The 323470-nt window shown below is 36.8% G+C and carries 319 protein-coding genes, 1 tRNA gene, 1 other RNA gene, 3 pseudogenes, 1 CRISPR repeat array and 3 riboswitches; of the genes and pseudogenes, 71 read left to right on the top strand and 253 right to left on the bottom strand.

Annotation, left to right across the window (positions count from 1 at the left end):
- Together AC3B6B_RS07540 and AC3B6B_RS07535 are read right to left on the bottom strand one after the other, a co-directional pair.
- The coding region (locus AC3B6B_RS07540; RefSeq protein WP_489758051.1) for a hypothetical protein at positions 1-183 on the bottom strand (183 nt) is incomplete at its 3' end.
- 53 nt (positions 184-236) lie between these two features.
- The gene (locus tag AC3B6B_RS07535) at positions 237-983 is read right to left on the bottom strand and encodes a hypothetical protein (RefSeq protein WP_489757683.1); all 747 of its coding nucleotides are present in this window, start codon (positions 981-983) and stop codon (positions 237-239) included.
- Positions 984-1203: 220 nt separating this feature from the next.
- On the opposite strand from AC3B6B_RS07535, the gene AC3B6B_RS07530 reads away from it, so the two are divergent.
- The 3 genes from AC3B6B_RS07530 (at position 1204) to AC3B6B_RS07520 (ending at position 3176) form a co-directional block, all read left to right on the top strand.
- Positions 1204-2289, top strand: a complete 1086-nt coding sequence (locus AC3B6B_RS07530; RefSeq protein WP_489757684.1) for an MFS transporter — start codon at positions 1204-1206, stop codon at positions 2287-2289.
- Between the two features lie 270 nt (positions 2290-2559).
- Positions 2560-2856, top strand: coding sequence for a type II toxin-antitoxin system RelB/DinJ family antitoxin (locus AC3B6B_RS07525; protein WP_489758041.1), 297 nt, complete (start codon positions 2560-2562; stop codon positions 2854-2856).
- Positions 2856-3176, top strand: coding sequence for a type II toxin-antitoxin system RelE/ParE family toxin (locus tag AC3B6B_RS07520; protein WP_489758042.1), 321 nt, complete (start codon positions 2856-2858; stop codon positions 3174-3176). The genes AC3B6B_RS07525 and AC3B6B_RS07520 overlap by 1 nt, the downstream gene beginning before the upstream one ends.
- 330 nt (positions 3177-3506) lie before the next feature.
- Here AC3B6B_RS07520 and AC3B6B_RS07515 read toward each other — a convergent pair whose 3' ends face one another.
- Positions 3507-3959, bottom strand: coding sequence for a VOC family protein (locus AC3B6B_RS07515; protein ID WP_489758043.1), 453 nt, complete (start codon positions 3957-3959; stop codon positions 3507-3509).
- A gap of 87 nt (positions 3960-4046) precedes the next feature.
- On the opposite strand from AC3B6B_RS07515, the gene AC3B6B_RS07510 reads away from it, so the two are divergent.
- Positions 4047-4454: a helix-turn-helix transcriptional regulator gene (locus AC3B6B_RS07510; RefSeq protein WP_489758044.1), complete on the top strand. Its 408-nt coding sequence runs from the start codon at positions 4047-4049 to the stop codon at positions 4452-4454.
- Between the two features lie 3 nt (positions 4455-4457).
- Positions 4458-4958, top strand: coding sequence for a WYL domain-containing protein (locus AC3B6B_RS07505; RefSeq protein WP_489758057.1), 501 nt, complete (start codon positions 4458-4460; stop codon positions 4956-4958).
- A 229-nt stretch (positions 4959-5187) separates the two neighbouring features.
- Here AC3B6B_RS07505 and AC3B6B_RS07500 read toward each other — a convergent pair whose 3' ends face one another.
- The 3 genes from AC3B6B_RS07500 to AC3B6B_RS07490 all read right to left on the bottom strand — a co-directional run bounded on the left by AC3B6B_RS07500 (position 5188) and on the right by AC3B6B_RS07490 (position 8133).
- Complete coding sequence (locus AC3B6B_RS07500) at positions 5188-6294, bottom strand: hypothetical protein (RefSeq protein ID WP_489758045.1); 1107 nt, start codon at positions 6292-6294, stop codon at positions 5188-5190.
- A gap of 327 nt (positions 6295-6621) precedes the next feature.
- Positions 6622-7770, bottom strand: coding sequence for an MFS transporter (locus tag AC3B6B_RS07495; protein WP_489758046.1), 1149 nt, complete (start codon positions 7768-7770; stop codon positions 6622-6624).
- A gap of 78 nt (positions 7771-7848) precedes the next feature.
- Positions 7849-8133 (bottom strand): ArsR/SmtB family transcription factor, encoded by a 285-nt coding sequence (locus tag AC3B6B_RS07490; protein ID WP_489758047.1) that lies wholly within the window; start codon positions 8131-8133, stop codon positions 7849-7851.
- Positions 8134-8377: 244 nt separating this feature from the next.
- Between AC3B6B_RS07490 and AC3B6B_RS07485 the strand changes: the two genes are divergently transcribed.
- Complete coding sequence (locus AC3B6B_RS07485) at positions 8378-8545, top strand: hypothetical protein (protein ID WP_489758048.1); 168 nt, start codon at positions 8378-8380, stop codon at positions 8543-8545.
- 223 nt (positions 8546-8768) lie between these two features.
- On the opposite strand, the gene AC3B6B_RS07480 is transcribed toward AC3B6B_RS07485, so the two are convergent.
- A complete protein-coding gene (locus tag AC3B6B_RS07480) occupies positions 8769-9497 on the bottom strand; it encodes a hypothetical protein (RefSeq protein ID WP_489758049.1) in 729 nt (242 codons plus the stop codon).
- Positions 9498-9783: 286 nt separating this feature from the next.
- Positions 9784-10965 carry a putative hydroxymethylpyrimidine transporter CytX gene (gene cytX, locus AC3B6B_RS07475; protein ID WP_489758050.1) on the bottom strand — a complete coding sequence of 394 codons (1182 nt, stop codon included), beginning with the start codon at positions 10963-10965 and terminating at the stop codon, positions 9784-9786.
- Positions 10966-11052: 87 nt separating this feature from the next.
- Positions 11053-11153, bottom strand: a riboswitch (TPP riboswitch).
- Positions 11154-12529: 1376 nt separating this feature from the next.
- Positions 12530-12630, top strand: a riboswitch (TPP riboswitch).
- An 87-nt stretch (positions 12631-12717) separates the two neighbouring features.
- On the opposite strand from cytX (AC3B6B_RS07475), the gene cytX (AC3B6B_RS07470) reads away from it, so the two are divergent.
- Both cytX (AC3B6B_RS07470) and AC3B6B_RS07465 read left to right on the top strand, forming a co-directional pair.
- Positions 12718-13899, top strand: coding sequence for a putative hydroxymethylpyrimidine transporter CytX (gene cytX / locus AC3B6B_RS07470; protein WP_489758050.1), 1182 nt, complete (start codon positions 12718-12720; stop codon positions 13897-13899).
- A 286-nt stretch (positions 13900-14185) separates the two neighbouring features.
- Positions 14186-14914 (top strand): hypothetical protein, encoded by a 729-nt coding sequence (locus tag AC3B6B_RS07465; protein WP_489758049.1) that lies wholly within the window; start codon positions 14186-14188, stop codon positions 14912-14914.
- A 223-nt stretch (positions 14915-15137) separates the two neighbouring features.
- Here AC3B6B_RS07465 and AC3B6B_RS07460 read toward each other — a convergent pair whose 3' ends face one another.
- Positions 15138-15305: a hypothetical protein gene (locus AC3B6B_RS07460; protein ID WP_489758048.1), complete on the bottom strand. Its 168-nt coding sequence runs from the start codon at positions 15303-15305 to the stop codon at positions 15138-15140.
- A gap of 244 nt (positions 15306-15549) precedes the next feature.
- Between AC3B6B_RS07460 and AC3B6B_RS07455 the strand changes: the two genes are divergently transcribed.
- The 3 genes from AC3B6B_RS07455 to AC3B6B_RS07445 all read left to right on the top strand — a co-directional run bounded on the left by AC3B6B_RS07455 (position 15550) and on the right by AC3B6B_RS07445 (position 18495).
- Positions 15550-15834, top strand: coding sequence for an ArsR/SmtB family transcription factor (locus tag AC3B6B_RS07455; protein WP_489758047.1), 285 nt, complete (start codon positions 15550-15552; stop codon positions 15832-15834).
- A 78-nt stretch (positions 15835-15912) separates the two neighbouring features.
- The gene (locus AC3B6B_RS07450; protein ID WP_489758046.1) at positions 15913-17061 is read left to right on the top strand and encodes an MFS transporter; all 1149 of its coding nucleotides are present in this window, start codon (positions 15913-15915) and stop codon (positions 17059-17061) included.
- 327 nt (positions 17062-17388) lie between these two features.
- Positions 17389-18495: a hypothetical protein gene (locus AC3B6B_RS07445; protein ID WP_489758045.1), complete on the top strand. Its 1107-nt coding sequence runs from the start codon at positions 17389-17391 to the stop codon at positions 18493-18495.
- Between the two features lie 229 nt (positions 18496-18724).
- On the opposite strand, the gene AC3B6B_RS07440 is transcribed toward AC3B6B_RS07445, so the two are convergent.
- A complete protein-coding gene (locus AC3B6B_RS07440) occupies positions 18725-19219 on the bottom strand; it encodes a WYL domain-containing protein (RefSeq protein WP_489758056.1) in 495 nt (164 codons plus the stop codon).
- A gap of 9 nt (positions 19220-19228) precedes the next feature.
- Entirely contained in the window at positions 19229-19636 is a 408-nt protein-coding gene (locus AC3B6B_RS07435; RefSeq protein WP_489758044.1) for a helix-turn-helix transcriptional regulator, read from the bottom strand.
- Positions 19637-19723: 87 nt separating this feature from the next.
- Between AC3B6B_RS07435 and AC3B6B_RS07430 the strand changes: the two genes are divergently transcribed.
- Positions 19724-20176 carry a VOC family protein gene (locus AC3B6B_RS07430; RefSeq protein WP_489758043.1) on the top strand — a complete coding sequence of 151 codons (453 nt, stop codon included), beginning with the start codon at positions 19724-19726 and terminating at the stop codon, positions 20174-20176.
- 330 nt (positions 20177-20506) lie between these two features.
- On the opposite strand, the gene AC3B6B_RS07425 is transcribed toward AC3B6B_RS07430, so the two are convergent.
- The 3 genes from AC3B6B_RS07425 to AC3B6B_RS07415 form a co-directional block, all read right to left on the bottom strand.
- Positions 20507-20827: a type II toxin-antitoxin system RelE/ParE family toxin gene (locus AC3B6B_RS07425; RefSeq protein WP_489758042.1), complete on the bottom strand. Its 321-nt coding sequence runs from the start codon at positions 20825-20827 to the stop codon at positions 20507-20509.
- On the bottom strand, positions 20827-21123 hold the full coding sequence (locus AC3B6B_RS07420; RefSeq protein ID WP_489758041.1) for a type II toxin-antitoxin system RelB/DinJ family antitoxin: 297 nt from the start codon (positions 21121-21123) through the stop codon (positions 20827-20829). The genes AC3B6B_RS07425 and AC3B6B_RS07420 overlap by 1 nt, the downstream gene beginning before the upstream one ends.
- A gap of 270 nt (positions 21124-21393) precedes the next feature.
- Complete coding sequence (locus AC3B6B_RS07415) at positions 21394-22479, bottom strand: MFS transporter (RefSeq protein ID WP_489757684.1); 1086 nt, start codon at positions 22477-22479, stop codon at positions 21394-21396.
- Positions 22480-22699: 220 nt separating this feature from the next.
- Between AC3B6B_RS07415 and AC3B6B_RS07410 the strand changes: the two genes are divergently transcribed.
- Both AC3B6B_RS07410 and AC3B6B_RS07405 read left to right on the top strand, forming a co-directional pair.
- Positions 22700-23446 carry a hypothetical protein gene (locus AC3B6B_RS07410; RefSeq protein ID WP_489757683.1) on the top strand — a complete coding sequence of 249 codons (747 nt, stop codon included), beginning with the start codon at positions 22700-22702 and terminating at the stop codon, positions 23444-23446.
- A gap of 53 nt (positions 23447-23499) precedes the next feature.
- Positions 23500-24216 (top strand): hypothetical protein, encoded by a 717-nt coding sequence (locus AC3B6B_RS07405; protein ID WP_489757682.1) that lies wholly within the window; start codon positions 23500-23502, stop codon positions 24214-24216.
- A gap of 985 nt (positions 24217-25201) precedes the next feature.
- Here the strand turns inward: AC3B6B_RS07405 and AC3B6B_RS07400 are convergent.
- Positions 25202-25747, bottom strand: coding sequence for a TetR/AcrR family transcriptional regulator (locus tag AC3B6B_RS07400; RefSeq protein ID WP_489757681.1), 546 nt, complete (start codon positions 25745-25747; stop codon positions 25202-25204).
- A 131-nt stretch (positions 25748-25878) separates the two neighbouring features.
- Between AC3B6B_RS07400 and AC3B6B_RS07395 the strand changes: the two genes are divergently transcribed.
- Positions 25879-26727, top strand: a complete 849-nt coding sequence (locus AC3B6B_RS07395) for a hypothetical protein (RefSeq protein WP_489757680.1) — start codon at positions 25879-25881, stop codon at positions 26725-26727.
- A gap of 113 nt (positions 26728-26840) precedes the next feature.
- Here the strand turns inward: AC3B6B_RS07395 and AC3B6B_RS07390 are convergent.
- Both AC3B6B_RS07390 and AC3B6B_RS07385 read right to left on the bottom strand, forming a co-directional pair.
- Positions 26841-26909: pseudogene (locus AC3B6B_RS07390) on the bottom strand (IS3 family transposase); the annotation flags it as partial.
- Positions 26910-27211: 302 nt separating this feature from the next.
- A complete protein-coding gene (locus AC3B6B_RS07385) occupies positions 27212-27511 on the bottom strand; it encodes an IS3 family transposase (RefSeq protein ID WP_489757679.1) in 300 nt (99 codons plus the stop codon).
- Positions 27512-27649: 138 nt separating this feature from the next.
- Here AC3B6B_RS07385 and AC3B6B_RS07380 point away from each other — a divergent pair, with 138 nt between their 5' ends.
- The 3 genes from AC3B6B_RS07380 (at position 27650) to AC3B6B_RS07370 (ending at position 28805) form a co-directional block, all read left to right on the top strand.
- A complete protein-coding gene (locus tag AC3B6B_RS07380) occupies positions 27650-27796 on the top strand; it encodes a hypothetical protein (protein WP_489757678.1) in 147 nt (48 codons plus the stop codon).
- A gap of 492 nt (positions 27797-28288) precedes the next feature.
- Positions 28289-28513 carry a RelB gene (locus tag AC3B6B_RS07375; protein ID WP_489757718.1) on the top strand — a complete coding sequence of 75 codons (225 nt, stop codon included), beginning with the start codon at positions 28289-28291 and terminating at the stop codon, positions 28511-28513.
- Positions 28503-28805, top strand: a complete 303-nt coding sequence (locus AC3B6B_RS07370) for a type II toxin-antitoxin system mRNA interferase toxin, RelE/StbE family (protein ID WP_489757677.1) — start codon at positions 28503-28505, stop codon at positions 28803-28805. The genes AC3B6B_RS07375 and AC3B6B_RS07370 overlap by 11 nt, the downstream gene beginning before the upstream one ends.
- A gap of 230 nt (positions 28806-29035) precedes the next feature.
- Here the strand turns inward: AC3B6B_RS07370 and AC3B6B_RS07365 are convergent, their stop codons facing one another.
- From AC3B6B_RS07365 to AC3B6B_RS07320, 10 genes are all read right to left on the bottom strand, one after another.
- Complete coding sequence (locus AC3B6B_RS07365; RefSeq protein ID WP_489757676.1) at positions 29036-29308, bottom strand: DUF5344 family protein; 273 nt, start codon at positions 29306-29308, stop codon at positions 29036-29038.
- Positions 29308-29643, bottom strand: coding sequence for a hypothetical protein (locus tag AC3B6B_RS07360; RefSeq protein ID WP_489757675.1), 336 nt, complete (start codon positions 29641-29643; stop codon positions 29308-29310). The genes AC3B6B_RS07365 and AC3B6B_RS07360 overlap by 1 nt, the downstream gene beginning before the upstream one ends.
- Positions 29644-29691: 48 nt before the next feature.
- Complete coding sequence (locus tag AC3B6B_RS07355; RefSeq protein WP_489757674.1) at positions 29692-30519, bottom strand: hypothetical protein; 828 nt, start codon at positions 30517-30519, stop codon at positions 29692-29694.
- Position 30520: 1 nt separating this feature from the next.
- Complete coding sequence (locus tag AC3B6B_RS07350) at positions 30521-30892, bottom strand: hypothetical protein (protein ID WP_489757673.1); 372 nt, start codon at positions 30890-30892, stop codon at positions 30521-30523.
- Positions 30893-30930: 38 nt separating this feature from the next.
- Entirely contained in the window at positions 30931-31791 is an 861-nt protein-coding gene (locus AC3B6B_RS07345) for a hypothetical protein (protein ID WP_489757672.1), read from the bottom strand.
- A 4-nt stretch (positions 31792-31795) separates the two neighbouring features.
- The gene (locus AC3B6B_RS07340) at positions 31796-32218 is read right to left on the bottom strand and encodes a hypothetical protein (RefSeq protein ID WP_489757671.1); all 423 of its coding nucleotides are present in this window, start codon (positions 32216-32218) and stop codon (positions 31796-31798) included.
- The gene (locus tag AC3B6B_RS07335; RefSeq protein WP_489758040.1) at positions 32218-33054 is read right to left on the bottom strand and encodes a hypothetical protein; all 837 of its coding nucleotides are present in this window, start codon (positions 33052-33054) and stop codon (positions 32218-32220) included. Before AC3B6B_RS07335 ends, AC3B6B_RS07340 begins: the two co-directional genes overlap by 1 nt.
- A gap of 1 nt (position 33055) precedes the next feature.
- The gene (locus tag AC3B6B_RS07330; RefSeq protein WP_489758039.1) at positions 33056-34681 is read right to left on the bottom strand and encodes a DUF3114 domain-containing protein; all 1626 of its coding nucleotides are present in this window, start codon (positions 34679-34681) and stop codon (positions 33056-33058) included.
- 239 nt (positions 34682-34920) lie between these two features.
- Complete coding sequence (locus AC3B6B_RS07325) at positions 34921-35070, bottom strand: hypothetical protein (RefSeq protein WP_489758038.1); 150 nt, start codon at positions 35068-35070, stop codon at positions 34921-34923.
- An 85-nt stretch (positions 35071-35155) separates the two neighbouring features.
- On the bottom strand, positions 35156-35755 hold the full coding sequence (locus AC3B6B_RS07320; RefSeq protein ID WP_489758037.1) for an Rgg family transcriptional regulator: 600 nt from the start codon (positions 35753-35755) through the stop codon (positions 35156-35158).
- 97 nt (positions 35756-35852) lie between these two features.
- Between AC3B6B_RS07320 and AC3B6B_RS07315 the strand changes: the two genes are divergently transcribed.
- From AC3B6B_RS07315 to AC3B6B_RS07305, 3 genes are all read left to right on the top strand, one after another.
- Entirely contained in the window at positions 35853-37064 is a 1212-nt protein-coding gene (locus tag AC3B6B_RS07315; RefSeq protein ID WP_489758036.1) for an MFS transporter, read from the top strand.
- 112 nt (positions 37065-37176) lie between these two features.
- Positions 37177-37407, top strand: a complete 231-nt coding sequence (locus AC3B6B_RS07310; protein WP_489758035.1) for an AbrB/MazE/SpoVT family DNA-binding domain-containing protein — start codon at positions 37177-37179, stop codon at positions 37405-37407.
- An 86-nt stretch (positions 37408-37493) separates the two neighbouring features.
- Entirely contained in the window at positions 37494-37646 is a 153-nt protein-coding gene (locus tag AC3B6B_RS07305; RefSeq protein ID WP_489758034.1) for a type II toxin-antitoxin system PemK/MazF family toxin, read from the top strand.
- A 181-nt stretch (positions 37647-37827) separates the two neighbouring features.
- Here the strand turns inward: AC3B6B_RS07305 and AC3B6B_RS07300 are convergent, their stop codons facing one another.
- From AC3B6B_RS07300 to lpdD, 5 genes and pseudogenes are all read right to left on the bottom strand, one after another.
- Complete coding sequence (locus AC3B6B_RS07300) at positions 37828-38046, bottom strand: hypothetical protein (protein WP_489758033.1); 219 nt, start codon at positions 38044-38046, stop codon at positions 37828-37830.
- Positions 38047-38306: 260 nt separating this feature from the next.
- Positions 38307-38387, bottom strand: a pseudogene (locus AC3B6B_RS07295) (type II toxin-antitoxin system RelB/DinJ family antitoxin); the annotation flags it as partial.
- A 372-nt stretch (positions 38388-38759) separates the two neighbouring features.
- Positions 38760-39611 (bottom strand): Cof-type HAD-IIB family hydrolase, encoded by an 852-nt coding sequence (locus AC3B6B_RS07290; protein ID WP_489758032.1) that lies wholly within the window; start codon positions 39609-39611, stop codon positions 38760-38762.
- A 115-nt stretch (positions 39612-39726) separates the two neighbouring features.
- A complete protein-coding gene (locus tag AC3B6B_RS07285; protein WP_489758031.1) occupies positions 39727-40398 on the bottom strand; it encodes an MBL fold metallo-hydrolase in 672 nt (223 codons plus the stop codon).
- A gap of 240 nt (positions 40399-40638) precedes the next feature.
- Positions 40639-41058 carry a prenylated flavin chaperone LpdD gene (gene lpdD / locus AC3B6B_RS07280; protein ID WP_489758030.1) on the bottom strand — a complete coding sequence of 140 codons (420 nt, stop codon included), beginning with the start codon at positions 41056-41058 and terminating at the stop codon, positions 40639-40641.
- A gap of 275 nt (positions 41059-41333) precedes the next feature.
- Here lpdD and AC3B6B_RS07275 point away from each other — a divergent pair, with 275 nt between their 5' ends.
- The 5 genes from AC3B6B_RS07275 (at position 41334) to AC3B6B_RS07255 (ending at position 44878) form a co-directional block, all read left to right on the top strand.
- On the top strand, positions 41334-42806 hold the full coding sequence (locus tag AC3B6B_RS07275; RefSeq protein WP_489758029.1) for a UbiD family decarboxylase: 1473 nt from the start codon (positions 41334-41336) through the stop codon (positions 42804-42806).
- A 7-nt stretch (positions 42807-42813) separates the two neighbouring features.
- On the top strand, positions 42814-43377 hold the full coding sequence (locus AC3B6B_RS07270; RefSeq protein WP_489758028.1) for a UbiX family flavin prenyltransferase: 564 nt from the start codon (positions 42814-42816) through the stop codon (positions 43375-43377).
- 175 nt (positions 43378-43552) lie between these two features.
- Positions 43553-43741 carry a helix-turn-helix domain-containing protein gene (locus AC3B6B_RS07265; RefSeq protein WP_489758027.1) on the top strand — a complete coding sequence of 63 codons (189 nt, stop codon included), beginning with the start codon at positions 43553-43555 and terminating at the stop codon, positions 43739-43741.
- On the top strand, positions 43707-44354 hold the full coding sequence (locus AC3B6B_RS07260; RefSeq protein WP_489758026.1) for an XRE family transcriptional regulator: 648 nt from the start codon (positions 43707-43709) through the stop codon (positions 44352-44354). Before AC3B6B_RS07265 ends, AC3B6B_RS07260 begins: the two co-directional genes overlap by 35 nt.
- A 98-nt stretch (positions 44355-44452) precedes the next feature.
- Entirely contained in the window at positions 44453-44878 is a 426-nt protein-coding gene (locus AC3B6B_RS07255; protein ID WP_489758025.1) for an SRPBCC family protein, read from the top strand.
- 146 nt (positions 44879-45024) lie between these two features.
- Here the strand turns inward: AC3B6B_RS07255 and AC3B6B_RS07250 are convergent, their stop codons facing one another.
- From AC3B6B_RS07250 to AC3B6B_RS07225, 6 genes are all read right to left on the bottom strand, one after another.
- A complete protein-coding gene (locus AC3B6B_RS07250; RefSeq protein WP_489758024.1) occupies positions 45025-45897 on the bottom strand; it encodes a GNAT family N-acetyltransferase in 873 nt (290 codons plus the stop codon).
- Between the two features lie 296 nt (positions 45898-46193).
- Positions 46194-46493 carry an MTH1187 family thiamine-binding protein gene (locus tag AC3B6B_RS07245; protein ID WP_489758023.1) on the bottom strand — a complete coding sequence of 100 codons (300 nt, stop codon included), beginning with the start codon at positions 46491-46493 and terminating at the stop codon, positions 46194-46196.
- Positions 46494-46626: 133 nt separating this feature from the next.
- Positions 46627-47286, bottom strand: coding sequence for a ribulose-phosphate 3-epimerase (gene rpe / locus AC3B6B_RS07240; protein ID WP_489758022.1), 660 nt, complete (start codon positions 47284-47286; stop codon positions 46627-46629).
- A 42-nt stretch (positions 47287-47328) separates the two neighbouring features.
- A complete protein-coding gene (locus tag AC3B6B_RS07235) occupies positions 47329-48072 on the bottom strand; it encodes a DeoR/GlpR family DNA-binding transcription regulator (RefSeq protein ID WP_489758021.1) in 744 nt (247 codons plus the stop codon).
- Between the two features lie 73 nt (positions 48073-48145).
- Positions 48146-49549 carry a PTS transporter subunit EIIC gene (locus AC3B6B_RS07230; RefSeq protein ID WP_489758020.1) on the bottom strand — a complete coding sequence of 468 codons (1404 nt, stop codon included), beginning with the start codon at positions 49547-49549 and terminating at the stop codon, positions 48146-48148.
- Between the two features lie 17 nt (positions 49550-49566).
- Positions 49567-50502, bottom strand: coding sequence for a sugar phosphate isomerase/epimerase family protein (locus tag AC3B6B_RS07225; RefSeq protein ID WP_489758019.1), 936 nt, complete (start codon positions 50500-50502; stop codon positions 49567-49569).
- Between the two features lie 319 nt (positions 50503-50821).
- On the opposite strand from AC3B6B_RS07225, the gene rpiB (AC3B6B_RS07220) reads away from it, so the two are divergent.
- Positions 50822-51319: a ribose 5-phosphate isomerase B gene (gene rpiB / locus AC3B6B_RS07220; protein WP_489758018.1), complete on the top strand. Its 498-nt coding sequence runs from the start codon at positions 50822-50824 to the stop codon at positions 51317-51319.
- Between the two features lie 73 nt (positions 51320-51392).
- Positions 51393-52412 (top strand): LacI family DNA-binding transcriptional regulator, encoded by a 1020-nt coding sequence (locus AC3B6B_RS07215; protein WP_489758017.1) that lies wholly within the window; start codon positions 51393-51395, stop codon positions 52410-52412.
- A 12-nt stretch (positions 52413-52424) separates the two neighbouring features.
- On the opposite strand, the gene AC3B6B_RS07210 is transcribed toward AC3B6B_RS07215, so the two are convergent.
- From AC3B6B_RS07210 to AC3B6B_RS07195, 4 genes are all read right to left on the bottom strand, one after another.
- The gene (locus tag AC3B6B_RS07210) at positions 52425-54365 is read right to left on the bottom strand and encodes an FtsX-like permease family protein (protein WP_489758016.1); all 1941 of its coding nucleotides are present in this window, start codon (positions 54363-54365) and stop codon (positions 52425-52427) included.
- Positions 54362-55120 carry an ABC transporter ATP-binding protein gene (locus tag AC3B6B_RS07205; protein WP_489758015.1) on the bottom strand — a complete coding sequence of 253 codons (759 nt, stop codon included), beginning with the start codon at positions 55118-55120 and terminating at the stop codon, positions 54362-54364. The genes AC3B6B_RS07210 and AC3B6B_RS07205 overlap by 4 nt, the downstream gene beginning before the upstream one ends.
- Before the next feature lie 82 nt (positions 55121-55202).
- A complete protein-coding gene (locus AC3B6B_RS07200; RefSeq protein ID WP_489758014.1) occupies positions 55203-56204 on the bottom strand; it encodes a sensor histidine kinase in 1002 nt (333 codons plus the stop codon).
- Positions 56197-56883, bottom strand: coding sequence for a response regulator transcription factor (locus AC3B6B_RS07195; RefSeq protein ID WP_489758013.1), 687 nt, complete (start codon positions 56881-56883; stop codon positions 56197-56199). The genes AC3B6B_RS07200 and AC3B6B_RS07195 overlap by 8 nt, the downstream gene beginning before the upstream one ends.
- A gap of 816 nt (positions 56884-57699) precedes the next feature.
- On the opposite strand from AC3B6B_RS07195, the gene AC3B6B_RS07190 reads away from it, so the two are divergent.
- The gene (locus AC3B6B_RS07190; protein WP_489758012.1) at positions 57700-58584 is read left to right on the top strand and encodes a LysR family transcriptional regulator; all 885 of its coding nucleotides are present in this window, start codon (positions 57700-57702) and stop codon (positions 58582-58584) included.
- Between the two features lie 19 nt (positions 58585-58603).
- Here AC3B6B_RS07190 and AC3B6B_RS07185 read toward each other — a convergent pair whose 3' ends face one another.
- Positions 58604-59074 carry a cyclophilin-like fold protein gene (locus tag AC3B6B_RS07185; protein ID WP_489758011.1) on the bottom strand — a complete coding sequence of 157 codons (471 nt, stop codon included), beginning with the start codon at positions 59072-59074 and terminating at the stop codon, positions 58604-58606.
- Between the two features lie 77 nt (positions 59075-59151).
- Positions 59152-60258, bottom strand: coding sequence for an MFS transporter (locus AC3B6B_RS07180; RefSeq protein ID WP_489758010.1), 1107 nt, complete (start codon positions 60256-60258; stop codon positions 59152-59154).
- Positions 60259-60479: 221 nt separating this feature from the next.
- Between AC3B6B_RS07180 and AC3B6B_RS07175 the strand changes: the two genes are divergently transcribed.
- From AC3B6B_RS07175 to AC3B6B_RS07165, 3 genes are all read left to right on the top strand, one after another.
- Positions 60480-61232: an SDR family oxidoreductase gene (locus AC3B6B_RS07175; RefSeq protein ID WP_489758009.1), complete on the top strand. Its 753-nt coding sequence runs from the start codon at positions 60480-60482 to the stop codon at positions 61230-61232.
- Between the two features lie 99 nt (positions 61233-61331).
- Positions 61332-62444 (top strand): acyltransferase family protein, encoded by a 1113-nt coding sequence (locus tag AC3B6B_RS07170; RefSeq protein ID WP_489758008.1) that lies wholly within the window; start codon positions 61332-61334, stop codon positions 62442-62444.
- A 488-nt stretch (positions 62445-62932) separates the two neighbouring features.
- Positions 62933-65551 (top strand): WxL domain-containing protein, encoded by a 2619-nt coding sequence (locus AC3B6B_RS07165; RefSeq protein WP_489758007.1) that lies wholly within the window; start codon positions 62933-62935, stop codon positions 65549-65551.
- Positions 65552-65731: 180 nt separating this feature from the next.
- On the opposite strand, the gene AC3B6B_RS07160 is transcribed toward AC3B6B_RS07165, so the two are convergent.
- From AC3B6B_RS07160 to AC3B6B_RS07140, 5 genes are all read right to left on the bottom strand, one after another.
- Positions 65732-67108 carry a sugar porter family MFS transporter gene (locus tag AC3B6B_RS07160; RefSeq protein ID WP_489758006.1) on the bottom strand — a complete coding sequence of 459 codons (1377 nt, stop codon included), beginning with the start codon at positions 67106-67108 and terminating at the stop codon, positions 65732-65734.
- Between the two features lie 44 nt (positions 67109-67152).
- Entirely contained in the window at positions 67153-68574 is a 1422-nt protein-coding gene (gene araA / locus AC3B6B_RS07155) for an L-arabinose isomerase (RefSeq protein WP_489758005.1), read from the bottom strand.
- Positions 68575-68590: 16 nt separating this feature from the next.
- Entirely contained in the window at positions 68591-69322 is a 732-nt protein-coding gene (locus AC3B6B_RS07150; protein ID WP_489758004.1) for an L-ribulose-5-phosphate 4-epimerase, read from the bottom strand.
- 3 nt (positions 69323-69325) lie between these two features.
- Complete coding sequence (locus AC3B6B_RS07145; protein ID WP_489758003.1) at positions 69326-70930, bottom strand: xylulokinase; 1605 nt, start codon at positions 70928-70930, stop codon at positions 69326-69328.
- 276 nt (positions 70931-71206) lie between these two features.
- On the bottom strand, positions 71207-72295 hold the full coding sequence (locus AC3B6B_RS07140; RefSeq protein WP_489758002.1) for a GntR family transcriptional regulator: 1089 nt from the start codon (positions 72293-72295) through the stop codon (positions 71207-71209).
- Positions 72296-72421: 126 nt separating this feature from the next.
- Between AC3B6B_RS07140 and AC3B6B_RS07135 the strand changes: the two genes are divergently transcribed.
- Positions 72422-73471 carry an aldose epimerase family protein gene (locus AC3B6B_RS07135; protein ID WP_489758001.1) on the top strand — a complete coding sequence of 350 codons (1050 nt, stop codon included), beginning with the start codon at positions 72422-72424 and terminating at the stop codon, positions 73469-73471.
- 167 nt (positions 73472-73638) lie between these two features.
- Here AC3B6B_RS07135 and AC3B6B_RS07130 read toward each other — a convergent pair whose 3' ends face one another.
- Positions 73639-75168 (bottom strand): gluconokinase, encoded by a 1530-nt coding sequence (locus AC3B6B_RS07130; RefSeq protein ID WP_489758000.1) that lies wholly within the window; start codon positions 75166-75168, stop codon positions 73639-73641.
- A 147-nt stretch (positions 75169-75315) separates the two neighbouring features.
- On the opposite strand from AC3B6B_RS07130, the gene AC3B6B_RS07125 reads away from it, so the two are divergent.
- Positions 75316-75798 (top strand): hypothetical protein, encoded by a 483-nt coding sequence (locus AC3B6B_RS07125; protein ID WP_489757999.1) that lies wholly within the window; start codon positions 75316-75318, stop codon positions 75796-75798.
- Positions 75799-75906: 108 nt separating this feature from the next.
- Here AC3B6B_RS07125 and AC3B6B_RS07120 read toward each other — a convergent pair whose 3' ends face one another.
- The 3 genes from AC3B6B_RS07120 to AC3B6B_RS07110 form a co-directional block, all read right to left on the bottom strand.
- Entirely contained in the window at positions 75907-76296 is a 390-nt protein-coding gene (locus AC3B6B_RS07120; RefSeq protein WP_489757998.1) for a MerR family transcriptional regulator, read from the bottom strand.
- Positions 76297-76375: 79 nt separating this feature from the next.
- A complete protein-coding gene (locus tag AC3B6B_RS07115) occupies positions 76376-77338 on the bottom strand; it encodes an aldo/keto reductase (RefSeq protein ID WP_489757997.1) in 963 nt (320 codons plus the stop codon).
- A 31-nt stretch (positions 77339-77369) separates the two neighbouring features.
- A complete protein-coding gene (locus tag AC3B6B_RS07110) occupies positions 77370-78140 on the bottom strand; it encodes an SDR family oxidoreductase (protein WP_489757996.1) in 771 nt (256 codons plus the stop codon).
- Positions 78141-78309: 169 nt separating this feature from the next.
- Here AC3B6B_RS07110 and AC3B6B_RS07105 point away from each other — a divergent pair, with 169 nt between their 5' ends.
- Positions 78310-78804 (top strand): cupin domain-containing protein, encoded by a 495-nt coding sequence (locus AC3B6B_RS07105; RefSeq protein WP_489757995.1) that lies wholly within the window; start codon positions 78310-78312, stop codon positions 78802-78804.
- 124 nt (positions 78805-78928) lie between these two features.
- On the opposite strand, the gene AC3B6B_RS07100 is transcribed toward AC3B6B_RS07105, so the two are convergent.
- A complete protein-coding gene (locus AC3B6B_RS07100; protein ID WP_489757994.1) occupies positions 78929-80020 on the bottom strand; it encodes a CAP domain-containing protein in 1092 nt (363 codons plus the stop codon).
- Between the two features lie 36 nt (positions 80021-80056).
- Positions 80057-80455: a MerR family transcriptional regulator gene (locus AC3B6B_RS07095; RefSeq protein ID WP_489757993.1), complete on the bottom strand. Its 399-nt coding sequence runs from the start codon at positions 80453-80455 to the stop codon at positions 80057-80059.
- Between the two features lie 85 nt (positions 80456-80540).
- Between AC3B6B_RS07095 and AC3B6B_RS07090 the strand changes: the two genes are divergently transcribed.
- Positions 80541-81392: an aldo/keto reductase gene (locus AC3B6B_RS07090; protein WP_489757992.1), complete on the top strand. Its 852-nt coding sequence runs from the start codon at positions 80541-80543 to the stop codon at positions 81390-81392.
- Between the two features lie 94 nt (positions 81393-81486).
- On the opposite strand, the gene coaBC is transcribed toward AC3B6B_RS07090, so the two are convergent.
- Both coaBC and AC3B6B_RS07080 read right to left on the bottom strand, forming a co-directional pair.
- On the bottom strand, positions 81487-82698 hold the full coding sequence (gene coaBC / locus AC3B6B_RS07085) for a bifunctional phosphopantothenoylcysteine decarboxylase/phosphopantothenate--cysteine ligase CoaBC (protein WP_489757991.1): 1212 nt from the start codon (positions 82696-82698) through the stop codon (positions 81487-81489).
- Between the two features lie 21 nt (positions 82699-82719).
- Positions 82720-83427, bottom strand: coding sequence for a hypothetical protein (locus AC3B6B_RS07080; RefSeq protein WP_489757990.1), 708 nt, complete (start codon positions 83425-83427; stop codon positions 82720-82722).
- Between the two features lie 293 nt (positions 83428-83720).
- Here AC3B6B_RS07080 and guaB point away from each other — a divergent pair, with 293 nt between their 5' ends.
- Positions 83721-84860, top strand: a complete 1140-nt coding sequence (gene guaB / locus AC3B6B_RS07075) for an IMP dehydrogenase (RefSeq protein WP_489757989.1) — start codon at positions 83721-83723, stop codon at positions 84858-84860.
- Between the two features lie 234 nt (positions 84861-85094).
- Here guaB and rpiB (AC3B6B_RS07070) read toward each other — a convergent pair whose 3' ends face one another.
- The 6 genes from rpiB (AC3B6B_RS07070) to AC3B6B_RS07045 all read right to left on the bottom strand — a co-directional run bounded on the left by rpiB (AC3B6B_RS07070) (position 85095) and on the right by AC3B6B_RS07045 (position 92011).
- The gene (rpiB, locus tag AC3B6B_RS07070) at positions 85095-85580 is read right to left on the bottom strand and encodes a ribose 5-phosphate isomerase B (RefSeq protein ID WP_489757988.1); all 486 of its coding nucleotides are present in this window, start codon (positions 85578-85580) and stop codon (positions 85095-85097) included.
- Positions 85581-85634: 54 nt separating this feature from the next.
- Positions 85635-87029 carry an NADP-dependent phosphogluconate dehydrogenase gene (gndA, locus tag AC3B6B_RS07065; protein WP_489757987.1) on the bottom strand — a complete coding sequence of 465 codons (1395 nt, stop codon included), beginning with the start codon at positions 87027-87029 and terminating at the stop codon, positions 85635-85637.
- 168 nt (positions 87030-87197) lie between these two features.
- Positions 87198-88526: a GntP family permease gene (locus AC3B6B_RS07060; RefSeq protein WP_489757986.1), complete on the bottom strand. Its 1329-nt coding sequence runs from the start codon at positions 88524-88526 to the stop codon at positions 87198-87200.
- Positions 88523-89839 carry a four-carbon acid sugar kinase family protein gene (locus tag AC3B6B_RS07055; protein ID WP_489757985.1) on the bottom strand — a complete coding sequence of 439 codons (1317 nt, stop codon included), beginning with the start codon at positions 89837-89839 and terminating at the stop codon, positions 88523-88525. The genes AC3B6B_RS07060 and AC3B6B_RS07055 overlap by 4 nt, the downstream gene beginning before the upstream one ends.
- A 371-nt stretch (positions 89840-90210) precedes the next feature.
- The gene (gene pdxA, locus AC3B6B_RS07050) at positions 90211-91224 is read right to left on the bottom strand and encodes a 4-hydroxythreonine-4-phosphate dehydrogenase PdxA (protein ID WP_489757984.1); all 1014 of its coding nucleotides are present in this window, start codon (positions 91222-91224) and stop codon (positions 90211-90213) included.
- Positions 91225-91252: 28 nt separating this feature from the next.
- Entirely contained in the window at positions 91253-92011 is a 759-nt protein-coding gene (locus AC3B6B_RS07045) for a DeoR/GlpR family DNA-binding transcription regulator (RefSeq protein WP_489757983.1), read from the bottom strand.
- Between the two features lie 484 nt (positions 92012-92495).
- Here AC3B6B_RS07045 and AC3B6B_RS07040 point away from each other — a divergent pair, with 484 nt between their 5' ends.
- Positions 92496-93893: an MFS transporter gene (locus AC3B6B_RS07040; protein WP_489757982.1), complete on the top strand. Its 1398-nt coding sequence runs from the start codon at positions 92496-92498 to the stop codon at positions 93891-93893.
- Positions 93894-94104: 211 nt separating this feature from the next.
- On the opposite strand, the gene AC3B6B_RS07035 is transcribed toward AC3B6B_RS07040, so the two are convergent.
- Together AC3B6B_RS07035 and AC3B6B_RS07030 are read right to left on the bottom strand one after the other, a co-directional pair.
- Positions 94105-94461, bottom strand: coding sequence for a type II toxin-antitoxin system PemK/MazF family toxin (locus AC3B6B_RS07035; protein ID WP_489757981.1), 357 nt, complete (start codon positions 94459-94461; stop codon positions 94105-94107).
- Positions 94458-94634, bottom strand: coding sequence for a type II toxin-antitoxin system PemI/MazE family antitoxin (locus AC3B6B_RS07030; protein ID WP_489757980.1), 177 nt, complete (start codon positions 94632-94634; stop codon positions 94458-94460). The genes AC3B6B_RS07035 and AC3B6B_RS07030 overlap by 4 nt, the downstream gene beginning before the upstream one ends.
- A 329-nt stretch (positions 94635-94963) precedes the next feature.
- Here AC3B6B_RS07030 and AC3B6B_RS07025 point away from each other — a divergent pair, with 329 nt between their 5' ends.
- A complete protein-coding gene (locus tag AC3B6B_RS07025; RefSeq protein WP_489757979.1) occupies positions 94964-96154 on the top strand; it encodes a CAP domain-containing protein in 1191 nt (396 codons plus the stop codon).
- Between the two features lie 83 nt (positions 96155-96237).
- Positions 96238-96537: a CRISPR direct-repeat array (repeat unit 36 nt; unit sequence GTTTTTCTATTGCTAAATCCTTAAGGGTACAAAAAC).
- A 5-nt stretch (positions 96538-96542) separates the two neighbouring features.
- Here the strand turns inward: AC3B6B_RS07025 and AC3B6B_RS07020 are convergent.
- The 5 genes from AC3B6B_RS07020 to AC3B6B_RS07000 form a co-directional block, all read right to left on the bottom strand.
- Positions 96543-96809: a helix-turn-helix domain-containing protein gene (locus AC3B6B_RS07020; protein WP_489757978.1), complete on the bottom strand. Its 267-nt coding sequence runs from the start codon at positions 96807-96809 to the stop codon at positions 96543-96545.
- The gene (locus AC3B6B_RS07015; RefSeq protein ID WP_489757977.1) at positions 96799-97164 is read right to left on the bottom strand and encodes a type II toxin-antitoxin system RelE/ParE family toxin; all 366 of its coding nucleotides are present in this window, start codon (positions 97162-97164) and stop codon (positions 96799-96801) included. Before AC3B6B_RS07015 ends, AC3B6B_RS07020 begins: the two co-directional genes overlap by 11 nt.
- Positions 97165-97416: 252 nt before the next feature.
- The gene (locus AC3B6B_RS07010) at positions 97417-97575 is read right to left on the bottom strand and encodes a hypothetical protein (protein ID WP_489757976.1); all 159 of its coding nucleotides are present in this window, start codon (positions 97573-97575) and stop codon (positions 97417-97419) included.
- Positions 97576-98298: 723 nt separating this feature from the next.
- On the bottom strand, positions 98299-98670 hold the full coding sequence (locus AC3B6B_RS07005) for a hypothetical protein (protein ID WP_489757975.1): 372 nt from the start codon (positions 98668-98670) through the stop codon (positions 98299-98301).
- A 169-nt stretch (positions 98671-98839) separates the two neighbouring features.
- Positions 98840-99709: a DegV family protein gene (locus AC3B6B_RS07000; RefSeq protein WP_489757974.1), complete on the bottom strand. Its 870-nt coding sequence runs from the start codon at positions 99707-99709 to the stop codon at positions 98840-98842.
- A gap of 127 nt (positions 99710-99836) precedes the next feature.
- Here AC3B6B_RS07000 and AC3B6B_RS06995 point away from each other — a divergent pair, with 127 nt between their 5' ends.
- Positions 99837-101558: an Rqc2 family fibronectin-binding protein gene (locus tag AC3B6B_RS06995; protein ID WP_489757973.1), complete on the top strand. Its 1722-nt coding sequence runs from the start codon at positions 99837-99839 to the stop codon at positions 101556-101558.
- A 211-nt stretch (positions 101559-101769) separates the two neighbouring features.
- Positions 101770-103014 (top strand): MFS transporter, encoded by a 1245-nt coding sequence (locus tag AC3B6B_RS06990; RefSeq protein WP_489757972.1) that lies wholly within the window; start codon positions 101770-101772, stop codon positions 103012-103014.
- Between the two features lie 337 nt (positions 103015-103351).
- Here the strand turns inward: AC3B6B_RS06990 and AC3B6B_RS06985 are convergent, their stop codons facing one another.
- The 8 genes from AC3B6B_RS06985 to AC3B6B_RS06950 form a co-directional block, all read right to left on the bottom strand.
- The gene (locus tag AC3B6B_RS06985; protein WP_489757971.1) at positions 103352-103873 is read right to left on the bottom strand and encodes a GNAT family N-acetyltransferase; all 522 of its coding nucleotides are present in this window, start codon (positions 103871-103873) and stop codon (positions 103352-103354) included.
- A gap of 460 nt (positions 103874-104333) precedes the next feature.
- Positions 104334-106706, bottom strand: a complete 2373-nt coding sequence (locus AC3B6B_RS06980) for an ATP-binding protein (protein ID WP_489757970.1) — start codon at positions 106704-106706, stop codon at positions 104334-104336.
- The gene (locus AC3B6B_RS06975; RefSeq protein WP_489757969.1) at positions 106703-107794 is read right to left on the bottom strand and encodes a carbamoyl phosphate synthase small subunit; all 1092 of its coding nucleotides are present in this window, start codon (positions 107792-107794) and stop codon (positions 106703-106705) included. Before AC3B6B_RS06975 ends, AC3B6B_RS06980 begins: the two co-directional genes overlap by 4 nt.
- Complete coding sequence (gene pyrR / locus AC3B6B_RS06970) at positions 107775-108308, bottom strand: bifunctional pyr operon transcriptional regulator/uracil phosphoribosyltransferase PyrR (RefSeq protein WP_489757968.1); 534 nt, start codon at positions 108306-108308, stop codon at positions 107775-107777. Before pyrR ends, AC3B6B_RS06975 begins: the two co-directional genes overlap by 20 nt.
- A 36-nt stretch (positions 108309-108344) precedes the next feature.
- On the bottom strand, positions 108345-109265 hold the full coding sequence (locus AC3B6B_RS06965; RefSeq protein ID WP_489757967.1) for an RluA family pseudouridine synthase: 921 nt from the start codon (positions 109263-109265) through the stop codon (positions 108345-108347).
- A gap of 1 nt (position 109266) precedes the next feature.
- Positions 109267-109731, bottom strand: a complete 465-nt coding sequence (lspA, locus tag AC3B6B_RS06960; RefSeq protein ID WP_489757966.1) for a signal peptidase II — start codon at positions 109729-109731, stop codon at positions 109267-109269.
- A gap of 166 nt (positions 109732-109897) precedes the next feature.
- Positions 109898-111571, bottom strand: a complete 1674-nt coding sequence (locus tag AC3B6B_RS06955; protein WP_489757965.1) for a formate--tetrahydrofolate ligase — start codon at positions 111569-111571, stop codon at positions 109898-109900.
- Positions 111571-111972, bottom strand: coding sequence for an EbsA family protein (locus AC3B6B_RS06950; RefSeq protein ID WP_489757964.1), 402 nt, complete (start codon positions 111970-111972; stop codon positions 111571-111573). Before AC3B6B_RS06950 ends, AC3B6B_RS06955 begins: the two co-directional genes overlap by 1 nt.
- A 131-nt stretch (positions 111973-112103) precedes the next feature.
- Between AC3B6B_RS06950 and AC3B6B_RS06945 the strand changes: the two genes are divergently transcribed.
- On the top strand, positions 112104-113027 hold the full coding sequence (locus AC3B6B_RS06945) for a magnesium transporter CorA family protein (protein WP_489757963.1): 924 nt from the start codon (positions 112104-112106) through the stop codon (positions 113025-113027).
- Here AC3B6B_RS06945 and AC3B6B_RS06940 read toward each other — a convergent pair.
- The 4 genes from AC3B6B_RS06940 to AC3B6B_RS06925 all read right to left on the bottom strand — a co-directional run bounded on the left by AC3B6B_RS06940 (position 113015) and on the right by AC3B6B_RS06925 (position 115928).
- Entirely contained in the window at positions 113015-114151 is a 1137-nt protein-coding gene (locus AC3B6B_RS06940; RefSeq protein ID WP_489758055.1) for a THUMP domain-containing class I SAM-dependent RNA methyltransferase, read from the bottom strand. The genes AC3B6B_RS06945 and AC3B6B_RS06940 overlap by 13 nt on opposite strands.
- A gap of 283 nt (positions 114152-114434) precedes the next feature.
- Positions 114435-114796, bottom strand: an RNA gene (gene rnpB / locus AC3B6B_RS06935) — RNase P RNA component class B.
- 49 nt (positions 114797-114845) lie between these two features.
- Positions 114846-115289, bottom strand: coding sequence for a cell division regulator GpsB (gene gpsB, locus AC3B6B_RS06930; RefSeq protein ID WP_489757962.1), 444 nt, complete (start codon positions 115287-115289; stop codon positions 114846-114848).
- Between the two features lie 84 nt (positions 115290-115373).
- Positions 115374-115928: an SLOG family protein gene (locus tag AC3B6B_RS06925; RefSeq protein ID WP_489757961.1), complete on the bottom strand. Its 555-nt coding sequence runs from the start codon at positions 115926-115928 to the stop codon at positions 115374-115376.
- A gap of 69 nt (positions 115929-115997) precedes the next feature.
- Here AC3B6B_RS06925 and recU point away from each other — a divergent pair, with 69 nt between their 5' ends.
- Together recU and AC3B6B_RS06915 are read left to right on the top strand one after the other, a co-directional pair.
- Entirely contained in the window at positions 115998-116600 is a 603-nt protein-coding gene (recU, locus tag AC3B6B_RS06920; RefSeq protein ID WP_489757960.1) for a Holliday junction resolvase RecU, read from the top strand.
- Positions 116601-116604: 4 nt separating this feature from the next.
- The gene (locus AC3B6B_RS06915; RefSeq protein ID WP_489757959.1) at positions 116605-118923 is read left to right on the top strand and encodes a transglycosylase domain-containing protein; all 2319 of its coding nucleotides are present in this window, start codon (positions 116605-116607) and stop codon (positions 118921-118923) included.
- Between the two features lie 68 nt (positions 118924-118991).
- Here the strand turns inward: AC3B6B_RS06915 and AC3B6B_RS06910 are convergent, their stop codons facing one another.
- The 10 genes from AC3B6B_RS06910 to parE form a co-directional block, all read right to left on the bottom strand.
- Positions 118992-119642: an endonuclease III domain-containing protein gene (locus AC3B6B_RS06910; protein ID WP_489757958.1), complete on the bottom strand. Its 651-nt coding sequence runs from the start codon at positions 119640-119642 to the stop codon at positions 118992-118994.
- Entirely contained in the window at positions 119642-120280 is a 639-nt protein-coding gene (locus tag AC3B6B_RS06905) for a DnaD domain-containing protein (RefSeq protein WP_489757957.1), read from the bottom strand. The genes AC3B6B_RS06910 and AC3B6B_RS06905 overlap by 1 nt, the downstream gene beginning before the upstream one ends.
- A gap of 22 nt (positions 120281-120302) precedes the next feature.
- Positions 120303-121382 (bottom strand): DmpA family aminopeptidase, encoded by a 1080-nt coding sequence (locus AC3B6B_RS06900; RefSeq protein ID WP_489757956.1) that lies wholly within the window; start codon positions 121380-121382, stop codon positions 120303-120305.
- A gap of 284 nt (positions 121383-121666) precedes the next feature.
- A complete protein-coding gene (locus tag AC3B6B_RS06895) occupies positions 121667-122323 on the bottom strand; it encodes an NAD(P)-dependent oxidoreductase (protein WP_489757955.1) in 657 nt (218 codons plus the stop codon).
- Between the two features lie 66 nt (positions 122324-122389).
- Positions 122390-123304: an ROK family protein gene (locus AC3B6B_RS06890; protein ID WP_489757954.1), complete on the bottom strand. Its 915-nt coding sequence runs from the start codon at positions 123302-123304 to the stop codon at positions 122390-122392.
- Between the two features lie 9 nt (positions 123305-123313).
- A complete protein-coding gene (locus AC3B6B_RS06885; RefSeq protein ID WP_489757953.1) occupies positions 123314-124540 on the bottom strand; it encodes an ArgE/DapE family deacylase in 1227 nt (408 codons plus the stop codon).
- Positions 124541-124663: 123 nt separating this feature from the next.
- Positions 124664-125593 (bottom strand): manganese-dependent inorganic pyrophosphatase, encoded by a 930-nt coding sequence (locus AC3B6B_RS06880; protein WP_489757952.1) that lies wholly within the window; start codon positions 125591-125593, stop codon positions 124664-124666.
- Positions 125594-125691: 98 nt separating this feature from the next.
- Positions 125692-126660: a LysR family transcriptional regulator gene (locus tag AC3B6B_RS06875; protein ID WP_489757951.1), complete on the bottom strand. Its 969-nt coding sequence runs from the start codon at positions 126658-126660 to the stop codon at positions 125692-125694.
- Positions 126661-126673: 13 nt separating this feature from the next.
- On the bottom strand, positions 126674-129136 hold the full coding sequence (parC, locus tag AC3B6B_RS06870; protein WP_489757950.1) for a DNA topoisomerase IV subunit A: 2463 nt from the start codon (positions 129134-129136) through the stop codon (positions 126674-126676).
- 5 nt (positions 129137-129141) lie between these two features.
- The gene (parE, locus tag AC3B6B_RS06865; RefSeq protein WP_489757949.1) at positions 129142-131139 is read right to left on the bottom strand and encodes a DNA topoisomerase IV subunit B; all 1998 of its coding nucleotides are present in this window, start codon (positions 131137-131139) and stop codon (positions 129142-129144) included.
- Positions 131140-131402: 263 nt separating this feature from the next.
- Here parE and plsY point away from each other — a divergent pair, with 263 nt between their 5' ends.
- Positions 131403-132038 (top strand): glycerol-3-phosphate 1-O-acyltransferase PlsY, encoded by a 636-nt coding sequence (gene plsY / locus AC3B6B_RS06860; RefSeq protein WP_489757948.1) that lies wholly within the window; start codon positions 131403-131405, stop codon positions 132036-132038.
- 208 nt (positions 132039-132246) lie between these two features.
- Here the strand turns inward: plsY and AC3B6B_RS06855 are convergent, their stop codons facing one another.
- The 28 genes and pseudogenes from AC3B6B_RS06855 to AC3B6B_RS06720 all read right to left on the bottom strand — a co-directional run bounded on the left by AC3B6B_RS06855 (position 132247) and on the right by AC3B6B_RS06720 (position 158780).
- Positions 132247-132936 carry a methionine ABC transporter permease gene (locus AC3B6B_RS06855; protein WP_489757947.1) on the bottom strand — a complete coding sequence of 230 codons (690 nt, stop codon included), beginning with the start codon at positions 132934-132936 and terminating at the stop codon, positions 132247-132249.
- Positions 132936-133997, bottom strand: coding sequence for a methionine ABC transporter ATP-binding protein (locus AC3B6B_RS06850; protein ID WP_489757946.1), 1062 nt, complete (start codon positions 133995-133997; stop codon positions 132936-132938). The genes AC3B6B_RS06855 and AC3B6B_RS06850 overlap by 1 nt, the downstream gene beginning before the upstream one ends.
- A gap of 7 nt (positions 133998-134004) precedes the next feature.
- Positions 134005-135333 carry a M20/M25/M40 family metallo-hydrolase gene (locus AC3B6B_RS06845; RefSeq protein WP_489757945.1) on the bottom strand — a complete coding sequence of 443 codons (1329 nt, stop codon included), beginning with the start codon at positions 135331-135333 and terminating at the stop codon, positions 134005-134007.
- A gap of 28 nt (positions 135334-135361) precedes the next feature.
- On the bottom strand, positions 135362-136189 hold the full coding sequence (locus AC3B6B_RS06840; protein ID WP_489757944.1) for a MetQ/NlpA family ABC transporter substrate-binding protein: 828 nt from the start codon (positions 136187-136189) through the stop codon (positions 135362-135364).
- A 455-nt stretch (positions 136190-136644) separates the two neighbouring features.
- Positions 136645-137286 (bottom strand): TetR/AcrR family transcriptional regulator, encoded by a 642-nt coding sequence (locus tag AC3B6B_RS06835; protein ID WP_489758054.1) that lies wholly within the window; start codon positions 137284-137286, stop codon positions 136645-136647.
- A gap of 67 nt (positions 137287-137353) precedes the next feature.
- Complete coding sequence (locus AC3B6B_RS06830) at positions 137354-139171, bottom strand: MFS transporter (RefSeq protein ID WP_489757943.1); 1818 nt, start codon at positions 139169-139171, stop codon at positions 137354-137356.
- The gene (locus tag AC3B6B_RS06825; RefSeq protein WP_489757942.1) at positions 139171-140121 is read right to left on the bottom strand and encodes an ABC transporter permease; all 951 of its coding nucleotides are present in this window, start codon (positions 140119-140121) and stop codon (positions 139171-139173) included. The genes AC3B6B_RS06830 and AC3B6B_RS06825 overlap by 1 nt, the downstream gene beginning before the upstream one ends.
- A 4-nt stretch (positions 140122-140125) precedes the next feature.
- Positions 140126-140866: an ABC transporter permease gene (locus tag AC3B6B_RS06820; RefSeq protein ID WP_489757941.1), complete on the bottom strand. Its 741-nt coding sequence runs from the start codon at positions 140864-140866 to the stop codon at positions 140126-140128.
- 88 nt (positions 140867-140954) lie between these two features.
- A pseudogene (locus AC3B6B_RS06815) lies at positions 140955-141629 on the bottom strand (ABC transporter ATP-binding protein); the annotation flags it as partial.
- 184 nt (positions 141630-141813) lie between these two features.
- Positions 141814-142830: a choloylglycine hydrolase family protein gene (locus AC3B6B_RS06810; RefSeq protein WP_489757940.1), complete on the bottom strand. Its 1017-nt coding sequence runs from the start codon at positions 142828-142830 to the stop codon at positions 141814-141816.
- Positions 142831-143020: 190 nt separating this feature from the next.
- Positions 143021-143851 (bottom strand): exodeoxyribonuclease III, encoded by an 831-nt coding sequence (locus tag AC3B6B_RS06805; protein ID WP_489757939.1) that lies wholly within the window; start codon positions 143849-143851, stop codon positions 143021-143023.
- Between the two features lie 139 nt (positions 143852-143990).
- Positions 143991-144356: a hypothetical protein gene (locus AC3B6B_RS06800; protein ID WP_489757938.1), complete on the bottom strand. Its 366-nt coding sequence runs from the start codon at positions 144354-144356 to the stop codon at positions 143991-143993.
- A gap of 190 nt (positions 144357-144546) precedes the next feature.
- Positions 144547-145224 carry a type 1 glutamine amidotransferase gene (locus AC3B6B_RS06795; RefSeq protein ID WP_489757937.1) on the bottom strand — a complete coding sequence of 226 codons (678 nt, stop codon included), beginning with the start codon at positions 145222-145224 and terminating at the stop codon, positions 144547-144549.
- Positions 145225-145290: 66 nt separating this feature from the next.
- Complete coding sequence (locus AC3B6B_RS06790; RefSeq protein ID WP_489757936.1) at positions 145291-145962, bottom strand: hypothetical protein; 672 nt, start codon at positions 145960-145962, stop codon at positions 145291-145293.
- Complete coding sequence (locus tag AC3B6B_RS06785) at positions 145955-146398, bottom strand: RusA family crossover junction endodeoxyribonuclease (RefSeq protein ID WP_489757935.1); 444 nt, start codon at positions 146396-146398, stop codon at positions 145955-145957. Before AC3B6B_RS06785 ends, AC3B6B_RS06790 begins: the two co-directional genes overlap by 8 nt.
- 21 nt (positions 146399-146419) lie before the next feature.
- On the bottom strand, positions 146420-146911 hold the full coding sequence (locus AC3B6B_RS06780) for a hypothetical protein (protein ID WP_489757934.1): 492 nt from the start codon (positions 146909-146911) through the stop codon (positions 146420-146422).
- A 161-nt stretch (positions 146912-147072) separates the two neighbouring features.
- Positions 147073-147933 carry an aldose 1-epimerase family protein gene (locus tag AC3B6B_RS06775; protein WP_489757933.1) on the bottom strand — a complete coding sequence of 287 codons (861 nt, stop codon included), beginning with the start codon at positions 147931-147933 and terminating at the stop codon, positions 147073-147075.
- An 8-nt stretch (positions 147934-147941) separates the two neighbouring features.
- Complete coding sequence (gene hslU, locus AC3B6B_RS06770) at positions 147942-149354, bottom strand: ATP-dependent protease ATPase subunit HslU (RefSeq protein WP_489757932.1); 1413 nt, start codon at positions 149352-149354, stop codon at positions 147942-147944.
- A 9-nt stretch (positions 149355-149363) separates the two neighbouring features.
- Positions 149364-149888, bottom strand: a complete 525-nt coding sequence (hslV, locus tag AC3B6B_RS06765; protein ID WP_489757931.1) for an ATP-dependent protease subunit HslV — start codon at positions 149886-149888, stop codon at positions 149364-149366.
- A 270-nt stretch (positions 149889-150158) separates the two neighbouring features.
- Positions 150159-152273 (bottom strand): type I DNA topoisomerase, encoded by a 2115-nt coding sequence (gene topA / locus AC3B6B_RS06760; protein ID WP_489757930.1) that lies wholly within the window; start codon positions 152271-152273, stop codon positions 150159-150161.
- 43 nt (positions 152274-152316) lie between these two features.
- Positions 152317-153177 carry a DNA-processing protein DprA gene (gene dprA / locus AC3B6B_RS06755; RefSeq protein ID WP_489757929.1) on the bottom strand — a complete coding sequence of 287 codons (861 nt, stop codon included), beginning with the start codon at positions 153175-153177 and terminating at the stop codon, positions 152317-152319.
- Positions 153178-153209: 32 nt separating this feature from the next.
- Entirely contained in the window at positions 153210-153992 is a 783-nt protein-coding gene (gene rnhB, locus AC3B6B_RS06750) for a ribonuclease HII (RefSeq protein WP_489757928.1), read from the bottom strand.
- Positions 153985-154833 (bottom strand): ribosome biogenesis GTPase YlqF, encoded by an 849-nt coding sequence (gene ylqF, locus AC3B6B_RS06745; RefSeq protein ID WP_489757927.1) that lies wholly within the window; start codon positions 154831-154833, stop codon positions 153985-153987. The genes rnhB and ylqF overlap by 8 nt, the downstream gene beginning before the upstream one ends.
- 4 nt (positions 154834-154837) lie before the next feature.
- Positions 154838-156247 carry a S41 family peptidase gene (locus AC3B6B_RS06740; RefSeq protein WP_489757926.1) on the bottom strand — a complete coding sequence of 470 codons (1410 nt, stop codon included), beginning with the start codon at positions 156245-156247 and terminating at the stop codon, positions 154838-154840.
- A gap of 18 nt (positions 156248-156265) precedes the next feature.
- Entirely contained in the window at positions 156266-156499 is a 234-nt protein-coding gene (locus AC3B6B_RS06735) for a YozE family protein (protein WP_489757925.1), read from the bottom strand.
- Between the two features lie 12 nt (positions 156500-156511).
- Entirely contained in the window at positions 156512-157114 is a 603-nt protein-coding gene (locus AC3B6B_RS06730; protein WP_489757924.1) for a YpmS family protein, read from the bottom strand.
- Positions 157111-157896 (bottom strand): GDSL-type esterase/lipase family protein, encoded by a 786-nt coding sequence (locus AC3B6B_RS06725; RefSeq protein ID WP_489757923.1) that lies wholly within the window; start codon positions 157894-157896, stop codon positions 157111-157113. The genes AC3B6B_RS06730 and AC3B6B_RS06725 overlap by 4 nt, the downstream gene beginning before the upstream one ends.
- 38 nt (positions 157897-157934) lie before the next feature.
- Complete coding sequence (locus AC3B6B_RS06720) at positions 157935-158780, bottom strand: DegV family protein (RefSeq protein ID WP_489757922.1); 846 nt, start codon at positions 158778-158780, stop codon at positions 157935-157937.
- A 126-nt stretch (positions 158781-158906) separates the two neighbouring features.
- Between AC3B6B_RS06720 and trhA the strand changes: the two genes are divergently transcribed.
- Entirely contained in the window at positions 158907-159569 is a 663-nt protein-coding gene (trhA, locus tag AC3B6B_RS06715; RefSeq protein WP_489757921.1) for a PAQR family membrane homeostasis protein TrhA, read from the top strand.
- Here trhA and AC3B6B_RS06710 read toward each other — a convergent pair.
- The 20 genes from AC3B6B_RS06710 to dnaE all read right to left on the bottom strand — a co-directional run bounded on the left by AC3B6B_RS06710 (position 159554) and on the right by dnaE (position 181604).
- Positions 159554-160066 carry a dihydrofolate reductase gene (locus AC3B6B_RS06710; RefSeq protein WP_489757920.1) on the bottom strand — a complete coding sequence of 171 codons (513 nt, stop codon included), beginning with the start codon at positions 160064-160066 and terminating at the stop codon, positions 159554-159556. The two genes, trhA and AC3B6B_RS06710, sit on opposite strands and share 16 nt — an antisense overlap.
- 10 nt (positions 160067-160076) lie before the next feature.
- Entirely contained in the window at positions 160077-161036 is a 960-nt protein-coding gene (locus tag AC3B6B_RS06705) for a thymidylate synthase (RefSeq protein WP_489757919.1), read from the bottom strand.
- On the bottom strand, positions 161036-162916 hold the full coding sequence (locus AC3B6B_RS06700; protein ID WP_489757918.1) for an ABC-F family ATP-binding cassette domain-containing protein: 1881 nt from the start codon (positions 162914-162916) through the stop codon (positions 161036-161038). Before AC3B6B_RS06700 ends, AC3B6B_RS06705 begins: the two co-directional genes overlap by 1 nt.
- A gap of 3 nt (positions 162917-162919) precedes the next feature.
- Positions 162920-164131 (bottom strand): CCA tRNA nucleotidyltransferase, encoded by a 1212-nt coding sequence (locus tag AC3B6B_RS06695; RefSeq protein WP_489757917.1) that lies wholly within the window; start codon positions 164129-164131, stop codon positions 162920-162922.
- Positions 164121-165392, bottom strand: a complete 1272-nt coding sequence (locus AC3B6B_RS06690) for a tetratricopeptide repeat protein (protein ID WP_489757916.1) — start codon at positions 165390-165392, stop codon at positions 164121-164123. The genes AC3B6B_RS06695 and AC3B6B_RS06690 overlap by 11 nt, the downstream gene beginning before the upstream one ends.
- A gap of 626 nt (positions 165393-166018) precedes the next feature.
- Positions 166019-166294 (bottom strand): HU family DNA-binding protein, encoded by a 276-nt coding sequence (locus tag AC3B6B_RS06685; protein WP_489757915.1) that lies wholly within the window; start codon positions 166292-166294, stop codon positions 166019-166021.
- 179 nt (positions 166295-166473) lie between these two features.
- The gene (gene der / locus AC3B6B_RS06680) at positions 166474-167787 is read right to left on the bottom strand and encodes a ribosome biogenesis GTPase Der (RefSeq protein WP_489757914.1); all 1314 of its coding nucleotides are present in this window, start codon (positions 167785-167787) and stop codon (positions 166474-166476) included.
- 73 nt (positions 167788-167860) lie between these two features.
- On the bottom strand, positions 167861-169060 hold the full coding sequence (gene rpsA / locus AC3B6B_RS06675) for a 30S ribosomal protein S1 (RefSeq protein WP_489757913.1): 1200 nt from the start codon (positions 169058-169060) through the stop codon (positions 167861-167863).
- 71 nt (positions 169061-169131) lie between these two features.
- Positions 169132-169797: a (d)CMP kinase gene (cmk, locus tag AC3B6B_RS06670; protein ID WP_489757912.1), complete on the bottom strand. Its 666-nt coding sequence runs from the start codon at positions 169795-169797 to the stop codon at positions 169132-169134.
- Between the two features lie 195 nt (positions 169798-169992).
- On the bottom strand, positions 169993-170673 hold the full coding sequence (locus AC3B6B_RS06665) for a LysM peptidoglycan-binding domain-containing protein (protein ID WP_489757911.1): 681 nt from the start codon (positions 170671-170673) through the stop codon (positions 169993-169995).
- Positions 170674-170755: 82 nt separating this feature from the next.
- Positions 170756-171295: an ECF transporter S component gene (locus AC3B6B_RS06660; RefSeq protein ID WP_489757910.1), complete on the bottom strand. Its 540-nt coding sequence runs from the start codon at positions 171293-171295 to the stop codon at positions 170756-170758.
- A 56-nt stretch (positions 171296-171351) separates the two neighbouring features.
- A riboswitch (FMN riboswitch) is annotated at positions 171352-171469 on the bottom strand.
- Between the two features lie 4 nt (positions 171470-171473).
- The gene (locus AC3B6B_RS06655) at positions 171474-172196 is read right to left on the bottom strand and encodes a pseudouridine synthase (RefSeq protein ID WP_489757909.1); all 723 of its coding nucleotides are present in this window, start codon (positions 172194-172196) and stop codon (positions 171474-171476) included.
- Positions 172193-172762, bottom strand: coding sequence for an SMC-Scp complex subunit ScpB (scpB, locus tag AC3B6B_RS06650; protein ID WP_489757908.1), 570 nt, complete (start codon positions 172760-172762; stop codon positions 172193-172195). The genes AC3B6B_RS06655 and scpB overlap by 4 nt, the downstream gene beginning before the upstream one ends.
- A gap of 6 nt (positions 172763-172768) precedes the next feature.
- The gene (locus tag AC3B6B_RS06645) at positions 172769-173494 is read right to left on the bottom strand and encodes a segregation and condensation protein A (RefSeq protein WP_489757907.1); all 726 of its coding nucleotides are present in this window, start codon (positions 173492-173494) and stop codon (positions 172769-172771) included.
- Between the two features lie 105 nt (positions 173495-173599).
- The gene (locus tag AC3B6B_RS06640; RefSeq protein ID WP_489757906.1) at positions 173600-173956 is read right to left on the bottom strand and encodes an N-acetyltransferase; all 357 of its coding nucleotides are present in this window, start codon (positions 173954-173956) and stop codon (positions 173600-173602) included.
- Between the two features lie 6 nt (positions 173957-173962).
- Positions 173963-174823 (bottom strand): CvfB family protein, encoded by an 861-nt coding sequence (locus AC3B6B_RS06635; RefSeq protein WP_489757905.1) that lies wholly within the window; start codon positions 174821-174823, stop codon positions 173963-173965.
- Positions 174824-174837: 14 nt separating this feature from the next.
- Positions 174838-175299, bottom strand: a complete 462-nt coding sequence (locus AC3B6B_RS06630; RefSeq protein ID WP_489757904.1) for a DUF441 domain-containing protein — start codon at positions 175297-175299, stop codon at positions 174838-174840.
- A gap of 131 nt (positions 175300-175430) precedes the next feature.
- Complete coding sequence (gene pyk, locus AC3B6B_RS06625; RefSeq protein ID WP_489757903.1) at positions 175431-177200, bottom strand: pyruvate kinase; 1770 nt, start codon at positions 177198-177200, stop codon at positions 175431-175433.
- Positions 177201-177255: 55 nt separating this feature from the next.
- A complete protein-coding gene (pfkA, locus tag AC3B6B_RS06620) occupies positions 177256-178215 on the bottom strand; it encodes a 6-phosphofructokinase (RefSeq protein WP_489757902.1) in 960 nt (319 codons plus the stop codon).
- Positions 178216-178301: 86 nt separating this feature from the next.
- Entirely contained in the window at positions 178302-181604 is a 3303-nt protein-coding gene (gene dnaE / locus AC3B6B_RS06615; RefSeq protein ID WP_489757901.1) for a DNA polymerase III subunit alpha, read from the bottom strand.
- A gap of 106 nt (positions 181605-181710) precedes the next feature.
- On the opposite strand from dnaE, the gene AC3B6B_RS06610 reads away from it, so the two are divergent.
- Positions 181711-181896: a YjzD family protein gene (locus AC3B6B_RS06610; protein WP_489757900.1), complete on the top strand. Its 186-nt coding sequence runs from the start codon at positions 181711-181713 to the stop codon at positions 181894-181896.
- 68 nt (positions 181897-181964) lie between these two features.
- On the opposite strand, the gene AC3B6B_RS06605 is transcribed toward AC3B6B_RS06610, so the two are convergent.
- The 6 genes from AC3B6B_RS06605 to obgE form a co-directional block, all read right to left on the bottom strand.
- Positions 181965-182678 (bottom strand): hypothetical protein, encoded by a 714-nt coding sequence (locus tag AC3B6B_RS06605; protein ID WP_489757899.1) that lies wholly within the window; start codon positions 182676-182678, stop codon positions 181965-181967.
- 65 nt (positions 182679-182743) lie between these two features.
- A complete protein-coding gene (gene rpmF / locus AC3B6B_RS06600) occupies positions 182744-182926 on the bottom strand; it encodes a 50S ribosomal protein L32 (protein ID WP_489757898.1) in 183 nt (60 codons plus the stop codon).
- Between the two features lie 143 nt (positions 182927-183069).
- The gene (locus AC3B6B_RS06595) at positions 183070-183876 is read right to left on the bottom strand and encodes an SDR family NAD(P)-dependent oxidoreductase (protein ID WP_489757897.1); all 807 of its coding nucleotides are present in this window, start codon (positions 183874-183876) and stop codon (positions 183070-183072) included.
- Positions 183873-184820: a ribonuclease Z gene (gene rnz / locus AC3B6B_RS06590; protein WP_489757896.1), complete on the bottom strand. Its 948-nt coding sequence runs from the start codon at positions 184818-184820 to the stop codon at positions 183873-183875. The genes AC3B6B_RS06595 and rnz overlap by 4 nt, the downstream gene beginning before the upstream one ends.
- A gap of 17 nt (positions 184821-184837) precedes the next feature.
- On the bottom strand, positions 184838-186718 hold the full coding sequence (locus tag AC3B6B_RS06585) for an acyltransferase family protein (protein WP_489757895.1): 1881 nt from the start codon (positions 186716-186718) through the stop codon (positions 184838-184840).
- Positions 186719-186770: 52 nt separating this feature from the next.
- Positions 186771-188054 carry a GTPase ObgE gene (obgE, locus tag AC3B6B_RS06580; protein WP_489757894.1) on the bottom strand — a complete coding sequence of 428 codons (1284 nt, stop codon included), beginning with the start codon at positions 188052-188054 and terminating at the stop codon, positions 186771-186773.
- 175 nt (positions 188055-188229) lie between these two features.
- Here obgE and AC3B6B_RS06575 point away from each other — a divergent pair, with 175 nt between their 5' ends.
- From AC3B6B_RS06575 to AC3B6B_RS06560, 4 genes are all read left to right on the top strand, one after another.
- Positions 188230-188988 (top strand): DeoR/GlpR family DNA-binding transcription regulator, encoded by a 759-nt coding sequence (locus AC3B6B_RS06575; protein ID WP_489757893.1) that lies wholly within the window; start codon positions 188230-188232, stop codon positions 188986-188988.
- On the top strand, positions 188985-189902 hold the full coding sequence (gene pfkB / locus AC3B6B_RS06570; protein ID WP_489757892.1) for a 1-phosphofructokinase: 918 nt from the start codon (positions 188985-188987) through the stop codon (positions 189900-189902). Before AC3B6B_RS06575 ends, pfkB begins: the two co-directional genes overlap by 4 nt.
- 17 nt (positions 189903-189919) lie before the next feature.
- On the top strand, positions 189920-191857 hold the full coding sequence (locus AC3B6B_RS06565) for a PTS fructose transporter subunit IIABC (protein WP_489757891.1): 1938 nt from the start codon (positions 189920-189922) through the stop codon (positions 191855-191857).
- Between the two features lie 131 nt (positions 191858-191988).
- Positions 191989-192606: a copper homeostasis protein CutC gene (locus AC3B6B_RS06560; protein WP_489757890.1), complete on the top strand. Its 618-nt coding sequence runs from the start codon at positions 191989-191991 to the stop codon at positions 192604-192606.
- 71 nt (positions 192607-192677) lie between these two features.
- On the opposite strand, the gene AC3B6B_RS06555 is transcribed toward AC3B6B_RS06560, so the two are convergent.
- The 17 genes from AC3B6B_RS06555 to uvrC form a co-directional block, all read right to left on the bottom strand.
- Entirely contained in the window at positions 192678-193361 is a 684-nt protein-coding gene (locus tag AC3B6B_RS06555; protein WP_489757889.1) for a DUF975 family protein, read from the bottom strand.
- A 21-nt stretch (positions 193362-193382) separates the two neighbouring features.
- On the bottom strand, positions 193383-193676 hold the full coding sequence (locus tag AC3B6B_RS06550; RefSeq protein ID WP_489757888.1) for a DUF4176 domain-containing protein: 294 nt from the start codon (positions 193674-193676) through the stop codon (positions 193383-193385).
- A gap of 99 nt (positions 193677-193775) precedes the next feature.
- The gene (locus AC3B6B_RS06545) at positions 193776-194624 is read right to left on the bottom strand and encodes a hypothetical protein (RefSeq protein WP_489757887.1); all 849 of its coding nucleotides are present in this window, start codon (positions 194622-194624) and stop codon (positions 193776-193778) included.
- A gap of 923 nt (positions 194625-195547) precedes the next feature.
- A complete protein-coding gene (locus tag AC3B6B_RS06540) occupies positions 195548-196897 on the bottom strand; it encodes a T7SS effector LXG polymorphic toxin (RefSeq protein ID WP_489757886.1) in 1350 nt (449 codons plus the stop codon).
- Positions 196898-196899: 2 nt separating this feature from the next.
- Entirely contained in the window at positions 196900-197178 is a 279-nt protein-coding gene (locus AC3B6B_RS06535; RefSeq protein ID WP_489757885.1) for a TIGR04197 family type VII secretion effector, read from the bottom strand.
- 15 nt (positions 197179-197193) lie between these two features.
- The gene (locus AC3B6B_RS06530) at positions 197194-197502 is read right to left on the bottom strand and encodes a YwqH-like family protein (protein ID WP_489757884.1); all 309 of its coding nucleotides are present in this window, start codon (positions 197500-197502) and stop codon (positions 197194-197196) included.
- Complete coding sequence (locus tag AC3B6B_RS06525; RefSeq protein WP_489757883.1) at positions 197502-198926, bottom strand: MucBP domain-containing protein; 1425 nt, start codon at positions 198924-198926, stop codon at positions 197502-197504. The genes AC3B6B_RS06530 and AC3B6B_RS06525 overlap by 1 nt, the downstream gene beginning before the upstream one ends.
- A gap of 12 nt (positions 198927-198938) precedes the next feature.
- A complete protein-coding gene (locus AC3B6B_RS06520) occupies positions 198939-199625 on the bottom strand; it encodes a class A sortase (protein ID WP_489757882.1) in 687 nt (228 codons plus the stop codon).
- 14 nt (positions 199626-199639) lie between these two features.
- Positions 199640-204031, bottom strand: a complete 4392-nt coding sequence (essC, locus tag AC3B6B_RS06515) for a type VII secretion protein EssC (protein WP_489757881.1) — start codon at positions 204029-204031, stop codon at positions 199640-199642.
- Between the two features lie 5 nt (positions 204032-204036).
- Positions 204037-205200 carry a type VII secretion protein EssB gene (gene essB, locus AC3B6B_RS06510; RefSeq protein ID WP_489757880.1) on the bottom strand — a complete coding sequence of 388 codons (1164 nt, stop codon included), beginning with the start codon at positions 205198-205200 and terminating at the stop codon, positions 204037-204039.
- Positions 205201-205214: 14 nt separating this feature from the next.
- Complete coding sequence (locus tag AC3B6B_RS06505) at positions 205215-205466, bottom strand: EsaB/YukD family protein (RefSeq protein WP_489757879.1); 252 nt, start codon at positions 205464-205466, stop codon at positions 205215-205217.
- A complete protein-coding gene (locus AC3B6B_RS06500) occupies positions 205463-205981 on the bottom strand; it encodes a hypothetical protein (RefSeq protein ID WP_489757878.1) in 519 nt (172 codons plus the stop codon). The genes AC3B6B_RS06505 and AC3B6B_RS06500 overlap by 4 nt, the downstream gene beginning before the upstream one ends.
- The gene (gene esaA, locus AC3B6B_RS06495; protein WP_489757877.1) at positions 205959-208943 is read right to left on the bottom strand and encodes a type VII secretion protein EsaA; all 2985 of its coding nucleotides are present in this window, start codon (positions 208941-208943) and stop codon (positions 205959-205961) included. The genes AC3B6B_RS06500 and esaA overlap by 23 nt, the downstream gene beginning before the upstream one ends.
- A 145-nt stretch (positions 208944-209088) precedes the next feature.
- On the bottom strand, positions 209089-209379 hold the full coding sequence (locus tag AC3B6B_RS06490) for a WXG100 family type VII secretion target (RefSeq protein ID WP_489757876.1): 291 nt from the start codon (positions 209377-209379) through the stop codon (positions 209089-209091).
- 406 nt (positions 209380-209785) lie between these two features.
- Complete coding sequence (locus AC3B6B_RS06485) at positions 209786-210688, bottom strand: DUF4097 family beta strand repeat-containing protein (RefSeq protein ID WP_489757875.1); 903 nt, start codon at positions 210686-210688, stop codon at positions 209786-209788.
- Between the two features lie 73 nt (positions 210689-210761).
- Positions 210762-211640 (bottom strand): hypothetical protein, encoded by an 879-nt coding sequence (locus AC3B6B_RS06480; protein ID WP_489757874.1) that lies wholly within the window; start codon positions 211638-211640, stop codon positions 210762-210764.
- Between the two features lie 178 nt (positions 211641-211818).
- Positions 211819-213630, bottom strand: a complete 1812-nt coding sequence (gene uvrC / locus AC3B6B_RS06475) for an excinuclease ABC subunit UvrC (protein ID WP_489757873.1) — start codon at positions 213628-213630, stop codon at positions 211819-211821.
- Between the two features lie 151 nt (positions 213631-213781).
- Here uvrC and AC3B6B_RS06470 point away from each other — a divergent pair, with 151 nt between their 5' ends.
- Positions 213782-213928, top strand: a complete 147-nt coding sequence (locus tag AC3B6B_RS06470) for an SPJ_0845 family protein (protein ID WP_489757872.1) — start codon at positions 213782-213784, stop codon at positions 213926-213928.
- A gap of 89 nt (positions 213929-214017) precedes the next feature.
- On the opposite strand, the gene galE is transcribed toward AC3B6B_RS06470, so the two are convergent.
- On the bottom strand, positions 214018-215007 hold the full coding sequence (galE, locus tag AC3B6B_RS06465) for a UDP-glucose 4-epimerase GalE (protein ID WP_489757871.1): 990 nt from the start codon (positions 215005-215007) through the stop codon (positions 214018-214020).
- Between the two features lie 244 nt (positions 215008-215251).
- A complete protein-coding gene (locus AC3B6B_RS06460; protein ID WP_489757870.1) occupies positions 215252-215659 on the bottom strand; it encodes an iron-sulfur cluster biosynthesis family protein in 408 nt (135 codons plus the stop codon).
- A gap of 85 nt (positions 215660-215744) precedes the next feature.
- Between AC3B6B_RS06460 and AC3B6B_RS06455 the strand changes: the two genes are divergently transcribed.
- A complete protein-coding gene (locus AC3B6B_RS06455; RefSeq protein ID WP_489757869.1) occupies positions 215745-216467 on the top strand; it encodes an SIR2 family NAD-dependent protein deacylase in 723 nt (240 codons plus the stop codon).
- Between the two features lie 78 nt (positions 216468-216545).
- Here the strand turns inward: AC3B6B_RS06455 and yihA are convergent, their stop codons facing one another.
- Both yihA and clpX read right to left on the bottom strand, forming a co-directional pair.
- Positions 216546-217127, bottom strand: coding sequence for a ribosome biogenesis GTP-binding protein YihA/YsxC (gene yihA, locus AC3B6B_RS06450; RefSeq protein ID WP_489757868.1), 582 nt, complete (start codon positions 217125-217127; stop codon positions 216546-216548).
- Positions 217128-217131: 4 nt separating this feature from the next.
- On the bottom strand, positions 217132-218385 hold the full coding sequence (gene clpX / locus AC3B6B_RS06445; protein ID WP_489757867.1) for an ATP-dependent Clp protease ATP-binding subunit ClpX: 1254 nt from the start codon (positions 218383-218385) through the stop codon (positions 217132-217134).
- Positions 218386-218516: 131 nt separating this feature from the next.
- Here clpX and AC3B6B_RS06440 point away from each other — a divergent pair, with 131 nt between their 5' ends.
- A complete protein-coding gene (locus AC3B6B_RS06440; protein WP_489757866.1) occupies positions 218517-219440 on the top strand; it encodes a lactate/malate family dehydrogenase in 924 nt (307 codons plus the stop codon).
- Positions 219441-219540: 100 nt separating this feature from the next.
- Here the strand turns inward: AC3B6B_RS06440 and tig are convergent, their stop codons facing one another.
- The 5 genes from tig to rpsO all read right to left on the bottom strand — a co-directional run bounded on the left by tig (position 219541) and on the right by rpsO (position 225560).
- Positions 219541-220830, bottom strand: a complete 1290-nt coding sequence (tig, locus tag AC3B6B_RS06435) for a trigger factor (protein ID WP_489757865.1) — start codon at positions 220828-220830, stop codon at positions 219541-219543.
- Between the two features lie 142 nt (positions 220831-220972).
- On the bottom strand, positions 220973-222163 hold the full coding sequence (tuf, locus tag AC3B6B_RS06430; RefSeq protein ID WP_489757864.1) for an elongation factor Tu: 1191 nt from the start codon (positions 222161-222163) through the stop codon (positions 220973-220975).
- A gap of 183 nt (positions 222164-222346) precedes the next feature.
- Positions 222347-223246 (bottom strand): hypothetical protein, encoded by a 900-nt coding sequence (locus AC3B6B_RS06425; protein WP_489757863.1) that lies wholly within the window; start codon positions 223244-223246, stop codon positions 222347-222349.
- A 92-nt stretch (positions 223247-223338) separates the two neighbouring features.
- Entirely contained in the window at positions 223339-225036 is a 1698-nt protein-coding gene (locus tag AC3B6B_RS06420) for a ribonuclease J (RefSeq protein WP_489757862.1), read from the bottom strand.
- Between the two features lie 254 nt (positions 225037-225290).
- Positions 225291-225560, bottom strand: coding sequence for a 30S ribosomal protein S15 (gene rpsO / locus AC3B6B_RS06415; RefSeq protein ID WP_489757861.1), 270 nt, complete (start codon positions 225558-225560; stop codon positions 225291-225293).
- A 200-nt stretch (positions 225561-225760) separates the two neighbouring features.
- Here rpsO and rpsT point away from each other — a divergent pair, with 200 nt between their 5' ends.
- On the top strand, positions 225761-226012 hold the full coding sequence (gene rpsT, locus AC3B6B_RS06410) for a 30S ribosomal protein S20 (protein WP_489757860.1): 252 nt from the start codon (positions 225761-225763) through the stop codon (positions 226010-226012).
- 22 nt (positions 226013-226034) lie between these two features.
- On the opposite strand, the gene holA is transcribed toward rpsT, so the two are convergent.
- The 14 genes from holA to AC3B6B_RS06340 all read right to left on the bottom strand — a co-directional run bounded on the left by holA (position 226035) and on the right by AC3B6B_RS06340 (position 241265).
- The gene (gene holA / locus AC3B6B_RS06405; protein WP_489757859.1) at positions 226035-227066 is read right to left on the bottom strand and encodes a DNA polymerase III subunit delta; all 1032 of its coding nucleotides are present in this window, start codon (positions 227064-227066) and stop codon (positions 226035-226037) included.
- Complete coding sequence (locus tag AC3B6B_RS06400; RefSeq protein WP_489757858.1) at positions 227053-229257, bottom strand: DNA internalization-related competence protein ComEC/Rec2; 2205 nt, start codon at positions 229255-229257, stop codon at positions 227053-227055. The genes holA and AC3B6B_RS06400 overlap by 14 nt, the downstream gene beginning before the upstream one ends.
- Entirely contained in the window at positions 229250-229855 is a 606-nt protein-coding gene (locus AC3B6B_RS06395) for a ComEA family DNA-binding protein (protein WP_489757857.1), read from the bottom strand. Before AC3B6B_RS06395 ends, AC3B6B_RS06400 begins: the two co-directional genes overlap by 8 nt.
- Positions 229856-229900: 45 nt before the next feature.
- The gene (locus AC3B6B_RS06390) at positions 229901-230929 is read right to left on the bottom strand and encodes a SepM family pheromone-processing serine protease (protein ID WP_489757856.1); all 1029 of its coding nucleotides are present in this window, start codon (positions 230927-230929) and stop codon (positions 229901-229903) included.
- A complete protein-coding gene (gene coaD, locus AC3B6B_RS06385; RefSeq protein WP_489757855.1) occupies positions 230926-231426 on the bottom strand; it encodes a pantetheine-phosphate adenylyltransferase in 501 nt (166 codons plus the stop codon). The genes AC3B6B_RS06390 and coaD overlap by 4 nt, the downstream gene beginning before the upstream one ends.
- Before the next feature lie 16 nt (positions 231427-231442).
- Positions 231443-231994, bottom strand: coding sequence for a 16S rRNA (guanine(966)-N(2))-methyltransferase RsmD (gene rsmD / locus AC3B6B_RS06380; RefSeq protein WP_489757854.1), 552 nt, complete (start codon positions 231992-231994; stop codon positions 231443-231445).
- Positions 231994-232302 (bottom strand): YlbG family protein, encoded by a 309-nt coding sequence (locus AC3B6B_RS06375; protein ID WP_489757853.1) that lies wholly within the window; start codon positions 232300-232302, stop codon positions 231994-231996. The genes rsmD and AC3B6B_RS06375 overlap by 1 nt, the downstream gene beginning before the upstream one ends.
- Positions 232303-232309: 7 nt before the next feature.
- Entirely contained in the window at positions 232310-233494 is a 1185-nt protein-coding gene (locus AC3B6B_RS06370; protein ID WP_489757852.1) for an FtsW/RodA/SpoVE family cell cycle protein, read from the bottom strand.
- Between the two features lie 174 nt (positions 233495-233668).
- On the bottom strand, positions 233669-235510 hold the full coding sequence (typA, locus tag AC3B6B_RS06365) for a translational GTPase TypA (RefSeq protein ID WP_489757851.1): 1842 nt from the start codon (positions 235508-235510) through the stop codon (positions 233669-233671).
- Between the two features lie 69 nt (positions 235511-235579).
- Positions 235580-236341, bottom strand: coding sequence for an inositol monophosphatase family protein (locus AC3B6B_RS06360; protein WP_489757850.1), 762 nt, complete (start codon positions 236339-236341; stop codon positions 235580-235582).
- Positions 236342-236458: 117 nt separating this feature from the next.
- The gene (gene lpdA / locus AC3B6B_RS06355; RefSeq protein ID WP_489757849.1) at positions 236459-237880 is read right to left on the bottom strand and encodes a dihydrolipoyl dehydrogenase; all 1422 of its coding nucleotides are present in this window, start codon (positions 237878-237880) and stop codon (positions 236459-236461) included.
- Between the two features lie 7 nt (positions 237881-237887).
- Positions 237888-239159 (bottom strand): 2-oxo acid dehydrogenase subunit E2, encoded by a 1272-nt coding sequence (locus tag AC3B6B_RS06350; protein WP_489757848.1) that lies wholly within the window; start codon positions 239157-239159, stop codon positions 237888-237890.
- Between the two features lie 26 nt (positions 239160-239185).
- Positions 239186-240163, bottom strand: a complete 978-nt coding sequence (locus AC3B6B_RS06345) for an alpha-ketoacid dehydrogenase subunit beta (protein WP_489757847.1) — start codon at positions 240161-240163, stop codon at positions 239186-239188.
- A 1-nt stretch (position 240164) separates the two neighbouring features.
- A complete protein-coding gene (locus AC3B6B_RS06340) occupies positions 240165-241265 on the bottom strand; it encodes a thiamine pyrophosphate-dependent enzyme (protein WP_489757846.1) in 1101 nt (366 codons plus the stop codon).
- Positions 241266-241462: 197 nt separating this feature from the next.
- Between AC3B6B_RS06340 and def the strand changes: the two genes are divergently transcribed.
- The 4 genes from def to AC3B6B_RS06320 all read left to right on the top strand — a co-directional run bounded on the left by def (position 241463) and on the right by AC3B6B_RS06320 (position 245124).
- Positions 241463-242029, top strand: a complete 567-nt coding sequence (gene def / locus AC3B6B_RS06335) for a peptide deformylase (protein WP_489757845.1) — start codon at positions 241463-241465, stop codon at positions 242027-242029.
- A gap of 141 nt (positions 242030-242170) precedes the next feature.
- A complete protein-coding gene (locus AC3B6B_RS06330; protein ID WP_489757844.1) occupies positions 242171-242392 on the top strand; it encodes a DNA-directed RNA polymerase subunit epsilon in 222 nt (73 codons plus the stop codon).
- A 3-nt stretch (positions 242393-242395) separates the two neighbouring features.
- Positions 242396-244084 carry a ribonuclease J1 gene (gene rnjA / locus AC3B6B_RS06325; RefSeq protein ID WP_489757843.1) on the top strand — a complete coding sequence of 563 codons (1689 nt, stop codon included), beginning with the start codon at positions 242396-242398 and terminating at the stop codon, positions 244082-244084.
- A gap of 101 nt (positions 244085-244185) precedes the next feature.
- The gene (locus tag AC3B6B_RS06320; RefSeq protein ID WP_489757842.1) at positions 244186-245124 is read left to right on the top strand and encodes a diacylglycerol/lipid kinase family protein; all 939 of its coding nucleotides are present in this window, start codon (positions 244186-244188) and stop codon (positions 245122-245124) included.
- Positions 245125-245138: 14 nt separating this feature from the next.
- Here the strand turns inward: AC3B6B_RS06320 and recD2 are convergent, their stop codons facing one another.
- The 9 genes from recD2 to AC3B6B_RS06275 form a co-directional block, all read right to left on the bottom strand.
- Positions 245139-247520 carry an SF1B family DNA helicase RecD2 gene (recD2, locus tag AC3B6B_RS06315; protein ID WP_489757841.1) on the bottom strand — a complete coding sequence of 794 codons (2382 nt, stop codon included), beginning with the start codon at positions 247518-247520 and terminating at the stop codon, positions 245139-245141.
- On the bottom strand, positions 247517-248188 hold the full coding sequence (locus AC3B6B_RS06310; protein WP_489757840.1) for a tetratricopeptide repeat protein: 672 nt from the start codon (positions 248186-248188) through the stop codon (positions 247517-247519). The genes recD2 and AC3B6B_RS06310 overlap by 4 nt, the downstream gene beginning before the upstream one ends.
- A 16-nt stretch (positions 248189-248204) precedes the next feature.
- The gene (locus AC3B6B_RS06305; RefSeq protein ID WP_489757839.1) at positions 248205-248867 is read right to left on the bottom strand and encodes a histidine phosphatase family protein; all 663 of its coding nucleotides are present in this window, start codon (positions 248865-248867) and stop codon (positions 248205-248207) included.
- 303 nt (positions 248868-249170) lie between these two features.
- Positions 249171-250280, bottom strand: coding sequence for a tRNA 2-thiouridine(34) synthase MnmA (mnmA, locus tag AC3B6B_RS06300; protein ID WP_489757838.1), 1110 nt, complete (start codon positions 250278-250280; stop codon positions 249171-249173).
- A 14-nt stretch (positions 250281-250294) separates the two neighbouring features.
- Entirely contained in the window at positions 250295-250639 is a 345-nt protein-coding gene (locus tag AC3B6B_RS06295; protein WP_489757837.1) for a cysteine desulfurase, read from the bottom strand.
- 11 nt (positions 250640-250650) lie between these two features.
- Complete coding sequence (locus AC3B6B_RS06290) at positions 250651-251796, bottom strand: cysteine desulfurase family protein (protein WP_489757836.1); 1146 nt, start codon at positions 251794-251796, stop codon at positions 250651-250653.
- Between the two features lie 16 nt (positions 251797-251812).
- A complete protein-coding gene (locus AC3B6B_RS06285; protein WP_489757835.1) occupies positions 251813-252502 on the bottom strand; it encodes a 5'-methylthioadenosine/adenosylhomocysteine nucleosidase in 690 nt (229 codons plus the stop codon).
- A 20-nt stretch (positions 252503-252522) separates the two neighbouring features.
- Positions 252523-252696, bottom strand: a complete 174-nt coding sequence (locus AC3B6B_RS06280; protein WP_489757834.1) for a hypothetical protein — start codon at positions 252694-252696, stop codon at positions 252523-252525.
- Positions 252697-252701: 5 nt separating this feature from the next.
- Positions 252702-253244 (bottom strand): NUDIX hydrolase, encoded by a 543-nt coding sequence (locus AC3B6B_RS06275; protein WP_489757833.1) that lies wholly within the window; start codon positions 253242-253244, stop codon positions 252702-252704.
- Positions 253245-253331: 87 nt separating this feature from the next.
- Here AC3B6B_RS06275 and AC3B6B_RS06270 point away from each other — a divergent pair, with 87 nt between their 5' ends.
- Both AC3B6B_RS06270 and AC3B6B_RS06265 read left to right on the top strand, forming a co-directional pair.
- Positions 253332-253781 carry a DUF3290 family protein gene (locus AC3B6B_RS06270; RefSeq protein WP_489757832.1) on the top strand — a complete coding sequence of 150 codons (450 nt, stop codon included), beginning with the start codon at positions 253332-253334 and terminating at the stop codon, positions 253779-253781.
- Between the two features lie 10 nt (positions 253782-253791).
- Complete coding sequence (locus AC3B6B_RS06265) at positions 253792-254430, top strand: DUF421 domain-containing protein (RefSeq protein ID WP_489757831.1); 639 nt, start codon at positions 253792-253794, stop codon at positions 254428-254430.
- 177 nt (positions 254431-254607) lie between these two features.
- On the opposite strand, the gene AC3B6B_RS06260 is transcribed toward AC3B6B_RS06265, so the two are convergent.
- The 15 genes from AC3B6B_RS06260 to rsmH all read right to left on the bottom strand — a co-directional run bounded on the left by AC3B6B_RS06260 (position 254608) and on the right by rsmH (position 270331).
- Positions 254608-254826 carry a cold-shock protein gene (locus AC3B6B_RS06260; RefSeq protein ID WP_489757830.1) on the bottom strand — a complete coding sequence of 73 codons (219 nt, stop codon included), beginning with the start codon at positions 254824-254826 and terminating at the stop codon, positions 254608-254610.
- Positions 254823-257603: an isoleucine--tRNA ligase gene (gene ileS / locus AC3B6B_RS06255; RefSeq protein WP_489757829.1), complete on the bottom strand. Its 2781-nt coding sequence runs from the start codon at positions 257601-257603 to the stop codon at positions 254823-254825. The genes AC3B6B_RS06260 and ileS overlap by 4 nt, the downstream gene beginning before the upstream one ends.
- 201 nt (positions 257604-257804) lie before the next feature.
- Complete coding sequence (locus tag AC3B6B_RS06250; protein ID WP_489757828.1) at positions 257805-258470, bottom strand: DivIVA domain-containing protein; 666 nt, start codon at positions 258468-258470, stop codon at positions 257805-257807.
- A 29-nt stretch (positions 258471-258499) separates the two neighbouring features.
- Entirely contained in the window at positions 258500-259261 is a 762-nt protein-coding gene (locus tag AC3B6B_RS06245; protein WP_489757827.1) for a YlmH family RNA-binding protein, read from the bottom strand.
- Positions 259261-259524: a YggT family protein gene (locus tag AC3B6B_RS06240; RefSeq protein ID WP_489757826.1), complete on the bottom strand. Its 264-nt coding sequence runs from the start codon at positions 259522-259524 to the stop codon at positions 259261-259263. Before AC3B6B_RS06240 ends, AC3B6B_RS06245 begins: the two co-directional genes overlap by 1 nt.
- A 17-nt stretch (positions 259525-259541) precedes the next feature.
- The gene (locus tag AC3B6B_RS06235) at positions 259542-259928 is read right to left on the bottom strand and encodes a cell division protein SepF (protein WP_489757825.1); all 387 of its coding nucleotides are present in this window, start codon (positions 259926-259928) and stop codon (positions 259542-259544) included.
- A gap of 14 nt (positions 259929-259942) precedes the next feature.
- The gene (ftsZ, locus tag AC3B6B_RS06230; protein WP_489757824.1) at positions 259943-261142 is read right to left on the bottom strand and encodes a cell division protein FtsZ; all 1200 of its coding nucleotides are present in this window, start codon (positions 261140-261142) and stop codon (positions 259943-259945) included.
- Between the two features lie 35 nt (positions 261143-261177).
- Positions 261178-262485, bottom strand: a complete 1308-nt coding sequence (ftsA, locus tag AC3B6B_RS06225; RefSeq protein WP_489757823.1) for a cell division protein FtsA — start codon at positions 262483-262485, stop codon at positions 261178-261180.
- Between the two features lie 77 nt (positions 262486-262562).
- Positions 262563-263366, bottom strand: coding sequence for a cell division protein FtsQ/DivIB (locus AC3B6B_RS06220; RefSeq protein WP_489757822.1), 804 nt, complete (start codon positions 263364-263366; stop codon positions 262563-262565).
- A gap of 4 nt (positions 263367-263370) precedes the next feature.
- Complete coding sequence (gene murG / locus AC3B6B_RS06215) at positions 263371-264471, bottom strand: undecaprenyldiphospho-muramoylpentapeptide beta-N-acetylglucosaminyltransferase (protein WP_489757821.1); 1101 nt, start codon at positions 264469-264471, stop codon at positions 263371-263373.
- 11 nt (positions 264472-264482) lie between these two features.
- Entirely contained in the window at positions 264483-265832 is a 1350-nt protein-coding gene (gene murD / locus AC3B6B_RS06210) for a UDP-N-acetylmuramoyl-L-alanine--D-glutamate ligase (RefSeq protein ID WP_489757820.1), read from the bottom strand.
- A 10-nt stretch (positions 265833-265842) separates the two neighbouring features.
- Positions 265843-266808: a phospho-N-acetylmuramoyl-pentapeptide-transferase gene (mraY, locus tag AC3B6B_RS06205; RefSeq protein WP_489757819.1), complete on the bottom strand. Its 966-nt coding sequence runs from the start codon at positions 266806-266808 to the stop codon at positions 265843-265845.
- A gap of 15 nt (positions 266809-266823) precedes the next feature.
- Positions 266824-268992, bottom strand: a complete 2169-nt coding sequence (locus tag AC3B6B_RS06200) for a penicillin-binding transpeptidase domain-containing protein (RefSeq protein ID WP_489757818.1) — start codon at positions 268990-268992, stop codon at positions 266824-266826.
- Positions 268989-269357 (bottom strand): cell division protein FtsL, encoded by a 369-nt coding sequence (ftsL, locus tag AC3B6B_RS06195; RefSeq protein WP_489757817.1) that lies wholly within the window; start codon positions 269355-269357, stop codon positions 268989-268991. The genes AC3B6B_RS06200 and ftsL overlap by 4 nt, the downstream gene beginning before the upstream one ends.
- Before the next feature lie 26 nt (positions 269358-269383).
- Positions 269384-270331 carry a 16S rRNA (cytosine(1402)-N(4))-methyltransferase RsmH gene (gene rsmH / locus AC3B6B_RS06190; RefSeq protein ID WP_489758053.1) on the bottom strand — a complete coding sequence of 316 codons (948 nt, stop codon included), beginning with the start codon at positions 270329-270331 and terminating at the stop codon, positions 269384-269386.
- Positions 270332-270667: 336 nt separating this feature from the next.
- On the opposite strand from rsmH, the gene AC3B6B_RS06185 reads away from it, so the two are divergent.
- Entirely contained in the window at positions 270668-270781 is a 114-nt protein-coding gene (locus tag AC3B6B_RS06185) for a DUF4044 domain-containing protein (protein ID WP_489757816.1), read from the top strand.
- 61 nt (positions 270782-270842) lie between these two features.
- Here the strand turns inward: AC3B6B_RS06185 and AC3B6B_RS06180 are convergent, their stop codons facing one another.
- The 14 genes from AC3B6B_RS06180 to AC3B6B_RS06115 all read right to left on the bottom strand — a co-directional run bounded on the left by AC3B6B_RS06180 (position 270843) and on the right by AC3B6B_RS06115 (position 286383).
- Positions 270843-271637, bottom strand: a complete 795-nt coding sequence (locus AC3B6B_RS06180; protein WP_489757815.1) for an amino acid ABC transporter substrate-binding protein — start codon at positions 271635-271637, stop codon at positions 270843-270845.
- Positions 271634-272278 (bottom strand): amino acid ABC transporter ATP-binding protein, encoded by a 645-nt coding sequence (locus AC3B6B_RS06175; RefSeq protein ID WP_489757814.1) that lies wholly within the window; start codon positions 272276-272278, stop codon positions 271634-271636. Before AC3B6B_RS06175 ends, AC3B6B_RS06180 begins: the two co-directional genes overlap by 4 nt.
- Positions 272271-272912 (bottom strand): amino acid ABC transporter permease, encoded by a 642-nt coding sequence (locus tag AC3B6B_RS06170; protein WP_489757813.1) that lies wholly within the window; start codon positions 272910-272912, stop codon positions 272271-272273. The genes AC3B6B_RS06175 and AC3B6B_RS06170 overlap by 8 nt, the downstream gene beginning before the upstream one ends.
- 271 nt (positions 272913-273183) lie before the next feature.
- Positions 273184-274008 (bottom strand): septum site-determining protein MinD, encoded by an 825-nt coding sequence (gene minD / locus AC3B6B_RS06165; protein ID WP_489757812.1) that lies wholly within the window; start codon positions 274006-274008, stop codon positions 273184-273186.
- Between the two features lie 10 nt (positions 274009-274018).
- Complete coding sequence (locus AC3B6B_RS06160; RefSeq protein ID WP_489757811.1) at positions 274019-274681, bottom strand: septum site-determining protein MinC; 663 nt, start codon at positions 274679-274681, stop codon at positions 274019-274021.
- 19 nt (positions 274682-274700) lie between these two features.
- The gene (gene mreD, locus AC3B6B_RS06155) at positions 274701-275237 is read right to left on the bottom strand and encodes a rod shape-determining protein MreD (protein ID WP_489757810.1); all 537 of its coding nucleotides are present in this window, start codon (positions 275235-275237) and stop codon (positions 274701-274703) included.
- Complete coding sequence (gene mreC, locus AC3B6B_RS06150) at positions 275230-276081, bottom strand: rod shape-determining protein MreC (protein ID WP_489757809.1); 852 nt, start codon at positions 276079-276081, stop codon at positions 275230-275232. The genes mreD and mreC overlap by 8 nt, the downstream gene beginning before the upstream one ends.
- Before the next feature lie 42 nt (positions 276082-276123).
- On the bottom strand, positions 276124-277116 hold the full coding sequence (locus tag AC3B6B_RS06145; protein WP_489758052.1) for a rod shape-determining protein: 993 nt from the start codon (positions 277114-277116) through the stop codon (positions 276124-276126).
- A gap of 98 nt (positions 277117-277214) precedes the next feature.
- Complete coding sequence (locus tag AC3B6B_RS06140; RefSeq protein WP_489757808.1) at positions 277215-277862, bottom strand: JAB domain-containing protein; 648 nt, start codon at positions 277860-277862, stop codon at positions 277215-277217.
- A gap of 30 nt (positions 277863-277892) precedes the next feature.
- The gene (locus AC3B6B_RS06135) at positions 277893-279176 is read right to left on the bottom strand and encodes a bifunctional folylpolyglutamate synthase/dihydrofolate synthase (protein WP_489757807.1); all 1284 of its coding nucleotides are present in this window, start codon (positions 279174-279176) and stop codon (positions 277893-277895) included.
- Between the two features lie 168 nt (positions 279177-279344).
- Positions 279345-281990: a valine--tRNA ligase gene (locus AC3B6B_RS06130; RefSeq protein ID WP_489757806.1), complete on the bottom strand. Its 2646-nt coding sequence runs from the start codon at positions 281988-281990 to the stop codon at positions 279345-279347.
- Between the two features lie 274 nt (positions 281991-282264).
- Entirely contained in the window at positions 282265-283482 is a 1218-nt protein-coding gene (gene thiI / locus AC3B6B_RS06125; RefSeq protein ID WP_489757805.1) for a tRNA uracil 4-sulfurtransferase ThiI, read from the bottom strand.
- Positions 283483-283497: 15 nt separating this feature from the next.
- Positions 283498-284643 carry a cysteine desulfurase family protein gene (locus AC3B6B_RS06120; RefSeq protein ID WP_489757804.1) on the bottom strand — a complete coding sequence of 382 codons (1146 nt, stop codon included), beginning with the start codon at positions 284641-284643 and terminating at the stop codon, positions 283498-283500.
- Between the two features lie 48 nt (positions 284644-284691).
- Positions 284692-286383, bottom strand: a complete 1692-nt coding sequence (locus AC3B6B_RS06115) for a septation ring formation regulator EzrA (RefSeq protein ID WP_489757803.1) — start codon at positions 286381-286383, stop codon at positions 284692-284694.
- Positions 286384-286722: 339 nt separating this feature from the next.
- Here AC3B6B_RS06115 and rpsD point away from each other — a divergent pair, with 339 nt between their 5' ends.
- From rpsD to AC3B6B_RS06095, 4 genes are all read left to right on the top strand, one after another.
- The gene (gene rpsD, locus AC3B6B_RS06110; RefSeq protein WP_489757802.1) at positions 286723-287331 is read left to right on the top strand and encodes a 30S ribosomal protein S4; all 609 of its coding nucleotides are present in this window, start codon (positions 286723-286725) and stop codon (positions 287329-287331) included.
- A 66-nt stretch (positions 287332-287397) separates the two neighbouring features.
- Positions 287398-288693 (top strand): replication-associated recombination protein A, encoded by a 1296-nt coding sequence (locus tag AC3B6B_RS06105; RefSeq protein WP_489757801.1) that lies wholly within the window; start codon positions 287398-287400, stop codon positions 288691-288693.
- Positions 288690-288968, top strand: coding sequence for a hypothetical protein (locus AC3B6B_RS06100; RefSeq protein WP_489757800.1), 279 nt, complete (start codon positions 288690-288692; stop codon positions 288966-288968). The genes AC3B6B_RS06105 and AC3B6B_RS06100 overlap by 4 nt, the downstream gene beginning before the upstream one ends.
- 74 nt (positions 288969-289042) lie before the next feature.
- Positions 289043-289528, top strand: coding sequence for a universal stress protein (locus AC3B6B_RS06095; protein WP_489757799.1), 486 nt, complete (start codon positions 289043-289045; stop codon positions 289526-289528).
- Between the two features lie 119 nt (positions 289529-289647).
- Here AC3B6B_RS06095 and AC3B6B_RS06090 read toward each other — a convergent pair whose 3' ends face one another.
- From AC3B6B_RS06090 to AC3B6B_RS06000, 19 genes are all read right to left on the bottom strand, one after another.
- The gene (locus tag AC3B6B_RS06090) at positions 289648-290856 is read right to left on the bottom strand and encodes an FtsW/RodA/SpoVE family cell cycle protein (protein WP_489757798.1); all 1209 of its coding nucleotides are present in this window, start codon (positions 290854-290856) and stop codon (positions 289648-289650) included.
- 10 nt (positions 290857-290866) lie between these two features.
- On the bottom strand, positions 290867-291103 hold the full coding sequence (locus AC3B6B_RS06085) for a DUF2969 family protein (RefSeq protein ID WP_489757797.1): 237 nt from the start codon (positions 291101-291103) through the stop codon (positions 290867-290869).
- 11 nt (positions 291104-291114) lie between these two features.
- Positions 291115-291396, bottom strand: a complete 282-nt coding sequence (yidD, locus tag AC3B6B_RS06080; RefSeq protein ID WP_489757796.1) for a membrane protein insertion efficiency factor YidD — start codon at positions 291394-291396, stop codon at positions 291115-291117.
- 5 nt (positions 291397-291401) lie between these two features.
- Positions 291402-291572: a DNA-directed RNA polymerase subunit beta gene (locus AC3B6B_RS06075; protein ID WP_489757795.1), complete on the bottom strand. Its 171-nt coding sequence runs from the start codon at positions 291570-291572 to the stop codon at positions 291402-291404.
- An 8-nt stretch (positions 291573-291580) separates the two neighbouring features.
- Positions 291581-292570, bottom strand: coding sequence for a rod shape-determining protein (locus AC3B6B_RS06070; protein WP_489757794.1), 990 nt, complete (start codon positions 292568-292570; stop codon positions 291581-291583).
- 88 nt (positions 292571-292658) lie between these two features.
- Entirely contained in the window at positions 292659-292889 is a 231-nt protein-coding gene (locus AC3B6B_RS06065) for a DUF1146 family protein (RefSeq protein WP_489757793.1), read from the bottom strand.
- Between the two features lie 128 nt (positions 292890-293017).
- Positions 293018-293446 carry a F0F1 ATP synthase subunit epsilon gene (locus AC3B6B_RS06060; RefSeq protein WP_489757792.1) on the bottom strand — a complete coding sequence of 143 codons (429 nt, stop codon included), beginning with the start codon at positions 293444-293446 and terminating at the stop codon, positions 293018-293020.
- An 18-nt stretch (positions 293447-293464) separates the two neighbouring features.
- Entirely contained in the window at positions 293465-294919 is a 1455-nt protein-coding gene (gene atpD, locus AC3B6B_RS06055) for a F0F1 ATP synthase subunit beta (protein ID WP_489757791.1), read from the bottom strand.
- Positions 294920-294936: 17 nt separating this feature from the next.
- The gene (locus AC3B6B_RS06050; protein WP_489757790.1) at positions 294937-295860 is read right to left on the bottom strand and encodes a F0F1 ATP synthase subunit gamma; all 924 of its coding nucleotides are present in this window, start codon (positions 295858-295860) and stop codon (positions 294937-294939) included.
- An 18-nt stretch (positions 295861-295878) separates the two neighbouring features.
- Positions 295879-297405: a F0F1 ATP synthase subunit alpha gene (gene atpA, locus AC3B6B_RS06045; RefSeq protein ID WP_489757789.1), complete on the bottom strand. Its 1527-nt coding sequence runs from the start codon at positions 297403-297405 to the stop codon at positions 295879-295881.
- Between the two features lie 22 nt (positions 297406-297427).
- On the bottom strand, positions 297428-297973 hold the full coding sequence (atpH, locus tag AC3B6B_RS06040) for an ATP synthase F1 subunit delta (protein ID WP_489757788.1): 546 nt from the start codon (positions 297971-297973) through the stop codon (positions 297428-297430).
- On the bottom strand, positions 297960-298490 hold the full coding sequence (gene atpF / locus AC3B6B_RS06035; protein ID WP_489757787.1) for a F0F1 ATP synthase subunit B: 531 nt from the start codon (positions 298488-298490) through the stop codon (positions 297960-297962). Before atpF ends, atpH begins: the two co-directional genes overlap by 14 nt.
- Positions 298491-298517: 27 nt before the next feature.
- Positions 298518-298727, bottom strand: a complete 210-nt coding sequence (gene atpE, locus AC3B6B_RS06030; RefSeq protein WP_489757786.1) for a F0F1 ATP synthase subunit C — start codon at positions 298725-298727, stop codon at positions 298518-298520.
- Between the two features lie 14 nt (positions 298728-298741).
- On the bottom strand, positions 298742-299458 hold the full coding sequence (atpB, locus tag AC3B6B_RS06025; protein ID WP_489757785.1) for a F0F1 ATP synthase subunit A: 717 nt from the start codon (positions 299456-299458) through the stop codon (positions 298742-298744).
- 118 nt (positions 299459-299576) lie between these two features.
- Positions 299577-300206: a uracil phosphoribosyltransferase gene (upp, locus tag AC3B6B_RS06020; RefSeq protein WP_489757784.1), complete on the bottom strand. Its 630-nt coding sequence runs from the start codon at positions 300204-300206 to the stop codon at positions 299577-299579.
- 12 nt (positions 300207-300218) lie between these two features.
- Positions 300219-301238 carry an L-threonylcarbamoyladenylate synthase gene (locus AC3B6B_RS06015; RefSeq protein ID WP_489757783.1) on the bottom strand — a complete coding sequence of 340 codons (1020 nt, stop codon included), beginning with the start codon at positions 301236-301238 and terminating at the stop codon, positions 300219-300221.
- A 3-nt stretch (positions 301239-301241) separates the two neighbouring features.
- Positions 301242-302087 (bottom strand): peptide chain release factor N(5)-glutamine methyltransferase, encoded by an 846-nt coding sequence (gene prmC, locus AC3B6B_RS06010; RefSeq protein ID WP_489757782.1) that lies wholly within the window; start codon positions 302085-302087, stop codon positions 301242-301244.
- Positions 302065-303162, bottom strand: coding sequence for a peptide chain release factor 1 (gene prfA / locus AC3B6B_RS06005; protein ID WP_489757781.1), 1098 nt, complete (start codon positions 303160-303162; stop codon positions 302065-302067). The genes prmC and prfA overlap by 23 nt, the downstream gene beginning before the upstream one ends.
- The gene (locus AC3B6B_RS06000; RefSeq protein ID WP_489757780.1) at positions 303163-303756 is read right to left on the bottom strand and encodes a thymidine kinase; all 594 of its coding nucleotides are present in this window, start codon (positions 303754-303756) and stop codon (positions 303163-303165) included.
- Positions 303757-303897: 141 nt separating this feature from the next.
- Between AC3B6B_RS06000 and AC3B6B_RS05995 the strand changes: the two genes are divergently transcribed.
- Entirely contained in the window at positions 303898-305253 is a 1356-nt protein-coding gene (locus AC3B6B_RS05995; protein ID WP_489757779.1) for a MurT ligase domain-containing protein, read from the top strand.
- A gap of 83 nt (positions 305254-305336) precedes the next feature.
- Here AC3B6B_RS05995 and AC3B6B_RS05990 read toward each other — a convergent pair whose 3' ends face one another.
- The 4 genes from AC3B6B_RS05990 to AC3B6B_RS05975 all read right to left on the bottom strand — a co-directional run bounded on the left by AC3B6B_RS05990 (position 305337) and on the right by AC3B6B_RS05975 (position 308943).
- Positions 305337-306479: an ABC transporter permease gene (locus tag AC3B6B_RS05990; RefSeq protein WP_489757778.1), complete on the bottom strand. Its 1143-nt coding sequence runs from the start codon at positions 306477-306479 to the stop codon at positions 305337-305339.
- Complete coding sequence (locus AC3B6B_RS05985; protein ID WP_489757777.1) at positions 306466-307593, bottom strand: ABC transporter permease; 1128 nt, start codon at positions 307591-307593, stop codon at positions 306466-306468. The genes AC3B6B_RS05990 and AC3B6B_RS05985 overlap by 14 nt, the downstream gene beginning before the upstream one ends.
- A 10-nt stretch (positions 307594-307603) precedes the next feature.
- Positions 307604-308536 carry an ABC transporter ATP-binding protein gene (locus AC3B6B_RS05980; protein WP_489757776.1) on the bottom strand — a complete coding sequence of 311 codons (933 nt, stop codon included), beginning with the start codon at positions 308534-308536 and terminating at the stop codon, positions 307604-307606.
- Between the two features lie 215 nt (positions 308537-308751).
- Positions 308752-308943, bottom strand: coding sequence for a hypothetical protein (locus tag AC3B6B_RS05975; RefSeq protein ID WP_489757775.1), 192 nt, complete (start codon positions 308941-308943; stop codon positions 308752-308754).
- A gap of 46 nt (positions 308944-308989) precedes the next feature.
- Here AC3B6B_RS05975 and AC3B6B_RS05970 point away from each other — a divergent pair, with 46 nt between their 5' ends.
- Positions 308990-309748, top strand: a complete 759-nt coding sequence (locus AC3B6B_RS05970; RefSeq protein ID WP_489757774.1) for a sensor histidine kinase — start codon at positions 308990-308992, stop codon at positions 309746-309748.
- Positions 309726-310358, top strand: a complete 633-nt coding sequence (locus AC3B6B_RS05965; protein WP_489757773.1) for a response regulator — start codon at positions 309726-309728, stop codon at positions 310356-310358. Before AC3B6B_RS05970 ends, AC3B6B_RS05965 begins: the two co-directional genes overlap by 23 nt.
- Positions 310359-310416: 58 nt before the next feature.
- On the opposite strand, the gene AC3B6B_RS05960 is transcribed toward AC3B6B_RS05965, so the two are convergent.
- From AC3B6B_RS05960 to AC3B6B_RS05950, 3 genes are read right to left on the bottom strand one after another with little or no spacing between them, the layout of a single operon-like run.
- Positions 310417-311415: a serine hydrolase domain-containing protein gene (locus tag AC3B6B_RS05960; protein WP_489757772.1), complete on the bottom strand. Its 999-nt coding sequence runs from the start codon at positions 311413-311415 to the stop codon at positions 310417-310419.
- Positions 311415-313256: an ABC transporter ATP-binding protein gene (locus AC3B6B_RS05955; protein ID WP_489757771.1), complete on the bottom strand. Its 1842-nt coding sequence runs from the start codon at positions 313254-313256 to the stop codon at positions 311415-311417. Before AC3B6B_RS05955 ends, AC3B6B_RS05960 begins: the two co-directional genes overlap by 1 nt.
- Positions 313249-314979: an ABC transporter ATP-binding protein gene (locus tag AC3B6B_RS05950; RefSeq protein WP_489757770.1), complete on the bottom strand. Its 1731-nt coding sequence runs from the start codon at positions 314977-314979 to the stop codon at positions 313249-313251. The genes AC3B6B_RS05955 and AC3B6B_RS05950 overlap by 8 nt, the downstream gene beginning before the upstream one ends.
- A 39-nt stretch (positions 314980-315018) precedes the next feature.
- Here AC3B6B_RS05950 and AC3B6B_RS05945 point away from each other — a divergent pair, with 39 nt between their 5' ends.
- Positions 315019-315669: a CPBP family intramembrane glutamic endopeptidase gene (locus AC3B6B_RS05945; protein WP_489757769.1), complete on the top strand. Its 651-nt coding sequence runs from the start codon at positions 315019-315021 to the stop codon at positions 315667-315669.
- A gap of 51 nt (positions 315670-315720) precedes the next feature.
- Positions 315721-315792 (top strand) — tRNA-Glu (locus AC3B6B_RS05940).
- 73 nt (positions 315793-315865) lie between these two features.
- Here the strand turns inward: AC3B6B_RS05940 and AC3B6B_RS05935 are convergent.
- The 3 genes from AC3B6B_RS05935 to thrS all read right to left on the bottom strand — a co-directional run bounded on the left by AC3B6B_RS05935 (position 315866) and on the right by thrS (position 323244).
- Entirely contained in the window at positions 315866-316831 is a 966-nt protein-coding gene (locus tag AC3B6B_RS05935; RefSeq protein ID WP_489757768.1) for an alpha/beta hydrolase, read from the bottom strand.
- 329 nt (positions 316832-317160) lie between these two features.
- Positions 317161-320745 (bottom strand): BspA family leucine-rich repeat surface protein, encoded by a 3585-nt coding sequence (locus AC3B6B_RS05930; protein ID WP_489757767.1) that lies wholly within the window; start codon positions 320743-320745, stop codon positions 317161-317163.
- Positions 320746-321297: 552 nt separating this feature from the next.
- The gene (thrS, locus tag AC3B6B_RS05925; protein ID WP_489757766.1) at positions 321298-323244 is read right to left on the bottom strand and encodes a threonine--tRNA ligase; all 1947 of its coding nucleotides are present in this window, start codon (positions 323242-323244) and stop codon (positions 321298-321300) included.
- Positions 323245-323470 lie beyond the last annotated feature (226 nt).

Genomic DNA, 323470 nt, shown 5'->3' with positions numbered 1-323470 from the left:
GAGCCTCGTGCCAATGGGTTGACTTAACTGTGGATCTTGGTAAGTCATGTTCATCCGCCCATGTGAATAATAAATATCATGACTGGGAACGACAGCGGCTTGAGTCGATAATATTGGTAAACTAGCTACAGTAATTATTGTTGCCAATAATTGACTACTGAAAGATATTAGAGTTGGTTTCATAATAATTGCACCCTTTCGTTAGCAATTTTCCCAAATATATAATTTGAATTAAATTAGTTGATATGAGCGGCATTTAAATTAGCCCACTGCTGGTTGTTACCTAATTTGAGATAATTTTGTCCGTTGATGTTTTTAACACCATAAACTTTGTAAAAGTCGTCAGTTTGGATTTTAGTCGTTGGCGTTCCAAACTGGTTAAACAATTGGGCTCCTTGTTCAAAGGCATAGATCGAACGCACGGCAAGGACGTTGCTCGATGTAGCCACCCATTGATGAGCTCCTAAATCAACCCGCGTAATGGGATCGCCACTTGAACTATTGCTGGCATACTGACTTACTTTCCAATCAGCAATCTGAGGATTTAAATAACCAGTGATGTGCCATAGTTGTGGCGAGTCGTAGATGGGAACTTGTTGATAGTTAGAATAGGCTTCTATTAAGTTATTGGGCTTTTTGTTTTTGACGACGCCACCTAAAAAGACATCACTACTTTTAACCCATTGATTAAACCCTAGGTCAAAGGAATTAAAGGGAATGTACGTTGTACCATCTGTAGGACGATTACTTTGACTAACAGCAGTGACTGCCCAATCATTGATGGTGGTGGCTAAAGTTGTACCGGTTGGTTGGGAACAGGCAGCATCACTATAGATTGGTACCGCTTCCTTTCCAGAGCTAACTTGTAAATTTGCGGCTGATGTGACATAGGCTTGGGCATTAACCGAATGACTAATTATCAATAAACAACCAAATACGGTCATAATTAAACTGCCAATCAACGTTAATTTTGCTTGCATCATTTACCCCTCTTTCTGACATATTAAGTGTAGCACGAAAAGGTTATCAGAAGTTTCGAAAACACCAGTTGGAATTGATTTTAAAATTTAGGTTTGCGCTCAGTGACATTGCGTTCATGAAGTTTAATCCAGGATCATTTTCATTCAATAGTTGATTAGGTTCTATTAAAGTTATATTGACTATCTTTAAATTGGATTAATATGTAGATAGTAGGTGACACCAATGAAGAAACATCAAAATCATGGTCTGCTGAATTATTCCATCTCTTATTCGGCGATGGCAGTGGCGGGCTCATTTTCCTTTTTAATCAGTAACAATTTGGCCAACTGGGGGTTAAAAAAGATTGTCAAAGTTTTTTTGCCAATCTATGCTGTGGGCATGTTGTTGAGAGTGATTCCTAATAACGCTTTTATAGCATTGATTTCGGGGATTATTGCCGGTCTCGGAGCTAGTATTACGTTACTGGTAATTCGCTCTTGGATTTATTTTGAGTCAGACCAAGATGAAGCAGCTAAAGAAGCACTGGTCTCATCGCGGTATACAATTATGCAAATTGCTACTTTGATGGCCACTATTGTTGCTGGTTGGTTGATTTCTGTAGTGCATGCTGCAAATTATATGTACTGGTTTTTGATTGTTATAGCGGCCTTATTGATGGGCAGTCTGTCAGTGACTAATAGCATTCCTGACGGTAGAGTTCAAAAAAAGCCGCATAGTCTGTTGGTGGCGTTACCAACGAATCGGTTAGCGGGGGTACTATTATTTTTGTTGGTGTTCTTATTGGGATTAACTAACGCCTTGATTGATCCTATTTTACCAGCGATTTTACGGAAGACTGGTCTCAAAATTAGTGCCGTAACTGTTTGGACGACGATATTTAGTATTTTAACAGTTTTAACATCGCTTTTTTATCAACGGCGACATTTGCGGATGTCTGCAGGATGGGCCTTTCTTATCAACGAAGTCATTGTTGGTTGTAGTATGTTGGTAGCATTTTTAAAATTTGACAAGGGCATTTATATTTCGTTAATTGCTTATACAATTATGGCAATTGGTATCGCCGGCTTTTTTATCTTTAAAGAGTTGATGGAATACGATATGTTTCCCAAAACTGAAAGCTTTCTGTATTTAGGCATAGCTCAGTCGGGCTTTTTGGTAGGTGATGCCTTAGGTTCACCAGTCGGAACGTTGCTGTTTCAACAAACAGGCACTAAACTGTTGCTGTTAATTTACGGAGTGTTGACAATAGTTTGTGGAATAGGTTATAGCTTGTTATATGTTTATTTACGAAAATCAAACAATAATTAGCAATTGTTGGAGTAGTTATTAAAATTCAGAATAACTCAGCATTACTTCTTTCTTTAATGTTTTATTTTATTCGACTCCAAAAAGGAAGAATTACTTTTTCAAGGTTATGTACAAAACGGTCCCATGGTAATCAATAACTTTAACGTCAATAAAATCGTTTTGGTTTCTAATTGAAAAACGAAGCCTGTACTGTTCATTATAATTGTTATTTATGTTTTTGTATTCTTAAGTATGTTATAATGAATACAAATATACAAAGGAGGATTTATAATGACAACAACTCCAACTACTATTCGGATAGATGACCAGTTAAAAAAAGCTGTAGAACCACGTCTAGAAACTGCTGGATTAACATTAAATGGTTACATTAACATGGCAATTAAACAGTTCGTTATTCAAAATAAAATTCCATTTGAAATTATAGTTCCTGACGAAATACCCAATGATACAACTCATAAGGCTTTGATTGAAGCACAAGCTAAGGAAATGGGTTTAATACCGGATAACTCTCCTGAATTTGAGGAGACGAGTCAGATTATGGATTTTTTGAATAGTGATAGCCAATAATGAATAACGTTAATTACAAGATTAAGATTGAACCGCAGTTTCAAAAGGATTATCAAAAATTTAAAAAACACCATCCAGAATTAATTTCAGAATTTAGGATTGCATTAAGTGAGTTACAGCTTCATGGCCGTGTTCCTGATTCTTACAGTCCACATAAACTGGATAATAGGGGTGGTTTATATAATGATACTTTAGACTTTCACTTATCAGAAGGCAAAGTAGACGTTGTAATCGTTTATCTGCCGCATAATACTAATCCAGTAATTAGGTTAATTCGAATAGGAACGCATAAAGAACTTTTTCAAGGAAAAATAAAATAATGGAAATAAAAAAACGATCAGCGATCGTTTTTTTATATTGCTAGAACTTACCATATTAATATTTTTTCACGAATTAACGGTAACATAAGGAAAGGAAAAAAATTTTTCAATTAAGCCAATTTTGAAATTTGAGAATGTAAGTATGTATTTTTAGAGTGTAACATAGCCATGCTTTTTATTTCAACTAATTTTTAACTAAGAACCATGCGTGGACATTGGTGTACTTTATTTTAACGATTTTGCAGCATAGTCAGTTTCAAAAAGACCGCTCTATTCTATAAGGTAGACGGTCTTCTCAGTTTTATAAATAATAATATTGTGTTTGATTAATTAGAAATCATTGTGAATTGAAGTTGTCAGTTGCCAGACAATATTGAAGGGATCCTTCACGATCCCATAAGCGGGGCTGAAGACGTTATTGGTCAGCGGTGTGATGATGTCAACCTGGTCACTGGTTGTCACTAATCCCTGGTAAAGGGTCGTAATCTGGTCTTTATCCGTTGATTGTAGGCAAATACTCTGATTATTGCCAATCACAAATTGTTCATTATCAACAGGTGTGTCATTCAACATTAATTCGCCACCGGTAGGAAATACCAATACGCAGTGACTGACTTGATTTTCAATTTCAGGCGTCAGCTTCAGGGGAGCACCCATTTGTTGGACCTCAAGTAGTGTCTTTTTAAAAACGACTTCGGCTCCTAGTGCTTTTTCGTAAAAGGCGATTGCCTTATTTGCTTGTCCGTTTAACGATAGAAAAGGAATTAGTTCTGTTTTTGTCATGTTTACAACCTCCAATTGCTTAATTGATTTAACAAACGTAGTATAGCAAGTAAAATATGACACAGTTATGTCAGGATTGGAGAAAGAATGAAAATAAGTCGCTTAATTAGCCTAGTCTTCCTACTGCTGCGACAAAAAATAGTCCCAGCAACCCAATTGGCAACGTTATTTGAAGTCAGTGTCCGTACCATTTATCGAGATTTGGATACGTTAAATGAGGCTGGTATTCCAATTTTTACCAAACAGGGGCGTTATGGTGGCGTTGGCATCATGTCAGATTATAAGGTGGACAAAAAGTTGCTGACTCAAACGGATCTTGATAATCTGCTCATTGCACTATCTGGGACAACTACGCTACTAGCAACCCCAGAACTGCGAGAAACTTTGAATCGGATTAAGGGATTATCTACTGTATCTGAAGGACTGATGCCAGTGGTCATTGAATATCAAGGCTGGCCAGGAACGGTCGTCCTGCGGAGACGAGCAACCGCATGATTAATTGCGATTCGGCAACATCATATCGTGAAGTTTACCTATACGAACCGAAGTGGTCAAATGAGCCAGCGGACATTGGAACCATACCGCATCGTTTTCAAAGTCCAGCGCTGGTATCTTCAAGGTTTCGACATGACTCGGCAGGCATTTCGAACTTTTACTCTTGCAAAACTCTCCATGATCGAGTACTCAGCAGAAACATTTGAACCGCGATCTATTAATGCTGAGAAGCTTGTCTTATATAGCGGGGTGAAACCGCAACGGGAAACAATAGTTTGGTTAGCTGTTGCGGAACGTTTTCGGGACGTGTTTGTGGAACGGTTTGGTCCGGAGGTAATCAACGAAACGGATGGGCAGACCTTTCATGCAACTATAGGCCTGCCGAATAATGAAGAAAGTTTCCGTTTTTTGTTAGGTCTGGGACAGGGAGTTATGATTTTGAATCAGTCGCAATTTAAAACCGATTTTCGAGCGTACGTACTTGCGCTTGCTAATCAATTGTAGAGTTTTATCAAGTAATTGGTAGGCAATGTCTTTAACTCGCCAGTAGGAATGCTGTTGTTTCAACGATTGGAAACGAAACTATTGATGTTCATTTGATTTGATTAGTACTTTGAATAAAAAAAGCATTGTCTACTGTTCAATGTGGATCATAAGAACAAGATAACAATGCGTAGATGAGCTCCAGTTAAAAAGCCGTATAATTTAGAGAAGTATGTTGTTCATCAGAGGATTATTTTTTAGGATGCCCCATATATTGCAGTTCATCAAATGGTCCATTAGCAATTGAGATTTGATCAATGACTTGCCCATCCTTTTCAAAAGTAAAAGTTGCGCGGCCAGTAAAACGAGCTTCCGCACCATCACAAACTGATGAAGCCTGCTTTTGTGCCAATGCTCCTGGTAAGGCATTAAACCATTTTTGTACTTCGATTTGTTGATCATTGTGGACATTTAAAGTAAAGCTTTTGTTTGCTTCATGATAGGAATAAGTGAATGCATCAATCACGTTCCGTTGGATACTTGCATCGTAATGTTGTTGATTAACAGTATATTGCAAATGCTCATTATTTTGAGTGTCTGGCCCGCCAGCTAATAGTTCACCATTTTTATATACCATAAAAAGTGGGTATTCAGGATAGCCGTATTCTTTTTCAAAAGTGATGTTAATAGCCATCACAGTGTACTCGTTGAAATTCCAGTAATACCAATTCCAGTTATTTAAGATTTCCCCCAAGGGCTTATTCATCCAACCCCGATCGACGTAGCCGGTTCCATCAGTATCCAGGTTTAATTCTTTACTGTGAATTGTTACATGAGCTGTGGGGGTTGGTGGTACTACAAAAAAGCCAAAATAATTTTCTTGTTCTTGTCCGAAAAGAAAGTGTCCTGTTTCAGGATGCCAGACTGGTGCTTGTGGTGTAACCTCTAAGTCAATCACAAGATCATCAACTTCAGCGTGGGCATGAAATTGTTGCAGTTGAGTACTTTGGTAGTAATTTTGAGCAACGGCCACCCCAGAGTTATTTTTTAAAATGGAAAAGTCTGCAGGATCGAATTCAAGGTGTTTCATAATATTTTTACCGTTAGAAAAATTAATCATCACATCTAAAGTGGGTTTCAGACCTAACTCACCTTGAAAAAAGGGGGCCGTTGTAATGCCAATCACAACACTAGCTTCGGTGGTATCAACTTTAGTAAAAAACCATTCAAATGATTCTTTTAAGCCGTCGAAATGAACGTGCTCTTCCCACGGATTAATTTTATTTTTTTCTTGTCCTAATAAACGGTATTCTGCAGTACTTTTGGCTAAGTGTAATGGTGTTTTTTCTTGAGTCATTGTTATTATATCCTTTCACGTGATTTAATTGGTGGATTGTAGGTTGCTAGTTCAAATAGTATACTATAATGACCATTACAAGCGTTATCAAAGGTAATCAAAAGGCACAAATGCTTTAAAATGTGTCTTTTGATTATATAAAGACCAATTAAGAAATTTATGTAAAAAGAAAATGTTCGGTATAGATACGAACATTACTTTTCAGCGGTTTGTATTTATAAGCTGAGGTGCTGCTACCATTCCGGTTACGGATAGTAATGAAGACCGCGTAATTATAAGCACTTCTTGAGTAGTAAAAATAAATAGTGCTGATGTTCAGGTCTTCACTCAACGTTCTGTTCTTAAGTTTAAGGCCCAACGGATGGTTAAGGCTATGATGATCATCATAGCGGCAAATAAACCAATACCGAGATAGTTTTTAAAGGTTTTGAATAAGAGGCCCCCGATTATACCAGCGCAGGTTTCGCCTAAATACATAGCAGAATTGGATAATGAAGAAATAGTGCTGCCAGCATTGGGCACCGTCGTTTGAAACATGGTCATGAATAAGGGCAAGATTAGTCCGTTTAACAAATAAATTAAGATTAAAATAATTTCTGCGAACCAAAAGTTTGCGGCAGTAATGGTTAGTAAATCTACAATGATTAAAAGTAACGCAATACTCATGAACGATTTTTTCAGACCAAAATGTTGAACGATTTTATCGCTGATGAGAGAGCCAATTAAATTACCCAGGCCAGCGACCAAGAGTGCTGTACCAATTGTTGATAAAGAGAGCTGAAAGTCCGCCTGAAACCAAGTTGAGACAAAGGTCATGACCGTAAACGCGCCTGTTTGGAAAATTAAGTAAACGATTAATTGGCTTAGAGCTTGGTGATTAGTTAAAATTTGTTGATAGATTTGAATAAAGGAGAGATGTTGGCGGGACTTAATTTCTAATTCGGGTAAGGTGAAAAATAACAATAGTAATAACAAGAAAGCTGCTCCTGAGATAACATAGAATGGAGTGTGCCAAGAACTAGCGGCTAAATAACTGCCAATGGGAATCCCAATGACTTGCGCAACAGAGATCCCTGCCGTGGCGTAACCCATGACTTTGACTACTTGTTTTCGCGGAATCACTACGGGAATAGAGGCCCAGACTTGTGGTGTCACAAAAGAAGCACTGACGCCAGCCAAAAAGCGAAAGATTAGCATTAAAGGAAAACTGTTGGCAAACGCACAGAGTAAAGTTGCGAGGGCAAAACTTAATAAGCCCCATAACATGACTTTTTTGCGATCATGGCCGTCAGAAATAGGGCCGGAAATTAAAGCAAAGACTGCATAACCAATGGCATAGGCACTCACTAACCAACCGGAAATTGCAGTTGGAATATGATAAATGTGGCTCAAAGTAGGTAATAATGGCGAAATTAAAAATGTATCCGTACCAATTAAAAACATTGTTAAAAAGAATAAACTAGCATATTTTTTCATCTATTGAAGACTTCCGTTTCATTTAATCAAGTTGTAATTCGCTATTTCTAAATATATCGAAATTAGCTCTAAAATTTTTTAGTGGTCTGTCAAAGTTGTTAAAAATCCGGGCAAGTACTGCGCAAAGGTGGCTTCGTTGATGCTAATCAAACGTGTTTGTGCATCTTTACGGGTCTTGGTTAAACCGGCCTCCCGCATAGCTCGTAAATGATATGAAACGGTGGAATCACTTAAGTTTAAATGCGCTGCAATTTCACCACAGGTCATTTCACGGTGACTGTTAGACAGGATTCGAATAATTTTTAAGCGTCCTTCGTCGGCTAAAGCTTTAAGAATTTTTACTCTAATTTCGTCAGAATTCATTTTTTACTCCTTGTTTGTATTTTTGGAAATATCGAATTAACGATTTGTATTAAAACATTATCAAGCTGAAATGTCAAATTTTAAATTGAAACTGATGGCATAGATTAACGAGTAATTGAATTGGGAAAAAATCACCTCGCTGCTCAGTTGAAATGTGCTAATATTGGCTTTGGAACATGATTAAACTGCCACCAAAGAATTTGTTACTATAGAGCTGAGGTAGTTCACGGAAGGAAAGTAAAAAATGTTCAAGAAAATTTATGATTATGTCAAAGGAAACTATGAAGCTGGCAATTATGATGATGTGCAATTGGCATATATGGCTTGGCAGCAACAAAAAGCCCACAAGAATAATGCATCAATGACAGATTTTGCCATGGGCGAACAGCAGGCTCAAAACGATTATCAGTAGCATGGATCTTTTAAAGTTTATCCTCAATTAGCAGTTGATGTCTTAAACAAACTCTTTGATCATCGTGCGGATGAAATTGCGGAGTTTATTAAAGGTTATAATTCGTACAAATTAAAAATGAAGTAGTTTTAAAAGCTAAAAAAACAGTCTTACATACATATCAATATACTAACTTGATAATTCAAAGCGATATATTGATATATAAAGACTGTTTTTTACATAATTAGTTAGTGTGAGCTTCACTTAAGTTGGCCCATTGTTTGTTGGTTCCTAATTTGACATAATTTTGTCCGTTGATGTTTTTAATACCATAAACTTTGTAAAAGTCGTCAGCTTGGATTTTAGTCGTTGGTGTTCCAAACTGGTTAAACAGTTGAGTCCCCTTTTCAAAAATATATAGCGAACGCACGGCCACTACGTCATTAGTGGCATCCACCCATTGGTTAGCTCCTAAGTCCACCCGCGTAATGGGATTTCCGGTGGCACTGTTACTAGCATACTTACTGATTTTCCAATCAGCAATGTTGGAATTCAAATAACCAGTAATGTGCCAAAGTTGTGGTGAATCATAAATTGGCACCCGTTGGTAATTAGAATAGGCCTCTAATAAGTTATTTGGCTTTTGATTTTTAACGACACCACCTAAAAAGACATCGCTACTTTTGACCCAGGCCTTGGCCCCTAGTTTATAAGATAAGCGCTGAGCATTGGCTGCTGGACTAGCTTGGCCAATGGCGAAGACTTGCCAATTGTTGATTTTAGTTGATAAAGTGGCCCCGGTTGGTTGCGTGCAATCAGCATCACTGTATAAGGGTACTGCAGTATTGCCGGAACTAACTTGTAAATTAGTAGCTGATGTCACGTAGTTTTTTGCTTGAACTGGTTGTACAGCTAACATTAAACAGCCGATTAGGGCAAGTAAGAAGCTGCTACTGGATAACTTTAGTTTCATTTTTAATTTTCATCCTTGTCAAATTAAATTTTATGTTGAAATCTTAACTTGGTTCTTTCAGTGTGTGATCTGGCTTTTAATGATATCAACTCCTTTAGCTTTGTTCATAAAGATTAATTTAAATATAGCATAAATCAGTACTAGTAATTGCAAATAATGGCTATTATTTAATTAATTTTTAATAAAATTTAACAGATAGTGCAATAACTAATCAAAAATTGAGGTTAAATTTGATAGAAATCTTACTTTTGAAAAATGCTACTACTAATTAATGTAACAGCATTAATTATTTAAAATCATACTTTTTACTGAAAGTCGCCGTGATGAGCAGTGCGCTGGTGATGATCACCAGTAATAATAAGGTAGTGCCACCAATGAAGTCTAATTTTTGCAGCAAGTAATATGCTACAACGCCCACTAACCACCACCAGAAATTCCAGAAAAAGTTGAGCCTTTGTTTAATTAAGAAGACACTGACAAATAAAATGGCAAATAATGGCGTAAAAATAGCACCGATAAAGTTTAAAAAGTTTTGGTAATACTTTAAAGAAACATTGAGTGCAATTAATAAGCCCAAGATCGTAATACCAACAGCCCAATAATTGACATGGTTTAAATGCCAGATATTATCTAAACTAGTTGCTGCGGAGTAAGCATCCATAAAGGTTGTGGTAACGGTCGCGAAGATGATAATTAATAAAGCGATGATGCCCAAATTGGTTTGTGCTAGGGTTTGGTTAAAATTAGTTTGTCCAGATTTTAAAACGGCTAATAATCCTAGGACAAACATGGCACAGCTACCGAGAAAGTAACCCAGGACGCTCACTAAACTTTCCTTCACTGGCTGCTGTCCTTGATAGGTATAATCACCAATCAATGGTAGCCAAGATAAGACCATCGTCACGTTGAGTTCTACCGCACTGCCAAAACTGATCGGAGTGAGTTTTAGCTGCTGTGCATGAGGGAAAGAATGTGTCAGCAAAATTCCTGCTACTAAAAGCATCCCGATAGCTAAGAGAATAACTACTAAATTATTGATTCGAAAGAGCCATTGATGGTTCAATAATAGCCAAATAATAATTAATCCCGCTACAATTACTGCCATGACCACGGTATTATGATAATTAAATAACTTCTGTGCCAGACTATTTAAAGCCAATTGCGCATTGACTATCATCACTGCCGTCCAACCGAGTAACTGTAACGCATTCAAACCAGAGAAAATTTCAACTCCAGCCTTACCAAAGATACTTTGTGTGACGGCAATGGCTGGTTGTTGTTTAATTGCTGAAAGATAAGCTGCGGGTAATAAAAATAAAAAACAGCCAATCAAGTGCCCGATAATAATGGCACTAATACCCTTCCCCCATCCTAGGGGAGCCATTAAGGTTCCAGTAACAATTTCAGCAATTGAGATTGCTGTTCCCAGCCACAATAAAAATAAACTACTCAACTTTGTTTGTTGCATTTTGCACACACTTTCCGAATAAATACTTGGTTGTGGCAATAAAAAAGTATTCTTTTACGATTCAGCAACAATTTCGCAAAAAGAATACTTTCAATTGATCACAATTCCTACGTTTGTCTTAACAAAACAGGTTCGAAGGGTCTGATTTTCATCATTCTCAGCACAGATAGGCTCCCCTTTGCGATAATTATATGTTTACAGATGCTAGTTTATAACGTTTACATAAAAAGTACAACATTTAATTGATATGTATTTGGGCATGAAACCAATGTTGGAAAAAGAATAGATATCCGCAACTTGCTTATCCTGTGTGAAAATTAAGCAAGAAGCTTCTGCTATGTATTTTTTAACAAAGAACGTTACTTTAAATGTTAATAATTGGTTCACTGACTTTATTTGAATATTTAAATGGTGATAAAACTATATTTTTTAAATTATTATGCCTTATTATTTAATAATAGTATTTTTTGACCATATAGATCTACGTTTAAAAGAGCTTATATATATATATATATATATATTTGGAATCTAATTTCTACAGTAAGTAAAATACATTATAGTAATAAATACTAATTAACTAAACAAAATAATTTGTTATCAAAGCCTTATATATTTAAGATATATTATTATTTTTAATGATTAAAGAATTATTTCGATTTATAATAAAATAATCCATTTGATTAACTAATTGGTTTTAATAATTATAATTTGAAATGAAAATAATTTGTATTAATAAATAGTACTGATGTTTAATGATTAACATATTTAATACTTTCTTTAAAAATAAAAGGTAAACTTATAAGCATCTAAATAATTATTTATTTAGAGCCTTTTTTAACTTTGATAAGTATCAAACAATTTCAAAATTTAAATAACAACTAAAAATATGTTACGTGAAATTTAGATTATTAAACACTTAATCAGTTTTTTTACTGAACGTTGAACACGGTTATATATTTGGATGTATTTTTCACTTAATGTTAATGCAATAAAAATACTTTAGATAAATTTGAAAAATACTAAAGTTCAGTTTCTATAAAAAATTAGGCAAATGTATTTTGGGTATCAAAATGATACCCAAAGGTACAAGTCCTATGAGCAATAATTCTTTAATCATTAAAAATAATAATATATCTTAAATATATAAGGCTTTGATAACAAATTATTTTGTTTAGTTAATTAGTATTTATTACTATAATGTATTTTACTTACTGTAGAAATTAGATTCCAAATATATATATATATATATATATAAGCTCTTTTAAACGTAGATCTATATGGTCAAAAAATACTATTATTAAATAATAAGGCATAATAATTTAAAAAATATAGTTTTATCACCATTTAAATATTCAAATAAAGTCAGTGAACCAATTATTAACATTTAAAGTAACGTTCTTTGTTAAAAAATACATAGCAGAAGCTTCTTGCTTAATTTTCACACAGGATAAGCAAGTTGCGGATATCTATTCTTTTTCCAACATTGGTTTCATGCCCAAATACATATCAATTAAATGTTGTACTTTTTATGTAAACGTTATAAACTAGCATCTGTAAACATATAATTATCGCAAAGGGGAGCCTATCTGTGCTGAGAATGATGAAAATCAGACCCTTCGAACCTGTTTTGTTAAGACAAACGTAGGAATTGTGATCAATTGAAAGTATTCTTTTTGCGAAATTGTTGCTGAATCGTAAAAGAATACTTTTTTATTGCCACAACCAAGTATTTATTCGGAAAGTGTGTGCAAAATGCAACAAACAAAGTTGAGTAGTTTATTTTTATTGTGGCTGGGAACAGCAATCTCAATTGCTGAAATTGTTACTGGAACCTTAATGGCTCCCCTAGGATGGGGGAAGGGTATTAGTGCCATTATTATCGGGCACTTGATTGGCTGTTTTTTATTTTTATTACCCGCAGCTTATCTTTCAGCAATTAAACAACAACCAGCCATTGCCGTCACACAAAGTATCTTTGGTAAGGCTGGAGTTGAAATTTTCTCTGGTTTGAATGCGTTACAGTTACTCGGTTGGACGGCAGTGATGATAGTCAATGCGCAATTGGCTTTAAATAGTCTGGCACAGAAGTTATTTAATTATCATAATACCGTGGTCATGGCAGTAATTGTAGCGGGATTAATTATTATTTGGCTATTATTGAACCATCAATGGCTCTTTCGAATCAATAATTTAGTAGTTATTCTCTTAGCTATCGGGATGCTTTTAGTAGCAGGAATTTTGCTGACACATTCTTTCCCTCATGCACAGCAGCTAAAACTCACTCCGATCAGTTTTGGCAGTGCGGTAGAACTCAACGTGACGATGGTCTTATCTTGGCTACCATTGATTGGTGATTATACCTATCAAGGACAGCAGCCAGTGAAGGAAAGTTTAGTGAGCGTCCTGGGTTACTTTCTCGGTAGCTGTGCCATGTTTGTCCTAGGATTATTAGCCGTTTTAAAATCTGGACAAACTAATTTTAACCAAACCCTAGCACAAACCAATTTGGGCATCATCGCTTTATTAATTATCATCTTCGCGACCGTTACCACAACCTTTATGGATGCTTACTCCGCAGCAACTAGTTTAGATAATATCTGGCATTTAAACCATGTCAATTATTGGGCTGTTGGTATTACGATCTTGGGCTTATTAATTGCACTCAATGTTTCTTTAAAGTATTACCAAAACTTTTTAAACTTTATCGGTGCTATTTTTACGCCATTATTTGCCATTTTATTTGTCAGTGTCTTCTTAATTAAACAAAGGCTCAACTTTTTCTGGAATTTCTGGTGGTGGTTAGTGGGCGTTGTAGCATATTACTTGCTGCAAAAATTAGACTTCATTGGTGGCACTACCTTATTATTACTGGTGATCATCACCAGCGCACTGCTCATCACGGCGACTTTCAGTAAAAAGTATGATTTTAAATAATTAATGCTGTTACATTAATTAGTAGTAGCATTTTTCAAAAGTAAGATTTCTATCAAATTTAACCTCAATTTTTGATTAGTTATTGCACTATCTGTTAAATTTTATTAAAAATTAATTAAATAATAGCCATTATTTGCAATTACTAGTACTGATTTATGCTATATTTAAATTAATCTTTATGAACAAAGCTAAAGGAGTTGATATCATTAAAAGCCAGATCACACACTGAAAGAACCAAGTTAAGATTTCAACATAAAATTTAATTTGACAAGGATGAAAATTAAAAATGAAACTAAAGTTATCCAGTAGCAGCTTCTTACTTGCCCTAATCGGCTGTTTAATGTTAGCTGTACAACCAGTTCAAGCAAAAAACTACGTGACATCAGCTACTAATTTACAAGTTAGTTCCGGCAATACTGCAGTACCCTTATACAGTGATGCTGATTGCACGCAACCAACCGGGGCCACTTTATCAACTAAAATCAACAATTGGCAAGTCTTCGCCATTGGCCAAGCTAGTCCAGCAGCCAATGCTCAGCGCTTATCTTATAAACTAGGGGCCAAGGCCTGGGTCAAAAGTAGCGATGTCTTTTTAGGTGGTGTCGTTAAAAATCAAAAGCCAAATAACTTATTAGAGGCCTATTCTAATTACCAACGGGTGCCAATTTATGATTCACCACAACTTTGGCACATTACTGGTTATTTGAATTCCAACATTGCTGATTGGAAAATCAGTAAGTATGCTAGTAACAGTGCCACCGGAAATCCCATTACGCGGGTGGACTTAGGAGCTAACCAATGGGTGGATGCCACTAATGACGTAGTGGCCGTGCGTTCGCTATATATTTTTGAAAAGGGGACTCAACTGTTTAACCAGTTTGGAACACCAACGACTAAAATCCAAGCTGACGACTTTTACAAAGTTTATGGTATTAAAAACATCAACGGACAAAATTATGTCAAATTAGGAACCAACAAACAATGGGCCAACTTAAGTGAAGCTCACACTAACTAATTATGTAAAAAACAGTCTTTATATATCAATATATCGCTTTGAATTATCAAGTTAGTATATTGATATGTATGTAAGACTGTTTTTTTAGCTTTTAAAACTACTTCATTTTTAATTTGTACGAATTATAACCTTTAATAAACTCCGCAATTTCATCCGCACGATGATCAAAGAGTTTGTTTAAGACATCAACTGCTAATTGAGGATAAACTTTAAAAGATCCATGCTACTGATAATCGTTTTGAGCCTGCTGTTCGCCCATGGCAAAATCTGTCATTGATGCATTATTCTTGTGGGCTTTTTGTTGCTGCCAAGCCATATATGCCAATTGCACATCATCATAATTGCCAGCTTCATAGTTTCCTTTGACATAATCATAAATTTTCTTGAACATTTTTTACTTTCCTTCCGTGAACTACCTCAGCTCTATAGTAACAAATTCTTTGGTGGCAGTTTAATCATGTTCCAAAGCCAATATTAGCACATTTCAACTGAGCAGCGAGGTGATTTTTTCCCAATTCAATTACTCGTTAATCTATGCCATCAGTTTCAATTTAAAATTTGACATTTCAGCTTGATAATGTTTTAATACAAATCGTTAATTCGATATTTCCAAAAATACAAACAAGGAGTAAAAAATGAATTCTGACGAAATTAGAGTAAAAATTCTTAAAGCTTTAGCCGACGAAGGACGCTTAAAAATTATTCGAATCCTGTCTAACAGTCACCGTGAAATGACCTGTGGTGAAATTGCAGCGCATTTAAACTTAAGTGATTCCACCGTTTCATATCATTTACGAGCTATGCGGGAGGCCGGTTTAACCAAGACCCGTAAAGATGCACAAACACGTTTGATTAGCATCAACGAAGCCACCTTTGCGCAGTACTTGCCCGGATTTTTAACAACTTTGACAGACCACTAAAAAATTTTAGAGCTAATTTCGATATATTTAGAAATAGCGAATTACAACTTGATTAAATGAAACGGAAGTCTTCAATAGATGAAAAAATATGCTAGTTTATTCTTTTTAACAATGTTTTTAATTGGTACGGATACATTTTTAATTTCGCCATTATTACCTACTTTGAGCCACATTTATCATATTCCAACTGCAATTTCCGGTTGGTTAGTGAGTGCCTATGCCATTGGTTATGCAGTCTTTGCTTTAATTTCCGGCCCTATTTCTGACGGCCATGATCGCAAAAAAGTCATGTTATGGGGCTTATTAAGTTTTGCCCTCGCAACTTTACTCTGTGCGTTTGCCAACAGTTTTCCTTTAATGCTAATCTTTCGCTTTTTGGCTGGCGTCAGTGCTTCTTTTGTGACACCACAAGTCTGGGCCTCTATTCCCGTAGTGATTCCGCGAAAACAAGTAGTCAAAGTCATGGGTTACGCCACGGCAGGGATCTCTGTTGCGCAAGTCATTGGGATTCCCATTGGCAGTTATTTAGCCGCTAGTTCTTGGCACACTCCATTCTATGTTATCTCAGGAGCAGCTTTCTTGTTATTACTATTGTTATTTTTCACCTTACCCGAATTAGAAATTAAGTCCCGCCAACATCTCTCCTTTATTCAAATCTATCAACAAATTTTAACTAATCACCAAGCTCTAAGCCAATTAATCGTTTACTTAATTTTCCAAACAGGCGCGTTTACGGTCATGACCTTTGTCTCAACTTGGTTTCAGGCGGACTTTCAGCTCTCTTTATCAACAATTGGTACAGCACTCTTGGTCGCTGGCCTGGGTAATTTAATTGGCTCTCTCATCAGCGATAAAATCGTTCAACATTTTGGTCTGAAAAAATCGTTCATGAGTATTGCGTTACTTTTAATCATTGTAGATTTACTAACCATTACTGCCGCAAACTTTTGGTTCGCAGAAATTATTTTAATCTTAATTTATTTGTTAAACGGACTAATCTTGCCCTTATTCATGACCATGTTTCAAACGACGGTGCCCAATGCTGGCAGCACTATTTCTTCATTATCCAATTCTGCTATGTATTTAGGCGAAACCTGCGCTGGTATAATCGGGGGCCTCTTATTCAAAACCTTTAAAAACTATCTCGGTATTGGTTTATTTGCCGCTATGATGATCATCATAGCCTTAACCATCCGTTGGGCCTTAAACTTAAGAACAGAACGTTGAGTGAAGACCTGAACATCAGCACTATTTATTTTTACTACTCAAGAAGTGCTTATAATTACGCGGTCTTCATTACTATCCGTAACCGGAATGGTAGCAGCACCTCAGCTTATAAATACAAACCGCTGAAAAGTAATGTTCGTATCTATACCGAACATTTTCTTTTTACATAAATTTCTTAATTGGTCTTTATATAATCAAAAGACACATTTTAAAGCATTTGTGCCTTTTGATTACCTTTGATAACGCTTGTAATGGTCATTATAGTATACTATTTGAACTAGCAACCTACAATCCACCAATTAAATCACGTGAAAGGATATAATAACAATGACTCAAGAAAAAACACCATTACACTTAGCCAAAAGTACTGCAGAATACCGTTTATTAGGACAAGAAAAAAATAAAATTAATCCGTGGGAAGAGCACGTTCATTTCGACGGCTTAAAAGAATCATTTGAATGGTTTTTTACTAAAGTTGATACCACCGAAGCTAGTGTTGTGATTGGCATTACAACGGCCCCCTTTTTTCAAGGTGAGTTAGGTCTGAAACCCACTTTAGATGTGATGATTAATTTTTCTAACGGTAAAAATATTATGAAACACCTTGAATTCGATCCTGCAGACTTTTCCATTTTAAAAAATAACTCTGGGGTGGCCGTTGCTCAAAATTACTACCAAAGTACTCAACTGCAACAATTTCATGCCCACGCTGAAGTTGATGATCTTGTGATTGACTTAGAGGTTACACCACAAGCACCAGTCTGGCATCCTGAAACAGGACACTTTCTTTTCGGACAAGAACAAGAAAATTATTTTGGCTTTTTTGTAGTACCACCAACCCCCACAGCTCATGTAACAATTCACAGTAAAGAATTAAACCTGGATACTGATGGAACCGGCTACGTCGATCGGGGTTGGATGAATAAGCCCTTGGGGGAAATCTTAAATAACTGGAATTGGTATTACTGGAATTTCAACGAGTACACTGTGATGGCTATTAACATCACTTTTGAAAAAGAATACGGCTATCCTGAATACCCACTTTTTATGGTATATAAAAATGGTGAACTATTAGCTGGCGGGCCAGACACTCAAAATAATGAGCATTTGCAATATACTGTTAATCAACAACATTACGATGCAAGTATCCAACGGAACGTGATTGATGCATTCACTTATTCCTATCATGAAGCAAACAAAAGCTTTACTTTAAATGTCCACAATGATCAACAAATCGAAGTACAAAAATGGTTTAATGCCTTACCAGGAGCATTGGCACAAAAGCAGGCTTCATCAGTTTGTGATGGTGCGGAAGCTCGTTTTACTGGCCGCGCAACTTTTACTTTTGAAAAGGATGGGCAAGTCATTGATCAAATCTCAATTGCTAATGGACCATTTGATGAACTGCAATATATGGGGCATCCTAAAAAATAATCCTCTGATGAACAACATACTTCTCTAAATTATACGGCTTTTTAACTGGAGCTCATCTACGCATTGTTATCTTGTTCTTATGATCCACATTGAACAGTAGACAATGCTTTTTTTATTCAAAGTACTAATCAAATCAAATGAACATCAATAGTTTCGTTTCCAATCGTTGAAACAACAGCATTCCTACTGGCGAGTTAAAGACATTGCCTACCAATTACTTGATAAAACTCTACAATTGATTAGCAAGCGCAAGTACGTACGCTCGAAAATCGGTTTTAAATTGCGACTGATTCAAAATCATAACTCCCTGTCCCAGACCTAACAAAAAACGGAAACTTTCTTCATTATTCGGCAGGCCTATAGTTGCATGAAAGGTCTGCCCATCCGTTTCGTTGATTACCTCCGGACCAAACCGTTCCACAAACACGTCCCGAAAACGTTCCGCAACAGCTAACCAAACTATTGTTTCCCGTTGCGGTTTCACCCCGCTATATAAGACAAGCTTCTCAGCATTAATAGATCGCGGTTCAAATGTTTCTGCTGAGTACTCGATCATGGAGAGTTTTGCAAGAGTAAAAGTTCGAAATGCCTGCCGAGTCATGTCGAAACCTTGAAGATACCAGCGCTGGACTTTGAAAACGATGCGGTATGGTTCCAATGTCCGCTGGCTCATTTGACCACTTCGGTTCGTATAGGTAAACTTCACGATATGATGTTGCCGAATCGCAATTAATCATGCGGTTGCTCGTCTCCGCAGGACGACCGTTCCTGGCCAGCCTTGATATTCAATGACCACTGGCATCAGTCCTTCAGATACAGTAGATAATCCCTTAATCCGATTCAAAGTTTCTCGCAGTTCTGGGGTTGCTAGTAGCGTAGTTGTCCCAGATAGTGCAATGAGCAGATTATCAAGATCCGTTTGAGTCAGCAACTTTTTGTCCACCTTATAATCTGACATGATGCCAACGCCACCATAACGCCCCTGTTTGGTAAAAATTGGAATACCAGCCTCATTTAACGTATCCAAATCTCGATAAATGGTACGGACACTGACTTCAAATAACGTTGCCAATTGGGTTGCTGGGACTATTTTTTGTCGCAGCAGTAGGAAGACTAGGCTAATTAAGCGACTTATTTTCATTCTTTCTCCAATCCTGACATAACTGTGTCATATTTTACTTGCTATACTACGTTTGTTAAATCAATTAAGCAATTGGAGGTTGTAAACATGACAAAAACAGAACTAATTCCTTTTCTATCGTTAAACGGACAAGCAAATAAGGCAATCGCCTTTTACGAAAAAGCACTAGGAGCCGAAGTCGTTTTTAAAAAGACACTACTTGAGGTCCAACAAATGGGTGCTCCCCTGAAGCTGACGCCTGAAATTGAAAATCAAGTCAGTCACTGCGTATTGGTATTTCCTACCGGTGGCGAATTAATGTTGAATGACACACCTGTTGATAATGAACAATTTGTGATTGGCAATAATCAGAGTATTTGCCTACAATCAACGGATAAAGACCAGATTACGACCCTTTACCAGGGATTAGTGACAACCAGTGACCAGGTTGACATCATCACACCGCTGACCAATAACGTCTTCAGCCCCGCTTATGGGATCGTGAAGGATCCCTTCAATATTGTCTGGCAACTGACAACTTCAATTCACAATGATTTCTAATTAATCAAACACAATATTATTATTTATAAAACTGAGAAGACCGTCTACCTTATAGAATAGAGCGGTCTTTTTGAAACTGACTATGCTGCAAAATCGTTAAAATAAAGTACACCAATGTCCACGCATGGTTCTTAGTTAAAAATTAGTTGAAATAAAAAGCATGGCTATGTTACACTCTAAAAATACATACTTACATTCTCAAATTTCAAAATTGGCTTAATTGAAAAATTTTTTTCCTTTCCTTATGTTACCGTTAATTCGTGAAAAAATATTAATATGGTAAGTTCTAGCAATATAAAAAAACGATCGCTGATCGTTTTTTTATTTCCATTATTTTATTTTTCCTTGAAAAAGTTCTTTATGCGTTCCTATTCGAATTAACCTAATTACTGGATTAGTATTATGCGGCAGATAAACGATTACAACGTCTACTTTGCCTTCTGATAAGTGAAAGTCTAAAGTATCATTATATAAACCACCCCTATTATCCAGTTTATGTGGACTGTAAGAATCAGGAACACGGCCATGAAGCTGTAACTCACTTAATGCAATCCTAAATTCTGAAATTAATTCTGGATGGTGTTTTTTAAATTTTTGATAATCCTTTTGAAACTGCGGTTCAATCTTAATCTTGTAATTAACGTTATTCATTATTGGCTATCACTATTCAAAAAATCCATAATCTGACTCGTCTCCTCAAATTCAGGAGAGTTATCCGGTATTAAACCCATTTCCTTAGCTTGTGCTTCAATCAAAGCCTTATGAGTTGTATCATTGGGTATTTCGTCAGGAACTATAATTTCAAATGGAATTTTATTTTGAATAACGAACTGTTTAATTGCCATGTTAATGTAACCATTTAATGTTAATCCAGCAGTTTCTAGACGTGGTTCTACAGCTTTTTTTAACTGGTCATCTATCCGAATAGTAGTTGGAGTTGTTGTCATTATAAATCCTCCTTTGTATATTTGTATTCATTATAACATACTTAAGAATACAAAAACATAAATAACAATTATAATGAACAGTACAGGCTTCGTTTTTCAATTAGAAACCAAAACGATTTTATTGACGTTAAAGTTATTGATTACCATGGGACCGTTTTGTACATAACCTTGAAAAAGTAATTCTTCCTTTTTGGAGTCGAATAAAATAAAACATTAAAGAAAGAAGTAATGCTGAGTTATTCTGAATTTTAATAACTACTCCAACAATTGCTAATTATTGTTTGATTTTCGTAAATAAACATATAACAAGCTATAACCTATTCCACAAACTATTGTCAACACTCCGTAAATTAACAGCAACAGTTTAGTGCCTGTTTGTTGAAACAGCAACGTTCCGACTGGTGAACCTAAGGCATCACCTACCAAAAAGCCCGACTGAGCTATGCCTAAATACAGAAAGCTTTCAGTTTTGGGAAACATATCGTATTCCATCAACTCTTTAAAGATAAAAAAGCCGGCGATACCAATTGCCATAATTGTATAAGCAATTAACGAAATATAAATGCCCTTGTCAAATTTTAAAAATGCTACCAACATACTACAACCAACAATGACTTCGTTGATAAGAAAGGCCCATCCTGCAGACATCCGCAAATGTCGCCGTTGATAAAAAAGCGATGTTAAAACTGTTAAAATACTAAATATCGTCGTCCAAACAGTTACGGCACTAATTTTGAGACCAGTCTTCCGTAAAATCGCTGGTAAAATAGGATCAATCAAGGCGTTAGTTAATCCCAATAAGAACACCAACAAAAATAATAGTACCCCCGCTAACCGATTCGTTGGTAACGCCACCAACAGACTATGCGGCTTTTTTTGAACTCTACCGTCAGGAATGCTATTAGTCACTGACAGACTGCCCATCAATAAGGCCGCTATAACAATCAAAAACCAGTACATATAATTTGCAGCATGCACTACAGAAATCAACCAACCAGCAACAATAGTGGCCATCAAAGTAGCAATTTGCATAATTGTATACCGCGATGAGACCAGTGCTTCTTTAGCTGCTTCATCTTGGTCTGACTCAAAATAAATCCAAGAGCGAATTACCAGTAACGTAATACTAGCTCCGAGACCGGCAATAATCCCCGAAATCAATGCTATAAAAGCGTTATTAGGAATCACTCTCAACAACATGCCCACAGCATAGATTGGCAAAAAAACTTTGACAATCTTTTTTAACCCCCAGTTGGCCAAATTGTTACTGATTAAAAAGGAAAATGAGCCCGCCACTGCCATCGCCGAATAAGAGATGGAATAATTCAGCAGACCATGATTTTGATGTTTCTTCATTGGTGTCACCTACTATCTACATATTAATCCAATTTAAAGATAGTCAATATAACTTTAATAGAACCTAATCAACTATTGAATGAAAATGATCCTGGATTAAACTTCATGAACGCAATGTCACTGAGCGCAAACCTAAATTTTAAAATCAATTCCAACTGGTGTTTTCGAAACTTCTGATAACCTTTTCGTGCTACACTTAATATGTCAGAAAGAGGGGTAAATGATGCAAGCAAAATTAACGTTGATTGGCAGTTTAATTATGACCGTATTTGGTTGTTTATTGATAATTAGTCATTCGGTTAATGCCCAAGCCTATGTCACATCAGCCGCAAATTTACAAGTTAGCTCTGGAAAGGAAGCGGTACCAATCTATAGTGATGCTGCCTGTTCCCAACCAACCGGTACAACTTTAGCCACCACCATCAATGATTGGGCAGTCACTGCTGTTAGTCAAAGTAATCGTCCTACAGATGGTACAACGTACATTCCCTTTAATTCCTTTGACCTAGGGTTTAATCAATGGGTTAAAAGTAGTGATGTCTTTTTAGGTGGCGTCGTCAAAAACAAAAAGCCCAATAACTTAATAGAAGCCTATTCTAACTATCAACAAGTTCCCATCTACGACTCGCCACAACTATGGCACATCACTGGTTATTTAAATCCTCAGATTGCTGATTGGAAAGTAAGTCAGTATGCCAGCAATAGTTCAAGTGGCGATCCCATTACGCGGGTTGATTTAGGAGCTCATCAATGGGTGGCTACATCGAGCAACGTCCTTGCCGTGCGTTCGATCTATGCCTTTGAACAAGGAGCCCAATTGTTTAACCAGTTTGGAACGCCAACGACTAAAATCCAAACTGACGACTTTTACAAAGTTTATGGTGTTAAAAACATCAACGGACAAAATTATCTCAAATTAGGTAACAACCAGCAGTGGGCTAATTTAAATGCCGCTCATATCAACTAATTTAATTCAAATTATATATTTGGGAAAATTGCTAACGAAAGGGTGCAATTATTATGAAACCAACTCTAATATCTTTCAGTAGTCAATTATTGGCAACAATAATTACTGTAGCTAGTTTACCAATATTATCGACTCAAGCCGCTGTCGTTCCCAGTCATGATATTTATTATTCACATGGGCGGATGAACATGACTTACCAAGATCCACAGTTAAGTCAACCCATTGGCACGAGGCTCGTTCCCCAAATTAGTGCCTGGCAAACTTATGAAAAAGAAGTCGATAATACTGGAAAAACAACGGCTTATGATTTAGGTGGTCATCAATGGGTGAGCGCACAATTTAATGCTGTCAGCCATGAAGTTAAACCCGGATCATACATCTATCAAGAAGCTTTTTCGGCTGGCCAACCTATTCCCGTGTACAAAGATCCCCAACTGACCCAACCCATAGGAAAGTTAAGTAATAAAGTAGCCGATTGGCAAATCAATCGCGTCGACTTTGCCAATCAATCTGAATATGTTTATGCCGTTGATTTAGGCAATAATCAGTGGGCAGCAGCAGACGCTTTATATCTTTTACCCAAAGCCGTGACTGTCCATGCTAACAACACTTTAGTCAACCAAAACGGTCAACCCACTGGCCAGATCACTAACCTCAACGTGCCCTATGCAACTTATGGCGTTAAATCCATTAACCAACAAACCTATATCCGACTTGGTAGTAATCACCAGTGGTTATTAGCCAGTCAAAGCGATCCCGCACTTAATTAGTACTATAACTTCAAAGTAAATGACGCTAATAGTAACTATACAAATGAAAATAGTATTGCCATCTATGTCAAAAGTTTTAAAGCAAGGACAATTAGATAGTCATACTATTTTTTAACGATAAAAACTACATAAAAATTCATGAACGACAGAGCATACTAAATACGTTCTAAAAGAGCTTCTAATATTCAAAGAGCAAGCTATTTTCCAGTAAAAGATGATTACCAATACTATTACCTCAAAATCTCCCAAAATTCCTGAACCCGACAGAAAATTGCTAAAAATAAAAGCAGTTCCTTTTTAGGGCAAAATAAAGATTGACCAAAATGGACTTCATTGAAACATTTTATTCCTTATGTTATGTTATTATCACGTTGTTATTGAAAAGATATTAAGCACTATTAAAAAAGACGCTCAAAAACTTTTACGAGAAGTTTAAGAACGCCTTTTTTATTTCCAAGTGTTATTTAGACTTTTTTGAAAACAGCTATTAAAAACCTGATATAACAGCTGAAATAATTTGTGAAAAGATATTTGTTAATATGGAGAGTTCACCTCCTCAATGTTGCAAGGTGCAATCTATATTATATAGCACAAAACTGATTCCACATTGACCCAAGTCAGTTGTTAAACGAAAAACCGCCAATTTAATGATAAAACAACATTAGAGAAAAGCTTAATCGGACTCAATCAACCATATCTACAATTTTCATATTATCGTACGCTGTTAAATTAACATAGACCGTAGGATATTCACCCTTTCCATTTTTATAAAAAGCACGAACATGTTACGATCTTTAACGCAACAAACAGATGTAAAGTTGTCATATCACGCTTTTAATGCAAAAAAATGTGCAAAAATCTTGTTAAACAACCCAGGGCTCCTTACAAGCCTTTTTAATACTATTTATCTTAAACTTTAAATGGTGTTAAAACTGACGCAATACTTTAACATTTGAAAATTTAGCCCATTCAAAAAAACATATCTTTATTTGTGAATCATCTGGTTAATTAAGTGAATACCCTCACTTAATTCTGAACGCTTAGGTGCGCGCTTTTTATTTAAAATGAAATCGATATTGCTGATAGCTAAATTAACCATCAAATAAATTGTAAAATCAGATACTTTTTGTTGAAATACTTGCTTGTAGCTAGCACTAAATAGTTGTTTTAATTGCACATCAAAACTCATTTTTCCCAGAGGAATATTGCGCAATAATTGAATAGTTTGCCTTTGAGCCAATAAGTAAGTAACTAATTCCATGGAAATAAAGTAGTAACTATCAAAATTAGGTTGTAAATATCGTTGCTTTTGATTAGCTGTTAAAACAGCTTTTAAATAATCTAATTGTTCCGTAATCATCGTTTCGGCAAGGTTATAAATACTATCATAATGTGCGTAAAACGTTGTCCGATCAATCATAGCAGCTGCAGCCAAATGTGTAACCGTAATATCTTGAAAATCTGTAGTAGCTATTTGTTGTAAAAACTTTTCTTTAATCAATGTTTCGGTTCTTAAAAAACGTAAATCCATAGTTGCCCTCCTATTTTATTAAACAAGTGTTGTATTATTATACATATAATAATACATTGGCGTGTTATTAAAACAAAAAATTTAATAGAATAAGCATATAAACCATAGAACAAGTAAGAAGGAGTAAAAAAATGGCTGACTATACAATCAAATTCTCTATTGACGGTAAAAATATTACCGAAGAAGAAATCCTAGAAATGGAATTAAGTCGTTATCATCATGTTTTTGAAGTGTTCCATAATAAAAATATCGACATCACGTTAAATGACACGGTAATTCCCTATTCGGATCTATTTAAATTATCACTGGCTGATGCCAAAACAGCCCTAGCACAAACTAGAGAAAATATTGGCAAAGAAAAAACGCTGGTGCTCTTTAAGCCTGAAATCGCCCGCAGTGATGCAATGTGGAAAGAAATTGCCGATAATTCAAGAGCTGGAGTTAATTTACAAGAAGCTTATGTTGATGTGGAAACACATGGAATTTCGTTAGTACAATTCATGTTATTTAATCAAGGTATGATAAAAAAGAATAGTTTGTACTTGTCTTCTACCATCCATCCGGAACATTACTATTTCGATGTTGATAAAGCTGGTAATCAAACTATTATGGAAACTTTTGGTATGTATAAAGACCCTTCATACCTTGTCGTGAAATCTGGTAAAATTGATCCTAATTTATCAGTTCAACCAAAGGAAAACGCTGATTTAGTAATGGCAGGTAATACTTTTTTGAAAAATTCAGATGTTGACACAAAAATGTTAGGTATGCATCAAATGTCCATTACTGATGACGGTATGAAAGTAAAATTAGGCGTCTTACTCCCAGAAAATGCTCCTAAAGAAATAGCTGAAGGACATAAATGGCACTTATTGGTCGAATTCAATAATGGACTCCACTTGGCTGCCCAACAAAAACCTTCATTAACTCAAAAGAAACTGGCAGAAACAGCGCTACGCCAAATGAAAAATAAAGATTAATTATTCACAAAATAGCCCCCTAATGTGATTGATATGATCCAAAAAAGTAAGACAGTTTTTAAATTTTAACTTAGGACTAATTTCCGATATTCTATCGGTGTTAGTCCTTTTAATTAGATCTTGATTCTCTGATGATTATAGCAATGAATATATTCCTTGATTGCTATCTCTAAGTCATCTAAGCTTTCAAATTATTTCTCAAAGCAATAATACATTTCTCGCTTGAGAATACCAAAGCCCCCTCCATTAAGCCATCGTCGAGCGAATTTCCTTTACGTGACATGGATTGTTTGATTCCACGTTGCTTTAACCATGATTGAAATCTTTGGTGTTGATACTGCCATCCTTAATCAGAGTGCATAATGAATGATATCTTTCAAGTTTGGATATTTATGCTCTGCCTTTTCCAACATAGTCATTGTTTGTTGGAGATTAGGACTACGAGAAATTGTGTAGGAAATAATTTCTTGCGTATACCCATCCATTATTGGAGATAGATATGTCTTTTGACCATGAAGATTGAACCACAATACCACTTATGATTAGGTTTAGTTGCACTAAAATTGCGTTGAATTAAATTGCCTTTGATATGACCTTGGCGTCCACGATAACTGTTGTACTTACTGTGTTTTTTACTAACTATTCCTGAAATTCTTAGTTTGTTCATGAGTCGTAAAACCCTTTTATGATTGACGATAATACCTTTGCGTCTCAACTCACAAGTAATTCTACGATAACCATAGCGATGACAGTTAGTTTCATAAATTTCTTTAATTTGGATCAATAAAGCTTGTTTTTTGGTATCTTTAGATCGGACAGTCGATCAGAGTATTTACCTTTTTTCTTAAAAAGAAAATACTTCTAATACGGAAAAAAATGTACTGAAAAAGATAGTCCAAAAACTAAAGAAGGGATAACCAATATGACTAAAACAACATTGGATCAAAGCTTAATAGAACTTAATCAACTATTAGATGGAAATGATCCTGGTGTAGAAATTCATGAACGTATATTATCCAAGCCACCTGTTTTTAACGGAAATGAAATTAAAAATTGCGAAAATAAATAAATACTACTCAACAGGGATTTGCATTAATTATGGGTGCCTCTATTAGAACTGTAGAAGCTTGGGAAACAGGACGAAGCAAGCCTAATGGTCCCGCAAGGAAACTAATGCAAATTCTAAAAAAAGAACCAAAGATTGCTAAAACTCTAATTTAGATAAAAGTTCGTCCAATAACTTATATAACAAAACCTCCTAAAGATAGAATCATGCCTTAAAAAGTCAACGGCAAGGATACCGAGAATTTTACTCCTCAAGGTATGGCGATTATGGTAAAACATCTGATAACTGGATCGTTATTTACAAACTAAACCACACAGAACTAATTTTATTACTAGTAACCACTGACTCGTATCAAATTTTAGATATGCTAATTAAGGTTAATCCGAGTTTAAAAACTGGATTAATTAAAACAAATTGAAAAAACCGCTTAGTACTTATGACTTGAAGTCAAAACACTGAAAAGATAAAACTGTTTCCACTCGTGTTAATAGCACAATTAGTGAACGTGCTAAATCAAATTTAGCCAAACAAGGTTTAACTGTATCAGAATATATTCGACTATCTCTAATAAAGGCAGCTAATAACGAAGTCTGCTTGGTTAGCTTTTTAGATTCCTCAGAAGCTATAGCTGCTAAGCGTGAAGCTGAAAACAACGAAGTAACTGAGATTGGTTCAGTCGCAGATTTCAACGATTGGATTGACAAAATAGATGAAGATTAAGATCACAAAATCCTTCGAACGAGAATTAAAAAGACTAGCTAAAAAACATTTTCCTATTAGGATATTAAAACCATGTCTAAAAGCTATCATCGAACAAGATTCTCATATTCTTCACAAGATTAAGGATCCTGCTTTAAAGGGTCAATGGCAAGGATACCGAGAATTTTACTCCTCAAGGTATGGCGATTATGGTAAAACATCTGATAACTGGATTGTTATTTACAAACTAGACCACACACAATTAGTTTTGTTATTAGTAACTACTGGCTCACATCAAATTTTAGACAAGTAATCAAAAGTTACCTTATTTTTATTGCAAAGCTGTTGCGCTAATTGCGGTTAAGCCCATTTTACAAGCTGGCTTAATTAAAACATAAAGCTAGTTTAAAAAATTAAAATCATATAAAAACCACTTAGCACTTATGACTTGAAGTCAAAACACTGAGTGGTTTTATTTTGCTGCTATAGCATTCAAAACTTTAGTTACAAATATAAAATAATCATTATTGGTTTGTTATTGGTTTACCGAAACGAATTTGCGACCTTGGTATCTGCTGCTTCCAACTCACTGGATACCTGGGAATACTCTACTGTATCGTGTTCCGCAATTGTCCCATAATGTTTAATTACTTGTTCCAATTCCTTTTCTAATTTAATTGCTTGAACAAAAGGTTTTAAATTCGTTCCAGATATATTGGTAGCTGTTAAGGATTGGGCTTGTAATTGTTGAACTGAACTGCTTGCTTGGCTCACATTTTGATTATAGTTAGCTTGAACAATTTTAATAGTAGTCATTATTTTTTCTCCGCACTCTGGGCTAATGCCAATTGGACTTCTAGTTGAGTAATTTCGGCTTCTAATTGGCTAATTCTTTGTTGGATGGCACTTAAATTCTCGTCATTTTTACTTGCATTATTTTTTGTAACGGATAAGTTATTCGTCTGTAACTGTTCAAATTTATTCTTTCTCTGACCGTGCCATGGTGCTGCTGTTGCTTGACCTATTTGAATGTCTCTAACGATTTTTTGTAAGTCATCCACCTCCGCCTTAGCTTCTTGTTGTGCCTGGTGCAATTTTCTTAATAAGGCTTGCTTCTGCTTAATTGCTTGTAAAATAGCGGCAACATCCATTTCAAATTATCTCCCATCTAAAAATTATTAGTAACTACCACTTTCTTTTTAATAACTACCGCTGACTCGAAACTTGTTGATTAAATCTTCTGATACTGAATCTGGAATAGGGTAAACATGATCATACTTGTGAAGATAACCGTCATAATTAAAATCTGTCTTATATTTTTGTTTGCCTTCTCCTAGAAGAATTTTAGGTTCTTTCACACGCCAATTTTGATTCTTTTTTTCCAGAATGTAATCACCCGAACCAATCAAAAAGTCAGAATATTTTTTTGGAAATTCTTTTTTTACTTTATTTTTTGATGGATAATTATTTTCAATTTGATCAGGTGAAATCTTTTGTTGTATGTCTGTTGGTAATTGATTATATAATGTGGAATTTAGAGTTAAAGATTCTGGAATTATAGGCCAACTATTAATTCGTTTCAAAATAGTTGATTCATCTACATCCTTATAAGTCGAAAAATAATCTTGAATAAATAACTTAATCTTATTTTTAGTTATTTTATAATTCCCTGCATCTATTTCAACAATCATATAATCATCTCCTCCTTCTTGAGGTGTACGAACTTTAAAAGCATCGTTGTATACCAAGACAAAGGTTTGATCAGATTTTAATTTTAAAAAATATTCGCCATCTAAAGGAGAGGTAAAGGAAAAAGATTTACCGATTAAATCTTTAGTAGTTTTAATTTTAATTGCTGGCGTTAAAACCTCACCTTGATTTTTGAGCGCTTGCAGTTTCTTCGCACTCATTTTTTGATATTTCGGTGTCATTTCCGCTCTACTAGGTGGATTATTGCTCATGCCCATGGTGAAAATACTTAATCCTGCTATCATCGCCAAAAGAAAACTTTTATATATTTTTTTCATCTTATTTACCTTGATTTTTGCGATGATAATCAAAATAGCTGTCTACAGGTTGATATTTATTTTTACCTTCTTTGTCAGGAGTTAAATATAAATTATATTTAGGATTTTTATTTTTTAACATACTATTACGATTAGGCATATCCATATTTCCATAAGAGTAGTCATAATTAAAGTGTGAGCTATTTTCATTGGATAAGTTCATATCATTTTGATCAGCATAATTATACGATGGACCATTCACAAAGCCCGCTAAATCATTCGTTTGCCATTCAGCTAAATTTTGTCCACTCTTACCAATGGTCGTTGCCGGATCAACATGTAACAATTCATTGTCAAACAGATTTAAGACGGGAAAGCCATTTGTTAACTTCAAATAACCATTTTCTATGATAGAACCTACGTTTACCTTTATTAATAACTACCACTTTCCTTGAATTTATTAATTAAATCTTCTGAAACCGAATCCGGAATTGGATAAACATGATCATACTTGTGAAGGTAGCCATATTTATAAGGATTATTGTAATACCTTTTAGATCCCTTAACATGCTTCCTTTCTCCAATCATGGGCTTCTGAACTTGCCAAGTATTTCCCTTCTTTATCAATACATAACTACCAGCATTTGCTAACCTTTTAGCATATCCTTTAGAATAGACACTTCGATAATATTCATATGAATTGTATAATTGCTGAATTTGATCAGGTGAAATCTTTTGTTGTATGTCTGTTGGTAATTGATTATATAATGCTTGATTGAAGCCACACTGGCTGGGTATGAATGGCCATGTGTTTATTCTTTTCCATGGTTTTAACTCATTTTCATCTTTACTGTTAAAAAAATATTCACTAATAAATAACTTAATCTTATTTTTAGTTATTTTATAATTTCCGGCATCTATTTCTATACTCATTCGATCATCCCCTCCTTCTTGAGGTGTACGAACTTTAAAGGCATTATTGTGTATTAAGACAAATGTTTGATCAGGTTTTAATTTTAAAAAGTATTCGCCACTACCATTTCTCGGAAAATACTCAAATTCTGAAGAATTAAAGGAAAAAGTTTGTCCTATCAAATCTTTAACCGTTTTAGCTTTAATTTTGGGTGTTAAAGCGGCCCCCTCATCTTTGCGGGCTTGCAGTTTTTTAGCACTCATCTTTTGATATTTTGGTGCCATTTCCGACCTGCTAGGCGGATTACTGCTCATTCCCAGAGTGAAAATACTTAATCCCGCTACCATCGCCAATAGAAAGCTTTTATAAATTTTTTCCATCGTCTTATTTACCTTGATTTTTGCGAGGATAATCCGAATAACTTTCTACAGGCTGATATTTATTTTTGCCTTCTTTGTCAGGAGTAATATATAAACTGCTTTCATAACCTTTATTTTTACTTTTATCTTTCAACATATCATTCCGATTGGGCATATCCATATTTCCATAAGAGTAATCATAGTTATAGTGTGAACTATCTACATTGGATAAGTTCATATCATTTTGATTGGCGTAATTATATGACGGTCCATTCACAAAACCCGCTAGATCATCGGTTTGCCATTCAGCTAAATTTCGCCCACTCTTGCCAATCGTGGTTGCCGGATCAACATGTAACAATTCATTGTCAAACAGATTTAAGACGGGAAAGCCATTTGTTAACTTCAGATAACCATTTTCCACGGTAGCACCTACGTTTACACTCATTAATAACTACCGTTGGCTCGAAACTTGTTGATTAAATCTTCTGAAACTGAATCGGGTATTGGATAAACATGATCATACTTGTGAAGATAACCATATTTATCAGGAGAATTATAATATCTTTTAGATCCTTTAACATGCTTTCTTTCGCCAATCATCGACTTTAGAAATTGCCAATTTCTTCCATCTTTTTTAATTACATAATCTCCCATATCACCTATTTGCTTAATGTATTTCTTTGAATATTCTTTTTTCAACGATTCAATAGATGGATAATCATGATCAATTTGATCAGGTGAAATCTTTTGTTGTATGTCTGTTGGTAATTGATTATATAACGTTGAATTCAGATCTAAAGATTCTGGAATTATAGACCAACTATTAATACGCTTCAAAGGAGTTGATTCATCTACATCCTTATAAGTCGAAAAATAATCTTGAATAAATAAATTAATTTGTTTTTTAGATATATTATAGCTTCCCGAAAACGTTTTAATGATAAAATAATCGTCTCCTCCTTCTTGAGGTGTACGATCTTTAAAAGCATCGTTGTACACTAAGACAAAGGTTTGATCTGGTTTTAATTTTAAAAAGTATTCACCATCTAAAGGAGAGGTAAAGGAAAAAGATTTTCCTATTAAATTTTTAGCCGTTTTAGCTTTAATCTTAGGTGTTAAAACAGCCCCCTCATCTTTGCGCGCTTGCAGTTTTTTCGCACTCATCTTTTGATATTTTGGTGCCATTTCCGCTCTACTAGGCGGATTACTACTTAGTCCCATGGTGAAAATACTTAATCCTGCTATCATCGCCAACAGAAAACTTTTATATATTTTTTTCATCTTATTTACCTCGCTTTTTGCGATGATAATCCGAATAGCTGTCCACAGGCTGATATTTATTTTTTCCTTCTTTGTTAGGAGTTGTATATAAAATTCTGTTCTTGTCTTTATTTTTTAACATTTCATTGCGATTAGGCATATCCATGTTTCCATAAGAGTAATCATAATTAAAGTGTGAACTATCTACATTGGGTAAGTTCATATCATTTTGATTGGCGTAATTATACGATGGTCCATTCACAAATCCCGCTAAATCATCGGTTGGCCATTCCGATAAATTTTGCCCACTCTTACCAATGGTCATTGCCGGATCAACATGTAACAATTGCCCCGTTTTATTATCAATAATGAATTCCACATGAAAATTAGAAAGCAATTTATAATTGTGCATGTAATTCAAACCATACTGTTTTTTATCACCTGTCTTACCAACATACTTTTTATTATGCGCCCTTGCACTTTCACTGCCGACTTTAAACTGCCCGGTTTGACTCAAATCATCTAAATATTCGCCAGGAGTGACGTGCAACTTCTTAGCTACTTGTTCGACATATTTAGCGTTGGAGTCCGAAATGTAATAGCGCAATTGGTGAATCTCGGTAGCTAACGTACCACTGGCGTTGGCTAAACCACCTTTTGTTCCCTTAGTAAATGGAAAAGCAGTCTGCACAACTTTGGGCAACAACGTTTGTAACAATTCATTGTCAAACGGATTTAAGACGGGAAAACCATTTGTTAACTTCAAATAACCCTTTTCTACAGTCGCCCCTAAGTACTTCAGTATAATCGTTAACGCTGAACTGGCCGCTTTTTGACTAACTCCGGTTTGCGCATACGGTCGAAATAATGCATTAAAACCGGCAGAACCCACTTGGCGCGCCTGCTTAAATAAATGATTTAATTGTTTTGATAATTTATTTCCTTTTAAGTCCTTGATACTGTCATTCAAAAAGCGTTCATAACTAGTTAAGGCCGCATTATTCCAACCATCGTGTCCTAACTCTGTTAAAAAAGCCGCCATCTGAAAGTGATCTTTACCTTGACCTTTAATTCCCACCGTCACTGCCAAATTACTTTTAACATGTACCAGATTATGACTTAAATCTTTTAACGCTAACGGTAGGGTGCGATTATTATAATTTAATACTTTGCGCTTCGTTTGTTGCACCAATTGGATCGTTTTGCCCAATGCTCCATCGGCTTGATCATTGATTAATTGACAATCCGCGCCAGCTTCAAGCGCTAATTGGTAGGCTTTGTTCAGTCGGGCCATCGTTCTACCATTTAATTCTTTGGTCTTAATCAGAATTTTTTCCAGATCATCTAAATTATCGGTGTCAATTTTAGCTTGGCTACTACTATCAACATCCGCCTTAAAGTCATTAATTAAGCGTTCCATGCCTTGCGCTAATTGATCTAACTCACTTGTTAATTGTTGCGGTTCACGACCATGCGCTGCTTCGACATACTCAGCCATTTGTTGTTGCGTTTTCCCGCTGAAGCCTTCAGAATTCGGCACAGCTTTCATCTTGACACTGGTATCTTGTAACGCACTTTTTAAAGTTTGAACTTGTTGTTGTAAGTGATAGTTATTTTCTTCTAACTTATTCATGTCAATTTTAACCATTAATTTCTCCATATTCTATATTATTTCGAAATTAATATATTATATTTATATATAATAATTTTTAATTTTAATGGCAATATATTAATTTGATAGTAAAATAACATATCCATCAAACATAGTAAAGCAGTAGTATTATGCCAAGCAAAAAATAGATAACAGAGCATACAATTAATATAAAACCAACAATTGGATAATGTTTTTAGATATATTTGTATCTAAATTAGCTAATCAAAATAAATTTAATTGGTTTTAATTAATTTATTAATTTCTGCAGCTAAAGATTGATCATTTAAAAATTCTGCAATGGTTTTAATTTGTAATAACTGCTGCTTACCCTGAAGCGGATCTTCTTTCAAGAATAAAATTTTAGCTAACTCATATTTTTGCAACAAATGAAATCCATTCAGGGTAATACCTACTACTAGCTCTGAACTCAATTGTAAAATTTGTTTTGCCTGATCAAAGTCACAGTGTTCAATCATCCATCCGATCGGCACAATTTAATAATAATGTAGCAAAAATTTCATCACCATGTGGATAATGCTGGTAACGTTGTTGCACTTTGAGGGCTTCAGTCAATAAATTAATCATCAAACGATACGGCAAAATATAACAATTATTCGCAAAAAATTTAACATCCGCTAAAGTCCAAGTCGCCAAATTAGCAAAATAATTGGTAACTAACTGTAACTCTGCTTGCGGCAAAGGCTGCTTTTGTTGATAGCAATTTAATAAACGATAACTCGCTAATTGAATGCGTTGCATTTTACCGGGATTGTTCTCTAAGCTTTGTATAGTGCGCGCAAAATCTTGGACATCACCATTGTTAAATGCTCGCGTTGCTAGAAATTGATAATAAGCAGCTCTTTGTGGCCGATAACCCTGATCAATCCATTGAAATTCTTCCAAACTAATCATTAAGTTATCTAAAATTTGGTTAAATTTATCCGCAGCTATCATCCGCAGCCCTTTTTCAAATTGAATTGCGTTCGGCTTGGAACAAATTCCTAAATAAACGCTTTTGAGCGCCAAGTCTTTTGCCAAACGAATTTTTTTTATTGTTGGACCATACATTTCAACACCACCTAGTTAAGAAAAGTTAACTTTTTCAAGTTAAGTCTATTTAAGCATTGAATAATAACTTTATCAAAACTAAAGGATTGGTTGAAACATGCTTAAGTTTATTCGACAAAACATTAACTTTACACAAATTGCGGGCATCAATTTGCTTTCCAAATTAGGAGATCGTTTGTTTTACACGGCGATGCTAACAATTGCCGCAACCCTACCACAAAATCAAATCGCTGTTACTATCGTCTCTGTCAGTGAGACCTTACCAATTGTTTTTAGCTTCTTTTTAGGCAGTTTAGCTGATCAACAGGCCAATAAATTACGTTTACTGAGTCATAGTTCCCTCTTGCGCGCCTTTTTTTATAGCTTAATCGCTATTTTAGTCAGTCGACATGCCACCTTAATGCTATTAATCATGATGGCTAGTTTGAACTTCTGCTCTGATTTATTGGGTAACTACTCAGCTTCATTAGTCATCCCGTTCACGAAAAGTTTAGTGCGTTCACCAGATTTAGAACAGGCTCAAGGACTAGTCAGTTTGACCAACCAATTAGTTAGTGTACTTGCAACACTTTTAGGTTCAGTCTTACTAATTTGGTGGCCTCCTAAGTTAATAGCGCTCTTTAATGCGGGAATCTTTTTAGTAGTTAGTCTAGGTTATCAAATTTTGCAACCAACTTTAAAGGCAACCGAACGCCAAATACCTAAAAATAGACAAACTTCAACTTGGATAACTACTTTGCAAAATTTTAAATTATTAAAGAGCCAACCGCATTTATGGAACACTTTAGGTCAATTGGCTTTGCTGAATGGCTTCTTTGGTGGATTAACCCCCATTTTCGTCTTATTTCTCAAACACAACCACAATCTTTTATTAGTGCCACGTTCGATCAAAATTGCTTTACTATCTGGACTAACCACTTGTATGATGATTCTAGGTAACAGTCAAAGTAATAAAATACTAACCAACACTGCCATTAAAAAATTAGCTATCAGCGCCGATTGTTGGCTGAGTTTAACCGCAGTAGGTTTATTGCTGAATAACATCTATCTAATTTTCTGGAGTGTGGCCGGTGTTGCCTTTTTATTGGGCTTAATTTCACCACGTTTTTCTGCCCAAGTAATTCGCGTCTTTCCAGCTGCTCGTTTAGGGGGCATCGTCACTATTGCTAATTCACTTTTAGTTTTAGCCCCACCAATGACGAGTTTACTTTTTCCCACGCTAAGTAACTGGAGTCTAACTTTTAGCTACTTCAGCTTTGGAATTTATGGTTTAATCGCTATTCTTCTAGGTAGTCGGAAATGTAATTAGAGAGCTAATTAAGTACTACCATCCCTATAATCCATCATTAAGGAAGAATAGTTGAATTTCGTATCTACACAGAATACATTAAACTCGTAATAATAATTCAGGAGGAAAAAATATGGTACTTATTAAGGAAAAAACACGATTAGAAAAGTGGGGGAACTCTCAAGCTATTAGAATTCCTAACCAGATTATTAAACAATTAAAATTAGATGATAATCAAGACTTGACTGTAACAATTGAAAATGGATCCATTGTTTTAACCCCAATAAAAAAGAAGCCAACTAATATTCACGAACTATTCAAGGACTGGCAAGATGATGGGAAGCGGGAGCACGAACTTGATTGAGGAAAGTCAGAGGGCCATGAACTTCAATGGTAAGCCAAGGCGATATATTTTATGTTAACTTTAATCCAAGCCTTGGTCATGAACAGATGAATAAACGGCCAGCCATTGCTCTAAGTAATGATCTAGTTTATCAAACAAGTAATATGACGATTGTGGCCCCAATCAGCAGTATCGCACGTGCTTTTCCAATGTATCATCGACTAACTGCAAGCAAACAATATCTGGAAAAGTATTATTAGATCAAACAATAGCCTTAGATTTGCGAGCAAGACACGTCACTGATGAAGCAATTGTTGTTCAGTATTGATAATGAATAAAAAGAGTCATTTATTTTATTTATTATCATATAAGTAAAAAGCAGGTGATATCCTCTAACAAGGTTATCGCCTGCTTTATTTATTATTGAATACTATAAATGATTTACCAGACATCATTGATACTAGATACCACTCCCATGTCAAAATCTTCAGCGGATAACTTGGTTATCTGCTCAAATCTGTTAACTACAGTCGGTTGTGGTAATTTAGTTCTTAAAAGCAATCTAGATTCAATCTTGATTGGCACCCAATATCCTAAATCATTGAGATCAGGATATTTATTGACATCAATTTGAATATTATTTTTTAGAACAAATAACATAGTGACCTCTTCCAAAGAACTAGACATAGTTTTTAAAAACTTTTTCATAAATATTACACTTTCTTACTCAACTAATAGATTTCAGAAAACAGTAATTTGATTTTAAACACATAAATAATTTATTATATGAAATTCAATTCTTGTTTACCTATTCAAACTTTAGTATCTAGTTTAATCTAAATAAATTGCATTAACTTCGATCTTGAAAGCTAAAGTTTAATTATTTGATTAAGCCTTTATAATTTCTTCAATGACCATTGCTCATCTAAGACTGCTTCAGTATTATCAGCCAAATCCTTATCAATCTGAACTTGAATCCGTTTCTTTTCTTTAACTACCATGTTTTTCTTGCCTGCCTTTCTTGTTGTACTCAAATGATAATTACCTTTTGAGTATGAACTCAATCAATTTAAACTACTAAAAACTATTATTAGCGAATAAAATCCTGACAGAAAATAATTGTTTCATGTCATGTATCTAACAAATAAATGTAAAATTGATGACGATTATCCTACCCAATAAAACTAACCAAAAGTTGCCTAAATTATTCCTATGATATTACTTCTCATAAAGCTAGAACAAAAATCGTTTAATTTGCGCTAGAATACGCACATTATTCTTATTGTCCTAGTTTTTTATCTTTATGCCAATTAGCTACCTGTTAAAGATGATTATCATAATTTATCGTTATAAGCTAACAAGCTATTTTTTAATTATGCCTTTAAAATTTGTTCAATGGCCGCCGCTACTCCGTCAGCAACGTTCGTCGTAGTTACAAAATCGGCTTGCTTTTTAATAGCTGCCGCAGCATTGGCCATCGCAATACTTTGACCAGCAACTTGAAACATTGCCAGATCATTTTCACCATCACCAATGGCATAACACCGCGTTAAATCCAATGACAATTCTTGGCTTAATTGTTTCAAAGCTTTTCCTTTACTACAATTTGCTGCCATCAGCTCTACATTCCGTGACGAAGAAGAGACAACACTCAATTCTTGATTCATAGTTCTAATTTTTTGCAACAACGCCGATTGTTCACTAAAAACTTCAAATTTAAGCATCTGCTGCTGTTTTGTTTTCATGATATTCACATCATCAACCGGTTGATTAACCTGATAAAAGGCATGATTATAAAATTGCTGTGCTTGCCGTACCTCAGCCGGATCCAAACTAGCACTACGTGCTTGTGCTATCTTCCATAAACTAGCATTAGTTTCCGGATAACGCCGCGTATAAGCACCTTGAGGATTATAAAGTGTATAAATTAATTGCTGCTGTTCACACAAAGCGATGGTTTTCTCTAACGCCGCTGTCATTGGTAATTCATGACTAGCAATGACTTGATCGTTTTGGTCAACCACCAATGCACCATTCAGTGCGATAATCGGGCCACGCAACTGATACTGACGTAACATTTGTCTGATATTCGTCACAAATCTGCCCGAAGCAATCACTAATAAATTCTGCTCCAACCACTTATGTAAAGCTACAACATTGGGCTGTGAAATTTGCCCCTGCGCATTAAACAACGTCCCGTCTAAATCACTTACCAAAACTTTCACACTGCTCGCCTCTTTGATTAATTTATAAAAAAACTAGCTTGCTCTTTTCAAACATCAGAATCTAAAAATCTATTGCTTATTATTCCAGGATCCTACTTACTTTTTAACAAGTATGTTACTTAAATTTTAACAAATGCTTTTGATTAGGACGTTCTCGAAAATTAATAAACTGCGCTAAAGTTTTAAATCGTAAATAAATATTGCGTTCCTTAATATACTGTAAACTACAGCCAGGCTGACGCCGATAAGTATGGCCCGGATAAACTAATAAATCCGGAGCTAAAGCCTTGATGCGCTGCAAAGAAGCAAACATTTCCTGATTAGCTTGATCATAGTCACCACACAAGCCACAGCCTTCCACAAATAACGTATCTCCCGTCAACAAATACTGGTCATTAATCACAAAACAACTGGAACCTACCGTATGCCCCGGAGTTAACAAACACTTAATCTGTACGTCAGCAAACTGATAACTTTGTTCATTCTCAAATGTCGTCACTGCAATCGTTGGCTGGCGTCCTTCTTTAAGCCATTGCTGCCATTCTAGCTTAGCAACATACAAGTGACAGTTAAAATGTTGTTGTAAAAAAGGCAATCCTTCCACGTGATCGTGATGCCGATGGGTTAAAAAAATAGTCAAAGTTTGACTAGTATTTTGCTGTAAGAGCGGATAACTTTGTTCAATATCAGCTGGCGGGTCAATTACCAACAGCTGGTCAGTTTTAGTTTTGATAATGAAATAATTGTTTTTACCCCAAGAGGTACTTTTTTGTATTAAAAATTGCATGCTTTGAACCTACAATCAAAAATTTTGTGACAGCTTACTTTTTATATTATATACCCTTAATATACATTACAAATAAACCAATAGTGATAATCCATAAAATTATTAATAATATTTTGTCTGTATAATTCATAGAATGACTTTCCTTTCAACAAGATCTATCAGCATCAATAGTTTAAGTATATCATCGATAAATTATTGCCAATCAAAAAATTATTTTTTCAAATGTTGACTCCTCCGCCATTATTGAGGACGTTCATCTCTTCCGTAATATTGTGGTTCAGTGACGTTCAGATTTGTATTATCCAACCATTTCTTTAACCGTTGTCCTAATTCAACGGTCATAGGCCCGGTTGCTTGTAACTGAGCTTGACTAATGTGATTAACATGCACGCCCGCCGAAACAACGCCAACTCCCGGTAAACTGGCCTTGATAATATGAATAATTTGCCGCGCAAGGACACCATCTTTATGTACTCGTCCATCATGACTAGGAAACGCTTGGTTCGTTATTTTTCCCGTTTGGTCAATCATGGTCAGTGCTCCAATATGTGGATGATCGCCACCAGTTAAATTAACCAAGAGATCCTTACCGATAAATTTTGCTTCAATTTGCAACGAAAAGTCTAACCGTGTAACTACAGAAGTATATTTTTTAGTCATTTTCATTCTCCTACCCAAGTCATTGAATTTTATCACTGCGCTCTTTGTCAAAAAATCATAACTGAGCGTCAAGCCAAGTTTAATTATGTTATGCTATTCTAGCACGGTAAAATCATCGAGTTCAAATTGATCTCTACTGACCATAATTATTATAATAACTGTGAAGATCAGGTCATATTTGAAACAATTAAAACTTGACACGAAATCACTACTATGAACTAACAGCAAGTGCAAACTTTATTAATCATAAATTATTCCCTAGGAGTTGATGATACATGACTAAAGAAAAATGGGATCTACGCAAGGTTCTCTCCGAGATTCACGATGATCCGCAAAATTATCATGAAACTGATGTTGCGGTTGATCTAAATGCGGAATTAGCCGGTGTTTATCGCTATATTGGTGCCGGCGGTACAGTTGAGCGGCCTACGCAAGAAGGACCAGCCATGATGTTTAACAATGTGACTGGTTTTCCCGATACCCGTGTCTTAATTGGTTTGATGGCGAGTCGCAAAAGGGTCGGTAAAATTTTACACCATGACTACAAGACGCTAGGTAAAATGTTCAATGAAGCTGTTTCACAGCCAATTGCCCCTGTAGTCGTAGCTGAAAAAGACGCTCCTGCTCATGAAGTTATCCATCGCGCAACCGATAAGGATTTTGATATTCGCAAATTAGTGGCTGCCCCCACCAATACTCCACAAGATGCTGGCCCATATATTACCGTTGGGGTCGTTTTGGGTTCTAACATGCAAAAAAGTATGTCTGATGTGACCATCCACCGGATGTGTATCGAAGGTAAAGATACACTAGGAATTTATATTATGCCTGGTGGTCGCCACATTGGGGCCTTTGCCCAAGAATATGAACAAGCAAATCAGCCCATGCCAGTTACGATTAACATTGGACTTGATCCAGCAGTCACGATTGGTACTACTTTTGAACCACCAACAACCCCCTTAGGCTACAATGAATTAAGTGTGGCCGGTGCCATTCGCCAACAACCAGTCGAATTAGTTAATGGCGTTTCCGTGGATGAAAAGGCCATCGCTAGATCCGAGTATACCCTAGAAGGATATATCATGCCTAATCAACGGATTCAAGAAGATATTAATACCCTCACTGGTAAGGCTATGCCTGAATTTCCAGGTTACGACGGCGATGCTAATCCCGCAGTGCAAGTAATTAAAGTAACTGCCGTGACTCATCGTCAAAATCCAATCATGCAAAGTGTCATTGGCCCCAGTGAGGAACATGTTAGCATGGCGGGAATCCCCACCGAAGCTAGCATCTTGCAATTAGTGAATAAAGCCATTCCGGGCAAAGTACTCAATGTTTACAATCCCCCGGCAGGCGGTGGCAAGCTAATGACAATTATGCAAATTCACAAGGATAATGAAGCGGACGAAGGAATACAACGACAAGCAGCTTTATTAGCCTTTTCAGCGTTTAAAGAGTTAAAGACCGTCTTTTTAGTTGATGAAGATGTGGATATTTTTGATATGAACGACGTTGTTTGGACAATTAACACCAGATTTCAAGCTGATAAAGATCTGATGATATTACCAGGAATGCGGAACCATCCATTAGACCCTTCTGAACGGCCAGAATATGATCCCCAGTCAATTCGTTTTCGCGGAATGAGCTCTAAATTGGTCGTTGATGGTACTGTTCCGTTTGATATGAAAAAACAATTTCAAAGAGCACAATTCATGAAAGTTCCTGACTGGAAAAAATATTTGGAGTAAATACCTAATGAAAAGAATCGTTATTGGAGTAACTGGAGCTTCGGGGACAATTTATGCAATCGACCTTTTACAAAAGCTCCAGCAAATTACTGACGTTGAAACGCACTTAGTCATGAGCAAATGGGCCAAACAAAATTTAGCCTTAGACACTGATTACCAGCTCAATGATGTCACTTCCTTAGCCGATTATGTCTATGATAATCGTAACCAAGGAGCAAAAATTGCTAGTGGGTCCTTTTTAGTTGATGGTATGGTCATTGTACCAGCTAGCATGAAAACCGTGGCCGGAATTGCACACGGCTTTTCAGACAATTTGATTGGACGCGCCGCCGACGTCATGTTAAAAGAACAACGTAAGTTGATTGTCGTTCCTCGTGAATCGCCGTTAAGTACCATCCACTTAGAAAATTTAACTAAACTATCCCAACTAGGAGTACAGATCATTCCTCCTATCCCTGCATTTTATACACACCCTTCATCAATCCAAGATCTGCTCGACCATCAATCAATGAAAGTTTTAGATGCCTTGGGCATTCCAAACGAATTCTCCCAACGCTGGAATGGCAAATAGTTCTGATAATCATCATCAATCTTATATTTTGACTCTCGAATCTACCAAAGAAGCTGCAGTCTTTCAATTAAGATTTTGCTGCTTTTTTTGTGTTTCAAACAAGAAAAGCTTACGTGCAGCCACTATTAACAATAATGTCAAATAACAACTTTACTTTTACGAAAGGCTTTTTACTATGGAAAATTCCTTAGGACCATTAATCAAAGCTGCCCGCCAAACAGCTCACCTCTCACAAAAACAAGCTTGCCTCAATATCTGTAGTCAACCAATGCTCTCAGCCATTGAGCATGATCGTTATACTCCTAACGCCCAATTACTCTTCGCTTTATGTGACCGGCTACAAATCAACCTCTTACGGCATTAGTGCCGATCAACGGCTCAATCAAACTTTGGAACAATTATGTAATCAACATAAATATCAAGAATTAGCTAACTTCTTAACCAAGTCCACAACTATTAATCAAGTTGGTACTATCTTACAAGAACAGTCATATTACTATTATCTAGGTGTTGCTCAAGTCAATACCCAACAACTTGACGAAGGCTTACAAAGCTTAAAATTAGCCCTGGCTGAATTGCAGCCTACCACTAACCCCACCACTTTGACTCGCTTATGTCACATAGCTTTAGCTTATACCTACTCATGCAAATACAACTGGCAGCTAATGAAAAACTATCAAAAATTAGCCTGGCAAAATTTTGGCGCTGCTCCTTATGAAGAGAATTTGAACATTATTGGTTATTTGACGGCTTTAATGACTTATAATCAAGCTGATTACGTCAAAGCTAGTCAGCAATTGACCCAGGCCATTGCCTTTATTACTCAGAATAACTCTCATTATATGTTGCTAAATTGTTATTATTTACTAGCTCAGAGTGCGGAACATTTAGAGCAAAAAAATCAAGCTCAAGAAGCTCGTTTACGCCAAAATATTTTGGCGGAATGGTTCCCTGAAGATTTACACCATGTCAATTAAGATTCTGAGATAAGAACTAATTAGTTTTTATTAGTATTATTATTTTTGTCAAAAATTGATTTCTCCTATACTGAAAGCATCACAAGGAGGAAATTATTATGAACCAAGTATTATTTTCAAACATGGCTTTAGCTCAAGCCAACTTAGCAAGTGTGCATCATATTTTGGATCATCCCCAAGAGTTATTACAGTGGGTGCCAGAAATTGATACTGTCCAAATGGGAGAAGCGTCCGATCGCTTTCAAATCAAGCGCGCCGATTACGCTTTAAATGATCAAGAAACCATTCAAGTGATGGTTACTCCAGCACAAGTGAAGTATCTCAGCAGTCAAGGGCGTTTAGCCTATCAATTAATCTTTAACTTAACAGAACAAAACAAGCAAGTACTAATTCAAGAAGAACTAAGTGTTGACCCCCAAGCAACTAAGCACTTACCTATAAAGTTATTAACGCCAGTTGCCAAACATGCTTTTCAAACTAATTTAGCCAACTTAGTCCAGGTCATCGAACAACAGCCTGGATAAGTTAAAACCCAAAAAGGAAACCTTCGTTTAATAATGACGAAGCGTTTCCTTTTTAGTTTGGTTTTAAATCATTGAACTCATAGCAATTAAAATTAAGCTTTTTAACTTATGCTGGGCTGTCCTAAAAAATTGTATTGCCGATTATTTTAAACAATTAGGTCTGTCAAATATAGTATTTTAGTATCTTGGATAAACCCGGCATTCTTATAAAGCTGCAATGCCGGTAAATTATCACCCATTACGCCAATAACACACCGTTTATTACCTAATTGCTTCAGCTTTTGTAAAATCTGAGTAATAAAAATAGTTCCATATCCTTGTTTTTGGTATTGTGCAGCTATAAATAAATCAAAAAAATAATATTCAGTTTCAAAATTAATAGCACAATACCCAATAATTTGATTATTTTTATGCAAGACGTATTGGATAATATTGGTATCTAAAAAACTATTGCGAATATAATTTTCACTAATCGTTGAATCATTATCAAAAACTATGCTTTCCATTTTAGAAACAGTAGATATCTCCGCATCAGTTAGTTCTGATGTAAAAATATTTTCATCAAACTTTACCGAGTGGAACTCTTTTAAATCCAAACTTAATTGATATTCCGTATTAGAAATAGATAATTGGTTGTGTGTCAAAAATTCAGGATAATTTTTTAAAAAGTTTTGTTCCGAAATATATTCCCATTTAGTGTAATTATAATTATGCAAAATTTTCTTAACATAGGACAATAATTTTGTTGCCACCCCTTGTTTCCGCGCATCAGGTAAAACATTAATATAAAGATCTACTATACCGTTACTTGGTTTTTCATCCGCATAGATCATAACCATACCAACCAATTTTTGCTTTTGATAAGCCAATAAAAAAGTTGGCATATCCGGAAAAAAATTAAATTGATTACTCAGATAAGGATCACGAAAAGTATGATCATATTGATGAACCTTCTGTAACAATTGCTTTACTGCATTGATTTGCTCAACATTTAATTTCTTCAAAATCTTAATATCCATACAAACACCCTCTATGCGTATACATTAAATTTTGTAAAATCATCACATTTAACTCATTTTTAATAATAACGGTTATTGTATATTAACTTTCTTCAGAAATAAATTAAGTATGGGATAAAAATTTACTTGAATCTTTTCTCTTTATAGGTAGCTTTAAAATAAGACGGGCTAATACCTCATTCTGGATCTAATATAAAAGGACTGATTAATTAGTATACGAGCTTACCCATATCTAAATTAATCAGTCCTACTTAAAAATCTTTATCTCAGAATCAAACAGACACTTCTGTATTCAATTAACCTTCCAATTTATGATGAATTTTCTGTAGTTTCGTTTCAATTGTGTCCGTATGACCTGGTCGAATATCAGCATTTAGCGAAACATAAGCTCTAATTCCCTGATCAGTTAAGGTTTGGACTGCCTTTTGTACAGTAGCCATCACTTCGGACCATTCGCCTTCAATCTCGGTACCCATTGCTGTTGTTTTATACGTCAAACCAGAAGCTTCAATCACACCGATAATATCATCAACGTAACCACTTAAATGCTCACCAACGCCCAAAGGCGCAATTGCTACTGAAATTAAAGTATTCATTCTAATGTCTTCTTTCTAAGAACTTTCTATATAAGTTATTATAGCATCATTTTAGTATGATAAAACTGCTTAAGAGAGAATCGTATGCAACACGCAGAACAGCTTACAGATACTCTATTTAAGATTTTTGTTGTTATAGCCATGCACGAGTTTTGTGTACGTTTTGTGTTAAAGAGCTTCCGGAATGGTAAATAGAACTGGTTCCGCCAACAAACCAATCAGCTCCCGAAGCTACGCAGCGTGGTATTGTTTGTTGGCCTAAATTGCCATCTACTTCAATGGCAACATCTAATTTGGCAGCTTGGATTTTCGATTTTAATTGTTCAATCTTAGAATACATTTCAGGAATAAATTTTTGACCAGCAAAACCGGGATTCACAGTCATTAAGACTACATAGTCAACTACTGGCAAAACATAATCTAGCACATTCAAAGGGGTCGCGGGATTAATCGCCACTCCGGCTTTCATACCAGCATTTTTGATAGCTACCAAAGTTCCTTGCAAGTTATTGGTTGCTTCAGCATGGATGGACATCATATCAGCACCAGCTTGTTGAAATAAAGTTACAAAACGCTCCGGTTGTTGGACCATTGTGTGAATATCTAGCGGTTTAGTTGTTAACTGCCGCACTGCTTGTACAAAGTCCGGACCCAAAGTAAAGTTGGGGACAAAACTACCGTCCATAATGTCGATATGATAATAATCAACACCAGCAGTATCCAATTCTTGTACATCACGAGCTACATTACCTAAATTGGTACACATTAAAGATGGTGCAATTTTTTTATTCATCTCTTAACCTCCGCCAAGAAGTTAAGCAGCAATATTATTATATTAATTTTTAGGAACAATAAACGGCACATATTGACTTAATGATTGATCCTTTTTGTCTGAAATTAATGTAACATCAGCTAGATCGAAAACGTGAACTGTCGATATTCTATGAAATTTACTACTGTCGCAAAGAAGATAAGTTTTCTGTGAATTATTCTTTACAATTCTCTTTTTCTCTGCTTCATTGATGTTTGGAGTAGTTACACCCTTGTTCTCATCAATTCCATTTGCACCTAAAAAAGCACAATCAAAATATAAATTCTTTAAATTATTGCGCGTCAAGCTTCCACTTAAAGAAGAAATAACTGGATTATAGTAACCGCCTAATAAAATAATATCAGCTTGAACTTCATTATTAATATTCAAAACTTTAGTATTAGTAGTATAGATAGTTATCTTTTGGTCAATAATTTCATTTAACAAAAGAGCATTATTCGATCCAGAATCAACATAGACACTATCGCCAACAGAAATTTGTTCAGCAGCTAATTGAGCAATTATCTTTTTTTTCTTAGAGTTTAAAGAAGTTTTTCTTGCAATTGAAAGCTCACCAGTTGGCGATGTCATCGTAAAAGCTCCGCCTGATAAATGCTTAATTTTACCATCAACTTCTAGCTTCTTTAAATCTCTTCGGAGAGTAGATCCCGAAACATTAGAAAAATCTTGTTGTAATTCATCAAACTTAACTATTTCTTTATTGGATAGATAATCAATAATTTCTTTTTGTCGTTCGTACGGGATCATTTATGATTTCACCTAGTTATACATTAATATTTAATTCTGACCACATATTAATGATAACATTGATGCTGAAGTTTTAACTCAATTTTTCAGTACGCTGGGTAAACAAATAGCCTAAAATAGCAGAAACAATAAAGGAAATTCCTAATCCAATAATGGCATTAATAAAATTACCAGCATGCTTCGTAATGAAAGCGGGACAAGTTGTTACACTACCAAACACAAATGCATTCGTAACTACTTTCGTCAAACCAAGATATGCACCTCCGACCATGCCACCAATGATTTGCGAAAGCCACAGTTTTCTGTTTTTTACTAATAAACCAAATAAGGTTGGCTCAATAATTGCTGATAAAGCAATGGTAATAAATCCAGTTAATGCAAAACCACGTAGCTTCGGATCTTTGGCTTTCAACCAAACGCCGATAGTAGTTCCAATGACTGCAAAATTGCAGGCAAACGTCCATGGACAAATATAATCAAATCCATAATTAGCTATATTATTAATCATAATCGGATTAACAGCCCAATGAATCCCCATACTTACAAGTACACTCCAACCGCCACCAACAACCAATCCTGCAATAGCGCTACTCTTGCCGATTAACCAATTAACCAGTGCAGCAATAAATTTGCCACTGTAAACACCAATCGGTCCAATCACAATGATTGTTAGCGGTACCATTACAAGCAGAGAAATTAATGGCAATAAGACTAACTTCAAATTTTCTGTAATGTGCTGATCTAACCATTTATATAAATAAGAATATGCCCATATACTTAAAATAATTGGTACAACTGTAGAATTATAATTCATTAAAACTGCTGGTATCCCAAAGAAATGTGTAATGAATCCGTTTCCCGTTTTTCCCATTAACGAAATTAAATCTGGATAAAGTAACGAAGCACCAATTAAAGCTGAGATATAAGGACTTGCACCAAAACGTTTAGCTGAAGTAAACGCTAACAAAATTGGCAAGAAATAAAATACACTCATAGAAGCTGCATATAAAATGACATAAGTTCCGGATTTTTCTTTGATCCAACCAAGTTGTGTACATAAAATTAATAAACCACGCAAAATTCCCGAACCTGCCAAAGCTGGTAATAATGGTGCAAAAATGGCTGAAATGGCCGAAAAGATTCGTGATATAATACTGCCTTTTTCTTGATTGCCAGCTTCTTTTTTTACATCATTATTCACATTATCAGTCTGATTTCCTGATTGAAGTTGAACTTGTTTTTCAAATTCTGAATATAATTTGGGAACCTCGGTTCCGATCAAAATTTGATATTGACCAGCTTGATATACGACATCAATCACTCCGGGCAAGTTCTTAATTTGTTCATCTTTGGCCAAAGATCGATCTCGCAAATTTAACCTTAGGCGTGTGGCACAATGTGACATGTTACTAACATTAGTAACACCACCGACATTTTTTAAAATACCAATCGCAGTTTGCTTAAAATCGGTTGCCATAGTTAATTCTCCCCCTTTTATTTAGGATTGTTTAAAAAACTTAGCAATAGTTTTTGGATTTGAATTGGATCACTTTGTTCAATAATTGATTGAATTTTATCAATACCAACTTCAGTAATCATTTGATCCAATTGATGAATCATTTCAATATTTTGTTGACACTCTGCTGCACTATCTTCAACTACCGGAAAAGTATCAAAATAAATAACTCCATCGTAATTATGCTTTTTTAAATAAAACATAAATTCTAACGTTTTAAATGGACTGGATGTGGCTATCATTAATCCATCATCATTTAATCCATATCCATCATTTAAATGAACTCCGAATAATTGTTTCCTTCCAGCAAAAATATCAGCCGCCATTGCTGGATTTTCGTGTTTCATCAACATGTGGCAATAGTCCAATGTCACACCAAAATTCTTGCGATTAATTTCATGTAATAACATTCCATCCATGCCCAAACTATCAGCAAAGGCATAAGCTCTAGGTTGAAAAGGCTTATATTCTAGACTAAATTTTAAATCTGGAGCGTAATCACACATTTTTTGAAATGCGGTAACTATTTTATTCAACATTTCTGAATAATTAACTTGGAAACTATAGTCAAAGCCATCATGTGCCATCCAAACTGTCACTATTTGCCCACCAGCTGCTCGACAAAAGTCGGCTGCTTGTAAACAAAGATTCAATGCATCCTCTGACAATCGCGGATCAGCATTTCCCAAATCGCCATTAACAAATTTGTCGTTAAATCTCATCTCTAATCCATTAAGCTTCAAATTATTCTTTACTAGTAAATCATGAAGAACTTCTGGTGTAATATCTTGCACCTGTTCTGGAAAATTGACATCCACATATTCCAAACCTAATTGAGAAAAATTTTGTAAAGTTTCACTTAAACTCAACCTTTCTTTTTGTCGAAAAGAATTTACTCTTGATGCTAACTTCATTTAAAATCCCCCTTTTTGTGTTCAAGCCGAGTATATCACCACATTTTTTCATTATCAATCATTTTTTATCATAAATTATCATTTATTTTCAGTGAAACAAAATTGACCATTTAAAACAAAGTGAAGGATTTTCTTGAGAAAACGTTTTCTCTATTATTATAATACTTTGTTTTTTTTAAAAACAAACCAAATCATCAATAATTGTCTTAAACAGCTAATTTGTAGCCAGACTTGAAATCAATAATAGAAAGATATATCATTCTATCTGAGAAAACGTTTGTTCAAAAAGAATGTATTTTTACTACAAGGAGGTTCTTTAATGACTAAAATTGCTTTTGGCTCTGACCATGTTGGCATCGAATTAAAGCCAATTATTATTGAGTATGTAAAATCTTTAGGCTATGAAACAATTGATTTAGGTACTTATACAAAAGAAAGAACTGATTACCCTATTTACGGTAAAAAAGTCGGTGAAGCAGTTGCACAAGGAAAAGCTGATTTAGGAATTGTTATCTGTGGTACGGGTGTAGGAATTTCCTTAGCTGCCAACAAGGTGGCTGGTATTCGTGCTGCTTGTGTGAGTGAACCATATTCCGCTGAATTATCTCGACGTCATAATAATAGTAACGTCTTGGCTTTTGGCGCCAGAGTGATTGGTAGTGAACTAGCGAAAATGATCGTCAAAGCTTGGTTAGAAGCACAGTATGAAGGTGGTCGTCATCAACGAAGAATTGACGAATTAATCGCCGAAGATAAAAGAAATAATGAACTTTTTCAACAAATAGTTAATTCAACTGCTAAAAAATATCAAGACTAACCAAAATAAAAAACTTTATGCTAAAGTAGATTAATATGCTTAACATAAAGTCTTTTATTTTGGAGTTACTAAAATGACAAATCAAACCAAAGTTTCAATTAGAGACATCGCTAAATTAAGCGGTGTTTCCGTTTCCACGGTATCACGGGTGATTAACAATAACGGTCGCTTTTCAGAACAAACCCGAAAAAAAGTTCTTAAAGTAATTAATCAATATCATTATCAAACTAATACTGCTGCTAAAACTTTACGCATGAACAAATCTAATACCATCGGCATTTTGGTGCCAGATCTTTCAAATTCCTTTTTCGCAGATTTAGTTGAAAACATCGAAAAAATTTTATTTCAAAATAATTATGCTACAGTAATTTGTGATACTAATAAAAATATACAGCGAGAAAATACCTATTTACAAATGTTAGAAGCAAAATTAGTTGATGGAATTGTCATGATCTCAGGTCAGCAATTAGATAATGATATTCATATGAATATATCGACACCTGTTATTTATATTGATCGTAACGAAAACACCAAAAACATTTACGTTGGTTCTAATAATGAGCAAGGAGCTCATCTTGCTACAAAGCATTTGATTCAAGCCGGCACCATTCCCGTAATGTTCACTTCATCCAATCAGAAAATTTCTTCTAATAATGATCGTATTAAGGGATATCGTGAAGAGATGTTAAAAAATAATTTCGATCACAGTCAACAAATAGTTATTGATATCAAAACTGAACGTCAAAAAATTAAGCAGCGAGGAATTGAAATTCGTAGTATTTTACGTAATCTGATGTCCAAAAAAAAACTACCCTTAGGAATTTTTGCAATTAGTGACACCATTGCTGCCGAAGTTATTTTAGCAGCTCACGAATTAAATCTTAATATCCCACAAGATTTAAAAGTAATTGGGTTTGATGATGCTCCGATTGCCCGCTATTGTTACCCGCAATTAACAACGATTAAACAAAACACCGCAGCTATTGCTCAAAATGCCAGCAACTATTTATTACAACTAATTCAAGGTAAATTAGACAATTCCGATATTACCAAAATTGTTGATGTTCAGTTGATTGAACGAGGAACTGTTTAAATTGTAGGATGATTAATCTGTCTCATTTTTCTTATTAGAACAATTAACGATATTAGTATAAACTTTCGCCGTAATTCCATAGATTATTCCGTAATAGGCAGCCACTAATACTATCAGCGTCAATGAAATAATGGCAAGTAATTTAAAGCTATAAACAAAGAGCATTACTAAGACGCTTTTTATTGCCGGCAATGCAAAAAGTAAATTAATAATAGCTCCAATCAACGGTAACATAAACAACAATAAAATTTGACTATGAATAGCTTTTTTAGTTTCTAATTTACTCAGTCCTACTTCTTGCATAATTAGAAAGCGTTTTTGATCAGCATAACCTTCTGACAATTGTTTATAATAAATCAGTAGGGCCATGACAATAATCATACTTAAGCTAATTAAACCACCAACAAACAAGACGCTGCCTACTAGCGAATTCATATATTGCTCCATTTGTACTTTAGCCGAATATTTATCACTATCCAATTTTAGTAGTGATGGTATTTGGCTTGCAAATTTTAATTTATGCTTTTGTGCCCCTTGAATATTTTGTCCCTGAACATATAACCAAGGTTGAGGATTAATCTGATGTGCTACTTGCTGATTAGCTGTAATAATAAAAATTGGTCGATAAATTGAACGCTGATAACTAAATCCTAACTTAAATTGTGGAATAACTTTAACCTGATAACTTTGCTGATTGAAATTCAAAGAATGCTTTAAAGCTAAATTATCAGCTGAATACACTAAAATTTGGTGCTTTTTTAAATGCAAGGAAGTTTTTTGAATTCTATTATAATCACTAACACTAATTGTACTGACTTGATAAATAATATGCATGCCACCAGTCATTGGACGTAGTTGTCCATCTTGAATCACCGACGGTATTGGAGTAGTCATTTGCATTTGCTCTGATTGTCGTAAATTAATTTGATTTTGCTTAGCTGCCCGGTGCAATATTTGTTGTTGTTGGTACGAAAATGGATGCTGTTGAACCAGCATTAAATCGGCGGGATTATAAGTGTTAACTAACTTTTCTTTACCTAAATATAAGCCAGTGCTCCCCACCAAACTGACTAAGATAGCACTACACAATAAACAGATAGAAGCCAAACTTAACGCGTTTTGTTTCATTCGGTATGATAATCCAGATAAAGCAATAAAATGTGACGGCTGGTAATAAAAATGTGGTCGTTGCTGTAAAAAATTTAATATCCAGACGCTGGAAACTAAAAAGACCAAGTAAGTTCCCAAAACAACAAATACTACTGCCACTAAAAATTGTGAAAGTGAAGCAACCGTAGGTTTGGTTTTAACAGCCAGATAGTAACCTACCGCTAAGAGCAACACACCTAAACCACCTAATAAGCCATTACTTCTAGGCTTAACTTCGACCTGATTAGTTTGTTGCCATAAAACTACCGGTTGTAATTGACGAATTTTCCAAAAGTCACTGAGTAATAGCCATAAAAATAGCAAACTAAAAATTGCAATAACGACTAACAAACCAGTTTGCGAAAATTGTTCAACAATTGCTTTGGTTTGGAGCAGATTACATAAAATCAAGAAAAATAATTTGTTAAACACTAAGCCACTAACTAAACCACCTACCAAACTAACAATCAATAAAAATAAGACTTCGATTGTTAGAATTAAATTCAAATCTTTAGTAGCTAAACCTAACATTTTATACAATGCTAACTCATGAACCTGTTGTTTAATCAAAAAACGATTAACATAAATCATTAAAAAAAGAGTTAATAAAGTAACAAAAACGGTACCCAAGATCATTAAATAAATGGTTTGTTGACCCAACGCCAACTTGTTCAAACTAGTATTAAAACAGGTATTCCAAAAAATATAATTGACGGCAACCAAAGTAATACTAGCCAAGATAAACGGTCCGTATTGTTCACGGTGGTGCGTTAATGCATGCCCAGCCAATTTAAAGTGAATCATTGCTGTTCACCTCCAACCAGTAAGGTGGCACTTGCAGTGATTTGTTGCAAATATTGACTAGCAGTTTGATTACCGCGAAACAGTTCATGAAAAATCAAACCGTCTTTAATAAATAAAACGCGTTTGGAATGACTGGCAGCCAAAGCACTGTGCGTGACCATTAAAATAGTTTGTCCTTTAGCGTTAACTTGTTCAAATAAATCCAACAATAATTCAGAATTATGTGAATCCAAGGCACCTGTAGGTTCATCAGCTAAAATTAATTGTGGTTGTGTGATTAAAGCCCTTGCTGCTGCCACTCTTTGTTGCTGCCCACCAGATATTTCGTAAGGATAGCGCTGCAATAAATCAGTAATTTGTAAAACCTTAGCCAGTGGTTGTAAGCGCTGTTGTAGAATTTTAGGTTCAGTTTTAGCTAGTACCAACGGTAATAAAATATTGTCTTGATTATTAAATGTATTAAGTAGATTAAACTTTTGAAAAACAAAACCTAAATGTTGTCTACGATATAAAGCGGCTTGATTTTCTGTTAGTTGAGCTAAATTTTGCTCATTTATTTGAATGAAACCACTAGTTGGCTTATCTAAAGTAGCAATCAAATTTAAAAGCGTTGATTTGCCAGATCCAGACTCACCCATTATCGCTACATATTCCCCCGCTTCAACTGTCAAAGAAATATCTTTCAAAGCTTGTACTTCAACTTGATGAGGTTGTGTAAACTTCTTTTGCACATGCTGTAATTGTAATAAACTCATCGTTTACCCTCCCTAAGTTATTCGATAAGTTTATTTTAAAAAGCTTTCACTTTAACAACAAGTTACAATCCCTGCCGTTAAGTTACAATTTCGCAACCTCTTTAATTTGATCTACTGGAAAAATCAGACTAACTACCGTTCCTTGCTGATATTTGGACGATATCGTTAACTGGTCGTGAAACTTTTGACTAATTTGTCGGGCCAAATATAACCCCATTCCTGTTGCATTAGGATTATTCCGGCCATTAACTCCAGTAAATCCGGCTTCAAATACGCGTGGCAAGTCACTAGCCACAATCCCAATACCCGAATCAACAACCCTTAAGCAATTGTGTTCCCAAACCAATTTAATTTCACTTCGATCGTCCGAATACTTCCAAGCATTAAAAATTACTTGTTCCAATATTACTTGCAGCCATTTAGTATCTGTCAAAACCTGAACCGCTGGAACTTGAATACGTGGAGAAATTTGGCGTTGAATAAACAGCGGCGCAAATTTTTGTAAAACAGTTTCTATAACTTGTGTCAAGGAGACCCAATTAAAACGTAAATCATGTGTTAAATTTAAAAAACGATCATAATCTAACATCGAATCTAATTGCTGCTGAATCAACTTGGTTTGCGTTCGAACCGCGATAGTATTCAGCTGCTCAATACTCTCACTCATTAATAACAGATCCGTAACTGGAACTTTGATTTCATGAGCCCAATGTATTAAATAATCTTGTTGATACTGAGCCTTTTGCTTTTGCACTTTTTGGTCAGACTTTACTTGCTGCTGCAAAGTTTGTAATTTGTGCAATAAAAGATAGTTTTCCCAATCACTAGCCGATAAATCTTGAAACAATGTTGGCTGGGAAAAATCTGTTTGCTGCAACTTTTGCCCCTTACGCCACTGATAATAAGTTTTCAAACCGCAATAGACCCCTACAAATAGTAAACTAAAGCGAATAAAATCACCCAAAATAATTATTGGTAAATGATACAAAACAAATAAAATACTTAGTAAAACTAACAAGCCACAATAGCTCAGTAAGCTTAGCAATGCCGGTTTAATCAAGAGCCACATTTCCTTTTTATTCATAAGCACATAACCGATAGCCACTACCAGGTTCAGTTACAATATATTGTTGCAGGTCAATTGGCTTCAGTTTGCGGCGCAATCGGCTAAAATTAACTCGCAAAGCTTGCTCATCCAAAAACAGACCTCCCTGCCAAAAAGTCTCCAAAAAGTGTTGCGTAGAAATTACTTGATTAACATTTAAAAATAATAATTGTAAAATATCGCCTTCAGTCGGTGACAAATTAACACGTTGCTGGTTAAAAACTACTTCATTTCCTAAAGTGTAAAGAGTATAAGGTCCAAACTGTAATTGACCACTTTGAACTTGTTGATCATAAGTCTGTAATCGCCGTAACATCGCTTGAACTTTAGCAAGTAAAATGCTAATCGTAAAAGGCTTAATAACATAATCATCTCCACCTTCAGCTAATGCTCGCAACATACTGGTTTCTTGATCAATAGCTGACAAAAATAACAATGGTACTGTCGAAATTTGACGTAACTGTTGTGCCCAATAGAAACCATCAAAATATGGCAAATTAATATCCATAATAACCAAATCTGGCTTTAATTGTTTAAATTCTGCGATAATCTTTTGAAAATCTGAAACGCCAACTACTTTCAACGACCACTTAGCGAAGTTTTTTATTACGGTTTGCAATAAAGTATTGTCATCATCGATCATCATAATTGTTTGCATCTGGATTGCCTCTCCCCCAAACTTAAGTATTAACGTGATAATTAGCTTTAATTTACCATAAATTGACTAAAATTAACTCTGAATTAACAAATATCTTTCTTAGAAATCTTTCCGCAAATTCATAATGTATTTAAACTGTCATAACAATTTTTAATTTCTAGTCATTTTTCCGTAAGATTTTCTTTAAATTTCACCAAAACAATGAGATCTTATATGATATAATTTTAATCGGCAACTCGCCCCGTAAGGGGGTGATACCGTGTTTCAGACATTTTTCGTAACTGTTGTTGCACCGATTATTGTTAGAGTAACAACACAAGTGCTTGTTGATTGGTTACACAGCAAGCATAAAAATAGCTGAGTTGCTAAGTAACTACACATAAAAAAGCCATTCCTATCTCCAGTAGGAATGGCTTTTGTGTTATACCATGTTAGACACTTTTCGTACTTACAAGGATAGTATATCATAATTGTGTTAATATTCAAATTAACCAAGCTGCCTCTTTATCATATAAGTATCTTTTATACTATCTACTAAAATTAGTTTTTTCGTTAAAAATTTGTGATAATCTGTTTCTAACCATTAAAATTTAACTTGAACTTTTTTTAAAGCTGTAAATTCATCCAGCATAGCCCCCACAATTAAAACCAGCTTCCGAATCAAGCTCTAGATTTTTCTTTCGTGGTGGATAAATTTACAAAATATCGTCACTAAGTACCGAGTATTACTCACAGTAATAATTTAAAGAAGTATAATTCATCATAATTGTGCTAGTATTATTCCAGATCTAAAAAATATCCTCCTAAGGAGTAATTATGGAAGTCCATAGTTTACGTTATTTTTTGGCAGTTGCTCAAGAACAAAATATTTCCCGAGCGGCCAAGTACTTACATATTTCACAGCCTGCTTTATCTCGCCAAATTAGTGAATTAGAAAAAGAATTGGGCGTGCAATTATTTGATCGCAGTTCCCACAACATTAAGTTGACTAACGATGGTTACTATCTTAGAGAGCATGCTCAACAAATCATCGCTTTAGTCGATAAAACTACGTCAACTTTGCAAGCTAATCACTTACTCATCAGTGGTGAATTAGACATTGGATGCGGCGAAAGTTTGGGCATGCGCCACGTCATGCAAGTGATTGGACAGATTATGGATGAATATCCAGCCGTCAAAATTCATCTCCACAGTGGAGATGCAATGGAAGTAGAAAAACAATTAGTAACCGGTAACCTAGACTTTGGCGTCATTATGGGTGAATATAATTTTCATAATTATCAAACCTTACAACTACCTGAAAAAAATTACTGGGGCATTCTCATGGCCGCTAATTCACCCTTAGCGCAAAAACCATTCGTGACCCCTGCTGATTTAAGTCGCCAAAAATTAATCATCTCCGAACAAGTCCAACACAGCTCTCATTTACAAACTTGGTGGCAAAATGTGTCCGAACAAATTCAAATTGTTGGTACTTATAATCTAGCGTATAACGCTGCACTGCTAGCCCATAATCCACATTATTTAGTTTTAGCATTTGAAGATGTAGTCAAAAATTATCATGATGGTTTAGTTTTTCGGCGACTACAGCCACAACTATCTGAAAACAATACTTTAATTTGGCAAAAGAATCGAATCATGTCGAACATTGCTAAACTATTTTTACACCAATTGCAAGCAAATCTTGCGCATAATAATTAATCAATTATCAGTTTAAAAACTAATTTTTGGTAATCATCACTGTAAACGCATGTCTCTGATGTTTCCAAGCCGAAATAGCTCGCTGTGAATTTTGAGAATGGCCAAGCACATGAATTCCTTGAAAATACGCAACAGGGCCATAATACAGAACTAAACGTGATTGCGGCGACCAATAACCTAAATCACCAACTTTAGGATTAGCTCCAACTGGCATCTGTTTAATAGACAATGGTTGTTTCAAGTCGGAAATTTTTTCTGCTTGGTTAAAATCACGAAACCGTAGTTTTAAAGGCAGCCGCTTTTGTAAGCTTTTGGCAGCCACACTCTGATTTAAGTACGCGCGATATTTGTGATGATGCATTTTGATAATTATTTGATTAGTAGTTTTGTCACTAGCTTGAATTGATTGTAACGGTGTTAAATAGCTCAATAAAATAATGATTAAAAAGCTGATAACTATCATGCCCCAGCCGCTTCTATTTTGTTTCATTAGAAAAACTCCTTACTTATTCATAGTTGAACGTCTATGAACATTAAACTGTTGTAAGACAATAATCAAAATTCCTCCTAACAAAACCCTAACAAGGACCCTGACACTCCTTTAGCCACAATGATCTGACCACAAATAGCTGAACCTAACGTCGTGCCCAGATTAGCGCCTGTAATAAACAAGCCATTGGCCAAATCAGGCGTTTGTTGCAAGGCAGTATTCATAATATACTGATTCAAATTAGCTTCCATTCCTGCCAATGTCCCCAGCAAAATAATCAAAATGATAATGACACTGATATTTTGATGATAAAAATACAGCAACAAATACGGCACTAACATTAATATTGGCAAGCCTACTAACACCTGTCGTGGCTTCACCGCCAATAATTTACCAGCAATTTCATTACCTAAAACATTAGTTAAACCATAGATTAGTAACAATACACTAATTAACCAACTGCTTAAAGAACTAGCTTGACTTAAAAAATCTGATAAATAACTATAAAAACCAAAAACACCACCATTTAAACAAATGATAATTACTAAACTAACTAGCGTCGGCAATTTAATTAGAGTCAACATTTGTTGTTTAAAATTAAGTTTTTGTGGCATAGCAACCGGCACTAAGTAAAAAGCGCTAGCACATAAAATGAGCAAATTAATTAAGCCAAAAGTTAACATCACCAATCGAAACGATCCATAACTCGCTAATAAATTAGCTAGTGGCACGCCTAACACCATGCCCGCAGAGACGCCCATGAAAACTTTTGCTACATATTGTGAAGCTTGCTGTTGATCACTGGCAATGACCGTGGCAGTGGACATGGCATATGACACGAATACTGGATGTAAAAAAGCTGGTAAAACGCGGACAATTAATAACCAGGTAAAGTTCGTAATAAATGCTGACGCAAAGCAGCTGATCACAAACAGGCTAATAGCTAATAACATCACTCTTTTTTTATTAAACCGCCCTAGCAGCGCTGGTAAAAACGGCCCACTGAGCGCAATAATTAAAGCAAATAAACTTACTAATTGGCCCGCAGATGCAATGCTCACATGATACTGATGAGCAATATTGGGTAAAATGCCCATAATCCCCATTTCTGTGTTAGTAATACTAAACGTACCTAATGCTAATACCCAAATTAAAATATTTTTTTGTTTTTGACTAAGTGGCATAGTTTTTCTCCTCAGCGTTTAAAATCACCATCAATTTTAAAATGCTGCTGGTCACCTGTCTAATGCCAATAATGGATAACCAACTATCTAATTGCGTTATAATTGCAAAATTAATATGTATAACTTGATCTGATACTAAACTATTTAAAATAACTATTGGTTATTTTTGATCGCCGTCGTTACAATTAACTAATATTATTAATTTTTAAAGGAGAGCAGACATGACTGTCAAAGATAAGGTTGTTATTATTCTTGGTGCCTCTTCAGGTATTGGGGCCGCTACCGCTCAACTATTAGCTGCTAGTGGCGCCAAATTAGTCTTAGGGGCCCGGCGTGAACAAAGATTAAAAGAGTTGATTCAGAATTTAGATGCCCCAAGTGAGGCTTATTATCAAGTAACTGATGTCACTCATCAACAACAAGTTCAAGCCACTATTGATTTAACCTTGGAAAAATTTGGTCACATTGATGTTTTATATAATAACGCAGGCATTATGCCCCAAGGTTATCTAGCTGATCAAGAATTTGCTACCTGGCAAAAGATGATCAATACCAATATTATGGGTGTTTTAAACGGAATTGGTAGCGTTTTACCAATTATGAAACAACAACACTCCGGCTTAATAATTAGTACCGATTCTGTGGCTGGACACGTGATTTATCCCGGATCGGCAGTTTACAATAGTACTAAATATGCTGTGCGTGCCATTATGGAAGGCTTACGCCAAGAAGAATACGCTAACGGAATTCGTTCGACGATCATTTCTCCAGGAGCAGTGTCCACAGAATTAATCAATACCGTAGGTAATGAGCAAATCAAAGCTAGTCTAACCCCCACATTTAATTCTGCTGCCAGCGATGGTTTATCCCTAAGTCCCCAAGATATTGCTCAAGCGGTTAAATATGTGATTGACCAACCCGAACACGTTACCATTAATGAAATGCTAATTCGTCCAACTAAGCAAAGTGTTTAATTAAAGACTATTACTTCCTAAAGAAAAAACTCTATAATAATTGTATTATAGGGTTTTTTGTTGTTTTAATTTAACAATTTAAATATAGAAGGAATAATGATGACTCAAACCACTTCCACCGATACTGATATGGGTGACTATCTGAAGACTTTTGCCTGTACAGCAGTCATGTTACAGTCAATTTTGGCACAAGTTTTACAAACTTACTGTACCAAACCGCAACAAGTTGGCATTGGTATCACCTACGATTTAATTAAATTTACTGCTCCAGCATTTATTTTTGGTATTATTTTTTCAACCGTCAAAAATACACCGTCTCAAATTGGGCACCAATATCCGACGTATTTAAAACAACAATGGCGTGCATTATTCATCCCCAGTATTTGTTGGACTATGATTTATCTAGTATTATTTCCCAATGAACAGCAGGTTGAAAAATATCATAATTTCGCAACTGTTTTGTGGCAAATGATCAATGGCAATGCCGCACCGCATTTATGGTACAACACAATGATGCTGCAATTTATCATTTTAATGCCCGTCTTTTGGTGGTTACAAAAATTTACTCACCAAAATAAGCAGCGCTCACTTTGGGTATTAGTTATTAGCAGTTTATTGTATGGTAGCTGGCTAGTTTTTTATCAGCTAACTGTTTTTAATGGCTCACACCAACATGATTGGTACTTATTAGATCGCCTTTGCTTAAGTTTTTTTATCTATGCAGTGTTGGGCGTCTTAACTTGGAATTGGCAAAAACAGCTTGCTAAATTTTTACATAGATCATGGCCCTTATTAGTGCTACTGTTTCTTCTCATTTGGAGCTGGACTAATCGAGAATTATTAAGTTATGGCTATCCAATAGTTTTAAACAATGCGCCATATTATAAACTATCAATGACTCTCTATTGTATTGTTATCATCAGCCTCATTGCCACTTTGGCGCTTCATAATCTCCGACACCAAGCCAAAGTTTTACCTGTAATCCACTTTTTAGCACAGTACGCTTACCGCGCTTACCTAGCAAATGTTGTTTGGTTGCAAATTATTTGGCATTTATTTGGTTCGTGGCTACGTTATCACATTAATCTAGCACTAGCCATTATGATTATTTATCTATTAACTTGGTGCTTATCATTCTTGTCAGCAATCCTTTTGCATTTGCTGTGGCACAAAACAGAAACTATTCGTTTTTTCTATAAGGTCAAAATTTAATATTATATTGCACTAGTTAGTAAAAATTATTTAATTCAATAAAATCTTCGCACAAATTGCAGAATAAACTTACTTGTAGTACTTGGCGCTGAATATTATTAATTGAGTTTCGAATCGTCATACTACTAGTTGATTGAAATAAATTATGACTTAATTTATGTCCATAATTGTTCTTGTACTAAGTAATTTTCTAAATTGCGTAACTAATCACCATACCATTAGATAATAATTGATTAATATACTTGTTTGATATGACAAAACCAAAAGTCTGACCTCAGCATGACTTAATTTCTAGATAGTTCATTTAGAAATATATACTACTTTAGTAAGCTAAAAAATCAATATTCAATGTTTAGCAGTCATATTTACAAAGCTAAAAATAAGCTTATACTAATAATTGTAGTAATTAACTTATCGAATAATTAGTCCAATTGTGTGCTAGCGTTTTTTTAACTGATAGAATATTAATTAATTTATGAGGTTGTACAATGAGACATCGCCGAAAAATATTTTTGAATTTACTTTTGATAATTACTTTATCAGTATTAAGTGGTTTGGAGACAATTAATTCTAGTCAAGCAGATGATAGTATTTCAAGCTTTTTATCTCCAGTAATTCCTACTCCTTCTCAAGGATTTCTAACCAAGCCAAAAGATTTTTTAAAATTCCGTCCCAAAAAAGCGTTTACTATTTCTAATTGGTCTAATAAATCTGACTTATTACGTGGTGCCAATCCAATTGCTGGTACCGAAGTCGCTAGTGCTAATTCTAACCTTGACTTTACATTAAACACTAGTGGCGGTTTTGACTCAAATAACAATCCATATGTTTCTTTGAATTGGAAAGATATGTCTAATGCAACTAATGGTGGCTATAGTGGTGGTTATCAAGTCACACGAACTACTGATGATCCGAGTAATTCTTTTGTGAATTGGGAGCCAGTTGGTACTAACTATGGTAAAAAAATTAAAATTCTCAATGTTTACCCAACTGATGGTAATCATTTAAAAGATTGGATGAACATTATTCCAAACAGACAAACTGCAACGGTTTCAAATGGTCTAATTGCTGTTACACCAGTAGCAGAAACAGATTTTAATGCCAATCCCAATCATTATTTATTTAAAGATGCTAACGATCAATATAACTATGACGGCTTATTCTTTGGTTCAGCGGATGGCGGTAAAAATGTCGATTTAAGTGTCGCTAGTGCTAATGCTACTAGTGCTTTTGGAAATACAGGTCGTTCATTGATTTTTGGTCATGATACTTTAACTGGTAACTTATCTCATTATAATAGCTTTGCTGATAAATTAGGACTAAAAATTATGCCAATGAGCTATGATGCAGGAGCGAATGACGACCGCATTGGCTCAAAAACGGTCGAATTAATGTCAGATATGCGAACAGGATCTCTAGCTTCTTATCCTAATAAACTGTTGCAATACAACAGTACTAACAAATTTACAATCCAACCTTCTCATACCGGAGGGCAATTCTATCTTTATAGTGGTGGTGCACAAAGATGGATGGATTTTGCAATGGATCCAGGACAAAATTCGTTTCACTTTTTAGGAAGTAATGCCCAGCCTACTACTTCTGTTCACTATTTAGATAGTAATGGTAACCGCACGTCCAATCCTAACGGTGCTATCGGTGATGATAACTGGTATTTAATTACTAAAAACAATTATGCAATGACCCAAACTGGCCACACAACCGGCGCATGTTCCGTTGAAGAAGCTATGATTCTAGCTAATATGATGTATTATACTAGCACATTAAACACCACCACGCATGGCGAAGATCGAACCGTCAAAGACACTTCCGCTCCAGATGCACCAATAATTGATAATATCACACCCACAGTTAGCGATACAGTAACGGCTAACTGCAAAAGTACAGATAATGCTACCAATTACTATTACCGGGTCCAAGCTAAACGTGGTAGTAACAGTACTAATTCACAATGTATCAAACAACCTATTAAAAGTGACATTAAGGGTTATATTTATCAAATTGATAACAATGCTAATACGACTATTAATCCAAATAAGGATACTCAAGGTAATATCGATAGCTCTAATAACACCAATTTCATTAGTGTATCTGATCCAACATCTAAAGCTTCCATTAATAATATTAATCGTTTTTCTCATCAATATTTACATGTGGTTGCGATTGATAACGCTAATAACGTGTCTGCAACTAGTTCTAAGAAAATTTCGAGTTTAATTAATAAAAGTAACAGTTATTATATTTATCAGATCTGGGATGATGCTAATCATAACGGCTTAAAGGAAGCTACTGAAAAAATTATTCCACACCAAACGATTTCATTTTTTTATCGTAAACAAGATGGCACATATGAACCAATTTTAACAAAGATTAATTCTTGCGGAAACGAAAGCTACGGTAGTGGTTGGTTGCAGCTGAACTCTACAGTACAAGCAGGAATTGATATTGATACCGCAGCTTTCAAAGGACTAACGCCCACAGTAACTGGCGGTGACAGTTGTCTTCAAACCAGTCCACCAAAAACCATTAATGGCCAGCGCTATGTTCTTTCTGATCCTCTGAAGATTACCGATACTATTCCTAGAATCGAGATGGGGTTAACCAAACAACTAAAATTTCTAAGTTTAACTAATCTGCCAAAGATGGATTTTGGTGACAATAATAATGTTATTGGATATCAAAATACTAAGACTTTAACCAATAATAATTCTACTGATGTAGATAATGAGTTACAGATTGATGACCAACGAGGCAGTCAACCAATTCTTAATTATTCTGCCATTCCTTATGAAGTTACAGTTAAGTTATCACCATTTAAAAATAATAACACAATTGGTTTACAACAAGCCCAATTGTGTTTTCAAGAACGCAACAATCCACAATCAATCACTGTTAATCCAGATAATGCTGAGGTGTCACTTTATAATTCAGGAACTGCCATTTTAAATGGAATTAATACTCGTTACTATAATGATATTAATGGTCATTCACAAATTAAATTGACAGTACCACCTAAGAATCTCAATAACGACATTACCGCTGGTACTTATAGTGCCACATTAACCTATTCTATTAAAAATGCTCCATAAAGTTTTTGAATTAACAAAGAATCCTGCTAAATTTAGCTTTTAATTTAGTGGGATTTTTTTATACTAATTATTTGGCCACATAAAAAATCTCACTTCAATCACAAATTGAAATGAGATTAAAAATAATGATTAACCTTACACCAACTAAATGCTAATTCCAGTTTAATCTATTGATTCATATTACTTATGAGCATGAATTCTACCTTGCTCTTCGATTTCTTCCAAACTGTGACCAGCAGTTTCAGGAACGCGCAAAGTAACAAACAAAACACCTAATAAGCAAATAACACCAAAGATCGCAAACACCGCTGCCTGAGGCATGGAGGCAGTCATTATTGGAAAGAGTAATCCTACTAGGAAGGAACCAATCCAGTTAAACGATGAAGCCAAGCCTGAAGCACGTCCACGAATTGCAAGTGGAAAAATTTCACCGACAATAACCCAAGTTAAGGGTGCCCAAGTAAAGGAATAAAAAGCAACATAAATACATAAAAACACGACAATTAGCATGGAATTTGCATGTGGTAATAAAACATTAATCAAAGCTGGCAAGATAAACGACAAGCCCATAATTGTTCCACCTAAAATTAATAAGGAACGCCGCTTAAAATGATCAGCGATGGCTAAAAAGACTAGCGAACCAATGACTAGAATAATTCCTTGAACAATTGGCCATAAAAGTTGTGAGCTAGCAGCTTGGCCCGTTGCTTTTTGAATAATTAAAGGAATGTAGTAAAAAATAGCATTAGCTCCTTGAAATTGTTGAAAAGCAGCTACCCCTACACCTGCATATACTAAATAACGATATTTAGAATCTAATAAGGTTTTCCAAGTAGTACTTTGTTGAGTTTGCTCTTCTTCTTGAACAGTTGATTGAATTTGATCCAGCTCAGATTGAACGTCTGCTGCTGGCCGAATAATTTTTAAGACTTGTTCGGCTGAATCTTTTTGACCATTTTTCACCAAAAAACGGGGCGATTCTGGCAAACGTAATACTCCCAAATACAAGATAATTGCTGGAACTGCTGCCAAACCTAACATTAATCGCCAAGCAAAATTATCCGGTAGATTTCTCAACAAATAATCCATAATATAAGAGATCAACATTCCTGAAACAATCATTGTTTGATTAATTCCAGACAAACGTCCTCGCAACCGCGCAGGCGCCATCTCAGCCATATAAGCCGGAACTAGTGCCGAAGCGGCTCCAACAGCTAAACCTAATAAGACACGCACAATAATCAAATAATATTGTCCATTATTAGGAGACAAGCCGGATAAAATTGACCCCAGCGCAAAAACCAAAGAAGAAATCAAAATCATTTTGCGGCGTCCCAACCGGTCCGACAATTGCCCCGCTAAAGCACCGCCAAAAATCGCACCAAACATCACTGCTGAGGTAATACACCCAACAATAACTGCATTATTTAAATTCCAGTCATGCTGCAAAAATGGTAAAGCCCCTGTCATGACACCAATATCATAACCAAATAAAATTCCGCCAAAAGAGCCAAAGAAATAAATAAAACCACTCGAAATTTTGGATGATGACTGCATCAAATCACCTTGTTTTCTATTGTTTTTAGATCAACAAAATTTCTCTAAATCAAAACTGCCTTAATACCATAAAGGGTAGCCAAATCTTCAACTTGTTGTGCCGTGGCGGAAAAACTAAAGACCGTATGGTGTCCACCACCATTTTGAATCCATTGTGTAGCACCATTCTTTAATCCCGCTTTGGGTGTCCACATTTGCTTAGCAACTGGTAAATGTGGTGTTTCTTTTTCTGGTTTTTGACCAGTAACTGGATAACCAATCAACTTAAAGCCATCTCGAAAATCAGCTAAAGTAATATCAATTGCATCACCCTGCGAACCGGTGAAGACCAAACGAGCAGGATCATCTTTGCCACCAATATCCAATGGATGAACTTCCACCCGCACTTGATCGGAAGCGATTGAAGGATCAACTTCGAGCATATGCGAACCCAGAATTGCTTCATGACCCGGACGCAAATCCAAAGTGTAATCTTCCATAAAGGCCGTCTTTTGGTTATGTGTCATAATCTTAAAGACTCGAAGTAAGGCAGCTGTCTTCCAATCACCTTCACCAGCAAAACCATAACCATCTCGCATTAACAATTGGGCGGATAATCCTGGTAACTCTTCTAATCCCCATAAATCTTCAAAGTTTGAAGTAAAGGCACTGTAACCACCTTGTTCTAAGAACTTCTTTAGAGCCAAATATTGCTTTAATTGATAACGAACAGCATGCTCATAAGTCTTCTGATCATTAGCGCCGACTACTAATTGATAATCCTTTTGCAATTGTTGATATTGTTGTTCAACATCATCATCGCTGACTTCCTTCATCGCAGCTACTAAATCACCAACGCCATAATAATCAACCGTCCAACCTAATTGAATTTGCGCCTGAATTTTATCGCCTTCAGTTACCGCAACATTACGCATATTGTCACCAAAACGCGCTACCTTTAAGTTGAAGGATTCATCATATGCTACAGCCACATCTTGCCAATCAGCAATTTCTTGTTGAACTTTCTCATCCGCCCAATGTCCGTAAATAACTTTATTATGCTTTTGTAAACGTGCATTAATATAACCATATTCCCGATCGCCGTGGGCACTTTGATTCAAATTCATATAGTCAAAGTCAATGTCATCATACGGAATATAATTTAAATATTGAGTAGCAAAGTGCAATAGTGGTTTTTGTAATAACTTTGTACCCCGAATCCAATTCTTAGCTGGTGAGAAAGTATGCATCCAAGTAATCACACCAGCAACTCGGTCTTCATAATTAGCTTTTTTCATAAACTGTGTAATTTCATCAGCTGTGGTTAAAACTTCTTTGAAGACAATCGGATAAGGAAGTTTACCGTTTTCATTTAAAGCCTGCACAATTTTTTTAGCATCCACAGCCACACTCTTCAAAGTTTCTTCACCATATAAATGCTGACTGCCGGCTGCAAACCAAAATTCATATTTAGGTAATTCTAACATCTTCATCAACTCCTAATTAATTTTCCCGTACAGCATGATCATGAGAATGTTGACTATTTTGACCATAATAGGCATCTTGACCATGTTTACGATAATAATGTTTATCTAACAAATACTGTGGCACATGACTGTCATTGCGGGTCAATTGCAATGTATGATAATCTTCTTCGGCAACCACCTCCAAAACTTTGGCATTATAAACAGCTTGCTTAGCGTCAGCTCCCCAACTAAAAGGACCATGCTGACTGACTAACGCCGCAGGAATTGCTTGATAATCCAGCTTACGCTGTTTAAAGGTTTCAACAATTGCTTTTCCAGTATTACCTTCGTAATCTTCTGTGATTTCTTGTTTAGTCAGGGCTTTAGCTGCAGGTACATCACCATAAAAAGTATCGGCATGCGTGGTATTCAACGCAGGAATATCCATTTTTGCGGCTGCAAATGCCACTGCCCAAGGTGAATGCGTATGAACAATGCCGCCAATTTTGGGAAAAGCATTATACAAAACTGTATGTGTCGGTGTATCACTAGAAGGATTCATCTTACCTTCCACTACTTCGCCTTTTAAATTAACAACTACCAAATCCTGCGGTGTTAAATCTTCATAGGCAACACCAGAAGGCTTAATGACAAATAAGCCTTGTTGGCGATCAATTCCTGAAACATTTCCCCAAGTAAAAGTTACTAAATCTAACTTGGGTAATTGCATATTGGCTTCATAAACTTCTTGCTTTAATTGTTCTAACATGTTCTACTCCTTTAAATTTTTGCCTGCTAAGCGTTCGACATCCAAGCCGGCTTGATAATTATTTAAAAACTTTTGATAACCTTGAACTCCCAGCGATTCAGGACTTAGAGTCATGCTTTCTGGTTTATCAAATACTTGTTGATCCAAAAAATCCGCTAACGTTAATTGCTTGGGATTATCTGCTACATAACTAGCCAAGATTGCCATTCCCCATGGTCCACCATCTTGTGCCGTTTGCATCGTGGTAATTGGCAGATTTAGAGCATTAGCCAACACTTGCTGCGCAATAATTGGGGTCTTAAACAAACCACCTTGAGCAATCATCACATCTAACGAAATATGTTCTTCTTGTGTTAAAATATCCATTCCCATCTTTAATGGGGCAAAGGCTGCGTATAACTGTGCCAAAATAAAATTAGCCAAGTTCAATTTAGCTGCCGGCGTCCGGACAAATAATGGGCGGCCCGCAATGGTTTGTGTAATATTTTCACCCGACAAATAACTATAATTAATTAAACCGCCAGCATCAGCTTGCGCATGGGTGGTCATTAATAATAAACGTTCATATAATTGATCATTCGTTAAACTGACGCCTAATTGTTGCGCAAATTCGCCAAATAACGAAAGCCACGCATTAATATCAGACGAACAGTTATTAATGTGCACCATTGCTACAGCTGCCCCACTAGGAGTAGTAACCACATCAATGTCACGATGAACTTGCTTTAACGGCTGGTCTAACACCACCATGGAAAAAGCGGAAGTTCCTACCGAAATATTACCTGTATGTTGTCGTACACTATTAGTCGCTACCATGCCTGTTCCTGCATCACCTTCGGGAGGTGCCATCAAACTACCGGCTTGTAACTTACCACTAGGATCTAAAAACTTGGCACCTTGCTCACTTAAAGTGCCCGCTTGTTGGCCCGCAGTCAAAACTTGTGGCAAAATATCGTCCAAATGCCACTGATATTGTTGCTTTAAAGGTAATTGCTCAAACAAAGTTAAATAATGTTTGTCATATTGAAGGTTTGTACTATCAATAGGAAACATGCCTGACGCATCGCCAACTCCTAAAACTTTTTGACCAGACAATTGCCAATGAACATAGCCAGCAAGTGTTGTCATAAACGCAATTTGGGCCACATGCGGTTCTTGATTTAACATTGCTTGATACAAATGAGCAATACTATAACGCTGTGGAATATTAAAATTGAACAATTCGGTTAATTCATCAGCCGCTTGTTGGGTAGAATTGTTCCGCCAAGTGCGAAATGGTACCAGTAATTGACCAGATTGATCAAAAGCCAAGTAACCATGCATCATGGCACTAACACCAATGGCTTTAATCTTAGTCAACGGAATATGATATTGGCTTTGAACCTGCGCTACTAATTGAGCATAACTAGTCTGAATACCAGTTTTAACTTCTGCCAAAGAATAGGTCCAAAGATTATCAATTAATTGATTCTCCCAATCAAAACTACCCGAAGCAATCGTTTGAAACTGTTGATCAATTAGCACCGTTTTAATCCGTGTTGAGCCCAACTCAATTCCTAAGCTCACTTCACCTGTTTTTATAGCTTGCACAGTCTCCACTAACTTCATTCCTATTTGGCCCCCTACTCCAACTAATTAGCACATTTTAAAATAGCGTTTTCATATCAACGGCTTTATTTTAAAACTATTATCCCGATAAATCAATAGCATTTAAATTTATCCGTACCATTTTTTGATTTTAATGTTTTTTTAGCAAAGTTAAATATAGTAAAGGCTTAAAAATCAAAGCTTGATTTATCCGGAATAATATACTAATGTTTAGATAGCGCTTACCATGATGCTTTCAATAGCCAAAAACAAAATAAACAGTAAAGCCCGAAGACCTTACTGTTTATCAGGTGCTATTGTTGTAACAGATTGCCGCTTGATTAAGCGTGGATGGTATTGAACAGATTGGACAGTTTTCTTTTGTAGTAATTGTAATAGCATTTTACCAGCATCTTCACCCATTTGTTCTTTTTCATGCTTAACAGTTGTTAAAGCCGGATTTAAGTATTCTGACATTTGATAATCATCAAAACCCACAACTGAGTAATCTTGTGGAACTCGTAAATGTTTGGTACGCAGATAATCAATTAGCTGAATTGCTAATTCATCATTGTAACAAGCAATAGCGGTCGGTGCATGTGCTAATGCTAAATTACTATCAATGCGTTGCAAAATTTTAGTAATCTCATCTTGTGATTGATACATAATGAGATTACTTTGATAAGCAAACTGGGGGTGCTTTTGGTAAGCACGAATAAAACCTTGCATCCGTTCGACACCTTGTTGATCATCAACTTTAAATACCCCTAAAATACTACGATGTCCTAACGACAACAAATACTCTACCAATTGCTCTTCTGCGGCACTATCCGCCATAGTTAAACTGGGAAATGTCATTTCTGGATAAGTAGCATTAATAAATAATGTTGGAATATGTTGAGCCTGGATTTTTTCATATAAATCCAAATTGGCATTCGGCAAAGCACTTTGCGTTGGCTCAATAATTAGTCCTGCAACCTGTGCATCCAGCAATTTGATTAAACTTTGCCGTTCTTTGGTATAAGTATTGTGAGTATTGCCAATTAGTAGAGAATAGCCGGCTTGTGATAGAATCCGATCAATTCCAGAAATAATTCTGGGAAAAATATAATCTGCAATATGGGTGGTAATCACGCCAATCAATTTACTATCAGCACTAGTTCGCCAATTCTTTTGCCAATCTTGAACAAAGGTGCCACCACCTTGAACCTTATAAACTAAATGCTGTTGTTGTAACTCAGTCATGGCTCGACGGATAGTGTAACGTGAAACTCGAAAAGTTTGCATCAATTGCGTTTCTGTTGGCAATTTTTCATCAACCGCATATTGACCGGTTAAAATAGCAGCTTTTAATTGATCATGCACCTGCTGGTACTTATTAGTCATTATTACCACCTCTTTTTTAATCTTCATTTTTGACAATCATAGCAAATTTTGGATTGCACTAATTAATCCGTTTTATTTTAAAATAACTAGTTGTAAATCTCAATTAAATTTTTCAGGAGGTTTCCCATGTCACAAAAGCAAACAAGTTTTCAAACGACACAAACTTTATTTGATTACTATCAAGATCAACCCGTTACTAAATTTTCATTAACTAATCAAAACGGCGTCCGTTTATCAGTTTTAGACTTTGGTGCTTTAGTTTATGAAATCACTTTACCAAACGGGCAAAATCTCATTTTAAATTATCCACACACTAAAGATTACTTAGCCAATCCCTTTTATCTGGGAATGGCCATTGGACGAACAGCAGGGCGCATCAAAGATGGCCTTTTACATTTAGCAGGCCAAACGGTGCAATTACCTACTAATGAAAAGACAACCACCTTACATGGCGGTCCCCACGGTTTCAATTCTCAGTTTTGGCACGGACAAATTCAAACTAATGCTTCCGAACCCCAAATTGTTCTGCAGCATCACCAACTAAGCCAAACTGATGGTTTCCCGGGTAATTTACAAGTTCAAATCACTTATAGCTTAACCAACACCAACCGAATTAACATTAACTTTCAAGCCCACAGTGACCAACTGAGTGTGTTCAATCCGACCATGCATCTTTATTTTAACCTAGGAACCACTAATTCTATTTTAGACCATACACTTCAAATCAATAGTCAGCATGTCCTGCAATTAGATTCCCAGAAAATTCCTACTGGTCGTCTCCAACCGACTGCTCAGACTCCCTTTGACTTTCAAACACCACACTTACTCAAAACAGCCATTGCGCAATTACAAACGACTGCTGAAAAAGGCTTCGACGATCTTTTTATTGTGCAGCCAGACGCTGAACAAAAAATCGCCGAATTAACAGCCCCCAATAATCAATGTCAGATTCAATTATTTTCCCAAAGAAACGGTTTAGTTGTCTTTAGTGCCAACAGCTTTACCAAAGAGCACATGAATTTAACTCGCACTAATGGCGTAGGTATTCCCTATTTAGGATTAGCACTGGAACCCGAAACCCTACCTAGCAGCCAAAACGAGCACGTCGAAGATGCAATATTAATTCAACCCAATGAAACAAAAAATTACCAAATCGGTTATCAATTAATCTTTTAATTTTTAATTGAGTATAAACTACTAAACTACCAGTTACATTAAATTGTAACGGTAGTTTTTTAGTCAAAATGACGTGACCAAAAAATTTTTGTCAATTTAAGCGAACATATTCTGCTTGCGGTGCACCAAAAGTTGCTTAGAAATTAAATACTCACCATTTTTTAAGCTTAATCTGAAGTAAGAGCGTGTCTAATTTGAAATTGTGCAAGATCAGCATATTCTGATTGTAATTGAGCACTTACTCGTTGATAAATTGGAAAGAGCTCTTGATAAACAGCAACATGATCCTTAATTGGCCTATAAATTTTCATGGGACCAACAAACTGGGTTACCGCTGAAAAATCAGGCACCCATCCTAATGACTTCATTGCCATAACAGCGGCTCCTAAGCATGAAGATTCAAAAGCCAACGGTACAGCAACTGGTTGATCAAAGACGTCCGCCACAATTTGACAACCTAAGTTAGACTGAACAAAGCCCCCTGTGAGAATGATTTGTTGCGAAGTAACACCGACTTCACTCACTGCCTGATAAACACTATACAAATTATAAACAATGCCTTCTAAAACTGCTCGAATCATATCAGATCGCGTATGCAAAGCATTTAATCCGACAAAAGAACCTCGTGCTTGCGCGTTCCAAAGCGGAGCTCGTTCACCATTTAAAAAAGGCAGAAATAATAAACCGTTCGCTCCCACTGGTACTGTAGCAGCAATCTGCATCAATAAAGCATAGGAATCCAACTTTTCGTCAGCCTTCATATCCAATAAGTTATCCCGGGCCCACTGCCAGATATTGCCACCGTTATTTACCGGACCGCCAACTACATAATGGCTCGCATCCAATAAATAACAAAATAATCGTTGCTGAGAATCAATGACGGGGTGGTTGGTTAATATGCGAACCGCTCCTGAAGTCCCAATAGTCATGGCGACACTGTGTTCATCTAAGGCGCCCACTCCCAAATTAGATAACGCCCCATCAAAAGCCCCTTGCACAAAGATTACATCAGCTGGACAGCCAATAATTTGCGCATATTGTTGCTTTAAACCGGCAAACTGCGTTTCTGCAGCAACGATTGGTGGCAACTGATTTTGCCTAATCCCCGCTAAGTGTAATGCTGTTTGGTCCCATTGTTGTTGTTGAATGTTAAATAAACCAGTACAACTCGCAACAGAAAGATCCATTTGCCAAACGCCACACAAACGATACAAAACATATTCTTTAATGCCGCAATAATAGCGGGCCTGCTGAAAGATTTGCGGTTGTTCTTCTTTCAACCACAAAAGTTTACATAATAAAGACATCGGATGCAGCGGCGTTCCCGTTCGTTCATAAATTTTAGTACCCTGTAAAGACGTTTTGAGTTGTTGGGCATATTTACTAGCGCGCGTGTCATTCCAGGTCATAATTCGCGTTAATGGTTGATGATATTGATCTAAAGCTATGAGACTCTGATTAGCACTCGAGAAAGCGATCGCTTGAATGTCTTGCTTATTGTTCACTGCTGTAAAAATGGTCTGTAAAACTGTCACTACTGCCTGAAAGATAATTTCAGGATCTTCTTCGGCTAAACCATTAGCTTCACGATATAAAGGATAGCCCTGATGAGCTTGACTAACTATTAGTCCTGTCCTGTCATATAAAACACCTTTAGTACTTGTAGTTCCAATATCTAACCCCACGACATAATCCATGATGATTGCTCCTTTATTTAACAATACTCCTATTTTAGTTTGACACTCCGTCTTTCAAATGCAATGACAGCAACGATTGCATTTCCTATATGCAAAGTTTAAGATACTAACCAGTAATCGTAGTAAATTATCGTTGGGGAGATTAATATGCATTTATTAACAACTTGTTTAGCTTTTGTAGGTGATTGGTTTCTGTTTATTTACCCGGTTTATCAAGCCGGCTTGGAATTACAAGATTATCGTAAATTTTTGGCAAATTACCGTGAAATTTCCATTAATGTTAAGAAAATATCGCCTTTATGGTGGTTAATTCCACCTTACAAAATTTGGTTAGAAAAAAAACGGGGCACTACTATTTTACGTCAAGCAGTTCATGATGAAAATGAATTTCATGAAGCTATGAATTTTTTAAATAAAGCTACTGCTTGGTGGTATGTAGCGTTGGCTGGTTTATTAAATAGTATCCAATCCAGTTATGAATTATGGGAATTATTTGAAATTAAATTAAATTGGATCTTTTTCTGGTTATTAATTTTACTGCTCTTCTTAGGTGGGATTATGCAAGTTTTATACCGGCTGAGTGATTGGCGTTTTCAACACATGCTTAATGTTTTTCATGCTAAAAAATAAAAAGACTAGCACCGAAGCTGGGACAAAATGTAAGCATCAATTTATTGTCCGGACTTCATGGTTCTAGTCTTTTTAAATCCATCAATTTAAGTTTTTCGAAACTAACTATTACTCTTTAGGAGTTCGTAGTTTATCATTTTCATACTTTAATAAACGTTGCTCATAACCATCAATTTTTTGATCGAGTCGTTGATAAGTGGCCTGCATCCGTTGAATCTTTTGGCCCAATTCATCGCGTTGCTTGATTAAAATTTGTTTACGTTGAGGAATGGTTTGCTTCCCCTGAAAAAATAAATCAACATATTCAATGAGCGCTTTCAAGGAAATTCCCGCAGCGCGAAACTGTTTAGCCAAATAAATCCAATTAACATCTTCGGTTTGATAATCACGGTAGTGATTATTCTTTCTAGTAACTGGCGGAATAGCCCCCACTTTTTCCCAATAACGAATTGTATCAATATTGACGCCAGTTTTTTGACTGACTTGTTTTATGTTCATTTGACTAACCACCAATCATTAATATATCTATCATAACACAAGCAACTAATGATCTAGGGATCCCTTTACTCATTATCCTCTAAAAATGCGCTTCATTAATATTCATTTGATCTAATTCATGATTAATTTGTTGCATTTCACTAGTTGATAATTCCACTTCACTTGCACCTAAGTTTTCTGCCAAACGTTTCATTTTGGTGGTACCGGGAATGGGAACAATATAATCTTTTTGCGCAATTTCCCAAGCTAAAACTATTTGCGCAGAAGTCGCATGCTTTTGTGCCGCTAATTGTTGTAACAAGTCTAAAACGACTTGATTTTGTTTCATGACTTCTGGTTTAAAGCGACTCATCGTATTTCGAAAATCACCTGCGGCATATTTTTCACCTGGTTGATACTTGCCACTTAAAAAGCCGTTGCCTAACGGACTGTAAGCCACAAAGCCAATACCTAATTGTTCACACAAAGCAAACAATTCTGTTTCTGGCTTACGATAAACCATTGAATACTGATTTTCCATGGCAGTTAAAGGTGAAACTTGATGTGCTCGCTTAATATAATCTATCGGTGCATTGGACACACCCCAATGTAAAATCTTACCTTCTTTAATTAAGTCATTCATAACTTCCGCCACTGTTTCTGGAGCAACGTTAGGATCAACACGATGTTGGTACAACAAATCAATATGGTCTGTTTGTAAGCGTTTAAGTGATTGTTCCACTTGCTGATGAATTGAGTCCGGTTGACTGTCCAAAACATTCGTTGGCTGACCATCAATGACTTTTTGTCCCGTGATGCCAAACTTCGTGGCAATGATGGCTTGATTGCGAATCGGCTTTAGAGCCGCTCCCAATAATTTTTCATTACCTGGGCCATAAACTGGCGCTGTATCAAAGAAATTACCCCCTAGCTCAACTGAACGCCGAATTAATTCGATCATTTGTTGGCGATCTGCTTGCGGACCGTAAGCATGATCCATGCCCATAATTCCCAAGCCAATTGCTGGAACGCGTAAATCTCGTCCTAAAATGCGTGTTTTCATAGTTGAAACTCCTCTTTTTATTGATTAAAATTTATAATTCATTGGCAAATACAGCTGATAAACCGCCATCAACCGTGATTTCTGTACCAGTAATAAAGGCACTTTGATCACTAGCTAAAAAGAGCACCGCTTGACTAATATCTTCAACTTGGCCTACGCGCTTTAAGGGCGTTAACTGGGCGCGGTGTTGTTGTTTAGCCTGTTCTTGTTGCGGTGAGCGTCCCAATTCTCCGGTCGCTGCTGGTGTGGGGACTACCCCTGGACTAACAGCATTAACGCGAATTTGCCGGTCTTGTAAATCAGCCGTCCAACTATGAATAAAAGAACGCACTGCAGCTTTAGAAGCGGCATATAAACTAAAATTCTGAATTCCTAAATTAGCGGTAACTGACGTATTTAAAATAATTGAAGCGCCTGTCGTCAATAATGGTAAGACGGCTTGCACTGTTAAAATCGTTCCTTTGACGTTCGTGTTTAAAACTTGATCAATTTGCTTGGAAGTCATTTTTCCTAAAGCAATATATTGACCTACACCCGCATTGGCGAAAACAATGTCTAATTGGCCCGCTTGTTCTTGAATAGTTTGCGCAACTCGTTGCATATCATCAAATACACTAACATCCGCCCGAACACAAGCACTGTTTTTACCAAGTTGTTGCACAGCTTGTTGGAGAACTGGTTCTCTTCTACCCGTAATATAAACGAAGGCTCCTGCTTCAACTAAAGCTTGTGCTGTTGCTAAACCAATGCCAGAATTACCTCCAGTCACCAACGCGACTTTATTAGCTAATAATTTGGTCATTACTTAATTGTTCTCCTCTCCTGTAGATTGTTATTGATTGTAAACCCTGAAGTTTACTTCATAGCAAGTCTTTCACATTCGATTACTAATAATTATTTTTCACGGCTTTGATTTCTTGTTAGAATGTTCTTATTACTACTAATTAAATTTCAGAAAGGACGTTTGTCACTTGTCATTAAACATTTCTACAATTAAAACTGCTTTAAATTTAATTCCCCATCCTGAAGGAGGTTACTTTAAAGAAACTCAAAGAAGCTCACAATTAATCTCCACTCCCCAGGGTCAACGCGCCTTATATACTTCGATTTTATTTTTATTAACGGCCAATAATCCTTCGCATTTGCACCGATTAAAATCCGATGAAACTTGGTACTATCATCTAGGTGATGCTTTAGATGTCCATTGCTTATTCCCTGATGGGAGTTACCAATTGCTTAAGATTGGTCCGGACATTCAACACGGCCAACAATTATCATATACAGTACCTAAAAATACGATTTTTGGTTCCAGTGTCGAGCAAGGATTCAGTTTGGTTAGTTGTGTCGTCGCTCCTGGTTATGATGAGCGAGATTTTGAATTATTTACTCAACAAGAATTAATTAAACAATATCCCCAACACGCTAACTTAATTAAAAAAATGGCCTACGAACAGTTAGATTCATAGGCCTTTTGTTTATATTATAAAGTTGTGAAATTGCATTTTGTTACAACAAGTGGTTCAACTAAATCCCCCTCTTTAATTGCTGAAGATCCGAACACAACTTGGGAAAATGATTTATCGTAAACATTTAATGATCATATTTTCCTTGTGGAGCAGGAGCATTATTATAGTTATTAACTGCTGTCACTTCAGTATAATCAAAATCTGTTTGTGGCGTGGCAAATGTTTGTACGGTATACATCAGTCCCGTCGAATCGATAGCCACACCAATACCGACTTGCGTATAAAATGGGCTCAGCATATTTTTGCGGTGACCATCATTAGTGCTGTAATACTCATGAAAGAAATCGCTAGTTGCTAAAATGGCATCTTGTTGCGGTGTAGCCTGTAGTTCATTTTGATCAAGATTTTCACCCATTAAAGCATAGGAATTTTGCGGATACACATTTTCATACCATCCATCATGGTCATCTAATTGCCCCTTAGCTGCTAAAATTTGGGCCCGCTGCATAGAAAACTGTGTTAATGCGGTATTTTCCTGTAAACTGGCTAAATTATTTAGAGATCGTAAACGATTTAACTCTTGTAGCATGGCCTCCTTAACCACACTAGCGTCAAAATCTTGTTGGGCTTCTTGGTTAGCCGTTGCCGTGGAATGAGCCTGTGAATTATCAGTCACCACGGTGATGGGCGACATATTATTAGTAGTTGCAAAGTTCACATAAACATCCTGCGCATTGAGCCAGTCGTTAGCAGCAATTTGATAGTAAGTTTGATTACGGATAGTTTTAATATGGCCTACTTTCCAATCAGAAAAATTGGCTACGGTTTGCCGTAATACTTTTTGTCCTTGGTTGTCATATAAAGCAGCTACTTTTTTCTTAGGCGTAATGACGCGCGCAACATGATAGGCATACTGACTAGGAACAAAGTTATTGGTACTACTGGAACTTGGTAGCCACAAATTAGGACCAATCAAATACATTTTCTGACCATTAATGACTTGAATATCACCCACGCGCCAAGAGGTCTGGGCAGCAACGGTTTTACTTAACTTATCGCCTTTACGATCAAACAATGGTGTCGTCGGTTGTTGAGTGGCAGTCGCGACTGGATAATTAAAATCAGCAGCTTGGACTGGCTGTTGGTCGTGATTAAAGGCAATGATCATAAAGACCAGGCTGCTCAATAGTACTGTTAAAATCTTTTGGTGTTTCATATTAATTCTTCTTCCAATTTAAATATTCAATCTTAATTAAGCCCATGTTTTTGGATTTAATTGATCTTGCTGCGGATTTTTTAAAGACTGTGCGTAAATTTCTTTTTTGTGTTCTAAATACTGTAGCCGTTGCTTCGTTTCAACTAATTGTTCTTGGGTCTTCAGATATTGTTGTTGAATCAATTCGTAACGTTGCGGTATGGTTTGCGAACCTTGTAGACATAAATCAACATACTGTTTAACTGTCGCTACACTCAGTCCGGATTGTCTTAAATAATGGCAACCTTGCAACCAGTTTAATGAAGCTTGATCAAATAAACGCCGATTTAAATGATCACGTTGCACGGTCGGAACTAATCCCCGGTCAGTGTAAAAACGGATGGTATATTCACTTAAGTTTAATTTTTTCGCAACTTGTTTAACTGTTAACAACATAGCTATTCCCCTTAATTAAAGTCTTGCATTCGTGTTACTCGAAGGTAGTAAGATAACTATACAACTAATTAAAGGAGGTTTCAAAATGACTGATATACCTAAAATCACTTTAAATAACGGTGTACAAATGCCACAGGAAGGTTTTGGGGTTTACCAAATTGCTAATGAAGCAACTCAACAAGCAGTCCAATCTGCTTTAGACATTGGTTATCGGGCAATCGACACGGCGCAAGCCTACCACAATGAGCAGGCGGTGGGCCAAGCTATTAAAGACAGCCCCATTAATCGCCAAGATATTTTTTTAACAACTAAGGTTTGGGTTTCAAATTACGGTTATGATAAGACCAAGTCTTCCGTGGAAGATTCATTAAACAAATTACAAACCGACTATTTAGACTTGGTATTACTACATCAAGCTTATAATGATTATTATGGTGCTTACCGCGCCCTGGAAGACTTATATCAAGCCGGTAAGATCCGGGCAATTGGCGTATCTAATTTTTACGCTGATCGTTACGTGGATTTAGTTAAGTTTAATCAAGTCGTACCAGCCGTCAATCAATTGGAAACCCATGTCTTTTATCAGCGACAAGCGGAACGACCTTATTTAAAACAACACGGTACTAAATTAGAGTCTTGGGGGCCCTTTGCTGAAGGCCGCAATAACTTCTTTCACAATGAAACTTTAATTCAAATTGGATCTAACCACCATAAAACTGCAGCGCAAGTGGCTTTACGTTATTTAACTCAAATGGGAGTCATTATTATTCCTAAATCCACCCATCCAGAACGAATGCAAGAAAACTTAGATATTTGGGACTTTGAACTAACCGCTACTGAATTCCAACAACTTCAGCAACTTGACACCAATCAAAGCTTATTTTTCGATCATCGCGATCCTGAAGTGGTAGACTCCATCACGGACTTTAAACTCTAGGTACCAACTATCTATATAGAAATAAAAAAAGCAGGATTGACTGAATCCCAGAACTGCCAATGGATTCAGAGTATTCCTGCTTTTTTATTTTTAACTAATTGTGCTGTTTATCATGAAACAAACGGACTAACTGATCGACAATCAAGTCCGCAATGGCTGTTTTAGATAACAACTCCGTTGTAATCGGGGCGTGATTTTTTTGCAGCATGGTCACTTGATTGGTATCCCCGTTAAAACCCACTCCCGGTTGAGAAACATCATTAGCTACCACTAAATCTAAGTGTTTACTCTCTAATTTATGTTGCGCATTAGCCTGCAAATTCTGAGTTTCTGCCGCAAAGCCGACCGTTACTTGCTGTGGTTGTTTAATTTGAGCGACAGCTTGTAAAATATCGGAAGTTTTTTCTAATTCTAATGTCCAAGTTTGCGCGGCAGTTTTTTTAATTTTTTGTTTAGCAGTGTTAACAGGACGAAAATCAGTCACCGCCGCCGCCATCACCAGGCCATCACTTACGGGAAAATGCTTTAACACTGCTGCTTGCATTTGCGCACTGGTTTGCACTGCCACCATATCAACGTCAGCAACAGGAGCTAGTTTAGTTGGACCGCTAATCAAAGTTACCGTGGCTCCTCGTTGTCTTAAAGCTTGCGCAATCGCATAACCCATTTTACCGGATGAATCATTGGCTAAAAAGCGCACTGGATCAATTCGTTCGCGCGTCCCGCCAGCTGTTACTACAATGTGTTTACCAGCTAACGCAGTTGAATGCGTTAATAAAGTTTGAATTTGAGCCATAATCTGCTCAGGTTCAGCCAGGTGTCCCTTGCCTTGATAGCCTTCTGCTAAAAAACCCACCGTGGGTTCCACTATTTGTACACCATCAGCCTGTAAGGTTTGTAAATTACGCTGAGTAGCTGGATTGAACCACATTTGATCATTCATGGCTGGTACTACCAATTTAGGTGCTTTAGTCGCTAGTAAGGTCAAACTAGCCAGATCATCTGCTAAACCGATAGCCATTTTCGCAATCAAATCTGCGCTCGCCGGGACCACTACTGCCAAGTCCGTCCATTGGGCTAATTGAACGTGTAAAACTTTATCAACCGTAGCATCAAACATATCTGTGTAAACCGGACGCTGCGCTAAAACTTGAAAACTTAATGGGGTAACAAATTTCTCCGCAGCTTTAGTTAACACTACTTGGACTTGTGCTTGTTGTTTAATCAGCAGACGGGTCAACTCTAAGGCCCGATAAGCCGCAATACTACCTGTCACAAACAATGTAATATGTTGATTTTTTAACATTGACTTTTTCCTCAATAATCTTTAAGCAATAACCTTGGCTTGTAAGCCAAATACCACAGCCATCATGATGGCTAATTCGTAATCAATACATAACTCACTTTGTCGCCAAGCACTAATTAACGGCGCTACTGGCGGCCAAGTTTGATGGGTTCGCTGTTCAAAAAACTTTTTGGTAATTTCGATTTGTCGCGGATCTGGCCAAATATACATGAGTTCTTCAAACGGTGACATAGCTGTCGGTGCAATTTGAGCTAAAGCTTTGATCCGCTGTTGAATTACCGTTGGTAATTGACTTTTGGGACACATCAACGCTTGTTGTGGAGTTTGTTGCCAAGAAATAATCGATTGCCACAGCTGATTTTGAGCTGCAGTTTGTGGCACAAACTTATTTTCCCGCAAAGTAACATAATGAGCAATTACTGCAACCAACACTGCGTGTTCATATTGATAACTATCAGCACTATTTTTCATTTGCCAGACAGCTTCGTCTACTTCTAACCATGGTTGGTGAAATTTGCGTTCAAAACTGTCTTTAATATCCGTAATTTGTTCTTGCTCTGGAAAAATATAGGTCATCAAAGTAAACGGCTGCAACTGTGCAAATTGTGTAAAATATTGTTTTCTTTTTTGTAATTCTAACGGTAAAGCTTGTCGTGGTGCTTGAATTTGTCCTTGATCATTAAATTGCCAATTATAGATAGCTTTATGTAAGCGTGTTTTTTGGTCCAAACTAACCACCTTCTTTTCTTTAAATTTGTCCTAGATAAAATTTTATAATCTTTTAAACTAAATAACAATCCTTTTTTACGCTGTTCGGCTGACTCAGAGCTGAGCAATTAGAACTTATTATTCATATTCAAGATAGCATTTATAACTATTTTGCAAAATCAATGAACTTTTTTAAAAATAAAGTCATTTAAACAAGACGATTTCATCTCAAATTAAGAAGCAACAATTGACAAAGCCTTAATTTATGGTAAATTAATATCAATTTACATAATCAAATTCTTATAGGAGGGATTTTGTTGCAAGCACAAGAAAAATTTTTAAAACAAGGCTTAACTTTTGATGATGTTTTATTGGTTCCAGCAGCTAGTGATATTTTACCACGTGAAGTTAAGTTGGAAACTCAATTGGGAAATAATCTCAAATTACACTTACCAATCTTAAGTGCTGGAATGGATACTGTCACAGAAGAACCCATGGCCAAAGCCATGGCTTTACAAGGTGGTCTAGGTGTTATTCATAAAAATATGAGTATTCCAAGCCAAGCTCAGCAAGTACAAGCAGTTAAGGCTGAACTAGCCACCAGTAAAACTGCAGCTGTTGATGAAAGCGGACACTTATTAGTCGCCGCTGCAGTGGGAATCACCAATGATACTTTTGACAGAACACAGGCGTTGTTAACTGCAGGAGTCGATGCCATTGTGATCGATACCGCCCATGGACACTCAAAAAGCGTCTTAGAAAAAATTGCCGAAATTAAAAATCACTTTCCAGATCTAACCATCATTGCGGGTAATGTCGCCACTGCTAGTGGTACCCAAGCTTTATTTGATGCTGGCGTTGATGTAGTTAAAGTGGGGATTGGTCCGGGATCTATCTGTACGACTCGTGTGGTCGCTGGTGTCGGTGTACCGCAAATTACTGCAATTTTTGATGCGGCGCAAGTTGCACAAAAAATGGGTAAACAAATTATTGCTGATGGTGGTATTAAATACTCTGGTGATGTTGTGAAAGCTTTAGCCGCGGGTGGTAATGCTGTAATGTTAGGCAGTATGTTAGCTGGCACTACAGAAGCTCCAGGAGAAATCTTTAGCGATGCTGCTGGGCAACAATATAAGGCGTATCGTGGTATGGGCTCCTTAGCTGCTATGCAAAAAGGCTCATCTGATCGCTATTTTCAAGGTAATGTTCACGAAACTAAAAAATTAGTTCCGGAAGGTATTGAAGGTAAAACCAAATATAAAGGTGATGTCGCAGATATCTTATTTCAGATTGCTGGTGGTTTGCGTTCTGGTATGGGTTATGTGGGGGCACATACCATTCAAGATTTAATTGATCATGCACAGTTTATTCAAATTACTAACGCGGGCTTAATTGAATCACATCCTCATAATGTAACTATTACTCATGAAGCCCCTAATTATAGTGGTAAATAATGATAAATGACTTTTATAGATAATTAATCTCTAAACAATATATCTCTGTGAAAGTATTATTATTTTAATAATCACACTCAAACTCGAAATTTAGATAAGCAACAATTAAGCGAAGTTAAACATTATTACATGTTTAGCTTCGCTTAATTTTATAGCAAATATAATTACAATTATTTTTAAGTTTTCATGACTTATTTGCATATTTTTCAGGGTTATATCATATATCTCAGAACCCTAATTTTCTTTCAATAGTCTCTCAAATTCAATCTCATCATTCTGATCTTCAGCATTCAATTCTGCAACCCTTCTAGCATGCCTCTCACCTTCAAAATCTGTTTCAAGCCACATCTTAACAATTAATTTGGCTAACTCTTCTCCGACTACTCTTGAGCCAAAGGTTAAAACATTGGCATTATTATGTTTTCTTGACATTATTGCACTATAAGGTTCACTACATGTACATACTCGAATTCCTTTAACTTTGCCTGCTGCAATGCCAATACCAACACCTGTACCACATATTGCAATGCCAAAATCATATTTGCCAGAAGAGACTTTGTCACCAACTAGCTTACCATACCTAGGATAATCAGTACTTTCTAAGCTATAGGTACCAACATCATCAATAATTAATCCTAAACCTTTTACGTAATCTAAAATACTATTTTTCAATTTAAATCCTGCATGATCTGAACCAATTACAATTTTTCTAGTTTTCATAAATATTTTGTTACCCTCTTATAAGTTACGTTTAAATATCAGTGTAGTAAAATACTAAATTTCTTCGTACCATTCGTTATGAAATGTTCCAGATTCATCATTACGCTGAAAAGTATGTGCCCCAAAGTAATCCCTCTGAGCTTGAATCATATTAGCAGGTAAGTCATTTCTAGAAATTGAATCCAAATAACTTAAAGCGGCAGTTAAACTAGGAACTGGTAAATGATTTTTAATGGCTAATTCAACTACTTCTCTCAAAGCATCAATATATTTAACAACTTTTGTATTAAAATATGAATCTAACAGGATATTATCAATTTCTGAATCTTTTTCATATGCTTTTTCAATATCTTTTAAGATATCTGCTTGAATAATACAACCTGCTTCAAAGACCTGTGCAATATTTTTTAACTTTAAATTCCATCGATATTTTTGGCTTGCCTTACTCATTTGTTCAAAGCCTTGTGCATAGCTAACAATAGTTGCCAAATACAAACTTTGCTCTAATTTCAGAATCAAATCATCGCTTATTCTACAACTATCAAGATTACTTTGTTTTAATTTTAACGTATATTCTTTATCTGAAATAAAACGTGCAAAAACAGCAGACGTTATCAAAGATATTGGAGCTCCAACCTGCATGGCTTCTTCAACCATCCAATTACCTGTCCCTTTATAACTTGCTTTGTTTAAAATAACATCAAGCATGTATTTACCCGTTTTCGAGTCTCTTGCTTCTAAAATATCTTTTGTTATCGAAATTAGATAACTTTTTAATTCACCATCGTTCCATTCACCAAAAATTTCACTCATTTCACTATTTTTCATATTGAAAACATTTCTCATTAAATAATAAACTTCTGAAATACTCTCCATAATTCCATATTCTATTCCGTTATGAATCATTTTGACATAATGGCCTGAACCTTCTGGGCCAATATACGTAACACAAGGTTTATTATCTTCTGTTTTGGCAGATATTTTTTCTAAAATACTCTTAACTTTTTTATAGGCCTCTTTATCACCGCCCGGCATAATAGAAGGACCATGTAACGCACCTAATTCACCTCCAGAAACGCCCATACCAATGTAATTAATTCCGCTTTTAGTTAAATATTTACTCCGTCGATTTGTATCTCTAAAATTAGAATTTCCCCCATCAATTAATATATCTCCCTTGCTCAGTAAACCTTTAATATTTTCAATAACTTCATCAACTGGTTTACCTGCTTTGATCATTAAAATAATTTTTCTAGGTTTTTCTAAAGAATTGACAAATTCTTGTAAGTCATAAGTCCCGACAATTTTTTTACCTTTAAACTGTGAGACTAAATCATCAGTTTCTTTTCTTGTAATATTATAAACAGAGACTGAATAACCATTTTTACTAATATTAACAGCTAAATTTCTTCCCATAACTGCCATTCCCATTACGCCAATATTTTGCATTGTAAGTTCCTCCCATTTTTTAGTTACACTACACAATAGATATTATAAACTTTCATGATAATTTAAACGTTTGACACAAAACGATAAATCCTAAAAATAAAATGTAAAAAATACAAATTAGCATAATGTTTATCACATTAATTTGTAATTTTCTACATTTTTATTTTGCTATATAAATATATTTAAAATTAATATTTCAATTCCACCGATAAACCAACAAACAGTAGTAGGAATGGACCATGTCCATATTTGTTCTTTTGTATCCTTAACACCAATGGAATCATTAATTGCCCAGAAATAACTATCATTAAAATAAGAAAACACCATTGCGCCCATACAAGCGGCTATATTAGCAAGTACAGGATTAATACCCAAAGTTGCTACCATTGGAGCTGTAATTGAAGCTGTTGTAAATATTGAAACTGCTCCAGAACCTTGAATAATACGAAGTAAACTTGCAATTATAAATGGAACTAAGATTGCAGGTATCCCAGTATGAGCAACACCTTCTGCAATAACTTTACCAGCACCGCTTTGATTAACAACATTTCCTAAAGCTCCGCCAGCAGCAATCAGAACCAACGTCTTGCCGCCGCTGACAATTCCGTCATCTAGAGCTGCAGAAACTTTCTTTCTATCTACACCACGAAGCAAAGTAAATACTCCGATCAATAAACCTAATCCCAATGCAACCACTGGAGCTCCAATAAATTGAATTACTGAACTTAAGGCTTTATTCATAGCCACTCCCTTAAGTGCCCCAGCAAGTAAAATAAGTACAACCGGAATTAAGATAGGCATAATTGCTATAGTAAAAGACGGTTCCTTTGCAGTATTGGATTCTTCCAATTCGCCTTCTTCATCATCTTCAGCGATTCTATGATATTTTTTACCAATCCATTTAGCATAAAAATTAAAAAAGATCGCTAACGGAATACCTACAAGGAAGCCTAAAATCATATTTTCTGAAATACTAGCATGAAACAGCGCTGCTCCTCCTAAAGGACCAGATGCAGGCGGAACTAATTCATGACTCCAAAGCAATCCGCCAGCAAGTCCAACACCTAAAGAAGTTAAGCTCGTGCCAGTTCTTTTAGATACATCTTTAGCCAATGGAAAAAGCATTAAAAATGCGGGAACACAAAAGATAGCCAACGACGTTATAAAACCAGTAATTATCATAGCCATCACTTCGTGTCCTTTTCCCAAAACTTTAACAAGTTTCTTGCCCATTACAGCTGTAGCACCAGAAACTTCCAAGATTTTGCCAATCATCACACCAAAAGCAATTAGAATACCCAAACTTGCCATAGTATTTCCAAAGCCATTTTTTAAAGCTTCAACTGTTTTTAATGGATTCAATCCACCTAAAACACCTGTTAAAAGTCCGCCAATGATTAAAGACGTAAAAGCATTCAACTTGGATTTAACAAGTAATAGTACTAGTACTATAATGGATACAATTAAAGCAATTACCATTTGTGTTGTGCTACTCATGCTAATCCCTCCCCATAAAACGAATTTGAAATTTTAGTGGAAAGATAGTTTGAACACTTATTAAGGGTGGTTTTATCTCCAATTAAACCACCTTTAGTAATAATAGGCATTTTGTCAAGAGTTCCGCCAATAACTCTTCCATACACAGCCAATGGAACGATCTCATCTTTAATTTCAATTCCTTGTGCTCCATTTTCTTGTAAAAACGCTTTAGTCACATCACCACCAGAAGTATACACACCACCAATTTGGCCGCCACATTTTTTAATAATATTGAAACCTATCGCAGCCATAGAGTTACAAATTTTTTGTGAAGCTGTTGAAATTGTTAGACCAGCTTTCCTTGATTCTTCTTTTAGATCAATCTTGTCTTTCTTCTCCACCATTGTAGCTACCAAAAACTGTGAATTTTCATTTAGATGAGATACTACCTCTTTCACTGCCTTTAAAATTTCTTCTTCTCTCTTATCTTCATACAGAAAATTACGTGCATTCGGTTTTACAATAAAAGGTGCATATTCCGCGCGAAATTGGGCTATTTGATCTTCTACAACACCGCTAACGCTTCCAATTAGATATAACGCTTTCTTTTTTTCCTTATAAGATTTCTTGGGACTAATTTCTTTTAGTAATGAGCACGTAAACGGACCCGGGTCTACAGAAATAAAAGGAACTTTAGAATCAATAACAGCCTTAGCAATTGTATCAATATCTTCACTAGTACAAGAATCAAACATTATAATTCTTGTGCCATTAGAAATTAAATCTATAATGGTATTTTTTATAGTATCAACTCCTTCCAGAACACATTCCATTGAAATAACGCCAATTGGCTTATTTGACTGTTGTTGTAAAATACCCGCTACTCTGGAACTCAATACTGGACTAGTTGGATCATTTCTTACATCAGTATTTTCCAACATTACTCCGTCAACTAGCTCATAGTTACCAATAACTATTTTACCTGAGCTGGGAAAAGCGGGAACAACCATGGCAGTTACATCATCACCCAACGCATCCAACATTCCGTCTATTTCTGCACCTATATTACCTCTTAAAGTAGAGTCAATACGTTTATTGTAAAAAACAACTTCATCATTTTTTACTTTTTTTGTATATTTATATACTTTGCTGTAAGCATCTTTAAAATCATCACCACGACTATCCGTATGCAACCCCAGTGCATCATAGTCTTCAAAATTTTCAATACTATCTATCGTATCAATCGTGCCAACTTTCAAACCATTTTTTGCTAAAAGTGAATTTGAAACGTTAGAACCAGTCAAGTCATCTGCTATTATTATTGATTTCATCAGCTTGTCCTCATTTCTTATTATTTTGAATTTAAAATATAATCAATTTCCTGAAAAATTAACTATCTATTCTTAAATATTAATAAATAAAAAAATCTCTTTGACTCACCAAAATTATATCCATAAAGGTAAATTATTATTTTTAACGTTCAACAATGCTGTAATTAGCAACTAAACTTAGCATTTTACATAACCGAACTATATAACAATTCAACGTATAAACTAAGATGATCAACTTCATACAGCTGAATTTATTTACAAACATTAATAATCAAGTGAAAAAGTTAACGCTTACAAAAAACGGTTAATATTTAGGCAATAACCTTAGCTATTACCTAAATAAAAATTACTCAATTTTCCCTAAGCAAAAACTACTTTGCTTCTTTGGACTTTCTAAAGTTTCCAGCATAAAGTGAAGCCAATCTGATTGCCTCGTCTAAGCTCTTTTCCCGGGCGATACCTTTCCCTGCTATATCAAAGGCTGTTCCATGATCAACTGACGTTCTTAAATACGGCAAATTATGAGTAAATGAAACTGTTAAATCTGGATCCAGGGTTTTCGTTGCAATATGACCTTGATCATGATACAGAGACAAAACACCGTCATATTTTCCCATGTTAGCTTGATAAAATACCGAATCCGCTCCAACAGGACCATCTACATTAATATTTTCACTTTTTAACTCTTTGATGGCTGGTATAATATAGTCAATTTCTTCATTGCCAAATAAACCACCATCTCCAGAATGCGGATTTAAACCGGCCACTGCAACGTGCGGATTACTAATACCTAAGGTTTTAAGAGCATTAACTGTTAACTTAACATATTTTTTAATACCCTCTTTTGTGATCAGGTCACAAGCTTTACGTAAAGGAACATGCTTCGAATAGAAAAATACTCGCAAATTTTGAACTTGAAACATCGTTAATGGATCTTTAACACCTGTTAAATCAGAAAGAATATCTGTGTGCCCAAGTGTCTTAATTCCAGCTTCTTGCAGTGCTTCTTTATTCAATGTTGTCGTTACCATCGCTGAAACACCATCATTAACACATAAGTCGTTAGCTTTCTTTATATAATCATAAGCAGCTTGTCCACATTGTGCCTGAACTTCTCCATATTTAAAGGTTGTCATATCAACATTATTCAAATCAATTAAATCAATAACACCTGCTTCAAATTTACCTTCTGATAAATTATCAATTACATTTATTTCAATGTCAGATTTAACAATTTTCTTAACATTTTCTAAAACATTTTTGTCCCCGACAACTACAATCTTAGCTTTTTGATGGATTTCAGGTTTACCAAGCGATTTAACCACTTCCTCGGGTCCAATACCCGCAGGGTCTCCCATAGTGATTACAATATACTCTCTTTTCATAGTAATCTTTTCCTTCTTTACACAATCTTCATACAATTAAAAACTTATTTACAAATTTTTTTGGAATTTCGTGAGCAAAATCTCCTAAATCATCATCAGTTATAACGTAATCTATATCTAAAAAATCTGCAAAATTGATAAAAGTTGATTTTTCAAACTTTGAACTATCTGCCAGAATAATGTTTAGCGAAGAATTTTTTATTGCATTGGACTTGAGCTGAGATCTTGCTTCAGAACCTGTTTGGAAACCTAATCTAGAAATCGAATCACATCCGATAAATGATAAATCAAAATTAAATTTTCTGATTTTTTCAACTGTATCAACACTACTAGACGAATAGGTCTTTTGTGAAAGACTTCCTCCCACAAAATATACGTTTTCTAAACCTGCATCTAACAACAAAATAGCTGTATTTAAGTCAACAGTTACAATAAACAATCCTTTAATTTCACTTATATAAGGAATCAAACACTTAACTGTAGTTCCTGCATCCAAAAAAATGGTTGAATTATCATTAACAAATAAAGCTGCCCGATGAGCTATTCTCTCTTTTTGTTCTATAAGTTCACCTTTTTTAATACTATACGGTTTATCACTGATAGAAAGTTCTAAATCAATAGCTCCACCAAATGTTCTCTTGAGTAACCCTTTTTCCTCCATCTCGGAAAGGTCTTTTCTTATAGTAACTTGAGAAACATTCAATCTTTTTGCTAAATCTAAAACCGTTACCTTCTTTTCCTTCTTTATTAATCGGTTAATAAAATTTTTTCTTTCTTCACTGTACATTTTTTCTCACTTTCGTTCATGAACAATTTTAATATATCATAGCTTTCATTTAGTTTCAATATATTTCTTTATCTTTTGAAAGGTTACGAATTCATTTTTGCTTCAACCAACCTTTTTTCTATTGAAATACCTAAATCCACTATTGATATTAACAACAAAACAATACTCACAATGATTACTAAATGATTTTTACTTTTTAACTTCAAGATCAATTTATAATCAAGGTAAAACTCACCGTCGTTACGCAAGTAGCTTATAATATTCAGATTAGATTATACACTTTTATAACCTTTTAATTATGCTTATTGTTGGCTAATAGTCGTATTTTTAAAGTTTTTGCTCTAAAAAGACTTAATAGTAGTAAAAACAAAAAATAATTTAAAGTTAGGCTTACGAATACTTTCGAGTTTGAACTGAACTCATCCAAAAATAGGCTTCGTGTTAAAATGATATGGTATCTAATTTTTAAAGTGAGGATTTTTCAATGAAACAAAATGTTTCCTGGTCTACCAAACTGGCAATTCTATCAGCTGGTTTGTTAACTTTTATCGGTATCTTAGTCGAAACTTCGATGAACGTTACCTTTCCAACACTTATGAAGGAATTTCATGTTAATTTAGCCACCATTCAATGGGTCACCACCGGTTATTTACTCTTAGTGACTATTGTGATGAGTACCACTTCTTATCTAATTAAACGATTTAATGCTCGCAAATTATTTATGACGGCCACTGTTATGTGTCTGGTCGGAACTTTAATTTGTGCCAGTTCTACTAATTTTACGTTTTTAATGATCGGTCGCTTACTTGAAGCAGTAGCTACAGGCTTATCAACACCAACTTTGTTTCATATCATTATGTCCTGTATCCCGCCTTACAAAATGGGAACCTATACCGGTTTTGCAACAATGATTACTTCTTTTGCACCAGCATTGGGACCTACATACGGGGGAATTGTCAACAACTACACCTCTTGGCGCTGGATTTTCATTGGTGTCCTACCAATTATTATTCTCATTATGATTACTGGTTGGCTAACTATTAAAGTGCAAGCGCAACACAATCAACCGCCGTTTGATTGGCTGGGATTAATTAGTTTAGCAATGACAATGGTTACTCTAATTATTAGTTTTGATCAAGCAGGAGCACACAGCTTTACTAGTTGGCAATTTCTTGTTAGTTTAGTGATCACTTTCATCTTTGGCGGTTGTTTTGGCTGGCATCTCAAAACTAGTAACAATCAACTTTTAAATTTTAAAATTTTAAAAGATCCAATTATCGCCAATCGTGCCATTAATTTCTTTATTTTGCAATTTATTAATATTGGCATTTCCTTTGTGATTCCTATTTTATCTGAGCAAGTTTTAGGAACTAATTCCATGTTAGCGGGACTAATTTTATTACCCGGTTCTTTATTAGGCGCTTTTATCGCCCCTATTGCCGGTAATTTATATGATCATTTTGGTGCTAGTTTACCGCTAACTATTTCTAACTTAACTATTATTGTAGGTGCCTTAGCCTTTACCATTTGGACAGGTCAATTGAATATTGCTCTAATTATTTTCTTCTACTGCTTCATGCGTGGAGGATTCAATTTAGGCTATGGCAATACGATGTCAGACGCTAGCAAACACGTTAAGCTCACTGCTAAGCCAGATGTGAACTCGCTTTTTAATACATTGCAACAATATGCTGGATCATTAGGAACAGGGATATTATCCGCCATTATTTCGACCAAACAATTAACAGCTGCTGCTCCACAATTAAAGGCAGTGACAGCTCAAGGTTGTCAACTAGACTTTGGCTTGTTAGTAGTCTTAGCAATAATTGCCTTACTATCTACTTTAATTAGCCAACATTATCCACACTCAACCACAGCTTAAATTTCAATTATTATGTCAAAACTCTATAATAATATTTCTCCGCACCAAAAGTTGTATAAGACCACTAACAACCAATTAACCTTGCATGACAACTTGCAAGGCTTTTGTTTACATAAAAAAATATCCTAACTGTTGTTTTCAGTCAGGATATTTTGATTTTTTTTCTATTGCTAAAAACTTGAGAATACACCAACTCATGTGAACTACAATATTAATTAACTAATGGAAAGCTAAAGTTATATAGAAACAACTGTGAAATCTGGAAAAAATCAGCATCATCAATATGTTCAATGAATTCTATATTTCTGCCAGAATGTTCAGTAACATCAAATGAATGAACTTGTCTGAAAACCACTTGTCCCTTAGTTTGATAACCGTTTAACTGATAATATCCGTGCTTGTTATTCCTAATAGTTGAGGTAATTGGGCTCACAATAATGAAACCAGTATCTTGATTGTAAGCATCTCGACTTAGAATTAAAACTGGACGTCTTTTCTTAATCTCTCGTCCCCTCTGAGGATCAAAATTAATCCACACAATGTCTCCTTGACTTGGTTGATACATCATTTTTTGTCCTCATCAAATTCTAAGTCATCCCATTCGTCAGGTTCATATTGATTTTCAAAATCCGGATTTGAATATGGATCTTCAATTTTGGAAACTAACTCATAGCCACCATTATTCTTAGAGACGAGTAACCATTTTTGATCTAACTTAAAATCTTCTTTAGAAACAGGCAAGCACAGGGAGCTGCCTCTTCTAACAACGGTTAATAATTTTATAAGATTTCCCCTTAATTTAGTATATTAAATACATTAAAAATGTTAAATTGTTACCTTCAAAATAGTTCGATATTAGTTTGTGAATTATCCTTAACGACTACTAATCAAAGGTCAAATTACTCAAAATTAAAGTCTTCATTTAAACTAAAATTAAGCTGAAAATTGGATTAAAACTTGCTATACTTATATTCGTTTAGGGGGATCAAAACCTAAATTCTAGCAAAAGACAATTCACTTTTGCCAAAACAATCATGTACCAAAAAGAATATTGAGAGGAAGTATTTTTTATGAAGTTTAACAAGTTTTATTCACTATCAGCTGCTGCTTTACTAGCTTTAGCTTTGGGTGGCACAGCACATGCTCAAAAGGCTAATGCTGCTTCTTATAACTACCCTGTAGCTACTGCTACTCAAAAGCCTAATTCTCAGCTGTACGATTCAAAAGGTAAAGCTACTGCTCAAGTGGTTCCTGCTAATACTGATTGGCGTGTTAGTGATATTCAAACCATTAATGGTCAAAAGATGTATAAAATTGCACCTAACACTTGGTTACCTAGTTCAGAAAGCTACAATAACTTTGCCCCAACTAGCTATAATTACCACGTAGTACGGGCCATTGCTCCTAAAGCTAAGTATGCAGCACTTTACGACAACAATTTTAAAGTGATTCCAGAACGTGTAGTTCCTAACTTCTCTGATTGGAAAGTTGGTAAGACTCAAGTCGTTAATGGCAAGACTTTCTACAAAATTGATGATCATGAATGGATAAGTTCTGATGATGGTGTTGCTAACTTCTCTGTGAACGGGGCCAACAATACAAGTTCTAATACCACTACTAATAATTCCACTCCAGACTATTCTACTAAACCAGAAGACACAAATGGCTATCATTGGGTTTGGAGTCCAATATTTAATGAATGGGTATCAGATGCACCAAGTAATGGTTCGAACACATCTTCAAGTTCCTCTAATTCAGGTCAGAACTACTCATTTGACGCCCAAGCCACTCAGCAAGCTATGATTAAAGAATTAAACCGTTTGCGTGCTATGAATGGCTTAAATCCGCTCCAAGAGAACCCTGAATTATCTAGTTTCTCAATGGCCAGAGCTCAACGCTTAGCTGATGCTGGTCAATTAGATAACCATGCAGGAGCATATAGTCCTAACAGTACTTATACTTTAACAGCTGAAAATCTTGGTGAAGATTTTCTTCAAGCTACTCCTGAACAAAATGCTATCACTGCTACTAGTGGTTTCTTCCATGAAATTGGCAGTACAAGTGATGGCCACAGAAAAAATATGTTGGATCCATATTTCACTCAAATTGGCATGGGAGTGGCCGTTGACGATAAAGGAACCATGTATGAAGTACAGACGTTCGCAACACCTAAATCAGATATTGATTATAGCCAAATTAATCAAATTAATGATTACCACGATGATAGCACACCTGCGCCAACTGGTGTATATGATCACTAGCAATCAAACAACCTTGCATGATAACTTGCAAGGTTTTTATTTGTATAAAAAATATCCCAACTTTTAGGTTAGGATACTTTGAGGTTTTTCTATTGCTAAATCCTTAAGGGTACAAAAACTATGTGGTTGAAGCAAAAAAAGAATCAAGAGTTTTTCTATTGCTAAATCCTTAAGGGTACAAAAACCTAGCTTGCAATTTAATCGTGCTCCAACCTGTTTTTCTATTGCTAAATCCTTAAGGGTACAAAAACACAGGCCATGGACTCCGCGCTATATTGTTCGTTTTTCTATTGCTAAATCCTTAAGGGTACAAAAACGTGTATGACGATGGATACTATCAGCAAGATGTTTTTCTATTGCTAAATCATTAAGGTTCAAAAATCTAATACTATTCAAATTTGACAACTAGTCTTTTACCCATAGCATGAGCTACTGTAGCTAATTTGTCAAAGGTTACATTATCACCGCGTTCTATACGTGCTATAGTTGGTTGTGGTACACCAGCACGTTCAGCAAGATCAGCTTGTGTTAATCCTGCTGCTTCACGGGCTTTATACAAAGCTATTGCACTGGCAGACCGTTCTTTTTCCAAACGATAAGATTCTGCAAATTCTGGATCTTTTAATTCTTCTTTTACGATATCATTAATTTTCATTGTTAGACTCAAACTCCTTTCTTAAAGATATTGCATGATTGATTTCTGACTTAGGTGTTTTAGCTGATTTTTTAGTAAATCCATGAGTAATTACATACCTAGACCCGTGAACGTGAAAATATAACACCCGTTGAATATTGGTAGATACTTTACTACGGATTTCATACAGATTCTTTTCACCTTGTATCTTTTTAACCCAATTAAGACGTTGGGCAATTAATAAGCCCTGATCTTGTGTATCAGTTATAACTCGCAAAATTTTAGCACGATCAGATATAGGTAGCTTTTTCAACCATTCCCCAAATTCGTCATGTCCATTTTGCAGTCTATATGACTCAAATACTGGTTTTTCCATATTCTTATTATATCATTAATGTTTTTATTTTACTATATATAATATTTATTAATTAAAGGTAAATTATGAAATTAAATGTTTCTACAATGGATTAAATTTTGAGACTTTTCTATTGCTAAAACGTTAAGGTTCAAAAACTTTATTGCCTGTGTTATCATTGATATTGAAAAAGAGATCGGTGTTAGAGCGCCAATCCCTTAGCGATCCGCTTTAAAGGCGGTGACAAGTTATTAAAAACAATATTAAATCATCCTATAACTGGTCAAAGTTATGATAGGACGATTTTTTTATTACTTTTTGTTGTTCATGATTGTGGCAACTAATGTGCCAAAAGCAATCATTAACATTAATACCTGATAGGTATCCAAGTAAGACTGGATGTCCTTTCTGTTGATTCTTCCGTATTCTCATACGCAAGCACCTCCTTGAGAACAAACAGTCACCGCCCATAAAACTTATCGCACTAACTATTTTAGCACATGAACTAGATTGAACCACTTCTCAATTTTGGGAAATGATTTTTTCTAAAGAATATGTTATATTGGTAATGAAAAAGGATCAGTGCTGTAACACCGATCCCTTAAGTAAAGTTGCCAAAGCGGTAGCTATTCAAATTTTAACTTTAAAAATTGAGAAGCCATCAGCTCCTGCACAGAGCTAAGACCGGCTTCTTTTTTACTTTGACTTTCGATATTTTAGAATATCTATGACTGTATTTAACAATTTCATGAATCGCTTTTACAGCCAAATAGATAATTTCTAAAACAGCAATCATCAAAGACAATTGGTTTTGCATTTACAGTTTTTACACCATAAGCACCACCCATTTCTGAAATAGCCCCGCCTTAGCATTTAACTTTACTATTATGTAGTTCCTTATGCATCAAGGTTTAAAACATTCAGCAGTGATTTGATTGTAAGAATATTGATTTTGTTTTTTCATCGACATTGAAAAAGGATCAGTACTGCAAAACTGATCCCTTTGGTACAGTTACTAAATTAGCAACTAATCATATTTAAATTACAATAAGACTGTTAACTTTAAGATAGTCTTATTTTTAATGATAAATTTTCTTAACATTAAATGTAGCAAAGCCTAGAATTAATTGTACAACGTTTAAAATAGACACTCTACTACGAATTTAATTTAGATTTTTTATGATTGTAGTAACCAATTAAGAGAATTAAGGTAACTATTAACAATAAGAAGATCCCGGCAATAATAAATAAATTCATTTTGAGAGTAAAATCACTTTGAAAAACAATTGTCACAATACTAACGATCATTAATGTAGACACCACAATATCCCATATTGGGGTATTACTTGGACGAATTAATAAGAAGGTCAAAATCAAGACCACAACTATCATTACAATAAGATTGAGCCAAATTAGCTTTTGAGCAAAAGCAGTTTCATTACGAAGTTGTAATAAATTAAAAATAGACAGCACCATTGATATCACGGCTAAAATCCAACTCAACCAATTTAATTTTTTAGTATTCACTAGCTAATCCTTCCTTTCATCCCGGTTACAATGAAATTATATCACAATCAACTATATTTATTCCTACCTTTAAAAAAAAGACCAGCACAAAAAACGATTCAGACAAATTTTAACAATCTGCGAATCGTTTTTTAATTGAAAGTTTATATCTGGTAACTGGACTTAATTATTATTTCATTTTTTCAGTATCTTTCATCCAGCCTAAGGCCATCGCCTTTTCACCCAAATGTGTTCCAATAACCGGACCAAAATAAGTTTGCTCAATGGTGACATTAGGAAATTTTTGCCGCAAATGCGCAGTCCAACGATCATTTTCTTGCGGATCATTCGCATCAATCACTAGTAAACGATACGGAAAATCAGCTTGTTTTAAAGCTGTTTCAAAACGTTCCTCACTCTTTAAATACGCCTTTTTTTCCGAACGAACTTTGCCATAAGCCACAATTTCATCTGATTGATTATCAAATGTTAACAACGGTTTAATATTCAGCATTGTCCCAATCACAGCTGAGGCATTGGATAAGCGCCCACCCTTAACTAAATTGTTTAAATCCTTAACAACAATATTCTCATCAATCGTTGCGCGTAAAGCATCTAATTGTGCCAAAATTTCTGTAAGACTAGCACCGGCTTGAGCCAATCTCCCAGCTTCCATAGCCAAATAGCCCATTAATTTAACAGTAATCCGTGAATCGTAAGGAATGACTTTAATATTTGTTTTAGTAGCCGCTAAAGTCTTTAAACTATTAATAAAGCCCGAAATTGTAGCGGCTAAATGAATCGAAATCACTGCTTCATAACCTTGATCAGCTAAATTATCATATAATTGATCCATCTCACCCAAACTTGGTTGTGAAGTCTTAGGTAGTTCTTTTAAATTACGAACTTGGTCATAAAATTCCTGGTTCGTGATATCAATACCTTCCCGATATACTTGCCCTTGAATAATGACCGGAATAGAAACAACTGTAATGTTATAGCGTGCCGCTTCTTCTGCAGTTAAATACGCAGTACTATCAGTTACGACGGCAATTTTCATGTACTACCTCACCCATTTCATTTGATTACTATCAGATAAGTCTAATAGCGAACATTCTACCATAATTAATATATTGGTGTAAAATGATAAGTTAGTATCTTTTATTTGTCAATCTAAAGGAGTTTTTATGTCATTTGATGGTTTATTTACCCATGCTTTGGTCCAAGAATTAAGCCCCATCCTTGTCGGTGGCCGCCTCAGTCGTATCCAACAACCTTTTGCCCAAGAATTAATCTTAACTATCCGCAATCATCGACAAAATTATAGCCTACTATTATCTGCTAATCCGAACTATGCTCGGGTTCAACTAACTGAGCTCAAATTTCAAAGTCCCAAAACTCCCAGCAATTTTGTGATGACTTTACGCAAACAATTGGATAGCGCCATTTTACAAACAATTCAGCAAATTGAGAATGATCGTATTTTAACCTTAACCTTTCAGAATCGTAACGAACTAGGTGATTTACAAGAAATTACTTTTTACGTCGAAATCATGAATCGTCATAGTAATATTGTTGTTGTGAATGATCAATCGCAATTAATTATTGATGCGATTAAACATGTCGATCTTACCCAAGACCGTTATCGGCAACTATTGCCTAAAGAAACCTATCGCTTGCCACCTGCTCAAAATAAAATCAATCCGTTTGATGTCTTTGAGCGTGAAAAATGGCTCAAACAAAATGGCCAACAACTCTTGCAAAGTGATCTTGCACAAGCAGCACACAACATTCAAGTTAATTTTCAAGGCTTTGATAAAAATAGTGCTCAGGAATTAAGTACCCGTAGTCAAGCAAGTACTGACGATGCCCACTTAATTCAGGTGTGGCAGGATTTTTTGGCAGGTTTTAATCAACCACAAGCAACAATTGCAACGAAACAATACCGCCAACTTTTTACTGCTCAGCCCTATGTGTCCTTGACTTCGGACGGTTTTCAGCAACAAACTTTCACTAATTTAAGTCAAATGTTAGATGACTTTTATCGTGACCGTGCCCGGCAAGATCGTGTGCGCCAACAAGCTAGCAATATTTTACAATTAATTAAACGATATTTAAAGCGAAATCAAACCAAACTCAAACGATTACAACAAGATTTAGCCAAAACCGAATCCGCTGAAGATTATCGCATTCAAGGTGAATTATTAACGACCTACTTAAACCAAGTCAAGCGGGGACAAAAAAGCGTCCAATTGCCAAACTATTATGATAACAACCAACTGTTAACTATCAAGTTAGATCCCGCTAAGTCCCCGGCAACGAATGCCCAGCAATATTTTAAAACTTACCAAAAGCTCAAAAACTCTATTCGCCATTTAAATGAGCAAATTGAGCAAACCAAAGTAGAAATTGCTTATTTAGAAGGTATTTTGGCGCAAATTAATTATGCTGATCCTCAGGATTTAGCCGATATCCAATTAGAATTAACTCAACAAGGTTACATTAAAAAGCAAGCACGCAAAAAACAGCGCAAAACTAAGATCCAATCCGGAGCAGCCTTTCAGGCTAGTGATCAAACTATTATCCGGGTTGGCAAAAATAACTTACAAAATGATTACCTGACTAATAAATTAGCAGATAAACGCTACACCTGGTTGCATATCAAAAACTTACCAGGTTCACACGTCATTATTGAATCATTAGCTCCTAGTGAGCAAACCATCCTGGAAGCGGCTGAACTAGCAGCTTACTTTTCTAAAGCTGGGGCGAATGCTAGTAAAGTTCCCATTGATTATACATTGGTTAAACACGTGCACAAACCTAATGGCGCCAAACCAGGTTTTGTGATTTATACCGATCAAAAAACGCTCTTGGTGGATCCTCACTTACGCTTAAAGCAGTTAAAATAGCAGCCAAAGTAGAAAAATCAACACTTAATTAACGCTTAAACAAAAGATGATTATTCCTTTGATTATCTACATCTCATTAACCATTTTTGAGCGCTATCAGTTTATGTGACTGGGAAATGGAAAACACTTTTTCTGTAATTAATAATAATTTTTTCAAAAATTGCAAATGTGATAGACTAAATATATAACTTTAATATGAAGGAAGATTTTCATGGCAGATTCAGTGCACTTTCCTGCTGGCTGGCACAAAGCGTTTTATACTTTGTGGCTAGGCAGCTTTATTACTGGTATGGGTTATTCAATGACTATGCCCTTTATCTCGTTGTTTATTGCTGATCTAGGGCACTACAGCAAATTACAAATCAATTTGTACTCCGGTTTAGCTTTTGCTGTCACTTTTATTGCCCAGGCAATTGTTTCCCCTTACTGGGGGAATTTAGCTGATCGCAAAGGTCGTAAATTAATGTGTATGCGGGCTTCGGGGGTCATGGCACTCACCATTTCAGCTATTGGCTTTGCCCCTAATGCCTTATACATCATCATCATGCGCTTAATTCAGGGGGCGTTTTCAGGTTATATTAATAACGCAACTGCTTTAATCGCTAGTGAAACACCACATCAAAAAAGTGGTCTTGTGATGAGTCAAATGATGACCGCCGGAACTGCTGGCAATTTAATCGGTCCGTTATTAGGTGGAGCGTTATCCAGTTTTTTTGGTCATTTATTTGGTAATATTTGGGGCTACCGCATTCCGTTTTTCATTACGGGCTTTTTAATGTTTGTCGTCTTTTTGGGAACAACTACTTTGGTTCACGAAGACTTCACACCCATTGCTCGTGAAAAAATGCAACCAATGAAAGAAATTATGCGGTCCTTGCCCAATTTAAAATTAATTATCATCATGTTCATTACTACGATGTTAGTTCAATCAGCAACCATGTCGATTGACCCAATCGTTTCTCTATACGTTAAATCCATGGTGCCCCATAGTCATAGTATTGCTTTAATTGCGGGTATTGTTGCCGCTACACCCGGACTAGGAACATTATTGGCTGCTTCGAAAGTTGGTCACGAAATGGACAAAATTGGTCCGATCAAAGTTTTACGTGTCGGCCTAATTGTCGGCGGACTTTTATTCATACCAATGGCCTTGACTAACTCGCCTTGGATATTAGCAGCCCTGCGCTTTTTACTAGGAATCGCTAGTGCAGCGATGTTACCAGCAGCCCAAACCGTTTTAACCTTGAATAGTCCGACTGCTAGTTTTGGGCGGATTTTTAGTTACAATCAGTCTTTTCAAGCTCTAGGTTCAGTGATTGGTTCTTTGATGGGGTCTACCTTATCTGGCGTTTACAATTACGCGACCGTTTTTTGGACCACCGGTTTCACTATCTTGTTAAACTTTATTTTAGTTTTAATCTTTGCGCGCAACGCCACCAACCGGCAAAGCAAATAAGTTTCACTTAAGACTTGTGTGTAACATTATTTACTAATTTATTATCTAAATATTAGAAGTGTTGAGCTCATTACTTTCAAAAAATCCAAGCAAACTACAATTTTGAAAGTAATATGTGTAAAACACTTCTTTTTTTTGCTGGTGTTCTTTACATCAAAAATTAATAAGATCTAAATCTTTTCATGATACACTTATAAGGAAAACACAGCAGAAAAGTAATGAAACCCAAAAATGATCCTGCAATTTGGACAAAGCAAAAAATTACGTCCGTTTAAGATTTAAAGCAACTGTATGGAAACAATAACTAGTATTAAAGGTCTGTCATTAATTACTAAATTTAGTTATAGTCCGCTTGAATCATCGAATAGATTCCCTCGTCACAAATTCCTTGATTATTTTTTCCTGCTCGGCGTGCCACTCCCTCAAACCGCATGCCACTTTTTTTCATCACAGCTCCCGAAGCTGAATTACGCAAATCATAGCGACATTCAACCCGGTTAAAACTACGTTCTAATAATAAATATTGGTTAACCCTAGCCAGTGCTTCTGTCATAATCCCTTGATTCCACCATTTAGAACCTAAAACATAACCAACTTCGGCAATTTTCAAGGATTGATTTAGGTGGACCACGGAGATCTCACCCACTAATTGTTGGCTGGGCAATTCAATCCCCCAAATAAATTGATCATCGTTCTTTTTAATTGCCTGAATCCGTCTTAAGCTCTCTTGTTGAGATTGATGTGGTGTCCACGTTAAATACTTAGTCACCAAACTGTCACTTGCCCAATTAGTAAACATTTGCTGCGCATCCGAAACATTGAAGTGTCTTAGTTTAATACCATTATTTGTAATCAACATTAACATCAACTCTCTTTACTCTGAATTAAAACCTGAAGCACATATCTAAATATTGTTATTGATTAGATTAACTGTTTTTTCAGGAGCGTCAACTCCTAAAACTAGTCTAGAATACAGCTCATTCTGTAATTGAATCACAATCGGACAACTCGAACGCTTGACATTGAAAAAAACTTTTTCATTATTTTTTAAATAAGTACCGCCAGCATAATTAGGAAGGTTGGTTCCTGGACAGCGAAGTCCTTTAAATTCATTTAAGATACCTGAATCAATCGTTGCTCCCAATACATTTTTTAATGGAATAACTAGTTTCTTCTTTAAGCTAGCAACTTTATATTTTCCTTGCGAAACTTTAAAACACTTTTCTTTAAAAAAATAATCCTTCCAAAATTAAAAATTTTGAAAGGATTATTTGCAATAAAATCATACAAATTTCATGAAACTAGATTAAAGTACATGATTATTTATTGGGCAACGTAAAGTAACTCAAGCGACTGCTATATAAGCCGTTCTTTTGCTGAATTAAGGTGATTTTACTACCAAAATAATCTTGCTGTTTGTTAGCGTAATTCGAATTAATCCCTAATAAAACGTGGCCTAAATTGCTGACAAAATTCGAATTAATTTGTTGAATTAAACCAATATTAGTAGTGAATCCAGCCAAGGTTTGAATGACTTGTTGCTTTTGCAAAATTAACGTCCCATAACGAACATCTGGCAAAAAAGTTTTAATATAATGGTTAACTTGCTTAACTAAGTTGGGTCGGTGCTTGCCTGGAACCGACGTTAATTCTAAGCGCCGCGCACTTAAATGTTTAAAAATCGTGGTAATTGGTGACGACAGCCAAGTATGATGCTCTTGATCTTGAACAAAGACAACTTCTTGAATCGCATCACTTGGTAAAATTTTTAAATAATTACTAATATTAAAAATAGTCAATTGGTAACTTTGATGACTTAATTCTTGCGTATTAATTCGCAATTGCAGTTGATTTTGCTCACTATACAAATGTGACTGTAAACAGCGCGAATCAGAATAAAAATCCACGGTTGTTGCAGTGTCCACATTACTTAACAAATTACCAAAAATTGCCGTTGAAAAACCATCATCTTGAAACGAATGAACCAAATTATGAGTTAACAAAACTTGTTCATAATTAGACAACATATCGGAGTTTTGGTAACCATCAATTTCTACTTGATAATGTTGCATCACAGGTGGTGCATACAAAAAAGTACTGTAATGACCATTAATCTTACTAGTTGCCGCTAAATCCAATAAAGTTGCGGTCGGCTGTTCCACCGAGTTAATCGCTAATTGTTGCGTTAACTTCTGCGCTTGACTCAATGTTAAATGCCAAAACTTAGCCAACAAATAATCATCAAAACCATACAATTTACTATGAGCGTACAATTGCAAATTACCTTTTTGTTCTCTCAATGTTTGGGCTAAATTAATTAGATGTTGTAATGCCTGCAAAAATTCCCAGTTATAATGGGTAAAACTTTGCACTTCTTTTAAATCAAAGCCCCGTATTAAAGCTTCACAAATCACCAAAACTCGCCGCACCTTGGTTTGAAATAAATCAGCTTCAATCTGCTCATCACTATAATATTTGAGTGGACGCTTCAAAAAGATATCGTGCAGTAAGTCTAAACCAGCAAAAGCCTTCATAATCACAGTTTCCAAGTTATTACCATTAACTACAATGGCTCCATTGGAAGTTTGGTGCGGTCCTAACAAGACTTTCAATTGTTTACGATCTTGTGTTTGCCAAATAGGCACGCGCGCAGTTAAATGGTTCGGCGTTAGTTCGACGGCTGCGTTCATCTGATAATTGGTTAAAGTTGTCAGATTTTGCAGTCTTTGACCAACACTTACCTGACAAATCACTTCAAACAAAGGATAACCCGTACTAGCAATTAAGGGTAAGATTTTACTACGAAAAACGGGTGAAATTTCTAGAACATAAAATGATGCCGTCGTTTCATCGACAGCTAAATGAAAAGTGCATGTACCAATAATTTTTAAGAGTGAAGTTAATTTCAAAACGGCATTGCGTAAACGCTGAAATAGCGCATCATTAATGGAAAAAACGGGGGCAACACTGGTCGAATCATTCGAGTGCACTCCAATAGGATCCATATCCTCTGATGAAAAAATCAAAGCACTGTTATCAAATTTATCACGCAAAGTCACCAAAGTTAATTCTTTAAAGTTATTAATGCCCCGCTCCATTTCAAAGCCATCAGCCGTCATTCCCGTTTGAAAAAAGTCTACTAATTGTTTGGTATTGTTGACCGTATTCCAATGCATTTTTTGTTCAACTGTATTAGAACGAATAATCACAGGAAACGTCTGCTGTTGAGCAAATGCCAACGCTTCTTGGTAGGTTTGAACATTTTGATGTTCAATCAAGCGGAAACCGTGATCTTGCAAATATTTATTCAGGGAACGCTTGCTTAAACTGAGCGTTAAGTTTTGTTGATTAAAATTCAAAAGTTCCACAGTGCTAGCTTGAAAAGCTTCATCTTTTAATAGACTTCGAAAAACGTTCAGTGTATTAATTCCACTAAAGCCTGGAAAGATTAAATCAATCGCATATTCACTAATTAAGGTTTTGATTGTCGCGACATTAATTTCATCATAAACAATCACTGCTTCGTCCGCTAAAGAGTTCGCTAGTGATTCACGATTTTCAGTTAATAAAACTACTCGATAACTATCTTGCTTAAAACAGCGAATTGCTACACGTAAGGCTCGTTCACGTTCTAACTTTTCGTTAGTCATCAAGCCGGTAGTATTCCCAACAACTAAAATGGTTTTCATCATAATTTTTTACCTTGAACAAAGGAATTAATCATATCAATAAACTCATCAAAAATATAATCAGCATCATGAGGACCTGGAGCGGCTTCAGGTTGGAATTGAACGGTCATAGTCGGATCGCGGCGATGTCGTAAACCTTCAATGACATTATCCGTCAAACAACGGTATGTCACAAAGAAGTTTCGCCGCGCCGCCGGCGTTAATTTAACTTCATAATTATGATTATGATTTGAAAATTCAATATTCTCCGTAGCAATTTCGAGCGTTGGTAGGTTCGAACCATGATGCCCTAAACGCATTTTTTGCACCACGGCACCATTCGCCAACGCCACCACCAAATGGCCTAATCCCACTCCTAAAATCGGAATTTGGCCTTCTAATTCTTGGCAAGTGGCAATGGTATCCGGAATTTCTTGTGGATTACCAGGACCACTAGTAAATAACACCGCATCTGGCGCCAAATCCAATATTTCCGCTGCTGAAGTATTGTAAGGCAAAATTACCGAATCACACTTACGAATAGATAATTGACGTAACAACGAAAACTTCAATCCCAAATCAACGACTGCAATTTTAAATCCCACATTAGGATTAGGATAAGGTTGCTTAGTGGAGACCGTTTTGACCCGATCTCGGGGAATTACCAACGCGCGAATTTGATCACGAGCATGCTCATCAGCGGTGTCCATAATACTAGCTTTTAAGGAACCAGTTTGTTGTAGATGTTGCGTTAAACCTTGTACATCCAAATTGGTAATCCCCGGAATTCGTCTTTTTTTCAAAAAAGAATTTAGCGAATTAGGATCATTACTATCCAACTGTGGGTAAGCCACGCTACCAAAAATTACACCCTTACAACTAGGCGTAATCGATTCATAGTCATCCCGATTCATCCCCGATGTACTAACAATGGGACTAGCAAAGACAATAATTTGATCATTATACGTTTGATCAGTAATAGCATGCTCAAAACCATTCATATTATTGGTTAGAACCAACTCACCAGTAGAAATAATTGGCGCACCAATGGCTTCCCCCGCAAACGCTGTACCATCTTCTAAAATTAAATATCTAGTTTCGGTTGTCATCATGGATAATCTCCACGCCATCTGCATCATCAATTTCGGCCATTGAAACTTTGATTTCCTCTTGCCGAGAAGTTGGAATATTCTTGCCCACATAATCGGCCCGAATTGGTAATTCACGATGACCACGATCAATTAACACAGCCAAAGAAATTTTCCCAGGACGACCAATACTCATAATGGCATCTAACGCTGCCCGAATGGTCCGGCCTGTATACAAAACATCATCTACTAAAACCACATTTTTATTATCAATATCAGCAGCCGTAAACTGGGGTGGTGCACCATGTGTCTTTTTTTCATCATCACGAAACTCAGACACATCTAAATCAAATTGTGGAACTTCATATTCCTCTAATTGACGTAAACGATTTTGGATACGTTGTGCCAAAAAGGCGCCGCGCGTTTTAACACCTATTAAAACTAAATTTTGGTCACCTTTATTTTTTTCAATAATTTCATAGGTAATGCGCGTTAAAGTCCGTTTCATTGTCTTACTATCAACAATTTCTTTTTCCATTTTGATTCTCCCCTAGTCAACTGATCTGTACTTTAATTAAAGATGGTGCGACATCTGCGTCATTGCTCGTAATTGTTGCAGTTGTTGCTGAAATATCTGCGGTGGCTGTACTTCAAACTCTAACCACTGCTTCGTTCGGGGATGCGTAAAGCCTAAACATTGTGCATGTAAAAATTGTCCATTACCTGCTAAGGTATGCCGTGGTCCGTACAGTGGATCACCCGCTACTGGATGACCAATATACTGTAAATGCACCCGAATTTGATGCGTACGCCCCGTTTCTAATTGACACTCAATCAAAGCATAATCTGAAAAATTCTCTAACACTTTAAAATGAGTAACAGCTTTTTTTCCATTGGCTACTACCGCTTGTTGCTGACGTTTGTTGGGATCACGCCCGATTGGCGCTTCAATCGTCCCCTCCTGTTCTGTAAAAGGATGATGAACGATTGCTAAATAGCGGCGTAAATTAGTTTTATTTTGCAATTGTTGACTTAAAGAGTCTTGGGCTAACTGGGTTTTAGCCACCATTAATAGTCCTGACGTATCTTTATCAATTCGATGAACAATTCCCGGTCGAATCGTATCTGAACTTTGAACCTTAGTGTGATATAAAATAGCATTAACTAAAGTCTGATCTGGATGACCAGCCGATGGATGGACGACCATCCCCTGTGGCTTGTTGACTACTAAAACATCGGCATCTTCATAAACCACATCTAAAGGCAAATCTTGTGCAAAAGCCTTTAAGGGCTTTAAAGCTAAAGGGGTTACTTGCACCGCCACATCAGCCTTAATTTTGGTCCCAGTTTTGGTAACGGCTTGACCATCAACTAACACTTGACCAGCTTTAATCCATCTTTGTAACTGTGAACGCGTTAAATCCGGTCTTTGCGCTAAAATGGCTTTATCTAAACGCTGATTAGCTTGTAAATTAATAAAAGTAAATGTTTGCAACTTAAGACTCTTCCTGTTCTGATTTAAATAGATAAATTACTAATAAAACTACGCCCACTGTAATAAGAATATCAGCAACATTACAAACAAAGTTCAATAACGGCCAATTACCCAAACTTAAGGCAATCATATCAACTACATAGCCCCGAAACAAACGATCACAGACATTACCCAAACTACCAGCTATTAATAAGGACAAACTGGTTAATAACCAGGGGGAACGATCTTTCCCCTGAAACAACATGTAGCCCAAACAAACAACTACAATCAATGTTACTCCATAAAATAATAACATTTTTCCAGAAAAAAGATTATAGGCAGCACCGTGATTATTAATCCGCGTCAATCCCAAAATACCCGGGATAATTGTCCGCACGTGTTCAAACGGGATCTGCGTAATTGACCACCATTTAACTAATTGGTCAACCAGTAAACCCAGCAAAATTATTAAAATATAAATTATCATTAGTAATCCTCAAAGATAAATAAAATAGATTGATTGTCACCCTGATCGACATAATCAAGTTACAGCTATACGGCAAAAAATTGTACCAATTGCCACGAAGCGTTCATTGTTATCATATTCCAAACACCAAAAAACCAGGTTAATTTTCAGCTTTGATCATAACTTTTTAAAATAAGCCAGTAATCTGATCATGTTCATCAATATCCATGTTTAAAGCAGCGGGCTGCTTCGGTAAACCAGGCATGGTCAAAACATTGCCAGTTAAAACTACTAAGAAGCCGGCACCCAATTTGGGTTGTAATTCTTGGACATGTAACACAAAATCACTGGGAGCTCCTAATTTTTTTGGATCATCACTAAAGGAGTATTGTGTTTTAGCGATACAAATTGGTAAATTAGCCCAGCCTTGCTGTTCAATTTGCCGAATTTGCTTTTGCGCTTTCGGACTTAAAACAATATCTTGCGCCCCATAAACTTGTTGGGCAATGGTTTTGATTTTCGTAACGATAGGCAATGAATTTTGATACAGACGTTGATAATGATTCACGGTAGTTTGATCAATTAAGGCTTGGGCTAAATTCCAAGCTCCAGCACCGCCATCTTGATGAACTGTGACAGGATAAGCTTTAACTCCTAATTTTTGACATAATGTCTGCACTAACGCTAATTCGTCTGCACTGTCACTAGCAAATTGATTCAAAGCCACTAATACCGGTACGCCCGCTTTTTGTAAATTCTGAATGTGCCGTTTTAAGTTACTAAAACCTTTTTCTAATGCAGCCAAATCGGGTGTGGTTAAATCCGCTTGAGCTTGGCCACCATTATATTTTAAAGCACGGACAGTCGCTACTACCACTGCTACATCGGGAGTTTTAGCCAAATGTGGCGTCACAATGTCTAAAAACTTCTCCGCACCTAAATCAGCACCAAAACCGGCTTCCGTTAAAGCATAATCGCCCAAATGTAAGGCTAAATTAGTAGCAATTAAACTATTACAGCCATGAGCGATATTAGCAAACGGACCGCCATGAATTAAAACCGGTGTATGCTCTAGTGTTTGCACCAAATTGGGTTTAATGGCATCTTTTAGTAATAACGCTAACGCTCCTTGTGCCTTTAAATCCCGTACAAATACTGGCTGTTGATCATAAGTATAGCCAATTAAAATTTGCCCCAAACGCTTTTTCAAATCTGTTAAATCAGTCGCCAGACATAAAATGGCCATTAATTCAGAAGCTACAGTGATTTGAAAGGATTCTTCGCGAACATAACCGGAAGTTTTACCACCTAGACCAATGACCGTGTGGCGTAAAGCCCGATCATTCACATCTAATGCCCGTTGCCAAGTAATCTGTCTTGGATCCAATTGTAACTGATTTCCTTGTTGTAAATGATTATCAATTAAAGCTGCTAACGTATTAATAGCCGCCGTTAAAGCATGCAAATCACCAGTAAAGTGTAAATTAATATCTTCCATGGGTACTACTTGCGCAAAACCACCGCCAGCTGCCCCACCTTTTAGTCCCATCACCGGTCCCAAAGAAGGCTCACGCATGGCTACCACAGCTGATTGTTGCAGTTGCTTTAACGCATCTGCTAAACCAATCAAAACCGTCGATTTGCCTTCACCCATCGGTGTCGGACTCATCGCTGTGACCAAAATCAGTTTACCTAAAGGTCTTTTTTGGGCCGCTTGTTGTGCTTGGACAGTGATCTTGGCCTTATCATTGCCATAAGGTTCCAAATCCGCAGCAGTTAAACCTAACTGGGCAGCAACCTTTTGAATTGGCCACATAGCTGTACGTTCGTTCTCCTGAGCAATTTCAATATCTGTTTTCATTAAATACCCCTCCTATCATTAATTAATTGTTGCAGTACATGATAAGCTTTCGGTAGAATTATTAATTTGAATAATCCGGATTGACGAGAATTAATCTTAATAGTACAAACACCATGATGATAACTAATCATTTGTACTTCTTTAACTAAAATTTGCCGTTGTTGTGAAGCTATTAAACCGGATAATTGGATTGTTTGTTGTTGGACATTAATCTGTAAGCGACTATGAATCAGAATCCAGCCGCCGACTAAAATAGTCCCAATTATGATGGCAAGTGCTCCGTAATTGAGTCTATCTGATTCTAATTGTAAAATACCGCCAATAAATAATAAAATCCAGAGCCAACACCATAACAAGGCGTTAATCTGATTAACTTTTTGATAATGAAATTTTTTAAGCATGTTAACCTCACAATTAACTTTGAATGATTTAAGCAAATTTTACCATATTGCAGTTTGATTCCCAATTTGCTGACAAAAAATTGTAAAAAGTTTATGATAAAACCAAAATTGTAATAATTGAGGACAAACCGATGATCACAAATTATTCTCACCAATTACCCATCCAAATTATCGACGCTCATAATATTAACGCGACTGAACAAAGTGACTTAATCCAAAACTACCATGTCACACGTGAAATCATCAATTACGCACTTGATAAATTTGAGCGCCCCCGTATTACCTATGATCAATTAACCCACAGCTTTTTAATGGTTTTATCTATTCCAAACCAAAAACAAACGCTCACCACTTCGGTTCAATCAGTCACCCTATTTGCTAACCGTAAACAAATAATTTGCTTTACCAATGACCAAAGTCAACACATCATCCAATACTTACGCGATTTTGTTAGCAATTATCCAGACGAGCAAAATTTAACTTTTCGTATCTTCGCTGATTTAATTCAGCAAATTTCTGATGACTTTTTAGATAAAGTTAAACAGTTTTATGATGAACAAGAACAGATTGAGATGGAATTTGAGCACCATCGCCATCGTTCAGCAACCATCAATCAATTAGCTAATTTACAAACTAAAATTACCTTTGGTGTCACTTCCACCACGGGCAATGCAGATTTAATTGATGAATTAACTGCTTTTTTTAATTCAAATGATAATCATTTGCAACTAGATCATGTCACTCATCAGCATTTTAATTCCGCACGCATCGAAGCTACTCAAGCTTTCAAAAACTTTCAATTAATCAATGAAATTGCCCAACAACTATCGGGAACTTATAACAATTTATTAAATAATGAAACCAATGATGTCATGCGTTATTTAACGGTTTATTCGTTAATATTAACAATTCCATCAATCGTGGTCGGCTTCTACGGAATGAATATGCATTTGCCTTTAGCTAGCAGTCCATGGTCTTGGATCATTTCCATTATTATTATGATTTTATTATCACTTTTACTAATTATCGACATGATTCGGCGTCATTTTTTATAAGTTGGATGACCCCAATATTGAAATAGATCGGTTCTCAAGGCACCATTATATAGTTTGCGTCGCTTAGTCGGTTTTTGACCGTAATATTTAGCAAATTCTAAATCACTAGTTAAATAATATTTACTCCACGTCGTCAACTGCCGAAAACTATTCCCCATCTGCTGGTATAATTGATGCACTTTTGTCTGATCCTGCATACGTTTACCGTAAGGCGGATTAGCAATTAAAATGCCGTCTTGTCGTTGCAAACGTAAATCTTTGACCGCTAATTGCTTAAAATTAATATCATGCAAAACACCCGCTTGATGCGCATTTAATTTAGCCACATCAATCATCGAGCCATCTATATCACTGGCCCCAATTTGTAACTGACCACTCGGCAAAATTTGATCAGTAGCTGCTTGTTTTGCTTGTACTAACAATTGATCATCAAACCAATCAAAATTTTCAAACGCAAAATGGCGCTGCAGTCCTGGAGCAATATGGCGCCCAATCAAGGCCGCTTCAATAGCAATTGTGCCCGAACCTGTCGTTGGATCATAAAAAGGATCAGTTGCTCGCCACGGCGTTAACAATATTAACGCGGCGGCAAAATTTTCTTTGAGTGGTGCACCACCGTGTTCGATCCGATAACCACGTTTAAACAAAGAATCGCCCGTGGTATCTAAGGTCAACTCCACTTGATCTTTGACAATGCGCACCTCAATTTGAAAAGTGCTCCCACTTTCAGGCAAACGCCCACGGCGGTGATAAACTGCAGCCATTTTATCAACAATTGCTTTTTTAGTGATGGCTTGAATATCTGGTTCCGAATGCAGTTTCGAGCGGACCGACCGACCCTTCACTGGAAAAGCAGCATCTAAGGGCAGCCATTGATCCCAAGCTAAGTTCTGAACTCCTGTAAATAATTCTTCAAAGGACGTTGCCGGAAATTCGGCCAAGACAATTTTAATCCGATCCGCACTGCGTAACCACAAATTCGTTTGTACAATGGCTGCTAAATCACTATCAAAATAAACTTTGCCTGTATCAACTTGCGAAATGGTAAAGCCTAGTTCTTGCAATTCTTTTTTAGTGACCGCTTCAAATCCGCTGGCCATGGTTGCTAATAACTTCATATGAATCTCCTTTTTACTTTCAATCTAAACAGTTCAATTTTTCATCAATGATTTACCAAAAATACTCTAAAAATATTAATTCAACCAAAACATTATGACTGGGTCATCCAGTTTAATTTTTAAAAATTAGGTTCGAACCCAAAATAATACTGACTACGTCAAGCTATTCTGCCATTTAACGCAATTACAGACCATTAAGACCAAAAAGTCATACACGTTGGCATAGGTTTTTATTTCAATTTCTAAAAAAAGAGGCGAACTTAACGTCCGCCTCTTTTGGCCTACAGGTTTCTATAAGCCACGTTTTGTTCCAGTCAGTGTGACCAAACTGACTTTCAGTAATCATCTATCTACACAAAATGTGTTTTTGACGTGAGTTTAATTTCCCGTGTCAAAACTCCCCTACCAAAGTTTGGGTTTCCTGCTCGCGGGGTTTACCCGTTCCATTTTTTTGTTTCCAAAAAATTGCGTTTCTGTGGCACTTTCAGATTACTTTGACTTAGCCATTGACCTTAGCCATTTCATCGCCGTTATTCAAATAAATGAATACTCCAGCTTATTGGGCTGAACACGAACACTACAGGCATTGCAGCCTGTGCCGGCGTGGACTTTCCTCAACTTGTTTCAAACAAGCAGCGATTACTCAAAACCTGCTCTTATTATCATACGCTATTTTAAATTTAATTACCAGACTAATTGTTTAATTATTTTGATCTCGTAATTGTTCACTAGAATGAATAATTGGTTGTTGCGCTGTTGTAGTGTTGGTTGAGGCATAATTATTAGTAGTTCGTGGCTCGACACTTTGTCCAAAAACGTGTCGTTCCAAATTAGATAAACGTTTTAAAATATCATAATTGGTAGTTCCCGGTGCAGAAGTTTCACTCGTGGCTTCTGGTGTAACTACTGACTCAGCTTCCACTGAGCGTTGCTGAACGACTTTGGGTTGTGCGGGAGCTTGCTCTAATTTTTCAGTTAATTCCCGATTTTTAGTTTTTAACTCTTCAATATTAGCAGCAAAAGCCTCATAATCTTGAATAACTTCATCCAAGAAAGCATCAACGTCTTTACCGTTGTAGCCATGAACTGCATTTTTGAATCTTTTTTCAACAATTTGTTTTGGATCTAGTTTGATTTCTTTCATTTGGCTTACACCCCTATCTTACTTAACAAGTATAGCAAAAAGTTTGGGAACCACACAAAAAAACTACATCACTTTTAGTTTTTCTTAAAATTCCTGTTGATCAGTTACAAAATCCTGTAAATCATAAAAACTAGCTAATTTTAACGAGTAGTCGTGCTGCTGTTGGTACTGTTGGATAGCTTGATATTCATATTGGCTTTTACCGGGATGCTCTAGATCATAAATTAAAAAACTGCCATCAGTATGTGTTAGCATAAATTGCTGCCAATTTTTAAATTGCTGTGGAGTGTGATATGATTGATGGCTCACACTATTGTGATAATCAGCTAAGTGTAAAGTTTGGGCATATACTTGCCGATTTTTTTCCTTCCAACGATCCGCTATGCCCTGAAATGGTAAGATGACCGCTACTTTTAATTGGTAAGCTTTTAAGCTAGGATCTTGCACCGCACGAACCGCTGCTTGCTCGACTCCCAAATAGCCGCCCGTCAAAACCCACTGCAAGCCTTGATCACAATAACTTAATAATTGTTTGACTAAAAAAGCTTCTAAAACTTTTTGCTTGGGATCATCGGCTTTAAAAATTTGTAATTCAAAAGCACGGTAGCCGCTAATCCATAAATTTTGAATTGTTTGCATTTTAATCCATTCTTCCTAACACAGAACTTTAAGCATGCTATAATATTCATCGACTAGGAGTGACTTAACTTGACTATCAATTATCCCAAAGGAATTTCTCCCCACAAGTCAGCCATTAATCAACCAACAATCTTTGGTGACCGGGGGATGACCTTAGAACAAGAAATTAACGAAAGTAATAATTATTATCGTCATCATAATTTAGCAGTCATTTATAAAAAACCTACTCCTATTCAAATTGTGAAAGTTGATTATCCTAAGCGCAGCCGCGCGGTCATCAAAGAAGCTTATTTTCGACAAGCTTCAACGACGGATTATAATGGCGTTTATCAAGGATACTATATTGATTTTGAAGCCAAAGAAACGCGCCACAAAACTTCTTTTCCACTAAGTAACTTTCATGAACATCAGATTCAGCACTTAGACCAATGTTTACAGCAAAAGGGGATCTGTTTTGTTATTATTAAATTTGTAACTCTAGGTCGCTATTTTATTTTACCCGCCCACAAATTAATTAAATTTTGGGCTCAGGCCAAACAGGGCGGCAAAAAATCTATGACGTTCACTTTTATTCAACAAAATTCTATTGAAATTCAAGCAGGCTATAATCCTATTCTACCTTATTTACAAGCCTGTCAACAATTAATTCAAGCAGCCCAGGAGGATTTATAATTATATGAATGATTCACGCCTAGCACGCTATCATCAAACTCCCAAACACAAGCATTCCATTATTAAACTGTTCGTTTCTTTAATTATTGCAATCATGGCAATTTTAATTGCCATTTTTATTTATTATGGTTTGAGTGCACCTAAAATTAATTCTGAAGTTTTACAAAGTGGTGGTTCCTCCAGTATTTACGACCAGCACGGGCACGAAATTACTACTTTAGGTAACCAAAATCGGACTTACGTCACTATTGATAAGGTGCCACAAAATATGCGCAATGCTGTGGTCTCGATTGAAGATCGGCACTTTTATAAAGAGCATTTCGGCGTGAATCCGATTCGAATTTTGTTGGCGGCCGTTAACAATTTACGAGGCGGACAACTACAAGGTGGTAGTACTTTGACTCAACAATTAATCAAATTGTCAGTCTTCTCCACTAAAAAATCCGATCAAACGATTAAACGTAAAATGCAAGAAGTCTGGTTAGCCGCAAAAGTTGAACGTAATTTTTCTAAGGATCAAATTTTAGAATATTACATGAATAAAGTTTATTTAGCTAATGGCACCTATGGTTTTCAAACAGCGGCACAGTATTACTTTGGTCAGAAGTTAAATCAATTAACACTACCGCAAATTGCATTACTAGCTGGCATGCCTCAAGCCCCTAATAACTATAATCCTTATAGCAATCCTCAGGCGGCAAAAAAAAGACGTGACAGTGTCTTACAAGCCATGTATGACAATCACAAAATTTCCGCTAGCCAATTACAAGCAGCCCAACAAACTCCTATCACTACAGGTTTAAAACCTTATCGGCCTAATTCTGGGGTCGGTGAAAATAAAATGATTGTGGATTCTTATATTAAACAAGTCATCCAAGAAACCAAGGCCAAGGGCTTAGATCCTTATCGCGATAATCTAAAAATCACCGTTAATATGAATTTAAAAGCCCAAAAATATCTCTATGATTTAGTTAATAATGATGCCTATGGCTTATTTAATAGTCAACATTTACAAACTGCCGTTTCGGTCGTTGATCCGAATACTGGAGCTGTAGTAGCCATGATTGGTGGTCGTAAATTAGGTAATGTTCAATTAGGCTTGAATCGAGCAGTGCAAACTACTCGTAGTAACGGTTCCACAATGAAGCCGATCCTAGATTATGGTCCCGCAATTCAAAATTTAAAATGGAGTACTAACCATATTATTACGGATGAACCTTACACTTATCCTGGTACTAGCATTGCTTTACAGAATTGGGATCATTCTTACGATGGCGCAATGACAATTAGAACTGCCTTGGCCCAATCGCGTAACATACCCGCTGTTAAAACTCTACAAGCTGTCGGCTTTAACAAAGCACGAAAATTTGCTAACAATTTGGGGATTAACGTTCCGTATAAACAAGGTCTCTCGGCTGGTATCGGTAGTGACGTCTCCAGTTTACAATTAGCAAGCGCATATAGCGCTTTTGCTAACGGCGGAACTTATCATCAGCCACAATATATTTCCAAAATTCAAACAACAGATGGTTTAGTCCACGATTATGATACTACTAGTAAAAAAGTCATGAGTACCGGGACTGCTTATATGATTACCGATATTTTAAAGGACGTTGTTCAACCTAGTGGAATGGGTTCTCAAGCTTATATTAGTGGCTTACATCAAGCTGGTAAAACCGGTACGACTAATTATAGCGACACTGAACTAGCGAGAAATCCAGCTTTAAGTAATACCGCCAAGGATTCTTGGTTTGCCGGTTACACTAAGCATTACGCAATTGGCGTTTGGACGGGCTTTGATAATCCGAGTCAAGCCGGCGTTGACCAGAATCAGCAAAAAATTGCCGGTCAAGTTTACCAACGTCTAATGCGCTATCTGGCTGCTTCCAAAACCAATTCAGATTGGAAAAAACCACATAGTGTCGTACGTGTCAGTGGGACTAATGTTTTATATTTACGTAGTAAGCGGCCAAAGAACTTACCACCAGCACGGCATAATACCGGTCATAGTTCTCTAACTAATGCTGAAGATAATGATGCTGTGATTCCCAATCGTGGTACTGGTAATAATGACTCTGAAGTTGACAGTTCCAGCGAAAGTTCCACTAATACTACTGACGGCAATAGTGCCTCCAGTAATCAACCAGACACCAATAATAATCATGAAACTACTAATGATTCTCATAATAATAGTAGCTCATCTAGTTCTAATAATAATACTACTAACAACACCACGACTAATCCGACAACCGGTTCCGTGAGTCCTGGTAATACTGCCCCAACTACGCCAGCAACACCACCTGCTACTACTAATCCACAATAAATTAAAAATAAGGGTTCTGATTCAGACTAGTAATCACTAGTGTCAATCAAAACCCTTTTTTATTATCTCTAGCTTTTATTTTCAGCTGTCACCCATTGGTCGCATAATCGCACCACCGGTAAATCTTTAATTTGTTGTTCACGATGAAAATTATACTCACGTCCAAAATCAATCAACGCATGATGCGCCTTTGTCCAATATTGTTTAGCTAACGCTTGAGTCACCCGTTGTTCCACCTGCTGAACTGTAGCAGTGGGTTCAACAAAATGTAGCCGTTTAGCGATCGTACTGACATGCGTATCTACGGCAAAAGCGGGAACATTAAAGCGATCACTCAAAACAACATTCGCTGTTTTAGTACCTACACCTGCTAAAGTAATTAAATCCGCTTTATTAGTAGGAACTTGTCCCGCAAAATTCTGTTCTAATTGCTGAGCGCATTTAATCAGATTGCGTGCCTTATTATGATAAAGTCCTAGAGTCTTAATCACGGACTCAACCTGTAAAATAGTCGCTTGTGCTAAAGATTGTTCATCGGGAAAAAGTTGAAACAACTGTGGCGTAACTTGATTAACTGCTTTATCAGTTGTCTGCGCACTTAACATGACAGCAATTAAATACTGAAAGTTTGATTTTGCGACCAAACTTGGTGCAGCGTTGGGGTACTGTTGAATAATTAATAACAACGCTGTTTGAATTTGTGCGTCATCAAGCAACATTAGTACCCCTCCAGATTTTCTTTTTGACGTTGTAATTGAGCAGCCGTTTTAATATTATGTTTTTCCCAACTTAGCAAAATACGATCCATATACTTTAAAGAATAAGCTTGGTTTAAAACTGCCTCTTTTAAAGCCAATTGAATTAATTGGTAATCATAATGATCTTTCGTTAGCCATTCTTGAATAGTTTCTTGTTCAATTGGCGATAGTGGTCGCCCAAACTCCACTTCAATTTGTTGAAATAAGCGTTGTCTAACTTGTAGACTCTGACTTAGATTTGCCTGTTGTGACGTTTTTTCAGCAGTCTCCACTGATTGCTTTAATAATCGTTCATATGCTGGTGTTAAATCATAGGCATCTTGATAAACAGAATTAGCTTTAGTCTGCGACACGATTTTTAACATTTTTTTATCTATTAAGCTCTGAATTAATTGATAAATTTTTTCTGCACTGAAACCAGTATTAAGCATCAAATCATCCGTCGCCGGAAACTGGATCCCTTGTTCCTGATACATTCTTAAATTGACCCAAACTAAAAACTCATCACCAGTCATATTTAAATGACCAATATTTGTCAATAATACATTATTAATCGTCGTATTACCGGCATTTAATAAATCGCGGGTTGAAGAGGCCATTAATATCACTTCCTATGATTAGTTATTTTAATCCTAAATCTCGTAATAAATCTTGCGCCATTTGGTTATCAGCACCCAAGTTAACCAGCGCATCACGTAAACTAAAGCAAGGTTGACCCTGGCGGTCAACCACTGTTTGGGCATGAACCAATGCACTTAAAATAGCCTCGTTAACCGTATCGACGATGACTCGAAAATAGCGATCCATCTGCGTATCATTAATGGCTTGTTGAACACTTAATTCTTGTTGAGCAAAATGATCCACACGATTTGCTGTAGAAAAAGCAAGCGTTATTTCACCACTACCATTACCAGCAAACGAACCACTACGGGTAATACCAACACTAGAGTGCTTAGCTAGACGCTGCAATTGACGTTCATTAAACGGAATATCAGTGGCAATCACTGTAATAATACTACCATTTTCCGGTAAATTGCGGTGTTGCACTAATTGTTGACCAATGGGTTGACCGTAAATAGTCAAGTCTTCTAAAAAGCCAAAATTGGCCATTACCAAGACTCCTAACATAAAGGGTTTTTGATCAATCATTATTTGCCGCGAAGTTGAACCAATCCCGCCTTTTAAGTTATAACAGCGCATTCCTGTGCCACCGCCAACATTTCCTTCCAAAAAGTCGGGACTGGCGTTTTTTAAAGCTGCTTGGACATCAGCTTCTTTGATTCCTAAAGCGCGAATAGCATTGATCTTGCCATCATTACATTCTAAAACAACCGGATTAACAGTTCCCGCCGTCGTACCAATTTCTGGATTATTTTGCAACATATACTTCACCAAACTAGTATAAGCTGTTCCCACAGCAAAAGTATTTGTCAAAATTAACGGTGTTTCTAAAGTACCCAATTCCTTAATTTGAACTAAACCCGTACTTTTACCAAAACCATTAATCACATGACAACTAGCGACTAATTTTTGCCGAAACACATTACCAGAAGCCGGAATAATTGCTGTTACACCTGTCTGCAAATGGTTGGTTTGAATGGTCGTTTGCCCAACCAATACGCCAGGTACATCAGTAATTAAATTTTTGGGTCCTGGTTGTGTCAAACTCAATGAATTCTTTAAAGGTTTTGGTAAACCCAATTGAATCTCTTCCCTTCTTCACCGTCTCTTAGATGAACGCTTAATGAATTGAAAAAATAGCTATGATGTTGTCTTAATAATAGCATGACTTCTAAAAAGTTTCATCGTACAAAAAAAGACTGGGACACTTCCAAAAACCAAACAAGCTAAATATAATCTATCAATAATCAAAACTTTAATTTGAGTATTGAGTGTTGGTTAGAATGTTTTGAATTTTTGAAAACAAAAGCGTAGCTTGACTATTTTTAGCCTGCCCTGTCCTAGTCTTTAATTAATAATTATGATTAACGATTAATTACTGTAAAACGTTCTTGTTGATGCTGTGGTTGCTCAATTTCATCTAAGGCCGCAACCGCCATCGTCCCCGCAGTAGTTTGCGAAACTTCCTGTTGGTTAAATAGCAACTCATCCTGACCTAATTGTAATTCAGTGGCCGCACCAGCAACAAAGTTAACTCCCGGTGAAATACCAACCCAATCAACATTATCAACCGTCCGTAAAAATTGTAATTCGGATAATTGATTCTGTGGCACACTGATAAACGCCTGATTAGCTGGATCTTTTTCCATATCCCGCACAAATAAATGCTGATCTGAACCGGTTAATAAACTACCAGCTCCTAAAATGAACACTAAGCGTGGTTTGGTTAATTGCCGGGTCTCAGCAATCAAGTGAGTGGCTAAATCAACGTGTAGATAAGCTTGGTCTGGAGCACAAGCGAATGCATCAATCACGACATCATACTGCATTAAATCAGCTTGCATTAAAGCAAAGGCATCCTGTGCCAAAATTTTCAAATTGACATTTTGCAAATCTTTAGCTAACTGCGCTAACTTAGCTTGGGTCCGGCTAATGGCAGTCACTTCATGTCCTCTAGTCAAAGCTTCTTGTACTAATGCAGATCCTGCCATACCTGTTGCACCAATAACTGCAATTTTCATCATTTTGCCTCCAATATTATTCTTACAATTAATATATCTAACAATATTTTAAACAAAAAAACAAATTTAATGCTCAGAAACTTGTCCGGTGACCAATAATAAATGGTACAAGGCACCATATAAATTCGCATCGTTCTGCAATTTACTAGTCATTACTTCTGGCATTGCTAAAGTTTGCTCAATAATCGGTAATTGTGTCCGTAAATCTTGCAATTCTTGTTGAATAGTAGTGGTAACAAGCGGCTGTGCAGAAATTCCTCCGCCAATGACAAAGCGTTGCACATCAATAACAGCTTGCATATTTAACAAGAGTAACGCTACATTTTGACAATATTGCCGAAAAATAGTTGTAGCTCTGGTATCTTGTGCCTGAATGGCAGCAAACACTTGTCGACCATCAGTTAAATCAGCTAAACCTAATTGCTGCGCAATGGTCTTAATCATCAAAACTGCCGAACAATTCTTGCCGCTTAAATTGTCCAAAGTAGCGGTCTGGTTTTGTAACATAAAGCTGATTTCACCAGCTTGAAAATGCTGCCCATAAAAAAGTTGATGATTTAAAACTAAGCCACTACCGATTCCGGAACCTAACACAATCGCTGCACCATTCGCTATGCCTTGTAAATTACCCAACCACATTTCTGCTAAAGCGGCGGCTTTCCCATCATTTTCGACAGTGATAACGACGCCCTCATCTACATGCAACAATTGTAGCAGTGATTGCTGATCTAAAAAGCTTAGTAAACCTCCACCACTAATTTGCTCCGAAGGATGTGCTACTTTGCCCGGTACACTGAAAGCCACGCCTTGATACTGACCTGCAAAACGATCCAATATAGATTGCAATTGCTGGATAAAAGCCTGCAAGTCAGTGGTCACGGTCGGAACGGTTGTTTGTTCGTGCAGCTGGCCTGTTAAATCAATCAAACCGGATTTGAGATTGGTACCGCCAACATCAATACTTAAAAAATGTTTTTTCATTATTATTATTTATCCAAAAAATTTTGTAAACAATTGTTTGTAAATTTCTACAAATTGTAAATACATGGTCTGTGAAACATATTCATTATCTTGATGCGGATTATCATTACCGGGACCAAACATGACGTAATTAGCACCCGTTGGATGATCAAACAGTAACTTAGAAGCATCCGTCCCGCCAGAAATACCAACGGGAATGATTTTATCAGTTGCCAATTCCAAATTCATTAATTGGCTGGCTTGCTGTTTCTGTGCTAAATCAGCAGCACTCATAGCCTCTTGGTAATACTTCTTTTCAAATGGTACTGCAACTTGTTGAATCAACTTGATGATTTTTGCATCTGGATTGCCCAAAATAGGAATAATATCCATATTAACATCCATGGAAATTTGCCCTGTGGTAGCCTGATTGTAATCAGCAATGACAGTTTTAATGGCTGTCAAAATTTCTTGATTGGCTAATTCAGGAATCGTTCGAATATTTAACACTGCATAAGCAGAGCCCGGAATAGCATTATCTTGGCTACCACCATGAATTACATCAATATTAAAGACCGTATCTCCGAGTACTTCATTATGCGCCGCTGCCATCAAAGGCTTAACCTTTTGTTCAATCTGTTGCAAGACATTAATTAAATGTTCCACAGCATTATTACCAAACTGAGGCATTGAACTATGAGCCGCTTTACCAATTGAATTTAAATGGATATCTAATTCACCCTTGCTAGCATAAGGAGCCATGTAACCCGATGGTTCCGCTACTAATAGAGTATCAACATCTTTCATATATCCCTGTTCAAATAAAACTTGTGCTCCCTGTTGACCAACCTCTTCACCAGCCGTGGCTAGTAAACGAATCGTCCCGTTAATTGGTGTAGCACTTTCTTTAAGTTCAATTAAAGCAATCACCAAGGCTGCTAAACCAGCTTTCATATCAGTTGCACCCCGGCCGTACAACTTATCGCCTTTAGCAGTTAATTTAAATGGATCCGTCTGCCAATTATCTAATTCCACATCTACAACATCCATATGTCCAGTGATCGCTAAAACTGGCTTGCCGGAACCAATTTCAGCTACCAAGTTAGCCCGATCGCCAGCAACAGGAACCAATTGGCTGTCAATACCAGCTTTAGTTAATAATGATTGCAAATATTGAGCAACTTGCTTTTCGTGATCATTAACCGATTTAAAACTGATTAATTTTTCTAAAATAGCTAGTTTTTGTGTTTGATCCATAATAATTCCCCTTTAATCAAGATTGGCTTAATTATAACAAAGTTCAACGTAATTCGAATATTTTGGTTCAAAAAAATAAGATTCGACAATTAACTTGTCTCCTCTTTCTTATTATGGCGTACTTTAAAATTGTTGTTGTAATGGCGGAACAATTTGCTTTTTCCGTGAAACAACTCCTGGTAAATGCATCTTACCTTGAGTTAACTTCTGGTTAAAAGCAGCTTCTACTTTCGGCATTAGGGTTGTATCGCCATTCACAATTAGCGTTGTATCACTATTTAAAACATTAGTAATGGCCAATAGAAATAGTGCATAACCATTTGCTTGGCAACTAGCAGCCATGGCTTCATCAAACTCACTTTGTCGGGCCACTGCTTCTTCCATATCAACTACATTAACTTGCGCAATCCGAATAGCTTGACCACCCATTTCAAAGCTCTTAGCGTCAGCGTCAATTAATTCAGCTGCTGATTTATCCGCGATATTAGCTCCGGCCTTTAGCATTGTGATCCCATAAGTATGATAATCCTCATGGGCTAACTGTGCTAAATCTTCAATTGCTTGCCGATCAGTATCAGTCGTAGTCGGTGAATTTAGCAACAAAGTGTCAGAGATAATAGCCGACATCATCAAACCAGCAATTTTTGCCGGAATTTCTACTCCCGCTTCATGATACATTTTCCATAAAATCGTATTCGTCGAACCTAATGGCTCGCCCCGATAATACAAGGGACCTGCTGTTTCAAAGTTAGCAATCCGATGATGGTCAACTACATGCGTCACTGTTACCTGGTCGATGTCACTAACGCTTTGTTGGGCTTCATTATGATCGACCAACATTACGCTTTCAACATCTGGCTTGGCTGTTGTAATCACTTTAGGTGCTGCTTGATCAAAATGAGCTAACACATATTTTGTTTCGTCATTCGGTTCGCCCAAAGCCACGGCTTGCGTATCTAAACCTAACTTATTTTGTAAATATGAATAAGAAATTGCTGCTGCAATTGCATCAGTATCTGGATTTTGGTGTCCAAAAATATATTCTTTTGCCACAATATCCCCTCCAAAATGGATTTAATTATCTTTATTATAATACGTAATTACCGCAATCAAACCTTTCGCACAAAATTTCTTAACAAAACAAAAAGGATTTATTTTTGCGCAGCGTCTTTTAACCGTTGCTCGTAGGTAACATCCGTCACATAATTATCCCAAGCTTTCAGGAAAGTTTCGATGCGTGGAATACTAGACTTTTCTTTACGATAAATAAAGTCTAATTCAAAATCAATTGCTGGTTCAATGTAATTTTTTTGTAACGTAATTTGGGCGTCATTAGCAATGACATAGCTTTCAGGAAAAGCTGCGTAAATCCCCTTTTGCTGTGCAAAATGTAAAATTTGATCTGGTGAAGAAAAACGTGCAATACAATGAGGCGGATCAACCAACTGATTCTTAAATTGTTCCCGCAATAATTCAGTTAAATAGTAATTGCTTGGATAACTCACCCATGACTTCACCGTGGTTTCCCTTAATTGTAAAATCCGGCCATCTTGCCATTGCGGATTATCATTGAGCAATACTAAATTTTCGCTCATAATTTTCTTGGTACTGTAAGGACGCCAATTTTTAATAGAATCATCTGGCAAATACATAATTGCCAAATCGATTTGGTTGTTTTCCAAACTGTCCCATAATTCCCGGCGTGTCAACAATAATGTCTCTAAAACAACATCTGGTTGTAAATCATTATAACGAATAATAAAATCTTCAATCACACTATCTTCAATCGTTGACAATAAACCAATTTTAATCGAACCGGTCGATGATAAGGTGGACTTTTGAATCTTATCAATCGCCGTTATCATTGTTCCATAAACTTCTTGGACTGATTTGAGTAAAATTCGTCCAGCATCGGTTAAATGAATTTGTTTGCCAACTGAATAAAACAAAGGCGTCCCAATGTTCCGCTCAATTTTCTTAATTTGTTGGGTTAAAGCTGGTTGGGTTATTCCTAGAGACCGTGCGGTCTTCGTATAATTCAGATTATCTGCTAACTTAGCAAAATAACTTAATGATTTAGAAGTAAATACCCGTGTAAAATCATCATTGCTAACAGTCATAAATCTACCTCACTTAGTCTTCATCAGCAAGCTGCTGTTGAATTATCTTTTTTGTTTTTATTATCGGTCCATTCTTTTCAACGTCAATTACAAATGAACCATTAGAATAACGATCAACTTTTGTAAAATCAGCTAATTTAAGTTGGTTCCAATAATGATTTTTAGTTTCAACTTCTAATATATCATTTTTAGCAAATAAAGAAACAAATTTTATGAAATGTGGACTTTTTTTTAATTTTCGTAAAACTAATACGCCTCTGCGGTCACGATTGGCCACAGGAATTTCGGTTAATTTCATTCTTTTAAAGGCACCCCGTTGCGTCAAAATGCCCACATCAAGCTGTTCCAATTCACTTTCAGCGTAAATTTCACAATTGACTACCACTTCATTAGCTTTGAGCTTGATTAATTTCACTCCGGCAGCTTTAGCTTTCACCACTGGAACTTCGGTCAAAGAAAAACGCAAGGCATACGCACTGTTAGTCCAACAGACAACTCCTGTAGCTACTGATTGGACCTGATAAATAACATTAACCACTTGACTAGTCGTTGCGTGCAACTTAATGGCCGTCAGTGGCTTGGTGCGATAAGTGCGGCCAGGTAAAAGATCTTGAAAGTTAACTTGCTTAATATAGCTATCATTAGTTGCTAGAATAAAGTTACCCGTTTGCTTTAGATCGGTAAAAATAAAAGCCCGTAAAATAATTTCATCTTTTTGTAAAGTAAAAGTTTGCGATAAATGTTGCCCAGTTTCTTTCCAACGCACATCGGCCAATTCATGAATCGGCCGATAAATTAAATTACCATAATTAGTAAATAAAAACAGATGATCAAGCGTTGAAGCTTCTTGATCTAAAACTATTACATCATCTTTTTGTAAACCATTATCAGTTAATTTCGAAGCTTGGTAGGAACGCAAACTACTACGTTTTAAATAACCTTGTTCGCTCACCAAAACCCGCACTGTTTCATTACCAACCATGACCCGGCGATCAATTTTCAACTCTTGAACTTGAGCTTGAATTTCCGTTAAACGTGGCGTCGCAAATTCTCGCTTGGTTTCTTCTAATTCCGTTTTAATGACGTGCAGTAAAGCCTGTGGCTGTTGAATAATTTCTTGAAATTGCGCAATCTTTGCTTGTAAATCAGCTTGTTCTTTTTGTAAAGATGAAACATCAGTATTAGTTAGACGATACAACTGTAAAGCCACAATCGCACTGGCTTGTTGCTCACTAAAATCATAAGCCGCCATTAAATTTTGTTGCGCATCATGTTTATTTTTACTGGCACGAATGGTCTGAATTACTTGATCTAAAATCGACAAGGCTTTAATTAAGCCATCAACAATATGCAAACGCCGTTGTGCTTTTTGTAAATCAAATTGCGTCCGCCGCAGTACCACTTCTTGTTGATGTTGAACATAAGCTTTTAAAATTGGTAATAGACCTAACTGCTGTGGTCGCATTTGTGAAATAGCCACCATATTAAAATTATAAGTGACTTGTAAATCCGTATTTTTATATAAATAATTTAAAACACCCTGACCGTCCACATCACGTTTTAATTCAATGACAATGGATAAACCGTGTCGGTCAGACTCATCACGCACTTCAGCAATCCCGTCAATTTTTTTGAGCAAGCGCACTTCATCAATTTTTTTAACTAACTGCGCTTTATTAACTTCATACGGAATCTGGGTGACCACAATTTGACTACGATGGCCGTTTAAGGCTTCAATTTTTGTTTTGGAACGCAAAACCACGCGCCCCCGACCGGTTTCATAAGCCTGTTTAATACCATCGACTCCTTGTAAAATGCCGCCAGTGGGAAAATCTGGACCTTTTACATATTGCATGGCCTGTTCCAAGGTTAAAGCCGGATTATCAATTAAAGCAATCGTGGCATCAATTACTTCGCCCAAATTGTGTGGCGGAATTTCCGTGGCATAACCTGCCGAAATCCCAGTGGCTCCATTAACTAAAAGATTGGGGAATCGCGCTGGTAAAACCGTGGGTTCTTCTTGCGTATCGTCGAAGTTTAAAACCATATCAACAGTATCTTTATCAATGTCTTGTAACATTTTTTGCGCAATTTTACTCAAACGCGCTTCAGTATAACGCATCGCTGCGGGAGGATCACCATCCATTGAACCGTTATTACCGTGCATTTCAATCAATGGTGCCCGCAATTTCCAGTTTTGGCTGAGCCGCACTAGGGCTTCATAAATGGAACTATCGCCGTGCGGATGAAAATTTCCCATAACATTACCAACCGATTTGGCCGATTTTTTAAAGGCTTTATCATAGGTATTATTATCAATATTCATCGCGTATAAAATACGCCGCTGGACAGGCTTTAAACCGTCACGCACATCTGGTAAAGCTCGTTCTTGAATAATATATTTCGAATAACGCCCGAAGCGATCACCCATAATTTCTTCTAAGGATAGTTCTTGAATTCGTGAATCTTTACTCAATTTGTTCACTCACCTTGCTTATGATTTAACTGCTTTTTCAAATCAGTCGTTGCAATTGCTGCTTGATTGGTGGAATCAATTAAACTCACATCATCTTCTAGATTAAATTTGACATTATTTTCAATCCATTGTCGTCTAGGAGCAACTTTATCCCCCATTAACGTGGTTACGCGCCGTTCGGCTAAGGCGGCATCATCAATCCGAACGCGCACTAATGTCCGGTTTTCTGGATCCATCGTAGTTTCCCACAACTGATCCGCATTCATCTCACCCAAACCTTTAAAGCGTTGTAAACTGTAGCCAGTACCGAACTGAGCAATACCCGCACGTAATTGCTCTTCTGTCCAAGCATACTTGATTTGTGTCTTAGCGCCACGACCTTTTTGTAGCTTATACAGTGGTGGCAAAGCAATATAAACTCGACCAGCTTCAATTAAAGGACGCATGTAGCGATAAAAGAACGTCAACAATAAAATTTGAATATGAGCACCATCAGTATCTGCATCAGTCATGATAATAATTTTGTCATAATTACTATCGGCTAAATTAAATTCCGGACCTACTCCCGCACCAATCGTATAAATCATTGTGTTAATTTCTTCGTTCTTAAAAATATCATCCAACTTGGCTTTTTGCGTATTTAACACTTTACCCCGTAATGGTAAGATGGCCTGAAACTTTCGATCACGGCCCTGTTTAGCAGAACCCCCAGCAGAATCTCCTTCGACTAAATAGAGTTCATTCTTTTGCGGATTGCGAGATTGTGCGGGTGTCAATTTACCAGATAGTAAACCTTGATCTTTTTTCTTCTTTTTACCCCGACTATTTTCTCGGGCTTTGCGGGCAGCCTCGCGTGCTTGCCGTGCCTTTAAAGCTTTTTTGACTAAAGTTTGACCAAAATCACCATTTTCCAGTAAATAATATGTCATTTTTTCATAAATGAGATTATCTACGGCACTTCGTGCTTCCGGAGTCCCTAATTTACCTTTAGTCTGTCCTTCAAATTGTAACAAGTTTTCAGGAATACGGACAGACAAAACTGCACTCAGACCTTCGCGCACATCTGAACCTTCTAAATTCTTATCACTCTCTTTGAGTAATCCAACTTTTCGAGCATATTCATTAAAAGCTTTAGTTAAGCCCGATTTCATACCAGCTTCATGGCTACCACCATCACTGGTTCGAACATTATTGACAAATGATAAAATATTTTCTGAATAGCCATCATTATATTGACCGGCAAATTCGACTTCGATATCGTTTTTGGTATCTTCAAAGTAAAAAATATCTTTAATAACATCTTTACCTTCATTGAGGTATTTAACAAATGACTGAATCCCATCCGCATAACAATATTCTTCTTGGCGAATTGGTTGGACACGTTGATCAGTCAACGTAATTTTGACACCTTTTAACAAAAAAGCTGATTCGCGTAATCGTTCTGCCAAAGTATCAAAGTTAAATTTAGTCGTTTGAAAAATAGTGGCGTCCGGTAAAAAGGAAATTGTAGTTCCACTAGTTTGCTTGACATGACCCACTTTTTTCAAAGTACCAACGGGCTGACCGCCATTTTCAAACCGCTCTTCATAAGCCTCGTGTTCACGAACAACACGGACCTGCAACCATTGAGATAAAGCATTAACTACTGACGAACCAACACCATGCAAACCACCAGAAGTCTTATAACTATTATCAGAAAATTTACCACCCGCGTGTAAGACGGTTAAAATTACTTCAATGGTGGGAATCCCTGACTCATGCATTCCAGTGGGCATCCCCCGACCAAAATCCGCCACCGTTACCGAACCGTCTTGGTTCAACGTCACATTAATTTCTTGACCAAAACCGGCTAAGGCTTCATCCACTGCGTTGTCCACAATTTCATACACCAAATGATGTAATCCTCGAGCATCAGTCGAACCAATATACATGCCCGGTCTTTTGCGGACAGCTTGTAAACCATGTAAAATTTGAATCGATGAATCATCATAATTATTCGTCATAAAATCCTACTTTCAAAAAAGAACAGAATATTTTATTAGTTTGTATTAAAATAGACAAGACCGAGATAAAATCTTGTACGATTAAACCTAATATTATTTCATAGAGTGTGTTTGTAACTACGCTAAATTCTTCAGGACAACCGGGGATAGGCATAATGCATGCAGACTTTGTGCTATTCAGTAACCGCTAGTACTAGGTTACTCAATTAATCAACAGCTTTTATTTCGGCATTATTATTCATTATCCAACGGAGGTTTTACACTTGTTCTTAAAGGTCATAATCTGTTTTATTTTAGCATATTTAGTGGGCTCATTTCCGTCAGCTTATGTGCTAGGAAAAGTTTTTTTTCATCAAGATATTAGAGACAGCGGTAGTGGTAATATCGGTACTACCAATACGTTTCGGGTCTTTGGCGTCTTGCCAGGAATTACCGTTCTAGTATTAGACATTTTCAAAGGCACACTGGGAGCCAGTTTACCTGTCTTCTTTCAGGTTCCTGGTAAACAATGGATGATTGTCGTGGGCTTAGCTGCAGTTATCGGACACTGCTATTCTATTTTTATGCATTTTACTGGCGGTAAAGCAGTCGCTACAGCTTCAGGCATTTTACTAGCTTATAACCCACCCTTATTCGGCGTAGCTTTTAGTTTATTCGCCATTATCGTCTTAATAAGTAGTACTGTCAGTTTAGCCAGTTTGATTTCTCTACCCGTCTTAACCATTTTAATTTGGCGCACCCATGACCCTTATTTCTTATTTGCAGCTGTTTTAGTGACCATCGTCGTCTACGTGCGGCACTGGCCGAATATTAAACGGCTCATGCATCATGATGAAAATCTCGTCCACATCGGCTTAGTTTATTATTTACAAAAGCACCATCAAAAAAAGACCAGATAAAATTCAGCAAAATATATTTTAACCAAAATTTGCGTTAATTCAATCTTTATTTTTGTTCGAACACATGTTCGTGCAAGGATATTATATCATATTTTAGATTTTGGCTACACTCTAAAAGAAGAACTTAAAGTTAATTCAACCTTAAGTCCTTCTTTTTTAATTACACTAATTATTATTAAAAATATAAAATTACTGGGGATCCTCAACATTAATGTTGGAGTTTTCGGGTAAAGTAATCACCAATCGCTTGGACGATAAATACTAAAATTAAAATCAAAACTAAAGAAACTAACGTCACATCATTTTGAAAACGTTGATAGCCAACAGCAATGGCCATATTACCTAAACCACCACCGCCAATAGCACCCGCCATCGCTGTTAAGCCAATTAAACTAATCATGGTTAAGGTGGCCGAACGAATCAACTCGGGTAAACCTTCTTTTAAATAAACCCGGTAAATAATTTCCCAAGGTGAACTGCCCATCGCTTGTGCCGCTTCAATAACTCCCGGATCAACATCAACCAACGCTAATTGAACTTGACGAGCAAAAAAAGGCGACGTACCGACAATTAAGGGCACTAAAGCACCTGTTGGGCCAATGGTTTGCCCGACGATTAATTTTGTGAATGGTCCAATCACTGCTAGTAGAACTACAAAAGGAATCGAACGAAACAAATTAACCAACTTATCTAAACAGTAATAAAATTTCTTATGCGGTAAAATTCCGTTGTCAGCAGTCACAACTAACGTTAAGCCTAATATTAAACCAAAGACGCCGGAAAACACGGCACTAATAAAAGTCATATATAAAGTTTGATAGATTGCAACAACAAAGCCATTATCGCCTGACCAGTTAGCGACCACATTGGGTAACCAGGTTTGTAAAAATGCATGCATTATTGTTCCTCCTCCTTGGGCAAGGTAATGGTTTTAACCGTGACCTGCAATTGTTTTAAATACGCTAAAGCGGCAGCAATATCGGCTGCTGAACCATTCAACTCTAAGAGCATAATTCCCACAGCGGTTCCCTGCAATTGTTCAATATTGCTAAACAAGATATTAGCTTCCACACCAAAGCGCTTATAAAGCTCAACGACAATCGGATCATTCGTTACTTCACCAAAATAATCTAATTCAATCAAGGAATTGGTTGAAGCTTTAAGTAGCCGTTGACTTTGAATTTCCTGGAGTACGGGGCCTAATTGCGTTGCTGAATCGACAAACTTTTGTGTTAAAGGCTGTTGTGGCCGCCCAAAAATCTGTAACACGCTTCCCTGCTCAATCAATTCTCCTTGATCCATGACAGCGACATGATTACAAATTTGTTTGATAGCTTCCATTTCGTGCGTAATCACCACAATCGTAATCTTGAGTTTTTGATTTAACGATTTTAATAAATTTAAAATTTCAGTCGTAGTTTCTGGATCTAAAGCACTCGTTGCTTCATCCGAAATTAAAATTTGGGGATCGTTCGCTAAGGCGCGGGCAATCGCTACTCGCTGCTTTTGACCACCAGACAATTGCGCGGGATAAGCGCTCGCTTTGTCTGCTAATCCAACTAATTCTAACAACTGATTCACTTTAGCTTGTCGTTCTTGTTTGGTCGCCTTAGTGTTCAGTAATGGAAACTCCACATTGCCAAACACCGTTCTGGAAGCCATCAAGTTAAAATGTTGAAAAATCATGCCAATTTTTTGACGTGCTAGGCGTAAAGCTTTCGGTTTATAACTCAAAAGATCATGTCCATTCACAAAAACTTCACCGCCAGTCGGTCGCTGCAATAAATTAATCACACGGACTAACGTACTTTTACCTGCACCGGAGTAGCCCATAATGCCAAACACATCACCACGTTCAACTTCTAAAGAAACGTGTTTCACAGCTTGAATGGTTTGTTCTTTGTTCTGAAATGTCACAGAAATATCTTTTAATTTAATAATTGGGGTTTGCTCGTCCATAATTGTCCTACAACTTGTCTAAAAATTGATTAAAAAATTCAATAAACTGTAAATAATCGGCAATCCGAATATTCTCATTAGGAGCATGAGGTCCCGAATGACTATAACCGACTCCACAATCAATAATCGGCGCCTTCGTGTAATGATTAATTAGATACATGGGCCCAGTACCGGCACTAGAAGGTAAGGCCACCACTTGATTTTCACCATAAACCGCTTTGGCGGTGGCAAGCAACTGTTCCACTAATGGATTTTGTAAATCCCAACGATAACCGCGTTCTCCCAAAAGATAAGTGACTGCAATATCTGCAAAGCCTTGTTCTTTCAGATAAGCGCTCAATTGCTGAAAGATTCGTTGAGGATCTTGGTTCGGCACCAAGCGAAATTCTAACTTAGCTTGGGCCGTGCAGGGCGTTACCGTTTTAACACCTTGGCCTTGCCACCCACTTTTGAAACCTTCAATATTAATGGTCGGTGCAAAAGTTAAATTATAATTAACGCTCGGATTTTTTAACAAGGGTAATTTTAAATCCCATTTCTGAGCAAGATCAGGAGTTGGTGCTTGAGCCACTAATTCTTGTTCCACTGCACTGGGAGCCACAACATCATCATAAAAGCCTGGCACTTTGATTGTCCCATCAGCTGCCCGTAAAGCATTTAAAGCAGCCACCAAGCGCCACGTGGCACTATCAGCCACAGCAGCTAATGATGAATGTAAATCACTAGCCGCGGAGTTAGCCGTTAATTCAAAACACAAAACTCCTTTGTTACCACCCTCAATACTAAACTGCTCATGATCATTCTTACTACCGGATTCCCATAAAACCAGATCCGCCGCTAATAAATCATGATACTTGTCTAAATAAGCAGCTAAATGTTCACTGGCAACTTCCTCTTCACCTTCCACTAAAAACTTAACATTGCACGGCCAATCACCATTTTCTTGGCGATACAACTTTAATGCAGTAATGCGGCTGATCAAATCACCTTTACAATCGGCTACACCACGGCCAAATAGTTGTTGATCAGTAATTTTTAATTCAAAAGGATCAGATTGCCATAATTCTAGCGGTTCCTCCGGTTGAACATCGTAGTGATTGTAAATTAAGATAGTCGTAGAACTCGGTTTTTGAGGCGTAATCTGGGCAAAAACTAATGGTGCTGGATAATCAGTCAACACTTGCACTTGAGCCGATAATTGTTCTTCAAATAAGTTTTTTAAAAAATTGGCTGTTTGCACTTGAGCCTGTTTTTTCGCAGAAACTGACGGTAACGCTATATAATCAGCTAACTGTTGCAATGAATCTTGAATCAATTGGTCTTGTAATTGCACCATAAAAATCGTCCTTTCTCATCTGATGATTTTAAAATTTAACTTTCCAAGCAGCAACAGCATTCGGACCATAAACCTTATGAACTTCTTTTAAGACTGCTTCACTTTGATAAGCTTTCACAATTTTTTGATACGTAGCATTATGCCGATCTTTCTTATTAGCAACAATCACGTTAATCCATGGCCGTGACTGTTTCGAAACTTTTTCCCGATAAATCAATTTCTTTTGACTCAATTTGGCGGCACTAGCCACATTACCATTGACTACCGCAATATCAACATCACTTAATGAATGCGCCGTCTGAGCAGCATCTAAAATTTGAAACTTCAAATGATGCGCATTGCTTACTACATTTTTGGTCGATGGCAACTGTGAACCGGTCGTTTTTAATTTAATCAATCCAGCAGCCTCTAGTAATTGCAAAGCCCGAGCTTCATTAGAACTATCATTGGGAATAGCGACTTTGGCACCGTCACTTAATTGACTCAATTTGGTTAACTTATTTGAGTAAATAGCCATTGGCTGAATCATCGTTTTACCAATTGCTACTAAATCACTATGATGCGCTTTATTCCAATTCTTTAAAAAATATTGATGTTGAAATGCATTAATATTTAATTCATTTTGTAATAAGGCCGTATTGGGCTGATTATAATCCGAAAATTCCACAATTTTTAAATTAATATTATCCTTTTTTACTTTTTTCTGAACAATCTTCCAAATTGGTGTATCGGCGTTATTAATTCCAACTTTGACAGTTTGTTCCTTGCTTTGTTGGCCACAACCAGCTACCAAGAAGAATAACGCTGCCACACCGCTCACTAATAAATACTTAATAATTTTTTGCCATTTTTTCATCATCAACACCCCATTAATTTTAATTTGAATTATAAAAACAAATAAAAAAAGTCGCTTCTCAAATCTCCTTACGAAGATTTATTAGAAGCGACTTTCGCCACGGTACCATTCTATTTTGGGTATGCAAAGATACTCAACTCAACAACATACAAAACATCTATATGCGTGTACAATAAAGAGTACCAACCATTGCCACCTTATTCCAAAAGAACTCAGTGCACCAATCACGGGTCATTTTCATTAGCTAACGGGCTTCCTTCTCAACTACTGGAAGTTTCTGTACGCGTTAGAACTAATTACTTCCCCCGATCAACTTGTTTTTATATTCATTGGTAGAATCATATAATTATTTTAATTAAATGTCAACTAAAAAATTAAAAAAGATTAATAGTCATTACAGTTATTAATTGATAAAGCTTAAACATTATCGTTAACCTTAAATAACTAAACAAGCTTTATTTCCAACCTTTTAAAATAGCCTGAATCCCCATCAAAAATTGATCATCTGCTGTCAATCGATGTTCATTTTCCTGCAGAGGTTGCATAAATTTCTTGAAGGCAACTGATTTGGTTTGAAACTTTTCTAATGCAGCCACATCAAGATTAGTATTTTCTTGACCAATGCATTCATCCCAAACAAAGCCTACTGTGTAAAAAGTCAATGAATTAATCAAAAAAACCGTCGTTGAATTAATTTGTAAGCCCGCTTTGACAAAATTAGTCAAAATTGGAACAACTAAGGCAAATTCTTTATCGGTTACAATTGGCCTAGTTGAAATCAACGGTAAAATATTAGGATGTTGCGTTAATACTTTACGTAAATGCAACATTAAATCAGTCAGCTGATTTTGCCAGGTTAGCTTTTTATCCAATTTAACTTTCAAGACATCTTGCCAAATTTTCTCAACTAGATTATCAAACAAAACCTTTTGATTAGGGAAATAGCGATAAACTGCCATAGCAGATACTCCTAATTCAGTACCTAACTTACGCATTGTAAACTTTTCCAAACTTTCTCGATCAATCAATTCTAGAGCTACTTGCAAAATATATAAGTCACTTAAAGTCTCTTTAGTTGGTCTTGTAACCACTTTAATTAGTTCCTTTCTTACAAACTAAATTAAAGCAAATATACCGCAAATAATTATTCTTAGCAAAGAAATCTTATCCCTTATTTCGGTCTGTCCACCAAGTAATTGGTGAACAAAGTAATACGATAATAGCACCTAATAAATAAGTTTTACTAAAGGCTTTAGTCAATTGGCGATTCTTTTGACGTTTGATATCTTTCATCACTAACTTCAATTCTTGTTTTTGGGCTAATAATTGCGTACCTGTTAACAATTTCTTCTGTGCATCAGCTAAGGAATTAACACCACTGGCTAATGGTTGAATAACTCCAGCATCCGGATTATTGGTTTTAGTTGCCAAAGTATTAACTTGCGTCAAACTAACGTTTAACCGCTTAGTCCCCTTAATCATTTGTTTTTGAGCTCGATATAATTGTCCCAGTGAACTATTCTGCTTTGGTATCGGCAAATTGCTTGTCTTTTTTGCTGCTTTAGCGACTTTCTTTTGAAGTCCTGTAGTGCTGGTTTTTATATTTTTGCCACTAGAATTAGTTTTAAAAACATTTCTAATTTCGTTTTTAGCCACCTCCTTAACTTGTGGTGACAAACGATGAGCTTGAATAATTTGTATCGAATTATCTTTAATATCATTTTTTGAATTCATGACATTATTATTCAAAACCGTCACTAACAAAGCGACCCCTAAACAAGTACCAATTTGGCGCATAGCATTTACAATTCCTGAACCTACACCAGTTTTTTCTTTTGGCAAGTATTTCACCGAGGCAACTAACGAAACTGAAGAAAAACCGAAACCAAAACCATTCACAATCAAGAATACGATAATAATAGCGGTTGGTGTATTGGTTTTTACTAACGATAACAGCCCTAAGCTACAAGCTATGAGAATTAAACCCATAAATGTGATAATTTTAGCTCCCATTGCATCCAAGATCTTGGTACCTAAAGGCATCGCAACAACCACCGTTAAAGAAACAGGAATAATAATGATTGCAGCATGTAAAGGTGTGTAGTTCAAAACGTCTTGCAAGAAGTAGTTAATGATTAACATTGGGCAAACCAATGAAAAACCAGTAACAAAGTAAACTAAACTAGAAGCTGTTAAAGTCTTTTCTTTTAGTAAATTCAATTCCAACAAAGGCGAAGCAACTTTCTTTTCGATGAAATAAAAGACAAACAAAGCCAAAATACCTACTGCGATACAAGTAATAATGACTGGTGAAGTCCAACCATATTGGCGGCCTTCCAACATTCCAAAGACGATACCGCCTAAAGAAATGGACAAGGCCAGCATTCCTAGCCAATCAACACCACCAACTAAGGTTTCATCATAAGATTCACCAATAAATAAAATAATAATAATAAAAGCCAAAATTGCCAATGGAACATTAATACCAAATACCCAACGCCAAGAACTGTATTGTAAAATAATCCCCCCAATTGCCGGTCCTGCAGCAGCGGCTAGGGCAGTAATAGCGCCAACTACACTAGAAATTTTTGAAGTATTTTCTTTACCAAATATTTCAATACCCATCGGTAAAACGATCGGAGTAATAATTGCACCACCAATTCCTTGGAAAAAACGGAAAACAATCAAGGTCAGTAATGAAGGGGCAAACATACAAGCAGCTGAAAAGCTACCAAATAGTAATAGTCCAATCAACATGACCTTTTTGCGGCCATAGCGATCGGCTAATTTTGAACCGGTTATCATAAATACAGCTAAAGCTAAGGTATAAATGGTTGTCACCCAGCTAGTATTGTTTAAACTGGCCTTAAATTGGTTCATGATCTTAGGTAAAGCAATATTGATAATCGTACTATCCAGCGTTCCCATAAACATGGCAATCGTTAAGCCAATGAAACTAATAATTCGTTTTGCACCTGTCATTATTCTTCCATCCTCCTTTTTTGCATGCTAAAAGCAATTACCATAAACAAAACGCTATAAGCTAAGAGACATGCTGCTGCAGCCACCAAATGTTTACTGCCATCTAAATATTTACCTAAATCAGCAATATAATGCTGAGGAAAAAAATCTTGTATTACTGATTGGATAGAATATTTTTTAATAGTAAAAACAGCACCTGATAATAGTAATGTTATCGACGTAATCATTGTTCCTACGCTAAGTGCTCCCTCATTATTAGTAACTAAAGTAGCTAACATCAGGCCAAATGAAGCAGCAAAAAGATTAATTAAACCATTGATTACAAATAGTGTTACTGATAATTTAATTTTAAATATAGGTAAGACAATGGCTAGACATACTGTACTTACCGCAAATAAGACTAAAAAAATAAAAAGCCAATTTTGTATGATATATGAAAAAATGGTTGTCCCACTTAAAAAAATGCGTTTATCCATTTGATCGCGATCATCAAAATAAAATTTAGTTAAAACTATCGCTAACATCATCGTGCTTAGACCCAAAATATTACATAAAATCTTGAAATTATGTGTGGTATGTTTGGCTTGTTTTCGAACTGCATTCCGGTTTAAAAAAGCATTAAGCTTAGCTTTTAATGTAGTATTACGAATTGTTGTCACATGATAATCACCGTTTTGATTTTTAGTGATATAAGCATCATATTTACCTAAAAGTAAATTTCGATAATAATCTTTATTCTTAGTTACCTTACTAAAATGAATCTTGTCAGTACTTGGATTAGATGACAGTACTTCAATTGCGCTGGGACCAACACCTATTTCAGCAGTTGGAGCTTTCATCTTCACAAAATAAGTTGAAGCTACTGTCATGACTAATAACACAAGAATCGTTAGCACGCCATAGCTTTTTTCATGCAAAAAACGTAAAAAATTATTTTTAAAAATTAGCATTCTATTACTCCTCAAAATTTTCTGGTCTATACAAACAATGAATGATTAATAAGAAGATACTTGAACAAATTAATAAAATTCCAATTGTACTAACTAACTGTCTTAAATCATGATCATAAATTAAACCAAAAAAACTATTCGTAACTTGAGCAATTGGTGACCAATTAGCTATCTGAGCAATCTTTTTACCAAAAATTGTCATTGGAAAAAATAGCCCCGATATAACTGCTAAAACATTAATTAAAATATTTAACAATTTTGTTGCCAAATCTTCCTTTTTAACCAGTACACAAAATGCTCCTCCTAAGGTAATTGAAAAAATAACAAGTGCCAAATCCAATAACAATAAATACTTAATTTCTCGACCACCGAAGTTAACCAAACCTGTGATATTGAACAAAACTAGATAAACTGCCAAGATTAAATAAGAAACAGCAGTGGCAACAATTAGCTTAGATAGATAAACTTTACAGCGAGCAATTGGTGTGTAAATAATTCTCCGGTTTGCCAACTTGACCTGACTTCCAAATAACATTTCTGGCAAAATAATGACCGTTGCCATCGATAAATAAATTATCATTGTTACACCATAATAGTCATAAGCTGACAATACATCACCGCTAAACATACTATTACAGACAAAACCCATTAAAATTATTAATAACGGTGGATAAACAATCAGATAAACCATAATGGGCTTGTTATTAAGTAAACTTCTCAAATCCTGCAACATTATTGTTAACATTTTTTATTCCTTTCTAGTCTCGCAATTTTTTGCCCGTTAATTGCAAAAAAATATTTTCCAAACTTTGCGGATTCATTTCAGTGTCAGCATAATTGTGTAAAATATGCTGCAAAGTATCATTGAGTAAAACATTGCCACCATCCATGATCATAATGCGTTCACAAAGTTGTTGGACTTCTTCCATATAGTGCGTAGTATAAATAATTGTTGCACCGGTAGCCCTCATCTCTTTAATGGCAGTCAAAATATGATTCCGCGATTGTGGATCAATACCAACTGTTGGTTCATCAAAAATAAGCAATTCGGGTTCATGGGCAATTGCACAAGCAATATTTAACCGCCGTTTCATTCCGCCAGAAAAGGTTTTCGGTTTATCAGCTTTTCGCTCCAGTAGTCCCACCTTAGTTAAGGCACTTAATACTTTTTTATCTAACAATTTTCTTTTAACACCATACAGCGATGCAAAAAATTTAACATTCTCATAAGCTGATAAATCCTCATAAATAGCAATTTCTTGCGGAACAATACCTAAACGTTTTTTGATCTCTTTTGAACTTAAATTTTTGTTATCAAAATAAACAATTGAACCTTCATCTGCCTCCAGTAAAGTAGCAATAATATTAATAGTTGTACTTTTTCCTGCACCATTAGGACCTAGAAAACCTAAAATTTCTCCCTTTTTCACTGTAAAACTTAAATCAGTTAAAACCTTTTTATTGTTCTTATAAATCTTTGATATGTGACTTACTTGTAAAATATTCATTTTCTCTCCTTTTTGTTTACTTCGTAATCTTAATTTACATTGTAAACAATAATGCAGAAGAATCTATTTGTCAAATATTATTCGAATATTTTTATCGCGGAATATTAATCACTTACAAATAAATTTGTATACAAAAAAAGTGTCAATGAATACCTCATCAACACTCAATCTGTAATAATTATCACTATTTCGCGCGTACAGCTTTAAATTCATGATTAATTGGTAAATTAATCTTGTATGTTAAATTAGTTGGTAAAGTAAATTGCGTTAACGTTGGTGTGTCTTCAGGTTGTAAATATAACGTTTGCCGTTTGACATCATAACCAATCCAATAACCGGTATAATCACTGTTCGTACTACCTTCATGAACGTGTTCAATCCCCTTGGGAATCATGACGGTTTTAAATAAATTGTATAACTGCGTAATTCCTTGCTCCGAAGTAAATGGATCTAAAAAGTTGGCCAAGTAAGTGCCCCGAACAAATCTAGAAGGTGCCGTATAATCACCAGGCAAGCCTAATAACCCTGAGCCACTTTCAATTTGATTAACTTGCAATTTATCTGACAATTTGTTTTGGCCTAAATTATGATTAGTCAATTGTAAATAATTTCGTAAATTATCTACATGCCACGGATATTCCGGACTATTGGTCATCACACCAATCCCATCATAAATCTTAAAAGCCCCGTTCTTCACGGGTTCCAAAATTACACTGGCGCCACTGGGGTCACTGAACGTGTAGTGCATCGGCACGGGACCAGTAATTCCAGTTTGAGCCTGTTCCCAAGCTGGATATTGACTTTGTAATAAGCCCACGGTTTGAAAAGCGGTTTTAATTTCCGCCACACTACCAAAGTGACTTAACACGTACGCCACAATTTCTTCACCAATTAACGGTTTAAGACCTCGTTGTTGCAAACTGGCAGCACTCGCCCAACTACACTCTTCTAAATATTGGGCATCACCGACTACCCCTGCACTATTCATGCCATCATAGAAGAATAATGAGTTATTCATGCTAATACCCATAAAAGCATAGTTACTAGCCCAAGTTTCCGTTAACCCTGTTAATTGGCTACCTTTTGGATAAGCGGTGATTTGTGAATTAACACTCGCTTTAAACGGATCAAAAGTAAAATCCATCGTTCGGCCCCAAAAAACGTCACCGTTAGTTGCTTGAATACTAATATTGGTACACATATGATCATTCCCTTCTATTTTGTCGTTAGGTAGTAAATTGAACCTAACTTGCCTTTACATATAAGATACATTGTAACTCAATTTTTAAAATTTATAATCATTGGACCAAACAAAATTAAACCTTGCAATAGCTCCGACTATAAATGAATCTGGATAAAGTTGAACCAATAGTTGCTGACCCAGCACCTGATTACAGACAAAAATCCGTTTTCATAGTCAATTCAATGGGGGCGTGGTCTTGCCGCTGTTTGGTATCAATCACCTGAAAATCAGCCAATTGATCATCTAATTGTTGTGAGGTCAAATAATAATCAATGCGCCAGCCGGAATTATTAATCTTCGAAGTTTTGGACATTTGTGCCCACCATGTATAAACATCATGCACTTGGGGATTTAAATAGCGAAAAGTATCAGTAAAACCCGCAGCTAGTAATTCGTCAAATTTAGCACGCTCCTCATCAGTAAAACCCGCATGATGATGATTAGCTTGAGGATTTTTTAAATCAATTGCCTGATGGGCTACATTGTAATCACCAGAAGTAATGACTGGCTTTTGGCGCGCCAATTGTTGCAGATATTGACGATAATCATCATCCCAACTTTGACGGTCAGCTAAACGAGCCAATTGACTGCCTGAATTTGGCGTATAAACGGTCGAAACAAAACTATGTTCAAACTCTAAGGTAATAATTCGTCCTTCTTGATCCATTTCCCCTGGAGCCCCAATTTGGGGATAATCAACTGCTATGGGTTGCTCTTTGCTCAGCATCATGGTACCCGCATAACTTACCCGCCCCGTGCTCGAACGCGTATAAATTTGATAATCTGGAAATAATTCTTGCAAAGCTCGCTTTTGTTTAGGCGTCAAACCCGTCGGCTTCAATTTAGTTTCTTGAATGGCCAACACAGTTGGTTGAATTGCTGCTAAATGTTGTAACACCTCCCAAGTCATTAAGCCACGTTTGGATTGATGCGTGACAGCTGCATTAATACTATCAATATTCCAAGAAATAAATTTCATAGGACACTCCTTTGGTCATCTTTGATTTAATTGTAGACCATTGAAGATTGAATGGACAATTTATTGTGAAGTTAACTAAAAAATGCTCAAGCAATCTTTAGCGATTGCTTGAGCATCATTATGATCTTCTCAGTGTTTATTACTTACTAGGTATTTTGGCAATTAATTGTTTGACATCCGTTAATTTTGTTTGATAATCAGTGTCTTGTTCCGCTGGTAAATTCTTAATGGCCTGTAGAATTTCTTGTCCTGACATCAAAACCTTTTCCGTGGTAGCATCATCATTACTGATAAAAGAAATTGTCAAAAACAATTCTAAATTTTTGGTAGCATCTTCTTCATGAGCCAGTGCCTGATTAGCTAAACGTCTAATCCCCAAACAAATATTGCGCCGTTTTCTTTTGGTATTTTTCCGATCAGTATAATATGGCAACAATAATGCCACACAGACAGCTAAAAATTCAGAAATAGCAGCTAACCACTCTGATATTGGTCCAATTTCCATAAGTTAGATCTCCCCACAAATAAAATTCATTAATAACATTAAGATAATTTTTCATCCAACAAGCACATTTAGTTCAACAATTAGTCAATGAACCGGTTTTTTCTGAAAGTACTGATGGATTTGTCTGTAACTTAAAATTATTAATCGCTTTTTAGTATAAAACTTAATAATTTGATAAGCAAGACGAATTCTAGCTTGTCGGTGAATGCGTCAAATAATTTAAAATGCGATATAACGCTTGTCGATTAGCCGCGGGAATTGGCTGAGCCATAATCTCAGCTGCTGACTGTTTTAACACAGAGTCTGTTAAGTAAGGATAATCATTAACTACTATTTCATGGACATTACTAGTCGTAGGCTCTAAATGAAACTGAAAACCCGCCACAAAATCTTGCCATAAAAAGCCTTGATTCGTTAAATGATGATTGGAAAATAACAATTGCGCTTGCGGTGGTAAGGTAAACATCTCTTCATGCCAATGTAATACGGATAATTGTGCGGGTAAGTTAGTGATGGCGGTACTTTGACGCCAAACATTCCCCCACCCCACTTCTTTGGCAGGTGCTGTTAAGACAGAACCACCTAATACTTTAGCAATTTGCTGCGCACCAAAACAAATGCCTAACATCGGAACGCGCTTAGTAATTAAATCCGCAATCAATTGCCGCTCTTGTAAAATCCAAGGTAATTGATCATTAGGACTCATAGGACCGCCTAAAATAATCAATAAATCCGTCGTCTCAGCTGACGGCAAATGACCAAATTGATAGGGATGATAAGTATAGACTTCATAGTGCTGCTCCGCTAACCAATCGGCAATCATGCCCGGCCCTTCATTAGGTGTATGCTGCAAAATATTAGCCCGCATAATAATCACTCTCCATAATTTAATATTGCTTAATTCTCAATATATCACACTAGTGACAATGGACAATTACTGATGTTCACCGGCCCGATGTCCATGATAATTGCGCGGATGACCACCAGCCTGAACATAATGCTGTTGATAATAATTCTTCAAAGCCGTAATTTGCTGCGAATAATTAGTCCACGCATGTTGACACCCTGTATACTGAGCTTGATTAACCAAAACTCGCCGCAAACGTGTAAGCGCTTGGTAAACCGGTTTGACATATACTAAAACCTGGTAGCCTCGTTTAATATAAAAATTACGTTGTCTAATCTGATGAATTTGTTTAATGATTGCTGTGCCATCAGGATATTTTGGAATAACTAATTGTTGTAAGCGCTGAATTAATACTACTAAATTAGGTTGAGAATGAACAAACGATTCCTGCATAACTTGTTTTAATAAGCGCTTTTGAGCTGCCACAGTCAGATTTTGATAATCACGATAATGATTAAACCCCCGCTTTTGCCAACGCTTAATCTTAGAATCAATAACTTTAAACTCGGCTGACGCCAATTGTTTAGATAACCTGGTCTGACATTGTCTTAAGTTTTTTTGAACCTGCCGCACTAATTGCTGTTCTAGTAATTGCTGTTCTTGGCGCTGTTGCAGTTGTTTTAAAAAGGGAACAAATAAAGGTTTTAACTGGCGGTAACCTGTCAACAAATGCAAAATTTTATCGTTATTATTAATCATCCTGTTCAATTCCTATTAATTTAATTTCCGTGCGCGGATAAAACTTTTCATTTAACTTTAACGCCTTAACGCCAACGATTCGGCTATCTCGCACCTTCAACCCCTTAAAAATGCTATCAAAAATTGCTTTTTGTAAATTATCAATATCCGGCGCCGTCTTCCGCATTAAACTCCGTACTTGCTTTTGATTTTTCGGAATAGCTAGGTAAAACATCACTTCTACCAAAATGCCATATGGAGCATTGACCACCTGTTCAAAGTCCTTATTATACAAATCGTGATCTTGCAGATATTGCTGCACGGTCTGCATATAATCAAAATAGCGACTCGGATAATAAGTAATTGTATGATGTTGACCATTACTAGTAATTTGTTTAAAACGTGGCCTCGGCGTTGCCATGGGTGGATAAGGGATAATTGCTTGCCATTCACTCATTTCTCTTTTCTAACCTCATACTTAATTTGTCACTGATTGTCGATAATCTAAATAACGTTGTTGTTTAGCCTTTGACCAAGTAGCCAACTGTTGCTGAGCAGCTTGTTGCTCCTGCAAGTCGCCAGAACTCAAGCGTAGGATTTTGGCAAAGTCTAATTGTTCCGTAGATAAGCCCCAGCCTTCTTTACGTAAAGCATGATTTAATGATTTTTCTTGTTGCGACAAATCAACTGTTTGCGCCTTTTTTGGTCCCTCACGTTTTTTTGCTTGATAAGTTGCATAATCTTCATTAGCAATCTGAATCAAGATTTGTATCTCACTTAAAGTAAATAGTTCTTCAATGGTTGCATCTTGAGCTTTGATTTTTTTAATATAACGTAACAGCGTACTTTTGCTGAGATCAGTTTGCCTAACAATTTGTGCCCGATTAGCGCCCTCAATAAGCCAAGAGCGTAATTTTTTTTGCGTAGTTGCACTGACCTTGATCTGCGCAATTTTCTGAGGCTTATACATCAGAATTAATAATCCTTTCTTTGATGATTAATATCTCTTTTTATTATGAGCATCTCGCACTTAAATGCAACCCAAAGACCACTTTTCTAATCATAAAAAGCACTTGGTAAAAAACGGTCAATACCTATCTTTTTACCAGGTGCTTTAACTAGTTATCTTATTTAATAATAAAACCGCATACTCCAACTCGCATTAAAGATTTGTTGTGGTTGTAACAGATTAATGCCAAATTTATGTTCTAATTGACCATCACTATTAACAGTATCTGCCACGCCCCACCAAGGTTCCAGGCAAACAAAATCAGCCGTCTTAGGAAAAGCAGACCAAACCCCAATATAAGGTGCATCAGTTGTCAAACTAATTTGCCAATTATCATTAGCCCATAGCTCAAAAGCATTGCGCCCTCGATTATGATAAACATAAGCGTCGTGAGCAAAACTATCTTCATTAAGTGGCATCATCGCCTTGGGCACCCAGGTATGATTAATATCAAGCAAATGGTCTTCTGTAAAATCAATTCTACGTAATCGCTCTGGATGTTGCAAAACCAACTTGGCTCCCGGAGCCCGATAATTAAACATAAAGCCCGGATGACCACCAATTGAAAAGTACATCGGGTGCGAACTCAAATTTTTCAAACTATAACAAACTTGAATTTGATCACCCACTAGTTGATACCCCACATACAGCGAAAAACTAAAGGGGTAATTGGACTCTTCTTGACCAACTTTTTTAGTTAATCCTAACTCCAATAAAGTCGGTTCTTGCGTCATTACGGTAAATTCTTGGTCACGAGCAAAACCGTGTTGTTTCATTGAATAAGTTTGACCCTGATAACGATAAGTATCATTTTTTAGTCGGCCAACAATAGGGAACAAGATCGGCGCATGTCGTCCCCAAATTGTTGGATCACCATTCCACATCCGTTGCGTCTGCGTTGGATCCTGGACGCTGACCACTTGGGCTCCCAAACTATCAACTTGAACAGTTAACTTTGTGTTTTGTAACGTGACAACAGCCATTAGTCCTCCTATAAGATATACTTAGTTAAATCACTATTATTAGCAATCTTGCCAACTTTATCTTCTACATATTCCTGCGTAATCATGATTTCACCCATCTGCATATCGGGTGCCTCATACATAATATCAGCCAAGACATTTTCCAAAATAGTTGCTAAACGACGAGCTCCAATGTTTTGATTTTCATGATTAACCTGATAAGCTAACCGCGCAATGGTTTCAATCGCTTCTTGCGTAAAGGTTAACTTAATGCCATCACTACCTACCAAAGCAATATACTGTTTAACCAAAGCATTATCTGGAGCTGTCAAAATTCGAACAAAATCTGCTTCCGTCAAATCATCTAATTCGACGCGAATTGGAAAACGTCCTTGTAATTCAGCAATTAAATCACTCGGTTTACTTTCAGCAAAAGCCCCAGAGCCAATAAACAAAATGTGATCCGTTTGAACGCTACCATATTTAGTATTGACACTAGAACCTTCAACAATTGGCAAAATATCACGTTGAACACCCTCACGGGAAACTTCACCTGATGTTTTCTTATTACCAGCCGTAATTTTATCAATTTCATCAATAAAGACGATTCCGTCATTTTCAGCACGCTGAATGGCAGCTTGATAAATCACATCGGAATCTACCAGCTTAGCTGATTCTTGTTCAATCAAAATCTCCCGTGCTTGACTAACTGGTAAGGTTCGCTTAATGGTTTTCTTAGGAATTAACGAGTCCATTGCGCCGTTTAAATCAATCCCCATTTGTCCCATCATATCATTCATCGGATTGATTTTTTTACTTTCCGATACTTCAATCGTTACTTCTTGATCTTCAAGTAAACCACGATCTAATTGTTCTTTCACGCTTAAACGTTGATCTCGAACTTCATCCGTGATTTCCTCATTACTATTAGCGGCTTGTGGTGTCTCTCCACGTGTCATCGCATTAAACGCCGACATGAGATCTTGTAAATTATTCATATTGGGTTGAGCTGCCTGTGTTTTTTTACCTGGCACTAATAATTTAACTAAAATCTTATCAGCTTGTCGACTAGCTTGTGAACGAACCTCACGATATTTTTGTTTTTCTTCCATTTTGACCGCAACATCGACCAAATCACGAATCATCGACTCAACATCGCGACCAACATAGCCCACTTCGGTAAACTTAGTAGCCTCTACTTTGACAAAAGGTGCTTGCACCACATCCGCCAAGCGACGGGCAATTTCAGTTTTACCAACTCCCGTTGGTCCAATCATTAAGAGATTCTTGGGTGTAATATCTTTTTGCATACTTTGCGATAATTGCATCCGCCGATAACGATTATATAAAGCAATGGCGACGGATTTTTTAGCTTGATCTTGACCAACAATATATTTGTCTAAAGCTTTAACAATCTGTTTGGGTGTCATTTGTTCTGGCATTGTTCTCTCCTAAATTTGATCCGTTAAAATACTCTTATTAGTGAAAATATCAATATCCGAGGCAATATTAATAGCTTCATGAGCAATTTCTTGAGCGGTCATATCTGGACTGTGGCGAATCATAGCAATAGCGGCAGCTTGGGCAAAATTACCACCTGAGCCAATAGCAATTACATCCTCATCAGGTTCAATCACTTCACCATTACCCGAAATTAGTAATAAATCCTCTTGATTAAAAGCAATCATCATTGCCTCTAACTTTTGTAAAGTCGGATCTTTACGCCAATCTTGAGCTAATTCCACTGCGGAACGCTTTAAATTTCCGGCATAGCTTTGTAACTTCTTTTCAAACCAATCTTCTAGAGTAAAAGCGTCAGCCACACCGCCGGCAAAACCAATAATTACTTGATCATTAAAGATTCGCCGCACTTTATGTGCGGAAGCTTTCATAACGGTTTTTTCGCCAGCAGTAACTTGACCATCTCCAGCAATTGCAATTTGGTTGTGATGTCTGACTGCACAAATTGTTGTCATAATTTACCTCAATTATATTTCATTATTCTTAATAATTTAGATTTTGTGAATTGTATTGGTTCTAAACTTTTGAAAATAAATTCAACTTGCTAAGCTGATTTGCCAACTTAGTAGCGGTTGATCTTGCTTCCAGACCATATATCTCAGTAGTCTCAAAATTTTAGTTTTCGAATTTTAAGCTTAAAAACCACTACAATTCTATGGTAACACTTTTAGTCAATGATCGTTCTAATCTATCCGAAGAAACTTTCAGCAATTTGTAGACAAGTGCTACTTTTGAACTTCTTCTTGATAATCGCCATTAGGACAGATTACTTGGCGACCACCCTTGACCTTCTTTTCAACTAGATAATGGTCGTCTTTAGGACAGTTACGACCAACAGGTTTATTCCAGTCCACAAAATCACAGTCCGGATAGCGCGAACAACCGTAAAATAAGCGATTTTTCTTCGATTTCCGTTCCACTACTTGACCTTCCTGACATTTAGGACAAGTCACACCAATTTCTTTAATAATGGCTTTAGTATTACGACAATCTGGAAAACGACTACATGCAATAAATTTGCCGTAACGCCCTAATTTAATAACCATCGGTGCACCACAAATGTCACAATTCATCCCAGCCGGTTCATCTTTAATTTGTAGCTTTTCAATTTGTTCATCGGCAGCTGTTAATTCCTTAGAGAAAGGTTGATAATACTCATCAACTACTTGGCGCCAATTTTCTTTGCCCGCTTCAATGCCATCCAATTCAGTTTCCAAATTAGCCGTAAAGTCGACATTAACAATGTCTGGAAAATATTGTTCAATTAAATCATCAACAATTTCTCCTAATTCCGTCGGTTCAAAACTACGACCATTTAATTTGACATAATAGCGTCTTTGAATCGTATCAATAGTTGGTGCATAAGTCGAGGGACGACCAACACCGTTTTCCTCCAAAGTTTTAACTAACGAAGCTTCACTAAAACGTGCTGGGGGTTGCGTAAAATGCTGTTCTGGATTGGTTTCAATTAATTTAACTTGTTGCCCTTCTACTAAATCTGGCAATAAATTATCTTTTGTCTTTTGATCATCTTTATAAAGCTTCAAAAAACCGTCAAATTTAATTTTAGAACCATTTGCCCGAAACTGAACATCATTTTGCTCAACGGTCACTGTCATCGTATCTAACACAGCGGGCGTCATCTCACTCGCCATAAAACGATTCCAGATTAAAGTGTATAGTCGTAATTGATCACGCGTTAAGATTTTAGCTAAAGATTGCGGCGTTCTTTGCACCGCAGTAGGGCGAATAGCCTCATGGGCATCTTGAGCGCCTTCGGGATTTTTCGTGGCATGAACCTTAGTGGCCGCATACTCTTCGCCGTATTCCTTTTGCAAAAACTGAGATGCTTCGTGCTTAGCAACACTTGCAATTCGCGTTGAATCCGTTCGCATATAAGTAATTAAACCAACATTGCCTTGTCGCGACCCCAGATTAATTCCTTCATATAGTTGTTGTGCTAACATCATTGTTTTCCGCGTTTTAAAATTCAACTTACGGTTAGCTTCTTGTTGTAAAGAACTCGTCGTAAATGGTGGTGCTGGATAACGTTTACGTTCCTTTTTTAACACCTTTGTCACATCAAACGGTTGTTTGCGATCTAATTGTCCTAAAACAGTTTGAACTTCTGCTTGCGAGTGCAGTTCATTCTTCTTATGATGCACGCCATAAAAATTGGCATTAAATTGATTTTTCTTTAATCTACCAGCCTGAAAACGACTAGGAATCGTCCAATATTCTACTGGTTGGAAATTACGAATTGACTTTTCACGATCAATCACCAGTTTTAAAGCTACTGATTGTACACGGCCCGCGCTGAGCCCCTTCTTAATTTTTTGCCATAAAATCGGACTAATCGAATAGCCCACTAACCGGTCTAAAATGCGTCGGGCTTGCTGCGCATCAACCAAATCCATATTAACATTTCGCGGATGCTTAAAAGCATCTTTAACCGCATCTTTCGTAATTTCATTAAATACTACTCGGTTATCATCTGCTAAATCTAAATTTAATAAATGGGCCACATGCCAAGCAATCGCTTCACCTTCGCGATCGGGATCGGCTGCTAAATAAACTTTTTTAGCTTTTTTGGCTTCTTTTTTTAATTCTTTAATAGTATCCCCTTTACCTCGAATAGAGATATAAGTGGGTTCATAATCGTGTTCAATATCAACACCCATGCGACTTTTAGGTAAATCACGAACATGGCCTTTGCTGGCTAAAACTTTGTAATTACGTCCTAAATACTTTTCAATTGTTTTAGCCTTGGCCGGAGATTCGACAATTACCAAATTCTTTTTAGCCGGACGGCGTTTGGTAGTTTTTGAGCTAACCAACATGAAGCTCCTTTCCTTAATCAAGTCGCTTCAAATCATATGCCAGTCATTTCCTATTTGTCAAATTTTTTTGTTCAAGCCCTAACTCAGCCAATAAATCACCAGCAGCAAAATATGGTCGCGCTCCCGCCGCAATTAGTTCATTACAACCTTGGGATAACGAACTATCTAGCGGTCCTGGAGCGGCCCAAACGTTCCGATTTTCTTGCAGTGCCAATTGGGCCGTAATTAAACTGCCACTGCGTCTTTTAGCTTGTGTGACAACTAATGTCTGACATAAACCGGCAATAATGCGATTACGCTGTGGAAAAAAATATTTTTGTGGGTGCGTTGTAGGGGGATATTCAGACAGCAATAACCCTTGTTGGGCAATAGTCATTTGTAATTGCCGATTAACCGCCGGATAATAATAATCTAAACTATTACCCACAACCCCAATCGTTTGCCCCTGATTGTCTAAAGTTATCTGGTGACACCAACCATCTGCTCCCTTAGCTAGCCCGCTCACTGTCACTACTTGAGCTTGCACTAAAGCAGGAACTAAACTGTGTACGACTGTTTGCGTATAAAAACTACTTTGCCGCGCCCCAACAATTGCAACCGTTGGGCGATTCAATAACTGTAAATTTCCTTGGTAATATAGCAAAGCCGGTGGATTATAGATTTCGCGTAACTTTTGTGGATAAAAAGCGTCCAAGAATGTTAAACATGGTGGCATCATGGGATAATCTTGTTGCAAGCGTTGCTGAAATAACGAGCGTTTAGTCACCGTTAGTTGCTGTTTCACAAATTGAATTAATTGACTAACGGAATAATGCTGCAAGCTTAATTGACAAACTTGCAGCATTATTTTGTTGCTCACACAACGGGTTTGAGATAATTGATATAATAATTGACGTAATTGCATAACAAACACCAGCTCCGTAATTTTTTTTTAAATTACGAATTTACTGCCAAATATTTTTTGACAGGCGCAAATGAACGTCGATGAATTGGACAGATTCCTTGCTTCTGTAAACCTGCTAAATGAATTTTAGTACCGTAGCCAGCATTTTGGGCAAAACCGTAACCGGGATAAACCTGATCATATTTAGCCATTAATTCGTCCCGGTAAACTTTAGCCACAATACTAGCAGCACCAATCGAAACACTCCGCGCATCACCTTTAATCAATTTAGTTTGCGCAATGGGAATTGGAATCCGCATGGCATCAACTAATAGATGATCAGGTTGGACCAATAATTGACTAACAGCTTGTGCCATTGTTAACTCCGTTGCATGATAAATATTTTCTTGATCGATTAATTGCGGACTACCTACGGCTACACTAACATCAATGGCTTGATCTAGAATTTGCCCATATAATTCATGGCGCTTGTGATCACTTAATTGTTTGGAATCATTAATTTCAATTAAATTAACATCCGCAGGTAAAATAACGGCGGCGACAACTACTGGTCCCGCTAATGGTCCCCGGCCAACTTCATCAATTCCGGCTACTAATTGTTGTTGTTGCCAAAAAGGTTGTTCAAATTTTTGCCGTCGTAAAAAAGCCGCTTTTAACGCCGCCGTTTTAGTTAACTGGCGTTGATGCGACTGAGCTAATTTTTGCACGCCAGCGCGGGAATCTCGCGCCAACGTTTGCCAATCTGCACTCGTTAACGACTGCTGGCTAATTAACTCTTTAATCTCGTGAATCTTTAATTGTGACCATTCAGTCATTGATTTCTTGCACCCAATCTAGAGTATATCTACCCAATAATCCTTGACGCACATCATTAATAATTTTATGAGCCGCACGATCAAAATCCTGCTCAAAATGCCACTGAGTGGTCAATTGCACTAATAATTGGGCACCTGTCAGAGTTAATTGTTGGGCGGTTAATTGATACTTTTGTTGTAAAATTGTTTCATAGTGCTGTTGCCAAAATTCTAATGCATAAATAGCCAAGTCTTGTTGGGGAATAACTTTATCACTAATCGCTTGCGTCAAAGCTAAATTAAATCCGACTCGTTCTTGCGTGATTTTGGGCCATAAAACTCCTGGGGTATCCAACAATTCCAAATGGTGTTTAGTCTTTAACCAATTCTGATTTTTAGTCACACCCGGGCGATTACCCGTCACAGCCACTTTCTTACCAACTAATTTATTTAATAATGTTGATTTACCAGCATTCGGAATGCCAATGCACATGGCGCGCACTGTATAATTTTTGACCCCGCTTTGTTGGTATTTTTTTAATTTTGGCGCCATTAATTGTTCAATTGCCTTCAGTAGCGGTTGTAACTGATTAGTATGCTGTGCATCTAAAGCAATAACTGATTGCTGTTTTGTTTGATAAAAATTAATCCAGGCCTTAGTCATTCGTTCATCGGCCAAATCAGCTTTATTCAAAATAATTAACCGGGGTTTGGAATTAATCATTTGATCTAAAACCGGATTCAACGAAGAAAAAGGCAACCGGGCATCACGCACTTCTAAGACTAAATCTACTAATTTCAGATGGTCTTGGATTTGATTTTTAGCCTTATTCATATGACCTGGATACCATTGAATCGTCATGTCCTTATTTCCTTTCTAGTACCTTAAACGCTTGGTTCAACATTGGATCATGTCCTTGAGCCTTTTGCATTAAGGCTTGGGTTAAAGCTTGTCTAGTTTTAGCATCCAAATTACCACTTTGTTGTGGTAATTGCTGTTGTACTTGAAAGGCTGTCAATTGTTGTTGCGTAGTCGCATCCAACTGGCCAGTAACTGGAACTGCTAATCCCACAGCATTTAACACTTTTTGAGCAACTTTCACATCGCCACTAGTTTGCTGAGCAGTAATCGTTTTTTGACTGGTAAAAGCATTAATATTTAAATAATCTGGATACTTAACTTTGAGTGTTGGTTCTAAGCCCTTGTGATTAATCCAAGAACCATTGGGGGTCAACCACTTAGCGGTAGTGATTTTCATCTCTGAGTCTGAACTTAACGGACTTAAAGTTTGCACCACTCCCTTACCGAAGGTTTTTTCACCAATCACTGGTATTTGTGCAGACTGCTTTAAGGCTGCTGCAAAAATTTCAGCAGCACTGGCGGTACCCTTATCAACTAAAACGACCGTCGGTAATTTAACTTTATAATTTTTTAAATATTTCGCACTAGCACGATACGTCTTCGTCCCATCCGTTCGTGAAACCATAGTCATTATCTTTTGACCATTGGTCAGAAACATACTAGAGGCCGCTAACGCTTGTTCCATAACTCCACCAGGGTTATTTCGAACATCAATAATTAACTTTTGGGCGCCTTGACGTTGAACTTTTTGTATTTCTCGCTTCAGCTCACTAGCAGTATGTTCGGAAAATTGGGTAATCGTAATTTCGGCTACTTTTCCATGATGATTAACCACTTTGCCCATTACCGTCGCCACTTTAATCGGTGCTCGAACCAAAGTTTTAGTAAAGGTTTGTGTGCCGCGTCTAATTTCTAAATGAACTTTGGTCCCTGCTTTACCACGGGTCAATTGCGAAGCTTGATCAACTGTCATTTTTTGCGTGGAATGTTGATTAATTTTGGTAATAATATCTTTAGTTTTTAAACCGGCTTTAGCCGCTGGTGATTTCGGCATTGCTGAAACAATTTGAATGCCAGCATTAGCTTGTTCAATCGTAGCTCCGATCCCAGAAATTTTCCCAGAAATATTACTATTGAATGAATCTTGATCTTGGTCCGCCATAAACTCCGAATAAGGATCATCCAAAGACTCCAGCATTCCCTTAATTGCACCATTGATTAGCTTTTTAGAAGATACTTTCTGATAATAATTTTGATTAATTGTTTCATATACTTGTTGAACTTGGCTAAAATTACCCATAGAACCTTGATTCTTAAGTTCCACTGCCATAAAAATAAATGCGCCAGCAACCCCAATTAAAATTCCACCAACAATGGAAAATATTACTGTTGACCAAGAAAACTTTTTTTTCATGCCGAATCACTCGTTTCTTTAAGAATTAAAATGTGCCTGGGACTCTTGATATTTAGCAAAAGCCTGATCATAAATGTCCATTGTCGGTAAATACGATCCATTCAATTCCAGATATTCCGAAATTTCTGTATAGTCTTGCGCTTGTTTGGGAAAAGTTTGGTCAAAAAAAGCCGCTTCCGCAAAATGAGCAATGGGACTAGTACTATTAGGATTTCGTTGCGTCATTAAATATTCATAAAAAGATTTTTCCATCAACTAACACTCCTAAAACTTGCTCGAATAAACACTAACGACAATTTTATTTTTGTGTAAATCTAAATCTTTGACTTTAAAATAATAACCACTGTCATTTTGATAATCTTGTAAATTAATATTGATTAATTGCTTACTACTATTAATGCTTACCCAAGAAGGAAAATGATAATTATGTTGAATATAACCGAGAACAAAGCCCAATGGAATACCCAAGTGACCAATTTTTAGATGTTGGGCTTTTAATTGGACACCACCACTAGCAGTAGGAAAAGAAGCCGTTTGTAGCTGAAAATCAATTTTTGATCCCAACAAATCAGCACTCCCTACTAACGAAATATGTTGATCAAATTTTAAATGATATTGAATATCCTTACTGTTTAAATATTCATTAATATAATGATTGGCTAACCTCTGTGCTTGCTGCTTAGTTAATGTTACTTCAAAAACTGGTTGAGAATCATTGGCTGGTGCAGGTTGTTTAGAAATAACCGCAGAGTCAATCGGGCGCGTTACAGCATACCACATACCCGCACCTCCCAGAATCAGGATTGCCACTAATATTAAAAAAGCCCATTTCCACCAATTACGTTTTGTATCTACACTGCGTCTCATTTTAAATTAATCCACTCCTTTTGGCTTAATTGCAGTTGGTGCCATAATTTTTTGGTCATTAACTGATAACCTTGATGATTAGGATGAAAATAGTCTTTCGTATATAACAACGGATTTGTTGTTGTTTGTTCTTTTTTCGAATATTTCAATTTTTTAGGTTGAGCAATAGCTGACACATCCACAAAATGCATTCGATAATTATTATGGGCTAAATTTTTGCTGGATTGATTCCATTGCAAAACCGCCTGCTGCACACTCCGAGCTTTTTTAACATAAATAGCATACGGATTATAAATGCCAATCAAATAAATCGGCGCTTTATCATTATAGCGCCGAATAGTCATCACCATTTGAGACATTTGTTGCACATAAGCATCATTAGCCGCTTGAAATTGTTGATTGGACAAGTTTAAACCATGTTTTTGTAAAACATGCATAATATTATTACCACCAGCTGTCAGGATAACAATATCACTTTTCTGCAATGCTTTTTTGAGAGCAGCGTTATGTTGAACCCGCTTTAAAATTTGTCCGCTCGTTTCACCACTAATACCAAAATTTCGCATTTTTACTCGGCGATGACTGGCTGTTCTTAAAGGTTTTTGAATCAAATACGTATAACCGCCTTGATGGTGACCGTCACCAACGCCATAAGTCAAAGAATCACCCACAGCCACCACTTTTAAAGTAGTTGTTTGACTCTTAGCAGCAACTTGATGAACGTGAATGTTGACTAAGCTAATAGCTAACAAAAAATTAATGAGAATCTTTATTTTTCGCAAAGTTAACTCCTTCAATTTATCAAATTGTTAACCGCTTATTATTGCCGATAATAAATAATCGCAAAGGCACCCTCGCCAGTATGGGTCATAATAATCGGACTAGTTAGTTCAATTGTGGTCTTAATCTGCGGAAATTGAGCTTGAACTTGTTGTTTAATTTGTTGCGGCAAAGTATCATCACTCACATAAGACATGCCAATTTCACTAATTTGGTCGCCATGTGCATCAATATCTTCAATACGTGATTGAATAAAATTCTTAATCACTTTAATTCCGCGTCCCTTTTTGGCAATCGTCAATTTATGATTTTGTAACTGCACAACCACATCAATATTTAATAATGACGTCAATGTCGCAGCCATTTTGCCTAGACGGCCGCCTTTAATAATATTTTCTGGATGAGGAATACAAACGTATAATTGCGTTTGTTCAGCAATATGTTTAATCGCGGGTAAAATTTCGGCCACTGTTTTTTTCTGCTGTGCCATTTTCGCAGCTGCTAAAACTTGAAAAGCCATTCCTCGATCTGTTGAACCACTATCAACCACGGTCACTTTGGTGGAAGTCAACTCTGCTGCTTGCTTGGCAGCATCTACCGTACCACTTAATCCCTTAGTCAAGGTAATGGCCAATACCTCACTGCCATCTTGACCTAATTTGTTAAAGGCCTCGACAAAGCGACCGATGGGTGGTTGACTCGTTTTCGGAAAATTAGTACTAGCCAACATTTTTTGGGAAAATTCCTGGCGAGTAATGTCTTGACCATCAACATATTGTTGATTATCAATTTCAACAGTTAATGGCACTACTGTAATTTGATAGTCTGTAATTTCTTTTGGTGTCAGTTGCACAGAAGAATCTGTTAAGATTTTTACATTTGTCATTTGTGGAAACCTACCTTTATCATTTCAGGTCTTTAAGCTATAATCTCTAAAAGAGTTGTTTACTTAAAGATTGTATCAAACGTTCACAACTTTAGCACATTTTTATTAATTAAAGGAGCGCTTGTCTTGACCAATATTTTTGCCAAACCTCAAAAAACTTCGAAAATTTACCGAATTACTAACGAAATCTTCAGTGCCATTACTCACGGAATCGGTCTACTACTGGCGATCGCCGGTACTGTATTATTAATTATTAAAGCTGTCCATCAGCACCCCATGGCTAAAACTTTGAGCGCCTACTTAATTTATAGCTGTACACTTATTTTTTTGTATCTTTGTTCAACACTTTTTCATAGTCTTTACTTTACTAAAGCTCAACACATTTTTCAGATTCTAGACCACAGTTCTATCTTCTTATTAATTGCGGGGACTTACACACCTTTTTGTCTACTCGGAATCCCCGCACCATTTAATATTGTTTTATTAAGTACTATTTGGATCATTACTATTGGTGGTATCATTTACAAAATTTTTAACTTGGGCGCGCACCCTATCATTGATACTAGCCTGTACGTTATCATGGGATGGTTAGTCATTTTAGCCATGAAGCCCCTACATCATTCCTTAGGTACTACTGGAATTTTGCTCCTGTTTTTTGGAGGAATTGCCTTCACTATTGGCGCTTTACTGTATACAATGCGGGGTATTAAATACATTCACGTTATTTGGCACATCTTTGTGATGCTGGGTACCACTTTGATGTTTTTCTCAGTTTATTTATTTTTATAATGATCTCGCCGTTGATAAACTAAAAATTCATGAGCCCAAAGATTTTGGTCATCAACTTGACCAGTTTGTCGCTTAATGAGTTGAAATTGTTGGTAATCAATGGGAATCATCCACGTATCGCCGCTAAATTGTGCGGCGATTTTAGTTACATATAAACGTTGAACTTGCTGGGCAAACATAGTAAATAAAGCTGGTCCTCCAAAGATAAATACCCGCTCATCGTGACTAATTAACTGCTCAATTTCCCTTTGCGAGGTCGCCACGGTTAAGTCGGCTGTTTGCGAAAATTGCTCAGGAAAATGTGTCAAAACGATATTTCTCCGTTCTGGCAAAGGTCGCGCATGAGGAAAACTACGCAAAGTTTTAGAACCCATCACGATTGTACTGTGTAGCGTTGTTTGTTTTAAATAATGTAAATCTGCTGGTAACTGCCACGGCAAATGCCCGTTTTGGCCAATTAAGTGATTTTGATCTTCGGCCCAAATATATGCTAGCATGCTTTACTCCTTAAACAGCCACGGGGGCCGAAATACTGGACTGGGGATGATAATTTTGTACGTTAATTTGTTGCAACGTTAACTGATCAATACTCGTTATTTGCGGATCTAAAACCAGTTGCGGTCCCGCCGTTGGTTGACGTTGTAGTTGCAATTTAACTTGGGCTAAATGATTTTGATAAATATGGGCGTCACCCAAGGTATGAATCAATTTTCCCGGTTTTAAATGAGTTACTTGGGCAATTAATTGTGTTAATAACGCATAACTGGCAATATTAAACGGCACACCCAAAAACAAATCTGCACTCCGTTGATATAACTGGCACGACAAATAACCATCGTTAACATAAAACTGAAACAAGGTGTGGCAAGGAGGAAGAGCCATGTTTTTTAATTCTGCCGGATTCCAAGCTGTCACAATTAGTCGGCGAGAATCAGGATTCGTTTGAATTTGTTCAATCACCTGGGCAATTTGATCAATTTCTTGTCCGTCAGCTTGCCAATGACGCCACTGTTTCCCATAGACATTACCCAAGTCACCAAATTTTTGCGCAAACTGATCATCTTGTAAAATTTGTTGGCAAAACAATTGCTTTTGTCGTTGATATTCCTGATTGAACTGCGCATCTTGTAATGCTCGGTGCCCAAAGTCTGTCATATCGGGACCTTGGTAAGCAGAACTTTGGACATATTTTTGAAAAGCCCATTCATCCCAAATATGGTTATTATGTTGTAATAAATACTTAATATTACTATCACCCCGTAAAAACCATAATAATTCCGATTTAATCAAACCAAAAGGGACTTTTTTAGTCGTTAACAGGGGGAAACTATCTTGTAAATCAAACTTCATTTGGTAACCAAACAAACTATAAGTTCCGGTCTGAGTGCGATCCGTCTTAAATTGCCCCGTCGTTAAAACCGTGTGTAACAACTGTAAATACTGTTCTTCATTTTTAGTTGTTGCCATTAGTTATCCCTCTCTGCTAATTCTAACCACCGATCACTCGCCATATCTAATTGCTGTTTAACCTCAGTCAGTTCTGTTTGATGCTTCAAAATTTCTTGATAATTATTACCTTCCGTACTCATTAACTGTTCTAAATGCGCTTTTTGTTGTTCTAACCGAGTGATTTTAGGCTCTAGATCTTTTAATTCCAATTGTTGCGCATAAGTTAATTTATTAGTTGGCGCTGTTTTGACTTGCGGCGCAGCCGCTTTATTTGACGCGGCTTTCTTCGCTTTAGTTTGATTACTTGTTAAATATTGTGAATAAGAACCCCAATAACGCTGCACTTGACCGTGACCGTGGAAAATTAATAAATCATCAGTAATTTTGTCCAAAAAATAACGATCATGCGAAACCGTAATGACACTACCACTAAACTGGGTTAAATAATCTTCCAGAATTGTCATGGTTTCAATATCCAAATTATTAGTTGGTTCATCAAACAATAAAACATTCGGTTGTTGAATGAGAATGGCTAACAGATATAGCCGCCGTTGTTCACCGCCAGATAAGTCACGAATAAACGCCCCCTGCTGTTTAGGAGAAAATAAAAATTGTTCCAGTAATTGTGAAGCCGACATCTTATCGCCCTCACTGTTAGCCACATTTTGGCCAATAGATTCTAGATAAGTAATTACTCGTTGGCTTGGGTCCATTTGTTCTACTTGTTGCGTATAATAACCAATTTTAACTGTTTGACCAACATTTAATTGACCCTTTGTTAACTGCTGGCGACCTGCCAAAACATTCAAAAAAGTGGTTTTTCCGGCACCGTTAGCGCCAATAATTCCTACATGCTCACCAGAATTAATTCTTAATGTTAAATCTTGTAATAAGACTTGTTGGCCAAATGCCAATTGTGCTTGTTTTAATTCGAATACATCTTTACCCAAGCGTTGGTGTTGTATATCAATATTGAGTTGCTGCTCTGAAAACTGAGATTGATTTTTTAAAGTTTGACTTAGTTCTTTAAACCGCTCCACACGGGCATTTTGTTTGGTTCCTCGGGCCTGAACCCCAGCCCGAATCCATTTTAATTCATGGCGGTATAAATTCTGCTGGTGTTGTCTCGTTGCTGCTAAAGTGGCCTCATTTTGGGCCCGCTTTTGTAAATAGTCTTCATAATTACCACTATATTCTTGTAATGTTTGATTACTTAATTCAAAAATACGATTAGCAACTAAGTTTAAAAAGTAGCGGTCATGGGTCACGAAAATCACAGCACCAGCATAATTATTTAAAAAATTAGCTAGCCAGCTGATAGCTGTTTCATCCAAGTGATTAGTCGGTTCATCTAAGATTAATAAATCAGAATCAGAAACTAAAATTTGCGCTAAACTGACTCGGCGCACCTGACCACCCGACAATTCTTGAATTCGTTGATTAAATTCAGTAATGCCTAATTTCGTCAAAATCGTTTCGACAGTTGCTTGAAACTCCCAACCATCAATGCGATCCATTTGTTCTTGTGCTTGAAAAAAGTTTTGCGCAACTTGGGGATTATCGCTATCTCTACTATATTGACTTAATGCTGCTTCGTATTGCCGCACACTGACATACAAGGGTTCGTCCCCCTGTAAAATGGCCTCTAACACCGTTTTTTGCGGATCTAAATACGGATTCTGCTTCAAGTAGCTAATTTGATAATCGCGCGGATGGTCAATCACACCTTGCTTGAGTAAAGTTTCATCAACCAAAGAATTAAGTAGCGTCGTTTTACCAACCCCGTTTAATCCTAACAAGCCAATGCGATCCGGTTGTTGAATTTTAAAATTAACTTGCTTAAATAAAGTTCGTGCTCCAAATGATTGTTGCAAATTATTGACACTGAACATTTTCATAACTTAATCACCTTTAATCTGAGCATCACGTTGTCGTAAAGCTTTGAGTATTTCTTGTTGCTGGTTAGCTAATTGTCGACTTACAATTTGTTGTTGAAGCCATAATAAATCTTGACCAATCTGTGGCCCCGGTTTCAAGTTTAATTCTTGCATGAGCAATTGTCCGTCCACTGCCAAATCATGACTACTTTTAATGGGCAATTGTTGATAAACTGCTGCCAATTGCTGTGCTTGATCATTTTGATTTAACAAGCCCAACAATTGGCAACAATTTTGGACCACTGGTTTTTGAGCCTGGTAAATATCCCAAGTCGTTAGTTGTGGTAATTGCTGCAGTAATTGCACGCTCTTCATAGTGACTTTAATAACAGCATTCGCCAATTTCCAAGCCTTCAAAAATTGTAACAATTGGGCTTTACCCAGCTGCCACTGCCAGCCCAATAAAGTCCAAACTTGCGTTTGATTTTGTAAATTTAGTTGGGCATCTAACGTTAATAATTCGGATACTTGAGCATCAGCCAGTTGTGGACAATACCGATTCAATTGTGTTTGTAGCATCGTTTCTAAACCGGCTTGCCAACACGGTGCTTGCATTAATTTCAGCCACTCATCGCGAATTCGTTCAACCGCAATTTTAGACAATAAATCCGCATTAGCTGCAATCCCTGCTTGTGTCGCAGCATCGATTGTAAAGTCGAGCTGTGCTTGAAAGCGGACCGCGCGAAGCATGCGCAAAGCATCTTCGTGAAAACGTTCTTGAGGATTGCCAACGGCTTTAATCCGGCGGTGTTGTAAATCAGCTACTCCCCCAAATAAGTCAATAATCTGACCCTGAGTCGTCATAGCTAATGCATTGATCGTAAAATCGCGGCGTTTTAAATCTTGTTTTAAAGACCGCACAAACTCTACATGGTCAGGACGACGATAATCTTGATACCCCGATTCAGTCCGAAAAGTAGTAATTTCATAAGTTTGATGAGCAGTAATGACGGTCACTGTTCCATGATCAATCCCGGTATCTGCAGTATGGTTAAAAATAGCTTTGATTTCTGCCGGATAGGCACTAGTCGCCAAGTCCACATCATGAATCGGACGTTGTAATAACATGTCACGGACACAACCACCAACAAAGTAAGCCTCAAAGCCAGCCGCATTAATTTGCTCTAAAACAGGAATTGCTGCTGCAATCGCAGTCGGAAAATGTTCAATTCTCATTGTTTAAATTCAACTCCTGTTCCAACTCATTCATTTCCCAATCGTTAGGTACTAATTTTAGATAATTATGAACAGCATTTTTCAGCAAATCTGGAGCTGAACTTTTCCGTAATAAAGTAATCAAGTCCTTTAAATAATTAGGATTATCCTTAAATTGATCATAAACACTCAAAAAAGCCGTTTGGGCGGCCGAAATTTGTTCGAGAGCGCTCAAGGAGCGGGCCCGGTTCCATTGTGCTTGTCCATCATCACGCAACTGATCTGCATATTGGTCCAATAAATTCAAATTTGCTTGGTGTTCATTTTTTAATAAATAAATTTGACTCAAAGCTAAAATTAAACTAGTTGGCGCATATAACATCTTCAAACCTTGTTTTAATAAAGTCACTGCTGGATCTAAATCACCTAGTCGTTGTGCACTGGTAGCTACCAATTCATATAACAATTCACTATAAGGATCATAGCTCAATCCTTGCTGAGCTGCTTTAAATGCCGCAGCTGGCTGATTCTGGGCCAAATTTAAGCGACTTTCCAAAATATAACCTGAAGTATAATCCGGTGCTAGTTGTAATAATTGTTCAATTAAAGTCTGTGCTTGTTGATAATGTTTTAATTCTAATTCCAGATTAGCATAATTATATAGATTATCCGCATTTAAAAATTCGGGTGTGGTTTGTTGATAACTGGCCTCCGCCGCTTCATAATCACCTAGTCCCACTTGCGCTGCAGCTAAGCGTTGGTACAGTGAAATTCCTGAAAATTCGAAAACATCTTGATCAATTAACTGCTCATAATAATCAGCTGCTTGTTGAAATTGATTTTCGTTAAAATATAATTCCGCTAACGCAAATTGAATCACTTGTTCCTGCGGTGCTAATTTTAATGCTTGTTGCAATTTTTGCTCACTAACCTCATAAAGACCTAAGGTTTGATAAAGATCCGCACTAACCATTAATGATGCGACATAAGCCGGTGAATCTGCCTGAATTTGTGCCAACAAATTGGTTGCTTCATCAACTTCATCATTAGAAATCAGTGTCTCTGCTAAATTAACTTTTAGAATATCTTCCTGAGGCAATTGTTTTAACAAGGAGCGGTAAACTACAATTGCACTATCCACTAATCCTGACTGTTGTAGCTGTTGTGCCGCTTCATACAAATCATCTACAGAATCACGCTGTAAAGCTTGTTTTAACAGTGACTGTCCATGGTCAAAATCGCCTTGTTGTAAAGCCGCCACCGCTTGTTTGCTATATGTCATTTAAAATACTCCTTTAATTCCGTTAATTTCAAGATAACACAAATTAAGAGACTTACCAGTATTACATCTGTCATAAAATATTTTCTAAATCAATTTGACACTTTTGATCCAAAAAAATAAGGGTACGACTAGCACAACAATCACTAAAGTATTTAAAAACTCCCAAGTTATATAAAATCCTCTGAAAAAACTACTTAATCAGCAATTTCCAAAAGTCAGTTTTAATGACTAATTTTTTAATAACTTTTAGATTTAGTATTGTCGCATTAACCTTCAAGAAACTAGGACTCAAAGAATTTGGCGTCAATTGAGACGAACATTTTCTTTTGATAATATTCCCAAAGTCAGTAGCTCGTATCCAACTTTATACAATTCGAAAATTAAAGTTCAGACTTTAATCTGGAATATCGTTAGTACGCAACTTCTCATCTACTTTTGTCCTAACTTCTATTTCAGGCTAGTTGCATCCTTATCAATTATACCGATAAATAAATAATAGTTGGGAAAAGCGGACTTAATTAGCTGACCAGCGGTTAAGCACATTTTCCCAGAACAATTTCCTTATGTAAGCTAAGACGATTATAACAAATATTATAATCGCCCGTGATAAACAATCTTTTAAAAAATTATTTAACTGCGTCTTTTAATGTCTTACCTGGTTTGAAGGCAGGAACATCACTAGCAGGAATTGTGATTTCTTCATTCGTTTGTGGGTTACGACCCTTACGAGCAGCACGATGACGAACTTCAAAATTACCAAAACCAATTAATTGAACTTTTTCGCCCTTAACCAAACTTTCTTGGATAGAACTGAAAACTGCATCGACTGCAGCAGTAGAATCCTTCTTAGTTAAACCAGTTTTTTCAGCTACATTTTGAATTAATTCTGCTTTATTTGCCATAATTTTTTTCACCTCCGTGAAGCAATGAAGTGATCATTACTTAATCAAAATGACGACTACCACACCATCATTCTTTAACAAATTATCATAAGATTCCCAAGCTAGCAAGGAATAATCACATTTTTTTACGAACTTTTGTAATTCTTAATAAAAATTTTATTTAAATCCACCAAAACAGTCTATTTCCGCATTCGCGCAATGATCTTAATCGGCGTACCAGTAAAATCAAACATTTCCCGTAACTGATTAACAATAAAGCGCTCATACGAAAAATGAAAGAGCTCGGGATCATTCACAAAAGCGACAAAGGTTGGTGGATTAACCGCAACTTGCGTCAAATAATATAGCCGCAACCGTTTATTTTTCACAGTTGGTGCTGGCGCAATTGCAGTGGCTTTTAACAATAAATCATTCAGCAATGACGATTGAATCCGCCGATTTTGGTTTTCATAAACTGCCGTTACTAGTTCAACAATTTGATCTAAGCGTTGGTTTTTCAGTGCTGAAACAAAAACAATTGGTGCATAATTTAAATATCGAAATTCTTGGCGCAAATAATCTGTAAATTCTTGCATCGTTTTTTGATCTTTATGTTGGACAGCATCCCACTTATTAACCGCAATAATGACCCCACGACCAGCTTCGTGCGCTAAACCAGCAACTCGTTTATCTTGCTCACGAATCCCTTGCTCGCCATCAATCACCATAACGACTACATCACTACGATCAATCGCGCGCATAGCCCGCATCACTGAATACTTTTCCGTGTTTTCATATACTTTACCACGTTTACGAATGCCCGCAGTATCAATCATCGTATACAATTGGCCTTCATCATCAACAAAACTGGTATCAATCGAATCACGTGTCGTCCCTTCCATATTGGAAACAATTACACGCTGTTCGCCTAAAATGGCATTAACTAATGACGACTTACCAACATTCGGTCGTCCAATAAAGCTAAATTTAATAGCAGGATCTTCATCAACTAATTGGTCATCAGGAAAACTTTGAACCACTTGATCTAATAAATCTCCCAAACCTGTACCATGAACTCCGGAAACGGGGAATGGTTCACCTAAACCTAACGTATAAAATTCATAAATATCTTGACGCTGCTCTAAATTATCGGCCTTATTAACTGCTAAAACGACGGGCTTCTTAGCTTGAAACAAGATATGAGCTACCGTTTCATCTTCCTTGACGACGCCCACCCGACCATCAACAACCATCACAATGACATCAGCCTCGTCGATGGCAATTTCTGCTTGGCTTTTAATTTCTTGATTGAGCGTTGTATTTTCTAAAGTAATTCCGCCTGTATCAATCACCGTAAATTGTTTATTTAGCCATTCAGCATGCGTATAAATCCGATCGCGAGTTACTCCAGGAGTATCTTCAACAATAGCGATTCGTTCACTCGCAATTCGGTTAAATAGGGTAGATTTTCCAACGTTGGGGCGTCCAACTAACGCCACTACTGGCATTGCCATATTTTCACCTTCTTAAAATTATTTAATCAAAAAAACTGGCTCCAAAGAGTCAGCTTTTGCACAATAAGTTTGATTAATTTTGAGAATTTTCATCATCCACAATATCACCTAAAGCAAAACCACGTTCTTCATCAGGCAAAGTGTAATCAATCTCTTCTTCTTGAGATTCAGCTTCTTTTTTAGCATGCGGATTTTCCGTTAATTCTTTAATTGACAGACCTAAACGCTTTTGCTCTGGATCGACATTTAAGACTTTCATGTGAACTTGTTGACCAACTTGTAAAACATCAGCTGGCTTATCAACATGATTCCAAGAAATTTGGGAGACATGAACTAATCCTTCAACCCCTGGTAAGACTTCAACAAAGGCGCCAAAATCAGTCAAGCGTTTGACGACACCATCGATTTCATCACCAACGGCAATCTTTTCGGAAACACTTTCCCAAGGTCCTGGTTGTGCAGCTTTAATAGACAAAGAAATTCGTCCACGTTCTTTATCAACATCTAAAACTTTAACTTTAACCTCTTGCCCAACTTCTAAAACATCAGCTGGCTGATTAACTCGTTCATAAGAAATTTGTGAAACATGAACTAAGCCGTCCATACCGCCTAAATCAATAAAGGCGCCAAAACTAGTTAAACGAGAAACCTTAGCTTCGATAATATCACCTGGTAAGATTCGTTCCATAACTTCAGCTTCACGTTGCTTCTTTTCTTGAGCTGCAATTTCTTTATGTGATAAAACAAAGCGATTCTTAGCTGGTTGCACTTCAATAATTTTCAAATCTAAAGTTTGGCCAACGTAAGGCTTTAAATCACGAACAAAATGATCTGAAATCATCGAAGCCGGAATGAAACCACGCAAACCGTCCACTTCAACTAACAAACCACTTTTGACAGTTCCGGTAACTTTTCCTTGAACTGTAGTATCTTGATTCATCAAATCAGCCATTTTAGCGTAGGCTTTTTGATTTTCAATACGGCGTTGAGATAAAATAAAACTACCGTCTTCTTTGTCACTCGCAGAATGCCGCACGACTAATAATTCTAATTTATCGCCAACTTGTGCCAGCTTATGAATATCAGCCTTCCGATCTGCAGTTAGTTCACGCAGTGGGACAACTCCTTCAACTCCAGAATTATCAATACCTACAACCAGTTGATTGTCTTCAACTGATAATACCTCCGCGGTAACCACATCGCCAATTTGTACTTGATCAAAACTATCAAGCGCTTGCTCCATGGGATTTATGCTGTTATTCTCTTCAGCCATTTTTACATCCTCCTCGCCATCGTTCGAAATCTATCTTAATGTAAAATCACTTCAATTACCAGTGCTATTAATTAATTCTTTAATTTTATTTGAATAATTTGCAGTGCTTTGTCAATAACTTGATCAATGTTCAAGCCAGTCGTATCAAGAATTTGCGCATCTTTCGCCTGAATTAATGGTGAAATACTTCGATGAGAGTCTTTATAATCACGTTGCGTAATCTCTTCTTCAATTTGGGCTAAAGGTGTGGTAATTTTACGAGTTAAATTTTCTTGATAACGCCGCTGTGCACGTTCTTGAACACTCGCTGTCATAAAAATTTTAACTTGTGCGTGGGGTAAGACCACCGTTCCAATGTCTCGGCCATCCATGACTACATCGTTGTTTTGTGCCAATGCTCGTTGTTGTTGCACTAACAATGTCCGTACCCCTTGTAACGCCGAAACTTGTGAAACATTTTGCGCAATGATTGGTGTCCGAATTGCCGCCGTGACATCTTCTTGACCGGCGTAAACTAACTGTTGTTGATTTTCTAATCGAAAAGTAACTGGATTGGCTTGCAACGCTTGAACAATTGCAGCTTCAGCACCGTAATCAAGCTGCAATTGCGTCGCTAACCAAGTGGCTGCGCGATACATAGCTCCCGTATCAACATATAAAAAATTTAATTTTTGTGCAACTGCTTTTGCAATTGTACTTTTACCAGCAGAAGCTGGTCCATCAATAGCTATTTGCATTTAAGCACTCCTAATAACAGTAAAAGAGGTTGGGCCAATAAGACTCATACTCATCTAACAAAATGAACATTCAGTCATTATTGTGTTTCAAAAGTCAGCAGTTTGAGTCTAACGATTTTAAAGTCTTTCATTCAGTTTTAGACTTAAAAATTTCATTCAACTACTTGATGACTTTTGCTCCCAGCCTCTCAAAATTTAGTGAACACGCAAGCGCATCCCTGGTCGTAACACGGTGTTACTAGACATTCCATTTAATTGGTATAACTGCTGAGTTGTCATCCCATGATTAAGTGCAATTCGATAAGCATTATCATGAGCTTGTACAACATAATAAGAAGAATTAGTTGCCGAAGAACTTGCTGCCGTAGTTGCTTGCTGATTAGTATTAGCCTGCTCGGCAGTATTATTATCAGCTGCAGCGGTATTATTCGTTGGACTTTGTTGTGTATTAGTAGTTTCCGGCTGATTAGTTGTAGTTTCCTTAGCAGTCTTATCAGATGGAGATTCAGATTTTTTATTGGTCGACTGATTCAAATGTGATGCTACTTTTTTAGCTTTTTGCTTTTTTGCTTTTTTATGAGTTGCAGTACTTTTAGGCTTCGAACTAACTGCCACTTGACTAGTACTATCAACTGCCGTCTTTTGATGACCGGCTGAAACAGCCGACCAAACAATTGGCAAACACATAATTGCCAGTAGCACGATCACTAATGACCAAACCAAAACCTTATTACTTTTTTGAGTTTCTTTACGTTGAACCCGTGAATACTCTGCAGAAGTTTCTGGCGTTGTAGAGTCTGTCACAGATGATGTATCTTTTTGATCAGCAGAATCTCCAAATGTTGCTTCCCAAAGTTTAGGTTTTTTATCGCTCATTAATCTCACCTCTAATAACTATTAAGTTTACCAGTTAAATGGATAAATTTCATTAAAAAAGAAAAAACTGAAGATTTTTTTATCAAAATTTTAAACGTCTAGTTAATAAAATGCTCAAAATCGAATTAATAACACCTTTAACTAAATTAAATGGCACAACCCCAAATAATACGTATTTTGCCACCGGCATTCCGATATGAAAATTCAGAACGGTCATATATAAGGGCATTAAAATAAAGTAGTTAGCCAAAGACAGCACAATAGTTAAACTCAAAGTTCCACAACCGTAAGCTAACCAATTAGCATGATCGTTACGCAGTAACAAAACAATCGGAATAATAAATGCCAAGCTAGACAAGAGTGATGAAAAATCACCAATTAAACTAGCTACATTCATTCCCATTAACACCCAATGTAATAATACTTTACAAAAAGCTACTAACGTTCCGGTCGACATTCCATAAAGACCAAAGGCCAATAACACCACAACATCACTAACATCCATTTTCAAAAAAGAAAAGCCTGGAATCAATGGAATTTCAATATACATTACTAAAGTTGCCAAAGCGGTTAATAAAGCACCACCAATGACTTTATTGTGCGCTAACTTACTTCTTTCCATAAAAAAAGACCTCCAACAAATCGTTGCAAGGCAAATGAGACCATTAAATAATGATCTTGCGTTTTCTATCATCTGGACTATACCATCGGCTTTTGGAATTACACCAAATCCACCATTGCTGGGTTGCGGGCTATCACCGCCGGTCAGGAATTTCACCTTGCCTTGAAAACGATATTTATTATAATTTTTTAAGAGCTTTGACTTCATCTTGCGTCAAAAAGCGCCAGTCGCCAGATACTAGACCATCTAACGTTAAGAATCCAACTTGCTCTCGTCTTAATTTTACCACATTAAAGCCGACTTGTTTAAACATTTCCTTAACTTGATGATTCATGCCTTCGTGGATCACTAGTTTTACTAGTGAAGTTTGCCGTTGACGATCAATACTCATAATTTCCGATTTAGCTGGAGCAGTCTTACGGCCCTTGATCTTAACTCCATGTCGTAATTGTTCTAACGCTTGAGAAGTTACAATCCCAGATAATTTAGCAATATAAACCTTATTAACTTGATTACTTGGATGTAATAAATGGTTAGTTAGATCGCCATCATTCGTCATTAGTAATAAACCGGAAGTATCATAATCCAAACGTCCTACTGGATAAATTCTCGTATCAATAATATCTTTAAAATAATCCGTTACTACTTTGCGTCCCTTTTCATCATGAACCGATGAAATCACCCCGCGTGGCTTATAAAATAACAAATAGACTTTGGGCCGTTTTTCAATCGCTACGCCATCGACTTCAATCAAGTCGTGTGTGGAAAATTTACTCCCTAACTCGCGAATTACTTTGCCATTAACTTGCACTCTCCCCGCCGTAATTAAATCTTCTGCTTTCCGGCGCGAAGTAACTCCCGCATTGGCAATCAATTTTTGCAATCGTTCTGTCTGTTTCATTCGTCTCTATCCTTTTTTGAAAATAAATCAACATTTCCTTGCTGATCCAAATTTTGTTCTTGAAATGCCGCTAATGGTGGTAAATCTGCCAACGATGTTAATCCAAAGTAATTTAAAAATTCCTTCGTAGTACCATACATCATGGGACGTCCGGGGGCATCTTTATGGCCTGTCACTTTAATTAGTTGCCGGACAAGCAATGTTTGTAAAGTCGCACTACTATTTTTCACACCACGGATCTCATCGATTTCAATGCGTGTGACCGGTTGCTGATAAGCAATGATTGCTACAACTTCTAGTGCAGCAGTACTCAACTTATTAGCTTGCTCAGTCTGCCAATATTGATCTAACAAATCATGATATTTAGCTTTGGTTAATAACTGATACTGCTCACCAAATTGCTTAATTATCAAAGGATACTGGTCAGTAGTCTCTAAGACTTCAGTTAGGTCGGACAATTGTTGCCGCACACTGGCTAAGTCTTTGTTTAATAAAGTGGCTAAATCCTGCAAGGATAAACCCTGCTCACCCGCGACAAATAACAAGACGATTAATTCTTGCTGCACTTATTTTTACCTCAACTTTACCAAAATATCACTTTGATAATCAATTTGTGTGACTAAAACCGTTTGATCTTTAACTAATTCCAATAATCCCATAAATTTGGTAACTACTTCTTCAACCTGAGCACTCTGTTGCAACAATTGCTGAAAAGTTAATTGGTGTTTCTGCTGCAATTGTTGCATAATTTGCTCTTGCGCTTGCGTCACCGAAATAGTTTCTAAAAACGGCAATTGCGCCAAATCAGTTTGTTGCTGCAACCGATCTAATAATTTAACCAAACATAATGCTAAGTCATTACCAAAATAAGTTCCTGGTCGCAAACTCCGCTGATGCGGAGCCGCAACTGTGCTTGGAGGGCGACTATACAACTGCCGACGTTGATGTTCTAATTCCTGTAAATCTTGAGCAGTCGCCTGATAAGCTTGATAAGTCAATAATTGAGCGACCAAATCTGTTCTAGGGTCAACTACATCCTCTGCCAAATCATCATCAAATACCGGAGTTTGCGGCAATAATAATTGACTTTTAATCCGCATCAAGGTCGCCGCCATAACCAAATAATCACCCGCAATATCCAACTGCAAAGATTGCATTCGATGCAGATAATCTAAATATTGTTGCGTCACTGCGGCAATCGGAATATCGTAAATATTAATTTGTGATTTTTTAATTAAATGTAATAACAAATCCAGGGGACCCTGAAAATCAGTTAAAATTAACTCTAGTTGTTCCACTACTGACCACCTAATATTTTTTGATACCGGAGCAAAGCAATTAATGATCTAAAAGCTCAAGTCGTACGCCATGAAATAACTTTAGCATTAGCAATCCCGCAGCATTCAGCTATTTTTTTGCCAGCGTATGATTAGTGGTGTTAGTTCTATACTGCCCATAATTTTATCATCTGGATAATATTCCTGAACTTCATCCAAAATCTGAAACATTATCTGTTGTGAACGCTCGGCGGGACTCAACGAAATATAACGCACCAAAATAATTTGTGGCTGCACTTCTAATGCTACCGCCCCAATAAAATCCGTATTTTGTTGAGGTTTATACAAAAACAATTGATGCTGTTGATTGTCATTATATAATTGCAATTCCATACGCACATGATCTAAATCTTTCAACTCTGGCATATACGATAAAAAGCCCATCGCAATTTTTTGATAATTATGACTATACTTAACTAACATAAGTGTCTACTCTTTATTTTTAAGAACAATTCCTGTAGCAGTTTGTTCAATTAACTGTTGCTTTAACAAATGCCCCAAAGCCCGCTTAAAACTGCTCTTGCTAATACCAAAATAGCGTTTAATCTCTTGGGGATCACTCTTATCGTTATATGGCAAATCAAAATTAGGTTGATGCTTTAACACAGCCAAAACCATAGCCGCATCATCACCAATCTCTTCATAAGCCCGCGGTTTCAGTGATAAATTTAAATGATCAAAACTACTACCAATGACGCGCGCTTTAACTACCTGACCTAAACGAGGTTCTACTTCTCGTTGACTAGGATGAATAAAGCCCAAATGATAATCATTAGTCAAAACAAAGGTGCCACTCATCTTAAGACGATAAACAGTAGCTTGAACATTTTTATTTTGTAAATTTTGATTAGCGCGGCGACTAATTTGTTGAAAAATATTAGCATCAGCCAACTTGCCCCACATGCGATTTTTGCGATCAACTTTTACACTTAATAATAAGCGATCACCTTTTTGCGGCCACAATTTTTTGAGTTCTGGTAAATCATCTAATGACACGACTAAGTCTTTGTCGGGCAAGCCAATATTCACAAATACTCCTAAGTCAGTCCGCACATCAACTACTTCGCCCCAACCAAAACTCCCTACACCAACAGTGGGAATTTGTGGCGTTAAAATTAATTTGTGGGCCTTATTTTCATACAGATAACCTTGTAAATTATCAACTGGTTTTTCAACCTGTTCTTTAGGTGTTTGAAACGTTTGTCCTGCAATTGAGACAAAATAAGCATTTTGATTTTGGTCAATGACTTGACCAGTTTGAATAGTTCCTAATAAATCTTGTAATTCCAAGTTAGCACCTCATTTTATTTAATTCCAATATTCGCTAACACCGTTAAAATACAGTATGCAATGCCTGAAGCAATAACTGGGCCAGCAGCAATACCTTTAAAAACGACCACTCCCACAATCGTACCGAAAACTAACGCCACCGTCATTTCTGGAGACGCCGACAGTAAGTGAACACCCTTAGCGGACAAAATAGCAACGAGAATTCCACAAAGCACAGCTACATAACCTGCAGGTGACTTAAAAGCATTAATCAAATCACGAAAACCCACTTCTCCAGTGGCTATCGGAACCAAAATGGCAACCGAAATGACAGTGACCCCCCAATTAATTCCTTGTGAACGAATCACACCCAGTAAATGCCCCGTTTGCGGTAAAGCTTTTAAAATTAATACCACTAATGTAGCAATTAATAATGAATTATTTTTGCTTAAAAAAGCTACTACTAAGATAATAGCTAAAAATAACCAACTCTCCATAAAATCTCCTCAATATTCAACATCTTACCATATAATCGTCTTTCTTGCTTGGCGACTCTTAGTGACAATTTGAAGGCAAAATAAAAAGCAGGAAATTAATCCTACTTTTTTACTAATTAATTAATTGAACTTTAAAGTGAGTTCGAAGCACCACGGTAAACATTACCACGACGTGAATCAACAGTAATAACTTCATCATCTTTAATTAACTTAGTAGCATCTTGAGCACCAACAATAACTGGAATACTTAAAGCAATTCCCACGACTGCAGCATTAGATGTTAAACCACCATTTTCTACCACTAAGGCACTAGCTTTTTCAATAGCTGGGAAATAGTCTTTATCAGTATTTTCGACAACCAAGATATCTTGATCACTCATTTTATCAATAGCTTCTTGAGCACTATGGGCAACAGTTACTTTACCAATTACTGTTTCATCACCAACGCCTTGGCCTTTGACTAAGTTAGAACCAATTAATTGAACTTTCATCAAATTAGTTGTACCACTTTCGCCAACTGGCACACCAGCAACAATTAAAATCAAATCGCCTTCCTTAGCAAAGCCTAATTCTTGAGCTTTTTGCGCTGCTAAGTCAAACATTTCATCTGTGTTTTCTGGACGATCTGCAACAACTGGATAAACACCCCAGTTAACTGTCAAACCACGTTGAACTTTTTCATCAAAAGTAACGGCTAAAATATCCGCACTTGGACGATATTTAGAAATCATCCGTGCTGTATAACCAGAATTAGTAGCTGTAACAATCGTCTTGATACCTAATTCTTGGGCTGTCCGCACTACAGATTCACCAATGGATTCTGTTGCGTTAGAACCCTTATATTCTTCAAAACGTTGTAAAGCTAAAGTATTGGCACCATCAAGTTGTTCTTGTGTCCGTACATCAATGCGGCTCATAGCATCAACAGCTTGCACAGGATAATCACCATTAGCACTTTCACCAGATAACATTGTGGCATCAGTACCATCTAACACAGCATTGGCAACATCAGTAACTTCAGCCCGTGTAGGACGTGGATTTTCTTGCATCGAGTCTAACATTTGTGTAGCAGTAATAACCGGCTTACCTAAAGCATTGCACTTTTTGATTAAATCTTTTTGAACAAATGGGACGTTTTCAAATGGAATTTCCACACCCATATCACCACGAGCAACCATCAAACCATCAGAAACCTTTAAGATTTCATCAATGTTATCAATACCTTCTTGTGATTCAATTTTAGGGAAAATTTGAACTTGTTCTTGATGCTTAGCTTCTAATAATTCACGAATGTCTAACACATCTTGAGCTTTCCGTACAAAACTAGCAGAGATGTAGTTAATGTTGTGATCTAAACCGAAGTTGATATCATCAGTATCTTTTTCGGTAATACCTGGTAAGCGAATTTCCACGCCAGGCGCATTAACACCCTTCTTAGAACCAATAACACCATCATTTTGTACAACAGTAACTAATTCTTTATGAGCTTCGTCTTTTTCAGTAATCTTTAAATCAACCAAACCATCATCGATTAAGACGTGACCACCAACATGAGTGTCATCATATAAACCAGGATAAGTCACTGCAATTTTTTCAGGATTACCTGTAAAATCAGGATCCATCGAAACGCGAATTACATCACCAGTATGAGCTTCAAACTTACCGCCTTCTTGAACAGTCGTCCGAATTTCTGCACCTTTAGTATCTAACATAATACCAACGATTTTACCAGTTAACTTTTCAGCTTCTTTAACCATTTTCATCCGTGACAAATGTTCTTCATGGTCACCATGAGAAAAGTTAAAGCGAAAGACATTAGCACCTGCTTCAATCAATTTAGAAATTGTTTCAACATCGTTACTTGCAGGTCCTAAAGTACTAACAATTTTAGTTCTTTTCATTAATTTTCTCCTCAAATAAATTAATCACACAACTTAATTAGCATACCAGAAAATATTACTTAGCTAAAGACTTGTTTATACCGTATAAGCTTAAATCTGGTTGATGTTTTTCGTCAAATAAATCGGTCATTGGATGATAGGTTAATTGATTATTTTCTGTACCAATAGCAATTCCGCCTTTACCTTCAGCCAACAAATCAACCGCATAAGCTCCCATTTTGCTAGCAAGTACGCGATCACGAGCTGTCGGGGAACCACCACGTTGGACATGACCTAAGACTGTACTTCGAGCATCAAAATCACCATATTGTTTTAATTGCTCCATAAATTCATCGGCATGCATGACTCCTTCAGCCAGCACAATAATTGTGTGCTTTTTGCCACGCGCCCGTAAAGCTTGAATATTTTGCGCAATTTGGGCAATATCGAATTCTTTTTCGGGAATAATAATCTCATCAGCACCACCAGCGACACCAGCCCACAAGGCAATATCACCAGCACCACGGCCCATCACTTCAATCACAAAAGTTCGTTCATGACTAGCCGCAGTATCACGAATTTTATCAATGGATTCCACTACAGTATTAACTGCAGTATCAAACCCAATTGTAAAATCAGTATACGGAATATCGTTATCAATGGTTCCTGGTAACCCAACCGCATTATAGCCATGCTCGGTTAAACGCAAAGCACCGTGATAAGAACCATCACCGCCGATAACCACTAGCGCATCAATACCAAACTTCTTCAATTGCTCAATTCCTTTAAGTTGGCCTTCAACTTGAGCAAACTCTGGATAACGAGCAGAATACAGCATAGTACCGCCCCGCGTAATAATATCACCAACGTCAGAACGTTCCATCTTAAAAATATCACCAGCGACTAATCCAGCATAACCATAATTAATCCCGTACACTTCAAAGCCTAGTGACATTGCTCGCCGCGCTACCGCACGAATAGCGGCATTCATTCCGGGCGCATCGCCACCACTAGTCATGACACCAATTTTTTTCATCATCACACCTCACAGTTAATGAAACTACATACAAAATATACCATTATTTTCGAAAAAAAACAGTACTACTTTCCAGAAAAGTTGCTTTATTGATAACTACAATTAGTTTTGCCGAAGGCCTGAATTAACGAATTGCGGCTTTGTTCATCGTATTTAATCCAATATTTTCGATTCAATAAAAAATTTTCACTATTTTCAGAAAAACAAGCAATTACTGGCGTCTCTCCGGGATATTTTTGGGTTAAAGTCATTAATTTTTTAATATGTTTTGGATCTTTTTTCTGAAATTTAACAAAAACGCGATGTGGCGGCACCTTTTTTAATAACGGAGCTGCTTTGAATATTTTATCAGCGATTAATTCTGGGCGTTGCTGCTGATCGGTGGTAACTTTCACCCGCATTAGATACACCTGATTTTTAATTAAATCTATCGTTTGAAAAGTGCGGGGAAAGACCGTCACTTTAAGAGTTCCTAACTGATCGCTTCCGGTTACAAAAGCCATTTGTTGCCCTTTTTTAGTTCGAATCACTTTAATATTCTGAATAAATAGCAAAATATTGGCCGTTTGACCAACGACCAATTGTTGGCTAGAAACAATGGGATACAGCCACTTTAAAGTCTGGTATTTATCAACCGGATGTCCCGAAATGTAACTACCTAAATATTGTTGTTCCTGATCCAATTTTTCCAAATGACTATAATCTGGAATTTTTTTAGCTTTGGGTTTTAAAACATCAAACAAAGAAATACTATTATGCGCCAAATGTAAGCTTTCCAAGAGATCCGGTAACTGGTCAACAATTTGTCTGCGATTTTCATGTAAGCGGTCAAAACAACCACTTTTAATCAACGGCGTAATCAGTTCTACATTGCGAAAACGTTCATCAATTCGTTTGACAAAATCTAACAGACTTGTAAATTGACCTTGTTGTCGAACTTGCAAAATATTTTGCAAAAAATCACGACGAACGTGTTTAATAAACAATAACCCAAAACGTAAACTCTGCTGTTCAATCGTAAAATTGAGGGTACTTAAATTAATATCGGGGCTGAGCAGTTTAATCTTTTGTTGTCGTAAATCTTGTAAATAAATGATAGTTTTATCACTATTCAAATTAGCGTTTAATAAAGCTGCAAAAAAAGCCTGCGGATAATGAACCTTTAAATAAGCCAACGTATAAGCTAATTGACTATACGCTACCGAATGAGCTTTATTAAAACCGTAATTAGCAAACTTTTCTATATATTCAAAAACTTGCTGTGCATTTTTTAATTGATGACCGCGACTCACGGCTTGTTGGATAAATTGTTGCCGCTGTTGTTGCATAATTTGGCTATCTTTTTTGGCAATAGCACGGCGTAATAAATCCGCTTGGGCCAAGCTAAAACCGGCCATTTGCGCTACCACTTGCATAACCTGTTCTTGATAAATCAAAATACCATAAGTGGGTCGTAAAATTTCTTTCAAGGAATCATCAGGATAAGTAATAGGTTCTTGATGATGTTTGCGCGCTATAAAATGGGCAATATTTTGCATGGGACCAGGACGATACAAAGCATTAACTGCCACAATATCAGCAAAATCATCAGGTTTTAATTGGCGTAAAACCGAACGAATGCCGCGCGATTCAAATTGAAAGATACCGTCTGTTTGGGCCGTTTTAAAAAGTTGCAAAGTGTCTGGATCATTCAATGGAATTTGCATGGGGGCAATTGTGACTTGTTGAGATTGCTGAACTAATTCTAAAGCTTGCGCCAAAATTGTCAGATTACGTAAACCTAAAAAATCAATTTTTAAAAGTCCTAAAGCTTCCACATTACCCTTCGTTTGCTGAGTTAACCAAGTACCTTCACTTCCCCCCGCTTGTAAAGCGACGGTGTCCGTTAATGGTTGTTGACTCAAGACAATCCCTGCAGCATGGGTCGAAAAATGTCGTGGTAAGCCTTCAATTTGCTGTGCTACCTGGAATAGAGTTTGATTTTGACTAGATTGTCCCACCAAAGTCCGTAACGCTGAAGATTGTTGATAAGCTGTAGCCAATTTAATCCCCAATTGCTGCGGAATTGCTTGAGACCAGCGCTTTAATTCAACCTGACTCAATCCCATTACACGTCCTACATCTCTTAAGGCCTGTTTAGCTGCAAAAGTACCAAACGTGATGATTTGCGCCATGTGTTCTTGACCATATTTTTGCTGCATATATTGCACTAGTTCTTCCCGGCGATTATCAGGAATATCCAAATCAATATCTGGCATATCAACGCGTTCTGGGTTTAAAAAGCGTTCAAATAATAAATCATATTTTAAAGGATCAATTTGGGTAATTTGTAAAGCAAAACTGACTAACGAACTAGCTGCTGAGCCCCGCCCTGGTCCGGTTAGAATCTGCAATTGATGTGCTTTTTGCACAACATCTCGAACAATCAAAAAATAATCCGCGTAACCCATTTGGTTAATAACTCGTAATTCATATGCTAACCGCTGCTGATAATTCTTTGGAATGGATTGGGGCGCAAAATACTGTTTTAATCCTGCTCGCGCTAGCTCAGTTAAATATTGAGCAGCAGTTAAATGTTTTGGCGTGGCAAAATGAGGTAACTGGGTGCGTTGAAACTGTAATTCGACTTGACATTCTTGTGCTAATGCTAAAGTTTGCTGCCAAGCTGTTTGTAAATTCAAATTAAGGCATTGCTTTTGACAAGCTTGGGCTGAACGTAACGAATGATCTTGCGTATTAGTTGTCGTCGTCAACTTATCTCCTGTTGCTACATGCTGCAATACCTCTTGACTAAAAGCATCTTGGGGTTGCAAGTATTGAACATCATCTAAAATCACACAAGCCAAATTTTGTAGTTGACTTAACCGCTGCCGTAAATTAATTTGCTCTGTTGTAAAATTACGTAAATCTAAACCAACATACAAATCATGGGGTTTGATTTGCTGTAACCGTTGTAAATATTCGGGTGCTTGTTGTTGATGGCGCGTTAATAAAACTTCTAATTCACTGCGCCCCTGAGGAACAATTAAGACTAAATCCGTTAATAATGAGGAAAATTGTGTCAAATCTAGCGCCGTCGTTTGTGTCTGAATTTGCGTAGATAATTTTAATAAATTATGATATCCACGAACATTTTTGGCAAGCACAATTAGTGGATAATCATTTTCTTGATCTAATAACCCGGGAATTAACAACGTCATCCCTAATAGCGGGCGTAAATGATTTTGCTCAGCTAACCGATAAAAGTCTACCAAACCATAGGTCACGTTAACATCTGTTAGAGCAACTGATTGATATCCCAATTGTTTTGCTTGCTGAATTAATTGTGGCAAGCGAATGGTACTTTGTAATAAAGAATAGCTACTTAAAACTTGCAACTGCGTTGTCATTAGCCAGTTCACCTCTTTAACTATTTTATCTTAAATTTCCATGAGTTTTCACGCAAATAAAGTGAATTTTGTGGTAAAATCCAATTATGAAAGTGAGATGAATAAGATGAGATATTTCACTAGTTTATTTTGGATTTTAATCTACGGACAAATCTTAGGTTATATGGGAGCAGCTTTAACTAGCACCCAATACCAACCGATGACCGCCTTAATTATTTCTATTGTATTTACGATTCTTTTCTGGATTTTAACGGCTGCGTTAGATTCACCTTCGAAAGCTAAAAAAGAGTAACTTTTGATTAAGTTACTCTTTTTTTATGGATTAACTAACTTAGTTCCAGTACATTGCCAGCTAGTTAACTATTCAGCCGTTAGGTAAAAATAGACTTGCTTTTGTGACAATGCCATTTTTAATACCCGATGTTGCGAATGAATGGCCTTAAAAGTAGTTTGTTGACTACGCGTTTTTGTTAATTCATGTTGCATTTGTTTCAATACTTGACGGCCATTAGCCCCTGATAAAGTACAGATAATCATTAACGATTGTACCAATGATTGCAAATCTTTGGGCTTTTTCAAGTTTTGCAAGGGTGCAATTAAGGTCAACCCCATTAATTGTTGATCTTGGACACTAGCCCGCAATGTTTGCTGTGGCGTGTGGAGCAGATCAGTAATCGTATTGGTCATTGTTAGTGGTAACACCCTTTGACGCATCATCATATTATATTTTTGAGCAAACTGCGCATAATTTCCCAAAGATTTCATTGCTTGAACAGGTACTTGTTTAGTCACTGTTTGTCCCTGTAAGCGACTCCGCAATGTTACTTTTTGTTGGTGTTTAGTGCCCCAGACGTTAATCACAAAATTACCTTGTTGATTAGTTACTGCATGCCAAGAACTTTGAGTCCCTACACGGTAACTAATTTTAGCTTGTCGAGGAACGTGACCTTTAATCGTGGCTTGCATCACATTTACCGGGTAACTTTCCCGACTAGTTTTGAGATAATTATGATTAGAACAGGCAGTTAAGCCTAATAACAAGGGAAGAATAATGAGCCATAACCATCTTTTCATGAATTATCACCTGAATAAAATTTAAGACAGACTAACCGAATTAATCTGCCTTGAAATAATTATAATTAATTTGCTTGATTACTTGTTACTACTTGTTTGCCTTTGTAATAACCTTTTGGTGAAACATGATGGTTCATACGATATTCACCAGTCGTGGGATCAAATTGAATATTAGGTTGACTCAACTTGATATGACCCCGACGTTGGCGCTTCTTTTGTTTAGAAGTTTTTCTTGCTGGAACTGCCATATTTAATAACTCTCCTTTGATTAAACTTGCTTCTACAAATATATTTAAAATCAAATAACATTCGTAATTACTTATTCATGTTACTATCATTTCAGATAGAGGGCAAGTCCTTTTACTTATTTTTCCCGAGTTTTAGTCACAAGTTACTTTTTATTGCCTAATTTTTGCGTCAACATATCGCCTAGATGTGGCGCCAATTGATAAGCTACATAACCTAATTGCATGATGCGTGGCCGATTCAATTCTCGCACCGGTCGGCCGATACAATGAATAATAGCTTGTGCCAACTTTTGTGGATCTAATTTAATAGCACCTACCGACTTTAAGTAATTACCTGTGTGATCAGCAATCTTAAAAAAATTCGTGGCCACTGGCCCTGGATTAACCGTTGTCACCTGAATATTAAAAGGACGAAGTTCCAAGCGTAAACTGTCAGAAAAAGCAATGACCGCTGCTTTAGTCGCTGCATAGACAGCTGATTTGGGTGTGGGAATTTTACCACCCATCGACCCCAAATTAATAATCTGTCCTAGACGTTGCTGCATCATGTGTTCTGCTACATAACGGGTCAAAAGCATTGTGCCTAAAACATTGACCTTTAACATTTTGTTCCAGAGTGGGTATTCTGTAGTATTAAATTGAGAAAAATCGCCAAACCCTGCTGCATTAATCAGAATCTCAATTTGTTGATGGCGCGCAAAAATCTGCTCTAAAGTACGTTCCACATGCTTGGCAATGCTCACGTCTAAGCTGTAGCTTTCGACAAAGCCACTAGTTAGCGCTTGACATTGACGGGTAATGCGCGCTAATTTTTCTTCATTGCGCGCGATTAAGATTAAATTAGCGTTTTTATGTGCTAATTGCCAAGCCAATTGTTGACCAATCCCTGATGATGCTCCAGTAATAATGACTGTTTGACTTTGCAAATGTTGTAAGGCCGCTATGTTCATGCTGACGTCTCCTCTGGGTGATGTAATTTAATTTCAAAGCGATCAAAATCTTTAACTACATAAGAATTAGGAAAAATTTGCCGAGCATCATGTAAAAGTTCATAAAACTTATTACCAACGTAACGTGCTGAAATATGATTCAACAACAATTGATTAACATGAGCCGCCCGGGCAATTTGTGCTGCCTGAGCACTAGTTGAATGAAAATGCTGGCGTGCCAATTTTTTTTCATGGCCAGCTAAAGTACTCTCATGTACTAATACATCAGCATTTTTGGCCAATTTAATGCTTGCTTGACAATAACGCGTATCACCAATAATCGCAACTACTCTGCCTGGTTGACTTGGACCAATAAAATCTGCCCCATTTAAAATGGTACCATCAGCAAGTTCCACTTGTTCCCCGCGCTTTAGTTGCCCCCAAATAGGCCCATTAGGCAAGTGATATTCCGCCAAACGATCAACCAATAATTCCCCAACATGCGGCTTTTCTTCAACACGATAACCATAGCACAAAATTCGGTGATCTAGTTTCTGACAGGTAACTTTAAAAGTATTATCTTCAAAAACGACCCCTGCATCTTTAATTTCATGATAATTAATGGTATAGCCTAAATGGCTATCTGATAAGCGCAAACTAGTTTGCACATATTCTTTCAAGCCGACAGGACCATAAAGATCTAATGGTTGGTCACCACCTTGAAAAGAACGTGAAGACAATAGCCCCGGCAAACCAAAAATATGGTCGCCGTGCAAATGCGTAATAAAAATTTTATTAATTTTACGTGGTCGAATGGTTGTAGCCAAAATTTGCTGTTGTGTTCCTTCACCAGCGTCAAATAACCATACTTCATTGCGTTCATTTAATAATTTCAACGCCAAGCTAGACAAGTTTCTTCCCTTAGAAGGAACTCCCGCACCTGTTCCTAAAAATTCTAATTCCATATTTACTCTTCCATGTTTTAATATTTCGTATGCTTCAAAATTTCTTGCGCAATCAGCAGACTATAATAAACCGATCCTTGGTCATTAGTATGCACCTGATCATCATAAAACCAATTAGGATGATGTTGACTAGTTGCATACCAATTAATAACTGTCAAATTAGAATAGTCGTGAGCTGCCTTTTTAAGGACTTGATTAACTGGTTTTTCCCATGAGCGAGTGGGGACATGAACATTAATCCAAAAAACTTGGCGCTGCTTACCAGCTAACTGCATCACTTGCTGAACTTGTTGAGAGCTAATAGCCCCGTTAGTCCCCATTCCAATTAAGATCGTTTGTGGCAAAGCCGCCTCTGCTTTATATTTTTGTAATAAATCAATTGCCACATCAATGCCGCGGCTCACGTCAGCATTAATTAACATTTTGGGAAAAATTGCTCGCAGTCCGTTTGAACCATCTACCATCACTGAATCGCCAATTGCTAACGCTGATAGGTCTTGCGCTCTTTGTAAATCAAACTGCGTAATCCCCAGTTTTTGGTATTTAGAATTAACTGGATGACTCTTTGCCAAACTTTGCCATTTTTGAACCTGTTGTTGATTATGTTTCACGGTTGGTTTCTTCTTCAAGTCATGCAAAACTTGCTGATTGTGTTGCTTATTAATTTGATGATTATGCTTAATTTTTTGTGCTAACTGACTATGATTAGCATCACTAGCTTGTCCATTATCTTGGAAAAGTCCCCAACTACCAGTCACAACTGCCGCTAGCACTAATACGGTGCCGACCACTTTGACAGAACGTTGCTTTTTGTGCTGTGACTTGCGGCCATAGGTACTTAATGGGCGCTCAACAAAATAATAAGAAATCAAACTAACTAAAAAGATTAATACAATTTCGATAACTGGGTATAAAAAGCGATGATCTGCCACGTTAGTAAACTTAGATTCAAAAAAAATCATCACCGGAAATTGGTATAGATACAAACCAAAGCTGAGTTTCCCAATCCAAGCAAACAGCGGATTAGTTAATAATTTATTCCAAATAGCTGCCGGATGCGCCACAATTGCGACTAAAATCGTAGTCAAGATCGAAAAGAGAAACATGCCACCTCGATAAGTAAAAGCGTCGGTGGCTTTCATTTTAAAAATAAAAAAGAGCATCAATGCTAAACAAATCGCACCACCAACATTTAACAGCTGACGATCAAATTGCCGCACATCTTGACGCAGTCGATTGCTGGGCCAAATAAATGCTAACGCACAGCCTAATAAAATCGAGAACAAGCGAGTATCAGTGCCATAATAAATCCGACTTGGATCAGCATGGGGATTATATAACAAGGCCATTAATCCCGCAGACACTATCGTTAACACCAAAGTCACCAATAAAACTTTTTTAGCCGATAAAAAACGTAATAAAATTAAGATAATCAACGGCCATAACAAATAGAATTGCCCTTGAATTGATAAAGTCCACATATGCGTAAATGGTGATTCATTATTCGCAAAACGTTCAAAATAAGATTGACCGTGTGCGATTTGCCAAAAGTTATAAACATTCAACACATTAGTGGTAAAAATAGCTCGTAAATTTTTTAAGAGATTTTTTTGAAAAAATGCAATATAGGCACTTGCACTAAATAGCATCATCAATAATCCGGGATATAATCGTCGTATTCTTTTAAAGTAGTATTTGCCCAAGTTAAAATGACCTTGGTCCCTCAAAGAACGTAAAATTTGATCTGTAATTAAATAACCTGATAAAACTAAAAAAATCGGAACTCCTAAGTAACCTCCTGAAAACACTTCAGGATTTAAATGATACAAAATAACTCCAACAACACCTAGCGTTCTCAAACCGTCAAATCCGGTAATGTAACGTCGGCTTTTCTCCATTTGCTCCACTACGTCTAACACTCCAACTTATTATATTGCGATAGTCTGTTGATTACATAAACTCAAATTCAAAGTCATCAATTACTACAGTATCGCCCACTTGCGTTCCTGCATTAGTTAATGCCTCGTCAACACCCATCCGTTTGAGTTTGCGTGCAAAACGCATTATGCCATCTTGATAGTTCAAGTTACTACGTTGTAATAAAGAACTTACCGCTGCACTAGTGACCACAAAAGTATGTTCGTCAACTTGCTCAATCTGAATGTCATCGGCCGGTGCAGCTTGATACTTATAGGTCTTCTTTTCCGGTGTCGATTTTTCTGGTAATGCAGCAGTAAAATCAGGCGCAGTAGCTAAAACTTGAGCAGTTTTTTGCAATAATTGTTGCACTCCTGTGTGCGTTACACTAGAAATTTCAAAAACTTGTTCAATTTGCAATGTTTGTTTAAATTTCTGTAACCGATCATTTGCTCCCGGTAAATCCATCTTAGTTGCCACAATTATCTGCGGACGCTGCAATAATTTAGGATCATATTGTTTTAATTCTTCATTAATTTGTTGATAATCTGTTACGGGATCACGACCATTATTCGGATCCATATCAATTAAGTGTAAAATGACTCGCGTTCGTTCAATGTGCCGCAAAAATTGAAAACCCAGCCCCACACCCTGAGCTGCGCCAGTAATCAGTCCGGGTAAATCTGCCAAAACAAAATCCTGACCATCTGCTAAACGCACCATTCCTAGATTGGGCTTGAGTGTTGTAAATTGATAGGCTGCAATTTTCGGTTTAGCTTTTGTCGCTACTGATAATAGCGTTGATTTACCAACTGACGGAAAACCAACCAATCCCACATCTGCTAATAATTTTAATTCTAATTGAATCACGCGTTGTTCGCCAGGAGTTCCATTTTCCGCAATTTCCGGAGCGGTATAGCGAGACGTAGCAAAATGAATATTACCTCGTCCTCCGTGACCACCGTGAGCAACAATTAATTCCTGCTGATCGGATACCAAATCACCCAAAATTTCTCCCGTTTCAACATCACTAACTGTCGTCCCAGGAGGAACACTAACATAAACATCCTGTGCATTAGCTCCATGCATTGCCTTAGTCATGCCGTTTCCGCCAGCTGGGGCTTTAAATTGGTGTTGATAGCGAAAATCCATCAAGGTTCTTAAACCGGTATCTACTTTTAAAATAATATTGCCACCCTCACCACCGTCACCGCCGTAAGGGCCACCTTTAGCGACGTATTTTTCGTGTCGAAAAGCAACAGCACCGTCGCCACCGGCTCCTGCTTTAACTGTTATTTTGACATTATCTATAAACATGAAAACCTCCGCAAAACTCTTATCAAACACTAATTTTAACATAGTTTACTGGAAAAAGTGGTTGTTCCTTGAGAATAATAATGACGTTTTTTTGACGATTTTGATTGTTTTTGAATGGTTATGATTGATTTTGACAAAAAACAGAGTATGATATTTGTATGGAGGTAAGATGTAAGTGATTACAGAACGTCGACGGCAAATTATTTTAAACCAATTACAACAAAAAAATATTGTCACAGTGCATGACCTAGTTAACCTAACTGGCGCCTCAGAATCAACCATTCGTCGTGATTTGTATGAGCTAGAAGATCAGAAACTATTATCACGGATTCATGGTGGTGCCAAAAAAATCAATTCCTCATTGCTCGCAGAACCCAAAGTAGCTTTAAGAGCTACCATGGCTTTGCCTGAAAAACGAGCAATTGCAAAGGCTGCTGCTAATTTAGTTCACGATCATGAAGTTATTTTTTTAGATTCTGGAACTACAACTAATGCCATGATCCCTTTTTTAGCACATAAAAAGGATTTATTGGTCTTAACTAATAGTGTCGACAACGCTGCTTTATTAGCGGATCAACAATTGCACACTATCATGCTGGGGGGCTTTTTAAGAAGCTCTACTAAAGCCACTGTTGGTCAACATGTAACACAATATTTGAGTGATTGCCATTTAGATCAAGCTTTTTTAGGCACTAATGGCTTTGATGTCCAACATGGTTTTACGACGCCTGATCCTGAAGAATCATTAGTCAAGCAGGCAGCTGTTCGACAATCTGATCAGACTTACGTCTTAGCAGATAATTCCAAATATCAGCAAACGCGTTTTAGTAAATTTGCTAAATTAGATGACGCTATTTTAATTACTGATCATCTAGCTGCTGATATTAGTCAGCACCTTACCTCATATACTAAAATAATGGAGGTCCTGCAATGATCTATACCCTTACTGCAAATCCATCGATTGATTATGTTTTGCAGTTATCAAAAATGACTTTAGGTGAAGTCAATCGAGTAGAAAATGACGTTAAATTGCCTGGCGGCAAGGGGATCAACGTTTCACGGATTTTGCAAGAGTTACAACTGTCATCAACGGCTTTAGGCTTTATTGGTGGTGCAACGGGAGATTTGCTTACGCAACTGCTCAAAAAAGCTGCTGTCGTGACTGATTTTACCCAAGTTCACGGCGATACCCGCATTAATGTCAAGATCAAGGCCGATCAAGAAGAAACCGAAATCAATGGCCGCGGTCCACAAATCACCCCTGGAGAAAAAGCTAGTTTATTACAAAAAATCGCCCAAACAAAACAAGGCGACGTGGTTATTATGGCCGGTAGCACCCCACCAGGTTTAGACCAACAATTTTATTTAGACATTGCTCAGCAAGTTACTGCTAATGGTGCAGAATTTGTCATCGACACTACTGGTCAAGCCTTACTGGATACCTTAGCCTTTCATCCGTTAGTAATTAAACCAAATCATCACGAATTGGCTGAATTGTTTCAAACTAGTTTCCATGATTTAAACGATATCATTCAGGCGGCTCGTAAGCTGTTAACTCAAGGTGCTCAACATGCCTTGGTTTCGATGGCTGGTGATGGAGCCTTATTAGTGACACCAGATGCTGCCTATCAATGTAACGCACCTAAAGACATCGTGAAAAATTCGGTTGGTGCAGGTGATTCAATGATTGCTGGTTTTGTTGGTACTTATATGAAGACCCACGATGTTTTAGAAAGTTTTCATGTCGGTGCCGCTTGTGGTTCTGCTACTGCATTTAGTGAAGATTTAGCGCAAATTACTAAAATCAAAGCCGTTTACCAACAAATTCAGGTTACTCAAATTCAATAATAAGTGAGGCGTTTAAAATGGATTTAAAAGAATTATTACGTAAAGACGTCATGATCATGGATTTAAAGGCGACTACCAAAGAAGCCGCTATTGATGAAATGGTCACCAACTACGTCCAAAAAGGCGTCGTCGATGATGAAAAATTATTTAAAGCGGATATTTTAAAGCGTGAAGCCGAAACCAGTACTGGTATCGGTGATGGCATTGCCATGCCACATGCGCGCGATAAAGCTGTCAAACGGGCCACAGTTATGTTTGCCAAAAGTGCTCATGGCGTTGACTATGACGCTTTAGATGGTCAACCAGTTTACTTGTTCTTTATGATTGCTGCTCCCGATGGTGCTGATAGCCTGCATTTACAAGCTTTAGCCGCTTTATCAGCCTTATTGATTGATCCTAAGTTAGTCGCTGCTCTAAAAGAAGCAACAACTCCAGAACAAGTTCAAGAATTATTTGACCAAGCGCAAGCACAAAAAGAAGCAAAAGAAAAAGCGCAACAAGAAAAAAAGGCCCAGCAAGCTGCTAGTCAGACAACTAATACTGACCGGGGCTATATCGTGGCAGTTTCTGCTTGCCCTAACGGAATTGCCCACACCTACATGGCAGAAGCTGGTTTAAAAGAAGCCGCCGAAAAATTAGGAGTCGACATTAAAGTCGAAACTAATGGTTCCGAAGGTGTCAAGAATAAATTAACGCCGGCTGAAATCAAACGCGCGGATGGCGTCGTGATTACTGCCGATAAAAAAGTTGAGATGGCACGGTTTGACGGTAAGAAATTAATCAACCGACCTGTCATTGACGGTATTAATAAACCGGAAGAATTGATCCAAAAAATCGAAGCCGGTAATGCTCCCACTTACCATGCTAATCCGGATGAAGCTGATAGTAGCGACGGCGAAGTTGAAGGTAAGTCCATGTGGTCGCGCATTTACGCTGACTTAATGAATGGTATCTCCCATATGTTACCATTCGTGGTTGGTGGCGGAATCTTAATGGCCATTTCTTTCCTATTGGAAAACATGGCTGGTCCCAAATCAACAAGTTTCCTATTCTTTAATAGTATCGGTAATTACGCCTTTAACTTTTTAATTCCAGTTTTAGCAGCTTATATTGCCGTTTCAATGGCTGACTTACCAGCTTTAATGCCTGGTTTTGTAGCTGGTTTTATGGCTTCACAAGCTAGTGCTAGTTTTGTTCATTCATCTAGCCCTGCCGGCTTCATTGGTGGTTTAATCGGTGGTTTCTTAGCTGGTTGGGTAGTTGTTGGCATGAAGAAAGTCTTCAAATTTGTGCCTAAGTCACTTGAAGGTATGAAACCAATGCTGTTATATCCGGTCTTTGGTTTACTAATTGTCGGCGCCATTATGTACTTTGCTGTTGACCCAGTCTTTGCCGTGGTTAACCAAGCCATTACTGATTTCTTAACTCACATGGGTACTGGTAATGCTGTCTTATTAGGAGCCTTACTTGCTGGAATGATGTCTTTAGATATGGGTGGTCCTTTCAACAAAGCTGCTTATGCCTTTGCAATTGGTATTTTTACTAATACTAAAGATGGTGCTTTAATGGCTGCCGTAATGGCTGGTGGAATGATTCCACCATTGGCAATTGCCTTAGCTGCAACCATTTGGAAAAACAAGTTTACCGAACAAGAGCATCAAGCGGCTATGAGTAACTATATTTTAGGTGCTGCTTTTATTACCGAAGGTGCCATTCCTTTTGCTGCCGGTGATCCATTGCACGTTATCGTTCCAAGTGTGATCGGTGCCGCTATTGGTGGTGGTTTAACTCAATTCTGGGGCGTTAACGTTCCCGCACCGCACGGTGGAATTTTCGTTTCACCATTATCCAATAAACCATGGTTATTCTTGTTATCAGTCGTGATTGGAGCAGTCATTGCCGGTTTAATTTACGGTATTTGGAAACCTGCACTCAAAAAAGCTGAAGCAAAATAAATTTTCTTGGAAAAGTCCGCCATTATGATGCGGGCTTTTTTTGTATAACAAATCAAATTATTAAAAGTTTCGTTTGATCCCATCTTTTTTGTATAATTAATTTAACAATCAAATTTGATTAAGAGGTGATAATGATGATTTTAGAAGCTTGTGTTGGAGAATTTTCACAAGTTCCCAAAGTAATTAAGCGCGGTGCCAAACGCATTGAATTAAATGCCGATCTCGCCCAAGGTGGCATCACTCCTAGCTTAGGCGTTATCAAAGCAACCGTTGAATATGCCCACCAATATCGAATTCCCGTCATCGTCATGTTACGGCCCCGCGGACGAAATTTCATCTATAACGCCGCTGAGTTAAAAATTATGCATGAAGACGCCCAATTAATTGCTCAAGCTGGTGCCGATGGTGTGGCCGTGGGAACTTTAACTTCTGGAAAGCAAATTAATACTGCTGCTTTAGAATATGTTTTGGGTACTTTACCACTTATTAAGGTCTTTCATATGGCCTTTGACGACATTAAAAATCAACCAGCTGCCATGGACTGGTTGATTCAGCATAATTTTCAACGAATTTTAACGCATGGTGGTCCATTAAACAAACCATTAAATATTAAACACTTACAAGAATTAATCGAATATGCCAACGGCCGCATTGAAATTTTACCAGGCGGCGGCGTTACTCACAGTAATGTTCAAGATATTACCCACTTATTAGGTGTCGAACAAGCGCATGGTTCAAGAATTGTGTAAGGCAAAATAAAAAAGCAGCATTGGTGTCCAAATTTGACTCAATCACTACTTTTATTTGAGGACCGTTATTCTTAACCAGCTGGAACAATATCTTGACTGGACTGTTCTTGAACTTGACACAACCGGACATAAAAGTTGGCTTCAGCCAATGTCCGATAGGGAAAGACCCAAATTCCGGCTAAGCCCACAGTGATAGACACCAGCATTTCGTACCCAATAAAACTCAAGCTAAAAACAAAATACTCCCAACAATGACCTTTCATCATCTGACGACTCAAAGTAATTGCTTCACGATATTTAACAGGCTTATTATTTTGGACACTATCCCGATAAATATAAACTGCTTGTGAATAGCTAATCGCTTTCATAATTCCAGGGACAATCAGTAACAATGACCACAAACATATCCAAATTCCAGCCAAAATAGACACTAGCAAACTACCGATAAAAGTTTCGCCCCGTTCAAATAGCACCAAAGATTTAGTAAATGGCTTGGTTAGTGGGGCATCATTTCTCATCACATCAACTGCCGCCAAGCTACTACTCAAATTAAAAACTTGATAACCAATAAAAACTATTAATACTGAACACATCATTAATGTACTAACTGGACGATTGCCTGATAAAGTGCGGACAGTATTCAGAATTACCAAAGCTAAATAAAAAAACAACGTTAATAAAAACATTTGTAGAAAAAAACTAAAGTGAAGATTTAATTTACTCTTCGCACTTTGCTTGATCTCTTTTCTGTTCATAAAAGTTTCTCCCCTAAAATTTTAATCTTCCAATGCAATTTCTTTTTCCCACTCTTGATAAACTTGATTAAAGCGTACCTCATCTTCATCACTGAAGCCTTTAAAAATAACTCGGTCAATGTCTTCACGATTAAAGAAAAATGTTTGTTTTGGATCAACTCCTTCGGGATAACCACACCCAAGATAATCAACAAACTGCTCACTTTGCGTTGTTTCATCTTGGTACATAACGCCTCGACCAATAATCATCATTTTTTTAGTACCCTCTTTAAGATAAACCAATGACCCTAAAGGTAACAACTCTTTATTTTCCATATAATTATTTATTCCCCTACAATAATTTTTAATTGATTTTAAAACTGATTATTTGAAAATTAATATCACCTTCTTTCGCTGAAGTCGGCAATCATTAAGTTATTTAATTCGTTTTTTACGTCCAAAGCTAACATGGTACTCCGCTTCATATTCGGATTGATATTTATAAAGATAATATAGTGGTAAAACCATATTTATTGGTAATCCCATAAAAAGAAAATCTATAATTAGATAAATTAATAGTGGTGAAAATATAACAGAAAAAAAATCTAACGAAAAACTACTTACATTGAATGCATATTTAATAATTATTAATTTTATTATTTTAAATGCAGCTAATACCAAAAAGATAGTAATACCACAATGGCACCAACGCTTTAATAAATTCTTTATTTTTCCAAATAGAGTATTGTATTCACGTACATAATTTGTAACTAAAGAACCTGACATTATTCTTTTTAATTCGTAATATTCATCCATGGCATTAATAGCTGGTAGAATTGCTGACATTAAATAAACAATGTAACAAAATATCTGGTTAACAACATTGTAGTTTGATAATTTATCAAAACTATCTACTATAACTAACAAACAAAAATAGCCAAAAATAATCATGATCCAAACATTGACGATTAATCTTTCTATCAACCAGCTTTTAAAAATTAATCCGTTAAAAAACATCAATACAAAAATAATTAGCATAAAAGCCAATAACAGTAAAATATTTCTTACAGATAAGGCAGTCTTATCTATTAATTTACTTGATGATCCCATAATTGAAATAAAAGTTAATATCATAGCATCTATAATAAACATTGAATATATTTCGGAGCAACTTTGTTTAAAAATCGACTTATTTTGAGCTCTATCAAAAAAAGTATACATTTCTCTGTTAACCAGCTTAACGCTTTCCTCAAATGAAGCATTCGTAATTTTATAATTTTCCATATTTTTGTAATTAACCTTTACTATCTAATGAATCAGACAACTACTTAACAGCGGAATTATCACTGAAAATAACTAAGATTTATTTAAAAAAATGTTGTTAAATGTAATCAAAGTTCTACTATCATTTAGTGTGCCTATTTTTACCAAAACTAACATGATATTCTGCTTCATATTCGGATTGATATTTGTAAAGATAATATAATGGCAAAAATAGTTTTAAAGGTGCATATACCAAAATTAGATAGAGTTCTCCAAAAATTACAGTAGGAATAAGCAAAAAGAGAATGCCCATGCTTTGTATGATTTTGATAAAAGCTTCATTTGCTATAACTAAATATCTAATTTGAAAAATAAAAGCCAAAATAAAAATTATAAAAAGGATCATAATGTATAAGATTATTTTTTTACTTTTTAATTTTCTAAACAAAACAAACGATTTAGTATAATCAAAAGACGCTTTTGATATAAGAATATTTTTCTTAAAATTTATATATTTAAAAACAACCGTATAAGCCAATAAGAACATAATATATAGGTATAAAATCAACAAAAAGATAGTAATATTCATTGTTGATAAAATATCTGATAATATAGTAAGGAATAATATAATGCTTACGTTGATTAAACTAAAAAAAAGTGATGATCCTAAATAAAAATTTTCTAATACCCAATTTTTAATAATAAAAAAATTATACATATATATAATAAGATTTAATGTGCATAATATTATATATAAAAAAATAAGAAAGATAAAAAGTTTATTACTTTTATTTGAAGCTTCAAATGTATAAAAGGCAAGTAGGACAAAAGTATTAAAAATATTAACTACAATAAAATCACGTATATATTGTTTAATAACATTCTTATTGTCCGCTGTTTTAATCAAACTGGTAATAAAATTAAAATTTATTTTTTTACTATCCTCAAATGAAAAGTTGAACATTTTTCTTTCCTTTACTAGAAAAACTATCGTTCCAGTCAATCCTCGAAAATGATTTACCTATATTTTTTTCAAAATTATGTGCATCAGTTTTATATTGTTCAACACGATGTGGATTGGAAAATTTTGTCCACAATGAATAAGAACCTATGGCTGCTCCTACACCTACCGCTATTGGCAACCACGCACCACTTCCAACCATCGCTACTCCTAATAATGCTCCACTAACTGGTCCAATATCAAAAATAGTATCAATCGCTCCATCACTAATAGCTCGTCCTAAATCATGGTGCTTTTGATCAGCATAATCTGCTCCAGTATTTAATATCCAATCCCAACCTAAAGCTTTCTTCGTCGCATATTCGGTAATTCCGGTTTTTTTGATAGCTTTAAAACTTCCTAGTGCCGTTTTACCAAGATGTCCCAGCCTGCCATTGATGACGTCCGGAACATATCTATTAAATTTATTAAAGTATCCCGTTCCCTTTTTAACCCCTTGCCAAAACTGATTTAATATCGTTAGTTCGCGTCCACTAGCGGAAATAGTCGCTGCTACTACCACCTTTCTAATTTCCTTAACTAATTTAGGACTCTCACTAATGGCAGTCATCATCTCTTTAGATTCCAAAATTGCTGTCAGAGCTTTTTTAGGATCAGCTTTTGCTAACATCTTGATCCGTTTGTAGTCACCACTATTAACCACACCCTTAAGATTTTCGATCAACTTATTAATCAAGCGTTGTTCCTTTTGACTCTTGACTGTGTCAATACTTTTAATTTCCAATCCCAATTTCACAGTTTGTTGATTCAGGCCTTGCATCGTTGCTGTTGGGCGACGACTATTAAATTGCTGCAATTTCTCCACCGTTTTGTTAGCTGAGCGCACCATCTTTTTGACATCGTTCACAGGATCATTACTGAGACGCCGCAAGCTTACAATATCCGCAACAGAACTAATCGCTCGGTTACACTCTTCAAGCGCATCTTCTAGCGGTGCTTGGCTCGCTTTGAACTTAGTTGCAATTGCTTTGATGTAATTGGAATCTAACACCGCATCTGGACTGGAGTCCACTTCACTAGCAAACACTTGAATTAAACGTTGATACTGTTGCTGTAATTCCGTTAAGTCATTAACTAAATTATGATTTAAGGTTTGATGAGTTTTATTGGCATAATTGGCCATCGCACGCTTGGCTTGACCGGAAAAACCTGGTGTTTGTGGTACAGCCGTCATCTTCGTACTGACTGTAACCAAACTACTCTGCAGCGCCTGTCCTTTACGATCCAGCACTTGCTTATTATCAATCACCTCTTTGATACGGACTTTGACCATAATTAACGACCTCCCAGATCTTGTGCTAACTTCTGATCTTGTTTAACTAATTGTGCTTCTGTTTTTTTAAATTGTGCCACATCATTATTAACCACACTACAATACTTTTTAATCAGACTATCCATTTTATTACTTAATGTTAGCATCTGCATAAACGGTGCAGCATTAGTCTGGGAAAAGTGCTGTAACTTTAAATTCTTTTGTCCTAAATCAGTTGCCGCTCCCCGAGCCTCAGTCACCCTTTGTTCAAAAGCATTAATCTTAATTGCTATCTTTACCATTAACTTATCTCCTCATCAATTAACCGCTGCTAGCCGCGCACATTCTGCTTGTAATTCCTGAATTTTGTCATCAATTATGCTCATATTTTGTTGAAAAACATTATAATCGTGCCGACTACTTTGTTGAAATTGATCATAGTCATTAGCTAATTTATTTTTTCGCTCACCACGCCATTCGCTATTAGAAATAGACGTATAACCTGTTGTAATTTTATCAATGTTGGCTTTTAACTTAGTTTGGCCTTTTTGCAAATTGATTTTCGCTTTTTGTAATTTAGCAATCTTCATCTGTAATGCTCGAATTGCCACCGCATTTTTTCCCATTATTGAAACCCCCTCACTCTTTTCCAAACCAATCTTCCAATGACACTTGTCATCAATAAGATTCCTAAGATTAATAACCCCGTTGTTTGTTCATGCAAATCTGCAGTTTGCGGCAACGTTGCACTGTCTCCCTTAGTTGCCGAGTCGTTACTAGTCGGATCTATCGCGCCATTTGACTTGGGCGGTAGTTGTGTACCGCCGCCACCAGAATCATTGGTTCCACCATTATTTAAATTTTCAGTCGGTTGACTGGTTGAGCTCGAATTGGCATGGTCTGTAGTATTGGACTGATTAGTGTTAGCATCATTCTTACCTGAATCACTATCAGCATTATTATTAGAACCTGCTTTGTAATAAAGTGTTACTGTTTGTTTGTTGTTAGTAAAAGTCCCATTGTCTGCACCAACAATACGCTCAAACGAGTAACCGTTAATTTTCAAACGCTCAATTGTGTAGGTCTCACCCACATTGCCCCGTAAAATGACGTTATTAGCAATTTCTTCATTGGTTTTTTCATCTAAATACCGCACTGTTACATCTTGACCGGTTACTTGTTGATCTTTCTTATAAATAAAAGTAATTGTTTGAGGCTCTTTAGTATATGTGCCGGAAGTTTGCCCCTCAGCATGGTCGTAAATGTAGCCTGGGATATCTTTTTGGGACACAGTATAAGCATCACCAATTTTGCCAGCCATGACCAAGTCACTGGCTACACTCAGAGTAGAGTTTTCAATCAAATAGCGAACCGTTAACTTCCCTGTAGTCATTTTTCCCTTGTAAACCAAAGTTACAGTTTGGGGACTAGCGGTAAATTGCCCCGTTAAATTACCATCTGCTTTGACATATTCATAATTGTTCACCGCATAATTGTGCGGATCCACACTGTAATTACTACCCACATTGCCCGTAATTGTCACTGCATTCTGAATAGATTCACCCGCCTCATCCACAAATTGAACATTAACCGCACCAGTAGCCGCTACTTGGTTTTGATTATCGTTAACTGCACTATCTTTGGACCGGTAACTAAAATATACATACTGGGGCTCTTTAGCATACGTGCCGTTCACATTACCCGTCACATCTTTTAATTTCATATCATGAAATGTTTTTTCTTCAGCATAATAGGGAGCCCCAACTTGACCTTTTAAGGTAACACTGTCCATTGTTTGTCCAGTATCAAAGTTAATATATAAAACTGTCACACTTCCCATTTCCACGGGATCAGCCAACGGTCCACCAGCAGTTGGCTGCGTTTCAGTAATGGTTTTTTGTTTTACATAACTTTTTTGTAACTGCTGTAAGTTATCTGCTCGCGTGTTATTCAAGTTAAAAGTTTCAGCTTGAACACTAGTCCAACTACTAACTACTGTTCCCATCAATAAAGTGAATATCAAAAATATAGTCGTCAGTTTAATTTTCATATCCAATCTCCCCTAAATCCCTAATTTGCGCAATTTTGCTGCTGTAACTGTGTAAGTTCCCAACAAATCGCCTTGGACCACAGTCCGCAAATTACTAGTCGTCAAATTTTCACACGTTATCAGTGTAATTTGTGGTGCTACTAGCTGATCATCAATCAAGTCCACCCGTCGATTCGAAACACCGGTTAAAACCCTAGTTACTTGATATTTGTAAATCAATTTTAAATCTGTTAGATAAACCTTATTCCCGACTTTGACACGATGTAAATTATGAAAAATGGTTTGATTGTGCATATAGTGACCAGCCAAAGCGTAGTTTCCTGCTCCCATCACCTGCTTCGGCTTCATAGTGGCTACACCGTAAAGCAAGTTATCACCACGCGATCCGTAGCCTTTAAAAATTCGATTTTTCATTTGGACTTCAGGAATCGCCATGTAACCAATCGGCTGCACTGAATTATTCCACGCTCGTAATAAGTCTTGCGCCTTAATGGCATGAACTTCTTGTGGATCAAAATTAGCCTTTTGATGTTGATTATGCACAATTTTTTGCCGCGTCAGCATTTGATCTTGTTTTAAGTAGTGCGCCATCAACCAATCATGTCCTGGTGGACTACTAATTACGCCATAGCCAATTAAGCCTAAACTACAGATCATGATTAACCCAGACAAGAGCGCTTTTATTGTTTGCTTTTTCATAATTAACACTTCCTTTATTTGGGTATGCGAATTTTCTTATAAGATCGTCTTTTGAAGTAATAGCCCTCGTCATCCTTCAGATAATCTTCATTAGAGATATATTTAAAACTAACTAAATCTTGATCTGTTAAGCGCGTTCCCAGAATGCCAACTTTAATTTCCGCTTTTAAGGTTCGGGTTAACTCATCAAAACTACTGGTTAAATAACTAAGATAAGTATTAATGACAATGTGTAAGCCATTGGCTTGCCCCTGATGCAATAAATACAATAACTTAATCTGATTTTGTTCAGCGATGTTAACAATTTCTTCAAAATCGGCGAAATAAATTAAATATTCTTGCATTGTGTGCTCTGAACGAATGATTGCTTCCATTTGATGTAAAACCGCAACAATCTCAGACTCTGATTGTTGATTATCAATAATTATTGTGGCACAATGCTCGCTTTGGGCTAATTGCTGTCTAACTAAATTGTCATACAGATGTTGCTGTTCTTCGGTATCGTTTAAAATCACAAAATATTTATCTTGATCAAAATCAAAGACCACTGGCTTGGTTGTTGCTGTATCCAAACCTAACGCTAACTGTCGCTGACTGGTCGTTGCCATCATCTGGAAGCGTGCCAAAGTTAATTCTTCAGGAATCATAGGAATCTTATCAGGCCGTTTTCCTTGCCAACTGGCCTGCATTTGTTGTGCTAATTGTTTGACCTTTTCCAAGATTTCCAAAGAACTGCTACCTTTAGCTGGAAGCAAAGTTTGAAATAAGCGCACAGTATCTAACTTCATCAATCCTCGCCCCGGTTGATCATCAACAACCAGCTGCGAACGACCCACAATATCAGTAGTTTCATTCCGGTCAAATAAGAACAATGAGATTTGCGTTTTAATATTAGCCAATAATTGCATTCTCAAAGCTGCTTGGCGATTAGCAGTAATTATTAGATAAATCCCGACGTTAGCTCCCTCGCGAGTAATCTTGTCCAAAAGATAATTAAACTGCTCACTCCAAGCCACTTCTTTCGCTGAATCCATTGCGTCAACCACGATTGCAATAATCGGCAATTGCTCGGAAGTTGTTGTAAGATATTGTTCTAAACTGGCCACACCTACTAAACTCAATAATTGCTTGCGGTGATTCAATTCCTGCTCAATAATCTCTTGAAATTTTAAAATCTTTTCTGTTTCATCAATTCGAATCCAATCAGCCACCTGTGGTAAATCGCGCAAAGGTAACAAGCCATTGGTTCCAAAATCTAGTAAATAAACATTCAACAGCTCGGGCGAATTTTGTTGGCATAAACTCAAGATTAAAGTTTGAACGAATGTACTTTTCCCATAACCAGGACTACCAAAAATGGCTAAATGCTTGGCTTGCAGCATATCCAAAAGCAAAGGCCTTTGCGCTTGTTGGTCCGGATAATCAGTCATCGCAAGCGTTACTCGTAAATTAAATTGCGCCTGCGACCAATTCTGTTGATAATCAGTTTGAACATAATCTGGCAAAAATAATTGGGCTGCTAAAGGCGGTAACCACGGTTGGGGTAGCCGGGCAATATTTTGATCTTGCGCAAATTGTGCAATGTAATTGATCACTGCCGTCAATTCAGAAACCTTCGTTACTTGAGATTGCGTATCAAGATAGGTCAGACCACTTAAATCAACTGATAAGTTTTCATATTGGCCTAACTCATTAATTAAATAAAGCGGTGGCGCTGTGCGCTTTTTAGAAGCAGTTGGCTGATAATCTTGTCCACTATATGCACTTTGAAACAACTCATAAATCTCATTATTACCAACTTGCAGATAGGCACGCCCTGGTTCAACAATTGAAGCTGCATCCGGCGTATGCAAAATTTCATTGGAATCTGCTTGATCTTGAACCTTGAGCGCAATTTTAAAACGAGAATTACTCCAAATTTGTTCGTTAACCACCCCACTCGGCTTTTGCGTTGCAAGAATTAGATGGATGCCTAATGAACGCCCAATGCGCGCTGTTGAAACTAATTCCTGCATAAAATCGGGTTGTTCGGATTTTAATTCAGCAAATTCATCACTAATTAAAAATAAATGGGGCATAGCTTCTTTGGCAACGCCGTCATGATACAATTTTTGATACTCATTAATATGATTAACTTGATATTGGCCAAATAACTGTTGCCGCTTTTCTAGCTCAGCTTTGATTGACGCCAAAGCTCTTAAACTTTGACTACCATCTAAGTTTGTAATGGTCCCTAATAAGTGCGGTAATTCACTGAAAAGGTTCGCCATGCCACCACCCTTGTAATCAATCAACAAAAAGGCCACATTGTCGGGATGAAAGTTAATTGCTAATGAAGCAATATACGATTGAATTAATTCGGATTTTCCTGAACCTGTCGTTCCGGCAATTAAACCGTGTGGACCATGTGCCCGTTCATGCAAATCCAATTTAACTAAATCATCTTTACCACGTAATCCTAACGGAACAGCTAAACTTTTATAGGGAAGATTGACTGACCAACGTTTTTGCAATTGTAATTCTGTCACGGTTTTAACATCGTACAATTCCAATAAACCCACAGATGTTGGTAAAGAATTTTTGAGACTTTCTTTATGGTCTAAGGCGGCTAAATGTCGCACGGTCGCCTCTAAATCAATTGTTTCCAGAGCGTCCGGAACCAATTTTTGAGAAGTTAGTTGACCGTTCTCAATCACAATTTCTGCCTGCTGACTATCATAATATTCGACCACTGTCTCAATATGTTCCGGTAAATCAGCCAATGTTTGCTTTACAAAGATCACTGCGACATCAAGTTCAGAAATATCGTGTGACAAATATTCCATAATACCATGATTAATAATCAATTCTTCATTTTGTACAATCAAAATGTAATACGGTGCGAAGCTAATTTTTTGATCTTTGTTTTCTTTTTCTTTCACAGCTTGTTCGCGCTCTTTTAATAGTTGCAATAAGGCCGTTAATATTTGGTCACGCGTTTGATCATCATCAACAAAGTTTAACGTATTACTATCACTAGAACGAAAATGTTTTAACCACCGAAATTCTTGCCAAAAATCTTGTTGCTGACTATCAAAAATTGGAACGAACCGGACATCATGGTAACTTTGAAAGGCCGCAATTTGTAGCACCAAATTCTGCAAAGCCTGATTGACTTGGACTTGATCACCAATTAGTCCCACCCCTGCGGACAACAAACTAATTGCTAATGGCGAGTGTTCCACCTGAAGTGCCTGTTGATAAATCTTTTTTGCTTTGTCTAATAACGCATCATGCTTTAATTCTTGCGGCGAAAAATTAACTTGATATTGTCCGGTAAAATTACCTAACCCTAAACGGACCGTTAAAAAGTCCGTTTGAAATTTGTTTTTCTCATAAATCCGCGCACTATTACGCAAAATCAATTGACTAATCGTTTGCGGTGATGGTAAGTGATAAGTTAAGGCCGAGCGCGTTTGGTGCTTTTGTGATTGAATCTCCACAATTTTAGTTTGTAAATAATCATGATAATCTTGCACTCTTTGATTAGCTTTTTGCTTTTGTTCTTTTTTATCATTAAAGTAACTACTAATCGCAAAAGCAGTCGTTGTCAAACTCATCGCTCCCATCATAATCATGGTGGTCATGTTATGGCTAATTACTGCCATTACAACCGAAGCAGCAACCATTACCAACGGCGGCGTAATCGTTTTTAATAATTTATTTTTAGTAATTTCTGCGGGCATGGGTGGTGCATCTAAAGTTATTTTAGCTGTCGGTAAAGCACGGATCACCCGCGGTGAGCGATGATACTCTGGATAATCATCTGAATAACAGTGCTTTATTTGTTGCCGATAAAACAGGGTACTTTTGACAAATTGCTGCAACAAATCTTTCACGATTAACCAATTATCAGGCTGCAAAGTTATTTCTAACCCATCAATCGCCAGCACATCCCCATAAGTAAAATTAATTACTGTGGTTGTTATTAAACTATGATTTAAATAGACTGGCGTTTTAAAAGCGCCCATTACTTGAAACTGTTTGGCATCAGCTGTCTTTTGAATGAGAAAATCACAATTAATCGCTATTTGAATATCATTAAATGCGTTAGCTCCTAAACTTAAAGGCTGTCCCATGTTGAGCTGGTTAACATCAAAACTGAGTGGAATTAGTGTATCAACCAAGATTAAAAGTTGGATATGTTGTTGAATTGTTATTACTTGTCCCAATTCTAATACTTGGTCAGCTAAGCAAAACTGAGCATCCGTATTAATCGTCAATTCAAGTGGTTGCTCTAGTTCTGGAACATAATAAGTATCATGATAATCAGTACTTAAAGTAAAATTATTTTGTTCAGTAGTATCTAATTTCAACACTGAGTAGCTCGTCTTTAACCAGATATATAATTGATAATTTTCAGCCATGTCTTCTATTCTTTCTGTAATTTTTTCGTATAAGCTTTAATTAGTTTCGAATATTTATTCAATAATCTCTGCTTCTTAGCACCGGTTAAATGCGGATTATTGTTCGCTTGTGAATATAATTTAGTGTACGAAAACAAGATTAATTGCTGATCTCCTAAGTATTTGGCAGCATCCAATGACTGGTTAAAATTGCCTTGCCCATCATAAATCCAATATTTTAAATAGTTAGGATCAGAATTCATATTTAGTGATTTGTTAATATTAGCTTTTTGTTGATGATTGAGATTATCAACATGAACATAAGATCTGGCGAGCATTAATTGTTGAACTTTCGGCATTTGTTGAACTCTAATTTTGCTCAGGTGATTAATGGCTTGATCATAATCTTGCTGCAAATAAGAACCCGTTCCTTCAGCTAAGGACTGTTTTTGCGGCACAACAACCATTAATAAATAAATCAACGCTAAACCGACCAGTGTCGTGACCACTGATTCCAATAAAAATCCCCAGTGATAAAGATTAAATTGCTTTTTTGAGGCGACGACTAATTGCTTCTGTTCAACAGTCAAAGCTTGTTGATACAAAACTTGTAGCTGCTCTTTTAAAGTGGCAACGCTTTTGGCACGAATAATTTTCTGATACTTCAAACCAGCAAAACTCTTATCAGCCATTAAGCCTTTATACAAGCGATTAAATGTATACTTATTGGCTAACACCATCACGATAAAAGCTTTCAATTGTTTTAATAAATGAGCGTGCGTTGATGGCGTCACAATACCTACCGCCCCACGGTGTAAAACTTTGGGTCGTAAGTTGACGTCAAACAAAATATTATCAGGGTGCACTACGGGCACAATTCGTGAATTACGTAATTGCCAAAGCTCTAGTAAATTCAAACATAAGCGAATTTTATCAACTCGCGATAAGTCGCTAGCCAATTGTTGAAAATTGTGCCAATCAGCAGCCACCTGATATTGCAGTTGCCAAGCTTGATCTTGTGGCTTGATTATTAATGGTACTAATTGATCTTGCTTTAATCCTAAATAATCAATCAATTGAGCATCTTGAACACTATCAGCCGTTAATTCTTCGGTAATGCTTCCTGATTTTAAATAATTGAATTGATATTGATAGCCATCAATTTCAAATCCTTGTCTTTGCTTAGCCAATTGCTGCTCCTCCACTAAAAAATTTGTAAAATATCGCCGTCTGCTAAAGGAAAGTCTGCTAATAAATCTGTGTTAACCAACAATAAGCTTTTCGTCTGCACTTTAATTACATTAAGTAATCTTGTATTGAGAGCAATTGCTCGTTGAGCTAAATCATCAATTAAGAGCGCAATTAGTTGATTGACTGTCAATTGTATGGGCAGTCTCAAATCTTGGACATAATGATTCGCAGCTGGGATCAAAATGGTGACGTTAATATATTTCATCGTTTAAAAAATCTCCTAATCATGCGTTTGTGCTTCCCTAACCAACAACCGATGCCAATAAAAAATAATGCCAGCATCATTAATAGAATGTATTTCAGTTTTCGCCATGAATTAGTCTGCTGATGACGTTTGGTATGAGCTGCCGAAATTGATTCTGGAACTTGAAAAAGTCGTCCTTTGGTGTGTTGAACTAATAAATCTGGTTTAGCAGACCATTGGTTAGTAAATAATTGCCGTTGCGTTAATTGCGTATTTTGTGAAAAACGCTGTCTTTGTTGGCGTTGTTGTTGCTCAAAACTATCCTGCCGAAAAAAGAAATCATTCGCACTCAGCTTAGCACTAGCTGAACTTGCCTCACTGGTATCTTGATTGCTGTTTAAAATCGTATTATTAATTGTCATCTTGCCGTCATCCAAAGACCTTCGGGCTGCCAAAAGATCAATATTTTGGAAACTCCATCCGCCAATAAGGATGATTACAACTAATAACCAGCTAAGTTTCAATTTCTGTAACATATAATTTTTCCTTAAATAACCAATTAACCATTAAACAAACTAATAGCAACACACTAAAAATCAGAATGATCAGGACATTATCTGCTTGATTAGTAAAAACATTTGAGTAAATGTCTTCTATTTGTTGAAATGGCGAAGTATATTTCAAAAAGAAACCAACTCCAGGACTTTTGGTTAAATATTGACCCAATGCCGGCGTGTAAAAAATATATTCAATAAAGAAGAAAACAAAAATAAATTTACCGACTGACCGCAAAAATTTGAATAACGCGATGGCGGCTTCAATCACTGTCGCTTGAATCAAAGTTTCGATTATTAACCACAGTTGTGGATACAAAAGGTGGCGCAATAACGGGCGCGTCGTCCAGGCCACTAAGAAACTAATTCCTAAAACTAAAATCAAAGCATATTGTTGGTACAACCCCAAACCGGTTGTCGGTAATTCCCAATGGTCTGCTACTTTAAATGGTTTAAGTTGGCGATTGTGCTGATCATTACCGACAATCAGCAACGCCGCAAAACCACCAATAATAATGTTAGCTAGTGTTAAAAAATAAGGAAAAATTGAACTAAGATTGCGAATTGTCCCCGCATTTTGAAATTTTAACGGCTGAGCCAGATTGCCGTAAATTTTGCGAGCAGCATTATCATCATTTTTAGTATTACTCATTGACTGACCAAAATTGTGATTGTAGTCAGCATTAGTGGCCACAACTTGCTGCCAATTATTAAGGAGTACCTTCGCTTGTTGCAGTAATTTATTACCATGCTGGACAAATGCTTTAGAATCATTATCAATCGTCGCTGTGGCTTGCGCTTGGTTCGTCAAGTTTTGATCTAATTGTTGCGATTGATTCAGCATTTGTTGTAAAGAAGCTTGTAATTGAGAATTTGTTTGTTCGGCCTGTGTACTACTTTGTTGTGCCAATTTCATCAGTGGCGAAAAATCTAACGGTGCGGGGTCACTTAACAATTGTGTATTGAACTCAACGACCGGTGAAATCATGGTTTGATGTTGCCGGTAACTAGCTAATTGTTCCTGATATAACTTTTGAATCTTAACAACCAATTGTTGAAAATCCGCCTGCGCTTGGTGGTTTTGTTGTAATTGTTCCTCATACTGCGTTTGTAATTTAGTGATGGAATCTTCAGCACTATGCACGTTGATTAAAATGGCTAATAATTTTTGTTCTAAATTCGCATCAAACGTAGAAACAGTCTTTGCCGGTACTGCAGCTGTTGTCTTGGGCTCTAATTGTAGGCTATTGAACGTAGTGATGAATGTATAAGCCTGATTTAAAGTAATGATGAAGTCCAAATATGGTTGACTTAAATTGCCACTGTGATTCTGAACCAAGTTACTGAGTATTCCTTGCGTTAGTGCTGGAGCATCAATTGTCATGGCATAATTGACGGGTTGCTCAGTCAAAACTTGCGGATATAAAGTTAAGCTTTGTTGGTCGCCCAAATTATTAATAGCTAAACCTTGATCTTGAATAACTACTGGCAAATTATTTGCTTCCAACTGACGTGCTAGGTTATTGAGGTCAACTTGGGTACTGCTGATATTCAAAAAGACGCTTTGATGGGCTGGCAGATTTAACACTAGGGGTTGATTAGCTGGTGGTAAAGTTGCTTGTTGAAGCGCAACTTCTTGTCCTTGAAAGGAACCTGTTGTTTGAAAGTTATTGACAGCAGCCCACTCGACTTGTAATCTTTGAGTTTGCTCTCTCGTTAACTCACCGTCACGACTGATTTGTTGCAAAATTTGACTACTATTACTAGGTAGTTGCGTGATGGCTGTATTGATCATTGTTTGCAGTTGCTGCCGCACAGAACTAACTTGTTCATCACCAACTACACTAGTGCCATCGGCGTTACCTACTGCATTGGATTGCAATGTTGCTAAACATTGATTTAATTTATCCCGAGTTAACCCCAATTGTAGCTTTTGATTTTGCAATTCTTGAACCAGCGCAGCATCAGTCTCTGATAACCAAACAGGTGAATTCAATAAGTCACTAATTTGTTTTTGCATAGCTGGAGCTTGTAATTGATTCAAATTAAAATAGTCATCATTGATAATGGTTTGAAAAGCATCATATTGATTAGATACTAAATCTAAAAAGTGCTGATTATTAGCTTGAATTACAGAATTAGCTTGCGTATTAAGTTCATTTAATTGCTGATTAGCTTGACTTTGCAGCTCTTGAGCTTGGGTATTAATTTGTTGCAAGCCATTAATGCCTTGATTTTGCAATAAATTTTGTAATTGCTCAGCACCTGCATTATCCTTCGAATCGCTGACCGGATTATCGCTAGCATTGGGCTGCGTCTGACTATATTCTTTAATCAAAGCAGCCAAGGGATTATTCAGGTTACTTTTTAAATTACTACTCAACTGTTGTTCATTAATATTAACTACTTCTAGATGTTTTTGCGCTTGGTGTAAGTTAAACAAAATACTAGCTAAATACATTTCTGTAACTTTGTAATTGAGTTTATTTAAGATTTGATTATTCAATTGTGTAATCTTATTGCGCAAAGTAGGATTTTTATTTTCACGAATTTTATATAAAACCCGAATCTTTTTAAAATCAGCCGCTTGAAACTGGAGAATCTTATTAGAAAAATTAAATGGTAAAATCACAATCAAATCATACCGTCGATGCTTTAAGCCATTTTCAGCAACATCACGTGGAATGGAATACCACGAAATATCATGGTTGCGCGTTAATAGGTTGACAAAATCTCGGCCAAAATTATATTGTTTGCCATTAAATTGACCACCGTTATCTTCATTAACTAAGCCTACTTGCAATACTTTATTCGCATTCGGATCTTTGGTTGGCTTAGTTCTGAATGCAAATAAGGCAATCGTTAAAGTCACTAATGTTATTAAAATAATCGCAACAATATTCTTACTGTTGGTTTGTATAAAATGTAATAGTCGTTTAATCAAAAAACCTATCTTCCTGTACTATCATAGTTGAGTCATAGCTTGCTAGAGTACTTAATAAACCAAGGTTATAAAGCTATGTATGGACTTTTATTACCTATGTAACGCCAAGAGCATTCTTAAATAAACCACTCTTGACTGGAATTAATTAACTCCAAGCTTGACCAATTTGATTATCAGCATCTTCCATTGCTTGAGCTGACTTATCCAATTGCGCCTTGATTTCTCTGAGGAGCTGGGAAAATTGTGTTACTTTCCCGGATAATTCTTGGAATTTCACATCATACTTTTCAAAAGCATTCCCTTTCCATTCAGCACGAATTTGTTCCTGCGTACTCTTTAAGTCACTCAATACGTTATCTACACTGTCCGCTCCACGTGTATAATGCGTTGCTTGTGATCTCAGTTCTTCTGGTGTAACTGCTATTTGTCCTGCCACAGTAATCCCTCCTAAATTTAAACCTCTCAAAAAGAGATAAGCATATTATATCAATAATATTAAAATTTTCATTATTTTTTTAATATTATTTTAGTCAATCATTAATATAAAAAGAGCAAATTGTTATACTTTAGGAAAAGGCAAAGTTTAATTCTATTTAAATTTTCGCATAATGCACTAATTACTAATTTTTATAGTCAAAATTAACAGCTTAGCATTTACAGCTTGAGTTAATTACTGCTAAAAGAACTAAAAAATAATAATAACTATTTATTATTCAATAGAATGTTTAAATGTCAGCTTAAAAATTACAATACAAAAAAAGTGTTGCTGAAATCATTCAGCAACACTTCAGATAATTCAAATATTTTAATAAAACTTCAAGCCACATTATTTCTAAAGCTAATTACTTAATTGTCCCCTTTGTAACTTTTATTTTTAGCACATTCTTTTTATTATGATTATTTTGCAGACGCTGGATTGTTTGACGCTTGAAAAAACTAATTTTGAGTTTACCCTTCCTCATTAGATGTACATCAGAAGTTCCTTTATCTAACGCTAAGGCTAATTCATCACCATGAAAAACATTCTGCCCGAGCAATTTAGTGTTCTTCAAAGTGACTTTCATCTTCAAATCTTCAAAATTAATATTAGATCCATTTAAAACAGCATCTTTGAATTTCAAATTTGTATCATCAAAACCATCACTAATGGTAGTAACATTAGTTAAATGACACTGATCAAATTGGTATTGACCATCATCATCATCAAACGCTACATTATTGAGGTTACTATTTTGTACCTGATAACGACCACCTTCGTTATCAATCCTCAACCTTTGGGTAACCGCCAGATTTTGCAAGTTGTACTGAGCATCAGAAGAATTTATCTTCAGTTGTTGAATGGACAAGTCATTGAGAGTCACCTGACCGTCGTCTAAACCAAGGTCTAACTTTTTGATAGCATCTTTGTTCGGTACCGTAATCGTAATCGTCGGTTTGGGTGAACTCAGCTTCACATGTTTGCGCACCCCATGATTTTTTTGTTCAATATACAAGTAATGATCTTGATTGCGAAAAGTTATAATATGATAGTTTGTCGGGAAATATGCCCGAAACTGTTTGCCCTGTTTGATATTGACATTGGCATCAACAATACCAATATGAACATGATCAAAGGGCTGATTACTTTGATATTTCCGCACATTAGCAGCTACGGATGTTGCACAATTATTGTTTACGCCTATCAAGACCGCAAACAATAATAGCACAATTGATATTAAGTATTGAATATAATATTTTGACTTCATTAAAAATTTTCTCCCCAAATAATTCAAATGATAAACATAAAAAGTTAAGGCAACAATAAAAACGAATTAAGCGTCATTTAAGCGTACCTTCTTCAACCTCAATTTTTAATCGATTATCTTTGCTCTGATTATGCTTTAAATTCTTAATTAAATTGCGTTTTGGCGCATTGACTGTTAATACGTCATCGTCCATTAAGCGTACATCAGGATTGATCTTGCCCAAAGTTAGGTGCATCTCATCACCATTAAAAACATTTTCCCCCAGAAATTGGGCACCATTAGTAGCTTTCATATATAGTTCATCAAAATTGACCTGCGCATTTTTTAAACTAGAATGATTCAAGCTTAAATGTGTATCATCCATATCATCACTAATCGTTTTGACGTTATCTAACTGACAATTAGCAAACTGATATCGCCCACTATCATCATCAAAAGTAAGATGCTGTAGCTGACTTTGCTGGAAATGATAGCTACTATCATCGCTACTAATTTTGAATTTTTGGGATACTGAAACCTTGTTCAAATCATAATGGGTATTTGAGGTATCCAGCTTAATTTGCTTAATTGACAAGCCACTAATAGACACGTGATCACAATCATCTACATCTAGATTTAATTTGTGAATAGAATTTTGATTCGGTACAGTAATGGTCAAAGTAGGTTTAGGAAATTTTTTTTGAACTTCATCTTCTTGATTAATATAAAGATAATTATTTTTATCACGAAAAGTTAACGTATGATACTTGGTCGGCAGCACCACATGAAACTTTTTGCCTAATTTAAAATTGATGTTTACATCAGCAATGTTGATATAAGCATGGTTAAACGACTGATAACTCTCATACTTAGTGGCACTAGCAGCAGAGACAAGATTACTGTTTGACGCCAATAAAATAGCTAAAAGTACTAACAAAAACGACAGCATTCCTTGCATATGCTTTAATTTCATTAACAATCACTCCTAAAGACGTAAAATTAACCTTTACTTAAAAATGTTAATAAAATCACTCATTTTTGTCAACGCTTTCTTTGAAGCTTACACCAAAACGCAGTTGTCTTTTGTCCGCTTTATTTTTCAGAATTTCTTTCCTCGCTAGCAATTATAACTACTCTTTGATGCAACTAATTTACTTACCAATCTTGCGCGTTGGTGTCAGAGACAACGATAATTTAATCGTTTGTGCTGTCGTTTGCGAAATTCCTAGTTTCATCAAATCTTCGACAGGAGCATCCTTAATTTTTTTAACTGAACCATAGTTTTTCAATAATTTAATCCGCGTTTTTGGCCCCACACCCTTAATACTTTCTAATTGTGAAGACAGCGCATTTTTGCTATGCGTTTGGCGGTGATAGGTAATAACAAAACGGTGCACTTCGTCTTGAATCCGTTGCAACAAATAAAAGCCTTGGCTTTTTCGATCTAACGGTACCACAGCCCCGTCCTCACCAGTAATCAGATGTGACGTACTATGATGGTCGTCTTTAACCATGCCTGCCACCGGAATGTGAATCCCTAATTCATTATGCAAAACATCTAAAATTACGCGTAGTTCGATCAAGCCCCCGTCCATCAAAATTAAATCCGGCAAGGGCTTATGTTCTTTTAATAACCGTGAATACCGACGATAAATCACTTCCCGCGTATTAGCAGCTTCATCCGCTCCATTATGTTGTTCTAAAATATCTTTAATTTTATACTTGCGATAATTGGACTTAACCGGCTTACCATCAACAAAGCTCACCATGGCCGAAACCGCATCAGCACCTTGAATATGCGAATGGTCAAAGGACTCAATCACATGTCCATACGGTAAACTTAAAGCATCAAAAATTTGCTTTTGAGCCCCAACTGTTTGGCGATTATCTAATTCTAATAGCCGAAACTTTTCTTCCAATGACAATTTAGCATTGTCTTTAGCCATTACCAACAAATCACGTTTGGTCCCCCGTTGTGGAGTCCGAAAAGGGACATGCAAAATTTCTGTCAATGAAGCTTGATCGATTTCTTTCGGAACTAAAATTTCACGCGGTAACACATTATTTTTCCGATTATAAAATTGTAAAATAAACGTTGCCAATTCTTCCTCGGGCGTATTAATGCAAGGAAAAATTCGTTTTTCACGTTTCATTAAGCGAGCTTGGCGAATGAAAAACACTTGAATAGAAATCCAGCCTTTATCAACATAAAAGTTGAATAAATCACGCGGTGTATGATCATTCGAAATAATTTTTTGCTTTTCCACGGTCTGTTCAATATAGTGGATTTGATCGCGTAATTCCGCTGCCCGTTCAAATTTTAAATCATCCGCCGCGGTGTTCATTTTTTGTGTTAATTGCTTTTTGATAGTCCCGACATTACCATTCAAAAAACTTTTAATTTTTTTGATTTGCTGTTCATATTTTTGCGTTGGTACTTCTTGAAAGCAGGCTCCCAAACACTGTCCCATATGGTAATATAAACACGGCCGGCCTTGATAACCACTACACCGTCTTAGAGGATAGACTTTCTGTAAAAAATTCAGGGTTTCTTCTGCCGCATACACGTTCGGATAAGGGCCAAAATAAAAACCACCATCTTTTTTGACTTGACCAGTGATAATCATCTGGGGGTTGCGTTCATTAGTAATTTTAATATATGGATACCCAGTCCCCTTCTTTAATTTAATATTAAAGTAGGGCTGATGCTTTTGAATTAAAGTAATTTCCAGTAAAAAAGCTTCCTTATCAGTTGACGTCACAATCGTTTCAAAATCGCGTATTTCACTGACTAACTTAGCCGTTTTGCCTTCATGCGAACTTTTAAAATAAGAGCGAACCCGATTTTTTAAATTTTTGGCTTTACCTACATAAATAATTTTCGCATTAATATCTTTCATCAAATAACAGCCCGGTCGATCTGGCAATAATGCTAGCTTATGCTCTAAATATTCTGTCGCCATTTTTTATCTCCTAATTGCGTCAACTATTGTTTATATTTTAACCCGTGTTTAACAAAATACCAATTGATTTACCAAATCTGAGTTTCAACAATAAATAGCTGAAATATGCTATACTGACAGAGTAATTAACCTAGTTAAAGAAGGTGAAATTGTGGGTCTAACTGTCAAACAAGAGAATAATTTTGAAAGTTTATTTGATAAATTTGCTTCTTTACCAGATGAAACTCAAAAAAATCTAGATGCCGTTAAACAAACCGAAAACAAATTGAAACAGGCTAAAGATCACAAGAAAAAATAATTAATAAAAATGAGGTCGAAATCAAAGTTCTAGCACTCAACTGCCAAATGACTTTGAATTCAACCTCTATTTTTTTACTATTGCATTAATTATTTAGCATAACCTTCAGGGTGTCTTTGTAACCAACGCCAAGCAGAATCAATAATAGTATCAATATCCGTATACTGGGACTTCCAACCTAAAATGTCTTGAATTTTACTACTATCAGCTACTAAAGAATCTGGATCACCACCACGGCGGGGCGCATCCACAGCTTTGATATTCACACCGGTAACTTTGCGCGCTGCCTCAACGATTTCCTTAACAGTGAAACCTTGTTTAGAACCAATGTTAAAGTAGTCACTTTGACCACCTTGCCGTAAATATTTGAGACCTAAGTAATGAGCTTGAACTAAGTCTAAGACATGTACATAATCGCGCACATTATAACCATCACGAGTTTGATAATCATTACCGCACATATCGACATGATCACGTTGGCCTAAAGCAGCTTGCAATACAATCGGAATCAAATGTGTTTCCGGACGATGATCTTCACCCAAGTCACCATCTAACCGGGCCCCTGCCACATTAAAGTACCGAAAAGCTAACCACTGAATGTCATATGCCGCGCCGTCCCAACGCATGATTTGCTCCATCATCAATTTCGTTAGTCCATAAGGATTAATGGGATCTTTGGGGTCATCTTCTTTAATTGGAACTTGCTTTGGCGTACCATAAACCGCGGCTGAAGATGAAAAGATCAACTTTTTAACTTGATGGTCATTCATCACGTGAATCAAATTAATTAGACCGACTACATTGTTATCAAAATAGTCATTAGGCTTTTCAATTGATTCGGGTACTTGAATATAAGCACAGAAATGAAAAACTGCCTCAATATCTTGTTCTGTAAAAACTTGCTCCAAAAAGTCTCGGTCACGAATATCGCCTTGGTAGAATGGCACACTGGCCGGAACCGCATCACGATGACCGCGACTTAAATTATCGACCACGACCACGTCCTCTTGCTCTTGCACCAATAAGTCTACCATGTGTGAGCCAATGTAACCCGCACCACCTAAAACTAAAACTGCCATTGTCAAACCTCCATTGAGAAAACGTCTATTATTTCATTTAATTTTATTATAATCACTTCCCAGAATGAATACCAATTAATTCCAGTTTCATACCAAAAGCCTATCAGTTTAGGATTTAACAGAAGATATTGACTCTACATAACTAAAAATCCTCGAAATTAAGTTTCATTTCGGGGATTTTTAATTTCTACGAATCTGACCAATTATTTCGTACAACTAACATCATTTGACCAAACACCCAACCCTAATTGGCAATATTGTCAATCTTTTCCAAACGCGTTTGAGGAGGTTGTTGCTCCTTAGATAAGTCAATAATTGGCACACTATTATCAATCACACCAGAATTATCACCAATTAATTGAATCGTACCAGCAGCGTCTTGGATTAAACGGTTATTGGTATCTAAGAATTCTTTCGAATAACCTTTAACTAAGAAGTTCCCTAAGCTAGTTTCAACGTGGTCGTTAAAATCAATTAAATCCGCACTGGAGTTAACAATCGTTAAATTAAAACTAACTTCCAGTCCACAAGTTGCTTGCACTTTTGAATAAACGCCGACCCCATCATCAAAATTTAGTAAAATTGTTAGTTTGGAATTATCTGCATACTGTTGTAACCTTTTCTGAACAGACTGATCAAGCTTTACAAACATCCTGCAACCTCCTTGTAGTTTTCTAACTAGAATGGCGTTATTATAACACCATAATTACTTTAAGACTGGTGGGAGGCCTTCAAAAATGAACTATGAACAGCAACTGAGCACATTAAAGCAAATGCTCTTAACTGCACGCAAGACCGTTTTAATTACAGGTGCAGGTTTATCAACTGCTAGCGGTTATCCTGATTTAAACGCCATGAACCAGCTAGCTTTGCACAATCCAATTGCTTGCGTACCTTTAATGGAACTTTTGACGAACCGGTTTGCTCAGCAGCAGCCTCAAACGTTTTATCAATTATACCGCTTGACCCATTTTCGTCCCGCTAGTCAACCTAGCATTGCTCACCAAATTATTAATCAATTAACTGAACAACAGTATTTTCAAGGTATTATCACTTATAACTTAGATCATCTACACGCTTTAGCTGGGACGCAAAACGTCGTTGAATATTGGGGCAGTATTAATGAAAACTATTGTGTCAAACAGCATCACCTTTTTGATCTGAACTTCATCCAACAACACACTGTCCCCTATTGTCCCATTGATCATTCACTAATTTTACCGGTTTTTGTTTTACGGAATATGGTGGCAATCAAAAAACGCGTCTTAGCCGGAAACAAATTAATCCAAACAGCCGATTTAATTCTTGCTTTAGGAACAAAATTGGGACACGGCTTACCCGCTAATCAAGCTCAATTAGTCGTTTTAAATGATCAACCTATTAATGTCCCACAACAGATCCATCTCTTCATCAATGGTTCACTTGACCAGATTTTAACTGATTTAAAAGCCAGTTTATAAATTATTAAGCCCCACCATAAAAAAACTAGAACCACTTTGCCAGTTAGTTCTAGTTTTTTTTAAATATACTAATATCAGTTAACAATGATCTGCAATCCAAGTCCAAACTTCATCGCGGCCTGCTTTGGTCATTGAGCTAAATAATTGTAATGAATCACGTTGATTCAAGTCTAACGTATGGTTAACTAGTGAGACCGTTTTATTCCATTGATTGCGTTTAACCTTATCCATCTTCGTGGCCACTACCAATGTCGGAATTTTATAGTAACTGACGAATTGATACATAGAAACATCATCTGCACTGGGCGCCCGGCGACCATCTACTAGAATAATCATTCCCCGTAATTGTTTGCGCGTGGTCAAATATTCTTCAATCATTGCGCCAAACGCCGCCCGCTTTTGTTTGGAAACTTTCGCATAACCATAACCGGGAACATCAACCAGGTATAACTGCTGATTAATTCCGTAAAAATTCAAAGTTTGCGTTTTACCGGGAGTACTAGAAGTACGTGCAAAATTTTTCCGTTGAATTAAAGTATTAATTAAGGATGATTTGCCAACGTTAGAGCGCCCCGCCAAGGCAATTTCAGGCCAACCATCAGTAGGATACTGACTAGCACTCACGGCACTTAAGTCCATAGTAACATCTTTAATCTGCATTAGTTTAGGCAACCTTACCTTTACTATCATATAGTGAAGGCTTTTGTGAACCTTCAACTGACTTTTTCGTAACCACCACGCGCTTAATATCGTCCCGACTAGGCACTTCATACATCGTATCCATCAAAGTGGCTTCAATAATTGATCTTAAGCCCCGCGCACCAGTATTGCGCTTCAAAGCTAAATCGGCCATTGCTTCTAAAGCATTTTGATTAAACTCTAGCTTGACATCATTTAAAGCAAATAAGCGTTGATATTGCTTAACTAGGGCATTCTTAGGTTGGGTTAAGATTTGAACTAAATCATTCCGGGTTAATTGATCCAAAGTCGTAATAACTGGAATCCGGCCAATAAATTCAGGAATAATCCCAAACTTCATTAAATCTTCCGGAATAACTTGACTCATTAACTGGGCTGAATCATCGACATTTACTTGTTGACTATTGTCCATGCCAAAGCCAATCGTTTTTTCACCCAGGCGATTTTTAATAATTTCTTCAATGCCGTCAAAAGCCCCACCAACAATGAACAAAATATTGCGCGTATTAATTTGAATCATTTCTTGTTGTGGATGTTTCCGACCGCCCTGTGGTGGAACATTAGCAATTGTACCTTCTAAAATCTTTAATAAAGCTTGCTGCACTCCTTCACCAGAAACATCACGGGTAATGGAAACATTCTCGCTTTTTTTCGCAACTTTATCAATTTCATCAATATAAATAATGCCGTGTTCGGCTTTGTCGACATCAAAATCCGCATTTTGCAATAACTTCAACAAAATATTTTCAACATCTTCACCAACATAGCCCGCTTCTGTTAACGTAGTAGCGTCAGCAATAGCAAAAGGAACTTGTAAAATTTTGGCTAAAGTTTGTGCTAAATAAGTTTTACCAGAACCTGTTGGTCCGATTAACGCAATATTACTTTTTTGCATTTCTACGGCTTGATCGTCATCTTTAACTTGACTATTGACACGTAAATAATGGTTATAAACTGCCACTGCCAAATTTTTCTTAGCTTGTTGTTGACCAATGACATATTGATCCAAAATGGCCATAATTTCTTTGGGTGCAGGTAAATCCGTAATTTCGAGAGTTTCTTCTTCATCGACTGCATCATCAATAATTTGTTTACATAAATCAACACATTCATTACAAATATAAACTCCAGGACCAGCAACAATTCGTTGGACTTGGTCTTGGGACTTACCACAAAACGAGCAAACAATTGCCCCGTTATCACTGGTACTATCAAACATAAAATTATTTCCTCCCAATTTCAGTCTCAAGCTATCTTTTTTGCAATAAAAAGCTTAGCATAGACCTTAAGAAAAGTAAAAAAAGAAACTTTTACTCTTCTTAATTATACACGAAAGTAGGGAGCACAGATATGAATAAGGTTGGAATTATTGGACAAGGTCATGTTGGAGCCACGACGGCATTAGTAATGGCGCAAAGAGGACAAGTCGGCAAATTAGTTTTGGTCGATAAGAATATGAAAAAGGCTCAGTCAGAGCAATTGGACTTACAAGATCAAATTGCATTATTACCTAACGACATGACAATTGAAATTCAAGATTATCAAGCCGAGAATTGGTCTCAGTTAAGCGATTTAGATGCGTTAGTTTTTTGTCCTGGTAAAATCTCAGCTTTACTAGATCATGGTGGCGAGCGGGACTATGAACTAGGTTTAACTAGTCAGATGGTTCATGAAATTGCACCTAAAATTAAAGCCTCCGGTTTCAATGGTGTCATCGTCACAATCACCAATCCTTGCGATGTGATCGCCAAGTTATTACAAGAAGAAACTGGTTTAGCGCCACAGAAAATTATTGGTACGGGTATCGGTTTGGAAACTGCGCGGATGCACCGGGTAGTTGGCAAAGCCACTAATCATAATCCTCATGATGTTAGCGGTTACGTTTTAGGAGAACACGGGGACACATTATTTGTCGCTTGGTCTAGTGTCAAGGTTGCTGGTCAAACGCTTGACAATTGGACGTTAGATTTACCACAACTAACCCATGACACAGCCAACGGTGGTTATGAAATCTTCTTTGGCAAAGAATATACTAACAACGGTATTGCCACGATTGTTAATCAGATTATCGAAGCTGTCTTGACTGACGCTCAGGTTGCGATGCCCGTTAGTTCTTATGACGCACACAATGGAATTTATATTGGACAAGTTGCCGTAGTCGGCCAAACCGGTGTTAGCGCCATCGTACCAGTACCTTTAGATGCAACTGAACAACAAGCTTATCAAAAATCAGTAACTGCCATTAAAGCTAATTATGCTAAAGTTGCAAAGTAAATAGCTACTGACAATAATTAGTCAATAAAAAAAAAGCATCTTTCAATTCCTCCACAAAAATTCTGGGAAATGAAAAATGCTTTTTATTTGATCAAAATGATTATTTTTGTACGGCAGAATCAGTCATTAAATCAACGACCTTCTTGATTGCAATGTCATGGTCAAGCATTTCTTCAGACAAAGCATTCTTGACAGCATCTTCTTGCATGCCATAATCAGCTGCTAATTCTTTAACTTCTTGATCACGTTCTTCAGCCGTAATTTCAATATTTTCAGCTTTAACAATAGCTTCTAACAATAAGTTAGTCTTAACGCGCTTTTCAGCATCTTGACTAAATTGCTTCTTTAAATCATCTTCAGTGGTACCAGTCATTTGATAATACATTTGGGGATTAATACCCTGACGTTGCATGTTGCCCAAGTATTGATCAATTTGATTTTGAACATCAGTATCAATCATTGCTTGCGGAATTGCTTCGAAGGTTGCATTATCAATAGCTTTATCAACAGCTTCAGTTTCAATTGCATCTTCAGCCATTTGTTTCCGTTGCTTTTTCAAACGATCTTCAATCTTCGTTTTCAATTCTGCCAAAGTATCAACGTCTTCATCAACGTCTTTCGCAAAATCGTCATCTAATTTTGGTAATTCTTTGGTTTTAATTTCATGAATTGTCGTTTGAAAATGAGCCTCTTTACCCGCTAAATCTTTAGCTTGGTAGTCTTCTGGGAAAGTAACTTTGACATCCACTTCATCGCCACTTTCATGATCAATTAATTGATCTTCAAAGCCTGGAATGAAAGAATTCGAACCTAATTCTAATGAATAATTTTCGGCACTACCACCATCAAAAGCTTTGCCATCAACTGTTCCTTTATAATCAATCACAACAGTATCACCTTTTTGTGATTTGCCGGATTCTTTCAAGACCAATTCAGCTTGTTGTTTTTGCAAACGTTCTAAATCTTTGTCAACATCCTCAGCAGAAACCGTAGTATCTTGCTTCTTAACTTCTAAACCTTTATAGTCACCCAAAGTTACTTCTGGTTCTACAGCGACGGTTGCAGAAATTTTCCAAGGTTGATCAGCTTCCATGCTATCAATTGAAATTTCTGGTTGACCAACAGGTTTAATTTCAGTTTCATCAATTGCTTGAGAATATGCCATTGGTAAAACGGCATTTAAAGCATCTTGATATAATGCTTCTTCACCATACATTTGATCAAAGACCACACGTGGCACTTTACCCTTCCGAAAACCCGGAATATTTAAAGTTTTGCGTACACGTTTAAATGCGGTATCTAATCCTTGTTTAATTGTCTCTTGATCAATTTCAAAAGTTAATTTGCCATCTTGATCTTTTTCTTTCGTCCATTCAGCTTTAGCAGCCATAATATCCCTCCGGTACTAATTATCTCATACTTTATCCATCTTACCCTAAATAAAATAACTTGTAAATGTTCCAAAGCGTTATTAGACCAAAATTTATGTACAAAAAAAGTCTGGCGCACCAGACTTTTAGTTGCCATGAAAATTAGTCTAAAATTTCAGTAACAACACCGGCACCAACAGTACGTCCACCTTCACGGACAGTAAACTTAGTACCTTTTTCGATAGCAACTGGAGCAATTAAGTCAACTTCAAAAGTTACATTATCACCAGGCATAACCATTTCAACGCCATCAGGTAATTCAATAACACCAGTAACATCAGTTGTATGGAAATAGAATTGTGGACGATAGTTAGAGAAGAATGGAGTATGACGTCCACCTTCTTCTTTAGTTAAGATGTAGACTTCACCCTTAAACTTGTTATGAGTTTGGATGGAACCTGGCTTAGCCAAAACTTGACCACGTTCGATTTGATCACGGTTGATACCACGTAACAAGACACCAACGTTATCGCCGGCTTCACCTAAATCAAGCGTCTTACGGAACATTTCCAAACCAGTAACTGTTGAATGACCATCTTCATCATGCAAGCCAACAATGTCAACTTCATCACCGATCTTAACTTCGCCACGGTCAATACGACCAGAAGCAACAGTACCACGACCAGTAATTGTGAAGACATCTTCAACAGGCATCAAGAATGGCTTGTCATTACTACGTTGAGGTGTAGGAATGTAGTCATCAATCGTATCCATTAACTTTTCAATGACCTTAACTTGTTCAGGGTCACCTTCCAAAGCCTTCAAAGCGGATCCACGGATAACTGGAATGTCATCCCCAGGATAATCGTATTCGGATAATAATTCCCGAACTTCCATTTCAACTAAGTCAACTAATTCATCATCGTCAACTAAGTCAGTCTTGTTTAAGAAGACTACGATGTAGTCAACACCAACTTGGTGAGCTAACAAGATATGTTCACGAGTCTGAGGCATTGGGCCGTCAGTTGCAGCAACAACCAAAATTGCGCCGTCCATTTGAGCAGCACCAGTGATCATGTTTTTAACGTAGTCAGCATGTCCTGGGGCATCAATATGAGCGTAATGACGCTTTTCAGTTTCATATTCAACGTGAGCAGTGTTGATTGTAATCCCACGTTCTTTTTCTTCTGGAGCCTTGTCAATATCAGAATAATCTTCAGCTTTAGCTAAACCTTTATCAGCCAAAACTTTAGTAATTGCAGCTGTTAAAGTTGTTTTACCGTGGTCAACGTGACCGATTGTACCGATATTTACATGGGGCTTAGTTCTTTCATAATGTTCTTTTTCTGCCATGAAAAGAAACCTCCTGTTTGTCATCTGAATTATCTTCACAAAAAAATATAAAGAGTATTGCAAAGACAACTCTTTATGCAAGAATTATACTACTTTTGGTTCCAAAAACAAAGCGATACCGACCAAAAATATACTCTTAGTAGTATACAAACTGAGTTATCAAATGTAAACCAATTTTCTAAATTAATTGAATAAACTTAATAATTCATCTAATTTATCCAACCACTTATCTACTTTAACAGCTTTTGCTGGTTTTTCAAGTGATTGGGTATTTTTTTCATTCTCCCAGCGAGATTTGATCCGCTGCAACCATAAATCTGGATCGCAAATAATCTGATCCGTAAACGGATATAACATTGCCGCTAATAAATTGGTTTCATCCTTTAAACGATTATCCACTAGCTGTTTTTGCCAACTAACTAAACTATTCAATTGATAAATTAACGGGGTTTTTGCTGGCAAAAACTTTTTGTCAGTACCATAAAAATTAATTTTAACGAGATGTTGAATTTGTAACTTGACTAAATCTTCCGTCAAGCCCGCTTTCAATAACGGATGCAAATAAGGGTTTTGCAAAAGCACTTGACTGCTTTGTTCAAAATCCCAACTCGTTAAACAATGTAATTGTAAAATCAAATTAGATTGTTGCATTAAAGGCAAGGTTACAATGGATAAAATCTGCTGTTTTAACTGTTTAATTTCAGCTAAATGTCGTTGATAGTAACGCTGTTGATGTTGGTCAATTACTGTTTGTAACTTTTTTTTAATAGAATTTAAATCCGACGGCGCTTGTAATAATAATTGTTGGGCCTGAAGGAAATTATTGATTCCAATCAAAACATCAATCACCAAGGCTAAATTCGATGCCGTAGTTAAAAAAAGCTCTACATCAGGCTGAAGTAATTGCCAAGCCAATTGATCCTGTTGGGCTTGATGTCTTGCTTTAACTAACGCCAATTGGACGGAAAAGCTCGGTTGGAGTAGATAAGCCTGATCTAACGATTCCGCAGCGGCTAAATAATTCTTTGTTCGTTGATATTCTTGGGCTGCTTGTAATAGAGCTTGATAGCTTTTTTCTTCCAAGTTTGATTACCTCTAGCTAGATAGTAAAAAAGTCAAATTACTAAACAATAAGCTTCTTTAGCATTTGACTTCTTTACACATAACTTCATTAATTATTGATGACTATGCTGCGCTTTACGATGCCGATTTTGGTTAACTTCCATGATAACTGGCAAGATAACTGGATGACTCTTAGTTTGTTCCCATAAATAATGATTCAAGTCTTCACGAACGTCTTGTTTCAGTTCCGACCAATCAAAATCTTTATGCAATAAGTTATGTTCTACTGCTCGCACAACCACCTCGCGACTGCCAGCCAGTAATTCCGGCTTTTCTTCCAAACCAGCAAAACCACGGCCTGTAATCTGTGGCTGAGACATAATTTTCTTTTTCTTGCGATCAATAGTTACTACAGCAATAAAGACACCATCTTGGGACAATAATTGCCGATCGCGCAAAACAATGGTTCCAATATCACCAATGCCCACACCATCAATCATAGTATCACCAGCAGTTACTGCTTGAGCTAAATGAAACTGTTGTTTTTCATAACTTAAAACATCACCATTTTTTAAAACAAAGACATGATCTTGATCTAATCCGGTTTCTAAAGCAATATGCAAATGCGCATCCAAATTACGGTATTCACCCTGAATCGGAACTACATTTTGAGGTCGTAAAATATTAATCATCAACTGCAAATCACTTTTGGCAGCATGTCCCGAGGTATACAACCCCGAGTCACTTAAACTTTTAACTTCACCGCCCGCACGAAAAATCAAGTCCCGCGTTTTGGCAACCGTCGTTTCCATTGCATGTGATGGTGTCGTCGTTAGAAAGACTAAATCGCCCTCTTCAATATGGTAAAAATGATGATGACTAGTAGCCATTTTTTGTAAAATCTTGATTGGTTCGCCCATGCGGCCAGTTTCAATAATGACAACTTGATTTTTGGGTAATTTTTCAGCTTGACGCGCACTGACTAATAAACCATCTGGCACCGTCAAATAATTTAACTTAATCGCCGTCCGTACAATTTTTGATGCACTTTGACCTGTCAACACCACTTTGCGCTGCGTCTTCTGCGCAGCATTAAAGATTTGTTGCATCCGTAAAATATTAGAAGCGACCGAAGCGACAATTATCCGCCCCGTTTGGTATTCAAAAGTTTCCCAAATATAATTATAGATATCCCGCTCATCCGCTGCTGGATAAGGTGATTCGGCATTAGCCGAATCACTTAATAAGGCTAAAACTGGTTCTCGACCAATATCGGCCAAACGCTGATAATCAGTTTGATAAATTGAATCTGCTGATTGATCAAATTTAAAATCACCCGTATAAACCACTTGACCAACTGGTGTCCGAACCACTACTCCCAAAGAATCAGGAATCGAATGCGTTGTTTTGAAAAAGGAAATACTCAATTGCTCAAAATCAATCGCCGTTTGCGCGTCAATTACTTGAAAATTATTAAATTTACGACTATTTTTATTATTTTTAATTGCAATTTTGGCCAACTCAATTGTCAATTTGGAACCAAAAACGGGAATATCATAGTCTCCGACTAAATAAGGTAAAGCTCCAATTGCATCAGCATGACCATGTGTTAAAAAGACCCCGACTACTTTATCGATATTCTCTTGAATGTAAGTAAAATCTGGAATCACCACATCAATTCCCAATAATTCATTTTCCGGATATTGTAATCCACAATCTAAAATAACAATTTCATCCCCGTATTCAACGGCATACATATTTTTTCCGTTTTCTCGTAAGCCACTTAACGGAATTATTTTTAAATTTGCCAAATATCTCACCCTTCTGCTGTTAAGTATTTCAAAATCTTGCAAGATCTTGCTGTCACTTCGTGACTACCTGAATGCGTTTGTCTCATTGTAGCACAACTCTCTAATTTTTTATACAAAACACCAATCTGGAATTGACTTATCACTGTAAAATTTCAAAATTTGACTGGGGGATTGTCAGCAAAGAATTCTCAAATCCAAACCACAAAAAAACTGTTCGAATAAATTCGAACAGTTCCTTAAATTTCGGATAATTATTAACGACGTAAGCCTAAACTTTGAATCAAATTACGGTAACGATTAATATCGCTCTTCCGTAAGTAAGCTAATAAATTACGACGATGACCGATCTTCTTTAACAAACCAACATAAGAATGATGATCCTTCTTGTTGATCTTCAAATGATCGTTCAAATTGTTAATTTCATAAGTTAAAATTGCAATTTGGACTTCTGGAGAACCAGTATCGCCTGCTTTACGACCGTACTTTTCAATTAATTCTTGTTTCTTTGCCTTAGTTATTGCCATGTCAAAAACCACCTTCATAAAATTAATTCAGCTAAACTGTGCTTGCGCCGGTGTCACAACAAACAAAGCATAGCTAATACATAGTTGAATATAACTTAAGCTGTCGAAAAAATCAAGAATTTATTTCAGAATGATTGCAAATCGAAGCTGATTTTAGTATACTTTTAGGGTATTGGGATGGTCACGGAGGTGAATTGAACATGCCACAAATTAAATCAGCTATTAAGCGTGTACGGACATCTGCCAAAGCAAATGAACGTAATACTGCTCAACGTAGTGCAATGCGTTCTACTATTAAGAAGTTTGAAACTGCTGCTGCTAATGGCGCTGAAGATACTCAAGAATTATATCGTCAAGCTGCACGTGCCATTGATATGGCTAAGTCCAAGGGCTTAATTAAACAAAACAAAGCTGCACGTGATAAATCACGTTTGGCCGCTAAAATTAAATAATTAACCCTAAAAAAGACGGACCTTAGCCCGTCTTTTTATTTGTAATGAACGCAATCATGAACAATTCAAATAATTGCGTTTTATTGGCCTGACCTGTCTTCATTTGATAGTCCATTTCGATTAAGTCGGAAAGGGCTTTTTTTAATTGTCCTAAATCGTAATTTTTAATTCGCTGTAACGCTAATTTCACTCGATAAGGATGAATCTGTAAAAACTGTGCCAATTTTCCTTGTGACATTCCCTGACCAGCCAAAATCTTCACTTGCAACAATACCCGAATTTGACTTTGAGCTAATGCTGTCAACAAAATTGGATCATTATTTAGGATCAACAATTGTTGGTATAAACTCTCAGCTTGCCGTAAATTATGCTGTAAAATGGCATCTAACAAATCAAAAACATTATCATCCAAAGACTGGGGCACTAATTGTTGCACCATAGCTAAATCAATAATTTTTTGCTTTTGCGCATATAAAAACAATTTCTTTAATTCTGAATTGGCGAGTGAATAGTCCCCTTTGGTTCGTTGAATTAATGCTGTTAAAGCCGCCGGCACAATCGTAAAGCCTTGAGCCGTAATCTGTTTTTGCAGAGTACTTTGTAAAGACTGAGTGGTTAATTTTTGCACATCGATTACTTGTGCTTTTTGCTTCAATACTTTCGTAATTTTTTTACGCTGATCTAATTTTTCATATGGCGCAAAAATCACAAAAATAGTTGTTGATTGTGGATCTTGTACATAGTCTATGAGTGCTGCCACATTTTGCTCAATTCCCGTTTTATTTTTATTACCACTCAAAAAGATTGGATTAGTAACTAGTACCAAACGATGCTCACCTAGAAAGGGTAAAGTATTAGCTTCACCGACAGCTTCTTGCACATCGACTTGCTCTAAATCAAATTCCGCCACATTTAACTCTTGTTCTTCCGGCGTCAAATATTGCACAAAAATTTGTCGTACTTGTTGCATCAGTTCACTTTCAGAACCCACGACTAAATACAAGGGTGCGATTTGTTGTTGCTTTAATGATTGTTGTAATTCATTGACTTTCATTTAATTCTTTCCTTGAAAAAACTCGCCATTTCTGCTGGTGGTCATAATTGTAATTCCAAGTAATCATACCATGTTTTGCTGTACTTAAATTAGGAATGTGCAATTTTTTGAGTGTCCGTAGTGTTTCCGGACTAGGATGACCATAACGATTATGGCGCCCGACAGAGATTAATACTAATTTTGGTTTAATTTGTTGTAAAAAGCGTTGAGAACTGGCTGTTTTACTACCATGATGCCCCGCCTTTAAAAAATCAATTCTAGGAGCATGTTGCTTAAATAATTTTAATTCGTGGGCACGATCTAAATCACCCGTAAAAAGCCATTTCTTGCCCTGTAAACTCACTATTAAACTCAGTGAATCTTCGTTTTTTCCATTAGATAAATGTGGAGGCCAGACCACTTGCATAAAATCTTGATGGGGTAATAAAATTTGATCATGGACATGTAATCTAACAATTGCAATTTTATGCATAAACGGTTGTAATTGCCGCACAACTGCCGGTATTTTTTGCATCCCGTCTGCTAAATAAACATGCTTAACCGGAAAATTTTGTAATAAAACTTTCAAATCACCAATATGATCAGCATCTTGATGTGATAAAAACACCCCATCCAAATGCGTAATAGCTCGATACCGCAAGTATGGAATGGTAATAGATTGAACCCGATTATTAGTCGAATGATAGTGACCAAAATTTAATTTTCCACCAGTATCAATCAAATAGGTGCGTTTAAAAAAAGGCGTCGTAATTAAAATACTATCGCCCTGTCCCACGTCTATCAAACTAACTTCACCGGTCATTGGATAGCGGTTAAACAAAATAATGCAACAATAACCAATCAGCAAGCCTAATAAAACTGTTTTGGTGGGATGTTGAGCGATAACTAAGGTCATAAATAACAGCAGTAATAAAACTACCAGATTAATTTTACCAACCGTCACTTGCGACCAGGAAGCATGGGCTAATACTTGAATTGGCGCATAAATCAAAGTAAACAAAGATTCCAGCGGAGTAATCAACCAATTAGCTTGCCTTAAAAAAACACTAATTAAAGTTAGCGGGATAATCATTTTTTCAAAGATCGGTGTCAAACATAAATTAGCTAAAAACGTTAACCAGCTAAAACTGTAATTATGAAAAATTAAAATTGGTAAACTCAATAAATTCATCAGCAATGATTGTTGCCACACCGTTTTCTGTTGCAAGACAATTAAGCCATAAGCTAATAAATAACTCAATTGTCCTGCCAATGTCCACAGGACTTGTGGCATCAAAAAACTATGAATAATCAAAGTCCCCGCAAAGATATCATTGCGGGATAAATACCAACGATATTTCTCATTTAACATTTTTAAAATTTGGCTGATACAAGCTCGCCAAACACCTATACCACTACCGGTTAATACAACAATCGCTGGTAAGCTGACTAAAATTAGCCAATCAACATACTCTTTACGAAGTTTACAAGCCCCTGCCAATTGGCTGATCCAATTAACCAATAAGTAAATATGCAACCCCGAAATACTAAAGATATGAATAATACCTAAGTTTGTTAATCCTTGCCGCAAATCTTGCTCTTGATTATCAAATTGTCCCAATAACAAACTACTAGCATTTAAACGTAACCAATGTGGTAAATGGTACACTTGTAACAACAAGCGATAACGCCAAATGTGTAACCACTCAATTATTCCCCGGGGAGCTCGTAACTTGATTTGAACATGTTGAGCGGTAGCTTGATAATAAATCTTTTGCGTTCGTTCATATTTTTGAAAATCAAATTCTCCTGGATTAGTGGCGGGCTTGATTTTTTGCCAAACAAAATCTCCCTGTAGGATAATAATTTGGGGGGATTTCACTTGAAAATTACTATTGATTCCAACATTAACTTTCTGTGAACCATTAATTTGTCCTTGACCATACAACCAATTAGTTCGGTTGGTAACTTGATCAGGATAAACTGTAATGACATGAGTTTGTGGTTGAGCAATATGCGGTTGTTGACCGATTATCCACCCCAGCACTCCCATCACCGTTAGCAGCACTAAAACTGAATATTTTTGATGGCGTAAGACAATGCCAATCACACCGATACCTAAAATCAGCCACCAAACATTCTGAGTGATTACAAAAGCAATGGTTAATTGTAAAAAAAGAGCTCCAAATAAATACCAACCTCGTTCAAACACACAATTGATCCTTCAAATTGTCCACGGTCTTTTCACCAAATCCTTTGACATTAGTCAGATCTTCCACTTTAGTAAAACTACCATGATCTTGCCGATACTGAATAATTGCCTGTGCTTTTTTCGGTCCTAAACCATTAACTTGCTGCAATTCTTCAGCCGTTGCAGAATTTAAATTAACACTTGCATTGGCTGTCGTAGTCGCGGTTGTGGCAGCGGCATTCGCATTCGGTGCAGCTGTGGTTTGATCTGGGACAATGACTTGACTTTGATCGTGTAATTTTTGGGCTTGATTAATACCCTTGAGATTGGCATTAGCCGTGGGTCCCCCGGCATGTTGAATAGCATCATAAATCCGCGCCGATGCTAATAAATGATAAACTCCCGGTTTATTCACTTCACCTTGCACATCAACGACAATCGTCGTTGGAGATTTTTTAGGAGTAGATTTAACCATGGTTGTCTGTTGCACTGTTGGCGGATCATTTTTCGTAGGTGTTAAGGAGCTGGGCCAAAATTTCCACAATACTACTGCCAAAATTATTAGTCCTCCAACTAACCACTGCCAATAAGCTACTAACCAATTTTTTATTTTCTGCATTCTTCATCACCCAATTTTAATTACAAAAAAAACGCCCCTTTTTTTCTAAGGATGCGTTTTTAAATAATGAATGGCCTGTTTTAAATTAGAGATTGGTACAACCTTCATCGAAGAATGCAACTTTTGAGCCGTTTTTTTAGCCAATTGATAATTACTTTGGTAATGTGCATCAAGTTTTAATTTAGCTGGCGTTACTGGATCACGTGGTGCCAAAAAGATCTTAGCACCTTTGCGGTCAGCTGCCACCACCTTTTTATCAATCCCGCCAATCGGCCCCACTTGACCTTGTGGCGTAATAGTACCCGTGCCAGCTACTATTTGCCCTTGGGTCAAATTTTGTTGAGTTAATTGCTCGTAAATTTGCAACGTAAACATCAGTCCTGCCGATGGTCCCCCAACAGAACCAGCGTTAATTTTCACCTGAGGATTAGTTTGAACTTGAACTTTATCAACTAATTGAATCCCTAAACCAGATTTCTTTTCATGTGGCAAACGCATCAGTTTTTGATGTGCTGTTTGGATTCTGCCTCGGTGTTGATAAGTAACTGCTACTTTCTCAGTGGCTTTTTTACGTTGAAGATAATGCATTAATCCCTGAGAACTTTGAAAAGCCCGGCCATTAACTTTAGTAATGACATCACCCACGTGTAAAGAATGCTGAAAATGGGAGTTTTTTAAAACTGACAAAACATAAACACCTTGATAGTGTTGCTTAACCGGCCGATGAATTTCTTTAAAGGCGGCAGCAATGGCATTATTACTGGCATTTCTCATATAATACTTCTGCATTTGCGCATATTCAGTTGTATTATCGTTAGCCATCAAATCTTGTTGACTCAAGACCTCATGATAAGGTAAAACGTGCGCTATTAGCCAAGTGATAGGCGTCGCCTGCATCACTTGTACTGTCGTAAATAATAACGGTGACGACTTGCTATGATGATTAACGGTGATCACCTGATCAGTATGACTAGCTGATCCGGGAGACTCAATAAAAGCGGGCAAGGGCAAAAAAAATAGTAACATTAATAATCCCACAACTATCAAAGTTATTAACCAATGTTTAGCTTTCATTGTTGAGACTGCAACTTCTGCGTTAATGCTTTGGCTACGACCTCGGGAACCAACCCATCCACTTGCCCACCGTAAGCAATCACTTCCTTAACCATACTGGAAGATAAATACATATACTGGGGTTTAGCTACTAAATAAATTGTTTCTAAATCAGCATTTTGCAATTGATTAATTTGTTGCATTGAAATCTCATAATTTAAATCATCCGCTGTGCGCAAGCCGCGCACCAACCAATGTGCTTGTAATTGTTGCGCAACCGTGGCTAATAACTGATCAGCAGCCAATTGCACATGAACATTATCTAACTGTAAGGAAGCAACTGCTTGGTTTAATAACGTTAATTTTTCTGTAAAAGAAAAAGTATATTTTTTACTCGTATTATTTAAAATCACTACATATAACTGATCCAATAAACGGCTCGCACGCGTGATAATATCTAAATGACCATTAGTTACAGGGTCAAAACTACCAGCATAAACACCAATTTTTTTCACCATTTCCGTTATTACCTCTTTAATTTAATTGCCATACTTGAACATAGGTCTGATTATATTGCTTGTTTGCAATGACTGTAAATTGCTGCAAATCAGGTGGTTGTAAAGCATAATCCGTTTCAATCACAATAAGGGCTCCCGATGCCATTAAGCCTAATTGCATCGCTTGTTGAACTAATTTTACAGTAACGTGTTGTGCATAAGGTGGGTCGAGGAGTAGCAGATCTAGTTGGACTTGTTTTTGTTGTAAAGCTGTCAAAGCCTTTTCTGCGGTCATTTTTAGCAATTGAAACTGAGATTCAGCATGTGTTTTCAAAACATTAGCTTGAATGGTTTGTTGAGCTTGCCGGCTAGAATCGACTAAATACATTTGTTCGACCCCTCTGGAAACAGCTTCAATCCCCAAAGATCCCGTGCCGGCAAACAAATCACAACCAGTAGTAACAGCGGATAAATATGGCGCCAAAATATTAAACATGGCTTCTTTAACTTTTGCCCCCGTTGGTCGCGTATTACGCCCTTTAACTGGTAATAAATTTAACCCGTGGAAAGTTCCGGCGATCACTCGCATTACTCGTTACCCCCATTATTATTTATCCGTTTATCTTGTTCTTCCGGAATTAATAAACTAGCCACGTTCCCAATCTTATCATCAAAATCCGTTTCTAAATCTTGCCGGGGTGACAATTCAATTTTGGTAACAAATGATAACTTTTCAATGACCTTAATTTGACTCTGGAGATTAGCTTGATCTAAATACATGATGGCATAATTCATTTTAAAGGACACATATATTACTGTCCCAAAACGGCGCAATCTCTTACTAGGATGACTATTAGACATCCAGACAATAATTTCCTGTCGTGGTGTTAATTTCATTAATTCATCAACCTACTTTCTCTAGCTTAGCGGTTCTTTTAAGATTTAAAGAAATATTTAAACAAATTCCAATACAAATTGACAACACTAATTGGCTAGAACCACCATAACTAATGAACGGTAGCGTCACACCTGTAATGGGCAATAAACCTACAACGCCACCAACATTAAACGAAGTTTGTACAAACAACAAGGTAGCAATGCCATAACATAACAATGTCCAATAAGCATTGGTGGAATGCAATCCTAAATAAACAATACGGGCAATTAAAATAAAGAGTAATCCTAAAACTAAAATCACACCAACCACACCCAGTTCCTCACTAATAATTGCAAGAATAAAATCGGTATATGGTTCAGGTAGATAACCCAACTTTTGAATACTATTACCCAGGCCGCGACCAAACAGGCCACCATTATTAATCGCATAATAAGAATTAACCAATTGAATCCCGCCTGTTTTTTCTAACTCAAATGGATGGAAAAAAGCCATTAACCGTTTCAACTTATAAGACGAGTTAGCGCCAACGACTAATTGATGCTTAAACCAAAAATAAGCAATCACAAATAACGCCACTAATATCAAGATTACGGACACAACATATTTCATATCAACGCCTGAACTAAATGTCAGTAAAAAAACAATGGATGCTAAAATAGCCGCGCCCCCAAGATCTGGTTGTAAGAGCGTCAGTAAAATAATCAAGCCCGATAACAAAATGGGAGGAAATAATTCTTGCAACATTGGAACTAAATTTTGTTGGCGAATTCTTAAAGTGCGAGCACTCAAAACTTTAGCCAAGTACAAAATCAAAGCTAATTTAGCCAATTCCAACGGTTGCAAATTAATCGGTCCGATTTTAATCCAAGCTGACGCACCATTAATCATCGAAGTTGGTCGAAAATGTTTTCGTAGTAATAAATAAATTAACAGTACTGTGACACCAATTAAAAAAATTTGTACAAAAAACCGACTTTTTAACAAATCAATTTTAAATAAATAAAATAATAAACATAAACAGAATCCGATTATTACATAAATTAATTGCCGCTTTAAATAAACTAAGTTGGTCATTCCTTGCAAAACCGCTGCATTAGAACTAGCTGAATAGACCATGATTACCCCTAAAGCCGAAAGAACAATAAAAGGAATTACAATCCAATAATCCAAATTTTTCAATTTAACCTTCAATAATCTACTGTCACTCTTTTCTTAGTTTTTTTTATTATATCATTTTTAAAACGATTTATTCTGATATATAAAAAGCAATCTTTCAATCAAATTGGATCGAAAGATTGCCTGAATTACAAATAAAAAATAATCAATTAATTACTTGCTGATGTTCAGCTCATAGCAGTTAAAGTTTTAGTCTTTAACAACTTTCCGCTTTTTATCAGCTTTTTTACGTTCATTAGTATTTAAAATCTTTTTCCGCAAGCGAATACTTTGTGGAGTAACTTCACAATATTCATCTTCATTCAAAAATTCGATGGACTGTTCCAAAGACATCTTCTTTGGTGTTTTAATAGCAGCAGCATGATCCTTACCAGATGCCCGCGTATTCGTCAAATTTTTACCCTTAGTAACATTAACCGCAATATCTTGATCCCGACTACTTTGACCAACAATCATTCCTTCGTAGACATCAACACCAGCACCAATAAATAACTGGCCCCGATCTTCCACAGATTGTAAACTATAAGTCGTTGATGGACCTTGATTAATGGAAACTAAAGCGCCACTGCGCCGGCCTGGTTCCCAGTTTTTAATAACTGGAAGATATGAATCAAAAGCATGGTTCATAATACCGTAGCCACCCGTTTGAGATAAAAATTCAGAAGAGTAACCAATTAAACCACGTGAAGGTGTTAAGAAAGTTAACCGTGTTTGACCATTACCGGTACTTTCCATATTTTTCATTTCACCTTTACGTTGAGCCATTGAATCAATAATTGTTCCAACATATTCATCTGGAGTATCAATTTGCACTAATTCAAACGGTTCACAAACTTTGCCATCAACTTCTTCATAAATAACTTCCGGTCGAGATAACTGCAGTTCAAAGCCTTCACGCCGCATTTCTTCAACTAAAATGGACAAATGTAGTTCTCCACGGCCCGAAACAATCCAAGCACCTGCAGTACCAGCATCTTCAACCTTTAAAGAAACATCGGTTTGCAATTGTTGTTCCAAACGGTCTTGAATTTTCCGAGCAGTTACCAAATCACCTTCACGACCAGCAAATGGTGAATCATTCGCCAAGAAGGTCATTCTCAAGGTTGGTGGATCAATCCGTAAAATTGGTAAAGCATCAGGATGATCTACTGGCGTAACCGTTTCACCAACAAAGATATCTTCCATACCCGATAGGCCAATTAAATCACCGGCTTGCGCTTCTTGGATTTCAACGCGTTTTAACCCAAAGAAACCAAAAATTTTCGTTACCCGAAAGTTTTGTTTTGAACCATCAAGCTTCAAAACAGAAACTTGATCACCAATTTTAATCTTACCACGAAAGACACGACCAATGCCGACACGACCAACATAATCATTATAGTCTAACATCGCAACTTGAAATTGTAAGGGTTCATCACTGTTGTCAACAGGAGCGGGAATTGTCTTTAAAATAGTATCAAAAACTGGCTTCATTGTATGCTCTTGTGCTTCAGGATCAGAGTCATAACTAGAAGTTCCATTAACAGCTGAAGCATAGACTACTGGAAATTCCAATTGATCTTCATCAGCACCCAAATCAATAAACAATGATAAAACTTCGTCCACTACTTCTTCCGGACGGGCACCAGGACGGTCAATCTTATTGATCACAACAATGGGTGTTAAATGTTGATCTAAAGCTTTTTTCAACACAAAGCGAGTTTGTGGCATGGTACCTTCATAAGCATCAACAACCAACAAAACACCATCAACCATTTTCATAATCCGTTCGACTTCGCCACCAAAATCGGCGTGTCCCGGAGTATCCAAAATATTAATTTGCGTTCCTTGATATTTAACAGCAGTATTCTTAGATAAAATTGTAATTCCACGTTCTTTTTCAATGGCATTGGAATCCATTGCTCGATCGCCTAATTCCATATGTTCAGGCAATGTATCTGATTGTTTTAAAAGTTCATTAACTAATGTTGTTTTTCCATGATCGACGTGAGCAATAATAGCAATATTGCGAATATCTTCTCTTGTTTTCAAAACTTAGCTTCCTTCCATTGGATCTCAGTGTATAAAAAAGCTGTGATACATACGATCACAGCTCATCAACTAAGATAATAGTTTCTTAGCTTCTTTTGTTGCGCGTTCTGTTCCGATAATTACAGTTTGTGATTGTAACATATTTATTGGGGTGTCGTCAATGGTTTGCACTTGGAGCCCAAGCGAGCAACCAATGGCCCACCCAGCCGCTAAGTCCCAAGGTTGCAGTTGTGAGATATACAGAATTTCTTGTTGATTAATCAAATGTAAAAAACTAATGCCTGCACTGCCATAAATACGTAAACCACAACTTGTTTGTCTTATTTTTTGATAATTAGTCTGATCTAAAAAGCGATTACTAATCATCACTAAGCCTTCTTTTAGATGGCTATTAGCTAATGTTGTTAGGGTTTGACCATTCATAAAACTCCCAATTTTAGGACCACCGTAATATAATTTGTCTGCCATCACATCCGCTATAGCTCCAAATACTGGGTTACCGTTAAAATAAACGCCAATCATTGACACAAATTGATCATGTAACTTAACGAAATTCATCGTTCCATCAATTGGATCTACATAAAAAATCAGTCCACGCACATCATGAATTTGATCTCCAAATCCTTCTTCACTCACAAAACGTGCTTGTGGAAATTGCTGTTTCAAGTTTTGAATGATCAACTGTTCAATATTAATATCTCTTTCAGTTACTAGATCTGTTCGGCCCGATTTTTCTTGTACTTGCTTAAAAGTACGATTACTTCTCAATTGTTTTTGAACCTGTGTCAATATATATAAAACTTGCTTTTGTATCCTCAATAAGTCAATCATATATAGAAAATCCTTTGTCATATGTCATAAAATAATAACCATTTCAACCCAATTTTATGGCAAAACAACAAAAAAATCGACGCATAACGCCGATTTTTTCAGAATTAATCAATAAAATTAAATATTGGTTGGGTAACCCATTAACACATCTGCTGCTTCTTGAATTGGTTCACCTAAAGTTGGATGTGGATGAATAGTTAGAGCAACATCTTCCTCATTCAATTGACAATTTACCAAAACACTTAATTCGGAAACTAAAGTACTTGCACTTGGTCCAACTACTTGTCCACCAAGAATCGTACCGGTCTTCTTATCAGCAACTAATTTAACAAAGCCATCAGCACTATCTAATGATACAGCGCGCGCATTACCAGCAAATGGGAACTTAGCAGTCTTAACTTCTTTGCCTTGTTCTTTAGCGTCAGCTTCAGTTAAACCAACACTAGCCATTTCAGGATCAGTAAAGCAAACTGCTGGAACACTTAAGAAATCATTGGCTGTCTTTTCACCAGAGATAGCACCTGCAGCCGTCTTACCTTCAAAGAAGGCTTTGTGTGCTAACGCAGGACCAGCTACAATATCACCAATAGCATAAATATTTGGTACATTAGTACGACCCTGTTCATCAACTTTGACCAAACCACGATCAGTTAATTCAACACTTGTCATTTCCAAACCAAAATTATCAGTATTTGGTTTACGTCCAACAGAAACCATTACATAATCAGCTTTAATTGTTGAAGCTTTACCGTCAACTTCATAAGTGACAGCAACATCATTTTTAGAAGATTTAGCCTCTTTAGCCATGGCACTTGTAACGATATCAATACCCTTAGCTTTCAAATTCTTTTCAACAATTTTAACCATGTCGCGTTCAAAATTAGGAATAATCTTATCCGTACCTTCAAGAATAGTAACGTGTGACCCTAAATCAGCAAAGGCACCAGCTAATTCAGTTCCAATATAGCCACCGCCAACAATGACTAATTCCTTTGGAACTTCTTTAACATTTAATAAACCAGTTGAATCAAGCACACGATCGCCAAACTTAAAGCCTTTAATTTCAATTGGACGACTACCAGTGGCAATAATCAAATTCTTAAATTGAATAGTTTGACCGCCACCATTATCCATAAATTGTTTAGGTCCAGTAGACATAACCCGTAATTGATGATCATTGTCTAAGAAAGCTTCGCCTTCGACCATTTCAACTTTATGCTTTTTCAACAACATTTTAACGCCATTAGTCATACGTTTAACAACTTTATCATCTTTCCAAGCTTGAGTCTTGGAAAAATCAAGTTTTACATTACTAGTGGCAATCCCATAAGTTGAGCCATCTTGAGCTTCATGTAAACGATGACCTGCTTGAATCAAAGATTTAGAAGGAACACAACCAACATTTAAACAAACGCCACCATAATATTCTTTTTCAATAATAGTAACTTTTTGTCCTAATTCAGCTGCTCGAATAGCTGCAACATAGCCGCCAGGTCCAGCACCGATAATGACAGTATCTTTTTGTTCTACATCAGACATACTTTGATTAACCCTCCATCAATAACATTTCTGGATCGTGTAACAAACTCTTCATCATGTTCAAAGCTTGTTGTGCCAAAGCACCATCAATCAAACGATGATCATAACTCAAGGAGAGTTTCAACATATTACCAACTTTAATAGAACCATCTTCAGCAACGTAAGGCTCTTTAGCAATCTTACCCATACCTAAAATAGCAACTTCAGGTTGGTTAATAACTGGTGTAAACCAACCACCACCAATAGAACCTACATTACTAATAGTAATTGAACCACCACTCATGGCTTTAGCACTTAACTTATTATCATAAGCTGCTTGGGTATTTTCAGTAATTTCTTTAGCAATTTCGAACATACCCTTAGAATCAGCATTCTTAATGTTTGGTACATATAAACCATGATCTGTATTAGTAGCGATTCCAATGTTGTAATAATGCTTATAGACAATTTCATTAGTTGAACTGTCAATGGAAGCATTAAATTCAGGGAATTCCTTCAAAACAGCAACTACTGCTTTAACTAAATAAGGCAAGAATGTTAACTTAATACCTTTATCAGCAGCAATTTGTTTATATTTCTTACGATTAGCCATTAAAGCTGAAACTTCAACATCATCGAAGCTTGTAACATGTGGCGTAATCTTTTTACTTTCAGACATTGCTTTAGCAATTGTCTTCCGTGTCATACTCATCTTTTCACGAGTTTCAAGTTCAGGTTCATCAGATTGATATGGCTTAATTGGTGTAGCTTCAACTTCGGCAGTTGCAGCTGCTGGAGCAGGTTGAGCAGAACCGTTAAAGTTATCTACATCAGCTTTTGTAATTTGACCATGTTTTCCTGAAGGAGTAACTTGTGCCAAATCAACACCCTTATCACGAGCATATTGCCGAACAGATGGCATTGCTAAATAATCTTGATTTGCTTGTCCTGTTGGTGCAGCTGCTGGAGCTGGTTGCGCTGCACTTTTATCATCAGCAGCAGGTTTCTCAGCAGCATCAGCTGTATCATCTTTAGAAACATCATCATCAGGTGTGTCAGGTGAACCGTCATCAATAATAACTAACGGATCACCAATTTCAACTGTGTCACCTTCTTGGGCAACAATTTGTTTAACTTTACCTGCAACAGGTGAAGGTAATTCAGAAACTGATTTATCATTTTGGATTTCGACTAAAGAATCGTCTTCTTTAACGTCGTCGCCTTCTTTAACTAACCAGTTAGCGACTTCACCTTCAGCCATTCCCTCGCCTAATTCCGGAAGTGTAAATTTAAATGCCATGAATTAATCCTACCTTTCAATTCCGATTAGTAATTTAGAATTTCTTTTGCTTTAGCAACAATTGCATCTTTACGAGGAATCCAGACTTCTTCACCCAAAGCAAATGGGTAAACTGAATTAGGTGCAGCAACCCGACCAATTGGTGCATCCAAAGACATAATAGCATCTTCAGCAATCGCAGAGGCAACTTGTGCACCAACACCAGCCATTTTTTGAGCTTCTTGGATTACAACTACATGATGAGTCTTTTCAACTGATTTGAAAATGGTTGCTGTATCAATTGGAGAAACAGTCCGTAAGTCAATAACTTCTGCAGAAACGTTATCCTTAGCTAATTCTTCAGCAGCTTTTTGAGCTTCTTGAACTTGAGCACCATAAGCAACTAATGTAATGTCATTACCTTCTTGAACAACATTAGCTTGATCTAGCGGTACAGAGTACTTTTCATCAGGAATATCATCTTTCATTGAACGATATAATTTCAAGTTTTCCAAATAAAGTACGGGGTCATTATTTTCAATAGAAGAAATTAATAAGCCTTTAGCATCATATGGATTACTTGGCATTACAACTCTCAATCCAGGTACGCCGACAAAGAAGTTTTCAAAGTTATCTGAATGCATTTCAGCTGTATGTGTACCACCACCATATGGTGAACGAATAGTAATTGGGCTTGTCTTCTTACCATTAAAGTGATAACGCATCCGGGCCATTTGACCAGCAATAGAGTCAACACCTTCTAAGGTAAAGCCAGAAAATTGGATTTCTGGTAATGGCCGCCAGCCAGTTAAACCTAAACCAATTGACAGACCCAAAATACCAGATTCAGCTAATGGGGTATCAAATACTCGGTCCTCACCATATTTTTCTTGAAGACCTTGAGTAGTTCTAAATACACCACCATTTTTACCAACATCTTCGCCGAAAATCAAAGTCTTAGGATCATCTTTTAATTCAATATCTAAGGCATCTGTAATAGCTTGAATATATGATTTTTTAGTCATGTTATTTGGACTCCTTTTCTTCAAATTCAGCAATTTCAGCTTGCATTTCTGGAGTAGGAACTTCGAAAGTCCGCTTCAACATATCAGAAACTTTGTCTGGTTCGACTGCATCAGCTTCTTTTAATGCATCTTTAAATGAATCTTTATATTGTTTAGTTAATTCTTCTTCATGTTCATCAGTCCACAATCCCTTATCAGTCAAAATCTTGCGCATTCTGATTAATGGATCGCGGTCTAACCATGGTTGTTGTGCTTCTTTAGAACGATAACGACTTGGATCATCACCAGCAGAAGAGTGAGCACCATAACGGTCTGTCAAAGTTTCAATCATAACAGGACCATTACCAGCTAAAATATACTCACGAGCAGCTTTAGCAACACTATAGCAAGCCAAGATATCCATTCCGTCAACTTGAACAGCAGGAATACCAGCAGCAGCAGCCTTTAAGGTTAAAGCCTTGGCAGCAGTTTGTTTTTCTCTTGGAACAGAAATAGCATAGTTGTTGTTTTGAACGATAAACAAAGCAGGAGCTTGGAACGCACCAGCAAAGTTCATACCTTCATAGGAGTCACCCTGAGAAGTACCACCATCACCAGTATAACTAAAGGCAATTGCATCTTCGCCATTTTTCTTTAAGCCTAAAGCTACACCAGCTGTTTCTAGATAAGCCGCACCAATGATGATTTGTGGCATCAAAGCACGAGCTTCAAATTCGTTACCCTTAACATGACCACGTGACCATAAGAATCCTTCGGTTACTGTAGCACCATGTTGAATTAATTGAGGAATATCACGGTAAGCAGGCAGAAGGAAATCTTGCTTCTTCATTGCCATAACTGTTCCCATTTCAGTGGCTTCTTCACCAGCTGTCGGAGCATAAAAACCCATCCGACCTTGGCGAGAGAAATTCATCGTCTGTTCATGTAGTGCACGTTCCCAGACCATTTTTTCCATAAATTCCACTAATTGTTCATCACTAAAACTGTCAAATACAGTCTTATTAACAACCTTTGCCTTTTCATCGACAACTTGAATTGGATCAGGAAATTCTGAAAGATCTTGCTTAATTTTGGAAAAATCAACAATAGACTTATTTGCCATATTTTACCATTCCTTTCGCAACCTTCAATTTTATTTGTAAGGGTTTCCAGAAAGTATTTTAACATTTTTTAGAATTAAATCCAAGGGATAATTCCAACTAATTTTGGTAAATTTTTTTTAGTATTGGCACTCTATAAATTGAGTATGCTATTATTATTCATAATAATATTATGCTAACAAAAGAGGTTTAATTTTTTATGTATATGATGAAAGATATTACCCGTGATGGTAATCCTGTTTTAAGACAATTAGCCCAACCTGTCCAATTTCCTTTAAGTCAAAAAGATCAACAACTCGCACATGATATGATGGAATACTTAATCAACAGTCAAAATCCTGAATTTGCACAAAAGCATCATTTACGCGCTGGTGTGGGTCTAGCTGCTCCACAAGTAGGTGTTTCAGAGCAAATGGCTGCCGTTTTAGTTCCTAATGAAGATAATGACTCAGACAAAGATTATGCACTAAAAATTACTTTAATTAATCCAGTAATTATTTCCAATTCTGTCCAAAAAGCCCAATTAGCTGAAGGCGAAGGCTGCCTATCAGTCGACAAAGATATTCCGGGCTATGTGCCACGAAGTGCACGAATTACCATTCGTTACCAAGACTTTGATGGTCAAACTCAAACTATGCGTGTTAAAAATTATCCAGCAATTGTTTGCCAGCACGAGATTGATCATTTAAATGGACATTTATTTTACGACCATATTAATATGTCCGCCCCATTTGCTGCTGAAGAAAATACGATTATCATTTCTTAATTAGTCTTTTCAATGCTCTGATTTTGAAGGGAGTTGTTTATATACAAGCAACTCTAGATGTGATACCATTTATTTAACTGTTGATTTAATCAACCACTGACAACGTTTAATTATTTAATTAAGAATTAAAGGAGAATTCCATTGATCTACAAAGTTTTATATCAAGCTAATAATGTTCAAAATCCGCGTCGAGAAACTACCGAGACTCTTTACACAGAGGCTGAATCTGCCATTGATGTTCGCTCTGCAATTGAAGAACAAACTGATTACAATATTGAGTCAATTGAAGAATTAACTGGCAATTATTTGGAGTACGAACAAAAAAGTCCTAATTTTCAATTGACTAAACTCTCGGAGCTTTAGTATATGAATTTGAATATTAAGCAAAATGAAGTTGCAGTTTTTGCCATTGGTGGTCTCGGCGAAATTGGTAAAAATATGTACGTTATTCAGTATCAAGATGAGATTGTTGTCGTAGATGCTGGTATTAAATTTCCTGAAGATGAACTTTTAGGAATTGATTATGTTATCTCTGATTATCAATATTTAATTGACAATCGTGCAAAAATCAAGGGTTTATTTATTACTCATGGTCATGAAGATCATATTGGTGGTATTCCTTACTTTTTACAAAAAGTTCCAAATGTTCCTATTTATGCGGGTCCGCTCGCTACGGCTTTAATTAAGGGGAAGCTAGAAGAACATGGCTTACTAAATTCTACTGAAATGCATGTTCTTCAAGAAGATGATGTTGTTTCCTTTGATAAATTGAGTGTCGAATTTTTTAGAACCACGCACTCAATTCCAGACACGTTAGGTATTGCTGTTCATACACCGCAAGGAACTATTGTCCAAACGGGAGATTACAAATTTGATTTGACACCCGTAGGTAACCAACCAGCCCCTAATTTACAAAAAATGGCTAAGTTAGGATCTGAAGGTGTTTTACTACTACTATCTGATAGTACTAATGCGGAAATTCCTACTTTTTCTAAATCTGAACGCTTTGTAGGTAATACGATTCACCAAATTGTTGAACGCATTGATGGTCGAATTATTTTCGCCACTTTTGCTTCCAACCTGTATCGAGTTTCTCAAGCAGTCGATGCTGCCATGCAAAATGGACGGAAAGTCGCAGTTTTTGGACGTAGTATGGAACAAGCCATCGTTAATGGACGAGAGTTAGGTTATTTAGATATCCCGGATAGTGAATTATTAGACTCCGCAGAAATTAGTAAATTACCGGCTAATAAAGTCATGTTATTATGCACAGGCTCTCAAGGTGAACCCATGGCTGCTTTGAGTCGAATTGCAAATGGCACTCATCGCCAAATTTCGATTCAGCCCAATGACACAGTGATCTTTTCGTCCAATCCCATTCCGGGTAATACGATTAGTGTAAACCATCTAATCAACGAATTAGAAGAAGCTGGCGCCAATGTTATTCATGGCAAAGTTAATAACATTCACGCTTCTGGTCACGGTGGTCAAGAAGAACAAAAATTAATGTTGCGCTTAATCAAGCCGAAATATTTTATGCCCATTCATGGTGAATACCGCATGCTCAAGATTCACACCGAATTAGCACAATTATGTGACGTCCCCAAAGAAAATACTTTTATTTTTGAAAATGGTGATGTCTTGGCGTTAACCAAAGACTCAGCACGTAAAGCTGATCATGTTCCTGCTGGCGACGTTTATATTGATGGAAATGGAATTGGTAATATTAGTAATAAAATTATCCAAGACCGTCAAATATTGTCCGAGGAAGGTTTGGTAATTGTGGTAGCTACTATTGATTATCAAAAAGGGCTCGTTTTATCAGGACCCGACATTCTCTCGCGCGGATTTGTTTATATGCGCGAATCTGGTACTTTAATCAATCAAGCACAAAAGCATGTTTTCCACACAATTAAAACTCACTTAGATAACAAACAAAATCTTTCCGAAGCAACTTTAAAGCAGGATATTATTGATAATTTACAAGAATTTTTGTATCGTCGAACCGAAAGACATCCAGTCATTTTACCGATGATTGTTTCCGTCGAAGTTTAAAAAAATTCAAAAATCATAAAAAAGCTGAGAAGTTTTTTCTTCTCAGCTTTTTGTCTGCTAAAATAAGACTATCACTTATTAAACTAGAAAGGGAGTTGCTTATGGACAACAGCCGTGTAAACTTTTTTATAGTGGTTAATCTACACGCTGCTAGCAATCACGCTAAATATTGTCTAAAAAGATCGACCAAATACTTAAACCAATTGCGTCAAAGCTATCAAGTATTCACCACACCACCACAAGGAGCACAGACATTAGTTAAAAATTTAATCAATCGGCGCTTACAATCACAACAAAAAATTATTATTATTGGTGGTGATGGAACTTTAAATCAAGCCATTAATGGTGTCAAGCAGTCTAATAGGCCCAACACACCACTCGCCTATTTACCTGCTGGTTCAGGTAATGATTTTGCGCGCGCGTTGAATTACAAACCGCATCATGAAAAACAAATTTTACAAAATCTTTGTCACCAGCCCACCAGCAAAGCATTAAATTTAGGTCAGGTTACTTATCACCAGCAAAAACTATTCTTTATTAATAACTTTGGCATTGGTTTTGATGCCAATATTATTCAACTGACCTTAACTTCACCTTGGAAAAAACGATTTAATCAGCTCCACTTAAGTAAATTAATCTATGTTTCCCAAATTTTCAAGGCTTTCAAGCGTCCTACTTTTTCGGTTAAATTAACATTTAACAATCAATCTATCACTTTAAACAATATTTTTTTGTGCGTGTTAGCTAATCAACCTTATTTTGGCGGCGGTGTTCCCCTAATCCCCCCTGCAAATCTGCAAGAAAAAAAATTAAGTTTAGCCACGGCTCAGGCGCATTCCTGGAAAGCGCTCTTTAAACTAGTTAAACAAGTTTTTCTAACAGGGGATCACTTACAAAACCCAGCTGTGCACCACTTTATTCTTCAAAAAGCACACCTGCAAATAAATTCTCAGCAATTCATCCAAGTGGATGGTGAATTAGTCAAAGAGCATATCTTAGACTTAGACATCAATTGTGCTGAACAAAACTTTTGGTTATAATCATTTCGTGTTACTTAATTTTTTAAAAAATCTGTCGGTTTTAATCCATTTAGCCCAATTAATGGGTCAATTTGTTGTTCTAAAATCATTTTTAAAGTTAACGTTTGTGTTTTTGGATCAGTAACTTCTGACGTAGTAGTTACTGGTTTTTTTAATGCAAAAACTTCCTGCAAACGCGCTGCTAAACAAGTTTGCCGTTGACTGGACTGATCAGCAATGGCTTGCCGATAAGCACTTTGATTGCCCAGCAGAATTAACTTGGACTTAGCCCGTGTAACTGCTGTGTATAATAAGTTTCTTTTCAACATGCGCGATTGCTGTTGTACTAAAACCACAATGACCAAATCAAATTCACTACCTTGAGCTTTATGAATTGAGGTACAATACGCCAAAGTAATATTATTAAGATCAGCCCGTGCATAAGAAATTTCACGACCATCAAAATTTAAATGAATTAAATCGCCCTGTTTTTTGTTGGGATTATCTTTGGCTAAAGTAATTCCTGTTACCAATCCTGTTTCGCCATTAAAAACATTTTTTTCAACATTATTAACTAATTGAACTACCTTATCGCCAATCCGGTATTCAATTTTGCCAAAGTGAATAACTTTACTGTCTGGCGTTAACGGATTCAATGTTTCTTGCATCACCTGATTTAAATGATCGATTCCCGCTGCTCCGCGATACATAGGTGCTAAAATCTGAATATTACTCAAATCAAAGCCTTTTTGCTGACTCCTTAAAACGATTTGCTGTAAAACATGCGCCACCTGATACGCGTCACAATTAATAAAACTGCGATCGGCAAAATTTTGAAATAATTGTTCAGTAACTTGTCCTTGATTAATTTGATGTGCTAATTCAATAATCGTTGAATCTTGATTTTGGCGATAAATTTTGGTTAAACAAACTGTTGCAAAAACTTGACTAGCAATTAAATCCGAAAACACTTGTCCTGGTCCAACCGACGGTAATTGATCACGATCACCAACTAAGACCACTTGCATTCCCGCGGGCACCGCTTGAATTAGTAAATCAAATAACTCCGTATCTACCATCGAAACTTCATCAATAATTAGCAATTGACCTTGAATTTCATTAACTGTAATTTCTGTCGGATCTTCTTGACCAGTCAAACCTAGTAAACGATGGATCGTTCCAGCTGGCAACCCCGTATTTTGCATCAGATGTTTGGCTGCGCGACCAGTTGGCGCCGCTAACACAATGGGGAAAGGCTTGTCTTGATAATCATCGGGATCTAACGAACAATGATGAACTTGAGCAAAAGCATTGACTAAGCCATTAATAATCGTAGTTTTTCCAGTACCGGGGCCCCCCGTTAATAGGACAACAGCATTCGTTAGTCCTTGATATATTGCTTGTTTTTGATTGTCATCATAACTAATATGCAACTGTTGTTCAATTTGCTGTAACACTGCCGCTAATTTTTTAGCAGACAAATTCTCCGGGACAAACTGTGACTGTAATAACTTTAATTGCTGAGCAATCGACCATTCTTGTTCGTATAAAGATTTTAAAAAGTACCGCTCTGGCGCTTCAACACAAATACGCCCTTGCTGAATTAAAGCTTTCAAAGCCGTTATGATGGCCGATTGTGTAACTGGAGTCAAATTAGCAACATTAATTAATTGTAACGTCCCATTGATTAACTCTGTTTGTAAACAATAAGTATTGCCCGTCGTATTAACATTTGTTTGCAGCGTTTGAATGACCGCCGCTTGAATACGTTTCGGATCATCAGCTGCCAGACCAAAAGTCCGGGCTAACTGATCAGCGCGACGAAAACCAACGCCCTTAATATCATCAATTAACCGGTACGGATTTTGATGCAAAATATCCAAGGTTTCCTCTTGATAACGATGATAAATTTTAAATGATAATTTATTACCAAACCCCAGCTGATTTAATTGTAAAATAATTTCTTCCGTTTGATAAGATTCCTGCAAAACATCAAGCAAGAGCTTTTTTTTAGCCGCACTTAACGGCAACTGTTGTACTACTTCTGGATTATTAATAATGACTTGAATAGCTTGATCACCTAGTAAATCAACAATTTTTTCAGCTGTTTTTTTACCAATCCCTGGAAATTGTTCACCAGAAAAATATTCAATTAATGCTTTCGAACCATTAGGTGTTTCCTTTTGATAGCGTTCACACTTTAACTGTTGCCCATATTTAGGATGGGTTACTAATTGTCCAAAGAAGCGATAATTTTGCTCCGCTGTCAATTCTGCAAAGGTACCTGTTACAACAATTTCACTGTCGGACCAAGCAAAAGAAGTTTCTTGAACTTTGATGAGCATAATTTTAAAAAAGTCTTCAGGTTTTTCAAAAAAAACCGCTTGAACAGCGCCAACTACATAGTCTTCACTCATTTATCTTGATCATCTTTCTGCTGTGCTTGTACGTAACGTTCAATCTCCGCTAATTGCTGCTGATGCTGCTTTACATAGGCAGGATCTAATTGTTGTGCTTGTTGAAAATGTTGTGAAAAATGACGATCACCATTGACCATTTCACACAACGCCAATTTAAAATAACTCTCCGCTTGCGGCTTCAATTGTAATGCTTGTTGATAATAAGTTTGCGCCTGTTGAAATTGTTGTAATTGTATTAATAAGTCCCCCACCAACAAAAAATTAGCAACCACCTGCTTATTGTGATCTAACGCTGTTAAAGCATAGACTAAAGCCTGCTGTAATTGATTATTCTTTTGTGCTGTTTGAGCTAATAAATAATACGCATCACTTAACAAATCAGGTTGCTTAATTGTCATTAATAAAGCTTTGGCGCGGTCTAATTTGCCCGCTTGGTAATAAATCACAGCCAAATTATAATCAATTTCTTGGGCATTGGGAAATAATTGTTTAGCTTTTAATAACAGCTCTTCCGCTTCAGCTAAATCACCACCCGCTACTAAATAACTTGCTAACTGTAAGAACCAAGTTAAATGTGTCCAGTCAGTTTGCAATGCTTTAGCTAACAATTCAACTGCTGCCTGCTTGTGACCTGCTTGAAATAATTTAGCTGCTCGTTGGTTCATTTCGTCAACTCCATTTTTAAATAGTATCTGTCTGATCTAAGTTACGATGTAAATAACTCGTATCATTCCACTTAATTAAATCAAAGGTTTGACCATAATCTTGCGTTGCTAAGGTGGTTAAACCGGTATTAGACATGCCGCCTTCTTTGCGCATATCTTTTAATGATACACCTAACAAAGCTTTAATCATTGCTACTAAGGCTGCTCCATGACTGACTAACAAATAAGTTTGATCACCTTGAACATCTTGTTGGGCTAAATCTTTAATAAATTGATCGGCTCGGGCAATAACTTGCGTAAAAGTCTCACCGTTGATTAGGCGCGGATCATATTGACTGGGATCGTTGCGAAAAGCCCAAATTAATTGCGGATATTTTTGTTCTGCTGAACTAAATTTTTGTCCTTCTAACAGACCCAAATCAAACTCTTTCAAAGCCGCCGTCGTTGTCACCGGAATACTCCCACCCAAATCTTGAGCCAAAGTAGTGGCTGTTATGTATGCTCTTTTAATCGGACTTGAATAAATATGATCAATCTTTTGGTCGGATAAGTGTTGTGCTAATAAACTGATATCGCGATAACTTGATTCTAGTAAAGGTGAATCACCCTTTGCTCCTTGATAACGCCCCTCAGAATTCCATTGTGTCTTACCATGTCTCACAAAATAAAATTTAGTCATAATCTCAAACTCCCTAATCCAAAATTACCTTACTAATGCTTAATATTATCGTTGATTCAACTAAATTATTCAAGTTCAAATGATTTTCATGGTAAATAAAAAGAGATTGGAACCATCAGATTAACGATCGTTGTTCATCAGCGCAACGAACATTAGTCTGACAAAAGTCCTTCATTAACATTTCACGGCATTAAATTTTCAAAGTCTCAATCCAGACTTTCAAATTTAAACCGCTTCGCTAACGGCCAGACACTTTGGTTCCAATCTCAATTAAATTCTAAATTTTAGCAAGTAAATCTGAACTTAAACATACTGCAATTGTTGTTGCTTACTATAAGCCCGATTAATCGTCGCACCACCTAAGCATTCTGCTCCGTCATAAAAAACTACTTCTTGACCAGGAGTAATGGCCCGCACAGGTTGTGCAAAATCAACTGTTAGACCCGTCGCTGTTTTGGTGACCACGACATCAGTATCAGCCTGACGATAACGGAACTTAGCACTACAATGCAATGGTTGTGTCAGATCTACTGGTCGAATAAAAGATGCATCAGTTGCTTCTAAACTATCCGCATACAATAAAGGATTATCATAACCTTGATCTACATACAAAATATTCTGCTGTAAATCTTTGCCCACAACAAACCACGGCTCATTAGACTGACCATTACCGCCCAAACCTAAACCTGAGCGCTGACCAATTGTATAATACATCAGGCCAGAATGTGTCCCAACTTCTTGACCATCAGGAGTCAACATACGGCCACTTTGAGCTGGTAAAAACTCACTTAAAAATTGCTTAAAATTACGCTCACCAATAAAGCAAACACCAGTAGAATCTTTCTTTTTAGCAGTTGCTAAGCCAGCTTCTTCGGCAATTTGCCGAACTTGCGATTTTTGTAAATGACCAATCGGGAATAAGGCATTTTGTAATTGATCCTGAGCCACTGTACTTAAAAAATAAGTCTGATCTTTATTAGGATCAGCTCCCCGCAACATATGAATTAATCCTGATTCATCACGTTGTAATTGAGCATAGTGCCCCATTGCAATGTAATCAGCATCCAACTGCAGCGCATAATCTAAAAATGCTTTAAACTTAATTTCTTTATTACACATTACATCAGGATTTGGTGTCCGACCGAGTTTATATTCAGCCAAAAAATATTCAAAAACCCGATCCCAATATTCTTTTTCAAAGTTCACAGAATAATACGGAATCCCAATTTGATTAGCTACCTTAGCCACGTCTTCATAATCTTCGGTCGCTGTACAAACTCCGGAATCATCACTTTCATCCCAGTTTTTCATAAACACTCCGACGACATCATAACCTTGTTGCTTTAACAATAAAGCTGAGACGGAAGAATCAACTCCACCACTCATACCTACAACTACACGCTTTTTTGCCAATCAATTCACCTTTTCTAACTATTATTTACTTTTTGTATAATCTGTCGTTGAAGCAAATTATCTAACGCATAATGATACTGCTCCAGCAATTCTTCATTATCTTTCAATTTAAAAATATTAATTTTTTGCAAACCACTACTATCCGTCACTGCCAGATTCAAAGTTTTTAAATCCCGTTTAATTTTAACTTTTAACACATAAGCAGCCTGGTATGGCGACAGCGCACTCAGTGGTTGTTCCCATGAAAAATTTCCTTGGCTTGATTTAGTAAAGCCAATATCTTGCAGAGCATACACTTTAATCTGAGGATGAACTTGATACTGATCTGAATCACCAGTTACTTGAGCTAACATTGGCATTTAACCACCTCCTAAATTTTTTCACGAACAATTTGAATTAAATTATCAGTAAGTTTGAGTATATCACTTTTAGTTGTAAAAGTGTCAAAACTAATCCTAATCGATTCATTAACACGGTCACTAGTTGGGCCAAACATTGCAGTTAACACATGCGACGGTTCCAAACTCCCCGCCGTACAAGCAGAGCCACCCGAAATAACGACCCCTGCTAGGTCCAATTTAATTTGTAAAACCGAAGTTGCCCAGCCTTTCAACCATAAATTCAAAATATTGGGCGCACTCGCCGTTATTTTGGGGCCATTTACTGCAAAATCAACGTTGTGCGCTGTTAATTGATCAATGATTAACTGTTTATAGCACGTAAAACGCTCTCGATCCTGCTGAATTTGTTGACTATCGTGAAATTGCACAGCAGTTTGTAAACCAGCAATCGCAGGGATATTTTCCGTACCAGCCCGCTTTTTGTTTTCTTGATCACCACCATGAATCAAAGATGGTAAATTGACACCAGTTCGTTCATACAGAAAGCCCAACATTTTAGGTCCATTCAATTTATGAGCCGAAGTAGTTAATAAATCGACATTTAATTGCTGTACATCCAAAGTTTGATGGCCGTAAGCTTGTACCGCATCTGTATGAAACAAAGCTTGGTGTGATTTGAGAATTTGACCAATTTCTGCAATTGGGTTTTGTGTCCCCACTTCATTATTAACGGTCATAATAGATACTAAAATCGTATCAGGCCGTAAAGCTTGCCGAAAATCAGTTAAACTAATCCGGCCAAATTCGTCGACTGGCAAATAAGTAACTTCAAAACCTTTTTGCTCTAAATAAGCCATAGATTTTAAAACGGCTTCATGCTCAATTGCTGTCGTAATAATATGCTTACCCAACTGTTGCTGGCTCAACGCAGCCATAATAATCGCAGTATTGTCACCTTCGGAACCACCACTATTAAACGTAATTTCACTCGGTTGCGCATTAATACTTTGAGCAATTACCGTTCGGGTATCATCCAAAACTGCTCGTGCTTGGCGGCCGTAAAAATTAGGTGTAGAGGCATTACCAAAATTATTAGCTAATTGTTGTTCCATCGTAGTCACAACTGCCGGCGCCAACCGCGTCGTCGCGGCGTTATCTAAATAAACATGCTCCATGATTATTATTACCTTCTTAATTATGATCCATAAAGTTTAATAACATCTGTACTGAACGTTGACCCGCATCTTGGACAAATTCATCAAAGGAAACATTGGCTTGATCATCACCAACATCACTCATTGCTCGAATGATGACAAATGGAATTTTAAATTGTGTAGCCACTTGTCCGACGGCTGCACCTTCCATTTCTACAGTTAAAGCATCCGGAAAATCTTGTAAAATTTGATCCTTTTGCTGCTGACTACCAATAAATTGATCACCTGAAACAATCAAGCCCACACGGCTAGTTTGCCCAACCATTTGTCCGGCGTCCACTACTTGCTGAACCAATTTAGAATCAGCTTGGAAATAAAGCGGTTGTTGTGGCAGCTGTCCCTTCGGATAATCAGAGGCCGTTACATCCACATCATGATAAGCAACCTGCTTAGAAACCACAACATCACCCACACTTAAGCCTGAACCAATTCCGCCAGCTGAACCAGTATTAATTAGCACATCTGGTTGGTAATTATTACATAAGATGGTCGTAACCATCCCCGCTTGTACTTTGCCAATACCACTTTGTGCCACCACTACTTGGTGTTTTTGGTAACAGCCAACTATTAACTCGATTCCGGCAATTTTTTCCACCGTTTTATTAGACAAAGAATTAGTTAAAACACCCATTTCTTCAGCCATTGCTACAATAACACCAATTTTCATACTTCATTCCTCCTATTAAGTTAAACAAAAAATAAAATTAAATAAACTAACACAATTAACAAGCCAACTATTATAATGCACCGATTCAACCATTGTTTTAACCGACTAGACTTAGCTTGCGGATCAAAGCGGCTCCAAGTTGGAACGGTCTCAGATGTTGTATCTTGTTGATCTAAATCTGTAGTTTCTTTCATCTCAATTAAGCTCCCATTAATTGTTGCCAAAACATGATGGCTAATATCGTTTTAGCATCACAAATTAACCCTTGTTGAATTTGATTTTGGGCTTGAGTTAACGTCAATAATTCAATTGATAAAAATTCATCCGGATCTAGCGGTCGCTTGTGCGCTACTGGTTGGACCGCTGGCGCATAATATAAAGTTATATATTCGTCACTAAAGCCCGGCGTAGAATAAAAACCCGTCAAAAATTGTAACTTTGAACAAGTATAGCCAGTTTCCTCGTTCAATTCTCGTAAAGCTTCACTTTTGAGATCAACACAATCAGGTTCCACTTTACCGGCTGGAATTTCTAAAGTCAATTGTCGGAGTGGTTCCCGCCATTGCTTCACCAATAAAATTTGGTGATCAATCACCGTTAAAATCCCAACAGCTCCGTGATGATGAACAATTTCTCGTGTCGCTTGTTTCTGATTAGGTAACAGCACGGTCTCTACAGCGACATCAATCACCCGTCCTGAAAAAATTTGCTTAGTACTTAATTTCTTTTCTTTGAAGTCCAATTTAGCCCTCCGTTTAAAATAATGCGTTAATCCCTATTAATTCGAATTTTCTTGCTATAATCAGCGTTAGAGAATGGGGGGTCTAGTTTGTCTAACTTTTATACTTATCATTACCTAACGCAACAACCTAGCCACGTCAACAATATTATCTTGTTAATTAATGTTATTTTACTGACTATTGTCATCATATCATTATTACTTTTTTTGAGCCATCGCGATGATGGCAAGTACCGTGAATTGACTATTATCACGATTTTAGCTCTGCTACTAACATTAACTATCCAATATGATAATTGGCAACAAAACCGCAACTCTGCCAATGGTAATAGTCAAGTTGCCAGCTTGATCAAACAAGTTAGTCTCAATCAACATATTCCAGTCAAGCACATTTATTCTAATTCAACAATTCTAACTAACGGTATGTTAATCAAAATTAATTCTAAAATTATGAAAGTCAATTTAAATAATGACAATTCCAGTTTTGAATTAGTTCGCGTCCACTTAACTAATCCGAAAATTCACATTATTAACCACTAGGAGGTAACAAATGACTTTTTATTGGCAAACTTTTATTAAACTCATTATGGGATTTTTTGCCATGATTATTCAAATTAATCTATTAGGTAAATCCAATTTAGCTCCTAGTAACGTGATTGATCAAATGCAAAATTTTGTCTTAGGCGGAATTATTGGTGGCGTTTTATATAACTCTGAAATTACGTTATTACAATTTTTCATTGTTTTGCTAATCTGGACCTTGGTGGTCTTTACGATGAAATTTTTAACCAATCATAATCACTTAATTAAACATTTTGTAGACGGCGAACCCACAATTATTATTTCGAATGGCAAAATTTTATCTGAAAGAACTGCCAAAGCGGGGCTATCCGCGCATGACTTAGCTTTCAAGTTACGTCAAGCTGGTATCAATGATTTGAACGATATTGATAAAGCCGTTTGGGAACAAAATGGTCAAATTAGTTTTACCGTTAAAAAAGATCTCAAGTATCAATTTCCGGTCATTATGGATGGACAACTTGATCAACTCGGTTTGGAATACACTAATCACACTGAACAATGGGTCACCGACCAGTTAAACCAACAAGGCTATCAAATTTCCGACATTTATATCGCCATGGTGGACCACGAAGGACTGCGCATCTTTCCTTACGGTATTCAACATTAAGTTCTGCTAAACATAACTTTTGATTAATTGTTTATTTTTTTGAAAATTAGTCAAATAACATTACCATTATACTGTAAGATTTTCTTTTTAGTTAGTAATTAACTCACCATGCTGACTGATCATCTCTAAAAATGCTCTATAGCAGCTAAAACTGCCATAGAGCATTTTTATTTGTATTTAATCTGTGACTGACGGTTGCACGTGGACATTAACCGCTTGTGGACCTTTAAATCCTTGCGCCATTTCAAAATAAACTTTTTGGCCTGCGGTTAAGGTTTTAAACCCCGTACCACTGATAGCTGTAAAATATACAAATACCCTTTGCTGCGTTTTCGCAGTAATAATCTCGCCAATCCCCTTTTTATCATCAAACCAATCTACTGTTCCGGTAATCATTTTTCCAATCCTTCTACTACAGCTTCTGGATAATCTTGACGGACAATTTGTGCACAACGGGCACATAACATTGCTAACTGTTTGTCTTGACCAACATCTTCCTTAGTCATGCGACACCGTTCACAAACTTGACCACTAGCAGGAGTAACTTTAACCTGCACATCATCATATTCATCAGCTTGAGTTAACGGTTGGTCAGAAATATTAAATTGCGAAACAATCAATAATTGTCCAACATTAACCTTTAATTTGGTCAAAAGTTGTCTTAAATGATCATTAGGATAGATAGTTACTGCGGCTTCCATCGATTTACCAATCAATTTTTGATCACGTAAATTTTCTAATGACTTCAAAACATCGGTGCGAAAGTCCATAAATTCTTGCCAATCAGTCAAAATCTGTTCAGCATTGTCATAGTTTTCAACCGTGGGCATCTGTGTTAATTGGGCATAATCTTCAGGTTCTTTTAATTGTAGCCAAACTTGTTCCATTGTGTGTGGCAAAATAGGTGTCAATAATTTAGTTAACTTAACTGTCGCTTCGTAAATAACCGTCTGCATCTGTCGCCGGGCTAACGAATTCTTGGATTCAATATAAACCACATCTTTAGCAAAATCTAAATAAAATGCAGACATATCATTAATCAAAAATTCATTAACTTGTTTAATAATATCGACAAAATCATAATGATCATAGTTGGCCAAAACCTTAGCAACTAAGCGATCTAATTTAACAAGAATATATTGATCAACTGAACTTAACTTAGCATATTCCACTGTATCTACTTGAGGGTCAAAATCACTGGTATTGGCCAACATAAAACGTAGTGTATTGCGAATCTTCCGGTACGCATCTGACGTTTGTTTAAAGGCATCCATAGAAACAGGAACATCTGAACTGGTATCAACTGAAGCTACCCACAAGCGAATGATTTCCGCACCGAACTGCCGTTCAACATCACTAGGAACAATGACATTGCCCAATGACTTACTCATCTTACGTCCCTTAGCGTCTAAGGTGAAGCCTTGCGATAAAATCTTTTTATATGGTGCTTGACCCGTAACTGCCACCGAAGTAATTAAACTAGAATTAAACCAACCCCGATATTGATCAGAACCTTCCAAATACAAGTCTGATGGAAAATGTAGGTCCGGGCGTGTTTTCAAAACTGCTTGATTACTGGACCCAGAATCAAACCAAACATCCATAATATCTGTTTCTTTAGTAAATTGGCCATTCGGACTCCCCGGGTAACTAAAACCTTCTGGTAACAATTCTTTGGCAGATCTTTCAAACCAAACATTGGAACCATATTGTTCAAACAATTGCGCTACATGTTCAATTGTTTCGGGAGTCATGATTGCATCACCATTTTCAGCATAGAAAATTGGTAAAGGTACGCCCCAGATCCGCTGTCTAGAAATGACCCAATCACCACGATCTTTAATCATATTATAAAGTCTAGTTTTACCCCAACTTGGTTGAAAATCTAGTTGATCAATTTGATCTAAAATCTCATCCCGCATCTTGTCAATGGAAGCAAACCATTGCGGCGTAGACCGGAAAATCACTGGCTTTTTGGTTCGCCAATCATGCGGATAACTATGCGTAAAGAAGTCTAATTTAACTAATGTCTGCTTTTCTTGCAACAGTTTTGTGACCATCTTATTAGCATCGTCATAAAAGACACCTTCAAAACCTGGTGCTTCATCAGTTAAGCGTCCTTGACCATCCACTGGTGATAATACGTCTAAATGGTATTTCATTCCGACATTAAAGTCATCGCCACCAAGACCAGGAGCCGTATGCACTAAACCAGTTCCTTCATCTAAGGTAACATGATCACCCAAAATTAAGACTGAATCACGATCATAAAAAGGATGACTGGCCACTAAATATTCAAACTCGGAACCTTTATATTCACGAATTACTTGCCATTGATCCCACTCTAAAGTTTGTGCCAAGTATTCAATTCGGTCACTAGCTACCACATATTTTTTGCCTGTTGGTAATTTAATTAATGAGTATTCAAACCGTGGGTTAACGGCAATCGCCTCATTAGCTGGTAACGTCCAAGGTGTTGTGGTCCAAACTAAAAATTCCGCATCATCATCTACTACACCCTTACCATCTTTGACCGGAAAAGCCACATACAAAGACGGGGATTTAATATCATGATATTCCACTTCAGCTTCCGCTAAAGTTGACTCAGAAGATGGAGACCAGTAAACCGGCTTTTTACCACGATAAATCAGTCCGCGCTCCACCATTTTACCAAAAACCCGTACTTCTTCAGCTTCATACTTAGGTTGCAATGTAATATATGGATTATCCCAATCACCACTGACGCCTAAACGCTTAAAATCCGTACGTTGTTTTTCTATTTCTTTCATTGCAAAATCATAGCATAATTGGCGATATTGGGCCGAGGTCATTTCTTTACGATTGACACCTTGCTTTGTCAACTGTTGTTCAATTGGTAAGCCGTGTGTATCCCATCCAGGAACATAAGGTGCCCGAAAACCAGCCATTGATTTGTAACGCACAATAAAATCCTTAGTAATTTTATTCATGGCGTGGCCCATATGAATATTACCGTTGGCAAACGGTGGTCCATCATGTAACACAAAAGTTGGACAATCGGCATTTAACTTTTGCCGACGTTGGTAAATTTGATTTTCTTCCCAATCTGCTTGCCACTGGGGCTCCATTTTGGGTAAATTACCACGCATTGGAAAATCGGTTTTACCTAAATTTAGGGTTTCTTTAATTTTCATCGTTTAAAAACCTCCTTAAATAAAAAAATTCGTCCCTCAATTAGGACGAATCACTCGCTATACCACCCAAAAAGTAAGTATATAAATTACAGATGTGTAAAACAAAAGCTGATAAAGTAAACTTCGAGCGCTTGATTTGGCTTACACTATCCCAAATTCGCTGACAAGATCAGAAGTTACTTGAATCTTTTGTAATATTTATTATTGATTATCAACATTATTATTTGCTTTGTCAACTACTTTTGTCGAATCTTTCTTTGGAACCAAATCATCATAGTCGTCATTTTTAATCTCTGCCGCTACTTGATCCAATTTGTTTAAGTAATTCTGTACAGTTGTATGAATATTATCAACTAACGTTTGATTATCATCCGCAGTTAACAATCCTTGCCAAGACTGCGAACTTAATAAATGCTGTTGCTCATCTACAACTTGTTGTAAAGCTTGGTAACTTTCAGCCATTTGCTTTTGCAAAGTCTGCGTTTGTGTGACTAAATTTTGCGCCTGAGTTTGGGCGTCTTGAATAATTTGGCGGCTTTGTTGAATTGCTTGATCAACCATATTTTCAGTGTTAGTTCGCGCTTGGGCAATTACTGTTTGAGCTTGTTCATCAGCTTGTTTTTTAACCTGATCAGCAGCATTTTGGGCAATAATAATGGACTCATTAACTGTATTTTGTAAATCATTAAAATAAGCAATTTGAGCCTTGGAATCCTTGAGATCATACTCTAAACGATGATTGGTCTTAAGTTCCTCACTATAATCTTGGATAATCTGTTCCAGAAAATGATCAACCTCATTTTTATCATAACCACGCAACTGTGTTTTAAATTCCTGAGTTTGAATATCATGGGGAGTTAAAGTCATACTAAAGAGCCTCCTTGGTTTTAATTAACTTAATGCTGATAAAGCTGAACGTACAATTGCCAATAATCCTTATTTTGTCCCAATAAATCAACAATACTCAATTGTCCCTTACCACGCACACTAATTGTATCACCAATTGTCAAAAGATAGTCACTGCGTTTTTCATGCTGCCAATTAATGGATACTAAACCACGCTGCACTAATTCTTTTGCCTTCTGACGACTCAGTTTAAAACCCGTACTGAGAATTTGATCTAAGCGCATGGAATGGACATTCAGAGTTAACATTGTATAGTCATTTTTAATTAATAATAGCTGTTGCCAAGATATTGGCTGCAGCCCAACCGTATTTTTACCGATTTGGTGTACCTCATTGACTAATAAGTCAGTAAGATTTGTCTCAGAAACAAATTGCCAATTAGTCCCATCAGTAATGATATCGCCAAAATTGTTCCGGTCTAACCCCAGATTAAGCAGCTTACCTAAAATTTGGTGGTGCTGTAAATCAATAAATTTATGATTAAAATTAATTTGAAATAATTGTAACTGTAAATCCGTGGACTGAAAAGGAATATAAGGCGGTACTACCAGTAATCTTCTCCGTTGGGCACTTTGAAAACCACCGGACCAATATGGAGTTAATTCTGTAAATTGCGTCAATAATTGATTTGCCAAGCGCTGCTCATAAGGATTCAAAAACGGACTCAATTGTGATTGATAGGTTGTCATGGCCGTTTGCATGAGCGATTGTAATTTAAATAAAATTGCCTTATTCTGCGAATTAAAATCCATTAAAACAACCGTACTATTAATTGCTTAACTAAACCAATGACTAAAAAAGCCCAAATTGGTGAAAAACTAAGGCCAAAGATCGGTGGAATAATCCGATCAAAAATACCTAAAAAAGGCTCCACTAATTTTCTCAGCCATAAGCCTAATTTTGATTGGGCAGCTCCGGGCAACCAAGTTAACAAAGCCCAAATCACAATCAACCATTCATAAAGATCTAACAAATTTACTAAAACAACTGGCAGACCAGACATTAAATTGGCCACGTTAACTTAACCTCAACTTAATCATTAAAATCCATCGTTATATTATCAATCTGAAAATTCAAAGGTGTATATAAAAATACCCGCTCATCAATCTGACGAATATCACCCTTTAAGGCATAAACCGCACCCGTTAAAAAATCAGCAATTCGCCGCATTTGCTCATCATTGACTTGTTGAAAATTAACAATAACGGCATTTTGATTTAACAATTCTTGCGTGATTTTTTTAGCATCCGGATAGGAAAGTGGCCGTGCAATTTGAATTTCACTTTGTTTGGCTACTTTGTTGGCATTTAACGCCACAATATTATTATTTTTAGATGATTGTTCTGCTGGTTCTTTTTGAGTTGGAATCTCAGAATCATCATCTAAACCAAAAAAACTAGCTAATTTTTCAAAGGCCATTTTAATATCTCTCCTTAGTTCTTAGGATTGTGTCTTAAAAAAGGAGGCATGGAATCATCGTCTTCATTATCCGTATCATTTAATACATTGGATTGTCGGAAAATATCAAAGTCATTCGTTCCAGACTTTGAACTATGATTTTGATTAGAATTATCACTACCAACTCCCCAAGCATCCAATTGTTGATCTGCATTATCTTCTGTTGCAGTCGTTGGCGTCGGCTTTTTAGTTACAGCTGCATTTTTAGAACTTTGGTGTTCATCATCAATTCCCGTTGCGATCACCGTAACCTTGACTTCATCGCCCAAACTGTCATTAATAGAAGTTCCAAAAATAATATTAACGTCTTCTGTAGCCGCTTCAGAAACAATACTTGCTGCTTCTTGCGCCTCAAATAATGATAAATCAGGACCACCAGTAATATTTAATAAAACTTGCTGTGCGCCATCAATCGATACTTCCAATAATGGTGAAGAAATAGCTTTTTTAGTAGCATCCACAATCCGGTTTTCACCATTGCCTGTACCGATACCCATTAAGGCTGAGCCTTGATTAGACATAACTGTTTTGACATCTGCAAAATCCAAGTTCACAAAACCGGGCGAAGTAATCAAATCTGAAATACCTTGAACACCTTGTCTTAAAACATCATCCGCAACATGTAATGCTTCATTCATCGGCGTCTTTTTATCAACTATCTCTAATAAACGATTATTAGCAATAATCACCAAGGTATCAACATGTTGCTTTAATTCCTCAATACCTTGATCAGCAAACTTCGCACGTTTGGGTCCTTCAAACATAAATGGTCTGGTAACAACACCAACCGTCAAAGCTCCGGAATCTTTAGCCACCCGGGCAATCACTGGGGCGGCACCCGTACCAGTGCCGCCACCCATGCCAGCAGTAATAAAAATCATATCTGATTCTTTTAATAAATCAGAAATCACATCTTCACTTTCTTCTGCGGCTTTTTGACCAATATCGGGATCAGAACCCGCTCCTAATCCTCGTGTTAACTTAGGTCCTAATTGCAATCTAGTATTAGCTTGTGAAAGATCTAAAGCTTGCATGTCAGTATTAGCTGCAATAAAATCAACGCCCTTGATATTTTCTTCAACCATTCGATTAACAGCATTACCACCGGCACCACCAACACCAATGACTTTAATTACTGCCGAATTTTTTTCTTTCCTGTCCATTGAACTGTCCATTCTAACAAATTCCTCCTGATCTGCCTCACGCTTTTTTAATCAAAAAAACGACTCCAAAAGTTTTTAATTTTTTCACTAGTTGTTCTTGATTTATGCGATTTTTCTTTGACTGGCGTTGTTTTAATATTGTCTAAAGAATCAGGACGATTTGTATCTGCTTTAACTGCTGTCATACCTTTAGAAGTATGAACAACATTATAAGCAATCAAATCCAAATCATTTAACCCTTGTGCATATAATACCAAACCTAGCCCTTCAGTAAAAGCCGGATGCCGTAATCCCATTTGTTCCGGAATAAATGTTTTAGTTTTCATTTTTAAAATTTGCTGTGCTAAAGTATTGACTCCCGCCATTTCAGCCAAACCACCCGTTAAAATGACTCCACCTGGTAAATCTTGAGCGTGAATACTAGTTAATCCTTGCTGCAACCGTTGAAAAATTTGTTGCATCCGTGCAGCAATAATCGAAGCTAAGTACTGACTGGAGATGTTTTGCGGTTGATCTTGACCAACGACTTCCACGGGGATGGTTTCTTCTGCCATTTCTGCTCCCACATCAGCATTACCATAATAATGTTGTAACTTTTCAGCATTGTCCAACGTTGTATTTAAAACCACAGAAATATCGTGAGCTACCAAATTACCGCCTTCTGGATCAATCGCTGTAAATTTCAATTTATTATCATGAATAATGGAGGCCGAAGTTTGACCACCACCTAAATCAATAATTACTGCACCGAAGTTACGCTCACCTTTATCTAAAGCTACCTTACTCAAAGCCAAAGGCGCTAAAACTTCATAAATAATATTTAAACCTGCTTTTTGAATTGCACGCTGCATATTATGAATGATAGATTTCGGTAACGCATATAAAATGCCATTAAACTCTAAGCGACTACCAATCATGCCGCGCGGATCCTTAATATTTTTAAAACCATCTACACAAAAATTATCTGGTAACAGCGCCACAAATTCTAATTCAGGGGTCAAAGTTTGGACCATGGAAGCTGTAATTACTTTTTGCACATCAGCAGCAGTAATCTCTTTAGAGGGTTCATTTAAAGCAATCATGCTATGTGCTTTAAATATTTGTAAACCATTAGCAGGAAGACCAACCACTACATCGCTGATTTCAGTATTAGATTGCGAGGCAGCTTTTTTTACGGCTTCACCAATCGCTATTGCTGCTTGATCAATGTCCACTATCGTTCCGCGATTCATTCCTTGCGAATGGGCACTTCCCACGCCAATAATATTAGCTTGTGAGTTTGTAACATTGGCCACCACTACTTTCATTGACGTGGTTCCAATGTCTAAACTAACAATGATTCGTGAATCATCCATTCTATGATCCTCCTACAACATTTTCAGATTTACTAATGGATAAACCTATTAAATTAATGATACCAAAGTTTTTAGAACTATTCCACCTTCAGACCTGCTGTACCAAAAGGTTTTGAATAAGCCCCCACTTCCAAATTAATAACACCATTTTTAGACATAGTTTTCGAAATAGCAGGATAATATTTGAGTTTAGCAGCTAAAGTGCGAATATCCCCTACGACCAAATTACCATCATTCATATATAAGTTGACCCGATAGGGATGTTCCTTCGTATTTTTACTACCGTGAATTTCTGAAATATCACTCCGTAAACTGGGCGAGCAAGACAGGTATAATTTAACTACTTGCTTTAACGTAACTTTAGTATTCAAGTTTTGGTAAACAGGAAAATTACCAATGGGTTGTTTCAACTTTTGATTAACTAATTGCTGGTTCTCCAAAACACGATAATAGCCTTGCTTTTTTGTAATAAAACCGACGGTTTGATATTCCTGAACTGTAAAAGTTAATTGATTAAATTGTTGATAATGATAACTGATTTTTTTAATTAAAGGCACTTTGGTTTTAATCTGCTTTTCAATTTTGGAACGTTCAACTAATGTCTGCAGCACTAACGTATTTTTATCAATTCTGGAGGCATCAATTACTTGTTGCGCACCTAAATAGTTAACTCCCACAACTGAAATTTTTTGGACATGACCCAACGGCGAAAATAAATAGCCAATCATTAAGATTAAGCTAACTAAGCCTAGCATAATTAAACTGCCGGGTAATATTTTGCGCAACCGCTGGTGATAAGTCTGCGACTTAGTGGCTTCCGATTGTGAGCGATGATATTGATTTTTAAATTGTAATAATTCATTGGACTTATTTTTTTTCATCAATCTACTTCTCAGTAGTAATCAAGTCTAATAAGACCTGAATTAACCGATCACTAGCATCAGCTACACCCAATTGGCGGGCATGCATGGACATTTGGTGTAATAGTTGAGAATCATTTACTGTTTTAGTCAACAATTGTTCCAAACTGAAAGCGGTCAATTCTGATTCAGGTAACAACAAAGCAGCATGCTCTTTGACCAATGATTGGGCATTCTTAGTTTGGTGATCGTTAGTGACATAAGGACTAGGAATAAAAATCGCTGGAATTCCTAAAGCTGTTAATTCAGCAATGGAGGTCGCACCACTGCGCCCAACGATCAACGCTAAATCAGGTAAAATAGCTGGCATATCATCAATATAAGCAACTACTTGCACATTGGCGGCCAGTTGCTGTGGCAACTGCGAACGTACCTTATCATAATGTACTTGACCAGTTACAAATAAAACTTGAAATGCTGCTTGACTGAAATAATCCCAGCTAGCAACTACTGCTTCATTGATTGGACGAGCCCCACGACTACCACCAAAAATCATAACAGTAGGTTGTTTTGGATCCAAACCAAATTCTTGTAAGCGTTGATTAGGTTGCAACTTAGCTACTTCTTGTGCCCGAGGATTACCCGTAAATACTAATTTAGATTTTTCCTTAAATTGTCCTACCACATCCTTAAAAGCATACGCAATCCGATCCACAAAATGCCCCAAAAATTTATTAGTTAGACCAGCCACTGAATTTTGTTCATGGATGACCGTCGGAATTTTTTTTAAGTGGGCGGCTAACACAATTGCACTAGAAACGTAGCCCCCAGTCCCTACTACAATATCTGGTTGAAAATCAGTAACAATTTTTTTAGCTTGCTGAATACTTTTAGCAAATAGCCATAAAGTTTGAACATTCTGCCAGGACAATTTACGCTTGAAACCTTGCAGACGCAAAGTTTGAAACGGAATGTTTTCTTGCGTAATAATTTTTTGCTCTAAGCCTGCCTCAGTGCCGACGTACAAAACTTCGCTCACTAAATGTCGTTCTTTCAATCGCTTAATTAAAGCTAAAGCTGGATAAATATGTCCACCAGTTCCGCCACCAGATACAATTATTCTCATAATTAACCATCCTAATTCAGTTTTTCAACATCACTGATAAATTGATCGCCCCGTTGTTCAAAAGTTGCAAATTGATCCCAACTAGCAGCTGCCGGTGATAATAACAAAACATCCCCTGGTGCCGTTAATTGATAAGCTAAAGGTACCGCTTCATCTAAATTATCAACTAGTTTAATAGTTGCGACTTCCGCCTTTTGTGCGGCCTTTTGCATTAAATATTTCGTCTGACCGTATAACACAATGGCTTTGACATGACGTAATTGTTCAACTAAGTCATCAAATTCAAAACCGCGATCTAATCCACCGGCAATTAAAACTAATGGTTGCTTAAAAGCTTGCAATGCCACAATGGTTGCTTCAATATTAGTTGCTTTAGAATCATTATAAATTTTACGACCATGTAATTGTTTAACAAACTGAATCCGATGCTTAACCCCTTGAAAAGTAGTTAAAACTTGTTTAATAGCTTGATTCGATTTACCCATTAACTTAGCCACAGCAATCGCTGCTAAACAATTTTCAATGTTATGTTGTCCGGGTAGCACAATTTGATCAACATCAATGATTGCTTCTTGTCGGAAATAGAGTGTCTGCCCTTTTTGATAAGCTCCTTGTTCACTAACGTCCAACCGTGAAAAAGGCACTACCTGTGCTTGGGTTTGCTGGCTTAAAGTTCGCCATTCTTCTTGATCAAAATTCACCACAAAGTAATCGTCTGCAGTTTGATTTTGTGTAATTTTCATTTTGGCCCGCACATAATTCTCTCGCGTTTTATGGTAATCCAAATGTGCTTCATAAATATTGTTCAGTACCGCAATCTTCGGACGTAACTTGGTAGTGCCTAATAATTGAAAACTGGACAATTCAACTACAATATCGTCAACAGGAGTTGCTTGTTGCACAACCTGCGAAACAGGGATGCCAATATTACCTGCTTTATAAGCGTGTCCCGCTGCCCGTTCTTGGTCTAAAATTAACTGAATTAAAGTCGTCGTTGTGGTTTTACCATTAGTTCCAGTTACTCCCACAAAAGGTGCTGACGAGACTTCGTAAGCCAGTTCCGGTTCTGTAATAATAGGAATATTGCGTTCCATTGCCGCCTTGACTAAAGGTAATTCATACGAAATACCCGGATTTTTAACAATCAAATCAAAATCCTGCTCAAGTAATGAAACTGGATTACTACCCGTAAGCACTTTCAGTCCTCGATCCCGTAATTGTTGGGCTTCCGAACTGTCTTGTTGATCATTAATAGTTAAAGTTGCACCTAATTTGTTTAGTAATAATGCTGCATTAAAACCACTTTTGGCCAAACCCAAAATTAGCACTTTTTGACCTTGATAATCATTAATCTCTTTCATTAAGTCCTCCTTAACTCACAAATATGATTATATAACTTAATGCTGCCAATAGACCAACTGCCCAAAAAACTAACACAACTTTCCATTCTGACCAGCCTAACATTTCAAAATGATGATGAATTGGCGACATCTTAAACACTCGATGCCCTGTTGTTTTAAACACAGCTACTTGGATCATCACACTCGCCGTTTCCACAACAAATACAATTCCAATCCACAATAACGACCACGGTATTCCTAACACCAAAGAAACAGCTGCTAAGCCAGCACCTAAAGCTAAGGAACCAACATCGCCCATAAAAATTTTAGCCGGTTTATGGTTAAAAATCATAAAGCCAATCATTGCGCCAACAACACTTAAACAAGCTACAACAACATCAAAGTTAGTTTGTTTGTATGCAATATAAGCATAAGTCAAATAAGCAATGATCGTTAATCCAGTTACTAAGCCATCCAAACCGTCCGTTAAATTAACTGCATTAGAAAAGCCAACCAACCAAACTAGCATAAAAATTACATAAATAATCAGAGAATGAAAAATATAACCAAAAAATTGTAAATCTGTTGGTAATTGATAGTAAAGATAGAGTCCGCAAAAAACTATTGCAAATAACAGCTGTAATAAGGATTTTTGCCAAGCCAATAAACCTAAATTACGATGATTTTTTAATTTAATAAAATCATCTAAAAAACCAATTAAGCCAAACAGTAGGAGCATTAAACTAATCAGCATCAAGGAATTAGTAAATAATTCCAACCATGTTCCAACCCAAATATTAGTCAGCACCATCGCCAATAAAAAGATCACGCCTCCCATTGTCGGGGTACCGGCTTTATATTCTTGCCAACTAGGACCTTCTTCACGGATTTGTTGACCTTCACGATTAGACAACATCACCTTGATAAATAGTGGCATAAAAATTACTACCAAAATTAAACTGCTAATTAATGGGATTATCATTTTACCCAAATTCATTTCTCAATCCTCGCTTTATTTTTGTTTCAGATGAATAACTACTTCCTTCACACTATTCAACACTGCCTGCGGTGGCACACTTTGCCGCACCGCATAACCTTGACCTTTAATCACGATCTTTTTACCAGTAATATCGGCTAATTTTAATAAATCGTTTTTCGACCAACCATGAACATCAGGCATAGTCATTGCGCCATTGGTTAACAAAATGACACGTTGATCAGGTGTCACAGCTGCTTTAGCACTCGGCAACTGTTGGACTACCTTGGAACCGGTGCCGACAATACCAACCTTTAACTGTTGCTTTTGTAGCGCTTGTTGCACCGTAGTTAAATTTTGATTGGATAATTCAGGCATCGTAATTGCAGTATTATCCGATTGTACATTTTCTATTTTACCGGTTCCTAACAATCGTTGCATCATCGGATTAAAGACTTCAGACAACATTTGTTCAGGAGCCTTAGTCATCACACTAGGTTTCTCCATCGTAATATAAACTAAATACTTAGGTGATTTGGCCGGTGCTAAGCCAGCCACCGAATATAGATAATCATTACTGCCAGTTAAATAGCCGTTAGTCCCCGAAATTTGTGCTGTCCCCGTTTTAACTGCAACATCTTGACCAGGAATTTTATAAACTGTGCCCGTACCGTAACTATCTTGGACCACTTCGCGCATTGCAGCTAGAACCTGTTTAGTCGTTTGGTCCGTCACTGGCTGTCCAACTTGTTTGGGTTTAATCGTTTGAACAGAACCGTTATTGGGATTTTCAATGCGACTAACTAGTTGGGGCTGCATCATTTTGCCATGATTACCAATTGCGCCCAAAGCTTGCACCATTTGCATGCCGGTAACCGAAACACTTTGACCAAAAGCAGTAATGGCTTGATCAGAAGCATGCTGAAAATTAATTTGACCAGCTACTTCACCAGGCAAATTAATATGCGTTAACTGGCCAATTTTAAATTTATGCATATATTTTAGCCAAGTTTTCGCACCCATTTGTTGCTCCAAAGCAACCATTCCGACATTACTCGAACGTGGAAAAGCTTGATTAAAGGGGATCTCGCCCCACCCACTGGTATTCCAATCATGGATAGTTCGTCCGCCAATAGTGATTGCCCCGGAACGATAATATTGATTAGGATTGTAATGATGTGAGTTAATAGAAGCTGCCAAAGTCAAAACTTTAAAAACTGATCCTGGCTCATAGCTATCTTGTAAATTAATATTTCGCCAAGAATGCATCAGATTATTCTGAGTTTGGGGATCAAAAGTCGGTCGCTGTGAAATAGCTAAAATATGTCCTGTTTTAGGATCGGTCACAATAGCCTGCATGGATTGAGGCCGATATTCTTGATAAACCTTGGTCAGTAACTGTTCTAAATAGTGTTGATAATTAACATCAATCGTCGTATAGACGTTATCCCCTTGCACTGGCAGCACTGTTTTCTTATGCGTTTGTGGCAGTGTATAACCTTCAGGATCAGTATAACGAACCTCATAGCCATTTTTACCTTGTAAAATCTTATCATAAAAACTTTCTAATCCCATTAGGCCTTGATCTTTGGCGCGCTGAGCGTGACGACCAACTTGTGCTAAACCAATCGTATTAGACGCAAAAGTGCCGTTAGGATATGATCTATCCGGTACTGCATCAAAATAAACCCCCGGGAGATGGTGTTTCTCAATTGCTTTTTTAACACTCAAACTAATCTTTTGACCCGCTAAACCAAATTCCACTTGAAACACATGCCGGTTTTGGGGGTGCAAGATTTGTAAGATTTTTTTCTGACTCAGTGGAATATACTGACTCAAAACCTGAGCCGTATGTTTTTTGTTTTGAACATATAGAGGTTTACCACCAGCTCCTTTATATGTATGATCCAAAACAACAAATAATTCGTACGATTGATCACTATAAGCAATCTTAGAACCATCATCCGCATAAATATTGCCCCGCTTAGATGATAGAACTCTTTTATGGCGGTATTTTTGCTCTGTGCGCCGTGTTAAGTCAACACTACCGACATGCCCACTCAGTGCGATGTAACTAAACCGCACCAAGCAAACTATAAAAAATAAGGCAATGACAAGAAGGAAGAATCGGCCGATAATTCTTCGATCACGTCTTGCCTTGCTGATATTGATTTTGTCATTATTAGAATTAAACTTTTGACTCATTTAGAAATATTCCTAATATTATCAGAATGTAACTGTAAATTGTGTTTTTGAGCAATCTTTAACAGTCGACCTGAATTACTTAACTCAATAATTTCTTGATGTAAATCTGTGTTCGAATTTAATACTTTTTGGGTTTGTTCAGCCAGGTCCTGGGCATGATGCTGCTGAACAATTGTCTGTGTTCGTAAATGAACCAAACCATACATCATGATAATTACGATTAAGCCAATTAAACAAACCAAACTTTTTTCAAACCCGGAAAAAGGCACACTTTTAGTGTTTAATTCTACAGCTGTTTGTACTTTATTAGTTTGAGTTTTAGTTTCAGTTAAAGAGTCTAATTGACGTACAGTATTGGGTTCCATTCAACTATCTCGATTCCTAATCTTGTTTATTTAATCTTTTGAGCTACTCGTAAATGCGCACTATGAGCACGGTGGTTTTGTTCAATTTCAGTTGAACTAGGTAAAATCGGCTTTCTGGTAATAACTTTCAATTCTGGTTGCATTTCTGGAGGAATAACCGGTAAATCGCGTGGAACATTAACTTCACTGTGACGCCGAAAAACCTGTTTCACAATTTTGTCCTCTAATGATTGAAAAGTAATGACACTCAGAAAACCGTTTAATTTTAACAAATCAATCGCCGCTTCTAAAGATTGATCTAACGATGCTAACTCATCATTAACCGCAATTCGTAAAGCCTGAAAAACTTTTTTAGCAGGATGCTTCTTCATTTTTCGACGTGCTGGCGCTGGCAAACAAGCTTCGATTAAATCAACTAATTCAAAGGTCGTTGTGATTGGTTGGTTTAAACGCTGCCGAGTAATTGCCTGGGCAATGCGCTTAGCAAAACGTTCATCACCGTAACGTTGAAAAATGTTTGCTAGCTGAGCAGCTGAATAAGTATTAACAATTTGATAAGCATCTAATTCTTGGCTTTGATCCATCCGCATATCTAATCGCGCATCGTAGCGATAACTAAAGCCACGTTGAGGATCGTCAAACTGTGGTGAAGAGACCCCCAAATCGTATAAGATCCCATCGACCGTCGTAATACCTAACGCTGCTAGCTGCTCTTTTAAATCCGCAAAATTAGCCATCACTAATTCTAAATGATTATCAGTTTCTTCATTAGTTGTTTGACGTAAAGCTTGACCTGCTAAAATGGCTTCTTGATCACGATCAAAAGCAATCACTGTTAAATGATGACCCTGACTTAATAAATAACGTGTGTGACCGCCACGACCAAAAGTGGCATCAATATAAACACCACCATCATGAACTTGTAAAGCATCGACAGTCGGATTTAAGAGCACTGTTTTATGTTGGAACATAATACCACCTAAAAATAATTATTAATATAAAAGTAAGATTCTACATTAAAGATAAACCGAACAATCATTTAATTAAAAATAATTTTGTCACAAATTATCTGTAAAAAAAAATAACTCACTACTATTAAAAGTAGGTATATTGGTCCCACTTCTCTGTATGAATGTTACCACAATCTCACTTTTAGCACCACTAATCAGTAAAAAATATTCTAATTTAGTCTTTTTTGTCAAAAAACTATCGCTAATAGTCCGAACATATGTTCATGATTAGTGATAGTTGCTTTTTTCTGAAGATTCAAGTAAGATAATTCCAATATGAAAGATTTCAGGTGAAGTTTTTTGAAGAAAAAAAAGAAAAGTGTTTTTACTATAATTACGCAGATTTTTGTTTGGGCCATGATTATTGTAACCATCGCTGGTGTAGTAATTCCTGCTGTCATGGGTGGTTTCTAAACTGACCAGAAGAAAAGGATGAGGTCGTATAAACTTCATCCTTTTTTATATTACTACAAGTTTACTCAGAAATATCTTGTTGAAACCATTTCTCGCTCAATTTTTTCAATTGACCATTGGTTTTTAATTTCCGCAAAGTTGAATTAATCAAATGCTGCGTCTGCGTATCTTGTTTGCGCATCCCAACTGCAAAACTTTCAGTGGGAAACGGCGTATCCAAAATTTGAAATTGCTGTGCATTTTTAGTATGGGCTAAATAGTATTCAGCAAACACCCGATCAAATAAAAAGCCCTGAATTCGTCCTGCTTTTAAATCCAAAAAACCATTTTCGATATTATCATACAAAACCGGCGTTTGATTTTTAATTTTATTCTTCAATAAACGCGGTTGCTGCATTAAATCGGAATAACCCACTGAGCCAGATTGGGTTCCTAAAGTTTTTCCCGTTAATTGCTTAATTTGGTGAACCCCTGAAGCCTTTTTGACAACGATAACTTGTTCATCTTTTAAATACGGCCGTGAAAAGGCAACTTTCTTAGCACGTTGCGGCGTTTTAGTATAACCATTCCAGATTAAATCAATCGTTCCGTTGCGTAATTCCGTTTCTTTCATGGACCAGTCAATCGGTTGAAAAATAATTTTTCGATGAATGGTTTTGCCAACTAATTTGGCCAGATCAACGTCAAAGCCAGTTAATTGGCCCGACTTTTTCACAAATCCCATAGGTACATAAGAATCATCCAAGCCCACAATTAATGTATTATTACTACTACCAATCCGGTGCGTGTTTTGCTGACACCCGCCAACAAATACTAACAAGCTTAATAAAATTAAATATTTACAAATTTTTTTCATTTGCTTGTCCTCAACTCAAATGTTTGATCAGAAACTTGCTGAGCAAAATCTAAATCGTGCGTCACAACTAGTTGCGTCATTTGGTCGGCCTGAAATTTGCGTAATAAGTTAGTGACTTGTTGCCGATTCTGTGCGTCCAGTGCGCTCGTCGGTTCATCGTAACATAAAATTTTGGGTTCTAAAATTAAAGCCCGGGCAATTGCTACTCGTTGTTTCTGACCTCCGGACAATTGAAACGGATAAAGCTTAGCTTGCGGTGCAATTTGTAATAAATCCAACAGCTCTTGAGCTTTTTGCAGAGCTTGTTGTTTCGAGCGTTTTTGAACTTGAATGGGGGCCAGTAGTAAATTATCTAAAACACTTAAATTAGGAAATAGTCGATAATCTTGAAAGACAACCCCCACGTTATTTTGACTATGATCTTGCGGTGTAAACGGCTGTCCGTCCAAGAAGAACTCGCCGTGATCTACACTTTCCAATCCCAGAATAGTTCTTAATAACGTGGTTTTACCAACCCCACTGGGACCGACAATTGATAGTATTTGTCCGGGCAATACTTGTAAGTTAATATTGTCTAAAACTAATTTATCGCCAAAAGTTTTAGTAATTTGTTTAAGTTGTAATTTCGGTTGTTTATTCATAGTATGAAAATCTCCGTTCAATCCAATTTTGTATTAATGTCAAAACCCCTGTCATAATTAGATAAATAATACCAACTAAAATTAAGGGGACCAACGTGACGTCACGCGCTGTGGCCACATTACCTGCCCGTAATAAATCACCAATTCCTAATACATAAACTAATGACGAATCTTTGATCAAGTTAATAACTTCATTACCCATGGATGGTAAGACGATTTTGACTACTTGTGGCAAGATCACAAAGCGAAAACTTTGCCATGACGATAATCCTAATAAGGCTGTTGCTTCACGCTGATCTTGACTAACCGCCTGCAACCCCCCACGAAAAATTTCAGCAAAATAAGCTGTATAATTTAAAATAAAAGCTACGAAAGCGGCTGTCATCCGTTCAAAAACAATGCCAATCGTTGGTAATCCATAAAAAATAAAGATTAATTGGAGCAATAATGGCGTGCCCCGCATCAGCCAAACGTAAGCATCTAAAATCCAACGTAATAAATGCCAACGACTTCGTAACCCTAAAGCGACAATAATTCCGAGAATAATCGAACAGATTAAAGTCCCAATGAATAACTCCACGGTTACTTTGGTGCCACTCAATAATGATGGTAAAATTTCTCCAATATATTTCATAATTTCTCCTTCAACTAAAAAATCCCCTTGAGTTAAAAAACTCAAGAGGACGAAATTTTCCGCGGTGCCACCCCATTTTTTGCCAAACTCACATTTGACAACTTAGGCAGTTATAAACTGCACAAAATAACGGATGCTAAACCGAACGGGCTTTAAACCTTTTGACTCACAAGTGTGTTCTATGCTGTCACTAATAACTGTTTGCACCAACCACAGCTTCTCTAAATTAGCGCACATATCTATCTTGTTCATTGTCGCATAATTAAATATTTTATTTTTCATTATGATGAAATACTCGTCGCCAAAAACCGTCTTTTTTAGCAGTTGCTTGTTCTTGATTAAGACTAATCTCATTTAATGGAATTTGATCACCGAGAATCCGGTGAGCCAAATTCTGATAACCAACGGCCGCTGGATTATCAAGCTTCTCCTGCAATATTGATTGACCTTGATTAGAAGTAGCGATTACTTCATCATCGTCGATGATAACACCAATTAAAGGAATTGACAAGCGGTTTACGATACTTTGAATATCCATAGACTTACCATTTTTAATCATCTGTAAGCGAATTCGATTAATAACTAAATGCAGTCCGTAAGTTAAATTAGATTGCTCCAATAAACCGACCACCCGATCAGCATCACTAACCGCTGCCACCTCCGGGGTCGTGACCAAAATTGCACTATCAGCTACCGCCACCGCAGCTTTAAAACCCGTTTCAATTCCTGCAGGACAATCCAAGATAACAAAATCAAAATTTTGTTTTAATTCAGTAATAATAGTTTTAATTTTGGAGATATTTAAACTAGACTGTCCAACATTTTGTGAAGCAGCCAGTAACGAAAAATCTTGAGGATGATCGGGATGTTGAACCAACGCCTGCATCAAGTTAACGCGATCATTCAACACGTCATCCAAATCATAAATAATCCGATTACTTAATCCTAAAATAGCATCAAGATTACGCAAACCAACATCCAAATCTACCGCGCAAACTCGCTTACCGGCTTGTACTAAAGCTAAACTTAAGTTAGCACTAGTTGTAGTTTTACCGACACCGCCCTTACCGGAAGTGACAACAATTGACGTTCCCATCAAACTCCCCCTAATTTAAAATAATTTCCATTTGTGGTCTAATCTTCAATAATTGATCAAGTGAAGCTGTTGTTAACGAATGCAAATCGTTGACATAGAAAAAAGACTTAGCATCAAACTTCGCATCATCAATATCCGACACAATTTGAATCAAATCACAAATTCGAACTTGACTAGCATGCGTCATATCACCCACGACCACAGCTGTATCATTATTTGGATAACCCGCACACACAATTCCTTCAATAGAACCGATTGCAAAAACACTACCAGCAGCGCGAATTTGTGCGCCTGCATGGACGTCACCTAATAACAACACATTTCCCGGGTAATTCATAATTTGTCCAGAACGGATAATCCGCGTTTCTAATTTCAATTGTCCTTGAAGCAAATGTTGTTGTACAACACTTTTAGGAATCACCTGACTGATAATTTGCTGTAACTTAAATACTGGAAACTGCGCAATCACCGCTTTTAAATCTTTTTTTTGTTGTAAATTTAACCACCGAGTTTGAGTATCGACCGTTAGATCTAGCGATTGTTGCGTGGGAGTCTGCGTTTGAATTTGCTTTAATAACTCCTGTACCTGGATTAAAGCTTCTGAAAAATCACTACCGTCAATAATTTCTAAGAAATAAGTTTGACCTTTTCCCTTCAAAACTGCACTCTTCATACTAATCTCCCCACTTATTTTACATCAACCAGTCTAAAACTTTGGTCAAAGGATAATACAAAATGACAAAGAAGATGGAATTAACTAACAATGTTGGACCTAACCAATCAGTGACAAAATGCGCAATATCTACTGTAATTAAACTTAAAAAATTACCAATCAAAAATAAATAAATTAAAGAAACCGTCAAACTGATAAAGTAAATACACCATTCAAAAATAAGCGTTTTCGGCACAAATTTCCGAATCTTATTAGTCAACCAGCCCACTAGTGGTAACACAATAGTGTACAAACCAAAAATATGTGAATAATAAGAATCATAAACAATTCCTAAAATTAGAGTATACCAAAACAAGTGACTGTCCACTTGTTGATCGCGTAAAATCATCATAACAATAATGATGAGTAAGATCTGCACTGAAACTTGAAAAGACGGTAAATTAAAGACTGCAAAAAATTGCTTTAACAAGCCGTCCAAAAAAAAGCCGACTAATAATAACAGTACTTGCAAAATATATTTAGTAGTCTTATTTCTCAAATCAATCTGTTTAAACATCTCGACTAATAACCGTCACAATCGTAAAGTTATTTAAATCTGTTGCTGGTTTCACATAAACTGAAGAGACTAAGCCATAATCATCCTTTTTCATGGCAACTACCTTACCAACAAACAAACCACGAGGGGTCAAACCACCCAGACCAGAAGTAACCACTTGTTGACCGGTTTTAATGCCTTTAGTAGAAGTGACATTGGTCATAACTAGCAAATTATTGTCCTTATCGTAACGCCCAATAATTCCGCTCGCATCATTACCATGTGGTTTGACAATTTCGACCGCAAATTTATTACTTAATGATTTGTCAGTGGAAATTAAACTAACCTTGGAGTTAGTCCGATTAACTTCAATAATTCGCCCAACCAAGCCAGATCCGGACATCACCGGCATATTTTTTTTCAAACCAGCAATCGAACCTTTATTAATAATTAAATAGTTTTGCCATTCATTAGGTGATCTTGCTGTCACAGCAGCCGATATCTGATGGTAATCAGTTAACGTCTTATTCAATTTAACTTGCTTTTTTAAATCTTGATTTTCTTTTTTTAAAACACTATTTTGTGCTTTCGTTTGTGCTAAATCATCAATTTGTTTTTTCAAATGCCGATTTTCTTGATACGTCTTTGTTAAATCACTGATTTCGCTTCCCCAACTCCGTACCGTATTAGCAGGATAAGCTATCACGTTACCAACAACACCAATTGTATCATTTCCTAACTGATGGATGACTGATGGTTGTGACTTACGATCACTAAAAGTCACTGAAGCAGCAATCATGCCGAAGGTGGCAATGACTACTAACATGATGATAATCAACTTTTTATTAGAAAAAAAGTTTCGCATTGCAAACCTCCAGATAATTAAAAAAGTGGGCTACCCCACCTATTATTTATTACGCTTCATTACTTCCAGATTTTTCAGTGATTCACCAGTTCCAATGGCCACACAATCCAAAGGATCCTGTGCCACAAAAACGGGAACTTTCGTCGAATCCGAAATAACATCCGCCAAATTCTTTAATAAAGCGCCGCCACCGGTTAAAACAATGCCATGGTCAATAATATCTGCGGCAATTTCTGGAGAAGTAGCTTCCAAAGTTTCTTTAATAGCTGTCACAATTTCTTCAATGTCTTCATGAATCGCGGTCGCCACATCAATTGCTGACAAGTCAACGGTCTTCGGCAAACCACTGACTAAATCACGTCCCCGAATGCTCGTGTCTCCCAATTGTTCTGCACTTTGTAATGAAGCTGAACCAATTTCAATCTTGAGTTGTTCAGCAGTCCGTTCGCCAATTAACAAACTGAATTGTTTACGAACATATGCAATGATGGACTCATCAAATTTATCACCAGCCATTCGAATAGAACGACTCGACACAATGCCACCTAAAGAAATAGTTGCCACATCAGTGGTTCCACCACCAATATCGACCACCATGCTACCGGTTGGATCCATAACTGGTAAACCAGCACCAATGGCTGCAGCAAACGGTTCTTCAATTAGATAAGCTTCCTGAGCACCAGCATTTTGTGTAGCTTCAATAACTGCTCGTTTTTCTACTTCAGTGACGCCGCTAGGGACACAAACCATCACATCAGGTTTGGTATTGCCTACTGCTTTATCCAAAAAGTACTTCATCATGGCTGCAGTTGTATCATAATCTGCAATAACCCCATCTTTCATCGGCCGAATGGCTTTAATACTTCCGGGAGTTCTGCCAATCATTGCTCTAGCTTCAGCACCTACAGCAACGATTTCACCAGTTGCCGTCTTCTTGGCAACTACTGAGGGCTCACGCAAAACAATTCCTTGCCCATCAACATAAACAATTGTATTCGCAGTTCCTAAATCTATACCTACTTTTCGTGACCGCATTCCAAACAAAACACTATCTCCTTAAATAACAGTACTTAGTCTATCTATTAAAGTATATCATACAAAAATTTAATTCAAAAATATTTATTGCATTATCTTTACAATAATTCTAGTCGTTGAAAACTGCTAAATTGATCGTCGCCAATAATCAAATGATCCAGCAATTTAATTCCCAGCAAGTTACTACAATTTTGTAATCTTTGTGTAAAAATAATGTCCGCGGTAGATGGCTGGAGATTACCACTCGGATGTTTATGCGCAATTAACAATTGACTGCAAGGTAGTTGTAAAGCAAATCGTAAAATTTCGCGCGGTTGCGCAGCTGCTTGTTGTAATGAACCTCTAAAAATAATTTTTTCTAATAACAACTGACTTTGATTATTAAAAAAATAGCCGATTAACTCTTCATGTTGTAATTGACGCCATTTCGTTAATAAATGCTGCGCTAATTGTGCGATCGTTATTTTTTCTCCCACAACTAACTGCTGCTGGGCTACCAAACGTTGGGCTGTTTCCCAAAGAATTTGAAATTGAATAATTAAATTCGAATCAAATTGGCGCCATTTAAAATCAGTAAAATTATCTAATACTGCGAGATTTTTAAAATCATTACTTTCAAAAGCCACCATTTGCACAAAATGTTGCACTGTTTGTTGGTTAGTGTCACCAGCTAACAGCCTGACCAATAATTGTGATAAGGTTAAGTTTTGACCACCGCATTGCGCGAGTCGTTGCTCTAAGTTCATTTTCTTCACCTCAAAATAAACTATGCAAAATCAAAACTTTTCTTTGTAATAACGCAACACCTCTCCGGCAAAATGTAGTGAGCCACAAATTAATAAGATCTCAGAATTTTGTAAATCATGAAGTGCTTGTACTAACGATGTTTGCCATGATTCAATAAAAGTTGCGCTGGCCGGTAAACAATAATCTTGAGCAGTCGCTGCCCGGGCTTCTGGCATACTAGTCACCACAATTTTTGTAGCTACCGTGGCCAATTGCTGTAAAATTTTTTGATGCTGTTTATCATTCATCGCAGCATACAAAATTTTTAACGAACGGTTTTTCCTAATAGGCTGTAAATCATTGATTAACTGTTGAATGGCTGCTAAATTATGTGCACCATCAACAATTACCAAGGGCTTACTTTGTAAAACTTGCATCCGTGCTAACAAACCGGGCACTTTTAAACTAGCCCGAATGACTGCCGGCTGCGGATTAGAAATTAACAAATGATACGCTTGTAATGCTAAAGCAACGTCAATAATTTGTGATTGCGCACAAGTTTTTAATTGCAAATCTTTATAAACAAACTGTTTATTGGACCAAGTAAAATTAGTCTTTTGCACAGCTTGAACGTGAATATCAGTTGCTTGAAAATCCTTTCGCCAACTATAAACTGGGGCCTTTAATTGGTGCGCCCGCTGTAGAAAAACTTGTTGCACAGCAGGAGTTAAAGCCCCCAAAATCACTGGCGTCTGGGGTTTAATAATTCCGGCTTTTTCTTGAGCAATATCCAATAGTGTCGGACCAATCAAAGCAGAATGATCCATGGCTACATTTGTCACAATCGATAGCTCAGGTGTAATCACGTTGGTTTTATCATGTTGTGCCCCAATTCCGACTTCAATAACACCATAATCTACTCTTTCTTGGACACATAATAAGAACATCATCACTACTAAAAATTCAAATTCAACTAAATAAAACTGCTCATCTAATTTCTGTAAATCACTCACTGCTTGTTTGACTTGATTAGTCAAGGCAATAATTTTTTGAGGAGTGATCGGCTGACCATTAATTAAGAAGCGCTCGGTAAAGTCTACTACATATGGTGAAGCAAAAGTGGCGACTTTTTGATGACTCTTCACTAATAATTGTGTTAAATAATAACAAGTAGTCCCTTTACCGTTAGTTCCTGTGACATGGACAGTTTTGATTTGATTCTGGGGATTATCAAAGTAGGCTAAAGCCCGCTTAACAAACATTAACGTATTTTGTTGATGCAGGTGGGGCAAGCTGTGAATGTAATCTAATGCCGCTTGATAATTAGTAATCAATGTCATTACTCCTTTTTTACTACACAAAAAAGAGGCGAGACCAGCGTGCCTTTCCACCGCTATGCTTATAATCACAATCGTTCGCCAGAAGCCTTTTGTGCACTTGGACTACAATTAGTGACTAAGACCTTGGTCTCAACCTCTTATCGTTATCTTTTCCAATAAAAACTAATTATTTTTCAATTCTTGAATGCGCGCTTGAATTTTAGCATAGCGTTCTTGATTATCTTGCAACTTATTTCGTTGTTGTTCAACCACTGCTTGGGGTGCGTGATCAACGAATCCTTGATTACTTAACTTTTTATTTAAGAAATCAATATCGACTTGAATCTTAGCCAATTGCTTTTCTTGGCGCGCAATTTCATCTTGCACGTTGACTAATTCCGTTAATGGTACATAAACCTCTGCTCCATCAACAACGGCACTGAACGCTAATTTGGGAGCCGTTAAATCAACGGCAATTTGTAAATCTTTAGGATGGCCTAAGCGTTCAATATAGTCTTGGCTAGCTTGAATCAAAGCTAACTTCGTTGTATCTTGCGGCTTAATTAAGATGTCAATCGGGTTCGCTAAGGGAGCATTGGCCTCAGAACGGATCTGGCGAATGGCTTTAATAATCGCAATCACAATTTGCATTTGTTCCACTGCTTGGGGCCGTGCCAATTCTTGATGAACTTGTGGATATTTTGCAACGACCAAAGATTGACCCTCATGTGGCATCGTTAACCAAATTTTCTCAGTGACAAATGGCATAATAGGATGCAATAAACGCAAAATTTGATCTAAAACATAAGCTAACACATAGCGTTTATTTTGTTTCTTAGTCTCATCAGTTCCGTTGAGCGTGGCCTTACTAAATTCGATGAACCAATCACAAAATTCATTCCAAACAAAGTTATACAGTGCGCGACCGACTTCACCAAATTCGTACTTATCAGACAATCGGAGAACATTTTCTACGGTGGAATTTAATTCTGACAAAATCCATTGGTCAGCTAAATCTAGTTGTTGTGCTTGAGGCATAGTATTTGGTGCCGGAGTATCGGCTAAATTCATAATTACAAACCGACTAGCGTTCCAAATTTTATTAATAAAGTTCCAAGCAGCGCCCACTTTTTCGTAACTAAATCGCGTATCCTGCCCAGGCGCAGAACCAGTAATTAAGAACCACCGGAGTGCATCAACACCATACTGATCAATGACATCCATTGGGTCAATCCCATTACCTAAAGACTTACTCATCTTACGGCCTTTTTCATCACGCATTAAGCCGTGAATCAAAACATCTTTAAAGGGCCGTTCGCCAGTAAACTCTAACCCTTGAAAGACCATCCGTGCTACCCAGAAGAAAATAATATCATATCCAGTAACTAAGGCATTGGTTGGGAAATACCGCTGAAAATCAGCACTTTGTTCATCTGGCCAACCTAAAGTGGAAAACGGCCACAATGCACTAGAGAACCACGTATCCAACACATCTGGATCTTGTTCCCAATTTTCGGCATCTTTGGGTTCAGTTTCGCCTACGTACATTTCACCAGTAGTTTTATTATACCAAGCGGGAATGCGATGTCCCCACCATAATTGCCGAGAAATTACCCAATCATGGACATTTTCCATCCATTGCTCAAAGGTATGTTCAAAACGCTCAGGCACAAAGTGGACTTTGCCGTCAGTTTGTTGATTTTTTAACACCATCTCAGCTAAGGGTTTCATCTTCACAAACCATTGAGTGGATAAACGGGGTTCAACTTGCACTCCAGAACGTTCTGAATGCCCAACACTATGAGTAATTGGTTCTTCGCTAAGAAGATAGCCCTGATCCTTTAAATCTTGAACCATTGCCTTACGCGCCTCAAAACGATCCATTCCCGCATATTTACCGGCTTGCTCATTCATTGTTCCATCAGCGTTCATGACATTAATCCGCTCTAGATTATGACGATTACCGACTTTAAAGTCATTAGGATCATGTGCGGGCGTAATTTTAACCATCCCAGTTCCAAATTCAGGATCAACATAATGATCTTCAATAATTGGTAACTTGCGACCAAATAATGGTAGAATCACTTCCTTACCCACGATATCTTGGTAGCGTTCATCTCCCGGATACACTGCAATTGCCACATCTCCCGGCATCGTTTCGGGACGCGTTGTCGCAATTTCAATAAAACCGGAACCATCAGCAAACGGATACTTAACATGATAAAAAGCTCCAGCATCGTCTTGATGCTCAACTTCAATATCTGACAAAGCTGTTTGTAATTGGGGATCCCAATTAATAATATACTCACCACGGTAAATCAAACCTTTGTTATAAAGGTCAACAAACACCTTGCGCACCGCTTTTGATAATCCTTCATCTAAGGTAAACCGTTCGCGGGAATAGTCTAAGGACAAGCCCATCTTAGCCCATTGTGAACGGATAATTTGAGCATATTCTTCTTTCCACTTCCACACTTCATCAACAAAGGCCTCACGCCCTAAGTCAAACCGAGTCTTACCTTCTGCACGCAGTTTAGCCTCGACTTTGGCCTGGGTCGCAATTCCGGCATGATCCATTCCCGGTAAATATAATGTATCAAAACCTTGCATTCGTTTTTGACGAATCAAAATATCCTGTAAGGTTGTATCCCAAGCATGTCCCAAGTGTAACTTACCAGTAACATTTGGTGGTGGAATAACAATCGAATAAGGCTTGGCTTTTTTATCACCGCTGGGCTTAAACAAACCGTCATCCACCCATTGTTGATAACGTCCCGCTTCAACTTCATTATGATCATATTTAGCGGACATTGTAAATTCTTCAGACATATTTTCAACTCCTAAAATAAAAAAATCGTCCTAATTACTTAGGACGAATGTGGGCATACGCGGTACCACCTAATTTAAAGTCAATGACTTTATCTTAATTTGATAACGGATTCCCGGTCATTCAGACAAGCTCACAAGTTACTACTTTGATTAGTTCACCGACTAACTCTCACTATGATAGTCTCGCTGTAAATCAACTGCTCAAAGCCTCTTGCTCATTGCTTTTTAATATTTATTTAATAATAAGAAAAAAAAGTTAACACGTCAAGTTTTATTACAGCAAAGATTCGATTTCTTCATCCTTTTGTTGTAAAAAACTATCAAATGGTGTGATGTTAGTTACTTCAATTCCAGCCAAGGCCCGTTTAATTAGCCCATCAACATCTAACAACGCTTCATATTGCCGGGCTTTTTGTAAATTAGGCTTAGTTTTTGGACGTGGTGGTGCAAAAATAGTACAGCAATCTTCAAATGGTTGAATTGACAAGTCAAAAGTATCAATCTCTTCAGCAATTTTAATGATTTCAGTTTTATCCATCGTAGCAACCGGACGGACAATTGGTGTCGTTGTCACATCATTGATCGCTGCCATACTCTCTAACGTTTGAGAAGCTACCTGCCCCACCGACTCACCATTAAAAATGGCCAAGCCTTGACGTTGTTGGCGAATCAAGTCTGTCAAACGTAACATAAAACGCCGTTGAACAGTCATCAAGTATCCCTCAGGAACTTGCTGCTTAATCGTTTCCTGAATTTCCGTAAAAGGTACTTGAATAAACTGAATATGACCAGCATATTTGGCTAACTTCACAGTTAGATCTTTTGCCTTTTGTAAAGCATGTTCACTCGTATAAGGCGGACTATAAAAATGCACCATCTCAATATCAACACCGCGTTTTAGCGCCAAATAACCAGCAACTGGTGAATCAATTCCCCCTGATAACATTAGCTGCGCTTTACCGGCGGTTCCTACTGGTAAGCCGCCCGCGCCTTGATAGGTCTGACTGGATAAATAAGCTCCGTCTACCCGAATCTCAATCCGAATTTTAATATTGGGCTGGCGCATCTCTGCTTGAATATCTGGTAAATTTTCACTGACAAAATCGCCTACAGCCAAATTAATCTGATTCGTATCATACTCAAACGTATGATCGGCCCGTTTAGTAGTAATTTTAAAAGTTTGCGTTCCGCTATATTGCTCTTGAACCATCGCTAAAGCTAGTTGTTTAATGGCCGTTAAGTCCTTAGCAATCCGGACACTGGGTGAAAAATTTTGAATGCCAAATACCGATTTTAACTGCTGCATAACGCCTTGAGCATCAGCACCATTTAAGGCAATATGCATGCGATCTCGTTTGGGATGAATTCGTACTTGCGGATACGGATGTAAAACTTTTTCGACATTGCCATGTAAACGGTCAATAAAACTCCGGCGGTTTTTGCCTTTAGTCGATAATTCTCCGTAGCGTACCATAATTTCTGTATATTCCATAAATTTGTGGCTCTCCTAATTTAAAACTTGAAAATGTTGATAAATTTTATCTAGTGCTTCAATAAACTGCTGCATTTCTGCAACTGTATTCATTTCATCCAAACTCACTCGTACCGCACTAGTCGCAATCTGATCTGGAACGTGCATTGCTTTTAAAGTAATCGATTCTTCACCGTTTCGTGACGAACATGCACTAGTTGTGGATAAATAAATATCATACTCTTCAAAAGCATGCACAATCGTTTCACCACGCACACCCTTGAGCGCAAAACACAAAATATGCGGTGCAAAACTATCATCCATTTGTGAAAAAATAACAGCATTTGGTAATGTCTGTAAATGATCAAATAACATCTGTCGCAACTGTTGTTGTTTTTTAGCTTTAGCTGCTTGATCAGTTGTGGCTAAACGCCAAGCTCTGGCCATAGCGGCAATCGCGGGTGTATTTTCTGTTCCACCACGCCAATTCTGTTCTTGACCGCCACCATTAATTAGCGGCGCAATTTTCCGTTGCTTTTTGGCATAAATAAAACCAATGCCGCGCGGAGCATGAAACTTATGACCTGAAAAAGTAGCAAAATCAATCCGAGGATGCATTAATTGTGAACGTAAATTTTTACCAACTGTTTGTACAGCATCCACATGAAAATGAACATTAGGATAAGCTTTCAGTAAATCACCAATCGCCTTAATCGGTTGAATTGCGCCCACTTCATTATTCACGGCCATAATCGTTACCAAGATCGTGTCTTTACGCAATGCTTGTTGAACATCAGCGACCTGAACATGACCGCTTTTATCGACCGGTAAGTAAGTGACCTCAAAGCCTAACTTTTCTAATTGATGCAAAGTATTAGTCACCGCGGGATGTTCAATTTGTGAGGAAATAATATGTTTTCCAAAAACCTGCTTTTCTAAAGCAGTCCCCTTAATAATCCAATTGTCACCCTCGGAACCACCGCTAGTAAAATATATTTCATCACTATCACAACCCAAACTAGTGGCAATTTGGTGGCGCGCTGCCTCTAAAATTTGGGTCGACTTATCTCCTAAATGATGCAAACTCGAAGGATTGCCCCAAAAATCATGACTCACCTGTTGATAAGTTTTTAAAACTGATGGTTCAACTAAGGTGGTGGCACTATTATCAAAATAAATCATAAAGCTTCAACACTCCCAATCCCAAGAAAAAAATCCTAACTACGAAGCTTAGGACTTTTGAGGATAATCTGAATAATACAAATCTTCAATTCGTTGCACTGCTCCTGGCTCAACTTTCTCTAAAGCTGTAGCAATCGTTTGTACGGCCTGATGATAATCAAATTCTTGATCATACTGCATCTGGGCCTTTTGAGCAGCAGTTTTTACTTCGGGTACCGTTGCAACATATCTATTAGCATATTGTAACAGGCGCCCAGTAATTTGTACATCAGCAAGTAATTGCTGGGTTAACTGTTCAAAATTATTTAAATCTTCTTGTGTCACAAATAATTGCTTGGTCAATTCTTCAACATCTATCGGCAATTGTTTTAACATTTTCCCGACTTTATTAACTTCCTTTGTAACCATGGCAGAATATTTTTGATAGTCTTTCGATGTTCCAGGCAAGTGCAAAACAGCTACTTGGCGTTGTAAATGATCTAACTTAATCGTAAATTCTTGATAAGAATTAGTTGCCACAGATCTGCCATCTACTAAACCATCTAAATTTTGCTCAATCTTAATTTGTTGTTGCTCGATATCTTGTAATTGTTGATTTAATTGTTGTAACTGTTGCCAAACCTGGGAAAAAATAGCCTGTTCATCCCGAATCAATTTCAATTGCTTTTGATATTCAGTTTTAATCTGAGCAATTTTTTGTGAATAGGAATTGGCTAGCTGCCGCTCGCCTTCATTCACAACGTACTCGTCTAATAACTGATTAATTTTTTGTTTGAGTAACCGATTTTGACGTTCAGCATGCCGGATAAAATCGCCAACTACTGGTTGATTACGCTGAACTTTGCGTTTATCTCGCCATTCCTGTGTAATTCGATGATATAAATAGTCAATTTTATCCTGGACTTGCTGATTAAGCTGATCAAATTCGTCAAAATTTAATTTCACCAGTAACAAATGCATTTGTTGCAGTAATTGCTTAATGTCTTTTAATTCCGTACTAATCTGCGGATCAGTCATTTTGATACTGGTAAATTGCATCTTCTTTTCCGCTGCTTGTAACTCTTTTAATTGTTCGGAATAATCAATCTTTAAACGCTGTTGCACTTGTTGTAATTGTTGCTGATAATTGGCTAAAGCAGCTTTAATTTGTTGTAGATCTTGTTGGGCCGCCAAAGCGTCACCTTGATTAATTTTATCTTCAATGAGTGCAAATTGCGTCATGATTTGTGTTAACTGTTCACTTAAAGGGACGACCAAATCAGCTAATTCTTCACGATCATTTAACAACTGTTGTTGTTGTTGAACTTTGGTCTGCAAATCTTTTAATGTCGTCTGGTTTTGTTGAATACTTTGAAATAATTGTTTTAAGCCCTTATTAGCAGTTAGTAATTTTTGCTTCTGCTCCGTAAGAATTTGTGTCAAATGCTTCAATTGATGCCAAGCCGTTAACACCCGAAAACTCGCATTCTTTTCTGAAATACTAATCAACTGTGTTTGTAAATCTATAATTTGGCCTTTGCTAGCTTGATAAGCTGAACGATCTTTTTGAAAATGATCTAAACTAGCGCCAGTTAATTTTAAATCGGCTATTTGATCCAAAATAGTATCTAGGTTGTCTTCTTTGAGCTGATCAAATTGTGCCGTTAACTGATTAATAGTTTTTAAATTTTTCTGATAAAAGTAAATGATACCAATGATCATCACAACGATTAAAATAATGACTAAAATAAAAAATATCAAATTTAAGCCTCTCATATGAACATTAATTAGCAATTTATTTTTATTATAACAAATAAAGCTATCATTAATCCTTAAAAAAGTCTTAAAATCTATTCTACTATTATTGTAGCCATTAATCGTGTTGCTTAAAAGCTTGACTTTTTCTATTAAAGTAACTAAAATCAACTGCGTGTAAAATAATTGCAGCACTGAGTGACAAGCTCGTCAACAGTTAATAGCTCGAATGTTCAATTGTGTAACCTCCAGCTGCAAAAGGTGAAGATTGTAATATTAACTGCACGAATGTTGAACTCAAACGTTCATTATTTTACTCCAATCAAAATTTTGGAGGAATTTTTTATGCGTTATACAGGCCCTACTTGGAAAAAGTCACGTCGGTTAGGAATTTCTTTATCTGGCTCTGGTAAAGAATTAGCTCGTCGTCCTTATGCTCCGGGACAACATGGTCCCAAGAATCGGAACAAGTTATCAGAATATGGTACTCAATTACAAGAAAAGCAAAAATTACGTTTAATGTATGGTTTAAATGAACGTCAATTTAGAAATGTCTTCTTACGTGCCGGTAAAATTCGCCAAGGTAAACATGGTGAAAACTTTATGATTTTATTGGAAACTCGTTTAGACAGCATTGTTTATCGTTTAGGTTTAGCAACTACACGGGCACAAGCACGTCAGTTGGTTAACCATGGTCATATTACTGTTGACGGCAAACGCGTTGACATTCCTTCTTATGAAGTTCAACCAGGACAAGAAATTTCTTTACGTGATCGTTCCAAAAACTTACAAGTTGTCAAGGATGCCTTGGAAGCTAACGTAGCACGTTTACCATTTGTAGAATTTGACGAAGATAAAATGACTGGTAAGTTAATTCGTTTACCACAACGTGATGAATTAGCTCCAGAAATTGATGAATCCTTAGTCGTTGAATTTTACAACCAAATTTTGTAATTTACTTTTGTTCCACAAAAAAAAGCAATCTTCGGGTTGCTTTTTTTTGTGAGAAAGGATCATAATTTGAGTCAACCTCTTGCTTATCGTATGCGTCCTAAAACCTTATCTGAAGTAGTGGGACAACAACATTTAGTCGGCCCTGGTAAAATCATCTGGCGTATGGTGCAAGCTAAACTTTTATCATCCATGATCTTATATGGTCCACCCGGGACCGGCAAAACCAGCATTGCTAGTGCCATTGCTGGCAGCAGTCAATATGCTTTTCGCCAACTTAATGCGGCCACGGACTCTAAAAAACAATTACAAATTGTAGCCGAGGAAGCCAAGATGAGTGGCACGGTTGTTTTGCTACTGGATGAAATTCACCGTTTAGATAAAACCAAACAAGACTTTTTATTACCTTTGTTAGAAAGTGGGCAAATTATTTTAATTGGGGCCACCACCGAAAATCCTTATATTGCTATCAATCCCGCAATTCGCAGTCGAACCCAAATTTTTGAAGTTAAACCGCTCAGCGCTTCTGATATTAAACAAGCTATTCAGCGTGCTTTAAGCGATCAAGCTCAAGGACTAGGTCAATATCCTGTGCAAATCACCGATTCTGCTATGGAAATTTTAACTACTGCTACCGGAGGCGATTTACGGAGCTCATTAAATGGATTAGAATTGGCAGTCAAATCGACTCCGAAAAATGAGCAAGAACAAATTGTTATTACCGCCGAAATCATTAGTGAATCCCTGCAGCGTAAAACATTAACTGCTGATAAAAACGGTGATGGTCACTATGACGTCATTTCAGCTTTTCAAAAATCGATTCGTGGTAGCGATACAGATGCGGCATTACATTATTTGGCTCGTTTACTGGCAGCTGGTGAATTAAAAACAGTCATTCGTCGTTTAATGATCTGTGCGTATGAAGACATCGGACTAGCTAATCCTCCAGTTTGCCAACGAACAGTAGTTGCTTGTCAAGCAGCCGAGCAAGTTGGACTGCCAGAAGCTCGAATTCCCTTGGCTGATAGTGTCATCGAACTCTGTTTAAGTCCCAAATCAAATTCGGGCATTAATGCAATTGATGCGGCATTAGCCGACGTTCAAGCCGGTAAAATTGGCACTATTCCTGATGATCTCAAAGATACTCATTATCAAGGTGCTCAGCTCTTGCAGCATGGTTTAGGTTATCAATACCCACATGATTTTAAAAATGATTGGGTGGCTCAACAATATTTACCTACTAAATTAAAAGGAACGCAATATTATCACGCCAAAAATAATAGTCAATATGAAACTAATTTACAAAAGACTTACCAGCATTTGAAAATATTACAAAATAAATCCAACAAGGCGGACCAGTCATGATTAAACTCTTAATTGCTATTTTTATTATTATTATGCTAATTTTGGCAATATTATTAATTACTACTAAAGATCACCCTTTCATTGCTGTTAAACAAGAAAATTTACCACAATTAAAAAAAGTGGCTCTCATTACGGCCACTTTCCTACTTTTAGTCAGTTTACTGGGAATCATTCTATTAATTTGGGCACCACTTGATTGGAATTTAGCGACTTTAGTCATTGGTAGTTTAATTGTCGGTGGTTTTTCTTTAATAGTTGTCCAACTAGATAAGTAACTCACATGTGCATTTTTATTATAAATCAATTAAAATAGCTATTGTATCGCAGATAAGTTATTAGGGGGGATTTGATGTTACAAAATTACCAATCCATTTTAGTACCAGTTGATGGTTCTTTTGAAGCAGAAATGGCATTTAACAAAGCTGTCGAGGTTGCCAAGCGTAACCAGGCCGCATTAACAATTTTACATGTTGTGGATACGAGAGCTTTTCAGGATGTTTCTAGTTTTGATTCCTCAATGGTAGAACAAGTTTCTCAAACTGCTCAACAAACCATTGATGAATATGAACAATTAGCTTTAAAAAAGGGCGTTACTTCCGTCAAAACTTCGATTCAGTATGGTGCACCCAAAACCAAAATTGCCCGCACTATTCCGAAAGATTTAAATATTGACCTAATCGTCATTGGCGCTACTGGTTTAAATGCTGTCGAACGTTTATTAATTGGTTCCGTCACAGAATTTGTCACTCGCAATGCTCCTTGCGATGTCATGGTCGTGAGAACCGACTTACAAAATCAGACTATTAAAGAACAGCCTGGCACTGAATCAAAGTAAAAATTTAACAACTAAAAAACACTTTAGTTAATATCTGCATCAATCATCTTAGATATTACCCTAAAGTGTTTTTTTAATTGTTACATCATTATAAAATAAATTCATTTCAATTCGTCTGCTTACTTAAAATCGTTATTACTAAACATGTAGCTCTTATAATGATAACGCATTGACATAATGATTCCAATTCCAATCATATTACCTAATAGTGCAGAACCACCCTGTGAAATAAATGGTAATGGAATACCCGTCATTGGTAATAAACCAATACTCATACCAATATTTTCAAAGACATGAAATAAAATCATCATAATGATCCCCGTGGAGACATACGCATAAAATTCATTTTTAGTATCGAAGGTCACTTTTACCATTTGTGAAATTAACATAAAATAGATCAAAATTAAGCAACAGGAGCCAATAAAACCAAAGTTTTCACCCATAACTGAAAAAATCATGTCCGACTCTCTAACAGGGACATAGACATTAGAATGGTTAAAACCCTTACCCCATAATTTACCAGAACCAATTGCTTTTAAGTTTTGCCACAATTGATAACTAGAATTCGAAGTATCTCCTGACGGGTTTAACCAAGAATCAATTCTTTCAAACTGATAAGCATGAAAACCTAAATGACTCAAAAACTGCCGTCCATCACCAGTCGACACTAAATAAATGGCGCCACCACCTAAAATTCCTACAATGGCCACCAACGTTAGCAAAATGCGCCAATCAATACCGGAGACTAACATGACACCTGCAATAATGGCTAAGAAAACTAACATCGTCCCAAAATCTTTTTGTAAGAGCATCAATAAAATAACTGGTAAGGACCATAACAGAATTCGCCCAATTAAAATTAAATCACTGTGCAAATCATGTTTAGGATAAGCGTGATTATGAATCGTTACCACGCGCCCTAACATAATAATAAAAGCTGGCTTCATTAACTCCGATGGTTGAAAGGAAAATGGACCCAAAGCAAACCAACTTTTAGCGCCAGTCTTCACCGCATATTCACGACTATAAAAAAACAATACTGCAATTAATAAACCGATACCAATCCAATAAGCATACGGAGCAATACTCCATAATTGTTCTGCATCAAGGTGCATGATAATAAATACGCCGATAGCCCCAATCAAATACCAAACCAATTGCGAAAGAACCATATGCCACGGGCCACCACTTCTTAAATCGTGCGAAGCAGCTACATAAATTGAAACCAGACCAATCAAAGCCAAGAGCATTACCGAAAAAATAACCCCGTAATCAATGCGAGAATTATCTTCATCAAGATTACTTTTAGATTTACTTCCTAATCCCATAACGAATCCTCTAGTGTAAATGTAGATTAAATTGCATTAAGGCAATATTTAACGCTTCATTTAAATCCGACGCAACTAATTTAGTCGAATTGCTATCATCAATCAGTGTCACTTCAAAATGCTTGGAATCACTTTGATTGATTCGAGCAATTGTTTGGTCTTGACGTCCTTTAGCTAAAGTCACTTTCCAACTGTTGGTACCCGCTTCAACTAAGTTGACATTAAATTTACGTTCTTTTGTTCTCATAAATTCCTCTTTCATTTTTTAGGATGAAACCGCTGCGCGATAATTTCATCTTCATACTGTTCAGGATGGCGATTTTTCAATAACGTAAAATGATCTGGAACTGGATCAAATCCACCTTTAACAAAAGGGTGACATCTTAAAATCCGCGCACATCCCATAATAAATCCAAGCAAGCTACCTTCTTTTTTGATAGCTTCAATCATATAGGCCGAACAAGTCGGATAATATCGACAACTAGGTGGCAGTAAAGGAGAGAGATACTTTTGATATAACTTAATTAACCTAATTAACATGGTAATTAATTAGAAAACTTAAAGATATGAATCCAAGTGCTTGGCAACAACGGCGTTAAAGGATTACCGCCGCCAATAACAGCTCCAATCATCATGCCTAATATGAATAAAATAATAAAAGCTAAAATAATTTTTAAAATAACTTTAACTAAATGATTTCCAAATGATCCGTTCATAATTCAACCTAACGCTTTTTATTATTAGCTAATCGTTCTAATAAGATGCCAGTACCCTTAGCTACTGTATCTAATGGATCTTCAGCTACAATCACTGGAACTTGTAATTCCTGTGCAAACAATTTGTCAATGCCCTTAACTAAGGAACCACCACCAGTGAGCATAATTCCCCGATCAATAATATCAGCTGCTAATTCCGGAGCTGCCTGTTCCAAAACTGTCTTAACGCCTGCAATAATCGAATTTAAAATATCCGCTAAAGCCGCCTGAGTTTCTACTTCAGAAATAGTTACTCCCACTGGTAAGCCAGTAGCAACATCGCGACCGCGAATCGTAATTTGCTTATTAGGATCGGGTTCAAACGCTGAACCAATCTGTTTTTTGATATCTTCAGCTGTGCGTTCACCGATAATAATATTATTGTGTAATTTGACATAGTTTTGGATGGCAGTATTCATCTCATCACCAGCCAACCGCATTGATTTGCTGACTGCAATATCGCCCATGGATAAAATAGCAATATCGCTGGTTCCACCACCAATATCAATGACCATGTTACCTTGTGGTTTAAAGATATCCATACCAGCGCCCACAGCTGCTACCTTTGGTTCCAATTCTAAGTAAACATCTTTACTACCTGTCTGTTCAGCCGCTTCAATAATTGATCGCTGTTCAATAGAAGTAATATTTGTTGGACAGCAAATCATAATCGTGGGATGAGAGAAACGGGAATTAACATTTATTTCATCAATAAAGTATTGTAACATTTTTTCCGTAATATCAAAATCAGCAATTACGCCATCTTTCAGAGGCCGAATAGCCTTAATATTGCCCGGTGTTCGACCAACCATTTGATAAGCCTTCGTACCTACTGCTAAAACATGATTATCATCCGTATTAATTGCCACTACAGAGGGTTCATTTACAACGATACCTTCACCTTGAACATTAATTAAGACATTAGCTGTTCCTAAATCAATTCCAATCGATTTTGCCATTTTAAGCCTCCAAAAAAAGTCTTCACAAGATAGGATTATAACATAACTGGCTGCGCTAAATGGATATTAGCGATAAATTACAATGACTTTAAAACATAAAAATCAAATTTTGAAAAGTTTGAATTAAACTAATAAAAAAAGAACTCACAGTATATCCTAAAGCAATCGCCAAAAAGGTAATTAAAATTTTCCCTGAATTATTAGTATGATTGTGTAATAACTTATCCCAGTTTAACGTTTGAATTGCTAAAAACGCGATCCAAATAAAAAAAACGTGACTACACAAAGTTAATAAACTTTGAATTCCGACTTGTTTCACAGAAAAATCTCCTTTTAATCCAAAACTGTTTGAGAGCTAGTTGTCAAACAACTCTACTAAACTTCTATCATTGATTTTATCATACCAATCGCTAGAAAAGAAAAAATCCTCTTATCAATAAGAGGATTTTAACGATGATTATAAACATTGATCCGATTAATTGCCCGGGCCAAGGCTACCTGCGCTCGTTTAACTTCATCAATGTCTTGAATAGTCTCTGCGTGCTTGATTTGTTCTTCCGCTCGCTGCTTAGCATAACGTGCCCTGCGCAAATCAATATTACGTGCCCGTTCAGCACTATCAGCAATAATATTTAATACATTATCTTTAAATTCTAAATAGCCACCATTGACCGCAATCGCATCTTCTTGATGTTCATTGTTTGCTCGCAATACGCGTACTTCAGCAATTTTCAAAGTAGCGATAATTGGTAAGTGATTCGGCAAAATTCCCAAATCACCATCGCTAGCTCGAGCTACTACACGTTTGGAATGATGAGAATAAACTTGACCAGCGGGAGTAATAATATTGACAGTTAAGACAGAATCGTCTTCCATAACCTTAACCTCCTATCATTAACTAGCTGCTACATCATCAGTTTTAGTGGTAGAAGCTGCTTCATCAGCTGGTTGATAACCCATTTGCTTAGCTTTTTGCAAAACTTCATCAATAGTTCCAACGCTTCTGAAGGCATCTTCAGGTACATCATCATATTTACCAGCCAAAATTTCTTTAAAGCCTTTAACGGTATCTTCAATAGAAACATAAGAACCTGGCTGACCGGTAAACTGTTCCGCAACATGGAAATTCTGTGATAAGAAGAACTGCATGCGCCGTGCACGAGCAACAATTTGCTTTTCTTCATCAGATAATTCATCCATACCTAAAATCGAAATAATATCTTGCAATTCATGGTAACGTTGTAAAACATGCTGTACTTCGGTTGCCACTTCATAATGTTCTTGACCCACAATTTCTGGATCCAAAGCACTAGAAGTTGAAGCTAACGGATCAACAGCTGGATAAATTCCTTGTTGGGTTAAACTTCTTTCCAAGTTGGTAGTGGCATCCAAATGGGCAAATTCTGTTGCTGGAGCAGGATCAGTATAATCATCCGCCGGCACATAAACCGCCTGAATAGAAGTAATGGATCCCTTTTTAGTTGAAGTGATTCGCTCCTGCAACTGCCCCATTTCGGTCGCCAAAGTTGGCTGATAACCAACCGCTGAAGGCATACGCCCTAACAAAGCCGAAACTTCTGAACCAGCCTGTGTAAAGCGGAAGATATTGTCAATGAATAGTAACACATCTTGACCTTCCACATCACGAAAGTACTCAGCCATCGTAACACCAGTTAAAGCCACCCGCATCCGCACACCGGGAGATTCATTCATTTGACCAAAGACCATCGCAGTTTTAGCCAGCACACCAGATTCTTTCATTTCATAGTACAAGTCATTACCTTCACGGGTTCTTTCACCCACACCGGTAAAGACAGAAATACCATTATGTTCTTGAGCAATATTATGAATTAATTCCTGGATTAACACAGTTTTACCAACACCGGCACCACCGAACAAGCCGACTTTACCACCGCGCAAGTAAGGTTCCAGTAAATCAATCACTTTAATACCAGTTTCCAAAACTTCAGAAGTCGTATTTAAATCTTCGTATTTAGGAGCTTCTTTATGGATACTTTCCCGTTGAACATCCGCTTCAAGGGGCTCACCATTATCAATTGGTTCGCCTAAAACATTAAAGACTCGTCCTAAAGTCACATCACCAACTGGAACGCTAATCGGATGACCAGTATCTTCAACAGCCGTTCCCCGTTGTAAACCATCGGTTCCGGCCATCGCGATCGTCCGCATTACTCCATCACCTAATTCCAAAGAAACTTCCAAAGTAATTTCATTTCCTTGATTAGTCTTAACAAGTAAAGCATTGTTAATATCTGGTAAGGAGCCATCCAGTGGAAATGATACATCAACAACAGGTCCGATAACCTGAACTACTTTTCCTTGACTCATTCAAATAACTCCTTTCCTTATTCCAAAGCCGCCGCGCCACTAATAATTTCGGTAATTTCGGTCGTAATTTGTGCCTGCCGCGCACGATTATACTGTAATGACAAACTATCAATCAGATCATCAGCATTATCAGTAGCCGTTCTCATTGCAGTCATTGAAGCAGCATGTTCGGCTGTTTTGGCATCCATAATTGAACCAAAAACTACTGATTCAATATATTGTGGCACAATTTTTTCTAAGACGCTTTCCACACCAGGATCAACGATATACTCTTGGAGTAATTTGGGATGCTGTAAATCTTTTTTGTTTGCAACATCGCGTGAAATAGGTAATAATTCATCGGTCACAAATTGTGAAGTTAATGAATTAACATGATGATTATGACATAAAATTAAACGGTCAAATACGCCATCATCAAATAACTCAACGCACGCTTTCACCAAATTAGAAATAGTCAAAAAAGTTGGAACATCTTCCACACCACGATATTCATAGGCAACATCGTAGCCTCGTTTTTTAAAAAAGTCTGCTCCGGTGCCACCAACAGCAATAATTGTAAATTGGCTTTTATCATTGTGGTGATTCTTTTCTAATAATTCCATTGTTGCTTTTAAAATAGTTGAATTGTAACTGCCAACTAAACCACGATCAGAAGTAACTACCATATAAGCAGTCTTTTTCACCGGCCGCACTTTTAACAAATGATCCAGCGATAAAACCCCTTTTTGGGGGTCTTCACTTTCGTAATTATTAACTATTTTACTAGCAACTAAATGCCCCATCGTTTCTTTAATTTTTTGTTCGTATAACTGATATGCAATAGATTTCTTCTCAATTTGCGTTAATTTTGATCCCGAAACCATTTGCATCGCATGCGTAATTTGACCAGTTTTTTTAGTCGAAGAAATGCGGCGTTTAATATCCATTAAGGATTCTACCATATGCCTTTTTCCTCCTTATTACTGCGCTTGCTGTTCAGTTGAATTAGCTTGATAACCTTCAGTAAAATCATGAACGGCACTATCTAGCTTCTTAGTGTCCGGCAGATTACCAGTGGTCTTAATCTCTTTTAACAAATCAGCATGATTACCAGCAAAGTAATCACACAATTGTGTTTGATAATCAGCAACCTGATCCTCATTCAAGTTATCCATATAGCCCTTGGTTAAGGCATAAAAGATAATAACTTGTTTTTCGACCGGAATTGGATCATGTAATGGTTGTTTGAGCACTTGCATCGTCACACGACCACGATTTAATTTTGCTTGTGTAGCTTCATCTAAATCAGAACCAAATTGGGCAAAGGACTCTAATTCATTGTAGGAAGCAATATCTAACCGCAAAGTACCAACAACTTTTTTCATAGCTTTAATCTGGGCATCGCCCCCGACCCGAGAGACTGAAGTTCCCGCATCAACAGCTGGTCGATTGCCGGCATAGAACATATCACTTTGTAAGAAAATCTGTCCATCAGTAATCGAAATAACATTCGTAGGAATATAAGCAGAGATATCGCCGGCTTGCGTTTCAATAATCGGTAACGCGGTCATGGAACCGCCACCTAATTTGTCATTTAACTTCGCAGCCCGCTCCAATAAACGAGAATGCAAATAGAAAACATCACCTGGATAAGCTTCACGCCCTGGTGGCCGCCGTAACAATAGCGAAATTTCACGATAAGCCGCAGCTTGCTTGCTTAAATCATCGTAAACAATCAACACGTGTTGACCGTTATACATGAATTCTTCACCCATCGCAGCCCCAGAATAAGGTGCAATATAAAGTAGCGGTGCTGGTTCACTAGGACCAGCTTCCACAACGATTGTATAATCCATGGCTCCCATCTTCCGCAACGTTTCAACTTGCGCACGAATGGTGGATTCCTTTTGACCGATAGCTACATAAATACAAATCATATTTTGATCTTTTTGATTCAAAATAGTATCAATCGCTACTGATGTTTTACCAGTTTTCCGATCACCGATAATTAATTCCCGCTGACCACGACCAATCGGAACTAACGAATCGATCGCTTTTAAGCCGGTTTGCAAAGGTTCAGAAACTGATTGGCGATCCATAACACCTGGAGCCGGTGTTTCAATAGGACGAGTCTTATCAGTGTCAATCTTGCCTAAACCATCTACTGGTTGACCTAATGGATTCACTACCCGACCAATTAACTCTTTACCAACAGGCACTTGCATAATCCGTTTAGTTCGCTTAACTTTATCGCCTTCACGAATATCATCAAATTTACCTAAAATAATAATGCCGACATCTGTCGATTCCAAATTTTGGGCAATTCCAAATGAACCATTAGTAAATTCTAGTAATTCATTGGACATGACATTATCTAATCCATGAGCACGAGCAATTCCGTCACCAACATAGGTTACAGTACCGATTTCTTCAACTTCAAGATCATCTTGATAATTTTTTAACTGCTCTTTAATTAAAGAACTGATCTCTTCAGCTTTGATGCTCATCAAATTCACCTCTATACTTTAATTAACTATTCAGCAATAATTGGCTCATTCGCTTCAAGCGCGAATTAACACTTCCATCAATAATTTGATCACCAACTTGTACAATCAAACCACCAATAATTTGCGGATCCAAATGAATCGTTAAAATTACCTTTTTTGCAGCAAACTGGCGACCAATTGCATTTTTTAAAGCGGTTTGTTGACGATCACTTAATTCAATAGCCGTGGTTACCGTTGCTTGATAAACACCCGTTGCTTGATTATACAAGTCCTGATAAAATCGTCTAATTTCGGTAAAAGCATCTAGGCGATGATATTCAAACAATAACTGCAAAAAATTTTGCATTAACGTACTAGCATTTTGCTTAATTACAACTAATAGTTTCTGTTTTTTCAAAGAAGATAAACGCGTATCAGTTAAAATATCGCCTAAATCAGGAATTTGTTCATAAACTGCTTGAATAGCATCTAACTCTTCAAGAATTTCAACTTGTTGATCTTGCTCTGTAGCTAATTCAAACAAAGCTCTTCCATAACGGCGACCAATTTCATCCTTATTTAGTTTCATGGCTTGGATTCAACTCCTTAATGTATGAGTCAATCAAGTCTTGTTGATCCGAAACTGACAACTCACGACCAATAATCTGTGTCGCGATATCTACTGATAATTGAGCCACGTCATGTTGGACTGACTTCATCGCATCCGCTTTCGCCTGTTGGGCATCTGCTTGAGCACGTTGATGAATATCTTGTGCTTCTGAGTGTGCCTGATCAACAATTGAAGTTCGTTGATCTTCACCAGACTTTTTGGCATCAGCAACAATTTGGACAGCTTCAGCTTTAGAATTTTGTAAAGCTGCAACACGCTTTTGCTTCAATTCATCGGCTTGTTTACGCTCTTTATCTGCATAATCAAGATCACCAGTAATCTTATCTACCCGTTTATCCATCATTTTGGTAATCGGACCCCAGGCAAAATGCTTAACTAAAAGCACTAAGACAATAAAGGATACTAAGACGAATAGTGAATCACCAGTTGAGGATGATTGTGCTGCCAATAATAATCCTGGTTGCACGACCGTCATTCCTTTCTAAAGAAGTTTTTCTCGTAATTAAAAGACTAATAAGAAAGCAATAACTATAGCTAAAATAGGAACAGCTTCAATTAAACCAACACCAATAAACATTGTTGATTGTAATTTACTAGACATTTCTGGTTGACGAGCCATACTTTCAATTGTTTTGGAAATAACGTGTCCATTACCATAAGAAGCCGCCAAAGCTGCTAAACCCGCTGCGACACCTGCACCTAAAAATTTCATTTAAAATACCTCCATTATTCACTAACTACTTTTTCAGAAATATAAACCGTTGATAAAACTACAAAAACATAAGCCTGAATAGCGCCGATAAAGACAGAAAAACCTTGCCAAATCATACTTAATGGAAATGAAGCAATATAAGTCCATACTCCGTATGATGGTGCCAGACGTTTCGTTATCAAACTTAACAAAACTTCACCAGCAAAGATATTTCCATAAAGCCGTAAAGATAGTGTTAAAAAGTTTGTAAACTCTTCCAAAAGGTTAATTGGTGATAAAAAAGCAATCGGTTGTAGATATGTTTTTAAATAACCACCAAAGCCGTGCTTTTTGACGCCAAAATAATGCGATAAAACCAAAGTAATAATGCCTAAACTCATTGTTACAATCGGATCCGATGTTGGCGATTTAACATACGTTTTACCACCAACAATGATTTCAAACATTAAGCCTAATTGGTTGGAAATAAAGATAAACGCAAACATTACAAATGCATACAGCATAAATGGTTGAGCTTCACTCTTCTGGGGAAACGATGATTTAACAATATTATTCGTAAAATCAACTAACCATTCCAGCATATTTTGGGCTTTTCCTGGACGCATTTTAATTTTGCGTGACATAAAAAAGAAGGCCAAAAAAACAATCACGGCAGCTATTAATGTTGACAAGCAGTTGGCAACATTAAAAGTTAACCCACCAATTGAAAGAAATTGATATGAATCATCCAACCAGCACAACTCCTCCCTTTCATTATTTTTCATTGCCTTTTAATAAAAAGTAAGGCACATGGCTAGATTACCACCAAAAGTTATAAAATCAAAGACATTTTCTCATAAAATTCAAAATTTATTTAGTTCCAAATAAGCGATCGCCGGCGTCACCCAATCCTGGGAAAATATAACCACTTTCAGTAATTTTTTCATCCAAAGATGCTGCATAGATATCAACGTCAGGATGCGCTTCCTGTACGGCCCGTACACCTTCGGGCGCTGCTACCAAAACGACTAAACGCATATTTTGCGCACCGCGTTTTTTCAAGGCTTCAATGGCCATATTAGCAGAGCCTCCAGTGGCTAACATTGGATCTACAATCAATAAATCACGTTGATCAATATCAGGTGGTAATTTAACAAAATATTCATGTGGCTTTAACGTTTCTTCATCACGATACATGCCAATATGCCCAACTTTGGCAGCTGGAATCAATCGTAAAACACCGTCAACCATGCCTAAACCAGCCCGTAAAATCGGAATAACGGCTAATTTTTTACCAGCTAATTGTTTTTGTGTACTTTTACCCATTGGAGTAATTACTTCGGTATCTTCTAATGGTAAATCGCGGGTAATTTCATAAACCATTAATTCGGCAATTTCATTAGCGACCTCCCGAAAGACGCGAGTACCCGTATCTTTATTACGGATAATGGTTAATTTATGTTGAATTAAGGGATGATTTAATACTGTAAATTTAGACATCCTAAATTCCTCCTATGCTTTAAAATGCTGGTTACCAGCTGCTTTATTTAATCGATTCATATAAGCGATTCCTAAGTCTTGATCAGAACTGCCTTGCGCCAAAATATATTCAATTTGATCATTTAAATCAAATTGTCTTAAGGCAGCAAACAGTAAATGACTGGCTGAATTTAAAGAATCTCCCAATGAAAAAGTATCTGTTGCTTGTTGTAAATCTAACGACTGTAAAACTGAAGTAGTGGCCATAACGGCAAAAGCTTTCTTTTGTTGTTGCACCCAAGTTAATGCTGCAGCAAAATCTTGAGGCTGATCCACAACAATTACCTGGGCTTTAGGAGCATAATGCTTATACTTCATCCCCGGAGCTTTCGGAATTTCACCAGCCTGAACCTTATGATGACTAGTTTGAACTGTACCAATAACTTTGGACAATTGTTGCTCAGTTAAAGCACCCGGACGTAAGATTGTGGGCACCTCACTAGTTAAATCTAAAACAGTGGATTCAAGCCCGACGCGTGTGGCACCATCAGCTAAAATCCCCGCGATTTTACCATGTAAATCATGGTAAACATGTTCCGGTAAAGTTGGGCTCGGTTTGCCTGAAGTATTAGCTGAAGGCCCAACTAAAGGACGTTGTACCTCACTAATTAAATCCAAAGTCAATTGATTATCAGGCATCCGAAAAGCCGCCGTCTTTAAGCCGCCGGTAACAGTTTTAGAGAGCTTATGATCGGCAACTGGTAGGATGATGGTTAACGGTCCCGGCCAAAAAGCCTTCATTAAAGGCTCAGCTAAGGATTTAAATTGCACATCAGCGTATTGCCACACCATCTCGGGACAATTAACATGAACAATTAACGGATTATCACTCGGACGCCCCTTAGCTACATAAACCGCTGCTGCGGCTTGGGCATTAGTTGCATCAGCACCTAAGCCATAAACCGTTTCGGTTGGAAAAGCAACTAATTGACCAGCTTTAAGTAGTTGGGCTGCTTGTGGTAAATCAGCACGAGTAAACATTTTCGTTTCCATTATTTAATTCACCTCTTTTCGTTGAATTCGCAAAAAACGCGGTTGATTTGACAAATCACGAAAAAATTGAATTTGGTAGCCCGTGACCTGCTCTTGAAACATTTTACTAAGTTTTTCTTGTTGTTGAAAGCCAAATTCTAAATAAAGTTGGCCATTTGGTGCTAAAAATTGACTAAATTGGGCAAAAATGCGCCGATAATAACTTAAACCCTGTTCTGTGGCAAATAATGCTTGCTGCGGTTCAAACTCTAAAACTGATTGATCCATATACTTACGTTCCTCTTCACCGATATATGGTGGATTAAAAACAATTACATCAAATAATTGCTCGGCCACTGGTGCAAATAAGTCACCTTGACGAAAGTCAATTGTCAGCTGATATCGTTGGGCATTAGCCTGAGCCACTTGTAAAGCCGCTGAGGAAATATCGGTCGCAGTGACGGCTTGATATTGACCTTCCAATGCCAAGGTTTCTACCAATGCTCCTGAACCGGTACCCAGTTCTAACAAGCGGCCGTGGGGGTGCTCTTGCAAGATCTGTGCGATCATCATTTCACTATCTTGCCGTGGAATTAAAGTAGCGGCATTAACTTGAAACTGGCGGCCATAAAACCACGCTTGACCCAAAATATATTGGGGCGGTTCTCCCGTCTGAGCTTGACGAATAACAGCTTGATATCTTTGCCAAAGTTCTGACGGAACAACATCTTTTTGATGAAACTGTAACTGACTCGGCGTCCAATTAGTTAGTTCCAGTAATAAATATTGGGCAATTTCTGGACCTTGCGGCAGATTTTGAAGTATTAAAAAAGCCCATTGTTGGGCATCAATATAACTTGGTGGAACCATTTTGAATTTGCTCCAATTTTTGAGTTTGGTCTGACAAAATTAACGCATCAATAATATCATCTAATTGACCACCAATAATTTTATCTAGTTTGTTTAACGACAAACCAATCCGATGATCAGTCACCCGATTTTGCGGATAATTATAAGTCCGAATCCGTTCAGAACGATCACCAGTTCCTACTGCTGATTTCCGTTCTGCGTCGTAATCACTTTGGTTTTGAGATTCATAATAATCATAGACGCGCGAACGCAAAATTTGCATGGCTTTTTCCCGATTTTGCTGCTGTGAACGTTGATCTTGCATTGCCACTACAATACCGGTCGGTAAATGGGTCATACGGACTGCTGAAGAAGTTTTATTAATATGTTGCCCACCAGCACCGGAAGAACGGTAAACATCAACGCGAATATCTTTCGGATCAATTTCTAAATCTACTTCATCGTATTCGGGCATCACTGCTACCGTAGCCGTTGAAGTATGCACCCGACCAGCAGATTCTGTGGAAGGAACTCGCTGTACCCGATGAGCGCCATTTTCAAATTTTAATTTGGAATAAACATTTTTACCCGTAATCATCATGGCTACTTCTTTATAGCCACCAACTTCGGTTTTATTTTCATCAATAATTTCAAAATGCCAACCCTGATTTTCAGCATAGTGTTCGTACATATTTAACAAATCACCGGCAAATAAGCTGGCTTCATCACCGCCAGCAGCCCCCCGAATTTCCATAATAATGTTTTTATCATCATTGGGATCTTTCGGAAGCATCAGTAATTTAATTTTTTCTTCAGTTGCTTGTAACTGCGGTTCCATTTCTGCCAAATCTTCCTTAGCTAAAGCTTCCAAATCAGCATCATGGCTTTCGTTTAATACTTCCTTGCTCTCTGTAATATCTGATTTTAATTGCTGATATTTTTTAAATTGATCAACAACTTCTTGCATATCAGCTGTTTCTTTAGAAATTTTCAAATAACGAGGTGTATCACTAATCACTTCTGGATCACTCATCATTTCTTGCAGTTCTTCAAAACGTTCAACTAAGCCCTGCAATTGATCAAAAATTTTGTCCATTTATTTCTCACCTTCTGTTTTGATTGCTGGATGCCAATAATGCCGCCGGCAAACAGGATAATATGATTCGTTGCCCCCAATATGCACTTGTTGACCACCATAATCGGGCTGACCATTAGTTACACGGAGATTCATGATAGCTTTTTTCTCACAAAACCAACAGATTGTTTTCATTTCTTCAATCTTATCAGCATAAATTAATAAGGCTTCTGAGCCAGAAAATAAGTGATTTAATGAATCATTCTTTAAACCAAACGCCATCACTGGAATACTCAAATCATCAACTACTCGAGCCGCTTGTTTGACTTGCTCAGCTGTTAAAAACTGAGCTTCATCAATTAAAACACAAGAAATTGTTTGAGTTAAAGTTTGCGTCTGAACTAGTTCAAATAAATTATCTTGAGTCATCAATGCTAATGCGTCACGCGTTAGACCAATCCGACTAGCAATCTTACCCACACCATTACGGTTATCTAAACCACTGGTTAATAAAAGAACATGCTTGCCTTGTTCCTCATAATTATGAGCTACTTTTAAAACTTCAATTGATTTACCAGCATTCATTGCCCCGTAGCGAAAGAATAATTGTGCCACAACTTGGAACTCCTTTATTTAGATTCACCGCTTTTTATTATACGCAATTCTGAACAAACTTCTATAGATAAATACTAATCAACTATACCTTAGCAGAATTTTTATGGTATGATTTTTTTATTAATTAAAAAGGGTGTTTACATGAGCTTAAAATCAAAACTAGCAGCCACTTGCGGCAAAGTAACTTATAAAATTTTGCATGATGTTTTTCATCGCGGCAGTTCCTTACCCGGGAAATTAGCTTACCGGATTGATCCCAACGTTTTAAAAGAACTCAGTCAAGATTATCAAGTGATTATTGTGACGGGGACTAATGGCAAAACTTTAACTACTTCCTTAATTACCAAAATTTTACAGCAAGAATACGATCATCTGTTAACCAACCCGACTGGTTCCAATATGATCCAAGGAATTACATCAGCTTTTTTAAGTGATCGGCGAGATGATGCTACTAAAAAAATTGCCATTTTAGAAGTTGATGAAGCCAATGTCGAACCAATTTGTCAAGCCATGACGCCCAGCGCTTTTATTTTGACTAATATTTTTCGAGACCAAATGGATCGCTACGGTGAAATCTATACTACCTGGGACAAAATTCGAGCGGGCATTAAATTAGCACCGCAAGCTAAATTAATTATCAATGCCGATGCCGCCATTTTTCAAGTTGATGACTTGCCCAATCCTAAAATTTATTACGGCTTTGGCAACGAGCAGCAATTAACCACTGATTTACGGGCCGATTTTAATGTTGATGGCGTTCTTTGCCCTAAGTGTCATCAGATTATGCATTATCATATGATTACTTATGCTAATTTAGGCGATTATTTCTGTCCTCATTGTCATTTCCACCGACCACAATTAGATTATCAAGTGACCAGTACTGAACAGTTAATGCCTAATCAATCTAGCTTTGCAATTGATCAAACTAACTTTACCATTAATATTGGGGGCATGTATAACATCTACAATGCTTTAGCTGCTTATGCTACTGGTAGTGAGTTTAACGTTTCGCCTAATCAAATTAAGCAAGCTTTCAGCTATAATGAACAAGTTTTTGGTCGCCAAGAAGTCATCACATTAGATGATAAGCAGCTAACCATTATTCTCGTTAAAAATCCCGTGGGCTTAAACCAAGTGATCAGTACCTTAAATTCCGACGATGATCCATATAGTCTCGGATTTTTATTAAATGCTAATTATGCTGACGGTATTGATACTAGTTGGATTTGGGATGGTAATTTTGAACAATTACCATTTACCAAGATTCCCCAAGTGATTACTGGCGGTGAACGTTGGCATGACATCCATTTTCGCTTTCAGGTCGCTGGCGTTAAAGCAGAACAATTACAACATGTTCCTGATTTAGATACCTTTTTAACTAAGTTGAAACAACAAGCACCCGAAAAGATTTATGTTTTAGCTACTTATACGGCAATGTTACAATTACGCAAAAAATTAGTCGATCAAGGCTACATTAAACAAAAGAATTTAGCTTAATGGTTAGTCAAACTAAAATAGACGCAGCAGGAATCGTAAGATGATTGATCTTATTGATTCTTGGCTGCGTCTTTTTATAATTATTATTCATTAAACACCAATTGTTGGTTTTGTAAGCGTTGATACAGGGCCTGTAAAACAAGAAAAACTAAGCCAAACAAAATTAAAATGAGTTCAAATTTCCAAAATTGACCTGAAAGCATTTGATCGTTCGCAATCAAATCATTGACCTTCACAAACCAATAAGTCGGTGTTAAAGCTGCAACTTGATGCACTATCTTCGGCAAAAACTCTTGACTAATAAAAACTCCGCCTAAAAAGCATGATCCTAAAACGTAGATGGTCGAAAAACTATTCATGGTAGCTGCATTTTTAGCAATACTAGCAACCAATGAAGCTAAAGCTGTAGTTGTTAATGCAAATAAGAAAGAATTGAGCCAATAAAAACCGATTACTTTCCAAGAACTTTGTGCAAATACTTCGATTAAAATCATAAACAAGACAAAAATAATTGCTAAATAGCTCAACAAACCATTGTTAATTTGAGTACGAATTTTTTTGAGAGAATTGGGTGAACAAAAATTACGTTGATAGATTTCAAATTTATTAAATTTTAAACTTACGGTTTGAAAACCACTAAAAATGGTCATTGCTAAGCCATAAGCTAAAGCACCATAAAAAGCGGCTGCGATCGTATTTTGTCGTTGTCTGTAGTAATCATGATCATAATCAATTTGACCTTTAATCTTTAAGTTAGTTTTTGTTTTACTTAAAATTTGGGACCAGGACAATTGAGCATTATTTCTTTGATAATTAACTAGTGTATTAAAATAGCGATTAATCAATTTTCCTGCTAGTTGAGAACTAGCATTAGGAGCTAGTTGGACCTTCAGCTTAAACTTTTGGTGTGCTTGTAATCGCTGCTGCAAATTAGCCGGCAATTTAACCACGGCGTCAATTTCTTGGTAGTATAAAGCATCACTTAATTTATTAGTCGGAAATTTTCCAACTGCCTGGTAAGCTTTTTGATCTTTTAAATAAGCCTTAAAAGCCTTCACTGTCTTATTTTCATTTGAACTTAAGACAACAATTTTTGGTTGACTTAAAGAAGTGGTCTGGGTTTGGAAACTAATAAAAATCACCATCGCCATTGTCACAATTAAGCTAATTAATAAAGTGCTATAATTCTTTCGCAAAATTTTCCACACAGTTTTATAAATAGTCATAGCTCTTCCTTCTTTGTAAGACAAGATTAATCACAAATAAGATTACTAATAAAATTATCAACCACCATAAGTTTTGATAATATGCTTGCGGTTTGCGATAGGAGAATAATTGATAAAAACAATTAGTCAGTAAATTATTAGGATTTAATTGTCCCAATATCGGTAAATGAACATCAATCCAAAATTTAAAATCAGTATCACCCATCATTCCGCTCAAAAATGAATTGGTTAAAACTAGTACCAACCCTAAACTCAGTTGTTGATTTAGATTCTTTTTTGCAAGTAATTTTCCCCATAATTGACCACCAGTAATGGCTAATAAACAACCTAATGCAATCGTTACCAATAACCAACCTATGTGGGAACCAAAGCTGACTCGTAGTACCCAATGAAAGAAGCTGACAGCTATTAACATAATGATATAAAAAATGACCCAAGCAGCCACTAAATCACTGAACCAAATTTTCAAATAATTAAGCGGACTGATTTGTAGACGTATTCCACGGGCTGATTGTTGCGGTTGTTCATCATAATTCAATGTCAATCCAATCGTAAAGCCATCCATAATTGACAATGCCAATAGCGCAAAGAAATAAAAACTCAAAATACTAAAATTTCGGGGACGCGCTTGATTACTCAACCACTGGCGATTTGTCGGTAAGTTAATACTTTGTTTTTTGGCAATTTGTTGTTGAATAATTTGGTAATTTTGTAAGTAAGTCGTCAAAAAATCTTGTAAAATCCGTTGTTGGTCATCCGAATTGATAATATTTAGCCGCCATTGTCCTTGTTTAAATTCAAAACAACCGGCTATTTGGTTCGCATGTAGTCGTTGTTGAGCCGTACTTTGTGACAATTGATGCACTTTAAACAATTTTTGATGTTGCATTCTAGATTGTGTTAAAGCCTGCTTTAATAAGTGCGTATCTGTCTGTTTATGGTCAACAACTGCCACTGAAATTTGGTCTAAGTTAAACGTGGTAGCATCTTGGTCTAATTGACTAAAAGCTAATTTCATTAAGATTCCCATAACTAATGGAAATATTGCCATCCAAAACAAGAACCAACGCTGTTTAATCAATATCTTTAAACGATATTTAATTAATAGTCTCATCATCTGCTCCTTAATCGCGTAATTTACGTCCCGTGATCGTTAAAAAAACATCATTCAAATCAGGTTGTTGCATTTTTAAATTGGCATATAAAATTTGATTTTGGGTAAAATACTCCAAAATCGTTACTAAATTTTGATTCAAATTTTGATTACATAAAACTAACTGTCGAGATTGATATTCCACACGCACCATTCCTGGAAGCTTGGTTAACTGCTGCAATTGTTCAGGTGTAATTTGTGGGACTTCCATCATTAACTTAGAATCAGTTTGAATCATTGCAATTAATTGGTCTTTAGTCCCTCGAGCAATAATTTCGCCTCGATCTAAGATTACGATAGGATCACATAAATATTCAGCTTCTTCCATATAGTGCGTGGTATAAATAATGGTAGCGCCGTTTTGGTTTAACTGTTTGATGCTTTCCAAAATTTTATTTCGGCTTTGTGGATCTACGGCAACCGTAGGTTCATCAAAGAAAATCAATTCTGGTTGATGAGCAATCCCGCAAGCAATATTTAACCGTCGTTTAAAGCCACCACTTAATTGTTTGGGATAATATTTCCTAAAGTCCTGAAGTTCCACCAATTCTAAAGCTTGATTAACTAAAGTCCGACGTTTTTGCTTGTCTTGCACGTACAAACCACAAAAATAATCAACATTTTCTTGTACGGTCAATTCAGCAAACAATGCTAATTCTTGCGGAACTAAACCGATCCTTTGTTTCACTGCGTAATTAGTCGGAGTCATGATTTGATCAAAAACTTTAATTTCACCCCGATCATATTTTAATAGGCCTAAAATGCAATTAATTAAAGTTGATTTGCCACTGCCATTGGGGCCTAACAAACCCAAAATATCACCTGGCTTAACTTGCAGATTCAAATGATTTAAAACTTTTTGCTTATCATAACGTTTAACCAAATTGTGCACATCAATTATCAAAATAAGAAGCCCCCTGTTTTTGAACTTTAAATTTAATATAATAGAAGTATTCCATATTAGATAGTTACATTTATTCAAACAACTAATGACATTTGTCACAAAGGAGTCAAAATGCTGCATTCACCAACTAAATACAATCAGTGGTCACTACTAATTATTACAGTCATTTGTGGACTATTATTTTATCATCAGCAAACAACAACTACTGCAGTTATTTACCCTCTAACCAGTATCTTATGTTTAGGTAGCTTATTATTACCAGTTTCCTTTAATCCCGGCTGGATTCCACTAATCACAACTAGTTGTTTAAGCATCTGGCAACCAAATTTTTGCTTTTTTCTGCCAATGGTTTGTTTATTCACTCTACAATGGACTAAATTTCCCTGGAAATATTGTTTATTAATCATTAGTATTCCTCTTATCTGGCATTTTAACTGGACCAGTAGTTTGCTTTTGGGATTAATTTTCATAACGTTCATCTTGAATCATTGTAATCAGTTGATTCGACAACTTTATCAAGCCAATTTAAAGTTACAAGATGATAGTTTTGAACAACAAAAAAGATTGAAGCAACAAAATGTTGCTTTAAAAAGTGCTAATCAAACACAATTACAATTACAAATTGCCAATGAACGTAACAAAATTGCCCGTGACATTCACGATAACGTCGGTCACTTATTATCTAGCAGTCTCTTGCAAGTAGCCGCGTTACAAACGATCAATCAAAATGAACAATTAAAACCATTACTCATTAATTTAGAACAAACCATGAACCAAGCGTTAGATAGTATTCGTTTAAATGTTCACCAATTACAGCATAAATCCTTATCATTCCCACAAGAATTCGAACTTTTATGTAATAATTTTCAGTTTTGCTCACTAAAGTGCCACGGACAGATTTTTGTTCTTAATTCTCGGCAACAAAACAATGTTATCTTGGTTATTAAAGAAGCTTTAACTAATATTATGAAACACTCTCATGCAACTTTAGTTCAATTTAATTTTCAAGAATTACCGGCTTTTAATCGTTTACAAATCATTAATAATGGTGCGCCCACCAACTATCAGCCAGGAATGGGATTAATGGACATGACGCAACGTGCTCAAGAATTAAATGGACAAATTCACTTTCACACCAAAGCAGACCAATTTTTCATAACTTTAATTATTCCTAAAGGAGGACTAACTAATGCTCAAGGTAATCGTAATTGATGACGATCACTTGGTTACACAAGCTTTAACCACTATTATTGAAGCTGATTCACAGTTAACAGTTAGTGCTTGTGGCTATAATTCACAAGCGGCTATACATCTATACGAACAAATTCAACCTGATGTCTTATTGTTAGATATTCGCCTACCAGATCAGTTAGGCTTAAAAGCGGCACAAACTATCTTACAAAAGTATCCACGAGCAAAAATTTTATTGCTGACAACTTTTAGTGATAATGAATATATTAGTCAAGCACTGGCAATTGGTGTTAAAGGTTATTTAATCAAACAAAATTTCACAAGTATCGTGCCCGCTATTAACGCCGTTGCCAATAATCAATACATTTATGGCGATGAAATTGTTTCTAAAATCCAACATCAATGGCCCAACATTCCATCTAAGTTAGATGCTACCCATACCCATGAGTCTTTGACTCAACGGCAACAAGAAATCCTCCAATTAGTGGCCACTGGACAAAATAACAAAGAAATTGCTCAAACTTTGTTTTTAAGTGAGGGCACGATTCGCAATCAAATCAGTCAATTATTAACCAAACTGCAGTTGCGCGATCGCACTCAATTAGCTATTTATTACTATCAAAACTACTAAAAAAGACAGTTTAGATGGGATTCTAACTTAATCCTCAATAAACTGTCTTTATTTTTCCTTATTGTAAAAATAAATTCACGATTGCGTCTCTTTGACTTAAGAAAAGTTGATTGTTATTAAACGGGTGTACCCGATTACTCAACACAATTAACGCTCGCTGACGGAAGCGATCAATCAACCAAAAGTTCCCTGTATAGCCGGTATGATACAACACCCATTGTTGTTGCGCATTTTTGCGGAGATCCCAACCAAATGAACGTCCTAAATGATGCTGGGTAAAATCTTGAAATAAACCGGTCACCATATCCTGTTGAATTGGCGGTTGAGAAATTGATAATTGTCCCAGCATAAATTGCGTAAATCGGATTAAATCCGTCATAGAAGCAAATAAACCGGCCGAAGCACAATGCTGACCTAATTGATAAGCCTTAGGATCATGAACTTCTCCCTGTAACCAATGACCAGCCCGTTGATTAGTTACGACGCATTTTGCTGCCTCCGGATGAAACGTTGCTGTCGTTAACCCTAAGGGTTGTAAAACTTCTTGTTCAATGACCGTTTGTACTGGTTGTTGATAAATTTGTTCAATGATTAAGCCTGCTAAAATTGGCCCCGTATCGGTATACCGCACTACTTGCTCAAACTCAGTTGTGATCGGTAATTCTTGTAGGGCAACTAACAATTGCGATGCCGATAATTGATCACGATTAGGAATGTAACCCCGAATGCCAGAAGTGTGCGTCATTAGATGCGTCAAAGTCACACGTTGATCAGTAAATAATGGCAAATAAGTCGCTACTTTACTATCCCAGGATAATATTCCCTGTTCAATCAACTTTAGTAAAACAGTCGTCGTACCTAAAACTTTGGTTAACGAAGCTAAGTCATATAAACTGTTTTGGTGCAGTTGCGTAACTTGCGGCTGCCAAGCATTACAACCCCAACAATTTTGATAGCAATTGTCCGGTGTAATCAAAGCACAACTGACTCCAGGAACTACTTGCTCTACCACTAGTTGGTGAATTTTAGCCAGTAGATAATCTGTCCTTACTGCCATTAAAGCGCCACACTACCACTAAACTGAGAATTATATAAATCAGCATAGAAGCCGTTTTGGGCTAATAACTCGTCATGCGTGCCTGTTTCAATAATTGATCCTTGATTCATGACAATAATTTGGTCAGCATCTTGAATGGTTGATAAACGGTGCGCCACCACAAAGCTCGTCCGGCCTTTTAATAAACGCTCCATAGCATGTTGAATATGAATCTCAGTGCGCGTATCAACTGAGGAAGTCGCCTCATCTAAGATTAAAATTTCCGGATCTGCTACAAAAGCGCGCGCAATGGTCAACAACTGACGTTGTCCTTGAGAGATATTAGAAGCTTCTTCATTTAAAATTGTGTCATAGCCTTGTGGTAATTGTTGCACAAATTCATCGACGTGCGCAGCTTTAGCAGCCGCCATAATTTCTTCTTGAGTTGCATCTTCACGGCCATATTTTAAATTGTCGTAAATACTGCCGGTAAATAACCATGTATCTTGCAGCACCATCGCAAAGTGACTCCGCAAATCTTCACGCTTTAAGTTACGCGTATCCTGACCAGCTAGTTTAATCGAACCACCACTAATATCATAAAAGCGTTCCAACAAGTTAATAATCGTTGTTTTACCGGCGCCGGTTGGTCCCACAATTGCCACCATTTCACCCGGTTTAACTTGTAGCGAATAGTCTTTTAAAAGCAGTGGTTGTCCCTGATAGCCGAATTGCACATGATCCAATTCAATCAAATTAGCAGTTTCTTCGTCAGCAATATCAACATGTGTGTGCGGCATTTCTGGCTCATCCATGATGGCGAAAATCCGCTCTGCTGAAGCAACTGTTGCTTGAATCGTATTGGATAAATTAGCTAATTGATTAATCGGTTGTGAAAACTGTTGCGTGTATTGCAAGAAAGCTTGAATATCACCAATCGGCAAACGACCATGAGCTACTTGAATGCCCCCGTAGATAGCGACGCCCACATAACCCAAATTGTTCACAAAAGTCATTAACGGCATCATTAAACCGGACCAGAGTTGTGCTTTCCAAGCAGAATGGTATAAGCGATTATTCTCTTCTTCAAATTCTGCTAAAGCTTCTGGTTCATGATTAAAGGCTTTAACTACTAAATGCGCACCATAATTTTCTTCAATTTGATTATTCAATAATCCCAAAGAAGCTTGTTGAGCAGAAAAAGCTTTTTGCGATTTGGGCGCAATCAAGCCAATCACAATGATACTAACCGGAACGGTGATTAAGGCAATTAAAGTCAATTTCCAACTAATCGAGAACATCATCCATAATGTTCCGACCAAAGTGACAATGCTGGTAACTAATTGCGTAATACTTTGTTGTAACGTACTAGCAATATTATCCATATCATTAATCGCCCGCGACATAATATCGCCATTATCATGGGTATCATAATAATTAATCGGCAAAAACTTCATTTTTAATTTTAAATCCCGCCGCAATTTGTAAACCGTTTGCTGGGAAGCACGCGTCATCAAAATTTGTTGTAAGAAATTAAAAACGGCCGAACCCAAATACATTAAAGCAACAATTGCTAAAATTTGTTCAATTTTGCCAAAATTAACTGGGAATTGCGTAATATTAAAACCCGCCTTTTGTTTGGCTAAACCGGTCATGACACCCTTAAAGATTTCCGTTGTCGCTTCACCTAAAATCTTCGGTGTTTTAATTTGAAAAATCGTGGCTGTGACAGCCAAAATTAGTACCAAAATAATTGAGAACCAAAAATCGGATAAATACCGGCATAAACGCCAGGTGGTCTTCCAAAAGTTTTGGGGTTTACGTTGACCAAAATTTCGACGATCAGAATGATTTTTAGGCATTCATTGTATCTCCTTTCAATTGAGATTTAATAATTTCTTGATAAGTTGTATTAGATTGTTTCAACTCTTGATGTGTTCCTAAACCAACCATCTGACCTTGATCTAAGACAACAATAACATCGGAATCAGAAATTGTTGAAATTCGTTGGCCGACAATGACGACGACTTTATCTTGCATCGCTGGATCAGTTTTTAAGGCTTTTCTTAATTGGGAATCAGTTTTAAAATCCAACGCGGAAAAAGAGTCGTCAAAAATATAAATATCAGCTGGCTTCACTAAAGCGCGCGCAATCGCCAAGCGTTGTTTTTGACCACCAGAGAAATTATCACCATTTTGTTCCACCAAGGTATCTAAGCCCTTTTCAGCGGCAATAAAATCATCGGCCTGCGCAATTTTGAGTGCATGCCACAACTCGGCATCGGTTGCCTGTTGGTTACCATACTGTAAGTTTTGGCGTAACGTACCCTTAAATAAAATTGATTTTTGTGGTACCAAAGAAATAGCATGCCGCAAATCTTGTTGCTTAACTTGCCGGACATCATGACCATCAACCAAAACTTGTCCGGTCTGCGGATCATATAACCGACATAACAAGTTGATTAAGGTTGTCTTGCCAGAACCAGTTCCTCCAATAATTCCGACAGTTTGCCCGGCCTGCGCCTGAAAATCAATCTTTTGCAAGGCCGGTTGCTGCGCATTTTGATAGCTAAAAGTAACCTGTTGCATCGCTACCGCTGCACTAGCTTGTTGCAATTCTTGTGGTTGTTTTGGATCCACGATCTGGTTTTGTAATTGTAAAACTTCGTTAATCCGCACCCCGGAAGCTTGAGCTCTGGGCACGACCACAAAAATCATGGATAACATCATAACGCTCATTAAGATTTGTGAAGCATACGTCATAAAGGCTAACAAATTACCAATGGGCATCACTTGCATGGATATATACTTCGCACCCAGCCATGTAATAGCAATATTAGTAGCACTCATGATTAAAGTCGTTAGTGGATACATCACGGCTACAATGGAAAAGACCTTTTGGGCATTGTGCGTATAATCTTGATTAGCGGCCGCAAACCGCTTTTGCTCCCAGTCATCTTGGCGAAAAGCTCGAATCACGCGCACGCCAGTTAAACCTTCACGAAAAACTAAGTTCAACCGATCAGTCTTTTCCTGCATTTTACGAAACAAGGGATCCGCAAAATATAAAATCACGCCGACTACCACGATAAGAATTGGTAAGACAATAATGAAAATCTTAGTCAGCTGCTGATCTTTTTGATAAGCCATAAAACTAGCGCCTAACATCATAATTGGTGCCATAATCATCATTCGTAACATCATCATTGTGACATTTTGCATTTGCACCACATCATTGGTCGTTCTGGTAATCAATGAAGAAGTTCCCACTTGATCAAATTCATCATTCGACAAATACAAAACTTTACGATAAATGTCACTCCGTAAATTTTTCCCTAACTTTTGTGACGCTTGTGAAGCTAAAGAAACATTGACCGTTGCGGCAATAATAACCAGTAACGACACTCCGATCATTTTGATTCCCGCCATTATGATATAATGAGTATCACCTTTAGTGATCCCATTATTAACAATATCTGAAGTAATATTAGGCAAATACAAATTGCCCATTACTTGTAAAACCATAAAGAGAATTGCCCCTAATACACTCCATAGAGGAATTCGATTTTTCATAATTCGAAACATGCGCTTTAATCCACTCCCTTAATTAGAAAGGTTAATTTTATGAAACTTAAGCATCAAAATAACCACTATCTTACCACAATTTTTTTAATTATAGGACTATGTTTTTTTTATTTATTACAACAATTACCTTTAATTATTTTGCAACTAACTGCTAAAGAACACCTAGCTCCTTTCCAAATTACGTTAAGCTTTGGTCTTAGTATTTTAATAGTCATCACAATTATGTGGTGGGGACTGCAACACAGCCAAACTTTCCCTACACACAAGCTATCTAAGCCCACTTATACATTGATTGGTATTGCGTTTATCTTAGTAATCGTTATCAATTTAGTATTGCTACCATTGATGAAAACGACTGACAATACCAACGTGAATAGTTTACTCCACTTAGCCCAAGCATCTCCAGTTTTATTTGTGATCTATGCCATTTTCATTGCCCCAATTACTGAAGAGATTCTTTTTCGCGGCCTAATCATTAACTGGTTTTTTGCTGATCACTTATATCTCGGAGCTTTTATCAGCGCCGTTTTATTCGGATTAGTCCATCTCTCGAAAGACCCTATCTATTTTTTATCTAAATTCCTCATCGGTTTGTTACTCGGATTACTCTATGTGCGTACCCAAAATATTAAAAGTGATATTTGCTTACATCTATTAAACAATCTTGCAGCTATCCTGATGGCTTTGTAAAACAATGCTTGACGAACAATCGATTTTTCAGTATGATAGTTATTGTTTGATTGCCCGTTGGTCAAATGGTTAAGACGCCACCCTCTCAAGGTGGAGTTACGGGTCCGATTCCCGTACGGGTGATATTATGATTGATTAGTTTATGTATGAGCTCCCCGATATGGGAGTTTTTTTTGTATTAAAAAATCAATACTAGCTAAGCTTTTTGATTGTCAGCTAACATTTGTTCAAAAGCACTCAACTTGGGTAACGGTAACGCAAAACGTTTTTGTAACCAAGTAGCACACAAATCAAACCACAGAGCAACATCGTTTACAATTTGACTTTGCGAAGCAGCAGTCGCCTGCGTGGCCAAGCTCAAACCGTGCGCACCATGTTCAAACAAATGTAATTCAAACGGAATATTCTGTTCTTTTAGGGCTGTTGCAAATTTCAACGAATGTAATGATGAAACCAACGGATCATCCGCAGTCGCCCAAATAAAAGTAGCAGGCGTATTTTGGTCAACTTGTAAAACCGGGCTAGTTTGTTGTAATTGGTCTAATGAAGGTTCTTCTTGACCTAATAGAGCGACCATCGACGCCTTCATAAACTGCTGATCCATTCCTTGCATAACTTCTTTAATTTGTTGATTCAACATAACATAATCTGTTAAAGCATAACCTAAAATGCAAGCCGCTGGTTGTAATAAATTCTTATCGGCTCCAAAATGCTTGGTAAACCAAGCACGATGCCAATTAGTTGCGTACAAAGCGGCATTATGTCCACCAGCGGAAAAGCCACAAACGGCCACTTTTTGTGGATCCACATGCCATTTTGCTGCGTTTTTCTTGACCAAAACCATAGCCTGGCCTAATTCTAATAACTGTTGTGGAAATAATCGCTCTTTTTTCGGTGGTAAATCAACTAAATCCGGTAAATCTGCGGAACCATCATTATAAGTACTATATCGTAAAACAAAGGCATGATAACCCAATGCATTAAATTTTAAAGCAATGGGTTCCGCCTCGCGATCTGAACAATTAAAATAGCCACCACCCGGACAAATAATAATGGCAGGCCGATTACCACCATTAATAGTTTCGCTTGAATCATCTAGTAAATACGTTGTCAACGTCACTGCTGGATTATCAGCTTTTAACGAAAAAGTCTGAATCTTCATTCAAACAACCTCCCAATGATCTTCTTAATACTGAAATTAAAACTCTTATCTCTAGGATTAAACCTTGTATCATTGAGTAATCAATACAAAGTTGTCCCTGTCATTTATAATAAGCGCTATCATTTTAATAATCTAGCCAGAAATAATAGTTAAATACTGTTCATATGTTAGAAGAAAAAAACTAACTAGGTAAATTGCCAATCTAGTTAGTTCAAAATTAATTATCAACACTACTTTACATAAACCTTTTATTTACATATATATAATTAGTTCTTATTTCAAAACATTAAATCTGAAAACAATTGCGCTCACAAGACTAACAGCTTGTTTTATTGTAGTGAGTTGACTAACGACCATGTTGCTGTAGCATGATAATCTGCTTTATAGACTGGAACTTGTAATTGCCGTAAATCAAGCTTTGGACCCGCGATTTGGTGATGACTAGTATCCCACCAACCTGTTGAAATATCAGTAACCGCCTTACCAGAACCATCAACAAGCGTATGATGCTTGTCATACTGATCAATTACTGCCGGCGTTTGCGAAATGGCAGTTGGCGTACTACTACCAGCAGGTAAATATTGGAAAATGTCTGTTAATGGCGTTGTCGTTTGATCACTAGTGAAATCTGCAATCGCTAAACTGAGTTGCCAACTCGGTACTCCCGTCATGTCCGTTACTTTTAATGCTGTTCGTGTGGCATCATACGGCAAATCGTAAGCTTGCTTAGCCGTTTGTACAATCTTGGTGCCAAAGTCTAGCGTATCCGGCACAATCAAGTTCATCGTACCTGAATTATATTTCAAATCTAATTGATAAGGTGTTAATGGTAACAAGGGATCTGTAGTAATAGCTGGGAAAACTGGTGGTATTTCTAAAGCGTTAGTTAAGGTATAACGATAATGCTTTGTCTTAATTGCAGTTGGAAAATTAGCTTGATCTGTCGGATCTATCGGCTTGCCAACCACACCGACAACCGTCTTAGCAGGCTTGGTTCCATTTTCATCGGTATTAAAAATTGGTTGGTTCGTATTATTATCCAAATAATTAAGCTGAACAATACTATTCTCTGCTACATTAACTGTTGCTGCTGTTGAAGCCTGCGGATTTTCATTAGTGAATTGCCCCCCACTATCCACAGCATAAATTTTAATTTGATGACCACCAGCTTTGGGAGTGGCTAAAGTCTTTAAATCAGTCTGATCAATAATATTTGCTGTCCAAGATTGCGCCAATGACGGATCTTGAATAGTCAAAGGTGTGGGCTGTAATTTTTGATAGCTTTCAATCTCAGCTAAAGTTGGCGTCGTATCTACCGGATCAATGGCATAATACAACTGTACTCGAGAACTATCGTTATCAATCACGCTTCCGCTTAGTTGTATAGCGGGCAAACTCTTATCTTGATAATCATGGCAATATTCTAGGTCCATATTTGTAGTGCCCAATGTCCCAAACCTTACTTGCGGTGTTTGATTCTTTAACTGATGCTGCCAGACTAAAGTTTGCGTAGGATTTCCCTTACTGGCGTCCGAATCTTGATCTTGACTCGGACGATTAGCATTACGTAAAAAATCATCATCCAATGAATCTCGGGTCGGATAAATGGTCCCAGTTGGGTGATGGTCCGTTCCTGCACCCACGGCTTGCCAAGCGCCGGTCTTTTGCCCAGCCTGACCTAAAACTTTATATTGATAAGCGCCATCTTGAAAAGTCAAACCTAATTGTGGCATGTCTACATAATCATTATACCAATCGTACTTACTACTAGAGCTATAATGATAGGCATTAGGAAAGAGCACCTTAGAACTTACTTTAATTTTCCACAAATTATGATCACCTTGCGTAAAATATAAAATAGATTCTTTGTACTGAACTTTAGTGGTATCGAATTTACTTAAATCTAAACTCGTTAAATTGCTACAACCAGAGAACATGCTTTCCATATCAACAACCTTACTGGTGTTAAAGTTGCTGACGTCTAAATGGGTCAAACTGCTACAGTTATAGAACATATAAAACATTCTAATAACTTGACTGGTGTCAAAACTACTTAAATCTAAACTTGGTAAGCTTCTACAATTATAGAACATATCAGACATATCAGTAACTTGACTAGTGTCAAAACTACTTAAATCTAAATTGGTTAAATTTTCACATGCATAAAAAATGTGAGACATATCAGTGACTTTTCTGGTGTCAAAATTACTTAAATCTAAACTTGGTAAACTGCTACAGCCACTAAACATAGAAGATATATCCTTAACATTGCTAGTATCAAATTTACTTACGTCTAAACTTGGTAAACTGCTACAGCCATAAAACATAGAAGACATGGATTTAACATTACTTGTATCAAAATCACTCACATCTAAACTTGGTAAACTGCTACAGACACTAAACATAGAAGACATATCAGTAACATTGCTAGTATCAAAATCACTCACATCTAAACTTGGTAAACTGCTACAGCCATAAAACATAGAAGACATGGACGTAACATTACTTGTTTCAAAATCACTCACATCCAAACTTGGTAAACTGCTACATCCATAAAACATAGAAGGCATGGATGTAACATTACTTGTTTCAAAACCGCTGACATCTAACCTTAATAAACTGCTACAACCGTAAAACATGAAAGACATAACAGTTACGTTACTGGTATTAAACCATTTCTTATTCCATGTAATAGATTGCAAATCAGAACAATCTTTAAACCAACTTTTCATACTAATCACGTTCTCTGTTCGCCATGTAGTCAGATTTAAATTGATCAACTTGGAACAACCTAAAAACAAACTCGAACCATCGAGGTCACTATTGGTGATTACAGGTTGACTACTGCTAAATGTTCCAAATTTGCCACCGACATTTAATTTCGTCAATTGTTGGCATTCGTCAAACATTGCTGCCAAATTATAGACCTGACTGGTATCCCAATTACTCAAATCTAGTTTTTGAAATTCCGAATTTCTAAACATATAACTCATATCAGTAACTTTACTTGTATCAAATCCTTTTAAATCAGCAGCACTAATTTGCGAATAACCAAACATGTTTGACATTGTAGTAACATTAGAAGTATCCAAAGATCTCAGATCCAATGTTCCAGTACACGTAACGCTATTAAACATATAATCCATACTAGTGACGTTAGAAGTGTCAATATTTTGAAAATTAAAATCAGTCAAATCATCTCCAATAAACATGCCAGAAGTATTTTTTAATTGACTGGTCTTCCAGCCACTTAAATTAACATTTAATATATTGCCCGTAGCCACATAATCGAACATATAACTCATATCAGTAACGTGACTGACATCAAAGTTACTCAAGTCTAGTTCACTAAGCTTGGAGCACCTATAAAACATACTGGCCATATTAGTAACCTGACTCGTATCCAACTTGTCTAAGCCATCAATTTCAGTACAATATATTAAATTAGCAAAAACATAGGCACAGTTAGTTGGGAGTTGAACTCCTGGTTGCAGAACTACTTTTTTGATATTACTGTTATGCTCCAACCAACTTTCACCTTCGTAAGTAAAATTAGTATTAACATCTCTATAATAACCGTAAGTATCTAACGTACCCGCGCCCACCGTTAGTGTACCATCAACATCAAGGTTCCACGGACAAGTACCTGCTACTCCACTGACCGGCGCTGTTAAAGCTGTAAAGTTACTAATTGCTGGCTTAGTTTTTAAGAGATCGCGACTTTGCCTAGCACTGCTCGACGTTAGTGAACTGAAGTTCTGTGGACTGGTCAAGAGATCATTAGCTGTATGTATTGTTTGACTAAAGTCAGTGTGTGGCTTCAAAGTCTTAGCTTGCAAATTGGAACTTTGAAGCAATAAAAATCCAAATAATAAGACAAATAAGGTCACGATTTTAGAATATTTATTATTCATCGAAAAGTCCTCCGTTTTAATCATCTGTAATTTAACCAAGCACTTATTTGCTAATTAAAAATTACTCATTGACCTCACACAAGCATATTAAGTCCTAACTTTGTAATCTCTTCTTCAATTTCTTTTTTCGACTTTATATTAGTTAAAAATTAACTATTGATACGTTTTTAAAGTTATTATAATACACCAATTGACTAATGATTAGATTAATTCTATCTAGTCAAATTTAACGTTCAAATAAATTAAAAATATTTTTTCTTTACTAATCTAAGCCTTTGATTAAGATCAACAATTATTGTATTATGATAATTTTGTACAAGTTAATTCTGCTTTGTTACTTAAACTTTTTGGCACACAAAAAGAGACTGGGGCAACAAGATTAATGCTCCTACGTTTTCTAAAACGCTGCGAACATTAATTATTGCGTTCCAAAAGTCAACAGTTTGTGCTCAACTGCTAAACCTTTTGGCCCAGTCTCAATCTTTATGATACAAGTAATGGATTTGTGCCTAAATCTTTAGTCTGAGGCAAAATAAATCTTTTACCAGATTATTATTCATTACCTGTCCGTGAATAGTTCTTAACATCAGCAATCACGCTATCCACAAACATATTAATATCTTCTTCAACGCTGTCTTGTTCACCGTACTTCCGCACAGAAACTTTGGCATTTTGGACTTCTTGATCACCAACAACCACCGTATAAGGAACCTTTTGCGTTTGCGCTTCACGAATCTTGTAATTCATCTTTTCGTTACGGGCATCAACATTAACTCGCAAGCCTTGTTGGCGCATCTTCGTCTGTAAGTCTTTGGCATAATCTAAATGATATTTATTATTAACAGGGATAATTTCAACTTGAATTGGTGATAACCAAGTTGGAAAGGCACCTTTATACATTTCAATCAGATAAGCAATGAAGCGTTCCATAGTAGAAATCACGCCCCGGTGAATCATCACTGGTCGGTGTTCTTGACCATCTTCACCTACATAACTCAAATTGAATTTTTCAGGTTGCATAAAGTCTAATTGAATCGTCGAGAGGGTTTCTTCATTACCCAAAGCCGTCTTAGTTTGCACATCTAACTTTGGACCATAAAAGGCTGCTTCACCTTCAGCTTCATAATAATCCAAGCCCAAATCATCCATGGCTGCTTTAAGCATGCCTTGCGAACGATCCCACATTTCATCATCATCAAAATATTTTTCCGTATTGGCCGGATCACGATAACTCAACCGGAAAGTATAATTTTCAATGTTGAAATCTTGATAAACATCCATCATTAATTGCAAAACTTTTTTAAATTCATCTTGAATTTGATCTAAAGCAACAAAGGTATGACCATCATTTAAGGTCATTTCCCGCACCCGTTGTAAACCAGATAAAGCACCTGATTTTTCATAACGGTGCATCATGCCTAATTCAGCAATCCGAATCGGCAATTCCCGATACGAACGGATATGATGCTTATAAATTTGAATATGTGAAGGGCAATTCATTGGCCGCAATTCCAACATTTCGCCATCGCCCATATCCATTGGTGGAAACATGTCTTCGCGATAATGATCCCAGTGACCAGAAGTCTTATACGTATCTAAATTCATTAACACAGGCGTATAAACATGTTCATAACCCGCAGCAATTTCTTTATCAATGATATAACGTTCAATGGTCCGCCGAATGGTCGCACCTTTTGGCATCCAATAAGCTAAGCCGGCACCAACCTTAGGATCAACGAAGAATAAATCTAAATCGCGACCAATCGTCCGGTGATCACGTTCTTTAATTTCGGCCCGCCGTTTTAAGTCAGCTTGCAAATCTTCATCATTTAAGAACGCTGTACCGTAAATTCGTTGCAACATCGGATTACTGGATTTCCCTTGCCAATAAGCTCCGGCAACGGATAATAATTGATAATGTTTTAAATCACTCGCTTTCGGGAAAAGTGCGGTCTCACCAAAGCTCACAAAGTCGCCCATTTTAAAGACTGGAATCTGCACACTATCAATGGATTTTAAAATCTCTGTTTGGTAAGGATCAGCTTGGAATTGCTCCACCAAAGCACTCTTATCCATTAATTGGCGTTCAATTGGTTGATTAGCTTTAATGAAATGTGCCATCTGTTCCTGTAAAGCACTCAATTCATCAGCACTGACTTGACTGCCAGCTTTATCAGTATCCACAAAAAAGCCGTCATCATTCACTGCTTGTTCACCTAAATGTAAATCCGGATACTTTTGCTTGAGCGCTGCTTCTAACAAGAAGATGGCGGTATTGCGCGCCACTTCAGCAGCTGCTGCATCTTTATTGGTCACAATTTCAATCTTAGCAGATTGTGTAATTGGACGTTTAATATCCACTAAAGTACCGTTAATTTTGGCCGCTACGGCTTGCTTTTTCAAACTGTTACTAATAGAACCAGCAACCTCTAATGGTGTGATTGCTTGTTCAAAATCACGTTTTGAGCCATCAGGAAATTCTAAAGAAATTTGGGACATTTTTATCCTCCTACAAATAAAAAAGTCCCTTAGACAAATTGTCTAAGGGACGTCATTGACGCGGTTCCACCCACATTAAAGTAACCAAACTTTATCTCACAGTCTTTAATGCGACCAACCACGTACTTATTAACATCAATGTAATGGTTCAGCTTTTAATGAGTTGCTTTCAGTCTCTGGCTAACTCTCCCTGCAGTCCAAGCTTTATGACTATGTCCATATTAAA

This window comes from Bombilactobacillus sp. ESL1197 (assembly GCF_058107145.1).
Note: the sequence above shows the minus strand (reverse complement) of the source record. Positions and strands in the feature narration are given on the sequence as shown.

Bases quoted from the DNA above. Each gene is read 5' to 3' on its own strand.
- AC3B6B_RS06630 (WP_489757904.1), bottom strand. From the start codon at position 175,299: ATGGAGAGTTGGTTATTTTTAGCTATTATCTTAGTAGTAGCTTTTTTA.
- mraY (WP_489757819.1), bottom strand. From the start codon at position 266,808: ATGAATTTGGGTAAAATGATAATCCCATTAATTAGCAGTTTAATTTTG.
- rsmD (WP_489757854.1), bottom strand. From the start codon at position 231,994: ATGCGAGTGATCGCCGGAACTTTCCACGGGTTAAATTTATTACCAGTT.
- AC3B6B_RS06290 (WP_489757836.1), bottom strand. From the start codon at position 251,796: ATGGAGCATGTTTATTTAGATAACGCCGCGACGACGCGGTTGGCGCCG.
- rpiB (WP_489758018.1), top strand. From the start codon at position 50,822: ATGACTAAAATTGCTTTTGGCTCTGACCATGTTGGCATCGAATTAAAG.
- AC3B6B_RS06250 (WP_489757828.1), bottom strand. From the start codon at position 258,470: ATGACTTTAACTCCCCATGATATTCAAACTCAGGAATTTAAAACACAG.
- AC3B6B_RS07315 (WP_489758036.1), top strand. From the start codon at position 35,853: ATGCTTAAGTTTATTCGACAAAACATTAACTTTACACAAATTGCGGGC.
- def (WP_489757845.1), top strand. From the start codon at position 241,463: ATGTATATGATGAAAGATATTACCCGTGATGGTAATCCTGTTTTAAGA.
- AC3B6B_RS06350 (WP_489757848.1), bottom strand. From the start codon at position 239,159: ATGGCATTTAAATTTACACTTCCGGAATTAGGCGAGGGAATGGCTGAA.
- AC3B6B_RS06980 (WP_489757970.1), bottom strand. From the start codon at position 106,706: ATGATGAAAACCATTTTAGTTGTTGGGAATACTACCGGCTTGATGACT.
- AC3B6B_RS07215 (WP_489758017.1), top strand. From the start codon at position 51,393: ATGACAAATCAAACCAAAGTTTCAATTAGAGACATCGCTAAATTAAGC.
- AC3B6B_RS07275 (WP_489758029.1), top strand. From the start codon at position 41,334: ATGACTAAAGAAAAATGGGATCTACGCAAGGTTCTCTCCGAGATTCAC.
- mreC (WP_489757809.1), bottom strand. From the start codon at position 276,081: ATGCGAAACTTTTTTTCTAATAAAAAGTTGATTATCATCATGTTAGTA.
- AC3B6B_RS07365 (WP_489757676.1), bottom strand. From the start codon at position 29,308: ATGACTACTATTAAAATTGTTCAAGCTAACTATAATCAAAATGTGAGC.
- AC3B6B_RS07190 (WP_489758012.1), top strand. From the start codon at position 57,700: ATGGAAGTCCATAGTTTACGTTATTTTTTGGCAGTTGCTCAAGAACAA.
- ileS (WP_489757829.1), bottom strand. From the start codon at position 257,603: ATGAAAATTAAAGAAACCCTAAATTTAGGTAAAACCGATTTTCCAATG.
- AC3B6B_RS06485 (WP_489757875.1), bottom strand. From the start codon at position 210,688: ATGAAGTCAAAATATTATATTCAATACTTAATATCAATTGTGCTATTA.
- AC3B6B_RS06740 (WP_489757926.1), bottom strand. From the start codon at position 156,247: ATGAAAAAAAAGTTTTCTTGGTCAACAGTAATATTTTCCATTGTTGGT.
- AC3B6B_RS06090 (WP_489757798.1), bottom strand. From the start codon at position 290,856: ATGGGATTAGGAAGTAAATCTAAAAGTAATCTTGATGAAGATAATTCT.
- AC3B6B_RS06145 (WP_489758052.1), bottom strand. From the start codon at position 277,116: ATGCGGTCACGAAAAGTAGGTATAGATTTAGGAACTGCGAATACAATT.
- AC3B6B_RS07345 (WP_489757672.1), bottom strand. From the start codon at position 31,791: ATGGAAAAAATTTATAAAAGCTTTCTATTGGCGATGGTAGCGGGATTA.
- AC3B6B_RS07485 (WP_489758048.1), top strand. From the start codon at position 8,378: ATGTTCAAGAAAATTTATGATTATGTCAAAGGAAACTATGAAGCTGGC.
- AC3B6B_RS07355 (WP_489757674.1), bottom strand. From the start codon at position 30,519: ATGAAAAAAATATATAAAAGTTTTCTTTTGGCGATGATAGCAGGATTA.
- rpe (WP_489758022.1), bottom strand. From the start codon at position 47,286: ATGAATAAAAAAATTGCACCATCTTTAATGTGTACCAATTTAGGTAAT.
- rnjA (WP_489757843.1), top strand. From the start codon at position 242,396: ATGAATTTGAATATTAAGCAAAATGAAGTTGCAGTTTTTGCCATTGGT.
- rpsT (WP_489757860.1), top strand. From the start codon at position 225,761: ATGCCACAAATTAAATCAGCTATTAAGCGTGTACGGACATCTGCCAAA.
- gpsB (WP_489757962.1), bottom strand. From the start codon at position 115,289: ATGAAAGAAATCAAACTAGATCCAAAACAAATTGTTGAAAAAAGATTC.
- AC3B6B_RS05975 (WP_489757775.1), bottom strand. From the start codon at position 308,943: ATGATTAATAAACAATATTTCCAGGGAAATTTAGTCCATTGTAGAGTG.
- AC3B6B_RS07285 (WP_489758031.1), bottom strand. From the start codon at position 40,398: ATGCAATTTTTAATACAAAAAAGTACCTCTTGGGGTAAAAACAATTAT.
- AC3B6B_RS05945 (WP_489757769.1), top strand. From the start codon at position 315,019: ATGAAACTTAAGCATCAAAATAACCACTATCTTACCACAATTTTTTTA.
- AC3B6B_RS06845 (WP_489757945.1), bottom strand. From the start codon at position 135,333: ATGGTGCAATTACAAGACCAATTGATTCAAGATTCATTGCAACAGTTA.
- AC3B6B_RS06130 (WP_489757806.1), bottom strand. From the start codon at position 281,990: ATGTCTGAAGAATTTACAATGTCCGCTAAATATGATCATAATGAAGTT.
- AC3B6B_RS07115 (WP_489757997.1), bottom strand. From the start codon at position 77,338: ATGAAAACACGCATTTTAGGACGAGATTTACGCGTTCCAGCAATTGGC.
- AC3B6B_RS07310 (WP_489758035.1), top strand. From the start codon at position 37,177: ATGGTACTTATTAAGGAAAAAACACGATTAGAAAAGTGGGGGAACTCT.
- AC3B6B_RS06530 (WP_489757884.1), bottom strand. From the start codon at position 197,502: ATGGGAAAAAATGCGGTGGCAATTCGAGCATTACAGATGAAGATTGCT.
- AC3B6B_RS06705 (WP_489757919.1), bottom strand. From the start codon at position 161,036: ATGGCAACAACTAAAAATGAAGAACAGTATTTACAGTTGTTACACACG.
- AC3B6B_RS06820 (WP_489757941.1), bottom strand. From the start codon at position 140,866: ATGTTAACAATAATGTTGCAGGATTTGAGAAGTTTACTTAATAACAAG.
- AC3B6B_RS07530 (WP_489757684.1), top strand. From the start codon at position 1,204: ATGAAGAAACATCAAAATCATGGTCTGCTGAATTATTCCATCTCTTAT.
- AC3B6B_RS06440 (WP_489757866.1), top strand. From the start codon at position 218,517: ATGAATAAGGTTGGAATTATTGGACAAGGTCATGTTGGAGCCACGACG.
- AC3B6B_RS06520 (WP_489757882.1), bottom strand. From the start codon at position 199,625: ATGAAAAAGCAAACAATAAAAGCGCTCTTGTCTGGGTTAATCATGATC.
- AC3B6B_RS06800 (WP_489757938.1), bottom strand. From the start codon at position 144,356: ATGGAAATTGGACCAATATCAGAGTGGTTAGCTGCTATTTCTGAATTT.
- AC3B6B_RS07380 (WP_489757678.1), top strand. From the start codon at position 27,650: ATGACTAAAACAACATTGGATCAAAGCTTAATAGAACTTAATCAACTA.
- AC3B6B_RS06280 (WP_489757834.1), bottom strand. From the start codon at position 252,696: ATGAAAGAAACTACAGATTTAGATCAACAAGATACAACATCTGAGACC.
- atpA (WP_489757789.1), bottom strand. From the start codon at position 297,405: ATGAGCATCAAAGCTGAAGAGATCAGTTCTTTAATTAAAGAGCAGTTA.
- cytX (WP_489758050.1), bottom strand. From the start codon at position 10,965: ATGCAACAAACAAAGTTGAGTAGTTTATTTTTATTGTGGCTGGGAACA.
- AC3B6B_RS07010 (WP_489757976.1), bottom strand. From the start codon at position 97,575: ATGAGAATACGGAAGAATCAACAGAAAGGACATCCAGTCTTACTTGGA.
- AC3B6B_RS07040 (WP_489757982.1), top strand. From the start codon at position 92,496: ATGAAACAAAATGTTTCCTGGTCTACCAAACTGGCAATTCTATCAGCT.
- AC3B6B_RS07445 (WP_489758045.1), top strand. From the start codon at position 17,389: ATGACTCAAGAAAAAACACCATTACACTTAGCCAAAAGTACTGCAGAA.
- thrS (WP_489757766.1), bottom strand. From the start codon at position 323,244: ATGTCCCAAATTTCTTTAGAATTTCCTGATGGCTCAAAACGTGATTTT.
- ftsL (WP_489757817.1), bottom strand. From the start codon at position 269,357: ATGGAACCCAATACTGTACGTCAATTAGACTCTTTAACTGAAACTAAA.
- AC3B6B_RS06265 (WP_489757831.1), top strand. From the start codon at position 253,792: ATGACTTTTTATTGGCAAACTTTTATTAAACTCATTATGGGATTTTTT.
- AC3B6B_RS06245 (WP_489757827.1), bottom strand. From the start codon at position 259,261: ATGGATTTTAATTCGCAGAATAAGGCAATTTTATTTAAATTACAATCG.
- essC (WP_489757881.1), bottom strand. From the start codon at position 204,031: ATGGCTGAAAATTATCAATTATATATCTGGTTAAAGACGAGCTACTCA.
- yidD (WP_489757796.1), bottom strand. From the start codon at position 291,396: ATGTTAATTAGGTTAATTAAGTTATATCAAAAGTATCTCTCTCCTTTA.
- AC3B6B_RS06945 (WP_489757963.1), top strand. From the start codon at position 112,104: ATGATCACAAATTATTCTCACCAATTACCCATCCAAATTATCGACGCT.
- AC3B6B_RS07025 (WP_489757979.1), top strand. From the start codon at position 94,964: ATGAAGTTTAACAAGTTTTATTCACTATCAGCTGCTGCTTTACTAGCT.
- AC3B6B_RS05960 (WP_489757772.1), bottom strand. From the start codon at position 311,415: ATGGCAGTAAGGACAGATTATCTACTGGCTAAAATTCACCAACTAGTG.
- recD2 (WP_489757841.1), bottom strand. From the start codon at position 247,520: ATGAGTGAAGACTATGTAGTTGGCGCTGTTCAAGCGGTTTTTTTTGAA.
- AC3B6B_RS07055 (WP_489757985.1), bottom strand. From the start codon at position 89,839: ATGAAATCAATAATAATAGCAGATGACTTGACTGGTTCTAACGTTTCA.
- AC3B6B_RS07455 (WP_489758047.1), top strand. From the start codon at position 15,550: ATGAATTCTGACGAAATTAGAGTAAAAATTCTTAAAGCTTTAGCCGAC.
- AC3B6B_RS07100 (WP_489757994.1), bottom strand. From the start codon at position 80,020: ATGAAACACCAAAAGATTTTAACAGTACTATTGAGCAGCCTGGTCTTT.
- AC3B6B_RS06095 (WP_489757799.1), top strand. From the start codon at position 289,043: ATGTTACAAAATTACCAATCCATTTTAGTACCAGTTGATGGTTCTTTT.
- tig (WP_489757865.1), bottom strand. From the start codon at position 220,830: ATGGCTGCTAAAGCTGAATGGACGAAAGAAAAAGATCAAGATGGCAAA.
- AC3B6B_RS06710 (WP_489757920.1), bottom strand. From the start codon at position 160,066: ATGCTAGCATATATTTGGGCCGAAGATCAAAATCACTTAATTGGCCAA.
- AC3B6B_RS06805 (WP_489757939.1), bottom strand. From the start codon at position 143,851: ATGAAATTTATTTCTTGGAATATTGATAGTATTAATGCAGCTGTCACG.
- gndA (WP_489757987.1), bottom strand. From the start codon at position 87,029: ATGCAAAATATTGGCGTAATGGGAATGGCAGTTATGGGAAGAAATTTA.
- AC3B6B_RS07000 (WP_489757974.1), bottom strand. From the start codon at position 99,709: ATGAAAATTGCCGTCGTAACTGATAGTACTGCGTATTTAACTGCAGAA.
- AC3B6B_RS07125 (WP_489757999.1), top strand. From the start codon at position 75,316: ATGCATTTATTAACAACTTGTTTAGCTTTTGTAGGTGATTGGTTTCTG.
- pyk (WP_489757903.1), bottom strand. From the start codon at position 177,200: ATGAAAAGAACTAAAATTGTTAGTACTTTAGGACCTGCAAGTAACGAT.
- AC3B6B_RS06555 (WP_489757889.1), bottom strand. From the start codon at position 193,361: ATGAACAGAAAAGAGATCAAGCAAAGTGCGAAGAGTAAATTAAATCTT.
- AC3B6B_RS06690 (WP_489757916.1), bottom strand. From the start codon at position 165,392: ATGACATATAGCAAACAAGCGGTGGCGGCTTTACAACAAGGCGATTTT.
- cmk (WP_489757912.1), bottom strand. From the start codon at position 169,797: ATGCAAATAGCTATTGATGGACCAGCTTCTGCTGGTAAAAGTACAATT.
- rnhB (WP_489757928.1), bottom strand. From the start codon at position 153,992: ATGACTGAATGGTCACAATTAAAGATTCACGAGATTAAAGAGTTAATT.
- AC3B6B_RS06735 (WP_489757925.1), bottom strand. From the start codon at position 156,499: ATGGAAAAATCTTTTTATGAATATTTAATGACGCAACGAAATCCTAAT.
- AC3B6B_RS07510 (WP_489758044.1), top strand. From the start codon at position 4,047: ATGAAAATAAGTCGCTTAATTAGCCTAGTCTTCCTACTGCTGCGACAA.
- coaBC (WP_489757991.1), bottom strand. From the start codon at position 82,698: ATGTTAAAAAATCAACATATTACATTGTTTGTGACAGGTAGTATTGCG.
- AC3B6B_RS07165 (WP_489758007.1), top strand. From the start codon at position 62,933: ATGAGACATCGCCGAAAAATATTTTTGAATTTACTTTTGATAATTACT.
- atpD (WP_489757791.1), bottom strand. From the start codon at position 294,919: ATGAGTCAAGGAAAAGTAGTTCAGGTTATCGGACCTGTTGTTGATGTA.
- araA (WP_489758005.1), bottom strand. From the start codon at position 68,574: ATGTTAGAATTACCTAAATATGAATTTTGGTTTGCAGCCGGCAGTCAG.
- AC3B6B_RS07360 (WP_489757675.1), bottom strand. From the start codon at position 29,643: ATGGATGTTGCCGCTATTTTACAAGCAATTAAGCAGAAGCAAGCCTTA.
- AC3B6B_RS07160 (WP_489758006.1), bottom strand. From the start codon at position 67,108: ATGCAGTCATCATCCAAAATTTCGAGTGGTTTTATTTATTTCTTTGGC.
- AC3B6B_RS07335 (WP_489758040.1), bottom strand. From the start codon at position 33,054: ATGAAAAAAATATATAAAAGTTTTCTGTTGGCGATGATAGCAGGATTA.
- AC3B6B_RS07230 (WP_489758020.1), bottom strand. From the start codon at position 49,549: ATGGCAACCGATTTTAAGCAAACTGCGATTGGTATTTTAAAAAATGTC.
- AC3B6B_RS05950 (WP_489757770.1), bottom strand. From the start codon at position 314,979: ATGTTTCGAATTATGAAAAATCGAATTCCTCTATGGAGTGTATTAGGG.
- AC3B6B_RS06070 (WP_489757794.1), bottom strand. From the start codon at position 292,570: ATGGCAAAATCGATTGGAATTGATTTAGGAACAGCTAATGTCTTAATT.
- AC3B6B_RS06995 (WP_489757973.1), top strand. From the start codon at position 99,837: ATGTCATTTGATGGTTTATTTACCCATGCTTTGGTCCAAGAATTAAGC.
- AC3B6B_RS07405 (WP_489757682.1), top strand. From the start codon at position 23,500: ATGAAACCAACTCTAATATCTTTCAGTAGTCAATTATTGGCAACAATA.
- upp (WP_489757784.1), bottom strand. From the start codon at position 300,206: ATGTCTAAATTTACAGTATTAAATCATCCCTTAATTCAACATAAATTA.
- der (WP_489757914.1), bottom strand. From the start codon at position 167,787: ATGGCAATGCCAGTAGTGGCGTTAGTTGGACGCCCCAACGTTGGAAAA.
- AC3B6B_RS07450 (WP_489758046.1), top strand. From the start codon at position 15,913: ATGAAAAAATATGCTAGTTTATTCTTTTTAACAATGTTTTTAATTGGT.
- AC3B6B_RS06345 (WP_489757847.1), bottom strand. From the start codon at position 240,163: ATGACTAAAAAATCATATATTCAAGCTATTACAGATGCCTTAGATATT.
- clpX (WP_489757867.1), bottom strand. From the start codon at position 218,385: ATGTTTGATAGTACCAGTGATAACGGGGCAATTGTTTGCTCGTTTTGT.
- AC3B6B_RS06220 (WP_489757822.1), bottom strand. From the start codon at position 263,366: ATGAAAAAAAATAAGTCCAATGAATTATTACAATTTAAAAATCAATAT.
- AC3B6B_RS07020 (WP_489757978.1), bottom strand. From the start codon at position 96,809: ATGAAAATTAATGATATCGTAAAAGAAGAATTAAAAGATCCAGAATTT.
- AC3B6B_RS06975 (WP_489757969.1), bottom strand. From the start codon at position 107,794: ATGATGACAACCGAAACTAGATATTTAATTTTAGAAGATGGTACAGCG.
- AC3B6B_RS07200 (WP_489758014.1), bottom strand. From the start codon at position 56,204: ATGAATAAAAAGGAAATGTGGCTCTTGATTAAACCGGCATTGCTAAGC.
- AC3B6B_RS06170 (WP_489757813.1), bottom strand. From the start codon at position 272,912: ATGAAATATATTGGAGAAATTTTACCATCATTATTGAGTGGCACCAAA.
- AC3B6B_RS06640 (WP_489757906.1), bottom strand. From the start codon at position 173,956: ATGTTAGTTAAGTATAGTCATAATTATCAAAAAATTGCGATGGGCTTT.
- coaD (WP_489757855.1), bottom strand. From the start codon at position 231,426: ATGGTGAAAAAAATTGGTGTTTATGCTGGTAGTTTTGACCCTGTAACT.
- AC3B6B_RS07535 (WP_489757683.1), bottom strand. From the start codon at position 983: ATGATGCAAGCAAAATTAACGTTGATTGGCAGTTTAATTATGACCGTA.
- AC3B6B_RS06285 (WP_489757835.1), bottom strand. From the start codon at position 252,502: ATGAAAATTGGTGTTATTGTAGCAATGGCTGAAGAAATGGGTGTTTTA.
- AC3B6B_RS06780 (WP_489757934.1), bottom strand. From the start codon at position 146,911: ATGTATAAGCCTCAGAAAATTGCGCAGATCAAGGTCAGTGCAACTACG.
- AC3B6B_RS06610 (WP_489757900.1), top strand. From the start codon at position 181,711: ATGAGATATTTCACTAGTTTATTTTGGATTTTAATCTACGGACAAATC.
- AC3B6B_RS06200 (WP_489757818.1), bottom strand. From the start codon at position 268,992: ATGAGTCAAAAGTTTAATTCTAATAATGACAAAATCAATATCAGCAAG.
- AC3B6B_RS07195 (WP_489758013.1), bottom strand. From the start codon at position 56,883: ATGCAAACAATTATGATGATCGATGATGACAATACTTTATTGCAAACC.
- AC3B6B_RS06655 (WP_489757909.1), bottom strand. From the start codon at position 172,196: ATGAAACAGACAGAACGATTGCAAAAATTGATTGCCAATGCGGGAGTT.
- AC3B6B_RS05965 (WP_489757773.1), top strand. From the start codon at position 309,726: ATGCTCAAGGTAATCGTAATTGATGACGATCACTTGGTTACACAAGCT.
- AC3B6B_RS06540 (WP_489757886.1), bottom strand. From the start codon at position 196,897: ATGGTCAAAGTCCGTATCAAAGAGGTGATTGATAATAAGCAAGTGCTG.
- AC3B6B_RS06320 (WP_489757842.1), top strand. From the start codon at position 244,186: ATGGACAACAGCCGTGTAAACTTTTTTATAGTGGTTAATCTACACGCT.
- AC3B6B_RS06855 (WP_489757947.1), bottom strand. From the start codon at position 132,936: ATGCATGCATTTTTACAAACCTGGTTACCCAATGTGGTCGCTAACTGG.
- AC3B6B_RS06160 (WP_489757811.1), bottom strand. From the start codon at position 274,681: ATGAAGAGTGCAGTTTTGAAGGGAAAAGGTCAAACTTATTTCTTAGAA.
- AC3B6B_RS06500 (WP_489757878.1), bottom strand. From the start codon at position 205,981: ATGTTACAGAAATTGAAACTTAGCTGGTTATTAGTTGTAATCATCCTT.
- AC3B6B_RS05990 (WP_489757778.1), bottom strand. From the start codon at position 306,479: ATGACTATTTATAAAACTGTGTGGAAAATTTTGCGAAAGAATTATAGC.
- dnaE (WP_489757901.1), bottom strand. From the start codon at position 181,604: ATGACAACGCAGTTGCAAGTTTTAAGTAGCTATTCTTTATTACAAAGT.
- AC3B6B_RS06015 (WP_489757783.1), bottom strand. From the start codon at position 301,238: ATGGAAACGAAAATGTTTACTCGTGCTGATTTACCACAAGCAGCCCAA.
- AC3B6B_RS06140 (WP_489757808.1), bottom strand. From the start codon at position 277,862: ATGAACTTAGAGCAACGACTCGCGCAATGCGGTGGTCAAAACTTAACC.
- lpdD (WP_489758030.1), bottom strand. From the start codon at position 41,058: ATGACTAAAAAATATACTTCTGTAGTTACACGGTTAGACTTTTCGTTG.
- uvrC (WP_489757873.1), bottom strand. From the start codon at position 213,630: ATGGCGACAGAATATTTAGAGCATAAGCTAGCATTATTGCCAGATCGA.
- AC3B6B_RS06585 (WP_489757895.1), bottom strand. From the start codon at position 186,718: ATGGAGAAAAGCCGACGTTACATTACCGGATTTGACGGTTTGAGAACG.
- AC3B6B_RS07435 (WP_489758044.1), bottom strand. From the start codon at position 19,636: ATGAAAATAAGTCGCTTAATTAGCCTAGTCTTCCTACTGCTGCGACAA.
- atpH (WP_489757788.1), bottom strand. From the start codon at position 297,973: ATGAAACTAAATAAGGATGAAATTGGTCGCCGTTATGGAAGAGCTTTG.
- AC3B6B_RS07420 (WP_489758041.1), bottom strand. From the start codon at position 21,123: ATGACAACAACTCCAACTACTATTCGGATAGATGACCAGTTAAAAAAA.
- AC3B6B_RS06455 (WP_489757869.1), top strand. From the start codon at position 215,745: ATGAACTATGAACAGCAACTGAGCACATTAAAGCAAATGCTCTTAACT.
- AC3B6B_RS07015 (WP_489757977.1), bottom strand. From the start codon at position 97,164: ATGGAAAAACCAGTATTTGAGTCATATAGACTGCAAAATGGACATGAC.
- AC3B6B_RS07415 (WP_489757684.1), bottom strand. From the start codon at position 22,479: ATGAAGAAACATCAAAATCATGGTCTGCTGAATTATTCCATCTCTTAT.
- rpsA (WP_489757913.1), bottom strand. From the start codon at position 169,060: ATGGCTGAAGAGAATAACAGCATAAATCCCATGGAGCAAGCGCTTGAT.
- obgE (WP_489757894.1), bottom strand. From the start codon at position 188,054: ATGTTTATAGATAATGTCAAAATAACAGTTAAAGCAGGAGCCGGTGGC.
- AC3B6B_RS07320 (WP_489758037.1), bottom strand. From the start codon at position 35,755: ATGTATGGTCCAACAATAAAAAAAATTCGTTTGGCAAAAGACTTGGCG.
- AC3B6B_RS06790 (WP_489757936.1), bottom strand. From the start codon at position 145,962: ATGATTAATAATAACGATAAAATTTTGCATTTGTTGACAGGTTACCGC.
- AC3B6B_RS05935 (WP_489757768.1), bottom strand. From the start codon at position 316,831: ATGAAGATTCAGACTTTTTCGTTAAAAGCTGATAATCCAGCAGTGACG.
- rpmF (WP_489757898.1), bottom strand. From the start codon at position 182,926: ATGGCAGTTCCAGCAAGAAAAACTTCTAAACAAAAGAAGCGCCAACGT.
- AC3B6B_RS06550 (WP_489757888.1), bottom strand. From the start codon at position 193,676: ATGGAAAATAAAGAGTTGTTACCTTTAGGGTCATTGGTTTATCTTAAA.
- AC3B6B_RS06595 (WP_489757897.1), bottom strand. From the start codon at position 183,876: ATGAACATAGCGGCCTTACAACATTTGCAAAGTCAAACAGTCATTATT.
- AC3B6B_RS06505 (WP_489757879.1), bottom strand. From the start codon at position 205,466: ATGAAATATATTAACGTCACCATTTTGATCCCAGCTGCGAATCATTAT.
- AC3B6B_RS05995 (WP_489757779.1), top strand. From the start codon at position 303,898: ATGAGCTTAAAATCAAAACTAGCAGCCACTTGCGGCAAAGTAACTTAT.
- AC3B6B_RS07520 (WP_489758042.1), top strand. From the start codon at position 2,856: ATGAATAACGTTAATTACAAGATTAAGATTGAACCGCAGTTTCAAAAG.
- tuf (WP_489757864.1), bottom strand. From the start codon at position 222,163: ATGGCAGAAAAAGAACATTATGAAAGAACTAAGCCCCATGTAAATATC.
- AC3B6B_RS06075 (WP_489757795.1), bottom strand. From the start codon at position 291,572: ATGAACGGATCATTTGGAAATCATTTAGTTAAAGTTATTTTAAAAATT.
- AC3B6B_RS06665 (WP_489757911.1), bottom strand. From the start codon at position 170,673: ATGAGCGATAAAAAACCTAAACTTTGGGAAGCAACATTTGGAGATTCT.
- AC3B6B_RS06795 (WP_489757937.1), bottom strand. From the start codon at position 145,224: ATGCGGGCTAATATTTTGCAGCATACACCTAATGAAGGGCCGGGCATG.
- AC3B6B_RS07410 (WP_489757683.1), top strand. From the start codon at position 22,700: ATGATGCAAGCAAAATTAACGTTGATTGGCAGTTTAATTATGACCGTA.
- AC3B6B_RS06955 (WP_489757965.1), bottom strand. From the start codon at position 111,571: ATGAAAACAGATATTGAAATTGCTCAGGAGAACGAACGTACAGCTATG.
- AC3B6B_RS07090 (WP_489757992.1), top strand. From the start codon at position 80,541: ATGACTGATATACCTAAAATCACTTTAAATAACGGTGTACAAATGCCA.
- hslU (WP_489757932.1), bottom strand. From the start codon at position 149,354: ATGCCAGAACAAATGACACCCAAACAGATTGTTAAAGCTTTAGACAAA.
- minD (WP_489757812.1), bottom strand. From the start codon at position 274,008: ATGGGAACGTCAATTGTTGTCACTTCCGGTAAGGGCGGTGTCGGTAAA.
- pyrR (WP_489757968.1), bottom strand. From the start codon at position 108,308: ATGGAAAAAGAAATTGTTGATAGTAAGACAATGAAACGGACTTTAACG.
- AC3B6B_RS06695 (WP_489757917.1), bottom strand. From the start codon at position 164,131: ATGAGAATTGAACATTTTCCGACTGCGATTGCAGCAGCAATTCCTGTT.
- AC3B6B_RS06720 (WP_489757922.1), bottom strand. From the start codon at position 158,780: ATGACAAATGTAAAAATCTTAACAGATTCTTCTGTGCAACTGACACCA.
- AC3B6B_RS07300 (WP_489758033.1), bottom strand. From the start codon at position 38,046: ATGTTATTTGTTCTAAAAAATAATATTCAAATTGATGTCAATAAATAT.
- AC3B6B_RS06785 (WP_489757935.1), bottom strand. From the start codon at position 146,398: ATGAGTGAATGGCAAGCAATTATCCCTTATCCACCCATGGCAACGCCG.
- rnz (WP_489757896.1), bottom strand. From the start codon at position 184,820: ATGGAATTAGAATTTTTAGGAACAGGTGCGGGAGTTCCTTCTAAGGGA.
- holA (WP_489757859.1), bottom strand. From the start codon at position 227,066: ATGAAAGTCAATGAATTACAACAATCATTAAAGCAACAACAAATCGCA.
- parE (WP_489757949.1), bottom strand. From the start codon at position 131,139: ATGACGAATAATTATGATGATTCATCGATTCAAATTTTACATGGTTTA.
- AC3B6B_RS07095 (WP_489757993.1), bottom strand. From the start codon at position 80,455: ATGTTGTTAACAGTTAAACAAGTTGCGAAAAAATTAAACTTAAGTGAA.
- AC3B6B_RS06295 (WP_489757837.1), bottom strand. From the start codon at position 250,639: ATGCCAATGTTAGCTCAAGTAACTGGTGATTCAGATCAGTATCAAGTT.
- AC3B6B_RS07180 (WP_489758010.1), bottom strand. From the start codon at position 60,258: ATGCCACTTAGTCAAAAACAAAAAAATATTTTAATTTGGGTATTAGCA.
- prmC (WP_489757782.1), bottom strand. From the start codon at position 302,087: ATGGTTCCACCAAGTTATATTGATGCCCAACAATGGGCTTTTTTAATA.
- AC3B6B_RS07395 (WP_489757680.1), top strand. From the start codon at position 25,879: ATGGCTGACTATACAATCAAATTCTCTATTGACGGTAAAAATATTACC.
- AC3B6B_RS06305 (WP_489757839.1), bottom strand. From the start codon at position 248,867: ATGACTAAATTTTATTTTGTGAGACATGGTAAGACACAATGGAATTCT.
- AC3B6B_RS06235 (WP_489757825.1), bottom strand. From the start codon at position 259,928: ATGGCCTTTGAAAAATTAGCTAGTTTTTTTGGTTTAGATGATGATTCT.
- AC3B6B_RS06310 (WP_489757840.1), bottom strand. From the start codon at position 248,188: ATGAACCAACGAGCAGCTAAATTATTTCAAGCAGGTCACAAGCAGGCA.
- AC3B6B_RS06925 (WP_489757961.1), bottom strand. From the start codon at position 115,928: ATGCAAACAATTCAAAATTTATGGATTAGCGGCTACCGTGCTTTTGAA.
- AC3B6B_RS06060 (WP_489757792.1), bottom strand. From the start codon at position 293,446: ATGGAAGACGATTCTGTCTTAACTGTCAATATTATTACTCCCGCTGGT.
- AC3B6B_RS05930 (WP_489757767.1), bottom strand. From the start codon at position 320,745: ATGAATAATAAATATTCTAAAATCGTGACCTTATTTGTCTTATTATTT.
- ftsA (WP_489757823.1), bottom strand. From the start codon at position 262,485: ATGGATGATTCACGAATCATTGTTAGTTTAGACATTGGAACCACGTCA.
- AC3B6B_RS06175 (WP_489757814.1), bottom strand. From the start codon at position 272,278: ATGAATAAACAACCGAAATTACAACTTAAACAAATTACTAAAACTTTT.
- AC3B6B_RS06890 (WP_489757954.1), bottom strand. From the start codon at position 123,304: ATGAAAAAACATTTTTTAAGTATTGATGTTGGCGGTACCAATCTCAAA.
- thiI (WP_489757805.1), bottom strand. From the start codon at position 283,482: ATGGAATATACAGAAATTATGGTACGCTACGGAGAATTATCGACTAAA.
- AC3B6B_RS06950 (WP_489757964.1), bottom strand. From the start codon at position 111,972: ATGCTTAAAAAATTTCATTATCAAAAAGTTAATCAGATTAACGCCTTG.
- AC3B6B_RS06830 (WP_489757943.1), bottom strand. From the start codon at position 139,171: ATGACAGGTGCAAAACGAATTATTAGTTTCATTGGCTTAACGATTGCC.
- AC3B6B_RS07205 (WP_489758015.1), bottom strand. From the start codon at position 55,120: ATGAGTTTATTACAATTACAGCATGTGCAAAAGAAGTTTACACAACCT.
- lpdA (WP_489757849.1), bottom strand. From the start codon at position 237,880: ATGTCTGATGTAGAACAAAAAGATACTGTCATTATCGGTGCTGGACCT.
- AC3B6B_RS07500 (WP_489758045.1), bottom strand. From the start codon at position 6,294: ATGACTCAAGAAAAAACACCATTACACTTAGCCAAAAGTACTGCAGAA.
- AC3B6B_RS07175 (WP_489758009.1), top strand. From the start codon at position 60,480: ATGACTGTCAAAGATAAGGTTGTTATTATTCTTGGTGCCTCTTCAGGT.
- AC3B6B_RS06775 (WP_489757933.1), bottom strand. From the start codon at position 147,933: ATGGCTGTTGTCACGTTACAAAACACAAAGTTAACTGTTCAAGTTGAT.
- AC3B6B_RS07130 (WP_489758000.1), bottom strand. From the start codon at position 75,168: ATGGATTATGTCGTGGGGTTAGATATTGGAACTACAAGTACTAAAGGT.
- AC3B6B_RS07340 (WP_489757671.1), bottom strand. From the start codon at position 32,218: ATGAGTGTAAACGTAGGTGCTACCGTGGAAAATGGTTATCTGAAGTTA.
- atpF (WP_489757787.1), bottom strand. From the start codon at position 298,490: ATGACGGTCGTGCAACCAGGATTATTATTGGCAGCACAATCATCCTCA.
- AC3B6B_RS07305 (WP_489758034.1), top strand. From the start codon at position 37,494: ATGAATAAACGGCCAGCCATTGCTCTAAGTAATGATCTAGTTTATCAA.
- AC3B6B_RS06700 (WP_489757918.1), bottom strand. From the start codon at position 162,916: ATGAAAATGTTCAGTGTCAATAATTTGCAACAATCATTTGGAGCACGA.
- AC3B6B_RS06685 (WP_489757915.1), bottom strand. From the start codon at position 166,294: ATGGCAAATAAAGCAGAATTAATTCAAAATGTAGCTGAAAAAACTGGT.
- AC3B6B_RS07490 (WP_489758047.1), bottom strand. From the start codon at position 8,133: ATGAATTCTGACGAAATTAGAGTAAAAATTCTTAAAGCTTTAGCCGAC.
- AC3B6B_RS07170 (WP_489758008.1), top strand. From the start codon at position 61,332: ATGACTCAAACCACTTCCACCGATACTGATATGGGTGACTATCTGAAG.
- AC3B6B_RS07035 (WP_489757981.1), bottom strand. From the start codon at position 94,461: ATGATGTATCAACCAAGTCAAGGAGACATTGTGTGGATTAATTTTGAT.
- AC3B6B_RS06460 (WP_489757870.1), bottom strand. From the start codon at position 215,659: ATGTTTGTAAAGCTTGATCAGTCTGTTCAGAAAAGGTTACAACAGTAT.
- AC3B6B_RS06895 (WP_489757955.1), bottom strand. From the start codon at position 122,323: ATGAAAATTGCAGTTATTGGTGCAACAGGTATGGCAGGATCTGCATTA.
- AC3B6B_RS06875 (WP_489757951.1), bottom strand. From the start codon at position 126,660: ATGACTGTTAGCAATGATGATTTTACACGGGTATTTACTTCTAAATCA.
- AC3B6B_RS07140 (WP_489758002.1), bottom strand. From the start codon at position 72,295: ATGACTAATAAGTACCAGCAGGTGCATGATCAATTAAAAGCTGCTATT.
- prfA (WP_489757781.1), bottom strand. From the start codon at position 303,162: ATGGACAAAATTTTTGATCAATTGCAGGGCTTAGTTGAACGTTTTGAA.
- AC3B6B_RS06525 (WP_489757883.1), bottom strand. From the start codon at position 198,926: ATGAAAATTAAACTGACGACTATATTTTTGATATTCACTTTATTGATG.
- AC3B6B_RS07480 (WP_489758049.1), bottom strand. From the start codon at position 9,497: ATGAAACTAAAGTTATCCAGTAGCAGCTTCTTACTTGCCCTAATCGGC.
- ylqF (WP_489757927.1), bottom strand. From the start codon at position 154,833: ATGACGATTCAATGGTATCCAGGTCATATGAATAAGGCTAAAAATCAA.
- AC3B6B_RS07135 (WP_489758001.1), top strand. From the start codon at position 72,422: ATGTCACAAAAGCAAACAAGTTTTCAAACGACACAAACTTTATTTGAT.
- AC3B6B_RS06360 (WP_489757850.1), bottom strand. From the start codon at position 236,341: ATGATTGACTTATTGAGGATACAAAAGCAAGTTTTATATATATTGACA.
- AC3B6B_RS06395 (WP_489757857.1), bottom strand. From the start codon at position 229,855: ATGCAGAAAATAAAAAATTGGTTAGTAGCTTATTGGCAGTGGTTAGTT.
- cytX (WP_489758050.1), top strand. From the start codon at position 12,718: ATGCAACAAACAAAGTTGAGTAGTTTATTTTTATTGTGGCTGGGAACA.
- AC3B6B_RS07430 (WP_489758043.1), top strand. From the start codon at position 19,724: ATGACAAAAACAGAACTAATTCCTTTTCTATCGTTAAACGGACAAGCA.
- AC3B6B_RS06915 (WP_489757959.1), top strand. From the start codon at position 116,605: ATGAATGATTCACGCCTAGCACGCTATCATCAAACTCCCAAACACAAG.
- AC3B6B_RS06375 (WP_489757853.1), bottom strand. From the start codon at position 232,302: ATGAAATTAACACCACGACAGGAAATTATTGTCTGGATGTCTAATAGT.
- AC3B6B_RS06840 (WP_489757944.1), bottom strand. From the start codon at position 136,189: ATGAAAAAATGGCAAAAAATTATTAAGTATTTATTAGTGAGCGGTGTG.
- rpiB (WP_489757988.1), bottom strand. From the start codon at position 85,580: ATGAAAACTAGAAAAATTGTAATTGGTTCAGATCATGCAGGATTTAAA.
- AC3B6B_RS07185 (WP_489758011.1), bottom strand. From the start codon at position 59,074: ATGAAACAAAATAGAAGCGGCTGGGGCATGATAGTTATCAGCTTTTTA.
- AC3B6B_RS06985 (WP_489757971.1), bottom strand. From the start codon at position 103,873: ATGTTGATTACAAATAATGGTATTAAACTAAGACACTTCAATGTTTCG.
- AC3B6B_RS06545 (WP_489757887.1), bottom strand. From the start codon at position 194,624: ATGGAAAATTATAAAATTACGAATGCTTCATTTGAGGAAAGCGTTAAG.
- murD (WP_489757820.1), bottom strand. From the start codon at position 265,832: ATGAAAGAGATTAATGATTATCAAGGTCAAAAAGTGCTAATTTTGGGT.
- AC3B6B_RS07400 (WP_489757681.1), bottom strand. From the start codon at position 25,747: ATGGATTTACGTTTTTTAAGAACCGAAACATTGATTAAAGAAAAGTTT.
- galE (WP_489757871.1), bottom strand. From the start codon at position 215,007: ATGGCAGTTTTAGTTTTAGGTGGTGCGGGTTACATTGGCTCACACATG.
- AC3B6B_RS07265 (WP_489758027.1), top strand. From the start codon at position 43,553: ATGGAAAATTCCTTAGGACCATTAATCAAAGCTGCCCGCCAAACAGCT.
- yihA (WP_489757868.1), bottom strand. From the start codon at position 217,127: ATGCAGATTAAAGATGTTACTATGGACTTAAGTGCCGTGAGTGCTAGT.
- AC3B6B_RS06100 (WP_489757800.1), top strand. From the start codon at position 288,690: ATGATTAAACTCTTAATTGCTATTTTTATTATTATTATGCTAATTTTG.
- AC3B6B_RS07330 (WP_489758039.1), bottom strand. From the start codon at position 34,681: ATGGTTAAAATTGACATGAATAAGTTAGAAGAAAATAACTATCACTTA.
- dprA (WP_489757929.1), bottom strand. From the start codon at position 153,177: ATGCAATTACGTCAATTATTATATCAATTATCTCAAACCCGTTGTGTG.
- AC3B6B_RS07255 (WP_489758025.1), top strand. From the start codon at position 44,453: ATGAACCAAGTATTATTTTCAAACATGGCTTTAGCTCAAGCCAACTTA.
- AC3B6B_RS06905 (WP_489757957.1), bottom strand. From the start codon at position 120,280: ATGGCCTCTTCAACCCGCGATTTATTAAATGCCGGTAATACGACGATT.
- AC3B6B_RS07250 (WP_489758024.1), bottom strand. From the start codon at position 45,897: ATGGATATTAAGATTTTGAAGAAATTAAATGTTGAGCAAATCAATGCA.
- pfkB (WP_489757892.1), top strand. From the start codon at position 188,985: ATGATCTATACCCTTACTGCAAATCCATCGATTGATTATGTTTTGCAG.
- AC3B6B_RS07210 (WP_489758016.1), bottom strand. From the start codon at position 54,365: ATGATTCACTTTAAATTGGCTGGGCATGCATTAACGCACCACCGTGAA.
- AC3B6B_RS07235 (WP_489758021.1), bottom strand. From the start codon at position 48,072: ATGATCCCGTACGAACGACAAAAAGAAATTATTGATTATCTATCCAAT.
- hslV (WP_489757931.1), bottom strand. From the start codon at position 149,888: ATGACAACAATTTGTGCAGTCAGACATCACAACCAAATTGCAATTGCT.
- AC3B6B_RS06605 (WP_489757899.1), bottom strand. From the start codon at position 182,678: ATGAAAAGATGGTTATGGCTCATTATTCTTCCCTTGTTATTAGGCTTA.
- pfkA (WP_489757902.1), bottom strand. From the start codon at position 178,215: ATGAAAAAAATTGGTGTCATGACTAGTGGTGGCGATGCGCCCGGAATG.
- AC3B6B_RS06850 (WP_489757946.1), bottom strand. From the start codon at position 133,997: ATGGACGAGCAAACCCCAATTATTAAATTAAAAGATATTTCTGTGACA.
- rpsO (WP_489757861.1), bottom strand. From the start codon at position 225,560: ATGGCAATAACTAAGGCAAAGAAACAAGAATTAATTGAAAAGTACGGT.
- AC3B6B_RS07465 (WP_489758049.1), top strand. From the start codon at position 14,186: ATGAAACTAAAGTTATCCAGTAGCAGCTTCTTACTTGCCCTAATCGGC.
- AC3B6B_RS06480 (WP_489757874.1), bottom strand. From the start codon at position 211,640: ATGAAATTAAAGCATATGCAAGGAATGCTGTCGTTTTTGTTAGTACTT.
- AC3B6B_RS07515 (WP_489758043.1), bottom strand. From the start codon at position 3,959: ATGACAAAAACAGAACTAATTCCTTTTCTATCGTTAAACGGACAAGCA.
- AC3B6B_RS07370 (WP_489757677.1), top strand. From the start codon at position 28,503: ATGAAGATTAAGATCACAAAATCCTTCGAACGAGAATTAAAAAGACTA.
- pdxA (WP_489757984.1), bottom strand. From the start codon at position 91,224: ATGAAAAGAGAGTATATTGTAATCACTATGGGAGACCCTGCGGGTATT.
- AC3B6B_RS06825 (WP_489757942.1), bottom strand. From the start codon at position 140,121: ATGCTAATTTTTAAAAATAATTTTTTACGTTTTTTGCATGAAAAAAGC.
- AC3B6B_RS06120 (WP_489757804.1), bottom strand. From the start codon at position 284,643: ATGATTTATTTTGATAATAGTGCCACCACCTTAGTTGAACCATCAGTT.
- AC3B6B_RS06885 (WP_489757953.1), bottom strand. From the start codon at position 124,540: ATGGATCAAACACAAAAACTAGCTATTTTAGAAAAATTAATCAGTTTT.
- AC3B6B_RS06660 (WP_489757910.1), bottom strand. From the start codon at position 171,295: ATGGAAAGAAGTAAGTTAGCGCACAATAAAGTCATTGGTGGTGCTTTA.
- AC3B6B_RS06050 (WP_489757790.1), bottom strand. From the start codon at position 295,860: ATGGTAGAATCCTTAATGGATATTAAACGCCGCATTTCTTCGACTAAA.
- AC3B6B_RS07525 (WP_489758041.1), top strand. From the start codon at position 2,560: ATGACAACAACTCCAACTACTATTCGGATAGATGACCAGTTAAAAAAA.
- AC3B6B_RS07425 (WP_489758042.1), bottom strand. From the start codon at position 20,827: ATGAATAACGTTAATTACAAGATTAAGATTGAACCGCAGTTTCAAAAG.
- AC3B6B_RS06565 (WP_489757891.1), top strand. From the start codon at position 189,920: ATGGATTTAAAAGAATTATTACGTAAAGACGTCATGATCATGGATTTA.
- AC3B6B_RS06085 (WP_489757797.1), bottom strand. From the start codon at position 291,103: ATGAGAACAAAAGAACGTAAATTTAATGTCAACTTAGTTGAAGCGGGT.
- AC3B6B_RS06340 (WP_489757846.1), bottom strand. From the start codon at position 241,265: ATGGCAAATAAGTCTATTGTTGATTTTTCCAAAATTAAGCAAGATCTT.
- mreD (WP_489757810.1), bottom strand. From the start codon at position 275,237: ATGTTTAAACAGATTGATTTGAGAAATAAGACTACTAAATATATTTTG.
- AC3B6B_RS07270 (WP_489758028.1), top strand. From the start codon at position 42,814: ATGAAAAGAATCGTTATTGGAGTAACTGGAGCTTCGGGGACAATTTAT.
- AC3B6B_RS05985 (WP_489757777.1), bottom strand. From the start codon at position 307,593: ATGAGACTATTAATTAAATATCGTTTAAAGATATTGATTAAACAGCGT.
- AC3B6B_RS05955 (WP_489757771.1), bottom strand. From the start codon at position 313,256: ATGCCTAAAAATCATTCTGATCGTCGAAATTTTGGTCAACGTAAACCC.
- AC3B6B_RS06910 (WP_489757958.1), bottom strand. From the start codon at position 119,642: ATGTTGCTTGATGACGCACAAATTCAAACAGCGTTGTTATTAATTATT.
- rpsD (WP_489757802.1), top strand. From the start codon at position 286,723: ATGCGTTATACAGGCCCTACTTGGAAAAAGTCACGTCGGTTAGGAATT.
- AC3B6B_RS07110 (WP_489757996.1), bottom strand. From the start codon at position 78,140: ATGACCAAATTATTAGCTAATAAAGTCGCGTTGGTGACTGGAGGTAAT.
- atpE (WP_489757786.1), bottom strand. From the start codon at position 298,727: ATGAAATTTTTAGGTGCAGGTGTCGCAGCGGGTTTAGCAGCTTTGGCG.
- AC3B6B_RS07245 (WP_489758023.1), bottom strand. From the start codon at position 46,493: ATGAATACTTTAATTTCAGTAGCAATTGCGCCTTTGGGCGTTGGTGAG.
- ftsZ (WP_489757824.1), bottom strand. From the start codon at position 261,142: ATGGACAGTTCAATGGACAGGAAAGAAAAAAATTCGGCAGTAATTAAA.
- AC3B6B_RS06560 (WP_489757890.1), top strand. From the start codon at position 191,989: ATGATGATTTTAGAAGCTTGTGTTGGAGAATTTTCACAAGTTCCCAAA.
- AC3B6B_RS07045 (WP_489757983.1), bottom strand. From the start codon at position 92,011: ATGTACAGTGAAGAAAGAAAAAATTTTATTAACCGATTAATAAAGAAG.
- AC3B6B_RS07145 (WP_489758003.1), bottom strand. From the start codon at position 70,930: ATGAAGTTAGTGGAGACTGTGCAAGCTATAAAAACAGGTGAAGTGAGC.
- AC3B6B_RS07060 (WP_489757986.1), bottom strand. From the start codon at position 88,526: ATGAGTAGCACAACACAAATGGTAATTGCTTTAATTGTATCCATTATA.
- AC3B6B_RS07225 (WP_489758019.1), bottom strand. From the start codon at position 50,502: ATGAAGTTAGCATCAAGAGTAAATTCTTTTCGACAAAAAGAAAGGTTG.
- AC3B6B_RS06990 (WP_489757972.1), top strand. From the start codon at position 101,770: ATGGCAGATTCAGTGCACTTTCCTGCTGGCTGGCACAAAGCGTTTTAT.
- topA (WP_489757930.1), bottom strand. From the start codon at position 152,273: ATGTTGGTTAGCTCAAAAACTACCAAACGCCGTCCGGCTAAAAAGAAT.
- AC3B6B_RS07150 (WP_489758004.1), bottom strand. From the start codon at position 69,322: ATGTTAGAACAATTAAAGCAAGAAGTTTATGAAGCCAATATGCAATTA.
- AC3B6B_RS06535 (WP_489757885.1), bottom strand. From the start codon at position 197,178: ATGGTAAAGATAGCAATTAAGATTAATGCTTTTGAACAAAGGGTGACT.
- lspA (WP_489757966.1), bottom strand. From the start codon at position 109,731: ATGATAATTTATATTTTAATAATTTTGCTGGGTTTACTGGTTGACCAA.
- AC3B6B_RS06180 (WP_489757815.1), bottom strand. From the start codon at position 271,637: ATGAAAAAAATTTGTAAATATTTAATTTTATTAAGCTTGTTAGTATTT.
- AC3B6B_RS07120 (WP_489757998.1), bottom strand. From the start codon at position 76,296: ATGAACATAAAACAAGTCAGTCAAAAAACTGGCGTCAATATTGATACA.
- AC3B6B_RS07460 (WP_489758048.1), bottom strand. From the start codon at position 15,305: ATGTTCAAGAAAATTTATGATTATGTCAAAGGAAACTATGAAGCTGGC.
- murG (WP_489757821.1), bottom strand. From the start codon at position 264,471: ATGAGAATAATTGTATCTGGTGGCGGAACTGGTGGACATATTTATCCA.
- AC3B6B_RS06810 (WP_489757940.1), bottom strand. From the start codon at position 142,830: ATGTGTACCAATATTAGTATTCAAGCAACTAACGGTGACGTTTTTTGG.
- AC3B6B_RS06260 (WP_489757830.1), bottom strand. From the start codon at position 254,826: ATGATTACCGGAACAGTAGATTGGTTTGATGATAAAAAGGGGATTGGC.
- AC3B6B_RS06390 (WP_489757856.1), bottom strand. From the start codon at position 230,929: ATGAAAGCTAAACATTGGTTAATAACTTTGATAGTTGTGGGATTATTA.
- AC3B6B_RS06730 (WP_489757924.1), bottom strand. From the start codon at position 157,114: ATGAGACGCAGTGTAGATACAAAACGTAATTGGTGGAAATGGGCTTTT.
- AC3B6B_RS07495 (WP_489758046.1), bottom strand. From the start codon at position 7,770: ATGAAAAAATATGCTAGTTTATTCTTTTTAACAATGTTTTTAATTGGT.